The sequence below is a fragment of the Streptomyces sp. CC0208 genome, assembly GCF_003443735.1.
GTDB lineage: Bacteria > Actinomycetota > Actinomycetes > Streptomycetales > Streptomycetaceae > Streptomyces > Streptomyces sviceus.
In genome coordinates, this window is the sequence record NZ_CP031969.1 from 909099 (window position 1) to 1367484 (window position 458386).

Here is a 458386-nt window from a genome sequence, read left to right on the forward strand (position 1 = left end):
GGCGATGAGGACGTTGCGGTCCTCGGGGGTGAAACCGCGCCGGTCGCTGTAGAGCAGGCCCATGGCGCCGATCGGGCGGGCCTCGGCGATCAGCGGGAGGTAGGCCGCGGAGGTGATGTTGAGTCCCGTGATGTGCGGCCACAGGATCGGGTAGCGGTCCGCGAACTCCTCCGGCGACTCGATGAACCGGGGAGTGAGCGTGCGCACGGCCTCGCTCATCGGGTACGGCTCGTCGATCCGGGTGATGTCGGTGCCGGGCACGAAGCTGCCCGCGGGGCCCTCGGCGATCAGCCGGATGCGACCCGCCTCGACGAGGCCCATGACCAGGCTGGTGGCGCCGAGATGGGTGAGTCCGTGGGTGTCCTTGAGGACGTCGATGACGTCCTGGACGGTCCGGGCGTGGGCGAGGGCGGCCGTGGTCAGCTGGACGACGTTGGTCTGCCGGCGCCGGACCTCGTCCTGGGCGGCCTGCTCCCTGCGGGCCTCCAGTTCGGCCATCTCCTGGGTGGCGTCACGGACGATCCCGACGATCCGGCGCGGGCGGCCCGTCTCGTCGCGCCGGATGTAGCCCTGGGTGTGGGTCCAGCGCAGGGTGCCGTCACGGCAGCGCAGCCGGAAGTAGGTGCCGTAGTTCTCGCTGCCGTCCTTGATGGCCTGGGCGACCAGGGCGTCCAGCCGGTGCGCCTCGGCCCTCGGGACCCGGACGGCGAGGCTCATCGGGTTGTCGTCGTATTCGTCGGGGCGCAGATCGAAGACCTCGTGGGCCTGGGCGTCCATGTGGAACAGACCGCTGTCGAGGTCCCAGTCGAAGCTGCCCATGCGGTTGAGCGCCAGGATCGGGTCCGGGTGGGCGGGCCAGTCGTCCGGGAGTGACAGGGCGCTCGCTCCCCGATCAACCATGGAGCCACCTTGCCAGGATTTGCCCGATTCTTCGACCGGGAGACGGGTACGTTCGGCAGCCGTCAGGCACCGAAGACGTCGGTAGGGCTGTCGAAGACGGTGTCGGTGCCGGTCGGGGTGGCGGGCTCGTCGGGGATGAGCCCGCCTCCGTCAGGGAGGTCGGGGGTGTCCGGGACGGTCTCGGGGCCGATCCCGGTCCCGGGGTCCGCGGGGACGGTCGTACGGGTGCCGTCCGGCGGGACGACGGGGGTCCCTGGCCGCGTCGTGAACGGCGGGGTGCCGGTGGCGGTGGGCGCGGGGCAGCCCTCGTCGTACGGCTTCGCGGTGGGCGTGGCGGTGGCGCCGGGCGTGGCGGTGCCGCCGGGCGTGACGGTGGCGGTCGGGGTCGGGGTCGGGCAGTCGGGCGCGGGCCGCTGCGGGTCGGCGCCGAAGGACGTGTCCGGGGATGCGCTGGCGCCCGGGGGCACCGTCGGGGTCAGCGCCTCCGGCGTGGGCGGGGGTACGACGTGGTCGTGCCGGCAGTCGTGGTCGATCCGGCGTTCGATCCAGGTGTTGTCGACGAGGTCGATGATCGTGATGTCCATGACGAGCTGCTCGCTGGGGGTCACCACGATCACCTGGGTGGGCCGGTATCCGGACCACGGCTGCCCGCTGACGACCGCGCCGCTCCGCATCGCCACCGGCGGCGTCAGGGGGTTGCCGCAGGCGCAGCGGACACGCGGGACGCCCCGGTTGTCGACGAGGACGGCGGTGCCCGCCTGGAGGACCGCCTGGAAGCCGCTCGCCTTGCCGCCGCGGTAGCCATGGTCGGTGACCCGGGTGTCGGCACGCAGGACGACCGGGGCGAGGCCGCGCAGATAGTCCGGGACCGCGGCCGGGGAGACCCCCGCGACCTGCGCGAACGCGCGCGTCCTGGACGGGTCGGCGGTCAGGTCGACGATCTGCCGTGGCACGTCGCAGCTGCCGACGCGCTCGGTGCCGCCGTAGAGGCCGGGCGTCCCGCCGGAGACGGTCCGTGGGGCGGTCGGGTCCAGTCGGGGCGTGCGGGTGAGGGGCGCCGCCGTGGTCGCCGCCGAGCGGGTGAAGGGGCTCGGCCCCTGGGCCTGGGCCGGCTGGAGGAAGAGCTCACCCGTCGCCTCGACGCTGTTCTCGTCCCCGGCACCGCCGCAGCCGGCGACGAGGAGTGCCGCCGCGAGCGCGCAGGCCGTGACGAGGGTTCTGGTGGGTGTCCGCACCGCGTTCTCCCGTCCGTCCCGGGCATTTCGTCACTATTGTCTGCTTCACTCACTTGGGTTACGCAAGCGGAAGGGAGGTACACGGAGAGTCACGCAGGACCGGCTGGACAATGGAGGCAGGAGAGCACGGCCGTGGACTGGTTCACCGCACCCGACTACTGGCTGAGCCGGCTGGTCTTCCAGCGGGCTCTGGCGGGGCTGTACTTCGTCGCGTTCCTGGCGGCGGCCCTGCAGTTCCGGGCGCTGCTCGGCGAGCGGGGGATGCTGCCGGTCCCGCGTTTCGTGGCACGGGTGCCCTTCCGGCGGGCGCCGAGCCTCTTCCACCTCCACTACTCGGACCGGTTCTTCGCCCTGTGCGCGGGGACGGGCTGCGCGGTGGCGGCGGCGCTGGCGGCGGGCCTCGACTCCCGGCTGCCGCTGTGGGGCGGGATGCTGCTGTGGCTGGTGCCGTGGCTGCTGTACCTGTCGATCGTCAACGTGGGCCAGACCTGGTACGGCTTCGGCTGGGAGTCCCTGCTGCTGGAGGTCGGCTTCCTCGCGGTGTTCCTCGGCAACGACGAAGTGGCCCCGCCGGTCGTGGTGTTGTTCCTGCTGCGCTGGGTCCTGTTCCGGGTCGAGTTCGGCGCGGGGCTCATCAAGATGCGTGGCGACGCCTGCTGGCGCAAGCTCACCTGCCTGGACCACCACCACGAGACCCAGCCGATGCCGGGTCCGCTGAGCTGGTTCTTCCACCATCTGCCGCGGCCTGTGCACCGGGTGGAGGCGGCCGCCAACCACGTCACCCAACTCGTGGTGCCCTTCCTCCTGTTCACCCCGCAGCCGATCGCCACGGCCGCCGCGTCCCTGATGATCGTGACCCAGCTGTGGCTGGTGCTCTCCGGCAACTTCGCCTGGCTGAACTGGATCACCATCGTGCTGGCGGCGTCGGCGCTGGAACTCCCGGGGGACGCGCCCGGCCTGCCCACCACCCCGCTCTGGTACGAGGTGACGGTCCTCGCCGTCGCCGCGCTCCTCCTCGCCCTGAGCTACCACCCGGTGCGCAACATGATCTCCCGAAGCCAGATCATGAACCGTTCCTTCGACCCGCTCCATCTCGTCAACACCTACGGCGCGTTCGGCAGCGTCAGCCGGATCCGCTACGAGGTGGTGGTCGAGGGCACCTCGGACGACGTGCCGCGCCGGGACTCCGAGTGGAGGGAGTACGAGTTCAAGGGCAAGCCGGGTGATCCACGGCGCTGGCCGCGCCTGTTCGCGCCCTACCATCTGCGTCTGGACTGGATGATGTGGTTCGCCGCGCTGTCCCCGGCCTATGCCGGGGCGTGGTTCGGCACGATGGTCGAACGGCTCCTGGAGAACGACCCCGCCACGCTGAGGCTGTTGCGCCGCTCCCCGTTCCCGGCGGACTCCCCGCCCCGCTTCGTCCGCGCCCGGCTGTTCCGGTACCAGTACACGACGTGGCGGGAGCTGCGAGCGACGGGAGCGTGCTGGGAACGGACGTACGTAAGGGAATATCTGCCACCGACACGGCTGACCGGGACGGTTCAGAGGCCGTAGACGCGGACGGCGGTGCCCTCGAAGATCCGGCCGCCGTCGTCGGCACCGACCAACGCGCGCGCCACGTCCAGGACCTCACCGTAGGTCGCGGCCGACGTGCACACCGGCCAGTCCGAGCCGAACATGAGGCGGTCCGGGCCGAACGCGTCCAGGACGGTGTCGGTGTACGGGCGCAGGTCGTCGATCGTCCAGGCGGCCAGGTCCGCTTCGGTGACCATGCCGGAGAGTTTGCAGACGGTGTTGGGGAGTGCGGCGAGGGCACGGACGGCCGAGGCCCAGGGTTCCAGGACGCCGGACGCGACGGGCGGCTTGCCCAAGTGGTCGAGGACGAAGGTGAGGTGGGGGAGGGAGTCGGCCGCCTTCACGCAGGCGCGCAGCTGGTGCGGAAGGACCACGAGGTCGTACACCAGGCCCCTGCGTCGGCCACTGCGGTCAGGCCCCGGCGGACGTCCGCACGCAGCAGCCACTCCGGGTCCGGCTCGCCCTGGACCTGGTGGCGGATGCCTTTGAGGTAGGAACCGCCGGGCAGTTCACACAGCCGGGCCAGCTCGTCGGCGACGTCGGGCCGGGTCAGGTCGGTCCAGCCGACCACGCCCGCGATCAGCTCGTGCCCGGCCGCGAGGGCGAGGAACTCGGGGGTCTCCTCGGGCACGGTGACCGTCTGGACGAGGACCGTGCGGTCGACTCCCGCCGCGCGGGCCAGCGGTGCGAGGTCCGCCGTCGTGAAGGTCCGTCGCAGCGGACTGCCCGGGGCGATCCAGGCCTGGTCCCGCACCGACAGGTCCCACACATGGTGGTGCGCGTCCACGACCGTCACGGCAGCTCCCACACGACGGGCAGGCCGGCGTCGGCGCCCTCGCCGGAGTAGTCGTGCACCACGTCGAGGAGTTCGGCCATGCGCGCCTGCCAGGAGATGTTCACCGGGAGCTTCTCCAATGCGGCGAGGAGACGGCCGTAGTCCTCGCACTCCAGGACGTGGAAGAGGTCGGTGCCGCTGCGCCAGATCGTCCAGGAGGTGGCCCCGGCGGCGCGGATCGCGTCGGTGAGTTCGGCGGGCACCTCGCGGTGGGCGGCCTCGTACTCGTCGACGCGGTCCGCGCGGACCTTGGTGTGCAGGGCCACTCTCATGACGGCTCCTCGGTGGTCAGGAGGCCGGTGTCGCGCAGTTCCTGCCAGAAGGCAGGGGGCACCGGCGTCGCGAACTGCTCGGCGGCGTCCCGGACTTCGGCCGCCGAGCGGGCGCCCACCAGGACGCTCGCGACGGCCGGGTGGGCGGCACAGAAGGCGAGGGCGGCGGCCCGCAGGCTGATGGCGTGCCGCTCGGCCACCTCCCGCATGCGCAGGGCTCGGTCCAGCAAATCCCCTGGAGCCTGGGCGTAGTTGTACGTCGCTCCCGGCCTCGGGTCCGCCAGCAGGCCGGAGTTGAAGGCGCCGCCGACGACCACCGACACCCCCCGCTCCACCGCGGCGGGCAGCAGTTCGGTGAGCGCGCTCTGGTCGAGCAGGGTGTAGCGCCCGGCGCACAGCACCACGTCGACGTCGGTCTCGCGGACGAAGCGGGTGAGCATCCCGGCCTGGTTCATGCCGGCGCCGATCGCCCCGACGACCCCCTCCGAGCGGAGCTTCTCCAGGGCCGGATACCCCTCGCGGAAGGCCTCTTCGGCGTGGTCGTCGGGGTCGTGCAGGTAGACGACGTCCACGCGGTCGAGACCGAGTCGTTCGAGGCTGGCTTCGAGGGTGCGTCGTACTCCGTCCGCGCTGAAGTCCCAGACGCGGCGCCGGGTGGCGGGGACCGCAAAGCCGTTGGCGAGGTCGTCGCCACCGTCCGCGGACGGCTCCAGGCGACGGCCCACCTTCGTGGAGAGCGTGTACTCGGTGCGAGGACGCTCCCGAAGGGCCTCGCCCAGCCGGCGTTCCGACAGCCCGAGGCCGTAGTGGGGGGCGGTGTCGAAGTAGCGGATGCCGCTCTGCCAGGCGGCGGTGACCGCCTCGTGGGCCTGCTCGTCGGTCACCTCCGTGAAGAGGTTGCCGATGACGGCGCCGCCGAAGGCCAGTTCGCTGACCCGGACGCCGCTGCTGCCGAGGGTGTTCTTCACTGACCCACCGGCCTCAGGCGCAGGCCCTGCATGCCGCCGTCGACGGCGAGGGAGGTGCCGGTGGTGGCGCCGGAGAGCGGGCTCGCCAGGTAGGCGATGGCGCCCGCGACCTCGTCGGCCGACACGAGGCGGCCGGTGGGCTGGCGGGCCTCCAGGGCGGCACGTTCGGCGGCCGGGTCGGGGGCCTTCTCGAGGAGTCGGCCGATCCACGGAGTGTCCGCGGTGCCGGGGTTGACGCAGTTCACGCGGATGCCCTCGCGGACGTGATCGGCGGCCATGGCGAGGGTCAGGGAGTACACCGCCCCCTTGCTCGCGCAGTACAGCGCCCGCTGCGGAAGTCCGGCGGTGGCCCCGATCGAGGAGGTGTTCACGATCGCCGCGTGCGCGGACGCGCGCAGGTGGGGCAGGGCGGCGCGGGTCACCCGGACCATGCCGACGACATTGACGTCGAGGACGCGGTGCCATTCCTCGTCGTCGTTGTCCGCGACGGTGCCCTGGGCGCCGATGCCGGCGTTGTTGACCAGCACGTCCAGCCCGCCGAGGTCGGCGGCGGCCGCGGCGACGGCCGCACGCACCGAGGCGTCGTCACGGATGTCGGCGCGGTAGGCGAGCAGGGGCTTGTCCACCGAGGACGGGTCCAGGTCGAGCACGGCGACCCGGGCGCCGCGTGCGGCGAGGAGTTCCGCGGTGGCCCGGCCGATACCGGAGGCACCGCCGGTCACCAGTGCCCTCAGGCCCTCGAAGTCGCTCATGCCGCCTGCCCCTTCTTCCGTGTGTCGTCGGCGAGGTCTTCTGCCCAGAAGGCGCCGTCCGGGAACGTGTACCGCGCGATGGACTCCGGGCGCATGGCGGCCGAGAAGCCCGGCCCGGTGGGTGCCTGGTAGTGGCCTTCCCGGATCACCACGGGATCGAGGAAGTGGTCGTGCAGATGGTCGACGTACTCGATGACCCGGTTCTCGGTCGTGCCGGTGACGGCCACATAGTCGAACATCGAGAGGTGCTGGACGAGTTCGCACAGGCCGACCCCACCCGCGTGCGGGCAGACCGGCACGCCGAACTTGGCGGCGAGCAGGAGGATGGCGAGGTTCTCGTTGACGCCGCCGACGCGGGCCGCGTCGATCTGCACGACGTCGAGTGCACCCGCCTGGAGCAGTTGCTTGAAGACGACCCGGTTCTGGACGTGCTCACCGGTGGCCACCTTCACCGGGGCGACCGCCGTGCGGATCGCCGCGTGGCCGAGGATGTCGTCGGGGCTGGTGGGCTCCTCGATCCAGTACGGGTCGAACTCGGCGAGCGCCTTGGTCCAGCGGATGGCCTCGTCTACGCCCCAGCGCTGGTTGGCGTCGATCGCCATACGGATGCCGGGGCCGACGACCTGGCGGGCGACGCGGCAGCGCCGTATGTCGTCCGCCAGATCGGCGCCGACCTTGAGCTTGATCTGCCGGAAGCCGTCGGCGACGGCCGCGACGGCGAGCCGGGTGAGCTTCTCGTCGTCGTAGCCGAGCCAGCCGGCGGAGGTGGTGTACGCCGGGTAGCCGGTCGCGAGGAGCTGCGCGACCCGCTCGTCGGCCCCCTCCCGTCCCCGGCGCAGGATGTCCAGCGCCTCCTCGGGGGTGAGCGCGTCCGTGAGGTAACGGAAGTCGATCTGCGCGACCAGCCACTCGGGGTCTGCCTCGGCGAGCAGCCGCCACAGCGGCTTGTCCGCGCGTTTGGCGGCCAGGTCCCACACGGCGTTCACGACCGCGCCGATCGCCATGTGCATCACGCCCTTCTCGGGGCCGAGCCAGCGCAGCTGGCTGTCGCCGATCAGGTCGCGGTTCAACGTCCCAGGGTCCGCGCACAGTTCGTCCACGGACCGTCCCACCACATGCCCGCGCAGCGCCTCGATCGCGGCGACCTGGACCTCGTTGCCCCGCCCGATGGTGAAGGTGAAACCGTGCCCCTCGTACCCGTCGGCCGCGTCCGTGCGCAGCACCACGTAGGCCGCCGAGTAGTCGGGGTCCGGGTTCATCGCGTCGGAGCCGTCGAGCTCGCGCGAGGTGGGGAAGCGGATGTCGTAGGTGTCTACCGCGGTGACACGGGCGGGGGTCGAGGACACGGAAGGCCTTTCGGTAGGGGACGGGGCGGGCGGGTTCAGTCCTGCGCCCGCCCCGTCGTGACACGGGCGATCATGAGGGCGACCAGGATGATTCCGCCGTAGATGGCCTGGATCCAGAAGGACGGCACCTGGGCGAGCGTCAGCAGGTTCTGTACGACGCCCAGCAGCAGGACGCCGGTCAGGGCGCCGAACATGGTGCCCTTGCCGCCGTCGAGGCTGATGCCGCCGATGACCGCCGCCGCGAACACCGTGAAGATCATGTTCTGGCCCTGGTTGGCACTGATCGCGCCGACGTATCCGGTCTGCATGATGCCGCCGACCGAGGCGAGGACACCGGCGACGACGAACACGCCGAGCATCACGCGTTCGACGCGGATGCCGGCGGCGCGGGCCGCGTCGGCGTTGCCGCCGATGGCGTACAGGGAGCGGCCGACGCGGTGGTACTTGAGCACGAAGCCGGTGACGGCGAAGGCGACCGCGGCCAGCCACACGGACATCGGGATGTTCAGGAAGGTCGTGGTGGCCAGGGAGTAGAAGCTGTCCGGCATACCGAAGAGGGTCTTGCCCTTGGTGGCGCCGACGAGCAGTCCGCGCAGCACGATCAGCATCGCGAGCGTCACGATGAACGCGTTGAGCTTGAACCTCACGACCAGGACGCCGTTGAAGGCACCGACCACCGCGCCGACCACGAGGACCGCCGGCAGGGCGAGCGCGGCCGGGAGTTCGGTGCCCCAGCCGGACTGGGCGGCGGGCAGGACAAGGAGGGCTCCCACGGCGGGCGCGATGCCGACGACCGACTCCAGGGAGAGGTCGAACTTGCCGGTGATCAGGACGAGCGACTCGGCCAGCACCACCATCGCGAGGGCGGCCGAGGCGCCGAGGATGGAGATCAGGTTGCGCTCGGTGAGGAACGAGTCGTTGACGAACGCGCCAAGCACCATGAGCAGCAACAGGGCAGGGACGAGGGCGAGTTCGCGGGCGCGGCGCAGCAGGACCGTCCGGGCCGCCCGCGCCTCGGGCACCCGCGCCTGCTTCACGGGCGGAGCCTGGGTGTCAGCCATGGTGGTCCACTCCTTCGATGGAGGCGATCAGCTCGTGGTCGCGCCAGCCGGCCGGGTGCTCGGCGACCACGCGGCCGTGGAAGAGGACGAGGACGCGGTCGCAGCGGCGCAGGTCGTCGAGTTCGTCGGAGACGACGAGGACCGCGGTGCCGTCCTCGCGGGCGGTGTCCACGCGGGAGAGCAGGGACTCCTTGGACTTCACGTCGACGCCCGCGGTGGGGTTGATGAGGACCAGCAGGCGGGGGTCGGAGGCGAGCGCGCGGGCCATCACGACCTTCTGCGCGTTGCCTCCGGAGAGGTCGGAGACGGGCTGGTCGGGGCCCTCGGTGTGGATGTCGAGGCGGTCGATCAGCTCGGTGGCGAAGCCGCGTTTGCGGTCGGTGCCGACGAATCCGTGGCGGCCGAGCCGGTCCAGGACGCTGAGGGTGGCGTTGTCGCCGATGGTCATGCCGAAGACCAGGCCCTGGGCATGCCGGTCGCGCGGCACGAAGCCGACGCCCGCCTTGAGACTGGCCTGTACGTCGCCGAACGGCAGGGGCCTGCCGTCGAGCCGGGCCGTGCCGCTCGTCGGGGTGTGCAGTCCCGTGAACGTCTCGGCGAGCTCGATCTTGCCGCTGCCGCTGATGCCGGCGAGTCCGACGACCTCACCGCGGCGCACGGTGAGGTCGACGTCCTCGTAGGCGTCGGAGGTGAGGCCGCGGGCGTCGAGGAGGACGGGCGCGGTGTCCCCGACCTCCCTGAGCTGTACGGCCTGTTCGGCGACGGTCTCGCCGGCCATGGCCTCGATCAGGGCGGCCCGGGGCATGTCGGCGACCGGGGCCGTGGTGATCCAGCGGGCGTCCCTGAGGACTGTCACCGTCTGGCACACCTCGTACACCTCCTGGAGGTGGTGCGAGATGAACAGGAAGGTGACACCGGAGTCCTGGAGCGAGCGCATCCTGCTGAAGAGCCGCTCGATCTCTCGCTTGTCGAGCTGAGCGGTCGGTTCGTCGAGGACGATGAAGCGGGCGCCGAAGCTCAACGCCCTTGCGATCTCCACCATTTGGCGGTCCTCGACCTTGAGGTCGGCGGTGCGCGCCTCCGGGTCGACGCTCACGTCCCAGGTGTCGAGGAGTTCGGCGGCCTCCTTCTGCAGCCTGCGCCAGCTGATGAAGCCCCGTTTCAAGGGCTGCCGGTTGATGAAGAGGTTCTCGGCGACCGTCAACTCGGGTACGACGGTGGGCTTCTGGTAGACGCAGGCGACCTTGCCGCGCCAGGCGTCCCGGTCGGTGAGCGGGGGCGCCGGCTCGCCGTCGAAGCGGACGGTGCCCTCGTCGGGGGCCTGGAGGCCGGTGAGAACGGTGACGAGGGTGGACTTGCCCGCGCCGTTGCGCCCGACGAGCGCGTGCGACTCACCGGGCAGGACGGTGAGGCGGCCGTCGGCGAGGGCGGTCGTGGGACCGTACCGCTTGACGATCCCCTGGGCTTCAACCAGTGGGGTGCTCATTTGACCGTGTTGCCCCACAGCTTGGGGTCGTCGACGTTGTCCTTGGTGACCAGGGGCGCGGGCAGCTGGTCCTCCAGGATGCCGCTCGACAGCTTGACGATCGTCGAGTCGTGGTCCGTCGGGCCGGGCTTGAAGGTCTTCCCCTCCATCGCCGCCTTGATGTAGTACATGCCGTACTTGGCGTACAGGTCGGCGGGCTGGGAGACGGTGGCGTCGATCTCGCCCTTGCGGATGGCGTCGTACTCCTGCGGGATGCCGTCGTTGGAGACGATCCTGATGTGGCCCGCCTGCCCGGCCTTCTTCAGCATCCCCTTGGACTTCAGGGTCTGCAGGGTCGGCGCGAGGTAGACGCCGCCGGCCTGCATGTAGATGCCCTTGAGGTCGGGGTTGGCGTTCAGGAGGGTGCCCAGCTGCGAGGCGGCCGTGTCGGACTCCCACTTGGCGGGGATCTCCAGCACCTTCAGCTTCGGGAAGTTCTTCTTCACGCAGGCCCGGAAGGCCTCGGAGCGGTCGCGGCCGTTGACGGAGGCCAGGTCGCCCATGATCTGCACGACCTTGCCGGAGGGGATCTGCTCCCCGAGGTACTGGCAGGCCTTCTCGCCGTACGACACGTTGTTGGCCCGTACGACCATGGCGACCTTGCCCTTGTCGGGGGCCACGTCGACGGCGACGACCGGGACGCCCTTGCGTTCGGCCTGGTCGAGGCCGGCCTCGATGGCGGCGCTGTCCAGCGGGGCGACGACCAGGCCCTTGACGCCCTGGTTGAGCTCGTTGTTGATGTCGGTGATCTGCTGGGAGGGGTCGCTGTTGGAGTTGACCGTCTTCAGCGCCTCCACCCCCTCGGACTTGGCCATCTTGGGCACGTAGTCGTTGTACGACTGCCAGAAGGGGGAGGTCAGCAGCGGCAGGATGACGCCCACCTTGCCGGTCCCGTCGCCTCCCGCGCTTCCGGCGCTGCCGGTGTCCTTGGTGCTGCCGCACGCGGCGAGCACGAGCGAGGCGCTCGCGGCCGCGGCGACCGCGCCGATGATCCGAATCCTGTTCCGCTTCCCCACTGTCCTGCCGGGCATCTGGCGGCTCCTCGTTGAGCGTGTCGAGCGTGGACGAGCACAAGCGCGTTCGAGCAGATGACGGCATACTTATCAGACCACTCGCCCTCGGCAACACCCTCCGGCGGCGGTTTTCCCCGTCTTTTGGCCATAGTGGTCCGACCACATCGACGATTAGACTGCGGCGCACCCGGGTGATGTGGAGGAATGGCGTGGATGAGACAGCCCCGCAGAAGGGCACCGTGCCGCAGCGCGCCATCGAGCAGATCAAGGCGATGATCGGCGAGGGCCGGCTGGAGCCGGGCCAGCGGCTGCCGACCGAGCGTGATCTGGCGGTGCAGCTGGGCATCTCCCGCAGTTCGATGCGGGAGGCGATCCGCGCGCTGACGGTCCTGGGCGTGCTGGAGGCGCGGCACGGCTCGGGCATCTACGTCACGCAGCTGGAGGCCGGCGATCTGCTGGAGACCTTCGGCGTGGTCGCCGACCTGTCACGGGGCCCGCAACTGGTGGAGCTCCTGGAGGTGCGCCGCATCCTGGAGTCGACGGCGACCGCGCTGGCCGCCGCCCGCATCACCCCGGACCAGCTGGCCGAGGTGGAGAAACACCTCACGGCGATGAACGCCACCGACGACCCCGAGGTGATCCTCGCCCACGACCTGGCCTTCCACCGTGAGATCGCGGGGGCCGCCGGCAACGACACGATGGCGGCGATCCTGGAGGGCCTGTCCTCGCGCACCTTCCGGGCCCGGGTCTGGCGCGGCTACCAGGAGGAGGGCGCCTTCGAGCGCACCCGGCGCGAGCACGCGGCGATCCACCGGGCCCTGGTCGCGCACGACCCGGAGGCGGCCCGAGCGGCGGCCGCCGCGCATGTGGGCGAGGTGGAGGAGTGGCTGCGGGCGCAGCTCGGGGCGTGAACGAGGGGGAGGCCGAGGTGCGGAGCCGAGGACGGTGCGGGCCACATCGACCGCCACCGGATACGGCGGGTTCGGCCCCAGGTCACCATGGAAGTGAGGGGACTGCCGAACGGCGACCGGCATCGGCCGTCGGCGTCCGTGAACCGGACCTCGGACGTCCGCCCCGGGGAGAGCGGGCTCGTCACCCTCTCCACCGCGCCCGCCGACGGCATGGCCGAGCCCGAACCGGACGAGTTCACGGTGCGCCGGCATCAACGCATCGGGTGAGGGGGCGGGCAGACCCGCCCCCTCACCCAGGACTCAGACCCGGGTGAACCGCAGGGTGACCAGCTCGAACGGCCGCAGCCGCAACGACACTTCGTTCCCCTCGCTCCGCAGCGAGGGAGCGTCGGCCGGCGGCCGCTCCAGCAGATCCGTCGCCGTGACCCCGGCCACCTCGAAGTGGGCCGTGAGCGTGGCCCGTGCCCGTCCTCCGTGGGCCTCGTGGAAGCGGACCACCACGTCCCCGCTGCCGTCGTCGGCCAGCTTGACCGCGGTGACGACGACGGCGTGCTGGTCGACGGTCACCAGGGGCGCGACCTCCTGGGAACCCCGTACGGACCGCTCCGGCAGATTGATCCGCCACCCCTCCCGCACCGCGTCCCCGATACCGGCCCCCGGCACCAGCGCGTGCCGGAAGCGGTGGACGCCCTGGTCGGTCTCCGGGTCGGGGAACCGCGGGGCGCGCAGCAGCGACGCACGGACCGTGGTGGTCGTGCCCCGGTCGCCGTCCGTGCGCACCGTTCGGGTCACGTCGTGGCCGTACGTCGAGTCGTTGACGATCGCCACACCCCAGCCGGGTTCCTCCAGGTGCACGAAGCGGTGGTTGCAGGCCTCGAACTTCGCCGCCTCCCAGGACGTGTTGGTGTGTGTGGGCCGGTGGAAGTGCCCGAACTGCGTCTCCGACGCGTACCGTTCGGCGTGCACGTCGAGCGGGAAGGCGAGCTTCAGGAACTTCTCCGTCTCGTGCCAGTCGACCTCCGTGTCCACCAGCAACCGCCGCTCCCCCGGCGCCAGGGACAGGAGCTGGCTGACGCGGGAGGCACCGAAGGTCCGCGTGATCCGCACCCCGTGCCCCTCGGGGGCGATCTGGTCCACGTCGGTGAGATCCGTGACCGTGTTGCGGTAGAACTCGTCCACATCCCAGGCGTCCCACATGTTCGGGAAGTCCGGGTGGAGTTGGAGAAGGTTTCCCGCCTGCCCCGGTGCGATCGTCTCCCGGTCGGCCTCGATGTCGTACGCGGAGACGACCAGGCCCCGCGCGTCGACCTCGACCCGCAGCACGCCGTTGTCCAGGAGCTGGCCGCCGCCGGGGCGCTCGGTCACCGTCGTCCGTCCCTCGACGACCGCGGTTCCGGCGCCGCCCGCCGCGACTCCGCCACGGCCGTGGGGTGCGGAGTTGAAGAGCAGTTCCCGTGTCCCCTCCCCCGCCAGCGCGCGCTGGGCCGCGTCGATGATGCCGTTCAGCTCGTCCGCGATCCGCTCGTACGTGCGCCGTGCCTCCCGGTGCACCCAGGCGATGGAGGACCCCGGCAGGATGTCGTGGAACTGGTGCAGCAGCACGGTCTTCCAGATGCGGTCCAACTCCTCGTACGGGTAGGGGAATCCGGTCCGTACGGCCGCCGTCGCCGCCCACAGCTCGGCCTCGCGCAGGAGGTGCTCGCTGCGGCGGTTGCCCTGCTTGGTCTTCGCCTGGCTGGTGAGGGTGGCGCGGTGGAGTTCGAGGTACAGCTCGCCGACCCAGACGGGCGGTTCGGGGTACTCGGTCTCGGCCTTGGTGAAGAACTCCGCCGGGGTCTCCCAGGCCACGGTGGCCGACCCTTCGAGGTCGCGCAGCCGGGCCGCCTTGGCGATCATCTCCCGGGTGGTGCCGCCGCCCCCGTCACCCCAGCCGGTGGGGGCGAGGGAGTGCCGGGCGGCCCCCTTGTCCTTGAAGTTCCGTGCCGCGTGGGCGATTTCGCTGCCCTTCATGGAGCAGTTGTAGGTGTCGACGGGCGGGAAGTGGGTGAAGATCCGCGTTCCGTCGATGCCCTCCCACCGGAAGGTGTGGTGCGGGAACTTGTTCGTCTGCGACCAGGAGATCTTCTGCGTCAGCAGCCACTTGGAACCCGCCGCCTTGATGATCTGGGGCAGTCCGGCCGCGAACCCGAACGTGTCGGGCAGCCACGCCTCCTCGTTCTCGATGCCGAACTCGTCGAGGAAGAACCGCTTGCCGTGCACGAACTGGCGGGCCATCGCCTCCGAGCCGGGCATGTTGGTGTCCGACTCCACCCACATGCCGCCGGCGGGCACGAACCGTCCGTCGGCCACGGCCTTCTTCACCCGCGCCCACACCTCCGGCCGGTGGTCGCGCACCCAGGCCCACTGCTGGGCCTGGGACATGGCGAACACGAACTTCGGTTCGTCGTCGAGGAGCGCGGTCATGTTGGAGGTGGTCCGGGCGACCTTGCGGACCGTCTCACGCAGCGGCCACAGCCACGCCGAGTCGATGTGCGCGTGGCCCACCGCACTGATGCGGTGCGCGGACGGGACGGCGGGCTCGGACAGGACCGTCTCCAGCCGTACGCGTGCCTGCGCCGCCGTGCCGTTCACGTCCTGGAGGTCCAGGGCGTCCAGCGCCTTCTCCACCGCCCGCAGGATCTCCCAGCGGCGCGTCGACTCCACCGGCAGTTCGGCCATCAGCTCGCCGAGCACCTCCAGGTCGATCACCAGCTGCCACACGGTCTCGTCGAAGACGGCGAGGTCCATGCGCTCCAGCCGGTACTGCGGCTCGCTGCCCGCGGTCTCCTTGTCCCCCAACCGCGTGGGCAGGAAGGGGTGGTAGTCGAGGATGACCGGATTGGAGGCGGCCTCCACGTGCAGCCGCACCTCCTCGCCGCCCTCGACGGGCGCGCCGATCCGCACCCACTGGTTGCGCGGGTTGAGGCCCTTCACCGGGGTGCCGTCGGGCCGGTAGACCAGGCCCTCGCACTGGAAGCCGGGCATGTTCTCGTCGAAGCCGAGGTCGAGAAGTGCCTCGACGGTCCTCCCGGCCCACTCCTCGGGGACGGTCCCGGTGACGCGGAACCAGCTGGTGCCCCAGGGAGCACCCCAGCGGGCGCCCACGGCGATGGGCTCCGGCTCGGCGGCCAGGCCCTCGGCGACGGGCACCGGCTCGTCGGGCGCGTGCCACACCGCCACGTCCAGCGGCACGGACTCGGGGTACACGGCGGGGCGGAGGCGCTCGTCGAGGACGCGCTTGAGGCGGGCTTCGACCAGGCTGCGGTCGTCATGCATGCGGGGTGCTCTCCAAGGGTCCGGGGGTTACCAGGGGCGGGTCACGGTGTCACCAGGCATGGGTGACGGTCACAGGGTCCGACGACGTGTACTGCTCCCCCACGGCACGCAGCTCCAACCGCGCCTGCCGCTCGCCCTGTTCGGGCCGGAGACCGGCGACGAACCAGGCTCGCTGGCAGGTGCCGCCGAGGAAGCGCCGGGTGCCGTCGGGCAGGAGCCGGTGCAGGGTGTAGTGGCGCACGGCGCCGGGTGCGGGGTTCCAGGCCAGGCGCAGGTCGCCGCCCGAGGCCGCGGTGACGCGCAGTCCGGAGGGCGGGCAGGGGGTGCGGCGGGTGTCGTACACGGCGAGTCCGCCGAGCCGCCACTTCACCGGGCCGGTGCCGGTGAGCCGTACGCCGAGCGCGTGGACAGCCCCGGAGAGCCCGGTGAGCCGTACGGTCGAGGTCCGCCAGCCGTCGCCCCCGGTCACCGGCAGGTAGGTGTACGGCGGTGTCGCCCCCGGCGCGGCCGGCTCGGCGGTGGCCACGGCGAGCTCGACGCCCACCTCGCCCTCGTCCGTCCGGTGGGTGAGCTCGACCACCGTGTCACCGCTGATCGGCAGCCGGACCGTGTACAGGTCCACCGTGACCGGCGCGTCCGGCGCGCCGGCCACGAGCACGCTGCTGCCGCCCCGCCAGGCGTCCGCGAAGTCGAAGGAGACGGTCGGCCGTGCGCCCTCCGTCCGCGCCACCCACCGCCGCGACGGCAGCCGGTCCTGCAGTCCCAGGTGGTTCCACGCCGTCTCCGAGGTGACGGCCCCCTCCTCGTACCACCGCAGCCCGTGCCCGGTGTTGAACACGCTCGCGAACGGCAGCGCGGTGACCGTCGACCGGTCCGCGACCGACACCGCCGGAGCCCGCCAGGCGTCCGTGTCGTCCGGCTGTGAGGGGTCGAGCGACGCCCCCGTCCAGAAGCGGTCGTCGGCCGCGTGGAAGTCCTGCGGCGACCGCTGGTCCGACGGCAGGTGGTTGCGGGTCCACTCGGGCCGGTACAACCCGATCGAGGTCACATGGGGCTTGTCCCGGGGCACGATCGCGTCCCAGTTCTCCGACGTGTTCCAGCCGCCCGCCTCCACGTCCACGCCCGCCCACAACGCGTAGCGACTGCGGCCCAGTTGCTGCGCCAGCGTGCCCGAGGACGCCAGAGCGCCCGCCGTCCACCGGAAGTCGACGAACATGTCGTCGGCTGCCTCGAAGAACGCCTGGTTACGGCTGTTCAGCGCGCCCTGCCAGCTCACCGTCCCGTTCACGGTCATCGAGTCGTACCAGGTGACCCGCTGGCCCCTCGCCCTGGAGAGGGACGTCAACTCCCGTACGAAGCCCAGCATGTCCGCCCCGAGAGCCGGGTCGCCTCCCCCGGTCTCGGCGTTGACGAACCATCCGTCGAAGCCGTACGCCGTGGCGACCGCGACGAGTCGATCCGCCAGGGGATACCGGCCGGCCGCGTCCTTCTGCACCAGGTCCCGGGTCCACCGCAACAGTCCGCCGTAGGCGACCGGCGGCAGGAAGATGGTGCCGAGGACGGGCACGCCGTGACGGTGGGCCGCGTCCACGATCGGGGCGTTCGGCGCGAGGATCAGCCCCTCGCCGGAGGAGCCGCCCCAGAAGACGAGTTCGTCGACGTAGGCCCAGTGCCCGAAGGCGTAGTAGTCGGACGTGGCCGAGCCCTGTGAGGGGTTGCCGGCCGTGGGCCCGAAGGAGACCAGCGACTGGATGCGGGCCTGGCCTGCGCGTGCCGTCGGGTTCGCGGGCGTCGGGGTGAAGCGGGCGGCGAGCGGTACGGAGGCCGCGTTGAAGGCGAGGTCGGCGTCGTCGGCCGCCCGCCACGGCTTGAGGCTGCGCCAGGTGATGCCGGCGCCGGGGCTGCCGGAGGGCAGGGAGTCCGGGTACCAGTAGGTGGCGTACGGCTGGAGCGCGGTCGCGGTCGCCGTTGCCGCCTTCGCCGGCAGCGCGGGGAGCAGGGCCGCCGCGGTCGCGGCGAGCAGGACCGTGCGTCTGGTGGGGTTCACGAGCGGGTGCCTCCTAGTGGTCCTTGTGGGGCGGGAGTACCTGATCGGATGTGACGACCTCGGTGATGCCGCGCGCGGACAGGTGGTCCCGGTCGGCGGCACGGGTGTCGAGGACGGTGGTGGGGCGGGCGCCGTCGGCGACCAGCCGGAAGTAGGCGTCGTAGACCGGGCCGCCGGGCGCGCAGAGCGAGCGGGAGCCGGGGTCGGCGGGGACGACCAGGGCCGTCGTACGACGTTGTGGAGCGGTGAAGCCGGTGCGCGCCGCCCGCTCCAGTGCCCGGGCCGTGTCCTTCGGTCTCCGGTCGTTGGTCAACAGGCCGAGCCCGTACTCGAGTTCCGGGAAGTCGGCCAGGTCCCGGGACACGTCGTGGGAGCACCACCAGGTGACGCCCCACAGGTCGGGGCAGTCCAGGACGCCTGCCACGGTCGCCTCGGTGAAGGCGGCGGCGTGCTCGGGCGGGACCAGCGGAGCGGGCGCGCCGACCTCCTGGAGCCAGACCGGCCGGCGCGGGTCGTCGGCCCAGGCCTTGCTCAGCTCGACGAGGTAGGCCGCGTGGTGCTCGCTCGCGACCGAGGTCCGGCCGTGTCGCTGGGCGGTGCCGTTGAAGACCCAGGAGTGCACGGCGGTGACAGCGCCGTGGCGGGCGGCCTGGGCGGGGGTGAAGGGCTGGTCGTCCTGGTACCAGGTGGCGTCGTACTCGGCGTGCAGGTGCAGCCGCCCGGGCGCCCCTTCCTCGCAGGCGGCCAGCATGCGGGTCAGCCAGGCGTCGATCTGCTCGGAGGTGGCCGGGTCGGGGTCGGGATGGGGGGCGGCGGAGAACTGGTTGATCTCGTTGCCGAGGGTCATGCCGAGGAAGGTGGGGCGGTCCGCCAGCGCCGCCGCCAGCGTGCGCAGGTAGGCGGCCTGGCCCTCGACGACCTCCGGGTCGGTGAAGAGGTTGCGCCGGTGCCAGGTCCTCGTCCAGGCCGGCAGGAAGTCGAAGCTGCTCAAGTGCCCTTGCAGACCGTCCACGTTGACGTCGAGGCCGCGCTCGGCGGCGGCGTCGACGAGCCGTACGAGATCCGCGACGGCACGCTCCCGGATCAGGGTGCGGTTCGGCTGGAAGTACGGCCACAGCGGGAAGACCCGGATGTGGTCGAGGCCCAGGTCGGCGATCGAGTCGAGGTCGGCGCGGACGGCGTCCAGGTCGAAGTCGAGCCAGTGGTGGAACCATCCGACGCTCGGGGTGTAGTTGACGCCGAAGCGCACGGCAGCAGACATGCGGAGTCCTTGTCAGACGCGAGGCGGGGCATCAGCCCTTCACCGCCCCCTCGCCCACCCCGCGGAAGAAGTACCGCTGGAGTCCGGCGAAGAGGGCGATCAGCGGGGCCACGGCGATGACCGTGCCCGCGGCGACGAGCCGTTCGTCGCCTGCGAAGGTGCCGTGCAGGTAGTTGAGGCCGATGGTCAGCGTGAACTTCGACGGGTCGCTCAGCACGATCAGCGGCCACAGGAAGTCGTCCCAGGCGCCCATGAAGGCGAAGATCGCGACGACGGCCACCGTCCCCTTCACCGACGGCAGCGCGATCCGCAGGAACCGCTGCCAGACGTTGGCGCCGTCGACGTAGGCGGCTTCCTCGATCTCGTACGGCAGGTTGAGGAAGGCGTTGCGCATCAGCAGGACGTTCATCGCGCCGATGCAGCCCGGCAGGACCACGCCGACCAGGGTGTTGTTGAGGCCGAGCTCCCGCATGGTGGTGAACTGGGCGATGATGATGCCCTCCACGGGCACGAGCATCGCCAGGACGAAGGCGAGGGTGGCCGCCCGGCGGCCGCGGTAGCGCAGTCGGGCCAGGGCGTAGCCGGCGAGTGCCGAACCGGCGCAGTTGGTCACGACGTTGGCGGTGGCGACCTTCAGCGAGTTGAAGGCGTAGTCCCAGACGGGGATGGTGTCGGCGACCCGCTCGTAGTTGTGGAGGGTCGGATGCTCGGGCAGGAAGGACGGCGGCGAGCTGTAGATGTCCTCGGTGGGGCCCTTGAGCGAGGTCGACAGCTGCCAGAGGAAGGGGCCGACGGTCAGGGCGAGGACGGCGAGCAACAGGGCGTATCTCAGCACCAGTTCGCGCTTGCGGACGCGGGTCATGTCTCCCCCCTCCGATCGGCCCGCAGCACGAGCAGCATCAGCGCGACGGTGACGACGAAGACGACGACCGAGATCGCGGACGCGTAGCCGACCCGGCCGGTCAGTCCGGTGCCGGTGCGCTGGACGAGCATCACGAGCGTGGTGTCCTCACCGGCCGGCCCGCCGCTCGGGCCGGCCATCAGGTAGACCTCGGAGAACACCTTGAAGGCGGCGACCGAGGACAGCGCCCCGACGAGTGCCATCGTCGATCGGACGGCGGGCACCGTCACCGTGACGAACCGGCGGACGGCACCTGCTCCGTCCACCGCCGCGGCCTCGTGCAGCTCACGCGGCACGTTGGCCAGCGCGGCCAGGTAAATGATCATGTAGTAGCCGAGGCCCTTCCACACCGTGACCGCCATGGCGCTCAGCAGGAGCAGCCACTGGTCGCTCAGGAACCCGACCCGTCCCACCCCCACGCTCTCCAGCAGCGAGTTGATCAGACCGCGTTCGTCGAGGAGCCACACCCAGATGAGTCCGACCACGACGATCGACGCGACGACCGGGGTGTAGAAGGCGGACCGGAACAAGGTGATGCCGGGGATGTTCTTCTGGACCAGCAGCGCGAGCAGCAGCGGCAGGATCACCAGCGCGGGTACGACTCCGAGGACGTACAGGGTGCTGTTGCGCAGGCCGATCCAGAACATGTCGTCGTGCAGCAGTTCACGGAAGTTCGCAAGGCCCACGAACTCGCCCGGGATCAGGGTGCGCCGGTCGGTGAAGGCGTTCACCAGGGTGGAGACGAACGGGTACAGGATGAACGCGCCGATGATCAGCAGACCGGGTGCGGCGAACAGCCAGGGGCTCAGCGGCCATTGGCGCCGCACCCGGGACACGGTGGTGGACGACGACATGGCTATCCCTGCTGCCGGAGCAGCGTGTCGCAGGCCTTGACAGCGTTGTCGAGGGCTCCCTCGGGGCTTTCCTTGCCCTGCAACGCCTTGGCGACCTCGTTGCGCAGCGCCGTCTTCATCTGCTCGCTGAACAGCACGGGCGTGTAATTGACCGCGCTCTTCAGGGACTTGGCGGCGGCGATCCGCACCCGCGTCTCGTCCGTCCCGTCCTCCTTGGTGAAATACGGGTCGTCCAGCGATCCCGCGGTGCTCGGGAAGATCGCGACCTTCTTCGCGAAGGACATCTGGTGCTCGGCGTCGGTGACGTAGTGCGCGAAGGCGACGGAGGCGGCCTTCTTCTTGGTCTGCGCGTTCACCATCACGCCCATCACGTACATGTTGACGTGCCCGGTGCTGGTGATCTGGTCGGTGATGCCGATGTTCTTGTACAGGTTCGGCGCCTGCTTCTTGAAGTTGCCGAGGTCGAGTGCGCTGCCGGGGTTCATGGCGACGGCGCCGGTGAGGAACTTCTTGCCGGAGGACTCGGGCGTGGCGGTGAGCGCCTGCGGGTCGAGCGCCTTGGCGTCGTACAACTCCTTGTACTTGGTGAGGAGTTCGATGCCCTTGGCGTCGTTGAAGGCGAAGGCGGTGCCCTCGGAGTTCATGAGCGGGACGCCGTAGCGGCCGAAGTCCTCGATGGTGGGCACGTTGGCGAGGGTGGCGACCTTTCCGTCGCTCTTCTTCGCCAGCTCCAGGGCGTCGGTGAAGAGTTCGTCGTACGTCTTCGGCGGCTGGTCGGGGTCGAGTCCGGCCTCCTCGAAGAGCGACTTGTTGTAGAAGAGCGGGCCGGTGTTCAGGTACCAGGGGAAGGCGTACGTGCCGGTCATGCCCGGTATCCGGTGGCTGGCCCAGGCGCCGTCCAGATACTCCTTCTTGTACTGTCCGGCCGCCTTGTCGAGGTCGAGCGCGAGGCCGGCCTTGGCTAGGGGCGCGACCAGGTCCGGGGACACGTTGACGACGTCGGGCAGGGTGCCACCGGCGGCATCGGCGCTGATCTTGTCGGCGTAGCCCTCGGCGGGCTGGTCGATCCACTTGACCTCGGTACCGGGGTATTTCTTCTCGAAGTCGGCGATCAGGCCCTCGAAGTAGTCCTTGAAGTTCGCCCTGAGGTTCCAGGTCTGGAAGGTGATGTCGCCCTCGATCTTGCCGGAGGCGTCGCTCGAACCGCTGTCGTCGCCGGAGCCGCAGCCGCTCAACGGCAGGACGACACAGACGGCGGCGGCAGCGAGGGCTCTGCGGGAAATGGGCACGGCGAACCGTTCTCCTTTGCAGCGGAGGTGGCCAACGACGGAGACCCTGCACGCCCCTCCACGGGCCCGTCAATGCATCTCGCACAGCTAATGTGTTTAGTGACTAATACGCATTAGGTTGACGCAGCTGAACCGCATTAGTACATTCTGGCCCGATCGACCGTCGCGGAAATGGGGAAACAGCGTGTCAGGCAAGCGGTCACCGGTCCGCAGGCCCACGATGAAGGACATCGCGCGGCGGGCCGGGGTCTCCCAGAGCGCGGTCTCCTTCGCGCTGAACGGCCGGCCCGGGGTCTCCGAGGACACCCGCGACCGGGTACGCCAGGTCGCGGAGGAACTCGGCTGGCGCCCCAGCACCGCGGCCCGCGCACTGTCCGGCGAGGGCGCCGCCACGGTCGGTTTCGTCCTGGCCCGCCCCGCCGAGACGCTCGGCGTGGACTCCTTCTTCCTCCAGCTCGTCTCGGGGATACAGGAGGTGCTGGCGGAGCGTCATCTCGGGCTGCTGTTCCAGGTGGTGGAGGACGTCGAGGACGAGTGCGCGGTGTACCGGCGCTGGTGGGCCGAACACCGGGTGGACGGCGTCCTGGTGGTCGACCCGCGAACCGACGACCCGCGCACCGGAGTTCTCGACGAACTGGGCCTGCCCGGCGTGGTGATCGGCGGCGCCCCCGACGAGCGCCATCCCGGACTGTCGACCGTCTGGGCGGACGACGCGGGCGCGATGGCGGCGGTCGTGGACGAGCTGTACGCCCTCGGCCACCGGCGGATCGTGCACATCGCGGGCCTGCCGGGGCTCGCTCACACCGAGCGTCGCATCCGCACCCTGCGCGCGGAGGCGGAGCGGCGCGGGCTGACCGGGGTGACGTCGGTGACCACCGACTACTCCGACGCGGAGGGCGCGGCCGTGACCCGCCGGGTCCTGGAGGCGTCCGCTCCGCCGACCGCGCTGATCTACGACAACGACGTGATGGCCCTCGCCGGAGTCGCCGCCGCGACCGAACTGGGTCACGCGGTCCCCGCGGACGTGTCGGTGGTGGCCTGGGAGGACTCGGCACTGTGCCGCATGGTCAAGCCCTGGCTGTCGGCCCTGTCCCGGGACAGCGTGGAGTTCGGCCGCACGGCCGCCACGGAACTGACCGCACTGCTGGACGGCGGGCCTGCCCGGACGGTACGGGTGCCGGTGCCGCGGTTGATCGTGCGGGACAGCACGGGGGCGGCCCGGGGCGCCTGACAACCGAAGGGGACGGCGCGCCGGTGCATGCCCCGGTTGCCGCTGACAGGGGCCACCGGACCGCCCACGCCCCGGTGACCCCCGGATCCCTCAAGTCCGGGACCGGTACAACCCGAACTCCGCCACCCGTACGGCACCTCGGGACCGTGTCACCCGCAGCCGCCATTTCCGGGCCCGCACCGGAGCCGGGAGCAGGAGGATGCGGCTCGCGCCGATCGTGCCGGCAGCCGTGAGCTCGGTCCAGGCGCCGTCGCGGAAGCCCTCGACGACGAAGTTCTCCACCTGCTGACCGTGCCGGATGTCCTCCGCGAGGCGGATACGGTCCACCTCCTGCTCACGGCCCAGGTCCAGCGTGACGCGGCCCGGTGCCGTGGTCCGGTGCGCGCTCTGCGCCAGGTCGTGGGGCAGTTCGCGGTCGATGCGTTCACGGAACTCGCGCAGTCGGACGACGTCCGTGTCGTGCAACAGGCCATCCGTGTCCGGCGGGACGTTGAGCAGGAGCACCGCGTTGCGGCCCACCGAGCCGAAGAAGATCTCCGTCAAGTAGTCGACGGATTTGGGCTGTTGGTCGGCGTGGTAGAACCAGCCGTCGCGGAGGGAGACATCGCACTCGGCGGGCCACCACTGGAGGTAGTCCGTCGCGGGCCGCGCCTTCACCAGGGCGGCGCGGCTGCCCTCGTCGGGGGTGTCGTACGACAGCGCCCAGTCGGTGCGGCCGTACTGGTTCTCCTTGACCGGGACGACGCTCCACTCGTCCTCGCGCGCGATGCCGCTCTCGTTTCCGACCCAGCGCAGGTCGGGACCGGTGACGGCGATCGCCGCGTCCGGAGCGAGGGTCCGTACCAGGGTGTACCAGCTGTCCCAGTCGTAGCTCTCGACCTTGTCGGGTGGGATGTGTCCCTGGGCGCCGTCGAACCACACCTCGTCGACGGGCCCGTACTCGGTGAGCACCTCGTACAGCGTGTTGAGCATGTGGGCGCCGTAGTCGGTGGCGTCGAGGGTGTGGAAGCGGTCCGGCGTACGGTCGTCGCCCGCCACCAGGGTCGGGATCGTGCGCGGGGAGCGGGCGCTGCCGTTGGCGTAGACGCCGTGGAGGTACTGGTTCTCGTCGGCGGGCGAGAGGTAGACGCCGACCTTGAGGCCGTACCGGCGCATGGAGTCGGCGAAGGAGCGCAGCACGTCGCCCCGGCCGTCGCGCCAACTGCTCGATGCCACCGAGTGGCCGGTGTAGCGGGAGGGGTAGAGGACGAAGCCGTCGTGGTGCTTGACGGTGAGGATGGCCAGTTTGAAACCGCCGTCCTTCAGCGCGGCCGCCCACTGGTCGGTGTCGAGGCCGGCGGGCTGGAAGACGTCGGGGTCCTCGTCGCCGTTGCCCCACTCCAGGCCGGTGAAGGTGTTCACGCCGAAGTGCAGGAACGCGGTCCGCTCCAGGCGCTGCCAGGCGATCTGCCGTGCGGTGGGCCGCACTTGGGACGCCTTGCGCACGAGGTCGGTCTCGGTGTCGCCCGGCGAGACGGGGATGCGGTAGGAGCGGTCATCGTCCAGGGCCACCGCCGGACCCGGGATGCCGGTCACGGCAAGGCCGGCCGCGGCGGTGACGAAGAGGCGTCTGGAGACGGTCATCGGGGGCTCCTCAGCTCAAGTGCCAGACTGCGGGGGTGCGTTGGTCGGGCGGGTACTGCACGATCCGGCCGTCGTCCGTGACGGTGAGCGCCATCCGGGTGATCGCGTTGACGAGTCGGTAGCCGCCCGCCACCGGCTCCGGCTCCCAGCGCTGCAGGGTGTTCGTCGCGTCGCAGGTGTCCCAGGTCGCCTCGACGCCGGGCTGGAGCGGCACGTTGAGCGTGAGCTTGCCGCCGCTGATCGCGAGGCAGCCGGACGCCGACCGGAGGTTCACATAGCCGTCCGCCGTGCGCTGCACCGAGGCCGTGAAGGAGCGCCCGAAGGTGTACGTCCCGTCCGCCACCGGCACCCGGGTCAGGTCCCGCCAACCGGGCGCGTGCCCGACAGCGGTACCGCGTGCCACGAACTTGGCGTAGGTCGCGTCGGGATGCGGATCGCCCCAGGTGGCCTGGGCGACGTGGCGCAGGGCGGGCCAGAGCCGTACGGCGACCTCGTTCTCGGTCTCACCGCGTCCGTTGTCCGGCCACAGGCTGATCTTCGCTCCGGTGACGCCCTTCGAGGAGGCCAGCTTCTCGCCCTCGAAGCTGCGCGGGTCCCAACTCTGGTCGTACAGCGACTCGGTGTCGCTGTGGAAGCCGCCGCGGATCAGGTAGAGCGAGTAGGCGGAGTTCATCACCGCGTAGCCCTGCGCGATGAGCGCGCTGGGTTTCACCGCCACGTTCAGCCAGTGCTCGACGGTGGTGTCGGTCTTCACCGGCACGGTGTTGGCGCCGGTCAGCCCGTCGTTCCAGATGCGCAGTCCGACGCCCTTGCTCGCCGCGTAGTCGTGGACGCGGTTGACGAAGTCGACGAAGGCGTCCTGCGGGGTCGCGTCCGAACCGTACTTCTCCCGGGCGTAGTTCAGGATCTGCGGGTACTTCGCGAAGTCGGAGCCGAGCATGTACTCGTCGGCGCCCATGTGCCAGGACTTCGCCGTGAAGACCTGGGCGTACTCGTCCATCAGGCTCGTGTAGTAGTCGAAGGCCGCCTGCCGGGTGATGTCCAGGCGTGAGGGCTGCTTGTCGCCGTCGGAGTCGGTCAGCTGGAGGTCCGGACGGTTCTCGATCCACGGGTCGATGTGCCCCGGGGAGTTGATCTCGGGGATGATCTCGACGTGGTACTTGTCGCCGAGTGCGACGAGCTGCCGTATCTCGTCCTTGGTGTAGTAGCCCCAGGTGTTGGCCTCGGGGTGGGCGTCGCTCTTGACCTTCAGCTCCACGAGCAGCTGGTTGAGCTTGTTGTAGGCCATCTCGCGGACGAGGTTCTCCAGCCAGGGCAGCGAGATGTGGATGTAGCAGGCGCACACGCCCACACCGCGTTCCTTGTAGCGCGGCACGTCGACCGTGCGTCCGGCCGGGATGCGGTCGCCCTGCGCGAGGAGCTGGAGCAGGGTCCGCGTGCCGTAGAAGGCGCCGGTCTCGGTCGCCCCGGTGATGGACAGGCTTGTACCGGCGTGGAGTTCGTAGCCTTCGGTGCCCAGAGCGCTCCGGGACGGCCGGATGTTGATAACGATGTCACCCGGCCGGGCTCCGCCGCGTACGACGGTGATCCTCCGGTGGCCCGCCGACCGGAGATCATCGGCCAGGGTGCCGGCGATCCGGCGTTCGGCGGCGCTTTCGGCCACCAGCCGGGTGCGGGACCCGTACGCGTAGCTGCCGGTCTCCGCGGTCCAGTCGGTCAGGGCGGGCACCGTGACCGGCGGACCCGCGTCCGTGCGCGCGGTGGCCGGGACGGGTGCCAGGAGCAATGCCAGCAGCGCCACGACGGCGGCGAATCCCAGCCGTTTCCTCATGAGCGACTCCCTATTCATCGGATGGCTGATAATTGAGGTCAGCAGAAGGGCTGTCAACGGGACTGAATCAGCCGCGAGTTAAGCGAGAGATCCGATGACCTGCGGGGCGGTGACCCACGTCCGCCCTCACCTGCCACGAAAAGTCCAAGAAGAACGGTCCGAATGTCCAAGGGCGAGCGCTCTCGACGTGACGTCCGCCTACGGGCAGAGTTCTCCTTACGTACTCGCGAGTAGCCCCGAGGAGCGCACGTGACCAGCTGGGTCGGCCGTACCGCCGCCGAGATCGCCGCCGCCGTCCGCGAGAAGCGGGCCACTCCCCGGGAGGTGGTGGCCGAGCACCTCGCCCGGATCGAGAAGCTCGACGGGCGGATCGGGGCGTTCCGGGTGGTCCGCGCCGAGGCGGCACTGGCGGAGGCCGACGAGGTGGGCTCCCGGGGCGATCTCGGTGAACTGCCCCTGGCCGGTGTGCCCGTGGCCGTCAAGGACAACCTCGCGGTGCGCGGTGAGAGCAATCGTGTCGGCTCCGCCGCGACCGCGGACACGCCCGCCGAGGCCGACCATGAGGTCGTGGCCCGTCTGCGGGCCGCGGGCGCGGTCGTCGTGGGGCTGACGAACGTGCCGGAGCTGTGCGTCTTCGGTACCACGGAGGGCGTGCACGGCACCTCCCGCAACCCGTGGGACACCTCGCGCACGGCGGGCGGCTCGTCCGGTGGCAGCGCGGCCGCGGTCGCCGCGGGCCTGGTCCCGATCGCCCTCGGCAACGACGGCATGGGCTCCCTGCGCATCCCCGCGGCCAACTGCGGGCTCGTCACCCTGAAGCCCGGGGCGGGAGTGGTACCGGCCGGGATCAGCGACGGCGACTGGTTCGGCATGTCCGAGAACGGCCCCCTCGCGACCACGGTCGAGGACACCCGCCTGCTGCTTTCTGTCATCGCCGGCACCGAGTTCGTACGCCGGGACACGCCCGCCACACTCGACGTCGCCGTGTCCATGCGCAGCCCGCTCGCCGGAGTCACGATCAGCGCGCCGTATACGAAGGCGGTTCGCGAGGCGGCCGGACTGCTGATCAAGGCGGGGCATCAGGTGCGGCGCGCCGACCCGCCGTACCCGCTGTCGCTGGGCGTCACGTCGCTCGCCACCTGGACGGCGGGGACCTCGGTGGACGCCCAGGGACTTGACCCCCGTCTCCTGGCCCGGCGCACCCGGGTGCACGCGGCGATCGGCCGGCGCTTCGTCAAGGCCGTGCGGACGGGCAAGGCCCGGGAGGAACTGCGCGAGCGCCTGGAGCCGTTCTTCGCCGAGCACGACGTGCTGGTGCTGCCGGCACTGGCCCGCCGCTCGCCGAGGGCCGAGGCCTGGCACGAGCGGGGCTGGCTGCGCAACGTCCTGGCCAACACCACCTACTCACCGCTGACCCCGCCATGGAACCTCACCGGCTGGCCGGCCATGTCGGTCCCGCTCGGCACCCTGCCCTCGGGCGCCCCCACCGCCGTACAACTGGTGGCGCGGCCAGGCTCCGAGGCGGTGCTGCTGGAGGTCGCGGAGGAGCTGGAGCGGCGGCGGCCGTGGCGGCGGACCGCGCCGCTCGACTGAACTGCTAGCCCTGCAGGGCCTTGTACATGATGTGCAGGCCGACCCGTCCGTGCCGGGGGTGGTCGAAGGCGTCCGGCACGGTGCCGAGGACGGTGAAGCCGAGCGAGGTCCACAGCCGCACGGCCGGATTGGTCTCCACGACGGCGTTGAACACCATGCCCCGGTAGCCGTCGGCCGCGGCAGCGGCCAGGATGTGCTCGGCCAGGGCGCGGCCGTAGCCGCGGCCGCCCCGGTCGGGGTCGACCATGAAGCCGGCGTTGGCGATCCGGGCGGCGGGGCCGGCGTAGTTGGGGGTGACGTAGGCCGAGGCGACGAGGGCGCCGCTCTCGTCCTCGACGACGTACACGCGCTTGGCCGGGCTCATCCACAGGGCGCGGGCGGCTTCTTCGGAGGTGTCGGGGTCCCAGGCGTAGGTCTCGCCCGCTGCCACGATCCGGTGCCAGAACGGCCAGATCCGTGGCCAGTCGTCGGCCACGGCTTCTCTGATCAGCATGGGCGTGAGTCTCGCACGCCCATGCCGTCGGCGATCGCGAAGGTCCTGCGGTCAGTCCACGCTGGGCAGGATGTGGGGTTCGGCGAGGTCGTCCTCGTAGCCCGCGAGACGGATGGGGGCGGAGCGCGCCCACACGTCGAGGCTGCCGATGTCCCCGGGCCGTCGGCCCGCGCGCTCCGGGCGTTCCTTGGGGCGTTGCTCGCGATTCGTCTTCTCCGGTGTCACCGCGCACTCCTTATGTGTCGGGCTCACCCTCGGGACGGGCACCTGTCCCACCTACGGTCCGGTGCCTGGACGTCCGCTCGGGTCTGGGTCGAGATCGGGTTCGGACGCGGTGGCGCCGGCAACTCAGGTGAGAGCAGGCCATGGTGAACGGCTTGTCCCGGGACGGACTGTGGGTGTGGGTGGGACCCCGTACTGCCGTCCGTCGCCTACAGATTAACCAGATGAGCGGGGGGCCGCTCGATAGGGGCTGAAAACAAGGTGTAACCATTGCAATTCACTTTGAGTTCTCCGCCTGATTTTCGCCTGATTTGTCAGTTTATACGCCTTTCTGAAGTCACCCGTTCGGCCTACGGATCGACCGGCCCTCCGAGCCATCGGGGTCGCGCAGTTCAAGTCCCGTTGGCCGATTCGCAAGGCGCCCATGGTCTGCTGACCCACGGCAACGGCCGGTCGGCGGGAGGTCTGACGTATGGAACTGCGCAGTGTCGACGAGCTGATGGATCTGCTGCACGCCTGCGGCAGCGAACACGCCCTGCGGACCGCCGCACTGCTGCGCCGCAGTCGGCCCGCCGACAAGGAACTCCAGGTGGCAGGCCTGGTGATGGGCACAGGACAGGTGGCCGACGTCGTCCGCACCCTGCTGGGCGAACGGGTCCACCGCCTGGTACGCCATCTCGGCCCCGCCGCCGACGACGAGCTGCTGCGCCTGGCGGGCGAGGAGAGCCTGACGGCCCGGTTCGACGCCGGCGTCCTGGAGGACTGGCGCCCCGTCCTGGAGCTGGTCGCCGCAGGCAACTCCCGTCTGGAGACTGTCGACTGACGGTTCGTCATGAGACGGTACGGCGATGACGTCGTCGTACGGACTGCACGGCAGGGCCGCCCTCGTGACCGGCGGCACCCGCGGGATCGGGCGCGAGGTCGCCCGGCAACTCGCCGACGCCGGCGCACTGGTGTGCGTCACGGCCAGGGACCGGGAGGACGTCCGGCGGACTGCCGCCGAGCTCGGTGGCGTCGGACTCGCGGGCAGCGTCGCCGACCCCGCCCATCCGCGCGCCCTCGTGGACCTCGCCCTGCGCGCGTTCGGGCGACTCGACATCGTCATCAACAACGCGGCGACGAATCAGCCGTACGGCCCGCTCGTGGACGTGGATCCGCAACGCTGGCGCGAGGCCTTCACCGTCAATGTCGAGGCACCGCTGCGGCTGGTGCAGGCGGCCTGGCGGGGATGGATGCGGGAGCACGGCGGGTCGGTGGTCAACGTCTGCACGGAGGGCGCCGGGCACGTGGGCCCGAACGTCGGCGCGTACGGCACCAGCAAGGCGGCGCTGCTTCACCTCACCCAGCAGCTGGCGGGCGAGCTGGCGCCGACGGTGCGGGTCAACTCCGTCTCGCCCGGTCTCGTGCGGACGGAGATGGCCCGGTTCGTGTGGGAGAAGGGTCCCGTCGAGCTGCCGCTGGGGCGTATCGGCGAGCCCGAGGACATCGCACGGGCCGTGGTGTGGCTCGTGTCCGACGCGGCCGAGTGGATCACCGGAGCCGACCTCCTGGTGGACGGCGGTACCCGGGTACGGGCGGCGCACCCGGGCGGGTACGCCGTGCACGAGCGGCTGCGGTCGTCCGCCCCGCCGCCCTCATGACGACGTCACGGGAACAGGGCGATGCCCATGAGGACGATCAGGCACGCGAAGACGACGAGCGCGATCATGCCCCAGCTCCAGGGGTGCCTGATCGGGTCGGAGGCACCGCCTCGGGGCCGGTCCTCGGGGAGCTCGCGGACGACCGGACGGTCGCTCGCGTAGAACTCCTCGTCGGTCGGGTAGTGGTTGCGCGGATCGTTGAAGGCGCGCGGATCGATGCTGTGTGGACGTGCCATGACAACTCCTCGCGGGGAACTCTCCCGGACCCCCGGGTTCCCACTCGTCGGCGGCCCACACGCCGGGCCGCCGACCGGAGGTCGGATCCGCGGGCTCACCACTTGCCGGGCGCGTAGTCCTTCAGAAAGACCCCGTACACGTCCTCGCCGTCCTCGCCGCGCACGATCGGGTCGTAGACGCGGGCCGCGCCGTCGACCAGGTCGAGGGGGGCGTGGAAGCCCTCCTCGGCGAGGCGGAGCTTGTCGTAGTGGGGGCGCTCGTCGGTGATCCAGCCGGTGTCGACCGAGGTCATGAGGATGCCGTCGGTCTGGAACATCTCCTGGGCGCTGGTCCGCGTGACCATGTTCATGGCGGCCTTGGCGGCGTTGGTGTTGGGGTGGCCCGCGCCCTTGTAGCCGCGGCCGAAGACTCCCTCCATCGCGGAGACGTTCACGACGTAGGACCGGCCGCTCCTGGCCTTCTTCGCGGCGTCGGCCATGGCCGGGCGCAGGGCGCTGATCAGGATGAACGGTGCCGTGTAGTTGCACAGCTGGGTCTCGAGGAGCTCCACCGGGGAGATCTGCTCGATGGTCTGGACCCAGGTGTTGCTGTCGACGACGTCGGGGACGAGACCGCCCGCGTCGATGGCGGTGCCGTCGAGGTGCCGGGCCACGCTGGCGTTGCCCGCGACCAGGGCGAGGTCGGCGACCTGCTGGGCGTCGAGGCCGGAGATCCCGGCGGGCAGCGAGGCGAGTCCGTCGACCGCGCCGGAGCCGAAGGCGCCGATGACGTGGTGGGCGGGGAGTTCACCGGCGGGCAGCGGGGCGCTCTCGCCGTCGACCAGGGCGGCGTAGGCGGACGGCAGCCGGCGTACGGTCTGCGTCGCGTTGTTGACGAGGATGTCGAGCGGGCCCGCCTCGGCGACCTGCTCGGCGAGCGCCACGGCCTGCGCCGGGTCGCGCAGGTCGATGCCGACGACCTCCAGGCGGTGCAGCCAGTCCCCGGAATCCTCCATGGCCTTGAAGCGGCGGATGGCGTCCTTCGGGAAGCGGGTGGTGATCGTGGTGTGCGCGCCGTCCCGCAGCAGCCTCAGCGCGATGTACATGCCGATCTTGGCGCGGCCGCCGGTGAGCAGGGCCCGCTTGCCGGTGAGGTCGGCGCGGGCGTCGCGCTTGCCGCGGTTCAGGCGGGCGCAGTCCGGACAGAGCTGGTGGTAGAAGTAGTCGACCTCGACGAACCGGGTCTTGCAGGTGTAGCAGGAGCGCGGGCGCTGGAGTATCCCCGCGATCCGGCCCTCCTCGGTGACCGAGGACGGCAGGATGCCTTCCGTCTCGTCGTCGATGCGCTGGGCGGAGCCGGTCGCCGTGGCTTCCGTGACCGCCTTGTCGTGGGCGGTCTTGGCGGCCCGGCGCTCCTGCCTGCGGCGCTGCTTCACCGTGCGGTAGACCCCGGCGGTGGCCCGGCGCACGGCGATCGCGTCGGGGTGGTCGACCTCCAGCTTGTCGAGCTCGTCGAGCACGCTGAGGCAGACGGCCAGCCGCTCCGGGTCGATGCCGGGGCCGTACACGACCTCGTCACCGGGCTCGTGCACGACCTCGTCCATGGTCGTCGCCGAACCGTCCTCTGTCACCGTCATCGCGCTGCCGCTTCCCTGGGTCACCCGTGCGGCGCTGTGCCGCGTCCGCTTGTCGAACGCGGAATTTTACTTCAGCGCCGGGGCCCGCCCGCAAACCGGAAACGATCAAGAACCGCAGGCGGCCAGCAGTTCCTTCACCTCCTCGGTCAGGGATCGAGCCAGCAGGTCCAGGTCAGGCACCGCTTCCGCGTCGGCGACCAGGCCGTAGTGGACCTGTCCCCGGTACGTCGAGATGGCGACCGCGAGGGACTGGCCGCGGGCGAGCGGGGCGAAGGGGTACACCTCGGTCACCGGGTTGCCGCCGAGCTTCAGGCCGATGCTGGGCAGGGGCACGCTGGTGACGAGGATGTCGAACCAGAACCGGGCGCCCTGACCGGCCAGGGGCCCGCCGAGACGGTGGCCGAGGGCCGGGACGTGGTCGGCGAGCAGGGCGACGGCGCCCGCGCCGCGGTGGGGACCGGCGTCCTTCTTGCGGTCCATGGCCGTACGGACCGTGTCCAGGCGACCCAGCGGGTCGGGGTCGTCGACCGGAAGCCGCACCAGGTACCCGGAGAGCCGGTTGCCCTGGGGGTGCGCGGTGCGCGGACGGCGCCTGGAGACGGGGATCAGGGCGCGGGGCGCCACGCCCTCGCTGCCGTCGCCGCGCTCGTCCAGCCAGCGGCGCAGGGCGCCCGCGACGACCGCGATCAGGACGTCGTTGACAGTGCCGCCCCGGCTCTTGCGGACCCGGTGCACGTCGTCGAGGTCGACGACGACTCCGGCGGTACGTCGGGTGCCGCTTGGCTCAGAGGTCAGAGCGGCGGAGGAGCGCACGCCCACGGAGGACAGCGCGACGGAGGCACCGATGTCGAGGGCGCGGCCCAGGTCGGAGACGGCACCCCGCAGCAGATCGGGCAGTCTGCGCACATCCGGGAGCAGGCTCTTCGCGGGCTCCTCGGGGCGCGGCTTGCGTGCGGGCAGGTCCATCGGGTCCAGGACGGCGGCGGCGAGCGTCAGGGCCCGCAGTCCGTCGGCGAGGGCGTGGTGGAACTTGAAGAGCACGGCGAAGGAGACGCCGTCCTCCCCCGGCACCACGTGCGCCTCCCAGGGCGGCCGTTCACGGTCCAGCGGCCGCTGCATGAGCCGGCCCGCCTCGGCGTGGAAGTCCGCGGTCGGGGCGTGCAGCAGGACGTGCCGGAGCGGGTCGAAGTCGGGATCGGGGACGCGGGCGGCTCCCCCGAAGGCGTACGGGAAGCCGAGCGGCCACACGTCCCGGATCCGCATCCGCAGGCCGGGCACCGCGGCTGCCCGGCCCGCGAGCAGGTCGGCCGCGTGGGCGCCCGCGGTGGGCGAGTGCGCCGTGAAGACGCCGAGCGCTCCCAGGTGCATCGGGTGCTCGGCGGACTCCATGTTCCAGAACGCCAGGTCGAGAGGGGCCAGCAGGTCAGAAGTCAATGGCTTGCCTCGCGTCGACAACGGGTGGACCAGCAGTCAATCGCCCCACGGCGATTACGGTCAAGTACGATCAAGCTACGCACAGTTAACAGCAGATTACGTCCCGCCCCTCGGGAAAGGGGCGGGACACGTGGTGCGGATGCGATCACCCGGGGGTCTCAACACCCTGCCGGAGTCGCCCGGGACGCGTCCCGGATGCGCCGGTCCGGCCGCGGGCCGTGGATTCCGGCTTCCGTCCAGGGACATGACGAGTCTGCGCGTGCTGTCGACGGCCGGCACGCGGACAATGGGCACAAGAACTCTTCCCTGCCGGAAGAAGGCGACGGAGATGCCGAAGGTTTCCCGCGACACGACCACCCAGGGCGGCGACTACGGGGCGGTCGTCGACCGTTCCGAGGCGTTCGGTGACTACACGGTCGACTTCCTGACCTTCCGCGAGGACGTGGACCACCGGCCCCTGCTCAAGGGGCTGCCCGACGACCGCTGCCAGTGCCCGCACTGGGGCTACGTCTTCAGGGGTGAACTCACCTTCCACTTCGCGGACCACGACGAGGTCTACCACGAGGGCGACGCGTTCTACGCGCCCGCGGGGCATGTGCCCGTCCACACCGAGCCGGGCAGCGAATACCTCCAGATCAGCCCTTCGGACGAGCTGCGCCGGACCAGCGAGGTGATCATGAAGAACCTCGGTGCCCTGGGGGAAACGGGCTGACCCGCCCCCGGCTAGGACACCAGCTGCCCCTTCCCGAGGGCGATCACCCCGCCCTTGGACACCGTGTACAGCTCCGCGTCCCGCTCCGGGTTCACACCGATCGTGGCACCCGGCGGGACCTCGGTGTTCTTGTCGAGGACGGCGCCGCGGACCACCGCGCCCCGTCCGATCTTGACGTTGTCGTGCAGGACCGACCCCTGGACGACGGCTCCCGGGTCGACCAGGACGCCCGGTGAGAGCACGGAGCGGGTGACCTGGCCGCGGATCAGGCAGCCCGCGCTGATGATGGACTCGCTGGCGATGCCGCCGGAGTTGAAACGGGCCGGGGAGAGCTGGCCGGAGTGGGTGTAGATGGGCCACTGCCGGTTGTAGAGGTTGAAGGCGGGACGCTCGGCGATCAGGTCCATGTGGGCGTCGTAGTAGGCGTCCAGGGTGCCGACGTCTCGCCAGTAGCCGCGGTCGCGGGTGGTCTCGCCGGGCACGTGGTTGGCGCTGAAGTCGTAGAGCTGGGCCTCACCACGGTCGGTGAGCTGCGGCAGGATCGAGCCGCCCATGTCGTGGACGGAGTCCTCGTCCTCGGAGTCCCGCTGGAGCGCCTCGATCAGGGCCTTGGTGGTGAAGATGTAGTTGCCCATCGAGGCGAACACGCTCTCCGGATCGTCCGCAAGCCCCGGCGGGTCGGCGGGCTTCTCCAGGAAGCTTTCCACCGTGAGGCCGTCCGAGCCTGGGGAGATCACCCCGAACGAGGGGGACTCGGAGCGCGGGACACGGATCCCGGCCACCGTCACGCCCGCGCCGGACTCTATGTGCTGCGTGAGCATCTGGCTCGGGTCCATGCGGTAGACGTGGTCGGCGCCGAACACCGCCACGTACTCGGGGCGCTCGTCGTAGATCAGGTTCAGGGACTGCAGGATCGCGTCCGCGCTGCCCAGGTACCAGCGCGGTCCGAGGCGCTGCTGGGCGGGCACCGGCGTGATGTAGTTGCCGAGCAGGCTCGACATCCGCCAGGTGGTCGTGATGTGCCGGTCCAGCGAGTGCGACTTGTACTGCGTGAGCACGCAGATGCGCAGGATGTCGGCGTTGACGAGGTTGGACAGGACGAAGTCGACCAGCCGGTACGTTCCTCCGAAGGTGACCGCGGGTTTGGCGCGGTCCGTGGTCAGCGGCATCAGCCGTTTGCCTTCTCCGCCCGCGAGTACGATGCCGAGCACCGAAGGTCCGCCACGACGCATGGCCGCTCCCCTCACCTGGTTTGTGACCCATGCTTGCCCTTGCCAGAGGCTCGCTACGCCTGTTTGACGATCTCCTCGTACAGCCGGACCGTGCGCCGCGCGACGGCGTCCCAGCCGAACTCGTCGACCGCGCGCTCCCGTCCCGCCTCGCCCATCCGCCGTGCCGTGGCCGGATCGCCGATCACTGAATCGAGTGCCCCCGCGAGGGCCGTCTCGAACCCGTCGTCCACGGTCACGAGCAGTCCGGTCCTGCCGTCGTCCACGACTTCGGGGATACCGCCGACCCGCGAGGCCACCACGGGCGTCCCGCAGGCCATCGCCTCCAGGTTGACAATGCCGAGGGGTTCGTAGACCGAGGGGCAGACGAACACCGCGGCATGGGTGAGCAGCTGGATCACCTCGGGGCGCGGCAGCATCTGCGGGATCCAGTGCACGCCCTCGCGGACCCGGCTCAGCTCCTCGAAGAGCTCGCGGAACTCCCGGTCGATCTCCGGAGTGTCCGGCGCGCCCGCGCACAGCACGACCTGCGCGGCCGGGTCGATGTGCCGGACCGCGCGCATCAGATGGGGCACGCCCTTCTGGCGGGTGATCCGGCCGACGAACAGCACGAACGGGCGGTCCCGGTCCAGGCCGATGCGGTCCAGTACCTCGGTGCCGTGGTCGGGCCGGTAGAGGGCGGTGTCGATGCCGTTGTGCACGATGTGGACCTTGGCCGGATCCAGCGCCGGATAGCAGCCGAGGATGTCCTCACGCATGGCTCCCGACACGGCGATCACCGCGTCGGCGGATTCGATCGCGGTGCGCTCGGCCCAGCTCGACAGCGCGTACCCGCCGCCGAGCTGCTCGGCCTTCCAGGGGCGCAGGGGCTCCAGGGAGTGGGCGGTCATCACGTGCGGGATGCCGTGCAGCAGCTTGCCGAGGTGGCCGGCGAGGTTGGCGTACCAGGTGTGCGAGTGGACCAGCTCGCGGCCTTCGAGGCCCGCGGCCATGGAGAGGTCCACGGAGAACGTGCGCAGCGCGTCGTTGGCGGTGTCCAGGGCCGACCAGGGCCGGTGCCGTACGACGCCGTCCGTCCGGCCCTCGCCCCAGCAGTGCACATCCAGGTCGACGAGGGACCTCAACTCCCGGGCGAGGAACTCGACATGGACACCCGCACCGCCGTACACATCCGGCGGGTACTCCCGGGTCAGCAGGCCCACACGCACCCGGAACCCCCTGTCTCTACGGCTGGTCGGCTTTCATGGTCACCCAGATGCGCCGCGCGGGGAAGAGCGCGGGGCTCGTGTGAAACAACAGTCACCGCACACGCCGCCCTCCGGCAACCGGTAGTACAGACAGCAGCTGCGGCGGCGAAGCGTGGTGCTGTCGAGCGTGCCGGTGAGCAGAGGGTGGGCGAGGAGATCCGCCGTGAGGTCGCGGGTGCGTGCGGAGACGTCCGGACGCCGGCCCAGCAGCTGACGGGCGGCGCCCGCGAGGGCCGATCCGGCGTTGCCCCACAGCAGTCCGGCGGCCAGCCGGTACTCGGCGCGCAGCACTGCCGCCAGCGGTTCGAGATGGCCGTGCAGCACGACGTCGGCGACGGTGCCGGCATCGCCGGACAACGGCTCGACGCCCTCCAGCCACAGGTCGTCGGGGGCGCTCGCGTCGGGGTCCCAGCGCAGGCGGTGCGGCGCGAGGTCGGGGATGCGGCCGTACAGGACCGCGCAGCCGAGCGCCACCGACCACAGCCGGGCCGCGAGGCCCTGGTGGGCGAGGGAGGCCGCGATCCGGGGCTCCGGGGCCCGCAGGGCCGCAGCGACCTTCCGGACCCGAAAAGTCATGGCATTTATGTAAACATCCGACTCTCGTTTCTCATAGACTTGTGCGAGGGTCGGCAGCGCTGGGCGCGGTGCCCCGCACGTGCCGCCGATCGTCTGTAGTACGAAGAAGGCGCCGAGCGGTCGCAGCGCCGCGAGTTCCGGGTCCAGGTCCACGACCAGCAGTAGTACCAAGACCCGTAGGGGTACCCAGCAGGGGCCCTCCACCCCGTGTCACCCGCCTTGGGGAGGACACGGACCCTTTTGTACTCCATCGGCAGTAGGACCCATTGCCTGCTCAGGGACGACGACGGGAAGAACTTTTCCGGGGATCGTGTTGGTCATGGAAGACGACCGTTCGTCGCGCCGGGCAGCCAGCCCCCGCCTCACGCAGAGGAGCAGCTCATGAGTGCCCTCGCGTTGTCCGTGCTCCTCTCGCTCGTCTCCGCCGTCGCCTACGCGGGCGGAGCGATCGTGCAGGAGCAGGTCGCCGTGTCGCACCCCGACGAGCACTACGCTCCGCTGCGCCGGCCGAGCTGGTGGGCGGCGGTCGCGCTGAACGGCCTCGGCGGACTCCTGCACGTGGTGGCGCTCGCCTACGGTCCCCTCAGCCTGGTCCAGCCGCTGGGCGCCCTGACGATCGTGTTCGCGCTGCCGATGGCCGCGCTGTTCGTGGGCCGCAGGGCCGGGGCCACCGCCTGGCGGGGCGCGATCATGGCGACGGTGGGTCTGGCCGGTCTGCTCTCCCTGGTGGGCGCCTCCGACGCGCAGTCCCTCAGCACGGCCCAGCGGGTGTTCGCCGGACTGGTGACGGCCGCCGCGGTGGTCGCGCTGATGATCGCGGGCCGGGCCGCGCACCGGCACCCGGTGGTGCGCAGCGTGCTGCTCGCGACCGCGTCCGGCATAGCGTTCGGGATGTCCTCCGTGTTCACCAAGACGGTCGCCGTCGACTGGACCGGCGGCGTCAGTGCGGCGGACCTGCCCGCGCTGGCCGCGATCGGCGTCCTGGCCACGGCCGGACTGATGCTGTCGCAGGCCTCCTACCGCGGCGCGGGCCTCGCGGCCCCGCTGGCGACGCTGACGGTCGTGAACCCGGTGGTGGCGGCGGCGGTCGGCATCACGATGTTCGGCGAAACCTTCCGCTACGGCACAACCGGCACCGCGCTCGCGCTGAGCTGCGGTGTGGTGGCGGCGGGCGGCCTGATCCTGCTGACGACGGAGCGCATCCAGCGCACCCACGCCGAGCCGTCGGCGGCCGCGGCCCTCGACGAGGGGGACGCGTTCGTCCCGGCGCCCGCAGAGGAGCCGGCCGATGCTCTCGTGCGCGAGGGCGTGCTCGTCGAGCAGGTCGCCGCTCTGCGCGAGGAACTCCTCGTGCCGGCCCCCGCCACGCCTGAGACGGCGCCGGGTCACGGCCCGTCCGACGAGTTCCCGCCCCCGGGCGCGGAGCCCCCGGCGTACTACGGCCCCTTCTACGGCGCTGCGTACATCCCGGTGCCGGTAGTCGACCGGCACCGGGCGCGGGTCAAATCCTGACGCCGTTGGCCCTGAGATAGGCCAACGGGTCGATGTCGCTGCCGAAACCGGGCCCCGTCCGCACCTCGAAGTGCAGATGCGGGCCCGAGCTGTTGCCGGTGGAGCCCGAACGGCCGATGCGCTGCCCGCCGCCCACGCTCTGCCCGGCCTTCACGGAGATCGCGGACAGGTGGCCGTACTGCGTGTAGCGGCCGTCGGAGTGCCGGATCACCACCTGGTAGCCGAAGGAGCCGCCCCACCCCGAGGTGACGACCTTCCCGGCCGCGACCGCCTTCACGGACGTCCCGGTGGGCACCGGGAAGTCGACGCCGGTGTGGTAGCCCTTCGACCAGGCGGACCCCGCCTTGCGGTACGGGGTGCCGAGGGAGGCGTTCACGGGGGCGACCAGGCCCGTGTCGGTGGCCTTCTCGGTCTTCTTCCCGGTGTGGGAGGAGGTCTTCTTCGTCGGGGCGTGGTGCGTGGTGGCGGGCGTGGCGGCGCTGCCGCGCAGCTTCAGCCGCTGTCCGGGCAGGATCAGGTCGGGGTCGGCTCCGACCGTCTCGCGGTTGGCGGCGTACAGCCCCCGCCAGCCGCCCCGGACCTTCTGGGCGTCGGCGATCCCGGAGAGCGAGTCGCCGTGGACCACCGTGTACATCTCGGCCCTGCCGGCCCGCGACTGCGGAGTGGTCTGCGGCTGGACGTCGCGCACGGAGGACGTCTTCGCGGCCGTCTTCTCGGTGCGGGGGTGCAGGTCCGGGGTGGGGCCCCCGCGGGTGAGCCCGGCCCTTGACGAGCACGCCGGCCAGGCGCCCGGCCCCTGTCCGTCCAGCACCTTCTCCGCCACGGCGATCTGCTGGTCCTTGGTGGCCAGATCCGCGCGGGCCGCGTACCGGGTGCCGCCGTACGCCTCCCAGGTGGAGCGGGTGAACTGGAGGCCGCCGTAGTAGCCGTTGCCGGTGTTGATGCTCCAGTTGCTGCTGGACTCGCACGCGGCGACCTTGTTCCAGGTGGCCATGTCGGCCGCGTGGGCGGTGCCGGTGCCGATGAGCGGGACCGCGATGCCGACGCCACCCGCGGTGACGGTGAGCGAGGCGCGGTTGATTCTGTTCGGCTGATACCGGCGATGCCGGCCGCGTACGGCCATGGAGGCCTCCCCCTAGACATGCGTCATGCGTCAGGAGCGGCAAAAGTAAGCGCCGCGAACAGGCCATGACAAGACGGCAACCAGCCGCGTAGGGGCGCGCGTCGGACCCGCGTCTCCCGCTGAACGCAACGAGGCGCCCGAACCGTATCCCTGGTGTGCGGACAGTCCCCCGACAGGCCAGGATGACCGGTGGACGATACTGACAAGCACGACCGGCAGCGATAGACGACCTACGCGATCCACGGGATCTTTTGGGAGCAGGCGGTATGAGCAACACAGCGCAGATCGGTGTCACGGGCCTCGCGGTCATGGGCCGCAACCTCGCCCGTAACTTCGCCCGCAACGGCTACACGGTCGCCCTGCACAACCGGACCGCGTCGCGCACGCACGCCCTGGTCGAGGAGTTCGGGAGCGAGGGCGACTTCATCGCGGCCGAGACCGCGAAGGAGTTCGTGGCGGCCCTGGAGCGGCCGCGCCGTCTGGTCATCATGGTGAAGGCCGGTGAGCCGACCGACGCGGTGATCCAGGAGTTCGCGCCGCTGCTGGAGCCGGGCGACATGATCATCGACGGCGGCAACGCGCACTTCGCCGACACCCGGCGCCGGGAGCGCGAACTGCGCGAGCAGGGCATCCACTTCGTCGGCATGGGCGTCTCCGGCGGCGAGGAGGGCGCGCTCAACGGTCCGAGCATCATGCCGGGCGGTCCGAAGGAGTCGTACGACTCTCTCGGCCCGATGCTGGAGAAGATCTCCGCGAAGGCGGCGGACGGTGCGCCGTGCGTGACGCATGTCGGTCCTGACGGCGCCGGGCACTTCGTGAAGATGGTCCACAACGGCATCGAGTACGCCGACATGCAACTGATCGGTGAGGCGTACCAGTTGCTGCGGGACGTGGCCGGGTACTCCCCCGCCCAGATCGCCGACATCTTCCGCACCTGGAACACCGGCCGCCTGGACTCGTACCTGATCGAGATCACGGCCGAGGTGCTGTCCCACGTGGACGCTGCGACGGGCAAGCCGTTCGTGGACGTGGTGGTGGACCAGGCCGAGCAGAAGGGCACCGGCCGCTGGACCGTCCAGATCGCCCTCGACCTGGGTGTCCCGGTGTCGGGCATCGCGGAGGCGGTCTTCGCCCGCTCCCTGTCCGGCCACGCGGAGCTGCGGGAGGCGTCCCGGGGTCTCGCCGGGCCCAAGGCGTCGCCGCTGAGCAAGTCGGAGGCGGGTGCCTTCGCGGACCGCGTCGAGCAGGCGCTGTACGCCTCGAAGATCGTGTCGTACACCCAGGGCTTCCACGAGATCGCGGCCGCCCGTGAGGAGTACGACTGGGACATCGACCTGGGTGCCGTCTCCGCGATCTGGCGCGGCGGCTGCATCATCCGTGCGGCCTTCCTGGACCGCATCCGCTCCGCCTACGACACCCGCGCGGATCTGCCGAGCCTGCTCTCCGACGACACCTTCGCGCAGGAGATCGCCTCGGCGCAGGACGACTGGCGTGACGTGATCATCGCGGCGACGCGGCAGGGGGTACCGGTGCCCGGATTCTCCGCGGCGCTGGCCTACTACGACGCGCTGCGCGCCGAGCGGCTGCCCGCCGCGCTCACGCAGGGGCAGCGGGACTTCTTCGGAGCCCACACCTACCGGCGCACGGACCGGGACGGCTCGTTCCACACGCTGTGGGGCGGGGACCGGTCCGAGGTGACCGGCTAGGTGTGACGCTCGCGTGTTCCCGTTGAGCCGGTTCTCGCGGCGGGCACCGGTCGGGTGACACGGTCCGGCTGTGGCGGCGCGGGATGGTGACCGGGCAGCGGCGCGTGCTGGAGCGGCACGCCTGGGCGTCACGCACGCGTGGAGGAGGGCCGCGTTGTCGGGCGGCCCTCCTCTTGCGCGTCCAGCCTGTTCGGTTGGGGCGGCACGGGCCGGTGACTGGGCGGCGGCAAGTACCGAAGCGGCACGCCAGACGTCACGCACGCGTGGAGGAGGGCCGCCGTGGGGCGGCCCTCCTCTTGCGCGTTCACCCGGTTCTCGCGGCCGCGCGCCGGTCGAGTGGCGCGGTCCTGCCCTGGCAGCGCGGGCGGCAGCGGGTTCCGAGTCGGCTTTGCCGCGGTCAGCTGAGCGGCGGCCCTGGTTCCGGGTTCGGGACCGGCTCCGGGCCCGGCGGGATCGGCGACGGGTCGGGAGTCGGGGTCGGGTCCGGAGGTTCCGGGGCCGGGCCCGGCGTAGGAACGGGGCCTGGGGCTGGGCCGGGGCCCGGAGTGGGACCGGGCGGGACGGGGTCGGGGTACGGGTTGGTCATCAGGTCCTCCAGCCAGTCGGTCGACGTCGGCTCTGGACTACTCCCCGCGTACCCGCAAGGCTTCCCGCCAGTCACCCACCCGCGTGACGAGCAAGGTCCGCGTGGGGGTGTTGGGGGTGCGACTCGGGGGGCTTGGCGCAGGGCGGCGAGGACTTGAGGGGGCAGGGGTAACGGCTGCGGCAGCGGTGCCTGAGGCGGGCTTTGGCGCCGTGTGCTGCGCTGGGAGGCGGGCTTAGCGTCGCGGGGCGCGGCAGCGGGCTGATGATGCCGCCGCACGGACTCGGCACGACGCCCCGGCCTGCCACACCCGGCGGTGGGCTTGGCACCTCCGCCGGCGGCTTTGGCCTGAAGAGGGCGCCCCACGAACTCGGCACGACGCCCGCACGCTGCGCCGCTCCGACCGCGTCTCTTGTTGTTTGGTGCAAGGAAGTTATGAGGCCCGGCGTCGGTGCCGCGCGGGTCAGAAGCCCTCGGGGTGGGCCGCCAGCCACCGCTTCGCCGCGTGGAGGAGTTCCGGGGCGGCGGCGGGGGCCTCGTCCGGGTGGCGTTCGGCCCACTTGACGACGTACGGGCAGAGCGGGGCGACGGCCATGCCTTCGCGAGCCGCGATGCCGTAGAGCTCGCGGGCCAGGGAGCCCGCGATGCCCTGTCCCTCGTGGGCCGGTTCCACGATGGTGTGGACCGGGACCAGGGCGCGCTCGGGGGATTCGAGGACGAAGTACTGGATGTGGCCCACGACTTCACCTCCCCCGGAACCGAACGCCTCCAGGCGTCCTGCCTGTCGGTCGTCACGGATCTCTATGTCGCTCATGGACACGCTCCTGGTCCGAAGGTCGTCGAGCAGCTGGGTCAGGCCGACACCGCCTGCGGGCTGCGCTCCTGATCGGAACCCGGAACCGGCTCGGAGGGATCGGCCCCGAGCGCGACGATGCGGTTGTCGGCGTCCACGTGCACGACCCGGGGTACGAGTGCCCGCGCCTCGGCGTCGGTCACTTGAGCGTAACTGATGATGATCACCAGGTCGCCGGGGTGGACGAGATGGGCGGCGGCACCGTTGATGCCGACCACGCCCGAACCCCGCTCGCCCTCGATGACGTACGTCTCCAACCGGGCGCCGTTGGTGATGTCGACGATGTGGACGAGCTCACCGGGCAGCAGATCGGCCGCGTCGAGCAGATCCGCGTCGATGGTCACCGATCCCACGTAGTGCAGGTCGGCCTGGGTGACGGTGGCTCGGTGGATCTTGGACTTGAAGAGAGTTCGCAGCACTTTGGACTCCTGAAAGACGGCTCCCCGCCGGCTTTCTGCAGGTCAGGGGCGTCCATCACTGTACAACGGCACGCCTTCGAGTCGAAGACTTTCCAGAACATCGTGCGTCACCACGAGCAGGCTTCTCACCTGAGCCTGCCTTGGACTCGGCTTGCCGTCGCCGACATCCGAGGCGGCCTCGCATCCGTGCTCGCACGTGGCCACGCACCCGGCGGGCCGCCTCAAGCCAGGCCCCGCGACGGCCACAAGTCGTGCCTCCGCAAAGAGCATTTCGTCCTTGGCTCGATCAACACCGGCGCACTGGCCCAACAAGAATCCGCGGGCCCCGAAGAAGCTCGACCGGTCGCGGGTGGTGATCGACTCCTCACGCGTGCGGGCGGCTCGGCGCCGGCCACAGCGGTCCCAGCCCGGTCGACCGCGCACGTCCGGGCAGCAAGCACCACGGCCTCACCGACGGCCACGGCCTCCCGCTCACGGCGTCACTGACCGGCGGAAACCTCATCGACATGACCCAGCTCCTGCCTCTGCTCGACACCTCTGTTCTCCGCCGGCCTGGCCATCGCCCCACTCGTCGACTTCCCGCTGCGGGCCCACCCGCTCACTCACCTTCGGCTCGCCCCGGATTTCTCCCACGCTTTTCCGCAGCCGCCGGGTGCAGGATTCCCTCCCGTTCGGATCCGCCGCGGCGGAGGGCCGGGGACTATGCTGGTGAGCGGACGCCCAGGACCCCGGTGGACGCACGGCTTGCTGACCACGATGCCACGAGAGCGGATTACCGTCCGGGCCCGTCACATCTTCGAGAAGATCCCTGTCGGGCGCCGAGCTTCGGAGCGCGGAATCCCGACCTGGTGACCCACTCACGTCCTCGCACGCCCCCGACCTCGGTCGCACCCCGCCGGACACTGAGCCGGCGCCTCGCGCCCGGTGCCAGTGGCGGTCCCGGGAACACCTGAACAGCTGGAACCGAGGTGTCATGCCTTACTCTGCGGCTGTCCGTCCGCCAGAGGGCTCGCGCCCGCTCGCGCCGCTCGCGTCCCCTCCAGCGGGCGGACGCGCCGTGATCACTCCTCCGGCCCGCGGTCAGCCGGGGAGCGGAGACCATTGCGAGCAGCTCGCCGTGGAAGCGATGTACCCGGGTCGGCCCGGCCCGGGTACGGCAGGCCGTCTGTTCCCGCGGGGATCTGACGGGTCCGTCGCGGAGTCCCGCGCAGCGGCGTCCGGCGAAGACGCGCGCGAGCCGAGCCCGGACGTCGGTCCAGGACGTCTCGCCGTCGCCGTAGGGCAGCCCGGATGCGCCATGGTGATCGCGGAGACCGCGGCCCTGAAGGGCTGCGGGTTCGGGTCTTCCCCGGGGTGGCGGCGCCGGCGGCTCCCCTACGCGGCCCCAGCCCCCCATGCCGTAGGCGAGGACGACTTCGGGTGGCCGGGAGTCGACGGAGTGCTCCGGCCCGCCGTCGACCGGATCACCAGCGCCGGCGCCGGCCTCGCCGGGCTCCTGGTTTCCCCGCACGAGCGGCACCGGGATGTGGCCCAACGGTTGCAGGAACGCCTCCCCTCAGGGCGTCAGACGTCAGTCGGTGTCGCCACGGCGGACCGGGCCGACGAGCCGATCGTGACCTCTCTCCGCTCCTGGCGCGGGAAAGGCGTCGGAAACGTCCGCAGGCCGGTCGGCCGTGCCGTGTGCCCGGCGCCCGCTCCCCCCTTGATCCGGTGGTTACCGTGACCCCCGGCAGCCGGTCGGCGCGGATCCAGGCTCTCGTGGCCGAGCAGGCGGCCCTGCGCGGTGTCCGGGTCGGTCTCCTCGACGTGTGTACGGCGGCGGTGGCGGCGCTGCCGGTCGGCGGGGCCGGGGTGTCCGCGATGTCCCGCGACCGGGCGAGCCTTCCGCTGTGCAGCACCGACTCCGTCAGTCAGCAGCTGGAAGAACTCCAGCTCACCCTGGGCGAGGGGCCGTGCGTGGATGCCTTCGTCCTCGGCTCCTCCGTCCTCTGCACCGACTTGTTGGCCGGTGAACTCCAGCGGCATTGGACGGTGTTCGCCGATGCGGCCCTGGAAGCCGGAGCCAGAGCGGTCTTCGCCTTCCCCTTGCAACTCGGTGCCATCAGTCCCGGCGTACTCGACCTGTACTCCAGCACCTCGGTCGAGCTGGACGCGGACGAGGTGGCCGACGCGATGGCCTTCGCCGACACTGCCACGTTGCTTCTGCTCGACGCCGGGATCAGCGTGACGGGTGTCCCGTCCGACACCGGCGCGCCCGGCACCGACGCGGCCGGCACGGACCTGCCGGACGCCGCGCCCCTCGACGACCTGGGCGGTTACCGGGCCGAGATCGACCAGGCCACCGGCATCCTCATGGTCCAGCTCGGCGTCGGCGTCGAGGAAGCCTTCATCCGGCTGCGCGCCCACGCGTACGCCCGGGGGACACCGATCTCGGTGGTCGCCGCCGACGTGGTCGCCCACCGGCTCCGCTTCCCCCTGGAGACGACAGCGTCCGACCCACAACCGCCGGATGCGCGACCGCCCGACGAGGAGCCCTGATGCTCACGCCCCACCAACAGAGGTGTGCACGATGAAGGAACAGCTGATGGCCCGGACGTTCGTCGAGCTGGCGGACAGTCTCGTTGCCGACTTCGACCTCATGGACTTCCTGCGCCTGCTCACCGACCGCTGCGTCGATCTGCTCGACGCGAGTGCGGCGGGCGTTCTGCTCGCCGACCGCGACGGAGTGCTGCGCGTCATGGCCGCCTCCGACGAACGGGTGCGCCTCCTCGAACTGTTCCAGCTCCAGAACCACGAAGGCCCCTGCCTGGACTGCTTCCACACCGGGATCACCGTGTCCGTTCCCGACCTGCGCGACGAAGCGGCGCGCTGGCCCCTGTTCACCGCCCAGGCCCAGCGCATCGGCTTCACGGCCGTCCAGGCGCTGCCCATGCGCCTGCGCGACGAGGTCGTCGGCGCCCTCAATCTCTTCCACACCAGCCCGGCGCCCATCAACCCCGCCGCCACCCCCTTCGCACAGGCCCTCGCCGACGTCGCCACCATCAGCGTGCTGCAACAACGCACCACCGAGCGCGGCGCGCTCCTCAACGAACAGCTGCAGACCGCCCTCAACAGCCGCGTCCTGATCGAACAGGCCAAGGGAAAGCTCGCCGAACGCCGCAACACGGACATGGAGCGGGCCTTCACGACGCTGCGTAGCTACGCCCGCGCCCACAACCGCCGCCTGGCGGACGTCGCCCGCGCCTTCATCGACGAAACCGAGCACCTCCCCGGTCTCAGTTCCGGAAGTTCCTGATCAACCTGCTGCGAGAAGGGTTCGTCATGCCGCTCGGCCCCAATACCGAGACCTCCCTCGACACTCCGGACACCCCCGACCCCCTCGACGAGGAGGAGCTGAGTGCTCTGGACGCCCACTGGCGGGCGGCGAACTACCTGGCCGTCGGGCAGATCTACCTCATGGCCAACCCGCTGCTGACCGAGCCGTTGGCGCCTGAGCACGTCAAGCCGCGACTGCTCGGGCACTGGGGCACCTCACCAGGTCTGAACCTGGTCCACACCCACCTCAACAGGGTCGTCAAGGCGAGGAACCTGGACGCGATCTGCGTCTGGGGGCCCGGTCACGGCGGGCCCGCCGTGGTGGCGAACTCCTGGCTGGAGGGCAGCTACACCGAGACCTACCCGGACATCACACGGGACACGGCCGGGATGGCCCGCCTCTTCCGGCAGTTCTCCTTCCCGGGCGGCATCCCCAGCCACGTCGCACCCGAGACTCCCGGATCGATCCACGAGGGCGGCGAGCTGGGCTACTCCCTCTCGCATGCCTACGGGGCCGCGTTCGACAATCCGGGACTTCTGGTGGCCTGCGTGATCGGCGACGGTGAGGCCGAGACGGGCCCGCTGGCAGCGTCCTGGCACTCCAACAAGTTCCTCGACCCGGTACGGGACGGTGCCGTCCTGCCGATCCTGCACCTCAACGGCTACAAGATCGCCAACCCGACGGTCCTGGCCCGGATACCGGAGCCCGAACTCGACTCCCTGCTCAGGGGATACGGCCACGAGCCCCTCCACGTCACCGGGGACGATCCTCACACCGTCCACCAGACGATGGCTCGTGCCATGGACGAGGCTCTGGACCGCATCGCCGCCTTCCAGCACGCGGCCCGCACGGAGGGCGCTGCCGAACGCCCACGGTGGCCGGTGATCGTCCTGCGCACGCCCAAGGGCTGGACCGGGCCCGCCGAGGTCGACGGGCTCCCGGTGGAGGGCACCTGGCGAGCACACCAGGTGCCGCTGCCGGCCGTACGCGAGAACCCGGACCATCTGCGGCAGTTGGAGCGGTGGCTGCGCTCCTACCGTCCCGAGGAACTCTTCGACGAGCACGGGAGCCCCCGGGAACAGGTCCTGGCGTGTGTCCCCGACGGCGCACACCGGCTGGGCGCCAACCCGCACACCAACGGCGGCCTGCTGCTGCGCGACCTGCCCGTGCCGTCCCTGGAGCGGTTCGCCGTCCCCGTCGACAAGCCCGGCGCGACAGCGCACGAGCCGACCCGCGTCCTCGGCGACCTGCTCGCACAGGTGATGGCCGACACGGGCGAGCGGCGCGACTTCCGGCTGGTCGGCCCGGACGAGACGGCCTCCAACCGCCTCCAGGCCGTCTACGAGGCGAGCGGCAAGGCGTGGGAAGCCCAGGTACTGTCCACGGACGAACACCTGGAGCGCGGCGGCCGGGTGATGGAGATCCTCTCCGAACACACCTGCCAGGGCTGGCTGGAGGGCTACCTCCTCACCGGTCGGCATGGCCTGTTCTCCTGCTACGAGGCATTCGTCCACATTGTCGACTCCATGGCGAACCAGCACATCAAGTGGCTTCGCGTCGCCCGCCGACTCCCCTGGCGCCGCCCGATCGCCTCCCTCAACTACCTGCTCACCTCGCACGTGTGGCGCCAGGACAACAACGGTTTCTCGCATCAGGACCCCGGCTTCGTCGACCACGTGCTCAACAAGTCGCCGGAGGTAGTAAGGGTCTACTATCCGCCGGACGCCAACACCCTGCTGTGCGTGTCGGATCACGTGCTGCGCAGCCGCGACTACGTCAATGTCGTCGTCGCGGGCAAGCAGCCGTGCTTCGACTGGCTCGACCTCGACGCCGCCCGCGCGCACTGCGCCCGCGGCGCCGGCATCTGGGACTGGGCCGGCACCGAGACCGACCTCGGCGAGCCCGACGTGGTGCTCGCCTGCGCGGGTGACGTCCCCACCCTCGAAGTGCTGGCCGCGGCCTCGCTGCTCCGCAGCCATCTGCCCGACCTCGCGGTACGGGTGGTCAACGTCGTGGACATCGCCCGGCTGCTGCCCATGGAGGAACACCCGCACGGCATGCCCGACAGCGAGTACGACGCGCTGTTCACCCCCGACAAGCCCGTCGTCTTCGCGTACCACGGCTATCCGTGGCTGATCCACCGGCTCGCCTACCGCCGTGCCAACCACCCGCACCTGCACGTGCGCGGTTACAAGGAGGAGGGCACCACCACGACCCCGTTCGACATGGTCGTACGCAACGACCTCGACCGGTACCGGCTGGTCATGGACGTCATCGACCGGGTGCCGGGCCTCGCGGTCCGCGCGGCTGCGTTGCGGCAGCGGATGGTCGACGTCCGCTACCGCCATCACGACTGGATCCGCGCCCATGGGGCGGACCTGCCCGAGGTCGCCGAATGGACCTGGAGCCAGTGACCACGGAGTCGGTGACCACTCGTGCGGCTGAGCTTCGGGTGGGGAACGCCGCCGCCGAGGACGCAAAGGCCGTGCTGGCCGCGCTCGCGAGCAGCCCCGACGGCCTGTCGGGGGGCGAGAAGGGTGAGGCGGCCGAGCGGCTCGCGGCCGTCGGCCCGAACGCCGTACGCACGCACCACGTCCGCGTCCTGGCGGTCCTCGGGCGGCAGCTGCGCAGTGCCCTGCTGATCCTGCTGGCGGTGACGGCCGGCGTCTCGTACTTCTTCGGCGAGCGGACCGGCGCGGTCATCATCGCGGGGATTCTGGTGCTGAGCGTGGCGCTGGGCTTCGTCAACGAGTACCGGGCGGAGAAGGCGGCACAGGCCCTGCACTCGCGGGTGCGGCACACGGCTGTGGTGATCCGCGACGGCGCGGCCACCGAGGCCGATGTGACCGAGCTGGTGCCGGGCGATGTCGTCCGGCTGACGCTGGGGCAGGTGGTCCCGGCGGACCTGCGCCTGCTGGAGTGCACCGCGTTCGCCTGCGACGAGAGCGTCCTCACCGGGGAGTCCGCCCCCGCCGACAAGGACCCGGAGCCGGTCGCCGCGGGGGCGGCCCTGGCCGAGCTGACCTCCTGCGCGCTGATGGGAACGGTGGTGCACGCGGGCAGCGCGACCGGAGTGGTGGTCGCCACCGGGGGCCGTGCCGAGTTCGGGCGGATCGCGCTGGGGCTGGGGGAACGGCAGCCGGAGACCGACTTCCAGGCGGGGTTGCGCCGCTTCTCGATGCTGCTCCTCAAGGTCGCCGCCGCCCTCACGACCGGGATCTTCGTCATCAACCTCCTGCTCCAGCGCCCCCTGCTCGACGCTCTGCTCTTCTCGTTGGCCATCGCGGTGGGCATCACCCCACAGCTGCTGCCCGCCGTGGTGAGCACGAGCCTGGCCACCGGCTCCCGGCAGCTGGCGCGGCGCAAGGTCCTCGTCAAGCGGCTGGTGTGCATCGAGGACCTTGGCGACATGGATGTCCTGGTCACCGACAAGACCGGCACGCTCACCGAGGGCCGCATCCGTTTCGAGGCGGCCCTCGACCCGGCCGGCGCACTCTCCGACACGGTGCTGAAGCTCGGCCTGCTGGCCACCGAGGGCGACCTCGACCACGTCGGCGGCAACGCGCTGGACAGCGCGCTGTGGCAGGCCACGGGCACACCCCCGGCCAGACACCACCGGCTCGCGCTGCTGCCCTTCGACCACGACCGGCAGCTGGGCTCCGCGCTCGTCGAGCGCCCGGACGGCAGCCGCCTTCTCGTCGCCAAGGGCGCGCCCGAGGCGGTCCTGGCCCGCTGCGGTGACGTACCCGAGAAGGCCGCGGCGGTACTCCAGGAGCACTTCGCGGCGGGCAGCCGGGTGGTCGCCGTGGCCACCCGGGACGCGGACGGGCAGACGTCCCTCAGTGCCGCCGACGAGTACCGGCTGTGTCTGGCCGGCTTCCTGGTCTTCCTCGACCCGCCCAAGACCGGCGCCGCCGCCTCACTGCGCCGCCTCGCCGACCTCGGCATCACCGTCAAGATCTGTACGGGCGACAACGCGCTCGTCGCCCAGAAGGTCTGCGCCGACCTCGGCCTGCCGCCCGGCCGCGCCCTCACCGGCCAGGACATCGGTCAGCTGGGCGACGACCAGCTGACCCGTGCGGCCGAGACCACCACCGTCTTCGCCCGCGTCTCGCCCCAGGACAAGGCACGGGTCGTACGGGCGCTGCGGCGCCGGGGCCGCGACATCGGGTTCCTGGGCGACGGCGTGAACGACGCGCTGGCCCTGCACGCCGCCGACGTGGGGCTGTCCGTGGACACCGCGACCGACGTGGCCAAGGACGCGGCCGACGTCCTGCTCCTGGAGAAGGACCTCGGGGTTCTCGCCGACGGGGTCGCCGAGGGCCGCCGGATCTTCGCCAACACCATCAAGTACGTCCTGATGGGCACCTCCAGCAACTTCGGCAACATGTTCAGCGCGGCCGGAGCATCCCTGGTGCTGCCCTTCCTGCCCATGCTGCCCTCGCAGATCCTGCTCAACAACCTCCTTTACGACGCCGGGCAGTTGACCATCCCCACCGACCACGTCGACCCGGAGCAACTGCGCGCGCCCTCACACTGGGACATCGCCTTCATCCGTCGCTTCATGCTCTTCTTCGGGCCCGTCAGCTCCCTCTTCGACTTCCTCACCTTCGCGATCATGATCGAGGTCTTCCACACCGGCGCCGAACTGTTCCGCTCCGGTTGGTTCGTGGAGTCCCTCGCCACGCAGGCGCTGGTCGTCTTCGCCATCCGCACCCGCCGGGTGCCGTTCTACCGCAGCCGGCCCAGCCGCCCCCTGCTGTTCAGCGCCATCGGGGTCGTCACCGTCGCCGTCGCGCTGCCGATGTCCCCGCTCGCGGGACCACTCGGTTTCCAGTCCCTGCCGCTCGGGCTCCTCCTCACTCTGGCCCTGATGGTCGTGCTCTACCTGGTGCTGATCGAGGGCGCGAAACACGTCTTCTACGCCCGCGCCGACGCGCGAGCCGCACATCCGCCGGTACGCCACCGCACCCGCCGGCACCGCATCCAACGGCGGGCCGGCCGCTTCAGCCACCCCGGACCGCTGCGACCCCGGTGACACGCTGTCACCGGGGCCGGGCGGCCCGGAACGGTCAACCGCTCAAGGCTTCCTCGGCATCCCGCCGCGTCGGCCAGTTGTCCCGCCGCTCCCGGGCCACCTCAGCACGGCTGCCGGCCCGCTCCCCGGGCAGGGACACCGATGGTGCGAGGGCAGGTGCCGAGGTGGCCGGCTCGGGGATCACAGCGCTGGTGGACAGCGCGGGGCGCCTGGCGGTCCGGTGCACGCGCCGGCCGGCGGACTCGTCGCCGGTCTCCCTGCTCTGGTGCTCGAAGAAGCGGAGCATCTCCACGGGGAACGGCATCACGAGGGTGCTGTTCTTCTCGGCGGAGACGTCCACCACGGTCTGCAGCAACCGCAGTTGGAGTGCCCCGGGGGTGTCGGCCATCGTCGCGGCGGCGTCGGTCAGCCGCTGGGAGGCCTGGAACTCTCCGTCGGCCGCGATGACCCGCGCGCGGCGTTCCCGCTCGGCTTCGGCCTGCTTGGACATGGAGCGCATCATGGACTCCGGAAGGGCGATGTCCTTGATCTCGACGCGTTCGATGCGCAGACCCCAGGGCTCCTCGGTGGGGGCGTCCATCACCTTCTTGAGTTCCGCGTTGATGTGGTCGCGGTCGGAGAGCAGCGTGTCCAGGTCCGCCCTTCCGATGACCGAGCGGAGCGACGTCTGCGCGATCTGGGAGACAGCGGCAGGATAGTTGCGTACGTTCACCAGGGCCTTGACCGGGTCGATGACCTTGAAGTAAACGACCGCGTCGACGGTGAGCGTCACGTTGTCGGCGGTGATGGACCCCTGCGGCGGGATGCCGAGGACCTCGGTCTGTACGGACACCTTCCGCATCCGGTCCCCGATCGGCCGAATGACGCGCAGGCCGGGCCCTCGTATGTCCGGCAGCAGCCGCCCGAAGCGGAACACCACGCCCTTCTCGTACTGCTGGACGTTTCGCACGCTCAGGGCGAGCAGGCCCAGTCCGGCCACGGCGCACACCGCCAGCACGGTGATCAGAACACCCATGGTTCTCACTTTCCTTACGTCGATGACGGTCCCGGACCCGAGCGGTCCGGGAAGTCCACGGCACGGGAGGACCCCGGCCTGTCGTCTGCGGCGCGGCCGGGGTCTCGGGCTGCTGCTGAGGCTCTGGTGGGGCGGCCCGGCTCAGCCGGGCGAACTCTGCGGTACACCGGCCCGTGCGCGCGGTTCAAGACCGCACGTGATCAGCCCCGACGGCGGATCGGGCAGGGCCGTCGCGAGAGACCGAGGAGAGCCGAAGGGATCCGGAGTGATGGGGAGGAGGACGTGCCTCCGGCGGTCGGCGTGGGGCAAACGGTCGCAGTCATGACGCGCACCCTGCTCCGGGCCGACCGGAACCGGCCCGGCGTGATCAAATCGCCGAAAGTGACAACGTCATGGAAGCCGATGCACGAAATACCCTCGGTAACACCAGAGTACTCCGTTGACGGCCCGAGCGGACTCCCGTCGGGTAGCGCGGCCGGTCCACGTCCGGGCAAGGTGGAGCCTCCCCAGCCGGGTCCGGTGACAACACCCCCGGGAATCGTGCCAGGAATGCGGACCCGGGGGGGGGGGGGACTGGTCCGACGCCACCGTCAACGGACTCCGACTCCCAAGCCCACGCCGTCCTTCACCACGGTGGCCAAACTCTGAATGAGCCGCCGGGCCTCCGCGTCCGTGGCGGCGGGCGGCACCACCAGCAGGTCCCACCGGCCGCGGCCGGGCGCCAGCAAGCACACGGTGGTCGGGGAGCACTGGATGGTCGTCCGGCGCAGGCGTACGACCTGGTTGGTGACGAGCAGCCGGCCCGGGAACGGGGACCACACTGCCTCATCCACGAGGACGCTGGTGACCTGTCCCCAGGCGTGCGGCAGGCCGCCCAGCAGCCTGGGCAGTTCTGACGCCAGATCGGACGAGTGGGGCCACCAGGCACCGTCGATACGCGGGGCCCTGTGGCCCTGCGCCGGCTGGGACGCCAGGCGAAGGCGGAGGCCGGACTTCGAGGAGAGCGGGGGCGATGGGGCGAGTGTCATGGGAACTCCTGAAGGGGATGCGGTCGCTCGGGTCACAAGCGGCGGGCGGCGATACGGTCCGGGGCAGACCGGCGCACGTCCCTGACCCGGTCGAGGGGCGTTCGAAGAGGCGGATCACGACCGCGGGCGGGTCGAACCGGCGCTGACCGATCACATGGCAGAGGGAGTTCACGCGCCACGTGACGTGATGGAGCAGGGCGGTGCGGCCAAGTCCCGCCCACAGCAGGACGTTCAGGGCGGACACCCAGCTGCCGCCGATCAGGCGCCCGGCGGCGAAGGACCGGGCGAGGGCGAGCACACAGGGCCGGGAAGCGCCGGCACACGGCCCGGATGTCACGGTCGGCCGGCAGATCAGGAGCGATGGGAGTCCCCACGCGCGTGCGAGGCCGAGCGCCGCCGGCCTGGGGTCGTCGCGGAACAACCAGTCGACGTGAGCATCCCCCAGTCCCCGCAACGGTCCGTCGTGCTCCGGGGACGGCGGGACGACTGACGGGGAGCGGAGGATGTGGAGAGACATGCGCGGTCCTCGACCTCGGTGACGACGGTGCGGCCGGGGTCTTGGGCTGCGCCTCTTCGGCGTGGGTGTGGCAACGGCATCGCTGAGAGCGAATGCGAGTCGCACGGACGGTGCTACGGGAGCCAGTTGGGCTGGTGGACGTGGAGAGTGGGCGGCGGACCCGTCAGGCGATCTCGCCCTGGTCGGTGCGATGGGTGGCCGATCTGCTCGATTCGAGCCCCGCGTCCCCGTTCCCGAGGCGCCGGGATAACTGCCCCTCCACGCGGCCCTGTCCGCTCGGTTCGCGCTCGGCCTCGGGACGGGGCGGGCGGTGCGGGGCTTCGGATGTCATAGGGCGGAACCTGACCCGGACCTGAGCGGCCCACATCTCTCTTGTGACGAGGACGAGACCGGTCCGGACACTGGCGTACGACGAGCCCTCGACGTTTTCAGCCTACTCCTGCCCGTGGACCAGCCTCCACGGCCGACCGGCCACTCGATCCGGACGAGAGTCGGGAGTACGAGGGCGGTACCTGCGTGACACCCGCTGCGATACCGGCAGCGGCCGGTGGCATCAACGGCCTGATCATCGGCATGTGAGAAAGCCGTCCAGGGGCGGGTGCGATCAGAGCCAGTCCCCGTTCTTGAAAACGAAGTACAGCGTCAGAGAGGCAACGACGATGACGGCGCTGGACACGATGAAACCCGACTGGTGTGCGAAGCCGGGGTAGGGAAGGTTCTGTCCGTAGAAGCCGGTGATCGCGGTGGGCACGGCGATGATCGCGGCCCAGCTCGTCACCTTCTTCATGATCAGGTTCATCCGGTTCGCCTGCACCGACAGGTTGGTCTCCATCACCGAGGCCACCAGGTCGCGCAGCGACTCCGTCCACTCGCCGGCCCGCAGCACGTGGTCGTACACGTCTCGGTAGTACGGCATCAGGGGCCCGTCGACGACGTCGAGGTCGAGGCGCATGAGGGCGTTGACGACCTCCCGCATGGGCAGGACCACGCGGCGGAGCCGGACCAGTGATTTCCGCAGGGCGTAGGACTGGCGCTGTACGGTCTGGATCTGCCGGCCGCCTTCGGCGAAGAGCAGAGCGTCCAGTTCCTCGATACGTTCGTCGAGCTGCCGTACCGCGGCGAAGTGCCCGTCGACGACATGGTCGAGCAGACCGTGGAGCAGAAAGGCGACCCCGTGCGCCGCCAGAGCCGGGGTGCGGTCCCAGCGGGCGACCAGCTCGTCGAGGGCGAACGCTGCGTCCTTGCGGACCGTGATCAGCGCCTGCGGAGTAAGGATGACCGCGAGCTCGCTCATCGTCAGTCCCACGCCGTCCGGGTCGACGGCGACCGCGTAGACACTGAGGAAGTGGTGGGTGCGGTAGTTGTCGAGTTTCGCCCGCTGTCCCTCGTGCAGCGCGTCCTCGAGAGCCAGCTCGTGCAGACCGAGTTCCTCGCCGACCGCCGTGAACTCGGCGCGGTCCGGGCGGTACAGGTCCAACCACACGGTGGTGGACGGGTCCTCCAGACACCGGGAGATGTCCCGGACCGGGAAGTCCTCCTCGGCCAGGGAGCCGTCGCGGTACAGCCGGGTACGGGCCACGTCGCGCACCCTAACGGCACCGGCGGAGCTCCGGCGGACACCACGACCGGGCGTCCACTCCGACGGGGGCACCGCCCCTCGATCGCCTTGAGGGCACCGCCCGGCACATACAGCCCTACGCCCGCCCGGAGCTCCGGAGGTCATTCCTCGGAATCGTGGCGTTCCCCACCGCTCCGAAGGCCCTCCACGGGGACCGTGTATGCCTGACGGGTGCCGGTGTCGATGAGGATCTGTGCGGCATCGGTGACGTTGTCGGCCCGGACAGCCCTGGCCATCGCGGCACGGGCGGCCTCGACTGTCGCGTCGGGCGGGACCACGAGAAGGGAGAAGTGGTCCTGATCGCCGCGAGTGATCAGGACGGTGTCGTCACCCACCGGAAAGGAGTCGATACGGACGACCTGGTCGTCGATCACCAAGCGCGGGGGAAGTTCATCCCAAGCGGTGGCGTCCAGACCGACCCGCGTGATGGAGCCGAGGTGCACGGTCAGCGCGTGGACGAGGTCGGGCAGCTCAGCACCGATGTCGCGGGAACGCGGCCACCACGCACCGTCGAGGTTGCCTTCCCGGGACCGTGTCGTCTCCAACCGCAGAAGGACCGTCCCGGGTTCAGCGGCCCGATGGATCGCGTCCGGCAGAAGACGGGGAGCGCGAGGGATGTCGGATTCGCTCATGGTGTGTCCGCCTGTCTGCGGGAAGCGGTGCCGCCGCCGAACGCGGGACTTCGTCCTCTCACCGTAAGCCGTGCCCCGCCGCAGCGGCTGCGCGACGGTGGACTGCCTGCTCACGCACACGTCCCGGACCTCCGTAGCGGCGTAGAGTGAAAGGACCGGGAGTACTTCGCACACCGGCCGCCATGTCGGTGCCGTTTCCGGTGAGCAACAACACCGGCCTCCGAGAGGAGGCCCGGGGACAGGTCCGCGTCATGACCGCGACCATCGAACCCACGATCATCGAAGAGCGCCTGCCTCCGGCGGCGGCCCGGCTGTCCCTGACCCCGACCGGTTCGGTTCCAGGTCTCCTGGACGGCGCATGGTGGCCCCGCTCCCGTGATCTCCTCCGCGAGATCCCCACTCTGACAGACGCACTGGACGCGTGCTGGGGCCGGATCACCCACGTCACCGTGAACCCGACCCACTGGCCCGTCATCCCGCGCAAGGTCCCCGTCACGGGCCACACGGTGCATGTCGGCTGGTTCGCCGCCGAGCAGGACCCGAGCAAGGTGATCCTCCTCTCCTACACGGTGGGCCGCCTGGACCTGCTGGTGATCCCTCCGGAGGCGGAACCGGCCGCCGCCGCCCGGCTGATGGCAGCGGCAACCTCTCCGGGAGGCATCCGCACCGCCGGCGGTCTGATGGCCGACGAGGCCATCAGACAGGACGCGGCAGAGGCTCATAGCCGGGAAGAGAAATGGGAGACCGACGGCGGAGCCGCTTCGGCTGACGGAGCCGCGATCGGGATCTCGAAGTTCCACCCCCGTCCCGAGGAGGTGAGGACGTGGAGACCGCCGTCACCGTCGTCGTGATCATTCTCGTGATCATCGTGGGATTGATCCTGATCCACCGGCTCAACACACAGCATGACGAAAGGATCAGGGCGTTCCACTACAGCGACGCCCTACCGGGAATCGGTCGGCGGACCCGTAAGAGCGCAGGTGCCGCCGTGCCGAAGGGCCCTCCTACCGACGCCACACACAGTGAGCATCGAGAGGACAGCCGCTGATTCCGATGCGTCGGAAAAACTCCGCGCGGATCCGGTCGTACGTGGTCGACACCACTTCGCTGCCGTCGCGGGGCGCGCAGGAGCTGGCCGTTCACCCGGCCGGGAGGGTTCCGGCCCGGTCAGACCTCCCCCTGCCCGCGCGTTTCCGTGGTTCCCGTAGGGGGACCCGGCGGTCGTGGTGGCGTACGGAGCGGAGCAGCGCGTGCGGGTGCCGGCCGTGCGGGCGCGCTGGCTGCGGCAGACGTTCGTGCACTGGCCCTTCCGCCCGGAGGCCGTGCAGGCTCTCCTGCCGCCGGAACTGACCGTGGACGAGTACGACGGGGCGGCGTGGGTGGGTTTCACTCCGTTCGTCATGTCGGGCGTGCGCCCCGCAGGCCTCCCTGCCTCGGTACCTGGGCTCCCGCCGTTCGCGGAGACCAACCTGCGGACCTACGCGCGGCGCGAGGACGGCCGGGACGGGATCTGGTTCCTGTCCATCGAGGTGGCCTGCCCGCTGATGCTGGCGGCTCGTGCGGTCGGGGCGCCGTACCACCTGGGGCACCTGCGGGTGGCCACCGACGGTGCCACCGTCTCGTACGCCGGATCGCGAGGGGCGCGCGGTGTCTCGTACCGGCTGCGCGTCCGTCCCGGCGACCCCCTCCAGCCGACCGAGCGGGACGTGTGGCTGACCTCGCGCTGGCGCGCGTACACCCGCCGGCTCGGGCGTCTGTGGGAGACACCGGTGGAACACGAACCCTGGCCGCTGGCCCGTGCGGTCGTCGACGTGCTGGAGGAGACGCTGACCTCCGCGGCGGGCCTGCCCTCCCCGCTCGACGGGCCCGTCGTGCACTTCTCCCCGGGGGTCGAGCACGTCCGGCTGGGGGCCTCCCGGACGTCTTCCCCGTGAGCGGGCCGCCGGGCACAGTGACCCACGGCGGGCGGCTGCGTTTCGACGGCTGGATCGCCGGCCTGGGTACGGCGTCCGGGACCCGGGTCGTGCTGGGGCACTGGCCCCGGTCGCCGTTCGGGCCGTTCAGCGACGTGATGCTGGAGCGGCCGGACGGGGAACGGCTGCTGCTCGCTCCCACCCGGGAGACGGCGGATTTCGTCAGTGGCACCTACGTCTTCGACACGGTGCGTGTCCTCCCGGTCGGCGTGCGCGTCACCGGTGACATCTGGAGCGTCACGGCAGGGCCGCTCGACCTGCGTTTCACCGCGGGCCGCCGACGGCTTCTGGGGCTGCTGCTGTGCGCGGTGCCCGGCGTGCTCGCCCGGCAGCCGGCCTGGTGCGCGCTCACCTCCCTTCCCGCCTCCGTGCTGCTGCCCGGCGTGCGCACGCGTGGCAGTGCGCGGGCGGGCCGCCGCGAGTGGTACGGGGCCAGGGACCTGCGGCCCGTCCACGCGGTGTCGGGGCGTTTCGAGGGCGTCGACCTCGGGGCGGCGGCGCCCGTCGTCCCGCCCGTGCGCTTCGGGTTCGGGTCCGTGCCGAGGAACCCCTCGCTCACCCGCGTCACGACAACGGTGGACCTGCCCCCTGAGTGACGACGTACGGGCAGGGGTACCCGGCCGTCCGGAGACGCACCACCACGTACCTCGACAGAGAGGCCGACCCTGAGTGAGGGCTCCGACGAGGAGGCCGGTCGCGCCGGTACGTGAGGATTAGCGGCACGCCAGTGGTTGACCGGCCCGGTCGAGGCACTCGGAGACGGTCACACGACTCCGGCAACCAGAGGGAAATCATGAACACGACGGCACCGACCTCGCTCGACGGTCCGACGCGGCACAAACGGCTGGTGATCTATCTCAACGACCACCTGGCCGGCGCGACGGCAGGCGTCGAACTCGCAGGTCGTATGGCTCAGGAGCACAGTGGCTCGCCCTACGGCGAGACGCTGGAGACCCTCAGGAAGGAGGTCTCCCAGGACCGGCAGGCCCTGGTACGCCTCCTCGCCGACCTCGACGTACCCGTGCGGCGCTACAAGACGTACGGGGCGTGGCTGGGCGAGAAGGTCGCCCGGATGAAGCCCAACGGCCGCCTGTTGCGCCGCTCCGGCCTGGCCCTGCTGGTCGAGCTCGAAGCGCTGCGGCTGGGGGCACAGGGCAAGGCCTCGCTGTGGCGCGGGCTGCTCGCCGCGTCGGCACAGGACTCGCGTCTGGACGCCGACCGGCTGGAGGAGCTGCTGCGCAGGGCGGTGCGGCAGATCAAGACGTTGGACTCGCTGCATGCGCGGGCCGCCACGGCCCTGCTGTTTCCCGCGACGCGGCCGCACCCTGCGTCGACGCCCGCGGCGAGGACCAACACAGCCACCTGAACTGCCGGTCTGCGCCCGTACGAGACGGGGTGCCGCGGGCGGCGCGGGAGTGCTCGCCCGGGCGGCGGAGACGGATCTCGCACGTCTGGCCCATTGTGTTTCTCCAAGGCATCCCTCTGGACCGCCAGTTGCGCAACTGGCGGTCCAGCTCGACGTCGAGCCCGTCGACCCCGACCGACGACGCCACCATCCTGCTGACCGGAGGGCGTGCGGGCCAAAGGCACCGGCTCACGTGCTGACACCGGGGCCGAGGCGGCCATACACCTAGGCCACGGCCTCGCCCGCCGTCGCGATCTCCGGCATCCCGCCGCCGTCCTGTGCGGTGAACTGGGTCCGGTAGAGCTCCGCGTACCGGCCGTCGAGGGCGAGGAGTTCCTCGTGGGTGCCCCGCTCGGCGATCTGCCCGTCCTCGACCACCAGGATCAGGTCGGCCGTGCGGATCGTGGACAGACGGTGGGCGATCACGATGGCTGTCCTGCCCTCCAGCGCCTCGGTGAGCGCCTCCTGGACGGCGGCCTCCGAGGTGTTGTCCAGGTGGGCGGTGGCCTCGTCGAGGATGACGACCCGCTGGCGGGCCAGCAGCAGCCGGGCGATGGTCATGCGCTGGCGTTCACCGCCGGAGAGCCGGTAGCCCCGCTCGCCGACCACGGTGTCGAGGCCGTCGGGCAGGGACCGTACGAGCGTGTCCAGGCGGGAGCGGCGCAGGGCGTCCCACAGCTCGCTCTCGCTCGCCTCCGGGCGGGCCAGGAGCAGGTTGGCGCGGACGGTGTCGTGGAAGAGGTGGCCGTCCTGGGTGACCATGCCGAGGGTGGCGCGCAGGGAGCCGGCGGTCAGGTCGCGGACGTCGACGCCACCGATGCGGACGGCGCCCTCGTCGACGTCGTAGAGCCGCGGCAGCAGTTGCGCGACGGTGGACTTGCCGGCGCCGGACGAGCCGACGAGGGCGATCGTCTGGCCGGGTTCGGCGCGGAAGGAGACGCCGTGCAGGACCTCGGCGCCGCCGCGGGTGTCGAGGGAGGCGACTTCCTCAAGGGAGGCGAGGGAGACCTTGTCGGCGGAGGGGTAGCCGAAGCGGACGTCCTCGAACTCGACGGCGACCGGTCCTTCGGGAACCTCACGGGCGTCCGGTTTCTCCGCGATCAGCGGCTTCAGGTCGAGCACCTCGAAGACCCGCTCGAAGCTGACCAGCGCGCTCATCACCTCGACACGGGCGCCGGCCAGGGCGGTGAGCGGGGCGTACATGCGGGTCAGGAGCAGGGCGAGGGAGACCACGGCACCGGGTTCCAGGCTGCCGCGCAGGGCGAACCAGCCGCCGAGGCCGTACACCAGGGCGAGGGCGAGGGCGGAGACCAGCGTCAGGGCGGTGATGAACACCGACTGGGCGGTGGCCGTGCGCACGCCGATGTCGGCCACCTGACGGGCGCGGGCCGCGAACTCCACGGACTCCTGCTCGGGGCGGCCGAAGAGCTTGACGAGGGTGGCGCCGGGTGCGGAGAAGCGCTCGGTCATGCGGGTGCCCATGGCCGCGTTCAGGGTGGCCGCCTCCCGCTGCATCCGGGCCATCCGGCTGCCCATGCGCCGGGCGGGGATCACGAACAGCGGGAGCAGCGCGAGCGCGAGCAGGGTGATCTGCCAGGACAGGGTGAGCATCACCACAAGGGTCAGCAGCAGGGTGACCAGGTTGCTGACCACGCCGGACAGCGTGTTGCTGAAGGCGCGCTGGGCGCCGATGACGTCGTTGTTGAGACGGGAGACGAGCGCTCCCGTACGAGTGCGTGTGAAGAACGCGACCGGCATGCGCTGCACATGATCGAACACAGCCGTGCGCAGATCGAGGATGAGTCCCTCCCCGAGCGAGGCCGACAGGCGTCGGGCGAGGATGCCGAGCGCCGCCTCGGCGACCGCAATGAGGGCGATGAGCAGGGCCAGACGTACGACCTTGCCCTCGTCGTCGCCCGACACGATCGCGTCCACGACGTTGCCCGCCAGTACGGGCGTGGCCACGGCCAGGAGCGCGGTCGCCACCCCGAGCACGACGAAACGGGCGATTCGGGTACGGTGCGGGCGGGCGAAGGCGCCGATGCGGCGCAGTGTCGCGCGGGCGAACGGGCGGCGTTCCTGCTCGGCGTTCATGACACTGTGCAGCTGTGTCCACGCTGTGGTCTCCATGCTCATGGGAGAGAACGTACGACCTCAAGCGTTGTTGAGGTCAACGCCCGATCGTCAACCGCCCGACCGAAGGACTCGATGACCGCACGTAAGACCCTGGTCCCGCTTCCGCAACCCGCCGTTGGCGCGGCGGGGAAAACCTCTCCTGGTGTGACTGCGGTAGCAGAACTCCCCCAGGGACGCCCTCCCCAGCGCCTCCCCGTCCGCCGTATCCGTCAGATCCTGTGTCTGGTCCCTCTCCTGCTGGTCACCGTCGTGGCGGTGCGGCACCGTTCCGTGCTCGTCGAGGGCTTCGGTCACCTGCGCAACGCCGAGTGGCCATGGCTCGCGGCGGCGACCGGTACCACCTGTCTGACGTGGGTGGCCGCCTCCTTCACCCGGCAGGGCGCCGTGGTGGCGCGGCTGCCCCGGCGGCGACTGCTGGCCACGCAGTTCGCGGCGGGCGCGGCCAACCATCTGCTGCCTACGGGCCTCGGCGCGGGCGCGGTCAACCTGCGGTTCATGACCGTGTGCGGGGTTCCGCTCGCCCGCTCCTCGGCCGCGCTGGCCCTGTATCTGCTGGCGGAGTCGGTCGGCCGGCTCGCCCTGCTGACCGTGCTCTTCGTGGCCTTCCCGGACGCGCTGCGGTTCGGCGCGCTGCTGCCCGACACGGCGGCCGGTCCGCTGCTGCTGGGCCTGGGCGCCGTCCTGGTGACGGCCGTGGGTGTCCTCGCCGGTGTCCGCCGGGTGCGGACGGCGGTGGGCTCCTTCCTGCGGACCGCCCTGTGCGAGGCCCGCTCGGTGCACGCCATGCCGTCCCGGGCGTTCGCCCTGTGGGGCGGTTCGCTCGCCTTCCCGGCCCTCCAGGCGGCCGGTTTCGCCGCGGTGGGACAGGCGCTCGGGCTGCCGGTGGCGCCCGTGCACATGGCCGTCGCGTATCTGGCCGCGACCTGTGCGGTGGCCCTGGTGCCCACGCCGGGCGGAGTCGGCTCGGTGGAGGCGGCCCTGGTGGTGGCGCTGGTGGCGGCCGGCGGCCCAGTGGCCGTGGCCACGGCGGTGGTGCTCGCCTACCGGATCATCACGGTCTGGGTGCCGCTGGTGCCGGGGGCGCTGACGCTGGGTGCGCTGGTGCGGCTGAAGGTGATCTGACCGGCGGCCGGGTCGTTCACCGGTCGCCGAGCGTCACCCGCACGGGGCCGCCCTCGGGGTCGACCAGGTGGGTCCACCGTGCGCTCAGGACAAGGGGCCGATAGGGAAGCGCCCTGGCCAGGCGTTGGCGGTGCAGCGTGCGGCCGTCCTGGGTGACCTGAAGGAGCGGGCGGGTCAGAGAGGCCGTGGTGCGCAGGAGGTACGGCAGACCGCTCTCGGCCGGGGTGACCCGGTTCGGGACGATCCAGCGCAGCGGCGGTCCCACCGACAGGGGGACGCCCTCCGGGTGTTCGGCTCCGGCCAGCGTCTCCAGCACGGCACCGGCCACGTGTGCCCCCTCGCGGGCCGCGGTCGCCGCGCTCTCCACGGGGTGCAGCACACTGCCGACCGCGAACACGCCGGGCCGTGAGGTGCGCAGCGACCCGTCGACGGCCGGGCCCAGGGTGCCGGTGTCCAGGGTCAGGCCGCCGCGCCGGGCGAGTTCGTGATCGGGCACGAAGTCGCCGGTGAACACGACGGTGTCGCAGGGCAGTACGGCCGTTCTGCCGTCACGGTGCCGTACGCGGACGCCCGACAGCCGTGCGTGTCCGAGGAGTTCGGTGACCGTGGCGCCGGTGAGAAGCGGAATCCCTTGCCGGAGTCGGGCGTCGGCGGCGCGGGTGGGTGTGGTCCGGGCGCGCGGCAGGTCGGTGAGCATGGCGACGACCACCGCTCCGGCGGCCCGTACGGTGGCGGCGGCCGCGTAGGAGACGCCCTCGGCGCCGACCACGACCGCGCGCTCCCCGATGTGCTGTCCGTGGAGGTGCACGGCCTGCTGGAGTTCGCCCGTGGTGAGGACTCCGGCCGGGCGGGTGCCGGGGACGAGCCGTGCGGAGCGCGGGCGTTCGCGGGCACCGGTGGCCAGGACCACCGCCCGCGCCCGGATCGTCTCCGGTCCGCCCGGGCCGACGGTGTGCAGCGACAGCGGGCCCGCCCAGTCGAGGGCGGTGACTCCGGTGCGTACGACGGCTCCGGCGCGCTCGGCGGCCGTGACGAGGAGCCGGGCGTAGGCGGGGCCGGTCAGGTGCCGCGACCAGCTGCCGTAACCGCCGTGGGCACAGTGCCGCGGCACTCCTCCGGCCTGCTGTTCCCGGTCCAGGACCTCGACGTGGGCCACCTGAGCATCAGCCAGCCGAGCGGCCGCCGCCAGCCCGGCGGGACCGGCACCGACGATCAGGACATCGACGTGGCGGTCGCCGGTCATGAGCGGCCCCTTTCACGCGGAGCGGGGGGCCGGACCTGCCCGCGCGGCGCCGCGGACTGGGCCTGCCCGCGTGGCGCCTGGGTCCGGGCGAGCCTGCGTGGCGCCGGGGGCCGGGGCCGCCCACGCCGCGACCAAGGCCGGACATCCCCGCGCGTCGCCCAAGACTGGACCCGCGCACGCGGCACCCTCGGCCAAGCCCACCCGCGCCCGGTCCAAGACCGGCCATCCCCGCGCGCCACCCACCACCCGACCTGCCTGCGGGACGCCCGGGGCCGGACCTGCCCCTGCCCCTCCCAAGACTGGACATCCCCGCGCGCCACCGAAAGTCGGCGTTCCCCCGTCGCCGCCCCCGCGAACGGCCCCCACCCCCCGCTCACTTCCGCGCCCCCTCGAACAACTCCCGCACCACGGCCCCGCAGTAGAACCCCTGGCACCGCCCTGCCCGGGCCCGGGTCCGGCGGCGGAGTCCGTCGAGGTCGGCCGGGGGGATCGGGCCCGTGAGGGCGTCGCGGATCTCGCCGCGGGTCACGCGCTCGCAGTGGCAGACGAGGGTGCCGTACTCCGGGTCTGCGGCGATGAGTTCGGGCCGCTGGTAGGGGCGCGGGAAGGCCTCGCCGAGGTTGGGCATGCGGATGGGGTCCAGGTCCGTGGCCGGGCCGAGGGCAAGGCCGGCCTCGGCGAGCAGGCTCGTCACGTGCGCGGCGATGGCCAGCGACGCGGTCAGTCCGGTCGATCGGATGCCGCCGACGGTGACGTGCGCCTGCTCGGGATGGGCCGAGATGCGGTAGTCCTCGTGCTCGGTGGCGGCGCGCAGGCCCGCGTAGACGGCGGTGACCTCCTCGTCGAGCAGGCCGGGGAGGATGCGGCGGCCCTTGTCGCGGAGTCCTTCCAGGCCGTCGGCGGTGGTCAAGGTGGCCCGCTTGTCGTCCAGGTCCTCGGCGGTGGGGCCGAGGAGGACGTTGCCGTACACGGTGGGAGCGACCAGAACGCCCTTGCCGAGTGCGGTGGGTACCGGCAGCAGAATGTGCCGTACGAGGTCGCGGGCGAACTTGTCGAAGACGAGGAGCTGGCCGCGGCGCGGGGCGACGCTGAAGTCGTCGTGGCCGAGGGCGCGGTCGAGGGTGTCGGCGTGCAGGCCGGCGGCGTTGACGAGCCAGCGGGTGCGCAGGGGGCCACGTGAGGTCGTCAGGTGGTGGGTGCCGTTCACGTGAGCGGCCTGCTCCACGCGGGCGTTGAGGTGCAGGTCGACTCCGTGCCGGACGGCCTGGGTGGCGTACGCCAGAGTCGTGGTCCAGGGACAGATGATGCTTTCGCCGGGCACGTGCAGGGCGCCCAGCGCGCCGGGGCCGAGGTGCGGCTCGCGGTCGTAGAGCTCAGCGGGGCCGATCAGGCGGGTGTCCGTGCAGTCGTTGCGCTCGGCTTTCTCCGCCAGCCGGGGCAGCGCGGCGAGTTGCTCCTCGTCCCAGGCGACGAGGAGCGCGCCCACGGGTTCCACGGGGATGCCGGTCGCTGCCGCGTACGCGGCGAGCAGCCTGGCGCCCTCGCGGACCAGGCGTGCCTCCAGGAAGCCGGGGGTGGCGTCGAAACCGGTGTGCAGGATGGCGGTGTTGGCCTTCGAGGAGCCCTGTCCCACGTCGGCCTCCGCCTCGACGAGCGCGATGCGCAGGTGCGGGTGGTGGGCGAGGCTCCGGGCGATCGCGCTGCCGACGACTCCGGCGCCGATGACCGTGATGTCGTAGGGCGGCGAGGGCAACGGCCCGTGCCGGGTGACCGCGCCGTGCGCAGGAGTCGTCATGCGGGGGTGCCTGCGCACGGGAAGGAGCACGGCAGTGCCCGGAAGGGGCGCGGGGAACGGCGCGACCTGCCACGACGGCGCTGCGGACGAGCGAGCGCGGATCGCGCCCCCTTCATCCGTCCGCCCCTTCGAGAAGCGCGTTCACAGCGGCTTGGAACACGGCCAGTCGCTCCGCCGCTTCCTCGGACGACACCCTCGGTTCGTACACCGCGGCCGGTTTCCAGTCCGGCAGGACGTCCGTCACCTCCAGGCCGGGTTCCGCGCCGAGGCGGGCCAGGCTGCCCACGCCCAGCGCCGTCGCGTCCGGCAGTGCCGACACCTCCACGGGGCGTTGCAGCAGGTCCGCCTGGGTCTGCATGAGGAGGGTGGAGCGAGTGAGGCCGCCGTCGACGCGCAGGGCGTCCAGCGGCGCGCCGAGTTCCGTGGCGGCGGCCTCGGCGAGCAGGACGACCTGTGCCGCCAGGCCTTCGCACAGTGCTCGCACCAACTGCCCGGGGCCGGTGCCCAGGCCGAGGCCGGTGAGGGAGCCCCGCAGGTCGCCCCGCCACCACGGGGCCGCGAGTCCGGCGAGGGCCGGGACGAAGGTGACCCCGCCGCTGTCGGGCACCGCACCTCCCACCGCGTCGAGGTCGGCTGCGCCCTTGATGACGCCCAGGTCGGTGAGCCAGCGGACCGCGGACGCGGCCGTGTACACCTGGCCGTCGAGGCAGTAGTCGGTCCGCCCGCCGAGCTGCCAGGCCACACAGCTCACCAGTCCCGCATCACCGCGCCGGGGCACGGTCCCGGTGTGCGCGAGCAGGAAAGCCCCCGTTCCGTAGGTGCACTTGGCGCCGCCGGGGGCCGTGACGCGCTGGGCGAGCAGGGCGGCCTGCTGGTCCACGGCCAGACCGGTGAGCGGGATCTCCGGGCCGAACGCCCTTGTCACGCCGACCTGTCGGGCGTTGTCGACGACCTCGGGGAGCCGTTCGTCCGCGAGGCCGTACAGGTCGAGGGCGCGCTCCGACCACTGCGCGCGGTCCAGGTCGAGGAGCTGGGTACGGCCTGCGGTGGCGGCGTCCGTGACGAAGGCGCCGGTGAGCCGGTGGACGAGCCAGGCGTCACTGGTGGTGACGACGCCCTCTCGGGTGAGGTGCCGTCGTATCCAGGCCATCTTGGGCGCGGCGAAGTACGGGTCGAGCGGAAGCCCGGTCAGCGCACGCAACTCGTCTGCACACCAGGAGAGCTCGGAGCACACGGACTCCGCCCGCCGGTCCTGCCACACGAGCGCGTCGGTGAGCGGCCGGCCCGTCGTCGGGTCCCAGGCGAGCACGGTCTCGCCCTGGTTGGCGAGGCCCAGCGCGACCACCGCTTCGCCCGCCTCGGCCAGCGCCCGCGAACCGGCCTCGAGCACCGAGTCGTACAGCTGCGCGGGGTCGGCCTCGACCCGTCCGGCGGGCAGGTGGCGGGGGCGCACCTCGGCGAATCCGGTGCCGAGGACACCGCGTTCGGGACAGATCACCAGGGCCTTGGTGCCGGATGTGCCCTGATCGACGGCGAGCACCGGACCGGTCATCACGTCCCTCCCTGAGCGATCACGGTCCGACAGCCTGCCGTCGTCGTCCGCGCCGCGTCAAGCCGCCCCCACCAGCGGTTACTTGACCGCGTTGACTGGCTGATCACCAGTCAACTCCCCTTTTCTGAAAAGCAGTTCTGAATGATCGGAAGGTGGTGTGCGGTCGAATGCCCGCCCCTATAGTGACCGCCGACCAACGCGATCTCCTCAACCGCCGCCCCGAGGAGGGCTGTTGTTACTCCACCCTGCCGTTCTGCCCGGTCCCGTGTCCGTGGCGGGCAGGTGATGGCCAGAGAAGGAGCACGCCCCGTATACGATCCCGCCGGCCACGACCCGGAGCTGCGCGCGGCCGTCCAGGAGGTCCGCGCCGGGCGCTGGATGTCGATGCGCACCCTGCTGGAGCGGACCACCGCCTGGTGGCAGTGGACCCAGCGCACCCAGGTGCTGGCCGCGGCGGCCGCGGGGACCGACGTCGTGCGGACCTGGCTCACCGAGGAGCCCGGCAGCGTGCCGGCCACGGTGATGCGGGCCCGGGTCGCCGTGGAGCGCGCGCTGCGGGCCCGGCGCGAGCGGCACCGCCGTACGCACGAACTGTGGATCGAGGCCTGGGACGTCAGCCGGACCGCCGCCCGGGTCGCGGCCCACGACCCGGTGCCCTGGGTGTGCCTGCTGGCCCTGGCGCAGCTGGACCACCGGCGGCTGTGGGAGGAGCACCGGGCGAAGCCGCCGGCGCCGATGCTGCCGCCGGGGCCCTGGGGGCTGCTGGCCGAGGCCGGCAGACGGGACCCGTACAACCGCGAGGCCCACCACCGCATGCTCCAGTTCCTGTACGCGCAGGCGTCGTCGGAGCGGCTGGCGGAGGCGGTCGGCTTCGCGCACTGGGCCGCCGGGTCCGCCCCGCCGGGGTCCGCACTGCACGTCCTGCCGCTGTACGTACGGGTGGAGCGCTACCGGCGCGGCGCCGGGCCCGGTTCCGCGCTCGACCTGCACTGGGTGGCCGAGGACGCCATCCGGGAGGCGGACCGGGCGCACGACGCCTGGTTCGCGCGGGCCCCCGCCGAGGAGCGCACCCCGCTCGACCTCAACCATCTCGCCCACGCCCTGTGGGGCGCCCTGCGGTTCGAGGGGGCGACCGAGGTGTTCGACGCGCTCGGCCCGTACTACACGCCCCTGCCGTGGTCCTACCGTGCCGACGCCGGTGGTGAGCGGGGCCAGGGTGCACAGGTCTTCCTCCAGGCGCGGGCGCGCAGCCGGTCCGCGACGCACGGCCCCTGACTCCCGTACCACTCCCGTCACTTCATCGGAGGTCTCCGTATGTCGTCCGCACCATCGGTCTCCCCGGAAGTCCCGCAGCCCGACGAGGAGCAGCGACTGCGCGAACTCGGCTACCGGCCCGTCCTCGCCCGGCGCATGGGCGGCTTCGGCAACTTCGCGATCAGCTTCTCGGTGATCTCGATCCTGTCCGGCTGCATGACCCTGTACGGCTTCGGCATGGGCGCGGGCGGCCCCGCGGTGATGCTGTGGGGCTGGGCGGGCGTCGGCCTGTTCGTGCTGTGCGTGGGACTCGCGCTGGCCGAGGTCACCAGCGCGTATCCGACGTCCGGCGCCCTGTACTACATGGCGGACCGGCTCGGCGGGCGCCGTTGGGGCTGGTACACGGGCTGGCTGAACCTGCTCGGGCTGCTCGGCGCGATCGCCGGCATCGACTACGGCGCCGCCCTGTTCGCGGGCGCGTTCGCCAACCTTCAGTGGGGCTTCGAGCCGACCCCCGGCAAGACCATGCTGATCTTCGTGGGCATCCTGTTGCTGCACGCCGTGCTGAACCTGTTCGGCGTCCGGCTGGTCTCCGTGCTCAACTCGATCAGCGTGTGGTGGCACCTGGCCGGTGTGGGGGTGATCGTCGGCGCCCTGTGGACCGTCCCGGACAGCCACCGGTCCCCGTCCTTCGTGTTCACGGAGTTCGTCAACGACACCGGCTGGCACAACCCGGTCTACGTGGCGGCGATCGGCCTGCTGCTCGCGCAGTACACCTTCTCCGGCTACGACGCCTCCGCCCACCTGTCCGAGGAGACCTCCAACGCCTCGGTGTCGGCGGCCAGGGGCATCGTGCGGGCGATCTGGGTGTCGTGGATCGCCGGGTTCGTGCTGCTCGCGGGGCTCACCTTCGCGATCCAGGACTACGACGCCACGCGGGCCAGCGCGACCGGGGTGCCGCCGGCCCAGATCCTGCTGGACGGTCTCGGCACGGACGGCGCGAGCGCGCTGCTCGTCGTGGTGATCGTGGCCCAGCTGTTCTGCGGCAACGCCGAGGTGGCCGCGGCGAGCCGGATGGTGTTCGCGTTCAGCCGGGACAAGGCCCTGCCGGGGTCCGCGCTCTGGCGGAAGGTCAGCGCCCGCACCCAGACGCCGGTCGCCGCCGTGTGGCTGTCGGTGGTAGTCGCCGGTGTGCTCGCCCTGCCGTCGCTGTACTCGGCCACCGCGTACGGCGCGGTGACCGCGATCAACGTCATCGGCATCACACCCGCGTACGCCATTCCCGTGTTCCTGCGGCTGCGCGCGGGGAGTCGTTTTCAGCCGGGTCCGTGGAGCCTGGGCCGGTGGAGCAGGCCCATCGGATGGACGGCCGTGGTGTGGGTGGCTTGTGTGACGGTGCTGTTCTGCCTGCCGCAGTCCTCGCCGGTGACGGTGGACACGATGAACTACGCCTCCGTGGCCCTGGCCGTCGTCCTGCTTCTCGCCACGGTGTGGTGGTTCGTGGCCCGGCGTTCGTACGGAACGCCCACGACGGCCGCGTACTCGGACCGGGAGCAGGCCGAACTCGCCGAGGGGATCGTCTGAAACCCGGCGATCCGGCGCCCTGCCCGGTACGAACTCCCGTGTCGGATACGGCAGGATGAGCGGTCGCGTCGGCCACGGAACCTTCACACGGCCGACGCGATCGCACTTCCCGCAATATTCGAACAGGTGGCAACGTGACGGCATTTCAACGGGATCTCACCATGGACGACATGCTCGGCGCCGGCATCGCCGTGGTCGCCGGTCTGGTGGCGGCCTTCCTGCTGCGCATGCTGCTCAAGTGGCTGGGCAAGCACGCGGACCGCACCAAGTGGGGCGGCGACGACGTCCTCGTGGCCGCGCTGCGGACCGTGGTGCCCTCGGCGGCGATCGCGGGCGGCATCGCCGTCGCCGCGGCGGCGCTGCCGCTGACCAAGGGGGTTCAGCGCACGGTCAACCAGGTGCTGACCGTGCTGCTGATCTTCGTCGTCACGGTGGCGGCGGCCCGGCTGGTCGCGGGGCTGGTGCGGACGGTCACGACGTCCCGCTCCGGAGTCGCCGGGTCGGCCACGATCTTCGTCAACATCACCCGGGTGCTGGTCATGGCGATCGGCTTCCTGGTCGTGCTCCAGACCCTCGGCATCTCCATAGCGCCCATGCTCACCGCCCTCGGCGTCGGCGGTCTGGCGGTCGCGCTGGCCCTCCAGGACACCCTCGCCAACCTCTTCGCGGGCATCCACATCCTCGCCTCCAAGACGGTCCAGCCCGGTGACTACATCCGGCTGGCCAGCGGCGAGGAGGGCTACGTCGAGGACATCAACTGGCGTCAGACGACGGTCCGCGCGCTCTCCAACAACCTGATCGTCGTCCCCAACGGTGAGCTCGCCAAGACGAACATGACCAACTTCATGCGTCCCGAGCAGCAGTTGACGATCCTGGTCCAGGTCGGGGTGGCGTACGACAGCGATCTGGACCATGTCGAGCGGGTGACCTGCGAGGTCGTCACCGACGTCATGACGCGGATCGAGGGCGCGGTCCCGGAGCACGAACCGCTGGTCCGCTTCCACACCTTCGGCGACTCGCGGATCGGCTTCACGGTCATCCTGGGCGTCGGCGAGTTCAGCGACCAGTTCCGCATCAAGCACGAGTTCATCAAGCAGCTGCACAAGCGCTACCGCGAGGAGGGCATCCGGATCCCGGCACCGACCCGGACCGTGGCCCTCCAGCAGGGCTCGGTGTCGATTCCGCACCAGCGCGGCGCGCAGACGGTGATCGAGCCGGGCGAGGTCTCCACCGCACGGCCCGACTAGACCACGCCCTGCGTACCGGACCGGCGTGGCGAAACGGCACCCCCGGGCCCGGCTCGTGGCGCAGCAACGATCGGAGGCCCCCCGCACAACCGGGGCCAGGCTCGCGACCGCAGTAGCGGGGAGCCGCCCGGGCTGACTCCGCCGCGCGGCCCGACCAGGTCACGCCCTGCGCACCGGACCGGACCGGCGTCACGGAACGGCGCACCCCGGGCCCGGCTCGTGCGCACAACCGGGACCGGGCTCGCGACCGCGACACCGCGAAGCCGTGGCTGCGGGAGCCGCCTGGGCTGATCGGGAGCGCCGGCCCCGTCGGGGTTCGGCTACAGGGTGGCCGAGTTGTCGTGCGGGGCGCTCGGCCGGTTCTGCGGCTGGCGAAGGGCCGAACTGACCGGCGTCACCGTCCAGTCCGGGTGACCGGGCATCCTCGGGGTCTTCGTGCCGTAGAGCCAGTCCCGCAGGAAGCCCGACTGGTCGGTGCCGGAGACCTCCGAGGCGACGGCGATGTAGTCCTCCGTGGACGCCGAGGCGTTGCGGAAGCGCTCCAGGAACGTGGACTCGATCGCGGCGAAGACGCCCTCGCCTACCTGCTGGCGCAGCGCGTACAGGACGAGGACGCCGCCGAGGTAGCGCTGGCTGTCGAAGAGGTTGGCCTCGTTCGGGGCGGCGACCGGGCCCGAGGTCCTGCGCCACTGGTCGCCGCGCGCGTACGTGTCCTTCATACGGGCTTCCATGGTGGTGAGGCCGAGGGAGTCGGTCCAACCGCGCTCGTAGCGGTACAGCAGCCCGTAGAAGTCGGCGTGGCCCTCGTTGAGCCACAGATCGGACCAGGTCGCCGGGCTCACGCTGTTGCCGAAGTAGGAGTGGACCAGCTCGTGCATCATGTGCGAGCCGATGCTCTTCTCTGCCTGGAGCAGGAAGTTCGGCTTGTACAGGGTGAGGGTCTGGGTCTCCAGGCCCGTGAAGTCGAAGGCGTTCGAGGCGTCGTTGTTGCAGGGCAGCAGGCCGTACGTCTCGAAGGGGAAGGCGCCGAGCCGCTGCTCGATCCAGCTCACCAGGTTCGGGGTGAGGGCGAGGGCGGGCTCCAGGGCGGTGGCCCGCGCGGTCGGCACGACGTCCCGGAGCGGGAGTCCGTGCGGGCCCTGCCGGTCCTTGATCACGTAGTCGCCGACCGTGATCTGCACGAGCTCCGTGGCGATCGGCTCCCGGGACCGGTAGCAGTACGCGGTCCGGCCGTCGCCGAGGTCCTCGGTGCTCACCAGCCGGCCGCTCGCGACGCCCTTGAGGCCCGCCGGGACCGTGATGCGGAACGTGAAGTCGGCCTTGTCCGAGGGGTGGTCGTTGCACGGGAAGACGGTGTGCGCCGCGTTGGGCTGGGGGCAGAGCGCGAAGCCGTCCGGGGTGGGCACCCAGGCGGTGGGGGCGAGGGCGGCGCGCGGGTCCGCCGTGTACGTCACGGTCACGGTCGCCGTGGTCCGCGCGGGCAGGGAGGCGGCGGGGGTGATCCGCAGCTTCTGGCCGACCTGCTCCCGGGTGGCCGGGACGCCGTCGAGCAGCACCTCGTGCACGTCGAGGCCCAGCGCGTCCAGGGAGAGACGGCTCAGCTCCTGGGTGGTGGTGAGCGTCAGGGTCGCCGTCGCGTCGACCAGCCGGGTCGTGCCGTCGTACGCGAGGTCGAGGTCGTACGAGGAGACGCGGTAGCCGTCGTTGCCGAGGCCCGGGAAGACGGGATCCCCGAGGGTCTCCGGGCCAGGGGTGCCGGTCTCCGGGTCCGCGTGTGCCGGGCCGGCCACGGACAGGGCCGCCACGGTGCCGAGCAGAGCTGCCGGTGCCGTCACTCTGGTGCGATATCTCATGGTCTGCTTTCCCTCGGGCGGCCGGTCGGTCGGGTCCGGCCGTCGGATGACTGCGATCAACGTGCATGACCACAAGATCAGACGCCTCGGTTGCCTCGGGGGAGGTACAGGATCTTCGCAAGCAGTCGAGGACCGCTGTCGAGGCCGGCTCGATCACGAGATATCTTGATGTCGAGCAATGTTGCAGACGTGGAGCGGAGCACCCGGTGACTGACTCGACCATCATCTATACGCACACTGACGAGGCCCCGGCCCTGGCGACGTATTCCTTCCTGCCGGTGGTCCGGGCGTACGCCTCGCAGGCGGGTGTCTCCGTGGAGACGCGGGACATCTCGCTGGCCGGGCGGATCATCGCCGTGTTCCCGGAGTACCTGACCGAGGACCAGCGGATCCCGGACGCCCTGCACGAGCTGGGCGAGCTGGCGAAGACGCCCGAGGCCAACATCATCAAGCTGCCGAACATCTCGGCGTCGATCCCGCAGCTCAAGGCCGCCGTCGCCGAGCTGCAGGCGCAGGGCTACGCGCTGCCGGACTACCCGGACGACCCGAAGACCGACGAGGAGCGGGACATCCAGGCCCGCTACGACAAGGTCAAGGGCTCCGCCGTGAACCCGGTCCTGCGTGAGGGCAACTCCGACCGCCGCGCCCCCGCCTCGGTCAAGAACTACGCCAAGAACCACCCGCACCGCATGGGCGCCTGGTCCTCGGACTCCAAGACCAACGTGGCGACCATGGGCGTGGACGACTTCCGCTCCACCGAGAAGTCCGTCGTGATCTCCGAGGCCGGCTCGCTGCGGATCGAGCTGGTCGGCGACGACGGCTCCACCACCGTGCTGCGCGAGTCGGTACCGGTCCTCGAGGGCGAGGTCGTCGACGCCTCGGTGCTGCACGTGGCCCCGCTGCGGGAGTTCCTCACCGCGCAGATCGCCCGCGCCAAGGCCGAGGACGTGCTGTTCTCCGTGCACCTGAAGGCCACGATGATGAAGGTCTCGGACCCGATCATCTTCGGCCACGTGGTGCGCGCGTTCTTCCCGAAGACCTTCGCGCAGTACGGCCCCACGCTCGCCGCGGCCGGCCTGACCCCGAACGACGGTCTGGGCGGCATCTACAAGGGCCTGGAGTCCCTGCCCGAGGGCGCCGAGATCAAGGCGTCCTTCGACGCCGAGCTCGCCGAGGGCCCGGCCCTGGCGATGGTCGACTCCGACAAGGGCATCACCAACCTGCACGTGCCGTCCGACGTGATCGTGGACGCCTCGATGCCGGCCATGATCCGCACCTCGGGTCACATGTGGGGCCCGGACGGCCAGGAGGCCGACACCCTCGCGGTCCTGCCGGACTCGTCGTACGCCGGTGTCTACCAGGCCGTGATCGAGGACTGCCGTGCCAACGGCGCCTACGACCCCTCGACCATGGGCTCGGTGCCGAACGTCGGCCTGATGGCGCAGAAGGCCGAGGAGTACGGCTCCCACGACAAGACCTTCGAGATCCAGACCACCGGCACGGTCCGCCTCGTCGACCAGAACGGCAACGCCGTCATCGAGCAGACGGTCTCCGCCGGCGACATCTTCCGCGCCTGCCAGACCAAGGACGCCCCGATCCGCGACTGGGTGAAGCTGGCCGTCACCCGCGCCCGCGCCACCGGCAGCCCGGCCGTGTTCTGGCTGGACGAGACCCGCGCGCACGACGCCAACCTGATCGCCAAGGTCAACACCTACCTCGCGGAGCACGACACCGAGGGCCTGGACATCCGGATCCTCAACCCGGTCGAGGCGACCAAGCTGTCGGTGGAGCGCATCCGCCGCGGCGAGGACACCATCTCGGTGACCGGCAACGTCCTGCGTGACTACCTGACCGACCTCTTCCCCATCCTGGAGCTGGGCACCAGCGCCAAGATGCTGTCGGTCGTCCCGCTGATGGCGGGCGGCGGTCTGTTCGAGACGGGCGCCGGCGGTTCCGCCCCGAAGCACGTCCAGCAGCTGGTCAAGGAGAACTACCTGCGCTGGGACTCCCTCGGTGAGTTCTTCGCGCTGGTCCCCTCCCTGGAGCAGTACGCCGACTTCACGGGCAACTCCCGCGCGAAGGTCCTGGCCGACACCCTGGACCGCGCCACGGCGACCTTCCTCAACGAGGACAAGTCCCCGACCCGTCGCGTCGGCGGCATCGACAACCGCGGCAGCCACTTCTACCTGTCCCTCTACTGGGCCCAGGAGCTGGCCACGCAGACCGACGACGCGGACCTGGCGAAGGCCTTCGCCCCGCTCGCCGAGACGCTCGCCGCGAACGAGCAGAAGATCGTCGAGGAGCTCAACGCCGTCCAGGGCAATCCGGCCGAGATCGGCGGCTACTACCAGCCCGACCCGGCCCTGGCCGCGAAGGTCATGCGCCCGTCGACGACGTGGAACGACGCGCTGGCGTCCCTGAGCTGACGCAGGCTCGCTTCGTCATCCCGCCCCGGTCGGCTTCTGCCCGGCCGGGGCGGTGTCGTGTCCGGAGGGTGTCCGGGCCTCCTGAGGCCGCCGGGGCCGGGACGGCTCACCGGGAGCTCACCTGCCGGTTGCTGATGTTCATGCTGAGATGGTGCACCACGCCACTGACAACGCCCCGGGAGCAGCCGTATGTCCTCGTTCGACCTCGTGCCCGGCGCCGGGGAATCACCCGTGATCCTCCATGTGCCGCACTCCTCCCGGGAGATACCGGACGACGTACGAGCCGGGATCGTGCTGGACGACTCCGCGCTGGAGCGGGAGCTCGATCACATCGTGGACGCGCACACCGCGGAGCTCGCCGAGGAGGCGGCCCGGCTGGCCCGAATGGCACCGTGGCGGTTCGTGAACCGGCTCTCGCGGCTGGTCGTCGATCCCGAGCGGTTCCCGGACGAGCGGGAGGAGATGCTCGCCGTCGGGATGGGGGCCGTCTACACGAAGACCACGGGGCGGGAGGAGCTGCGGCCCGCGGACACCGACCCCGAGCCGCTGATCACACGCTACTTCCGGCCGTACGCCCGGGCGATGACCGACGCCGTGGCCGAGCGGCTGGCCGTCGCCGGGCGGGCCGTCGTCATCGACGTGCACTCCTATCCGAGCGCGCCGCTGCCCTACGAGTTGCACGGCGCGGGGCCGCGGCCGCCGGTCTGTCTCGGTACCGATTCCTTCCACACGCCACCCGAACTGCTCGCCGCGGCGCGGGAGGCGTTCGGGGAGGTCGGGCTGGACAGTCCGTTCCGTGGGACGTACGTGCCGCTGGAGTTCTACGGCCGCGATCCCCGCGTGAGCGCCCTGATGGTGGAGATCCGGCGGGACACGTACATGACGGAACCGGGCGGCCCCGCCGGGCCGGGGCTCCACAAGCTCGCGCAGGCACTCGCCGCTCTCGTGGACGCCCTGGCCGGGTAGACCACCACCCCGGCGGAGCAGGCCCCTCCCCCGGTGCGGGCGTGGCCCCCCTCGACCGGGCCGGGGCCGGACGCTCGACCGGCTACCGGGGCGGCGCCTCGCGGTTCCGTCCGGCGAGTCCGTCCGGCACCGGAAGCAGATGATCCGCGGGCCCCCAACCCCCGCCGTCACGCGGTGACCGCGCGGTTCAGACCGTCAGCCAGTCGGTGACGATCACTTCGTCGCCGGTCCGCAGCCGTAGCGCGAAGGGGCCGGAGGGGGAGGTCTCGTACGTGAAGCGGCCCATGTCGTCGGTGGTGAGCGGTGAGCCCGCCTGCGGACCGCTGAGCACCTCGATGCGGGCCGACTGGGGCGGCAGCACCTGTCCCATGAGGCCCTGCGGGGTGAGTTCGACGTCGACCGTCACCTCGCCCGCGTGGAAGGTCAGCATCCGCGGCGCTCCCGTAGCTCCCCTCACCGGCAGGGCGTCCACCACCGAGTCGAAGGTGAGTTCGGCGATCCGGCTGTCCAGGTCGTGCAGCGCGAACGCCTCCACGGCGTTCTGCCGCAGGGCGGCCGGTACGGGGTCCAGGATGGCCGTCGCCTGCCGGAGCTCCTCCTCCAGCAGTTCGAGGGCGAACTCCTCGTCCGGCAGCGCCTCTTCGTCGACGCCGAGGACGTCGTCGCCGAGGTCGTCGTTCATGTCGCTCATACCGCCCCCCGGGCTTCGAGCCGCGCCCGCAGCCGCCTCAGGCAGCGCTGGCGCAGTGGTCCGATACTGCCCACCGCGATGCCCAGGGCGGCGGACACCTCCTGGTAGCCGGGCCTCGGCGAGGCCATCAGGACGCGGAGCAACTGCCGGCAGCGCTCACCGAGTTCCTCGAACTCCTGCCACAGGTACCGCACCCGCTCGCTCTGGGCGGCGGCCTCCTCGGAGTCGATGAACGACTGCTCGGGTGTACGGTCCTCGCTGATCCGGTCCAGGAGTTGCGGATCGTCAGTGACGGTCAGCCGCCTCAAGCTCTTGAGCACCTTCAGGCACTCGTGGCGTGCGGTGCTCGCCAGCCAGGACTTGGCCTTGTCGGGTTCACGGATGCGTCCGAGGTGCTGGGCGAAGCGGAACCACACGGTCTGGTACACCTCGTGCGCGTCGGCGTCGGAGAGCCGGTGCGCGCGCACCACGGCCCAGACCAGTGGGCTCAGCCCTTCCACGAGCGCCTTCCAGGCCGCCGCGTCACCGTCGACGGCGGACTGGACCAGCACGCCGACATCTGCTCGGTCCACGGTCCCACCCCTCGTGTACGGCAAGTCATCGTACGCCGTGGAAGGGACCGTTCCGGCCGTCATGTGCCCACCGGGCGCTGCACCACCGGCACCGGGCGCCAGCCGGCCGGCTTCAGCGCCGGTACGTGCGCCCCGCGCACTTCGGCGAACTGCGTGTTGGTGGCAAGCAGTTGCTGTCGGGCGGCGCGCGGGTCGGTCTCCTTGTTCGCGGTCATGTGGGCGGCGACCAGACCTGCCACGACGGGGGTCGCGAAGGAGGTGCCGCTCCAGTGGGCGTACCCCTCGAACATCACCTGGTCCGGCTTGGCGGTGCTGCCGTCCTCGCTCAACGCGCCGACGTGGGACGGGGACTGGCAGGTGCAGACGTAGGTGAAGCCGTACCGGCAGGTCTCGTACGTGGAGTGCTGGTAGAGGTAGGGCACCGGTGCGTCGAAGCCGGTGAGGGCGCTGGTGAGGCGCTCGCCGGGGGCGTAGACCTGCACCCAGGGCCCGTGGTTGCTGAAGCAGGCGCCGAACTCGCCGTCGCCGCGCAGCGCGCCGACCGACAGCACGACGCCCTGGTACTCGGGCAGGTCGGCGTAGGCGGCCGGCCAGAAGGGGCTGGCGCTGGCGTTGTTGCCGGCCGCGGCGACCAACAGGGTGCCGTGGGCGCGCAGTTCCTGCATGAAGGCGTCCAGGCCGAGCAGACCGTCGGGGCGGCCGTTGGAGGTGCCCGCGGAGAGGCTGATGATGTCGGGCCAGCCGTCGGCGACCGCCTCGAAGAGCCTCTCCCCGAGCTCGGACTCCAGGATGGCGCCCGCGTCGTTGAGGGTGTTGCGGACGGTGATGTCGGTGTTGGGCGCGACGGCCGCGAGGACACCGGCGATGAACGTGCCGTGACCGACGTACTGGAGGAGGTTGCCGGCCGCGTCGGTCTCGGTGCCGTGCAGGTCGCCCTCGACATGGGCGAGCAGCGGGACGAGCGCGTGGTCGTGGGTGAGGCCGTTGTCGACGACCAGGACTCCTACCGCGGTGTCGGCGTCGTAACCCGCTTCCGCGGGGGCCGGGTTGGTGCCCTGGCTCAGCGCGGCGGGCACGGGTTCGTCGCCGGGGCAGCAGTTGACCGCGATCGACACCACGTGGTTGCGGCTGACCAGGCGATGTCCGGCGCGTCCCTCGCGCTCGCTCATGGCGCGCAGGGCGTGGGTGACGGCACGGTCGCCACGCCAGTCGCCGTGGCCCGGGTCGCCGACCCTGATCCGGGTGATGCCCGAGCGGTTGGTCTCGGGACTGTCCCGGCGCACACGGTCGCCGGTCAGACCGGTCGCCTCGGTGAAGTGGGTGCGGACGGTCTCCTCGACGAGTGCCGCGTCACGGCCGTCGCGGGCGAGCACGACACCCTTCTCGTAGACGAACTCCGAGGCGTCGTCGGGCCCCAGTGCCAGCGGGATGTCGGGCATGGAGCGCTGGATCTGGTCGAACTGCTCGTGGAATCGCTGAGGTGCCATGGCGTGTCCTCCCACTGAGGCGGCGGTCGTCAGTCAGAGCCGCGGGTCCGGTGATTGATACAGCGCCAAACCGGTGTGGCCTGCCGCCTGGGCCACTACCATCCATGGAGTGACAGCGGGAAGCGACTCGGTTCTCGAACTGCTGCCGATGGTGTTCGCCGCGCCCCACCAGGCACTGGCGAGGGCAGAGGAAGTACTCGGCTCGGATCCCTCACCGCTGCACGCCTCCGTCGCCCACCAGGTCATCGGCATCTGGCAGCGCGACTGGGGCGACATGCGGCTCGCCCTGGACCATCTGCGCCGGGCCCGCGATCTCGGCGCGCGCTCGGAGTCGACCGACCGAGAGGCGGACGCGCTGGCCGCGCTCGGTGTGGCGCTGGTGCACGCGGGGCGCACCCGGCAGGGTCTGGAGTCGCTGGAGCGGGGCGTCGCGGTCAGCAGCGGACACACCAGGGCACAGATCCTGTTCCGGCGCGCGTACGCCTCCTGGGTGCTCGGGCATCACCGGGCGGCCCTGGAGGACGTACGGCGGGCGGTTCCGGTGCTGCGGCAGGCGGACGACGTGATCTGGACGGCGCGGGCGCTGACCCTGCGGGCCACCGTGCATCTGGCGCTCGGGGCGGTGGAGCGGGCGGACGCCGACTTCACGGCGGCGGAGGCGTTGTGGGACACCACGGGCCAGGAGCACGACAAGGCCGACGCGGTGGAGAGCCGGGGGCTTGCCGCCTACCGGTCGGGGAACATCCCGGCCGCGCTGCGGCTGCTCGACGAGGCACAGGAGCGGTACGCCAAGCTCGGCACGCCGACCTTCATGCTCACCGTCCGGCGCTGCGAGGTCCTGATGGCCGCGGGGCTCGCCCCGGAGGCGCTCACGGAGGCGGACGCGGCGATCAAGGCCCTCGACGGCATCGGCGGACAGTCCACCCTCAAGGCGGAACTGCTGCTCGCCGCCGCGCGGGCGGCCCGGCACGCGGGGGACGCGCACACCGCGATCGCCCGAGCCGACATGGCCGTACGGCTGTTCGCCGGGCAGCGGCGCACCTGGTGGGAGACGCACGCCCGGCTGGTGCTGATCGAGGCGCGGGTCGCCGCCGGGCGCGGCTCGGGCCGGCTGGTCGCGGACGCGGCGGCGGTCGCCGACCGGCTGGCCTCCTTCGGCGCGCCGGCCGCCCCTGAGGCCTCGCTGCTGGCGGGCCGGATCGCGCTCGGCCTAGGGTGGCGGGAGGATGCCCGAAGGCACCTGGAGGTGGCCGCCCGCAGCCGGCACAGCGGGCCGCCGCTGGCCCGGATGACGGGATGGGCGGCGCAGGCGCTGTGGGCGCGCGCCGTGGGGTCCGACCGGCGGGTGCTGGAAGCCTGTCGCCGCGGCCTGGACGTGCTCGACGCTCACCGTACGACCCTGGGCGCCTCGGAACTGCGGGCACGGGCCACCGCGCAGGGCGCCGAGCTCGCCGGACTCGCCGCGCGCGCCTCGCTCGCGTCGGGCGGCCCGCGACGGCTGCTGGTGTGGAGCGAACGCTGGCGGGCGACCGTGCTGTCCGCGCCGCCGACCCGCCCGCCGGCCGACCCGGCGCTGCTCAGCGACCTCACCGCCTTCCGCGAGATAGCGGCACGCGCGGAGGGGGCCCGGATCGAGGGCCGGCCGGTGCCGACGCTGGAGCGTGAACAGCGCCGCCTGGAACGGGAGATCCGCTCCCGGACCCTCCACATGCGCGGCGACGCTCCCGGCGACGGCTACCGGTTCGACCCCGGCAGGCTGCTGGAACGGCTCGGCGACGAGGTACGGCTGGTCGAACTCGCCGTGCTCGACGGGCGGGTCCAGGTGCTGCTGTGCGCGCAGGGGCGGGTGCGGCGGTTCGAGGGCGGACTGCTCGCCGACGCCGAGCGGGAGGCGGAGCACGTCCAGGCGGGGCTCAGACGACTGGCCCACCCGGGGGCCGAGGCCCGGCTTCCGGTGGTGGAGGCGGCCGGGCGGCGACTGGAGGAGCTGCTGCTCGGTCCGGCCGCGGCCCAACTCGGCTCCGGACCGGTCGTGATGGTGCCGCCGGGGCGGCTGCACCGGGTGCCGTGGGCGCTGCTGCCCTCGCTGCGGGAGCGGGTGTTCAGCGTGTCGCCGTCGGCGAACAGCTGGCTGCGGGCGAGGGAGACCGCGCCGCCGCCGAGCGGGCGCCAGGTGCTCGTCCGCGGTCCGGGGCTCGCGACCGGGGGCGCCGAGGTGCCCGAACTGGCCGGGCGGCACGGCTCCGCGACGGTCCTGGAGTACGACGACGCGCGCGTGCCGCGGGTGTTGGAGGAACTGGACGGGGCGACGCTGGCGCACATCGCCGCGCACGGCACGTTCCGTGCGGACAGCCCGCTGTTCTCGTCGTTGCGGATGACCGACGGGCCGCTCATCGTCCACGACTTCGAGCGCCTGGACCGCAGCCCGTACCGGATCATCCTGTCCTGCTGCGACACCGCCCGGTTCGCCTCGGTCGGCGCGGACGAGCTGCTCGGCCTGGTCACCGCGCTGCTGCCGCTGGGCACGGCGGGAGTGGTGGCGTGCAGCGCGCCGGTCAACGACGAGGCGGTGGTGCCGTTGATGCTCACGCTGCACAAGGGGCTCAGTGCGGGGGCGTCCATGGCGGAGGCGCTGCGCGACGCGCGGGCCTCGCTGCCGGGGGACTCGGTGCATCAGGCGACGGGGTGGGCGTTCTCGGCGTTCGGGGCGGCGTGAGGGCCGCGAGCGCCGAGGAGTGCTGGATGTGTGGGGCGGCCTGACCCCTCCCCCGAATACTGGGGGTCAGACCGCCCCGGTCCGGGGTACGGCTCAGGCCGGCTGCGCCTCCGGCAGCTCCACCAGGCACGGCAAGGCGTCGCGGTCGCTCGCGCCGAGACGGGCGTACGCGCTGTAGAGGTGGTTGCCGACCGTACGGATGGACAGGGTGAGCTTCTCCGCGATCTGGCGGTTGCTCAGTCCGGCGGCCGCGAGGGTGACGATCTGCCGCTGGCGGGCGGTGAGTTCGCCGAGGACCAGCCCCGACAGGGCCGGGGTGCGGGCGCCCTGGCAGCGCCGGGCCAGGGCGACAGCGCGGGTGCGTGAGGTGCGGGCGGCGCCCGGGTCGCGGTGCGCACCCACGGCCTGGGCGTACGCCTCGGCCGCGAAGAGCAGAAAGCCGCGCTCCTCCAAGGCCTGCGCCGCGCGGTCGAGGGCGGGACCGTCGCCATGGGCGAGCGCCTCGGCGTGGGCGGCGAAGACACCGGTCAACAGGCCGACTGCCCGGTCGGGCGCACCGAGACGCACGGCGTCGTACGGCTCCTCCCCCACCGTGGCGAGAGCCGCGTCGAGATCACCGCGGGCGGCGGCCCACCAGGTGGCGGCCGAACCCTCCGCGACATGCGGTGATTCGGTGGTGGACCGGCCTGGGAACGACGAGGGTCCCGGTGCCGAGAGCCGGACGGAGCCGTCGCTGCCCGGACCGGACGGGCTCATCGCGTGCTCCGGGTCTCCCGACTGCGCTGCCGCCAGGCCGAGTTCGAGGTGGCAGGCCGGGTCGTCGGGGGTGGTTCGCAGTCCTTCTGCGGCCCAGGCCGCGGCCTCGCGCAGTGCGCCTCGCAGACGGGCGAACCGGGCTCGTAGGGCGGCGTGCCGGGCCGGGATGCCGGAGCCCTCGTCCACGAGCCACTCCCCCACCGGGGCCGGGACGGCTCGTACGTCCGTCTCGGCGATCGCCCGGGTCAGGGTGGCCGTCTCGGTCTCCAGGGCGGCCGCGCAGCTTTCCGGGGTGCGGGCCAGGCGTCGGGCCCGTAGGCGTCCGGCGGCGGCTCGCAGCACCGGGCCGTGGAGAGGGTGCGCGAGGCGGGCGGCACCTTGCTCGTCGACGTGGACCAGTCCGTCGGTCTCCAGGGCTTCGAGGGCGTCGAGGTCGAGGGTGTCGACGTCCATCGGGAACGGCTCTCCGAAAGCCAGGCGGTCCAGGGTCTCCCGCTCGCCGGGACCAGCGCGGTCGAGGAGATGCGCGGCGCGCTCGCGTACGGTCGCGGTGATCGGCACCGGACCGCGCCACGCCCACTCGGCCGAGTCCGCGACCCGGTGCAGCGGCCCTCGCTCGCGCACCGCGTCCACCAGCTCGCGCAGCAGCCGCAGGTCCCCCCGGCACAGGCGGTACAGCCGGTTGACGGTGAGGGCCTCCGGACCGCCGGCGCCGGCCGCGAGGAGCCGTGCGGTCTCCTCGCGGGGCAGTGGTTCCAGGGCGAGGCGCGGCAGGAGCTCTCCGGTCCACAGACGGGAGATCGCCCCCGGCACCCGCGCGCCGTCGGTGGCAACGACCAGGAGTCGGGTGCGGCCGTGCACGGCGAGCTGGTGGACCAGGGCCGCCGAGACGTCGTCCAGCAGATGGGCGTCGTCGACGAGCAGCAGTCGTACGGAGGACAGGAGTTGGACCGCCCGATGCAGGGACTCCGTCTCCGGGAGGAGATGCGCGAAGGCGGCGAACGGGAGTCCGCGGGTCTCGGGCGTGCCCGCCACCCGGGCGCAGTCGGTGCCGCGTACGGCCTCCGTGACGAGGCGGGTCTTGCCCCGGCCCGCGGGGCCGGTCACCACCATGCCCTGCCGTCCCCCGGCAAGGGACCTGCGCACCAGCTCGAGTTCTTCCTCGCGCCCGGTGAACGGCCAGGGCAGCTCCAGGGTCTTCGTGTCCCGTTCGTATGTCGTCACGGAAGCTAGAGCAGCGCTACTCAGTCTTGATACAGGGGGACTTGAGTAGCCCCCGACTCACGCGTCCCCGGGCGCCCGACGGCACGCTGAAACCCATGACCGCACGCTACTGCTCCCTCGCGCAGCAGTCGGCTCCGGCGTTCGCGGTGACAGCGCAGCCGGGCCGCACGGGCGAGGCTGGACCACTGTCCGGCGCCGGGGGAATGGCCGGAAGTACGTAGCCTTCGGGGGAGGGAGACGTACTTCCGGCCACGCGGCGTTCGGCGGGGGCCGAGTGCGAGAGTGGCGGCATGCTGATCGTTCTCGCTCCATCTGCGGGTCGACACCATCGAGCAGGCGATCGTCCGGTCCGGGCCGGCGCGGCACCCCCTGGGTGTCGATGTGGAAGCGGCTCGCAGTCGTGTCGGCCTGCTCGCGGCCGACCGCCGGCAGGGTCGTGGCCTCCTCCGCGCTGATGCCGAGCAGTGGACTGCGCCAGCCCTCCATCACACGGCAGGGCCGTCACCTGCCTGCGGGACTGGAATGTGAGCAGGAGGGACAGCAGCCGGTCCGCTCTCATCGGGCGATCACCCTTTTCACGTATGGCTGACAGAGGATGTCAGTCATACGGCCGTAGCGTCGTCCGCGAAGCCTCCGAACAGCAGGGAGACAGCACGTGATCAGTGGATACGTCATCGGCGAGAGCCTCAGGCCGGGAGCGGAGTTCGCGCCCCGCGGACTGCGGTTGCGGAAGGTGAGCAGGGTCGAGGTCGCGGGGGCGAGCGGCGGGCAGCCTCCGGCGTGGACGCTCGTCGAGTGGGAGAGCGACGGCGAGGACGTCGGCGCGCTGGCGGACGCGCTGGCCGAGGCGTTGGAGCCGGAACTCGGCTGGTACGCCGACTTCGTCGCCGGGGACGAGCGGGTGGTGGTGTTCGCCGGGAAGGTGTTCCGCTATCGGCGCGGCGACGAGGCGGGCCGCGCCGAAGCGGTCGCGTACGGCAGGTCGGTGGGGACTCCGGAGCATCAGCTCGACTGGGAGGAGTGACCCCGCTTTTGCCATTCCTCCGCGAGGAGTGCGTACGAACGGACGCGGTCCGCATGGTCGTGGGTGATGGTCGTGATGAGCAATTCATCCGCGCCCGTGGCCTCTTGGAGCTGTTCCAGGCGGTCGGCGACCCTGGCCGGCGACCCGACGAACTGGGTGTCGAGGCGGTCCTGGACGAGCGCCCGGTCCTCGTCCGTCCAGGCGTGGGCGCGGGCCTCCTCGGGGGTCGGGAACTCGATGGCACCCTCGGCTGTGCGGATGCTGCGCACCCAGGCGCCGTAGCCGGTGGCGAGTTCGCGGGCGGTGTCGTCGTCCTCGGCCACGACGACGTCGGCGGAGACGCTGACGTACGGCTTGTCGAGGATGTCGGAGGGCTGGAAGGCGGCCCGGTAGCCCTCGGCGGCCTCCAGGACCGTACCCGGGCTGACGTGGTAGTTGGCCGCGAAGCGCAGTCCGCGGGCGCCCGCGACCTCGGCGCTCTCGCCGCCGCTGCTGCCGAGTATCCACACCTCCACGTCCGCCCCCTCGCCCGGGACCACGTGCGCCTCGACGCCCTCCGGGGAGCGGTAGGTGCCCGCGAGCAGGGCGAGGACGTCGTCGATCTGCTCGGCGTAGTCCTGTGACTCGGCGCCCGGCAGCAGGAGCAGTCTGCGCTGGAGCGCGATGCGGGGCGAGCCGAGCAGGTACTCGAAGGAGAAGCGGGGCGGGACAAGCAGGCCGTTGGGGGCACGGCCGTCCACCACGGTGGTCGGCAGCGGGGCCTTGGGCGCACCCGGCGGCCGGCCGCCGGAGCGGCCGAGGCCCAGGTCGAGCCGGCCGGGGTGCAGGGCGTCGAGGAGTCCGAACTCCTCGACCGTGCTCAGCGCGGTGCGGTGGCCGAGCTGCACGGCGCCGGAGCCGAGGCGGATCGTGGAGGTGGCGGACGCGGTGAGCGCGAGGACCACCGCGGGGGACGTGCCCGCGACGCCCGGGTTGAGATGGTGCTCGGCGAACCAGTAGCGGGCGTAGCCGAGCCGTTCGGCCTGCTGGGCGAGGTCGATGGAGTTGCGCAGGGCGTCGGCGGCGGTGGATCCGGACGGGATCGGTACCAGGTCCAGGACGCCGAGGGGGATGTCAGGCATGGGCGGGCTCCTCGGCGTGGACCGGCCCCCAGGGGAACGGTGGGTCCGGGATGGTGTGGCGCAGTGCCGGGGCGACCTCGGACTGGAACAGTTCGAGCGAGTCACGGTGCTGAGTGTCCGTCAGACCCGCAGCGTCCGCGTGCAGATGGAGCACGGAGTGCCCGAACTGCTCGTGGTAGCGGTGGACTTTGTCGATGATCTGCTGCGGGCTGCCGATCAGGGCGGAACTGCGCTCGACGAAGTCCTCCAGGGTCTCGAAGACGACAGGGAGGCCGGCCTTCTCGTAGAAGGCGAGGTTGGCCTCGAAGAGCGGCCGGTAGACGTCGAGCGCCTCCTGGGAGGTGCGGGTGACCAGCAGGCCCGCCGTGCCGGCCCCGATCGCGATGTCGGCCGGGTCGTGGCCGTAGAACTCCCAGCGCTCGCGGTAATGGCGGATCAACTCGGCATACGGCTCTATGGGGTTGGTGACGTTCGCCGAGAACAGCGGGTCGCCGTAGCGGGCGGCGAGGTCCACCGACTCCTTGCTGGTGGCGCTGCCGTGCCAGACCCGGACCGGTCTCTGGTACGGCCGCGGCCACACCTCGGCGTCCTTCAGCGGGGGCCGGAACCGGGTGTCCGCGGTGACCTTGTCCTGGCGCCAGAGCTGCCGGAACACCTCGTAGCTCTCGGCGTTGCGCTCCCACTGGTCCTCGGGCGTGACGTGGAACAGCTCGCGCTGAGCGGTGCCGTTGCCCTTTCCGATGATCAGGTCGAGGCGGCCCTCGGAGAGGTGGTCGAGGGTGGCGTAGTCCTCGTAGGCGCGCACCGGATCGAGCAGGCTCAGGGTCGTCACCGCGGTGAAGAGGCGGATGCGCCTGGTGATCGCGGCGACATGGCTGAGGACCACGGTCGGGGAGGAGGAGATGAACGGCCGCTCGTGCCGCTCCCCCACGCCGAAGCCGTCGAAACCCAGTTCCTCGGCGAGCACGGCGTTGTCGAGCACCTCGCGGAAGCGGTCGTGGGTCGGCTTCTGGACGCCCGTGACCGGATCCGGCCGGTGCACGATCAGGGTGATCGCGAGGAACTTCACGAGGCCAGCCGCCCCTCGGCCGGCGTCTCGTCCGGGTGCGCGAGGCCGAGCTGGTGGCGCAGGGTGGGGCCCTCGTACTCGGTGCGGAAGACGCCCTGTTCCTGGAGGAGCGGGACGACCTTGTCGGCGAAGGCGTCGAGGCCGGTCGGGGTGATGTGCGGGACCAGGATGAAGCCGTCGCTCGCGTCGGCCTGCACGTACTCGTTGATGGTGCGGGCGACGGTCTCGGCCGAGCCGATGAAGTTCTGCCGGTTGCCGGTGTGGATGACGAGGTCTCGGATGGACCAGTTGTTGGCGGCGGCCAGTTCGCGCCATTCGCGGGCGGTGGCCAGCGGGTCGCGGTACATACGGACCTGGGCGCGGCCCTTGGAGATGTGGTTCTCGCTGACATCCGGGTCGATGTCGGGAAGCGGCCCCTCGGGGTCGTACGACGAGAGGTCCCTGTTCCAGACGAACTCCAGGTGCTTCAGCGCGGTGGCGCCGCTGACCTGCTGGCGTCGGACGATCCGCGCCAGTTCCTCGGCCTCGGCGTCGGTGTCGGCGAGAGCGAAGGAGGCGGCGGGCAGGATCAGCAACTGGTCGTGGCGGCGGCCGTACTTGGCGAGACGGTTCTTGACGTCGGCGTAGAATGCCTGGCCGCCCTCCAGGGTGGCGTGCCGGCTGAAGATCGCGTCGGCGGAGGAGGCCGCGAACTCGCGGCCCTCCTCGGAGTCGCCGGCCTGGAAGACGACCGGGCGGCCCTGCGGGGAGCGCGGGACGTTGAACTGGCCCTGGATGTCGAAGTGCTGACCGGTGTGGACGAAGGAACCGGCCTTCGCGTCCCGCAGGAAGACACCCGAGGCCTGGTCGGCGAGGATCTCGTCGCCGTGCCAGGAGTCGAAGAGCTCCTGGGTGGTGGCGAGGAACTCCTTGGCGCGGGAGTAGCGCTCCTCCTGCGGCAGGAAGCCGCCGCGGCGGAAGTTCTCGCCGGTGAAGGCGTCCCAGGAGGTGACGACGTTCCAGGCGGAGCGGCCGCCGGAGAGGTGGTCGAGGCTGGCGAACTGGCGGGCCACCTCATAGGGCTCGTTGAAGGTGGAGTTGATGGTGCCGGTGAGCCCCAGGTGCTCGGTGACGGCGGCCAGCGCGGCGAGGATCGTGAAGGTGTCGGGGCGGCCGACGACGTCCAGGTCGTAGATCTTTCCGCCCTGTTCGCGCAGGCGCAGGCCCTCGGCGAGGAACAGGAAGTCGAACTTGGCCCGTTCGGCGGTCTTCGCGAAGTGTGCGAAGGAGCTGAACTCGATGTGGCTGCCGGCCTCGGGGTCGCTCCACACGGTGGTGTTGTTGACGCCCGGGAAATGCGCGGCCAGGTGGATCTGCTTCAGCGGCTTGCTCATGGTGTGCGGTCCTTCCGGCTCAAAGCTCTCGGGCTCAGGCGGCGGCGTAGCGGTTGGCGGGGCGGGCGAGGCCCAGCAGGCCACGCAGGGTGTCGGCCTCGTAGGCGGTGCGGAAGGCGCCGCGGCGCTGGAGTTCGGGGACCAGGCCGCGGGTGATCGCCGGCAGGTCGTGACCGAGGACGGCGGGCCGCAGCCGGAATCCGGTGAGCCCGGCCGACCGGAACTCACCCAGCAGGTCGGCGAGTTGGGTCGGGGTGCCGGTGAAGACACGGGCATCGCTCTGGTACGGCTCTCCCGCGAGCGCGTCCAGGCGGTCCCGGCGGGCGGCGGCCTCGGCCGGGTCGTCGTCGAGAAAGACGACCAGGTCGCCGAAGACGTGCAGGAGTCCGTCGGCACGGCCGGCCGCCTCCTGCTCGGCGCGGATCTCGGCGACGATCGCGCGGGCCTGGTCGGTGTCCTGCGGGGTGATGTAACCGACGTCCGCCTGGCGGGCGATGAGCCGGTAGGGGACGGTCTGGTGGCCGAGGGCCGTGACGAGCGGCTGACCCTGTGGCGGTCGGGGTGTGATGGAGGGGCCCTTGACGCTGAAGTGCTTTCCCTCGAAGTCGATGTAGTGCAGCTTGTCCCGGTCGATGAAGCGGCCGGTGTCGGCGTCGCGGATCTCGGCGTCGTCCTCCCAGCTGTCCCAGAGGCGGCGGACGGCCTCCACGTAGTCGGCGGCCTCGTCGAAGAGGTCGGCCACCAGTTCCTGGCTCTCGGGGCTGTCGTAGGCCTCGATGCGCGGGATGGTGCGGCGGCCGAAGTGCGCGGCCTCGTTCGGGCGGGCGGTGATCTGGACGCGCAGGCCCGCACGGCCGGTGCTGACGTAGTCGAGGGTCGCGATGGCCTTGGAGATGTGGAAGGGCTCCGTGTGGGTGACCACCGCGGTCGGGACCAGGCCGATATGGCGAGTGAGCGGGGCGACGCGGGAGGCGATGAGCACGGCGTCGAGCCGGCCGCGCACCTGGTCCGTGCGCTCGTCCGGGTCGAGGAACCGGGAGGACTGCGGGCCGAGACCGTCCTCGATGGTGACGAAGTCGAGCAGGCCGCGCTCGGCCTCGGCGACCAGGTCGGCCCAGTATCCGGCGGTGAACAGCTCACGGGGACGGGCGACCGGCTCGCGCCAGGAGGCGGGGTGCCAGCCGGTGCCGTCGAGGGCGACGGCGAGATGCAGAGAAGAAGGGGACACGGGTGGGTGCCTTCCTGGAGGTCCGTACGAGAGGGCCGGCCCGCGGATGCGCGGGGCCCGGCGGCTGAAGCGACTGACGGGTCAGGAACAACAGAGCGCGGCGGACACGCGCTGGAGATCGATGTGGGGCCGGGAGTGGAGGTGGGCGGAGCGGAGGGTGCTGATCACGCCCGTCACCTCCTCCTTCTGGGCGCGCGAGGCGCCCGGCGGATCTCGTCGTGAGTCACAACGCCCCGGCCTCGCGGGATGTTCCTGGACTGCGGACCAGAAGGACGGGCGAGCGGCGGCGCAGGGTGAAGCCGATCGATTCGTAGAGCCGGATGGCGTTCGTGTTGTCGGCGGCGGCGTGCAGGAACGGGATGTCGCCGCGCTCGCGGATCCCTGCGGCGACCGCCCGGACCAGCCGGGTGGCCAGGCCCCGGCTCCGGTGCGCCGGGTCGGTGCAGACCGCGCTGATCTCGGTCCAGCCGGGCGGCCGGACCCGCTCGCCGGCCAGGGCGATCAGCCGGCCCTCGTCCCGGATGCCGAGGTAGGTGCCGAGGTCGATGGTCCGCTCGAGGAACGGGCCCGGCCTGGTGCGGGCGACCAGGTCGAGGATCTCGGGTACGTCGTCGGGGCCGAGCCGTACCGCCTCGGGGGCCGGTTCGGCGCGCAGCGCGGTGTCGACGAGTTGGACGCCCACTCCCCCACCGATGACCTCCCACTCTTCGGGGACCGTCTCAACGGGCTTGATCCGTACGGTGGTTCCGGGACCGACGAGCGTGAGCAGGTCGGCCCAGGCGGCCGGGTCGCGGGGATCTGCGAGGGCGGCGAAGGCGTAGACGTCGTCCGGGTAGCGGGCGGCGCGGCCGACGCGTTCGGCGAGGTGAGCGTGGGGGCCGTCGAGGGCGGCCCATACGGCGTTGTCGAGGACGGAGGTGTCGGGCGCGGCGGGCGCGAAGGGGTCGAGCGCGGCGGGTCTCAGGGAGGCGCCGCCTCCGCGGACGTCGGTCTGCTGTGCCACGGAGGCGAAGTCCCTTCCTGAGTCGACGGGCATGAGGGGTTCAGCTCTTGACGAGATGTCAGGAGTTGTCCAGCGGCAGCCCGGGCGGGTTGACCTCCGACTTGGACACGGCGTCGTGGGAGAGGTTCCACGCGCTGAGCCACTTGGCGTACTGGCCGTTGTCGATCAGGTAGTTGATCGCGTCGGCGAGGGGCTTGGCGAGGCCGCTGTCCTTCTTGGCGGTCGCGGCGATCAGGCCCTGGAGCGTCTCGCCGGCACCGGAGTACTGGCCCGCGATGCGGGTCGCGTTGGGCGTGCCCGCCGTCTGGGTGACGTGGTAGGACGAGTTGGGGCTCGGGCCCAGGTAGGCGTCGATCTTGCCGCTGGCGAGGGCCAGGTAGACGCTGGGGCTGTCCTGGAAGTACTTGATGGTCAGCTTCTTGCCCTCCTTCTTCAGCTTGGTCTGCCACTCCAGCAGGATCCGCTCCTGGTTGGTCCCGGCGCTGACCGATACGGTCCTGCCCGCGAGGGCCTCGTAGTCGCCGTCGAAGGTCCACTTCGAGGTCTTGAGGGTCTCGAAGGCGAGGTCGTCCTTGCGGTAGGAGGCGAACTCGTACTTCTGCTTGCGCTCCTCGGTGTCGGTGATGTTGGAGAAACCGACGTTCACCTTGCCGCTGTCGATGCCGACGAAGAGGTTCTCCCAGGTGAAGCGTTTGACCTCGGGCTGCAGACCGAGGACCGAGGCGACCAGACGGGCCAGGTCGACCTCGGAGCCGGTGAGCGTCTTCTGGTCGCTGCCCACGAAGCCCAGCGGCGGGGAACCGGAGGGCAGAGTGCCGGAGCCGATGACCAGCTTGCCGCTCTTCTTGACGGCGTCGGGCAGTTCGGCACTGATGGACTTCACCTCGGCGACCTTGAGGGCGGTCTCCTTGGCGGCGCCGTTGGAGAGCCGCCCCACGGTGACCGTGCCGGCGCTGTCGGTCGTCCTGGTGGCGGCGTCGCTGTCACCACCGCAGGCGGCGAGCCCGCCGGCGAGGGCGGTGACGGTGGCCGCCGCGGTGATGCCGCGTATCAGGCTGCGTCGGGAGGGGTGAATGGGCATGGCTGTCCTTAGGAGTTGGGAGAAAAGGGTGCGGAGTTGAAGGAAAGGGGTTCAGAGGACCTTGCTCAGGAAGTCCCGGGTCCGCTCGTGCCGCGGCCGGTCGAGGACCTCGGAGGGCGGGCCCTGCTCGACGACGCGGCCGCCGTCGATGAAGACGACCCGGTCGGCGATCTCGCGGGCGAAGCCGATCTCGTGGGTGACGATGACCAGGGTGGTGCCGCTGGTCGCCAGGTCCTTGATGACGGCCAGGACCTCGCCGACGAGCTCCGGGTCGAGGGCGGAGGTCGGCTCGTCGAAGAGGATGACACCGGGCCTTAGGGCGAGCGCGCGGGCGATGGCCACGCGCTGCTGCTGGCCGCCCGACAGCTGCCGTGGATAGGCACCCGTCCGGTCGCCCAGACCGACCCTGCCGAGGAGTTCGCGGGCCAGCTCCCGGGCGTCCGCCTTGCCGAGCTTCCCGGTCGCCACCGGGGCGGCGGCCACGTTGTCGAGGACGGTCAGGTGCGGGAAGAGGTTGAAGTTCTGGAAGACGAACCCGATGCGGCTGCGCTGGGTCAGGATGGCGCGCTCGCTGAGCTCCTTGAGCCGCTCGCCCTGCCGACGGACGCCGATGAGTTCGTCGTTGACGCTGACGTAGCCGATCTCCGGCTTCTCCAGGTGGTTGATGACCCGCAGCAGGGTGGACTTCCCGGAGCCGGACGGGCCGAGGATCACCGTGACCTCGCCGGGCCGCACGGTCAGGTCGACCCCGTCCAGGACCCGGTGGGCGCCGTACCACTTGTGCACGCCGTGCACTTCGAGCGCGACGGGGGTGATGTCGGTGACGGTCATATCGCGGTCTCCCTGCGGACACGCGCCCTGAGGTCGGTGAGACCGGCGCGCAGTTTCTGGAGCGGGGTCGGCGGCAGGGAGCGGGTGGCGCCCCGGGCGTAGTGTCGCTCGACGTAGAACTGGACGACGGACACGGCGCTGGTGAGGATCAGGTACCAGACGGTGGCGACCAGAAGCAGCGGCACGATGTCGCCGGGGTAGGTGGAGCCCATGGACTGCACGGTGCCGAACAGGTCGAGCAGGGAGACGTAGAAGACCAGCGAGGTGCTCTTGATGAGGCCGATCAGCTGGTTGACGTAGTTCGGGGTGATGGAGCGCAGCGCCTGCGGGAAGACGATCTTCCGGAACTGGTAGCCCTTGGGCAGACCGAGTGCCGAGGCCGCCTCGTGCTGGCCCTGGTCGACGGAGAGGATGCCGCCGCGGACGACCTCGGCCGCGTAGGCGGCCTCGTTGAGGCTGAGTCCGACGACGGCGATGACCATGTCGGTGGCGAGCCGGGACTCGTCGAAGGAGAAGAAGGCAGGACCGAAGGGGACACCGACACTCAAAGTCTTGTACAGGGCGCTGAAGTTGTAGAGGAACAGCAGGAGCACGATCAGGGGAACGGAGCGCAGGGCCCACACGTAGGTCCAGCTCACCGCCCGCAGCACCGGGCTCTTCGAGAGCCGGGCCAGAGCGAGCAGAATGCCGCCGAGGAGGCCAAGCACCGCGCTGTAGGCGGCGACTTCAAGGGTGATCACAAGCCCGTCGAGGACGGTCGGCCGCAGGAACCAGTAACCGAACCGGTCCCACTGGTAGAACGGGTTGGTCACCAGGCCGTGGACGAACTGGGCCGCCAGGACCAGGACGACGGTGGTGGCGATCCAGCGGCCCGGTCGCCTCAGTGGGAGAACTCGCTGTGCGGCGAGGGGTTTTGACGGGGTGTCGGCCTGAGGCGGTGCCTCGGTGACGGACACGGCGGCGCCTGGGGGTTCACTCATGAGGGGCTCCGGCTCAGTCGGGATTCCCCTGGGACACGGCGAACACGGCGTACCTACGGCGGTAGGACGCGACGCACGGGCACCGGGGGCTGGGCGGACGACAGCACACCGCGGGTGCGGTGTTCGTCAGGAACGCGGGGGCTGGGGAGGTACGTCAGCCCCGACAGCGGGCACGGCCCGGTGCGGTACACAGTGCGCTGCTGACCCGGAGCAGATCGACGCTCCGGTCGGCCACGAGCACGTTCGTGTACGGCTGTACGCAGCCCTGGGAGCGGCGCGTGGCCGTCCTGGAAACTGCGTACATGTCCGTCACCGTGCTCTTTCGGCCCCTTGGGCCCTCGCGCTTACCGAAACGTCATCCGGTCCGGTCGTCACCTGGGGCACCCCACCGCCGAGCGAGGGTTGCCGGTCAGCAAGCCAGGGCTTGTCGCTGACACTCATGACCGATCTGGGTCGTAGTTAAGTCAAACGCCTGAACCAATGTCAATCCTGGTCCGACAGATGGAACGGTCAGGACGTACGGGGGGTGTGCGAGGCCCAGTCCAGAATCTGCACGGCGGCGCCTGCGGCCTCCAGGCCCCGGCAGTGGGCGTGGTGCCGGCGGGCGATGCCGTCGAGGTCGAGGTGGGTGCCGAAGGCCGGGTGGGCGGTCAGGCGGCGGGCGTAGGCCCACAGGGTGGGGTGGTCCGCGATGCGCTGCACCGCGGACGCGTCGAGGTGGTCGCGGTGCACGGTGTCGAGTTGCACCAGCGCGACCCACAACTCGATGTCGGCGGCGGTGAGGTGATCCCTGATCAGACAGTCGCGACCCACCAGCCAGCGCTCCAGTGAGCCCAGGGTGTCCAGCAGTCGCTCGAGGGCGGCGGTCCGGTCCACGTCGTCGCCGCCCGCCGACCCGGCCTGCTGGGCGGCCTGCGCGATGCCCCGGCCCATCCGCTCGACGGCCTCGGTCTCCGACTCCGCTCCGCACGGGTACAGCGCCGGACGGCCGCCGCCGAAGTGCCGGGCGAGGTCGCGGGTGATGTCGGCGGCGTGGGTGCTGACGATCCGCCCCGACCAGTCGTCACTGAGCACCGGCGCGACGGCCGCGCCGGAGTACCGGTGCGCGCTGGCCTCGTACAGCGGGCGCAGCGCGGAATGCCCGCCGTCCGGACAGTCGGGGACCGGGTCCAGGAAGGTCACGGGACAGATGTCGTCGAGGCCGAGCAGACTGTGCGCGACGGCGATGCGCAGACCGTCCGCACAGGCGGCGGTCAGGTGGAGCCGGTAGCGGCGCGGCACGGCGTAGTGCCCGCTGCGCGCGTCCCGTCCGATGCGGCCCCGGAACGCGGGGGCGGGGTGGGTGGCGGGGACATGGGACAGCGATGTGACGGACATGGATCTCCCCGGGGTGTCGGTGCGCAGACGTACGCGCGGCGGAAGCGTCGTCGGGCCGGAAGCGAGGGGCAGGACAGGGAGGGGGCGGCCGTGGCCGGGCTCAGCCCAGGGGCCTGATCGCGCTGCAGACCCGCTGCAGATCGATGTGCCGACGGGAGGTCAGAAGAGGCGTGGGCCGCGGTGTGCGGCTCTCTCGGCCCACGGCCGGTTCCACGCTGCTCATGTTTCCCTACCCGTTCACTAGGATTCCCAACTGGAGTGTCGATCGCGTCCGGACGCACGTCAAGAGGGCGTCCACGGGATGGGCAGGGACAGGGCGAAGACTCCGCCGCACCGGGTCAGTGCGACTCGCGGCTGACCTCCGAGCCGCTGGAACCGACGAGGAAGTCCAGATCCGCGCCCTTGTCGGCCTGTTGGACGTGGTCCACGTACAGCCGCTCCCAGCCCCGCCTCGGGTTGGCGAAGCCCTCGACGGTGGCCGCGTTGGGGGTGCGGGCGGCGAGCTCGTCGGCGGGCACCTCCAGGTCGATGCGGCGGGCCCCGACGTCGAGGCTGATGACATCACCGGTCCGGACGAGGGCGAGCGGGCCCCCCGCCGCGGCCTCCGGTGCCACGTGCAGGACGACCGTGCCGTACGCGGTGCCGCTCATCCGGCCGTCGCAGACGCGGACCATGTCCCGCACGCCCTGCTCCAGCAGCTTGGTGGGCAGCGGCATGTTGGCGACCTCGGGCATGCCCGGGTAACCCCGGGGGCCGCAGCCGCGCAGGACGAGGACGGAGTCGGCGTCGACGTCCAGGTCCGGGTCGTCGACGCGGGCGTGGAAGTCCTCGATGCTGTCGAAGACGACCGCCCGGCCGCGGTGGCGCAGCAGGTGCGCCGAGGCGGCCGCGGGTTTGATCAGGGCTCCGTCGGGGGCGAGGCTGCCGCGCAGGACGGCGATGCCGCCCTCCTCGACGAGCGGGCGGGCCCGGGTCCTGATCACCTCGGCGTCCCAGATCGGGGCGTCGGCGAGGTGGTCCACGAGTGGCCTTCCGGTCACGGTGAGCGCGTCGGGGTCCAGGAGGTCGGCGACCTCGCGCAGCACGGCGAGCAGGCCGCCGGCGCGGTGGAAGTCCTCCATGAGGAAGCGTCCGGCGGGCTGGAGGTCCACCAGGACCGGCACCCGGGAGCCGATGCGGTCGAAGTCGTCCAGGGTCAGCTCGATGCCCAGCCGGCCCGCGATGGCGAGGAGATGGACGACCGCGTTGGTGGAGCCGCCGATCGCGGCCAGCGCCACGATCGCGTTGTGGAAGGACCCCTTGGTCAGGAAGGTGCTCGGGCGGCGGTCACCGGACACCAGCTCCACCGCGAGCCGCCCGGTGCCGTGCGCGGCCTCCAGCAGCCTGCTGTCCGGTGCCGGGGTGCCGGCCACCCCGGGGACGACCGTGCCCAGCGCCTCGGCGACCAGCGCCATGGTGGACGCGGTCCCCATGGTGTTGCAGTGCCCGCGGCTGCGGATCATCGACGACTCGGAGCGGGTGAACTGCTCCTGGGACAGGGTCCCGGCGCGGACCTCCTCCGACAGCCGCCACACGTCCGTGCCGCAGCCCAGCGGGGTGCCGCGGAAGGTGCCGGTCAGCATGGGCCCGCCGGGCACGACCACGGCGGGCAGGTCCACCGAGGCGGCGGCCATCAGCAGCGAGGGGATCGTCTTGTCGCAGCCGCCCAGCAGGACGACGCCGTCGAGGGGGTTGGCGCGCAGCATCTCCTCCGTGGCCATCGCCGCCATGTTGCGCCAGAGCATGGCCGTGGGCCGCACGTTGGTCTCGCCCAGCGACACCACGGGCAGGTCGAGGGGGATGCCGCCCGCCTCGTGGACACCGTCGCGGACGGACCTGGCCACCTCGTCCAGGTGGGCGTTGCAGGGGGTGAGGTCGGAGGCGGTGTTGGCGATGGCGATCTGGGGCCGGCCGGTGAAGGCGTCGGCCGGGGCGCCCCGGCGCATCCAGGCCCGGTGGATGTAGGCGTTGCGGTCCTGTCCCGCGTACCACTGCGCGCTGCGAAGGCCCATCACTCGGCTCTTTCCGGTCATCGGTACGGCGGTCTAGTATCCGGAACGCGATGCAGCATACGCAGCCGTTCTCCGCTTCGACAGCACCCGTCGCGGACCGCGCGGAGGGCGACCGTCTCGTGGGACCGGACCCGGTGCCGGCCGTGCTGAGGGGACTCGTCCGGCGCCCTGACGGGGTGGCGCTCGACGAGCCCACCCGGGCGATCGGCGGCCCCGAGCCGATCGTGCGCCGGGCACGTCCGGCCGGCCGGGACTTCGGCGACCGCTGTCTGCTCGGCGACGAGTTCCTTCGGACGGCCTTCGCCCGTCACGAGGCCCGCCCCGAACACGTGCGGGTGCGGCCGCTGGCGCAGACACCGGCCGCCGGGTTCGGCGCGCCGGCCCTTTGCACCGTCCTGGACGGCCCCGAGGTCGTCCACCGCGCCAAGGTCGAGCCGCCCGAGGGCGCCGTCCGGCTGACCTTCACGGTCGGCGGCCGCAACCCCGCTGAAGCGACCGTTGCCGGAAAGGTGCCGCCCGCCCACGAGTCGGGCACCCTCGACGCCGTACGGCGATGGGTCGGCGGGGTGTCCCTGGAACGCCCGACGCCCCGAGCCCTGTGCACGACCGGGGAGTTGCACCACGAGCTGCGGGACAGGCGCGCGCGGGGATACGCCCTCGACGAGCAGGAGAACGAGCCCGGCGTCAACTGCCTTGCGCCCGTGTACGGCACCCCGCCGACTGCTCTCTCCGGGGCGGTGAGCGTCAGCGCGCCGGCGGACCGGACCCGGCCCGTTGAAGGAACCCTTCTGAAGGAGCCCCTTCGGTGAACGCCCCCTCGGCAGCGGGCCGGCAGATGCGCGCCTTCGTCCTGACGGCCCCCGGCGAGTTCGCGGTCCGGGAGGTGCCCGTGCCGGTCGCCGCTCCCGGTGAGGTCGTCGTCGATGTCGAGCGGGTCGGCGTGTGCGGCACCGATCTGGAGTTCTTCACCGGCGCCATGACCTATCTGCACCAGGGACACGCCGGCTATCCGATGCGGCTGGGCCACGAGTGGGCCGGCCGGGTGCGTGCGGTGGGTGCCGGGGTCGAACCCGGCTGGGTCGGGCGCCGGGTCATGGGCGACACGATGCTCGGCTGCGGAACCTGCCGCCGTTGCCGGCGCGGACGGCAGCACGTGTGCGAGAAGCGGGAGGAGGTGGGCATCCGGGGCGGCCGCGCGGGCGCCCTGGCCGAACAACTCGCCGTCCCGGCAGGCTCGTTGCACGTCCTTCCCGACTCGGTGGATCCGGTGCTCGGCGCCCTCGTCGAGCCGGGCGGCAACGCCCTGCGGGCCGCGCAGGCCACCGGAGCGGGGCCCGGCGACCGGGTCCTGGTGCTGGGGCCGGGCACCATCGGTCTGCTGGTCGCGCTGTTCGTCCGGGCCGCCGGGGCAGAGGTGCACCTGATGGGCGCCACCGAGGACTCCCTCGCCTTCGCGCGCTCACTGGGCTTCCCGCACGCCTGGCGCGAGGACACGCTGCCGGACCTGCCGTTCGACGCGGTCGTCGACGCCACCAACGCGGTCCGTCTGCCCGCCCTGGCCCAGGAACTGGTCGAACCGGGCGGTCGGCTCGTGTACATCGGGCTGGCCGCCGAGCCCAGCAGGATCGACACGCGCACGCTCGTCCTCAAGGACGTGACGGCGGTCGGCGTCCTGTCGGCCTCCCCCGGCCTCGACGCCACCATCAGGGCGTACGCCGAGCAGGTCGTCGACCCGAGGCCGCTCGTGGCCGCCACCGTCGCGCTGGACGCGATCGGCCCCGTGCTCGCGGGCGAGCGGCCGCCCGGCGCCGGTCCGGGGCCGAAGATCCACGTCGACCCCCGCCTGGTCTGACTCCGCCCCGCACGAGAGGGCTCACGAACGGAGACTGGTATTCCGGCGGCGCGGTGATCAGACTCGGTCCATCAGGGACACCGTCGACATGTTCGACGATCAGACATGCTCGACGAAACGAAGGGTTCAGCCCGGTGGACTTCAAGGTGCAGCCGACCGCCCAGGTCGACGAGACGGCGGCGATCGGCGAGGGGACGACGGTCTGGGATCTGGCCCAGATCCGCGAGGACGCCCGGCTGGGCAGCGGATGCATCGTCGGCCGGGGCGCCTACGTCGGACCGGGGGTGCGGATCGGCGACAACGTGAAGCTCCAGAACTACGCGCTGGTCTACGAGCCCGCCGTGCTCGGCGACGGGGTGTTCGTCGGGCCGGCCGCGGTCCTCACCAACGACTACTTCCCCCGCTCGGTCGACCCGGAGGGCAAGCTCAAGCGCGGCGGCGACTGGGAGGCCGTGGCGGTGGAGGTGGCCGAAGGGGCGTCCCTCGGGGCCCGTTCGGTGTGCGTGGCCCCGGTACGGATCGGCCGCTGGGCACTGGTCGCGGCGGGCGCCGTGGTGACCCGGGACGTGCCCGACCACGCGCTCGTGGCCGGCGTTCCGGCGCGCCGCATCGGCTGGGTGGGCAGGGCGGGCGTACGACTGGTCGAGCGGGACGGCGAGCCGGGCGTCTGGGAGTGCCCGGAGACGGGCGCGCGGTACGACGAGAAGGACGGCGGACTCGTCGAGCGCGCATGACTCCTGTTTCCGCCAAATCGCAAATCTTCGAACATTCACCGGCATAACATGTGTGCGATCTGTGCAGACCAAGCACAATGGGCGCACGAACCAGTAGTGCCCAGGGGGGGTTACCGGGTGGAAACACCTATGCCTGAAATCGGGATCGGCACCAGCTCCGACGTCTGACGTCCGCCTGCCTTCCATCGCCCGGCCGTCCGTGCCGTGGCGCTCACAAGTCTGCGCAAAAACAGGGGGGTTGGTGTGTCCAACCGATGAGCATCACACGTCTGGCCGCGCTCGGCCATGAGGAACCGACGCTGCTCCCACTCGCCCGACGACTCCTCACGGTCGCCGAGTCGGGGCTGCCGTCGATGATGCTGCCCGGCGGTGAGGCCTTCGCCTTCACCATGGCCGGGCGGCAGACCGCTGCCGGTTCCTGGACCTTGGAGCGGCGCGGGACCAGCACCCGGTACGCGGCCATCACCGCGCTGGGTGTCCGGTTCCTGCCGGAAGACCGCCAGCGCGCGGTCCTCGGCGGACGCACTGCCGAGGAGTTCACCGGCCTGCTGATCGAGTCGCTGCCCGGCGTCACGAACCTCGGTGACGCGGCGCTCATCGCCTGGGCCGCCGCCGAGACCGGGCACCCCAAGCTGTCCGACGCCCTGGCCCGGGTCGACGCCCTGGACGAGGAGGGCCGCCCGCAGTACACCGTCGAGGCGGCCTGGGTGCTGTCCGCCATGGCGGCGGCCCGTGACACGGTCGATGTGGAGAGACGTTTCTCCTCGGCGCGCGACCGTCTGCTGCGGGCCCGCATCGGGGACAGCCCGCTCTTCCCGCACGCCACCGGGCCCGGCCTGGTGCCCTGGTACCGAGCGCATGTGGCCTGCTTCGCCGACCAGACGTACCCGCTCCAGGCCCTGGCCCGCGCCCACGCGAGCGGCGACGGCGATCCCGAGGCACTGGCCGCCTCGGAGGCCTGCGCCGCGCGCATCTGCGAGCTCCAGGGCGACGGCGGGCAGTGGTGGTGGCACTACGACGCGCGCACCGGCTCGGTCGTGGAGGGCTACCCGGTCTACAGCGTGCACCAGCACGCGATGGCGCCGACGGCGCTCTTCGACCTCACCGACGCGGGCGGCAGCGACTTCGGCGCGGCGATCCGCAAGGGCCTGCGGTGGATGACGGACGTGCCCGAACTGGCCGGACACCCCGAGCCGATGATCCTCGACGAGCTCGGCGTGACCTGGCGCAAGGTCTACCGGGGCGACCCGAAGAAGGCCGTACGCGCCGCCCGGGGACTGTCCACCCGAGTGGCTCCGGGCCTTCGGCTCAAGCCCCTGGACCGGGTGTACCGCCCGCTCTCCGTGGACCGCGAATGCCGGCCGTACGAGTTCGGCTGGATGCTCTACGCCTGGCACGGGGGACGCATATGAGCGAGCGCCGGACCCTGTTCGGGGTCGAGCTGGACCCGCTGACCATGGACGAGACCGTCGAGCGCTGCCTCGCGGCGGTCCGCGACGGCAGACAGCTGGAGATCGGCGTGGTGAACGCCGCGAAGCTGGTGAACATGCGGCGCGATCCCCGGCTCGCCGAGGCCGTGTCGGGCTGCGATCTCGTCGTCGCCGACGGCCAGGCCGTGGTGTGGGCCGGCAAGGTCCTGCGCGCCCCGCTGCCCGAGCGGGTGGCCGGGATCGACCTGTTCCTGCGGCTGCTGGCCGAGGCGGAGTCGGCGGGCATCTCCGTGTACTTCCTCGGCGCCAAGGAGGAGGTGCTGGAGGAGATGCTGCGCCGGGTGGCCGACCGCTTCCCCGGTCTGAAGGTCGCCGGCAGCCGCAACGGCTACTTCGACGACTCCCAGCAGGAGGACATCGCGGGCGCGATCGCCGACAGCGGCGCCCAGATGCTCTTCCTCGGCATGACCTCGCCGAAGAAGGAGATCTTCACCGCCGCCTACGGCGCGCGGACCGGCGCCCGTGTGGTGCACGGCGTGGGCGGTTCCTTCGACATCCTGGCCGGGATCACCAAGCGGGCCCCCGCGGTCTGGCAGCGGTTCGGCATCGAGTGGCTCTACCGCGCGCTCCAGGAGCCGCGCCGGCTGGGCAAGCGCTACGTCACGACCAACACCGCCTTCCTTCTCATGACGGCGCGGGAGTTCATCCGCTCCACCCCGTCGACCGCTCCCGCGAACAGGAGTCACTGATGCGTGTCGTCGTGGTTGGACAGGGATACGTGGGCCTGCCGCTGGCCATCCGGGCCGCCGAGGTCGGTCACGAGGTGATCGGGTACGACGTCGACTCCCGGCGGGTCAAGAGCCTCGCCGCCGGTGAGTCCTTCGTCGAGGACGTCACCTCCGAGCGGATCCGCGCCGCTCTGGACAGCGGTGCCTACCGGCCGAGCGAAGCGGCCCGGGACTGCGGCGGTTTCGACGTCGCCGTCGTCACCGTGCCCACCCCGCTGCACGAGGGCACGCCCGACCTGCGGTACATCCGCGAGTCGGCGGTCACCCTCGCCCGGTACCTGAGACCCGGGGCGACCGTCATCCTGGAGTCGACGACCTACCCCGGTACGACCCAGGAGATGTTCGCCCCGATCCTGGAGGACGGCTCGGGCCTGACCGCGGGCGCCGACTTCCTGCTGGGCTACAGCCCCGAGCGGATCGACCCCGGGAACACCGTGTGGGGCTTCAAGGAGACCCCGAAGGTCGTCTCGGGCGTCAACGCGGCCTCGCTGAAGGCCGTTCAGGACTTCTACGACGAACTCGTCGACACCACGGTGCCGGTGGGCTCGCCGAAGGAGGCCGAGCTCGCCAAGCTCCTGGAGAACACCTTCCGGCATGTGAACATCGCGCTGGTCAACGAGATCGCGATGTTCGCCCATCACCTCGACATCGACGTCTGGCAGGCCATCGACGCTGCCTCCACCAAGCCGTTCGGCTTCATGCGGTTCACGCCGGGGCCCGGCGTCGGCGGCCACTGCCTGCCGATCGACCCCTCGTACCTGTCCTGGCGGGTGCAGCGCGAACTCGGCCAGAGTTTCCGCTTCGTGGAGCTGGCCAACGACATCAACAACCACATGCCCGAGTACGTGACGCGGCGGGTCGGCGACCTGTTCAACGAGCGGCGCCGCTCGGTCAACGGCTCGCGCGTCCTGCTGCTCGGTCTGGCCTACAAGAAGAACACCGGCGACGCCCGTGAGTCGCCCGCCCTGCGCATCTCCCAGCTGCTGCTCGACATGGGCGCCCAGGTCAGGGCGGCGGACCCGCACGTCGTCGAGAGCCTGCCGGTGGACACCCGGCTGGTGCGGGTCGAACCGACGCCCGAGGAGCTGGCGTCCGCCGACGTGGTGGTCCTGCTCACCGACCACGACGCCTTCGACTACGAACTCGTCGCCGAACACGCCCCCTTGGTCCTCGACTGCCGGCGTCGGCTGCCGTCCGGACCCGCGATCGAGGTGCTCTGAACCATGCCGCGCATCGTCTGCGTCGCCGGGGCCCGCCCCAACTACATGAAGATCAAACCGGTGATGGACGCCCTGGAGAGCCGGGGCGCCGAGGTGATCCTCGTCCACACCGGCCAGCACTACGACCCGGCCATGAACGACGTGTTCTTCGCCGACCTCGGCATCCGGCCGCCCGACCGCTTCCTCGGGGTCGGTTCGGGCAGCCACGCCGAGCAGACCGGACGCGTGATGACCGCGTTCGAGCCCCTGCTCACCGAACTCGCCCCCGACATCGTGGTCGTGGTCGGCGACATCAACTCCACCCTGGCCTGCGCCCTGGTCACCGCGAAGGCGGGGCCGCTGCTCGCCCATGTCGAGTCCGGGCTGCGCAGCCGGGACTGGAGCATGCCGGAGGAGGTCAACCGGGTCGCCACCGACCGCGTCAGCGACTATCTGCTGGCCCCCTCCCCCGACGCCGCCGACAACCTGCGCGCCGAGGGCTACCGGGACGACCAGATCCATCTGGTCGGCAATGTCATGATCGACACGCTGCTCGCCAACCTGGAGCGGGCCAGGGCCTCGGACGTCCTCGCCCGGCACGGCCTGACCAGGGGCGAGTTCGGGCTGGTGACGCTGCACCGCCCGGCCAACGTGGACGATCCCGAGGTGCTCGCCGGGCTGCTGAAGGCACTGGGCGAGATCGCCGGCCGGCTGCCGTTGCTGCTGCCCGTGCATCCGCGCGCGGCCGGCCGGCTGGCCGAGATCGGCGTACCCGGCGGCATCCAGCTGGTGCCGCCCGCCGGGTACCTGGACTTCATCGCCCTCCAGGACGCCGCCCGCATCGTCCTCACCGACTCCGGCGGCATCCAGGAGGAGACCACCGCGCTCGGCGTGCCGTGCGTGACCCTGCGGGACAACACGGAGCGGCCCATCACCGTCGACCAGGGCACCAACGTGCTGGTCGGCCGGGACCCGGCCCGGATCGTGTCCGTCGTGCACCAGGTGCTGGACGCGCCTCCCGCACCGCGTCGGCCGGAACTGTGGGACGGCCACGCCAGTGACCGAATCGCCGAGGTCCTGCTGGGGGGAGGCACGGCGAACACACGACCGAGGCCCACCGATCGAACGTTCCCCATATGATCCGCTTGCAACATATGCTCGTCGAACGTTTGGGCGCGAGGGGGGACCACCATGGATCTCGCTGAGATCTTCCGGGTGATGCGCAGGCGCTGGTACGTCCTGCTGCCGGGACTGCTGCTGACCATCGGCCTGACCGTCGCCGTGGCCATCACGGTCCCGGTCACCTATCAGTCGCAGAGCACGGTGGTCCTGCTGAACTCCGAGAAGGCCACCAATGCCTACGACGGCAACCCCTTCCTCAGCACCCAGACCTCGCTGACCGGCATGGCCGACAGCCTGGCCCGCAACCTCAACTCCGACGCCTCCCTCCGCGAGCTCAAGTCCCGGGGCGCCACCGGCACGTTCGAGGCCAAGCTCGCCGACAACGCCCAAGGGCCGCTGATGTGGCTCACGGTGACCGGCACGGACAAGAAGGCGGTCCTGAAGTCGGACCGCATCCTGACCGCGTACGCGGGCGAGCGGCTGGTGCAGTTCCAGAAGCAGCAGTCGGTCACGACGGACGCCATGATCCGCATGTCGACCATCGTGGCCCCGCAGAACCCGATGGCACAGACCAAGACCCGGCTGGAGTACATGATCATGGCCGGGGGCCTCGGTCTGGTCCTCAGTCTCGTGGCCACCTTCTACGTGGAGGCGCGCCGGCGCCCGGGCCCGCCGCCGGCCCCGGAAGAGGAGCCCGTGCGGCCGGCCGCCGAGCCCGAGCCGGTCGCCGAGGCGCAGGAGTCGGTCGCCGAGCGGACCATGGCCCTGCGGACACCGCCCAGTTGGTCGCGGTCCGCCGAGACCAGGCGCGCCGAGGGGCCGCGGGCCGGGCGGTCCGTCATGACCGTGGCGCCCGGCGCCGAGGCGCTCGACGAGGAGTCGACACATGGACAGCGTTCGCACACCGGACAGCGAGAGAGCTGAGACGGGCGAGGGCCCGTCGTCTCCCGCTCCTGCCTCCCTCGGCAACAAGGTCCGTTCCGCGGCCCGCTGGAGCCTGATCAACACCCTGGTCATGCGCCTCGGCAACTTCGCCACCGGCATCCTGTTGGCGCGGTTTGCCCTCGGGCCCGCGGAGTGGGGCGTCTACGGCATCGCTCAGACCGTGCTCCTGGTCCTGCTCTCCGCGAACGAACTGGGTGTGGGTCTCGCGATCATCCGCTGGGAGGGCGACCCGCGCCGCTTCGCGCCGACCGTGCTGACCCTGAGCGTCCTGTCCAGCGGCCTGCTCTACGTCGCCCTGTTCGTCTCGGCGCCGACGGTGGCCGGACTGCTCGGCTCGCCCGACGCCTCGGGTGTCCTCAGGGTGATGTGCCTGTGCCTGGTGATAGACGCGGTGGCGCATGTGCCGGCCGGCATCCTGACCCGGGAGTTCGCCCAGGGCAGGCGGATGGTCGTCGACGCGCTCAACTTCGTCCTCAGCACCGCCGTGACCCTGGTGCTGGCCTTCGCCGGGTGGGGCGCGATGAGCTTCGCCTGCGGCGCGGTGGTGGGCAACGTCGCCGCGCTCGTCGGCTGCGCGGTCGCCGTCCCCGGGACCCTCAGGTTCGGCTGGGACCGCGAACAGGCCCGCGCCCTGCTGAAGTTCGGGCTTCCGCTGGCCGGCGCGAGCCTGCTCGCCCTCGCCGTGGTCAACGTGGACACCATGGTCGTGGGCTCCTCCCTCGGCCAGATCTCGCTCGGCTTCTACGTCCTGGCGTTCAACATGTCCGGCTGGCCGGTCCGCGTCATCTCCGAGGCGGCCCGGCGGGTCTCCTTCGCCGGCTTCTCCCGCCTGGCCGACTCCCCGCAGGCCCTCGCCGCGGGCTTCAGCCGTGCCCTGGGCGTCCTGGTCACGGGCACCGTGCCGCTGTGCGTCCTGCTGGGCGGCCTCGCTGCCCCGGTCATCCACCTCGTCTACGGCGGCAAGTGGCTGCCCGCCGCCGCGGCGCTGCCGTGGCTGATGGCCCTGGGCCTGATCCGCATCGTCTGCGAACTCGCCTACGACTGTCTCGTGGCGGTCGGCCAGCGCCGCTCGCTCATTCTCGTGCAGGGGCTGTGGGTGGCCGCCCTCGTCCCGGTCCTGATCGTCGGCGCACGCCACGGCGGCATCGTCGGCGTCTCCCAGGGCCATGTCCTGGTCGGCGCCGGACTCGTCGTCCCCGTGTTCCTCTACGCCCTCACCCGCGCCGGAATCGGCCTCGCCCCCCTCGCGCGGGCCTGCGCCTGGCCCTTCCTCGGAGGCGTGGCGATGACCCTGGTGCTCCTCGGCGCCAAGCGGCTGCTGGGCGACGGCACCCTCGCCCTGTTCGTCATCGGCGCGGCCGCCATGGCCTGCTATGTGGTGTGCGTGCTGCCCAGCCGTCGTTTCCTGCTCGGCTCCCGGACCCCGGAGACCGTATGACCCCGCTCCGCCGACTCCTCGTCGGCCTGGCGCTTTTACTGACGGCCGCCTGCTCCTCGGGAGGCGAAAAGGCCCACCGCGCCCAGCCCTCACCCACACGAACGCCCCGGACCGCCACCGACCCCACACGCGTGCGTGCTGCCCAGCCGTCGTTTCCTGCTCGGCTCCCGGACCCCGGAGACCGTATGACCCCGCTCCGCCGACTCCTCGTCGGCCTGGCGCTTTTACTGACGGCCGCCTGCTCCTCGGGAGGCGAAAAGGCCCACCGCGCCGAGCCCACACCCACGCCAACGCCCTCGGCCGCCGCCGACCCCACGCCGTCCGCGAGCGCCTCGGCCTCCGTGAGTCCCGGTATCTCGACGCCCACCCACAGGCCCAAGCCGTCCGCGCCGCCCCGTTCTTCCGGCACCGCCCCGGCCACCACGGCCGCGCCCCCGGACGCCGGTTTCCCGAACGCCGGGACCACCGGCCCGCGCCTGCGCCTCAAGCCCCGCACCGCCGGGAACATCAGCGTCAGGACCGACGGGGCCGTGATCAGGGGCCAGGACATCACCGGCTCGCTCGACATCTACGCGAACGACGTGACGGTCATCGACAGCAGGATCACCTCCACCAACTGGTGGGGGATCAACCTGCGTCCCGGCTACAGCGGACTGCGGGTCCTGCACACCACCATCACCGCCGTGCCGGGCAAGGGCCCCGACAACGGCGGAGTCGACTACGCCGTCTCCAACATGGGCAGCAGCGCCATCGAGGTCGGCTGGTGCGACATCTCGGTGTTCGGCAACGCCCTCTCCATGGGCCAGGGCAACCTCCACGACAACTACGTCCACGGCCTGGTCCCCTTCCGCAACAACGGCGGCGAGTGGCAGCACACCGACGCGGTGATCAGCGGCGGCGGCAGCAAGGGCACACTGGTCGTCCGGCACAACACCCTGCTCAACCCGGTCCCCGTCGACCAGGGGGCGTCCGCCGCCGTCGGCCTGTTCGCGGACACCGGGCACGTCTCCAACACCGTCATCGACGGCAACCTGCTGGCAGGCGGGGCCTACGCCCTGTACGGCGGCGGCGAGGGCGCCACCGGGATCACCGTCACGAACAACGTGTTCTCCACCCGGTACCACCGCTACTCCGGCGTCTACGGAGCCGTCACCGCCTGGAACGCGGGCGGCGCGGGCAACGTCTGGCGCGGCAACCGGTTCTCCGACGGCACCCCCGTCACCCCCGCACCGGCAGGCTGAGGAAGAGGATCATGCGACGCATCGCCCGCGCCCCCTGGGAACTCCTCAAGCGCGCCTTCGGCTGGCTGGTCCTGTTCGAGCTGCGCAACAAGGTCCTCCTGCTGCCCTCGGCGGTGCGGCTGCGTCGCCTGGAGGACGCCGAGACCCGCCGGCTGACGGCTGTCCTCGGCCCCGTGCCTCAGGCCCTCGTCGCCACCGTCATCGCCACCCACCGGCGCCCCGACGCGCTGCGGGCGGCGGTCGCCTCGGCGCTGGCCCAGACCGTGCGCGACCAGGTCGTCATCGTCGTCGACGACGGCGCCGGGCTCCCCGAACTCCCGGACGACCCGCGGCTGTTCGCCGTCTCGCTGGCACGCAACACCGCCGTGGCGGGGGTCGTGCGCAATGTCGGCATCCGCCTGACCCGCTCGCGGTACGTGGCCTTCCTGGACGACGACAACCTGTGGGAACCCGACCACCTCGAACGGGCGTTGGCCGTACTGGAAGCCCCCGGCGGCCCCGACGGCGTCTACACCGCGCTGCGCCGCGTCCTGCCGGACGGGACCGAACGGGACGTCCTGTCCGTGGAGTTCGACCGCCGCCGGGCCGCCAGGGAATCCTTCCTGGACACCAACGCGTTCGTCGCCCGGCGCGACGGCTCCCTCCACTTCAGCCGTCTGCGCCGCACGCCCGAAGTACTGCCCCGCGAGGACTGGGAGCTCGTGTACCGCTACAGCCGTGGTCACGCCGTACGCCACGTGCCGCACGCCACCGTGCGCTATCTGGTGAACCCCGCGAGTTTCTACACGACGTGGTCCGGCTGAGCTGCGCCGGGGCGGAGCAGCGCGGCGACCGCGGCCCTGCTGGCCTTGCGGCCCAGGACGGCCCGTGACGTCTCCCGCAGCAGCACGGCGGCCCGGAAGCACGCGGTCGGGACGGCTCCGTGGCGCCGCCGGTACAGCCGCACCCGGTTGACCGTGAGCAGGGACCACAGCCGGGGCGACACCTGCGAGTCGCCCCCGAGGTGAACGGCCTCGGCGGACGGTTCCAGTTGCGTGGCGTAGCCCAGGTCCCGTGACCGCAGGCAGTACTCGGTCTCCTCCGAGTACAGGAAGAAGGACTCGTCCCACGGCCCGCAGGCGGCCCGGCACTCGGCCGAGATCGCCATGAGCGCGCCGGTCGCCCAGTCCGCGCGCGTGGGCCGCCGGTAGGCGCCGGGGTCGGTGACCAGCTCGCTCAGCCGCGGGAATCGCCCGGCCCGCCGGTTGCCGATGACGGCCTCGCCGAGGGCCCGCAGCACGCTCGACTCCCGTCGCAGCGAGTAGTGGGGCGTGTCCCGGCCTTCCTCGTACAGCAGGGGTACGGCGATCCCGACGCCGTCGCCGAGGCTGTCGACGAGACGCTTGGCGCAGCCCTGCCGCATCCGGATGTCGGGGTTGCAGACGAGGGCCACCCCCTGGTCACCGGCGGCCTCCAGCGCCGCGTTGACCCCGGCCGCGTACCCGGCGTTGCGGCCGGTCTGCACGACTCTCGCGTCGGGGGCCAGCTCGCGGAGGACCTGGACGGTGTCGTCGGCGGAGTCGTTGTCGGCCACGACCAGCCGCCAGTCGAGGCCGGCCATCCCGTCCGGGAGCGCGGCGAGGAACCCGGGGAGCACCTTGGCGCTGTTCCAGGTGACGACGATGACGGTGACGGGGCTCAACGGGACTCCACGAGTTGGGGAAGCCGGTCCTGGGAGGGGGCCTGGCTGGGGACGGCCGGAGCCGCGTCGGCCACCGCCTCGCGCCGGATGAAACCGAGGTAGCTGCCTCCCGCCCCGAGCACCAGGAAGAACATGCCGGCGAACATGGGGAAACTGAGCGAGTCGAAGGTCGCACTGCTGACCAGGGCGACCAGCGAGGAGGCGAAGAACGCCTGCCCGAGCTCGCGGTCGGACTCGGTGCGGGCGAGCCTGCGGACGGCGCCGCCGTGGTGGATGCCGGTGATGAACAGGACGAGCAGGGCGACGAGTCCGAGCACCCCCATCTCGGCCAGGGTCAGCATGTACTGGTTGTCGGTGAAGAAGTACAGGTCCGGGGTGAAGGTGCCGAAGCCCCGCCCGAACAGCGGGTGTTCCTTCAGATAGGGCACGATCGCGCTGTACTTGACCGTGCGGGCCTGGGTGCTGCTGTCCGAGTTGGACAGGAACGACGCGAACAGGCCCGTGATGGTGCCGATCAGTCCGGGGACGAGCACCTTGAAGACGGCCACGGAGGCGGTCATCACGCCGATCGCGGCCCAGCGGCGGGCAGGCTTCCAGCGGGGCACCATCACCAGGGCCACCAGCAGCAGCCCGATGATGGAGGTCCGTGACACCGACAGGGGCAGCGCGCCGCCCATGAGCAGCACCGGGCCCCAGCGGCGCAGGACGTGGCGGTGCCGTCGTACCGGATCGAAGGCCTGCTGGATCGCGAAGGGCAGCAGGATCGCCAGCATCCCGGCGAACTCCAGCGGCTGGGCCGTGGTGGCCCGGGGCCGGGTGAAGGCACCGCGGTCCATGACGCTCACCTGGGCCACGCTGGTCTGCAGGCCGGGGATGTGGATGGAGTCGGCGATGTTGGTGGCCGCGAAGAAGTCGTAGAAGCCGATCGCGGCGACGACGGACGCGAAGACGACCACGCGGCGCATGAGCACGTCCAGGCGGCCGCGTTCCTGCATGGCCGCCGAGGTCAGGACGACGAGCGACACCCACACCAGGTATCCGATGAGTCCGCGGTCGGCCCCGAGGACCTCCTGGTGCGAGCTCTCGCGCATCGCGTCCGCGATGTAGGCCATGAGGACGGCCGTGCCGAGCACGCACATCGAGACCCGCACGAACCTGGTTCCCGGCGCGGGCAGGATGCGGCCGCCCAGCCAGGTCGCGAGGTACCACAACAGGCCGAGCAGGGCGAAGACGTTGGCCGGGGTGCCGACGCCGCCGAGCGCGGGCAAGGCCAGGTTCGAGGGGATGAAGAGGGCCAGCGCCAGATAGCCGGTGAGGATCGCGGTGGCGTCGACGCGGCGGTTCAGCCAGCTCACGCGCTCGCGGGTGGGGGCGCGGGCCTGGCGCGGCCGGGCGGCGGTTCTCCGGCGGCGGCGCACCACCGTCACGCCCTCCATCAGGATCGACAGCAGGAACGCGCTGACGACGCCCCCGATGACGACGGCCGCGATGCCCTGGTAGCGGTTCTTCGACTCCGCCACCGGTGTCTGGGGCAGGACCACGGGCGCCGTCTGCACGAGATACGCGGGCGGCACCTTGGCGGCGGCCTGGAGGGCGTCGAGCTGCTCGCCCGCGAAGGCGGTCAGGATGTCGGTCTCCTTGAGCACCTTCGCCCGGTCGGTCCCGGTGACACCGAGCACGAGCAGCGGGCTCTCGCTGTCCGGGGCGAACCCGGTGGTGTACGGGTCGGTGACGCCCCTGCTGTGCAACTCCTTGGCCGCGTCGCTCGATTCGAGGGTCCTGATCAGCACGTCGGCCGTGACGATCAGCGAACCGCCCGCGTTCGAGATGGGGTTGCCGAAGGTGGGGGCGAGCCGGGCGACGGCCGAGGAGTCCAGCAGCGCGACCGAGCTCTGCGACTCGTAGGAGACCGGGACTGTCTCGTACAGATAGGCGCCGCAGAGCAGGCTGAGCACGGTGAACGGCACCATGAAGTACCACCGTCGGCGCAGAATGGCCCATATCTCACCAATGCTCACGAACCATTCCTCCTTTCGGTGGCATCCGGCCACATGTCCTGCCAGTATCGGGGGCGACGGAAGGAACTCACATGTCGCCCGGGAACGTCGCCGACGCACTGCTCCGCCGCTGGTACGTCCTGGTGGCGGCGCTGCTGTTGACGGCTGCCGGGGCCTACCACGTGGTGCGCCCCGCTCCTCAGTACGTCGGCTCCGCGGTGGTGGTGCTCAAGCCGCCGGTGACACAGAACCAGCCCAACCAGCTCACCAACCTCCAGCCGCCGCTCGCGGTGCTCTCCTACGGCGTCATACGGCAGCTTGAATCGCCTGCGGGGGCCAAGGAGTTGAAGGCGGCGGGCGTGCGCGGGACCTACCACCTCGTCCCCCGCAACAGCGGCACCAGCGCGACGCCCCGCTATCTGATCCCCTCCTTGCAGGTGCAGTCGCAGGCGTCCGGTCCCGAGGCCGCGGTGACGGCGGTGACCCGCATCGTCGACGTCTACACCCGGCACGTGGACGCGGTGCAGAAGGCCGAGAAGGTCCCCGCCGAGGCGCGGATCACCGCGACCGTCCTGACCTCCCCGAGCGCCGCCCAGGTGCAGGGCGACAAGATGCGGGGGCTGGCCGGTACGGCCCTGCTGGGCGCGGCGGGCGGCATCGTCGGCGCGCTGTGGCTCGACCGGTATCTGCTGAGCCGCCGAAAGGACGCTCCCGGCCGCCGCCGTCGCACCGAGCCGGTGCCCGTCGTGAGCTGAGTGGAACAGGTGGCTCATCAGATTCCGCGGCGCTTCCAGGACTCCCACCACAGCCACTCCCGCCCGCGTTCGGCCACGGCCGACCACACCAGCGGCTGAAGGTACGGCATGGCCCGGGGGCCGATCCGCCGTCTGAGCCGCAGCGCGCGGTACTCGGGCAGGGCCCGGTAGCCGGGCAGGCACTCCTCGGCGAACGCGACGCACTCGTCGACCGGGACGACGGCGGTACGGCCCCGGTCGTACGCCCGGTAGGCGCGGCGCAGCGCGAAGCGGGCGAGCCGGGTGTGGACCTGGTCGGCCAGGCGGTCGGCGTCGGGCAGCTTGTCGGCGCACTTGGTGAGCACCGAGTCGAAGGCCACCAGACGCTGGCGCAGGTCGTCGAGCTGGCCGCCGAAGTCGACGGTGGACATGTTCTTGCCGTGGACGCGGTAGAAGGCCTGGTCGGCGCCGCGGATGTAGCCGACGTCGGCGTGGGCGGCGAGCCGCATCCACATCTCGATGTCACCGGCGTGCGGCAGCGCGGGGTCGTAGCCGCCGACCTGGCGCTGGAGGCCGGTGCGGACGACGACCTCCGGTGAGGTGATGCAGCCGGTGCCCTCGCGGAAGCGCCGGTCGAGCCACCAGTGGCCGGGGTAGACGACCGAACCGGTGCTCTGCGTACGGGCCTTGGGCAACGGGCCGCCGTGCTGGAAGCGCAGCGGGCGTCCGTAGGCGAAGCCGGCCTCGGGGTGGGCGTCCAGGAGGGCCGCGGCCCGCACCAGCGCGCCCGGGACCAGCCGGTCGTCGGCGGACAGCAGGGCCACGTAGTCGCCGTCGGCCCACTCCAGCAGGCCTTCGTTGTACGTGGCGATGTGGCCCTTGTTGGTCTCGTGGACGTGGACGTCGATGCGCGGGTCGGAGGCGGCCAGTTTCTGCGCGACCTCCGCCGAGTCGTCGGGCGAGGCGTCGTCGATGATGAGCACCCGGACGTCGACGCCGTCCTGCTCGTCCAGGACGCTGCTCACACAGTCGGCCAGGAAATGGCCGTACTTGTAGCAGGGGATCACAACACTGACGGTGCTCATCTGTGGGGAAGCCAATCCCCGGTGGTAGTCCGCGCCGGGCTCGGCGCAGACCACCACCGGTGGGTTCTGGTCGGTCAGTTCTTCTTCTTGCGGACGGTTGTCTTACTGGTCAGGGTCCAGGTCCTGGACTTCACCGTGTGGTGCTTCTTGTCCTGGACCTTGACGCCGACCTTGAACCGGGTGCCGTCCGGCAGCGGGGACGACAGGTGCACGGACACCTTGTGGGTGGCCCGGTTGTAGGAGGTGACGGCCGTGACGTGGAGCTTCTTCGCGGCCTTGGAACCGCTCAGGACGGTCACGTTCGCCGTGACGGACGACAGCTTGGTCGAGGCGGGCAGGGTGAGGACGAGCGGGCTCGTGGCGTCGGCGGTGTGCGCCAGCGAGGACGCGCTCACCTCCGAGGCGTTGGCCGTCGCCAGGGACGCGCTCGGGTCGTCGGCGGTGAAGACCGGGCCGACCCAATAGTTCGCGGATCCGTAGGAGCCGTTCGGGAAGGCCGCGGAACTGCCGTACCGGTAGAGCCCGTTGTGGTGGGCGCTGGTGTCGGCGGTGGCCGTGAGCGGGTAGGACTGGTGGGCCGCCGTGAAGTAGCCGCCGTCCACCGCGTAGTTGCCGTTCGGCGCGTGGTAGGAGGCGACGTAGGCGGTGCCTGCGGTGACGGCCACCGGGGTGGCGAAGGTCATCGTCTGCCAGCCGGACGGCGACTCGGCGGTGAAGGTGCCGGTGGCCAGGAGCGTGCCGTCGTCGGACCACAGGCTGCCGGTGTGGGTACCGGTGTTGGTCGCGCCCTTGTAGAAGGTGACGCCGGTGATCCAGCCGTCCGCCGAGGACGTGAACCGGGTGCCGAGTTCGACCGAGTTGCCGTCCCCGGTCACCGCGGCGGTGGCCGGGGTGGCGGAGGAGTTCCACAGCGTGCAGGGGCAGGTGACCGCCGGCGGCTGGGAACTGGTGGTGAAGGTCCACGTCACCGGGTCCGCCATGGCGTTGCCCCACAGGTCGGAGGCCTGGACGGACGCCGTGTACGTGGTGTGCAGCGCCAGCTCGGTCGACGGGGTGAAGGTCGCCTTGTTCGACGCGGGAAGCGTCTTGGTGCCCGGCACGGTGTTGCCGTCCGGGTCCTTCACCGTGAACGTCAGGCTTTCGGCGTCGATGGCATGGTCGAAGACGGCCGACACCGGAGCCGTGATCGACGTACCGGTCGCGCCGGACGTCGGCGAGGTGGAGGTGACCGCCGGCGGGGTGGTACTGGCCGTCGAGGTGTCCAGCACAACGTCGACCCAGTAGTTGCTGCCGGAGGACGCCGAGGACGGGAAGGCGCTGGTGGAGCTGTAGCGGTAGACGCCGTTGCCGCCGTCGGTGCCGGACTGGAGCCCGGTCAGCGGGGCGAGCCCCGCGGCCTTGTCGGAGAAGTAGCCGCCGTCGTAGGAGTATCCGCCGTTGGGGGCGAAGTACGAGGCGACATAGGTGGTGTTGGCCTTGACGGTCACCGGGGTGGAGAAGTTCAGCTGCTGCCAGCCGGAGGCCGTCTCGTTGGTGAAGGTGCCGGTGGCCAGGCGGGTGCCGGAGGCGGTCCACAGGCTGCCGGTGTGGGTGCCGGTGTTGGCGGCCGACTTGTAGAAGCGGACGCCGGTGATCGAACCGGCCGTCGTGGTACGGAACTTGACGCCGAGCTCCAGGGAGCTGCCGTCACCTCCGTTGACGGTGCCGGGGACCGCCGAGGCCGGCCAGATGGTGCAGGGGCAGGCCTGGGGGCCGACGGTCAGCGCGAGCGTGGTGGTGGAGCCGATGTTGACGCTGTCGTCCACCGCGCGGACCTTGACCGACGCCGAGCCCGGGGTCGTCGGGGTCCAGGTGTAGCTCCAGGACGTGAGGCCGGTCGCGGCGTTCCACGTCGATCCGCCGTCCGTGGAGACCTCCACGCGGGCCACCACACCACCGGAGTCGGAGGCGGTGCCCTTGATGGTGACCGGCTTCAGTGCCGGGACCGTGGCTCCGGAGGCCGGGCTGGTCACCGTGACGGCCGGGCCCGTGGTGTCGGTGGAGGCGGTCGCGGCGACCAGGTTGCTCTGCCGGGTGAGCGGCTGGACGCCCATGTCGGCGAGGATGTTCACGGTCGCCTGCTGCATGCGGGCGTCCTCGGTGACCACCGTGTCCGCCGGGTCGTACGTCGGCAGGTTGGTCAGGCCCCACGACCACTGCACGGTTCCGGCCCCGAACACCAGGGCTCCGGAGTCCTGGTCGCGGAACTCGACGAGGTTGTGCGTCGCGGTGCCGTTGCCGTACATGTTGCCCCAGTCGAGGCGGTACTTCCCGTCGTTGATGTCCACGGTGGTGGACGACAGGTCGATCGCGCCGGTCGGTCTGGTGCTGTTGGAGATGTCGCTGTCCCACTCGTAACCGAGCGTCCCGGTCGGGAAGGTGGCCGTCTGGCTCGCCGTGAGGTTCGCGATGGAGGTGCCCCGCCACAGCCGGTTCTTGCCGTACGAGCCGGGGACCGTGATGGCGTCGGCGCGGTAGCCGTTCACCGTGAACATGGAGCCGGTGAGGATGTTCGGCGGCTGGTAGGCCTGCCCGTAGTTCGTGCTGGCGGGGTCCATCCAGGTGCCGGTCCACTGACCGCTCGGGTCGGCGATGCCGTTGTTCTGGGCCATCTTGGTCATCTTGTAGCAGACCAGGGTGCGGTCGGCGGTGCTGGTGCCGTCGATGCTGGGTGCCAGACGGGTCTTCCAGAACACCTCGTTGCCGCTGAAGAAGGCCTGTCTGACGCCTGCCTTGCGGGCCGCGAGGACGTTGCTGTACTGACTCTGCGTCCAGTACTCGTCGTGCCCGGACGACATGTACACCTTGTGCTTCTTCAGCAGGGTGGCGCCGCTGGTCGAGGACACGTCCACGCCGGAGAGGTAGCTGACGTCGTAGCCGTTGCGCTCCAGCCAGGACAGCATCATGAACTCGGAGCCGTAGATGCCGTTGTCGCCGCCGATGTCCAGCGGCCGGTTGTAGCTGACCTCGTAGGCGCGGCCGTCGGGCGCGGGCCCGGTGCCGCCGTAGAGGTCCTGGCCGCCGTAGTCGTTGTACGCCTGCCAGGTCTGGTCACTGGTCTGCACGACGACGTCGGAGGTGCTGGAGTCCTTGCGGACGACGAACGGGTACGGCATCAGGCCGTCGCCGTCGGACTGCGTGAGGTTCGCGATGTACAGGCCGGAGACGGCGTCGGCGGGCACCGTCCAGTTCACGGTCGTGGGCCAGTTGCCGCAGTCGACCAGACCGGTGGCGGCCTTGGTGGTGCAGGTGGCGGGCTTCGTCGTGTAGTTGGCCGGGTAGGTCGTCGCCGCCTGGGCCGCGGTCGAGATCAGGCGGGCCCCGTCGCCGCCGTACCAGCCGAGGCGGTAGATCTCGACGCGGTACGAGACCGGCGACTGGATCTTGAACTGGACGGTGTCACCGGCCTGGACGCTCTCCTTGGTGGAGAACCCCTTGATGTCACCGTAGGCGTTGGGCGAGTACCAGTCGGACATCGGGCTGCCCGCCTTGGAGTTCTCGCATACGACCGGGTTCGAGCCCGTGCCGCAGGGATCGGCCGCCGCCTGGGCGGTCCCCGCCTGCGGGAGCACCGCCCATACCAGTGCGGCTATGACGGCGAGGCGCCCGCCCCGGAGCCGTCTGCTCCATCTGTTCATGTGTACCTCTCAGCGGTGCTGTGCAGGACCGACCCGGAGGTCGGGGGTGAGGCCTGTGGTGAGGGGACCGATCAGCCTCGGAGCGCTTCGGCGAGCGCGGCCACGACCTGCTGCTGCTGGTCGGGGGTGATCTGGGGGTAGAGCGGCAGGGACAGGATCCGCTCCGCGGCCTTCTCTGCGTTCGGGAAGTCGCCCCGGTCGTGGCCGAGATGGCGGTAGGCCGGTGTGAGGTGGACCGGGGCGGGATAGTGCACCCCGGCGCCGATGCCCTCGGCGTTGAGCTTGCCGACGATGTCGTCGCGGTCGGCTCCGGCGACCTGGACGACGTACAGGTGCCAGACGTGGACGTTGCCGGAGGCCGTCACCGGGAGGACGAGCCGGCCGGCGGACGCGAGGTCGGCGAGCAGTTCGTCGTAGCGGGCGGCGGCCGCCCGGCGAGCCGCGTTGCCGTCCGCCAGCCGTTTGAGCTTGGCCCGCAGGACGACGGCCTGGAGTCCGTCGAGGCGGCTGTTGAACCCGGGGACGTCGTGGCGGTACTTGGCGACGCCGCCGTGGTTGGCGATCGCCCGGACCAGGCCGGTGAGTTCCTCGTCGTCGGTCAGCACCGCGCCCGCGTCGCCGTAGGCGCCCAGGTTCTTGCCCGGGTAGAAGCTGGTGGCCGCGATGCCGCCGCTGCCCGGCGCGCGGCCGTCGCGGGTGGCGCCCTGGCACTGGGCGGCGTCCTCCACGATCCTTACGTGGTCGGGCAGTTGCGCGGCCAGGCCGGTCACCTCGGCCATCTGCCCGTACAGGTGGACCGGCACGACCGCGCGGGTCGCCGGACCGACCGCGTCCAACGCGGCCTGGGGGTCCAGGAGGTGGCTGTCGGGCAGGCAGTCCGCCAGGACGGGTCGCGCACCGATCCGGGCCACGGCACCGGCGGTGGCGATGAAGGTGTTGGCGGGTATCACGACCTCGTCGCCGGGGCCCACCCCGCCGGCGCGCAGGGCCAGTTCGACGGCGTCGGTGCCGTTGGCGACCCCCACGCAGTGGGCGACGCCGCCGAACTCGGCGTATTCGCGCTCGAACTGGCGGACCTCCTCGCCGCCGACGAAGGCCGTGTTCGCGAGCACCCGGTCGAAGCCGGCCCGGACCTCGTCGGCGACCTCTTCGTGAGCCGCCTTGAGGTCCACGAGCGGAATCTGGTTCATGTCAGCGGTCCCCCCACTGTTGATGTCGCTAGTTCGTCCAGCGCGGGCGCCCCCGCCGCGCGCAGCCGTCGGGCCGGGCTCCCCACCCAGACCTCGCCCGGCGGAACATCGTCGAGTACGGCACTCCCCATGCCGATCTGCGACCAGGCCCCCACCGTCGTGCCCTCTCTCACCAGAGCGCCGGAGCCCACGTAGGCGCCGCGCTCCAGCCGCACTCCCCCGCCCAGGCGGACCCCGGCGGTGAGCGTCGCGTAGTCCTCGACCACGTCGTCGTGGGTGAGCACGACGTGCGGCATCACCGCCACCTGGGCACCCACCCGTACCGCTGCGGTCAGCACGCAGTGCGCGAGCAGGACCGAGCCGGGGCCGATCTCGGAGGTCGACGACACGGCCGCCGTCGGGTGGATCACCGTGGTGTACCGGTCCTCGGGCAGGCCGAATCGGCGGACCAGCCGGGCGCGGGCCGCGTAGTCCCTCGGGTTGCCCACGCAGATCACCACCCGTGCCTCGGGCAGGTCGTGGACCAGGTCGCAGCCGCCGAGGACGGGCACGCCGTCCACGTCGGTGCCGTGCAGGGCGGGGTCGTCGTCGAGGTGTCCGAGCAGCTCGACCTCACCCGCGTCCCGTGCGGCCTGGGCGGTCTCCCGGGCGAAGCCGCCCGCGCCGACGATCACAAGTCCGGTCATCCACGGGCCTGTTCGCGCAGTGCCGCGACGACCCGGTCCTGCTGGGCCTCGGTCATCGTGTGGAACAGCGGCAGGATCAGCGAGTCGCGGCTGATGCGCTCGGTGACCGGCAGCGGCACGCTCGGGTGATCCGCGTAGGCGGGTTCGAGGTGGGCGGCCATGATGCCGCGCCGGGCGGAGACCCCGGCGTCGGCGAGCGCGGCGAGCAGGTCGTCCCGGCCGACCGGGAAGTCCTCGGCGAGCAGCACCCAGTAGGACTGGAAGTTGCTCTGCCCGTGCGCGGGGTCGCGCACGGGGGTGAGGCCGGGGACGTCGGCCAGCAACGCGTCGTAACGCGCGGCCAGTTCGCGACGGCGGGCGATCATCGCGTCGAGCTTGCCGAGCTGGACCAGGCCGATCGCGGCCTGCACGTCGGTCATCCGGTAGTTGAAGCCGACTTCCAGGTAGCTTTCCAGCATCGGCTTGTTGCTCGCGTGACGTTCCGCGGCCGAGGCGTTCATGCCGTGCTCGCGCAGTCGGCGCAGCCGTGTGGCCCACTCGGCGTCGTCGGTGGTGACCATGCCGCCCTCGCCGGTGGTGACGAGCTTGCGGGGGTGGAAGGACCAGGCCGCGAGCAGCGCGCCGTGGCCGACGGGCTTGCCGCCGACGGTCGAGCCGATGGCGCAGGCCGCGTCCTCGACCAGCGGCAGGTCCCAGTCGGCGCAGGCGGCACGCAGGGCGTGCACATCAGCGGGTACACCGCCCTGGTGGACGGCGAGGACGGCCTCGGTGCGCGGGCTGCGCACCTGCTCCACGGTGGCCGGGGTCAGGTTGCCGGTGACGGGGTCGACGTCGGCGAACACCGGTTCGGCGCCGACGTACCGTACGGCGTTCGCGGTGGCGATGAACGACAGCGAGGGCACCACCACTTCGTCGCCGGGGCCGACGCCGAGGGCGACCAGCGAGAGGTGCAGTGCGGTGGTGCAGGAGCTGACCGCGACGGCGTGCTCGGCGCCCACCCGCTCGGCGAAGGCCCGCTCGAAGGCGGCGACCCGGGGGCCCTGGGCGACCCAGCCGGACAGCACGGCGTCGGAGGCGGCCTTGGCCTCCTCCTCGCCCAGCCAGGGGATCATCACGGGGATGCGGTCGGTGCTCACTTGGCGGCCTCCCGCTCGGCGCGCCACCACTGGACCAGGTCCCTGAGTCCTGTGCGCAGGTCGATCTCCGCGGTGAAGCCGAGCCGTTCGGCGGCCTGGGTGGTGTCCGCGAGCCGGCGGACCACCGAGTTCACCGAGCGGGCGGGCCCGTGCACCGGCTCCAGGCCCTCGGCGCCCATCGCCTCCAGCAGCCCGTCGGCGAGCTCGCGCAGCGAGGTCTCGGTGCCGCTGGCGATATTGAACACCTCGTCGGTGACGTCCGACTCGGCCGCCAGGATGTTGGACCTGGCGATGTCCCGGACATCGACGAAGTCCATGGTCTGGGTGCCGTCGCCGAGGATCAGCGGCGGCTCGCCCGACTCGATGCGCTCCATCCAGCGGATGAGCACCTCGGTGTACAGGCCGTGGATGTCCATCCGGGGGCCGTACACGTTGAAGTAGCGCAGGGCCACGTAATCCAGCCCGTACATGGCGTGGAAGCTGCGCAGCATGCCCTCGTTGAAGGCCTTCGCCGCGCCGTAGAACGTGTCGTTGTTGTAGGCGTGGTGGCGTTCGGTCGTCGGGAAGACCTCGGCCATGCCGTAGACGGACGCCGAGGAGGAGGCGACCACCTTGCCGACGCCGGCCGCGGCCGCCGCCTCCAGCACGTTGAAGGTGCCGTCGACGAGGACCTCGTTGGCGAGCCTCGGCTCCTCCGCGCACTGGGTGATGCGGATCGCGGCGAGGTGGAACACCAGGTCCGCGCCCTCGGTGACCTTCTTCACGGTGTCGACGTCCCGGACGTCGCCCTCGACGACCTCGACCACCCCGCTGGGCAGGGCCTTCGCGAGGTTGGCCCGGCGCCCGCGCACGAAGTTGTCGAGTACGACGATCTCGCGGGCGCCGCCCTCGGCCAGCAGGTCGACCAGATTGGAGCCGATGGTGCCCGCTCCCCCGGTGACCAGGATCTTCTTGCCACGTACGCTGCTCAACTGCTGTGCCCTCTCAGGGAATCGCATCGCTTGACTGATGTCGCTCAACGCTCGGCGCGCAGGCCGACGACCGCGCCCTTGAACTCCAGGCTCCGGGAGGCCGCCTCCAGGATGTCCAGCACCCTGAGGCCCGCCCGGCCGTCGGTCAGCGGCGCCCGGCCGGTCCTGATCGAGTCGGCGAACTCGTCGACCATGCTGCGCAGCGCTTCCTTCTCGCCGATCGCGGGCGCGACCATGTCTCCGGAGCGGTACGAGATGAGCATGTCCCGGCGCTCGTCCACACCGATCTCCTGGGGCGCGGCCATGTCCACGCCCCGGTCGTAGACCGACACCCGCTGGAGGGGGTTCAGGTCGTCCCAGAGCAGGGTGCGCTTGGAGCCGCCCACCATGGTGGTGCGCACCTTCGTCGGCGACAGCCAGTTGACGTGCACGTGGGCGATGGCCCCCGTGCTGAGCGTGAGCGTCAGATAGGCGACGCAGGCCTGTCCGGCGCCGATCGGGTCGGCCCCGTGGGCGGCGACGGCGACCGGCTCCACGCCCGCCGGGAGGATGAAGTCGAGGATCGACAGGTCGTGCGGGGCGAGGTCCCACAGGACGTCGATGTCCTTCTGGACCAGCCCGAGGTTGATGCGGACCGAGTCGACGAAGTGGATCTCCCCGAGCTCGCCGGAGTGGACCAGTTCCCTGATGCGGCCCACTGCGGGCGTGTAGCAGTAGGTGTGGTCGCACATCAGGGTGAGCCCGCGCTCCTCGGCCTCGGCCACCAGGCGCATCCCGTCGGCGTAGGTCGCCGCGAGCGGCTTCTCCACGAGGACGTGCTTGCCGGCGCGCAGGGCGGCCAGGGCGATGTCGAGGTGGGTTCCGGCGGGCGTGGCCACGGCGACGGCGGCCACGTCGGGGTCGGCGAGGACGGCCGCGTAGTCCGAGGTGGCCTCGACGGTCGAGTAGCCGCCGAGGACCCGCCGGGCCCGGTCCACGTCGAGGTCGACCAGGGAGCGCAGCCGGAACTGCTCGCTCGCCTGGAAGTTGCGGACGAGGTTGGGCCCCCAGTAGCCGGCCCCTACGACCGCCACCCCCAACGGCTCGCTGCTCTGCGTCACTTGGTTCCTCTTCCTTCGGTCCATCAGTAGGCCCCCGTTCCGCGCACCACCGCTGTCGTGGTGCGCGCCAGGATGGACAGGTCGAGGCTGGTCGACCAGTTGTCCACATATGCGAGATCGAGCCGGACCGCTTCCTCCCAGGGCAGGTCCGAGCGGCCGCTGACCTGCCACAGCCCGGTGAGACCGGGCTTGACGAGCAGCCGGCGTCTGACCTCGGCCGGGTACTCGTCCACCTCCTCGGGCAGCGGCGGGCGGGGGCCGACGAGCGACATGTCGCCCCTGACCACGTTGATCAGTTGCGGCAGTTCGTCGAGCGAGCTGCGGCGCAGGAACGAGCCGACCCGGGTGATCCGCGGGTCCCCCTTCACCTTGAACAGCAGGCCGTCGCTGTTCTGGTTGAGGTGTTCCAGTTCCTCACGCAGGGCCTCCGAGTCGGGGCGCATCGTGCGGAACTTGAACATGGTGAAGTGGTCGCCGTACCTGCCCACCCGCTGCTGCCTGAAGAGGGCAGGACCGGAGCTGTCCAGGCGGACGATCAGGGCGATCAGCAGCATGGGCAGCGCGAGCAGGAGCAGCAGGCCGGCGGCGAAGGAACGATCCAGCAGTTCCTTCGGCAGCCGGGAGGTCCGGGAGAGGTTCGGCGCCTGGACACGTACCAGCGGCACCCCGTTGGTGGGCCGTACCGCGAGCCGGGCCGCGGACACGTCGGCCAGGACGGGGGCGAGCAGGAAGTCGACGCCCCGCGCGGCCGCAGTCCAGGACATCCGGCGCAGGACGGAGGCGTCGAACTCGGGCGCGGGCAGCACCACCAGGGTGCCGATGCCCATGGCCCGGATGACGTCGTCCATGGTGTCCACACCACCGAGGACGGGGAGCCCCAACTTGCGGACCTCCGCCGCGTTCTCGGGATCGCTCAGGCACACGCCGACGGCCCGGAGTTCCTGGGCACCGCCGCGCCGCAGCACGGCGACCAGCTCCGCGATGCCGTGCGCCGGCCCGACCAGGAGCGTGGCGCTCCGCCCCCGGCCCCTCGCCCACCTGCGGTGCAGTCGGCGCCGGAGCGCGTACCTGACCAGCAGGGCGAGGGCGGCGGCGGGCAACGCAGCCATGATCATGTCATGAAGGAGGCCCGCATCGTGGGTGAACGACCAGTGCGCGACCGCGGCGAGCGCCGGGAGCGCGACCGCACCGCGAAGTACCCGTCGGTACTCTTCGGTTCCCAGGCCCAAGGCGCTGCGGTCGTAGGAGCGATGGGCGACCATCGCCACGATCCACGTCGGGGGCAGCACCAGGGCCACCGCCCAGCGGCCGTACGCCGCGTGGATCACGAAGGCCGCGGCAACAGCCGCGAGGCTGTCCGCGACCAGCAGGACTGTCCGGTACCTCTTCTCCCAAGGTCTTCGGCGACCTTCCGGAGTTCGGTGTTCCACAAGCAGTTGCTCATGCGTGACCTCAATGGTCATGCGCCCCCCACACGTGCACGGTTACCCCTGACCGAACACCGATGTGCCCCCGACACAGCGGCAGTTGAAACAAAAGAAGCCGTAGCGGTTCCCCAACCGCTTCATGTCCCCATACATGTCGGCTTGGACCTTGAGTTCCCCACCCAAACCGGTTCGGCGGCCCTCAATCTAGACCACCGAACGCAGTCACGGGAACAGTTGGACGAAACACACTTCGCAATAGTGACATCGACTGCATACTGCCCAGGTGACGAGCATCGTGATCCCGGCCCACAACGAGGCGCAAGTCATCGGCCGGCTCCTCGATTCACTTCTGGCCGATTCCTCGGAGGACGAGACAGACATCGTGGTGGTGTGCAACGGCTGTACGGACGACACCGCGCGGATCGCGGCCGCTCGCGGTCCGCGTGTGCGCGTGGTCGAGATCCCCGTGCCGTCCAAACACGCCGCGCTGCGGGCGGGTGACGACCATGCGCGCGGCTTCCCCCGCCTCTACGTGGACGCCGACGTCGTCATCGGCAGCGCCGACGTACGGGCGCTGACCGAGCCCCTCGACGACGACACCTCGGGTGTTCTCGCCACCGCGCCCGAACGACGCGTTCCGCTGGACTCCTGTGCCTGGCGGGTGCGCGCCTACTACCGGGTGTGGCAGCGGTTGCCCGCCGTACGCGAGGGGCTGTTCGGCCGGGGTGTCATCGCGGTCTCCAAGGCCGGGCACGCCAGGATCGCGGCCCTGCCGCCGCTGATGGCCGACGACCTGGCCGCGTCGCTGGCCTTCGCGCCCGGGGAGCGACTGGTGGTCGAGGGGGCCCGTGTCGTGGTCCGGCCGCCGCGAACATGGCCGGATCTGATCAAGCGGCGCATCCGGGCGGCGGTCTCCACGGCCCAGGTCGAACAACATCATCAAAGCCCGCAGGAGGCTTCGGCGCGCACGAGCAAGGCGGATCTGATCGCCCTGGTCCGCGCCGAACCGAGGCTGGTCACGGGTGTCGTAGTCTTCGTCGCGGCGGCGGTCGTCGCCCGGCGCGGGGCCGCCAAGGCGATCCGGGCCCAGGACTTCGGCACCTGGCTGCGGGACGAGAGCAGCAGACAGCACTGAAGCGCACCAGATCGGGAGCTCCCGAAGATGTACCTCACCGACCGCTCCGCACCCGCGGGGGCGGACAGCGACCAGGGCCGAAGACGCGGTCTGCGGCCCGGGGTTGCCCCGGTCGTGCTCGTACTGGGCACGGTCAGCCTGATCACCGACATCTCCTCGGAGATGGTCACCGCCGTCCTGCCGCTCTACCTCGTCAGCACGCTCGGCTTCAGCCCGCTGGCCTTCGGCACCCTCGACGGTGTCTACAACGGCGTCAGCGCGCTGGTCCAGCTCACCGGCGGCCACCTCGCCGACCGCATGCGCAACCACAAACTCCTGGCGGGCCTCGGCTACGGCCTGTCCGCGCTGTGCAAGCCGCTGCTCCTGCTCGTGAGCAGCATCGGCACGCTCGGCACGGTCCTCGCCCTGGACCGCACCGGCAAGGGCCTGCGCACCGCCCCGCGCGACGCGATGATCTCCCTGTCCACGCCGTCCGGGAAGCAGGGCCGGGCCTTCGGTGTGCACCGGGCGATGGACACCACCGGCGCGATGCTCGGCCCGCTCGCCGCCTTCCTCATCCTGAGCGCGGCGGCCGACGGCTACGACGCGGTGTTCGGCGTGAGCACATGTGTGGCGGTGCTCGGGGTGGTCGTGCTGGTGCTGTTCGTGCCGGGGCGGCGGCAGGGTACGCCGACGACGGGCTCGAACGCGGCGGACAGGCTCGCACCCGGCGTACGGCTGGACGCGCGGGCCGACGGCCCCGCCGACGTCTACGTGCCGGGCGCACGGCAGGCCCCTGAGGCGGACGAGGCTGGGGCCGCCGACGCCAAGCCCCGCGTCCGCGTCCGCGAGGCCCTCGAGCTCCTTCGTCTGCCCCGCCTCCGGGCCCTCGCCGGCTGCGCCGCGCTCCTCGGCCTGACGACCGTCAGCGACGCCTTCGTCTACCTGCTCCTGCAACGCCGTGCGGGCATCGGCGAGCAGTGGTTCACGCTGCTCCCGCTGGGCACCGCCGTCGTGTTCCTGCTGCTGGCCGTACCCGTCGGCGCGCTGGCCGACCGGGTCGGGCGGCACACCGTGTTCCTCGCCGGGCACGGGACGCTGCTGACCGCTTACGCCCTCCTGCTGTGGGCACCGTCGACACCGGCCCTCCCGTTCCTCGTGCTCGCGCTGCACGGGGTGTTCTACGCGGCCACCGACGGCGTACTCCCGGCCGCCCTCGCGGACATCGTGCCCGAGCAGCTGCGCGCCAGCGGCCTCGCCATCGTCGGCACCAGCCAGGCTCTGGCCCGGTTCTGCTGCTCGCTGGCCTTCGGCGCGGCCTGGACGGTATGGGGGGACGGCCCGGCCCTGGCCGCCTCGGCGCTCGGCCTGCTGTGCTGCGCGGCCGTCGCGAGCCGGGTACTGCGACCGACGAACGGCAACCGATGACCACCAGGGCTCCGGCACTCCGGGGCCTCGTCGACCACCGGAGCCCGACAGATCCACGAGCCTCGACGACGGCCACGGCCCCGAAGGCCGGGGGCCTCGACGACGGCCACAGCCCCGAAAGCCGGGAACCTCGACCACGGCCACAGCCCCGAACGCCGGGAACCTCGACCACGGCCACAGCCCCAGCGAGGCCGAGACGTCGACGACTGCCACGGCCTCACTGGCCCCGGACCGCCGTGACCGCCACCGCTCCGACGGTCCGGGGATCCGAACCGTTGCCACCGTCCCGGCCCCCAACGGTCCGCGGATACGAACCACCGCCAACTCCACCCTGACGCCGCCGTCCTGACAATCCGAGCCCTCGACGACCGCCACCGTCCCGACGGTCCAGGCCTCGGATCACCACCACCGCCCCGCCCATCCAGCCGCCCCGATGACCACCACCGCCACACCGAGGAACCACATGACACCGCTACGCCGCCGCCTGCTCGTTCTGCTCACGGCGGTCCTGCTGCTCGCGGGCGTGGGCACGGGTCTGGTGCTGCACGCCGCCGACCGCGCGGACCAGGCGAACAAGCCCCGCTCCGGCGGCCCCGCCGTCAGTACGGGCAAGCTGACGCTCGACCAGAAGAACCGACTCACCTTCGTCAACGCGGCCGCGGGCCCGCACCGCACCGCAGTCGCCTCGGTCCCGTCCGCCGATCCGAAGGGCGGGCGCACCGCCTCGGAACTGAAGTGCGCGCGCTTCTACGCGGCCGCCGGCACCGGTATCTGTCTCCAGTCGAACCCCGGTGTCCTCAAGCAGAGCAACCGCGCCCTGCTCCTGGACGCCGACCTGCGCACCCGGCACACCTACGCGCTCGCCGGCACCCCCAGCAGGGCCCGGGTCTCCCCCAGCGGGCGCTTCGTCGCCTGGACCGTCTTCGTCTCCGGGGAGTCGTACTCGTCGGCCTTCTTCTCGACCCGGACCTCGGTCCTCGACACCCGGACCATGAAGCTGACGCCCAGTCTGGAGGACTTCTCCATCCTCCTGGACGGCAGGTCCTACCGGGCCTCGGACGTCAACTTCTGGGGTGTCACCTTCGCTTCGGACGACGACACCTTCTACGCCACCCTCAACACCGCCAACAAGACCTATCTGGTCCGAGGTTCGCTCTCCGACCGCAAGGTCACCACTCTGGTCGAGAACGTGGAGTGCCCCTCACTCTCCCCCGACGGAACCCGAGTGGCCTTCAAGAAGCGGGTGTTGTCCCGCACCGCCCTCTGGCACGAGTACGTCCTCGACCTGCGCACCCGCAAGGAGACCGCGCTCGCCGAACGTCACAGCGTCGACGACCAGGCCACCTGGCTCGACAACGAGACCGTCGCCTACGCCCTCCCCGCCGACGGCAAGGTCGGCACCAGCGACCTGTGGAGCGTCCCGGCCGACGGCACGGGCAAGCCGCGTCTGCTGATCCCGGGTGCGTCCTCCCCGGCACCCCTGTAGCGGGAGGCGGGCGGTCCCGCTCCGCGGCAGGCTGTTCGGGTACGACGACCCGGGGGCCCCGTACCCGACCCGCCCCGCTCCCCTCGGCCGAACCGCCCGGCCTGAGCCCCCGGTCAGTGCAACTCGGCCTCCACGGGGTCGTCTTCGAGGAACCCGCCCGACTGGTGGTGCCACAGCTTCGCGTACGGGCCGTCCAGGGCGAGCAGTTCCTGGTGGCTGCCCTGTTCGACGATCCGTCCGCGGTCGAGGACGACGAGCTGGTCCATGCCCGCGACCGTGCTCAGCCGGTGCGCCACCACGAGCGCCGTCCGTCCCTCCATGAGCCGCCACAGCGCCTCCTGGACCAGGATCTCGCTCTCCGAGTCCAGCGCACTGGTCGCCTCGTCGAGCAGCAGGATCGGCGCGTCCCGCAGGATCGCCCGGGCGAGGGCCACGCGCTGACGCTGTCCGCCGGACAGTTTGACACCGCGCTCGCCCACGAGGGTGTCGAAACCCTGCGGCAGCGCGTCGGCGAACTCCGTGACGTGGGCCGCCTCGGCCGCACGGCGGATCTCGGCCTCGGTGGCGTCCGGCCGGGCGAAGGCGATGTTGTCGCGCAGGGTGCGGTGGAACATGGCCGGATCCTGGGGGACGTAGGCCATCAGACTGCGCAGGTCGGTCTGGCGCAGTCTGCTGATGTCCTGTCCGCCGATCAGGATCCGGCCGCCGTCGATGTCCTGCATCCGCAGCAGCAGCCGGGTCAGCGTGGTCTTGCCGCCGCCCGACCGGCCGACCAGTCCCACCTTCGTCCCGCCGGGCACGAACAGATCGAGTCCCTCGAAGAGCAACTCCGCGCCCGCGTGGGCGAAGCTCACCTGCTCGAAGCGGACATCGGCGGCCCCGGGCAGCAGCGGCTCCGGGGACGGCGGGTCGAGCACGGTCGGCGGGGTCAGCAGCAGTTCGGTGAACTGCGCCGCCTCCGTCATCGAGCTCTCCAGGCGACGGTAGATCTGGTTGAACTCGAACATGATCCGGGTCGCGTTGGCGTAGTAGGTGAAGGCGACCACGACCGCTTCGACCCCGTGCTCACCCCCGCCGAGGGCGACCGCGAGCAGCAGCCCCAGGGCGTTGGTCAGCACGGACATCGGCGCGACGAAGGTGTCGATGCGCAGGTTGCCGTAGTCCCAGGACCTGAGCGTGAGCCGGCGTGAGGCCGCGACACGGGAGCGGTGTTCGGCGGCCTCGCGTTCCTCGGCACCGAAGGCCCGGACCGTGTCCATGTTCATCAGACTGTCGGCGACGTGCCCGGCCACCCGGGCGACCGCCGCCTCGCGCTCGGCGACGAGCCTCTGGCGGCGCCGGATGAGCGGCGCCGCGCACAGCGCCGTGACCGCGATCATGACCAACAGCCCCACGACGAGCAGCGGTTCGTAGCGCCAGAGCACCACCGAGCCGAACAGCAGCGGCACGAGACTGCCTACGATCTGGAACGCCAGGGTGTCGACGAACGGCTCGAAACGGGTGGCGAAGCTCAGGGCGCGCTTGGTCAGCGATCCGGCGAAGTTGTCGTGGAAGAACGCGGCGTCCTTGGCGAACAGTTCGTCCATCCCGATCACGTACAGGTGCTCGATGCCGAGCGCGTCGAGACGGTTCAGACAGTGCAGGGCGACCCGCCACAGCGCTTCGGCGAGCAGCAGGACACCGGCGAAGCCGAGGACGTACGGCAGCGCCGAACCGACGGTGAACTCGTCGCCGTCGGCGATGTCGCCGGCGAGCTTCGCGACGATCAGCGGCGCGATGTAGTTGATGCCGGTGCTGCCCAGGGCGGACAGCAGCATGGCGGGCAGGGTCAGCCACCGAAGCCGGGCCAACTCCCTTCCGTAGTACCGAAGTGCGAGGAGCACCGCGCCCTTGCGCGGTGTGACTTTCTCTAGCTCAGGCGTCTGCATCCTAACCCTGTGTGTATGGGGAGTAGCGGTCCGAGTTCGGCAGTGTCCCGCGACGGCGGCCTCGCGGTCCACGCGTTTTTCGGCAGGTCACGCCCTCGGGAAGCGTCAAATCTCAAGTGACGCAAGGGGATTGACGCAGAAAGCGCTTGCCACCTACGGTCCCCCGAATGGGTATGCAGCGAAGATTCGGGTGGGCCTCGCTCGCCGCGGCGACCACCATGGCACTGGCGGCAGGAGTGACCGCGGCTCCCGCCGCCCACTCCGCGGACGATCCCGTGCAGATCGTGGTCGACGGGAGTGACGTACGCGCCGACAACGTGAACGGCCTGACCTACAAGGGCCTCGGTCTGCTCAGCTGCAACAGCACGAGCAATCTGCTGATGGACTACAAGGCGGAGCACCCCGGCCGTTACTGGCAGCTCGTCAGGGTCCTGTTCGGCGGGAGGAACCCGCTGATCAACCACGTCAAGATCGAGATGGGTTCGGACACGAACACGTCGACCGGTTCCGATCCCGCGACCATGCGCACGGCGGACGAACTCGCCGACGCGTCCCGCTCCCCCGGCTTCCAGCTGGCCGCCGACGCCAAGACGGTGAACCCGGGGCTCAAGGTCTCGATCCTGCGCTGGGTCATGCCCCAGTGGGTCCAGACCGAGTGGAACAAGGGCACCGGCACCGACGAGATGTACAAGTGGTACAAGGAGACGATCCTCGACGCGTACCAGAAGTACGGGTACATGGTCGACTACGTCGACCCGGACACCAACGAGACCACGAAACCCGACATCTCCTTCGTCAAGTGGTACAAGAACGCACTGGTCAACGACACCGAATTCGCCGACCCCCGATACGGCCTGACGCCTCGTCAGCAGGAGGCGGCCGCCCGCGCCTACCACGGCATCAAGATCGTCGCCTCGGACGAGAACACCACGAAGGACATCGGTCCCGCGATGCTCACGGACACCGAACTCTTCGGCGCGGTCGACGCGGTGGGCTACCACTACACCACCGAGGACCGGCTCGACGGCACCCCCGACAGCGCCACCTACCGGCCGTACTCGAAGCTGGCGACCGGTGACAACGCCCACGGCCAGGACAAGGAGGTCTGGTACAGCGAGGGCGTCGGTTCGTTCGGCTGGACGGACTACCGGGTCAACAACACCGAGGGTCCGGGCGGCGCGAGCACCGGCATCGGCGGCGTGCAGAGCGCGCTCGACATCGCCAACCGCTCCGTGAAGAGCTACGCCAACTCCAAGCGCACCCACTACATCTTCCAGCCGGCCGTCGGGGCCTTCTACGAGGGCGCCCAGTACAGCCACAAGGAACTGGTCAGCGCCCGCGACCCGTGGTCCGGGAGCATCCACTACGACGCCGCCGTCTACGTGATGCAGCACTTCACCCAGTTCGCGAGGACCGGCTGGGAGAACGACACCAACACGGCCGGCATCTGGCGCACCGTGCCGGAGGCGAGCTACAGCGGGGTGAGCGGGACCGAGAACGTCGACGGCTCGAACGGCGCGCCCAGCTACCTGACACTCGCCGACCCGCGGAAGAAGGACTTCTCCACGATCGCCGTCAACGACAGCGACCGCACGAAGACGTACCGGATCAAGGCCGAGCACATGGACCTGGGCGACGATCCCGCCATGGAGGTCTGGGAGACCCGCGCGGCGGACCCCGGCCAGGCCTACGACGCGAACTTCAAGCATCTCGCCGCCGAACTCCGCCCCGACGGCGACGGCTTCTACACCTACACGGTGAAGCCGCGCTCGATCGTCACGTTCACCACGCTCGACCGCAGCCGCGACAAGGCGACGCGACAGCGCCTGCCCCAGCCGACGGCCCGCACCGTGCTCGACACCGACGCGTCCGGCAAGCGGCACGACACCCGCGACTCCGTCCTGTACGCCGACGACTTCGGGTACGAGGAGGAGGGCCGGGTCCAGGTCGGCACCGGCAACGGGGCCCGCAAGGTGTCCCAGTCGTATCTCGAGTCCCGTGGCAACCAGCCCCGTTACCTGGTCGACCAGACCGGCGCGTGGGAGGTCGGCAAGGACGCCGACGGCGGCAACGCGCTGTACCAGTACCTGGACCAGTCCATGAAGGACACCGGCGCCTGGAACCGGAACACCCCCAACACCACGGTCGGCGACTTCCGTTGGGAGAACTACCGGGCCTCGGTCGACGTCTCCTTCCCCGACCCGCAGGGCGGCCTCGCCACCCTGGGCGTACGCCAGCAGAAGGGCATGGCGGCGACCGACGCGGCGTACAGCGTCGGGATCGGGCCGGCCGGGAACTGGACCTTCTACCGGTACGGCACCGCGCTCCGGACCGGAACGGTCACCGCGTCCGCCGGCTACCGTCTCGCCGTCGAGGCCAAGGGCGCGACCGTCACCGCGTACGTCGACGGCCAGGCCGTCGCCACCTACCAGGACCCGACGCCCGTGAGCGAGGGGCGCGTCAAGCTCGGCACCGACTTCCACCGGACCGCGTTCGACGACCTGAAGGTCGAGAAGGTCGCCGGATACACCCCGTACGCCACCACGCTGACCGACAACATGGACAGCTCGGTCGCCTACGACGGCACCTGGAGCCGGAACGCCTCCCTCGGCGACGCGATGAACTGGTACCGGTCGACGTCGACCAGCACCACCGCCGGCGCGACCGTGACCGTGCCGTTCCGTGGCACGGGCGTCGACGTCATCGGCGGCAACGACGCGAGTGCCGTCCTCGACGTCGTGGTGGACGGCCGGCCCGTCGCCCGGAACGCGCGGACCACCGCCACCGACAAGCGCCAGGCGACGTACTCGGTCCGCGGCCTGCCCGACGGCAGGCACACGGTGACGTTCACACTGAAGTCAGGGAAGCTCGTCCTCGACGCCTTCACCGCGATCTCGGGCGACGTGGACGGGCGGGTCGACACCGCACCGGTCCGGGCCGCTCTGGACGCGGTGGGCTCCCCGGACCGCGCCGACTACACGGCCGACTCCTGGGCCCTCTTCGCCACCGCCCGCGCGGCTGCCAGGGCCGCGGTGTCCGGGCAGCGGGGCCTCGACGCCCTCGGTGTCGAACAGGTCGCGAGCAGGCTCGGCGACGCCTATGACGGGCTGGTGCGCCAGGAGGTCTGACCGCTGCGAGCGGCTTCCGTACGGCATCGGGCCGGGTGCGGTGCACCCGGCCCGATCCGTCGGCCGAAACCGTCGACCACCACGGTCAGAACGGAGCGAAGGAGTCGTCACGCCGGACCACGCACAGGGCCCAGATGACGAATCCGGAGAACGCGATCATCACGACCGACCACACCGGGTAGTACGGCAGGTCGAGGAAGTTCTCGATGATGACGAGTCCGGCGATGGCCACCCCGGCCACCCGCGCCCAGGTCGCCGCGCGGAAGAGCCCGAGGCTCACGAGCACGCCGATCGCTCCCAGGACGAGGTGGATCCAGCCCCAGCTGGTCAGGTCGAACTGGAAGACGTAGTTGCGTGTCGTGACGAAGACGTCGTCCTCGGCGATGGCCATGATGCCCCGGAAGATGTCGAGCACTCCGGCGAGCATCAGCATGACGGCCGCGAAGACCATCGTCCCGGAGGCCCAGCCCTGCTTGGCCGTGGACCGTTGTGCGGTGTGTGTGGCGGTCATCCTCACTCCTCGTTTCGATCGGCCGGCGTGCTCAGCGCCGGGAGGTGGCGGCGACGTCGGCGGATGTCCCCGAGCCGTGGCCGCTCAGGACCAGCTCCTTCGCGCGGGCGAACTCCGCGTCCGTGATGTCGCCCTTGGCCCGGATCTCCGAGAGCCTGGCGAGTTCGTCCACGCTGGTGGTGCCGCCGCCGTCCTTGGCGGTCTCACGGATGTACGAGTCGAAGGCCTGCTGCTGTGCCCGCGCCTGGGCGACCTCCCGGCGGCCCATGTTCTTGCCGCGGGCGATGACATAGACGAAGACGCCCAGGAAGGGCAGGACGATCGTGAACACCAGCCAGCCGGCCTTGGCCCAGCCGCTCATGGCGTCGTCTCGGAAGATGTCGACGACGACGCGGAAGAGCAGGACGAACCACATGATCCACAGGAAGAACCACAGCATGGACCAGAAGACGCTCAGCAGCGGATAGTCGTACGCGAGATACGTGGACGCACTCATGTCACTCTCCTTGGTCCGGGGCCTTCGCCCGGCCGCCTGTCTGTGCCGTCCTCAGCGTGCCCACGGCAGGAAACGGGCGCTTCACCCGGCGCGGGTGAGTGGGCACCCCTGCCGGGTCGGCGATCGGAGCGCGGCCCCGCAGGAGGCGGGCTGTGCGGTACCGGGCTCCGTCTCAGACGTCCGCCGGTGCCTCCTGGCGGTCCGTGAGGCCCGACCTGCGCAGCGCGGCCCGCCAGGCGAGGGCGAGCACGAGCTCGAACAGGCCCAGCAGGACGAGCCACAGGCCGAGCAGCCGGGTCAGTGCACGGGCCGACTCGGCCGGCAGGGCCAGCACCACGATCCCGGCGACGATGCCGATCACCGCCACGCCCACCACGAAGGCGCGGTGCGGCAGGTCCTCGGTGGCGATCGCCGTGTAGAGGGTGAGAATCCCGGACACCAGCCAGACCACTCCGACGATCAGGGAGAGCGCGGCGATGGTCTGGAGCGGATTGCGCAGACACAGCACCCCGGCGAGGACGTAGAGCACGGCGGTGAGCAGACCGGGGAGTCGTTCGCCGGACGTGCCCCGGGCGAAGACGGCCACGAACCGGAAGGCTCCGGTCACGAGCAGGTACAGGCCGATGAGGACGGCGAGAACGTGCAGGGTCTCGTCCGGCCAGACCAGTACGAGGACGCCCGGCACGAGTGTGGCGATCGCGGAACCCAGGATCCAGGTCCAGGAACGGCCGAGCCGCCCCAGTACGTCCGCTCCGCCGACCGTGCGGTCGGAGGCGCCGCCGTAGGGATCGCGCTCCGGTGCGGTGGGCGGTGCCGATCCACGCGGCACGGTCATGGCTCCTCCTCGCCCCGTCGGACGGGTGGTCTCCGTGCCGCGCCGGGCGCTACGGAGGCCCTCACGCGGCCCAGCGTCCCGCGCACCGCCCTCGGACGGGTCACCCATCACGGGTGATCCAGGTTGGCCTGGGCCCACGCCCGCTGAGCACCGGTGACGCCCGCTCAGTCGTCGGGCATCCGCCGCATCTCCACCACGTGCAGGCCCAGCGACTGGCAGCGGGCCAGCAGGCCGAACAACTGCGCCTCGTCGACGACGGAGCCGAACAGGACGGTCTGCCCGGACATGACCACGTGTTCCAGCTCGGGAAAGGCTTCGGCCAGGATGTCCGACATGTGTCCGTCGACGCGGATCTCATAGCGCATGGGCTGTACTCCCGCGGGCTGCCGGGAAGGCGGTCTGTGCCCTGTTCTGCGATGGTCCCCTCGGCGCGGGCCCGGCGGCCTCACCCTGCGAAGGTGATCCGCCGTCCGGCGGCTCCGCCGACCCGGTCAGTGCTTCAGGAACACCTTGAAGGAGATGATCAGCAGGCCGAGCAGAAGGTTGACCGAGGCGGTGACGGCGACCAGCCGCCAGGTGGCGCGAGCACGACGGGCCGCGGCCACGGACCACGCCACCTGCCCGGCCACCGCGACGGAGAGCGCCAGCCACATGGCACCCTGCACGTCCAGGCCCAGCAGCGGGCTGACGGCCACCGCCACGGCCGGCGGTACGGCTGCCTTGACGATCGGCCACTCCTCACGGCACGCGTGGAAAACAACATGGCGGTCGAGCGGTTGCTGTGCCAGCCGCGCGCCGAACAGCTGGGCGTGCACATGGGCGATCCAGAACGCCACACCGGTGACCAGCAACAGCACCACCAGTTCCAGGCGCGGGAACGAACCCAGCGTGCCGGCGCCGATCACCACGGAGGCCGCGAGCATGGATCCGTAGACGCCGCCGGTGTAGTCGGCGCGGGCCCGGCGCTCGCTGTCGGTCCCGCGAACCGTCGGGGGGTCGGTCGTGGACATCGGTGCTCCCTGTGGGTCAGCGCGTCGGTCCGGCCGACGGAGCCGGCGCCGCGGTCTTTCCCCGGGCTCCGGTACGGCTTCTCCCACCGCCCGGGAGGTTCGGTGTGACCAGGAAACTGGCCAGTGCGACGCCACCGGTGGCGAGGATCGCCGCCTTGAGACCGTCGAGCTGCGCGGAGGCGTAGGAGTCCGCGACGGCATCGACATCGGAGGGCGGCAGTCCCGCGTCCGCCGCCGCCGAGCGCACCTGGTCGGTGGTGACGAAGGAGATTCCGGACTCGAGGGCCACACCGGTCTGCGTGCGGGCCGACTCGGACAGCCGTGGATCGTCCTCGACCTGTGCGGTGAAGGCGTGCGCCAGCGCACCGAGGAGGATCGACCCGATCAGTGCCGTGCCCAGCGCGGAGCCCAGGTTCTGCGCCGTGAACTGAAGCCCTCCGACCTCGCTGCGCTCCTCCTCGCCGACGCTGGACTGGACGACGTTGCCCAGCTGCGAGGCGAGCAGGCCGGTGCCCACGCCCACCAGGGCCATGGCTCCTGCGAACTGCGCGTCGTCGATGACGGGGTCGATGGTGGCGAGCAGCCACACGACGGCGACCACCAGGGTGGCGAGCGCCAGCCGGACGATCGTGCGCGGTCCGACGGCCCGTCCCAGCGAGGAGGCGAGCAGGGAGGCCACGAGCATGGTGATGGACACCGGCAGCAGACGGAGTCCTGTCTCGAACGCGTCGAACCCCTGTACGACCTGCAGGTACAGCGGGATCACGAAGAACAGGCCCAGCAGGATGAGGTTCTGGCCCAGCAGGGTCATCAGACCGGAGCGCAGAGCCGGGCGGCCCAGCAGGGGCAGGTGCACGAGGGGGTCGGCGCCCTGGGCGTCGCGCCGCCGCTCCCAGCGGACGAAGAGGGCCAGAACGCCCACTCCGGCACCGACGACGAAGAGAGTCGGCGAGAACCCCAGGACGGTGAAGGGCGGGTTGCGGGGCGAGACCCAGCCCCAGGTGCTGCTCTGCAGCACACCGAGCACGCCCAGTCCGAGCCCGACGGCCGACAGCGCGGCACCGACTCCGTCGAGACGGGGACGGGGCCCGGTGCGTCGGGACTCGGTGATCACCCGTCGGCAGCACAGCACGGCCAGGACGACCACGACTTCACCGGCGAAGACCAGCCGCCAGGTGAGGTAGGTGGTCACCCAGCCGCCGAGGAGCGGCCCGACCGCGATCCCCGCGCCGGCGAGGCCGCCGATGACGCCGTAGGCGACGGCCCGGTCCGGCCCGCGATAGGACTCCGCGACCAGGGCGGCCATGGCCGGCAGCACCATGGCCGCGCCGAGTCCCTCGATGACCGACCAGCCGAGGGCGAGGACCCACACGGTGGGGGCCAGCGCGGTCAGGGCCGATCCCGTGCCGTACACCATCAGTCCGAGGAAGAAGAGGCGGCGACGCCCCAGGATGTCGCCGAGCCTGCCGCCGATGACCATGAATGCGGCCATGACCAGCGCGTACAGGGTGATGACGGCCTGGATGGTGGTGACCTCGGTGTCGAAGTCCTCGACCAGCTGGCTGATCGAGACATTCATGACCGAGGTGTCCAGGACCATCAGGAACTGAGCTGTTCCCAGGACGATCAGTGCGCGCCATCGCCTCATGGTGACCACCTCGCCAGGTCGGTTCGGAGCGGCGGTGGAGGCGGCCGCTCCTCCCAGGTCAGCGCAGCGGGGCGGACGGCGCCTCACCCGCCGCGGGCGACCTGGCGTCTGCTCACAGGAGCCGCATGTCCCGTGCCCGGTGCACCGCCTCGCTGCGGCGGTTCACGGCCAGCTTCCGGTACAGGCTCTTGAGGTGGGTCTTCACCGTGTTCACCGAGAGGTAGAGGTCCACGGCGATTTCCTCCGTCGACATCATCTGCGCCAGCCGTTGCAGGACGTCGCGCTCGCGTTCGCTCAGTTCCTGCACGACGATCGGCGCGGGGCGCGGGCCGGCCGCGCCCGGTCCGTTGCCGGTGACGGGGCCGGGCACGAGCCATTCGGCGGCCAGCGACCGCAGGGGCGCCGTGGCCAGCAGAGGCCTGATCCAGCGCCCGGCGTCGAGGAAGGGGCGGCGCAGCCGTTCGCGGCGGGCGAGGAGAAGGGCCTGGGCGACGAACCTGCGGGCTGTCTCGGTGTCACCCGCCATCTGTGCGGCCTGGGCTCTCACCAGCGCCGCCCGCACGGTCACCGCGGGCCCTGGCCGGCGCTCGGCGGACACGCTGTCGAGAAGGTCGATCGCGGCGCCCGGTCTGCCTGCGGCGAGCTGGATGCGTGCGGCTTCCACCGTCCATGCCGGCTGGTCGTCCGGCAGGTGCCTGAGCACTTCGGCGGCCGTCTCGGCTCGCCCCTCGGCCAGGTGGACGGCGGAGGTGACCAGCCGCTCCAGGCTGTCCGCCCAGGGTGAGGTGACGGTGGTGGTCAGGGCCGGGGTCGCCGACTCCATGGCCGCTCGCGCGTTGCCCCGTGCCAGGTGGAGCCGGGCCGTGGCGATCGCCCGCCCGGCGGCCTTCACCGGGTCCTGGGTGTCGAGGTCGAGCTCGGCGGCCTCGTCGAGGAGGGCCTGGGCCCGACCCAGTTCGTGGCGGTCGACCGCGACGGCGGCCAGCACCAGCCGTTCGATTCCGGAACCGGAGGGCTGCGGAAGGCTGAACCGCTCTGTCTCGGTCATCGCCGCGAGGGCCTGGTGCTCGGCCCTGCCGGGCCAGCCGTCCAGGTAGTCGAGCAATGCCAGGTGGCCCATCGACTCCTCCCGGGGCAGCACCGTCAGGATCCCGCCGGGACAGTCGGCCGCCTCGGACAACGCGGCCCGCGCGTCCTCGTAGTGCCCGGCCCACAGACGCGTGGAGCCCAGATGGGTCAGCAGCAGGGCGGACAGTTCGGGGTGTTTGTCCAGGAGGTGCGGGGGGACCTCCGGCCGTACCTCGTCGGCGGCTTCGGCGGCCTGTTCGGCCCGTGCGGGAGAACCGGCCAGCCTGGCGGCCACCGCCTCCAGGAAGGCCCAGCTCAGCTGGGCCGCCGCCGGATCTTCCGGTGCGGCCGACAGCCAGGTCTCGACGTGGTGCAGGTGGGCCACACCCCGGTCGAGGTCACTGTGGGCGAGATCGCGAGCCGCCCGGACGAGCTCGGTCGCGGGGCCCGTGGCCTCGGGCCCCATCCGGGAGAACAGCTCGTTCAGGTCGTCGGAGCGCAGATCGGTGAAGAACTGCCCGATGGCGAGGTCGTCGACGACGGCGGCGGCGGTGAAGCCCCAGTCGTCGGCGGCGGCTCCGTGGGCGAGGGCCTCCGGGAGGGCGCCGCGGCGCCGCATCCACTGGGCCGCCGACCGGTGCAGATCGGGTTCGAGACCGGGGTGGCGCACCCGGAGGTGGGTCTGGAGTATCTCCCCGAACAACGGGTGGAGGCGGTACCACCCCTGTCCCAGCTGTTCGACGAAGGCGTTGTCACGATGCAGTTCGGCCAGGATGAGTGCGGCATCGGTGCGGTGGGTCAGCCGGTTCACCAGGTCGGGACAGAAACGGTCCAGGACGCTGACGCGCAGCAGCAGGTCCTGCGTCGCCGGCGGCTGGCGTCTGAGCACCTCCGCCAGCAGGAAGTCGGCGACCGTGCTGTGGTCGGCTTCGAACTCCTTGAGGTACCTCTCCGGGTCCGGGCTCTCCTGCGCGGCCAGGGCGCACAGCCGCAGACCGGCGGCCCAGCCGCGGGTGCGCTCCACCAGGGAGCGCACCGCGTCTGCGGGCAGGCTGAGTCCGTGCAGTTCCAGGAGCGCCGCGGCCTCCTCGGGGTTCAGGGCGAGCTCGGCGTCACGGATCTCCGTCAGGGTTCCGGCGGCTCGGTACCGGTGCAGGGAGAGCATCGGTTCGTTGCGGGTGACGAGGATCAGACGCAGCCCGGAACCGGCGTGCTGCAGCACGAACTCCAGTTGCTCCGCCACCTCGGACGCGCTCACCCGGTCGAACTCGTCGAGCACGACGATGGGGGCCGGGTCGCGTCCGACCAGGTCCTCGGCGATCTCCGACAGCACCTTGCGGCTGATCCGGTTCGGGTCCGCCGGGCAGTGGACCCGGTCGGACAGCTCAGTGCCGGAGGCGCTGAGAGCCTGGAGGAAGTACGCCCAGAACGTGCCGGGGCGCTGCTTCTCCGCCTCGACGGTGAGCCAGGCGACGGGCCGGTCGAGGCTCGCGGTCCAGTCGGCGACCAACAGGGTCTTTCCCGCGCCGGCCGAACCGTTGACCATGGTCAACGGCGTCCGGAGGCCCTCTGCCAGGTGCTGGGTCAGGCGCCGGCGGGGCAGGAACGTGGCGGGCCGCGACGGCACCGCGAATCGCGTACGCAAGAACGGGTCCCCGAGCGGATCCACCCGCTCTGCGGCCGGAACCGCGGTCTTCCTGTCACCTGTGACCACGGCGCTCACCACCAGGTCTCGTCAGGTCATGGGCAGCGCTTCGACTCACTCAGCCTTTCACGCTTTCCGGATATTCACCCGACAGGATGTGAACCGGGAGCCGTGGGGACCTGCCGTTTCGGGACCCCTCCCGAGCGCCGATGAGTAGCGTCCCGGGCATGCCCGAGCAGACGCAAAAACCAAAGCCGCCCGCACCCGTCCTCGCAGCGGTTGTGATTTACGCGCTTGGCAGGCCGGCCAGCCGGCGCTTTCTTAGCCCTCGTCGCGTTCCTCCCTGGCATGACGGCTCTTGGTCTGTGGCAAGGGGAATTACGGCGCCAAGATCGTGGCGCGCCTGGTTCTTGTACGGCCCTGAACTGTACGAAGAACCAGATGAGATTTATGACTGAACGTGACGTGAGAGCTGTGGAACGACCAGGCGCCGTTCGTCCTGAGCGGGCGCCCTGGAAACGATCAAGGGCCTCGCTCCACCGAAGTGAAACAAGGCCCTGACCTGCGATGACAGTCCATCGAACTGTCGGGACGACAGGATTTGAACCTGCGACCCCTTGACCCCCAGTCAAGTGCGCTACCAAGCTGCGCCACGTCCCGGCCGCGATTGCCACGGGTGTTCCGTGATCGCGCAGCTAAACCCTACCGCACGCCCGCGGCCGGACCGACGGGCGGGAGGTCAGCCCCGGGTGGCCACGGTTTCGCGGACCTCCGCGGTGTCCCGGACGGCGCGGCGCACGGTCCGCCGTACCGGAACCAGCAGCGCGGCCAGCGCCGCCGCCAGACACAGCATCGCCAGCAGCGAGAAGCCGTGCGTGTAGCCGGACTCGTGGGGCAGCCCCGAGGGCTGGAGGTGACCGGTGACCAGGACGCTGGTCACCGCCGCGCCGATGGAGCCGCCGATGGTGCGGATGTTGGCGTTCATACCGGTCGCGGCGCCGGTCTGGTCGGCCGGGACGCTGCCCACGATCAGGTTGGCCATGGAGGCGAAGGCAAGTCCGATACCCAGGCCGAACAGGCCCGCGACCACGGCGATCTGCCACTGCTCGTCGTGCCAGAGGGCGAGAAAACCGCAGGCCAGCGCGCCCAGCGCGGCACCGGTCACCAAAAGGGACTTGGCGCCGACGACCGGCTCCAGACGGCCGCTGAGCACACCGGAGCAGAACATCGCCACCAGCATCGGCAGCATGAGCAGCCCGGCCGCGGTGACGCTCGCGCCGAAGCCGTACCCGGCCGACGACGGTGTCTGCACGAAGCCCGGCAGGAAGGACCAGATCGAGTACATCCCGGCGCCGAAGAGCAGCGCGGCGGTGTTGGTGGTCCAGACGGCGGGCAGGCGCATCACCTTCAGGTCGATCAGCGGGGTGCGGGAGCGGGCCTCGGAGTACAGCCACAGCGCGAACAGCACCACGGCCGCGGCGAACAGGCCGAGCACCCGGACCGAACCCCACCCCCACTTGCCCGCCTGGCTGAGCGGCAGCAGCAGCGCGACCAGCCACGCGGACAGCAGGACCGCGCCCGGCCAGTTGACGTTCCCCTGCGCCCTGTGGGGCGACTCGGGCACATACCGTACGGCGATCAGCGTCGCGGCGATCACGATGGCGACCGGGATCCAGAACAGCCAGCGGTAGTCGAGCGCGGTCACGATGGGGCCCGCGGCGACGATGCCGACGCCACCGCCGGCGGCGATCACGGCGGACAGGTTGCTGATGGAGCCGCTCACCTCGGACGCGGCGAACTCGTCCCGGATGATGCCGAAGGAGAGCGGGAACAGGGCACCGCCGACGCCCTGCACGACCCGGGCGACGATCAGGACACCGATGCTCGGCGCGAGGGCGGCCAGGAGACAGCCGACGGCCACGGTCACGAGGACGGCGACGAGTGTGCGCTTCTTGCCGATCAGGTCGCCGACCCGGCCGAGGATCGGGGTGAAGACCGAGGCGGACAGCAGATACGCGGTCATCACCCAGGTCACGGTGGACTGCGAGGTGTGCAGCGCGTGCTGGACGGTCGGCAGGGCCGGCGCGATCAGCGACTGCAGCATGGAGAACACGCCCGCACCGGCCGCGAGGACGGCGAAGGTGAGACGGGTGGACTTGCGGGGCATGAAGAGCCTCTCCGAACACTGAGTGCGGCCGGAGCCTGGTGGGAAGCGGTCGCGGAAAGGACGGTGGACGCGCCTCGACTGATAAAGTGGAGGCACACCTCCGCTCTAGCGGAGGCACCCCTCCGCTTCAACCTGTACCGGAGGTGCACCTCCGTTTCAGCCTCGGGAGGCAGCCGTGACCGCCCCGTCGTTCCCCGTCACCGAGATCGTCGCGTCCCGCAGACCGCACCGGAAGGACGCCGCCCGCAACTACGACGCCCTGCTGGCCGCCGCCCGCGAGGCGTTCGCGGAGCATGGCGCGGAGGCGTCCCTGGAGGACATCGCGCGGCGCGCGGGCGTGGGCATCGGCACGCTGTACCGGAACTTCCCCACCCGCCGCCATCTCTTCGAGAGCGTCTACGCGGACGAGGTGAACACCCTCGTACGAGTCGCCCAGGAGGTCGCGGATCAGGAGCCCTGGGAGGCGCTCACGGCCTGGCTCGACCGGTTCGCCGGCTACATGGTGACCAAGCGGGCGGTCCGCGAGGCGCTCAACGACGAGTCGGAGATCTTCACGGCCTGCCGGGACTCGATGTACGCGGCGGGCGGGCCGTTGTTCGCGCGGGCGCAGGAGGCGGGCCGGGTGCGGCGGGACATGGACTTCGTGGATCTGCTGCGGATGGTCGCGGGGATCACCGCGACGGCCTTCGACGACGACGCCCAGCGCGACCGGGTGTTGTCGATCGCGCTGGACGGGGTGCGGGCGTCACGCTGATCCGCAGCAGGATCAGCTGCCGCCAAAGGCGCCGACCGCCGCTAGTTCCGGTACCGGAACACGATCCGGCCGCGCGTCAGGTCGTACGGAGGGAGTTCCACCAGCACCCGGTCCTCCAGCATGATCTTGATGTAGTTCTTGCGGATCTTCCCGCTGATGTGCGCGAGCACCTGGTGGCCGTTCTCGAGCTCCACGGTGAACATGGCGCTGCGCAGGCACTCGACGACCTTGCCCTCGACTTCGATGACGTTCTTGTTCCTCGTCATCGCACCAGCTCCAGGTTGCTGCTCATCGGCCGGGCGCCGATGCCCTCGAACAGCGCCGACGCCGCTCGGTTGGACTCCTGGACCTCGGTCCAGGCCGCGGCGCACCCGGAACGGTGCAGCGTCCCGAGCGCGTGGGCCAGCAACGCCCGAGCGATGCCGCGGCGCTGCTCGCCACTGCGGACCGCGAGCAGCCCGATGCGCGGCCGGATCGCCGTCACCACCCGGATCAGACCCAGGTAATGGTCCGGTGCCGCGGCCACCGCGTACTTCGACGGGTCGACGACGGTGTCGCCATCGGGCAGCGCGATCACCTCCGCGGGCATCGACTGCCACCCGACGCCCGCCTCGACTTCGTCGCGGATCGCCCGGTCCACCGCCCGCAGCAGACTCTCGTCCGCCTGACCGGCGGGCACGATCGTCACGCCCGACGGCGGCAGCACCGCTTCGAGCCCGGTGACCCGCGGGTCGGTCGGCACGGCGTACTCCCACTCGCGCCGCCGGACCGTGAACCCTGCCCGCCGCCAGCCGGCCGTCAGCTCCGCGTCGGCTTCGTCGACCACCGTGTGGAGCGGCGCCGGCAGTTCCGCCACCATCGCCTCGGCGAGCAGGTCGAAGGTGCTCTCGTGCCAGGCGTCGATGCTGACGAACAGGCGTCCGTCGGGCCGGTGTTGCGCATGCCCCCGGCCGACCACCAGGTCGTCTTCCAGTGCGTGCCATTGCCTGTCCGCGACGCGCGTGATCATCACCGCGTTCTCGCCCAGGCCGGATGTGAAAGGCTTCGTATCCATCGGAGTGTCCTTCCAGGAGTGCATCGATCTCAGGCGCTCCTGGCGACACCGAACGTCAGCCGCCGGACCGTGACGGGTTGAGGGAGCACCCACGGGTAACTGCGTTCACGGGGCTCACCTCCCTACGGCGACTTCACGGTCCACGTGGAAACTAGCAACGAGGCGCCGCGTCGCTCAAATCATTTTCAGGAGCCGGTGCCATGCCGATGAAGACCATGGACGACAGGCCGGCGACGGCGAAGGCCGTGAAGCCCCAGTCGCCGTTGCCCGAGGCGAGCAACTGGCCGCCGAGCCACGGGCCGAAGACGGCGCCGAAGCGACCCATGCCCGAGGTCCAGCCGACGGCCGTGGCGCGGTTGTCGGCGTCGGAGCGGATCGAGACCGTGGCGTAGATCATCGTCTGGACGCTGAGCAGGAAGACGCCCGCGGCGGTCAGCGTGAACCAGAGCGCCGAGATGCGCGGGGCGCCGAAGCGGTCGGGGGCCCGGCCCGCGACCAGCATGCCCACGATGCCGCCGAGGTTGAAGCGACCACGAAGGACAGGGCGGAGCCCAGTTCGTAGCCCTCGGCCCGCATCAGGGTGGGCAGCCAGGTGGCGACGCCGTAGACGAGGAGCAGACCGCCGAACGAGGCCACCCAGTAGAGCAGCGTCTGGATCCACTCGTTCCCGCGGAAGAGGTTCGCCAGGTTGGTCCAGCGGTCCCCGGCGCCGCCGGTACTCGCGGCGGGCACCTCGACGTCGTAGCGCTCGGCAAGGGCCATGGCCTCCTCGCCGCGGCCCTTGGCTACCAGGAAGCTCAGCGACTCCGGCAGCAGCTTCGCCAGCACCGGGGCGAAGAGCAGTGGGAGGACGCAGACCCAGAACGCGGCACGCCAGCCGACGGTGAGGCCGAAGGTCCTGGTCTCCAGCAGGTGGGGCAGCACCAACGGCAAGCGGGACCTACGTGGCTCGGAACACCGCAGCTCAGGCCACCGGCGGCGTCCCGTGTGTATGGAACGACTCGATGGTCTTCAGACCCCAGGCCTGGCCCTTCTTCCGCTCCTCCTCGGTCCAGGTGACGAGCGGCCAGTCGGGCGCCAGCACCAGCCGGGTGAGCGGGTTGCACAGCTCGATACGGTTGCCGCCGGGCTCGTAGACGTACAGGAAGAACGTCTGCTGGATGGCGTGCTTGTGCGGGCCGGTCTCGATGAACACGCCGGTGTCGATGGCGAGATCGGCCGCGCGCAGGACGTCCTCGCGGGTGTCGGTCGCGAAGGCGATGTGGTGCAGCCGCCCCTCGCTGCCGGTCCAGTCCGAGGTGTAGACGACGTCGTACGACTTGTTCGTGTACGTCAGCCAGCGCGCCGCGATCTTCCCGCTGTCCAGCCGGATCTGCTCGGTGGGCCGGGCGCCGAGCACGTTCTGCTGGAACTCGGCGTTGGCGAGCACGTCGGCCGCGAGGAAGTTGATGTGGTCCAACCGCCGTACGCCCACTCCCCTGTTGGGCTTGGCCTGCGGCTGGTTCTTCAGCGCGGGTTTCAGATCGTCGGGGGCCCGGTAGTGCTCGCTCTCCCAGTAGAGGGCGTGTTCGTGGCCGTCCGGGTCGGTGGTGACGTAGAGCTTGCCGAGACCGGGTTCGTCCTCGACCCAGGTGCCGGTGCCACCGGACTCCTCAACTGCCTTGATACGGCGGTGAAGTGCCTCCTCGCTGGAGGTGCGCAGGGCGAGCCTGCCGAGCCCGGGCTGCTCGCGGGCGGTGAGGACCAGGCTGTGGTGCTCGTAGTCGTCGTAGGTCCGCAAGTACACCGTGTCGCCGTCCTGGCCGTTGACGGTGAGGCCCAGGAAGTCGGTGAAGAAGGCGACGCTGGCGTCCAGGTCCGGGGTGAACAGCTGGGTGTGGCCGATGTGGGCGATGTCGCCGAGCGGCGGAGTCATCACTGACCTCCTGTGGGTCGGTCGGCGGCCCGGGGGAAGACGGCGCCGTCGAAGATCTTGCGGGCCGTGCGGACCACGGCGGTACGGCGGGCCGAGGGTCGGCCGTCGGGAGTGGTGGTCAGACTGCTCTCGATGTCCAGGAATCCGGTGGGGTGTTCTATGCGCACGCGGTCGCTTCTCGGGTCGATCGCCGCGATTCCCGTGCCCACGCTCCCGTCGATCCGCAGGCCCGCCGCCACGCTCGCCGCGCCCAGGACGCCGATGGAGGTGTGGCAGCGCACGGGGATGAAGGTGCGGGTGGTGACCGCGCCGCCGGCGCGCGGCGGGGCGAGCAGCGTGAGCTTGGGCACGGTGGCGTCGGACACGTCACCGAGACCCATCAGACGACCGGCCGCCAGACGGATGGTGCGCAGGCGATCCGCCAGGGCCACGTCCTCCTCCAGGTCCCGGGGCGGCTCGTAGCCGGTGACCTTGAGGGAGGTCGCCGGGATGAGGACGGTCGGCATGCCGTTGTCCACGCAGGTCACCTCGACGCCGTCGATGACGTCGACGGCGTTGCCGGTGGGGAGCAACTCCCCGGCGCCCGGCGGGAACTCGATCACCACGGGCGCCGCTGTCCCGGGCACGCCCGAGATCTGCGCGTCCCCCGTGTAGTCCACACGGCCACCGGGGGTCGGGAAGGTCGCCGTGGCACGGTCGCCGGAGTTGACCATGCGGATCCGGACGGAGGTCCGCCGCTCCCCCGCCGGGACGAGTCCGCGCTCCACGGCGAACGGGCCGACGCCGGCGAGGATGTTGCCGCAGTTCTGACGGTCGCTCACCTCGGGCCGGTCGACCACGACTTGGAGGAACAGGTAGTCGACATCGGCTTCGGGGTCGGCGGACGGCGAGATCACGGCGACCTTGCTGGTGAGCGGGTGAGCGCCCCCCAGGCCGTCGATCTGCCGCTCGTCAGGACTGCCCATGATGCGCAGCAACAGATCGTCGCGCAGGGCGGGTTCGGCGGGCAGGTCGTCGGCGAGGAAGTAGGCGCCCTTGGAAGTGCCGCCCCGCATCAGCATGCAGGGCACCTCCTCGGGCAGCGGGGTCACGGCCGCTCCCCCGTGTACTCCTCGTAGGACTGGTACTCGACGCCGAGGTTCTTCAGCGTCTCGCGCAACCCGTAGCGATCCAGGCCCAGTTGGCCGTCGAGGAAGGCGGCCCGGGTGGCGGCCTCCTTGGCCTCGCGGGCCTCGGACCTCTCCACCGTCGCGGCCACGCGCGCACGCGGGACGACCACGACACCGTCGTCGTCGGCGAGGATCACGTCGCCCGGGTTGATCACCTGCCCGTCGATGGCGATGGGCACGTTGACCGAGCCGCCGGTGGCCTTGACGGTGCCCTGCGAGGAGACCGCGCGGGACCAGGCGGCGAATCCCATCTCGCGCAGCTCCTGGGTGTCCCGGATGCCGGTGTTGGTGACGACCCCGCGCACCCCGCGCCGCTGCAGAGCGGTCGCGAACAGCTCGCCGAACAGGCCGTCCGTGCACGGGGAGGTGGTGGTGACGACGAGGATGTCGCCCGCGCCGCACTGCTCCACGGCCGCGTGGATCATGAGGTTGTCGCCGGGCCAGCTCAGCACGGTGACCGCGGTGCCCGCGACCCGTACGCCCTGCTGGACGGGGCGAATTGCCGGGCCCAGCAAGCCCGTTCGGCCCATCGCCTCGCTGACGGTGGCCACGCCGTACCGCGCGAGCGCGTCGACGTCCTTCAGGTCCGCCTTCGGCGGGTTGGTGACGATCACGCCGCTCACGCCAGCTCCTTCGCGATCTGCGGGTAGGGGCGCATGTACGCCTCGGCCATGGTCCTGTGGGCCAGCCCCAGGTTCGGGCCCGCGTTGCGCTTCAGCTGGACGCCCCGGCGTACGGCGAGGTCGGTGTAGTAGTCCCACAGGTGCTGCTGGGCGCCGAGGCACTCCATGGCCTTGCGCTTGGTCTCCCAGACCTCGGTGATGTCGAGGAGGACCTCGGGCCTGAAGCCGCTCATCTCGGGCTGGTGGGGCTCGAAGTAGAAGACCGGCGGGGCGCCGATGATCTCGCCCTCGCCCGGATAGCCGATGGCCTGCGCGAGGATCCGGGCCTGAAGCGCCAGGCGGTTCGCGGCCGGGTGGTCGCCGTTGTACGGGTCCTCGACCGGGTGGGTGAGCACGACGTCGGGCTGGGTGGCCCGGTAGACCTCGACGAGTCGGTCGGTCAACTCGGCGGTGGTGACCAGCGGGTAGTCGCCTGCGTCGAAGAAACGGACCTCGGCGCCGAGAGTGGCGGCGGCGCGCTCGGCCTCGTCCCGGCGTATCGCCTTGATCTCGTCGAGCTTCCTGCCCTCGCGCCAGGCCTTCGCGGACTCCCCGCGCTCGCCGAAGGTCAGACAGGCGACGGTGACCTTCTCGCCCCGGGAGGCGGCCAGGGCGATGGCGCCGCCCGCCCGCCACACGAAGTCCCCGGCATGCGCGGTGATCACAAGGGTCGAACGGGCAGGGGCGGGCGCGCCTGACTGCGTCATTGCTGAAATCTCCTTGGAGTGGGCAGGTTCGCGCCCGCCTCGCGCGGCTCAGTCGCGCAACGCCTCGATCACACTGGCGAGGTGGGCACGGACGGCCTTCTCGGCCGCCTGCGGGTCCCTGGCCCTGATCGTCTCGATCATCGCCAGATGCTCGTTCAGGGAGTGCTGCGGGCGTCCCGGCCTCAGCGCCAACTGGAAGCGGTGGCGTACCAGTTGGGCGTTGAGCCGCTCCAGCAGATCCACGGCGGTCTGCTGGCCGGAGAACTCCCGCACCTTGGTGTGCAGTTCCTGGTTGAGCTCGGAGTAGGTCACCGGCTCGCCGTCGGCCACGGCCTTGGTCATCGCCGTGCCCAGCTCGGTCAGTTCGGCGAGCTGCTCGTCGCTGGCCAGGGTCGCCGCCTTGGCCGCGCACAGCCCTTCGAGCACCATGCGGCACTCGGTGATGGCGACCGCCTCCTCGACGGTCACCACCCGCACCCGGGAACCCCGGTTGCGGATCCGCTCGACGAGGCCCTGGGCCTCCAGATCGATGAGTGCCGCCCGGATGCTGGCCCGTGTCACACCGAACTGCTCGGCGAGCTCGTTCTCCACCAGCCGCTGCGCCGGTGCCATCTCGCCGTGCAGGATCGCCTGCCGCAGCTGCGCGAACGCGTGCCGCTTGGCCTGCTCCCCGGTGCTCGGACGGGCTTCTTTCGGCATCGTTGCCCTCCCTGAGTGAGTGCCTGTCGAACGTAAATCTAGCCAGACAACATTGTCAACAATTTTGTCCGCTGTATTGGTGGGCGGCCGGTGGTTGGTCTACGGCGACCGGCGGGAGGTGATGGGGAAGGCAAGCGGGTGCCGGCCGGACGTCGCCCACCAAAGCCATCGGCAGCCATCGATCGACGCAACAGCTGGACCCGCCTACTTGATCACCGCGTTCGCCACCACGACCACCACGCCCAGCATCGCGTCCCCCACCCCGATGCTGACCGCGGCCGGCCACGAGCGATGTGACCAGCGGGCCGTGACCAGGCCGAGGGTGAACAGGAGGGTGATGTTGAGGGCGAAGGCCGGGTACTCGACGCCCTTCGCGGGCCACCAGCCCCAGCCGGCGCCGATCAGGACGACGCCCGTGGGCAGGACGGCCGCGACCAGGGGCCACTCGTCGGCCAGCGTGCGCAGGGCGTCCCAGCGGCGGTGCGGGGCGCGCTCGGCGATGTAGTGGGCGTAGCCGTGCGCGAGCGCGGAGGCGAGGGCGGTGACCAGGAGCCACGCGGCGTCGTAGCGGCGGCTGTCCCGGGAGGTGTGCCCGTACTGGGTGAGCGCGGCGACCATGGAGCAGGCCAGGACCGAGCCGTAGACGCCGCCGAACAGCACGGCCTCGCGGGTGTCGTGCTGCTGCGGCCGGGACGCGGCAGCCTCGGTGTCGGCCATGCCCTCCACGATCACCCGGACCGCGAGGTGCCGCCAGTTCGCGACGGAGTGTCCGCCCACCTGCGCCGGCACTGCGCACACTGTCGACGGACGGGCCGGGAACGATCTCGCTAGGGTCGCCTCATGGACCACAGCTTCGTACTGCACATCCCCGACGCCGAGCTCGAATCCGAGCCCCTCGCCCGCGAGCAGATCGTCTCCGGGACGCCCGAGGTGACCGGGAAGGTGGTGTGGGAGTCGCAGGACGGGCGTCAGCTCCGGGGTATCTGGCAGATCACGCCGGGCGTCGTCACCGACACGGAGGCGGACGAGCTGTTCGTCGTCATCAGCGGCTCGGCGACCATCGAGGTCGAGGGCGGGCCGACGTTGAACGTGGGGCCAGGCGACATGGCCGTACTGCGCGAGGGCGACCGTACGACGTGGACGGTGCACGAGACGCTGCGGAAGGCGTACGCGATCAACCTCTGACCGCCGTCACTGTCCCTCCGGCGGGGCCGCCGTCGTCCCCCGGACCTCAAGGACCGGCGTCGCGAGATCCGTACGCCCCGCTCCCCCGCGCCCCTCGAACCGGTCGAGCAGACAGCGTGCCGCGCGGCGGCCGACCTCGTGGCTGGCGTTGTCGACGGTGGTGAGCCAGACGTGGCGCAGCCGGGCGATGCTGGTGTTGTCGTAGCCGACGACGGACAGGTCGCGCGGGACGGTCAGGCCCAGTTCCTCGGCGGCCGACACCGCGCCGATCGCGGCGATGTCGTTGACGGCGAAGACGGCGGTCGGCCGGTCGGGGCGGCTCAGCAGCCGGACCGTCGTGCGGTAGCCGCCTTCCTCGGTCATGTCGCTCGGTTCGACGACCGCTTCCCCGGCGAGGCCGTGCGCCCGCATCGTCGCCTCGAAGCTGCCCCGGCGCAGCTCGCCGACCGCCCCGTATCCCGCGATGTGCGCGACACGGCGGTGGCCGAGGCCGATCAGGTGCTCGGTGACCAGGCGGGCGCCGCGCTCGTCGTCGTTGGCGACCACGTCCACCCCCGGCAGCCCGGGTTCGCGGGCGCCGGCCACGACCACCGGGAGGCGTTCGGCCACCGCCCCGAGCGCGGCGGGATCGGGCAGCGTGCCGACCACGATCAGGCCGTCCACCCCGAGGTCCAGGAAAGGGCCCGCCGGGTCCTGCCCGGTACGGCGGTTGAGACGCGCGTCGGCCAGGAGCATGCGCAGGCCGTTGTCGTGGAGCAGGGAGTTGAGACCGTCGAGCAGGTCGACGAACCACGGGTTGCGCAGGTCGTTCAGGAGGACGCCGACCGTGCGGGTGCGCTGCTCGCTGAGGCTTCGGGCGGCGGCGTTCGGGCGGTAGCCCAGCTCGCGCACAGCCCGCAGCACGGCCTCCCGTTTCTCGGGACGCACCTGGTCGGAGCCCCGCAGCACGAGGGAGACCAGCGACTTCGAGACACCGGCCCGGTCGGCCACATCGCGGATCGTCGGCGCTCTCATGGATATGGACCGTTCCATGTCGCCCCGCGGGTTGTCAAAGGGTCGGGAAGGCTTGACAGCAGGCGAAGACGGCACCCAAGGTGACCTGGACAGATTATGGACCGGTCCAAAGAGGGGCTGTCAGTCATGGTGGACACGCTCGGCGTCGCCGTCGTCGGATTCGGCTGGATGGGGCGGGTGCACACCCAGGCGTACGCCCGTGTCCCGCACCACTACCCGCGGCTCCCCCTGCGTCCGGAGCTCGTGACGGTCGCCGAGGACGTGCCGGGGCGGGCCGAGGAGGCCGCCGCGCAGTTCGGGTTCGCCTCGACGACCCGCGACTGGCGGGAGGTCGCCGCCGACCCCCGCGTCCAGGCGGTCAGCATCACCGCGCCCAACTTCCTGCACCGCGAGATCGGCGTGGCGATGGCTGAGGCCGGCAAGCACATCTGGATCGAGAAGCCGGTCGGTCTCACCGCCGAGGACGCCCGGGCGGTGGCCGACGCGGCGGCCGGGGCCGGGGTGCGGAGCGCGGTCGGCTTCAACTACCGCAACGCCCCCGCCGTCGAGGCCGCCCGAGAGCTGATCGCCTCCGGGGAGATCGGCACGGTCACCCATGTCCGCGTCCGGCTCTTCAGCGACTACGCGGCCCACCCGCAGGGTGCCCTGACGTGGCGCTTCGAACGCGAACGCGGCGGCAGCGGAGTGCTCGGCGACCTCGCCTCGCACGGCGCCGACCTGGCCCGCTTCCTCCTCGGGGACATCGCTTCCCTCACGGCCGACACCGCGGTCTTCGTACCGGAGCGGGCCCGCCCCACCGGCGCCACCGCCGGGCACACCCTCGCCACCGGGGAGCTCGGGCCGGTCGAGAACGAGGACTACGTCAACTGCCTGCTGCGTTTCGCCTCCGGTGCCCGGGGTGTCCTGGAGGCCTGCCGGGTCTCGGTCGGCGAGCAGAACAACTACGGCTTCGAGGTGCACGGCACGAAGGGCGCGGTGTTCTGGGACTTCCGCCGTATGGGCGAGCTGGGCATCAGCCGCGGCAGCCGCTACCAGGACCAGCCGGTCAGCACGGTGTATGTCGGCCCGGGCGACGGCGAGTTCGGCGCCTTCCAGCCGGGCGCGGCCAACGCCATGGGCTACGACGACCTGAAGGTCGTGGAGGCGTACCGCTTCCTGCGTTCGGTCGCCGAGGGCACGCCGTACGGGGCCACGCTGGAGGACGCCGTGCACAGCGCCGCCGTACTGGACGCGATGGCGCGGTCCGCGCAGAGCGGTGCGTGGGTGGACGTGTAGGAGGAGCCCCTTCAATACGGCCCCTTCAGCACGGCCCTTCAGCACGGCCCCTTCAGTACGGCATGTTGTACGGCGTCACCACCTGTATCGCCGAAGGTGTCGTCGGACCGGCCGGCGGCAACGCCCCGTGCGCCCGCATCACGATGTGACACGCCTCCCGCATGTCCTGGCGCAGATCGTGGTGCAGCACGGCCGACAGGCGATGTTCCCGCAGCAGCCGGTCGTTGTCGTGGTCGAGGTCGTGGGCCACGAAGACCGCGCATTCCCGGCCCAGGTCCTCGAAGGCCCTGAGCGTGGCGATGTTGCCGCCGCCGATCGAGTAGACCGCGCGGATCTCCGGGTCCCGCTCCAGCGCGGCCCGGACGAGGTCGTACTGCGTGGCGTCCAGGCCCTGGCCCTCGGCGATCTCGACCAGTGCCCGCTCGGGGTGCCGGGTGCGCATGGCGCTGCGGAACCCCATCTCGCGCTCCTCCTCGTTGCGGAAGAAGCCGCTGCTGAGGCTGGTGAGGACGTTGCCGGGGCGGTCGCCGAGCCACTGGCCCATGAGGTAGGCGGCGGTCGCTCCCGCGGCCCGGTTGTCGATGCCGACGTAGGCGAGGCGGGCCGTGGAGGGCAGGTCGGTGACCAGGGTGACCACGGGGATGCCCGCCTCCGCGAGCCGGCCGACGGCCGCCGTGACCTCGGGGACGTCCGGGGCCTTCAGGATCACTCCCTGGGAGCCGCGCCGGGCTATCCGGTCGAGGGTCTTCGTCAGCTCCGCCACCGGGCCGGTCTCCCGGAAGTGGAAGCGGGAGCGCAGCACGGCGGGGTGCAGCGCGGGCAGCTCGGCCTCCAGGGCGGCACGGACGGCCGTGGAGAAGCGTTCCGGCGTCTGCATCACTATGTCGATCATGAAAGTGCGGCCGACCAGCCGGACCTGGGTGCGCTGCCGGTCCAGGTCGGTGATCGCCTGACGGACCTCGCGGGCGGTGTTCTCCCGGACCCCTCCCCTGCCGTTCAGGACCCGGTCGACGGTGGCCTCGCTCAGTCCCGCCTGACGTGCGATCTCCCGGATCGGATAGGGGTGGCCCACGCGCCTGCTCCTTGAGGGGTTTTTGATGGCTGCCTGCTGGTTGTTCGACGCCTTTGTCATGACAAGAATGACAGCGCTGAGTCGCCCCTGTCACCGAGAGGACGCCGATGTCCTTCACCGCCGTACACCGCCGCGCCTGGCTGTCCGAGCAGGACTGCGACCTCGGCTCGTTCCGCGCTCTCGTCGAGCGGACGGCCGACCCCGCCGACTACCCGTACGCGAGTGCCGTGGACCGGAACGTCCTGCTGTACGACACCGGACGCGTCCTCGGCGCCAAGGACCGCCGCGAGGTGCAGGAGGAGCTGGTGCGCGCCCTGACCGACGGCCCCGGGGTCGTCGTCTGTCGGGGGGCGTTTCCCGATCACGCGGTCGTGGACCGGTTCACCGAGGTCTTCGACTCGCTGATCCGCGAGCAGTACGCGGCGGGCACGACCGCCGGCGACCACTTCGCGAAGCCCGGCGCCAACGAGCGGGTGTGGAACGCGCTGGAGAAGGCCGCCCTCTACGACCCGGCGGCGTTCGCCGACTACTACGCCAACCCCGTCGTCGCCCTGGTGTCCGAGGCCTGGCTCGGCCCCGGCTACCAGGTCACCTCGCAGGTCAACGTGGTCAACCCCGGCGGCCTCGCGCAGACCGTGCACCGCGACTACCACCTCGGCTTCCTCTCCGACGAGGCGGCCGCGGCCTATCCGGCGCACGTCCACCGGCTCTCCCCCGTGCTCACGCTCCAGGGCGCGGTCGCGCACTGCGACATGCCCGTGGAGTCGGGGCCGACCCTGTACCTGCCGTTCTCGCAGCTGTTCGAGCCCGGGTATCTGGCCTGGCGGCGGCCGGAGTTCCAGGCGTACTTCAAGGAGCACCACGTCCAGTTGCCGCTCGCGAAGGGCGACGCCGTCTTCTTCAACCCGGCGCTGTTCCACGCGGCCGGGACCAACCGCACCACCGACGTGCGGCGCATGGCCAACCTGCTCCAGGTGTCCTCGGCCTTCGGACGCGCCATGGAGACCGTGGACCGGGAGGCGGTCTCGAACGCCGTGTACCCCGCGCTGCTGCGGCGGAAGGCGGAGGGTGCCGACGCGGAGTGGCTGGACAACGTGATCGCCGCGAGCGCCGAGGGCTACCCCTTCCCCACCAACCTCGACAGCGACCCCCCGGTCGACGGACTCGCCCCGCCCTCCCAGGCGGACCTCGTACGACGGGCGCTCGCCGAGGGCTGGACCCCGCGCACGCTGAGGGACGAGCTGCGGGCGTGTGCCGACCGGCGCACTAGCTGAATCACCACGGCTGAAAGGTATTGGCACGTTCATGGGACTTCTCGACGACAAGGTCGTCCTCGTCAACGGCGGCAGCCAGGGGGTCGGTGCCGCCATCGCCCGGGCCGCCGTCCGTGAGGGGGCGGTCGTGGCCGTCACCGGCCGCCGCCCCGAGCCCGGCGAGGCGCTGGTGGCGGAGCTGGAGGCGGCCGGCGGCAAGGCGCTGTTCGTCCGCGCCGACCTCGCCGACGCCGAGCAGGCCAAGACCTCCGTCACCCGGGTCGTGGAGGCGTACGGCCGGGTCGACTGCCTGGTGAACTCCGCCGGGCTCACCTCCCGGGGCACGCTCCTCGACACCACGCCCGAGTTGTTCGACCAGCACATCGCGATCAACCTGAAGGCGCCGTTCTTCGCCATGCAGGCGGCGGTGGCGGACATGGTCGGCCGGGGAGCGTCCGGCACGGTCGTCAACATCATCACCTCCTCGGCGCACGGCGGGCAGCCGTTCCTGGCGCCCTACGTGGCCGCGAAGGCCGGCCTGATCGGTCTCACCCGCAACGCGGCGCACGCGCACCGCTGGGACCGGGTGCGGATCAACGGCCTGAACATCGGCTGGACGGCGACCGAGGGCGAGGACGCCACCCAGAAGACCTTCCACGGCGCCGGCGACGACTGGCGTGAGGAGGCCGCGGCCAGGCTCCCGATGGGCAAGCTCGGCCAGCCCGACGAGATCGCCGACTTCGTGGTCCTCCTGCTGTCCGACCGGTCGGGCGTGGTGACCGGATCGGTGATCGACTGGGACCAGAACGTCCTCGGCGGCCTCGACTAGCACCCCCGCACCAACCCTCAAGGAGCTGCACCCCCATGCGTATCGGAATCCTCGGCCTCGGCCGCATCGGCGCCTTCCACGCCGAGACCCTCTCCGGACTCGACGCGGTCGAGTCGCTCGTGCTCACCGACCCCTTCGCGCAGGCCGCCAAGTCCGCCGCGGACCGGTTCGGCGGCGAGGTCGTCGACTCGCCCGAGGCCCTGCTGGCCGCCGGCGTGGACGGCATCGTCATCGCGGCCGCGACGGACGCCCACCCCGGGCTGATCCTGGCCGGCGTCGAGGCCGGCATCCCCGTCTTCTGCGAGAAGCCCGTCGCCAAGCACATGAGCGAGGGCGTCCAGGTCCTCAAGGCCGTCGAGGGCAGCGACGTCCCGATCCAGATCGGTTACAACCGCCGCTTCGACACCGGTTTCGTCAACGCGCGGGCCGCCGTCCAGGCCGGTGAGCTGGGCAAGCTGCACACCGTGCGCTCGACCACCCTGGACCCGGCCCCGCCGCCGGCCGCGTACATCGCCGCCTCCGGTGGCATCTTCCGGGACTGCTCGGTGCACGACTTCGACATCATCCGCTGGGTGACCGGCCGCGAGGTCGTCGAGGTGTACGCCGTCGGCGGCAACCGGGGCGCCGACTTCATCAAGGAGGCGGGCGACGCCGACACCACCGGCGCGATCCTCACCCTCGACGACGGCACGATCGCGGTGGTCTCCAACTCCCGCCACAACGCCCGGGGTTACGACGTCCGCATGGAGATCCACGGCTTCACGGACTCCATCGCGGTGGGCCTGGAGGACAAGCTCCCGCTGCGCTCGGTCGAGCCCGGCGTGACGTTCCCGGCGGGCACCCCGCACGACTTCTTCATGGACCGCTTCACGGCGGCCTACCGCGCCGAACTCACCGCGTTCACCGAGGTCGTGGCCGGCAACCGGCCCTCGCCGTGCACCGTCGCGGACGCCCTGGAGGCGGGCTGGATCGCCGAGGCGTGCACGCTGTCCCTGCACGAGCACCGCCCGGTGACGATCGCCGAGGTCCGCTCCGCCTGAGCCCGCCGCCGTGGCCCGGGCCCCCGTGCCCGGACCACGGCGGGGTGAACGCCCCGCCCGCGACACCCGTTTACGGTCACGTGATCTCTCCGTACGACCATGAGAGCCTCCCACGTCCGACCGACCCAGGAGTCACGAGCATGCAGGAGTTACGCGGCACCGCAGGCCCCCGAACCGTGGCCGTCGTGGGCGCGGGACCCAGCGGCCTGGCCGCCGCCCGCGAACTGGAGCGCGCCGGGCACCGGGTGACCGTACTGGAGGAGCAGGCCACGGTGGCCGGGAAGTGCCAGAGCGTGCACATCGACGGGCACGCCTTCGATCTCGGCGGGCACATCTGCACCAACAGGTACGAACGGATCGCTCAGTTGCTGACCGAACTGGACGTGGCGACGGAGCGCACCAGCCGGTACCGCGTCCTCGACACCGGGGGACGCGCCGTCCGCCAGTCGATGGCGTTCCTGCGCGACGGCTCCCTCCAGCGCTACCGGGCGCTGCGGGAGCGGGAGTTCCCCCGAATCGGCGAACCCGGGCTGGCCCACTCCGCGCGGGCGCTGGCCGCTCCCGTCGCCGACTGGCTCGCCGAGCACGGGCTCGGGTCCATGGCCGACTCCTTCGGCACCGGTTTCACGGCGGCCGGGTACGGCCACCTCGACGACGACATCCCGGCGCTGTACTTCGTCAAGTACGCGGAGATGACCGGGCTGTTGGACCCCGGGCCCGAACTCCTCGGCCATCCGGGGGACTTCACCGTCGTGGGCGGGTTCGCCACGCTGTGGCGGCGGGTCGCGGAGGAGCTGAAGGACGTGCGGTGCGGGGTGCGTGTGACGTCGGTGGAGCGCCGCGAGGACGGGGTGCGGGTGCGCACCGACTCGGGCCCGGTCGAGGCGGACGACGTGGTGCTCGCGGTCGCGCCGGACCGGGTCCTGCCGGTCCTGGACGCCACCGACGAGGAGCGCGACCTCACCGCGCGGATCCGCAGCAACGCCTACCACACCACCCTCGCCGCGGCGTCCGGCCTCCCCGGGGACGCCTTCTACTTCCTCGCCGCCCACACCGAGAGCCGCGAGACGTCCGGCCACTGTGTCTCGTACCACCACCGCTACCCGGGCAGCGAGGTGCGGACCTTCTACTCCTACGGCCGCCCCGGCGACGTCACCGCGCTGCTGCGGGAGGACGTCGCGGCCCTCGGCGGGCGGCTGGAGGAGGTACGTCTGCAGCGCGAGTGGGCGTTCATGCCGCACTTCGGCAGCGCCGACCTCGCAGGCGGCGCGCTGGACCGGCTCGACGCGCTGCAGGGCCGGCACCGCACCTACTACGTCGGCGGGCTGCCGGCGTTCGAGCTCGTCGAGTGCACGGTGGCGCACGCCCAGGAGCTCGTGCGCCGCCACTTCCCACCCGCGCGGGGGACACTGACCCGGCAGGACCACGGACCTGCCACGACGGAGGAGGAACGGCAGACATGAACGAACCGCTGCGCATCGGAGTCCTGGGAGCCGCGCGGATCAGCGGGGCCTCGCTGATCGGCCCCGCCCGGGCGACCGGCCACCGGGTCGTGGCGGTGGCCGCGCGCGACCGGGCCCGCGCCGAGGCCTACGCGGCCGAGCACGGAGTAGAGCGCGTGGCGGGGTCGTACGCCGAACTGATCGCCGACCCCGAGGTCGAGGTGGTCTACAACCCGCTCGCCAACGGGCTGCACGGGCCGTGGAACCTTGAGGCGCTCGCCGCCGGCAAGCACGTGCTGAGCGAGAAGCCGTCGGCGAGCAACGCCGAGGAGGCCGCGGAGGTGCGGGAGGCTGCCGCGAAGGCCGGGACGGTCTTCATGGAGGCCTTCCACTACCTGTTCCACCCGGTCACCCGGCGCCTGCACGAGGTTCTCGCGAGCGGGGAGATCGGGGAGCTGCGGCATGTGGAGACCATGGTCGCGATCCCGGCGCCGGCGGACTCCGATCCGCGCTGGTCGCTGCCGTTGGCCGGCGGGGCGGTGATGGACCTCGGCTGCTACAGCCTGCACGCGCTGCGCGTGCTGGCCCCCTGGGCGGGCGGCGCGCCGCGGCTGGTCTCCGCGCGCGGCGGGGAGCGGGCGGGCGCACCGGGCGTCGACGAGTGGCTGGACGCCGACCTGGCCTTCCCGGGCGGCGCGACCGGGTCCGCGCGCTGCCACATGGCGTACGACCGGTTGGAGATGAGCTGCCGGATCATCGGTTCGCAAGGGGAGGCCTTCGCACCGAACTTCGTGCTGCCGCACACGGACGACCGTGTCGTGGTGCGCACGGCGGCCGGCGAGCGCACCGAGCGGCTCGGCACCCGGTCGTCGTACACCTACCAGCTGGAGGCCTTCGCCGACCGGGTGCGCGGGGGCGCCCCGCTGCCACTGGACCCGGACGACGCGGTGTCGACGATGACACTGATCGACTCCGCGTACCGAGCGGCAGGCTTCGAGCCGAGGCCGCGGTACGCCAGGTCCTGAAACCGTCGAAGGGGCCGGACCGCGACGCAGGGTGGGTCCCGGACTCTGCTTCCGCCCGGCGCCGGGAAAGTCGCATGGCCCGAGCCTCGGCCCCCGCCCAGGTCCCACCGCGGCATCCGGGTGGGCCGACAGCACCCTCCGGGAGGCCTGAGGGCCGTCCCGGGGGGGCCTGTTTGACCGGTCCGGGCCTTGGCCTCGGTCGGCGTCCCGCCGCAACCTCCCTGTGAGCACGTAGCAGCTCTGGAGGCCCCCGGCCCCATCCGGCCGGTCCGACCTAGCCCCCGGACCGATCCGCCGTGAAGTCGGGGTCCAGGTCACCGAGTTCTCGGCGGATGCCCGACTCCTTGTCGGCCTCGCCGAGTTCGCCGAGGACATCCGCGAGGCAGGTCAGGGCCGAGGACAAGGCGCTCGCGCCGAGTGGCCTGCGGGCCTCGGCCACCGCCTCCACGGCGCAGGCGCGGGCCTCGGCCGGGGCACCGGTGGCGCTGTGGCAGCGGGCGAGGTCCACCAGGAGCCGTACCCGCAGGGGCAGGACGATCTCCGGGACAGCCCACGCGACGGGGCCGCGCAGCGCCTCCCTGGCCTCGGGACCCACGCCCAGCGCGTCCTCGTGGCGCCCCGACGCCCGCAGCCCGCCGACCAGTTCGGCCAGCACCCGCGGCCGCACCAGCTCGACGTGGGAAAGCTCCCTGAGCGACATGGCGGCGAGGAGCGCCGCGCACTCCTCGTACACCGCCACGGACTCCTCGGTCCGGCCGACCACGGCGAGCAGCATCCCGTAGGTGCGCAGTGCGCCGGGCAGACTGCCGAGCGCCCGCTCCCGGCGTTCGGAGCCGGACAGCCCGCGGTACGCCTCCACGCACGCGCGTGCCACGGACACGGCCTCCTCGGTCCGGCCGGCTCCCGCGAGGGCCTGTGCCCGCACATCGTCGGCGAAGGCGGTCAGTGCCGGGGACGCCTGCGCCCCGGGAACGGCCACCGCGTCGGCCACGGCCGCGCACGCCTCCTCGTACCGGCCGGACAGCAGCAACGCGTGGGCGCGCAGCGCCAGAGCGCGGCCGAGCCCGTCGGCGTCGGCCGTCGCGCGGTAGACCGCGACCGCTTCCTCGGCCCAGGCGAGCCGCCGCTCGGGCGACGGCGACCGCAGCCCGGCCCAGGAGGGCGTGACGCAGTACGACAGTGCCGCCCCGAGCAGCGGTCCGCCCCTCTCCGGCGCCAGCCGGGCCGCCGCACGCGGCAACGGCAGCAGTATCCGTACGAGTCCCATGACCACCCCCTCGCCGCCCCGCCGAGGACAGCCGCGCCATGGTCGCACAGGGGGTCACGCGGATACCGCGATTCACCGAGTACGTAGCGAGCACGGGGGAACTTCACCGAACTCCCCCGTACAGCGCGGAGTCAGCCGTACAGCCCGGGTCGCTCCACGAGTTCCACCGGCACCCGGCCGCCCTCGTTCAGCGACCGTACGCCCGCCTCGCACACCGCGGCCGCCGCATAGCCGTCCCACACGCTGGGGCCGGTGACCTCGCCCCGGCGGGTGGCGTCGACCCAGGCCTGGACCTCACGGTCGTAGGCGTCGGCGAAGCGTTCGACGAAGTCCTGGGCGATGGTGCCGCCCCAACGCCCCGCCATGTTGGTGACCATGGCGTGGCCGTCGCCGATGCGGGCGGTGCCGCGTTCGCAGACCGCCTCGGCCTGGACCTGGTAGCCGAAGCCGCAGTTGACGAAGATCTCCACGTCGGACAGGGCGCCGCCGTCGGTCTCGAAGACGACGAACTGGGGGTCCTGGAGGTCGTCGGGGGCGTTCGCCGTCGGGGTCGGGCGCAGCACCGTGACCGCCGTGATCTCGTGTCCGAGCAGCCAGCGGGTCACGTCGGTCTCGTGGGCCACGGAGTCGCTGATCAGCATGGAGCTGGTGAAGAAGGGCGGGCTCGCGGCGTTGCGGTGCCGGTTGTGCAGCATGAGCGGCCGCCCCAACTGGCCGGTCCCGAGCAGGGACTTGAGCTTCATGTACTCAGCGTCGTAGCGCCGCATGAAGCCCACCTGGGCACGCCGGTGCCCCAGTTTCTGCTCGGCCTCGACGACCCGCAGCGCGGAGGCCGCGTCGGGGGTGAGCGGCTTCTCGCACAGCACCGGCAGGTCGTGCTCGAAGGCCAGCAGGAGTGCCGCCTCGTGGGCGGGGCCCGGTGAGGCGATCAGGACGGCGTCCACGTCGGCCGCCGCCATCGCGGAGGCCGGATCGGTGTAGGCGGTGCAGCCCTCGACGCGGGCCGCGATCTGCTTGGCGCGTTCCGCGTCGAGGTCCACGACGGCGCTCACCCGGGCGCCGCTCACGACCTCATGGATACGACGGACATGGTCGGCGCCCATCTTGCCGGTGCCGATGACGGCGACGCCCAGCGTGGCTCGCTCGGTCATGGTGATCCCTTCAGGCGCCGCAGGACCTCAGGAACTGACGGGTGCGCGCCGCGATCGGCAGTGGCTTGTCCGGCTCGCACGGGTACATGTCCTGCTCGACGATGGCGAACAGCTCCACGCCGAGTTTCTGCGCGGCCACCAGCACCGGCTCCAACTCGGGTACGCCGGACGGCGGTTCGCACATCACCCCCCGCTGGACGGCCGGGCCGAACGGCACCTCGTTCGTCACGACGTCCGCGAGGATCTCCGGGTCCACCTGCTTGAGGTGCAGATAGCCGATGCGCTCGCCGTACGTCTCGATGAGCTTGACGCTGTCCCCGCCGCAGTAGGCGTAATGCCCCGTGTCCAGGCAGAGGTTGACGAGCTCGGAGTCCGTCGAGTCCAGGAAGTGCTCGACGTGGTCCTCGGTGTCGAGGTGGGTGTCGGCGTGCGGGTGGACCACGAGGTCGAGCCCGTACGTCTCCTTCACCTCGTGGCCGAGCCGTTCCATGCCCTTGGTGAGGTGGGCCCACTGCTCGTGGGTCAGCTCGGGCGGCTCCAGGATCTCGGCGGTCTTGTCGTCCCGCCAGAAGGACGGGATGACGACGAGGTGCCGCGCGCCCATCGCCTGGGTGAGCGCGGCGACCTGGCTGACGTGCTCCCAGGTCGACTCCCACACCGAGGGGCCGCGGTGCAGCCCGGTGAAGACCGTCCCCGCCGAGACCTTGAGGTCGCGCCGCGCGATCTCGTCGGTCAGGCGGGCCGGGTCGGTCGGGAGATAGCCGTACGGCCCCAGCTCGATCCAGGAGTAGCCCGCCTCGGCGACCTCGTCCAGGAACCGTTCCCACGGCACCTGGGCCGGGTCGTCGGGGAACCAGACGCCCCAGGAGTCCGGGGCCGAACCGACACGGATGCGGTCGAGTGAGGCCGCCATCTCAGGACTTCCCCTCGCCGGGGGTGGCCGCGGTGAGGTCTTGCTCTTCGGGGAGGGCCTCGGTGTCGACACCGCGGACCTGACTCAACTCGTGCTTGAGGGCTGCGAGTTCGGCGCCGCCGGCCATGTGGTTGGTGAGTTCTTCCAGGGTGATCCGGTCGCGGGGAGCGGACAGTTCCATGGTGCCCAGGCGCAGCACGCTGAAGTGGTCGCCGACCATGTAGGCGTGGTGGGGGTTGTGGGTGATGAAGATGACGCCCAGGCCGCGGTCGCGGGCGGCGGCCACGTACTTGAGCACCACGCCGGACTGCTTCACACCCAGGGCCGCGGTGGGCTCGTCCAGGATCAGGACGCGGGCGCCGAAGTAGACGGCGCGAGCGATGGCCACACACTGGCGCTGGCCGCCGGAGAGGGTGCCGATGGGCTGTTCGAGGTCGTCCAGGACGATGCCCATCTCGCGCAGCTCGTGGTCGGCGGTCTTCTTCATCCTCTCGATGTCGAGACGACGGATCGGCCAGGGACCCTTGGTCATCTCGGAACCGAGGAAGAAGTTGCGCCACACCGGCATCAGCGGGACCACGGCGAGGTCCTGGTAGACCGTCGCGATGCCCTTGTCCAGCGCTTCACGCGGGGTGCTGAAGCGCACCGGGCTGTTGTCGACGAGGAAGTCGCCCTCGGTGTGCTGGTGCAGGCCGGAGATGATCTTGATGAGGGTGGACTTGCCGGCACCGTTGTCGCCGAGCACGCAGCTGACCTGGCCGGGACGGACCGTCAGGTTCACGCCGTGCAGGGCGCGGATGTTGCCGTAGGACTTGCCCGCGCCGCGCAGCTCCACGATCGCCCCGTCCGCGCCGCCGACGGCATCGTCGGGGGTGTCGGTGAGGATCGCGCCGTGCGGGCCGGTCTCTTCAGTGGTCATAGCGCTTTTACCTCCGGGTCGCGGTGCGGCTGACCCACAGATTGATCATGACGGCGCCCAGCAGCATCACGCCGAGGAAGGCCTTGAACCAGTCCGGGTTCCAGTTGGCGTAGACGATGCCCTGCTGGACCATGCCGAACATGAACGCCCCGAACACCGGCCCGATCGCCGAGCCCGCGCCGCCGGTCAGCAGACAGCCACCGATCACCGCGGCCGAGATGTAGATGAGTTCCTGGCCGACACCCTCGCCGGACTGCACGGTGTTGAAGGAGAACAGGTTGTGCATGCCGACGAACCAGGCGGCGAAGCCGACCAGCATGAACAGGCTGATCTTGGTGAACTTCACCGGGACACCCACGGCTCGGGCGGATTCCTTGTTCCCACCCACCGCGAAGATCCAGTTGCCGTACTTGGTGCGCAGCAGCACCCAGGTCGCCAGGGCGGCGAAGACGAGCCAGTAGATGATGGTGATCTTGATCTGGACGCCGGCCACTTCGAAGGAGTTCGCGAAGACCTTCTTGGCCTGGTCGAAGCCGTCCATGTCGCTGATGTCGTCGGTGGCCACGTTCCCGGTGACCAGCTTGGTCACCGCGAGGTTGACGCCCTGGAGGATCAGGAAGGTGCCCAGGGTGATCAGGAAGCTCGGCAGACCGGTCTTGACGACCAGCCAGCCGTTGAGGAACCCGATCCCCAGCGCCACCAGCAGCGCCACGACGACGCCCACCCACACGTTCAGCGTGAGCTGGAAGGCGAACATGCTCGCGGTCAGCGCCGAGGTGATCACCGCGACACCCGAGGACAGGTCGAACTCCCCGCCGATCATCAGCAGGGCGACCGGCAGCGCCATGATCCCGATCGTCGACGACTGGTAGAGGATGTTCGCCATCGAACTGCCCTCGCGCACCGGCGGAGCAGCGATCAGGAAGAACACCCACACCGCCACCGCGCCCAGGAACACCCCGACCTCGGGGCGCGCCAACAGCCGCAGGGCGAGCGGTCGTTCCGCGGTCCGGCCGTCCTTGGCCTGGCTGGGGCCGGGGGCCGGCGGTGTGGTCACCGCCGGCTCGGCGTGCTGGGTCATACCCATCACCTGGTGCCCTTCGCGGCGAACTTGGCGACGGTGTCGACGTTCGACTTGTCCACGAAGGCCGGACCGGTCAGCACCGGCTGCTCGCCGCCGCCCATGTAGTTGCCGTTGTTCTTGTAGAGCCACAGCGAGTCGATCGCCAGGTAGCCCTGGAGGTAGGGCTGCTGGTCGACGGCGAAGGCGATGGTGCCCTTGCTGATGGCGGTCGTCAGGTCCTTGTTGAGGTCGAAGGTGGCGACCTTGGCCTTGCTGCCTGCGTCGGACCCCGCCTGCGACGCGGTCAGCGCGATGGGCGCGCCGAGGGCGACGACGTAGTCGATGGACTTGTCCTGGCTGAGCTTGGCGGTGATCGTCGACTTCACCGAGGGCATGTCCGCGCCGTTGACGTTCAGCGTCTGGAACTTGCCGGTGAAGGTCTTCTTGACGCCGTCGCAGCGCTGGGTGAGGCCGATGTTGCCCTGCTCCTGGATGACACAGACGGCGCTCTTGGCGCCCTCCTTGTTCAGCCGCTTGCCGAGCGCCTCACCGGCCACCGTCTCGTCCTGGCCGAAGAACTCCATGAGGCCGAGCTTCTGCCACTCGCTGACGCCGGAGTTCAGGCCCACGACGGGTATGTTCTGCGCCTTCGCCTTGGCGACGACGTCCTTGAGGGCGTCGGGCTTGGCGAGGGTGATGGCGATGCCGTCGACCTTCTGGTCGATGGCGTTCTGGACGAGGTTGGCCTGGCCGCCCGCGCTCGGGTCGGCGGAGTAGACCAGCTTGACGTTGTCCTTGGCGGCGGCGGCCTGGGCGCCCTTGCGGACGATGTCCCAGAAGGTGTCTCCGGGCGACTGGTGGGTGACCAGGGCGATGGTCATCCGGGGGGTGGTGGCCTTGCCCGCGGAGGCGCCGTCCGCGCTCTCCTCGGACTTCTTGCCGCCCGAGCTGCTGGAGCAGCCGGCGAGCGTCAGGGCCGCGGCCGCAGCCAGGGCCACGGCGGGAGCGAATCTCCGCGAACGGGAGAGAGAAGAGCGGTCCATCTTTCCTTGCACCTCACTGTGCGACGGGGGAGAACGTCGGGAAAGGGGGCGGGATTCAGGGCCCGGGACCTCGGGAGTCCGGGTCGGGTGCCGCGACATCACGGCAGTTGCGTTGGGACGGAATCCAATCCCCGAGCGCGCCCGCTGTCAATACTTTGTTAAGACATCATTTCACAAGCAGGTCCGAATGTAAGTACAAACTATTGACAGCGTTGCCCTTCGAGTCCTACACCTGGGGAAGCAGCGGGCCCGTGGGCCCCACGTCCCCAGGTCGGATCGAGGAGCGTCGCGCATGGTCGAGCCAGTGCTGCAGTTCGACGTGATCAGTATGGGCCGTATCGGAGTTGATCTCTACCCGCTGCAGTCGGGGGTGCCCCTGGCCCAGGTCCGGTCCTTCGGGAAGTTCCTCGGCGGGTCGGCCGCGAACGTCGCGGTCGCCGCCGCGCGGCTCGGCCGCTCCACCGCGGTCATCACCCGTACCGGAGCCGACCCTTTCGGCACCTACCTCCACCAGACCCTCACGGATTTCGGCGTCGACAACCGCTGGGTTACGCCGATCGAGGCCTCTGCGACCCCGGTCACCTTCTGCGAACTGTTCCCGCCGGACGACTTCCCGCTGTATTTCTACCGCCACCCCAAAGCCCCTGACCTGGAGATACACACCGACGAGCTCGACTACTTCGCCATCCGCGCGGCCCGGATCTTCTGGATCACCGGCACCGGTCTGAGCAAGGAGCCGAGCCGCTCGGCCACGCTCGCCGCGCTCAAGTGCCGCGACATGTCGGGCACCACGGTCTTCGACCTCGACTGGCGGCCCGCACTGTGGAACGACGGGGCAGACCCCGACGAGGCCCGGCCGTACTACGCCGAGGCCCTGCGGCACGCGACCGTCGCGGTCGGCAACCTCGACGAATGCGAGATCGCCACCGGGGTCCGCGAACCCCGGGCGTGCGCCGAGGGCCTGCTGGCGGCGGGCGTGGAACTCGCGGTGGTGAAGCTGGGCCCCAAGGGTGTCCTCGCCGTGCACCGGGACGGCACCACGGCCGAGGTCCCGCCGGTCCCGGTCGAGGTGGTCAACGGACTCGGGGCAGGCGACGCGTTCGGCGGCGCCCTGTGCCACGGACTGCTCTCCGGCTGGGAACTGGATCGGACCGTCCGGTACGCCAACGCGGCCGGCGCGCATGTCGCCGCCCGCCTCGCCTGCTCCGCCGAGATGCCGACACCGGCGGAGGTCGACGGTCTCCTGAACGGCGTCGCACCGTGACCGGCCCACCCGCCGGGGACTTCGAGCCCGGGCCACGGCACGGCCGTACGACATTCCCGGCACCCCACGGCGGACGGGTCGCGCTCTCGACTGCGCACCCCTGCCACGGCCTGTCCGCCTGGTCGGCGGGCGTCGGCGACCGGTCCCCATTCCCTCCCCACCGGCACGACGACCACCGCCGGGGCGAGGAGCGGCGCAGCCCGGCCGTCCCCTGCTGCGCCCCGCCGTGACGGCGGGCCCGCGGCCCGGCGCGCCCGGTTGATCCGCGACCGCCCCGACCACTCGGGGTCCGCGCCACCCGGCCCGACCGGCCGGTCGCCCCCCCCCACCTCCCCCCTCTACACCGCACCGGAGAAGTCCTGATGAGCACCACCATCCGTCTGACCGTCGCCCAAGCCCTGGTGCGGTTCCTGTCCGTCCAGTACACGGAACGGGACGGCGTACGGCACCGGCTGATCGCCGGGACCTGGGGCATCTTCGGCCACGGCAACGTGGCGGGGATCGGGCAGGCCCTCCTGGAGGCGGGCGAGGACGCGATGCCCTTCCACCAGGGCCGCAACGAGCAGGCGATGGTCCACGCGGCCGTCGGCCACGCCCGCCAGCTCAACCGCCTGTCGGCCCAGGCGGTCACCACGTCGATCGGCCCCGGCGCCACCAACCTGGTCACCGGCGCGGCCCTGGCGACGATCAACCGCCTCCCGGTCCTGCTCCTGCCCGGCGACTACTTCGCCACCCGCGCCGCCGACCCGCTCCTCCAGCAGCTGGAGCACCCGACGGAGGCGGACGTGTCGGTGAACGACACCCTGCGCCCGGTCTCCCGCTTCTTCGACCGGATCCACCGCCCCGAGGCCCTGATCCCGTCGGCTCTGCAGGCCATGCGCGTCCTGTCGGACCCGGCCGAGACGGGCGCGGTCACCCTCGCCCTCCCCCAGGACGTGCAGGCGGAGGCGTACGACTGGCCGCAGGAGTTCTTCGCCGAGCGGGTGTGGCGGGTCCGGCGGCCCGCGCCGGACCCGGCGGAGCTGGCGGAGGCGGTACGAGCGATCCGGGGGGCCGCGCGCCCGCTGATCGTGGCGGGCGGCGGAGTGCACCACAGCGAGGCCGAGGAGGCGCTGAAGACGCTGGTGGACGCCACCGGCATCCCGGTCGCCTCCACCCAGGCGGGCAAGGGCTCCCTGCGCCACGACCACCCCGCCGACGTGGGCGGCATCGGCCACACCGGAACGGCGGTCGCCGACGACCTCGCGCGCGCCGCAGACCTGGTCATCGGCGTGGGCACGCGCTACTCCGACTTCACCACCGCCTCCGGCACCCTCTTCCAGAACCCGGACGTGCGCTTCCTCAACCTCAACATCACCGCCTTCGACGCCCACAAGCTGGCCGCGCGGACGGTCGTGTGCGATGCGCGGGCGGGTCTGGAGGCGCTGGCGTCGGCGCTGGCGGGCCACCGCGTGGACCCGGCGTATGAGGCCGCGTACGGCGTCGACAAGGAGCGCTGGGAGCAGGTGGTGGCCCAGGCCTACCGCGCCGCCGACGAGAACGCCGTACCGACCCAGACCCAGTTGCTCGGCGCGCTGGACGCGGTCGTGGGCGACGAGGACGTGGTGATCAACGCGGCGGGCTCGCTCCCCGGTGACCTGCACAAGCTGTGGCGGGCCCGCAGCCCGCGCCAGTACCACCTGGAGTACGGCTACTCCTGCATGGGCTACGAGATCCCGGCGGCGATCGGCGTGCAGCAGGCGACCCCGGACACCCCGGTGTGGGCGCTGGTCGGCGACGGCACGTATCTGATGATGCCGACGGAGCTGGTCACCGCCGTCCAGGAGGGCCTGCCGATCAACCTGGTCCTCATCCAGAACCACGGCTACGCCTCCATCGGGGGCCTGTCGGAGTCGGTGGGCGGCGAGCGCTTCGGCACGGCCTACCGCTACCGGGCCGCCGACGGCACCTTCAGCGGGGCCCCGCTCCCGGTCGACCTGGCCGCCAACGCGGCGAGCCTCGGCATGGACGTCCTGCGCGCCAAGACCGTACGGGAGCTGCGGGAGGCCCTGGCCACGGCCCGCGCCTCGGACCGTCCGACGTGCGTCTACGTCGAGACGGACACCGCTGCCGCGACCGCTCCCCCGGCTCAGGCATGGTGGGACGTGCCGGTGGCGGAGACGGCGTCGCGGGAGGCGGCGGTGGCGGCGAGGACGGAGTACGACCGTCAGGCGGCCGCCCGCCGCACCCACCTGTGACGTCCCGCCCCCGGCCCTCAGAGGGAGGTATCTCCATGGCGAAGCCCGGCGACAGATCACGTGCCGCGACCACCCCCGCGCTCGACGCCCTGGACTTCGCCCTGGACCGGGGCAGTCCGGTGCCGCTGTACTACCAGCTCGCCCAGCAGCTGGAGGCGGCCATCGAGCACGGCACGCTCGCCCCGGGAAACCTCCTGGGCAACGAGATCGACCTCTCGATCCGCCTCGGCCTGTCCCGCCCGACCGTCCGCCAGGCCATCCAGACCCTGGTCGAGAAGGGCCTGCTGGTCCGCCGGCGCGGGGTGGGCACGCAGGTGGTGCACAGCCAGGTCAAGCGCCCCCTGGAACTCAGCAGCCTCTACGACGACCTGGAGGCGGCGGGGCAGGGTCCGGCCACGCGGGTCGTGCGCAACGAGACCGTGCCGGCCTCCGCCGACGTGGCGGCCGCGCTGTCCCTCCCGGAGGGCACCCCGGTCACGGTGCTGGAACGCCTGCGCCTGACCCATGGCCAGCCGGTGGCCCTCCTGTCCAACCATCTGCCCACCGACCTTCTCGACCTCGCCGACGACCGCCTGGAGTCCACCGGCCTCTACCGCCTGCTGCGCACCGCCGGTGTCACCCTGCACAGCGCCCGCCAGACCATCGGCGCCCGCTCCGCCACCGCCGAGGAGGCCGCCCGCCTCGACGAACAGGAAGGCGCGGCGGTCCTGACCATGCAGCGCACGGCCTACGACGACACCGGCCGCCCGGTGGAGTACGGCAGCCACATCTACCGGGCGTCGCGGTACGCGTTCGACTTCCGGCTGCTGGTCAGGCCGTGAGGGGCACGGCCCGAACGCCTGGGACGTGCTGGCCTCAGTGCACCCCGTCCAGCCGTGCCCGCTGCTCCCCCGTGAGTTCCAGGTCCACCGCCTCCAGGTTCTCCTCCAGTTGAGCCACGGACGACACCCCGGCCAGCGGAACGATCGGAAGGTCCGAGCCGAGCTGCCAGGCCAGGACCACCTGGTTGACCGTCGCGCCCGTCTCCTTCGCCACTTCGGTCAGTACCTTCAGGCGGGACGGCGTGCCCGGGTGGTCGAAGTCCGCGGGGAGGCGGTCCGGGTGAGTGTAGGCACCCTTCAGGAGGGGTGAGTACGCGACCAGGGTGAGGGCGGGCTCCGCGCGCAGGTAGCTCAGCAGGTCCGCGCCCGCGTGACCGAGGCTGCCGTCGGGGAAGAGGGAGTCCGGGACGTCGGTGCGGGGACGCAGATGGCTGTGGGCGTACTGGAGGACCTCGTAGGCGGGCAGACCGGCCGCCGCGGCCAGTGCCCGGGCCCGCTCCACCCGCCACACGGCGTGGTTGCTCACCCCCAGCAGGCCCACCGTGCCCTCGGCGACCAGCTCGGCGAATCCCTCCACCGTCTCCTGGAGCGGGACCTTGTGGTCCTCTATGTGCGCGTAGAGGAGATCCAGCTTCGCCACACCCAGGCGCTCCCGGCTGCGTTCCGCGGACTCGCGGATCACTTTCGCCGACAGGCCCTCCGCGTTGTCGACGTAGCTCGTGCCGGGGGCCAGGGGTTGGGCGCCGAGCTTCGTGGCGATGACGATCTCGTCGCCGATGCCGCGGCTGCGCCGCCAGCGGCCGAGCAGTTCCTCGCTCTGGCCGCCCTGGCCGCCGTCCTCCCAGAAGGCGTAGTTGTCGGACGTGTCGATGAAGTTGCCGCCGGCCTCGACATAGCGGTCGAGGACGGCGAAGGAGGTCTCCTCGTCGGTCCGTGAGCCGAACAGCATCGCGCCGAGCGCGAGGACGCTGACCTCGCGGCGGGTCGCCGGGGCGGCTCCGATGGTGCGGTACTTCATGATGATTTCCTCCCGTGTGTACCCGTCTCGGGGGCACACACGGCAGTGTTCATCTTGAAGCGCACTTCAAGTCAAGGGCCTGCGTGCTCACTTGGCGAACGGGCCTTCCAGCGCCGCCCATTGGAGCAACATGATGGTCTTGGCGTCGGCGATCTCCCCGCTTCGGATCATCTCCAGGGCTCTGCGGAAGGGCAGTTCGAGGATCTCGATGTCCTCACCCTCCTCGTCGAGACCGCCTCCCTCGTGGGTGCGGGTCGAGGAGGCGTACTCGGCGGCGTAGAAACTGACGCGCTCGGTGACCGAACCGGGGCTCATGTAGACGTCGAAGACGTGGCGGACCTCGCCGATGGTGTGCCCGGTCTCCTCGACGACCTCGCGCCGTACCGCGATCTCGGGGTGCTCGTCATCGTCGTCGAGCAGACCGCCCGGGGTCTCGATCAGCTGCCCGTCGGGGTGGCCGTTGACATACACCGGGTAGCGGAACTGGCGGGTGAGCAGCACGGTTTCGCGTTCCGTGTCGTACAGCAGCATGGTGGCGCCGTTGCCACGGTCGTGGGTCTCGCGCTGCTGGGTGCTCCAGGTCCCGTCGGCGCGCTGGATGTCGAAGGTCGTGGCCCGCTCGACGTACCAGTGGCTGGACAGCAGTTTCACCTCCCGGACCTTGACGCGCGGGTTGCCGGTCAGGTCCAGGCCGGTGCGGTCGAGTCCGGTGCGGCCCCGGCGGTCGGGGATGTCGACGCCCTCGGTCATCGGACACCCGCCGGACGCGAGGAGAAGCGGGAGGAACAGTGGTAGTGCGAGTTGGTCATGCCCGCTTCTACCATTCCATGGCAGGCGGCGTCGCGTACGGCACCCTTTCCCGGCGGCCCCCGCGCTGCTCAGCGTGCCGTGCAGCGGGCGGTCGGCGGTGGCACCGGGAAGGGCGGTGTCAGGGACAGGGGGTGCGGGCACCGCGGAACAGGTGGCAGGCGGCCGTGTGTCCAGTCCCCGGCCCTACTCAGTGCACCGGAATGATGTCGGGGGCGCCGAGCCGTACCGCGTCGGCGGTCTGGTCGTCCGGCTGCTGCTGGGCCTCGCGTTCGGCGGCCACCCGCTTCAGGTAGTGGTTGACCTCACGGTCCTGGTGCGCTTGGTCCCACCCCAGGTGAGGCGCCATCAGTTCCGCGACGGTCCGCGCCGCGTCCACACCGCGGTCCCAGGACTCGATGGAGATCCGCGTTCGTCGGGCGAGCACGTCCTCCAGGTGGTGGGCACCCTCATGGGTCACCGCGTAGACGGCCTCGACCCGCAGGTAATCGTCGGAGCTCGGCAACGGCTCGCCGAGCGAGGAGTCGGCTGCGACCATGGCGAGCAGCTCGTGCACCAGGGAGCCGTAGCGGTTCAACAGGTGCTCGATGCGGGCGACATGCAGCCCGGAGCGGTCGGCGAGGTGGTGGCGGGAGTTCCACAGGGCCGGATATCCGTCCGCGCCGAGCAGCGGAACGCGTTGCGTGACGCAGTCGGGTACTTTCTCGTCCAGGCCGCGGGCCGCCTCGTCGACGGCGTCCTTGGCCATCACCCGATAGGTCGTGTACTTGCCGCCGGCCACCACGACGAGACCGGGTACCGGATGGGCGACCAGGTGCTCCCGTGACAGTTTGCTGGTTTCCGCGGCCTCGCCGGACAGGAGGGGACGCAGACCGGCGTAGACGCCTTCGACATCCTCCGGAACCAAAGGTGTGGCCAGGACGCTGTTGACGTGTTCCAGCAGGTAGGTGACGTCCTTGGAGCTGAGGGCGGGATGGGCCTTGTCGAGGGTCCAGTCGGTGTCGGTGGTCCCGATGATCCAGTGCCGTCCCCAGGGGATGACGAACAGCACGCTCTTCTCGGTGCGGAGGATCAGCCCGGTGCGGGAGTTGATCCGGTCACGGGGGACCAGCAGGTGTACGCCCTTGGAGGCGCGGACGTGGAACTGGCCGCGCGTGCCGGCGAGGGCCTGGGTGTCGTCGGTCCACACGCCGGTCGCGTTGATGACCTGCTTGGCCCGCACCTCTGTTTCCTCGCCGGTCTCCAGATCCGTGACAGCGGCTCCCACCACCCGCTCGCCCTGCCGCAGGAAGCGGCTGACACGGGTGCGGTTGGCGGCCAGCGCTCCGTAGGCGACGGCCGTGCGGGCGAGGAACATGGTGTGCCGGGCGTCGTCGACCTGGGCGTCCCAGTACTGGATCGCGCCGACCAGGGCGTCGGAGCGCAGCGCGGGCGCCTCGCGCAGGGCTCGGCGCTTGAGCAGGTGGCGGTGGTGGGGCAGACCTCTGGAGGTACCGGAGGCCGCGGCCATGGTGTCGTACAGCAGCACGCCTGCGCCGACGTACGGACGCTCCCGGATCCGGTGCTGCAGGGGGTAGAGGAACGGCACCGGACGCACCAGATGAGGGGCCAGGAACTGCAGCAGGAGTCCGCGTTCCTTGAGGGCTTCGGCGACGAGCCGGAAGTCCAGCATCTCCAGGTAGCGCAGGCCGCCGTGGATGAGCTTGCTGGAGCGGCTGGACGTGCCCGAGGCCCAGTCCCGGGCTTCGACCAGGCCGACTCTCAGGCCCCGGGTGGCGGCGTCCAGGGCCGCGCCGGCACCGACGACGCCGCCCCCGACGACGAGGACGTCGAGCTCGCCCTCGCCCAGTCGGACGAGGGCCTGCGCGCGAGCCCCGGGCGAGAGAGCCACCGCGTTCGCCATGGTCTCCTCCTCCTGCAGCGGATGCGGGCGGCGCACGCGGCTCGGGCGGGCCCGTTCGGTCGCTCCCGGCCGGAACCTATTCGACCTTGGCCCAGTCGAGCGTGCGCTCCACCGCCTTCTTCCAGCCCGCGTATCCTTCCGCGCGCTGTTCCTCGGACCACTGGGGTTCCCAGCGCTTGGACTCCTGCCAGTGGGTGCGCAGTTCGTCCTGGTCCCGCCAGAAACCGGTGGCCAGACCGGCGGCGTAGGCGGCGCCGAGCGCGGTGGTCTCGGCGACGACCGGGCGGCTGACCGGGACGCCGAGGACGTCGGCCTGGATCTGCATGCACAGGTCGTTGGCCGTCACACCGCCGTCGACCTTGAGCACGTCGAGGTGGACGCCGGAGTCCTGCTCCATGGCTTCCACCACGTCACGGCTCTGGTAGCAGATGGCTTCCAGGGCGGCCCGCGCCAGGTGGCCGCCGTCGTTGTACCGGGCGAGGCCGACGATCGCGCCGCGGGCGTCGGAACGCCAGTAAGGGGCGAACAGGCCGGAGAAGGCGGGGACGAAGTAGATCCCGCCGTTGTCCTCGACGGTACGCGCCAGGCGTTCGCTCTCGGCGGCGTCATTGATGATCTTCAGTTGGTCGCGCAGCCATTGCACCGCGGAGCCCGTGACGGCGATGGAGCCTTCGAGCGCGTAGATCGCCGGGCTGTCGCCGAACTGGTACGCCACGGTGGTCAGCAGGCCGTGCTGTGACCGCACCAGTTCCGTGCCGGTGTTGAGCACCAGGAAGTTGCCGGTGCCGTAGGTGTTCTTGGCTTCGCCGGGCGCGTAGCAGACCTGCCCGACGGTGGCGGCCTGCTGGTCGCCGAGCACCCCGGTGATGGGGATGGCGGCCCGCAGCGGCCGGGACGTACGGGTCTGTCCGAACGCCTCCCGGTGGGAGGACGGGCTGATGGTCGGCAGCATCGCCCGGGGAACGCCGAAGAAGCTCAGCAGTTCGTCGTCCCAGTCGAGGGTCTCCAGGTCCATCAGCATGGTGCGGCTGGCATTGGTCACGTCGGTGGCGTGGACGCCGCCGTCGGGGCCGCCGGTGAGGTTCCACAGCACCCAGGCGTCGGTGTTGCCGAAGAGGGCATGGCCCTGCTCGGCCGCCTCGCGGACTCCGTCGACGTTCTCCAGGATCCACTGGATCTTGCCGCCGGAGAAGTACGTGGCCGGCGGCAGCCCTGCCTTGCGGCGGATGACGTCGCCCTGGCCCGAGCGGTCCAGCGCCGCCGCGATGGAGTCGGTACGGGTGTCCTGCCAGACGATGGCGTTGTAGTAGGGGCGGCCGTTGCGCGGGTCCCAGACGACGGTCGTCTCCCGTTGGTTGGTGATACCGATGGCCGCCAGGTCCTCCGGCGAGAGGTTTCCGTGCCGGAGCGCGTTCTGGATCACCGAGTTGGTGCGCTCCCAGATCTCCACCGGGTCGTGTTCGACCCACCCCGAGCGCGGGAGGATCTGTGAGTGCTCCAGCTGGTGCCTCGCCACCTCGTTGCCGGCATGGTCGAAGATCATGAAACGGGTGCTGGTGGTCCCCTGGTCCACCGCGCCGACGAAGTCCGCCATGGCATGCCGCCTCTCCTTGGGCTCTCCCGGGGCAGCCGGAGCCCGGCCACCCCGGGAGCCGGTCAGTTCTCGTCCGGGGCCGGGACCCGTCCCGGGGGCTCCGGCTCAGCGGTCGGCAGGAACCGGCCGATGAAGACCTTGTACAGGCCCGCTCCCAGCAGACCGCCGATCACCGGACCGACGATCGGCACCCAGAAGTAGAAGTTCCCGTACTGATCTCGCCACGCTCCGCCGTACCCGGTGAGGAAGCTGGCCAGCCGGGGACCGAAGTCGCGTGCCGGGTTGATCGCGTAACCCGCGTTGGTACCCCAGGCCATACCGATGGCCACGACGATCAGACCGACGATGAACGGCGCCAGGTTGGCGCCTGGGGGCGTGTTGAGCAGGTCCGTGACCGCCAGGATCAGCAGCAGCAGGATCGCGGTGCCGATGACCTGGTCGCGGAATGCGCCCCATTCGTGGACCGGCAGGTTCGGGTTGCCGTTGGCGGGCAGCGTGGAGAAGACGCCCTGCGTCTTGATCGTGTGGGTGGGATCCGCCTTCGCCAGCGCCTCGGTGTAGTTCCACCGGACGATCAGGGCTGCCACGAAGGCGCCGGCTGTCTGGGCCAGCGCGTAGGGAGCCACTTTGCTCCACGGGAACCCCTTGAACGCCGCCAGCGCGAGGGTCACCGCGGGATTGAGGTGCGCACCGCTCAGCCTCGCCGCGACGTACACACCCAGGGTGACGCCGAGGCCCCAGGCCCAGGCGATGCTGTCGTGGTTTCCCAGGCCGCCCGGCGGAGTCGTGAGGGCCCCGCCGGCGACCACCTGAGCCACCACGCCACAACCGAAGAGGATGAGGATCATCGTGCCGGCGAATTCCGCTGAAAGCTCGCCGACCAGTCCTGATCTCTTGAGTCGCTCAGCCATGGGTGCCCGCTTCCCGCCGGCCTAGGACCGGCCGTCGACTGCCCCGAGTACTCCACCCATCAGTGTAAGACTGGCCAGAGCCATACGCGCGCGAGGCGATGGACCTCTGGGCCTGTCGTTCATGCTCCGCTGCGACTGCGACCACTGCTCTCTCCACCGGCTCACGAGCAGAAGCGTTCGGCGGTGCGGGCAAATTGGGCGCCGATGTGGACGCGACGAACGCAGGCGGGTTCCGCGTCGTCGTCCCGGGCAGGCACTACGCATCCCAGGCAAGCACTACGCCGGCGGCAACCGGGTGGGCTCCCAGGACCTGCGGAACTTCGGCGGCTCCCTCCGAGGAGTGCGAGGCGGCGGCAGCGAGCACCCATCGCGGACGTCCACAGGGAGACGGCACACTGTTCGTGTGGTGTGCGATCGCGAATGCGCTCGCCTGTCACCGGCGAGGCTTGAACCCCGTGAGGACACGAGGCAGAGGCTCCGCCGCCGGTTCAACCCGGGAGGTCCCATGAAGATGCTGATCAACAGTCCGCAGACCGTGGTCGCCGATGCCCTGCGGGGCGTGGCTGCCGCCCACCCGCAGCTGGACGTGGACGTGGAGCGGCGGGTGGTCGTACGGCGAGACGCGCGGGAGGGCGGCCGGGTCGGGCTGGTGTCCGGCGGCGGCTCCGGGCACGAGCCGCTGCACGCGGGGTTCGTCGGGTACGGGATGCTGTCGGCCGCGTGTCCCGGGGAGGTGTTCACCTCGCCCGTCCCGGAGCAGATGCTGCGCGCGGCGAGCGCCGTCGAGGCCGGGCAGGGTGTGCTGTTCGTCGTCAAGAACTACACCGGGGACGTGCTGAACTTCCAGATCGCCGCCGAGCTCGCCGAGGAGGACGGCGTCCGGGTCGAGCGGGTCCTGGTCGACGACGACGTGGCCGTCACCGACAGCCTGTACACGGCCGGGCGGCGGGGCACCGGGGCGACCCTGTTCGTGGAGAAGATCGCCGGGGCGGCCGCCGAGGAGGGCGCACCGCTGGAGCAGGTGGCCGCGATCGCCCGGCGCGTCAACGAGTCCTCGCGCAGCTTCGGCGTGGCGCTCAGCGCCTGCACCACTCCCGCGAAAGGCGGTCCGACCTTCGACCTGCCGGACGGGGAGATGGAGCTCGGGGTCGGGATCCACGGCGAGCCGGGCCGAGAGCGGCGGGCGATGATGCCGGCCCGGGCGATCGCGGAGGTCGCGGTGGGCGCCGTACTCGAGGAGCTGGTGGAGGTGGCTCCGGCCGACGGACCGGTACTGGCCCTGGTCAACGGGATGGGAGCGACGCCGCTGCTGGAGCTGTACGGGTTCCACGCCGAGGTGGCCGGGCTGCTGGAGGCCCGGGGCGTGCACGTGGCACGGACGCTCGTGGGCAACTACGTCACGTCGCTGGACATGGCGGGCTGCTCGGTGACCCTGTGCCGGGCCGACGCGGAAATGCTGCGGCTGTGGGACGCGCCCGTGCAGACCGCCGCGCTGCGCTGGGGCCGCTGACCTCGTGGTGGCGGCAGGACCGGCCGGACCCGACGCGAGGCGAGGAGGTCCGGTGCGTGACGCTGGCTTCTTCCGGCCACGGGAGCGACCTGGAATCGAGAACCCACGGCCCTTCACCATCAGACGAGAGCCCGGAAACGATCGAGGGCCTCGTCTCACACGATGTGATCCAAGGCCCTGACCTGCGACTACGGAGAGAACTCCAGTCGGGACGACAGGATTTGAACCTGCGACCCCTTGACCCCCAGTCAAGTGCGCTACCAAGCTGCGCCACGTCCCGGTGCGCTGCCCCGCGGTGGACCGCGGGAACGCGCGTACCGAACTTTACCCCACGTCGGGGACCGGACCGAAGCCCGCACCGGGCGCGGGACAATCGACGTATGGCCAGTACATCCTCAGGACGGCAAACGGGGGCGCGGGACCGCGACAGCGAGGGGCGGGCGCGCAACGCCCGCCCACGGGACGGGCTCGGGCGGCCGCTCCCGTACGGCGCCGACGGCGTCGCGCGGCAACCCGAGGGCGTGGTGCGCACCCCGCGGGAGACCGTGGCCGAGGCTCAGGAACTCCTCGACGCGGGGCGCCCCTTCCATGCGCACGAGGTCTTCGAGGACGCCTGGAAGTCGGGGCCCGACGGGGAGAAGGCCCTGTGGCGGGGGCTCGCCCAGCTCGCGGTCGGGCTGACCCACGCGGCCCGGGGGAACGTCACGGGCGGCGCGCGGCTGCTGCGGCGCGGCGCCGGGGCCGTGGAGGAGTGGGCCGCGTCGGCTCCCGGGCGGGGGCAGCCGTACGGGATGGATCTGGCCGGGCTCGCCGGGTGGGCACGGCAGTTGGCGGAGGAGGTGGAGCGGGACGGCTCGGCCGTGGACGCACAGGTCCGCCGTCCTCGGCTGCGGGGGTAGGTGAGCAGCCCTGCACCCCCGGACCTGGCGCGATGCACGGAGGCGGTGCCGTCGCTGTCAGTGGCGTGCGGCAGACTCGGGGTGTGCGAAAGATTCATGTCATCGGTATCGGCGCGGGCGACCCCGAGCAGCTCACCCTCCAGGCGGTCAGGGCGCTGCGGAGCACGGACGTGTTCTTCGTCCTGGACAAGGGCGAGGTGAAGAGCGATCTCACGCAGCTGCGCCGGGACGTGCTGAACACGCACATACCGGACGGGTCGTACCGGGTGGTGGAGGCCCGGGACCCGGAGCGGGACCGTGGTGCGGGCGGCTCCGCCTACTCCCCCGCCGTCGGTGACTGGCGCAGCGCCCGTGCCGACATCTACGAGCGGCTGATCGCCGAGGAGTTGGGCGAGGAGGAGAGCGGCGCGTTCCTGGTGTGGGGGGATCCGGCGCTGTACGACAGCACGCTCGGCATCCTGGAGGAGATCCTGGAGCGCGGCTCGGTGTCCTTCGAGTACGACGTCGTGCCCGGCATCAGCAGTGTGTCGGCGTTGGTGGCACGGCATCGCACCGGGCTGAACCGGGTCGCGAGGCCGGTGCAGATCACCACCGGGCGGCGCCTCGCCGAGGGGTTCCCCGAGGGTGTGGACGACGTGGTGGTGATGCTTGACGCCCATCAGGCCTTCCGGGCGTACGCCGACCAGGACATCGACATCTACTGGGGCGCCTACATCGGCACGCCGGACGAGATCCTTGCCTCCGGCCCGATCGCCGAGGCCGCACCGCGGATCGAGCGGTTGCGTGCGGAGGCCAGGGAGCGCAAGGGCTGGATCATGGACACGTATCTGCTGCGCCGCCGTCCGAAGCAGCAGTAGGAAGCCTGGCTGGAGGAGCGGGTCGAGCGGGGCCTGGGCCGCCCGTCGGACACGGACCTGCGGGCCGCGGTGGACACGGGAGTCGACGGGCAGCACCGCGCCTGAAAACCGCGTGCCGAACGGGACGGCGGGACCCATACTCGTCGGATGCCCCCGGCGCCCGCACGCTTCCACGACCCCGGCTCGACCGCCTTCGACTTCGGCGACTCGGTACTCGTGCGCTGCCCGCGCTGCGACGGGATCGCCCACTTCGAGCGCGGGACGACCCCGGCACCCCGCGTGATCTGCCGCTCGTGCGGCCTCTGCGGCCCCGCGGACCGGTGCGCCCGGCCCGCCCTGTGGCTGTCCGCGGGGACCAGGCACGGAGAACTGTGGGCGTACAACCTCGCCCACCTGGACCTGATCAGACGGTTCGTGGCCGCCTCCTTGCGGGAGCGGGCGCCATGGTACAAGCACGGCCGGAAGATGACCTGCGTCGCGCGTCTGCCCGCCTGGGTCAAACGCGCCAAGAACCGTGACGAGGTGCTTCGCGCGATCGACCGCATGCGGGACTCCGTCATCGCGGGTTGAGGAGGTCCAGCCACCTCTGCACTCCCGCCACGTCCGGCACCGCCGTCACCCCGTCCGGGAGGGGCGGTCGGCGTACGACCACCACGGGCAGGGACAGTTGGCGGGCGGCCGTGAGTTTGGCCGAGGTGGCCGCTCCCCCGCTGTCCTTGGTGACCAGGACGTCGATGCGGTGGTCGTGGAGGAGGGCCGACTCGTCGGTCACCGTGAACGGGCCGCGGGCCAGGAGGACTTCGGTGCGCGGGGGCATGGGCGGCTCGGGCAGTTCCACCGACCGTACGACGAAGTGCAGTTCGGTGAGGTGGGCGAAGGCGGCGAGCTCCATGCGACCGGTGGTCAGGAACACCCGCCGGCCGAGGCTCGGCAGCAACTGGGCGGCCACGTCGAGGGAGTCGACCGGATGCCAGCGGTCCCCCGGTCCGGGCTGCCAGCCCGGGCGGCGCAGCACCACGCAGGGCACGCCGGTCGCCGCGGACGCCCGGGCCGCGTGGGCGGTGATGGCGCGGGCGAAGGGATGCGTGGCGTCGACCAGTGCGTCGGCCTGCTCCTCCCGCAGCCAGTCGGCCAGCCCCTCCGCCCCGCCGAACCCCCCGATCCGTACTTCCCCCGCGACCTTGCCCGGCCGGGTCACCCGCCCCGCGAGAGAGGTGGTGACGCGCCACCCCGGACGCGACGCGAGCGCGGCGGCCAGTTCGCGGGCCTCGGTGGTGCCGCCGAGGATCAGGATGTGCGGGGACATGGCGGGAAGCGTACGAGGTCGGAGGCGCGCGGGGGCACGACGGGTGGCGACTACGACCGACGGCCACCCCCGACGGCAGGACATGCAGGACGGACGGGTATGCGACTTCGGCCCACGCCTGCCCCCTCGGCAGGACATCGGGCAGCGCACGACAACAGGCGTTCCCGCCCGTCCGTGGTTATGGTCCGGGCATGGCATCCGTGCGCGCGGTCCTGATCGACATCGACGGAGTTCTCACCGTGTCGTGGGCGCCGCTGCCGCGGGCGGTGGCGGCGTTACGGGAGGTCCGGGAGGCCGGATTCGGGGTCGCGCTGGTGACGAACACGACCTCGCGGACCCGGGCGTCGATCGCCGCGGTGCTGGAGGGGGCGGGGTTCCCGGTGCGGGCGGAGGACATTCTCACCGCGCCCGCGGTCACTGCCTCGTATCTGGCCGACCACTGTCCCGGCGCCCGCTGCACATTGCTGAACAGCGGGGACATCGCCGAGGATCTCGCGGGCGTCACACTGGTCGGCGGCGAGGCCGAGGACGTCGATGTCGTCGTCCTCGGGGGCGCCGGGCCCGAGTTCGGTTACACCGCGCTCAACCACGCCTTCGGGCATCTCCAGCGCGGGGCCCGGCTCGTGGCGATGCACCGCAATCTGTACTGGCGTACCGAAGACGGGCTCCAGCTCGACGCCGGGGCCTTCCTGGCCGGCCTGGAGCGGGCCGCCAGGACCGAGGCCGAGGTCACCGGCAAGCCGTCGCCCGCGTTCTTCGAGGCGGCGCTCGCCCGGCTCGGGGTCGGGGCGGACGAGGCGCTGATGGTGGGGGACGACATCGAGTCAGACGTGCTGGCGGCGCAGCGCGCCGGGCTGACCGGGGTGCTCGTGAAGACCGGGAAGTACCTCCCGGAGACCCACCGCTCGGCCAGTGGCACGCCCGACCACGTGATCGAGTCCTTCGCGGACCTGCCGGCGCTGCTCGGCGCTTCAGCGCAGCAGTAGCTGTACGCCGCCCACGATCGTCGCCGCGATCACCAGCTGTTCGAAGAGCCGCTGGTTGATCCGGTTCACGGCCCACTTGCCGAGGAACGCGCCGGGCACGACGAACGCCACGAGGGCGAGGTCGAGCAGCAGCGAGTGGCCGTCGATCAGGCCGAGGCCGACGCTGAAGGGCACCTTGGAGACGTTGACGATCAGGAAGAAGAACGCCGAGGTGCCGAGGAAGCCGAGTTTGCGGAAGCCCGCCGACAGCAGGTACATCGACATCACCGGGCCGCCGGCGTTGGCGACCATGGTGGTGAAGCCGCCGAGGACGCCGTAGGAGCGGGCCTTGACGCGGCCGGTCCGGGTGGCGACCGAGTCGGGTTCCTCGTCCGTGTCGGCCGTGCGGCGGCGCCAGACCGTCACCGCGGCCATGAAGAGGAGGATCGCGCCGATCGACGTGCGGACGATCCCGTCGTCCGCCCACTGCAGGAACAGCGTGCCGGCGACGACACCGACCGCGACCGCCGGGAACAGCCGCCAGAGGGTGGGCCAGTGGGCGTGTCGTCGGTAGGTGAGCACCGCGAGCACGTCCCCGGCGATCAGGATCGGCAGCAGCGCGCCGGTGGAGGCGCGGGCGGGCAGCACCGCGGCGAAGATCGCGAGGCTGACCGTGTTGGCCCCGCTCACGGCCGTCTTGGAGAAGCCGACGAGCAGGGCCGCGGCGGCGAGCGCGGCGAACTCCCAGACGGAGATGTGCCAGAGCGTCATCGTGTCCATGCGGAGACCGATGCTAGGCGCAGGTAAGAGATCTTGTAAGTGCCGTCTCGCCGTGTGGTCCTGTTGCCGCGCTCCCGGCAGTGCCCCTCCGCCACTGCCGCTAGTGCCGCTCCACCAGCACCGCGCTGCCCTGCCCCACTCCCACACACATCGTCGCAAGACCGCGGGCCGCCCCCGTACGGCGCATCCGGTGCAGCAGGGTCGTGAGGATGCGGGCGCCCGAGCAGCCGAGCGGGTGGCCCAGCGCGATCGCACCGCCGGTCGGGTTGACGCGGTCGGGGTCGATGCCGAGCTCGTCGACGCAGGCGAGGGCCTGGGCGGCGAAGGCCTCGTTGAACTCGGCCTCCTCGATGTCGCCGATGCTCCAGTCCACGCGGGCGAGCGCCTTGCGGGTGGCGGGGACGGGACCGATGCCCATCACGTCGGGGTGGACGCCGGCCGAGGCGCCGGCGGCGTAGCGGCCCAGGGACTCAAGCCCCAGGTCGTTCAGGGCCTCTTCGCTGACCAGGAGGAGTCCTGCCGCGCCGTCGTTCATCGGGGAGGCGTTGCCCGCCGTGACCGTGCCGCCGGTCCGGAAGACGGGCTTCAGGCGGGCCAGCTTGTCGTAGGAGGTGTCCTCGCGGATGCACTCGTCGCTGTCGACGAGCACGCCGTCGGGACGCTCCACCGGGAGGAGTTCGTCGTCGAAGTGGCCGTTCTTGCGGGCCTCGGCGGCGAGGCGGTGGCTGCGCAGGGCGAACTCGTCCTGGCGTTCGCGCGAAATGCCGTAGCGCCCCGCGACCTCCTCGGCGGTCTCGCCCATGGGCAGCAGGCCGTGGAGTTCCTTCATGGCCGGATTGACCAGGCGCCAGCCGAGCCGGGTGTCGTGGGTCTCGATCCGGTGCGGGAGGGCCTCGTCGGGGCGGGGCAGCACGAAGGGGGCGCGGCTCATCGACTCGGAGCCGCCCGCGAGCACGATGTCGGCCTCGCCGGCGGCGATGGTGCGGGCCGCGGTCGTCACGGCCTCCAGGCCGGAGGCGCACAGCCGGTTGACGGTGGCGCCGGGTACGGTCTCGGGCAGTCCGGCGAGCAGGGCGGCCATGCGGGCCACGTTGCGGTTGTCCTCGCCGGCCTGGTTGGCGGCGCCCCAGTAGACGTCGTCGATCCGCGCCGGGTCGAGTGCGGGCACGTCGGCGACCAGGGCGCGGATCACGGTCGCGGCAAGGTCGTCGGGGCGTACGGCGGACAGGGCGCCGCGGAGTCTGCCGATGGGGGTGCGGCGGGCGGCCGCGAAGTGGACGGGGCGCACGAAAGGACTCCTGACCGTCGTCATCGGGGGACCGAACAGCTTTAATTAGCACTGCTAGTTTCGGACTATAGCGCAGCGGGAGCAGACATGGCCGAGCACGTCCTCACCGGAACCCACGGCCTCCTCACCGTGCGCGAGTGGCCGCACGAGCGCCCCCGGTACCTGGCCCTCGTGGTGCACGGATACGGGGAGCACGTCGGACGGTACGAGGAGCTCGCCCAGGTCCTGGTGGCGCACGGCGCGGCCGTCTTCGGGCCCGATCACACCGGGCACGGGAAGTCCGCCGGGGAACGGGTCCTGATCGAGGACTTCGAGGACGTGGTCACGGACGTTCACGCGGTGGCGGACCTGGCCCGGGCCGCCCACCCCGGCGTCCCCCTCGTCCTGGTCGGGCACTCCATGGGTGGCCTGATCGCCGCCCGCTTCGCCCAGCGGTACGGCAGCGAGCTCGCCGCGCTCGTGCTCTCGGGGCCGGTGATCGGTGCCTGGGAGCTGCCCGGGACACTGCTCGCCCTCGACGAGATCCCGGACACGCCCGTCAGCCCGGCCTCGCTCTCCCGGGACCCCGAGGTGGGCGCCGCGTACCGGGCGGACCCCCTCGTCTGGCACGGGCCGATGAAGCGGCCGACGGTGGAGGCGTTCGCCCGCACCCTGGAGACCGTGTCGCAGGGCGGTGACGTCGGGCCGCTCCCGCTGCTGTGGCTGCACGGCGACGACGACCGGCTGGTCCCGCTCGCCGGAAGCCGCGTAGGCGTCGAGGGCATCAGGGGCGGGACGTTCACCGAGCGGACCTACGCCGGAGCCCGGCACGAGGTGTTCCACGAGACGAACAAGGCGGAGGTCTTCGCAGACGTGACGGACTTCCTCGACGGCGTGCTCACCGGCTGAGACACCACTGTTTGCACGAGTACGCCCGGGGCACCCGCGCCCCCATGGAGTGGTTGCGTCGAGCGGCCTGCGTGGGCGAGGACCCCGAGCTGTTCTTCCCCGTGGGCACGCAAGGACCCGCGCTGCGGGACACCGCGGCGGCGAAGCGGGTGTGCGCCCGCTGCCCGGTCGCCCCCGAGTGCCTCGATCTGGCGCTCAGCAGTGGGCAGACCTCGGGCGTGTGGGGCGGAACCTGCGAGCAGGAACGCGACGAACTGCTCCGTACCGGCATCGACCATGCCAGAAGGAGGAGCACGGTATGACTGTGGTCAGGAGCACCCTGTCCGAATCCGCCCGCGAGACGGTCGGGGAGGCCCTGCAGAGCACCCTGGTCGATCTGATCGGCCTGTCGCTGATCGGGAAGCAGGCGCACTGGAACATCGTGGGCCCGCGTTTCCGGTCCATCCACCTCCAGTTGGACGAGGTGGTGTCGACGGCCCGCACGTTCTCCGACACGGTGGCGGAGCGCGCCGCTGCTCTGGGTGTGGCGCCCGACGGCCGACCGGAGACGATCGCGGCCGCCTACACGCTGCCGGGCTCGAAGAGCGGCTGGATCCGGGACGACGAGGTCGTCCGGCTGATCGTGGAGACGCTGGAAGCGGCCATCGGCCGGCTGCGCGAACGCATCGAGGCCACCGAGAAGGCCGACCCGGTCACGCAGGACCTGCTGATCGGCATCACCGCCGAGCTGGAGAAGCAGCGCTGGATGTTCGAGGCCGAGAACTGGCCCCGGGACTGACCGGCCGGAAACACCCACGGAAAGGCGCATGCGATGACCGACGCTCTCGAACTCGACGCGCTGTGGGAGGACTTCCACCGCGCGGTGAACATGACCTCACAGGAGCTGGCCGCCTGGTTGCGGGTCAGCGAGGCCACCGAGTCCGCGGAACCGCTGCCGGAGCACGCGGGTGAGCCGACCGGGCAGCATGTCCTGGCGATCCTCCAGAAGCGGCGCACGGACCTGACCGACGACGACATCGAGGTGATGTACGAGGTGGTGGACACCGTCACCGCGGATGCCGACGTGGAGAACGAACCCCAGGCCGAGGACAGCGTCCGCAGGCAGCGGCTGATGTCCGTCGGACACGACCCGCTCAGGCGGTGACCAGGGCCGAGCGCGTCGTACGGGAACTCGTCGGCGCGCATGGACGGACGTACGCCGCGGAGGCGGGCATCACGCTGAAGGACACCCCGCAGCCCCTGTACCGGCTGCTGGTGCTGTCCCTCCTGCTCAGTGCCCGCATCCGCGGCTCCGTCGCGATCGCGACCGCGCGCGAACTGCACAGGGCGGGACTGCGCGACCCCCGCCGCATGGCCCGGGCCGGCCGGCAGGAGCGGGTGGAGGCGCTGGGCCGCGGCGGCTACCGACGCTACGACGAACGTACGGCGACGCAACTCGGCCGTGGCGCCGAGCTGTTGACCGAGCGATGGGGCGGTGATCTGCGCCGACTGCGCGCGGAGGCGGACGGCGACGTAGCCGAACTGCGGCGCCTGCTCCAGGAGTTCCCCGGTATCGGGCCGGCCGGTGCCGACATCTTCCTGCGTGAGGTGCAGGGCGTCTGGCCGGAGGTCGCGCCCTGTCTGGACGGCAAGGTGCTTGCGGGCGCCGAGCGGCTCGGCCTGCCGAAGGATCCCGACCGGCTGATCGAGCTGGCCGGTGACGCCCAACCGGACGTTCTCGCCGCCGCGTTGGTACGGGCGGCGATCGACGGCGAGGTGGCCGAAGACAGCCTCCGGCGCGCCGGGTGACATGGCACACTGCTCGCACATTCCGTCGAGCAGAGGAGCTTTGTGTGACCGGGACCGAGTCGGCCGGCCGGCGGATCGACACGAGCAGGCCGCATCCGGCCCGGGTGTACGACTGGTTCCTCGGCGGGAAGGACAACTACCCCGTCGACGAGGAGCTCGGACGCGCGATCACGGCACAGGGGGACGCTCCCCGGCAGGCGCGCGCCAACCGCCGGTTCATGGAGCGCGCCACCCGGGTCGTCGTACGGGAGGCGGGAATCCGCCAGTTCCTCGACATCGGCTCCGGCATCCCCACCGAGCCCAACCTCCACCAGATCGCCCAGTCCGCCGTACCGGACGCCCGGATCGTGTACGTCGACAACGACCCGATCGTCCTGGCCCACGCGGCGGCCCTGTTGCACGGCACCCCGGAGGGGGCGACGCACTATCTCCAGGCGGACGCCCGCGAGCCGCAGCGGATCCTCCAAGGCGCCTCCGCCGTCCTCGACTTCGAGCAGCCCGTCGCGCTGTCGCTGGTCGCGCTGCTGCACTTCATCTCCGACGAGGACGGCGCCCAGGAGCTGGTGGACACGCTGGTCGGCGCGCTGGCTCCGGGCAGTTGTCTGGTGCTGTCGGCGCTGACGGCGGACTTCGATCCGGAGCGGGTGCACGCGGGCATCGCGGCCTACACGGCGAGCGGGGTCACCCTGGTGGCCCGCTCGCACGACGAAGTGAGCCGTCTCTTCAAGGGACTCGAGGTCCTTGAGCCGGGGATCGTGTCCCTGTCGCGCTGGCGTCCGGACGCACGCGAGGAGGGCGACCCCGTGTCGCTGTACGGGGCGGTCGGCATCAAGCGTTGAGCCCGCGGGACGGAGCACCAGGGCTCATCCCAGCAGCCATCCGCCGTCCACGCTCAACTCCACCGCGTTGACCGAGCCGTTGCGCAGCAGGAAGTCCACGGCGTCCACCACGTCCGCCACGGTCGCGAGCCGTCCGGTCGGGGTCCTGGCCCGCAGGCCCGCCAGGACCTCCTCCGGCTTGGCCCGCCAGTAGGGGCTGTCCCCCACCACTCCGGGATGGATCGCGTTGACCCGGACGGGAGCGAGTTCGACGGCCAGCGAGTGCATCAGCCCCCTCACCCCGGCGTTGACGGTCGCCACCGTCGTCGCGCCCGGGTAGGGCCGCTCCTTGGCCTGTCCGCCGAACAGCACGATGGCGCTGTCCTCGTGCAGCCGGGACCGCAGTGCGTGCACGACCGCGGTGTAGCCGACGAGCTTGAGCGTGACGAGATGCACGGCGGCGTCGATGTCGTACGCGGTGACGCGGTTCTCGTCGCGGGAGATGGCCGCGATCACCAGGTGGTCGACGGCCTCCACGTCGCTCAGCGCGTCGACGATCCCCTTCGGCCGCGCGAGGTCCAGGGCGAGTCCCCGGGCGCCGATCTCCTTGGCGACGGTGTCGGTGCGGTGAGGGTCGCGCCCGGTGATCACCACCTCGTCGCCGCGCTCGGCACGCACCCGGGCGAACTCCCTGCCGATGCCCGAGGTTCCCCCGATCACCACCACGCCGCTCATCGGGAAGCCTCCCTCAGGTAGTCCCAGTCCCGGGTGAATCGGTAAGAGTGCCGCACCGGCGGCTGCGGCGCCTGCGTCTCCAGCCAACGCAGCGGCCCCGCACCGGCGTTGGAGAAGCCGTGCACACAACCGGAGCCCGCCCAGGCGCAGTCGCCCGGACCGAGCCGGTACGGCGAACCGTCGAAGACCGCGTCCGCCTCGCCTTCGAGGAACAGATACGTCTCCTCGAAGGGGTGGTCGTGCGTGCCCGCGACGCCGTCGGGCGCGTACTGCACCATGAACATCGTCGAGGCGACCGCTCCCAGGTCGCCGTCGACCATCATCTTCACGGTGATCCCGCTGTAGACGAGCAGCGCGGTCCGCATGCTCGCCGACACCGCGAGCAGGTCCTGGGACTGCTTCCCGGGATCCATCTGGGCGGGCTCGAAATGCCCGAAGGACCGGGTGCGCGGATCGCGGACGTCGATACGGACGGGTGGGCGCACCGGCCAAGCGGAGACCGCCTGGGTGTCGTACCCGTACCGGGCCCGCGGTACCGGAGCGAGCATGTCCGCCCAGCGGGCGACGCCGTCCCCGGCGCCGCGCCAGGCGTGCGGAACACCGGTCGCGAGAAGCCCGTAGTCGCCCTCCTCCAGCAGATACGCCCCCTCGTGCACATCGAGGATCACGGCCCCGTCGAGGATGTGGAAGCTCTCCTCGTACGAGTGGACATGGGCCGCCACGCTCCCGTCGGGGCGCAGCTCGCACACCCCGAAACCGGTGTGCGAGCTGCCGTCGGCATCGCCGACCAACTCCCGTCGCCGGTAGCCGTGTTCGTCGTACGACGGCTTCGGGAGGTCGGTGACCCGGCGCACCAGGTGCCTGGTCACGCCCGGGCCTCCTTCGCGGCCAGCAGCCGGTCGCGGGATTCCTCGACCAGGCGCCGGGCACGCGCCACGTCGGCCGTGAGCCTGCCGTCGCGCTTGCGGACAACCCCGTCGACGATGACCGTCTCCACGTTGGACACGTCCGCGCTCAACGCCACCGCTGCGGCCGCGTCGTGAACCGGGGCCACGTTCAGGGCGGTCGCGTCGATCGCGACGACGTCCGCGCGCTTGCCCGGGGTGAGCGATCCGGTGCGGTCCTCCAGGCCGGCGACGTGGGCGCCGTTGCGGGTGGCGATCTCCAGCATCTGACGTGCCGTCAACATGGTGTCGGGGACCGGGACGTCGGCCTGCCAGCTGGCCGCGTTGACGCGGGCGCGCTCGGCGCCGAAGGCCGCACGGATCTGGGTGAACATGTCGCCGGGCACGGTGGTGACGACGTCGATGCTCAGGGAGGGGCGCAGGCCGTGCTCGATCGCCTTCATCACCGGCGGCCAGCCGTGCCCCATCTGCGTCTCGACCTGCGGTGCGATGGAGACCGTACCGCCGCTGTCGGCGACCAGCCGCCACTCCTCGTCGCTCAGGTAGCAGCAGTGGATGTAGGTGGTGTCGGGGCCGAGCAGTCCGAGGTCGTGGAGCTGCTTGACCATGCCGAAGCGGCCGGCGAGGCGTCCCATGGCCACGTGCACGGTGATCGGGATGTCCAGCTCGCGGGCGAGGGCCCACTCGGAGGTGACGACGTCGTTGACGCAGAAACCGGGGCCGCGGGTGGCGAGGGCCAGGGTGAGCAGGCCCGCGTCGGAGGAGAAGTACTCCGTGCGGATCCGGCGTACGTCGTCGCCCGGAATCGCGATCTTGCTCTCGAACCAGTAGTCGGCGAGCGAGGTGTTGGCGCTGCCGTACGCGTACTGGGCGCGGATGCCGCTCTCCGTGAGGGCCCGGATCGCCGCGTCCGGGTGCTCGGGCGTGTTGTTGATGTGGGACCAGTCGACCAGCGTGGTGATGCCGGCGTTGAGGCACTCCAGGGCGCCCGCGAGGTTGGCGGCGTAGACGTCCTCGGGGGTGTAGAGAGGGGCGAAGGTGTCGAGGATGTCGACGAAGTAGTCGTCGAGCGTGGCGTCGGGCGCCACGTTGCGGATCGACGCCTCCCAGGTGTGGCGGTGGCTGTCGACGAAGCCGGGGATCACGATGCGGCCGGTCATGTCGAGGACTTCGGCGTCCGCGCCGATCTCGCGGTCCACGGCCGCGATCCACCCGTCCTCGATGAGGACGTCCCCCCTCGGCAGGTCCCCGACGGCGGGGTCCATGGAGAGCACGTGTCCGGCACGAAGGAGTATCCGATGGGTCATCGCGCTTCCTCCTCAGGGATGTTCAGTACGCGGCCAGATTCCTGACGGCCGCCACGACCTTGTCGACGGTGGGAATGACCTGTTCCTCCAGCACGTCCGCGAACGGCAGCGGCACGCACTCCCCCGCCACCCGCCGCACCGGCGCGTCCAGCAGCCCGAACCCCTCGTCGGCCACGACGGAGACGAGCGTCGCGCCCCAGCCGCCCTGGTACGGGTTCTCCTCGACGGTCACCAGCCGGGAGGTCCGTCCGAGGGAGGCGAGCACGGTGGCCGTGTCGAGCGGCACGAGGGAGCGCAGGTCGACGACCTCGACGCCGATGCCGTCCTCGGCGAGCCGCTCCGAGGCCGTGAGCGCGACCGGCACCATCGAGGCGAGCGCCACCAGCGTCACGTCGGCTCCCTCGCGCACGACGGCCGCGCGGCCCAGCTCGACGACGTGGTCCGGCGGCGGGGGCGCCCCCTTGGTGGCCAGCAGTCCCTTGTGCTCGAAGAACACGACCGGGTCGTCGCTGCGGATGGCCGCCGCCATCATCCCGATGACGTCGGCGGGCGTGGCAGGGGCCGCGATCTTCAGTCCGGGAACGGTCAGTGCCCAGTTCTCGGTGGCCTGCGAGTGCTGGGCGCCGAAACCGAGCCCGCCACCGTTGGCGGTGCGCACCACGAGGGGCACGGTCACCTGACCACCCGTCATGTAGCGCACTTTGGGTATCTCGTTGGCGAGGTAGTCCCAGCAACAGGCCAGGAAGTCCGAGAACATGATCTCCGCGACGGGCCGCATCCCGGTCATCGCGGCACCCATCGCCGCGCCCACGATGGCCTGTTCGGAGATCGGCGTGTCCCACACCCGCTCGGACCCGAACTCCTTGTGCAGTCCGGCGGTCGTCTTGAACACCCCGCCGGCCGCACCGATGTCCTCCCCCAGGCAGACGACGGACGGATCGCGTCGCATCTCCCGCGCGATGCCCTCGGCGACCGCCTCCCGGTACGAGATCACGTCCGCCATGCCGCACCTCCGTCCGCCCATACGTCGGTGAAGGCCTCGCGGGGATCGGGCGGCGGCGCGTTCTTCGCGGCCTCGACCGCCTCCTGTACGACGGTCCGCGCGCGCTCGTCGGCCTCGGCGACCCTCTCCTCGGGCACCCCTGCCTCGACGAGCCGCCCGCGCGCGATGTCCAACGGGTCGTGCTTGAGCCAGCGTTCGACCTCCTCGGCCGGGCGGTAGGTCGCCGGGTCGGTCCGGCTGTGCCCGAAGTGGCGGTAGGTCTCGGCCTCCAGCAGGGCGGGCCCGTCTCCGGCCCGGGCCCGCCGCGCCAGCCGTGCCACCGTCTCCTGGACGGAGACGACGTCGTTGCCGTCGACGACCTCACCGGGGATGCCGTAGGCGGGCGCCCGGTCGGCGGCGGGCCGGGGCACCGCGGTGACATCGGCGATCGGGGTGTACTCCATGTACAGGTTGTTCTCGCAGACGAACAGCACCGGCAGCTTCCACACGGCGGCCAGGTTCAGCGCCTCGTGGAAGGCGCCGATGTTGGTGGCGCCGTCCCCGAAGAAGGCGACCGCGAGCTGTCCGGTGCCGCGCAGCTTCGCCGACCAGGCGGCGCCGACCGCCATCGGGAGGTGGGCGCCGACGATGGCGTAGGAACCGAGCATGTTCGTGGCCGCCTTGGTGAGGTGCATGGAGCCGCCCTTGGCCCCGCACAACCCCGTCGCCCTGCTCATGAGTTCGGCGAGGCATTCCTCGGGGGTCGCGCCCCGGGCCATCGCGTGGTGGTGGCCGCGATAGGTGGCGAAGACGTAGTCGTCGTCGCGCAGGGCGGCGCTCGCGCCGACGGCGATCGCCTCGTGACCGGCGGCGAGGTGGGTGGTGCCCTTGACGAGGCCCTGGAGGAACAGGTCGTGGGCGGCCTTCTCGGTACGGCGGATGAGGACCATCTGCTCGTACAGGGCGAGGAGTTCACCGGTGTCCATCGCCGCTCCCCCGGTGTCCGTCCGCGGTCCCGGTGTTCAGGTGGGACTGTGCCTCCCGGGCGGTGTTGAGCTCGCCGCCGACCGTCCAGTACTTGCGGCCCGCGACCAGGAGTTCCTCGGCGGGGAACTTGGTGATGACCTCGCAGCCGTCGGCGGTGACGACCAGTTCCTCCTCGATCCGGGCGGCGGACCAGCCGTCGGCGGCGGGCCAGTAGGTCTCCAGGGCGAACACCATGCCCTCTTCGAGGACTTCGGGGTGGTCGAGGGAGACCAGGCGGCTGAAGACGGGCTTCTCCCAGATCGACAGTCCCACGCCGTGGCCGTACTGGAGAGCGAAGGCGGCGGTCTCGTCGGCGAAGCCGAACTCCTCTGCGCGCGGCCACACTTGGACGATGTCGGCGGTCGTGGCGCCCGGCCGGACGAGGGAGATCGCCTGGTCCATGTACTCCCGGCAGCGGACGTACGCGTCCCGTTGCGCTCGGGAGGCGCTGCCGACGGCGAAGGTGCGGTAGTAGCAGGTGCGGTAGCCGAGGTGGCTGTGCAGGATGTCGAAGAAGGCGGGGTCGCCGGGGCGGATCAGGCGGTCGCTGTAGACGTGCGGGTGGGGTGAACAGCGTTCGCCCGAGATGGCGTTGACGCCTTCGACGTACTCACTGCCGAGGTCGTAGAGAACCTTGCTGACCAGCCCGACGCACTCGTTCTCGCGGATTCCGGGGCGGAGGTGGGCGTAGAGCTCCTCGTACGCCGCGTCGACCATCGCGCAGGCCTGGGCGAGCAGGGAGATCTCGTCGCCGGTCTTGACGCGGCGGGCCTCCAGGAAGACCTGCTGGCCGTCGACCACGTCGATGCCCTCGGCCCGCAGGGCGGCGAGCACGGGCATCTCGGCGACGTCGATGCCGAGGGGTTCGCCGGCGAGGCCGTGGGCGCGCAGTTCGGCGGCGATCTTCGCGGCGACGTCCTCGGCGATCCCGGCGTCCGGGTGGAAGGCACCGCGCAGAGTGGAGATGCCGGCACGGGCTCCGGTGGGCGGCCCGTCCTTGCCGTCGCTGTAGTCGAGCCACGGGTTGTAGAGCTGGTGGTGGCGGGCCGCGGAGCCGAAGTCCCACACGATCGGTTCGCCGCCGCGGACCAGCAGGGCGAAGCGGATCAGCTTGTCCATCGCCCAGGTGCCGATGTGCGTGGCGGTCATGTAGCGGATGTTGGCGAAGTCGAAGCTGAGCACGGCGCCCAGTTCGGAGCGGTTCAGCGTGTCGTGGAGCCGGGTCAGGCGCTGTCGGCGCAGCCGGTCGAGGTCTACGCGCTCTTCCCAGTCGACGGCATTGGGGCCGTATGTGCGGATCGCCATCGCGACCACCCCCACCATCGAGTCAACGACCGTCCACGGGGAGTGTCAAGTGTCACTGAACACTTCGGCTCGCCACGAACCAGACGCCCACGGCCGGTTCGTCGCCGTCGTTGCGGTAGCGATGCGGGGTGGTGGACTCGAAGCAGACGGCGTCGCCGGGGCGCAGGACCTGCTCGTCGAAGCCGAGGGTGAGGACGAGTTCGCCGGAGGTCAGATAGCCGTACTCGGTGCCGGGGTGCCGCATCAGACCGCCCGAGGTGGAGGAGGACCCGCCGGGCCGGTACGTCACGAGCAGGAAGTCGACGTCGGTGCCGGGGACGTGCCCGAGCCGCTCCCACACGACACCGGAGTCCAGTTCCAGCACCTCCCGCTCACCGGGTGTGACCAGGGGTCCTATGCGTCGGCCGGGATCCGCCGCGAAGGCCGCCAGGGCGTGTACGACGATGGCCTCGCTCGCCGCCACCGCGGTCTCCCGCCCGTCGAAGAGGGCTTCCACGGAGATGCCGAGAGCCGTGGTGATCGCGTACAGGGTGCTGACCGACGGCTGGCTCTTCCCGGTCTCTATCTGGGAGACCAGGCTCGCGGAGACACCGACCTCGCGGGCCAGGGCACGCAGGCCGAGACCACGCTCCAGCCGCGCCTGCCGGATACGGGCGCCGACGGAGGGCACGGGGGTAGGGGACACGGGCGGGCTCCTCTCCTGTGCAGCCCCATTGAACAACCCGACCCGTCGCCCGGGAAAGACGCCCGCGTCCACCGGGGGCGGGCGTGCTCTCCCCGGAAGGCTCCTGCGCCGTACGAGGGGGGCGTCGCCCGTAGCCCCGGCCAGGACCCGCATCCCGGCCGGACGACCCGCGGCCCCCGACGAAAGCCCCGCCCTTCGGAAGAGGACCCGCATTCCGGCCCCACGCTCTCGCCGAGGCGGTCCGTGCCGCCGCGGCCGGTGACTCACCGCGCTACCCCCCTCGGCCGCCGGACGTCTGCTCCGGTACCTCACCCCGGGCCCGAGGCCGCAGCCGATCGTCGCGCGCCGCCCGGCGCCGGCCACCGCGCCCCTGACCGACCGCGAGTTCGACGTGGTCCGCCTGGCCGCCGCCCTCGCCGGAGGGACGCGGAGATCGCCGTCCGGCCCGGCAGCACCGGCACGCGCGGCCGGAGAACCGCGTCACCCCTTCTTCTTCGCTCCCAGCAGCTCCTCCAGCCGGTCGAACCGCTCGTGCAGGGCATGCAGGGTCTCGGCACCCACCGGGTGCGCACGCTTCTGCTGCCGGGCCACGAACCAGGTGGCGAGTGCCGCCGTGACCATGCCGTACGTCGTGATCCCGACGACCATGACGACCGTGCCGACGACCCGGCCCCACCAGGTCACGGGGTAGAAGTCGCCGTATCCGACGGTCGTCGCCGTCTCGACCGACCACCACAGGGCCTTCGGGTACGAGGTCAGACTGGCGCCCCGGGCCCCCTCCTCGGCGACGAGCACCGCCCAGGAACCGGTGAGCATCACCACGAGCAGCACGGCGGTCGCACCGCCCGCCGCCTTCACATGCAGCGAGCGGCCGTCCCGGCGGCGCATCAACTCGACCATCCTGGCGAGGAATCCGGGCAGCATGCTCACTCCTCGAAGGCCGGGGGCGGGGCGGGCGCACGGGGCCAGTGTCACCGCCGAGAGGGTGTCCGGCACTTCGGACAGGGCGTTCGAGTCGCGGGTTCGCGGGACAAGCTGATCATCGGGCGGCACAATGGCCGCAACGGCCGCAGGCACGGAGAAGGAGCACAGTCGTGAGCGAGAGCCACACCCCGTCGGGCGCGTCGGCCAGGCTGAACACAGGTGTGGCGCACAACGCGCGCGTGTGGAACTACTGGATCGGCGGCAAGGACCACTACGAGGTCGACCAGCGGGTCGGTGACCACGTCGCCGGGATGTTCCCGATCATCCGGGAGATCGCCCGCGCGGACCGCTGGTTCCTGGGTCGCTCGGTGCGCTTCCTCGCCGAGGAGCGGGGCATCCGGCAGTTCCTCGACGTCGGCACGGGGCTGCCGACGGTGGACAACACCCATGAGATCGCCCAGCGCATCGCGCCCGACGCCCGGATCGTCTACGTCGACAACGACCCGATCGTCCTCGTCCACGCCCGCACCCTGCTGACCAGCACCCCCGAGGGCGTCACCGACTACATCGACGCCGACGTCCACGACCCGGCCGCCATCCTCGAACGGGCCGCGCGGACCCTGGACTTCAGCAAGCCGGTCGCGGTGATGATGCTCGGCATCCTCAACTTCGTCCTCGACACCGACGAGGCACGCAGGATCGCGCACGAGATCATGGCCGCGATGCCGTCCGGCAGCCATCTGGCCCTGACCCACCCCACGTTCGACGCCGACCTCGGCGGCGAGGGCCAGATCCCGGCCATGAAGTTCTGGAACGAGAACGCCACTCCGCCGATCACGGCCCGCAGCGGCGCTGACATCGCCACGTTCTTCGACGGACTCGACCTCCTCGAACCCGGCCTGGTCTCCTGCTCGCAGTGGCGTGCCGAGTCCGACTCCCCGGCCGTGGTACCGCAGTTCGGCGCGGTGGCCGTGAAACCCTGACGCGGGATCCGATCGGCCGAGCCCGTCGTGGAGGACGTATGACCACCCTTGCCGACCCCGTCCCCGGGGGCCGTCCCGGGGACGTGGACCGGGCCACCGCACTGAGTGAGGAGCTGTCCGCGAAGGGCGTGCACGGCGTGGTCCTGGCCTATGTCGACACCGCGGGCATCTGCCGGGTGAAGACGGTCCCGACGGCGAAGCTGCCCTCCGCCGCGGCCTGGGGCGTGGGCATGTCGCCGGTGTTCGACACCTTCCTGGCCAACGACTCCATCGTCACCACGGAGAGCCTGGGCTCCCCGGACGGTGATCTGCGTCTGTACCCCGATCTGGACCGGCTGGTGGCTCTGGCCGGGCAGCCCGGCTGGGCGTGGGCGCCGGTCGACCGGATCACCCAGGAGGGCGAGCGCCATCCGGGCTGTTCCCGCACGGTTCTGCGGCGGATCGTCACCGAGGCGGCCGAGCGGCACAGGATCACCTTCGAGGCGGGCATCGAGATCGAGTGGGCGGTGGGCCGCGGCCCGGCGGCGGACGGTGACTTCGTGCCCGCGGTGTCGGGACCGGCGTACGGCGCCACCCGGCAGGTGGAGCTGAGCGACTACGCGGCCGACCTGCTGGCGGCCTGCGCCGCCCAGGGCATCGAGGTAGCGCAGCTCCACCCCGAGTACGCGGCCGGGCAGTTCGAGATCTCGACGAGTGCCCTGGACCCGGTGGCGGCGGCCGACGTCAGCGTCCTCGTACGGCAGACGATCCGTGCGGTGGCCCAGCGGCACGGGCTCGTCGTCTCCTTCGCCCCGGCGGTTTTCGCGGAGGGCGTCGGCAACGGCGGCCATCTCCACCTCTCCGCCTGGCGCGAGGGCGTGAACCTGCACTCGAGCGGCAAGGGCCGGTACGGCATGACGCGCGAGGCCGAGTCGTTCGTCGCGGGTGTCCTCGCGCACCTGCACGCGCTGACGGCTCTGACCGCGCCGAGCCCGGCCAGCTATCTGCGCCTCAGACCCTCCCAGTGGGCCGGGGTGTTCACCGCCTGGGGCCGGGAGACCCGGGAGGCGGCCGTGCGGATCGTCACCGGCACGGCGGGCCTGACCGACCGGGCCGCGAACCTGGAGCTGAAACCGGTCGACCTCGCCGCGAACCCCTATCTCGCGCTCACCGGGCTGATCGCCGCCGGGCTCGACGGGCTGACCTCGGCCATGCCCCTGCCCAGGGAGATCACCGGGGATCCGGCCCTGCTCACCGCCGACCGGGCCGCCGCCCTGGGCGTCCGCCGGCTGCCGACCTCCCTGTCCCAGGCGGTCCGGGCCTTCCGCGCCGACGAACAGCTGCGGGCCGCGCTGGGTCCGGTCCTCGCCGACGCCGTGGTCGCCGTGCGCTTCGGGGAGAGCGACTCCGTGGCCGACCTGGACGACGAGCAGATCGCGGCGGCGTACCGCTGGAAGTACTGAGCATGAGCGGACGTGTCCACGAGGCCCTCGCCGCCGCCCGGCTGGTGGACCACCACTGCCACGGGGTCGTCACCGGCGCACTCGACCGGACGGGCTTCGAGTCGCTGCTCACCGAGGGCAGCGTCTGGCCGGGGATCTCGCCCTTCGACAGCCCCGTCGGCGTGGCGGTCCGGCGCCATTGCGCGCCCCTGCTGGACCTCCCCCACCACGCATCGCCCGAGGCCTACCTGGCCCGCCGTGCCGAGCTGGGCCCGCACGAGGTCAACCGCCGCTTCCTGCACGCCGCGGGCACGGACGTGTTCTGCGTGGACACCGGGTACGCGGCGGAACGTCTCACCACACCGGCGGAGCTGGCAGAGGCCGCGGGCGGGACGGCGTACGAGATCGTGCGGCTGGAGGGTGTCGCGGAGGCGGTGGCGGCGCGGGGCGTGGAGCCGGACGCGTACGCCGACATGTTCCGGGCGGCCGCTCTGGATGCCGTGGGGCGGCCGGGTGTGGCGGCCGTGAAGTCGGTCGCCGCCTACCGCACCGGCTTCGACCTGGACCCGGCGCGCCCCTCGGAGGCCGAGGTCACCCGTGCCGCCGCCGACTGGCTCGCCCGCGGCGGCCGGCTGGCCGATCCCGTTCTCGTACGGCATCTGCTGTGGACCGCCGTGGACCTGGGGCTGCCGCTCCAACTGCACACCGGCTTCGGCGACAGCGACATCCGGATGCACCGCGTGGACCCCACCCACCTCACGGACTGGCTGCACCTGACCGCGGGCACCGTCCCGGTCCTGCTGCTGCACTGCTGGCCGTACCAGCGGCAGGCCGCCTATCTGGCCGCGGTGTTCGAGCAGGTGTACCTGGACGTGGGCCTCACGCTGCACTACGTCGGCCCCGCGCGGTCCCGGGCGATCCTGGCGGAGGCGCTGGAGATCACGCCGTTCCGCAAGCTGCTGTACAGCTCCGACGCGTACGGTGTGGCCGAATTCCATCTGCTCGGCGCGCTGTCCTTCCGGCAGGGTCTGGCCGCTCTGCTCCAGGAGCGGGTGGACGCCGACGAACTGAGCCTGCCGGACGCCTTGCGCATCGCGGCCTGGACGAGCGGGGACAACGCCCGCCGTCTCTACGGACTTCCCGCCCCGTCCCCGTCCCACCAGGCGAGCGCGACTGAGCACCCGCCGTCCCCGGAAAGTATGATCTAGCAATGTCTGACTTGACCGATACCACGCCCGGCTGGCTGAGCGCCGACGATCTCGAGCAGGCCCGCGCCCGGATGCCCATCCTGTACGTCGAGGCCGTGCCCGTGCGCGTCGACGACAGCGGCGAAGTCACCAGCGTCGGCCTGCTACTGCGCATAGGACCCGACGGAACGGTCAGCCGGACTCTGGTCTCCGGCCGCGTTCTGCACCACGAGCGGGTCCGGGACGCCCTCCTGCGTCACCTGGAGAAAGACCTCGGACCCGTGGCGCTGCCCCGGATCCCGCCCTCGCTGCAGCCGTTCACGGTGGCGGAGTACTTCCCCACGCAGGGGATCACGCCGTACCACGACCCGCGCCAGCACGCCGTGTCCCTCGTCTACGTCGTCCCGGTCAGCGGCGACTGCCAGCCTCGCCAGGACGCCCTGGACCTGGTGTGGTTCAGCCCTCAGGAGGCCCTGTCACCGGCGGTGGCGAGCGAGATGCCCGGCGGTCACGGGGTGCTGCTCAAGCAGGCGCTGGCCCACGTGGGGTGCTCGATCTGAGGCATGCCCCCGGTCAGGCGGTCTGCCTGCACTGCGTCGTGCCGGGCTCGCCGCGAGCCCTTGCCTCCGTTCTGGAAGAGCGGGCCGCCCTCACCGCTGTCCTCGTCCCACGTGGGCCGGCTGCGGCGCCCGAGGTGCGAGGCGAGCCGCTTGGCGTAGCGGTGCGGGCGGTCGGTGGCGACGCGGGCTGCCCATTCCGCGGCCCACGCACACCGCACGGCAGGGATGGGTCCTAGCCGCGGGTCCTGCTCGTCATGGAGAACTCGTCGGCCTCCGCCAGGTCGAAGTCGCCGTGGTCGCTGCCCAGGCCCTGCGCCACCAGTGCCGCCGCGGCACTGCCCAGGATCGCCGCCTCCCGTGGTGTGCGGTCCAGGCTCATCCCGCGCAGGAAGCCCGCCGAGAAGGCGTCGCCGCAGCCGGTGGTGTCGACGACCTCGACCTCGAAGGCGGGGACCGTCTCCGTGCCCTCGGCGGTGACCAGGAGGGCGCCGTCGCCGCCGCGGGTGACCGCGACCAGGCCCACACCGCCGGCCAGGAACCTCTTCGCGCCGGTGACGACGTCCTGTTCCTCGCTGAAGCCGAGGACCTGGTCCTCGTTGGGGAGCAGGAAGTCGACGTACGGGAGCAGCGGTTCGATCTGGTCGAAGGTGCCGAGGTAGCCCGGGGCGAGGAGGTCCACCGAGGTGACCACGCCGTGCTCCTTGGCGTGGGCCAGGATGCGGGCGGCGACCTCGGCTCCGATCAGCTCGGGGCCGCCGAGGTGCAGGTGGCTCGCCTCGGCGACCGCGTCCCAGGGCACGTCGTCGAGGCCGTAGGTGATGTTGGCGCCGAGCAGGTGGAGGGTGGGGCGGTCGCCGTTGGGGCGGATGGGCAGGACGGTCGCGGAGGTGGAGGTGTCGATACGGCGGACGAGCAGCGAGGTGTCGATCCCCGCCCGGTCGAGGAGCTGCGTGAGCAGGTCGCCCGTCGGGTCCGTGCCGATCGCTCCCGCGGTGCGCACCGAGGCGCCCAGCTTGGCCAGGGTGAGGGCGGTGCCCGCGGCCGTGCCGGCGGCGGTCATGCGGATGTCCTCGACCAGGGTCGCGCCCTGGCCCTCCGGTATCTCCTCGACCGGCCGGACCAGGACGTCCAGCACGTGCACGCCCATGGTGACGACGTTCTGTGCCCTCATCGGGTTCCCTCCTGCGCGGATGGTGCGGATTGCGTGGTTCCGTAGTTGCGGGCGAGGGCGGCCTCGATCACCGCGATCTGCTGCTGTTCGTCGAGGACGCGGGGCTGCCCCAGGGCGGCCGCGCGCTGGTAGACACCGCAGGCCCACTCCAGGAGCAGCGCGTGTTCGACCGCCTTGTCGAGGGTCGGGGCGTGGGTGACGGCCCCGTGGTTGGCCATCAGGGCGGCGCTCCGGCCCTCCAGCGCGGTGAGGACCGACTCGGCGAGTTCCGGGGTGCCGAAGGTGGCGTACGGCGCGACCCGGACGGTGCCGCCGAGGGCCAGCAACTGGTAGTGGACGCAGGGCAGTTCGTCGAGGACGAGGGAGAGCGCGGTGGCCATCGGGGCGTGCGTGTGCACGACGGCGCCGGCGCCGTAACGGTGGTACACGCCGAGGTGGAGGTCCAGTTCCGAGGTCGGCAGCAGGCCGCCGGTCACGATCTCTCCGTCGAGGTCGACGACAGTCACCTGGTCCGGGGTGAGCTCGGCCAGGATCGCGCCGGTCGCGGTGATCGCCACCCGGTCCTCGACGCGGACGCTGACGTTCCCCGCCGTACCGATGAGCAGCCCCTCGGCCCCCAGTCGGCGGCAGGCGTCCGCCACGGCGGCCCGCTCCTCGCTCAGCGCCGGGCTTGAGTCGGTCATGCGCGCGACGCTAACCTAAACGTGAAACAAAGTCACGTTCAGGTTCGGAGGTAGTCACGTGAGGTCGTCACGTGGGTGAGCGGAGGTCAGCGCGTGGCTGAGTCCGCCTCGGACACCGACCCGGCGGCCTGGATCGCTTCCCTGCGCCGCACACCCCAACAGGCCCGCAGCCGGGCCCGGTTGGCCAGGGTGCTCGAAGCGGCGGAGCGCATCCTGGTCGAGGAGGGCGTCGAGTCGCTCACCACGACCCGGATCGCGTCCGAGGCGCGGGTGTCGGTCGGTTCGCTCTACCAGTACCTGCCCGACCGCGGGGCGATCATCGAGGCACTCGCGGTCGGCTACTTCGCGAAGCTGGAAGCGGCGATGGACGCGCTCGTCGAGGCCGCGGCGGCAGAGCGCTGGGAGGACCCCGTCGGTGTCCTGATCGACGCGTACGCCGAGATCTACCGCACCGAACACGGCTTCCGCGCCCTGTGGTTCGGCAGCGGGCTGACCGAGCGGACCCGGGCCGCGGACCGTGAGCACAAGCACCGGATGGCCGACGGGATCCGCCGCATCCTGCTCGCGCTGCGGCTCGCCGAGGACGACGAGACCCTCGCCCGCGTCTGCCACGCCGCGATCCTCGCCGCCGACGCCCTCGCCCAGGAGGCCTTCCGCCGGGACACGAAGGGGGACACGGCACTGCTGGAGGAGGCGAAGATCCTGTTGCGCGGATATCTCACGGACATCGCGGCGCGGTACAGACTGTCGTGACGTCGTCGGGACAACGGGGGTCTCATGCAGCTCACCTTCACCGGCCGGGTGATCGAATGGCGGGGCCCGGCCCCCTACTACTTCGTCCCCGTGCCCGACCAGGAGTCCGCCGACATCGGTGAGGTGGCCCGAATGGCCACGTACGGCTGGGGCGTGATCCCGGTCGAGGCCCGGATCGGCGAGGTCACCTTCACGACGTCGCTGTTCCCGAAGGACGGCGGCTATCTGCTGCCCCTCAAGAACGCGGTGCGCACACCGGAAGGGCTCGACGCGGGCGACGACGTGCGGGTGGAACTGACGGTCCGCTTCCAGACCCCGTCGGCTTGGCAGTGACCGGCCGGACCCGACGGCCTCAGATGGCCTCGCGGATGGCCTGTTCGAAGCCCTCGACATGGCTGCGGGCGAGCCGTGCCGCGGTGTCGGCGTCGCCGGAGACGATCGCCTCGATCAGCGGGCCGTGCTCCTCGACATGGCCGGCCATGTCGGACAGCCGGTCCACGAACAGGCACCAGATGCGGGTGGCGAGATTGTCGTGCCTGACGAGGGTGTCCTCCAGGTACGGGTTGTGCGTGGCGGTGTAGATGGCGCGGTGGACCTGGAGGTCCAGGTGCATGAGTTCTGCGGCGTCCCGCCCGGGGGCTCCGGCGGTTTCCAGTTCCCGCCGTAGGGCCGTCAGGTTCGCCCGGTCGGTGGCCGTGGCGCGCCGCGCGGCCTGCGCCGCCGCCAGGGGTTCCAGTTCCTGGCGCACCTCGGAGATGTGGGCGAGGTCGGTGATGTTGACCTCGGTGGCGAAGGTGCCGCGGCGGGGATAGGTCGTGATCAGGCGCTCGTACTGGAGCCGCTTGAGTGCCTCGCGCACCGGTGTGCGGCCGACGCCGAGGGACTGCCCCAGCTGCTCCTCGTTGATCGGCGCGCCGGGCCGGATCTCCAGCATGACCAGCCGGTCCCGGATGGCGCGGTACGCGCGCTCGGCGAGCGACAGCTCCTCGGTCTCGGTCGCGACCTGCTCCATGGATGCCCCCTTGACCTGTGCGGCGAGCTCCCATACCTTAGCGCACAGGCTGATATATCAGTTGCTCATTAGCTGGCTCTCAGGATGGTGCACCGATGGCAACGAGTACGTCGCCCACCTCGCCGCTCTCCCTCCCCCTCAGCGAACTCGACCCGGACGTCGCCGACGCTCTCGCCGCCGAGCTGCACCGCCAGCAGTCCACACTCGAGATGATCGCCTCCGAGAACTTCGCGCCCGCCGCCGTGATGGAGGCCCAGGGCTCGGTCCTGACCAACAAGTACGCCGAGGGCTACCCGGGCCGCCGCTACTACGGCGGCTGCGAGCACGTCGACGTCGTCGAGCGGCTGGCCGTCGCCCGCGTGAAGGAGCTCTTCGGCGCCGAGGCCGCGAACGTCCAGCCGCACTCGGGCGCCCAGGCCAACGCGGCCGCGATGTTCGCGCTGCTCAACCCCGGCGACACGATCCTCGGCCTCGACCTGGCGCACGGCGGGCACCTGACCCACGGCATGCGCCTCAACTACTCCGGCAAGCTGTACGACGTCGTCCCGTACCACGTGCGCGAGTCGGACCTGCGCGTCGACATGGACGAGGTGGAGCGGCTCGCCCTCGCACACCGGCCGAAGATGATCGTCGCGGGCTGGTCGGCCTACCCACGGCAGCTGGACTTCGCCGGGTTCCGCCGGATCGCCGACGCGGTGGGCGCGTACCTGATGGTGGACATGGCGCACTTCGCGGGACTGGTGGCCGCGGGCCTGCACCCGAGCCCGGTGCCGTACGCCGACGTCGTCACGACGACGACCCACAAGACCCTCGGCGGTCCGCGCGGCGGTGTCATCCTCAGCCGTGCCGACCTGGCCAAGAAGATCAACTCGGCGGTCTTCCCCGGTCAGCAGGGCGGTCCGCTGGAGCACGTGATCGCGGCGAAGGCGGTGGCCTTCAAGGTGGCGGCGGGCGAGGAGTTCAAGGAGCGCCAGCGGCGCACGCTGCGGGGCGCGAAGATCCTCGCCGGCCGGTTGCTGGCCGACGACGTGGCCGAGGCCGGGATCACCGTGCTGACCGGCGGCACCGAGGTCCACCTGATCCTGGTCGACCTGCGCAACTCCGAACTCGACGGGAAGCAGGCCGAGGACCGGCTGCACCGCATCGGCATCACCGTCAACCGCAACGCCGTGCCGTTCGACCCGCGCCCCCCGATGGTCTCCTCGGGCCTGCGGATCGGGACACCCGCCCTGGCCACCCGCGGCTTCGGCGAGACGGAGTTCCGCGAGGTCGCCGACATCATCGCCGAGGCCCTGAAGCGCGAACGCCCCGAGGACGAACTGCGCGCCCGGGTCGAGAAACTGGCCGCCGCCTTCCCGCTCTACCCCCACCTGGACGGAGGCCCGGCATGAGTGCCGAACCGCTGCCGGAGCACCCGGACTTCCTCTGGCGCAACCCCGAGCCGCGCTCCTCGTACGACGTCGTCATCGTCGGCGCGGGCGGTCACGGTCTCGCCACCGCCTACTACCTCGCCAAGAACCACGGCATCACCAACGTGGCCGTCCTGGAGAAGGGCTGGCTCGCGGGCGGCAACATGGCCCGCAACACCACGATCATCCGCTCCAACTACCTGTGGGACGAGAGCGCGGCCATCTACGAGCACGCGCTGAAGCTGTGGGAGCGGCTCCCGGAGGAGCTGGACTACGACTTCCTGTTCAGCCAGCGCGGAGTCCTCAACCTCGCGCACACCCTCCAGGACGTCCGCGAGGGCGTGCGCCGGGTCAACGCCAACCGCCTCAACGGAGTCGACGCCGAGTGGCTCGAACCCGACGAGGTCGCCAAGGTCTGCCCCATCCTCAACGTCTCGTCCCGCACCCGGTATCCGGTGCTCGGCGCCACCTTCCAGCCCCGGGCCGGCATCGCCAAGCACGACCACGTCGCCTGGGCGCTGGCCCGCCGCGCCGACGAACTGGGCGTGGACCTGATCCAGGGCTGCGAGGTCACCGGCTTCCTCAAGGACGGCGACCGGGTCGTGGGCGTCGACACCAACCGCGGCCGCATCCACGCCGGCCGGGTCGGTCTCGCCGCCGCCGGACACAGCAGCGTGCTGGCCGAGCGGGCGGGCATCCGGCTGCCGGTGCAGTCCCACCCGCTCCAGGCCCTGGTCTCCGAGCTGCACGAGCCGGTGCATCCGACCGTCGTCATGTCGAACCACGTCCACGTCTACGTCTCCCAGGCGCACAAGGGCGAGCTGGTGATGGGCGCGGGCGTCGACTCGTACAACGGCTACGGTCAGCGCGGCTCGTTCCATGTGATCGAGCAGCAGATGGCGGCCGCCGTCGAGCTGTTCCCGGTCTTCGCCAGGGCGCATGTGCTGCGCACCTGGGGCGGAATCGTCGACGTCACTCCGGACGCCTCGCCGATCATCGGCAGCACGCCCGTCGAGAACCTCTACGTCAACTGCGGCTGGGGCACCGGCGGTTTCAAGGCCACCCCGGCGGCCGGCTGGACCTTCGCGCACACCATCGCCACGGGCGAACCGCATCCGCTGAACGCTCCCTTCGCCCTCGACCGCTTCACGACCGGCGCGTTGATCGACGAACACGGCGCAGCAGCCGTGGCCCACTGAGGCATTCAGGCATTGAGGAGAACGCCGTGCTGCTGATCACCTGCCCATGGTGCGGGCCGCGGAACGAGACGGAGTACCGCTACGGCGGACAGGCCCATGTCCCCCATCCCGAGTCCCCCGCCGACCTCACCGACGAGCAGTGGGCCGAGTACGTCTTCTACCGCGACAACCCCAAGGGCCCCTTCGCGGAACGGTGGATGCACAGCGTCGGCTGCCGCCGCTGGTTCAACGTCCTGCGTGACACCGCCACCCACGAGGTGCTGACCTCGTACCGGCTCGACGAGCCACGCCCCGGAGGGAACCGATGACCGACCAGCGCTTCCGGCTGCCGCGAGGCGGCCGTGTCGACCGCGGCACGCTGCTCCGATTCACCGTCGACGGACGGCAGTTGACCGGTCACCCGGGCGACACCCTTGCCTCGGCGATGCTGGCGAACGGCCTCGTCGAGGTCGCCCCCTCGCTCTACCGGGGCCGCCCGCGCGGCATCGTCTCCGCGGGTGTCGAGGAGCCCAACGCCCTGGTCCAGCTGGGCGGTTCGTGCTCGGAGGGCATGCTCCCGGCCACGACCGTCGAACTGTACGACGGCTTGTCCGCCACCACGCTCTCCGGGATGGGCCGGCTCGACCCCACTCCGGATCCCGCCGTCTACGACAAGAAGTACGTCCACACCGACGTCCTGGTCGTCGGCGCCGGACCGGCGGGCCTCGCGGCGGCCACGACTGCCGCCGCCTCCGGCGCCCGCGTGCTCCTCGTCGACGAACAGCCCGAGCCCGTTGACGGGGAGCGCTGGCAGGAGCTGCGCGCCGCCCCCGAGGCCCTCGTCCTGCATCGGACCACGGCTTTCGGGTCGTACGACGACAACTACGTGCTGGCCCTTGAGCGGCGCACCGACCACCTCGGCGCCGACGCCCCCGAGGGTGTCTCGCGGCAGCGACTGTGGCACATCCGCGCCCGTCAGGTGATCCTGGCGACCGGGGCGCACGAGCGTCCGCTGGTCTTCGCGGGCAACGACCGGCCCGGCGTGATGCTCGCCGGGGCCGTGCGCACGTATCTCAACCGGTACGCCGTGGCCCCGGGTTCACAGGCCGTGGTGAGCACGACCAACGACAGCGCCTACGACACGGTCGCCGATCTGTGTGCCGCCGGGATCTCCGTCGCCGTCGTCGTGGACGCCCGCCCCGAACTCTCCGACCGGGCCGCCGAGGTGGCCGAGCTGACCGGGGCGCGGGTGCTGACGGGCAGCGCGGTGGTCGGTACGGCGGGCGAGCACAGGCTCATCGGCGCCACCGTGCAGACTCTCGACGCCGACGGTCAACTCGCCGGTGAGCCGCAGTCGTTCGCCTGCGATCTGCTGGCCGTGTCGGGTGGCTGGAGTCCGGTGGTGCATCTGCACAGCCAGCGTCAGGGGCGGTTGCGCTGGGACTCCGACCTGGTGGCGTTCGTGCCGGACGGGGCCGTACGGGATCAGCAGGTGGTGGGGGCGGCCCGGGGGACGTACGACCTCGACGGCTGTCTGGCCGAAGGGACCCGGGCCGGAGCACTGGCGGCGACAGCGGCGGGGTTCCCGGTGCCCATACCGGCCGAGCCCGTACGGCGTGCACCGGGGCCGACGCGCGCCCTGTGGCTGGTGCCCTCCGCCGAGGGCGAACCGGGCACCTGGGACAGCCACTTCGTCGATCTCCAGCGTGATGTCACGGTCGCCGACGTCTGGCGCTCCACCGGCGCCGGCATGCGCGGCGTCGAGCACGTGAAGCGCTACACCTCGCTCGGCACGGCGAACGACCAGGGCAAGACCTCCGGCGTCAACGCGATCGGGGTGATCGCCGAGGCTCTCGGCGGCTCGCTGGGGGAGATCGGCACCACGGCCTACCGGGCGCCGTACACGCCGATCGCCTTCGCCGCCCTGGCGGGGCGCGAGCGCGGAGAGCTGTTCGACCCGGAGCGGACCACGGCGATCCACAGCTGGCATGTGGCGCACGGTGCCACGTTCGAGGACGTCGGGCAGTGGAAGCGCCCCTGGTACTACCCGCAGGCCGGTGAGGACATGGACGCGGCCGTGGCACGCGAGTGCCGGGCGGCCCGGGAGGGTGTGGCGTTCATGGACGCCTCCACCCTCGGCAAGATCGAGATCTGGGGCGCGGACGCGGGCGAGTTCCTCAACCGGATCTACACCAACGCCTTCAAGAAGCTGAAGCCCGGCACCGGGCGGTACGGCGTGATGTGCAAGCCCGACGGCATGATCTTCGATGACGGGGTGACCCTGCGCCTCGACGACAACCGCTACTTCATGACCACCACGACCGGCGGCGCCGCGAACGTCCTGGACTGGCTGGAGGAGTGGTCCCAGACCGAGTGGCCCGAACTCGACGTGCGCTGCACCTCGGTGACCGAGCAGTGGGCGACGATCGCCGTCGTCGGCCCGCAGTCGCGCGCGGTCGTCGGCCATCTCGCCCCGGACCTCGACCTGTCGAACGAGGCCTTCCCGTTCATGGCCTTCCGCGAGACGACCCTGGCCTCCGGCATCCCGGCCCGTGTCTGCCGGATCTCCTTCTCCGGCGAACTGGCCTACGAGATCAACGTCTCCGCCTGGTACGGGCTCGCGGTCTGGGAGGAGGTGGACGCGGCCGGCCGGCCGTACGGCATCACCCCGTACGGCACCGAGACGATGCACGTCCTGCGGGCCGAGAAGGGCTACATCATCGTCGGCCAGGACACCGACGGCACGGTCACCCCGCAGGACGCCGGCATGAGCTGGGTGGTCTCCAAGCAGAAGGACTTCATCGGCAAGCGGTCCTTCGCCCGCGCCGACACCGCCCGCACCGACCGCAAGCAACTGGTCGGGCTGCTTCCGGCCGACCGCACGACCCGGCTGCCCGAGGGCACCCAACTCGTCGCGCCGGACGTCGACTTGGGGACGGTGCCGGTGCCGATGCTCGGCCATGTCACCTCCAGCTACCACAGTCCGGCCCTCGGCCGCCCGTTCGCCCTCGCCCTCGTGGCCGACGGGCAGGCGAGGAAGGGCCAGACGCTGCTCGCCCCGGTGGGCGAGGCCCTGGTGCCCGTCGAGGTCACCGACTTCGTCCTCTACGACCCCGAAGGGACCAGGCGAGATGGCTGAACCGATCATGGCGGGACCGGCGGCACTGCGTACCAGCCCGCTGGCCCACCTGGAGGAGCGGATGCGCGCCGCCGCCGTCACCGGTACCCGGGGCGTCACCCTGGCCGAGCTGCCGTTCCTCACGATGGTGAACGTGCGGGTCGACCCCGCGTCCGCGGCGGCCGACCGGATCGGGAGGACGCTGGGGGCGCCGCTCCCCCGCCGATGCGGCGACACCGCCGCGAGCACCCACCGTACGGCCGTCTGGCTGGGCCCCGACGAGTGGCTCGTGATCTCCCGGGCCGACGCCGACATCGTGACGGCCGAGCTGCGGGAAGCCCTCCAGGGCGCCCCCGGCTCGGTGGTGGACGTGTCGGCGAACCGCACCACCCTCGAACTGAGCGGCCCCTCCGCCCGCGAGGTCCTGGAGAAGGGCTGCCCGCTGGACCTGCACCCCCGCGTCTTCGGCCCCGGCCACGCGGTGTCGACGACGGTCGGCCCCATCGCGGCACTGCTGTGGCAGACCGACGACACCCCGACCTACCGCCTGCTCCCGCGGTCCTCGTTCGCCGACTACCTGGCCCGCTGGCTCATCGACGCGATGACCGAGTACGGCCGACCGTAAAGCGGACGCTCCGTCGTGCGCCATCGCGCACACCGTGCGGTCCCGGACATCGACTGTCAGGCGCCCAGGGAGAGCGTCCCCGCCCCCTGGCCGGGTATGTCCTCCCAGCCTCGAATCCTGGCCGCGAGCCGCTTCAGGCGCGCGTCCGAGGGGGCTACGTCGATCTGGAAGTGGGACTCGTTCGGGCGGCGGAAGTCTCCACCCCAGGCCACCACGTCCTGGCATTCCTTGAGGATGTCGCGGACCGTGGCCAGTTGGTGGGGGAAGAGACCGCCCTTGGCGCCGTCCGGGTACCAGGTCGGGCGTATCGCGACCGCGGTCCCCGAGGCGTGGTTGGTCGCGCGGCCCTTCAGCGTGCCGTCCGCGGGGCGGAAGCCGATCACCTCCCCGTCAACGAGTGTGTCGATCTCGTAGTGGTAACGGCGGATGACGTGTACGAGCACGGTGGCGGCCTCGCCGATGCGCAGGGCCACGGAGACCGAACTGCCCGGCACCTGACGGGTCCAGATGGCTCCCGAGGTGTCGGCCTGCGATTCCGTCGGCCAGCCGTTGGCGCTGGTGTGGTGCGCGGGCGAGCCGTCCGCGGCCGTTCGCGTGGACGCGGACGCCGGGGAGGGGACCGCGAGAGTGGCGAGGCCCGCCGCCGCGGTCAGGCCGAGGCCGGTGCGCAGTACGCGGCGGCGCGGCGGGTGTGGGGATGAGAGGGTCACGTCCGTCCTGTCTGAGAGTGTGGACTGCGATGGGTGCGATCGATGCGATCGGTGCGTCACAGGCCGCGCAGGGGCGCGTTGTACTTCTCGAACACCTGGTGGAGGCCGAGCATGGCCCGGCCGTAGTCCTGGGCTCGCTCGTCGGTGCCGTTGTAGCGGGCCAGTGTGAGGCGGGTGTGCTCCTCGCTGGTGAACATGGACGGCCGGGGAACGCCGACGTCGTCGGCACCCTCGATCAGGACCGTCGGCACGGTCCGGATGTTGTAGTCGTGGTTGTCGTGCAGTTGCTGCCAGACGTTCCACAGGTCGTTCTCGTCGGAGGGGAGCATGAGGCTGCCGCCGATCAGGCCGGCCAGGATGCAGTGGTTGCGGCCGCGGATGGCGGTGGCCGCGAAGATCTGCGCGAGACCGGTACTGGAGTCGGTCTTCGTGCTCAGCCCTGTTCCGTCGTAGTGGTCGATGACCGCCTCGTCGCCGACGACGTCCAGGCTGTTGTACATCCGGATCTCCCAGAGCAGCGGGGCCTGGATGATGGCCTTGCGCATTTTGAAGGTGCGCGCGAGCTGGGTGACCAGCCCGTCGAAGCTCATCACCAGGTCGAACGCCTCGGTGGTCGACCGGTACGTGAGCACCTGGGCGCCCTGGTTCCCGCCCGTCTCCGGCACGCCCATGCTGTTGAGGAGATACGACTGGACGTCCGCGAGCAGCGCGCCCCGCATGGACATGTCCATGTTGACGTCCAGGATTCCGGTGACCTGCTCGGTGCCGTAGGTGTTCTGGCCGGTGTCACGGCCCGACACGATGTCGTTGTCGATCTCGATGAGGCCGCTGCCCGCTCCCACCGAGACCGTGGAGATCTGGTCGAAGGCCCAGTCGTCGGGCAGCGGATAGCCGAGATTCCCGGAGAAGCCCGTGGACATGTCGCAGACGAAACTCGCCGAGGTGTAGCCCGCGGCGGCGACCCGGCTGCAGACGTTCCGGGGTCCGTAGATGCCGGTCAGGTACCCCTGGCCGTGCTCGTTCATGATGTCCCGGATGCCCCGGAAATGCGGCAGGATGTTGTCGGTCACCTCGTAGTCGAGCGCGTCGAAGTCGACGGCGAAGTAGATACGGGTGCCGGGTTTGAAGCCGTAGTACTTGGCCCGCTCGATGGCCGCGAAGGCGTCGGCGATTCCCTGCGCGCGGCGGAAGTAGGCCGCCTCCCCGCCCCAGGTCTGGTAGATCGGGAAGCAGCTCAGACCGTAGGCGGCCATCCGGCTCAGCTCACCGAGCTTGATCTTCTTGTCGAGTGAGGTGCCCGGGACGTTGGACAGGTAGCGCCCCACGATCTGGTACCCCGCGTCCCTGAGCGCCGCCGCCCGCGCGTCGGTGACCTCGGTGACACAGTCGGCCGCGGTCCCCCTGCGGGTGGCGTCACCGGTGGACACCAGCAGCGAGGCCCAGGTCTGGAAGTCCCCTCGGCCGGTGACCGGGAGCTTCGCGAAATTCTGGAAGCTGCGCACGCGTGTTGCCAGGTCGGCGTTGAAGGCGCTGCTGAACAACACCCCATCGCGCTTGTTGAAGATCATGGCGGCGGTGAAGAGACTCACCCAGGTCCCCGAGGAGCCCTCCGAAAGGGGGTTGTTCCTGATGCCCTGCTGGGTACCGGGGCCGAAGACCCCGTTCGCGACGTCGTCGCTCATGCCGATCTCGTACTGGATCGCAAGCATCAGTGCCTTCTGCACGTCCCGTGAGAAGTGACCGTCGCACGGCACGATGAAGAAGTTTCGGCGGCCGACATAGCGGCCGTTCATCCACTGCTGTACCGCGCGGGTCGGCTCGCTCCCGCCCTCGGTGACGACATAGGCGTCCATGGTGAGCAGCGCCTTGAACACCTTCGGCGGTACCCCGTCCGCAAAGGCGCCGTCGACGCCCATGTTCTGCTTCAGCTCGCGGACCGACGCCGCTACGGAGTCGTTGTAGGTGCCGTCGATGCCGCCGCCGTCGTAGCCCTTGCAGTACAGCGCGGACTGCACGATCTTGAGGACCTTCTCGTGCCGGGTGCCCGCATTGATGACGGGGTGGCGGGCCTGGAGGGTGGCGAGCGTCGTCGGGCCGAAGCTGTCGGACAGGGAGGTGATGCCCAGCTCGTACTGAAGCGCCCGGGTCAGCGCGAACATGACGGTCCAGCCGGTGCGGCCGTTCTCCTCGACCTTCGGGATTCCGGCGACGTTGTAGGAGTTGATGAACTTCTGTGCCTCGACGACCATTTGGTCGGCCATGCTGTGTCCTTTCACGCGCACCTGGGCTGCGGCGGGAACGGGTCGGATGCGCCGGCGCGGACTACGAGGCCGCGTCAGCAGCGCTCGACACCGTCGATCCAGTTGGTGGCGTTGTCGGTGTAGTAGCTGGCCATGTAGCCGCGGTGGCCACTCGCGGTGAGCACCCAGACCCAGTAGGGGTTGCCGCCGACGCTCTGATCCCCCTCCTGCTGGCAGTACACCCACACCTGGGCCGGGCTGCTCACTGTGGTCTGCACGTCCGGACAGTTGGCGGCCGACGGATACAGGTAGCAGTGTTCCCCGCCACCGGCACGGACATTGACGCCGGAGGCCCAGACGCCGTAGTAGCCGGCGCCGTGACCGGTCGCGTGGGCAGCGCCCGCCGTACCGAAGACGAGGCCGGCGGCGGCGATGACGGTGGACGCCGTGGCCGCGGCGGCGGCTCTCACGGAATGGATCATGAGTGATTCCTCCTTGGGACGGCCGAACAGGCCTTGGAAGCAAAGGTGCTGACCCGAAACAGCGACGTGGCCAGAACCTAGCGAGGGAACAGCTGTCGAGGTCCTGACAAATGTCAGGGCAACCGAGGGGCCCACGGCACCCTGACATCCGTCAGGACCGCCGGTCCCCTTCCCCTTTCTAAGGTTCGAGTCGTCTTCCAGGCCCGGCGGTATCGCAGGGCACCCTCCACAGACAGGAAGAGACAGCTCCCATGCGTCCGTTCCGCTCCGCTCTCGCCGCGGCCGCCGCCCTGACCGCGATCACCACCGGCGTCCTCGTCGCTCAACCGGCGCAGCCCGCACACGCCTTGGCCTCCGACTGCGAAGGCGGCGCACATGGCTTCCGCGACCACCCCGACGACGCCGAGGGCGACACCGACAAGCCCGCCGACTTCAGTCTCGGCAGCGTCCGCATCACGCTGGAGAAGGGCTCCTACGTCGGCCAGCAGATCGCCTTCGGAAAGATCAGCGGCCGGACCCAGCCCGGCGACAACGTCTGGATGGACTGGCGTGCCGACGGCTGGGACCGCGATCGGAACGCCATGTCCCCCTGGCTGCAGTGCGGGCCCTTCACCGTCCGCTCAGCCGGGCAGAGCCTGACCACACCGTTCCGCCGCACCAGCACCGACCCGCAGTACCAGTTCCGCGTCTGCGGCTCGCTGAAGTCGGACGGCGTGGTCCGCTGCTCCAACTGGTGGTAGAGCCCCGCCCGCCGTTCCCGCTTCCCGGCATTCACCCGAAAGGCATGACCATGCGCAGAATCCTGCGCGGCGCCGCCGCGCTCGCTTTCACCGCCGCCGCCGTTCTCACCGGAGCCGCCCAGGCCCAGGCCGAGGGCGGCACATGGGACGGCTGCCCCTACGGCGCCGTCTGCATCTACCCGGAGAACGTGACCCCGGCCACCAACCCGCACCCGAGCCACATCTTCTACTCCTACGGCTTCCACCCCATCTACAACCAGTACGGCAACCACTGGGTCTTCAACAACCAGTACGACGGCGCCCTGGTCGAGCTGTGCGAGTCCGTCAACACGGACTGCCACGAGTCCATCCCTCCGCAGGAGGGCTGGTACGTCGACCTCGGGCCGATCAACTCCCTCAACCTCAGGGAGCACTACCAGTGAGGCGCCGACTTCTCGCCGCCGCCGCCGCGCTGCTGCTGATCGGCGGCGCGGCGGGCTCCGCCGCTGCCGACGCCCCGACCGGACAGCCGGTCCGTCCCGCCGCCGCGTCCGCCGAGGTACCCGCCGGCGTCAGCGCCGGGGTCGCCGTCTTCGACCGGCAGACCGGTACCTTCACCGAGCAGCTCAACACGAGCACCCGCTTCCGGTCCGCCTCGGTCGTCAAGCTGCTGCTGGCCCTGGACTACCTGTGGAACCGGGGCCCCGACTACACCGTGCCGGCCGCCGACCGGGCGTGGCTGGAGCCGATGTTGCGCGGCAGCGACGACGACGCGGCCAGCGCCTACTGGTCGGACCACGGCGGTACGGCGATCATCACCCGCATGGTCGACCGCCTCGGCCTCAAGGACACGGCACCGCCGCCCACCGGGTACGAGGGCTACTGGGGCTACACCGCACTCTCCGCCCGCGACACGGTGACGATCTACCGCTACCTCCTGGACTCGGCGCCCGGCCCCGTGCGCGACTTCATGATGGGCAATCTGCGCCAGTCCACCCGCTGTGCCTCGGACGGCTTCGACCAGCACTTCGGCATCGCCGGGGCGTTCGACAAGCCGTGGGCGGTGAAGCAGGGCTGGTCGGGATCCTCGTACGAGAAAGGCACCTGCGGCCAGAAGCGCACCGCGACCGCGAGCGTGGCGCGTGCGGGGAGTCCGGCCGCGGACGTGGATCTGACGCGGCCCGCGCTGCACAGCACGGGCACCGTGGGAGCCGGTGACCGGTCCATCGTGGCCGTGTTCACCCTGCATCCCGTCGGCACCTCGTACGGGAAGGCGTACACGGACATCGGCCGGCTGACCCGCTCCCTGAACGTTCCCGGGGCCACCCGGTCCGCGGGATGGTGGTACGGCACGTGGAGCGACCATGTGAACGTCCGCCCCGACCCCGGCACCGGCAACTCACCGATCACCCAACTCCCCGCAGGCGTCGAGGTGTTGGTGGGCTGCCAGGCCAAGGGCGAGGTGGTGAACGTACCGCCTTACACCAACGAATGGTGGGCGTACCTCCCCCAGTACAACGGCTGGATCTCCAACATCTACATCAACTCGCCCGACAACAAGATGCCGGACGTCAAGGACTGCTGAGCGGCCTTGGACGACAGCTCCGCCACCTCACCGCTCGTAGTCGGCGAGGTAGCGGAGCACTTTCTCGACGTGGGGCTTCACCCGTTCGGGGACGCCGCCCTCTGTGATGACCGTGCGGTCGCTCGTGCGGTAGCCGGCCGCCATCAGCGCGGGAAGGTCCTTGGCGGGCATGTCGGCCTTCTTGAACTGCTGGTCGAGCCAGCACACGTACAGCGACATCGTGGAGATCGCGTCCGGCGGCGACCGGTAGTCCTTGTCCCCGTCGCCGTCGCCGTCGACCGCCCAGGCCCGGAACACCGACGGCGTCCACATGGCGATGCCGTACTCCTCGCTCGCCGGGCGGGCCGCGTTCACGTCGAAACCGCTCTCCGCCTTGAGCATGGCGGCGAGAAACGCGGGCGTGACCTCCGCGTCGGTGCAGCGGTGGGCTGCCTTCACGATGACCGGTCTCAGTGCCGCGGGTACGTCGGAGTCCTCCGGGATCTCCTCGGCGGCCGGGCTGTGCGTGCCGGTGGCGACGGCTCGTGCACCCCGCCCCTGGTCTTCACCGTCGCCTCCCCCGCTTCCGCCGCCCCCGATCAGCACGGTCCCGGCGATGGCGGCAGCCGTCGCCGCGGCCAGCGCCATGGCGGCGGCCGGCAGCAGGCGACGCCGGCGACGCGGGGTCGCCAGTTGCTCGACCCGGGCGGACAGGCTCGCGGCGGTGTGGCGCAGGCGGCCCGCGTGATCGGGCGCCAGACAGTCCCCGATGAGCCGGCGCCAGTTCTCGTCGAGTCCCGCGTCCAGACGCAGTGGCGCGGTGCCGCGGGCGTAGGCCTGCGCGGCAAGCGAGCGGGCACGGGCGGTGGCGCCGGGGAACGGGTGGAGGCCACCGGTGAGCACCTGGTGGGCCAGGACGCCGAAGGCCCAGATGTCGGCGGTCGGCCGCACCATCGTCCCGTCCGCCCCGGTGCGCTGGGACCACCACTCGGGCGGCACATGGTCGAGCGTGCCGAGCGGCGGCACATAGGCGTGGGTGCCCTCCAGTTCGGTGGCCAGGCCGAAGTCGGCGAGCCAGACCGCTCCGTCCGCGCCCAGCAGCACGTTGGCGGGTTTGAGGTCGCCGTGGACCCAGCCGGCGCCGTGCATATGGGCAAGTCCGGCGGCGACGCCGCGCAGGACCCGCGGGGCGTCCGGGATCGGGCGGCCTGTCGCGGCAGCATCCAGCACCTGACGCACACTGGCCTCGGCCCGGTCCATGACGAGCGCGATGGCCCCGTCCAGCGCGGGCAGGTCCGGCGCGTCCACGGTGCACACCGCGTGTGTCCGTACGAGGTGCGGGTGGTCCGCCTCGGCACTGAAGCGCACCTCGCGCGCGACGAGTTCGCCGAGTGCGGCACGCTGACCGGGTGCCAAGGCGCCGGTGGGCAGCACCTTCACCGCCACGACCGTGCCGTCGGCGACCGCGCGGGCCTCGTACACGGTCCCCCAGCCGCCCGACCCGATGACGGCGTCCAACTGCCAGCCCTCGATGCGGAAACCCGCCGGCAGACGCGGCATTTCGAGAGCGCCCTGCTCGGCGCCTGAGGAGGTCATGCGCCGTTCTCCTGCGGGACGGGCCGTCTGCGGGACGGCAACAGGGCGAGGTGTTCCTCGCGCACCAGGCCGAAGCGCAGGGCGAGGGAGGCCAGTCGAGCGCGCTTCACGCCGGTGCGGCCGTTGCCGTCGGCTCCGGGCTCGTCGCCGAGGTCCAGGCGCAGCTTGGCGAAGGACAGGTAGTCGATGTGGTAGTTCACCGCGGAGCGGGTCAGACCACGACAGCTCTCCAGCGGGCGAAGTCGCTCCGCGATGTCCCCGGCGCCCGGCAGTACGTCGTCCGAGGGGTCGCGCAGCCGCGGCTCGCACAGGGCCACCAGCACCAGGAAGTACTTCGCCGTCGCATCGAGCGCGTAGGGATGCACGGTCAACTCCCCGGCGCCTGGCGGAGACTGCTCGTCCAGATAGGCGTGCTGCGGTGCGAACACCTTGAAGTCGACGGTCCCGCCCAGCGCGGGCAGGACGACTCTGGAGAACTCGAAGGGCACCGGCGCTCCGAGCCGACCTGGCGCGACGGTGATGTATTCGCCGGCCCCCTCCAGGTTCTCGACCACATACGCGGTGTCACGGCTGAAGTTCGACAGCCGCCAGTAGTCCTCGGCCGCCTCCAGCCGTCCCGCCCGCCGGGAGATTCCAGGGTCGGGCAGGACGATGGCGACTGCCCGGCCGCCGGGCATCCCGCGCCCGAAGTCGGCCACGTCCCCCGGTCCCATGTGCAGCAACTCGGGTCCGCCGACGTCGACTTCACTCGGCCGTGACGGACCGGGCGGTTGCACAATGATCGTTTCCATACCGACTTTCCCCCGATGTGGTCGCCAGGATTGTAGAGACGCCTGGAGGTTTCCGCCGACCCGGTGCCTGCGCACGGGGCAGGGCGCATCCCTCGGTCACAGTCGCCGCTTCGCCGCCGCCTCGTGAGTGGAACGTTCGCCACGGCGCGCCGGCTTCTGGTCAAAAGCCGCACGCGTGACGTCGTCACCCATGCCAGGCATCGTGTACGGGCCGATTCCAGGGGTGAGAGCACGAGGCACGACCACTAGGACGATCGGCCGATCATCCCGGTTCCCTGCGCGGGGCCGACCACTTCGGAGGTCGAGGCCAGGGTCCGGTGGCCACCCTGCCACTACCGGTCACGCCGACCCCCACCTGATCCTCAAAAATGATCAAGGGCCGGTTTCGGATGCCTCCGAAACCGGCCCTGAACTGCAACTGTCTCCAGTCGGGACGACAGGATTTGAACCTGCGACCCCTTGACCCCCAGTCAAGTGCGCTACCAAGCTGCGCCACGTCCCGATGCCCGCCTGACCTGGGCTTTCCCCTGGCCGAACGCGCAGAGAAACCATACCGCACTCGGGTCGGTGGTCGCGCACCCCTTTCGCCCGCCTCACCCCCTGGGCGGATCGGGCAGCCCCAGCTCCGGATACGCGTCGAGCAGCCGGGAGGGGGCCGCCTGGCGCCAGGAGTCGGCGAGGATGTCGCGCAGTTCGCCCTCGTCCTCGATCGCGGCGAGACGGGCGCGCACCCACGCGAACTGCGCCTCGTGGTCGGCGATCCAGAACTTCCCCGGCTCGGCCAGCACCAGCTCGTCGCGCTCCTCCTTGGGACAGCGCACGGCGATGGAGGTCTCGTCCTCGGGCAGCGTGGCGAACATCTTGCCCGCGACCCGGAACGTGGGCATGCTCCAGGCGATCTTCTCCGTCGTGTCCGGCAGGGACAGGGCGACACGGCGTACGTCTTCGGCGTCCGGCATGACAGGCACCGTAGCGGCTGCCTCTGACAATCACCTGGTCGCAGTGGTTGCCCCGAGCCGCTTGTAGTAGAGGGTCGTCGGCCGCAGCACCCCGGCGGGGTCGGCCGCGTAGTCGGGGATGACGCCGGCCCTGGCCCAGCCGGCGGAGCCGTAGAGCCGCTCGGCGGGGCTGTCGGTCTCGGTGTCCAGGTGGAGCAGGGTGATTCCGGCCGAGCGGGCGGCGTTCTCCGCGGCGCCGAGGAGTCGGCGCCCGAGTCCCTGGCCGCGTGCGTCCCGGTGCACCATCAGCTTGACCAGTTCCGCGCGGTGGCGGGAGTTGGGCTTGTCGGGGAAGGCCAGACTGACGGTGCCGACCGCGCGGCGGCCGTCGTACGCCGCCCACACCGCCAGGTGTCCCGTGGCCACCGCGCCGACGCGCTCCTTCCACCAGGCGACGGCGGCCGCCCGGTCCATCGGGGCGAGGAACCCGATGGAGGCGCCGCCGTCCACGGTATCGATGAGCAGATCAGCCAACTCGTCGACAGAGTATGCCAGTTGGACCTCGTCGAGGCGGTTGACGATCACGGCAGGACCACCGCCAGCACATACCGCACGGCGTCGGGGCCCGCGCACCGGAACCGCGTCGGCCCCCACACGCGCAGCCGCAGACAGTCCCCGGTGTCGAGGTGGTGCTCGACGTCCTGGGCGGTGACGTCGAGCGCACCCTCCAGGACCCAGATGTGCTGCTCCAGACCGGGTACGGGCGGCCGGTCGTAGGCGAGGTCGGCACCGGCGGCGAGCCGCCCCTCGACGAGTTCACCGCGCAGCCCGGGGTGCGGCGGCGACACGGACCGCCGCACGAACCCGGCGGCCCGGTCCTCCCACACCGGCTGCCCGGCGCTGCGCACCAGCGGCGCGGGCTCGGCCTCGGCCTCGATCTCGCTGAGCAGCTGGGACATGGTCCGCCCGTACACCCCGCACAGCCGGTTCAGCAGCGAGGCGGTGGGGCTGATCTCGGCCCGCTCGGCGCGGGAGAGGGTGGACTTGCTGACACCGCTGCGCTCGGCCAACTCGCCCAGCGACCACCCGCGTTCGGCCCGCAGCTCGGCGAGCCGGACGCCCAGGCGGGTGTCGACGGGGTCGGGCTCGGGCTCATAACGTCTCACATTCGGGAAGCTATCCCACATACGAGAAACCGCGCCAGTCCCTATGCCCCGGCAATGGCTCCGAGCGCGTCCAGCACCGGACGGATCAGGGGATGTTCCTCCGCTCCCCGCCGTACGGCCGCGAAGACCCTGCGCGTCGGGGCGACCCCGTCGACCGGCCGTACGACCACTCCGGTGAGGTCCATCCCGATCAGGGCCGAACGCGGCACCAACGCCACTCCCGCGTCCGCCGACGCCAGTGCGACCACGGCACGGAAGTCGTCCGAGGAGTGCTCCAGGCGCGGCTGGAATCCGGCGTGCTCACAGGCGAGGACCACCACGTCGTGGCAGGGGTTGCCCGGGTAGGGGCCGATCCACGGGTCCTTGGCGAGCTCGGCCAGCGGCACCTCGCCCGCGTCGGCCAGCCGGTGACTCACCGGGACGACCGCGTCGAAGGGCTCGGCGTACAGCGGCACGTGCGCCAGACGGGGGTCGTCGGCGGGCGGGGCCCCGCGGTACTCCACCGCGACCGCCACGTCGACCTGCCGGTCCAGGACCATCGGCAGGCTGGCGTCGCCCTCGGCGTCCTGGACGCGGAGGTGGATACCGGGGGCCGTCGCGGCGAGGCGGGCCACCGCGGGCGCCACGACCAGGGCGATCCCGGTCGCGAAGGAGGCGACGGTGACCGTGCCGGCCGCACCCGAGCTGTAGGCGGCCAGCTCGGCCTCGGCCCGCTCCAGCTGGGCGAGGACGGCGTTGGTGTGGCTGAGCAGGATCTCCCCCGCCGGGGTCAGCCGTACCCCCTTCGCGCCGCGCTCGACGAGCCGGTGGCCGGTCTCCTGCTCCAGGGCCGTGAGCTGCTGAGAGACCGCGGAGGGCGTGAGATACAGCGCGGCGGCAGCCGCCGTGACCGTGCGGTGGTCGGCCACCGCACGGAGGATGTGGAGCCGCCGCGCTTCGATCATGGGATCGATTATCGCAATACGTCCGGACAGACCCTAGGCCGCCAGCTCCGCCCTGGCCGCGACGAAGGCGTCGACCGCGCGGTTCACGTCCTCGGTGGAGTGGGCCGCCGAGAGCTGCACCCGGATGCGCGCCTGCCCCTGGGGAACCACCGGGTACGAGAAGCCGATCACGTACACACCCCGTTCCAGGAGCAGCTCCGCGAGGCGTCCCGCCTGCGCCGCGTCCCCGATCATCACCGGCGCGATGGCGTGGTCGCCGGGCAGCACGTCGAAGCCCTCCTCGGTCATACGGCGGCGGAACAGCGCGGTGTTCTCCCGCAGCCGCACCCGCAGGTCGTCCGCCGACTCCAGCAGGTCGAGGACCTTCAGGGAGGCCGCGGCGATCACCGGGGCGAGCGTGTTGGAGAAGAGGTACGGCCGGGAGCGCTGGCGCAGGAGCGCGACGATCTCGGCGCGGGCGGCGACGTAGCCGCCGGAGGCGCCGCCGAGCGCCTTGCCGAGGGTGCCGGTGATGATGTCGACGCGGTCCATCACGCCGTGCAGCTCGGGGGTGCCGCGGCCGCCGGGGCCGACGAAGCCGACCGCGTGGGAGTCGTCGACCATGACCATGGCGTCGTAGCGGTCGGCGAGGTCGCAGATGTCCTTCAGGGGTGCGAGATAACCGTCCATGGAGAACACGCCGTCGGTGACGACCAGCTTGCGACGCGCCCCCGCGGCCTCCTTCAACTGCCGTTCCAGATCGGCCAGATCACGGTTGGCGTAGCGGAAGCGGCGGGCCTTGGACAGCCGGATGCCGTCGATGATCGACGCGTGGTTCAGGGCGTCGGAGATCACCGCGTCCTCGGGGCCCAGCAGGGTCTCGAAGACACCGCCGTTGGCGTCGAAGCAGGAGGAGTACAGGATCGTGTCCTCCTGGCCGAGGAAGGCGGAAAGCCGTGCCTCCAGCTCCTTGTGCACCTCCTGCGTGCCGCAGATGAAGCGGACCGAGGCCATGCCGTAGCCCCAGCGGTCCAGGGCCTCGTGGGCGGCGGCGATCACCTCGGGGTGGTCGGCGAGCCCGAGGTAGTTGTTGGCGCAGAAGTTGAGGACCTCGCCGGGGCGGCCGCCCGCGGAGACGTTCACGGTCGCCGACTGCGGGGTGTCGATCACGCGCTCGGGCTTGTGCAGTCCGGCGGCGCGGATCTCGTCGAGGGTGGCGCGCAGGTCGTCGCGCACGGAGTCGAACATCGTCAGTCCCTAGGTCAGTTGGTCCAGTCGAGGATGACCTTGCCGCCGCGGCCGCTCGCCGCGTCGGCGAACGCCGCCTCGAAGTCTCGGTAGCCGTACCGGCCGGTGATCACGGGGGCGAGGTCGAGGCCGCCCTCCAGGAGGACCGACATCGCGTACCAGGTCTCGAACATCTCACGGCCGTAGATGCCCTTGATCGTGATCATCGAGGTGACGATCCGGGCCCAGTCCACCGGGAACTCCGCGGCCGGCAGTCCCAGCATCGCGATCCGGCCGCCGTGTGTCATGTTGGCGATCATGTCGCGCAGGGCCTCGGGCCGACCGGACATCTCCAGGCCGATGTCGAAGCCCTCGCGCAGCCCCAACTCCCGCTGTCCGTCCGCGATCCGCGCCTCCGACACGTTCAGCGCGAGGCTCACGCCGATCTTGCGGGCCAGCTCCAGGCGCTCCTCGCTGACGTCGGTGACGACGACGTTGCGGGCCCCCGCGTGCCGGGCGACCGCCGCCGCCATCAGCCCGATCGGCCCGGCACCGGTGATCAGCACGTCCTCGCCGACCAGCGGGAAGGACAGCGCGGTGTGCACGGCGTTGCCGAACGGGTCGAAGATCGCCGCCACGTCGAGGTCCACGGGGACGCGGTGCACCCACACGTTGGCGGCGGGCAGGACGACGTACTCCGCGAAGGCCCCGTCCCGGCCGACGCCGAGCCCGACCGTGGCCCGGCACAGGTGCCGCCGCCCGGCGAGACAGTTGCGGCACTTGCCGCAGACCAGGTGCCCCTCGCCGCTCACCCGGTCCCCGAGGGCGATCTCCGAGACATCGCGCCCGGTCTCCACGACCTCGCCGACGAACTCGTGTCCGAGCACGAGCGGGGTCCGGATCGCCTGCTGGGCCCAGCCGTCCCAGGACCGGATGTGCAGATCGGTGCCGCAGATGCCGGTGCGCAGCACCTTGATCAGTACGTCGCCGGGGCCGACGGCGGGCTCCGGGACGTCCGCGAGCCACAGCCCGGGCTCGGCCTTCTCCTTGACCAGCGCCTTCAAGGTACGGCTCCTGTGATTGCGAGGGGTGGAAACGCCCAGCAATCTGCCGTACGACACCGTCCTGGTCCATCGAGGATTTCTTAAGCGGTGCCACAGCTCCGCTTCACACCCGCCGCCCGCTCTCGTGCACGAACCCCGGGAACGTGGTGACGGTCGGCGGACCGAAGACACAGGTCGACCGGCGACACACCCCGGACGAGGACGGACCGCCCGCGCGCTGCGCCTCGCAGTCGAGGTCGGCACGGGTGTGGTCCGGGGCGAGGACGGACACGGTGTTGACGTCCGGCCCGGCTCGATCGCCCAGCGGTGGTCGCCGACCGTACGCCCGCCGAGGATGCACCGCTCGGGCCTCGGGCCGCCGCTCCGGGGGAGCCGACGGCCCCCGTGGCAGCTCGCACCCCGGAACCGCTCTGCGGGGGCCCTGGTCGAGGCGGGAGGCCTGATAGTGGCCGATGTGCCAGTCGTCCCCCTCCCGGGTCACGAGAACCGCCAGCTTGACCGGCAGCGCTGGCCGGTCCGTGAAGGTGAACTCGACGTCCAGGTAGCCCAGGACGAGGCCGTCCGCGGGTCGCCGTGTCTCGAGGACACGGTAGGACGCCTTCATGCCGGACGGCTGGGAGTCGTAGTACTCGGCGACGCCCTCCCGTCCGACGCTGTAATGGTGCAGCCCCTGGAAGACGGCGTCCTCGGTGAAGAGGGCGGCCACGCGCTCCGGTCGGTGGGCGTCGACACCGGCCTTCCACCGGTCGAGGACCCCGCTCAGGATCGCCTTGTCATCCGTCGGGACGGTCATGTCCACTCCTTCGCAGATGAATTGACGAGCCGTCAGTGTCCGGCGCTCATCCCGCCGTCGACGTGCAGGATCTCGCCGGTGACGAACGGCGCCCCGCTGATCGTCGCCCCGCTGCTGCACCACGGCTATCAGCGGGCGCTGCTGCCGACCGCCCTGGTGGTGCTGGCGGCGGCCGCGGCCGCCGGGGTGCTGCGGATCGGTTTCCCGCACCACACGGTCGTATCGGGTCACACGGACCTCGATCAGCAGCGAGAATCGACCGAGGACGCCCGGCTCGCCGGGGCCGGTCCTGAGCACGCACCACCGCACCCGGCCAACTGACGTGGAGCCGCTGATGACCACCGCACGGGACCTCGCGATCGTCGCCCTCGATGTGACCGCCGCCAAACCGGTGGGGCAGGGCGATCTCTCTCTCGCGCTCGCGGGAGCCGAGGTGTTCGACCTCCTCGACGCCCACGCCCTCGTTCTGGACGGCGACCGCATCCTGCCCAGCGCCCCCTCCCCCACGGGCGACCGCCTGCTGGACGAGGCCGCCGAGACGCTCGTACGGCAGGAGCCGTACGAGTCGGTCGAGGACTGGCTGTGGCGCAGGGGCCGCGGACTGTCCTCGGCCTACGTCGACGACCTGGAGCGGACCGGGCTCACGACCCGGCAGCGCGGCCGCCGGATCACGCTGCGGACCGGGCGCCCGGAGCTGGTCGACTCGGCGGCCCGGCGGCAGGCCGAGGAGCGCTGGGCGGCGGGCGAACCCGTCCTCGTCGCCCTGGCGGCAGCCGCCGGGATCGGCGACGAACCGGCCGGTGAACTCGCCGACGAGACGGCCACCGTGCTGGCCGCGGTCGGGGACGCCGTGATGGAACTGGAGGCCGTACGCCAGCGGAAGGCCATCGAGGACGCCGCGTTCGACAACGTGTGGCGCGGTTACTAGGAGCCGGCGGCCCCGAGCAGTGCCCGGCAGTTGTCCCACAGGGGGCTCAGGCGCTCGGGGCTGTTGTAGAGCTTGGCGAACATCACCTGGCCCTCCAGCTGGGCCACCACCGCCCGCGCCGCCTGCCGTGGGTCGGACACGGTGACGGCGCCGCGGTCCCGGGCCTCGACGACGACCGCCTCGACCATGTCGACCTGCGCCTCGAAGATCTCCTGCAACCGTCCGCGTACGGGCTCGGCGTGGTTCCTCAGCTCCAGAGCGAGGTTCCCGAACAGACAGCCCGCCACCGTGCCGCAGCCCTCCTGGACGGCGCGCTGGCCGGCCTCGGTCTGCTCGAAGAGCGCGCGCAGCCGAAGTAGGAGAAACTGCCCTTCGGCACCCCGGCCGTCTTGCAGATCTCGGCCACGCCCAGCGCCGAGTAACCGCGCCGCTCCAGGAGTGAGCGGGCGGCAGCGAGGATCTTCTCCCTGGCGTCACTTGTGCGTCCCACACAGCGAGTGCACGTAGGTACTAGACCGGTCGGCTAGGAATGGCGGCCGTCTCGCCCGTCACAGCACCGGGAGCCCGTCGGCCTCCCGTCGCTCCAGCCGCGCCACGAGTTCCGCCGCCGCCGACTTGATGGTCTCCAGGCCGGACTTCCCCCAGGTCCGCGGCTCCACGTCGGCCGCGCACACCGTGCCCAGCACCATCCCGCCGGAGTCGATGAGCGGGGCGCCCAGATAGGAACGAATGCCGAACTCGTCGACGACCGGGTTGCCCGCGAACCGCGGGTAGTCACGGACGTCCTCCAGGACCAGCGCCTTGCGGCGGACGACCACATGGGGGCAGAACCCGTGGTCGCGCGCCATATGGCGGCCCAGTTCCGGCTTGGCCTCCTCGCCGTCCGACGGGGGCCGGGCCGCGGGAATCGTGAGACCGGCGAAGAACTGCCGGTCCTCGCCGAGGAAGTTGACCATCGCGTACGGCGCCCCCGTGCGCTCGGCGAGCCGCTCGGCGAAGGCGTCGAGCGCGGGCTCCGGATACTCTCCGAGCCCGAGCAGGCGCAGCCGTCGCGCCCGGTACGGTGCCTCCTTGTCCTCAGGGGTGAGCAGCAGTCGGCCGGCCGGGCGTGGTGGGTCGTAGCTCATGGGCGGCCGTCGCTGTGGACGTCGGTCATATGCGGCTCCGTAAGGTGTGTGCGGGGGTCACATGTGGGCCCCGTGGCTCGGCGCGGGCGCCGGGCTGTGGGCGATGAGATGCCGTACGAGGGTGAGCAGGGTCTGCACACCCGAGCTGGAGATCCGCGCGTCGCAGCGCACGATCGGGATCTCCGGCGGGAGGTCGATGGCGGCCCGGACCTCCTCGGGGTCGTAGCGGTACCCCCCGTCGAACTCGTTGATGGCGACGATGAATCCGAGGCCGCGCTGCTCGAAGAAGTCCACGGCCGCGAAGCAGTCCTCCAGTCTGCGGGTGTCGGCGAGGATCACCGCGCCGAGCGCGCCCTCGGAGAGTTCGTCCCACATGAACCAGAACCGCTCCTGTCCGGGCGTGCCGAACAGGTACAGAACATGTTCCGGATCGAGGGTGATCCTGCCGAAGTCCATGGCCACCGTGGTCTCGACCTTGTTCTCGATGCCGTCGAGACTGTCGGTCGCGGCGCTGACCGTGGTGAGCAGTTCCTCCGTGCTGAGGGGAGCGATCTCGCTGACCGCGCCCACGAAGGTCGTCTTGCCTACCCCGAACCCTCCCGCCACCAGGATCTTCAGTGCGGTGGGGAAGGGATCAGAGCTGTCGTCGTAGTCCATCGAGCACTGCCTCCAGAAGAGCCCGGTCAGTCGGGTTGTGGGTGAACTCGGGTGGCTTGGTGGTCAGCGCCCCGCAGTCGACGAGGTCGGACAGCAGCACCTTGGTGACCACCGCCGGCAGCCTGAGATGGGCGGCGACCTCGGCGACCGAGACGGGCGCGCGGCACAGGTCGAGTGCCTGCGCGTGCTCGGGGCCGAGGTAGCCGATGGGGGTGGCACCGGTGGCCATCACGTGCGACAGAAGGTCGAACGCGATGGACGGCCGGGTGCGGCCGTTGCTGACCGTGAAGGGCCGCACCAACCGCCCGGCCGCGTCGTCGAGCCAGGGCCCGTCGCCGACCGCCGCCACGCTCAAGACCTCATCGCCGAGGATTCGACGGCGTGCTGCCGGGGCGCGGTCACCAGGTAGGGGCGCACGCTCTTGACGAGCATCGCCATCTCGTAGCCGAGCACGGCGGCGTCGGCCTCGCGTCCCGCCAGGACGGCGAGACAGGTGCCGGAGCCGGCGGTGGTCACGAACAGCAGCGTCGAGTCGAGTTCGACGACGACCTGGCGGACCTCTCCGCCGTCGCCGAAGCGGACGCCCGCGCTGCGGCCGAGGGAGTACAGGCCGGAGGCCAGGGCCGCCATGTGGTCGGCGCTGTCCCCGTCGAGCCCGTGGACCGACTTCACGAGCCCGTCGCAGGACAGCAGGACCGCGCTGCTGGTGTGCGGCACACGCTGTACAAGGCCGCTCATCAGCCAGTCGAGGTCGGATACATGGCCGGTCGGCGCTTCGCTCGCCATGGTGGATCGACTCCTTGAGGTACGAAGGTCTGCGGGAGCGCTGGGGGGTGGGGTGAACGCGGGGGTGGTCATCCGGCGGGTGCGCTCCCGTCGTGCCGGGGGGTGGTGCGGTCGTGATCGAGGCCGTGCGCCTCGGCTATGTGGGGCCGCTCCATGGGGGTTGCGTCAAGGGCGGCGGCGTCGGTCGTGGGTGCGGCCTCCGTGTGGCTCGCGTCCAGGTCGAAATCGAAATCGAAGTCGAAGGAGGCGGACGGATGGGCGGACGGATGGGGGGACGGGGCGGGGCGGGGCTCCGAAGAGGCGGATACCGGGATACCGGTGTCGGTGGTGGGCGCACCCGTGTAGGCGGCGCCCCTCTGCGTACGGCCTGTCGGCGCCGCTTCCGGGTGGTCGGGCTGGGCCGGCTGGACCGAGCCCATGGGGCCGGCCTCCATCCGCGGCGACGGCAACGGCAACGGCAGTGACGTGGTCGGTTCGCCGCCCTCCGGCTCCAGGTGGTGCTGGGCCTCGGCGAGGCTGATCCCGCGCTGGAAGGCCGCCATCAGTCCCGGGTCGTGGCCGGCCAGGTATTCGGCTTCCTGCCGGGGCGCCGGTCCGCCGCGTAGTTGGGGCGCGATGTGCTCCTGGGCGCGGCGCCGGGGCAGTTGGGGCTTGCCCATGGTGCCGCGCACGGTCCCGGTACGCGGGGTGGGGGGCCCGGTCACGTGCTCGGCGACCAGCCGCCGGTCGTCGGGCCTGATCCCGGGCACGGCGTCGGCGGGAGTGGGCCGCGACCCACGCGCCCCGCGCACGGGCAGCGGCGCGGGACGCCCGGAGCGCGCTCCACCGCCGTTCGGCACGCTCCCGCCACCACCCGGTACGGCCGAGCCACCGTTCAGGTGGACGTCGCTGCCGCGGGCCGGTGAGTCACCGCCGGACGCCTGGCTGGCGCCACCCGGCGTGTTTCCACCGCCGTCCGGCGAAGACCCGTCAGACCCGGCGGACTCGTCAAGCCCGCCCTCACCGGGCGCGTGATCGCCCTCGTTCGGAACGCTCCCGCCGGTGCCCGGTGCCCCCGAAGCGCCGTTCAGGAAGCGCCAGCCGCCACTGGGCGGAGGCTCACCGCCGGGCGCATGCCCCCCACCGCTCGGAGCGACCCCGCCGCCGTCCGGCGCGGCCCCGTTGCCGGCCGGTACGCCTCCGCCGGGCGCGCGGCTACTCCCGTTCAGTCCCGGCCCATGGCCGGCACGTCCGTGCCGGGCGCCCTGCGGCACCGCTGCGCCGCCCTGCGGCGTCGGCGCCGCGCTGCCGTTGAGGCCGGGCTCCGTGCCCCGGGCCTCCCGCCGCTGGGGGTCGGCCCCGGGACGCGGCTCCGCGGACGCTCCCCGGTGCCGTGCCTCGTGCCCCGGCCTCGGATGACCGGGGCCCTGCGGGGACACGGCCGCCCCCGTGGCCTCCGGCGGCCGCGCACCGACCGCTCCCGGCGCCGAACCCAGCAGCGCCTGCGGCACGACGAGGACCGCCTGGACGCCGCCGTAGATGTTGGTCTGGAGCCGGACATGGATCCCGTGCCGCTTCGCGAGTTGCGAGACCACGAACAGCCCGATGCGCCCGTCCGCCAGCAGGCTCGCGACATTGACCTGGTCCGGGTCCGCCAACAGGGCGTTCATCCGGTGCTGTTCGGCGACCGGCATGCCGAGCCCTCGGTCCTCCACCTCGACGGCGAGCCCGGAGGTCACGAGGTTGGCGCGGAGCAGCACTTGGGTGTGCGGCGCCGAGAACACCGTGGCGTTCTCGACCAGTTCGGCGAGCAGATGGATGACGTCGGCGACGGCGTGCCCGCGCAGTGTGCCGTCGATCGGCGGCACGAGTTTGACCCGCGAGTACTGCTCGACCTCGGCGATGGCGGAGCGCAGCACCTCGGTCATCGAGACGGGGTTGCTCCACTGCCGACGCGAGACGGCGCCGCCGAGAACGGCGAGGTTCTCGGCGTGCCGGCGGATCCGGGTGGCGAGGTGGTCGACGTGGAAGAGCCCCTTGAGCAGGTCGGGGTCCTCGATCTCGTTCTCCAGCTCGTCGAGGATCGAGATCTCCCGGTGCACGAGCGACTGAAGGCGCCGCGCCAGGTTGACGAAGACCTCCAGTTTCTGTTCGCTGCCGGCCTGGCTGGAGAGCTGGGCGGCCTGGACGACGGCGGTGACGGCCCCGTCGTGGGCGCGAGCCAGGTCGGCGGCGAGCAGGTCGAAGTCGTCGGCGTTCTCGGGCGGACCGGTGCCCGGGCCGCGAGCGGGCGGAACCTCGCCGCGGCGCAGCCCGTCGACCAGGGCCCGCAGGTCGGCCTCGCGGCGCGCGCTGCTGCGGCGCAACGCGCCCACGCGGTCGCTCACCGATGTCGCGGCACGGTCGGCCGCCACGGCGGCGATGGCGATGCCTGCGAAGGTGACCGAGACCGCGCCGGCCAGAACACCCCACAGGATGAGGCCGGGTTGTGCCCCGGTGGAGCGAACGGTGAACAGGACGGCCGCGCAGCCGCTGAGGGCGACCGCGATCGGCGGCAGCACGGCCAGCCGCAGCAGTTGCGGCCGTATGTGCGTCTCGGGCAGCGAGGGGGCGGGGCGGGCGACCGGCCGCCCGTGCCGCCCGCCCTCACGGCGGTCTGCGCGTGCGGCCGGTGCGCGGAGGTGAGACATCGGTGTCCTTGTACTGGTCCGTCGGTCCTGTGGGCCGGAGGGCTCCGGGCCGGCCGGCCCGGGTCGGCGGGCTCCGGCGCGTGCCCCCACGGGCTTCGGGGCGGGTTGCCGGGCGGCTCGCGCGGCGGCATGGTCGTCGGTCACCGGCGCGTCGCCTCCCTCCTCCCCGCGCCTCGGCTGTTCGCCGTGGGCATGCGTCATGGCGTACCGGTCGAGAGAACCGAAGACTTCAACCCCTCGTCGCCCGGCGGACACTCACAGTAGTCGCCAACGCATCATGTGCGAGCGGCAGTTGACAAACTCCTCCGCGGAGCGTCCCGCTCTGGTATGAGGACTCGCACGACAGACCGACAAGCCGACCGGCCCGCCTTACCCGAACGAGTGAATACCGATCACCCCTGGTCAGAACCGGTCACGCACGACCCGCGAGGGCGCAGGCCGTACGCGCACCTCGATCGCCGCGAGGGCCCGTCCTAGGGGTGCGGCAGGCTCCCCGACACCCCTCCAGAGCCTTGGCCCAAGCCTTCCGCATCGTCACTGACTGTGTCGGCCCGCCGCGGTGTCGGACCGCTGCGCCCACCGGGCCACGACTCGCCGGCGTCCCCCACACATGAGTGGACCGTCACCCCGTCCGCCCGCACCCTCCGGGCAGCCGGGACCATCAGCCCCGGCAAGACGACGTCCCGAGCCCGGCATGGGTGTTCGCATACGGCGGCCCCGTCTTCGGCGCCACCCCCACCGCTTTCCCGCAGCGCGCGAACCGGGCGCAGCGCTGCCCACGGGACGCGGCCGCTGGCCACGGCAGGCGGCAGGAACACCAGCGGCTCGCTGCGCGATCCACCGTCCTTCGACTACGTCGTGGGGATACGGCCGTGGCCTGGCCGTATCCCGTCCTCGCCTGGCCGTATCCCGTCCGCACCGGACATGGCGCAGTGCGGCCGGTTGCCGGCCCGGGGCCCCGAGGCCGGGACGGTCACGGACGTCACCGTGCTCCTGCCGGCGGCGGCCGACCCCGACCAGCGCACTGCGCAAGCCCGCGCAATCCCTGGCACGACCTTCTCGACAGCCCGCACCGGTGCCGGCACCGGTGCGGGCACCAACCTCACGTCACAGCTCAGCCACCGGCTCCCGGTCCTCCACAACCGTGGGCAACTCGGCCCATCCTCCGACCGGCGCCCTCGCCACCCCCCGCCACCAGGGATCGACCACAGGCGCCGCACCCGGCTCGAACGGCTCCCCCGGCCGCGGGGTGGCCATGGCGACCCCGGCCTTGCGGGACAGCAGCATCGTCCGCTCCGCGGGCTCCACCCAGGGATGCGTCGCGAGGTTGAACGTGCCCCAGTGGATCGGCAGCAGCACCCCTTCCGCCGCATCCCCGCCCTGGAGGTCCAGATGGGACCGCACCGCCTCTTCGGGCGTCATGTGGATGTCGGGCCAGAACTCCGAGTAGGCGCCGAGCTGGATCATCGTGGCGTCGAAGGGCCCGAAGGCCGCGCCGATGTCCTTGAACCCGTCGAAGTACCCGGTGTCACCGCTGTGGTAGATCCGGTGCTCCCCGCCGGCGACGATCCAGGACGCCCACAGCGTGTGCTGGGTGTTGCGCAGTCCCCGTCCGCAGAAGTGCCGGGCCGGGGTGGCCGTCAGGGTCAGCCCGGCGACCTGGGTCGACTCGTGCCAGTCCAGCTCGCGCAGTCGGTCCGCGGAGACTCCCCAGTGCTCGAGATGGGCCCCCACCCCGAGCGGGACGGCGAAGACGGTGTCCGTCCCGGCCAGTTCCTTGATCGTGGGCATGTCCAGGTGGTCGTAGTGGTCGTGGGAGATGACGACCACATCGACCGGGCCGAGCGCGGCGAGCGGCAGCGGCACGGGGTGCAGCCGCTTGGGCCCGGCGAAGGGGAAGGGGGAGCACCGCTCACCCCAGACGGGGTCGAACAGCACCCGCCGCCCGTCGATCTCGGCGAGCACGCTGGAGTGGCCCATCCAGGTCAGCCGCAGACCGGTGACAGGGGGCTTGGAGAGGTCGGCGAGCGTCGTGGGATGTACCGGGATCCGGCCTTCGGGAGCCCGCTGCAGGCGGCCGTCGCTGTCGAAGAAGGCCTTGGCGAGGTCGATCGCCGAACCGTCGGGACGGGTCCGGGCCGTACCGCCGGGGTTCTGGAAGACACCGTTCGCGAAGTGGGGGGATCTGCGGATGCGCGCCATGCGCTCACCGCTCGGGTCCGCGCCGAAGGCCGCGGGCTGCAGCGCGCGGAGCCCGGAGCTCAAGGGACGGAAGCCGGTCACGGTACCTCCATGGGGAGTCGCTGAGGCACCCATTATGGTCCGCCCCTCTGACAGCGCCGGGGTCTGCCCGGTTACACGGAGAAGGACGCCGTGGCAGCGGATCACGTTGACACGGCGTACCCGGATACCAATACTGACTCCTCGTTCAGTAGCCGTCCGCCCACCCCGGAGCCCGCGTGACCACCCCCTTGTTGTCGCTCACCTGGACCGACCACGTCACCGGCCGCCAGGGCTTCCTGGTCGTCGACCGGTTGGTGCGGGGTGTCGCCAGCGGCGGTCTGCGGATGCGCCCGGGCTGCACGCTGGACGAGGTCGCCGGGCTGGCCCGCGGCATGACCATGAAGGAGGCCCTGCACTACGACCCCGCGGCGCGGTACGTCCCGCTGGGCGGGGCCAAGGGCGGCATCGACTGCGACCCCCGGGACCCGGAGGCGTACGGCCTGCTCGTGCGCTACCTGCGTGCCGTGCGGCCGTACGTCGAGAGCTGCTGGACGACCGGCGAGGACCTTGGTCTCAGCCAGGACCTGGTGGACCGGGCGGCCGCGGAGGCCGGCCTGGTCTCCTCGATCCAGGCGGTCTATCCGCTGCTCGACGACGAGTCCGCGGCCCGGCGCCGGCTCGCGGACGCGTTCGCCGTGGAGGTGGACGGCATCGGGCTCGACGAGCTGGCGGGCGGCTGCGGGGTGGCCGAGTCGGCGCTCACGGCTCTGGACGCGGCCCGGGTGCCGTACCCGGGCACGCGCGTGGCCGTGCAGGGCCTTGGCACCATGGGCGGGGCCACCGCCCGCTTCCTCACGCGCGCGGGGCTCACGGTCGTGGCCGTCGCCGACATCAAGGGCACGATCTTCAACCCTGCGGGGCTGGACGTCGAGGCGCTGCTGACCGCCCGGGACGCCCACGGCACCGTGGACCGCTCGGCCCTGCGCCGCGCCGACCGCGAACTGCCCGGCGAGGCCTGGCTGTCGCTCGACGCGGAGGTACTCGTGCCCGCGGCGGTCTCGTACGCGATCGACACCGGCAACCAGGAGCGGATCCGGGCCCGTTGGATCGTCGAGGCGGCCAACATGCCGGTCCTGCCCGCGGCGGAGGCGCTGCTGGCTGCGCGCGGGGTGACCGTACTGCCGGACGTCGTGGTCAACTCCGGGACGAACGCCTGGTGGTGGTGGACCCTCTTCGGCGACATCGGCTCGGACGCGGACGGGGCCTTCACGCACATACGACGTTCCATGCGCGCCCTGGTCGAGCAGTTGCTGGCGCGCGCGGAGGCGGACGGCACCTCGCCGCGCGCCGCCGCGCACGCGCTGGTCGCCGACCGGCTGCCGGTGATCGCGGAGCGGTTCGGCCAGTACCGCTGACCTGGCCCGTCGCGCGGTGCCCCACGGGGGACGGATTAGGGTGAGCCCGTGGCGAGAGTGCGGTTGACAGTGGCCGAGCGGCGCGAGGAACTGCTGCGGGCCGCCATCGAGCAGATCGAGGCGCGGGGCGTGGCGGCCGTCAGGATCGCCGACGTGGCCTCGGCGCTCGGGGTGAGCAACGCCCTGGTGCTGTATCACTTCTCCACGAAGGAGAAGCTGGTCGCCGCCGCGTTCACCTACGCCGCCGAGGAGGACCTGGCCCGGCTGCGCAAACTCCTCGGCCGTCGCACCAGCGCCCTGCGCAGGCTCCGGTCGGCCGTGCGCTGGTACGCCCCGACGGGCCAGGCCAAGGGCTGGCGGCTGTGGATCGAGGGCTGGGCGGTGGCCCTGCGCGAACCGGCCCTCCAGGAGGTCACCCGCGACCTCGACAGACGCTGGAAGGCGGCGCTCACCGAGGTGATCGCGGAGGGCGTGGCCGCGGGCGAGTTCCGCTGCCCGGAGCCGGAGGCCACCGCGCTGCGCCTCACCGCCCTTCTGGACGGCCTGGCGGTCCAACTGACGTCCTACGCGGGCGCGGTGGCCAGGTCGCGGGCCCAGGAGTGGGTGGACGAGGCCCTGGCGCGGGAACTCGGGCTGGAGGGCACGAGTCCCGCCTAGCGGCGGCTCACGAGCGGGGCCGCCCAGGTGGACGACCCGACCGCGGACGCCGGCGAAACCCACCCCGACCGGCCCCAGGACCGCCTCCGGCTCAAGCCACGGTGGCGATCCGCGTCTTGATGTCGTCCGGCGACAGCACACCCTTGGCGGTCACATGGTCCCCGGAGGACTCCCCCCGCAGCCGGCGTCCGATCCACGGCACCAGGAACTCACGCGCCCAGTGCACGTCGTCCCGCCGCACGTCCAGCGGCCCGCGAGGGGGAAGCGGCGGCCAGGGCTGGTCCGGGTCCGCCGGCACCTCCAGTCCCAGCACCTGTCCTGCACGGAGGGCCACACGCGTGTGGCCCTCGGGAGACAGGTGCAGCCGGTCACTGTCCCAGGCCCGCCGGTCTTGGATGGTCTTCAGGGACCACAGATCGAGCACCGGGCATCCGTACCGGTCGGCGACGGCCCGCACATGTCCGTTGTACGTGGCGATCTTGCCGCGCAGATGCTTGAGCACGGGCACACCACGGGTGTCGAAGCCGGTCGTCACCATGACCGTGCCGCACGCCTGGGTGAGCCGGGCGATGGCCCGCTCGAAGCGTTCGGCGACCTCGTCGGGGTCGGTGCCGGGCCGGATGATGTCGTTGCCGCCGGCGCAGAACGACACCAGGTCCGGTGCCAGTTCGACGGCCTGCGGAAGCTGGTCCTCGACGATCTGGTCGAGCAGCTTCCCGCGTACGGCGAGATTGCTGTACCTGAAGTCGCCCTCGGGCCGCCGGTCCGCGAGAAGTACCGCGAACCGGTCGGCCCAGCCGACGAATGCCCCGTCGGGCCCGGGGTCGCCGACGCCCTCGGTGAAGCTGTCCCCCACCGCCACGTACGACCCGATCACTGAGCTGCTGTCATTCTTCGAATCGTCTGCCACAGCAGTTCATGATTCACCTTCGAATGTGACCTACGCGACCGTAGGAAGGGCTTGACGGTCGGTGAGATAAGCCACTCCTAAAGTGTTGGCCAAACCAGGAATAGCCCTTTCATCAGGAGTGTTGACGCTGCGACCGCCACACCTCGAAGTCGTGGATCAGGGGCCGCACACCGGATTGTCCGACGTAGCGGCGTGCGCGCCCGCCACAGGGCCGCCACGAAATGACCATGAGGAAACACCGAAGGCCGGACCCGGGGATCGGGGTCCGGCCTTCGGTGGCACAGGGGGGGTCGTCAGCCGACGGCGACGCCCTTCGAACGGAGGTAGGCGACCGGGTCCACGTCGGAGCCGTAGTCCGGCGTGGTGCGGATCTCGAAGTGCAGGTGCGGGCCGGTCACATTGCCGGTCGCGCCGGAGAGGCCGATCTGCTGGCCCGCGGTCACGGTCTGGCCGGCCGAGACGGAGAGCTGGGACAGGTGCGCGTACTGCGCGTAGTAGCCGTCGGCCAGCTTGATGACGACCTGGTTGCCGTAGGCGCCACCCCAGCCCGCGGAGACGACCGTGCCCGCGCCGACGGCCTTGAGCGAGGTGCCGGTCGGGACGACGAAGTCGACGCCGGTGTGGTAGCCGCTGGACCACATGCTGCCCGCGACGCGGTAGCCGGTGCCGATGGTGGCGCCGTCGACCGGGAGGGTGAAGCCGCTGGAGCTGCTGGCGGTGGAGCTCTGGGTGGCAGTCGTAGCCTTCGAGGCCGACTTCTTCGGCTCGGCCTTCTCGGTCTTCGCCGCGGACGACGAGGAGGACCCGCTCTTCGTCGTGGCCGCCTTGGCCTTCTTGCCGATCGAGAGCTTCAGACCCGGGTGGATCAACGACGGGTCGTCGCCAATGGCCTGGCGGTTGTCGGCGTAGAGCCTCTTCCAGCCACCGCTCACGTTCTGTTCGTCGGCGATCTTCGAGAGATAGTCACCGGCCCGCACCGAATAGATGCGCACGGTCGAGGTCTTTGCCGCGTGTTTCTTAGCGGCCGCCTTTTCGGCGGACTTCTCAACGGCCTTCTGCGTGACGGGAATCGACTGAACGGCCTTTTCCGACACGGACTGCGAGGTGGCGGCGTGTGCGCCGGTGGCCCCCATGAGCGGGAGAGCGAGAGCGGCTCCCCCGGTTCCGGCGACGGCGATCGAGCGGGCGAAGCGCTGGGACTTCGGGCGGCGGTGCTTACCCTTCGCGGGCATGACGAATTCCTCTCCGGCGCCTGCGAGGTGAGCTGTCGGGTGCGGGCTGGAGATGCCCGGCCGCGCCGAGACGCGACTAAACCCCAAGCCTGTTCCGGAGACCGGAACAGGCAGTTCTACCTGTGGGTCCCCCGCTCCTGCCGTACACGGGTCAGTGGGTGTGGGGAATCCGTTCGGCGGCAGGATTGGGCGTCCGACCGGATCGGTGGCGAACGTAAACGAGCAAGACGCAAAGGGACAAGTGAGAGGTTGCCCGGGTAAGCGTTTCTCTTGATCCCCTATGCGAATTACCGGTCACCCTGCGTGAATCGGACACCCTTCTCCCACCCAAACCCCCTTGGTAAACCTGTGAATTACGTGAACATGACGGGCGACACACCGTCACGGTTATGACGCTCCTCACGTCACGAATTCACAGGAACCCCCATCCCGGAAGGAGTTGGAAGGAAGCCGCCAATTCGGGCAGAAGCCCTAGATGCGACGCAGTCGGATAACCGTCGCATCGAGGTCGCCGCGCAAACCGGTACGAAGTCCGTGATGCAGCAATATGACCCCTCGGTGAACTTCGCCCGTTTCGGGGCATTCGTACGATGCTGTCGGGTCGAGCCCGCGCAGCCGCAGCGAGGGGACGGGCTCGCCGTACTTCTGCGCCTGAAGCCAGGCGAGGACGACAGTCTCGCCCCCGCGGACGTACTGCACCGCGCTCAGTCCGCCCCGCGGAGGCCGCAGCCGGTAGAGGTCGCCATGCTGCACCAGGGGCCTGATCTCCTTGTAGAGCTTCACCCAGCGACCGGCTTCGGCGAGCTCCTCCTCGGTCCACTCCGCCAGGTCCCCGCCTACTCCGAGCACCCCGGCCATCGCGCTCACGAACCGGAACCGCAGCGAGCTCACCCGGCCGTTGAGCTGGGTGTTGGGACTGTCGGTGACCCAGGCGGCCATCACGCGCGCGGGATGGATCTGGCTGAAGCCGTCCTGGATGGCAAGCCGGTCGAGCGGGTCGGTGTTGTCCGAGGTCCACACCTGGTCGGTGCGGCTCAGCACCCCGAGGTCGATCCGGCCCCCGCCCCCCGAGCAGGACTCGAAGGCCACGCCCGGGTGAGCTTCCCGCAACCGGTCCAACAGGGCGTAGAAGCCGCGCACATGGTCGACCCACAGTCGCTGCGGATAGGGCTCGCCGGGCCAGCCCGCGTCCGTGAAGCAGCGGTTGAAGTCCCACTTCACATAGTCGATCGGGGCCGAGGAGAGCAGGGTGTCGAGCTGCTCCCACAGGTACTCCTGGACGTCCTCGCGCGCGAGGTTGAGTATGAGCTGATTGCGGAACTCCGTCCGCTTCCGTCCCGCTTGGTACTGCACCCAGTCCGGGTGGGCGCGGTACAGCTCGCTGTCCGGGTTGATCATCTCCGGCTCGACCCAGATGCCGAACTGCATGCCGAGCTCGCGCACGTAGTCGCCGAGCGGCTTGAGGCCGGAGGGGAAGCGGTCGGGGTTGGGCGCCCAGTCACCGAGTCCGGCCCGGTCGCTGGTGCGGGCACCGAACCAGCCGTCGTCGACCACGAACAGCTCGACGCCCATCGCCGCGGCCCGCCGGGCGAGGGTGCGCTGCTGCTCCTCGGAGATGTCGAAGTTCGTGGCCTCCCAGGAGTTGAACAGCACAGGCCGGTCCTGGTCCGCGTCCGGGATGACGTACGCCCGCTGGTAGGCGTGCCAGGCACGGCTCGCGGCGCCGAAGCCGCCGTCGCTCCAGAGGCCGGCGAAGACAGGGGTCGTGAAGGACTCCCCGGCCGCCAGCCGCAGCAGTCCCGAGTCGTCGTAGCCGGCGCCGCCGGTGATCTGCACGCGCGCGTCGGGCAGCTGGGCCACGGCGATCCGCCAGGACCCCGACCAGCCGAGGGCGACACCGTAGACCTCGCCCCGCTCCTCGGTGGCGTCGGTGTCGAGCGCCACCCACGGCAGGTGCTGGTGGCCGGTGTGGCCGCGGCGGCTGCCGATGACCTTCTCGCCGTAGGTGAGCGGGGTCCGGGTGAGCAGGGACTCGGCGGCCCAGCGGCCGTGCAGCTGGGACAGCCGCCAGCCGTCCTCGCGGTCGGGCAGGGTCCAGGTGGCGGAGTCGGCGCGCAGCAGCTCGACCGGGTCCTGCCCCTGGTTGTCCAGGGTCACCCAGCGCTCCAGGATGTCATCGCGCATCCGGTAGTGCAGCGTGATGGTCAGCCCGTCGTCGCGGAACCGCAGCCGCAGTTCGTCGCCCTCGGTGTCGTACGCCTCGAAGCTCCACTCGGTGCCGCGCCGCACCTCGGTGCGCACGGACAGGGCGGGGCGGGTGAAGCGGGGACCGCCCTCGACGGGGTACTCCTCGCGGCCGTCGAGCGGGGACTCGAAGGGCCAGTACTCGGGCAGCGGACGTACGGCGAGGGCCTCGGCGTCGGCCAGGGCGATCCTCGGACCCCAGTGCAGGTGCAGCAGCTCGTCCTCGGCGGTGAGGTGCAGGGCGTAACTGCTGGCCGGCCCGGACAGAATCCACGTACGGCCGTTCTCGGCGATCTCCAGCATGGTGCTTCCTCACAGATCCGAACAGGTGCCAACAGGTGCACTCAGGCCCCAACATCATCAGGGGCCAACCGTGCTGGTCGCAACGGCTGTGGACAAGTCATTGCCAGGCCCTGTGGACAACTCATTGCCCCAGGAACCCATGTCGTATCGTCGAGAGCGTGCCCCGTCGACGAGCCGCGCTGACGGGGCCCGGCTGGGAGGAGCCCCCGTGACGCAGCAGATCCCGTCGACCGAACCCGAACTGGCAGGTGTCCGCAACTTCCGTGACGTGGGCGGACTGCCGACGGCGGACGGACGGCGGGTGCGGTACGGAATGCTGTTCCGCAGCGGTCACCTCGCGCACGCGACCGCGGAGGACGCGGCCTTCCTGGCCTCGCTCGGCCTGCACACGATCTTCGACTTCCGCAACGCGGCGGACCAGAAGCTGGAGGGCCCCGACGTCGACCTGCCGGGCGTCACCAATGTGAACCTGCCGCTGAGCGACCCCGCCGAGGGCACCTGGTTCTGGAAGATGGTCCGCGACGGCGACATCGAGCAGCTGCGCGAGCTCCTCGGCGACGGCAAGGCCGCGGAGCGCATGACGAACTCCTACCGCACGATGATCAAGGAACGCACCGCCGAGCACTCCCGGGTGCTCCACTCCCTCGCCGAGGACAGCACGCCCGCCCTCATGCACTGCGCGGCCGGCAAGGACCGCGCGGGCCTGTCCGTCGCCGTGACCCTGCTCGCCCTCGGGGTGGAGCGCGAGGCGATCGTCGCCGACTACCTGGAGTCGAACGCCAAGCACCGCCGCTACAAGGTGCGCCGCACCAGCACCTCGGCCGACGCCTACTCCCCCGAGGTCATGGAGCTGCTCAGCCCCCTGTTCGAGGCGCGTGCCGAGTATCTGGAGGCGGCCTTCGAGACCATCGAGGAGACATGGGGCGGGGTCGAGGCGTATCTGCGCGAGGGCCTCGGCCTGACTCCCGAGATCCGTGAGCGGCTGCGGGAGCGCCTGCTCGACTGAGCCGGACGGCCGCTACTGCCCGGCTCCCACCTCGAAGAGGAAGTAGATGAAGGCCGCGAAGACGTGGCCGACCGCGAGGTAGATGATCAGGCGCACCCACAGGGCGCGGGGGAACTTCTCCTCCATGTCACTCATGGCGTCTCTCCAGGGGTGGGGCCCAGGCACAGCGTGGCCGTGGGACTCTGCAACAGGGTGTGGACGAACAGGAGCTCGACACCGTCGGGATCCTGGGCGGCGATGCGGTGCGGGGTCAGCGAGTCGAAGTGCGCGCTGTCGCCCGGACCGAGCCGGTGCGTGGCGTCTCCGAGGCGGAGCCTGAGCCGCCCCTTGAGGACGTACAGCCATTCCTCGCCGGGGTGAACCCGCACGATGTCGCCCTGGGAGCCGTGCGGGACCTGCACGCGCAGGGCCTGCATGCCGCGGCCGGCCGCGCCCGCCTGGAAGTAGGTCCAGCCGCCCGCCACGGTCGGTTCCATGTCGGCGGAGCGCAGCACGGCGTCCCGGTCGGCGGCCCTCTCGCCGAGCAGTTCCGAGACGGTCGTACCGTAGATACGGGCGAGCGCGAGCAGCATCGGCAGCGAGGGCTGGCGCTGTCCGGTCTCCAGCCGGGAGAGATGGGCGGGGGACAGCCCCGCGGCGCCGGCCGCCGCCTCCAGGGTCAGGGAGGCGCGACGGCGCAGGGCGCGAAGCTGGGGAGCCACCGAGGGCAGCTCCGTGAAGGCTTCCGGGGAGGTCATACCTCCATTGAGCCGGAGCTTTGCCTCCGCGGCAAATTTCTTGCCTCAGAGGCAAAAGCCCTTGGGTGGGGCCGTTACCGGTTGGCCACCGCCTGCTTCACCAGCGTCTTTCCGAAGTCCCACATCAGTCCGCCGCCGCTGTGCGCGTCGTCCATGACGTCCGTGAAGGCGTCCACGAACCGGTCCACCTCCTTCTCCCCGACGACGAGCGGCGGGATGAGCTTGATGACCTCCAGGTGGTCGCCGGAGACCTGGGTGAGGATCCGGTGCCGCTGGAGCAGCGGGACGACGACCATCTGCGCGAACAGTCCCTTGCGCGCGGCCTGGAGCATGGTCCAGCGGCTGCGCAGCTTGAGCGACTTCGGCCGGCCGAACTCGATGCCGATCATCAGGCCCCGGCCTCGTACGTCGGCCAACAGCTCGTACTTGTCGATCAGTGCCGCGAGCCGGGACTTCAGCAGGTCACCGGTGGCGCGGGCGTTCGCGACGATCTGCTCGTTCTCCATGACCGACAGGACGGCGAGTCCGGCCGCCATCGCCTGGGCGTTGGATCCGAAGCTCGCCGAGTGCACCAGCACCCGGTCCATCGACGAGTAGACCTTCTTGAAGATCCAGTCCTTGCCGAGGGTGGCGCCGACCGGGACATAGCCGCCGGAGAGCGCCTTGGCCACGCACACCAGGTCGGGCTCGACCCCGTCCTCGTGCTGGTAGGCGTAGAAGTCCCCGGTCCGGCCGAGCCCGGTCTGCACCTCGTCGGCGATGAGCAGCGCCTTGTGCCTGCGCAGCAGCTCCTGTGCGGACCGCAGATACCCGGGCGGCGGCTCGTGCACCCCCTTGCCCTGGATCGGCTCGACGACCAGGGCGGCTACGTCGCCCTTCTTCAACTCCCGGGCCAGGGCGTCGAGATCGCCGAGGGGTACGGCGGTGTCGGGCAGCAGGGGCGCGAACCCGTCCCGGAAACCGGACTCGCCGTTGACCGACAGCGACCCGGTGGTCAGCCCATGGAAGGCGTGGTCGCAGTAGAGGACGCGGGGCTTGCCGGTCGCGTACCGGGCGAACTTCAGCGCGGTCTCCACCGCCTCGGTGCCGCTGTTGCCGAAGAACACCCGGTCCAGGTGCGGGCTGTACATGAGCAGCTTCTCCGCCAGCAGCCCGGGCAGCGGCTGGCAGTCGAAGCGGGTGAGGTCGGCGAGAGAGGCGTCGAGGACGTCGTGCAGTGCCTTGCGGACGACGGGGTGGTGGCGCCCGAGGCCCATCACCCCGAACCCGGCGAGCATGTCCAGGTAGTCGTTGCCGTCCGCGTCCCAGAAGTAGGCGCCCTCGCCACGCTCGTAGACCTTGTCGAAGCCGATGGTGTGCAGCATGCGCGGGAGCTGGTGGTTCAAATATCTGCCGTGCAGCTCGTAACGCTCGGCTCCGCGCTCGGCCAGAAGTCTGCCGAGGTCGAACTCCGTGCTCATTCAGCAGTCTCCTTGACGTCGGCCTGTGCCTTCACGGCCAGGCTCGCGCTGATCCGTCCCGCCACCTCGACCGGAGTGAGGCCGATGTCGGCGAGCACCTCGCCCCGTTTGGCGTGCGCGAGGAACTGCTCCGGGATCCCGAACCGCCGTACGGGCACGTCGACTTCGGCGTCCCCGAGCGCCAGCGCGACGGCTGCGCCCACTCCGGAGGCCCGGCTGTTGTCCTCGACCACGGCCACCAGCCGGTGTTCCGCCGCGAGGCCCGGCAGGGCGGGATCGACGGGCTTGACCCAACGGGGGTCCACGACCGTGCAGTTGACGCCGCGCGCTTCCAGCAGGTCGGCGGCCTGGAGGCAGACGGGCGCCATCACGCCGACGGCGACGAGAAGCACCTCGGGCCGCTCCCCACGGTGCAGCACGTCCATGCCGCCCACGTGGTCCAGGGCCGGGACCACGGGCCCCACCGACTCCTTCGGGAACCGCACCAGCGTGGGCGCGTCGTCCACGGCGACCGCCTCCCGCAGCTGCGCCCGCAGCTGGTCGGCGTCGCGGGGCGCGGCGATCCTCAGCCCGGGCACGACCTGGAGGATCGACATGTCCCACATGCCGTTGTGCGAGGCCCCGTCCACCCCTGTGACCCCGGCCCGGTCGAGGACGAACGTGACCCCGCAGCGGTGCAGGGCGACATCCATCAGGAGCTGGTCGAAGGCCCGGTTCAGGAAGGTGGCGTACACCGCGACGACCGGGTGCAGCCCACCCGTGGCGAGACCCGCCGCCGACACCGCCGCGTGCTGCTCGGCGATGCCGACGTCCCACACCCGGTCCGGGAAACGCGCCGCGAACTTCCCGAGCCCCACCGGGTGCAGCATGGCCGCCGTGATCGCCACGACGTCCTCCCGCTCCTGGCCGATCGCGACGATCTCGTCACCGAACACCGAGGTCCAGGAAGGCCCGTTGGACGGGGCGAGCGGCTCGCAGGTGAGGGGGTCCATCACACCGACGGTGTGGAAGTGGTCCTCCTCGTGGGCGAGCGCGGGCTCGTAACCGCGCCCCTTCTCGGTGAGGCAGTGGACCAGCACCGGCCCGTGGAAACGCTTCGCACGCCGCAGCGCCGACTCGACGGCCCCGATGTCGTGTCCGTCGATCGGGCCGACGTACTTCAGCCCGAGGTCCTCGAACATGCCCTGCGGTGCGAAGGCGTCCTTGAAGCCCTTCTTCGCGCCGTGCAGGGACTCGTAGATGGTGTTGCCGACCACCGGGGTCTTCAGGAGTACGTCCTTGCCCCAGGCCAGCACCTTCTCGTAGCCGTCGGTCGTGCGCAGGGTGGCCAGGTGGTTGGCGAGGCCGCCGATGGTCGGCGAGTACGACCGCTCGTTGTCGTTGACGACTATGATCAGCGGCCGGTCCTTGGCGGCCGCGATGTTGTTCAGCGCCTCCCAGGCCATGCCGCCGGTGAGCGCGCCGTCGCCGATGACCGCGACGACATGCCCCTTCTCGCCCTGCACCTGGCGGGCCTTGGCGAGCCCGTCGGCCCAGCCGAGCGCGGTGGACGCGTGGCTGTTCTCGACGATGTCGTGCTCGGACTCCTCGCGCGAGGGGTAGCCGGACAGACCGCCCTTGCCGCGCAGCTTGGAGAAGTCCTGACGCCCTGTCAGGATCTTGTGCACATAGCTCTGATGGCCGGTGTCCCACACGATGCGGTCGACCGGCGACTCGAAGACCCGGTGGAGTGCGATGGTCAGTTCCACCACCCCCAGGTTGGGCCCGAGGTGTCCGCCGGTCCTGGCGACCGCGTGCACCAGGAACTCCCTGATTTCCTCGGACAGTTCGCCGAGATCCGACTCGGACAGCGCCTTCAGGTCGCGTGGTCCCCGGATGTTCTCCAGAATGGTCACGCTCGGGCCCCCTTCGGTCCGTGCTGTTCAACTCACGGTGACGGCCGGCTCCCCCGACGCGACGCCGTCCTGCTCCATCTGTTCGGCGATCTTCATCGCCTCCTCGATGAGGGTCTCCACGATCTTCGACTCCGGGACGGTCTTGACGACCTCGCCCTTCACGAAGATCTGCCCCTTGCCGTTGCCGGAGGCGACCCCCAGGTCCGCCTCCCGCGCCTCGCCGGGACCGTTGACCACACACCCCATCACCGCGACCCGCAAAGGCACTTCCATGCCTTCGAGACCCGCTGTGACCTCGTCCGCCAGCTTGTAGACGTCCACCTGCGCGCGCCCGCAGGACGGGCACGAGACGATCTCCAGCCGGCGTTGCCGCAGGTTCAGCGCCTCCAGGATCTGGATGCCGACCTTGACCTCCTCGGCGGGCGGAGCGGACAGCGACACCCGGATGGTGTCGCCGATGCCCCTGCTCAGCAGCGCCCCGAAGGCCACCGCCGACTTGATCGTCCCCTGGAAGGCGGGCCCGGCCTCCGTGACTCCCAGGTGCAGCGGGTAGTCGCACTGCTCGGCGAGCTGCTGGTAGGCGGCCACCATCACCACGGGGTCGTTGTGCTTGACGGAGATCTTGATGTCCCGGAAGCCGTGCTCCTCGAACAACGACGCTTCCCACAGCGCCGATTCGACCAGCGCCTCGGGAGTCGCCCTGCCGTACTTCTGGAGCAGCCGCCGGTCCAGCGACCCGGCGTTGACCCCGATCCTGATCGGCGTGCCGTGGTCCTTGGCGGCCCGCGCGATCTCCTTGACCTTGTCGTCGAACTGCTTGATGTTGCCGGGATTGACACGTACGGCCGCACAGCCCGCCTCGATCGCCGCGAACACGTACTTGGGCTGGAAGTGGATGTCCGCGATCACCGGGATCTGCGACTTGCGCGCGATGGTCGCCAGGGCGTCCGCGTCGTCCTGCGTGGGACAGGCGACACGGACGATCTGGCAGCCGGACGCGGTGAGTTCGGCGATCTGCTGGAGGGTGGCGCCGATGTCGGACGTACGGGTCGTCGTCATCGACTGCACCGACACCGGGGCCCCGCCCCCGACCGCCACCGGTCCGACCTGGATCTGCCGCGACACGCGCCGCTCGGCGATCGGCCGGACCGGTACCTCGGGGACGCCCAAGGGAATGGCGGTCATGGCGCTACTCGCGGTTTCCGGAGACCGTCTCACGCATGGCGCGCAGCGACTCCTTGAGCGAGCCCATGGTGGCGAGGACGGCGGTCGGCTCGTAGCCGCAGTGCGCCATGCAGTTGGCGCAGCGCGGGTCCTTGCCGCGGCCGTACTTGTCCCAGTCGGTCTCCTCGATGAGTTCGCGGTACGTCGGCACGTACCCGTCGCTCATCAGGTAGCAGGGCCGCTGCCAGCCGAACAGGGAGTAGTTCGGGATCGCCCAGGCCGTGCACGGGAAGTCGACCTTGCCCTCCAGGAAGTCCAGGAAGAGCGGGGAGTGGTTGAGCCGCCACTTCTTGCGGTTGCCGCCCGCGAAGGCCTTCTTGAACAGCTCGCGGGTCTGCTCCACGCCCAGGAAGTGCTCCTGGTCGGGTGCCTTCTCGTAGGCGTAGGCGGGCGAGATCATCATCTCGTCGACCTTGAGGTCGTCGTTGAGGAAGTTGAGCACCTCGATGATGGTCTGCGGGGTGTCGGTGTTGAAGAAGGTCGAGTTGGTGGTGACCCGGAAGCCACGCTTCTTGGCCTCCTTGATCGCCTCCACGGCCTCGTCGAACACACCCTCCTTGGCCACGGACTCGTCGTGCCGCTCACGCAGCCCGTCGATGTGCACCGCGAAGGCGAAGTAGGGAGAGGGCTTGAACTTGTCCATCTTCTTGCGCAGCAGCATGGCGTTGGTGCAGAGAAAGACGTACTTCTTCTTCGCCACCAACTGCCGCACGATCTCATCGATCTGAGGGTGCATCAGCGGCTCGCCGCCGGCGATGGAGACCATCGGCGCACCGGACTCAAGGACCGCCCCGACGGCCTGCGCCACCGGCATGCGCTGCTTGAGCACACCCGCCGGATGCTGGATCTTGCCGCAGCCCTCGCACTTGAGGTTGCACGCGAAGAGGGGCTCCAGCTCCACGATCAACGGGAACTTCTCCCGCTTGCGGAGCTTCTGTTCGGCCAAGTATGTAGCGACCTTGATGGACTGACGCAGCGGCATGGCCATCTGGCTCACCTCCTGGGGAGCAGCAAGGAACGGTGCCATTCGTAAAATGCGGGAAGGACGGAACGAAGAACGCGGAAGGCTGATATTCCACCGCGTACCGTGCCGATCCGGACGAGTTCATGTTGTGGAGCGTCCACGACCACCCGGACGGCCGCAACGGGGCGCTCGCCCGCGCGCACGGCGCCCAGGAGCGTGGCCGCGGACTCCATGTCGACCGCGATCGCGCCGGTCGCGAGCAGCTCCGACCGCTCGTGGCCACGGACGACGTGATCGGAGCCGGTGAGGGGGCCGGTGTGCACGGTCCGTCCCGGCACGGCCCGTACCAGCTCCTTGACGAGCAGGTCGGTCTCCGCGCACGGAACGGTTCCGTCCGGGTCCCGGGTCTCCTCGGCGACGACCAGGTCGCCGGGGTGCATCCCGGGGGCGAGGCCCGCGCAGAACCCGGTCGCCAGTACGGCGGCCCCGGCGAGGGCCGGGTCGGCCAGGCGCCGGGTGACGGACCGCTGCGCCGCCTTGGGACCCATGCCCGTCCTGAGCAGGGTGACCGGCCCGCCGGCCCCGCCGCGGTCGCCGGTGCGCAGGGCGAGGTGCTCGATGCCGAGGGCGCAGGCGATCAGCAGCGGGGCGGTGGCGGGCTGGGTGCTCATCAGAGGGCCTCGGTCCGGGAGAACGGTTCTCCGTGGACGTAACGGCCCAGGGCGGTGAGCGGGAAGACCTGCCGGTAGAGGTGGTAGTTGATGGAGAAGTCCCAGGGGAAGCCGGTGCCGGTGAAGTAGGGCTCGTCCCAGGAGCCGTCCGCGCGCTGGGTGCTCGCCAGCCATTCGACGCCCCGCTCGACGGCCTTGGAGTCCCTCTCCCCCGCGGCCAGCAGCGCCATCAGGGCCCAGGCCGTCTGGGAGGCGGTGGAGGCGCCGCGGCCGCTCCACTCCTTGACGTACTTGTAGGAGCGCAGGTCCTCGCCCCAGCCGCCGTCGTCGTTCTGGACCTTCTCCAGCCAGGCCACCGCCCGCCGGATCGCCGGGTGCGAGGCGGGGAGACCGGCGGCCGTCAGGGCGGGCACCACCGACCCGGTGCCGTAGATGTAGTTGACGCCCCAGCGCCCGAACCACGAGCCGTCCGGCTCCTGTTCGGCGAGCAGCCACTCGATGCCACGCCGGGTGCGCGGGTCGTGGGAGAGCCCCTCGACGGCCAGCATCTCCACCACGTGGGCGGTGACGTCGGCGGACGGCGGGTCGATGACCTCGCCGAAGTCGCAGAACGGCAGCCGGTTGGGGAACGGACTGGTGTTGTCGACGTCGAAGGCGCCCCAGGCCCCGTTCTTCGACTGCATCCCGAGGTTCCAGCGCACCCCGCGCCCGATGGCGTTCTCCACCCGATCGGGGTCGTGGTGCCGGACCCGGCGCAGCGCGAGGACGACCTCGGCGGTGTCGTCGATGTCGGGGTAGTTGTCGTTGTGGAACTCGAACGCCCAGCCGCCCGGCGGGAGTTGGGGTCGCTTGACCGACCAGTCACCGGGCCGCACGATCTCCTCGCCGAGCATCCAGTCCGCGGCCTTGACGAGCTGCGGGTGGTCGGCGGGCACACCCGCGTCGACGAGCGCGATGGTGGCGAGGCAGGTGTCCCACACCGGCGACTGGCAGGCCTCGATCATCCGGGACCCGTCCTCGCGCCAGATGGCGAACCGGTCCAGCGACTCCAGACCGGCCCGCATGACCGGGTGCTGGAGGTCGTAGCCGAGCAGGTGGAGGGCGATCACCGAGTACACGGCCGGGGGCTGGATGCCGCCCCAGCAGCCGTCGTTCTCCTGCCGCTCGATGATCCAGCGGGCCGCGCTGTTCATCGCGGCTCTGCGGAGTCTGCGCGGGGCGACCTTGCGCAGCTGGTGCATCGCCTTGTCGAGCCGCTGGAAGGCGCCGTCCCAACTCGCCACCGGGGCGAGGGGTTTGGCCGGGTTCGGGTCGGCCGGGTCGGCGTGCAGTTCGTCCAGCGGGAAGGGCGCGGGCCGCACCGGGCGCTTCGCGGACACGATCGTCAGCGGGACGATGGTCTGGCGGGCCCAGCAGCCGAAGTCGTAGATGTTGAGCGGGGCCCACTTGGGGAAGTAGATGAGCTCCGGCGGGAGTTCGGGCAGGTCCTCCCACTTCCACCAGCCGAACAGGGCGAGCCAGATCCGGGTGAACACCCGGGCGGCGGCGATCCCGCCCTGGGCGCGGATCCAGGCGGAGGCCTTCGCCATGTGCGGGGCGTCCGGGGCGTCGCCGTCCAGGCGAAGAGCGACGTACGCCTCGACGGTGGTGGAGAGTTCGCCGGGCCCGCCGTAGAAGCCGGCCCAGGTGCCGTCCTCGCGCTGCTCGCCGCGGATGAACTTGGCGGCGGCCCGGGTGGTCGACTCGTCGCGGATACCCAGGAACTGACGGAGCAGCAGGTCCTCGGCGTCCATCGTGACGTTGGTCTCGAGGTCGCCCTTCCACCAGCCCTCGGCGTCCTGCCGGGCGAGCAGGTGCTCGGTCGCGCGCTGGACGGCACGCACGGCGGCTTCTTGTATCCCGGCCGCCACGGGGGTGTCGAGGTGGGTTTCGCTGGCCGCGGCAGCGCGGGGCGGCAGGGCCCCGGTGCTTCCGTCGGTCGTCGCTGTCATGGCTTCCCCTTCGTGCAGTGTGCAATGTGGTGCTCTGCTGTGGGTCCGCCGTCGGCCGGTGCCTTTCCTTTCCTCGCAGCACCGGCCGGCGACTACGCGAGGGCTATTCGGCCGATAGTGATCATCTCTTTCGTACGACGACGAAGTCGGCGAGCGCCGTGAACCGGTCCCGCACCCGGTCGGGCATGTCGACGGCGTTCAGGGCTTCGATGGCGATGGTGTGCTGACGGCGGGCCTCCGCGGCCGTCCACTCGCGGCCGCCGGCCTCCTCGATGAGGGCGGCGCGGGCCGCGAACTCCTCCTCGGAGAAGTTCTCGAAGTCGCTGCTCTTGGCGTCGGCGGCGAGGATCTCGCCGAGCCGCTCGGAGGCGGCACCGCCCGCCGCGAGCGCGGCCACCACCGGCAACGACTTCTTGCGCTGGCGCAGGTCGCTCCAGGTCTGCTTGCCGGTGGAGTCCGGGTCGCCCCAGATGCCGAGGAGGTCGTCGACGGCCTGGAAGGCGAGGCCGAGGTGGTAGCCGTACTTCTCCAGGGTGTCGGCGGTGCGGTCGTCCGCGCCGCCGAGCACGGCGCCGATGGAGCTGGCGCAGGCCAGCAGGGCACCGGTCTTGTTGCCCTCCATCTCCAGGCACTCCTCGACGCTGACGCGGTCGCGGTGCTCGTAGGAGATGTCCTGGGCCTGGCCGTCGATCAGGGCGCGGGTGGCGGTGGTCAGACGGCGGGTGGCGCGGCCGGCCTCGACGGTGCCGAGTTCCAGCAGGACCTCGTTGGCCAGGGCGAACAGGGCGTCGCCGACCAGGATGGCCTGAGCCGGGCCGTGCACCTTCCACACCGTGTCGCGGTGGCGGCGCTGCTCGTCGCCGTCCATCAGGTCGTCGTGCAGCAGTGAGAAGTTGTGGACCAGTTCCACGGCGACCGCGCCGGGGATGCCGGTCTCGGGCGCGGCACCGGTGACCTCGGCCGAGAGCACGGCGAGCGCGGGTCGCACGGCCTTGCCGCCGTCTCCGTCCGCGGGGTTGCCCTGGGCGTCGATCCAGCCGAAGTGATAGGCGGAAACGGTGTCCATCGGGGATGCGAGACGGTCCACGGCCGCCTTCAGCACCGGAGTGGCCAGGGTCCGGCCGCGCTCCAGGAGCGCGGTCACGTCCACCGCGTTCCTCGCAGCGGCCGTCTCGGCCGGGGGCACAGTGGGCACAGTCTCTCCTCTTGTTGCGGTACCGGAGGTGCTGGGGCCGGATACGCCGTGCTGGTCGAGCATCACGCGGCCTCCTCGAACTCGAAGAGACGGGCGGGGCGGGGCCGGCCCAGGGCGGCGAGGGCGGCGTCCGCCGCACTCACACCACTGCGGACCGCACTCTCCATGGTCGCGGGCCACCCTGTGGCGGTCCACGCGCCGGCCAGGTAGAGGCCGGGGGCTTTCGTACGGGCGCCGGGCCGCAGCCGTCCGACGCCGGGGGCCGGGGCGAAGGTCGCCGTGCGCTCCCTGGTCACGAAGAAGTCCTTCACCTCGGCGCCGCGCGCGAGCGGCAGCAGCCGCTCCAGCTCGGGCAGGTAGCGCGCGCGCAGCGCGGCCACCGGCTCGTCGATCTCGTCGTGCGCGGCCGACTGGGACAGGGCGAGGTACTGGCCCTGTCCCAGTCCGGAGGCGTCGGTGCGGTCGAAGACCCACTGCACGGGGGTGCCGAGGGCCGCGAGGAACGGCTTGTCGAGGACCTTGCGGTCGTAGACCACATGGACGTTGAGGATCGGCGCGGTGCCGATCGCCCGAAGATTTTCCGGGGCGTCCAGCGCGCCCTCCGGCAGCAGGTCACACGCCTCGCCCTGGGCCACGGCGAGCACGACCGCGTCGGCCCGGAGCGTCTCCCCGGGAACCTGCACGCTCCAAGTGCCGTTCTCGTCAGTAGAGATGGAGGTGACGCGTGTACGGACCTCGGTACGCACGCCCGCGGAGTCGAGCGCCTTGCGGGCGAGCCGGTCATGCAGTTCACCCAGCGGGACGTGCGCCCAGCCGATGTCGGCCGCGCCCGGGTCGGACAGCAGACCGGTCTTGAACACCATCGCGGCGAGCCCCAGCGAGGCGTCGCCCGCGACCGCGTTGAGGGTGGCGACCCCGACCAGGTCCCACAGGGCCTCGACGGCACGCGCCGACTGACCGTGCGCGGTCAGCCAGCTGCCGAAGTCCTGTGCGTCCAGGCTCGGATCGGCGAGGTCGAGCCCCTTGAGCGCGAGCGCGGCACGCCCCACCCTGGCCCGCTCGGCGAGCGAGAGATGTGGATAGGTCGCGAGGCTGCGTCCCAGATGCAGGGGCACCGGCAGCGCGTCGCGCCGCAGTCTGCCGAGCCGTCGGCCCGCGGGCCGGGCCAGATCGAGTACGGGCACGTCGAGACGATCCTGCAGCGGTGCCAGCGCCGTCCCCTCGATGCGGTCGAGGAACCAGCGGTAGGCGGTGCAGCAGCGCAGGTAGACATGCTGTCCGTTGTCGACGGTCAGCTCTCCGCGCTGGAAGGAGAAGGCGAGTCCGCCCAGGCGTGGCCTGCCTTCGAGCAGGGTGACGCGCACCCCGGCGTCGGCGAGCGCGAGCGCGGCGGTGATACCGGCGAGTCCGCCGCCGATCACGACGGCGTCCCGTCCGGACCGCTGTCCGTCGGTCATCGCACACCTTCCCCTGCCCGGACGCCGTGGTGCTCGAACGGTGCACGGCCGGCCGTCGCAGTCAGGGACGCCGTCCCGGAGCGGAGGGTTGCGTGCCGCTTTTCTCCGGTGGCATCACCTTGGACCGAATTGTGCACCTCGCCCATCAGGCGCGCCTCCTGACAGGCCGCCGCGTCACATGCCGGGCGTCGAGGCCGGACAGGCCGCGGACGGCGACGTACGCCTTCTCGCGTCCGGGCAGTGAGACCCGGCCGCGCAGCACCGCCTCGGGGTCGCGCTCGATGCGGTCGAGCAGGCGGCGGTAGATGCCCGCCATGGCGGCGACACAGGCACCGCTGCGCCGGTCGAGCATGGGGAGCAGCCGGTAGCCCTCGGCGAAAAGGGCGCGGGCCCGTCGCACTTCGAAGTGCACGAGGCCCGCGAAGTCGGCGCCCTCCGGTGGTTTCGGCCCCTTGAAGCCGGCCGAGCAGCCGAACTTCGCGAGGTCGTCGGCGGGCAGATAGGTGCGCCCGTCCTCGGCGTCCTCCCGGACGTCTCTGAGGATGTTCGTGAGCTGGAGCGCGAGGCCGAGCGTGTCGGCATACTCCGGCGCGCGTTCGGCGGCGCGCGCCCCCGGTTCGGTGCCGAACACACCGAGCGAGAGGCGCCCGATGGCGCCCGCCACACAGCGGCAGTACACCTTCAGATCGTCCCACGTCTCGTAGGTCTCGCCGCGTACGTCCATCAGGACGCCGTCGATCAGTTCGTCCAGGCCGCTCAGCGGGATCGGGAAGGTCTCGGCGGCGTGGGCGAGGGCGACGGCCACCGGATCGGTGTCGTCCTCGGCGACCGAACCCTCGCGCACCCGGGTCAGCATCGCCCTGGTGTCCTCGAGCCTCGCGGCCTTGACGTCGCCCGCCAGCGCGCCGTCGCCGATGTCGTCGACGCGCCGCGAGAACGCGTAGAGCGCCGACATCGCACGCCGCTTGGACGTCGGCAGCAGCCTGATGCCGTACGCGAAGTTACGGGCCTGCTGTCCGGTCACGGCCTCGCAGTAGCTGTAGGCGGCGAGTACCGGTGCGGACGTGTGTGGTGGTGGCTCCACCGTCCGGATCACCTCTCTCCTCGCAGAGTGACGCCCACCTCGCGCAGCAGCTGGAGCTTGCCGGGCTTGGGCGAGCCGGGAAGTACGTCGTACTCGGCGGCGGTGATCGCGCGGAGCGCCGCCCTTCCCCCCGCCACGAACCCTGCGAGCAGCAGCTTCAGTCTGCCGTGGACGCTACCCACCAGGGGGGCGCCTTCATTCAGGAGTTCGCGGGCGCGTTGTGCCTCGTATGCAACCAGAGCGCGCACCGATGCGCCCGCGGTTTTCGTGGCGAGATCCGCCTCCTGGACATGAAAGCGCTTCATGTCCGCGGCGGGCAGATAGATCCGGTCGCGGCCGAGGTCCTCGGCGACGTCCTGGAGGTGTTCGACGATCTGGAGGGCGGTGCAGATCGCGTCCGAGAGGCGGACCCGCTCGGGGGTCGAGGTGCCGGTGACGGCGAGCACGAGACGGCCTACGGGGTTGGCGGACAGCTCGCAGTAGGCGAGCAGGTCGTCATAGGTCTCGTAGCGGGTGACGAGCTGGTCCTGGCGGTTGGCGGCGATCAGACCGAGGAAGGGCTCGGGGGTCAGCGCGCGGCGGCGGACCGTGGGCCGGAGGCGGCGCAGCAACGGGTGGCGGGGCTCTCCGGAGAAGACGCGGTGCAGGTCGGCCTCGAAGGCGTCCAGCAGGACCAGCCGGTCCTCGGCCTCCGCGGGCGACACGCCGAGCAGCCGGGCGTCGGCGCCGCCGGGGGCCAGGTCGCCGTCACCGATGTCGTCGACGAGGCGCGCGAAGCCGTACACCGCCATGAGGTCGGTGCGCCAGTCCTTGGGCAGGAAGAACGGAGCCACGGGGAAGTTCTCCGCCGCGGCTTTGTCGAGCGTTCCGCGCTCCGTCACTCCGGGGCGCGTCGTGCCGGTCTCCGTCATCGTGGCCTGCCCGGGGCGGGGACGGCACGTGCTGCGTTGAGCTGGGGAGTTTCCGTAGCCATCGCCGTCACATCTCCCGTTCTACACCGCCGACCCAATACACACTATTTCGGACACGCCGCCCGGCCGTCCGCGCGGCGTCCCAGTGATGGGGTGTCGCGCATTATCGCCCTACTTGCCGCGATTGGGCACCGGTACAGCTTACGTTGTACAACGCGGCAAGGATCCTCGGGGTGTCCTGCACATCACAACAACACACCGATTGGCCCCAAGATTCCTAAGGGGCGCCGAAGTTGACGCTTCCTTTGCAGACGCGTGGCCCCGCCGGAACAGTTCCGGCGGGGCCCGGTCGAGCGGAGCGGTGTCTTTCGTCCGGGGCGTGGTGGACTACTTGCCCGTGAACTTCTCGTACTCCTTGATGACCTCATCGGTCGGGCCGTCCATGCGCAGCTCGCCGCGCTCCAGCCACAGGACGCGGTTGCAGGTGTCACGGATCGACTTGTTGTTGTGACTGACGAGAAAGACCGTGCCGGCCTCCTTGCGCAGTTCCCGGATGCGTTCCTCGGAGCGCTTCTGGAACTTGCGGTCACCGGTGGCCAGGGCCTCGTCGATCATGAGGACGTCGTGGTCCTTGGCGGCGGCGATGGAGAAGCGCAGGCGGGCCGCCATGCCGGAGGAGTACGTGCGCATCGGAAGGGTGATGAAGTCGCCCTTCTCGTTGATCCCGGAGAAGTCGACGATCTCCTGGTAGCGCTCCCTGATCTGCTCCCGGGACATGCCCATGGCGAGGCCGCCCAGGATGACGTTGCGCTCCCCGGTCAGGTCGTTCATCAGGGCCGCGTTGACGCCGAGCAGGGAGGGCTGGCCGTGGGTGTAGACGCGGCCGCTCTCGGCGGGCAGCAGGCCGGCGATGGCCCGCAGGAGGGTCGACTTGCCGGAGCCGTTGGAGCCGATCAGTCCGACCGCCTCGCCCTTGTAGGCGACGAAGGAGACGCCCTTGACGGCGTGCACCTTGCGCACGCCCCGCGCGGCGTCGTCGGAGCCTCGCTTGAGGATGCGGCTGAGCGCGGCGGTCGCGCTGCCCTTGCCGGTCTTGGCGCCGTTGACGCGGTAGACGATGTGCAGCTCGTCCGCGATGACGGTGGGGATCTGCGCGTCCGCGGTGCCCGTGAGGGTCTGCTCGTCCCTGATGTCCTCAGCCACGGCCGTACCTTTCCTCCGCCTTCCAGAAGTACACGAAGCCGCCGAGCGCGAAGAGCGCGGCCCAGCCGCCCGCGGCCGCCCAGACGTGGTCGGGCAGGTTCTCGGCGCCGTACTCGTCGATCAGGGCGAAGCGCATGAGGTCCATGTAGATGGCCGCCGGGTTCCACTGGAGGACCGTGGCGACCCACTGCGGCTTGTCGGCCAGCATGATCGGGATCGAGAACATCACGCCGGACGCGTACATCCACGTCCGCATCACGAACGGCATGAGCTGTGCCAGGTCGGGGGTCTTGGCGCCCGCGCGGGCCATGATCAGCGCGAGGCCGGTGTTGAAGAGGAACTGCAGGAACAGCACCGGGACGATGAGCGCCCAGGACAGGTCCGGGTAGTGGCCGAAGCCGACCGCCACGGCGAACAGCACGACCATCGAGAACAGCAGCTGCTGGAGCTGCTGGAGCGCGAAGGAGATCGGCAGGGACGCCCGCGGGAAGTGCAGCGCGCGCACCAGACCGAGGTTGCCGGAGATGGCGCGCACGCCCGCCATGACGGAGCTCTGCGTGAAGGTGAACACGAACACACCCGTGACCAGGAACGGGATGTACACGTCCTTCGACATGCCCCGGCTGGCGTTCAGGATGACGCCGAAGATGAAGAAGTACACGCCCGCGTTCAGCAGCGGCGTCGCCACCTGCCACAGCTGGCCGAGCTTGGCCTGGCTGTACTGGGCGGTCAGCTTCGCCCGCGAGAACGCGAGGATGAAGTGGCGCCGGTCCCAGAGCTGGCGGACGTACTCGACGAGCGAGGGCCTGGCGCCGCTCACGGTCAGGCCGTACCGGCCGGCGAGCTGCGCCGCCGTGAGGCCCTCGTCGGGCGACGCGGGCGCGCTCACCGCGACCGTGCCGTCGTGCGTTGTCTCACTCACTGATGGATAGCTTTCCTCTTCGGGATGCTTCTGGATGCGCGCCTGTGCGGACAGGGCGGGAGCGCGGGCCGCGGTGCGGCCCGGCCGCTCTCGGCAACGAGCTTGTCAGATGACCGGGGGCCGGCCCAATCGGGTCAGGCGCCAGACGGTACGCCACTTCATCGGCCTGCGCGGTCCGCACGGTGTGCTCCAGCCCTCCCGGAAGCCGCCGAACCAGGCCTTCAGGGCGGGCCGCGAGGGGCGGCGCAGCAGGGTCAGCAGCATCCAGACACCCAGGTAGACCGGGACCAGGAGCGCGGGCAGGTTGCGGCGGGCGAGCCAGACGCGGTTGCGGGCGACCATGCGGTGGTAGACCGCGTGCCGCGAGGGCGCGGTCGTCGGGTGGTACAGCACCATGTCGGACCGGTAGTCGATCATCCAGCCCGCGTCGAGGGCCCGCCATGCCAGGTCGGTTTCCTCGTGGGCGTAGAAGAACTCGTCCGGGAGGCCGCCGACTTCGGCGAAGACCTGGGTGCGTACGGCGTTGGCGCCGCCGAGGAAGGTGGTGACCCGGGAGGAGCGCATCGGGTCGGCGGCCCGCAGCCGGGGCACGTGCCGACGCTGGGTGACCCCGGTGTCGGGGTCGGCGATGCGGAAGCTGACGATGCCGAGCTTCGGGTCGGCCGTGAAGGCCTGACGGCACAGTTCGGCGGTGTCGTGGTTCGGGAGGAGACCGTCGTCGTCCAGGAAAAGCAGTATGTCGACGTCGCGACCGCTGGGCCCGAAGGCCTCGATGCCGACGTTGCGGCCGCCGGGGATGCCGAGGTTCTCGGGCAGCTCGATGGTCCGCACGCCCTCGGGGACGTCCGGGACGGGCGAGCCGTTGCCGACGACGACCACCTGGACCGGGTCGCCGTCCTGCTTGGCGACCGAGTCGAGCAGGGCGCGCAGCTCCTCGGGGCGGTTGCCCATGGTGATGATGACCGCGCCGACCTTCATGCCGGTGCTCACTTCAGCCTGCTGGAGGCGAGGATCGAAACGAGGTGCAGCAGGGTCTGGAGCAGGGCGATCCCGGCCATCACCGCGACGCCGAGCCGCGTGAAGAACAGGTCGTCCCGCATCTGGTCCACGACTGCCAGGACCAGGATCACCAGGGACGCCTCTATGCCGAGGATCAGCCGGTGGAACTTGAACGCGGCGGCGGCCCGGCGGGCCAGCGCCATGCCGGAGGAGCGCATCTCGGCGGCGGCCTCCTGGACGGGAGGCTTGCCCGTCTGGTGCCGGGCGACCCCCACGAGGTCGGTCTCGGCCTTGATGAGGATCGCACCGAGGGCGGCCAGGGTGCCGAGGAAGGCCCACAGCCAGTCGATACGACCGCTGCCGAACAGGTCGGCGGCGCGCAGACCGAAGCCGACGAGCACGGCAGCGTCGGTCAGGTACGCGCCGACGCGGTCCAGGTACACGCCGTTGAGCGAGTACTGCTTCTTCCAGCGCGCGATCTCGCCGTCGACGCAGTCCAGCAGCAGGTACATCTGGACGCACACCACGCCGAGCACCGCCCCCGGGATCCCCGGCACCAGGAGGGCCGGGGCCGCGAGGACACCGAAGACGGTCATCAGGTACGTGAGCTGGTTGGGCGTCACCCTGGTGTTCACCAGGTAGCGGTCCACCCGCAGGGACACCTCACGCATGTAGAGGCGTCCCATCCAGTGCTCACCGCTGCGCCGGTCCTTGACCCCTGCGGGGTGGACGACCGGACGGAGTTCAGCTACCGATGGCCTTGACATAGTCGGCGTAGGTGTCCTTGATCTGGTCGGTCTTGAGGTCGAGGTGTTCGAGGATGGTGTAGCGGCCGGGGCGGGTCTGCGGGGCGAACTCCACTGCGCGGACGAACTCCGCGGGTGTGAAGCCGATTTCCTCCGGCAGCACCGGAAGTCCGTGCCGGCGCAGTACCTCGGCCATGTACGCCGATTCCTCGTGGGCTCCGCGCAGGTACATCGCGAAGGCCGCGCCCAAACCGCACTGCTCGCCATGGGCGGCGGCGCGCTTGGGGTAGAGCAGGTCGAACGCGTGGTTGATCTCGTGGCAGGCACCGGAGGACGGGCGGGAGTCGCCCGACACCGACATGGCGATACCGGTGAGGACCAGTGCCTCGGCCAGCACCTGGAGGAAGTTGTCGTCGCCGACTCCGCCGGGGTGGCGGAGCACCGCCTCGCCGGCCTGGCGGGCCATCGCCGCGGCGAGACCGTCGATCTTCTCGCCGTTGACGCGGTTGGCCAGTTCCCAGTCCGCGACGGCGGAGATGTTGGAGATGACGTCGCCGATGCCGGAGCGCACGAAGCGGACGGGGGCCTCACGGATCACGTTGAGGTCGATGACCACGGCGATCGGGTTCGGCACCCCGTACGAGCCGCGGCCGGCGTCGTTGTCGAGGGTCGCGACCGGCGAGCAGAGACCGTCGTGCGCGAGGTTGGTGGCCACGGCGACCAGCGGCAGGCCCACCCGGGCCGCCGCGAACTTCGCGCAGTCGATGATCTTCCCGCCGCCGAGGCCGACGATCGCGTCGTAGTGGCCGGCCTTTATGTCGTTCGCCAGCCGGACCGCGTCGTCGATCGTGCCGCCGCCGACCTCGAACCAGGTGGCCCCGGGCAGACTCGGCGCGATCCGCTCGCGCAGCCTGGCACCCGAGCCGCCGCTGACGGCGACGGCGAGCTTGCCGGACTGCGAGATACGTTCGTCGGCGAGCACACAGCCGAGGTCGTCGAGGGCACCCGGGCGGATGTCCACGACGAGCGGTGAGGGGATCAGCCGGGTCAGTACTGGCACGCGATCTCCCGTCCACGGGCGAGGTCGTCGTGGTTGTCGATCTCCACCCACGGGACGTCGCCGATCGGCGCGACGTCGATGCGGAAGCCGCGGTTCACGAGCTCCTGGTAGCCGTGCTCGTAGAACTGCTGCGGGTCGGTCTCCCAGACCGTCTTCAGCGCGTCGGCCAGTTCGGGGGCGGCGTCGCCCTCGATCAGGGTGACGCCGATGTACTCGCCGGTGGCCTCGGCGGGATCCATCAGCTTGGTGATCTTCGTCATGCCCCGCTCGGGGTCGACGACGACCTTCATCTCCTCGTCGGCGAGGTTCTTCACCGTGTCCAGGGCGAGAATGATCCGCTTGCCCTCGCCGCGGGCGGCGAGCAGCGTCTTCTCGACGGAGACCGGGTGCACGGTGTCGCCGTTGGCGAGGATCACGCCGTCCTTGAGAGCGTCACGGCCGCACCACAGGGAGTAGGCGTTGTTCCACTCCTCGGCCTTGTCGTTGTCGATGAGGGTGAGCTTGAGGCCGTACTTCGCCTCCAGCGCCGCCTTGCGCTCGTACACGGCTTCCTTGCGGTAGCCGACGATGACCGCGACCTCGGTCAGACCGATCTCGGCGAAGTTGCCGAGGGTGAGGTCCAGGACCGTCGGTTCGCCCTCTATGCCCGCGGGGCCCACCGGCACCAGAGCCTTGGGGAGGCTGTCGGTGTAGGGGCGCAGACGCCGTCCGGCGCCGGCCGCCAGCACGAGGCCGATCATGCGGGTTCTCCTTCGTCGTGTACGGCGGGAGCCCCAGCGGACACCCAGAAGCGGATGCTCTCGACGAGCACCAGCAGGGCCACGGCCACGGCCAGGACCGTGAGCGCGACCGTGAACTGCGAGGCGGTGAGCAGCGCGGCCAGGACGGTGACGAGCAGAGTCCGTCCTTCGTGCCCCCCGACGGCGCGCACCAGCCAGGCCGGGGGCGCTCCGGCGTTGCCGCGGATGCGGTACACCGTGTCGTAGTGATGGTAGGCGACGGCGCCCACCAGCCCGAAAGCCGCTGGCAGGGCTCCGTTCACGTCCGCCTTGGCTGCCAGGATCAGGACGGTGCAGTACTCGGCTGCCCTGAAGAACGGGGGGATCAACCAGTCGAGGGCGCCCTTGAGGGGGTGCGACACGGCTTCGGCCGACAGCAGGACGTAGAGCCCGGCGAGCAGGACGACCTGCCAGGCGGGACCCCATGCCCAGGCCGCCAACACCACGGCGACCGCGCCGGCGGCGGCGCTGAGCGGCGCGGTCCTGCGGACCGGGCCCGGCAGGAAGCGCACGATCAGTTCGGCCAACGGTCCGCTGTCCGCGAGGTCCGCCAGCGCCTGAGCCGCCCGGTCCGTCCGCTTGGCCTTGCGGGTCAGCGACCGCAGCACCCGCCCCGCCGTGGTGTACGTCGCCGCGAAGGCGCATCCGACGAGAAGGACGTAGAAGGTGATCCGCGGTGTCGTGACCGCGGTGAGCACCGCGATCATCGCCCAGCGCTCCCCGATGGGCAGCACGATCATCCGCCGCACCCACACCGTCCAGCCGACGCTGTCGAGCTTGTCCGAAAGGGCGGCCGTGGGGCTGGTGTTGGCGGTGGCGTCGTGATTCGCCTCGTTGAAGGAGAAGTCGACGACGTGCCGGCAGGTCTGGAGGATCATCGCGCCGAGCGCCAACGCCCATACGTCGTCGCCGCCCCGGGCCGCGCCGAGGGCGAGGCCGGCGTAGTAGGCGTACTCCTTGGCGCGGTCGAAGGTGGCGTCGAGCCAGGCGCCCAGGGTGGAGTACTGCAGGGAGTAGCGGGCGAGCTGGCCGTCGGTGCAGTCCAGGACGAACGAGGCGATCAGCAGGACGCCCGCCGCGATGAACCCTCCGCGCGTGCCGGTGGCCGCGCAGGCCGCCGCGATGAGCGCGGTGAGCAGGGAGGCCGTGGTGACCTGGTTCGGGGTCAGGCCGCGACGGGCGCACCAGCGGGCGATGTAGCGGGAGTAGGGGCTGATGAAGTACGTGGTGAAGAAGCCGTCGCGGGACTTCACGGCGGACTTCAGGCGTACGGCCTCGTCGTCGACGTCCGCGACGGCCTGCCGTGCCTCGTTGCGGGCCTGCGGGTCGGCGGGGACCGCGGCGACCAGGCTGCCGAGCTCGGGGCGGTACACCTCGGCGCCGTCCTCGGCCAGCGCGGTGACGATGCGGTCGGGAAGGCTGTCCACGGCGACCGCCGTGCCGCCGCCCTCGGAGTTCTCGCGGGCCAGCACGCGGGTGAGGGTCACCCGGCCGTCGGGCTGCGCGGTGACGGCGCCGGGCAGGGCGGCGAGCGAGAAGCGGGGGTCGGTCAGGCCCAGGCGCAGCGCGTGGACGTGGCCGACGAATCGGGCGTCGACGAGGGCGACGCGCTGGTCGCAGGGTGCCTCGGCGACCAGCCGCTCGGCGTCGGCGGCGTCCGCGGCGACCCGCACGTCGAAGCCGAGGGACCGCAGATCACCCTCGATCGACGAACCGGGGACCGGCTGACCGGTGAGGATGGCGGTCGACAACCGAACTCACTCCCTGGGTGCCGACGCTCGGGCGCCGGTCATGTGCACGATGGGGGCGCCCCTTGGCTGTACCAGGCGGGCGGCATGTCGGCAGAGGCTATCGGATGCCAAGAAGGCGGCGTTCACCGCCCGTTAACGGACCGATCAACAGCGTCTCCCCCGGCCTTTGCCGCGATCATCATCGGTGATCCGGGCCCCCGCCCACAAACCGCGCCCCACAGAGCGGACATCCGGGACATCGTGAGGGCCCGGGAGCGTCGGCATAGGGTGGACGACCATGACGTGGCTGATCACCGGCGGTGCCGGGTACATAGGGGCACATGTGGCGCGGGCCATGACGGGGGCCGGGGAACGGGTGCTCGTCCTGGACGACCTCTCGGCCGGGGTGCCCGCGCGGCTCCCCGCCGACGTGCCGCTGGTCCGCGGCTCCTCGCTGGACGGCGGCCTTCTCAAGCGGGTGCTGGCCGAGCACGCGGTGACGGGTGTGGTGCATCTCGCGGCGCGCAAGCAGGTCGCCGAGTCGGTGGCGCAGCCGACCCGCTACTACCAGGAGAACGTCGGGGGGCTGGCGACTCTCCTGGAGGCGGTCGCGGAGGCCGGGATCGAGCGCTTCCTCTTCTCCTCCTCGGCGGCCGTCTACGGCAACCCCGATGTGGAACTGATCACGGAGGAGACGCCGTGCGCTCCCGTGAACCCCTACGGCGAGACGAAGCTCGCCGGGGAGTGGCTGGTGCGGGCGGCCGGACAGGCACACGGGATCTCCACCGTCTGCCTGCGCTACTTCAACGTCGCCGGGGCCGCGGCGCCGGAGCTCGCGGACACCGGTGTCTTCAACATCGTGCCCATGGTCTTCGACCGCCTCACCCGCGACCAGGCGCCGCGGATCTTCGGCGACGACTACCCCACGCCGGACGGCACCTGCATCCGTGACTACATCCATGTGTCCGACCTGGCCGAGGCACACCTCGCGGCGGCCCGGCGGCTGTCCGAAGGCGGACAGGGAGGTGACCTGACGGTCAACATCGGTCGCGGCGAAGGCGTCTCCGTACGCGAGATGGTCACGGTGATCGGCGAGGTGACCGGAGACCGACGGCCCGCGGTCGTGGAGCCCCGGCGTCCCGGGGACGCACCCGTGTCGGTGGCCTCGGCCGCCCGGGCCGCCGAGACGCTCGGCTGGAGCGCGCGCCTGGGGGTGCGCGAGATGATCGACTCCGCCTGGCGCGGCTGGCTGCTGCACCACCAGTGAGCCTGCCCTGACCTGCGATTCGTTTCCGCAGGTCAGGGCACATGACAACGGTGTTCAGTGCCGCGTTGCCCGGTACCCCCCGCCCGTAGTTCACTGTGATCCCGGACGGACTGTCCGCGAGCGACGTAGGAGGCGGCTTCCATGGGGGCAGGGCACGATCACGGCCACGCGCACTCGCATGCGCCGGCCGGCGGTACGGCGACCGCGGCGTACGTCGGCAGGCTGCGGGGGGCGTTGTCGATCACGCTCACCGTCATGGTGGTCGAGATCGTCGGCGGCATCGTCGCGGACTCCCTCGCCCTGGTCGCGGACGCGGCGCACATGGCGACGGACGCGCTGGGCCTCGGCATGGCCCTCCTCGCGATCCACTTCGCGAACCGGCCGCCGACCGGCAACCGCACCTTCGGGTACGCCCGCGCGGAGATCCTCGCCGCTCTCGCCAACTGTCTGCTGCTGCTCGGAGTCGGCGGCTACGTCCTGTACGAGGCGATCCAGCGGTTCGTCACGCCGGTCGACACCGAGGGCGGGCTGACCATCATGTTCGGTGCGATCGGTCTGGTCGCGAACATGATCTCGCTGACCCTGCTGATGCGCGGTCAGAAGGAGAGCCTGAACGTACGGGGGGCGTTCCTGGAGGTCGCGGCGGACGCGCTCGGCTCGCTCGCGGTGATCGTCTCGGCCGCGGTGATCCTGACCACGGGCTGGCAGGCCGCCGACCCGATCGCCTCGCTCGTCATCGGCGTGATGATCGTGCCGCGCACCTTCAAGCTGCTGCGCGAGACCCTCGACGTCCTGCTGGAGGCGGCACCCAAGGACGTCGACATGGCGGAGGTGCGCACGCACATCCTGGCCCTGGACGGCGTGGAGGACGTCCACGACCTGCACGCCTGGACGATCACCTCGGGAATGCCGGTGCTGTCCGCCCACGTGGTGGTGCGTTCCGACGTGCTCAGCGCGATCGGCCACGAGAAGATGCTGCACGAGCTCCAGAACTGCCTCGGTGACCATTTCGACGTGGAGCACTGCACCTTCCAGCTGGAGCCGGTCGGGCACGCGGAGCACGAGGCGCATCTGTGCCACTGACACACGTGTACGGTGCATGAAACGCCCGTTCTGGCGGAATGCAGCGATCCGGCACACCTTCGCGTCCTCCACCCCACAACCCCGCCCCGAGCGGTTCCCCGCCCGCCGCGCCGGGCACGATCAACTGCCGGGAGTGCCGGACACGTGCGGCACACTTGGGGCGCGAAGACCGATGTGAAGGATGGGTATGCCGACCACACCTGCCACCACGACGCACACTCCGTCGAACGGCGCCGCGAACGCGATCCTGCTGGAACTGGTCGACGAGCACGGTGTGACGATCGGCACCGCGGAGAAGCTCGCCGCCCACCAGCCGCCGGGACAGCTGCACCGCGCCTTCTCGGTGTTCCTCTTCGACGAGCGGGGCCGGCTGCTGCTGCAACAGCGCGCGCTGGGCAAGTACCACTCCCCCGGCGTGTGGTCCAACACCTGTTGCGGCCACCCCTACCCGGGCGAGGCGCCCTTCGCGGCGGCGGCCCGGCGGACGTACGAGGAGCTGGGGGTCTCCCCCTCGCTGCTCGCCGAGGCGGGCACGGTCCGCTACAACCACCCCGACCCGGACTCGGGCCTGGTCGAGCAGGAGTACAACCACCTGTTCGTCGGCATGGTGCAGTCCCCGCTCGGTCCGGACCCGGAGGAGGTCGCCACGACCGCCTTCGTGACCCCGGCCGAGCTGGCGGAGCGGCACGCGAAGGACACCTTTTCCGCATGGTTCATGACGGTGCTCGACGCGGCCCGTCCCGCGGTCAGGGAGCTGACGGGCTCGTCCGCCGGCTGGTGAGGGGCCCGCGGGCCCTCAGGACACGCGCACGGCCTTGAGCGGCAGGGCGGCCCAGATCACCTTGCCGCCGCTGGACGTGTGCTCGACGTCGCAGACCCCGCCCGCCTCGCGGGTGATCTCGCGGACCAGGAGCAGTCCCCGGCCGCCCTCGCCGCTGTGGTCGGTCTCCAGGGCGGTCGGCCGGTAGGGGTGGTTGTCCTCCACGGACACCCGCACCCACTCCGCGCCCACGGCCACCTCCACGGCGAGCATCGGCGAGAGCAGGGCCGCGTGCCGGACCGCGTTCGTGACGAGCTCGGACACGATCAGCAGGAGGCCCTGGACGAGGTCGTCCGAGACGGGCACTCCCTGGCGGTACAGCAGGTCCCGCACGGCGTGTCGCGCCTGCGGGACCGACGCGTCGACGGCGGGGGCGGTGAACCGCCACACACCCTCGTACGGCAGCGGGTCCGGTGTGCCCCGGTCGACGGGGTCCGGTTCGAGGGGGTCTTCTCCGCTGTCCGTCGGGCGGGGGCCTGACCCGCGCCCATGGTCGTCCATTCTTCGGTCGCCACCCTTGCGCTCGATTGTCACCACATGTCGAGTGTTGGCAGCGCACCGCTCCCCTCCGGATGTCTGAACAGAAGTCAGCGCATATCGAGTGCCCCTGACCGATTCCGCGCGGAACTATTCGGATGGTGTCGGCTTGGCGACTGCTTCGTGCTGCTCGGTGACCATGCCGACGATCTTTCGTCCGCCGAAGCCGGTGGCGATGAGCCCGAGACCGTCGAAGAGCAGGCTCAGCGAGAAGAAACAGCCGATCGCGTACTTGCTGCTGCTCGGCCAGGAGGCCAGCACCAGGATGCCCAGCAGCAGGCCGAAGGCGCCCTGCACGAGCGTCCAGCCGAACTGCGGTCCCCGCACCACCAGACTGCCGACCAGCCGGAACACCCCGCCGGTCAGGAAGAGCAGCGCGGCGAACATGGTCAGCGCCGCGGCCGCCGCCTGCGGCCGCACGATGACGACGACGCCGGCCGCGATGTCGAGTGCGGCGACCACGACACCGAGCCAGAAGAAGTTGGAGCCCCGGGCCTGGACCGCGTGCAGCAGTCCGACCACGCCGCCGATCAGCAGGAGCCAGCCGAACAGGATCATCGAGGTGAGCGTGGCCACCCCGGTGTACATCAGCCCGACGAGGCCGGCGAGCACCAGGATCACACCGAGCGCCGCCAGCCAGCCGAAATCGCGGCTCAGCTTGGCCGTCTCCGGGTTCTCCGCCTTGTTCACCGCCATGCGGGGCCTCCTCGCGCTGCGGGCCCCTTCTTGATCGTGCGCTCGGGGCGTACGGCTAGCATCCGACGCATGGAGCTCTCGGAGCCGCAGCTGCTGCACACTGTCGCCGACTCGGTCGCTACCGTCGTAGTCCACCATCCGGCCAAGCGCAATGCCATGACGGCCGCGATGTGGCGGGCGTTGCCGCCGCTGCTGGACACGCTGGCCGCCGATCCGGACGTCCGGGTGCTCGTGCTGACCGGGCAGGGCGGGACGTTCTGCGCGGGCGCCGACATCTCCACGCTGCGCCGCTCGCCCGAGGAGGCCCAGGGGCTCGCGGTGCGGGCCGAGGAGGCCCTCGCCGCGTTTCCGAAGCCGACGCTCGCGGCGGTCCGGGGGCACTGTGTGGGCGGCGGGTCGCAGCTCGCGGCGGCGTGCGATCTGCGGTTCGCCGAGGAGGGCGCGCTGTTCGGGGTGACACCGGCGAAGCTCGGGATCGTGTATCCGGCCTCTTCCACCCGGCGGTTGGTGTCGCTGGTCGGTCCGGCCACCGCCAAGTATCTGCTGTTCTCCGGCGAGTTGATCGACGCGGAGCGGGCACTGCGCACGGGCCTGGTCGACGAGGTGCTGCCGGAGGGCGAACTCGCCAAGCGGGTCGGGGAGTTCACGCGGATCCTGGCGTCCCGTTCGCAGCTGACGCAGGCCGCGGCGAAGGAGTTCGCGAACGGCCGCACGGACCGGGACGCGCACTGGAGCGCGCAGATGCGGGAGAGCGGCGACACCGCGGAGGGGGTCGCCGCGTTCCTGGAGCGCCGTCAGCCGCGGTTCACGTGGTCGGTTCCTGGCCGAGGATGAAACGGCTCCTGGAGCGGAGCAGCTCCACGACGTCCGCGGGTGCCTTCTGCGGGGCCCCGGCGTCGTAGGGCGGCTGCGGGTCGTACTCGATGCCCAGCTGCACGGCCTGGGCGACGAAGTCTCCCGCCGTCCGGCCGATCAGGTCGAGCCCCATGTCGATACCGGACGAGACCCCGGCCGCGGTGACGTACTTGCCGTCCACCACGACCCGCTCCCCGGTCGGTTCGACGCCGAACTTCCTCAGCTCGTCGAGGGCCAGCCAGTGCGAGGTGGCCCGGCGGCCTTCGAGGAGGCCCGCCGCGGCGAGCAGCAGGGAGCCGGTGCACACGGACGTCGTCCAGGTGCTGGTGGCGTCGGCCGTGCGGATCCACTCCAGGAGTGCCTCGTTGGTCATCTGCGGGGTCTGTCCGGGGCCGCCCGGGACCACCACGATGTCGGGGTGCGGCGCCTCGGTCAGACGCATGTCGGCGACCAGGGCGAGCCTGCCGTTGTCCGTGCGGACGGGGCCGGTCTCCTCGGCGACGAAGACGACCTCCGAGTCCGGGAGACGGCCCAGGGTCTCGTAGGGGCCGATCGCGTCCAGGGCGGTGAAACGGTCGAAGAGGACGATGGCGATCTGCACAGGGAGTCCTTTCAGCGGGCCGGGGTCGGGTGGAAGCGGCGGCGGTACTCGGAGGGGGCCGTGCCGAGGGCTTTGACGAAGGCACGGCGCATCCCCTCGGGTGTGCCGTAGCCGCTGGCGCGCGAGATCTCCTCGATGCCGTCGGAGGTGTCCTCCAGCAGGCGGCGGGCGTGTTCGAGCCGGACCCGGTCGACGTACCGGCCCGGCGTCATGCCGGTCTCGGTCTGGAAGGCACGGGCGAAGTGGCGGGGCGAGAGGCGCGCCCGGGCGGCAAGGGCCTCGACGCTCAGGTCGTCGGCGGGGTGCTCGGTGATCCACAGCTGGACCTCGCGCAGCGGCTCGCGCTGCGCGGTCTGGGCGGCGAGCTGGGCGCTGAACTGGGCCTGGTTGCCCGGCCGGCGCAGGAAGACGACCAGATGGCGGGCGATGGCGAGGGCGGCCTTGCGGTCCAGGTCCTCCTCGACCAGGGCGAGCGCGAGGTCGATGCCCGAGGTGACGCCGGCGGACGTCGACACCTGTCCGTCGCGCACGTAGATCGGGTCCGGGTCCACCTCTACGGCCGGGTGGTCGCGGGCCAGCTTGTCGCAGTACGCCCAGTGGGTGGTGGCGCGGCGGCCGTCCAGGAGTCCCGCCTCGGCGAGCCGGATGGCGCCGGTGCACACCGAGACCAGGCGCTCGGCCCGCGGTCCGTGCTCACGCAGCCAGTCGGTGAGGCGCGTGTCGGGGCGCCGGGTGCCCTGGCCACCGGGCACGAGGAGGGTGTGCGGGGCACCGGCCCGCGCGAGGGATTCGTCCGGTACGACGGTCAGGCCGCTGGAGGTGCGCACGGGAGAGCCGTCCAGCGAGGCCGTACGGATGCGGTAGGTGCCCGGGGTGAGCTGCTCGGCGCCGGCGAAGACCTCCAACGGGCCGGTGACGTCGAGGCTCGGACCCGGTGGACTACTCCACCGGCTCCGTGGGCATCGGCGCCACCGCGCCGATATGGGGCGCGGTGACCCGCCGCTATGTGGAGTGTGCCTTCGGCGGATCCGGCACCGGCCGGCAGTACTCGCTGGTCGGCGACGCCGAACTCGACGAGGGAGCAGTGTGGGAGGCCGTGCTGGACCCTGCGGTCTCCGACCTGGGCGAGATCGTGTGGATCGTCGACCTCAACCGCCAGTCGCTGGACAGGGTCGTCCCGCACCTGGCCGCAGACCGACTCCGTGGTCTCTTCAACGCTGCCGGCTGGCAGGTGATGGAGCTGAAATACGGCAGAGTCCTCGAAGTACTCTTCCGGCAGCCGGGCGGAGACGCCCTTCGCCGGCGTATCGACGACATGAGCAACCCGGAATTCCAGCGCCTGCTGCGCTGCGACGCCGACGAGGTACGCCGTCGGCTGCCCGGCACCGGCCCCGATGCGGCCGGCATCACCAAGCTGATCACCGAACTGGACGACGAGAGCTTGGTCAGGGCCCTTGCCAACCTCGGCGGCCATGATCTTGACGGGCTCGACGCGGCATTCGGTGCGATCGACGACACACGGCCCACCGTGATCCTCGCCTACACCGTCAAAGGCTACGGCCTGCCCATGCAGGGCCACCCCCAGAACCACTCCGCGCTGCTCACCGGGAACCAGATCAGTCAGCTGGCGGACCGGGTCGGGGCTGATGTGGACGATCCGTGGCGGCCGCCAGCGGCGGGCAGCCCTGCGGCGGAACTCTGCCGTGAGACCGCACAGCGCCTGCGACGGGAGGAAGTCTCCCTGGCCCCGCCGCAGACTCTGCCGCTCGACCTCGGCCGCACACCCACGTCCACAAAGGCCACCACCCAGGCCGCGCTCGGTCGGACACTGGCCACGCGCACGCACCGCCCTCAGCAACCGCCCGAACTGATCGATCCGCAGCCCCCTGGACGCTTCCACCCACACCCGCTCGGCCCTCAACACCCCAGCCGTACAACGTAGATGCCCTGTTCACGGGCTTCTGCAACACACCGTAAGCACGTCCGAGGCCTGTCGAGCCCAGCGTCTCGCAGGCCCCGGACGTCGGTGCGGGCCACCCCGGTCTCGGGGGGGAGGCCGGTGTGCGATGGCAGCCCGCGCGGAGCCGGGGGGCGGCCGCCACCCTCACAGCAGGCCGCCCGTGCCCGGCCGTACAGGACGCGTCAGCCGGCGGTCATCGCCGTTGCCGCGTATGTCAAGGAGATCAGGGCCAGTACTGCGGCCGGGACGGCCCGGACCGGCGGGTCACCGTGGCGCAGGTGGACCACCGCCGCGGCGGCCATCAGCAGGGCGAAACCTGTCGCGGCGGCCACGCCCAGCGGCGTCCAGGTCAGCCCCGTCAGCAGACCGGCGACCCCGGCCACCTCCAGCGCGCCGACGACGCGGTAGAGCCGTACCGACATGCCGAGATGGGCCGCCGCCTGGCGCATGAACGGCGCCGAGGCCAGCTTCGCCAGCCCCAGCGGAAGGAAGACCAGGGACAGGGCGACAGCGAGCACGGTGGTCATGAGGCGGACCTGCTCTTGCGGCGCTCGGCGCCCAGCCGGACGTAGTGGTCGATGAGGTCGGGGCTGTCCACGGTGGCGGGGTTGACGACCTGCTCGACCGGGGCGCCCTGGAGCAGTCGTTTGATCGGGACCTCCAGCTTCTTGCCGGTGCGGGTGTGCGGGATGCCCGGCACTTCGAGGATCTCGTCGGGGACGTGGCGGGGTGAGGCGCCGGTGCGGACGGCGTCGCGGATCTTCTCTCGCAGGAGGTCGTCCAGGGTCACCCCGGCCGCCGGGACCACGAACAGCGGCATCCAGTAGCCGCCGTCCGGCTCCTCCGCGCCGATGACCAGGGCCTCGGCGATCTCGGGGAGACGTTCGACGACATCATGGATGTCGGCGCTGCCGAGCCGTACACCGTTGCGGTTGAGCGTCGAGTCGGAACGGCCGTGGATGATCACCGAGCCGTGCCCCGTGACCGTGATCCAGTCGCCGTGTCGCCACACCCCGGGGTACGCCGAGAAGTAGGCGTCGCGGTAGCGGCTGCCCTCGGGGTCGTTCCAGAAGTACAGCGGCATCGAGGGCAGGGGGCGCGTGACGACCAGCTCGCCGACCCGGTCGATGACGGGGAAGCCCTCGGCGTCGTACGCGGCGAGCGCCACACCCAGGTGGGGTGCGGACAACTCACCTGCCCAGACCGGCGTGTTGGGGGCGCTGCCCGCGAAGCCGGAGACGATGTCGGTGCCGCCGCTGATGGAGGCCAGCAGAACGTGCTCGCCGACGTGCTCGCGGACCCAGGGGTAGGCGGAGGCGGGCAGGGCGGAGCCGGTGCAGCCGACGACGCGGATCGAGGACAGGTCGTGCGCGGACGGGTCGATGCCGAACTTGGCCATGCCCAGCAGGTATTGGGGGCTGGTGCCGAAGACGGTGACCCGATGGCGGGCGGCCAGATCCCATAGGCGGTCGAGTTTGGCGAAGGGGGCCGGACTGCCGTCGTACGTACACGTCGTGGCACCCGTCAGCAGTGTGGAGACGACCAGGTTCCACATCATCCAGTGGGTGGTGGTGTACCAGAGGAGACGGTCGCCGGGCCTCAAGTCCGAGTGCAGCCCCAGGGTTTTGAGATGCTCCAGGAGCACGCCGCCGTGGCCGTGGACGATGCCCTTGGGCAGGCCGGTGGTGCCGGAGGAGAACACGATCCACAGCGGGTGGTCGAACGGGACCGGTGAACAGGCGAGTTCCTCGGTGCGCGTGGAGGCATCCTCCCAGGGGACCACCAGCGACGGGTACGCCTGCGACGGCCAGGGCAGGCCCATGTGGTCCACCAGCAGGGTCGCCTTCAACGTGGGGAGAGCGCGGGCGAGTTCGAGGACGGCTTCGCGGCGGTCGTGGGTGGTGCCGTTGAACAGGTAGCCGTCGGCGGCGATCAGCACGGTGGGTTCGAGCTGGGCGAAGCGGTCGGCGGCGGCCTTGGGGGCGTAGTCCTGACCGCACACCGACCACACGGCGCCCAGGCTCGCGGCGGCGAGGAACGTGACGATGGCGTGCGGGGTGTTGGGCAGATAGCCGACGACCCGGTCGCCCTTGCCGACGCCGAGGTCGCGCAGGGTGGCGGCCACCGACGCGACCAGGGCACGCAACCGGGCGCCGGTCACCTCGTATCCGGCACCGGTCTCGTCGAGGGCAATGATCGCCACGTCGTCGTCGGCCAGGTTGCGCAGGGCATGGTGGGCGTAGTTGAGGGTGGCGCCGGGGAACCAGCGGGCGCCCGGCATCCGCTCCTCGGCCAGCACCTGCTCGTAGGGGGTGTCGGCGTTGATGTCGAAGTACTCCCACACCGCGCCCCAGAAGCCCTCCAGGTCGGTGACAGACCACTGATGCAGGGTGGCATAGTCCTCCGGGTCCATGCCCTGGAGCCGGGCGAAGTCCGCGATGCGACTGGCGGCCGCAGTCTCCGGATCGGGTGTGAAGAAGGGCGTGCTCATCGCGTCGTACTCCTCAACAGGCTTTTCGGGGCCGTCCGTTCGGAAGGGACAGGGCTTCGGGTGGTGTGCAGCAGGGAGGCCCAGGCGGCGGTCGAGGTGAAGTCGCGGCCGCCTGCCGGGACGATGTCCATGACGACCCGGTCGGGCCGCAGCAGGACCGCATCTGCGTGTCCGGCGCGCAGCCAGGCTGCGAGGGTGCAGTCGTCGCCGAGGTCTGTCACCGGGACGGCGTGAACGCCGAGACTGTGGGCGAGCGCGGTCAGGGAAGGGCCGGGCTCGGTGGCGGTCAGGACGGCGAAGGAGTCGCCGAGCGCCTCGTCGAGCCGGGTGGGCCGTCCGGCGACGCTCACCCATGGTTGGGGGCAGTGTGTGCCCGCCAGCCTTCGGCGGACACTGCGCCGCACGAGCGGTCCGGTGGTCAGGGGTGGGCTGAGGTCGCGGCCGGCCAGCTCGGTCAGGCCGGGTATGCGGCAGGCGGCGGCCAGCGCTCGGCGGCGGAGCGCGGCGGCATCGTCCTGGCCACCGGTCATGGCCCAGCCCATGGCGACCGCGAGGCGGACCACACGCCGTGCGTGCGGCCTGCGTTCGCTCTCGTAGGTGTCCAGCAGCCGTTCGTCGCCGCCCTGCTGGAGGACGCGGGCGAGTTTCCAGGTGAGGTTGTAGGCGTCTCGCAGTCCCGAGCACAGGCCCTGTCCGATGAACGGCGGGGTGAGGTGGGCGGCGTCGCCGAGCAGGAAGACCCGTCCGCTGCGCCAGCGGTCGGCGACGCGGGCCCGGAAGGTGTACTGCGTCTCGCGGACCACCTCGAAGTCCCCGTCGTACGAGGGCGGCAGCCACGGGGCGATCAGTTCGCGGACCGTCTCCTGCCCTTCTCCTTCACGGAGCCGGAACTCCCAGCGGTAGCGGGTCTCGTTCACCCGCATGAAGGTCCCCGGCCGGTCCGGGTCGCAGACCTGGTCGACGCCCTCCCAACAACGGACGGGGCCCGTGGTCTCGGCGTCGATGACGGTCCACTTCTCCTCGAAGTGCAGGTCCTCCCAGGCGCCGCCGATGGCTTCGCGGGTGAGGCTGTTGGCGCCGTCGCAACCGAGGACCGCGTCGGCCCACAGCTCGTGATCGCCGGTGTCGTCGCGGTAGGTGACGCGTACGGGGCCGGTGGAGTCCGGGCCGACGCCGGTGACCTCCACGCCGCCGCGCAGTTCGCACTCCGGGCGCTGAGCCAGGGCGTCGCGCAGCACGCGTTCCAGCTCGGGCTGGTCGAACATGCTGGACTGCGGATACCCGTGGTGCCCTTGCGGGGAGCGCCGGAACTCGGCCATCACCCGGTGCCGGGCATCCAGCAGCCGTAGTCCGTTCGCCGGGCGGGAGATCGCGGTGAACTCCTCGCCGACTCCGGCGGCCTGGAGGATCCGGTGGATCTCGTCGTCATTGGCGACGGCGCGCGGGAGCGGATAGACATCCCGGTGGCGTTCGAGGACGACACTGCGGACTCCGCGCCGGGCCAACAGAAGGGCGGCGGTCACGCCCACCGGTCCGGCCCCGACGATCACGACGGGCAAATGTGCGGCTTCATCGACGGTCATGTGCGGCTCACCTCGGGTATTAGTTCGCGGCCGCGACGGGCGTGCGCTGCTCGCCGAGGCAGATGCGGCCGTCGGGGGTCGCGATCGTCGCCGTGATCACGTCGCCCGGGTTCAGGTAGCGCGGGTTCTTCGCCTGGCTCTTGAAGAACGCCTTCCACTTCACCGCCGGCGGCAGCAGCGCGCCGATCTTCTCGACGGCCTTCGGCGGGGCCTTCAGGGCCGTGCCGCCGGGGGTGCCGGTGAGCAGCAGGTCGCCGGCGTCCAGGGTCTGGAAGCGGGCCAGCAGAGTGAGCGCCTGCGCCGGGCGGACGATCATGTCGGCCAGGGTGCGGTCCTGGCGGAGCTCGCCATTGACGCTCAACTTCAGCCGCAGGTCAAGGAGATGGGCGAAGTCCTCCGGCTCCAGCAACGACAGGTACGGACCGGTCGGCGTGAAGGTGGGGTACGACTTGCTCTCGTAGAACTGCGTCTTGGTCAGCTGCACCTCGCGGGCGCTGACATCGTTGGTGATCACCAGTCCGGCGACGTACGACGGCAGGTCCCGCTCCTCGACCACGGTACCGACGGGCAGCGGCGCGCCCATCACGAGCCCGAGCTCGATCTCGTAGTCGAGGAACTTCACGCGTGACGGCCGGACGACGACCTCGCTGGGACCGCTGACCGAACCGGATGCCTTGCGGAAGAACGCGGGCGGGATGTCGCCCTTGAAGCCCGAATCACGGGCGTGGCTGCGGTAGTTGACCATCTGGGCGACCACCCGGCAGGGCGTGGTGACCGGGGAGAGCGCGACCAGATCGGCGACCGGAGTGCCCGGCCCGCCGGAGGCAGCGGCCTCCCGGACGGCGTCCCGGTCGGCCAGCAGCTCGGCGGTGGTCACGGCCTTGGTCTCGACGGGGACGGCCCGGTCGCCTCGGACGACCCACCAGCCGTCGGCCGTGCGCAGGACATTGGTGCTCATGTCAGTGCCTTCTTCAGAGGGACGGGTCAGGAGTTGGCGGCCTTGAGCAGGCCGAAGAGTCGCGCTGGGTCCATCTCGTTGTCGCCGCGCAGGGCCTCGATGACATCGCGGACCCGCTGCGGGGAGGGGCTCGCGCCGAGGAAGTCGCGGGTGGCCGGCGGGCCCCACTGGGCCAGGCCGCTGGTCGACATGGGCGCCCACCCGGGCTCGACGTCGCAGGAGAACAGGTCACCGTCGGCGAAGTGCTCCAGCATGAAGCGGTCGGGGTCGCGCCAGTAGTCGAACAGCTGGCTGCCCTGGATGTGCCGGCCGATGCCCCAACTGCGCTTGTAGCCACGCTCCTTGAGGTACTCCCCACCTGCGGCGATCGAGTCCAGGTCGCTGACCTGGTAGGCGGAGTGGACGTACCCCGTGCCCGGCCCCAGGTGCATCGCGAGGGTGTGGTGGTCGGCTGGCACGCTGCCCAGGTCGCAGCGGATGAACGCCATTGTCGGACCGCGCCCGCGCTGCCCGTCCAGGAACAGGAAGTCGGACACGATCATCCCGAGGGTGTCCAGGTACCAGTCCAGCGCCCGCGCGAACACCCTTGTCTCCAGCACCACATGGCCCAGCCGCTGGATGCGGGACGGCTCGCGCGGCGGCCGCTGCGTGGTGTTCGTACGACGGTGATCCGTACCGAAGTTGAGCAGCAGCGGCTGCTGTTCCGGCAGCGCGGGCAGCCGCTCGCTGCAGTGCACCACACGCACCGGGAAGCCCGACGGGTCGAGCAGGTCGACGACCTTGCCACCACCAGGAACGTCGGCGTCCCGCACGTCCCTGCCCGTCGCGCGGGCCAGCCGGTCCAGGTCGCCCCGTTCGGCGACGCGGAACGCCGGGCCGATGAAGCGGGACGTACGCCCGCGCCGGATCACCATGCAGGGCGAGCCGGCGAAGGTGCCGCGCAGCCACAGCTCCCGCTCGGTACGCCCGGCGACACCGAAGCCGAAGTCCCGGGCGAAGACCTCCGCCCGGTCCAGGTCGGGCTTCTCGAACTCCAGCCAGGCCAGGTCCGCCACCTTGATCACGGGATTCCGGGAACGGCCGGGATGTTCGCCGCGCAGGGCGCCCTGCTCACTGTGGAGGTCCTGATGGGCCGTGATGACGTCCCCGTTGACGCGTGTTTCAGACATGGAGCCCTCCGAGCAACATTGCCGTAATGAGGAAATCATCAACTGTGACAGTTCCGTCGTCAAGACGCGCGCCGCAAGAAATGATGAATTCATCAGGACTGCGATCGCCATCGTCGCGACGGGTAGACTTTGCGCATGTCTACGTCAGCCCCGCCCAGCAACCGGTTCGAGCGGCGTCGCGCAGAGACCCGTGGAGCTCTTGTACGAGCGGCCCGGCAGATACTCGCCGAGAGCGGCGACACCAGCGCGAGCATCCAGGCGATCGCCGAGCGCGCGGACGTGGGCTTCGGCTCCTTCTACAACCACTTCGACTCCAAGGCGGAGTTGTTCGAGACGGCGGTGGTCGATGCCCTTGAGGAGTTCGGGGAGGCCTTCGACGAGCGTCTGACGGGAATCGACGACCCGGCGGAGCTGCTGGCGGCCGGTTTCCGGCTCAGCGCCCGCATGGCCGACTCCCACCCGGAGCTGATGCAGGTCCTGCGCCGCCGTGGCCACGCGCACATCCACTCGGACAACGGACTGGCCCGACGCGCCCTGCGTGATCTCCAGGTCGGCATCGCCTCCGGCCGCTTCACGCCCCTCGACCCCGTGGTCGCCCTGTCCGCACTGGGCGGCACCCTGCTGTCCCTGGTGGAGCTGCGGTTCGCCCGCCCCGAGGTGGACGGTGACGAGGCTGCGGCGAACCTCGCCGAAATGGTCCTGCGGATGCTGGGCCTGCCCGCGGACGAAGCACACCAGGTCGCCCGACGCCCCTTGCCTGACGCCGCCTGACGACCTCACGCGGACGACGAGTTCGGGTGGAACGTGACCGAGCGGCCCGTGAAGCGGGCGTCGATTCCGTCCTCGGTGGTGGTGACCGAGCGCAGACGGAGCCCTTCCGGCACGTTCTGCAGCGGAATGGGCTCTTCCAGGGCCTTGTCGAGCAGTGATTTCAGCGGAGGGAGCAGTTCACCCTGCTCCGCGCGTACGTCCGTGAAGGCGATGCGGTTGCCGCCGGCCGCCGAGACGGACGCGCTCACGGTCACGTCGCCGACGAGCGGCAGACTCGCCCTCGCGTCGACCCGCCCCGACTCGTCCCCCTGTGACACCTGCACGCCGAGCGCCCTCGACACATCCGCGTACGACAGGAACGCGCTCGCCGTGACGCCGTCCGCGTGAGCCTCGTCGGCGCTTCCCGAGGTCTTCAGCCCGTCCATCCCGACCGTCAGCCTCGTCACCGGGAGCGGCCGGGTGCTGCCGCCGGCCGGAATGTCGTGGGCGGTCAGGTCGACATGGTCCAGCCTGCCCGCAGCCAGTTGGTTCAGCACAGGAAAGCCCCTGACGTGCACTGACGGCCGATCGGCGGTTCCCGTGCCGTCCTGGAACGCCTCGGCCGTACGGCCCTCCGCGCGAGCTGCGGCGATCCGGTCGACCGCGACTCCGCCGACGAGCACGGCCACCAGAGACGCGGCGACCATGATCATGCACCGCCTGGTCCGGGTCGGCGGGCTCGCGTACGTGGAGCTGTCGCCGTAGTAGGCCTCGCCGACGTACTCCTCGTTGCGCTGGGACTGATACATGCTTCTCCTCTTCGAGTGGTGCTGGGGGAAGTGCGCCTACGCGGCGTCGCCGTCGGGGCGGACAAGCCCATGGACGCACGCCGCGGCACTGTCTCCGGCCACGCCCATCGCAATCAGGGCCGCGGTCGCGGTGTCCGTGCCGTCGTCGTTCCAGGCCCCGCTGTTCACGCAGTCCAAAAGCCCCAGCAGGTGCCCCTCCAGGGCCCGGGCCAGGACGGCCGGGGGGATGCCGGTCATGAAGGCACCGTTCCGTTGCCCCTGGCCGATGATCGCCTCCGTCATGTCCCGCGCGGGGGCCAGGACTTCGGCGAGCCGATCGGCTCCGAGGTCCTGGGGGGCGAGGCGGAGCAGGATGCGGTAGCGGTCGGCGACGGGCCACACGGCGAGGACGAAGCGCGCCAGCTCCGTGACGGCGTCCGCCATCGGCGGGCGGGGAGCCGCGAGCGCCTTCCGCAGGGCCCATGTGGCCTCCTCCACCAGCCCCTCCATCAGTGCGGCCCGGCCGTTGAAGTGGCCGTAGACCGTGCGGCGTACCACCCCTGCCGCCTCGGCGATGTCACCGAGGCTGCTGTCGGGGTCACGGTCGAGTTCCTGCCGGGCCGCTTCGAGGATGCGGGCCCGTGTGAGCAGGGTTCGGCTGCGTTCCGGGGCGGCTGTCAGGTGTGCGTGGATCATGTCGAACCTCCGGTAGGCGGGGAGGGCGACTCGATAGTTGCACACCAAAGGGCAATAAACTAGTCTGCACATCAGCGGGCAATTAACTGCCCCTGGTGCCGGGCCTCCTCTTGGCCCCCCTGCGCCGCTCCCATCGATTCCACCCCCGAAGCCACCGCTTCACCCCCTGCCGAGGAGCCCGACCATGCCGCTCTTTCCGAACACACCCGTCGAGAAGATGACGGAGCCCTACCACCGGCGCTGGTGGGCCCTGCTGGTCCTGTGCCTGAGCCTGCTGATCGTGGTCATGGCGAACACGTCGTTGGTTGTGGCCGCCCCCGACATGACCAAGGGCCTGGGGCTGTCCAGCAGTGACCTGCAGTGGGTCATCGACGGCTACACCGTCCCCTACGCCGCGCTGATGCTGGTGCTCGGCGCGATCGGCGACAAGTACAGCCGCCGCGGCGCGCTCGTTTTGGGCCTGCTGATCTTCGCCGGCGGTTCGGTGATGGGCGGCCTGGTCGATGAGACGAGTCTCGTCATCACCGCCCGCGCGATCATGGGTGTCGGTGCCGCCGTCGTCATGCCGGCCACGCTCTCGCTGCTGGTCGCGATGTTCCCGCGCGCCGAGCGCGCCAAGGCGATCACCGCCTGGTCCGCGACCTCCGGTCTTGCCATCGCCGCCGGTCCGCTCGCCGCCGGCTGGCTGCTGGAGAACCACGCCTGGGGCTCGACCTTCCTGATGAACGTCCCCGTTGCCGTCCTCGGCGTCGTCGGCGCGCTGCTGCTGGTGCCGCCGTCGAAGGCGGAGGGCATGGGCCGGATCGACTACGTCGGCGGTCTGCTGTCGATCGTGTCGGTCGGCTCTCTGGTGTACGCGACCATCGAGGGCCCGCACTTCGGCTGGGGCGTCGGCCCGATCACCGCGGCCGTCGTCGCCGGCGTGGGCCTGCTGGCCTTCGTCGCCTGGGAGTTGAAGCACCCCAACCCCATGCTGGACGTGCGCAAGTTCACCGAGCGCCCCTTCGGCGGCTCGATGATGGCAGTGCTGTTCTTCTTCTTCGGCACCTTCGGCTCGATCTACTACTCCACCCAGTTCCTGCAGTTCGTCCTCGGCTACGACGCCCTGGAGACCGGCATCCGCCTGCTGCCACTGGCCGGTGCGGTCTTCGTCGGCGCCGCGGTTACCGGCAAGCTCGCCCCGAAGCTCGGCGTGAAGATCGTGGTCGGAACCGGCATGGTCATCGGCACCGCGGGCGTCTTCCTGCTCACCCGGATCGAGACGGGCTCGACCTACACCGACTTCCTCACGCCCCTGCTGCTGCTCGGCTTCGCCATCGGCCTGAGCCTGTCCCCGGCCACCGACACCATCATGGGCTCCTTCCCCGAGTCGGAGCTGGGCGTCGCCGGCGGCGCCAACGACACCGCCCTGGAACTCGGCTGCGCCCTGGGTATCGCCATCCTCGGCTCGCTGCTCGCCACGTCATACAAGGACAAGCTCACCGACATGGTCGGCGGCCACCTCCCGGCCGAGGCCATGGACACCGCCAAGGATTCCGTCGGCGGCGGCATCGCGGTCGCCGAGCAGGTGGCCAAGAACCCTCAGGGCGGCGCCGAGCAGGCCCAGACCCTGCTGGGAGCGGTGCACGAGTCCTTCGCCCACGCCATCGCCCACACCAGCCTCATCGGCGCCATCATCATGGCCGCCGGAACCCTGATCGTCATCGCCGTCCTGCCCGGCCGCAAGCACACCACCAAGCACGGTGAGGAAGCGGCAGCGGCCACCGAGGAGCAGACCGAGACCGTGGGCGCCTGAGCCCCGTACACCGGAGGCCGGAATCCCGATTCCGGCCTCCTCCACCCCCATGACGGGCCGTGCCTGAGCGGCGCACGGCCCCGGGACGGTGCCGGGAGGGGACACCCGGCACCGTCCCCCTTTTTTCGCTGTCCGTCCCGGGTGGCTGGAGTGGCGTTTCCTCACCCATGGCTTCTCGTCCGTGACGACCGCTTCGTTCGGCGTTCCGTTGGCCCTGGTGATCCTCAACCGGGTTGCGATGGTGCGGGCCGAGGCGGTGGAAGCGTGTGCCTGGCGGCGTCTGGCCATGCGGGTGGCGGGCCACCATTCGAGGGCTGGGAGCCCGGGCGGGACGACGGCGCTCTCGCTGAGCCCCGTCAGCAGCTCACGGATGGGACGTCGGAACACGCCCTGGAGGAGTTCCGAGCCGAAGTACGTCCAGGCAGTTCGGCCGTGCCGGTGGTAGTCGCCCGTGCCCGTGGACCTGATCAGGGAACGAGAGTTCAACGCGCATCTGGATGACCTCAACCACGGCAAGGCGGCGCTTGCCGTCCCGATTCCGCCGAATGTGTTCCAAGGCATGCAGGTCGGCCTCGACGAACTGCGCGGTCCGGCCAAGTGTTTCGCTAGGAGGTGCGCATCGTCGAAGATCTGGTCCTGCCCCTCGGGACCCGGTCCGGCGGGCGGAGTGGACCTACCCATATGACGTGGCGGCGCTGGCCCGGCACTACCGCATCGCCACGACGCCGGCGCGGGGGCGGACATGGAAAGACCCCGGCGCTTCGCATCGGGGTCACGTCGAACTGTGGGGGCGAACTCACGCGTCGGTGGCGGCCATCTCGTCGACGACGATCTGCGCCCGCTTCTCCGGCACACCGGCCGCGATGAGCGTGGTGACGGCCACCCGGGTGCCGTCGTCCTCCAGCGCCCCGGTGTTGACCTCCTCCAGCAGGGCGACCGTCATCGCCTCCAGGCCGACGCTCAGCACCGGGGCCGGCAGGTGGGTGTGGAAGACGCCGTCCCGTTGTCCCTGCTCCAGGATGGCCGTGACCCTGACCCGGGCGGGTTCCAGGATCCCGGCGACACGGTCCATGCCGAGGTCCCGTCGGGCCAGCGCCAGGAGCATCCGGTACCGGTCGCCCACGGGCCAGAGCGCCAACGTGAAGTGGGCGAGCGCCCGGTCGGCCGGTTCCGTCACCCCCGCGCCGACCGCGATGGCGGCCTGAAGGGCCTCGGCGGCCTCCTCGGCCAGCGCGTCCAGGAGCGCGGCCCGGCCGGGGAAGTGCCCGAACAGCGTGCGTCGTACGACACCGGAGGCGCGGGCGAGTTCCTCCAGGGTGATGTCGGGGTTCCGGCCGAGCTCCTGGCGGGCGGTGGCGAGGATGCGGGCCCGGTTGGAGCGGGCGTTGCGTCGCTGGGGCACACGGCCGACGGGCTGGGACACGAAAGGAACCTCTAAGAAGACAGGGCGGAGAAGGGACTTCCCCATTCTGGCACGGGAGTCCCGACCGACCCCGTACGCATCCGGGGTCGGTCGGGACCTGGTCAGGCGGGCAGCTCCTTGATGTCGGACGGCTCCTGCGGCTCGATGCCGTTGAAGCGGTGCCGGAAGTCGCTGGAGGCGGGGTACGCGGCGCGGCGGGAGCGCATGATCGAGCCCAGCGGGCGGTGGGCCTCCAGGGCGTGCCAGGGGCTGAAGGAAAGGACGTCGTCGGCGTAGCGGCGGCGGGCATCGCTGTAGGCGTCCTGGGCGGGCAGGTGCAGCACGGCCACGGTCTGGTGCGGTGACAGTTCCTCGGGCCACAGGACCGAGGCGTCCTCCACCGGCATCCGGTCGATGTCCGTGCACAGCTGGGCGCGGATGTCGTACTCGGCGCTGTTGTGCGCGAAGAAGTCGATGACGAGGTCGCGCAGAGCCGACTCGCCGGCCTTCTTGTCGACGTGGCTGCCGGTGAGGGCCTTGACGTTCGCCGAGCGGGGCGCGGCGGACATCTTCGCCACGTGGTCGCCGTAGCGCAGCGCGGCCATGGAGTGGAAGGTCTCGCCGAGGATGTGGTCGTTGGCGGCGGCCAGGGTCTCGACGGCGGGCGGAAGCGGACGTCCGACGCGTGTGAGGGCCTTGGCGGCCACTCGGGCGGCTGCGCCGGTGAGCTGGAGCTGCTGGTCGCTCTGGCCGGGCTGTTTCTCCAGGATGCCCTGGAGTTTGGCGTATTCGGCGATGTTGCCGAAGGGCAGGGTGGGGTGGTTGACGAGGAGGAAGTCCTGGGTGGTGAAGCCGTCGTCGAGGGCGCGGGGCCCGGGGGCGCCGATCACCTTCATCGCGAGGCCGCGCTGGACAGGCACCTGGTCGGAGCGCAGGTCGCCGGGGGCGGAGGAGAAGCGGACGATCACCGGGTAGGTGACCGGTGCGGCGAAGAGGCCCTGGGCGAGGTGGGCGGGCAGCTCGGGCTGGATGCGCAGCTCACCGGCGAGGACGCCATGGCTCTTGGCGTGGGCGTCGCGCAGGCCGTGCCGGTGTTTGTCGGCGACCTGCTGGTTGGCCTTGCCCATGGCCGCGACGACCTGGCGGACGAGTTCGTCCTCGTCCGGAAAGGGCTGTTCGAGGTCAGGGCTGTAGCGGACGTACGAGGTCATGGGGAGTGTCTCCGCGCGAGGTGGGGGGTCAGTTGCTGCCGAGCCAGCGGATGGCGGACAGGCTGGGCATGAAGAAGTACTCGCCGCCGAGGAGGGTGTTGAAGGACTGGATGTTCTGCACCCTGCGCGGCGGGGTCCCCGGCACGGTGAAGTAGGCGCCCTTGTCCTGGAGCGAGATCATCGGGTCCTTCTCCTTGCCCAGGCCCATGAAGTTGCCGGAGCCGACCCATTCGCTCTGCAGGAACTCGACGTTGTCGATGGCTCGGGCGCCGAGGGCGATGAAGTCCAGGCCGCGCGATGTGCCGTCGTCCTTGAGGCGATCCGGGGCCAGCGGGGTGCCGTAGGAGGTGCCGCGCCGGATGATCCGGCGGATGTTGACGTCGGAGAGGACCGTCAGCTTGGTGTCGCGTGGGTTCATCCGGCGGATGTGGGAGCCGAGCGGCGTGCTCAGCCCGCGCGGGTCGGCGGAGTAGTCGAAGTCGTTGATCCGGTTCGGGTCTTCGCCGATGGCGGGGATGTCGCGTTCCGGGGTCAGGGCGAGAGGTGCGCCGCTGCGCCAGCGGCCGACCAACTTGGCGGCCAGCAGCTCGCGTTCGGCCTCGGTGGAGGCGTTGTCGTGCAGCCACTTGTTGAAGGCGGCAACGTGGGAGTGGTACTTGCGGAACACGACGTAGGTGCCGTTGCGGCCCAGGACGTCCGGAGCCGGTACCGGCAGCGGTACGCCGGTCTCGCTCGGGTAGCCGAGGACGAACTCACCGGCCTTGATGGGCCGTCCGTCGCCGGGCAGGGGTTCGGCGCCACTGCCTTCGACCACCGGCTGGCTGAAGCCGTCCCGGTACCCGAAGACGTTGAACCCGTCGGCCGCGAAGTCCTGATGCGACAGCAGCCGTACGCCAGGGACCTCGCCCAGTTCCTTTTCGTAGGCGGCGACTTCGGCCCGCCAGTCGTCCTCGCTTGCGGCATACACCGTGACGGCGGCATGCACGCGCGGGGTGCCGAAGGGGAACTCCCAGCGGTCCGGCGCGTTCACGCCGGTGTCCCGCAGCCGCTCGGCGCGAGCCGCCATCCCGGCGCGGAAGTTGGCGGGGAAGGAAGCCAGTGAGGTCTCCGGCAGCCCCAGTGCGACCAGACCCTGGTAGCTGAGGGCGAGGGCCAGCCAGGACGGCTGCGGTTCGTCCCAGCGCGCCGCCGAGGTCACCCTCGGCGCCAGTCGGCGCAGCAGTTCCTTGCCCGCGGCCGGTTCGGTGATCTCCAGAATCGCGTGGGTGCCGAAGTAGGGCTCGGGCCGGGCCCGCAGCAGGGTCGCCTGGATGTCGTCGAGGTCCAGGGTGGGCGGGCGGCGCAGCCGCCGGAACAGCGGGGAAGGCATGGTGCGCCTGCCTTCAGTTGAGGTCCGACAGGAAACGCTGGACGGCGGCTTCCTGTCGCTTGAGCCGGTGGCCCTCCGCGACGGTGAGGCCCGGGTGGGCGACGAACCACGCCTCGGCCGGGATCTGGTACTTGACGATGAAGTCCTTCACGTCCGGGGCGGTGATGCCGGGCCAGCCCTCGACATTGCTGAACAGGTAGTCCATCATCTCGGGGATCTTGGTGGCGAAGTCGTCGATGTACGCGTCCCACTCGCCGTCGAAGGCGGTCGCGAACAGCAGCTTCGTGTCGCTGTCGAGGAACACGAACCGCATGTTGTGCAGGGTGCCGACCTGACCTGCGCCCGCCAGGTTCCCACCGATCAGCCGGAAGAACTTCCGCAGGTGCGCCGCGCCGTTCGGCTTCAGCGGCAGGATCGTCGTCAGCTCGGACACCTCACCGCTCTTGGCACCGATCCGGCCCGCGGTGGTGACCGCGTGTTCGGCCATCTCTCCCTTGTCCACGAGCACCTCGGCGGCCTTGACCTTGAGAGCGATCTTCGCGTCCAACAAGGCGGTCTCGACCTTCTCGCGGACCGCATCGGGGAACTGCTGGAACTTGGCGTGCAGGTCTGTCTCGCTCATGGCGCCTCTCCTTGGGCGTGGGCGGTGATACTTCACGTATCGCCACAAATAGGCCACCGCAGGGTGGCGTGCAAGCAGGATGGATCCCACTTTCTGACCGTCCCCGCAGGATTGATTACATCATCAGTTCACTGCTTCGGGCTTGTCAACGCGCTACTCGCAGGTAGTCACATGACTCGCCCCACTATGAGACAGGTTGACTCGCAGACCTTTTGTGAGTCAACCTGTCTCATAGAGGCGCACCTCGACCCACCCATCACTCGAAGGAGCTCCCGATGGCGGATCACTTCTCCGGACCGCGCATCCTCTTCGACCCCGCGTCCGACGTCGCCGACGTCTTCGCCTTCCCCAGCCCGGACCACCCCGGCTGCCTGGTGCTCGTCCTCGACGTCTTCCCGGCCGCCGCTCCCACCGCGCTGTTCTCCGACGCGATCACCTACCGCTTCCGGGTCCGGCCGGTCGCCCCGGCGGCCGAGCGGGCCGCGTTCACTGTCGGCGACACCGAGTACGGCCTCGACTTCACCTTCGCAGCGCCCGGTCAGGTCCCCGGCAGCGACGAATCGGTCCAGATAGGCACCTGCACGACGCCCAGCGGTGAGCAGGTCCTCTTCCAGGTCGGCGGCGACACACCCGCCGAGGCCGAAGGACTGAGGATCTTCGCCGGACCACGACTCGACCCGTTCTTCATCGACCTCGCAGGTGTTCTGGCCGCCGACGCCACACAGAAGCTGGCCTTCCGCCCCGGCGCGGACAACGTCCTCGAAGGGATGAACGTGCTGAGCATCGTCGTCGAGGTGGACCCCGAAGTGGTGTTCGGCCTGGACTGTGGCCCCCTGCTCGGCGTCGTCGGCGAGACCGTGACCTCCGGTGGCCGACCTCCGGTGGCCGCCCGGTCCGGCTGGAACGCATGGGCCGCCCCGAGATCAAGAACGTCGTCCTGGCGAGCAAGAGCCACGACCCCGTCAACAGCGACCTGGAGATCCGAGACCTCTACAACGAGGAGGACGCCTTCGCTGTGCGACCGGACTACGCCGGGGCCTACCGGGCGCGATTCGACGCCAACCTGGCCTTCTTCGACCGCCTCGACGGCGAGCTCGTCTGGCCGCCGGACGACCAAGGCACCCACCCGCTGACGGAACTCCTCCTGGCTGACTTCCTTGTCGTCGACATCTCCAAGCCGTTCGCCGAGGACGGCTGCTTCGAGATCGAGACCGCGCTGCTCGCCGGACGCCCCCACGCGACCTGCGGAGGCCGTGCGCCCAACGACGACATCGTGGACACCCTCTACACACTCCTGGTGGGCGGCGTCGACGGCCCGCGCATCAGCGACGGCGTCGACCAGGCCACCCGGCCGGCCACGCACGACTTCCCGTACCTCGTGGCCCCCAACCCGAACCCGCCTGACCTCATGAGGGTGATGACCGCGCTGCTCGCCCCGCCGGAGCCGGAGGAGGAAGCAGCATGAAGAACCGGCGCGAGCCGACCGACCAGGAACTTGTCACGACCAACGGCACCCTGGCCCTGGTGAACCTGTCGGCCCAGATCGACGGCCTGGCCGCACCCGTACGCCGGGCGGCCTCGACCGCGCCACCCGCCGTCGCACAACAAGCGGCCCTGGCCGACCTCCTTACACTCCGCGGACACCTCCTGGGCCGCGTCGCCGACTACGAGCAAGCCGCACAGCTCTCCGAACACATGGTGTGGAACGCACCTGACGACCGTGCCGCCCTGCTGGCCCGAGCCCGGACCCGGGCGACCCTGCACCGGTTCGCCGCGGCCATGGCCGACCTCGACGCGGCACGCCGGGCCGGCGCGGCGCAGGCCACTCTGGACGCGGAACGGGCGGCGATCCTGCAAGCGGTCGGCTGCTACGCCGAAGCCCACTCCTTGCTGCGGAGCGCAGCCCTCCACCAGTCCGACTTCACGATGCTGTCGGCTCTCGCCGTGCTCCAGGCGGAACGCGGCGAGACCGCCGAGGCGGAGCACGTGTTCGACGAGGCGCGCGCCGCCTACCGGAGTGTCTCGCCCTTCCCGCTCGCCCAACTGGACTTCCGCCGCGGGGTGATGTGGCTGCACGAAGGTGACCTACCCACGGCTCGGTCCTGGTTCGACGCGGCCCGGCGCCGCGGGCCGGGCTATGCCCCGGCGACCGGTCATCTCGCCGAGGTCGACCTGCTGCTGGGTGACCCCGAGACCGCTGTGACCCGCCTGCGCCCGCTGGCGGAGACGAGCGACGACCCCGAGTACATCGCCCACCTCGCGCTTACCCTGCGAGCGGCAGGCCGCCACCAGGAGGCCCAACCGTGGCGGGACCGGGCAGCGAGACGCTACGAGGAACTGGTGACACGCCACCCGGAGGCGTATGCCGACCACGCCGCCGACTTCTGGCTCATGGTCGGAGGTGATGTCGACCGAGGGCTCCAACTCGCCCTGCAGACCATGGTCATGCGGCAGACAAGCCGCTCGTACGCGCTGGTCCGGCGCGCCCGCGAGGCTAGCGGCAGGCTGACCGATGCCTCCGGATCAAGAAGCCTTGCGAGTAGCATGTGAGGCAACTTGTCTCACACGAAGGGCGGCGCATGCGGGAGGAACGAGTGGATCCACGCCAGGTGCGCAGCCGCGAGGCCATGGTGGCCGCGGCCACCACGCTGCTCACCGAGGGCGGCCTGGACGCCGTCACGCACCAGGCGGTTGCCACCCGAGCCGGGGTCGGCCGGGCCACGGTGTACCGCCACTGGCCCGACGTGCTCGGTCTCCGTCTGGCGGCGCTGGAGGCAGGCATGCCGCCCCTGGCGCCGGCCCCCGAGGACGTGCGGGCGGCGTCAGGTGCTGAGCCGCGCGCCGAGCTGGTCCATTACCTGCGCCAGCTCGGCGAGCGGCTCGACGACGCCCAGGCCGGAGCCGTTCTCGCCGCCGTACTGGGCGGGGCACAGTACGACGACGGGATGCAGCACCTCCGACAGACACTGCTGACCCAGATCGTGGACGCCCTGCGGCCCGCCATCACTGCGGCCGTCGACCGGGGGCGGCTGCGCGATGACGTCACGGCCGAGACGTTCGCCATGACGGCTGTCGGCCCACTCGTCTACCAGCGTTTTCTTGTGGGCGCCCGGCTCGGTCACGACACGGTGGACGCGGTGGTGGATGCGGCACTACGGGCGTGGGCGCCGTAGCGATTCCGGTTCGACCCCACGACGTCGACGGCTCGCTCCCGCGGAATGGGCGGCGGTCACCATGACCGTCCTGTGCGCCGGCGGCCCCCTCGGGACAGTCGGCGCACAAGCCGTGACAGGAGGCGCGCTCCTGCTCGCGCTCGTGGCCTTCCTGGCCGACCGGGGACGAGGCGTCTGGATCGTCGACCGCGCCCACGATCCTCAGAAGCCGTGTCCCAACGAACGTGATCCCTTGATTCCTGCTGGTCAGGCATGGTTTCGCTTGGGTTGAGGGAGGCATCGAACAGCCCTGACGGCCGCACGTTGGCCGCTTCGGCGGCAGTTTTCAGCGCTTAGAACGGTTCTTCAGTCGCCCCTGCCGCTGGTGGCGCAGCCGCTGCCGTATCCACACCGGCTCGGGTGTGGCGGACAGCGGACGACGGTGTTCATCTCGATCCGGCGAGAAGAGCGGAAGTTCGCAACTCGGCGAAACGCGAACCAGTCGACACCGGCACCAGCCGGGTCGGCGCCATGCCGCATGTTCGAAGGTCACGAAGGGGCCACGGTTCTCGGCGTGCTCCGAGACAGCAACCTGCGAGCTGTTCATAACCCGCGCCGGGGCGACGGACATCTGGCCGCCCTGATGTCCGCGGAGCTGGACGGTCTTGAGGCTCTGGTGACCCACACGGCGACGGGCCGGGGCATGACGCCGTCCTGGGTGTTCACCACGCGCGGGTGGACCCGCGAGGAGTGGGACGCGGCCGCCGGACGGCTCCGCGGGCGCGGACTTCTGGACGCCGACGGTGAGTTCACCGAGCGCGGGCTCGCCCTGCGGGAGGAGATCGAGGCGAAGACGGACCGGCTGGACCGGGCGCCGTACGAGCACCTCGGGGCGGAGGGCGTACGACGGCTGACGGAGCTCGCGGTGGGGTTCGCGCGGGCCGCGACGGCCGCGGGGGCCTATCCCTCGGATCTGATCGGGAAGCGCTGATCTTCTGCGGGCCACGAAGATTGTCCGGCCGTTTCGGAGGTACCCGTCCCTTTCCCGGTCGTCGTGGCCGGGAGAGGAAAGGGGAATGCACATGTTCCGCGCGATCGCAGACGTCCTGCGCCAGATCGGTGGCGCCATCGCCACCGTGGTGACCCTGCCCTTCCGGGCCGTGGCCCGGCTGTTCGGCGGCGCGTCCGGCTCCACGCGGAGCCGCAGGGCCTGACGACCCCGGCCGGATGACCGCGCCCTGATCCCCGACTGTCGGTGCCGCCTGCCACAATTGCCGCGCAACCTCAGTGAGAAGGCGGTACGGGATCGTGACGACACCCGGGTCCAGCGGGTCCAGCAGCGCAGGGTCGATCGAAAGCAGGATCGCCGAGGAGCTCGGCGTACGGGAGCGGCAGGTGAAGGCTGCCGTGGAACTGCTCGACGGCGGTTCCACGGTTCCCTTCATCGCCCGCTACCGCAAGGAAGCGACCGAGATGCTCGACGACGCGCAGTTGCGCACGCTCGAGGAGCGGTTGCGGTATCTGCGGGAGTTGGAGGAGCGGCGGACGGCGATCCTCGACTCGGTGCGCGAGCAGGGCAAGCTCACCGAGGAGCTTCAGGCGCGGATCCTGGGCGCGGAGACCAAGGCGCGCCTGGAGGACATCTACCTGCCGTTCAAGCCGAAGCGCCGCACCAAGGCGCAGATCGCGCGCGAGGCAGGTCTTGAGCCGCTGGCCGAGGGCCTGCTCGGGGACCCGGGTGTCGCTCCGCTCGCCGCGGCCGCCGCGTTCGTCGACGCCGACAAGGGCGTGCCCGACGCGCAGGCCGCGCTCGACGGCGCCCGGGCGATCCTCACCGAGCGCTTCTCGGAGGACGCCGACCTGATCGGCGAACTCCGCGAGCGCATGTGGGTGCGGGGGCGACTGGCCGCCAAGGTGCGGGACGGCAAGGAGGAGGCGGGGGCCAAGTTCGCCGACTACTTCGACTTCGCCGAGCCCTTCACGAACCTGCCCTCGCACCGCATCCTGGCGATGCTGCGCGGCGAGAAGGAGGAGGTCCTCGACCTCGTCCTGGAGCCCGAGGAGGCCACGGAAGGGCCTTCGTCGTACGAGGGCATCGTGGCCCACCGGTTCGGGATCGCCGACCGCGGCCGTCCCGGCGACAAGTGGCTGACGGACACCGTCCGCTGGGCCTGGCGGACCCGCATCCTCGTGCACCTCGGCATCGACCTCAGGCTGCGGCTGCGGACGGCCGCCGAGGACGAGGCGGTCAACGTGTTCGCGGCCAACCTCCGCGACCTGCTGCTCGCCGCCCCGGCCGGCACGCGCGCGACGCTGGGCCTGGACCCCGGCTTCCGTACGGGCGTGAAGGTCGCCGTGGTCGACGCGACCGGCAAGGTCGTCGCCACCGACGTCATCCACCCGCACGTCCCGGCCAACCGGTGGGACGAGGCGATCGCCAAGCTGGCCCGCCTCGCCAAGGAGCACGCGGTCGAGCTGATCGCGATCGGCAACGGCACGGCGTCCCGCGAGACCGACAAGCTCGCCGGGGAACTCATCACCAAGCACCCGGAGCTGAAGCTCACCAAGGTGATGGTCTCCGAGGCGGGCGCCTCCGTGTACTCGGCCTCCGCGTTCGCCTCGCAGGAGCTGCCGGACATGGACGTGTCGCTGCGCGGCGCCGTCTCCATCGCGCGCCGGCTGCAGGACCCGCTGGCCGAGCTGGTGAAGATCGACCCGAAGTCGATCGGTGTCGGCCAGTACCAGCACGACCTGTCCGAGGTGAAGCTGTCGCGCTCCCTGGACGCGGTGGTCGAGGACTGTGTGAACGGCGTGGGAGTCGACGTCAACACCGCGTCCGCCCCGCTGCTCGCCCGGGTCTCCGGCATCACCTCCGGGCTGGCGGAGAACATCGTGTCGCACCGCGACGCGAACGGCCCCTTCAAGTCCCGCACCGAGCTGAAGAAGGTGGCACGGCTGGGCCCCAAGGCGTACGAGCAGTGCGCGGGCTTCCTGCGGATCCGGGGCGGCGACGACCCGCTGGACTCCTCCAGCGTCCACCCCGAGGCGTATCCGGTGGTGCGGCGCATGGTGAAGACCGCGGGGCAGGAAGTGGCCTCCCTCATCGGCAACACGGGGACGCTGCGCTCGCTTCGGCCGCAGGACTTCGTGGACGAGACCTTCGGTCTGCCCACGGTGACCGACATCCTCAAGGAGCTGGAGAAGCCCGGGCGCGACCCGCGGCCCGCCTTCAAGACGGCGACCTTCAAGGAGGGCGTCGAGAAGATCTCCGACCTGTCCGCCGGGATGGTGCTGGAGGGGGTCGTGACCAATGTGGCGGCGTTCGGGGCGTTCATCGACGTCGGTGTCCACCAGGACGGTCTGGCGCATGTCTCCGCGTTGTCGAAGACGTTCGTCAAGGATCCGCGGGATGTGGTCAAGCCAGGTGACATCGTCAAGGTGAAGGTGCTCGACGTCGACATTCCCCGGAAGCGGATCTCGTTGACGCTGCGGCTGGACGACGAGGCGCAGGCGAAGCCCTCCGGTGGGGAGCGTCGTCAGCCGCAGCGCGGTGGACGGCCGCCTCAGCAGCGGCAGCAGCAACCGCAGCGGTCGGCGCCTGCTCCGGGCAACAGTGCGATGGCTGACGCGTTGCGCAAGGCGGGGCTGCTCAATCCGAAGAACGGCAAGCGCTAGTACAGGTCGTGGGGAACTGCGGGTCCGTTGTGGCTGGTCGCGCAGTTCCCCGCGCCCCTAGGGGGTTTCCGTCACCTTGCCCGAGGAGACCTCCAGACGGCGGGTCACGTGCACCGCGTCCAGCATTCTGCGGTCGTGGGTGACCAGGAGCAGCGTGCCCTCGTAGGCGTCCAGAGCCGACTCCAGCTGTTCGATCGCCGGCAGGTCGAGGTGGTTGGTCGGCTCGTCCAGGACCAGGAGGTTGACGCCCCTGCCCTGGAGCAGCGCCAGCGCCGCCCTCGTCCGCTCCCCCGGGGACAACGTCGCGGCCGAGCGCGTGACGTGGTCGGACTTCAGGCCGAACTTGGCAAGCAGGGTGCGGACCTCTGCCGGTTCGGTGTCGGGGACGGCCGCGCAGAAGGCGTCCAGCAGGGACTCCTCGCCGTGGAACAGCTTGCGGGCCTGGTCGACCTCGCCGATCAGGACACCGGAGCCCAGGGAGGACTGGCCGGAGGTCAGCGGCACCCGGCCCAGCAGGGCGCCGAGCAGGGTGGACTTGCCGGCCCCGTTCGCGCCCGTGACGGCCACCCGGTCCGCCCAGTCGATCTGGAGGGACACCGGGCCCAGGACGAAGTCACCCTGGCGAACCTCAGCGTCCCGCAGGGTCGCGACGACCGCGCCCGAGCGGGGGGCCGACGCGATCTCCATGCGCAGTTCCCACTCCTTGCGCGGCTCGTCGACGACATCGAGGCGTTCGATCATGCGCTGGGTCTGGCGGGCCTTCGCGGCCTGCTTCTCGCTGGCCTCGCTGCGGAACTTGCGGCCGATCTTGTCGTTGTCGTTGTTCGCCTTGCGGCGGGCGTTCTTCACGCCCTTGTCCATCCACGAGCGCTGCATCTGCGCCCGGTCCTGGAGCGCGGACCGCTTGTCGGCGTACTCCTCGTAGTCGTCCCGGGCGTGCCGGCGGGCCACCTCGCGCTCCTCCAGGTAGGCCTCGTAGCCGCCGCCGTAGAGGGTGATCTGCTGCTGGGCCAGGTCGAGTTCGAGGACCTTGGTGACCGTGCGGGTGAGGAACTCGCGGTCGTGGCTGACGACCACCGTGCCGGCTCTGAGGCCCTTCACGAACCGCTCCAGACGTTCCAGGCCGTCCAGATCGAGGTCGTTGGTCGGCTCGTCGAGGAGGAAGAGGTCGTAGCGGGAGAGCAGCAGGGAGGCGAGGCCGGCTCGTGCCGCCTGGCCGCCCGACAAGGAGGTCATCGGCTGGTCCAGGTCGACCGCCAGGCCCAGCGAGTCGGTGACCTCCTCGGCCCGTTCGTCGAGGTCGGCGCCGCCGAGGTCCAGCCAGCGCTCCAGGCTGGTGGCGTAGGCGTCGTCGGCGCCCGGTGCCCCGTCGACCAGGGCCTGGGTCGCCTCGTCCATCACCCGCTGGGCCTCGGCGACTCCGGTGCGGCGGGCGAGGAACTCGCGCACGGTCTCCCCCGGGCGCCGCTCCGGCTCCTGCGGCAGGTGCCCGACGGTGGCCGTGGGCGGGGAGAGCCTGAGCTCCCCCTCCTCCGGCTCGAGCAGCCCCGCGAGCATCCTGAGCAGCGTGGACTTGCCCGCGCCGTTGGCCCCGACCAGGCCGATCACATCTCCGGGCGCGACGACGAGGTCGAGCCCGCTGAACAGGGAACGGTCGCCGTGGCCGGCGGCGAGGTTCTTGGCGACGAGGGTGGCAGTCATCAGACCGTCGATCCTAATGGCCGTGGCGGGGTACCAGGCGTCCCGGTATTCAGTGGGCCATCGCCTCCACCAGAACGCTTCCCGAGGTCCGCGCCACCACGAACGATTCTCCCCGCACCGCCTTGGCGTCCAGGGCGATGCGGTGCCGGCCCGCTTCCAGGACGCCGTCGAAGACCTCCTGGGCGTGGGTGCGGTACAGCCGGTCGAGACGGTACGCCGTCAGGCGCACCCGGCACGGTGAGGTGACCTCGACGCCGGCCTCGCCGTCGGCGGCCACCAGCCGGGTCAGCCGGCGCTGTTCGACGGGGCGGCGGTCCAGGGCGTGCTCTATCTGGGCCACGAGCAGCGGGACGATCGGAGCGAGGCCGTCGACGTAGGCCACGTCGACGCCCGCGCGTACGAAGGAACGGCGTACGGCGGCACGTTCCTCCTCGGTGACCGCGCGGCCGAAGGCCACGGCGCCGTAGCCGCGCAGTTCGTCGGCATGGACCTCACCGACCTCGTGGGTGATGTCGGCGCCGATGCCGATGGTGCGCAGGGCGGCGGCGAGTTTGGCGAGGACGGCTACGCGGGCGCCGATGAGCAGGACGCGGCGGCGGGAGCCCTCCGAGTCGTCGGCGTCCCGGAGCAGGGAGCCGAGCGCCGTGCGGTACTGGGCGCCCTGGAAGCGGAACGGTCCGATGCCGTGGTAGCCGTTGAGCTGGAGGTCCACGGCCTCCGCGGTCTGCCAGGCGAAGTCGCGCCAGATGAAGTCGTCGCCGTCCCGCTCGATGACGGCGGTGACGGCACCGCAGCCGAGGTCCTCGCACTCGGGGCAGCCGTAGATGACATGACGGCCGTTCGGAAGCGGGGCGTCCGTCTCGCCCAGCAGGCTGCGGACCTGGGCGGTGAAGATCGCGGGTGGGACGTCGGAGGCGAGTGGGGAGACGGCGTCGAGGTCGGAGAGCTGGAAGAGGAGCGGCCGGCCGTCGACGATGAAGTCCAGGAAGTCCCGGTGTACCTGGACGTCACCGTTGGCGAGAACTCCACCGGCACGCATCGCCGGTGCCAGGCCGAAGGTCGCGTATGCGGCAGACATGGTGTGAGTATTCCCGGCTTTGGGCCGGTCTGAGCACGGCATGGGGCATTCCGCTCACGCCGGGCGGCGCGGCCCGGCGTCAGCGGCGTACGCATGGCCGAAGGGGGGCCGGTCGGAGAGAGTGTGGGCTCCTCCCGACCTGCGCCGGACTCAGCTGTGGTCGTGGCCCAGCGGGTCGCCTTCCGTCTCGGTGCCGGGGCCCGGGCCGATCTGGATCCCGAAGTCGCCGTCGTACTTCCGGTGGCCCTCGATCACGGCGAGTTCGACGGCCTCGGAGCCCATTTCGCCACGCACGATCACCGGGTCCTGGCGCAGATCGCGCATGAGGGCGACACACATGCCGATCATCACGAGGACGAAGGGCGCGGCTGCCAGGATCGTGAGGTTCTGCAGTCCGGTGAGCGCGTCGCCCTGGCCGCTGCCGACGAGCAGCATGATGGCGGCGACCGCGCCGGTCACCACACCCCAGAACACGACGACGAATCGGCCGGGTTCGAGAGCGCCCTTCTGGGAGAGCGTACCCATCACGATGGACGCGGCGTCGGCGCCGGAGACGAAGAAGATGCCGACCAGGATCATCACGAGCAGGCTGGTGGCGGTGGCGAGGGGGAACTCCTGGAGCACGCCGAAGAGCTGGCCCTCCGGGGTCGACTCGCCGGCGAGCGCGCCGCCCTCCTTCAGCTTCATGGCCGTACCGCCGAAGATCGCGAACCAGACGAGGCTGACCGTGCTGGGCACCAGGATGACGCCGCCGACGAACTGCCGGATGGTGCGGCCGCGGCTGATGCGGGCGATGAACATGCCGACGAAGGGCGTCCAGGAGATCCACCAGGCCCAGTAGAAGACGGTCCAGCTGCCGAGCCAGTCCGCGACGCCCTTGCCGCCGCTCGCCTCGGTACGGCCGGCGAGCTGGGGCAGGTCGCCGAGGTAGGAGAAGACCGAGGTGGGCAGCAGGTCGAGCACGATGATCGTGGGGCCCGCGATGAACACGAACACGGCGAGGATCAGGGCGAGCACCATGTTGGTGTTGGACAGCCACTGGATGCCCCGCTCGATGCCGGAGACGGCCGAGAGGACGAAGGCCAGGGTCAGCACGGCGATGATCGTGACGAGCAGTCCGGTGCTGACGTCGTCCATCCAGTTCAGCTCCTGGAAACCGGAGCCGATCTGGAGGGCGCCGAGACCCAGGGAGGCCGCGGAGCCGAAGACGGTGGCGATGATCGCGAGGATGTCGATCACCCGGCCCGCGGTGCCGTTCGCGTGCCTCTCCCCGATGAGCGGGGTGAACACGGCGCTGATGGTCTGCCGCCGACGCTTGCGGTAGGTGCTGTAGGCGATGCCGAGGCCGACCACCGCGTAGATCGCCCAGGGGTGCAGGGTCCAGTGGAAGAGGGTGGTGGCCATCGCCGTCTCCATGCGTTCACCGGAGTTGGCAGGGTTCGTGCCCGGAGGCGGGGTCGTGTAGTGCGAGAGCGGCTCGCTGACGCCGTAGAACATCAGGCCGATGCCCATGCCGGCGCTGAACATCATCGCGACCCACGAGACGGTCTTGAACTCGGGTTCCTCGCCCTCGGCGCCCAGGTGGATGCGGCCGTAGCGGCTCATCGCGAGCCAGAGGGCGAACACCACGAAACACGAGGCGGCCAGCATGAAGGCCCAGCCGCCGTTGTGGATCAGCCCGCCGAGCATGCTGGTGGACACGTCCTCCAGCGAGTCGGTCGCCGCCCAGCCCCAGATCACGAAGGCCAGGGTGATGGCGGCGGTGACGCCGAACACCACCCGGTCGGTCCGGTGGCCGAGAATCCCCGCGGCGGGGTCTTCCCGGCCACCTCTCTGCTTCAGCTCTTCAGTCATCTGCGGCACCTTCCCCTGGGGCGGTGGATACGCCGGTTTTCACACAGTTCCCCAGGACCTACCACAGGTGCCGCAGATTGGAGCCGATTCAACAGGCGGTGTCGGGCTCCCCGACCGTCAGGTGGTACGGAGCGTGTTCGTCGAGAAGCAGCGGGACGAGGGCGCGCAGGGGCTGGCCGAGCGGGACGTAGGTGCCCTTCGTCCGCACCCCGTGCAGGGCGAGTTCGTCCTTCACCTCCGTGTACTGGGCGTCGGTGAGCCGGTAACCGCAGGGCGGGTCCTGGATCGCCTCGGCGGGTTCGGGCGGGTCGTTGTCGGCGCCGCCGAGGTAGACCGGGCCGGTGCCTTCCGCTCGGCGGGCCTCCGTGGTGGCCGCCTCGATCCGTCCGCGGCGTTCGTCGGTGTATCCGAACAGCCCCTTCAGGGCGGCCAGTTGGGAGTGGACCCGGCGCCGGTTGTTGCTCGCCTGGTCCGTGTCCGTCAGGGGCTCGACGCGGCTCTCGATCAGCAGGCCGATCGCGTGCTTGACGCCCGACATGTTGCGCAGGATGCGTTCCTGGCCGTCGCCGGCGACCTGTTTGACCGGGTCACCGGTGACCGGGTCGGTCCAGATGCCGTACGTGCCGGTGGAGTGGCCGGCCTTCTGGGCGGCCGGTCGTACGTACGCCCGGGACAGGGTCTCGGCCTCGTCGTGGACGGTCCGGTCGGTGTTGAGGTTGCGGGGCCAGAGGTCGAAGAGGTCCTTGTCGTAGTAACCGGGTGTGGCGGAGTACTCGTGCAGGTCGTAGATCACGTCCGGTTGCCGGTCCCGGACGACCTTCGCCATGGCGCGGGCCTCGGCGGTGGCCAGGGCGAGATGGTCGCGGTTGACGTCGACACCGTCGCTGTTGCCGCGGGTGTCGGCGGCCCGGCCGTCCGGGTTGGCGGTGGGCACGACCAGCACGGTGGTGCGGTCGAGGAAGCGCCGGGTGCGGGCGTCCTTCGCGTACGCCAGGTCGCGGACCGTGGTGAGACAGGCCTCGCGGCCGGAGGGCTCGTCGCCGTGCTGGCTGCACACGAGGAGGACCTTGTTCGCTGCGTGGCGTGCGCCGACCTGGACGAGCTGGAGGGGACGGCCCTGTTTCGTCGTACCGATCCGGCCGACGGAGACCCGGCTGCTCGCCCGATCGACCTGGGTGAGGAAGTCCTGTTCCTCGGACTCGCCGGTCCAGCGGGCGCCGGCTGTCTTCTCGAAGCCGGTGCGGGGCGCGGCCTCGGCGGCTTCGGCAGGTGTCGCGATCAGGGAGGCGGCCAGGGCCACCACGCTCGCGGTGACGGCTCGGATCATCGTCCTCCCTCCGGGACGCGGTGCACGGCGCGCGGTGCCTGAACGCCGTCGAGGACCGCTGCCCGAGGGGGTACGGCGGTCCCGGCGCCCTTCGTGGCGTGCGCGAAGGCGGAGGCGCCGCCGACCAGCGGGACGCGGGCCGAGGTGCGGGCCAGATCGATCGTCAGGGTGGGCTTGGTGGACGGCGGGTCGATGAGGTCCTTGTCGGTGCCCGCGACGATCAGGGCGAGGCGGTGGCCGGCCGGGACGACGTGGTCCGTGGCGCCGAGGTCGAGGGTGATGGTGTAGGCCTTGCCCGGGGTGAGCGGGACGCCCTTCCCCGGGTCGGCGTAGTTGCCGAGGTCGGCCCAGCCGCGGCTGACCACCGTGTAGTCGACGGCGGTGGTCTTCGCCCGGGTCTCCTTGAAGCAGGCGCTGTCACCGGTGGTGCTGACGCCCCAGCAGGTGCGGTTCGTGAGCGTGGTGATGCCTTCACCGCCGGCCGCGTAGTCGCGGATGGTGTCGGGGCCGAGGTCCACGAGCACGGCGGAGAGGTGGGCCGTGGAGGTGGTCGGGGTCGCCGTGACCGTGACCTTGGAGAGGCCGGACAGCCGGAGGTCCTTGGTGAGGGTGCCCGTCGTGAAGCCCGCCTTGTCGGGGGTGGACGTGTCGATCCGGGCGGCCCAGTCGGTCTCGCTCAGCGCCGGGTCGTCGGTGAAGGTCTCCGTGCCCTTGGCCTTGGTGAGGCCGAGGGTCCCCACGCCCGGCCGGGGGCCCTGGGCGGGACGCAATGTGGCCGTTGAAGTGCCGTGCGGGGGCCAGGACTTCGAGGTGACCCATTGGTCAGGATGACGCTCGATGTCGGCCATGGGTTCACGGTCGATGCCGTTGTCGTAGCCGAGGAGTTCGTGGTCGAACCAGCGGTGCAGGGTGTCGACCCACGCCGTGCGCCGGAAGTCGAAGGGATCGACGTGGCCGGTCTGGGAGAGCCAGATCTTGCGCTCGACGCCGTTCTTCGCGAGGGCGTCCCACCACGGACCGAGGTGCTGGAGACGGACGTTGAGGTCCTGCATGCCGTGCACGAGGAAGACGCTGGCCCTGACCTTCTTCGCGTCCTTCACGTAGTCGCGTTCGGTCCACAGCGGGGTCCGGTCGCCGGTGCGGGGCGCCTGGTCGACGAGCTTCTGCTGGACGGCGGCGCACTTGGCGCGGGCGTCGGGGCTGTCGACGTAGTCGGACAGCCAGTCGGGGCCGGAGTCGTAGAGCGGGGCGCCCTTCGAGAAGTAGTAGTCGTACCAGGTGGAGATGGCGCTGATCGGGACGATGGTCTTCAGGCCCCTGACACCGGTGGCGGCCACGCCGTTGGCGATGGTGCCGTCCCAGCTCTTGCCGATCATGCCGGTCCTGCCGTTGGTCCAGCCGGCCCTGGTCCTCTCGGTTCCCGTGCGGCTCGTGTAGGCCGTGGCCCGGCCGTTCAGCCAGTCGACCACCGCTTTCGCGGACTGGATGTCGGAGCGGCCGCCGACGTCCACACAGCCGTCGGAGCGGTTGGTGCCGGCGAGGTCGACACCGACGAAGGCGTAGCCGCGGGGCACGAAGTAGTTGTCGTAGAACAGCGGCATCTGGACGACGTCGCCGTTCGCGTCGTACGTCTTCAGCTGGCTCTCGTTGCCGCGTCCGCAGCAGGAGTAGTAGGGGCTGGCGTCCATGATGACCGGGACCTTGCGGCCCTTCTGTGCTGCTTCGCGGGGCCGGACGATGTCGACGGCCACGCGGTCGGTCTTTCCGTCACCGTCGCCGTCGAGCCGGGTGTCCACCCAGACGGCCTCGCGGACGGCGTTCTCGTACGAGTAGATCGGTTGGCTCTCCCGCGGGGCCGGCTGTGCCTGTGCGGTCGCGGGTGCGAGGAAGGTCGCCAGCAGGGCGGCGGTGGCCGCGGCGGCGGTCGCGAGCGGTCTCCAGATCATGAAGCGCGTGCGTATCGACATGCGCGGACGGTACTGCGGTCAACTCCCGTACAAAAGAGGGCCCCTTGAGTCCGTGACGGCCGAATGGCGATCGTGTGACAGGAGTGGTCGTGGACACATTCAGCTCACAGGTGGTGAATAGGCTGCGAACAGACCTCGTGCCCCTACGACTTGGAGCTTTCGTGCACCGCAGACTCATCGCACCGGGCGCATTCGCGGCGGCCTCCCTGATGCTGGCGATCCCGGCGTCGGCGGCGAGCTTCTCCCCCGGCGCTCCGGGAATCGGCGACCCCTATTACCCGGACTACGGCAACGGCGGATACGACGTCTCCCACTACGACCTGCGGCTGAAGTACCAGCCGGCCACGGACGAACTGGAGGGCACCGCCACCCTCCTGGCCCGCACCACGCAGGATCTGTCCCGCTTCGATCTGGACTTTCTGCTCGACGTGAGCGAGGTGCGGGTCAACGGCACCAAGGCGTCGTTCACCACCTCGGGCGAGCACGAGCTGGAGGTCACCCCGAAGTCGCCGCTGGCCAAGGGCACTTCCGTGACGGTGGTGGTCCGCTACAGCGGGGTGCCGTCGTCGAAGCAGGCGTACGGCTTCACCAGCTGGCACCGCACTGCGGACGGCGGGGTCGGGGCGAACGAGCCCGAGGCGGCCTGGTGGTGGTTCCCGAGCAACGACCACCCGCTCGACAAGGCCACCTACGACGTGTCGGTCCTGGTGCCGGACGGCAGTCAGGCCATCTCCAACGGCACGCTCCAGTCGACGAGTTCACGCCTCGGCTGGACCCGCTGGAACTGGCGCTCCGACAAGCCGCAGGCCACGTATCTGGCGACACTGGCCGTCGGCCGGTTCGACATCACGACCGGGACGACCGACGGTGGGATTCCCGTCGTCAACGCCTACAGCAAGGACCTCGGGGCCAACTACGGCGCCGCGCGCGCCAGCGTCGAGCGGACCGGGGAGATCGCCGACTGGCTGAGCGGCTGGTTCGGGCCGTATCCCTTCGACGCGCTCGGCGGCTATGTGCCGAACACGAACACCGGGTACGCGCTGGAGACGCAGACCCGGCCCTTCTACAGCCCGCGGCAGTTCGCGAACGGGTCCAACACCTCCGTGGTCGTGCACGAGTTGGCCCACCAGTGGTACGGCGACCTGGTGTCCGTGCACGGCTGGAAGGACATCTGGATCAACGAGGGCTTCGCTCGGTACGCGCAGTGGCTGTGGTCCGAGCACGAGGACGAGGGGACCGCGCAGGAGCTCGCCGACTACGTGTACGCCTCGCATCCGGCCGACGACACGTTCTGGACGGTCAGGCCGGGTGATCCCGGTCCCGAGAACCAGTTCGACATCGCCGTCTACGACCGGGGCGCGCTGGCCCTTCAGGCGCTGCGGAACGAGATCGGCGACGAGGCGTTCTTCGCGGTGCTGAAGGGCTGGCCGCAGAAGTACGCGTACGGCAACGCGTCGGTCGCCGACTTCCAGAGGTACGCCGAGGAGGTGTCGGGGCAGCCGCTGGCCGCGCTGTTCGACACGTGGCTGTTCCAGCCGTCGAAGCCGGGGGCGCCCGCGGCGCGGGGTGCGGCGATCGCGAGGGCCGCGGAGGCTCCCGTGCAGCCGAAGTCGTGGAAGAAGATCGCCGCGACGAACGACGTGCACGGCGGTTAAGGGCCCGGGAACGGGGCCGGGACCGGGGCGGCCCATCCTTCGACGCCCGTCGAGGAGTGGGCCGCCCCGACCAGTTTGGACTCCGGTGAGCCGCGCTGTCTGAGGTGGACGGAGAGGATGGCCATGGAGGCCACCGCAAGGAGTTCGGACTGCCAGTTCTGCAGGGTGCGGCTCCAGAAGTCCGCGGACCCTGTGTAACTGCTCCAGCTCATGGGGGCCTGCGGTTGCCGCAGTTGCTCCTCGTTGTAGGCGGCGACGCCGCCGATCGACTGGGCCAGCCAGGAGAAGACGAAGATGGCGCCCATCACCAGCCCGAGGGAGTGGGAGTAGAGCCTCTGGCGCAGTCCGCCGGCGGCGGCCCATCGCGGGGAGTTCCGGTGGGCGTACGTGCCGACCTTCTGATCCTGGTCGGTCTCCGTTCCGGCCTTGTGCATCCGCACCCGCGGCTTCCTGCGCGACAACGGCCTCGGCCTGGCCTTCGGGATCGGGTTCCTGGTGGCCCTCGCCGGACAGGCGATCGTGGTCGTCCGGGTGCGTGTGGTCATCGGTGCATCGGCCCCACGACGGTGGGTCCGCATACGCCCTCAGCCTCCCTGAAGCGTGCACTGGTACGGCCGGCCCGGGCGGGGGGGTGCAGCCGGCCGCGACGACTTTCCAGCGTCGGGGAACAGGGAGAGGAAGCGGGTGTCGCCGGCCAGGATGATGCGGGCCTGTCTGCCGTAGAGCTCCATCTGGGGCAGGGGCAGCTCGGGGACGTACACGATGGTGTCCACCCCGGCCCCGCCCAGCACGAGCACGTCGATGTCCCGGCTCACGTCAGTCCTCCCCGTGGTCGTGGACGGTGCTTGATCTCCCCCATGACGCCACCGTAAAGGCCACCACTGACAGTCGCCCTCGTCAGTTCGTGAAATCGGTCAGCTCGCGGTCCGTGGTCCGCTCGACCCTGCGGCGGACGCCGAACCATCCGCCCACCAGGAGTACCGCGATCACCGGGATGAGCAGCAGCGTCCTGCGGCCGACCTCGGGGTCGTTCCACATCATGCCCAGGCAGGCCAGGAGGAAGGCGATCGTGGTGATCTCGGTGGCCGGGCTGAACGGGAGCCGGAAGGAGGGGCGGGTGACCAGGCCCGAGCGTGCGCGGCGGACGAAGACCAGGTGGCAGACCATGATGATCACCCAGGTGCTGATGACGCCGAGGGAGGCGACGTTCAGGACGATCTCGAAGGCCTGGCTCGGCATGAGGTAGTTCAGGACCACGCCGAGGACGCAGACCGCGCAGGTGAGCAGGATGCCGCCGTAGGGGACCTGGCTGCGGTTCATCCGGGCCGTGAACTTCGGGGCCGAGCCCGCCGTCGCCATCGAGCGCAGGATGCGGCCCGTGGAGTACAGCCCGGAGTTCAGCGAGGACATCGCCGCCGTCAGGACGACCAGGTTCATCACGTCACCGGCCGCCGGGACCCCGATCTTCGACAGGACCGTGACGAAGGGACTCTGGTCGGCCGAGTAGACCGAGCCCGGCAGGAGCAGGGCGAGGAGGACGACCGAGCCGACGTAGAACAGGGCCACCCGCCACATGATGGAGTTCACCGCGCGCGGGACCACCTTCTCCGGCTCCGCCGTCTCGCCCGCCGCGACACCGACCAGTTCGAGGGCGGCGTACGCGAAGATGACGCCCTGCATGACGAGGACCACCGGCATCACGCCGTGCGGGAAGACACCGCCGTTGTCGGTGATCACGCTCGGGCCCGGTGTTCCGCCGCCCACCTCGTGCTGGGTGGCCAGCAGGAAGATGCCGATGAGCATGAAGCCGACGAGCGTGGCGACCTTGATGATCGCGAACCAGAACTCCATCTCGCCGAAGATCTTCACCGAGATCAGGTTCACGGCGAGGACCACGGCCAGCGCGATCAGGGCCAGCGTCCACTGCGGGATGTCGGTGAACAGGCTCCAGTAGTGCGTGTAGAGCGCGATCGCGGTGATGTCGGCGATGCCGGTCGTCGACCAGTTCAGGAAGTACATCCAGCCGGCGACGTACGCGCCCTTCTCCCCGAGGAACTCGCGCGCGTACGACACGAAGGAGCCCGAGGAGGGGCGGTAGAGAACCAGCTCGCCCAGGGCGCGGACGACGAAGAAGGCGAAGATGCCGCAGACCAGGTAGGCCAGCGCCAGCGCCGGGCCCGCGGTGTGGAGACGTCCTCCGGCCCCCAGGAAGAGGCCGGTGCCGATCGCGCCGCCGATGGCGATCATGTTGACGTGGCGGGCCTTGAGGTCCTTGCTGTAGCCGGCGTCGCCCGCGTCGGCGGGCACCTGGGCCACGTCGGTGCGGGAGGCGGCCTGGGCCGAGTGCACGGCGTCCTTGCTCACGGTGGATCCACTCTCTGGTGCGCCCCGGCGGGTCCCGCTCGGGTTTCCGGACGTGCGTCGACCCGCACCTCGTGGTGAAAGGCACAGGCCGAGAGGGCGCATGCCCCGGAAACGACCCCTCACGCGGTGGCGGTCGTCACAGCGGGCGGCGGCTGACATGATCGGAAAGGGTCTGCCGACCGGGTGTCACAGCAGTGGTGAGACAGCGATACTGCTGCACATGACGACCGACCCCTCCCCCGATGCCGAGGAGCCGACCCTCACCGTCGACGAGCTGGCCGCGCGGGCGGGCGTCACGGTCCGCACGGTCCGCTTCTACGGCACGCGAGGGCTGCTGCCGCCGCCGGTGATCGGTCCGCGCCGGGTCGGCCACTACGGCCGTGAGCACCTCGCGCGTCTCGCGCTGATCGAGGAGCTCCAGCACCAGGGGATGACGCTGGCGGCGATCGAGCGGTACATGCAGCAGCTGCCGGCCGAGCTGAGCGCCCACGACCTCGCGATCCACCGGGCGGTGGTGGCCTCCTGGGCCCCGGACGTCGTGGAGCGGGTGACACGTGAGGAGCTGCGGCGGCGGGCGGGGCGGGCGCTGAGCGACGACGACCTGGAGCGGCTCGCCGCGATGGACGTCGTACGGCGGGACGGCGACGGCTACCGCGTCGACCTGGGCCTGCTCCGGCTCGGCGTCGCGCTGCTCGACGTTCCCCTGTCGCAGGAGGCGATCCTCGCCTCGCGGAAGGTGCTCATCGAGCACTCCCGGTCCGCCGCACACGAGTTGTCGCAGCTGTTCCGGGGCGAGGTGGCCCAACGCGACGCGCAGGACGTGAAGTCGTTGTCGGCGCACATGGAACCCCTGGTCGTGCAGGCCCTGTTGACGACCTTTCAGCGGTCCCTGAAGGAGGAGCTGCGGGAGTGGACGTCAGAGGTGGGCGGGGCCTCCTGACCCGGTGAGGAGTCCCCCGCGCGCCGGGCGGACCGGCATCGCCCGCCCGGCGCGCGCGACGTCGCCTCACTCGTCCCCGAAACGGCCCCCGTTCTCCGCCTTCTCGACCAGCAGTGCCGGAGGCGTGAAGCGCTCTCCGTACCGGTCCGCCAGTTCACGCGCGCGTGCCACGAAGCCGGGCAGGCCGCCCTCGTAGCCGTTGATGTACTGGAGGACACCGCCTGTCCAGCCCGGGAAACCGATGCCGAAGACGGAACCGATGTTGGCGTCGGCGACCGAGGTCAGGACTCCCTCCTCAAGGAGCCTGACCGTGTCCAGCGCCTCGGAGAACAGCATGCGTTCCTGCATGTCCTCGAAGGGGATCTCCGAGCCCGCTCGGGTGAAGTGTTCGCGCAGGCCCGGCCACAGTGCGGACCGCTTTCCGTCGGCGCCGTAGTCGTAGAAGCCGCCGCCCCCACTGCGGCCGGTGCGGCCGAACTCGTCGACCATGCGGTCGATGACCGCTTCGGCGGGGTGGGGCGTCCAGGTGCCGCCGGACTCCTCGACCGCCTGCTTCGTCTCCTTGCGGATCTTGCGCGGGAGCGTCAGCGTCAGTTCGTCCATCAGGGAGAGGACCTTGGCCGGGTAGCCCGCCTGCGCCGCGGCCTGTTCGATCGACGCGGGCTCGATGCCCTCGCCGACCATCGCGACGCCCTCGTTGAGGAAGTGGCCGATCACGCGGGAGGTGAAGAACCCGCGGGAGTCGTTCACCACGATCGGGGTCTTGTTGATCTGCCGCACCAGGTCGAAGGCCCTCGCGAGGGCTTCCTCGCCCGTGCGCTCGCCCTTGATGATCTCGACCAGCGGCATCTTGTCGACCGGCGAGAAGAAGTGCAGGCCGATGAAGTCGTCCTGGCGCTCCACGCCCTCGGCGAGCGCGGTGATCGGCAGGGTCGAGGTGTTGGAGCACAGCAGCGCGTCCGGCTCGACGATGTGCTGGATCTCCTGGAAGACCTTGTGCTTGAGCGCCGTGTCCTCGAAGACGGCCTCGATGACCGCGTCGCAGCCGGCCAGGTCCTGCGGGTCCGCCGTCGGGGTGATGCGGGCCAGGAGCGCGTCCGCCTTCTCCTGGGTCGTACGGCCTCGGGAGACCGCCTTCGCGCAGAGCTTCTCCGAGTAGGCCCTGCCCTTGGCCGCCGCCTGCGGGGACACGTCCTTGAGGACCACGTCGATGCCGGCGCGGGCACAGGAGTACGCGATGCCGGCGCCCATCATCCCGGCGCCGAGCACGGCCACCTTGCGGACCTGGCGGGGTGCCACGCCCTTGGGTCGGTTCGCGCCGGAGTTCACCGCCTGGAGGTCGAAGAAGAACGCCTGGATCATGTTCTTGGAGGTCTGGCCGGCGGCCAGTTCGACGAAGTAGCGCGCCTCGATGACCTGCGCGGTCTCGAAGTCGACCTGGGCGCCTTCCACGGCGGCCGCGAGGATGTTGCGCGGGGCCGGGTAGGGCGCGCCGTTGGTCTGCTTGCGCAGGCTCGCCGGGAAGGCGGGCAGGTTCGCCGCGAACTTCGGGTGGGCGGGCGTGCCGCCCGGGATGCGGTAGCCCGGCTTGTCCCAGGGCTGCTGGGACTCCGGGTTGGCCTCGATGAACGCGCGGGCCTTGGCGAGGAGTTCGTCCTGTGTGGTGGCCACGTCGTCGACCAGGCCGTTCTGGAGGGCGCGCTGCGGGGCGTACTGCGTGCCCTGGAGCAGGACCTTCAGGAGGGCGTCGGCGATGCCCAGGAGGCGCACGGTGCGGACCACACCGCCGCCGCCCGGCAGCAGGCCCAAGGTGACCTCGGGGCAGCCGATCTTGGAGCCGGGCGCGTCCAGGGCGATGCGGTGGTGGCAGGCCAGGGCGATCTCGTAACCGCCGCCGAGGGCCGCGCCGTTGATGGCGGCGACGACCGGCTTGCCCAGGGTCTCGATGCGGCGCAGGTTGCGCTTGATGGCGAGGCCGCCGTCGAAGAGCTCCTGCGCGGTCTCCGGGGTGACCCGGATGAGGTCGCGCAGGTCGCCGCCGGCGAAGAAGGTCTTCTTGGCGGAGGTGATGATGACACCACGAATGGTGTCCTTCTCGGCCTCCAGGCGGTCGGTGATCACCGCGAGGGAGTCGCGGAACGCCTGGTTCATGGTGTTGGCGGACTGGTTCGGGTCGTCGAGGACGAGGGTGACGACGCCTGTGCGGTCCTGTTCCCAGCGGATGGTCGTGGACTGAGTGCTCATGTGGAAGTGCTCCGTGTGATCCGTCGTATCCGTGGGAGGGGGTCAGATGCGCTCGACGATGGTGGCGATGCCCATGCCGCCGCCCACACAGAGCGTCGCGAGGCCGTACCGCTTGTCCTGGCGCTCCAGTTCGTCGATCAGGCTGCCCAGGATCATGGCGCCGGTGGCGCCGAGCGGGTGGCCCAGCGCGATCGCGCCGCCGTTGACGTTGACCTTGTCCAGGGAGAGTCCCATGTCCCGCACGAAGCGCAGGACGACCGCCGCGAAGGCCTCGTTGATCTCGACGAGGTCGATGTCGTCGATGCTCAGGCCGGCCTTGGCGAGGGCCTTGCGGGTGGCGGGTGCGGGGCCGGTGAGCATGATGGTGGGCTCGGAGCCGGAGACCGCGGCGGAGACGATCCGCGCGCGCGGGGTGAGGCCGTAGCGCTCACCGACCTCCTTGGAACCGATCGCGACCAGCGAGGCGCCGTCGACGATGCCGGAGGAGTTGCCCGCGTGGTGGACGTGGTCGATCTTCTCGACCCAGTGGTACTTCTGCAGGGCCACCGCGTCGAAGCCGCCCAGGTCGCCGATGTCCGCGAAGGACGGCTTGAGCTTCGCGAGGGAGTCGGCGGTGGTGCCGGGGCGCAGGTGCTCGTCGTGGTCGAGGACGGTCAGGCCCGCGCGGTCCTTCACCGGGACGACGGAGCGGTCGAAGCGGCCCTCCTTCCAGGCCGTGGCGGCACGCTCCTGGCTCAGAGCGGCGTATTCGTCGACGTCACGCCGGGAGAATCCCTCGATCGTGGCGATCAGGTCGGCGCCGATGCCCTGCGGCACGAAGTTGACGGCGAGGTTGGTCATCGGGTCGTTGAACCAGGCGCCGCCGTCGGAGGCCATCGGCACCCGGGACATGGACTCGACGCCGCCCGCGAGGACCAGGTCCTCCCAGCCCGAACGGACCTTTGCGGCGGCCATGTTGACGGCCTCCAGGCCCGAGGCACAGAAGCGGTTCTCCTGCACGCCCGCGACCGTGTCCGGCAGTCCTGCGGCGACGGCGGCGATCCGGGCGATGTCGGAGCCCTGGTCGCCGACCGGGCCGACGACACCGAGCACGATGTCGTCGACCGCCGCCGGGTCCAGGTCCGGGAAACGGGCGCGGATCTCGTGGATGAGTCCCACGACCAGGTCGATGGGCTTGGTGCCGTGCAGGGCGCCGTTCGCCTTGCCGCGGCCGCGCGGGGTGCGGATCGCGTCGTACACGTACGCTTCGGTGCTCACGGGGAAGCCTTTCAAATGAGGGTCAGCTCAACAGGGAACGGCCGATGATCTCTTTCATGATCTCGGTCGTGCCGCCGTAGATGGTCTGGATCCGGCCGTCGGTGAAGGCCCGCGCGACCGGGTACTCGCTCATGTAGCCGTAGCCGCCGTGCAGTTGCAGGCAGCGGTCGGCGACCCGCTTCTGGAGCTCGGTCGCCCACCACTTGGCCATGAAGGCGTGGACGGCGTCCAGTCCTCCGTCGGAGTGGTCCTCGACGCAGCGGTCGACGAACGTCCGCGTGACCGCGCACTCCGTGGCCATCTCGGCTATCTCGAACCGGATGTGCTGCTTGGTGGCGAGCGGCCGGCCGAAGGCCTCGCGCCCCTTGACGTACTCGGTGGTGATCTCCAGGAGGTGTTCGGCGGCGGCGATCGCGGAGACGGCGATGCTCAGCCGCTCCTGGGCGAGGTTGGTCATCAGGTGCCCGAAGGCGCCGTCGCGCTCGCCGAGGAGGTTCTCCTTGGGCACGCGCACGTCGTGGAAGAACAACTCGGAGGTGTCCTGCGCCTTCTGACCGATCTTGTCGAGGTTGCGGCCGCGCTCGAAGCCCGCCGTGCCGCGCTCGACGACCAGCAGCGACAGCCCGCGGGCCCCGCCCTCGGGAGTGGTCCTCGCGACGACGATCACCAGGTCGGCGATGATCCCGTTGGAGATGAAGGTCTTGGAGCCGTTCAGCACCCAGTGGTCGCCCCGCTCCTCCGCGTGCGTGCGGATGCCCTGGAGGTCGGAGCCCGCGCCGGGCTCGGTCATGGCGATGGCGGTGATCAGCGAGCCGTCGCAGAAGCCGGGCAGCCAGCGGCGCTTCTGCTCCTCGGTGGCGAGGCCGGTGAGGTACGGGCCGATGACGTCGTTGTGCAGACCCAGGGCGAGTCCGGGAGTGCCCGCGCGCGTGAACTCCTCGGCGAGGACGGTGGCGTAGCGGAAGTCGGTCGTGCCGCCGCCCCCGAACTCCTCGGGCACGGCGATCCCGAGGAGGCCCTGCTTGCCGGCCGCCCGCCAGGCCTCGCGGGAGACGATGCCGTCCTTCTCCCACTGCGCGTAGTACGGCAGGACCTCCCTGGCCAGGAAGGCACGCACGGTCGCGCGGAACGCGTCGTGCTCGGGGGCGAAGAGCTGCCGCTTCATTCGGGGCCTTTCCGGGGTTCCTGGTCTTTCACGACATCCGGTACGTCCCACGCGAGATCCGGTACGTCCCAGTCGCGTGCCACGTCCGCGGTGTCGGCGCCGTCCCGGGCGGGCCCGGTGCGGACGGCCGTCGGGGTCGCGGAGAAGCGGGGCGCGGGCGCGGGCTGGGTGATGCCGCCGTGGTCGGTGAAGGTGCCGCGGGCGGCGAGGTGCGGGTGGTGCGGGGCCTCGCGCAGCGACAGGACGGGCGCCACGCACGCGTCGGTGCCCTCGAAGACGGCCGCCCACTCGTCTCTCGTACGGCTGCGGAATCGGGCCGCTACCGCCTCGCGCAGGTCGCCCCAGCGGGTCCAGTCCTTGCGGGCGTCCGTGAAGTCCGGGACGCCGAGCAGGTCGAGGAACAGGTCGTAGAACTGCGGCTCCAGCGCGCCCACCGCCATGTACTTCCCGTCGGCGGTCTCGTAGGTGCCGTAGTACGGGCAGCCGCCGTCCAGGAGGTTGGCGCCGCGCCGGTCCTGCCAGCCGCCGGCCGCGGTCATGGCGTGGATCATCGCGGAGAGGTGGGACGTGCCGTCGACGATGGCGGCGTCGACGACCTGGCCGGTGCCGGTCGCGCGCGCGTGATGGAGGGCGGCGAGAACGCCGACGACGAGGTAGAGGGAGCCGCCCGCGTAGTCACCGAGGAGGTTGGCGGGGACGGCCGGGGGACGGCCAGGTTCGCCGATCATGCCGAGGGTGCCGGTGAGGGCGATGTAGGCGATGTCGTGCCCGGCGCGCTGGGCCAGCGGTCCCTGCTGGCCCCAGCCGGTCATCCGGCCGTAGACGAGGGCGGGGTTGCGCGCGTGGCAGTCCTCGGGGCCGACGCCGAGGCGCTCGGCGACACCGGGGCGGTTGCCCTCGATCAGGATGTCGGCGCGGGCGGCGAGGTCGAGGACGCGCGCGGGTCCTTCGGGGGCCTTGAGGTCGACGACCACGGAGCGCTTGTTGCGGTTGGTGATGTCGTGGTCGGGGTCGATCGAGAGGGCGGCGCCGCCAGGGCGGGAGACGCGGACGACGTCGGCTCCCAGGTCGGCGAGGAGCATGCCCGCGAAGGGGCCCGGCCCGATGCCGGCGAGCTCCACCACGCGCACGCCGGCGAGCGGGCCGTGCCCGGGCGTCGTTGCCGTTGTCATGCAGCCCCCATTGGCGTGACACAACTGATGTAACACCAGTGATGCTATGAACGTGTTCCAGTGGACACAAGACCTGAACGAGCAAGCGCTTAGCCAATTATCGGCCGGTCACCGCTCGTCGAGTTCGGCTATCAGCCGTTTCGGTGCGATCGCGCGGTGGCTCTCTTCGACCCAGTCGCACAGCAGGTCCGCCGTCTTGTTGACCTTGGCGACGGTCTCACCCCAAGGGCTGTATCGATGTGCGGCTCCGCCGCTTGGCCTCGGTGACGCCCGGCAGCCCGAGGGCGAACTCGCGTACTTTCTCCCACTTCTTCAGGGCGTTCCTGGGTACGGCCACCGTCCCACCTCCGGCCTCCTCGTCGGGCTCCGCACCCCTCACGCTAGCCTCGGCCACCGACAACGGCGCGTGCGGCGGGATACAGGAGTGTCATGAGCAGGCTGAAAAAGTCGGACCGTCCCTACGACATCGTGCTGTTCGGGGCGACGAGTTTCGCGGGAGCACTCACCGCCCGGTACCTCGCCGCGCACGGCCCGGACGGTCTGCGCTGGGCGATCGCCGGCCGCAGCGAGGACAAGCTCAGGGCGCTGCGCGAGCGGCTGCCGGCGGGCACCGACGTCGGGGTCCTCACGGCCGACGTGTCGGACCCGGACTCGCTGCGCGCCCTCGCGGAAGGCGCGCGCGTGGTCGCCACCACGGTCGGCCCCTACCTGACGTACGGCGAGGAGCTGGTCGCCGCCTGCGCGGACGCGGGGACGGACTACCTCGACCTCTCGGGCGAGCCGGAGTTCGTGGACCTGATGTATGTCCGGCACGACGCACGCGCGCGTGAGACGGGCGCACGGCTGGTGCACGCCTGCGGCTTCGACTCGGTCCCGCACGACCTGGGGGCGTACTTCACCGTCCGGCAGCTGCCGGAGGGCGTTCCGCTCACCGTCGACGGGTTCGTGACCGCGGACGCCATGTTCTCCGGCGGGACCTTCGCCTCGGCCCTCAACCAGTTCGCGCGCGGCCGGCAGATGATCGCCGCCGCCCGGGACCGCGGTCGGCACGAGCCGCGCCTGGTGGGCCGACGGGCCGCCGCGCCGACCGGCTCCCCCCGGTACGCGCAGGAGGTCGGCGCCTGGGCGCTGCCGCTGCCGACCATCGACGCACAGATCGTCCGGCGCTCCGCGAAGGCACTGGAGCGCTACGGCCCGGACTTCCGCTACCGCCACTACGCGGCCGTACGGCGGCTGCCGGTCGCGGTGGGCGGGGTCGCGGCCGTGGGCGCCCTGTTCGCGGCGGCCCAGGTGCCGCCCGCGCGTCGCTGGCTGTCCGGCCGGGTCAGGCCGGGTGACGGCCCGAGCCCCGAGAAGCGGGCGAAGAGCTGGTTCTCGGTGCGCTTCGTCGGCGAGGGCGGTGGCCGACGGGTGTTCACCGAGGTAGCGGGCGGCGACCCGGGGTACGACGAGACAGCGAAGATGTTCGCCGAGTCGGCGCTGTCCCTGGCCTTCGACGACCTCCCGGAGACGTCCGGTCAGGTCACGACGGCGGTGGCGATGGGGGACGCGCTGATCGAGCGGCTGCGACGGGCCGGGATCACCTTCCGGGTGGCGTCGAGCCGGTGAGCCCGTGTCAGAAGGACCAGGCCATGACTCAGAAGGACCAGCCCGCCACCGTGTAGATCATCCCCGCGATCCAGCCGAGCCCGGCGAGCACCCCGAGGACCAGCGCGGCGGTCACGGCACGCTCGACGGGCCGGTTCGGGTCGGCGAGGGGCTTGGGGGAACGGTGGGTCATGCGGTGCGTCGTCATGCGGAACAGCCTGCCGAGCACACCGGGGTGGGCACATCCGTACAGATACTCAGACGACGTACTCAGTACCCCTCCTGGAACCGGTCAGGAGGTCGCCTCCCGCAGCGCCTGTCGGCACAGCGCGTCCGCCCTGCGTGTCGTCTCCGGCAGGCGGTACGCCGGCGTGAGCGCGAGGGTGTGGGCGCAGGCGTTGTCCAGGATCACGCGGTGGCCGACCGAGACGAAGACCGGCTTCACCGCCTCGCGCGTGCGCAGGGCCCGGCCGACCTCCTCCGAGCCCGCCAGCAACGGCGTCCACGCACCGCGCCGGGCGCCGGGATCGTCGTACGTGAAGGTGAACGGGTTCTTGGCGACCCCGATCGTCGGCAGCCCGGTGAGGACGCCGAGGTGGCTCGCGAGGCCGAAGCGGCGGGGGTGGGCGCGGCCGTAACCGTCGCAGACGACGAGGCCGGGCGCGCACGGCAGGGCGTCGAGGGCGGCGAGGACCGTGGGGATCTCACGGAAGGCGAGCAGGCCGGGGACGTACGGGAACGAGATGCGGCCGACCGCGGTCGCCTCGGCCACGACCTGAAGGGTCGCCGCGTCCAGAACCACGGCCGCGGCCGCGACGACGTCCCGTTCGTCGTCGTAGGCCACGTCGACCCCGGTGACACGGCCGGTGCCGGGCGGCGGGCCCGGCTCGTCGAGGACCGTCCTCGGCCTCAACTCGTCCTGGACCGCGCGGGCCTGTTCCTCGGTCGCGGGCCAGCCCGCGGGAATGTCCACTGTCGTCATGGTGGAAGCGAGCGTACGGCGGTGCGGCGTAGGCTCGCGATCATGTTCGTACTGGAACTGACCTACACCGCCCCGCTCGCTGCCGTGGACGCCGTGCTGCCGGCGCATGTCGCCTGGCTGGACGAGCAGTACGAGCACGGCGTCTTCCTGGCGTCCGGGCCCAAGAACCCCCGCGACGGCGGGATGATCATCGCCGTCGCGGAGGATCGTGCGCGGATCGAGCGGATCACCGCGGGCGACCCGTTCGTCACGGCCGGGGTGTGCGCGTACCGCGTCACCGAGTTCGCCGCGACGAAGACGGCTCCGGCGCTGGAGCCGTACCGGGAGACCCTCGGCTGACGGATCAGCTGTTGTTGCCGAGGGCGCGCTGGAGCTGGCTCTTGTTCATGTCCGAACGGCCCTTGACGCCCTTGCGCTTGGCCTCTTCGTAGAGCTGGTCGTAGGTCGGTCCCTGGGAGCCCTTGCCCGACCGCTGGCCGCCCCGCTTGCCGGAGGACATGTCCTGGGTCGAGGTACGGCTGGCGGTCTTGGACTCGCCGGACCGGGCGCGTTCCTTGTTGACCGTCCGCGCCGCGATCTCCTTGGCCCGTCCGGTGCTCTCGCCCCGGTCCTGCGCGCTCTCCTTGATGTGCTCGTACTGGCGTTCACGCTTCGAGTTCGAACCGGCTGGCATGGGGGTCACTCCTTTCGCCGTCGGCGACCGGGTACCCACATTCCGCCACTCAGCCCTCCAGACGAGCCACCCGTCCCTTCTCCCCGGCCGCCCAGCAGCCCCCGTCGACCGTGCAGTCGACGGTGTCGTACGAGCCGGTGTCCACGGTCCGCCAGGTCCGGCCGCCGTCCCTGGTGAGGTCCGTGCCGGTGGGACCGACCGCGAGGGCCGCGGTGCGGCTGTGCGGGAGCCAGGCCACGCCGGAGCGGTAGGCGTTCACCGGGGCGGCGGCGGCCCGCCAGGTCGCGCCGCCGTCACCGGTACGGGCGGCGGCCTGCGGAGAGCTCTGGTCGGCCCGGTAGTCGCCGCCGACCGCGAGCCCGTGGACACGGTCGCGGAAGGCGAGCGCGAAGACGCCCTTGGCGGGGTCGCCCGCCGGGATCGGCGTGTCGGAGGCCGTCCAGGTGCGGCCTCGGTCGGCGGAGTGCAGTACACGCGCGCGTGCCGCCCCGCCGGTGGCCAGCCAGACGTCCCGGGGCCCGGAGCTGACCAGGCACTGCCCGCTCGCCGCGAAGCCCGCCTCGCCGTCGAGCGCGGCCGGCATGCCCTTGTCGGGCAGCACCTTCCAGGAGCGGCCGCCGTCGGAGGTCGACAGGATGCGGAACTTCCCGTCCACCGGGTCGCTCATGGCGAGGCCGTGGCGGTGGTCGAAGAAGGTGAGGCAGTCGTAGAAGGCCTTGGCGTCGGTGTTGCGGAAGGACTCGGTCCAGGTCGCGCCGCCGTCCTCGGTGCGGTAGACGCGGGACGCCTCGCCCTCCCCGATGGCCAGAACCACCGCCCGGCGCGCGTCGAAGGCCTCGATGTCCCGGAACTGCAGCTCGGCGGCGCCGGGCGGCGAGACGTTTCGCCAGCTCGCTCCGCCGTCCGTGGTGCGCAGCACGGTGCCCTGGGTACCGGCCAGCCAGGCGGTGTCCCGGCTGACCGCCGACAGCCCGCGGAACCGCACCTCGGGGGTGCCGCTGTCCTTGAGCTCCCAGCGCGGCGCACGGCCGTCCGGGTCATGTGCCTCGGCCGGTACGGCGGTCAGGACGGCCAGCGCCGCCGCACAGGCCGCCCCCGCGGCGACGGTCCGGCTCATCAGGCCCGTCGGCCTCTTGCCTCGCGTGTTTCCCAAGCGCCTCATGGCGGGCGAAGCTAGCCCACGCTCCCGGCGCCGTCCAGATGCCCTCGGCCGGACGCCGACCGGTGCGCGGGGTGTCACAAGTGTCTCCCGGGGCACGGGAGAAGGACTGGATCACACCGGTGCATGGAGACGGTGACGGAGGTCACTCGAACTTCGTGTACACGGATTGGCTCATTCCGACGTCTCTTCCAGTGCCCGTCCCACTCCGGAGCCCACCTGCCGTCACAAGGGAGCAAGGCGTTGTCCACCGTCATCGAGCAGCCCGTAGAGGCCCGTCTCGTCGCCGCGGCACCGCGGATGCCGAGCATTCCCGCCACCCTGCACTACGACCGCTGTGATCCGTTCGCCGTCCGTATGACCTTCCCCGCCCCGGCCACCCTTGAAGGCGTCGAGGTCTGCTGGACCTTCAGCCGCGAACTGCTCACCACCGGCCTGCACGAGCCCGAGGGCCACGGCGACGTCCGGGTGCGGCCGTACGGCTACGACCGCACCGTTCTCGAGTTCCACGCCCCCGAGGGCACCGCCGTCGTGCATGTGCGCACGGGCGAGCTGCGCCGGTTCCTGGAGGCGACGAACGACCTCGTGCCGACCGGTCTTGAGCACCTCCAGCTCGACCTCGACCACGACCTGGCCGAGCTGATCCGCGACGCGTACTGACACCGGCCGGCCAGGAGGGCGTTGAGCTCGCCGTGGCTGAACCCGTCCCCGTCGGCCGACGGATGTCCGTCCCGCGTCCAGCAGCTCCCGCGCGGCGCGGCGGACCAGGGTGTGCGCGGCCTGCGCGATGCCGGAGCCGACGCTGACGCGCGCCACTCCGCTTGCGTACGGCTCGGCGACGGACAGGACGCCGGTCCCGGCCATGACGTTCAGCGGACCGTCGATCGCGTCGACGCGGAGCTTGACGGCCCCCGGGTCGACGGCCCCGGGGGTGACTGTCCGGTCAGCGCCCGCGGCGAGGAAGGCGGCGGCCTGCTCCGGGGTCGACTCCGTTGGCGCCGCGCCAGAACGTGTCGACACGGGCGTTGACGAACAAGGGCACGCCCTCCGTGTCGGCGGCCTCCCGGGCCGGCGTGATCCGCACGTATCCGCTCTCGACCTCCGCGCCCACCCCAACGGCGATCCGCCCCACAAGCGTCCAGGGCCCGCTCCGGTCCAGGCGGTCACCGTCCGCCGCGCACAGGGCTCAGGGCTCAGGGCTCAGGGCTCAGGGCTCAGGAGAGCCGGGCGCTCGTGGTGGCCACGGCTGCGTCCCCCGCGTCCCGCCTCACTCAGCCACCGGCCCCCGCGGCAGCGCCGGCCGGAATCCGACGCCGGCGTTCAGGCGCGCGCCGCGACCGAGGCCGCCGCCCCGCGGACCCCGTGGACGAGCTCCCGCAGCACCGGCGCCACCTGCCCGCTGCGCTCGACCAGTTCCTCGACGCGCGCCTCGTGGTGTTCCCCGCGGGGCAGCAGGGTGCGCAGTTCGGCCGCCGCGGCGAGCGCGACGAGGGCCGCGTCCCGCTCGGAGACGTCCACGGGTGGCACCGGTCCCCGCAGGACCTGCCGGACCTCCTCCTGAAGCGCCTCCGCGGCGGCCGGACGGGCCAGGTCGTGCTCCACGGTCGGGAACAGCCCGAGGACCCGCCGCTTGCGGGCGCGCAGATGTCCACCCGCGGTGAGCTGTTCCCGTACGGCGTCCAGGGTGATCCGGGTGTGCGGTGTCACCCAGCTCCGCCACCGGTGCGGGCGGGATTCACGGACCAGTTCGAGCAGCCCGTCCAGGACGGGGTCCCCGGTCTCGGCGTCCATGTCGACCGGTGTGGCGATGCCGTCCACGTCGAGGAGCAGCCCGCGCCGGGCCAGCTCGGTGAGGGCGCCGGCCCGGACCAGCTGGGGAACCTGGGCGGCACCGGTGGTCTCGGACTTCGAGGTGTCCCAGGCCAGCAGATAGAGGTGGGCCGGCAGGGAGAGCGGTCCGTCGGGCACGGGGCCTCCTAAGGCGCATTAACTCGTTGACAGCCCTAAGGCCGCCTCGTACGGTGTAGAACGCTTCTGTTGCCGTCGATCGGAGAAGGACGTTGCTCGTCTGAGGTCCTGAGACACCGTGTCACACACCTGAGGTGTGTGCGCCGCGTGCGACCTCGGCACACGAGCCGTTCCCGACGAGCAGGGCCTTGTCCCCGCCCTCCGGCCTCCTGGCCTTTCCCGTGGTCGCGGGTGTCTCGATACGCGTTTGCCCCTTCTCGCTTCGAGCAACCGCGGAGACCGTATGTCTACTTCCATCACCTGCACCTCACTCGCCTTCTCGTGGCCCGATGGCACCCCCGTCCTCGATGGCCTCGACATCGCCTTCGGCCCCGGCCGCACAGGTCTCGTCGGCGTCAACGGGTCGGGTAAATCAACCCTGTTGAAGCTGATCGCCGGTGAACTCACCCCGGCCGACGGCGCCGTGCGCGTCGCGGGCGAGGTCGGTTATCTCCCGCAGAACGTCACGCTCGACACCGGCCTGAAGGTCGAAGAGGCGCTCGGCATCGCCGCGCGGCGCGCCGCCCTGCACGCCATCGAGGCGGGCGACGTGTCCGAGGAGCACTTCGAGACGGTCGGCGACGACTGGGACGTGGAGGAGCGGGCCCTGGCCACCCTCGGCGAACTCGGCCTCGGCCACATCGGGTTGGACCGCGGGATCGGCGAGGTCTCGGGCGGCGAGTCGGTGCTGCTGCGGCTGGCCGCGCTGCTGCTGCGCCGACCGGACGTCCTGCTCCTCGACGAGCCCACCAACAACCTCGACCTGTACGCCCGCAGGCGGCTGTACTCGGCCGTCGCCTCCTGGCCGGGGGTGATGGTCGTGGTCAGCCACGACCGCGAACTCCTAGACCTGGTCGACCAGATCGCCGATCTGCGCTCGGGCGAGGTCACCTGGTACGGCGGGAACTTCTCCGCCTACGAGGAGGCCCTCGCCGTCGAACAGGAGGCGGCGGAGCGGATGGTGCGGGTCGCCGAGTCGGACTTTCGCAGGCAGAAACGCGAACTGGTCGACGCACAGGTCAAGTTGGCTCATCGCAAGCGCTACGCCCAGAAGATGTACGACACCAAGCGCGAGCCTCGGGCCGTCATGAAGCTGAAGAGCCGCGCGGCCCAGGTCTCCGCGGGCAAGCACCGCATCATGCACGAGGAGAAGCTCGCCGAGGCCAAGGACCGGCTCGACGAGGCGGTGGAGGCCGTAAGGGACGACGACGAGATCCGCGTGGACCTGCCGTACACGGCCGTACCGCAGGGCCGTACGGTCCTGACTCTCATGGACCTGCACCTCGCCCACGGCGCGCGGGTGAAGGGCGGTCTCGACCTTCGCGGGCCCGAGCGGGTCGCGCTGATCGGGCGCAACGGCACGGGCAAGACGACGCTGCTGCGGACGATCGCCGGGGAGCTGTCACCGGTGTCGGGCGAGGCGGCGGTCCATGTCCCGCTCCGCTTCCTGCCCCAGCGTCTGGACGTCCTCGACGGCGAGCTGTCGGTCGCCGAGAACGTGGCCCGGTTCGCGCCGGGCGCCACCAACAACCGGGTGCGGGCCCGTCTCGCCCGCTTCCTGTTCCGGGGCGCCCGAGCCGACCAGCAGGCGTCGACGCTGTCCGGCGGCGAACGCTTCCGGGCGGCCCTGGCCGCGCTGATGCTGGCGGAGCCCGCACCCCAGCTGCTCATGCTCGACGAGCCGACGAACAACCTCGACATCGCGAGCGTGCGACAGCTGACCTCGGCCCTGGAGTCGTACGAGGGCGCGCTGGTCGTGGCCAGCCACGACCTGCCGTTCCTGGAGTCGATCGGCATCACGCGCTGGCTGATGCTGGACGGGGAGCTGCGGGAGGTCACACCGGAGGATCCGGAGTTCCCCGCGTAGGGTCCACGGCGTCCGCGTCGCAGATGACGGCCGCCGTGTCCGCGCCCGCCCGGAGCAGCGCCACGCTCCGGGCGGCGATCCGGTCGAGCCGTTCCCGCAGGATCCGTTCCCGCAGGATCCGCCGGGCGTCCTCCAGCCCGTCGGCGCCGTCCAGGCAGGCCATCACCTCACCCACGGCCGGGATGCCGTACCCGCCGGCGCGCAGGGCGACGACGACGCGTGCCGCCCTGATCGCCGCGGGACCGTAGCGACGCGCGCGCAGAGTGGTCACGCGCTCCGGGAGGACCAGCGTTTCCTCCTCCCGGAACCGCAGGGTCGAGGACCGTACGCCGAGCGCCTGCGCGAGCTGTGTGATGGTCATGAAGTCGTCGTCCCCGCCGGCCCCTTCGGCCTGGATGCGCTCCAGCGCCCGCTGGGCACGCAACACCTCGGCGCGCTCCCGCGCGAGCCGGGCTTGGACCTCGTCGACGGCCGCGGCGAGCCCTCGACAGGCGCGCGGAGCGCGGGCATGGAGCGGCGTGCAGGAGCGGTAGCCGTTGTCCGACCGCTGGGCCGGCGGAATCACCCCCGGCCGCACTACCCCCCGACGACACCGCCTCCGACCTGGACCTGCCGGGCCGTTGGCGGGTCAACGTCCAGGTCGGCCGCACGGCGCTCCCGCACCTCCTCGGGCAACGACACGAATCCCGGCGAGAGGACGACCGGGACCGTCGTACGACTGCTGCGCTAGGCCCATGAGGCGGCACGCGCGCGTGCGGCGCGACGGCGCTGGTGAGCCGTGAAGCGTCTCAGGAGGGCCACAGCCTGACTCCGGGGGTTTTGTCGACACGGACCGGCGCTGCATGATGGCTGACCGGCGCCCGTCACGCGCGCCGCCCCTGTCCCGCCGATACGGAGTTTCCTCGTGCCCAGCAAGAAGGCCCTCGTCCGCCGCCCCAGCCCGCGCCTCGCCGAAGGTCTGGTGACGCACGTCGAGCGGGAGAAGGTCGACGTCGACCTCGCGCTCGAACAGTGGGAGGCGTACGTCGAGGCCATGCGCACGCACGGCTGGGAGACCGTCGATGTGGACCCGGAGGACGACTGCCCGGACTCGGTGTTCGTCGAGGACACCGTGGTCATGTACAAGAACGTCGCCCTGATCGCGCGCTCCGGCGCCGAGTCCCGGCGCGAGGAGACCGCCGGCGTCGAGGAGGCCGTGGCGCGCCTGGGCTGCTCGGTGAACTGGATCTGGGAGCCGGGCACCCTGGACGGCGGTGACGTGCTGAAGATCGACGACACGATCTACGTCGGCCGGGGCGGGCGTACCAACGCGGCCGGCGTCCAGCAGCTGCGGGCCGCCTTCGAACCGCTCGGGGCCCGGGTCGTCGCCGTACCGGTGAGCAAGGTGCTGCACCTGAAGTCGGCGGTCACCGCGCTGCCCGACGGGACCGTGATCGGACACATCCCCAAGGTGGACCGGCCCGCGCTCTTCCCGCGCTTCCTGTCCGTGCCCGAGGAGGCCGGCGCCCACGTCGTCCTGCTCGGCGGTCCCAAACTGCTCATGGCCGCGAGCGCCCCGAAGACCGCGGAGCTGCTCACCGACCTCGGATTCGAACCGGTCATGGTGGACATCAGCGAGTTCGAGAAGCTCGAAGGCTGTGTGACGTGCCTCTCGGTGCGCTTGCGGGACCTGTACGCCTGAGGGGCGAGTGCAGGAGGCCGGCGGCCTCGGACCTGCGGTTCCGGGGCCGCTTTGTCATGCACGGGGACACCGCCGATCAGGGACCTTTACGACACCCTTAACCTACGGTCTCGTAACCTACGGTTTCGTAGCCTACGATTCCGTAGGTTCCCCGGCACCGCTCGCCGGGCCCCGCACATGTCGGTCGCGTCCCCCTGGAGTACCTGTGACGATCACTTCCCCTCACCTCGGCAGCCCGTCCTCCGAGTGGACCGACGCGCGACTGCTGTACGCGCTGGAGGAAGTGGTCGAGAACGAACTCAACCGGCATCTGAAGGTCACCAAGGACTGGATGCCGCACGAGTACGTCCCGTGGAGCGACGGCCGCAACTTCCCCGGCTTCTTCGAGGACGGCGAGGCGTGGGAGAAGGAGCAGTCCAAGGTCACCGAGATCGGCCGGATCGCCCTGGTCGTGAACCTGCTCACCGAGGACAACCTTCCCAGCTACCACCACGAGATCGCCTCGCTCTTCGGCCGTGACGGCGCCTGGGGCACCTGGGTGCACCGCTGGACCGCCGAGGAGGGCCGGCACGGCATCGTGATGCGGGACTACCTGCTCACCTCGCGGGCGGTGGACCCGGACAAGCTGGAGCAGTTCCGCATGGCCCACATGAGCGAGGGCTTCGAGTCGGACAACCGCCACTCCATGCTGCACTCGGTCGCCTACGTGGCCTTCCAGGAGCTCGCGACCCGCGTCTCGCACCGCAACACCGGCCACCAGTCCGGGGACCCGGTCTGCGATCGCATGCTGGCGCGCATCGCCACCGACGAGAACCTGCACATGGTCTTCTACCGGAACCTGCTGAAGGCGGCCTTCGAGCTCGCGCCCGACCTGACGATGATGGCCGTGCGCGACGTGATCGTGAACTTCCGGATGCCCGGCCACGGCATGCCCGGCTTCGAGCGGGCGGCCGCGCAGATGGCGATCGGCGAGATCTACAACATGCGCATCCACCACGACGACGTGCTCCAGCCGGTTTTGCGCTTCCTGAAGGTCATGGAGATCGACGGCCTCGGCCCCGAGGGCCAGAAGGCGCAGGACGAACTGGGTCTGTACATGGGCGGTCTGGACGCGGAGGCCGCGAAGTTCGACGAGAAGCTGGCGGCGCGCAAGGCGCGGATGGCGGCGCGCGCGGGCGCCTGACGCCGACCTGGCAGACCCGGCCGGCCCCGGACCGCGGTCCCCTCCTCCGTGCACGGTGCTGCTCCAGGGCGCGCCTGGCTGCGGCAAGACGGAGCTGGTACGGGAGACGACCCGGGCTGGGCTGGGCCGGGAGCCGCTGTCCTTCTCGCTGCCGGTGACGAACGTCGAGGACCTGTGCGCGCCGATCGTCGGCGGACGGCACAGCTCAAGGTGCGCCTGCCTCTGCGCTACGCCCGGGTGCGCTTCGGGACCTTAACCGCACTCCCGGCCGGTCGGCTCACCGGTTTTGCCGTCGCGCCTGATCGCAAGCCGTTCCTTCTCGGAGAGGCCGCCCCAGACGCCGAAGCGTTCGTCGTTGGCCAGGGCGTACTCGAGGCAGGCCGGGCGCATCTCGCACATGGCGCAGATGCGCTTCGCCTCTCGTACCGAGCTGCCCGGCTCGGGAAAGAAGAAGTCCGCCCCGGTCTGCGCGCACAACGCCTGCGCCTGCCAGGCGGGGTCGGTCGGGGTGATGGTGTCGATGTGCATGGCGGAGATCGTGCCGGGCAGCGAAAAACGTTCGATCAACGCCGGATCAACGGCTCCGTTCACGGCCGCCGGCCGCCTTGATGGTCCCCCGCCCGGTGCCGGGGCGCACGGCGGCGCGCGGAGACCGTCCGCCCGACCGGCGCCGGCGTCCCACGGCGGCGGTAGCCGCCAGCCATCCCGACGTACTCCCGCCATAGTCGACCGCAGCTCGGGGCCCGTCGGGCCCACCCGGCACGACTGCGCACGACCGCACGCGGAGACGGTCCCCCCGGCCGGTGCCGGCGGCCCACGGCGGCGGTGACCGCCAATCATCCCGACCTGCTCCCCCCCATGATCGACCGCGCGCTCGGCGCCCTCGGGCCCACCCGGCGTGACGGCGCACGGGGCCTGCGCGTCCGCCGACAAGGACAACGCCCGCTCCCCCACGGACACCGCGACTTCCGACCGGCCCGCATCGGCGTCCCGGCAGCGATTGTCAGTGGACGGTGCGAGACTCGGCGGTACAGGCAACGGGACCCCTCAGAGGAGGGCAGAGATGCTCACGACCCGTTATGTCACCGGCGCTCCGAACTGGCTCGACCTCGGCACCCCCGACATCGACGGCGCCACCACCTTCTACGGCGGGCTGTTCGGCTGGGAGTTCCAGCCGGGCCCGCCCGAAGCCGGCGGTTACGGCTTCTTCCAGCTCGCCGGCAGGACCGCCGCGGGCGGTATGCAGACCACACCGGAGCAGGGCCCGCCGTCCTGGACGGTGTACTTCCAGACACCGGACGCGGACGCCACCGCGAAGGCGGCCGAGGAGGCGCACGGCTCGGTGCTCATGCAGCCCATGGACGTGATGGACCAGGGCCGCATGGCGATCCTCGCCGACAAGGCGGGCGTGCCCTTCGGCATCTGGCAGCCCGGGCGGAACAAGGGGCTCGACGTCACTCAGGAGCCCGGTTCACTGTGCTGGGTCGAGCTGTACACGGCCGACCTGCCGATGGCCGCCTACTTCTACCGCGCGGCCCTCGGCCTGGAGACCTACGGGGTCGACTTCCCCGGCGGGACCTACACCACCGTGCTGCCGGACGGGCAGAGCGAGGACGGCATGTTCGGCGGCATCGTCCCGCTCGCCGACGATCCGCTGGAGGCGCGGGACGGGGCGTACTGGATGCCGTACTTCGAGGTCACGGACACGGACGAGACGGTGGCGAAGGCTCAGGAGCTGGGCGGCAGCGTCCGGCTGCCCGGCACCGACATCCCGGGTGTCGGCCGGGTCGCCAAGCTGGCCGATCCGTACGGCGCCCGCTTCGCGGTGATCAAGAGCGCGCCGCAGCAGACGTGACGGAGGCGGGGGCGGGGACGGGGGCGGGGGCGGCAGCAGCTCACGCCGAGGTGCGCCGCACCAGCGTGGTGGGCAGTACGACACCGGTCGGTGCGGCTCCCGCGTCCCCCGGGCCGAGACCTCCCAGGAGCAGGCGGGCCATCAACCGGCCCATCTCCTCGATGTCCTGACGGACCGTCGTCAGCGGCGGATCGGTCTGCTCGGCGACCGGCAGCATGTCGTCGAAGCCGATCACCGCCACCTCCTCGGGCACCCGGCGCCCGCTCTCTCGCAGCACGCGCAGGGCGCCGGACGCGGTGAGGTCGTTGGCGGCGAACACCGCGTCCACGTCCGGACACCGGTCGAGGAGTTCCCGCATGGCCCGCTCCCCGCCGGCCGGGGTGAAGTCACCGCGTACGACCAGCCCCGGGTCGGCGTCGCCCATGACGTCCCGGTAGCCGTCGAGCCGGTCCGCCGCGGAGGTCTGGTCGAGGGGGCCTGTGATGTGGGCGACACGCGTGCGCCCGAGCCCGGCGAGATGCCGTACGGCCTCGCGGGCGCCGCCCCGGTTGTCGCTGTCGACGTACACGACGTCCGTCGTCCCGTCGCTCCAGCCGGGCCGCCCGCCGAACACCGTGGGGACACCGGCCCGCTGGATCAGCCCGGGCAGCGGGTCGTCGAGGTGCAGCGAGAAGACGAGCGCGCCGTCGACGTGGCCTCCGGCGAGGTAGCGTCCGACGCGCGCGTGGTCGTCGCGGCCCTCGGTGAGCAGCAGGACGAGCTGGTTGTCGTGGGCGGTCAACTCCTTGCTGATTCCCCGAAGTTGCAGCGCGAAGAAGGGGTCGGCGAAGACCCGGGTCTCCGGCTCGGCCACCACCACGGCGACCGCGTCGTGGCGCCGGGTGACAAGACTGCGGGCGGCCTGGTTGGGCACGTAACCGAGCTCCTCGACGGCCCTGCGCACCCGCTCGACGAGCGGCTCCCTCACCCCGTCCGCACCGTTCACCACCCGGGACACGGTGGCCCGCGACACCCCGGCCCGGGCCGCCACGGCCTCCAGGGTGGGGCGCGGCGCTGTCTCGGTCACTTCGGGGCTCCTCGTCGGCGGGTGCGGATCAGGATAGCCCCGGACGAGGACCCGGTGAGAGCGCTCTCGCGGCACAGGACGGTGGACACCTACGACCGGGGACATCCGGTCAACGGCCTCACGTCAGCAGGTCCACCCGGCGCCCGATCCCCTCCCGACGGGCCCGCTCGTACGCCGCCCAGGCGACCGCGAGGTCCTGCCAGGGCAGCCCCACGGGTGCGTAGACCGTGCGGTCCGTGTCGCTCGCGCGGCCGGGGTGGTCGCCCCGCACCACCTCGCCCAGGGTCGCCGCCGCGGTCCGGCCGTCCGCCAGCACGCCCATGCTCACGGCGAGCGGGCGGTCGTCGACCACGAGCACGGACGCGTCCAGCAGATCGGCCGCCAGCTCCGCCTTGCCCGGCTCGTCGACGCCGAGGCTCGTGAAGTGCTGCCCCGGCCGCGTGTCCGCCAGGCTCAGCAGCGGCTCCCGCGACCACGTCGCCGACAGGACGAGGTCGCAGGCCACGGCGATCTCCGCGGCGGAGGACAGCACCCGGCCACCGTGCCGGGCGGCGAACTGCGCGGCGCGGTCGGCGGAGGTGTCGTGGACGACGAGGGCGCCGCGGGGTCGTAGCACCCCCAGGCCGCGCACCATCAACTCGGCCTGCGCTCCAGCGCCGATCACGCCGACCGCCTCCCCCGCCCCGGCCAGCAGGTGCGTGCCCAGTGCCGCCGCCAGCCCCGTCCGCCACGCCGTGACCGTCGCCGAGTCCATGAGGGCCAGCAACGCGCCGTCGGTTCCGCTGTGCAGGCAGATCACCCCGCGCAGGGCGGGGCGGGCGGCCGGGAACTTGGCGTTGACCTTCACGGTGTAGGCGGGAATGCCCGGGAGCAGGCCCGGGATCAGCGCGGTGGCCGTACCGGGGAACGGGAGGTCCGTGCGCACCCGTTGTCCAGCGATCGACACACTGTCCGCGTCCGCGTTCAGGAAGCCGTCCCGCAGTGCGTCGAGGCAGGTCTCCGGCTCCAGCACCGTCTCCAGATCACCGCGCGTGAGAAGAAGAGTCACCCACCCATGATCCGTCAGTGGTGGTGTTCGGCCCGCTGCCCGCTGTGCTCGTGCGGCTCGTACCCCGGGATCGTCCCGTCCGTCTTCTTCACCAGGAACAGGCCCACCATCCCCATGTCGGAGTGGCTCTGCACATGGCAGTGGTACATCCACGCGCCCGCCCCGACCCCCTCCCCCGCGATCACCTGGAAGCCGAAGGAGTCCGCCGGGCCCACGATCTTGTTGTCGACGACCTGGCTCGGGTCGTCGGGCCCCGTGAGCATGCCCGTGCGGTTGTCCGCCCAGCGGTGACCGTGCATATGGAAGGTGTGGTAGTACTCGCCGTGCGTGATCATCACGAACTCGACCCGATCGCCCACGGTGGCCTCGAAGTTGGGCCCCGAGTGCGCCGGCCTGTTGTTGATGAGCATGTCGTTGAAGACGATCGTGTGCGTCGCGTCCGGCAGGACATCGCCCTTGCGGCGGACGATCACCGGGCCGTAGAGGCCCTTGCGGATACCGCCGGTGCCGTGTTCCGTGCCGACGACGTGGTCGTGGTAGTGCCAGTAGCCCGCGCTGCCCGCCCGCCAGGTGCCGTCGCTCCGGCGGCCCGGCGCGTGGGTGCGCCAGGTGTAGGTGCGGGTGCCGCCCGGCTCGACGTCACTCTTGTTCAACGTCGTGCCGTCGCTGGAGACTTCGTAGTCCAGGCCGTGGACGTGCAGGCTCGCCCGGACGTCCATGGTGTTCTCGAACTCGATGTGCAGGGTGTCGCCCTCGTTGAGCTCGATGAGCGGGCCGGGGATCGTCGCCCTGCCCTTCTCCAGGCCGTAGCCCATCTGCCCGTCGGCGAGCCTCTCGGCGTACAGCTTGATGCGCCTGACCTCGCCGCCCGGGGCGGCCTGCGCCGGACCCGCGTCGCTGCGGGCCTCCGGCGCCAGGGACAACGATGTCGCGACCGCCGCGCCACCGAGCAGCACCCGCCGGTTGAAGCCACGTCTGTCCAGTGCGCCCATGCGGAACTCCCCACCGTGATACGGGTTTTGCGGAGACGTACCTGTGATGAACCTGTGAGACGGTACCGGCCCCGGAGTCGTTTATCCACGCTCAGGACAAAGTTCGTGCGATCCCGGTCATAGGTATTGGCGAGTGCGGCAAAGGGGTCTAGCTTCCATGGCGCTGTTGCTGTGACCGAGGAGGTGCCCATGCACTTACGAGGGTTGAGCGCGAGAAGCGGAGGAAGCGCGAGGAGACGGGTCTGGACGGCCACCGTGACCGCGGGGGTCGTTGCCGCCGGGCTGATGTCCGGGCCGGCGGCGGGGGCTCTGCCTGCTCCCGACCCGTCCGCGACAACGATGTCCGTCAAGTCGCCACCGGGCGGCGGGGACGTACGGGTGCTGGTCTTCCACGGGTCCGCGGCGGGCGGGGAGGAGTCTCCGGTCATCAACGCGGGTATCGCGGCGATCGAGAGGATCGGGCTGTCCGGACCGGCGAACCAGCGGTTCGAGACCGAGGCCACCGACGACGCGAGGGTCTTCACCGACGAGAAGGCTCTCGGCGGTTACAACGCGATCGTCTTCCTGACCGGTGGCGGCGATGTCCTCGACCCTGAGCAGGAGGCCGGCCTGGAGGCCTACATGGAGGCGGGCGGCGGCTTCGTCGGCATCCATGACGCGGCCCGCGCAGAGCCGTACTCCGACTGGTTCACGGGGCTGGTGGGCGCCCGACCGGCCGCCTCCGGCCCGACGACCGTACAGCGGGCCACCGTTGAGGTCGGCGACCGGCAGCATCCGGCGACCAGGGATCTGCCGGTGCAGTGGAAGCGCCCCGACCAGTGGTTCAACTGGACGAAGAACCCCTCCGGTGAGGTGCACACCGTGGCCCGGGTGCGCGAGTCGACCTACCAGCCGGGAGCGGGCGCCAACGGCTGGGACCACCCGGTGAGTTGGTGCCGGGACTACGACGGCGGCCGGTCCTTCTACACCGGCATGGGCGGCACGGTGTCCTCGTACGACGAGACCGACTTCCGGACCCATCTGCGCGGCGCGCTGCTGTGGACCTCGCGGCTCGTCCAGGCCGACTGCAAGGCGACCATCAACGGCAACTACAAGGCGGAGCGCCTCACCCAGCCCAACCAGGCGGGGCAGAACGACCAGATCGGCGAGCCGCACGGGCTGGTCACCGCCCCCGACGGGCGGGTCCTGTACATCGGGCGGGGCGGGGCCGACGCCTCCCAGCCGGTGATCACCGACTGGAACAACCCCGACATCGGCAAGGGCAAGGGCGAGATCCACGTTTACGACCCGAAGACCAAGAAGGTCACCCTCGCGGGCGCGCTGACCGTGTTCGGCAACAAGGGCGGCGGCGACGAGCTGGTGAAGGTCGAGGAGGGCCTGCTCGGGATCGAGCTCGACCCGCGGTTCGAGGAGAACGGCTGGGTGTACCTGCACTACACCCCGCACTCGCAGCTCAACCGCGACACGCAGATGGCCCAGCGGCGCGTCTCCCGCTTCACCCTCGACCTCGCCACGAACAAGCTGGACCTGAACAGCGAGAAGGTCCTGCTCAAGTGGCCGGTTCAGGTGCACAGTTGCTGCCACGCGGGCGGCGGGATGTCCTGGGACTCCAAGGGCAACCTGTACATCGCGACCGGTGACAACAACTCCAGTGACTTCAGCGGCGGTTACTCGGGCAACAACCCGCAGCCGAACTACAAGGGCGTCTCCTTCGCGGACGCGCGCCGCACCGCGGGCAACACCAACAACCTCAACGGCAAGATCCTGCGCATCCATCCGGAGGCCGACGGGACGTACACCCTGCCCGAGGGCAACCTCTTCACGGGCAGGGAGACGGCCGAGGGCGGCGGCAAGACCCGCGGCGAGATCTATGTGATGGGGGTCAGGAACCCGGCCCGGATCTTCGTCGACAAGAAGACCGACCTCCTCTACGCGGGCTGGGTCGGCCCGGACGCCGGCGCGCCCTCGACGACCTGGGGGCCGGCCAAGTACGACACCTTCGCCGTCATCAGCAAGGCGAGCAACCGGGGCTGGCCGTACTGCATGGGCAACAAGCAGCCCTACCGGGACCGCAACCTGCCGAACCCCGACCAGCCGCTGGGCTGGTACGACTGCGACCACCCGAAGAACGAGTCGCCCAACAACGACGGTCTGGTCAACCTCCCGCCGGTCACCGGCAACAACATCTGGTACTCGCCGCAGGGCGGTGCCCCCGACTACCCGCGGGACGCGAACGGCATCCCGTCCTACAAGCAGGAGGAGGCGAAGTACCTGCTGCCGTGGCTCAAGGGCGGCGGCCAGGCCGCGATGAACGGGCCGGTCTACCGCTACGACACCACCAGCACCAGCGCGACCAAGTGGCCCGCCTACTGGGACGGCAAGTGGTTCGTCGGCGACTTCTACGACGCCGACCAGCCGCGCAACGCGGTCGTCACCGACCCGAAGACCCACGGCGACGGCGGACTGCCCGTCCACTCGGAGTCGCTGAAGAAGATCGTGCCGATCGGCAACGACGGCATCAAGAACCTCATGGACTGGAAGTTCGGCCCGGACGGCGCGCTGTACGTCCTCGACTACGGGCGCGGGTTCTTCACCTCGGACGCCAAGTCGGCACTGTGGCGGGTCACTTACACGGGCGGCGGACCGACACCGGCCGCAGGACAGCTGGCGAGAGGAGGGCAGTGATGCACCCCCGAAGAGCAGTGATGCACCCCCGCAGAGCTCTGACCGTCCTGTTGGCCGCCCTGCTGATGGTGCTCGGCCTCCAGTCGACGTCCCAGGCACGGCCCGACGCGGTCCCGGCGGCGGCCCAGACCCTCACCTGGACCGCCGGCGACGACATCACCAGGTACACCTCGGTCCCGACGACGGCCGTCGCGGGCACGGCCACGATCGTCTTCGAGAACAGCAAGGCCACCGGCAACACCACCGGAATGCCGCACACGTTGACCTTCGTGTCCAGTGACCCCGAGTTCAACGACGACGTCGAACTCAACATCCTCGCCAACCCGAACGACGACATGGGCGGCCGCCACACCGCCGAGGTCACGCTCACCCCGGGCCGGTACTTCTACCACTGCACGATCCCGGGCCACGGCCAGATGCAGGGCATCCTCGTGGTGACCGAGGGCAGCGGCCAGGACACCACCGCGCCCTCGGCAGCTGCCCAGGTGACCGGCACGCAGAACGCGCAGGGCCAGTACGTCGGTTCGGCGAGCGTGGCGGTCACGGCGACCGACGAGGCCGGGGGCTCCGGTCTCGACCGGATCGAGTACGCGACCGGGGACGCGGGCGCCTGGCAGCCGTACACCGCCCCCGTCGTCGTCGACCAGGTGGGCAGCCACAAGGTCCGCTACCGGGCCGTCGACAAGGCGGGCAACGTCTCCACCGAAAGGAGCGTCGACTTCACGGTCGTCGCGCCGCCCTCCGACGACACCGCCCCGCCGGACACCTCGGCGACGGTGAGCGGCGAGCAGAACCCGGACGGGACCTACATCGACATGGCCACGGTGACCGTGTCGGCCTCCGACACCGGATCCGGGGTCAACACCATCGAGTACGCGGTGAACGGCGGGAGTTGGCAGCCGTACACCATGCCCGTGATGGTGCACCAGGTCGGCTCCCACAGCGTGCGCTACCGGGCGACCGACAAGGCGGGCAACGTGGCCGCCGAGAAGAGCGTCCGGTTCACGGTGGTCGCGGCCGCACCGCAGGACACCATCCCGCCGGTGACCGGTGTGACCGTGGACGGCACGCGGAACTCCGACGGGGCGTACGTGGGCAACGCCAGGGTGACCGTGAGCGCCACGGACCAGGGCGGTTCGGGTGTGGCCGGGGTCGAGTACTCGATCGACGCGGGTCCCTACCTCGCGTACACCGCCGCGGTGGTCGTCGACCGGGCGGGCACGCACACCCTGGCGTACCGGGCGACGGACAAGGCGGGCAACACCTCGGCCGCGCGCACGGTGACCTTCACGGTGGTCGCCGGCCAGGTCCCGGCGCCCAACTGTGCCGAGTTCGACGAGCGGTTGACGGTGATCGTCGGCAGGGTCGACTCCGGGGTGCCGAACCGGATCACCAACAGCCGGTGCCGGATCAACGAGTTGATCGAGGACGAGAAGGAGTGGACGTCCCACGCGCTGTTCCTCAAGCACGTGAAGACCGTCCTGGACAAGCTCTTCCGGGAGGGGGTCGTCGACGAGCGCGAGTACGACGCGATCGACGCGGCGGCCCGGGAGTCCGGGATCGGCAGGCCCGGGCAGACCGAGGGCTACCGCACGATCCTCGACGGCAGCGCGGCCTCCTTCGCCAAGTGGCAGCAGGTGGGCGGCGGTTCCTTCGCACCGAACGGCGACGGTTCGATCACCTCCGGCACCACGAGGGACGGCCTCGGCATGCTCTGGTTCCCGGAGCGCAAGTACGGCGACTTCTCGCTCAAGCTCCAGTGGCGGGACGACGCCCCGGGCACCGGGAACGCCAACTCCGGGGTGTTCGTGCGGTTCCCGTGGGTCCACGACAACCCGGAGGAGCCCCGGCCCGAGTGGGCGGCCATCAAGTACGGCCACGAGGTGCAGGTGTTCGACCGGCCCGACGGCGACCTGTACAAGACCGGGTCGATCTACGGCTTCGACCGAGTGGGGCTCGCCGGTGCCGGCGTCACCCAGAAGGGCACGTGGAACGACTACGAGATCCGGGTGGTCGACCAGCACTACTCGGTCTACCGCAACGGTGTGCTGATCAACGAGTTCGACAACCTCGGGGGCCAGGACTTCTACCCCGCCCGCTCGGACGACCCGGGCACGGACGGACGGCGGTTCTCCTCCGGCTACATCGGACTCCAGGTGCACAGCACGACGGACGTGATCTCGTACCGGGACGTGCGGATCAAGGAGCTGTAGTACCAGGCTTCTTGGCGCGGCTCGGCTGTACCCGCTTGGGCTCCCCCGGCATCTTCGGATACTCGGGCGGGTACGGCAGATCGCCCAGCCCGTGGTCGTGCTCGTCACGACGGGCCAGGTCCAGGAGGGCGTCCAGCGAGAAGGCGTGATCGTCCATGTCCGCGTGCACGTCGCCGAGTTCGGCGAAGCGCGCGGGCATGGTCGCGATGTCGAAGTCCTGGGGGTGCGCCTGGCCGACCTCCTCCCAGCGCAGGGGCGCCGAGACGGGGGCGTGCGGGCGCGGCCGTACCGAGTATGCGGAGGCGATCGTGCGGTCGCGGGCCGTCTGGTTGTAGTCGATGAAGATGCGCTCGCCCCGCTCCTCCTTCCACCACTTGATGGTCACGTGGTCCGGCATCCGGCGTTCCATCTCGCGCCCGACCGCGATCGCGGCCCGCCGCACCTGGGTGAAGGTCCAGCGCGGTTCGATGGGCACGAAGACATGCAGACCGCGACCGCCGGAGGTCTTGGGCCAGCCGCGCAGACCGCCGAACTCCTCCAGGACCGAACGCAGTTCATGCGCGGCGCGCACGGCGTCGTCGTAGTCCGTGCCGGGCTGCGGGTCGAGGTCGATGCGCAGTTCGTCGGGGTGGTCGACGTCCTCGCGGCGGACCGGCCAGGGGTGGAAGGTGAGCGTGCCGTACTGGGCGGCCCACAGCACGGCGGCCTCCTCGGTGGGGCACATCTCGTCGGCGCTGCGGCCGCTGGGGAAGGTGATGTGGGCGGTCGGGATCCAGTCGGGCATGTTCTTGGGCGCCCGCTTCTGGAAGAAGTTCTCGCCGGTCACGCCGTCCGGGTAGCGCTCCAGGGTGGTGGGGCGGTTCCGCAGGGCGCGCAGGATGCCGGGGGCGACGGCCTGGTAGTAGCGGGCGAGGTCCAGCTTGGTGAACCCGCGCTCCGGGAAGAAGATCTTGTCCGGGCTGGACAGCCGTACGGTCCGGCCGCCCGCCTCCAGCTCCACCGCGTCACCCATGCGAGCCACGGTAAGCGAGCCCGGCATATCAGGCATTTCGGGGCATGCGCGTGCAGAATCGGACCATGGATCTGCCGGTGATGCCCCCTGTGAAGCCCATGCTCGCCAAGTCGGTGGCGAAGATCCCCCCGGACATGCACTACGAGGCGAAGTGGGACGGCTTCCGGGCCATCGTGTTCCGGGACGGCCCGGAGGTCGAGCTGGGCAGTCGTACCGGCAAGACGCTGACCAGGTACTTTCCCGAACTGGTGGAGGCGCTGCGGGAGCGGCTGCCCGAGCGCTGTGTGATGGACGGGGAGATCGTCATCGCCCGGGAGGGGCACCTCGACTTCGACGCGCTGAGCGAGCGGATCCATCCGGCGGCGTCGCGGGTACGGACACTCGCGGAGCGCACGCCGGCCTCCTTCGTCGCCTTCGACCTGCTGGCACTCCAGGACGAGTCACTGCTGGACGTCCCGCTGACCGACCGCCGGAAACTGCTCACCACGGCACTGTCCCAGACGACCCCGCCGGTGCACGTGGCGCCGTCGACCACGGACATCGACGTGGCCCGGCAGTGGTTCGAGGAGTACGAGGGCGCGGGCCTGGACGGGGTCATCGCCAAGCCGCTCACCCTGCGCTATCTCCAGGACGAACGCGCCATGTTCAAGATCAAGCACGAGCGCACGGCGGACGTGGTGGTCGCGGGCTACCGGCTGCACAAGAGCGGCCCGGTCGTCGGCTCCCTGCTGCTCGGCCTGCACGACGACCGGGGCACCCTGCAGCACGTCGGCGTGTCCGCGGCCTTCCCCATGAAGCGGCGCGCCGAGCTGATCGAGGAGCTGGAGCCGCTGCGGATGCGGGACGCGTCCGGGCATCCGTGGGCGGCCTGGGCCGAGGAGGCCGCCCACGAGAGCGCCCGGCTGCCCGGGGCTCCGAGCCGCTGGTCGGGCAAGAAGGACCTGTCCTGGGTGCCGCTCAGGCCGGAGCGGGTGGCGGAGGTGGCGTACGACCACATGGAGAACGGCGTACGGTTCCGCCACACCGCCCGCTTCCGCCGCTGGCGGCCCGACCGGACCCCGGAGAGCTGCACGTACGCGCAGCTGGAGGAGCCGGTGCGCTACGACCTCGACGAGATCCTGGGCTGAGCCGCACCGTCGGGTGCCTGAACCGCGGGGTCAGGGCCGCATCAGCACCTTGACCGCGCCCTCCTGCTTCTTCTGGAACATCTCGTACGCGTGCGGGGCGTCCGACAGCGGCACGTGATGGGTGGCGAAGTCGTCGACGCCGAGCGGGTCCTCGTCGATCAGGTACGGGATGATCTCGTCGCTCCAGCGCCGCACGTTGGCCTGGCCCATCCGGATCTGGATCTGCTTGTCGAACATGGTGAGCATGGGCAGCGGGTCTGCCATGCCGCCGTAGACGCCGGTGAGGGAGAGCGTGCCACCGCGGCGCACCAGCTCGATGGCGGTGTACAGGGCGGCGAGCCGGTCGACGCTGAAGCGCTCGGCGAACGGTCCGCCGATCTTCCTGGGCAGCAGGGCCGAGGCGTTCTGGGCGAGGCGGGCGACCGCACTGCCGTGCGCCTCGGTGCCGACGGCGTCGATCACGGCGTCCGGGCCGCGTCCGTCGGTCTCGTCGCGAATCGCCTGGACCAGTTCCTTCTCGCTGTCGAAGCTCCTGAGGTCGTACGTCTCCACGCCACGCGTGCGGGCCCGCCGCAGCCGTTCGGTCACGAGGTCCACGCCGAAGACGCGCCCGGCGCCGCGCACCTGCGCGACCCGGCAGGCCATGTCGCCAATGGGCCCGAGGCCCAGCACGGCGACGCTGCCGCCCTCGGGGACGTCCGCGTAGGAGACGGCCTGCCAGGCGGTGGGCAGCACGTCGGAGAGGTACACGAAGCGGTCGTCCGGCGGGCCCTCGGGGACCTTGATCGGTCCGTACTGGGCCTGCGGGACGCGCAGGTACTCGGCCTGGGCGCCCGGTACGGCGCCGTACAGCCGGGTGTAGCCGAACAGGGCTGCGCCCATGCCCTCGCTGGTGACCTGGGTGGTCTCGCACTGGGTCGGCAGTCCGGTCATGCACATCCAGCAGTTGCCGCAGGCGATCTGAAAGGGCACGACGACCCGGTCGCCGACCGAGAGGTCCGGCACCGCGGCGCCGACCTCCTCGACGATGCCCATGGGTTCATGGCCGAGGATGTCACCCGGGGTCATGAACGGAGTGAGTACCTCGTAGAGATGCAGGTCGGAGCCGCACAGTCCGGTCGAGGTGATCCGGATGACGGCGTCCGTCGGCTCCTGGATCTTCGGATCGGGCACTTCCTCCACCCGTACGTCCCGCTTGCCCTGCCAGGTCACAGCCTTCATCCCGGCACTCCCTCCGTCACCTAGTGTGTCGGTCCCGCGGTAGGCGCCCCGGGTACCCGGACGCGCTCCCGCCGAACCGCAATCCAGGGCCGATCGGCGTAGTCGACGCGACTAATCAGAAACAGACGGGTATGGCCACCAATGAACTTATAAGCGCACAATCAAAGACACGAGACGGGCGGGCATGGTGGGCATGGCGGGTACGGAGCAAGGGGCGCGCACGCGACGCGCCCGTACGGCGGCTGCACTGCTGACCGTCACGGGCCTCTTCGCCGCGGGCTGCACAGGACACGGCACACCCCCGGCCGACGACGGACGGGGACAGGTCCACACGGCACGACCGAGCACCTCGCAGCCGGGCACCTCGGAACCGAGCGCGGAGGCCGACCTCCCCTCCGTACTCGCCGTGAAGATCGACAACGTACGGGCGGCGCGCCCGCAGACCGGCCTCGACGCCGCGGACGTCGTGTACGCCGAGCAGGTGGAGGGCGGGCTCAGCCGCCTCATGGCGGTGTACGCGACCAAGCTGCCGAAGGCCGTCGGTCCCGTGCGCAGCGCCCGCGAGTCGGATCTGGAGCTGCTGCGGCAGTTCCACGAACCGACGCTCGCCTTCTCCGGTGCCCAGGGCAAGCTGATGCCCCTGATCAACAGTGCACCGCTGGTGGCCCGGACCCCCGAGAAGGCGTCCGGCGCCTATTTCCGAGGCGCCGACAAGGTCGTCCCGCACAACCTCTTCCTGCACCCCGGGCGCCTGGTGCCCGCCACGCCGGGCGCGGCCGCGCTGACGAACGGCTTCCGCTACGGCCCGGCGCCGGCCGGTGGCGTCAAGGACACCTCGGAGACGGTCCGTTACCCCGCCGCCCGCTTCACCTTCACCTGGTCGCAGAGCCGGGAGCGCTGGCTGGTCTCGATGGACGGCGCACCGGACGTGACGGCCGACGGGAAGCGGCTGGCCCCGGCCACGGTCGTCGTGCAGTACGTGAAGATCCGCAAGTCCGCCTTCCACGACTTCCTCGGCAACAACACGCCGTACACGGTGACGGTGGGCTCGGGGAGGGCGAAGGTGCTGCGCGACGGCCGCGCCTACGACGTGAACTGGCAGCGGGCGAAGGCCACGGACGGCACGGAGTTCACCACGAAGGACGGCTCCCCGGTGAACTTCGCCGAGGGCCAGGTGTGGGTCGTCTTCGCGAAGGCGTCCTGATCAGCGCTGGGTGACGAGGGGTTCCGCAGGATTGCGGAGCCCCTCGGCCGCGTCCGCGACCCGGCGGATGAGCTCGAAGAACCGGCTCTGTTCGTCGTCGGAGAGCGGGGCAAGGAACACCTGGTTCATCCGGGCGGTGCGCACGGTCAGCTTGCGGTGGGTGCGCACCCCGTCGTCGGTCAGGCGCAGCAGGAAGCGGCGGCCGTCCTGGGGGTCGCGGACCTTGTCGAGCAGTCCGCGCCGGCCGAGCCGGCTGATGACCTCGGCGATGGTGGACCGGTCGAGCCCCACCCGCTCCCCCACCGTGCGCTGGTCGAGCCCCGGCTCGGCGACGAGCGCGTTCAGGACCGCGAACTGGGGCGAGGTGATCTCCTCGGAGACCATCGTGTTCCACAGCAGGTAGTGCGCCTGCTGGAGTCGCCGGGCGAGGTGCCCCGGATGGGTGGTGAGGTCCACCGCGGCCATGTGCGCTCCCGAGTCAGGTTGGTTGGTGCACTGAAGAGTAGTGAGCCTTGACGCCAGGCTGCCACAGTGGCAGCTTAAGAGAAACCTCGCTGAAATACTCAGTGCACTGAGCAATGGGAGAGATGGGGCTGTGCGGATGGACAAGGTGGTCGCCACGGCCCGGGAGGCGGTGGCCGATGTGCCGGAGGGCGCGTCGCTCGCGGTGGGCGGTTTCGGGCTGAGCGGCGTGCCGAACGTCCTCATCCAGGCCCTGTACGAGCAGGGCACCGGCGCGCTGTCGGTGGTCTCCAACAACTGCGGGGCGATGGAATCGGGCCTCGCCGTCCTGCTCGCCGCCGGGCGCATCGCCCGGGTGACCGGCTCCTACATCGGCGCCAACAAGGAGTTCGCCCGCCAGTACCTGGCCGGCGAGCTGGAGGTCGAGATGATCCCGCAGGGCACGCTGGCCGAGCGGCTGCGGGCGGGCGGCGCCGGGATCCCCGCGTTCTTCACCCCGGCCGGCGTGGGGACCCAGGTCGCCGACGGCGGGCTGCCCTGGCGCTACGACGGCCACGGCGGCGTCGCGGTGGCCTCCCCGCCGAAGGAGGTGCGGGAGTTCGACGGCACGGAGTACGTCCTGGAGCACGGGATCCGCACCGACTTCGCCCTGGTGCGGGCGGCGAGGGGCGACCGGCACGGCAACCTGGTCTTCAACAAGTCCACCCGGAACTTCAACCCCCTCGCGGCGATGGCGGGCAGGGTCACCATCGCCGAGGTGGAGGAACTGGTGGAGCCCGGCGAGATCGACCCGGACGCGGTGCACCTGCCGGGGATCTTCGTGCAGCGGGTGATCGCGCTGACGCCCGAGCAGGCGAGGGACAAGCGGATCGAGCAGCGGACGGTGAGCAGCTGATGGCCTGGACCCGGGAACAGATGGCCGCGAGGGCCGCGCGCGAGCTCCAGGACGGCCAGTACGTCAACCTCGGCATCGGCCTGCCGACGCTGATCCCGAACTACCTCCCCGACGACGTCGAGGTGATCCTCGAGTCCGAGAACGGCATCCTGGGCACCGGCCCCTACCCCACCGAGGACCAGGTCGACCCCGACCTGATCAACGCGGGCAAGGAGACCGTGACGGTGCTGCCGGGGGCGTCCTTCTTCGACTCGGCGCTGTCCTTCGGGATGATCCGGGGCGGGCACATCGACGTGGCCGTGCTCGGCGCCATGCAGGTGTCCGAGACCGGCGACCTGGCCAACTGGGCCATCCCCGGCAAGCTGATCACCGGGATCGGCGGGGCGATGGACCTGGTCCACGGCGCCCGTACGGTCATCGTGGTGATGACGCACACCGCCAAGGACGGCTCACCGAAGATCCTCACCGAGTGCGCGCTGCCGCTGACCGGCAAGGCGTGTGTGAACCGGATCATCACCGACCTCGGCGTCCTGGACGTCACCGAGGACGGTCTGCTGCTGGTCGAGACGGCGCCCGGGGTGGGCGTCGAGGAGATCACCGCCAAGACCGATGCCAAGCTGAGTGTCGCGGAGGACCTGCGGTGAAGAACGTCTACGTCGTCGACGCGGTCCGCACCCCGGTCGGCCGCTACAACGGCTCCCTCGCCTCGGTACGCCCGGACGACCTGGGCGCCCACGCCATCCGTGAACTCCTCGCCCGCACTCCCGACTTGGACCCGTCCCGGATCGAGGACGTCTACTTCGGCAACGCCAACGGCGCCGGCGAGGAGAACCGCAACGTCGGCCGGATGGCCGCGCTGCTGGCGGGCCTGCCGACCTCGGTGCCAGGCGTGACGGTCAACCGGCTGTGCGCGTCGGGTCTGGAGGCGGTGATCCAGGCGGCCCGGGCGATCGCCCTCGGGGACGCCTCGATCGCCGTCGCCGGCGGTGTGGAGTCGATGACCCGGGCGCCGTACGTACTGCCCAAGTCCGACCGTGCGTTCCCGGCCGGGCACGCCGAGCTGTACTCGACGACCCTGGGCTGGCGCATGGTCAACCCGAGGATGGAGCCGCAGTGGACGGTTCCGCTGGGCGAGTCGGCGGAGCTGATCGCGGACAAGCACAAGATCACACGTGAGCAGCAGGACGAGTTCGCGCTGCACAGTCACCGGAAGGCGGCGAAGGCGCAGGGCGAGGGCCTGTTCGACGCGGAGCTCGCTCCCGTCCCCATCCCGCAGCGCAAGGGCGAGCCGGTCGTCTTCGGCGCCGACGAGTGCGTACGGCCGGATGCCTCGCTGGAGGCGATGGCCAAGCTCAAACCGTCGTTCCGCAAGGACGCCGGCACGGTCACCGCGGGCAACGCCTCGCCGCTGAACGACGGCGCCGCCGCACTGCTGCTCGTCGACGACGAGGGCCTCGCCGCCACCGGTCGCGAGCCGCTGGCCCGGATCTCCGCCACCGGCGTCAACGCGCTGGACCCGCACTACTTCGGGCTCGCCCCCGTCGAGGCGGTCAACCGGGCACTCGCCAAGGCGGGCAAGGGATTTGACGACCTGTCCGTGCTGGAGCTGAACGAGGCGTTCGCCGCCCAGGTGCTCGGCTGCGTGGCCGAGTGGCCCGAGTTCGACCCGGCGATCCTCAACCCGCAGGGCGGCGCGATCGCCCTCGGCCACCCGCTGGGCGCCTCCGGGGCACGGCTGGCCGGCACGGTCGCCCATCAACTCGCCCGCAGGGGCGGCGGAGTGGGCGTCGCCACCCTGTGCATCGGTGTCGGCCAGGGCCTCGCCCTCGTCCTCGAACGTTAAGGAACGCAGGAATCCCCATGACTCTCACCCAGCACGACATCGACCAGGAAATCGCCGCCGAGCACGCCGCCTACGAGAAGCGGCTCGCCGACGGAGCTCCCGTCGAGCACCAGCCGCGCCGCGACTACGCGCCCTACCGTTCCTCGGTGCTGCGGCACCCGAAGCAGCCGCCGATCACCATCGACGTGTCCAAGGACCCGGAGTTGGTCGAGCTGCACTCGCCCGCCTTCGGGGAGCGGGACATCACCGAGATCGACAACGACCTGACCCGGCAGCACAACGGGGAGCCGATCGGTGAGCGGATCACCGTCGAGGGCCGGCTCCTCGACCGGAACGGCCGTCCGCTGCGCGGTCAGCTGGTCGAGATCTGGCAGGCGAACTCGGCCGGGCGCTACGCCCACCAGCGCGAGCAGCACGACGCCCCGCTGGACCCGAACTTCACCGGTGTCGGCCGCACCCTGACCGACGACAGGGGCTTCTACCGTTTCACCACCGTCCAGCCGGGCCCCTACCCGTGGCGCCAGCACGTCAACGCGTGGCGGCCGGCCCACATCCACTTCTCGATCTTCGGCACGGCCTTCACCCAGCGGCTCGTGACGCAGATGTACTTCCCGAGCGACCCGCTGTTCCCGTACGACCCGATCATCCAGTCGGTGACCGACGACGCGGCCCGTCAGCGGCTCGTCGCCACCTACGACCACAGTCTGTCCGTGCCGGAGTTCTCGATGGGCTACCACTGGGACATCGTGCTCGACGGGCCGCAGGCCACCTGGATCGAAGAAGGACGCTGACCAGCCATGACGAAGATCGACACCAGCCGTCCGGAGAGCGTGCTGCCGACCCCGTCGCACACGGTCGGCCCCTTCTACGGCCACGCCCTGCCCTTCCCCGGCGGCGGCGACATCGCGCCCGTCGGCCACCCGGACACCATCACCCTCCAGGGCCACATCACCGACGGCGAGGGCAGCCCGCTGCCGGACGCCTTCCTGGAGCTGTGGAGCGCCGACCCCTCGGGCAACGTCCCGCAGGTCGACGGCTCGATCCGGCGCGACCCCGCGAGCGGCGGCTATCTCGGCCGCAACGGCGTGGAGTTCACCGGCTGGGGCCGTATCCAGACCGACGCCAACGGCCACTGGACCGCGCGCACCCTGCGGCCGGGCGCGCGCGGGCGGAGCGCGCCGTACATCAGCGTGTGCGTCTTCGCGCGTGGACTGCTGGTGCATCTGTACACCCGCATCTACCTGCCGGGCGACGAGGCGGTCCTGACCGCCGACCCGCTGCTGTCCCGGGTGCCGGCGCAGCGGCGCGACACGCTGATCGCGCGGAAGCAGGACGATGGCACCTACCGTTTCGACATCCGCCTTCAGGGCGAAGGCGAAACGGTCTTCCTGGAGTTCCAGTGACTTCTCCCGATCCGGACACCGGCCTGCTCGCCCCGGGGTGGGCAGGCTCCCCCGCCGCCGCGGCGACCTCCGACGGCGCCTGTCTCCAGGCGCTGCTGGACGCGGAGGCCGCGCTGACCCGGGCGCAGGCCCGCCTGGGGCTCGCCCCGGACGCGGCGGCCGACGCGGTGACCGAGGCGGCCCACGCGGACCGCTTCGACGTACGATCCCTCGCCGAGCGGGCGCGCACCGGCGGCAACCCCGTCATCCCCTTGGTCGCCGACCTCACGAAGGCGGTCGGCGAGGAGTACGGGCCGTACGTCCACCGGGGCGCCACCAGCCAGGACATCCTGGACACGGCGACGATGCTGGTGGCGGCACGCACCCTCGACCTCGTACTGGGGGACCTGCACCGCGTCCAGCAGGCCCTGGCCCGGCTCGCCTCCGAGCATCGGGACACCGTGATGCCTGCGCGGACACTCACCCAGCACGCCGTTCCGACCACGTTCGGGCTCAAGGCGGCCGGGTGGCGTTCGTTGGCCCTGGATGCGCGGGACCGGGTCATCGAGGTGCGGGACGATCTACCCGCACAGCTAGGGGGTGCCGCAGGGACGCTGGCGGCCTTCACCGCGTACGGCGCCCGGGACACGGTGATGCTCACGGCTGCCTTCGCCCGTGAACTCGGCCTCGATGCGCCGCTCCTCCCCTGGCACACCCTGCGCACTCCGATCGCCGACCTCGCCGGCTGCCTGGCGTTCACCGCCGGAGCGCTGGGCAAGATCGCCGCGGATGTGCTGGTACTCGGCCGTACCGAGATCGCCGAGGTCGCGGAGGGCAGCGGGGGCGGTTCCTCGGCCATGCCGCACAAGGCGAACCCCGTCCGCTCGACGCTGATCGCCGCTGCGGCCCGGCGCGCGCCGCAGCTCGCGGCCACGCTGTACGGCTCGATGGCCGCGGAGGACGAGCGCCCGGCCGGTGTCTGGCACGCCGAGTGGGAGCCGCTGAGGGATCTGCTGCGACTGGTCGGCGGCGCCGCCCGGGACGCGGCCGAACTGACCGAGGGACTGAGGGTGAACGCGGACACCATGCGTGCACACCTCGATCTCACCCACGGGTTGATCGTCTCCGAGCGTCTGTCCGCCGAGCTGGCCGCCGTGCTGGGGCGCCCCCGCGCGAAGCAGCTGCTCACGGATCTCGCGAAGCGGACATACACCGAAGGGCTCTCGCTCGGCGAACTCCTCGCTCAGGAGCCCGGGTTGAAGGACGTCGATCTCGACGAGCTCACCGACCCCGCCCGTTACACCGGCTCCGCCGGTGCCCTCACCGACCGTGCTCTGGAGCGACGTTGACCGACACCCTCCTCAACCACCGCGCCGAGGGCCCCGCCTCCGCTCCCCCGCTGCTGCTCGGGCCGTCGCTCGGGACGTCGTACGCCCTGTGGGACAAGGTGGCGCCCGAGCTGTCGCTCACCCACCGGGTGATCCGCTGGGACCTGCCCGGACACGGCGGTTCGGCGGCCGACCTGATCGGGCCCGGCGCCGGCGTGGGTGACCTAGCCGACCTGGTGCTGGCGCTCGCCGACTCGCTCGGCGTCGAGCGGTTCGCCTACGCGGGAGTGTCGCTCGGGGGCGCGGTCGGTCTGCACCTGGCCGTGCACCACCCGGAGCGCGTCGCCTCGCTGGCGGTGATCTGCTCCTCGGCCCACTTCAACGGGGCCAAGCCGTGGCAGGAGCGGGCCGAGCGGGTCCGCCGGGAGGGCCTGGAGTGGCTGCTGGAGAGCGCGAACTCCCGTTGGTTCGCGGGTGACTTCACCGTCCCGGAGCTCGTACGGGACCACGCCGAGGCCGATCCGGAGGCGTACGCGGCCTGCTGTGACGCCCTGGCCTCCTTCGACCTGCGCGACCGGCTGGCCGGGATCTCCGCGCCGACTCTGCTGATCGCCGGCCGCCAGGACCCGGCGACCCCGCCGCCCCATCTGCGGGAGATCGCCGACGCGGTGCCGCGTGCCACGCTCGTCGAACTCCCGGGGGCCTCGCACCTGGCCCCGGCGCAGTGCCCGGAAGCCGTTCTCACCGCTCTGCGCACGCATCTCGACGGGGGTGCCAAGCGGGGCATGGAGGTGCGGCGCGAGGTGCTCGGGGACGCGCACGTGGACCGGGCGCAGGCCCGGCAGACGCCGTTCACCGCGCGGTTCCAGGACTTCATCTCGCGGTACGCGTGGGGCGAGATCTGGACCGACCCGACGCTCAGCCGCCGCGAGCGCAGCATGATCACGCTGACGGCGCTGGTCGCGCACGGCCACTACGACGAGCTGGCCATGCATGTGCGGGCGGCCCGGCGCAACGGCCTCACGCCGGAGGAGATCGGCGCCGTCCTGCTCCAGACGGCCGTCTACTGCGGGGTACCGGCGGCGAACTCGGCGTTCGCCACGGCCCAGCGGGTGCTGGCGGAGGAGACGGAAGGGTGACCCCGGCAGGGGCAGGCACGAGAGACGACCGTGTGCCTACCGTGGGAGCATGTCGACCATCCTGATCACCGGTGCCACCTCCGGTCTCGGCCGTTACGTCGCCTTCGAACTGGTCCGCGCCGGCCATCTCGTCCTCGCCCACGGGCGGGACCCGGGCCGCACCGAGAGCCTGGTTGCCGAACTGCGGACCGAGGGGGTGGCCGAGGGATTCGTCGCCGACCTCGCCTCCCTGGCCCAGGTGCGCGAGCTGGGCGCACGGGTCGCCGAGGCCCACCCCGGGCTCGATGTCCTGATCAACAACGCGGGCGTGGGCGCGGGTTCGCCCGGCTCGGGGCGGGAGGTGAGCGCGGACGGGCATGAACTGCGGCTGGCGGTGAACTACTTGGCGCCGGTCGCGCTGACCAGAGCACTGTTGCCGACGCGGCCGGCGCGGATCGTCAACGTCGGGTCGGTCGGCCAGGAGCCGGTCGACTTCGACGACGTCGAGTTCACTCGCGGCTACAACGGTTTCGCCGCGTACCGCCGCGCCAAGTTCGCGCTGGCGGCCCATACCTTCGCCCTGGCCGAGGAGTTGGCGGGAACGGAGGTCGCGGTCAACGTCCTGCACCCGGCGACGTTCATGGACACGGCCATGGTCCGCGAGGGCGGGGTGGCTCCGTGGTCGACGGTGGCGGACGGGGCTCCGGGGGTGCTGGCCCTGGCCACCCAGGACCTGGGCACGGGCGGCTTCTTCGACGGGACGAATCCGGCGCGGGCACACGAGGGGACGTACGACAGGGAGGTGCAGAAGCGCCTGTCGGCCGTCACCGACCGGCTACTGGTGTCCTGAGGAGGCGAAAACGCCGGTCACCGCAGTCCCCGCCCCGTCTCCAGCACCTCCCTGGCCTGCGCCACCAACCCGTCCGCCCCGCACGAACGCGCCAGCGCCAGGCCCCGGTTGAGCTCGGCCACGGACCGCGCCGCGATGCCGTACTCGACCCGGGCCGCGGCATGCTCGTACTGACAAGGCGACGCCTCCAGATACGCCACGGCCTGCGCGGCAAGCCGTACCGCCCGCTGCCCCGTCTCCAGCGCGGCAGCGCACCGCAGCGCCTCACCGATCGCCGTGTCCGTGCCGAGGCGCTCGGCATGCCGGCGCAGATCCGTGGCCAGCTGGGCGGCCCGCACCGGGTCCTCGACGGCGAGAGCGCGCGCGAGGTCGGCCGCCCACGGCACCAGCACGGGATTGTGGTGTCCTCGGACCGCCGCTGCCTTCTCCGCGGCGTCCAGTTCGTTGATCCCCTCCTTGGTCCTGCCGACCGCCAGCAGCAGCCGCCCGCGCACGGACCGGGGGTCGGGCAGCACGATCGTGGACGGGTACGGCGGGGCGAACCCGTACTGCTCGGCGATCGCCCACGCCTCCTCGACATGCCCGCGCGCGAGCAGCGTGTCGACGAGGTTGCAGGTCGCCGACCAGTACAGCGGCAGGCCTCGCCCCACCCGCTCGGCGAGCCGCAGGGACTCGCGCAGGGAGGTCTCCGCCTCCCGGAGCCGGCCGCGCCGACGGTGGCCCAGGCCGACGTAGGCGTGGGCGAGCGCGAGGTGGCCGCCGCTCCAGCCGGCCGTCTCGTAGGTGCGCAGGGCCTCGGTGTACAGGGCCTCGGCGCGGTCGAGCCGGTCCGTGAAGGCGTACGCGCTGGCCAGCATCAGCGGCAGTTCGAGGCCCCACTCGGTGTCGGTCCAGCCGAGTCCCGGCGCGAGGCGGCCGTTGACGAGGGCGCGGTCGCACACTTCGCCGATCTCCTCGGCGCTCTCGCCGCGGGCCATCGCGTCGAATCCGCGCAGGATCAGCAGGGCCCGCTCGGAGTTGTCCCGGCCCGTGCAGGTGGCGGCCAGGGCGGCGAGGCGCTCGGAGCGCCCCGGGGAGGTGGCCTCGCCCGGGTAGAGCCCCTCCCAGGTGTACTGCACGGCCTGGAGGCGCAGTCGGGCCGGGCCTTCCTCGTGCCGGGCGGCCTCCGCCTCGACCGTGCGGACCGCCTCTTCCAGCTGGTTGTTGTGCATGAGCGCCTGGGACAGGCGGACGACGGCGTCCACCCGGGCGGCGCCCTCCAGGCCGGGCAGGGCGAGCGCGGTCTGGAGGTGGCCGATGGTCTTGGCGGGGGCGGTCAGGAGGGTGGCGCAGCCGAGTTCGAAGAGCACGCGCGCGTGCACCTCGGGGGTCGGGGGTTCCAGCAGGGCGCGCTCCAGACAGCGGCGGGCCGCGTCGGGGGCGCCGACGAGGAGGTGTTCACGGGCGGCCTCGCGCAGTTGCTCGACGAGTTCCTCGTCGTCGTCCGGGTGGACCTGGAGCAGGTGCCGGGAGGCGGCCGCGGCGCCGAGCCCGGAGTCGGTGACGAGCTGGGCGGCGATGCCGTGCATGGCGGTGCGCAGGGCGTCGGGGATGGAGTCGTAGACGGCGGTGGCGATCAGTGGGTGCACGAACTCCAGCTCGTCGTCCTCCGCGTCGGAGTCGGTCAGGATGCGGGCGTTGCGCAGCAGTTCGGCGCAGAGGGTCGCCTTGTCCGGCTTGAGGGTGGCGAGTCTGGCCACCAGGTCGACGGAGATGTCGGTGCCGAGGATCGCGGCCGCCCAGGCGAACCGGGTGGCGTCGATGCCGAGTTCCTCCAGGCGGGCGACGAGTCCGCCGCCGCGGGCCGACCGGTTCAGCTCGCGCAGTTCGTTGGCCGAGCCCTCGCTGGGTTCCATCTCGCTGTCGCGGACCTTGGCGAGGAGCTCGACGGTCTCGTACGGGTTGCCGCCGGTGACGGCCCACACCTCGCGGCAGAACGGGGCGTCGGCGTGCTCGCCGAGGGTGGCGCGGGTGAGGCCCGCGGTGGCTTCCGGGGTGAGGGCGCTGAGGCTGGTGACGGGGTGGCCCGCGGCGGAGGCCACGGTCTCCAGGAGGCGGTCGCTCTCGGTGGTGGCCTCGCCGGGCCGCCGGGCCACCACGACCAGGACGGACAGGTCGTCCAGGCGCTCGGCGAAGGCGGCGAGCCAGCGCAGGGTCTCCTGGTCGGCCCAGTGGGCGTCGTCGACCATCAGCACGAGCGGCCAGTCCCGGCGGGCCAGCCGGCGCACCGCGGCGACCAGTCCGTCGCACACGCCCTGCGGGTCGGCCTGCCGCTCCCCCGGGTCCGCGATGCCGAGGGCGGGGCCTGCGATGTCGTACCAGTCGCCGAGGTACTCGCGGGCCTCCTCGGGCATCAGCGACAGGAGGGCCGGCTGGAGCAGTTGGCGTACGACGTTGAAGGGGACGGACCTGAGGGTCTCGCCGCCGCGGGCCGACCAGACCGTGCAGCCGCGCTCCTCGGCGAGGCGGCGGGTCTGGGTCAGCAGGGCGGTCTTGCCGAAGCCCGCCTCGCCGCGGATCAGCAGCACACTGCCCGAGGACGTGCGGCCCGCACACAGGGAGTCGATCACCCGTTCGACGGCGGCGAGTTCCTCGTCGCGCTCCCACAGCGAGGCCGGGGCGGCCGCAATCGGCCGTACCTCCGTCATCCCGCTACCTCCCCAAGTCGCCCGGACGACGTACAGATCTCGAGCGTAGCCGTCCCGGTGCGGAAGCGGAGGACGGTCGGGGTACCTGTTGCCTTGACGGGTGACCTGGGGTACGGGAGGGCGACGCGCGGTGCCTCTGACCTCCCGTCGACAAACCTGACCGACAGTCAGCCGTGGGGCGCGTCTCGGAACGGCCGATTCGAGTGGTGGCCCTCTCATCCCTCTTTCACCGAGTGCTCATACGGTGGGGGCATGACGCAGGAGACTCCCCCCGGGTGGTACCCCGACCCCGGGCAGACAAGTGACGGTCCCGCCGCCGAGCGCTGGTGGGACGGCAAGGCGTGGACCGAGCAGACCCGGCCCGCCGGATCAGCCGCCGCATGGGGTCCCCCGGAACAGGTCGCGAGCCCTGGGGACGCCGGGCCGTACCCGGCCTTCCCGCCGTATCCCGCCCAGCCGCCGAGCGGCTCGCGGCGCGGTCGTACGGGCATAGCCGTGGCGGTGGCGGTCGTGGTCCTGGCGAGCATAGGCGTGGGCGTGTACGCGCTGGCCCACAGCGGCAACGGGAACAATGACTCGGCCACCTCGCAGGGGCCGGGCGGCCCGGGCGGCACGGGAGGCCAGGGCGGACCGTTCGGCGGCAACGGAGGGTCCGGCGGTTCCGGCGGCAGCGGGGGTTCCGGGGGCGCGTCGCCCTCCCCGCAGGGGTCCGAGGCGCCGAGGATCGAGAGCGGTTCGGTGACCGACTCGATCGACGGGATCAGCCTGCCCGTACCGGACGACTGGTACGGCCAGGAGATAGCGGTCGGAGCGTCCGTGACCTCGAACGACTCCTATGCGTGCCCCGGCGACACCGCCGACAAGTGCACGAAGGGCGGTGCCTACTCGGCGCCCGCCGTGGCGCTGGGCACCAAGGGCGGCACGGCCGAGGCCGTCGCCAAGGCCGACATCCAGGCGAACGCCGAGCAGTCCTACGGCGGCAAGACCTACGGTTCGATCACCTCGCACGACGTCCTCGCCTCGAAGGCGGTGACCGTGGCCGGGCAGAAGGGTTATCTGGTCCGCTGGAAGGCGGTCACCAGCAAGGGCTCCGACGGCTATGTCGAGTCCCTGGCCTTCCCGTCCCCGGCGAACCCGCAGCAGATCGTCGTGGTGCGCTTCGGTGTCGACGTCGAGGAGGGCCAGAGCGTGATCGACGACATCACCAAGGGGATCAAGGTGTCGACGGGCGGCGGCAGAGGCCAGGGCGTCTGACGACCGGTCCCCGGACACCCGTCGGCCGGGTGGGGCGCCTCCCCGCTCAGGAGGAACCCCACCCGGCCGGGGGGTGCGCGCCGCCCCCGTCCCCACGGTGCGGCGCGAGCAGGCCACCGTCCAGTCATCCCGTGGACGGCGACCTGGGTCTCAGGTCAGGCCGAGGGCCGGCAGTACGGCGGCCTCGACGAAGTGGACCAGGTAGTCCGGGTCGGCGTACTTCCCGTCCACGACGGGCCGGGCGCGGATGACGCCGAACATCTGGGCCGGGACGTACTCCAGCGCCGGGTGTCCGGCGGTGATCTCACCCCGGTCGACCCCCCGCTGGAGAATGTGCCTCAGTGCGGCGATCTCCGGTTCGACCAGCGCCTCACGCAGGGCCTGCGCGAGTTCCGCGTCCTGGGTGACGGCGTGGCCGAGCGCCTGGAGCAGCTTGGTGTCGTGCATCGACCACCGGCCCGCGGCCCGGGCGGCCTCGCGCAGGTCGTCGGCGAGCGATCCGGTGTCGATCCCGTCGAACTTCGACCTGCGGCGGGAGCGCAGGGCGGCCACCACGAACTGGGGCTTGGTCTTCCACTGCCGGTAGAGGGTGGACTTGCTGCAGCGGGTGCTGGCGGCGACGCCCTCCATGGTCACGGCTTCGTATCCGCATTCGCGGACCTGTTCGAGCACGGCGTCGAAGAACTCCTGCTCACGCTCGGGCGTGATCTTGGAGCGGCGCGAGGCGGCGACCGTCTCCGGTCCGTCCGCGGCCTGCGACGTCATCAGCTCGTCCTCCATTCATTCCCGGATTCCAGTGTGTCGTATGTCTATCGATACGCCAGTGTACCGGTACCCGACCGTATCGGTACACTGGCGTATCGGTACGATGCCGTACCGATGAGTTTCGGCAGCCGGACGAGTCACCCGTACGTCCGGTTCAGCACCAGCACCAGCGAAAGGGCCGGGGGATGAATGCCCGCACCGAGCCTGCAGAAGCGGGGCCGAGCGCGACAGCGCGGCCGCCGCTCGTCCGGGAAATCCTGCTCGTCGTAGGACTCTTCCTCGTCTACAAGTTCGGCCGGCAACTGGCCACGGGCCACACCGCCGAGGCCTACCGCAACGCCGGTCGCGTGTGGGACTGGGAACGGACCCTGCATCTGCCGGGCGAGGGCTCGGTGCAGTCGCTGCTGCTGCACGGCGACACCCTGGCGCACATCGCCAACACCTACTACGCGACCGTCCACTTCCCGGCCACCGTCGCCTTCCTGGTCTGGCTGTACCTGAAGCGCCCCGCCCACTACGTCTGGGCCCGCCGCGTCCTGGCCGCCCTCACCGGCGCCGCCCTGGTGCTGCACCTAGTCTTCCCGCTGGCCCCGCCGCGGATGCTCGCGGCGGCCGGACTGGTCGACACCGCGAAGGTGTACGGCCCCTCCGTGTACGGCCCGCCGCAGACCGACACCCTCTCCAACCAGTTCGCCGCGATGCCCTCGCTGCACTTCGGGTGGGCCCTGATGGTGGCGATCGGCCTGATCGTGGCCACCCGCTCGCACTGGCGCTGGCTGTGGCTGCTGCACCCGCTGGTGACCCTGGTGGTCATCGTCGGGACGGCGAACCACTACTGGATGGACGCGCTCGTGGCCGCGGCCCTGCTCGGCATCGCGCTCGCGATCACTCACCCGCCGCACCGCACGGCCGCCACGGCGGGCCGGGCACAGGAGAAGCTCGCCCCGGCCGAACCGCAGGAGAACGTCCTGGTCGGAGCGGTCCGATGAACGCGACCCTGCTCGCCCTCGCCCTCTCCCTGCTCTCCTCCGTCGCCTACGCGGCCGCCGCCGTCGCCCAGGAGCGCCTCGCCTCCCGCAACCCCGGCTCCGGTGTGCTGCGGATGCTGGGCTCGGGTGCCTGGTGGGGGTCCGTCGGGCTCAACGCGGCGGCCGCGCTGCTGCATGTCGTCGCCCTCAAGTACGGCCCCCTGACCGTGGTCCAGCCGCTCGGCGCCCTCACCCTGGTCGCCGCGGTGCCGCTGGGCGCGCGGATCGCGGGGCGCCGGGTCAGCGCGACGGAATGGCGGGGCACGGCCTACACGCTGGCCGGTCTCGCCGCGATCCTGGTGGTGGCGTCGGGCTCCGAGCCCGGGAAGGTGCTGAGCACGTCCGAGGCGGTGGCGGTGGCGGCGGTGACGGCGGCCCTGATCGGTCTGCTGGCCCGCCCCGGCGCCCGGCCCGGCATACGGCACGCGTCGGCGTCCGGGATCGCCTCGGGGGTGGCCTCCGCGCTCACCCAGACCGTGACGGTGGCCGCGACGGACCGTTCCGAGTCCCTGCTCAGCGTCCAGGTGATCGGCGTGGCCCTGCTGGTCGCGGCCTTCGCCGCGGGCGGACTCCTGCTTTCCCAGACCGCCTACCGTGACGGCCTGGGCGCCCCGCTGGCGGTGGTGACCCTGGCCAACCCGGTGGCCGCGGCGATCATCGGCCTCTCCCTGCTGGGCGAGGGTCTGCGCGGCGGCGCGGCGGGAGTGCTGCTCGCCCTGGCGGGCGCGGGCCTGGCGGCCTGGGGTGTGGTGCTGCTGACCCGGACGGCCCCGGTGCCGGTGGACGACGACCACCCGGTGGCGGCGGTGCTGGCCCTGGAGCCGTCGACCGCGTCCGTGGAACCGTCCCTGCGGGACATGACAGTGCCCCGGCAGCCGGAGCCGGGGCACCTCACACCTCTGTAGGAACTCAGCTCTGCCGGAGGCTCAGCCGAACCCGCGGGCGTCCTGCTTCAGCGCCGTGTCGACCGTCAGCGCGGTGGCGACGACCAGGCTCAACAGCGGCTCGGGCAGCTGGTAGTGGATCTGCAGCACGTAGTTGTCCGCGGTCGTGAACATCGTCTTGGCGAGCCCCTCCCACGTCTTCGTGATCCGGGCGACCTCGTTCTCCGTGTGGTCGACGATCGCGAAGTTCCAGGCCCGCCAGTTCTCCGCCTTGATGGCCCCGACCCGCTGGCCGTTCACCATCAGCGCGAAGTTGATCTTCCCGATCATGTTCTGCTGGACGATCTCACCGACCGGCGAACCGTCCGGGCGCTCCACGATCACCCGCGACTTGAAGATCTTCCCCGGCCGGGTCAGCAGCATGACCGGCTGCCCGTGGGCGTCGCGGATCTCCAGCTTGATCTTCATGAACTGATCGATGCTGTAGAAGAACCGCACGATCTTGCGGAGGGCGCTCTGCCCGACCTGGCTGACGGAGCCGAGCTGGTTGCCGTTCTGGTCCATGACCTTGTACTCGTTGGTCAGCTCGATCAGCTTGGCCTTCTGGTTCACCACGAGCACCGGCTCGGAGAACAGCGTGCCGCCGCCCGCACCGCCCCCGGTGACCCCGGCCTGCTGCTGCACCTGACGCTGCACGCGCGGGTCCGGGCCGGCCGACTGCTGAGGCATCTGCGGTGCCTGCTGGACCGGCGGGGCCTTGACGGCTTGAGCCTGGGCCTGCCCCGCCCCCTGCTGGTCCTGGTGCGTGTGCGAGGTCCACTGCGCCCCGTCCCAGTACCGGAGCGTCTGGGCGGCTCCGTGCGGATCGGGGTACCAGCCTGCAGGTGTGTTCGAATGCGTGGTCACCGGGGCACACTACCCCGGGACCACCGCATTCCGGCCAGGTGAATTACCGCCCCCCCGTACGGCTTTACCTGGTGATGACGGCGGGGTCGCTCACCCCGGGGCGCCCGTTCTCGACATGTCCGGCGAATCGCCTGAGGAACGCCGTGTCGACGTCGGAGGTGACCGTGAGGTCGTACCAGCGACGGCTCTTGGCGAGGCGGAAGGTGTGCCGGACGGTGGCACCGGCCCGCACGGTGAAGGTCCTCGCGGGGTCGCCGTAGCCGCTCGCGACCTTCAGACGGGCCGTCGTGGAGCCCTTGTTGGTGAAGGTCAGCTCGACGTCGTCGCCTTCGTGGCGGGCGGTGACCTCGGGACCGGCGCTCTTGTTCGAGCCCTTGAAGACGCGCAGGAAGCCCGCCGGGCCGTGCACGGTCAGGTCGTACGACCCCTTGGAGTACGCCGAGTTCCAGGTGTCCGAGACGCTCTTGCCGGCCTCGGTGGTGTAACTCCAGGGCCCGTCGGCGCGGTTGCCGGAGGTCACCAGGAAGGCGGCGCCGGCCTTGGCGCCGGAGGCGAAGGTGAGTGTGAAGGTCCCGCTCTTCACGTCCACCGAACCGTCCACGCGCGGGGCGTACTTGAGCGGGCGGGCGGGGCGCAGGCCGCGCTCCTGCTTGGGCAGGGAGCCGACGGCGGGCGGGACGGGCACGTAGTCGGGGTGGCGCTCGCGGTCCGGCGGCGCGTAGCCGTCGGTGTCCGGGAGGGCGACCGGCCTGGTGTCCTTGCGGGAGAAGTCGAAGGCCGAGGTCAGGTCGCCGCAGACGGCGCGCCGCCAGGGCGAGATGTTGGGCTCGTGGACGCCGAAGCGCCGCTCCAGGAAGCGGATGATCGAGGTGTGGTCGAGTGTCTCGGAACAGACGTAACCGCCCTTGCTCCAGGGCGAGACGACGAGCATCGGCACGCGCTGGCCGAGGCCGTAGGGGCCGGCCGGGTGGTTGGCGTCGCCCTTGAACAGGTCGAGGGCGGGGTCGACCGTGGACTTGCCCTGGGCCGCGGAGCCGGGCGGGAAGGCGGGCACCACGTGGTCGAAGAAGCCGTCGTTCTCGTCGTAGGTGATGAACAGGGCCGTCTTCGCCCACACCTTCGGGTCGGCGGTGAGCGCGTCCAGGACCTGGGCGATGTACCAGGCACCGTAGTTCGCGGGCCAGTTGGGGTGCTCGGTGAAGGCCTCGGGGGCGACGATCCAGGAGACCTGGGGCAGCTTTCCGGCCTTCACGTCGGCCTTCAGCTGGTCGAAATAGCCCTCGCCCTTGGTGTAGTCCGTGCCGGTGCGGGCCTTGTCGTACAGCGGGTCGCCGGGCTTGGCGTTGCGGTACTGGTTGAAGTAGAGCAGCGAGTTGTCGCCGTAGTTTCCCCGGTAGGCGTCCGGGATCCAGCCCCAGGAACCGTTCGCGTCGAGGCCGTCGCCGACGTCCTGGTAGATCTTCCAGGAGACGCCGGCCTTCTCCAGTCGCTCGGGGTAGGTCGTCCAGCCGTAGCCGACCTCGTCGTTGCCGAGGACCGGGCCGCCGCCCTGGCCGTCGTTGCCCGTGTAGCCCGTCCACATGTAGTAGCGGTTGGGGTCGGTCGAGCCGATGAACGAGCAGTGGTAGGCGTCGCAGATGGTGAAGGAGTCGGCGAGGGCGTAGTGGAACGGGATGTCCTCGCGGTTCAGGTACGCCATCGTCGTGGAGCCCTTATTGGGGACCCATTTGTCGTACTTGCCCCCGTTGAAGGCGGCGTGTCCGTCGTTCCAGCCGTGCGGGAGGTCCTGGATGAACTGGAGCCCCAAGTCGTCGGCCTCGGGGCGGAACGGCAGGATCTCCTTGCCGTTCTTGTCCGTCTGGTGCCAGACCGGCTTGCCGTTCTCCAGCGTCACCGGGCGCGGGTCGCCGAAGCCGCGAACGCCCCTGAGCGAGCCGAAGTAGTGGTCGAAGGACCGGTTCTCCTGCATCAGGACGACGACGTGCTCGACGTCCTCGATCGTCCCCGTGCGGTGGTGGGCCGGGAGCGCGGCGGCGCGCTGGATGCTGTTCGAAAGAGCCGTGAAGGCGGTGGTGGCGCCCGCGAGCTGGAGGAATCTGCGCCGGTTGACGTCGGACATGAGTGAGGGACCTCTCAATCCTGCGCATCGATGGCCCGCATGTGACGGAAGGTGCGCGCAGCGAGTGTTCCAAGAGCAACAAACGTCAGGGAAGGGTGCGGTGGCGCTGATGTGAAAGTCGTGGGTACGGGAGGTGTGGCGGACCCCGATCTGGGGATGGTCGCGATCATGACAGCGACACCACATACGGACGCGCCACCCACCGAACGACCTGTACGGCAGCTCCTCGCCGCCTCCGTGGGCAATGCCGTGGAGTGGTACGACTGGTACGCCTACACGTTCTTGGCCACCTACATCGCCGGCGCGGTCTTCCCCAAGGGGGCGAACGACTCGCTGGTGCCCCTGCTGTCGACGTTCGCGGTGTTCGCGGTCGGCTTCTTCATGCGGCCGGTCGGCGGCCTGCTGATGGGGGCGATCGCGGACCGGCACGGGCGGCGCTCGGCGCTGACGGTCACCATTCTGCTGATGGGCGGGAGCAGTCTCCTGGTCGGGCTGACACCGACGTACGCGGCGGTCGGCGTCCTGTCTCCGGTCGTGCTGGTGCTCGCGCGCCTGCTCCAAGGGCTGTCCGTGGGCGGGGAGTTCGCGGCCTCGACGACCTTCCTGGTCGAGTCGGCGCGGCCCGGCCGACGCGGGCTGTTCTCCAGCTTCCAGTACGTGTCGACGACGGCCGGACAGCTTCTGGCCTCTGGGATCGCCACGCTGCTGGTGGACACGCTGGACGAGGGGCGGATGGACAGCTGGGGGTGGCGCGTCCCGTTCGCCCTCGGAGCCGTGCTGTCCCTGGTCGGGTTCTGGATCCGGCAAGGCGCGCAGGAGACGCGCAGCGAGGAGCAGCGGCGGGCGCCGCGTCCCGGTCTCCTCGAGGGCTTGCGGCGCCATCCGCGCGAGTCCCTGCTGATCTGCGGGATCACCATGGGCGGCACGATCGCGTACTACACGTGGACGTCTTATCTGCCGACGTACGCCGAACTGAACGCCGGTGTCGCCAAGTCGGACGCGTTGCTCGCGGGGACGATCTCGCTCGCCTTCTTCGGGGTGCTCCAGCCGCTCGGCGGGCTGTTGTCGGACCGCTTCGGGCGCCGGCCGTTGCTGCTGTTCTTCGGGCTGGGCTTCGCGCTGCTGAGTGTGCCGCTGCTGCACGCGCTGCGGGACTCCTTCGCGGTGCTGCTGCTCGTGCAGTGTGCGGGGATGGTGTTGCTGACCGGGTTCACGTCGATCAGCGCGGCGGTGAACGCGGAGGTGTTCCCGGCGCGGGTCCGGGCGGCCGGGATCGGGTTCCCCTACTCGCTGACGGTCGCGGTGTTCGGGGGGACGGCACCGTATGTGGGCACGCTGTTCAAGGAGTTGGGCCACGCGGGAGCGTTTCCCTGGTACGTGGCCGCCCTCTGCCTCGGCTCCTCACTGGTCTATCTGCGGCTCCCGGAGACCGCTCACGGAGAACTGCGCCGCTAGCGCCCGCTTCGCCACCGCCGTGCCCGACCTCAGCGCGGCCACCGGATCGGCGGCCTCGTCCAGCTCGATCAGGACCGTGTCCGCGCCGGGCGTCGCGGACATCGCGTCCGCCCAGCCCTCCCAGTCGACGATCCCCGTGCCCAACTCCGTCATGTACGGCTGCTGTCGGGCGTACACCGTCTCGTCGATCGTGAGGTGGACGTCGATCGGGGCGACCGCGTCCTTCCAGTGGGCCAGGGCCGTGCGCGGGGTGTGGCGCCGGGCCACCGCGACGGGGTCGCCGCCGCCCAGGGCGATGTGGCAGGAGTCGGGGCACAGCCAGACATAGCGCGGGTCGGTCAGGGCCATGAACAGGTCGATGTCCCGCTCGTACCACAGGGTGCTGTGGGACTCGGTGTGGAAGGCCAGCCGCACCCCGTACCGGGACACCGCCTCACCCACCGCGTGCGCGATGTCGGCCATGCGGGTCATGTAGGCGGCGTCGACGAAGAAGGGCGGGCGGGTGCCGTACGTCGCTCTCATCGGCAGTCCGGCGACGAGGACCTCGGCGCCCACCTCGGCGAGGAAGGCGGCGCGGCGCTCGGCGTCGGCGACGATCGCGGGGAGGTTGTCGCCGTGCCGCCAGTCGGGGGCGTCGCTGTCGGCGATGAAGGCGCTGACGACGGTCAGGCCCCGGCCGGTCAGTTCCCGGCGGAACGCCTGCGCGCTGCCGTACGCGCGCAGCGCCGAGTCGATGCCGCCGGGCGCGAATGTCAGCTCGATGCCGGTGACCTCGGTCTCGGCGAGCGTGTCCAGCACCCGCCGCCAGAAGCGGTCCGGATGATCCGCGGCCCAGTCGCGTACCGCGTCGGCGGAGTCGAGGTCCCAGAATCCGGGGTGGTAGAAGGTGACGACGTCCGTCGCGAAACGAGGGCTCATTCCGTTCCCCCGCGCGCGTTGTAGACGACGACCTCGTCGGACTCGTCAACGGCCTTGCGGTAGTCGCGGAACACCGCGAGCGCCTCGTCCCTGAGGACATCGCGCACGACCTCGATGCCTCGCGTCTCGAACTGCTCGGCCCAGTCCGCGCCGACCGGGCCCTCGTCGAAGGTGGTGATCTCCTCCAGTTCCGGGCCCTGACCCGCGACCACCAAGCCGCGCACCCCGGACCACATCGTGGCGCCGTAACACTGCACGCAGGGGCGCCAGTTGACGACCAGTTCGTGGGACGGCAGGCCGTCCCCGCCGAGGTCCCAGCTGCCGGTGGCGATCTGGGCGAGGCCGAGCGCGACGACCTCGGCGTGCGCGCTGGAGACTCCGGTGGACAGGACGACGTTCACGCCGACGGAGACGATCCTGCCGGACTCGCGCTCGGCGACGAGCGCGGCGAACGGACCGCCGTTGCCCTCGCGCCAGTTGCGGTCGGCGAGGCGGTGCACGAGACGCATCCGGTCCTCGCGGGAGGGTACGGCGGCGGGCGCGTCGGCGAGTTCGTCGTCGATCCAGGCGGGCAGGGCCACGCGGTATTCCCTGGCGATGTCGATCACGGTTCGGTTCCTCTCGGTGGTTCAGGTGCGTGCGGTGACGGCACGGGCGGCCCGTACCGCGGTGACGGCGCCGGTCAGGGTGACGTTGGCGGCCATCGCCGTGGGAACGACCCCGTTGCCCGCCAGGTACAGGTTGTCGAAGCCCCACACCCTCCCGTCCGGGTCGCACACGCCGGCGCCGTCGTCGGTGACGCCTGCCCGGACCGTGCCGGTCAGATGCAGCGACGAACCGGGCGGAAGCACCGCGGACTCGGTGGCGGGATCGAAGGGGCCGAACTCCTCGGCGAGGGACCGGACTTCGTCCAGCGCCCGCCGGATCAGCGCGCGGTCGGACTCGGAGTAGCCGAACTCGACGCGGATGCGGGGCAGTCCGGCCAGGTCGGTCTCGCGCGCCGAGAACACGAGCCGGTTCTGCGGGCGCGACTCGACGGGGACGTACAGCGACAGACCGACGGAGTGCGCGAGGGGCCGGCCGGCCCCGTCGACGTAGGTGCGGTTCATGATCTGGCCGTGGAAGGGCTGGTCGGGTCCGTTGCACGGCAGCCACAGCGAGTCCGTGCTGAACTCGCCGGGGCGCGGCAGGGGCAGGGCGTCGGGGTCCAGGCCGAAGCGGTCGAGGTCGAGCAGGACGCGGGCGGTGACGAAGGCGTGCTCGTTGAGCCGGCGGCCCAGGGCCTCGGGGCGGATGCCGGAGGCGTAGAGGAGTTGCGGGGTGCGCAGGGCGTCGGCGCACACCACCACGGTGCCGGCGCGGAGTTCGGTCTCGGTGCCGTCGGCGACGCGGCGCAGGCGGGCCCCGGTGACCCGGTCGGCGTCCCGGACGAGGGCGGTCACGAGGGTGCCGGTGAGCAGGGTGAAGGCGGGATCGCCGCCCCGCGCGAGTGCGGGGAAGATCGTTCCGGGTGCCGTGCGGGGCATGGGGCCCGAGGGTGTGGGGGTGACGGCCATGGGCATGGGCTGCGGGGCCCGGTCGGCCGGCCCGGCATCGCCGTAGCGTCGGCGCAGGACGTCGAGGACGAGTCCGCCGACCTTGGTCGGGCCGATCGCGGCGGGTGTGACGGCGAGCAGCCGGCGTGCGGTGTCGAGGTCGGCCGCCCAGGCGTCAGGGTCGCCGAAGTCGAAGACCTCGTCCCCGGCGGGCCACGGCGTGGCCGCGGTCCAGTGGACGCCCATGCCGCCCGCGTTCCAGGCGAGCGCGGCCTGCGGCATCGCCTCGGCGTCCTCGCCGAAGGCGAGCGCGTGGAACATGCCGGGGATGAGGTCGGGGAGGCTGCCGGCGACCTCACGGACCACCTCCGCTCCCGTGTACATGCCCTGGATGCCGGTGGCGACCTTGTCGTTGTAGCGGGACCACAGGTCGGGGTCGTCGAGGTCGTGGAGGTGCCGTCCCGGCGTGCCGCCGATCGGGCTGCCGCCGTCGGCCATGGTGATGTGCAGCGCGGGATCGCTCTCGCGCAGGAGGCGGGCCACGAGGGAGCCCATGATGCCGCTGCCCACGATGAGGACGTCGGTGCGGGGGGTGTGGGTCAAGTGGAGCTCCGGGTACGTGTGGTGTGGGGGTCAGTCGACCGGGACGAGCGGTCCGAACAGCTCGGTGTCCATGCGGTCCAGGGCGAGCTTCACCGCGCCGATGAGCGGGGCGTCGTGGCCGAGCGCGGTGGCCCGCAGTTCGACCGCGGGGGTGCGGGCGTCCCGCAGCGCGTCCCGCACCCGGGGCAGCAGGACGTCGGCCGCGTCCTCAAGACCGCCGCCGAGGACGATGAGTGAGGGGGCGACCGTCCAGGACAGGGTGGTGAGGATCGACGCGATGTTCTCCACGAACTCGTCGACCTCGGCGAGCGAGGCGGCGTCACCGTGGCGGGCCGCCTCGAACCGGGCCAGGGCGAGGGCGCGTTGGGCGGGCAGCGGTGAGGTCAGGGCGGCGACGGGCCGGTCCTCGACGGAGCCGGCCGGCATCGAGCGTGCCTCGACGATCTCGCCCGCGGCCCCGTCGAGCCCGCGGTGCACGGCCCCTCGGATGAGGATGCCGAGGCCGGTCCGGTTCCCGAGCATCGCCCAGACGACGTTGTCGTGATCGGCGGCCACTCCCCGCCAACGCTCCGCCAGCGCACCGAGGTTGGTGTCGTTGTCGGCGAACCAGGGCACCGGGACGCGCCGGGCCAGCTCCTCGGGCAGGTGCACGCCCTCCCAGCGCGTGGTGTGCACCAGGCGCCGTACGACCCCTTCGTCGTCGATGGCACCGCCACCGGCGACGGCCCCGGCGCGCAGCCGGTCCACCGAGCCGCCGGCGTCTTCGAGGGCCTGGAGGACGAGTGCGGCGGCGTCGTCGAGGGTGGTGCGCGGATCCTTGTAGGCGCGCAGCGGCCGGTGTGCCCGGCCGAGGATGTGGCCGCGCACGTCGGCGACAACGGCGGAGGCGTCGACGGTCGTGATGCGTACGGCGGCCAGCAGGGCGTGTTCTGCCCGCAGTTCGTAGCGGCGGGCCGGGCGGCCCGCGCAGCCGTTGTTCGGCACCCGGTCGAGTTCGGCGACCCAGCCCGCCTCGACGAGCGAGTCCAGGATCAGCTCGATCGTGCGCCGGGACAGACCGGTCTGCCCGGCGAGTTCGGTGAGTTTCCTCGGTCCCGACGACACGGCCAATGCCCGCAGGATCACGGAGGTGTTGACCCGTCGTACCGCGCTCTGGTTCATGCCGGCCGTCAGCACGGCTCCCCTCCCGTCACTGGGTCGTACCGGCACAGGGTGCCGGAGGCGCGTGACTCGTCGCCGGGCGTGCTCATCGCAGGCCCGTTCCCGCCACGCCCTGCACGAAGTACCGCTGCAGGAAGAGGAAGAGCACGAGCACCGGCAGCATCACGACGATCGCTCCGGCGAGGAGCAGGCCGTAGTCGGTGACGTGGGCCGCGGCCTGACTGGTGGCGGCGAGGCCGACCGGGAGGGTGTAGGTGGACATGCTCTGGGCGACGACCAGCGGCCAGACGAAGTTGTTCCAGGAGTTGAGGAACGACATGATCGTGATCGTGGCGACGGCGGGACCGGCCAGCGGCAGGAAGATCCTGAAGAAGATCCGGAACTCGCCCGCGCCGTCGATGCGGGCGGCTTCGAGGAGTTCGTCGGGGACCGACAGGGCGTACTGGCGCATGATGAAGACCGACAGCGGAAGCGCCGCGCCGGGCAGGGCGATTCCGGCGAGGGTGTCCGCGAGCCCCAGGTCGACCGTGATCACGAACTGGGTGACGAACACCGCGGTGAACGGCACCATCATCGCCGCCATGACCGCGCCGAACGCGAGCCTGCGCCCGGCGAAGTCGAGCTTGGCGAGCGCGTAGCCGGCGGCCGACGCCGCCACGATGTTCCCCGTGACCACGATCAGCGCGACGACGACGCTGTTGACCACGAACCGGCCGAAGCCCTGGGTCTCGAAGAGCCGGGTGAAGTTGCCGAAGGTGAGGTGGTGCGGGAGCAGAGCCCCGGGGTCGGAGCGGATCTCGTCCAGGCTGCGCAGCGATCCGCTCACACCCCATGCGAAGGGCAGCATGGTGAGCAGGGCGCACAGCACCAGGGCGGCGTACATCACGGGGCGGGCGGTACGGCTCATGTGCGGGACCTCAGCAGCCGGAACTGGACGACGCTCACCACGGTCACCAGCGCGAGCGTCACGAAGGACGCCGCCGAGGACATCCCGAACTCGCCCGCCCCGAACTGGCGGTAGGTGTACAGCGCGACCGACTCGGTGGAGCCGAGCGGGCCGCCGCCGGTGAGGAGGTAGGGCTCGTCGAAGACCTGGAGGTAGAAGACGGTCAGCAGGACGGAGACCATGAGGGTGGTGGGCAGCAGCAACGGCAGGGTGATGTACCGGAGTTGGCGCCACCGGCCGGCCCCGTCCAGGGCGGCGGCCTCGTACACGTCCCGCGGGACGGCCTGGAGACCGGCGAGGAACAGCACCATCGCGATACCGAAGTTGCGCCAGACGCCGAGCAGGATGACCACCGGCATGGCCAGGTTCGGGTCGTCCAGCCAGTTCGGTCCGGCGAACCCCACCGCCCCGAGCAGCTTGTTCACGGTGCCGTCCATGTGAAAGGCGTACTGCCAGATCAGCGCGACGGCGACGACGTTCGTGACGACGGGCGCGAAGAAGACGGTGCGCAGGACACCGCGCAGCCGGCTGATGCCGGAGTTCAGCGCGAGGGCCAGCGTGAAGCCGATGCCCATCGTCAGGGGCACGCCCACGGCCACGAAGAGGGCGGTGTTGAGGATGTCCCGTACGAAGGTCTCGTCCTGGAACAGCCGGAGGTAGTTCTCGACTCCGGTGAAGTCGACGGCGAACGGGGTGCGCAGGTCGGCACCGCGGATGTCGGTGAGGCTCAGGGCGAGGGCGGCGACGGTGGGGATCGCCGTGTAGACCAGGAAGACGAGGGCGAACGGGGCGAGGAACAACCAGGCGACGGCGGCGCGGCGGGCTCGGGACGCCCTGCGTGCGGCCGTCTTCGGTACGGCCGTGGCCTTCCCGGCGGCCGGTACGGCGCTCGCGGTCATCGTTTCGTGCCCGTGCCGACGCTCTCGGCGTACGCCTGGATGTTCGCGGCGGCCTTCGCAGCGGTCTCCTTGCCCTTGGCGACGGCCTCCATCTCCTTGCCCAGCCGGGTCGCGACCTGCTGCCAGGTGCTGACCTGCGGGAACGCCCGCGTGTTCTTGAGCTGGGCGAGAAAGGCGGCCATGAGCGGCTGCCCCTTGATGGCCGGGTCGTCCCAGGCGGAGATGACGGCCGGCAGCGAGCTGTACGCCTTGTACTGCGCGACCTGGGTGGCGGGCTTGGCCAGATACCGGACGAGCTTCCAGGCGGCGTCCGCGTTGGCGCTGTCGGCGAGGACGCCCCAGGTGCCGCCCGCGGAGAAGGACACGCTGCCCGACGCTCCGGCGGGCAGCGGAGCGGTGGCGACATGGGAGGCGGTCCAGCCGCTCTTCTTGGCGGCGGTGTCGAGCTGGCCGATGACCCACGGCCCGGTGATCATGCTCGCGGTCTTGCCGGAGACGAAGTACGGCTGTGCGTCGAGGAAGGTCGGCCCACTGGTGTCGGCGGTCCCCGAGGTGAAGAAGGACGCGTTGTACGTCAGCGCGTCGACCATCTGGGGCGTGTTGAGGTTCCACTTGCCGGCGGAGGTGACGAGTGACCCTCCGGCCTGCCAGGCGTACATGGCGACGTCCTGGCCGTTGAAGATGTCCCACCCGATGTCGGCCCCGAGCGCGTGGCCCGCACCGGCACCCTGGAGGGCCTTGAGGAAGGGCTCCATGCCGGCCCACGTGGTCGGCGCCTCGACGCCCGCCTTCTTGGCCAGATCCGATCGGTAGACGAGCGCGTACGTGTACGCGTACCAGGGCACCGTGTAGGCCACGTCGTCCGCGACCCCGGCGTCCCAAAGGCTCTTGAAGAAGCTGTTCGGATCCACCAGGCCGTCCGGCACGGGCCGCAGGGTCGACGAGTCCAGGAACTGTGCCTGCGACTCGGGGAAGAACTGGGCGACGTCCGGTCCCTTGCCCGCCGCGATCGCCGCCTGGAGCTTGGTGTAGTACTCCGCGTTCGGGATCAGCGTGGTCTTCACGACCAGGCCGGGATTGGCGGACTTGAACGGCTTGACGACCGTGCCGAGCACGTCGGCGTCGCCCTGGGCGGCCCAGACGTTCAGGGTGCCGGTGGCCGGGGACGCGTCGACCTTCTCGGCGGTGCCGGCGGCGGCCGCGGTGTCGTGGCGCCCGCAGCCGGTCAGGGGAAGCGCGCTGCCGGCGGCCAGGCCGGCGGTCAGCCGCAGGGCGGCGCGGCGGGAGATGTTGGGCACGGAGGACTCCTGTCACACGAGGTGCCTCACGGGGGCGGAGGTCAGTGACGTGATGTGCCCAGACGCTATGAACCGCGTGTTTCGGCCACGTGGCGGTCCTCGCGCTGAATAATTTCGGAACTTGTAGCGAAATCGGCTGGGGGTGTCGACCGCGCCTCGATGCCGGCGTCCGACGGGCGACGACGGGCGCCGGTCCGTCGTCGCCCGTCGTCGGGATCCTCCTCACACGGCGATGATCTGCCACTGCTCCTCGGGCGCGCGGCTGTAGGTGAACTGGTTGATGTTGGCGCCGTCGGCGGTCGAGCCCCCGTCGACGTTGAGGGACAGCCCGCTGAACCGGTTGGTGAGGTAGTAGTAGCCATCGCCCGTGGGCGTGACCGCCCAGTGCTGCTGGGGAACGTTGTTGTCGGCGTAGATCGCGACGTTTCCGCCGTCCACCCGCGAGAGTCCGGCCACCTCCATCAGCTTGCCGCTGTTCACGTTCTTGATCTCGTAGTAGCCGTCGCCGGTGGAGGCGAAGGTCCACTTCTGCGCGGTGTTGTTCAGCCACGGCCACTGCTGGATGTTGGTGCCGTTGGCGGTGCCGAAGTTGAACACGTCGACGACCTTGCCGCTCTTGCGGTTGACGATGCGGTAGACCGTGCCGTCCCCCGGGAGGACTCTTGACACCAGAGCCGGCTTGGCGGTCCGGCCACCGATGTGGAGGCCGCCGATGTTGGCGTAGCCGCCCGTGGCAGCGTTGGCCTGGAGCCGTACGAAGCCCACGTTCCGGGCGGGCCATTCGGCCACCTTGGTGGCGCGGTCGCCGGCCCAGGTGCCGGTGGCGACCTGGGTGAAGTTCGTGCCGTCGGTGCTGGTGGAGATGGTGTAAGAGGTGATGTCCCCGTCGGTGGTGTTGCTGCGGTTCCACTGCTTGGGCAGGTACTCCAGGGTGGAGACGTTGCTCCACACCCCGCCCAGGTCGACCGTGATCGAGTGGGGCAGGGCCGGGGACAGGCCCCAAGTGGACCAGCAGGTCTCGTAGTTCCTGTCGCTCAGTCCGTCGATGGCGTTGAGGGGTCCCTCGCCGGTGCGGAATGCGGTCGCATAGGCGCTGACCGGTGTGACGGGGTGCTCGGCGCGCAGCATCTGCGCCGGCAGTGGCGGGCGGGAGGTGTCGGGGTTCCAGGCCGCGCCGACTTCGGCGAGCCGGTTGACGATGTTGGTGTCGAGCCTGCCGTTCCGGTTGGGCGGGCAGTTCAGGATGAAGGAGGTGTACTTCGGTTCCAGGTCCGCCAGATGGGAGAGAATCGCGTCCTTGCTCATCAGGCTCTCGGTCGGCGTGGCCGGATGCCAGAACCAACCGTTGCTGATCGTCTGCCCCTGTGTGGCGGCGTAGGTGTTTCCGGCGGGCGCGCTGACGCCCAGCGGCTCCTCGAAATAGATCGCGTCACCGAGGAACGGCACTGACAGCGCACCGTGGTCGATCATGACGATGTCCGGCTGGAGCGACTTCACATGCTCGCGGATCCGCTGGTAGGAGACGGCCTGCTGGCCCATCTGCCACGCGTAGCCGTCGGTGATGAAGAGGTCGACAGTGCCGTAGTTGGTCAGCAGTTCGGTGATCTGGCCGAGGATGAAGGTCATGTCGCCGGGCTGGATGGCATCCGTGGTGTCGAGCCCGGACACCTTGTGCCGGCTCTCCCACGCCTCGACGCCGAAGGTGCGGTCCCATATCGAGTAGTAGAGTCCGACCTTCAGTCCCTTGGCCCGGAAAGCGTCGCAGTACGCCTTCACCACGTCCTGCTTGTAGGAGCTGTTGGCGACGTTCTGGGTGCCGTAGGCGCTCGGCCACAGGGCGAAGCCGTCGTGGTGCTTGGTCGTCAGGATGCCGTAGCTCATCCTGGCCGCAGCGGCGGCGTCCGCCCACTGGGCACAGTCCACGGCCGTGGGGGCGAACAGAGCGGGGTTCTGGTTCGGCGCCGCCCACTCCTCGTTGGTGAAGGTGCCGAGGTTGAAGTGGTTGAACATGCCGAACCGCATGTCGACGAGCTTGCTGAGGTTGGTCTGCAGGTCCGCGGCGGCCGCCTCAGGGAGCAGGCGGGAGAAGCCGGGGAGCACGGGCAGCGCGCTCGCGGCCACAGCGGCGCCCGCGGCGCTCAGCAGGGTGCGACGGGACAGTCTTCTCTCTGATGACATGGGTGTACTCCCGGTCGGGTGGCTGTGATGTGTGAGGTGGTGGAGGCGGCGGGCAGGCCCGAAGGCGCGCCCGCCGCGGCCGCCGCTCAGGACGGAGCGGGACTCACAGGGCGGTGAAGGTCCACTGCAGGTTGGTGCTGCTGCCGTAGGTCCACTGCTTGGTGATCGAGCCCGAGGTGACGTTGCCACCGCCGTCGAGGACCAGGCCGGTGGTGCGGTTGGCGATCGTGTAGCTGTTGCCGCCCCGGGAGGTGATCTTCCACTGCTGGTTGGGGCCGCCGTTCCAGGGCGCCTGCTGGGCCGGGGAGCCGTCGGCGGTGTTGCCCCAGCCGTCGGCGACCATGCCGTTGGTGCGGTTGACCAGCTTGTAGTAACCGCCGCCCACGTCGACCGCCTGCCACTGGAGGTTGTTGCTGGAGTCCCAGCTCCACTGCTTGAGGTTGGATCCGGAGGCGACGTTGCCGCCGCTGTCCAGGGCGAGGCCGTCGGTGACGTTGGTGATCCGGAAGTACCTCGACGGGTTGAACTGGACCCTGAGCGAGGTGATCTGGTCGTTGTTGCCGGTGACCCTGAGGTCGGGGTTGTCGGCCGTGAAGGTCCAGGCGGTGCCGGTGAAGTTGTCGCCGGAGTAGCCGATCACCTGGTAGCCGGGGGCCGGACGCAGGCTGGAGATGGTGCGGGTGCCCAGTCCGGCCGCGCTCAGGTCGGCCGCGGTGTGGTCGCCGACGGGCAACGGGGCCGAGCCGCCGGTGTAGTTGACGTCCGTGAAGGCGGCGGCGCCGGCGAGCGGCAGCAGGGTCGGGATGGTGCCGGAGAAGGCCAGCTTCAGGACGTAGGCGCCCGCGCTGTACGGCGCCGAGGAGGGCAGGGTGACCGTGAGGCCGGAGGAGGTCTGCGTGGGCGCGGGCAGGTCGATGTAGGTGCCGGCGGTGGAGCCGAGCAGCTTCACCGAGGTCAGCGAGGAGAGGTTGACGCGGTCCGAGCTGAGCGTCTTGATCGTGACCGAGCTGCCGGGCCAGCCCAGGACGGTGGCGTACAGGACGTTGCCCGCCTTGTTGCGGGTGAAGCGGATGTCCTGCGCGGTGCCGGCCGTCGGCGTGGTGAAGGCGCCGCCGCCCATCTTCGTCGGGCCTTCGCCGTACACGGTCCAGGCGCGGGTCGAGTACACCGACTCGCCGAAGCGCTTCAGGTAGTCACCCATGCCGAGAAGGATGTCCTTCTGCGCCTGGGGGATGGTGCCGTCGGCCATCGGCGCGATGTTCAGCAGCACGTTGCCGTTCTTGCTGACCCGGTCGAGGAACGAGTGAAGCATCTGCTGGCTGCTGTAGTAGCCGATGCCCTGCGTGTAGCACCAGCTGGAGCTGGAGATGCTGTCGTCGGTCAGCCAGTACGGGCTGGTGAGGTCGCCCGGCCCGCCGCGCTCGTAGTCGAAGACCTCGCCCTTGCCGTTGAAGCCGTCCTTGTAGGTGGCGACGACCTCACGGCCCCAGGCGTTGGCCTGGTTGTAGTAGTAGGACAGGAAGTTCAGGCGCTGCGTCTCGTCGACCGCGTCCAGTTTGAAGTCCTGCCACAGGATGTCCGGTTGCGCGAGGTCGATGACTTCCTTGAGCTTGTCGTACCAGAGCTGGTTCTCCGCGGCCGCACCGAGCTGACCGTAGAGCTTCTTGAGGCTGGGGTCGCTCTGGGCGGGGGCGAACTCGTAGAAGCCGTTGTAGTGGTACGCGTGGTGCATGGCGACCAGCAGCTTGAGGCCCTTGGCCCGGATCGCCGTGGTGAACAGCTGCAGCAGGTTGAGCTTCGGGCCCTTGGCGACCGAGTTCCACTCGTTGACCTGGCTGTTCCACATGGAGAAGCCGTCGTGGTGCTCGGCGACCGGCCCCGCGAACCTCGCGCCCGCGTCGACGAAGAGCTGCGCCCACTCGTCGGGGTCGAAGTTCCCGCCGGCCGACTTCAGCTTGGGCGCGAACTGCACGAAGTTGCCCGCCAGGTCCTTCGCCCCGTTGATGAAGTTGTGGTACGGCCATGCCGAGGGCTGGCCGTAGGTCGCGATGTGGTGCTGGTTGACGCTGTCGCCCGCCTGATACATGGTCCGCGGATACCACTCGTTGCCGAAGGCGGGAACGCTGAAGACGCCCCAGTGGAAGTAGATCCCGAACTTCGCGTCCTGGAACCACTCCGGAGCCGGCGGGTGCTGATCGACCGAGTTCCAGTCGGGTGTGTAGGTGCTCGGTGCCGCCTGGGCGACCCCGGCGCCCAGGCCGCCCCCGGCTATGGCTGCCGCCGCCACACAGGTGGCGGCGGACAGGAACTGGCGTCTGTTGAGCGAACGCGACATGAGGACATCCCTGAGGTAGGGGCGAGGGGGACGGGGGGAGACGCGGGACGCCGACGGTTCTGGAGCGTCGGAGGTTACGCATGAAGTTCGACCATGTGACGCGCTGATGTCAACGGGTGCGCAGGGATGAAAACCCGTATCCGCGTGGGGTTTTGCCCATATATGAGCGGTATCAGCGCATTGCTACAGCGCCAAACATGGCATGTCTGGGGGTCCGGCAAAGGATGCGTCACCACACGGGCAGCCCACAGGCAAGCCGTCAGTCCATCACGAGTGCGCATCATTGATGGGATGGATCTACTACGCAGGAAGGCCATCTCCAGCACTTTTGCCGCACCCTCTAGACAACCTCACTTCCCTCGCCCTATAAACATCCCATCTCTCCGCCGACGACACACAGCCGTCGCATCGGCGTAACAACCCCGCTCCGGGACCAGCGCGAGGAAGTACCCATGAGACTCAGAACCGCACTCGGCTCCACCGCCTCCGTCTTCTGCGCACTGGCGCTGCTCAGCGCCTGCAGCAGCGGCTCCGGCACCACCGCCTCGTCGAGCGGCAAGCCGCTCGTGGGCGTCGACTACCCGCGGTCCGACACCGACTTCTGGAACTCGTACATCAAGTACACGCCCCAGTCGGCCAAGGAGCTGGGGCTGGACCTGAAGACCACGAACTCCCAGAACGACGTCGCCAAGCTCACCGCCAACGCGCAGACGTTCATCAGCCAGGGCGTCAAGGGCATCGCGATGGCCCCGCAGGACACCGCCGCCATCGCGCCGACGCTGGCGCAGCTGGAGGCGAAGAAGATCCCGGTCGTCACCGTCGACACCCGGCCCGACAGCGGCAAGGTGTTCATGGTGGTGCGGGCCGACAACCGCGCCTACGGCGAGAATGCCTGCCAGTACCTCGGCACCAAGCTCGGCGGCAAGGGCAAGGTCGTGATGCTGGAGGGCGGCCTCGACTCCATCAACGGCCGTGACCGCACCGAGGCGTTCAACGACTGCATGAAGAAGAACTACCCCGGCATCAAGGTGTTCGGCGAGGCCACCAACTGGGACGGCGCGGTCGCCGCACAGAAGCTCCAGACCGACCTGACCGCCAACCCGGACATCAAGGGCGTCTACATGCAGTCCAGCTTCGCCCTGGCCGGCACGCTCCAAGTCCTCAAGCAGAAGGGCCTGTTGGTCGACCCGAAGGACAAGAAGCACGTCTTCGTCGTGTCCAACGACGGCATCCCCGAGGAGCTCAAGGACATCGCCGCCGGCCACATCGACGCCACCGTCTCCCAGCCCGCGGACCTGTACGCCAAGTACGCCCTGTACTACCTCAAGGCCGCGATAGACGGAAAGACGTTCAAGCCCGGCAAGACCGACCACGACAGCACCATCATCCAGGTCCGCGACGGCCTCCTGGAGGACCAGCTCTCCGCTCCCCTGGTCACCGTCGACGGCGGCACCTACGGCGGCGTGCCCAGCGTCAAGAGCGACGACACCTCCCTGTGGGGCAACAACCTCGGCTGACCGGCCCTCTCTGGCATCCAACGGCTCACCACTACAAGGCGGTTGAAATGAGCGACGGGGAGCGAGCAGTCACCCCCGCGCCCGCCCCGGCGGACGACGGACGGGCCCCCGCGACCCCGCCCGTCGTCGAGGCGACGGGCATAGTCAAACGATTCGGTCCGACCGTGGCCCTGAACGGCGCCCGGATCACCATCCGGCCAGGCGAGACCCACGCGCTCGTCGGCCGCAACGGAGCCGGCAAGTCGACCCTGGTCTCCGTCCTGACGGGCCTGCACGCCCCCGACGAGGGCACGGTCACCTTCGGCGGCGACCCCGCTCCCCGGCTCAGCGACCGCGACGCCTGGCGCCGGCGCGTGGCCTGCGTCTACCAGAAGTCGACGATCATCCCCACGCTGACGGTCGCCGAGAACCTGTTCCTGAATCGGCACCACCACGGCCGGGGCCGGCTGATCACCTGGACCGGCCTGCGCCGCCAGGCCCAGGAACTGCTGTCGACCTGGTCGGTGGACGTCGACCCGCAGTCCCCCGCCGGCGAACTCAGCGTCGAGCAGCGGCAGTTCGTCGAGATCGCCCGGGCGCTGTCCTTCGGGGCCCGGTTCATCATCCTCGACGAGCCCACCGCACAGCTCGACGCGGCGGCGATCAACCGGCTCTTCGACCGCATCCGCGACCTGCAACGCCAGGGCGTGACCTTCCTGTTCATCAGTCACCACCTGCAGGAGGTCTACGAGATCTGCGACATGGTGACGGTCTTCCGCGACGCCCGGCACATCGTCACCGCCCCCGTCGCGGACCTCCCCCGCACCGAGCTGGTCGCCGCCATGACCGGCGAGGCCGCGGCCGACCGGCAGCAGGTGCGCTCGAGCACCCTCGACCCCGCCGCGGCCCCCGCGCTGTCCGTGCGGGATCTGGGCAGGGACGGCACGTACGAAGACGTCACCTTCCAGGTGGGCGCCGGAGAGATCGTCGGCCTCGCCGGCGCCGCCGCCAGCGGACGCACCGAGGTCGCCGAGACCGTCGTAGGGCTGTGGGCGGCCGCCACCGGCGAGGTGGAGATCGCCGGGCGGCGGCCCTGTCCGGGCAGCGTGCCCGCCGCGCTCGCCGCCGGCGCCGGGTTCGTCCCCCAGGACCGGCACCACCAGGGCTTCGTGCCCGACATGTCGATCGCCGACAACGCCACCCTGTCCGTGCCCCACCGGCTCGGCAGGAACGGCCTCCTCAGCCGTGACCGACGCGACCGGCTCGCCGACAACATGATCGAGAAGCTGGCGATCAAGACGCCGGGCCCCGATCTGCCCGTCTCCTCCCTGTCCGGAGGCAACCAGCAGAAGGTCGTCATGGCCCGCGCCCTGGCCGACGACCCGCGGCTGCTGGTCCTGATCAACCCGACCGCGGGCGTGGACGTGCGCTCCAAGGAGTTCCTCCTCGGCAAGGTCGAGGAGACCGCCCGGACCGGCACCGGAGTGCTCATCGCCTCCGACGAACTCGACGACCTGCGGATGTGCGACCGGATCCTGGTGATGTTCCAGGGCCGGGTCACGACCGAGATATCCCGCGGCTGGCACGACCACGACCTCGTGGCCGCGATGGAAGGAGTGGACCTCAATGCCTGAAACCGTCCTCGCGGACACAGCCGCCAAGGCCGCGGAACCGAAGCAGAGGCGCACCGCGCTGCTCGGCGGCCGGATCCCCCTGGCCCGGCTGCGCGACCTCGCCCTCGTCCCCGCGATCGTCGTCATCGCGATCGTCGGCCAGATCGTCAACCCGGTCTTCCTGCAGACGGACAACCTCATCAACGTCCTGCAGACGATGTCCGAGATGGCCCTGCTGGTCCTCGCCCAGACGATGATCCTCATCGTCAAGAAGATGGACCTGTCGCTGGAGTCCACCATGGGCCTCGCGCCCGGTGTCGCGGCCTGGCTGGTCGTGCCGGCCGGCGCCGGACACGGACTCGGCCTGCTCTCCGGCGCCTGGGCGATCCCCGTCACCCTGGCCGTGGGCGTGCTCGTCGGCGTGATCAACTCACTGCTGATCATCCGCTTCGGCCTCAACGGCTTCATCGTCACCCTCGGCATGCTGATCGTGCTGCGCGGCATCCTCACCGGCATCTCCGGCGGCCAGACGTTCTTCCAGCTGCCGCAGTCGATGCTCTACCCCGGCACCGCGCAGTGGCTCGGCATGCCCGCCTCCATCTGGATCTGCCTGGCCCTGTTCGCCGTCGCCATCGTGGTCCTCGGCTGGACCAGCTTCGGCCGCTCGCTGTACGCCATCGGCGGCAACGTCGACGCGGCGAAGGCGGCCGGCATCCGCACCGACCGGGTGCTGTGGATCGTCATCGTCACCGGCAGCGTGCTCGCCGCGGTCGCCGGACTGCTGCTCTCCGGACGGCTGGCCTCCGTCGCCTCCGCGCAGGGCAACGGCTACATCTTCACCGTGTTCGCCGCCGCCGTCATCGGCGGGATCAGCCTCAACGGCGGCAAGGGCACCATGTTCGGCGCGTTCTGCGGCATCCTGCTGCTCTTCATGATCCAGAACGTGCTCACGCTCGGCGGCGTCCCCGCCCAGTGGATCGGCGCCCTCAACGGCCTGATCATCCTGGTCGCCCTCGCCATCTCCCGGATCACCGGCGGCAAGGTCCAGGACTGACCCGGGCGGCCGTCGCCGCCCGCCCCGCGCCGCGTTCACCGTTCGTCGCAAGGGGCCCGATTCCCCCTTGCTCTCACAGGAGTTGCCGCCATGTCCTCCACTCTGCCCACATCCGCCCGCATCACCGCCCTGGACGTCCTGGACGTGCGGTTCCCCACCTCCGAACACCTCGACGGCTCGGACGCCATGAACCCGGAGCCCGACTACTCCGCCGCCTACGTCGTCCTGCGCACCGACGCCGGCGACGGACTGGAGGGCCACGCCCTCGCCTTCACCACCGGCCGCGGCAACGATGTCCAGGCCGCCGCCATCGCGGCCCTCGCCCCGCACGTGGTCGGACTCTCCGTCGAGGAGGTCTGCGCCGACCTCGGGGCCTTCTCCCGCTCCCTCGTCCACGATCCCCAACTGCGCTGGCTCGGCCCGGAGAAGGGCGCCATCCACATGGCCACCGGCGCGGTCGTCAACGCCGCCTGGGACCTGGCCGCCAAGCGCGCGGGCCTGCCCGTGTGGCGCTTCCTCGGTGAGATGTCGCCCGAGGACCTGGTCGCACAGGTCGACTTCCGCTGGCTCAGCGACGCCCTCACCCCCGAGGAGGCGCTGGAGATCCTGCGCCGTGCCGAGCCCGGCCGCCAGGAGCGCGTCGCCCGTCTGCTGGAGCGCGGCTACCCCGCCTACACCACCACCCCCGGCTGGCTCGGCTACTCCGACGAGAAGCTGGCCCGCCTCGCCCGCGAGGCCGTCGCCGACGGCTTCACCCAGATCAAGCTGAAGGTCGGCGCGGACCTGGAGGACGACGTACGGCGCATGCGCACCGCCCGTGAGACGGTCGGGCCGGACATCCGCATCGCCGTCGACGCCAACCAGAGATGGGACGTCCAGCCCGCCATCGACTGGATGCGCGCCCTGGCCCCCTACGACCCGTACTGGATCGAGGAGCCCACCTCCCCCGACGACATCCTCGGCCACGCCGCCGTCCGCAAGGCCGTCAGCCCGATCAAGGTCGCCACCGGTGAGCACATCGCCAACCGGGTCGTCTTCAAGCAGCTCCTGCAGGCCGGTGCGGTGGACATCGTGCAGATCGACTCCGCCCGGGTCGGCGGAGTCAACGAGAACATCGCGATCCTGCTGCTCGCCGCGAAGTTCGGCGTGCCGGTCTGCCCGCACGCCGGAGGAGTGGGCCTGTGCGAGATGGTGCAGCACCTGTCGATGTTCGACTACGTCGCCGTCTCCGGCACCACCGAGGACCGCGTCATCGAGTACGTCGACCACCTGCACGAGCACTTCGTCGACCCGGTCCGCATCGCCGACGGCCACTACCTCGCACCGGCCCTGCCGGGGCTGAGCGCGCAGATGCACCCCGCGTCCCTCAAGGAGTACACCTACCCCGACGGCCCCGTGTGGACGGCCCGTGTCTGAGGCACCGGTCCTCGTCGACGCCCACCACCACGTGTGGGACCTGGACATCCGGCCGCAGTCCTGGCTCGACGAGCCCGGACACGAGCCCCTGCGCCGCAGCTTCGGCACCGACGACCTGCGCACGGCCGCGACCAGGCCGATCGCGGGTCGGCGGCTGGAGTGCACGGTGCTCGTCCAGTGCGTGGCGTCGGTCGAGGAGACCCGCGAGTTCCTCGCCCTCGCCGACGGCGACCCGCTCGTCGGCGCGGTCGTCGGCTGGGCGGACCTCACGTCCCCCGCGATCGGCGACGTGCTCGACGCGCTGCGCGCCGGGCCCGGCGGCACGTACCTGCGGGCCCTGCGTCACCTCGTCCAGGGCGAGTCCGACGCCACCTGGCTGCAACGGCCGTCGGTGGAGCGGGGACTGCGGGCGGTGGCGGAACGCGGCCTCGGGTACGACCTGCTGATCCGCGACGACCAGTTCCCCCAGGCGATCCGCCTGGCCGAACGCCTCCCCGGCCTTCCCCTGGTCCTCGACCACGCCGGCAAACCGCCCATCGTCCGACGTGACCTGGCCGACTGGGAGCGGGGCGTGCGACGGCTGGCCGCGCACCCCCACGTGCGGTGCAAGGTGTCGGGACTGATCACCGAGGCCGACCACGAGAAGTGGACCGTCGACGACATCCGGCCGGTGTGGGAGGTCCTGCTGGCGGCCTTCGGCCCGGACCGGCTGATGTTCGGCTCGGACTGGCCGGTCTGCGTCCTGGCCGGCGGCTGGAACCGCTGGGCCGCCGCCGTCGGGGAACTCCTGGACGGCTGCTCCGCCACCGAGACCGAGGCGGTCCTCGCCGGTACCGCCACCACGTTCTACGGCCTCGAACCCGCTCGAAGGAAGGAGCGCACCGCATGCTGATGACCGAACTCCTGCACCCGGGCATCCTCGAAGCCCTGGCGGGCGCCGGGCACGGCGCGCGGGTGCTGCTCGCCGACGGCCACTATCCGGCGAGTACAGCGACCGGCCCGCGCGCCAGGACCGTCCATCTCAATCTGGCGCCGGGTCTGCTGGACGTCACCACCGTGCTCGACGTCCTGCTGCGGGCTCTGCCCGTCGAGGCGGCGCACGTGATGGTGCCGCCCGAGGGCGAGCCGGAGCCGCCCGCCATCGCCGAGTACCGCTCGATGCTGGCGCCCGTCCCCGTCGAGACGCTCGGCCGCTTCGAGTTCTACGACGCGGCCCGCTCGCCCGACCTCGCCCTCGTCGTCGTCACCGCCGACATCCGCACCTACGCCAACCTGCTGCTCACAATCGGCGTCCGCGCCGAAGGGACCCTGAGATGACACTCGCCGTCCGCTACCTCGCCGCCCGCACCCTGGACACCGCGCCCGCCGAGAACCCGCCCCCCGGCCCCGGCGAGGTGGAGATCGCCCCCGCCTACGTCGGTATCTGCGGCACCGATCTGCACATCTTCCACGGCGACATGGACGCCCGGGTCGCCGCGCCCGCCGTCCTCGGCCACGAGATGTCCGGCCGGATCGTGCGGGTCGGTCCGGGCGTGGAGAACTGGTCGCCCGGTGACGCGGTCACCGTGATGCCGCTGCGCTGGGACGACACCTGCCCGGCCTGCCGTGCCGGCCACCAACACGTCTGCCAGCACCTGGACTTCATCGGCATCGACTCACCCGGTGCGATGCAGCAGCGCTGGACCGTGCCCGCCACGACCCTCGTACGGCTGCCCGGCTCCCTTCCGCTCGACCACGCGGCCCTCGTGGAGCCCACCGCGGTCGCGGTGCACGACGTCGGCCGGGCCCAGGTCCGCGCGGACGAGAAGGCCGTCGTGGTCGGTGGCGGTCCCGTCGGCATCCTCATCGCCCTGGTCGCCCGCGCCGCCGGAGCCGAGGTCCGGGTCGTCGAGCTGAGCGCCCACCGGCGGCGGCTCGCCGAGAAGTTGGGGCTGACGACCTGGGATCCGGCCGCCGACGACCTGGCCGAGCTGGTGGGTGAGTGGACCGGCGACGCCGGTGCGGACGTCGCCTTCGAGGTCTCCGGCGCGCAGGGCGGTGTGGACACGGCGGTCGACGTGCTGGGGGTGCGCGGGCGGCTGTGCCTCGTGGCCATCCACCCCCGGCCCCGCGAGGTGAACCTGCACCGCTTCTTCTGGCGCGAACTCACTCTCGTGGGCGCCCGGTTGTACGACCGCACCGACTTCGAGCGGGCGGTGACCCTGGTGGCCGAAGGCACCGTTCCGGCCGAGCAGCTGATCAGCAAGGTCGTCCCCATGGCGCAGGCGCCCGACGCGTTCGAGGCCCTGGAGGGCGGCGGCGACGTGATGAAGATCCTCGTGGACTGCACCGACGACTCCCAGGGAGCCGCCCAGTGAACGCCTTCGACCTGACCGGCAGGCTCGCCGTCGTCACCGGGGCCCGGCGCGGCATCGGCCGCGCCATGGCCCGCGCCCTCGCCGAGGCCGGCGCGGACGTCATCGGCGTCAGCGCCCAGCTGGAGGACACCGGCAGCGACGTCGAGAAGGACGTCCTGGCCGCGGGCCGCACCTTCGAGGCGATCCGCACCGACTTCGCCGACCCCGAAGCCGTCCGCGCCCTGGGCGCCGACCTGGCGGGACGGGAGCGCCCGGTGGACATCCTGGTCAACAACGCGGGCACCATCCGCCGCGCCCCGGCCGCCGAACACACGGACGAGGACTGGGAGTTGGTGCTCCAGGTCAACCTCAACGCGCAGTTCGCCCTGTCCCGCGCGGTGGGCGCGTCGATGGTGGCCCGCGGCCACGGAAAGATCGTCTTCACGGCGTCGCTGCTCAGCTTCCAGGGCGGTATCACCGTCCCCGGCTACACCGCCGCCAAGCACGGCATCGCCGGACTGACCAAGGCCCTGGCCAACGAGTGGGCCCCGCACGGCGTCAACGTCAACGCCATCGCCCCCGGCTACATCGCCACCGACAACACCCAGGCCCTCCAGGACGACCCGGTACGCAGCAAGGCGATCCTGGACCGCATCCCGGCCGCCCGCTGGGGCAGCGCCGACGACCTCGCGGGCGCCACCGTGTTCCTCGCCTCGGACGCCGCCGCCTACGTCCACGGCGTCGTCCTGCCCGTCGACGGCGGATGGCTCGGCCGATGAGCGACACCGACCCGGCCGCCGTGCTGGACGGCGCCCGCGTGCTGCCGGTGCTGACCGTGCCCTCCGCCGCGACCGCCGGCCCACTGGCCGACGCGCTCGTGGCGGGCGGCGCCCGGTGCGCCGAGGTCACCTTCCGCACCCCCGACGCCGAGCAGGTGCTCAAGACGATGGCCGCCCACGGAGGGCTGACCGTCGGCGCCGGTACGGTCCTCACGCCCGACCAGGTGGACCGTGCCGTGGCGGCGGGAGCCCGTTTCGTGGTCTCGCCCGGCTTCGACGAGGACGTCGTCGACAGGTGCCGTGAGCTGGGCGTGCCCGTGGTGCCCGGCATCGCCTCCGCGACCGAGCTGATGCGCGCCCTGCGGTCCGGCCTCGACACCGTCAAGCTCTTCCCCGCCGAACCCCTCGGCGGCATCCCGATGCTGCGCGCCCTCGCGGCCCCCTTCCCTCAGGCACGGTTCGTGCCGACGGGCGGCATCGACGCTCCGCGCCTGCCCGCCTACCTCGCCGTCCCGGCGGTCCTCGCCGTCGGCGGCAGCTGGATGGCCACCGCTGCCCATCTGGAGCGGGGCGAGTACGGCGAGATCCGCCGGCTGACCGCCGAGGCCGTGCACGGGAGCGCGACGTGAACGACGTGGTGGCCCTCGGCGAGGTGATGCTCCGCTTCGACCCGGGCGAGGGCAGGATCCGCACCGCCCGCACCTTCCAGGTCTGGGAAGGCGGCGGTGAGTACAACGTCGTCCGCGGACTGCGGCGCTGCTTCGGCCTGCGTACGGCCGTCGTGACCGCCCTCGCCGACAACCAGGTGGGGCAACTGGTCGAGGACCTGATCCTCCAGGGCGGCGTCGACACCTCCCTCATCCGCTGGGTGCCCGACGACGGCGTCGGCCGCACCGCCCGCAACGGCCTCAACTTCGTCGAGCGCGGCTACGGCATCCGGGGCGCGGTGGGCGTCAGCGACCGCGCCCACACGGCCGTCTCGCAGCTGCGCAAGGGGGACATCGGCTGGGACGCGGTCTTCTCCTCGGGGCCGCGCTGGTTCCACACTGGCGGCGTCTTCGCCGGTCTGTCGGACACCACCGTGGACGTCGCGGACGAGGCCATGGCGGCCGCTCGACGGCACGGTGTCAGGGTCTCCTACGACCCCAACTACCGCCCCAGTCTCTGGGCCGGCAGGGGCGGCCCTGACGCCGCCCGCGAGGTCGACCTGCGGCTCGCCCGCCACGCCGACGTCGTGGTGGGCGCCCTGGGCCTGGCGGGGCCGTACCCGGGCGCGGTACGCGTCGCTGCGGACGAGGTGCCCGACGCCCTCGTCGAAGTCGCCGCGCTGCTGCCGCAGGCCGAGGTGCTCGCGACCACCCTGCGGGACGTGCCCTCGGCCGGCGTCAACGACTGGTCCTCGGCCGCCTGGTCGCCCCGTACCGGCTTCGTCCGCGGCCCGGAACTGCCCGGCCTGCACGTCCTGGACCGCATCGGCTCGGGCGACGGCTTCGCGGCCGGTCTGATCTACGCACTGCTGACCCCCGGCGGTGACGAGGCCGGACCGGCGGGCCGTGCCGCACCCATGGCCGACCTCGACACCGCCGGACTGAGCCGAGCCCTGGCCTACGGCACCGCGCACGGCGCCCTCACCATGACCACCCCCGGCGATGTGTCCATGGCCTCGCTCACCGAGGTCGAGGCACTCATGGCAGGCGGCTCCGCCACCGTCAGAAGGTGACGGGCCCATGGGCGCTCACGCCGTCGCCGCTTCCCAAGGAGCACAGTTGACACCGCACAGCATCGGGCGCCGGAAGGTCGCGAGCACCCCGGTCGAGCTCACCGGGCTCGGCTTCGGGGCCTCCGTCATCGGCAACCTCTACAGAGTCACCCCGGCCCACGACGCGCAGGCCGCAATCGAGGCGGCCTGGGAAGCGGGCATCCGGTACTTCGACACCGCCCCGCACTACGGGCTCGGTCTCTCCGAGCGCCGCCTGGGGGCGGCGCTGGCGGGCCGGCCACGTGACGCGTACGTCGTCTCCTCCAAGGTCGGCCGCCTGCTCGTGCCCAACGAGCACCCGCGCGGCACCGACACCGAGGGCTTCGTGGTGCGCGACGACCTGCGCCGACAGTGGGACTTCAGCCGGGACGGGGTGCTCCGCTCCATCGAGGACACGCTGGAACGCACCGGCCTGGACCGCCTGGACGTCGTCTACCTGCACGATCCCGACGACCAGTGGAGGCAGGCGGCCGAGGAGGCAATGCCGGCCCTGGCCGAGCTCCGGGACCAGGGAGTGATCGGCGCGATCGGCGCCGGAATGAACCAGTCGGCCATGCTCGCCCGCTTCCTGCGCGAGACCGCGGCCGACGTGGTGATGCTGGCCGGCCGGTACACCCTCCTCGACCAGTCGGCACTGGACGACGTCCTGCCCGCCGCCGAGGAACTCGGTAAGAGCGTGGTGGCCGTCGGCGTGTTCAACTCGGGCCTGCTCTCCCGCGACCACCCCACCGAGGGCATGAAGTACGACTACCAGGAGGCCCCGCCGGAGCTGCTCGACCGCGCTCGGGCGATCGCCGACGTCTGCGCGGCCCATGGCACCACCCTGCCCGCCGCCGCGATCGCCTTCCCCTGCACCCACCGCAGTATCATCAACGTCACCGTCGGTATGCGAAATCCGCAGCAGGTCGTACGGAACGTAGAACTCCACCGCCGGTACGTCCCCGACGGGCTCTGGGACGATCTCCGCGCCCGGGGACTCATCAGGCCGGACGTGCCCGCGGCGCACGGGCCCGGAAGGAGCGCGCGGTGTCTCTGACGGACAAGGCCATCGTGCAGATCCGGGAGCTGATCCGCAGCGGCGCGCTGCCGCCGGGCTCGAAGCTCCCGCCGGAACCGGAGCTGGCCGCTCAGCTGGGCCTCTCCCGCAACCTCGCGCGGGAGGCCGTGAAGGCGCTGGCCGTCGCCCGGGTCCTGGAGGTCCGGCGGGGCGACGGCACCTATGTGACCAGCCTGCAGCCGAGCCTGCTCCTGGAGGGGCTCGGCGGTGCGGTGGAACTGCTGCAGGGCGATTCCTCCGCGCTGCAGGACCTCATGGAGGTACGACGGCTCCTGGAACCGGTCGCCACCGCGCTGGCCGCCACCCGGATCTCCGACGAGCAGCTGGCCGAGGTCGAGCGGCATCTGAACGCCATGCGCGATGCCCAGGACGACGTGGAGCGGCTCAACGCTCACGACGCCGCGTTCCACCGCGCCGTCATCTCGGCCACCGGCAACGAAACGCTCCTCACGCTCCTGGAGAGCATCTCCGGACGCACCCTGCGCGCCCGCATCTGGCGCGGCCTGGTCGACACCCAGGCCTCCGGCCGGACCCTCGCCGAACACGAGGCGATCTTCTGGGCCCTGTCCGTCCGCGACGCCTCCCTCAGCCAGGCCGCCGCACTGCTGCACGTCAGCAACACCGAGCTGTGGCTCAGGGACCACCTGCGGTCGGGAGAAGCCCTTCCGTGGGGCGTGACCACAGGGCTCTGACCAGCGCTTCCACAGACGCTCTTCCGTCTGGCAGAAGCCGCCTTGCGGAGCCACCACCGGCGTCAGGAACCTGTTCCCAACCACGGCACGCGGGGCGACGAAGCCCCGCCGACAGGGACGGGAACCCCATGCCTCACACGACCGCCTTCGCCAGGAACCAGTGGTACGTCGCCGCCTACAGCCACGAGGTGGGGCGTGAGGAGCTGCTCGGCCGGACGATCCTCGGTGAGCCGCTCGTCTTCTACCGGACGGAGGAGGACGGGACGCCCGTCGCGCTCGCCGACCGGTGTGTGCACCGCCGGTTCCCGCTGCACGAGAAGCCGAGCCGGCTCGACGGCGACCGGATCGTGTGCGGGTACCACGGGTTCACGTACGACACGACGGGCACCTGTGTGTACGTGCCCGGTCAGAAGCGCGTACCGCGTACCGCGCGCGTCGCCTCGTACCCCGTCGTCGAACTGGACTCCCTGGTCTGGGTGTGGATTGGCGACCCGGCGCTCGCCGACGCCGACACCATCCCGCGGGCCAGGCACCTCGACTCCCCCGGCTGGGTCACCGTCCGCGGCATGGAACCGATCGACGCCGACTACGGCCTGCTGGTCGACAACCTCCTCGACCTCTCCCACGAGACCTATCTGCACGGCGGCTACATCGGCACCCCCGAGGTCGCCGAGACGCCGATCACCACGGAGGTCGACGAGGGCGCGGGCATCGTCCGGGTGAGCCGGCACATGGACGACGCCGCGTGCCCGCCGTTCTATGCCAAGTCCACCGGTATCGAGGGCCGGATCACGCGCTGGCAGGACATCGAGTACCACGCGCCCTGTCTGTATCTGCTGCACAGCCGCATCGCCCCGGTGGGCGTGCTCCCCGAGACCGACGGCAGCGACCCGAACGGCTTCCACACCGAGATCACGTACGCCATCACGCCGTCGAGCGACGGTCACGTGTACGACTTCTGGATGGTCTCGCGGGACTGGGCGACCGAGGACGCCGAGGTCACCGAGTTCCTGCGGGGCAACAACCACACCGTCGTCATGCAGGACGTCGACGCGCTCAACCTGCTCCAGCGGACGCTCGGCACCGAGCGCTCCGGCTACCAGGAGCTCAGCATCAACATCGACACCGGCGGTCTCGCCGCCCGCCGTATCCTCGCCCGTCTCGTCGAGGAGGGCGACAAGCCCGTGGAGAAGGTCCTGTGAGTGCCGCACCCACCGGGGAGATCTACCGCATCGACTGGCTGCCGGGTACGGACACCCTGCACGGCACCTGTCACTGCGGCCGCGAGCACACCTCGCAGGACCCGATCGAGATGTGGGAGTGGATGCTCGCCCACCCGAACGGTCACGCCCCGCAAGGACACGAGTCACAAGGACACGAGCCGCGAGGGAACAGTTCATGAGTGACGCGTACGAAGCCGAACTCGTCGTCGACCGCAGGGACTCGGCGGCCGACGGCGTGCTCGCCCTCACCCTGCGCCACCCGCTGGGCGAACAGCTCCCGGCGTGGGAGCCCGGCGCCCACATCGACGTGGTGCTCGGCCCCGGCCTGGAGCGGCAGTACTCCCTGTGCGGCGACCCGTCCGACCGCACCGCCTGGCGGATCGCCGTACTCCGCGAGCCCGCCGGGCGCGGCGGATCCGCCCATGTGCACGAACAGTTGAGGCAGGGCGGCAAGGTCCGGGTGCGCGGACCGCGCAACCACTTCGCCCTGCGGCCCGCGCCCCGCTACCGCTTCATCGCGGGCGGCATCGGTATCACACCGATCCTCCCGATGCTCGCGGCGGCGGAGGCCGAGGGCGCCGAGTGGACCCTGCTGTACGGCGGGCGGACCCGTGAATCCATGGCGTTCACCGAGGAGTTGAGCCGCTACGGCGATCGCGTCACCGTCGCCCCGCAGGACGAGACCGGTCTCCTGGACCTCGCCTCGGTGCTGGACGGCGTCCCCGAGGACACCCTCGTCTACTGCTGCGGGCCCGGTCCGCTGCTCGACGCGGTGGAGCAGCGCTGCCCGGCCGGGCTGCTGCACGTGGAACGGTTCGCGCCCAAGGAGCAACCGGAGGGCGAGAACGCGGAGTTCGAGGTCGAGCTGGCGCAGACCGGCACGACGATCACCGTCGCTCCGGACGTCTCCGTGCTCGACGCCGTGCGCGCCTCGGGGGTCGAGGTGCTGTTCTCCTGCACCGAGGGCACTTGCGGCACCTGCGAGACAGACGTCCTCGACGGCACCCCGGACCACCGGGACTCGGTGCTCACGGACGAGGAGCGGGAGGCCGGGGAGACGATGATGATCTGTGTGTCCCGCTGCCGGGGGAAGAAGCTCGTGCTGGACCTGTAACCGCTGGACCGGTGGACACGGCGGACATCCCGCCCGCACGGGGACGTCGACCGCCGCCACCACCTCGCCGCCCCGGTCCCGCACCGGGGCGGCGATCGCGCGTGCGGGGACCCGGGCCACGTACACGACGTCGTCGCCCCCGTCGGCAACTGTCAACAATATTGTCAGCCAAAGGTGTTGACCCCACCCCCGCGAGCCCCATACCTTTCGCGCTGAGCACCACTGTGCGATCTGCGCACAGCCTGTCGTCAGCACAGCCTGTCGGAACAACGAAGTCTGCACAGGAGGAGCCATGCGTCGTCAGCTCGCCGCTCTCGCCGCCGGAGCGTTACTGGTCACCGCGTCGGCCTGTGGTTCGTCCGACGACTCGGGGGCCCCGGACCCGGGATCGTCGTCCGGCGGCACCACCACCGTCAAGCTCGGCCTCATTCCGATCGTCGATGTCGCGCCCGTCTATCTGGGCCAGAAAAAGGGCTTCTACAGCAAGCGCGGACTCCGGCTCGACATCTCGACCGCCGCCGGGGGTGCGGCGATCGTGCCCGGGGTCGCGAGCGGGCAGTTCCAGTTCGGCTTCTCCAACGTCACCTCCCTGCTGATCGCCCAGTCCTCCGGCGTACCGGTCCAGGCGGTCTCCAACGGCATCGCCTCAACAGGCGTGCAGGGCAAGGACTTCGCGGCCATCGCGGTGAAGAAGGGCAGCTCGATCAAGTCCGCGAAGGACCTGGAGGGCAAGAAGGTCGCCATCAACACGCTGAAGAACATCAACGAGTCCGCGGTGCGCGAGTCGGTCCGCAAGGCCGGCGGCGACCCGGACAAGGTGACGTTCGTGGAGCTGGCCTTCGACCAGATGCCGGCCGCTCTCGACGGCGGCCAGGTCGACGCGGCCTGCGCGGTCGAGCCCGCGCTCGCCACGATCAAGAGCCAGGGCGGCCAGGTGGTCGCCTCCCCGCTGGTGGACGTGGCCAAGGACACCACCGTCGCCCTGTACTTCACCTCGACGCGGTACCGGCAGCAGAACGCCGACGTGGTGAAGAAGTTCCAGGAGGCCACCGCCGAGTCCCTCGCCTACGCCGACGCCCACCCGGACGAGGCACGCGCGATCATCACGACGTACACCAAGATCCCGGCCTCGGTGCTGGCGCAGGTGACATTGCCGAAGTGGCCGGCCGAGCCGAACAAGGCCTCCATCGAGGCGCTCGCGAAGCTGGGCGAGAACGACGGGTTCTTCAAGAAGACCCCCGACGTCGACGCGCTGCTTCCGTGAGACTCCAGAACGCGGCGCTGGGCGCCGCCGGGTTCGCGGCCTTTCTCGCCCTGGGCGAGGCGGTGCCGCGGCTCGGTCTGGTCAAGGAGGAGTACTTCCCGCCGACCAGCCGGATCGCGCGCGCCCTCGCCGACGAGCTCTCCGACGGCACCTTCTGGACGGCGCTCGGCGACACCCTCACCGGCTGGGCCCTGGGCCTGGCCATCGCCGCCTCGGCCGGGATCGTCATCGGCGTGATCGTCTCGGTCGTGCCGTATCTGCGCGAGGCGACCGCCTCGACGATCGAGTTCCTGCGCCCGATCCCCTCGGTCGCCCTGATTCCGCTGGCGGTGCTGCTGTACGGCAGCGAACTGCGCTCGGTGCTGCTCCTCGTCGTGTACGCGAGCTTCTGGCAGGTCCTCATCCAGACGCTCTACGGCGTCCAGGACGTCGACCCGGTCGCCGACGAGACGGCACGGTCCTACGGTCTGGGTGCCTGGGCGCGGATCCGGTACGTGCTGTGGCCGACCGCGCTGCCGTATGTGATGACCGGGGTGCGACTGGCCGCGGCCGTCGCCCTGATCCTCGCCATCACCGGTGAACTCGTCATCGGGGCACCGGGGTTGGGCGCCAGGATCGCGGTGGCGCAGAACTCGCAGGCGGTGCCGGAGATGTACGCGCTGATCGTGGTGACCGGCGTTCTGGGGCTGCTCATCAACGTCGGCGCGCGTACCGTGGAGCGACGGGCGCTGGCCTGGCACCAGTCGGTGCGCGGGGAGGTGGCGGTGTGAAGCGGCTCCTGCGGCGGCTCGTCCTCGTGCTCGCGCTGCCCGCGCTGCTGGTCGTGGTCTGGTGGCTGGCCTCGGACGGCAGCACCGACGTCTTCTGGCCGCCGCTGCGCACGATCCTGCGGACCTTCCCGGACGTGTGGACCGCCGACCGCCTGCGCGACGACGTCCTGCCCAGCATCTGGCGCCTGGTGGCCGGTTACGCGCTGGCGGCCGTCGTGGGGGTCGCCGCCGGCACGGTCATCGGCTCCTACCGGCGGGTGCGGGCCGTGTGCGAACCGGTCCTGGAGTTCCTGCGGGCGGTCCCCCCACCGGTCCTGATCCCGGTCATCATGCTGTTCGCGGGCATCGGCGACACCATGAAGGTCACCGTCATCGCGAGCGGCTGCGTCTGGCCGATCCTGCTCAACACCGTCGAAGGCGTGCGCGCGGTCGACCCGGTGATGCTGGAGACGGCCCGCTCCTACGGCATCACCGGCCCCTCGCGGCTGCGCAACCTGGTGCTGCCCTCGGCCGGCCCGCAGATCTTCGCGGGCCTGCGTCAGGCGCTGTCCCTCGGCATCATCCTGATGGTCATCAGCGAGATGTTCGCGGCCAGCAACGGCATCGGCTTCACCATCGTCCAGTTCCAGCGCAGCTTCGCGGTCCCCGACATGTGGACCGGGATCCTCGTCCTCGGTCTGCTGGGGTTCGTCCTCTCCGTCGTCTTCCAGCTGGTCGAGCGGCGGGTCCTCGCCTGGTACCACGGCCTGCGCGCCTCGGCCCGGCGGTCCCCGTGAATCACCCGAACGTGAAAGGGCGGTCCATGCACCCGCTTCTCGGCGTGTCCGGCCTGAACAAGGTCTACGAGGGGTCCGGCCGCCGCGTGGAGGCGGTCCGCGACCTCACCTTCACCGTCGATGCGGGCGAACTCGTCTGTCTCGTCGGCCCTTCGGGCTGCGGCAAGACGACCCTGCTGAAGTGCATGGGCGGCCTGCTCACGCCGACGGCCGGCGAAGTCCACCTGTCGGGACGGAAGGTGACCGGCCCCCCGCCCGGGATGGCCTTCGTCTTCCAGGAGTACGGCCGCAGCCTCTTCCCCTGGATGCGCGTCGCCGACAACGTCGAACTCCCCCTGAAGCAGAAGAACCTGCCCAAATCGCGACGCCGCGAGCTGGTCGCCGACGCACTGGAGTCGGTGGACCTGTCGGACGCCGCCTCGGCGTATCCCTGGCAGCTCTCCGGCGGTATGCAGCAGCGCGTCGCGATCGCCCGGGCGCTCGCGTACGAGCCCGAGGTCCTGTTGATGGACGAGCCGTTCGCGGCCGTGGACGCCCAGACCCGCGCCGATCTGGAGGATCTTGTACGCCGACTGTGGCGGGAGCGCGGCATCACCATCCTGTTCGTCACCCACGACATCGACGAGGCCGTGTACCTGGGCGAACGCGTGATCGTGCTGTCCGCCTCCCCCACGGTCGTGCAGGAGCAGCTGAAGGTCGATCTGCCGGACGAGCGGGACCAGATACACACGCGGGTGACCCCGCGCTTCGCCGAACTGCGCACCCATGTGTACGAGCAGATCCAGGCGGCCAAGCGCGGGGTCGTGCGGGAGGCTCCGGTCACGAAGTCCGATACGCCTCCACTTCACTGAACTGCCCGGCCGGCCAGCCGGTGTTGGCGCTCACCGACAGGCGCAGATACCGCAGGCTGGTGTCGGGCAGGCTGACGGTGGCCGTGTTGCCGGTCGCCGGGTCGAAGCGGTAGCCCTGTGCGCCGACGACGGTGGTGTAGGTACTGCCGTCGGTGCTGCCGAGCACGGTGACGGTCTGCGTGCGGGCCTGCCAGGCGCTCTGCGGAGGCAGCTTCAGGACCAGCCTGCGCACCGGCTCGGCCGAGCCCAGGTCGACCGTCCAGGACTGCGGGAACGCGTTGTTGGCGGACTCCCAGTAGCTGTTCGCGTCCCCGTCGACCGCCTTGCCGGGTGTGTAGACGTCCTGGGAGCCGGTCGCGGTGGCCGGGCGGCCCTTGGCCAGGTTGCGGTTCGGGTCCGGGTCCGGGTTGCCCTGCCCCGGCTGCGGCCAGGTCGAGCAGTCCGACCAAGTGCTGCTCCAGCCGGAGTTGCCGCCGCCGTCGGTGACGGCGAAGGTGCCGGAGCTCGCCGGGTAGGGGCAGTTGTAGACGCCGGCCGCCCCCACCGACGTGGCCGTGACATTGCGGAAGGTGGCCGCGCCCTGGGCCTCCGCCTGCACGACGACCGTGCCGGTGTTGCGGACGGTCGCGCCGTCCACGGTGACGTTCCGGACCGGGTAGCCCTGTCCCCCGCCGGACACGAACTCGAAGGCGCTGTACGGGCTGTCGGTGAGGGTCGTGTTGGTGATGTTCACCGTGGCGTTGACCGCGCTGTCGTACGAGTCGACCCGCAACGCCCCCATCGGATGGTTCCAGTTGGGGTTCATCGCGCCGGTGCGGACCAGGGTGTTGCCGTCGACCGTGATGGTGCCGGCCAGCGGGGAGAACGGGTCGAGGAACTTCTGGTTGGAGATCGCGATGCCGCTGCCGAGGGCGTTGGTGTCGGAGACCAGGTTGTTCCGCACCGCGAGGTCGGTTCCGCCGTAGATCGCGATGCCGTTGGCGAGGTTCGGCTGGGTGATGGTGTTGTTCTCGAAGCTGCTGTTGGTGTCGGGCGCGTACAGCGACCACATGGCGAGCGCGTCGTCGCCCTGGTTGCGCAGGAAGTTGTTGCGCACGCGCACGCCGCGGGCGTTGCCGTTGAGGTTGAGGCCGTCGGCCGTCATGTCGAGGAAGCGGTTGTTCTCCACGACCAGGTTGTCGTTGTTGCCCGTCAGCCAGAGCCCGACCTTGAGGTGCTGGAGCCACATCCCGGACACCGAACTCCCGGGCCCCAGTGAGCCGTTGACGAAGTTGTCCGGGTTGGAGTCGACGCGTTCGGTGACCTCGCCGAGGACCGCGAAGTCCTTGATTCGGACGCCCCCCGCGGAGCTGGACTGGTCGATGAAGCGGGAGGTGTGCACGATCGAGTGCCAGCTTCCGGCGCCCTGGAGGGTGACGTTCTGGACCCCGCTCAGCGAGGAGGTCAGCCGGTAGTCGCCCGGCGGGATCCAGACCACTCCCCCTTGCGCCGCGGCGATGGCGTCCCGGAAGGCCTGGGTGGAGTCGCCGTTCCCGGTGGGGTCGGCGCCCTTGGAGGTCACGGACACGGACCCGGCCGGCTGACCGGCGGCCGCCGCGACCTGCTCGAAGTCGGCCACGTCGACGGTGACCTGGGTCCCGGTCGACTCGAAGGCGACCTTGTCGCCCGCCTGGACGTTCTGGCCCAGCAGGAGGCGGGCGTTGTCGAAGAAGTGGTGGGTCCGCGCTCCCGGGATCCAACTGGTGTCGATGTAGGAGTACTTGGAGGTCACCGGGAGCGTCCTCGCGAGCCTGGTGCCGTTGACGTAGACGTTCAGCGTGCCCGACTGGCCGTCCGGGACGCTGTAGGCGACGTTCACGGCGTTGGCCGCGCGCGGCACGGTGAACTCCACACGCTGGCCCGAACCGATCCGTACCGCCTGCCGCCCGGAGGACTCCGAGGCGAGCGTGCCCTGCGTGTAGTCGGGGCCGACCCTCGTGCCGGTCGTGGCGGCGGACTCGGCCTCGACCGAGGTGAAGGGGAGGGTGGCGCCCGCGGCCCCGTGGGCCGCGGGCGCCGTCGCGGCGAGGAGGCCGCTCGTGAGGGCCACGGTGACAGCAGCTGACATGCTCCTGACAGATCTGTGCATGTGCTGATCCCTTCGTGTGGGGGTGTCGCGGTCTCAGCCGAGCAGCCAGACCGCCGTGTCCTTCGGCAGTCGGCCCTCCGGGTCCAAAGGGCCGCTGGCGAGCAGCAGTCGGGTGTGCTCAGGGAGGTCTGCCGGGGCGTCGGCGAGATTCACCACGCACAGGGAGCCCCCCGCACGTGCGAACGCGAGGACGCCCTCGGGTGCGGGCAGCCACATGAGCGGGCCGTCCCCGAAGACCGGCCGGATTCTGATCGCCTCGCGGTAGAGGCTGAGCATCGACCCGGGGTCCCCGGCCTGCCGGTCGACCGCGTACGACGCCCAGTCGGCGGGCTGGGGCAGCCACGGTTCCTGGTGGGATCCGAAGCCGGCGTACGGCGCCCCGGCCGCCCACGGCAGCGGCACCCGGCAGCCGTCCCGCCCCGGGTCCGTGCCGCCGGAGCGGAAGTGCATCGGGTCCTCGATGCGGTCTCGGGGAATGTCCGCCTCGGGCAGGCCGAGTTCCTCGCCCTGATAGACGTAGACGGCTCCGGGCAGGGCGAGGGTGAGCAGGGCCGCCGCCCGGGCGCGCCGGGTGCCGAGGGCCAGGTCGGTCGGGGTACCGAAGGCCTTGGCCGCGAAGTCGAATCCGGTGTCCGCACGGCCGTATCGGGTGACCGTGCGGGTGACGTCGTGGTTGCACAGCACCCAGGTGGCCGGGGCGCCGACCGGGGCGTGCTCGGCGAGGGTCGTGTCGATCGAGGTGCGCAGGCGTTCCGCGTCCCAGGGACACGACAGGAAGGAGAAGTTGAAGGCGGTGTGCAGTTCGTCAGGGCGCAGGTAGCGGGCGAAGCGTTCGGTGTCCGGGAGCCAGACCTCGCCGACGAAGACCGCGTCGTACTCGTCGGCGACGGCCCGCCAGGAGCGGTAGACGTCGTGGAGTTCGTCGCGGTCGACGAAGGGGTGCGGCGGGCCGGGTCGGTCGGCGAGGTCGGGCAGCTCGGGGTCCTTGGCGAGCAGGGCGGCCGAGTCGATGCGGACGCCCGCCACTCCCCGTTCGAACCAGAAGCGCAGGATGTCCTCGTGCTCCTGGCGGACGACCGGGTGGGCCCAGTTGAGGTCGGGCTGCTGCGGGGTGAACAGGTGCAGGTACCAGTCGCCGTCGGGCAGCCGCGTCCACACGAGCTCGGCCGAGCCGACGAACTGCGAAGGCCAGTCGTTGGGCGGGAGTTCACCGTGCTCACCGCGTCCGGGCCGGAAGTGGAACAGCTCGCGTTCGGCGCTGCCGGGCCCTGCCCGCAGCGCGGCCCGGAACCAGGGGTGCTGGTCGGAGACATGGTTGGGCACGATGTCGACGATCGTGCGGATGCCCAGCTCCCGTGCCTCCGCGATGAGCTTCTCCGCCTCGGCGAGGGTGCCGAAGGCCGGGTCGATCGCGCGGTAGTCGGCGACGTCGTAGCCGCCGTCCTTCATCGGGGAGAGGTACCAGGGGTTGAACCACAGTGCGTCCACGCCGAGTTCGGCGAGGTACGGCAGCCGGGCACGGACTCCGGCGAGGTCGCCGGTGCCGTCCCCGTCGCCGTCGGCGAAGCTGCGGACGTAGACCTGGTAGATGACGGCGGAGCGCCACCACTCGGTGGGCTGTCCCACGGGGGGGTCCCTTCTGTTGGCGGACGGACGGGGTCAGCCCTTCGTGCTGCCCGCGCTGATCCCGGCGACGATGTGCCGCTGGAAGACGAGGAACAGGGCGACCATCGGGATGCTGGCGATCACCATCGCGGCGATGAGCACGGTCAGTTGGATGTTCTGCGACAGCTGGACGAGTGCCACGCTGATGGGCTGCTTGTCGGTGTCGGAGAAGACCATCAGCGGCCAGAGGAAGTCCTGCCAGACGGCGACCAGGGCGAAGATCGAGACCACTCCGAGGACCGGCCGCGACATGGGCAGCACGATCGACCACAGGGTGCGCAGCTTTCCGGCGCCGTCGATCTCGGCGGCCTCCAGCACATCGCGCGGGATCTGGTCGAAGAACCGCTTGAGCAGGTACAGGTTGAAGGCGTTGGCGACGGCCGGCAGCCAGATGGCCAGGGGGTCGTTCAGCAGCCCCAGGTCCGCCACGGTCAGGTACTTGGGGACGACCAGGGCCTGGGCCGGGACCATCAGCGTGGCGAGGATGCCGCCGAGAATCACCTTGCCGAAGACGGGCTTCAGCCGGGACAGGGCGTAGGCGGCGGCCGTGCACAGGACCAGCTGGAACGCCCAGGCGCCGGCGGCCTGGACCACCGTGTTCCACAGGTGCCGCGGGAGCTGCATGAGGTCCCAGGCGTCGGTGTAGCCGTCGAGGTGCCAGTGCTCGGGCACGAGGGTGGGCGGGGTCCGCGTCACCTCGTCCGGCGACTTCGCCGCTCCGGTGACCATCCAGTAGACCGGGAAGAGGAACGCGAGCGCGAAGAGAGCGACGACCGTGGTGAAGACGGTCCAGTAGGCGGCCCTGCCGCGCGGGCGGGCGAGCGTCGCCGGTGAGATGAGGGTGCGGGTGCTCATCCGGGATCCCCCTCTCCGGACCGGGTCAGCCGCAGATATACGGCGGAGAAGGCGCCCAGCAGCACCAGGAGCATGACGCTGAGCGCGCACGCGCCGCCGAAGTCGTTGTAGAGGAAGGCGTACTTGTAGATCAGGTAGAGGACGGTCACCGTGGCGTTCTCCGGACCGCCGCCGGTGATCACGAACGGCTCGGTGAACACCTGCATGGTCGCGATGATCTGAAGGAGCATCAGCATCAGGATCACGAACCTGGTCTGCGGGACTGTCACATGGCGAACGCGCTGGAGGAGGTTCGCGCCGTCCAGTTCCGCGGCCTCGTACAGCTCGCCGGGGATGGACTGCAGGGCGGCCAGGTAGATCAGGACCGTGCCGCCCAGGTTGGCCCAGGTCGCCACGATCACCAGGGAGACGAGCGCGGTGTCGGCGCCGTTGGACCAGTTCGAGGTGGGCAGGTGCACAAAACGCAGCACCTCGTTGGCGAGGCCGGCGCCCGGATCGTAGAACCACTTCCAGAGCAGGGCGCTGACCACCGGCGGGATCATGACGGGCAGGTAGACCACCACCCGGAAGAACGCCCTCGCGTGCCTCAGCTCGTTGAGCACCAGAGCCATCACGAAGGGGATCGCGAAGCCGATGAGCAGGGCCAGCAGGGTGAAGGTGAGGGTGTTGCGCCAGGCGGCGGAGAACTCCGGGTCGTGCCAGACGCGGGTGAAGTTGGCGGTGCCGACCCATTCGGGCTCGGAGCCCGGCGTGTACTTCTGGAAGGCGATCACGACGGCGCGGATCGCCGGGTACCAGGAGAACAGCGCGAAGCAGACGAGCCCGCCGAGGAGGAAGCCGTAGGCGCGCACCTGGTCGGCGAGGCGGCGCCGCCTCCGGTCCCCTGCCGGGGGCGGCGCCTGAACGGGGGGTGTGGCGATGGCCTCGCGGGGCGGGCTTTCCACCGTCTTCACGGGGTCAGCCCCGGGCCAGGATGCCGTCGATCTTGCCGGAGGCGTCCTTCAGGAGCTGGTCGATGTCGGCGTCCTTCTTGGTGAGGACGGCGGAGACGACACTGTCGAGGACGGAGTAGATCTGCTGGGCGTTCGGCGGCTCGATCTTCATCTTCAGGCTCTGGTTGCCGTCGAGGAAGGCCTGGTAGTTCTCCACGGGCACATTGGCGTTGGCCTTCTTGACCTGCTGGTCCTTGGCGTCGGCGGCGCCGGTGAACAGGCGCGGTTCGGGCAGCCCGACCGGGGCGTCGGCCTTCTTGGCGCGGGCGTAGTCGCCGAGGAAGCCGGCGCCGGGGGTGAGGAACATGTGGTCGAGCCACTTGAGGGCGGCTCTGACCTGGTCGGGGCTCGCCTTCTTGTTGACCATGTAGCCGTCGCCGCCGATGAGCGTGCCCCTGCCGCCGGGCATGGGGGCGAGGGCGAGGTCCTTGTAGTTGCCGCCCTTCTCCTTGACCAGGATCGGGATGTTGTCCGGGGCGGAGAGGTACATGCCGAGCTTGCCCGAACCCATCATCTGCTGGACGTCGTTGATGACGAGAAGCTGCTTGCTGCCCATGGAGTCGTCGGTCCAGCGCATGTCGTGCAGGTTCTGGAGGACGGCGTGGCCCTCGGGGGTGTCGACGGTGGCCTTCTTGCCGTCCGCGCTCACCACGTCGCCGCCCTGGGAGTACAGCTCGGCGGTGAAGTGCCAACCGCCTTGGTTCTGGGCGCTGTAGTCGGCGTATCCGACGGTGCCCTCGCCCAGCGCGGCGATCTTCCTGGCGTCGGCGCGCACCTCCTCCCAGGTGGCCGGGGGTTGCTCGGGGTCGAGGCCGGCCTTCGCGAAGAGCTTCTTGTTGTAGATCAGGCCCATCGAGTAGCCGGTGCGCGGGATGCCGTAGATCTTCCCGTCGACGGTGTAGATGTCGCGCAGCTGCTGCTGGAGGGTGCCGTAGCTCTTCAACTCCTTGACGTAGGGGGTGAGATCGGCCGCCTGGTTGATGTCCACGACATGCTTGGCGTCGGTGAAGTACGTGTAGAAGACGTCCTCCATCTGCCCGCCGGCGAGCTTGGCGTCGAAGGTCTTGGGGTCCTGGCAGGGGAAGGCGTCGTGCGCGACGACGTCGATGTCCGGGTGCTGCTTCTCGAAGGACGCGATGTCCTGCTCGAAGAACTTCCGGTCGACCTTGGCGCTCTTGGGCGGCATGCAGTTGACCGTGATGCGGGTCTTGCCGCTCGCCGTGTCGTCGCCCGATCCGCAGGCGGAGACGGCGAGGGCAAGGGAACAGACACTGAGCGCGGCGAAGGTACGGCGGTACCCGGTGCTTCTCATCGGTGGACCCCTCGTGGCAGGAGCGGTGGGCGCCGCACACTCAAGCACCGCCGACATCTGTCCGCAAGATGTCGCGCAGGATATGTAATTATTCGACAGACCGAGGACAGAGGAGTGGATCTCAGCCGCGAGGGGCTTGCGCGGTGGACCCCCGGACCACCAGCTCGGGTTCGAAGAGCAGTTCCTCGGGCGGTACGGCACTGCCGCCGACCTGCGCGTTCAGCAGTTCCACGGCGGCTCGGCCCATGGCCTCGATGGGCTGGCGGACGGTGGTCAGCGGGGGCTCGGTGCAGTTCATCAGCGCGGAGTCGTCGTAGCCGACGACCGACACCTGGCCCGGCACGTCGAGCCCCTTGCGGCGGGCGGCCCGGACGGCACCGAGCGCGAGGGGGTCGCTGGCGCAGATGAAGCCGGTGACCCCGCGGTCGATGAGCCGGGCGGCCGCCGCGTGGCCGCCCTCGATGGAGAACATGGCCCGCGCGACCCGCTCGTCGGGCAGCTCGCCCAGCCCCTGCGCGGCGGCCAGCTTGCGCGCCGAGGGCACGTGGTCGGCGGGGCCCAGCACGAGCCCGATCCGCTCGTGTCCCAGGGAGGAGAGGTGCCGCCAGGCCTGCTCGACAGCCACCGCGTCGTCGCAGGACACGCCCGGGAATCCGAGGTCGTCGATGGACGCGTTGACCAGCACCACCGGGATGTTGCGGTCGGCGAGCCGCCGGTAGTGGTCGTGCGGCGCGTCCGCCTGGGCGTAGAGCCCGCCGGCGAACACGACACCGGAGACCTGCTGCTGGAGCAGAAGATCCACGTAGTCGGCCTCGGACACCCCGCCCCTGGTCTGCGTGCACAGCACCGGCGTCAGTCCGAGCTGGGCCAGCGCCCCGCCGATGACCTCGGCGAACGCCGGGAAGATCGGGTTCTGGAGCTCAGGCAGCACGAGTCCCACGAGCCGCGCCCGCTCCCCGCGCAGCTGCGTGGGCCGCTCATACCCGAGCACGTCCAGCGCGGACAGCACCGCCTGCCGGGTGCCCTCGGAGACCCCCGGCTTGCCGTTGAGCACCCGGCTGACCGTGGCCTCACTGACCCCGACCTTCTTGGCAACCTCGGCAAGTCGTCGCGTCATGAACGCAAGAATAGCGCAAGAAACGCAAGCCGCTTGCGTAATCGCGTCATCCGCCACGGAGGGGTTGCGACACTTCGAGCGGCCGTCGTGCCGATGCATCTGATCGGCTCCCTCGACAAGGGCCCGGACTTCGCCGGGGCGTTGGCGACGGAGTGCTGGTGGTGACGGAGTGAGCCGAAACAGGCGGCCCCGCGGAACAATCCTTGCTCCACGGCGACCGAACACTACTGACGAGGCGCCGTCGACGACCTGAACGCCGACGGTGCCCGTCAGGCCTCGGGGGTGGGCACCACCGTGAGATGGGCCGCCGCGCGCCGCGGACGGCGCCTGGTGGGAGCCGGCCGGAGCACCAGCGTCAGACGGGTGTAGCCGAGGTCGCGCAGAGTGCGCGGGGTCTCGTCGACGATCCGGCAGTCGGTGGCTCCCCAGCGCGGATCGGGGTGGACGAGCGGGCGTACGGAGCCGTCGTGCTCCACGGCCTGTTCCCCGACCGCGCGGATCCAGTGCGGCAGGCCGTGCCGGTAGGCGGCGTCCATGATCGGGTCCTGGGCGATGTCCCGGCGGATCGCCTGGAGGCCGTGGTCGTGGCCGTGCCGCTCCACCGCGGCCGCGAAGTGCGCGAGCATCGGCAGACACCAGCGCGACTCGTGCTCACCGAGAACGCTGCTCGCGTCGGGATGGAAGAGGACGAAGCGCAGGAAGTTGTCACCGGGCATGGCCGTCGGATGCGGACCCACGGCACGGAAAAGTGACGCGAAAGCGGTGTTGGCGAGAACGACGTCCCAGCGGTGGTCGAGGACGACGGACGGGAAGGGGACGGCTTCCAGGAGCGTGGCGTAGTCCTGAAGATACGCCTGGGCTTCGAGCCCCTCGGGGACGGGCCGCAGTTCCGACCGCTGCCCACCTGCCTGATATGCCATCGGGAGGTCACCCCTCTTGCCTATGCGGCCTTCACGCGGCGCCTTGATCCTGCTTCCCCGGGGCAAGTGGTGTCAACTATCGTGGCATTCCATGGCGGTTGACGGCTGAAATTGGCCACAGTTGTGGCGAGACCTGGATGTGAGTTCGAACAACGGGCTACTCTCCGGGAAGTTCACGGCGACCGCCTGTGAGAAGTCGGGTGAGAGACGTAGGAGATCTGTCGGTGTCGGATGGCTTCGAGAGCCCGGACGACGCGGCAACGGTCGTACTGACGGCCGTCGTCGCCCGCGTCACCGCACTCGCCGACCGGCTCGGCGTGCCGCACGCGCAGGTCTTCGACACCGGTCGGCTGTCCGTCGCCTCCGGCGTCCCCGAACCCGTGGTCAAGGCCCTGCTGAGCGGGCGCCCGGCGGGTGAACCGGACGTCCAGGCGCGGTTCCTGCAGCGGCTCGACCTGCTGCGCCGCACCCGGCTCAAGCCCAACGGGCGCAAGTACACCCAGCAGGAGATCGCCGACGGGGCGGGCATGTCCCGGCAGCAGGCGGGCGCCCTGATCAACGGCGACCGGCGCCCCACCATGGAGCACTGCGACGCCATCCAGCGGTTCTTCCGCGTGCACGCCGGCTTCCTCACGGCCGAGGACCCCGAGGCGCTCGCGGGTGCGTTGCAGCACACCGAGCAGGAGCTCCTGCACAAGCTCGCCGACCGGGAGCGGGAGGCCGCGGCGGCCGCCCGCGACCCGCTGGAGCGGCTGCTGCAGGACCACGGTGTGCGCGGGATCGCCTGGCGGGCCGCGCAGCTGCCCACCGACCAGCACCGTGACAAGGTCGCCGAGTGGCTGGACATGCTCCTGGAGAGCGTCAAGCGGCCCGAGTCCTGATCCGGGAGACAACTGTGGGCATCGGTAAGCACATGCGCCGCCTGAGCGGCGAGTTGGTGGCGGAGCTGGAACTCGACACCCCGGCACGCCCCGAGGACCTCTACGGCGCCCTGTGCGACGCGATGAGCAGACGCCGGGGCCGCCCGGTCCACTTCCGTACGGCGCCCTTCCCGCCCGGCACGGCCAGCGGACTGTGGCTCGACATGGCCGACCAGGACCTCGTCGTGATCGAGGAACGCACCGCCCCCGACCACCAGTTGGTCATCCTCGGCCACGAGCTGTGGCACATGAACGCCGGCCACTGCTCCCACCACGTCGAGGGCGCCGCGGTCGCCGCCCGCCTCCTCCACGACGACGCCGATCTCCAGGCCACCGTGCGCAAGGTCGCCGCCCGCAGCAGCTTCGACCTCGACGAGGAGCAGGAGGCGGAGAGCTTCGGCCTCCTGCTGGCGAGCAAGTGCCGTACCTGGCTCGCGGGTTCACCGCTGCGCGGGCCGGTGCAGCGGGACCGGCTGGCGGGGCGGATCGAGGCCTCCCTGGGGTATCTGGGACCGCAGGGCTGAGGGTTCACCGAGTGTCAGGTCGCACTGCGCTCGCTGGCCTCCCTCAGCTCCTGCTCCCCGCCGGGTGCCCACGCGCTCCCGGGGCTGCCGTCCCGCAACAGCTCCCGCCAGTGCTCCCGGCTCCAGTCCGCCGGGGCCGTGGTGGCCGTGAACTCCTCGACCAGGGAGACGAACCGGGCCGGGTCGGTGTGGAAGGGGAAGTGGCCCGCGCCCTCGAAGATCTCCAGACGGCTGCCGGGCATCGCCTCGTGCGCCCCGAAGGCGTGCTGCACGGGCACCACGCTGTCCCGGTCGCCCCACAGCAGCATGGTCGGCATGCCCTCGGTGAGATAGCAGCGGTCGAGCATGGTGACGACCTGGCCGCGCCAGTCGACGACCGCGCGCAGGGTGCGGATGAAGGCGTTGCGGGCGGTCTCGTCGGGCAGGGCGTCGACGAGGTTCAGCAGGTCCGGGGCGTCCTGACCGAGATCGGTGTCCAGGAGCTTCATCAGACGCACGGCGAGACCGACCTGGAGCCGCATCCCGGGCAGCCGCAGCGAGGACAGCATCAGGTGGGCGCCGGGCAGGGAGACCAGCCGCAGCACCGGATTGACCTCACGGCCCACCCCGCCCGCGCTGACCAGGATGAGCCGCTCGGTGCGCTCCGGGAACTGGTAGGCGAACTGCATGGCCACTCCCCCGCCCAGCGAGTGCCCGACCAGGGTGGCCGACTCGATGCCGAGCGTGGTGAGCAGATCTCGGACGCCGTTGGCGTACGCGGCCACCGAGTAGTCGGCGCGCGGCTTGTCGGAGTCGCCGTGGCCGAGCAGGTCGGGGGCGATCACGGTGTGGGTGCGGGCAAGATCGGGGATCAGTTCGGCCCAGGTCGCCGAGGAGTCGCCGATGCCGTGGATGAGGACGAGCGGCGGCCCCTCGCCCGCCCTGCGGAAGGCCCGGCGGTAGCCGTGCACGACGCGGTACTGCAACGCGAGTTCCGCGTCGCCCACCGAGCGCAGCCGGACCGCGCGCACCGGGCGCCGGAGCGGGTCGTCGACCACGTGCTCACCCTCCCCTGTTCCTGGCCGCCGCGCCACGGCAGCAAGCCCTTCCTCCCAGCGTAGGGCTGCTTTCCGCACGGTGATTTCGGTGAGGTTTCGCCTCCGCTAAGAGGTCATTTCAGTTGGTGAGTCGGCGGTGACATATGAGTGTCGCGGCGATGGCGGTGAAGGCGAGGAAGTGTTCAGGCTTGCGCTCGTAGCGGCGGTGCAGGCGTCGGCAGCCGGACAGCCAGGACACGGTCCGCTCCACGACCCAGCGGTGCCGGCCCAGGCGTTGGGATGACTCGATGCCTTTACGGGCCAGGCGGTGCCGGATGCCACGGGACGCCAGCCATCGTCGCAGGTGGCGGTAGTCGTAGCCCTTGTCCCCGTGCAGCTTGCCGGGCCGTCGGCGGCGGGGACCGCGACGTGAACGGATCGGCGGGATGCCGCGGACCAGCGGTATCAGTGCCTGGCTGTCGTGGAGGTTCGCCGCGGAGATGCCGATCGACAGAGGCAGACCACGGCGGTCCACGATCAGGTGGATTTTCGAACCCTTCTTGCCGCGGTCGGTCGGATTCGGTCCCGTCAGCTGCCCCCTTTGAGGGCCCGGACGCTGACGGAGTCGATCGCGCACCGCGACCAGTCCAGTCCGCCGCGGGAACCAAGTTCGTCCAGGACCAGCCGGTGGAGCTTGGCCCACACCCTGGCCTCGGTCCACTCGGTGAACCGGCGAAAGGCGGTCACGCCCGACAGGCCGAAGCCCGGCGGCAGTTGGTTCCAGGTGCAGCCCGAGGTGGCCACGAAGATGATCGCGGCCAGCACTTCACGGTCCCCTCGCCGCCGATGCCCTCCACCCTGCGGGCGTTCCGGGGCCGGCGGGACCACCCGCTGGAACAACTCCCACAGGTCCTCCGGCGCCAACCGTTCGACAAGCGCAGCAGTCATCACCTCAGACTGCCGCAAGATCACACCAACTGAAATGACGTCTAAGCGGGCGAACGAACCGGCGCGGAAGCCGGATTGTCAGTGGTGGGCGGCAAGCTGGAGACGCACACCCGTATGACCGGCAACGACTTGGGGAGAGCCGCCGATGCCCACCGCCGTACTGACCGACCGTGAGCGCACCGCCGTCCAGGCGTATCTGCGGCTGCTGCACACGGTCCGAGCCGCCTTCGACACCGCGGACGGCCCGCCCGACACCGCCCGGCCACCGGTCGTCCCGCCGGCGGTCCTCGCCGAGGCCGAGCAGGCCCTGGCGGAGGCGGGGCTCGCGGGCAACGAGGAGGCGTTCTTCGGGTTGCTGCACAGCTGGTGTCCGCCGGAGTTCTAGCGGAGTCGAGGGGTCGTGCCGCGCGTTCAGGCGTGCGGCACGGTCACCGAGGTGGCCACCAGGCCGTCCCGGACCGTCCAGCGGCCCTCGAGGACGCCGCGCCGCTCGCCGCCCACCAGCGGGCCGGGGACGAGGAGTTCGGCGCGCAGCGTGCCGCTGACGGGCCGTCCGGGGGCGACCAGGATGTCGATGTCGGCCTCGGAGAAGTCCAGCCACGTCCCGGTGAGCGGGAACCACGCCTTGTAGACGGACTCCTTGGCGCTGAACAGCAGCCGGTCCCAGTGGACGTCGGGATACGTTCTGGCGAGTTCCCGCAGCCTGACCCGCTCCCCCGGCAGCGAGACGCTCTCCAGCACGCCCTCCGGGAGTGGCCCGTGGGGTTCGGCGTCGATCCCGAGGGAGGCCAGGTCGGCGGAGCGGACCAGGGCGGCGGCGCAGTAGCCGTCGCAGTGGGTCATGCTGCCGGTGAGTCCGGCCGGCCACCGCGGGGCGCCGCGTTCTCCGGACAGGACCGGCTGCGGCGGCACACCGAGCTTCTCCATCGCCCGGCGGGCGCAGGCCCGCACGACGGCGAACTCGTGGCGGCGTTTGGGGACGGCGAGCGCGACGAGCGCGGCCTCCTCGGGGTACAGCGCGGTGTTCCCCGGCTCGTCGTGGCCGTGGACCTCGACCGCCACCACCGAGTCCGGCAGGAGTTCCTCGATCACAGCGCGCCGACCTCCCTGGGCACGATCCGGCGCAGCCGGCCGGGCGGCTCCGTCCGCTTGCGCCACTCCCGCGGATAACCCACCGACACCTCCTCGAAGCGGACACCCTCGTGCCAGGTGGTCCGCGGGATGTGCAGATGGCCGTAGACCATGGTCTCGACGCGGAACCTGCGGTGCCAGTCGGCGGTCAGCGCGGTGCCGCACCACATGGCGAACTCGGGGTACCACAGGACGTCCATGGGGTGCCGGTCCAGCGGGTAGTGGTTGACCAGCACGGTGGGCAGGTCGTCGGGGAGCGCGGCGAGTCTGCGCTCGGTCTCGGCGACCCGGGCCCGGCACCAGGCCTCGCGGGACGGATAGGGGTCGGGGTGCAGCAGGAACTCGTCGTTGCAGACGATGCCGGTGCCGTGCGCGTACTCCAGGCCCTGCTCCTTGGTGGCGCAGCCGGCGGGCAGGAAGGAGTAGTCGTACAGCAGGAACAGCGGGGCGACGGCGACGGGGCCGCCGGGGCCGTCCCAGATCGGGTAGGGGTCCTCCGGGGTGAGCACGCCGAGCTCCCGGCACATCTCGACGAGGTGCTCGTAGCGGGCGACCCCGCGCAGGGTGACGGTGTCCTTCGGGTGGGTCCACAGTTCGTGGTTGCCGGGGGCCCAGACGACCTGGCGGAAGCGGCCGGCGAGGGTCTCGAGGGCCCAGTGGACGTCGGCGACGGTCTCGGCGACGTCACCGGCCACCAGGAGCCAGTCCTCGTCGGTGCCGGGGCGCATCCGCTCGACGAGCGAGCGGTTCTCCGGATAGCCGATGTGCAGGTCGCTGACGGCCAGAAGCTGTGCCGTCCCACCGGCCGTAGACGTCACCTCTCGCCCCCTCCGAGCACCTCAGTTGGGACCACGAGATCACATTAGTTTGCCTGGTACAAGAGTGGCCCGGGGCGACGGAGTTCCATGATCGGAAATTCCGTAACACGGGCGTTGCACGCGTGGCCCATTGAAAGCCGTATGATCGCCCCAACACCACCGCAGTGAACTTCCCTTCGCAAGGGCGGTTTGGTGTCCCTCCAATCACCCTGCCCGGGCACGGGCCCGCTTCGCCCTGCCCGAAAACCCCGAAAGGCGGCCTGAATGCACTCTCGCGTACGCGTCTGGCTCAACCGCACGTACGCGGAGAACGTGTTCTTCATGGATCAGCTGCGGCGAAATCCCAGCGACAGAGCCGTCGAGATCCATGCGACGCACGGTGACGCCGACTCGCCCGTGCTGGCCGCCGCCGACACCGCCGAGCTGGAGCCGGAGGGGCTGTCCCCAGCCGCCTACGTCGAGTTCGCCCTCGACCAGTGCCAGAAGCGGGGCATCGACGTGTTCGTGCCCCGGCTGCACCAGGCGGCGATCGTCGCCCACCGCGCCGACTTCGCCGCGCTCGGAACGGCGCTGCTCGCGCCGCCGCCGGAGGCCGTCGCCGTCTTCCACGACAAGGTGATCGCCTATGAGGCGGTCAAGGCGGTCGGTGTGCCGGTGCCGCCGTGGTGGCGGGTGCGGACCGCGGACGAGCTGGTCGCGGCCGTCGAGGAGCTGGAGGCCGACGGCCACAAGGCCTGCTTCAAGCCCGCGTCCGGTGCGGGCGGGGTGGGCTTCCGGATGATCACACGCGCACCCTTCTCGCTCGCGCAGCTCAACGGGTTCCCCAGCCCCTACGTCTCGCTCGACACGGTCGTCGAGGCCCTCTCACAGGCCGACGAGCCGGTGGACTGGCTGGTCATGCCGCGCCTGGAGCAGCCGGAGGTCTCGGTGGACACGCTCACCGGACCCGACAACCGGGTGCGGCTCGCGATCGGCCGCACCAAGAACGGACGGCGTCGCGGGTTCACGCAGCACGAGCAGTGGCTGGAGCCGGCGCGGCTGATCGCGGAGGGGTTCGGGCTGCACTACCTGTCCAACATCCAGTTCCGGATGCTGGGCGACCGGCCGGTGCTGATGGACGTGAACACGCGTCCGGCGGGCGGTCTGCACCAGCTGTCGTTGTGCGGGGTCAACGTGCCCTGGGCCGCTGTGCAGTTGGCGCTGGGTGAGGACACCGGGGTGATCGAGCCGCCGTTCCTGGGACAGGACTACACGGTGGTGTCGGGGCCGAGGCAGTTGCGGCCGGTGTCGATTCCGGCTCAGCGGGCCGAGGTACCGGAACCGTTGCCCGCCGTGCCGGCGCCTGCGGCCGCCGAGGCGGTTGTCGTCGAGGCAGCGGGGCAGGTGCTGCCGCTTTAGGTTGCCTGCCGGGTGCGGAACCGTCGTGGTTGATCGCGCCCCTGGACACCTCACCCCCACCGGTATGGACCAATCCTGCCGCTCATCTTGACAGGCCGATTGGTCCATACCAACTTGGTTGCGCACCCCCTGCACCACCTCTCTGCACTCCCGAACACCCCCATTTCTTCAGGGAGATCGCGTGCGCAACCCACTCAGACGTTCCAGAGTCCTCGCTCTACTCGGCACCGCCGCTCTCGCGCTGGCCGGAGCCGTCGCCCTCCCCGGCACGGCTCAGGCGGCCAACGTCCTGACCAACCCCGGCTTCGAGTCCGGCAGCCTCTCCCCCTGGACCTGCACCGGCAACCTCGGTTCGGTCGTCTCCTCGCCCGTCCACGGCGGCTCCAAAGCCCTAGCCGGGGCGGTGAGTTCGAGCGACAACGCGCAGTGCAGCCAGACCGTCTCCGTGCAGCCGAACACCACCTACAGCCTCAGCGGCTGGGTGCGCGGCTCCTACGTCTACCTCGGCGTGAACGGCGGGGCCTCCACCTGGACGACGTCGCCGTCGGCGTACAGCCAGCTGTCCGTCTCCTTCACCACCGGCGCCTCGCAGACCAGCGCCACCGTCTACGTCCACGGCTGGTACGCCCAGGGCACCTACTACGCCGACGACATCAGCCTCGACGGGCCCGGAGGCGGGGGCTCGGACACCCAGGCGCCGAGCACGCCGACCGGGCTGGCGTCCACGGGCAAGACGTCGTCGAGCGTGTCGCTGAAGTGGAACGCCTCGACGGACAACGTGGGGGTCACGGGGTACGACGTCTACAGCGGCTCCAACAAGGTCCTCACCGTCTCCGGTACCTCCGCCACCGTCAGCGGGCTCTCGCCCAGCACGTCGTACACCTTCACCGTGAAGGCGCGCGACGCGGCCGGGAACACCTCCGGGGCGTCCAACTCCGTGAGCGTGACGACCGACGCGGGCAGCGGGAACCCCACCGGCTTCAAGCAGGCCGCGCCGTATCTGTACGAGGGCTGGGGCGATCCGCCGAGCCCGAGCACGGTGATGAGCGCGACCGGCGTCAAGTGGTTCACGATGGCGTTCGTGCTGGACTCCGGTGGCTGCAATCCCGCCTGGGACGGCAGCCGGCCGCTGACCGGCGGTGTCGACCAGAGTGCCATCAACCAGATCCGGGCCGCCGGCGGTGACATCGTGCCCTCCTTCGGCGGCTGGCAGGGCAGCAAGCTCGGCGCCAACTGCTCCTCGGCGAGCGCGCTCGCGGCCGCCCTCCAGAAGGTGATCGACGCCTACTCGCTCAAGGCGATCGACATGGACATCGAGAACAGCGACGAGTTCGAGAACGAGGCCGTCCAGGCGAGGATCCTGACCGCGCTGAAGACGGTCAAGGCCAACAACCCCGGCCTGAAGACCATCGTCACCTTCGGCACCACGACCACCGGCCCGACCTACTACGGCAACCGGCTCATCGAGCAGGCGCAGTCGCTGGGCGCCAACATCGACGTCTTCACCATCATGCCGTTCGACTTCGGCGGCGGCTCCGACATGTACGGCAGCACCGTGAACGCCACGGAGGGGCTGAAGGCCAAGCTGAAGTCCACCTTCGGCTGGGACGACGCCACCGCGTACTCACACATCGGCATCTCCGGCATGAACGGGCTCTCCGACCAGCAGGAGAACACGACCCCGGCGATCTGGACCCAGATCCGCGACTGGGCGAACTCGCGTCACCTCGCCCGGCTCGCCTTCTGGTCGGTCAACCGGGACCGGCCGTGCCCGGGTGGCGGGGTCGTGAGCAACTGCTCCGGCATCAGCCAGAGCAACTGGCAGTTCACGTCGATCACGGCCGGCTTCACCGGCTGAACGAGCGGTGCCTGCCGGTCCCTCAACCGGCAGGCACCGCCCCGTCGTCAGAACCGACCGGAACCCCGGTACAGCTCCAGCTCCCCGTCCAGTTCGACCTTGAGGACCGTGGCGTACGGGTCGAGGTCCGCCGCGGCCGGCGGGTCGATCCACACGATGCCCACGGCGTCGTGGAGTCCGCCCACCATCCGGTGCCCGAGCTCCGTGCCGGTGCCGAGCACGGTCACCTTGCGGACCGGGGTGACCAGGCCGCGCAGGCCCACTTCGGCGCGCGGCGCGTCGAAGAGCACCAGGTAGAGCGTCCTGCCGTCCGCCGACAGGGTGCTCGGTCCGTAGTGGTGCCCGGCGGGCAGCCCGCGCACAGTCCCGTACACGGCCTCGGCGTGCTTGCGGATCCACTCCCCCAGACCCTCCAGGCGCTCGACCTGGGGCTCGGGGATGGTGCCGTCCTCCCTCGGGCCGACGTCCAGCAACAGGTTGCCGCCCCCGCCGATGGTCTCGGTGAAGTAGCGGATCAGCTGGGCAAGGGACTTGTGGTTGTGGTCCTGGTGCTGGTAGCCCCACGAGTCGTTGATCGTCAGGCACAACTCCCAGGGGCCGTCGGGCGGTTCGATGGGAGCACCCTGCTCGGGGGTGGCGTAGTCGCCCTCACTGAGCATGCGCGCGTTGAAGACGACGTCCGGCACGTACGACCGTACGAGCGCGGCGAGTTCGGGGATGCGCCACTGCTCCTCGCTGCGTTCCCACTCGCCGTCGAACCACAGCAGGTCGGGCCGGTAGCGGGAGGCGAGCTCACGGATCTGGCCGTCCCGGTAGGCGATGAACCGCTCCCAGGCCGCCAGGTCCTCGTCCTCGGCGGCGACCTCGGAGTAGCGGTTGTCCTCCTGCTCCGGCGGGCGGCCCGGCTTGCGCGTGGAGGCGTAGTCGGGGTGGTTCCAGTCGGAGTGCGAGTAGTAGAGGCCGACCTTCAGGCCCTTCTCCCGCAGGGCCTCGGCGTAGGGGCCGAGGTAGTCCCTGCCGAGGTTGAGGTCGCCGAACTCCGTGTCCCACAGGGCCACTCCGTCGTGGTGACGGCTCGTCAGGACGGCGTACTTCGCGCCTGCCCGGGCGAACAGGTCGGCCCAGGCACGCGGGTCGTACCGGGCGCCGGTGAAGCGCTCCAGCTGGGACATGTACCGGTCGTGCGGGACGATGTCGTCGTAGAACGACCAGGACTCCTGGACGCCGTCGACCGCGTAGATGCCCCAGTGGATGAAGATCCCCAACTTGGCGTCGGTGAACCAGGGTTGCATCGGCACGGGTCAGCCCCTCCGCAACCGGAGCGTCAGAACCTGGAAGGGCCGCAGCGAGACCGCGACCCCGCCGTCGGCGACCTCTGCCGTCTCGTCCTCCAGCGGGCGCTCCAGCAGGTCGGTGACTTGGGCGCCGGCCAGCGGGAAGCCGGTGCGCAGGACGCCCTGGGCGCGGCCGCCGCCCGACTCGTAGAGACGGACCACGACGTCACCGGAGCCGTCGTCGGCGAGCTTGACCGCCTCGACGGTCACACCCTCGCCGTCGACCGAGACGACCGGCTCGGCAGCGCCGGACGCGTCCGCCACCCGGAGCGGGAGGTTGAGGGAGTAGCCCTCGGCGACGGTGTCCTGGATGCTCGCGCCGGGCAGCAGCGAGTAGGTGAAGCGGTGCCTGCCCTGGTCGGCCTCCGGGTCCGGGATGCGCGGGGCACGGACCAGGCTGAGCCGGACCGTGGTCGTCGTACCGCCGTCCTCGCGGACCGTGCGGGAGACGTCGTGGCCGTAGGTGGAGTCGTTCAGCACGGCGACGCCGTAGCCCGGTTCGCCGACGTGCACCCAGCGGTGGCCGGAGACCTCGAAACGGGCCGCCTCCCAGCTGGTGTTGGTGTGCGTGGGCCGCTGGATGTGGCCGAACTGGATCTCCGCGGAGGAGTGCGCGGCCCTGACGTCCACCGGGAAGGCGGCCTTGAGGATCTTCTCCGCCTCGTGCCAGTCGATGTCGGTCTCGAAGTCGATCCGGGGGCTGTCGGCGCGCAGGGTGATGGTCTGGGTGATCGTCGAGCCCTTGCCGAAGGACCGGGTCACGCGGATCGCGCCGAGCAGCGGGTCCTCGGAGACGAGCTCGACCGAGGTGGGCTCCAGCAGATCCGTGTAGCGGTTGTTGTAGTGCTTGTCGATGTCCCAGGCGTCCCAGTAGTTGGGGAGGTCGGTGTGCAGGCGGAGCAGGTTGCCCTTGTCGCCCAGGACTTCGCGCTGGGCACGCAGGTCGTACACGGACGACAGGGTGCCGTCCTCGGCCACCTCCACGCGTACCAGGCCGTTGTCGAGGACCCGGCCCTCGGCCTTCACGGACCGGGTGGGCTCCGCGTCCGCCAGCGGCGCGCTGCCGCTCGCGGGCACCTCGACGTACGCCAGAGCGCCCTCGGTCGTGCGGACCACCTCGGCCCGGTCGAAGGGGCTGGTGTTGAAGACCCGGGTGCCACCGGCGCCCAGCGCGGCCACCGCCTCCGCGGTCAGTGCCTCCAACTCCTCGGCCACGCGGGCGTATTCGGCCTCGGCCTCGCGGTGCACCCAGGCGATCGAGGAGCCCGGCAGGATGTCGTGGAACTGGTGGAGCAGCACCGTCTTCCACAGCCGGTCCAGCTTCTCGTACGGGTAGGAGTAGCCCGGCGCGTGCAGCGCGGCCGTCGTCGCCCACAGCTCGGCCTCGCGCAGCTTGTGCTCGGAGCGGCGGTTGCCCTGCTTGGTGCGGGCCTGGGAGGTGTAGGTGGCGCGGTGCAGCTCCAGGTAGAGCTCGCCGACCCAGACCGGGGCGTCCGGGTACTCCTCGCGGGCCTTGGCGAAGAACTCGTCGGGGTGCTCGACGACGACCTTGGGCGAGCCCTCCAGGTCGGCGAGGCGCCGGGCCCGCTCCATGATCTCGCGGGTGGGGCCGCCACCGCCGTCACCCCAGCCGAAGGGGGCCAGGGAGCGGGTGCCGCCGCCCTTCTCGTTGTAGTTGCGGACCGCGCGGTCCATCTCCTCGCCGCTGAAGCGGGCGTTGTAGGTGTCGACCGGCGGGAAGTGCGTGAAGATGCGGGTGCCGTCGATGCCCTCCCACCAGAAGGTGTGGTGGGGGAACTTGTTGGTCTGGTTCCAGGAGATCTTCTGGGTGAGGAACCAGTCGTTGCCGGCGAGCTTGGCCAGCTGCGGGTAGGCGGCGGTGTAGCCGAAGGAGTCGGGCAGCCAGACGCCCTTGGTCTCGACGCCGAAGTGCTCGATGAAGAACCGCTTGCCGTGGACGAGCTGGCGGGCGATGGCCTCGCCGCCGGGCAGGTTGCCGTCGGCCTCGACCCACATGCCGCCGACCGGGGCCCACTGGCCCTTCTTCACGGACTCCTGGATGCGGGCCCACACGTGCGGGTAGTTGTCGCGCACCCACTCGTACTGCTGGGCCTGGGAGCAGGCGAAGATGAAGTCGTCGTACTCGTCGGCGAGCGCGGTGACGTTGGAGAAGGTGCGGGACGTCTTGCGCTTGGTCTCGCGGATGGGCCACAGCCACGCGGAGTCGATGTGCGCGTGGCCGACACCGGAGATCGTGTGGGCGCTCGCGTGGGCGGGCCTGGCCAGCACCGGTGCGAGGACCTCGCGGACGGCGGCCGCGCTGCCGGAGACGTCGTCCAGGTCGAGGGCGTCCATGGCCCGGTCCAGGGCGTGCAGGATCTCGTGGCGGCGGGGCTCGTGCTCGGCGAGGTGCACCATGAGCTCGCGCAGCACCTGGAGGTCCAGGTCGAGGTGGAAGACCTCCTCGTCGAGGACGGCGAGGTCGGCGCGCTGGAAGGTGTAGAGGGGCGCGGAGCCGGCCGTGAGCTTGTCGCCCATCGGCGTGACCTTGGAGAAGTTGTCCTTGAGGATGTCCGGGTTGGAGGCGGCCTCGACCAGGTAGTCGATCTGCTCGCCGCCGTTCGCCGGATTGGCGATGGGGACGTACTGGTTGAGGGGGTTGACGGCCTTCAGGGGGCGGCCGTCGGCCAGGTGGACCAGGGCCTCGGCCTGGTTGCCGGGCCAGTCGCCGACGAAGCCGAGGTCGATGACGGCCTCGACGCGCCGTCCGGCCCACTCGGCGGGGACCTGGCCGCGCATCCGGAACCAGGTGGTCCCCCAGGGCGGGCCCCACGGGGTGTCCATCGCGAAGGGTGTGTAGCGGGCGGCCGCGGCCTCCTCGAAGGAGACCGGCTCGCCCGGCGCCTGCCAGGCCTCGACCTCGAAGGGGACGGTGGCCGCGTAGATCGCGGGCTTGATGCGCTGGTCGTGGGCGCGCTGGACGCGCTCCTCGATGCGGCGGCGTTCGTCGTGCATGAAGGGTCTCCAGGGAGGGAGAGGGCGAGCTGGTGGGGCTGTGGAGGCTGTGATGGCTGCAAAGCGAGGGGAAAGCGCTTTCCCGAGACGGACGCTACTTAAGGTACGCGAGCCCCGGATGCACCGAGGTGTAGCCCTCCACCAGCCTGTGGGCGACATTGACGGAGTCGACCAGCGGGTGCAGCGCGAAGGCCTTCACCGCGGTCGAGCGCGAGGCCGACTCGGCGGCGGCCAGCACCTCGCGCTCCACCGCCTTGACCGAGCAGACGAGGCCGGTGGCGTGGTCGGGCAGCGGGGCGACGGAGACGGGGTGGGCGCCGTTGGCGTCGACGAGGCAGGGCACCTCGATGACGGCATCGGTGTCGAGCACGGAGAGCGTGCCCTGGTTGCGGACGTTGAGGATCAGGGTCGTGCGCTCGTCCCGGGCGATGGCCCGCATCAGGGCCAGGGCGACCTTCTCGTATCCGCCGGACAGGTCGTCGGCGTCGCGCTCGCCGGCGCCGGCCGTCTCCCGGTTCTCGGACATGTAGGTGGCCTCGCGCTCGGCGCGGGTGCGGTCCCAGACGTCCAGCGCCCGCACACCGGGGGCGCCGACCTCGTCGTAGAACCGTGCCTGCTGGTCGGCGAGGAAGGCGCCGCGGGTCTTCTCGGCCTGCTGGTAGGCGCGGACGGCCTCGCGGTTGAAGTAGTAGTAGTGCAGGTACTCGTTCGGGATCGCGCCCAGCGACCGGAGCCAGTCGACGCCGAAGAGCTTGCCCTCCTCGAAGGAGCCGAGCAGGTCGGGGTCGGCGAGCAGCCGGGGCAGCTCGTCCCGCCCTGCGATCTTCAGGCCGCGGACCCAGCCGAGGTGGTTCAGGCCGACGTAGTCGATCCAGGCCTCGTTGGGGTTGGCGCCGAGCACGCGCGCGATACGGCGGCCGAGGCCGACCGGGGAGTCGCAGATGCCGATGACCCGGTCGCCGAGGTGGCGGGACATGGCCTCGGTGACCAGGCCCGCCGGGTTGGTGAAGTTGATGACCCAGGCGTCGGGGGCGAGCCTCGCCACGCGCCGGGCGATGTCCACGGCCACCGGGACCGTGCGCAGTCCGTAGGCGATGCCGCCCGCGCCGACCGTCTCCTGGCCGAGGACGCCCTCCGCGAGGGCCACCCGCTCGTCCTCGGCACGGCCCTCAAGACCGCCGACGCGGATCGCCGAGAAGACGAAGTCGGCGCCGCGCAGGGCCTCGTCGAGGTCGGTCGTGGCGCTCACCCGTGGGGCGTCCTCGACCTGGGCGGCCTGCTCGGCGAGGACCCGGGTCACCGCGGACAGCCGGCCGGCGTCCAGGTCGTGCAGCACGACCTCGGTGACCCTGCCCTCGCGGCGGTCGCCCAGAAGGGCGCCGTACACGAGCGGCACGCGGAACCCGCCGCCGCCCAGAATCGTCAGCTTCACTGTTGCACCTTTCCTGCCTCGACCACCTCGACGCCCGCCTCCTCCAGGGAGGATCGGGTCACCGGGTCGGCCGGAGCGTTCGTGACCACCACGTCCAGGTCCTCGGGATCACAGACCTTCGCCATGCCCGTACCCGGGAACTTGGCGGCGTCGGCGAGCAGGACGACCTTGTCGCCGGCCTTGATCATGGCTCGCTTCACCGGCACCTCGACGACCGTCGTGTCCATCACCTGCCCGCCCGGGCGCACTCCACTGGTACCGAGGAAGAGCCAGTCGGCGTGCAGCTGGCGCAGATTGTCCTCGGTGAGGAAGCCGACCAGGCTGCGGTACTCACGGCGGAGCATGCCGCCGAGCAGCACCAGCTCGATGCCCTCGTCGTCGGCGAGCTCCTCGTAGACCACCAGGTTGCTGGTGATCACCGTGAGGCGGCGGCCGTGCAGCTGCCGGGCCAGCCGGAAGGCGGTGGTGCCGATGTCCAGCAGCACCGTCTGGCCGTCGGCGACCATGGCGGCGGCGCACTCGGCTATGGCGTCCTTCTCGGACACGCGCACCTCGGCGACCTCGGCGAAGGGCTGGTCGCCCTCCTCCACGACGGCGCCGCCGTGCACACGCGTGAGCAGTCCGTCCTCCTCGAGTTTGACCAGGTCGCGCCTGATCGTGGCAGGGCTCACACCCAGCTGCTCGGAGAGATCGGTCACGGACGCGGGACCACCGGAGCGCAGGGCCCGCAGGATGAGTTGGTGTCGTCGTTCTGCCAGCACGACGTGCACACTACTCGTCATCTTCAATCATTTCCATGCTCAGTTCTGCTCAGGTATTGACCAATCTCGCGGAGCAGCGCACGATTCCCGTCATCGAAATTGACGAGTTTTGACGAGAGGCTCATCGCGTGGACGACGACAGGCCCGACGTGCTCCTGACCGGGCTGCTCTTCTACGATCTCGTCCTCACCGGGCTCGGGAAGCCGCCGACGCCCGGCGAGGAGATCTGGACGGCCGGCATGGGCTGCGGCCCCGGCGGCATCGCCAACCTGGCGGTCGCCGCGTCCCGCCTCGGCCTGAGGACCTCCCTGGCCACGGTCTTCGGCGACGACTTCTACGGCGCCTACTGCCAGGAGGTCCTCGCAGGTCAGGAAGGCGTCGACCTCTCGCTCTCCCAGGTCGCGGACGGCTGGCACACCCCCGTCACCGTCGCGCTGGCCGACGGTGACGACCGGGCCCTGGTCACCCACGGCCAGGAGCCGCCGTACTCCCAGGACACGCTGATGGGCGACCCGCCCGAGGCGCGCACGGCCCTCGTCCACCTGGAGGCCGAGCCCCGCGCCTGGCTCTCCAAGGCCGCCGCGAACGGCACGCACATCTACGCCGACGTCGGCTGGGACCCCACCCAGGAGTGGTCGAAGGACCTCCTCGACCAACTGGCCCTGTGCCACGCCTTCCTGCCCAACGAGGGCGAGGCGATGGCCTACACCCGCACCGACAGCGCGTTCGCGGCCCTCGGCACCCTCTCCGAGCTGGTCCCGGTCGCCGTCGTCACCCGGGGCGGGGACGGCGCGATCGCCGTCGACCAGGTCACCGGCGAGTACGCGGACGTCCCGGCCCTGCCCGTCGACGTGCTCGACGCCACGGGCGCCGGTGACGTCTTCGGCGCCTCGTTCGTCGCCGCCTCGCTGGGCGGCTGGCCGCTGGAGGAACGGCTGCGGTTCGCCGTCCTCGCGGCCGGACTGTCCGTCCGGCACCACGGCGGCGCCCTCGCGGCCCCCGGCTGGTACGGCGTCGACCGCTGGTGGCGCTCCCTGACCGACCCCGGCCTTCGCAAGGCGTACGGCTTCCTGGCCGACCGTCTGCCGGCCGACGTCGGCCCGCCGGTGCGCCACGCCCCGGTCACCCCGCCCCGCCCGCACTGACCTCACAACGCCCCCACAGCCCACGCCCCTCAGCACCACGAACAGGAACAACAGGAGTGACCCGTGGACCTTTCTCGTAGAGGCTTCCTCCAGGCCGCCGCGCTCACCGCGGCCGCGTCCGGACTGACCGTCGCCTGCGGCGGCTCGGGCTCGGGCGGCACCAAGAACGGCAAGAACCTCACCCTGTGGTACTGGGGCGGCGCGCTCAGCGACAAGGTGGTCGCGGAGGCGAAGACCCACTTCAGCAGCCAGATCAAGCTGACCACGGCGTCCATCGGCGGCGACTTCAAGCAGAAGCTCACCACCACCCTCGCGGCGGGCAGCTCCGTGCCCGACATCACCGGCATCAAGGGCGAGGACATCGCGTCCTTCCTGCCCAACGCGGACCGCTTCCTCGACCTGAACGACCTCGGCTTCAAGAAGATCTCCTCGCAGTACCTGGACTGGAAGACCAAGCTCGCCCAGACCGAGGACGGCAAGCAGATCGGTTTCCCGATCGACATCGGCCCCACCGCGCTCTTCTACCGCGAGGACCTGTTCGCCAAGGCCGGGGTGGACACCGACCCCGCCAAGGTCGCCGCGCTGGTCAAGACCTGGGAGGACTACTTCCAGCTCGGCACCGAGCTGCAGCGGAAGAACCCCGGCACCTACCTGGTCAACAACATCAGCTCCGTCTTCAACATCGCGGTCGGCCAGGGCACCCAGCGGTTCATCGACAAGGACAACCACTTCATCGGCGACCAGGACCACATCCGCGCCGCGTGGACCACGGCGGTGCGCCCGTACACCCTGGGCCTCGACGCCAAGATCAACGACAACACCTGGAACGCCGCCGTCGGCAAGAACCTCCTCACCGAGCTCGGCGCGGCCTGGCACGCGCTGGACATCGAGCAGGCGGCACCGCAGACCAAGGGCAAGTGGCGGGTCTGCGCGAACCCGGTCGGACCGGCCAACCAGGGCGGCTCCTACCTGGCGCTGCCCAAGCAGTGCCGCAACCCCGAAGAAGCGTTCAAGATCATCAGCTGGATCCTCAGCCCCGCCAACGACGCCCGCGGATTCACCGACGCCGCCATCTTCCCGGCCGCCCCGGCCGCCTACACCATGCCGGCCATGACCGGTCCGGACGCCTTCTTCGGCGGACAGAAGATCATCGAGGTCTTCGGCCCGGCCGCCAAGGCCATCAAGGTGGCCTACGAGGCGCCCGCCGACGCCGCCGTCATGGCCCCCTTCATGACGGAGCTGACCAGCATCGAGGCCAAGGGCAAGAAGCCCGACGACGCCTGGAAGGACGCGGTCAGCCAGGCCAAGCAGATCGCCCGGCGGCAGGGGGTGAGCTGAGGTGACGTCACCTCCGGTCACCGGTCCCGCCGCGGTGCCCGCGCACCGCGGCGGGCCGGGCCCGGCCCGGTTCCGCCCGCGGCGCACGGCACCCGCGGGCACAGCTCGGCCCAAGCGGCGCGGACCGCTGGCGTACTGGCGGCAGTACCTGGCGATCTCGCCGTTCTACCTGATCTTCGCCGCGTTCTCGTTCTTCCCGGTCTTCTACTCCCTGTACCTGGCCTTCCAGCGCTGGGACGGCATGGGCACCATGCAGTTCGTGGGGTTCCAGCAGTTCCGGTTCCTGTGGGACGACCCGGTCTTCTGGCTGTCGATCCGCAACACCCTGGTGATCTGGGTGCTGTCCACCGTGCCGACGCTGTTCGGTGCCCTGGTCCTGGCGACGCTGCTGCACTCGGTGCGCCGCTTCAAGGGCTTCTACCGCATCGCGCTGTACGTGCCGAACGTGACCTCGATCGTCGCCGTGGCGATCTTCTTCGGCGCGGTGTTCAGCAACAACTTCGGTCTGGTCAACGCGATCCTGGGCGTGGTCGGCATCTCGCCCGTTCCGTGGCTGAGCAACCCGTGGCTGATCAAGGTGGTCATCTCCCTGCTGATGACCTGGCAGTGGACCGGCTACAACATGATCATCTATTTGGCCGGCCTGCAGGCGATCCCGACCTCGATCTACGAGGCGGCGAAGATGGACGGCGCGGGGCCCGTCCGCACGTTCTTCCAGATCACCATCCCGATCATGCGGCCGATCATCCTGTTCACGGTGATCATCTCGACGATCAACGGCCTGCAGAGCTTCAGCGAACCGCAGGTCCTGTTCGCCAGCAACGCCGCCAACGCCAACCTCGGCGGCCCGGGCCAGGCGGGTCTGACGACCTTGTTGTACTTCTACCAGTCGGCCTTCCTCAACAACGACTACGGCTACGGCGCGGCCATCGTGTGGGCCTTCTTCGTACTGATCATCATCCTCGTCGCCGTCAACTGGCGCATCACCACACGAGGGAGGAAGGCATGACCGCGGTCGACACCGCACGGCCGACCACGGGCGGCAGGCGACTTCGCCGCCCCAAGGGCCTGACAGCGCACATCATCCTCGTCGTGGCCGTCCTGCTCTCGGTCTTCCCCTTCGCGTGGACGATCGTCATGGCGACCAACACCACGCAGGACATCTACAAGAGCCCGCCGAAGTTCACCTTCGGCTCCCATCTGCTGGAGAACATCCGGCACGTGCTGAACACCATCGACTTCTTCGGGTCGATGCTCAACACGGTGATGGTCGCGACCGTCACCACCGTCCTGGTGCTGTTCATCGACTCCCTGGCGGCCTTCACCTTCGCCAAGTTCGACTTCCCCGGACGCAAGCTGCTCTTCGGCACGCTGCTGCTGTTCATGATGCTGCCGCTGCAACTGGCGATCCTGCCGCAGTTCATCCTCATGTCGAAGATCGGCTGGGTCGGGATGCTCAAGGCGCTCGCCCTGCCCTCCCTCGCCAACGCCTTCGGCATCTTCTGGCTGCACCAGTACATCCAGAACGGCGTGCCCGACGAACTCCTCGACGCCGCCCGCATCGACGGCGCCGGGTTCTTCCGTCAGTACTGGAACATCGCGCTGCCGATGATCAGACCCGCGCTGTCGTTCCTCGCCATCTACGCCTTCGTCAACTGCTGGAACGACTACATCTGGCCGCTCGTCGTGCTCACCGACCCGGGCCACGTGACCCTCCAGGTGGAGCTCGCCCAGCTCAACGTCGGCCACACCACCGACTACAGCATGGTCATGGCCGGCGTGCTGATGGCGGCGCTTCCGCTGGTCATCGTGTTCAGCATCTTCGCCCGCGGATTCATCGCGGGCGCCACCGAGGGAGCGGTACAGGGCTCCTGACCCGGTGCCGTGAGAAAGGGGTGGGCGGTGAGCCACGACATCGGCAAGGTCCTCGTGGTGGGCATGGACGGGCTGCGCTACGACCTGCTCACCCGCTCCCCGGCCGTGGCACCCGTACTGCACGGGCTCATGGCGACGGGCACCCACGGCACCAGCCTGCTGCCCTACGGCGAGGCGGACGGCCAGGCCCCGGACGGGCCGTCCACCAGCATGGCCTACACCGACTCCGGGCCCGGCTGGTCGAGCGTGCTGACCGGGGTGTGGCCCGACCGGCACGGCGTGCGCGGCAACGACTTCGCCGGTGCCGACTACGGCCGCTACCCCGACTTCCTGAGCCGGGCCGTCGCCGCCCGGCGCGGGCTGCGCACCGCGGCCGTGGTGTCCTGGCCGGAGCTGATCCGGCGCGGCACCCTCGGCCCCGCCATCGGCCGCCGGGTGCGCTACGACGGCGAGACGGACGGCTACGGCACCGCGGACCGCCTCGTCGCCCGCACCGCCGAGCGCTGGATCGGCCAGGACGATCCCGACGCCGTGTTCGTGTACTTCGGCGCCACCGACGAGGCCGCCCACGCCATGGGCCCGCACAGCCTCGCCTACGACCGGGCCCTGCTCACCCAGGACACCCACCTCGGTTGGCTCCTCGCGGCCATCGACGCCCGGCGCTCGGACCCCGCCCGCGCGCGGGAGCGCTGGACCGTGCTGGTCACCACGGACCACGGGCACCTCGACACCGGCGGCCACGGCGGCGACACCCACGCCGAGCGCGAGGTGTTCGTCGTCCTGGCCGAGCCCGGCATGCCCGGCGGGACCCGGCTCGACACCCCGCGTCTCATCGACATCGCCCCCACCGTCCTGGACCGGCTCGGCATCCCCGTCGACCCGGCCTGGGGCCTGCAGGGCCGGGTCCTGCACGGCCACGGACGGTCCTGCCACATCCCGTCACCACCCACCCCGCCACCGACTTCGGAACGGTCATGACCGACGCACCCCGCGGACCCCGCCCCGCCGATCCCCTCCTCGCCCTGCGCCCCTGGGAGGCGCCCGAGGTGACCTCCTGGGGTCGGCTGCCCATGAACGCCGTCGACCGGCGCTCCGGAGCACTCCCCCTGGACGGCGACTGGCGTTTCCAGTTGCTGCCCACTCCGGACGCGCCGGTCGGCGGTGCCTGGTCCTCCTCACACGTCCCCGGTGTCTGGACGATGCAGGGCACCGACGACCTCCCGCAGTACCTCAACGTCCGCATGCCGTTCCCGGAGTTCCCGCCGCACTCCCCCGCCGCCAACCCGACAGGGGTCTACGAGCGTGCGGTGGACGTCCCCGCCGAGTGGGCCGGACGCCGGATCGTCCTCCAGGTCGGGGCCGCCGAGAGCGTGCTCCTCGTGCACGTGGACGGGCAGCCCGTCGGGATGTCCAAGGACTCCCACCTGGCGGCCGAGTTCGACCTGACGGGACGGGTGCGCGCCGGCACGCGGAGCGTCGTACGGCTGACCGTGGTCAAGTGGTCGGACGCCTCGCACATCGAGGACCAGGACCAGTGGTGGCACGGCGGGATCACCCGCTCGGTGCTGCTGTACGCGACGGATGAGCTGCATCTGTCCGACGTGACCGTGCGGGCCTCCTTCGACGGCTCGTTGCGGGTCGACTGCCGGGTGCGGGACACGGGTGGGGCGCTGCCCGAGGGGTGGTACGTCAGCGGGGAGCTGGACGGCCGACTGCTGACGCAGGACGCGGAGTTCGACCGGTTCAACCGGGAGGACGAGCGGGTCTCGGACTTCCTGGGCGAGGCACGTCTGACCGCGACGGTCCCGGACGTCCGGACCTGGAACGCCGAGACGCCCGAGCTGTACGACCTCACCGTCCGGCTGCACCGCGCCGACGGCACGGCAGCCGACACCTCACGGCACCGGATCGGCTTCCGGGACGTCGAGATCACCGGCCGGGATCTGCTGGTCAACGGCGAGCGGGTCTTCATCCGGGGCGTCAACCGGCACGACTTCCACCCGCTGACCGGGCGGACCGTGTCGTACGACGACCTGCGCGCGGACCTGGTCACGCTGAAGCGGTTCGGGTTCAACGCGATCCGCACCTCCCACTACCCCGGCGATCCCGCCCTCTACGACCTCGCCGACGAGCTCGGCTTCTACGTCGTCGACGAGGCGGACATCGAGTCGCACGACCACGCCCACGAGATCGCCGACGACCCGCGCTACCTGAACGCCTTCGTGGACCGGGTCTCGCGGATGGTGCTGCGGGACAGGAACCACCCGTCGGTCATCGTCTGGTCACTGGGCAACGAGTCCGACTACGGGGCGAACCACGACGCGGCCGCCGGCTGGGTGCGCCGCCACGATCCGACGCGGCCGGTCCAGTACGAGGGCGCCGCCAAGCTCGACTGGGCGGCGACCGGCGACGCCACCGACATCGCCTGCCCCATGTACGCCTCGCTGGAGGAGTGCGTGGACCACGCCCTCTCCGGGCGGCAGACCAAGCCGCTCATCTGGTGCGAGTACTCGCACGCCATGGGCAACAGCAACGGCACGCTCGCGGACCATTGGGCGGCCATCGAGTCAACGCCGGGTCTTCAGGGCGGGTTCATCTGGGAGTTCTGGGACCACGGCATTCTGCAGCGTGTGAACGACGGCAGACCGGTCGGACGTGGGGGCGTCGGGCTCTATGACAACGGTGTCGCCGCGCCCGGACATCGCTGGGCGTACGGCGGCGACTTCGGCGAGGCCCTGCACGACGGCGCCTTCATCGCGGACGGCGTGGTCTTCCCGGACCGCACGCCCAAGCCGGTGATGTACGAGCACCGGGAGATCGCGGCACCGGTGCGCATCGAGTGCTTCCGGCACGAGGGCATCGTGCTCGGCAACCACCAGCACTTCCGGGGTCTGGCCTGGCTGGCCGGAGAGTGGGAGCTGTCCCTGGCCGACGGCCGCACCCTGACCGCGCCCGCCGAGCTGCCCGATCTGCGGCCCGGGGAGACGGCGGCGGTGCCGCTGCCGTTCACACTGCCCGAGGACGGCGGTGAGGCGTGGCTGACGCTGCGGGTGACCACGGCCGCGGACGAGCCCTGGGCCCCGCGCGGGACGGTGCTGTGCGTGCCGCAGGTGCGGTTGCGGGAGGCGGTGCCGCAAGCACCGACGGCTTCGCAGAATCGTTCCGTCGAGGTCGACGACGACGGTCTCCTGGTCCACCCCCTGCTCACCTCCGCTCCCACGCTCTCCCTGTGGCGGGCGCCCACCGACAACGACGAGCTCGGCGGAATGGCACCGCGCTGGCGCGACTGGGGGCTCGACGCGCTGGTGCGCAAGGTCACCGACGTACGGCGGACTCCCGGTCGGGTCACCGTCCAGGCCGAGTACGCCTGCGAGGCCGGAGTCGTGCGCCATGCGCAGGTCTTCACGGCCGTCGAGGGCGGGGTCCACGTCGAGGAGTCCGCGGAGCTGCCGGAGCAGCTCGACGACGTGGCACGGGTCGGCTGCGTGTTCGAGACGGTCGCCGGGCTCGACCTGATGGAGTGGTACGGACAGGGCCCCTGGGAGTCGTATCCGGACCGCGCCTTCGGGGCTCCGGTCGGCCATCACGCGGTGCCCGTGGACGAGTTGTTCACCCCCTATCTGCGCCCGCAGGAGAGCGGCGGCCGGCACGGGGTCCGGCACTTCACGCTCTCCGCGCCGGACGCCACCGGCCTCGCGGTCGCCCTGGACGAACCACGCCAGGTCGGTGTGAGCCGGTACCGCGCGGCGGACCTCACCGCTGTGGCGCACCACGACGAACTCGTCCCCGGGGCGGGCTGTGTGGTGCACATCGACGCGGCCCACCGCGGCCTCGGCACCGCCTCGTGCGGCCCCGACACCTTCGCCTCCTATCGCGTCGCGCCGGGCGTCCATCGCTGGAGCTGGACCCTGCGCGCGCTCTGAATCCCCCGTCTTCCTCACTTTCCCCGCAACGGAGCACACGTGTGCACTTCGCATGACCACCCTCAGGCCGAGGCCGCGCAGGCCGGTGCCGCAAGACGCAGTTTCCTGCGCGCGACGGCGCTGCTGGGCGCGGCCGCCACAGCAGGGGTCGCACTGCCCACGGTGGCCGAGGCCGCCTCGGGTGCGTCCTGGCGTCCCGACACCGAGAGCCGGCGGTTCACGCTGGCCGTCATGCCCGACACCCAGTACCTCTTCGACGGGCCGAGCATCGACAAGGCCCCCTTCGATGCCTCGCTGCGGTATCTCCTGGAGCACGGCAAGGACGAGAACATCGTCTTCCTGTCCCACCTCGGCGACCTCACCCAGAACGGTGCGGCGCCCGAGTTCGCCGCGATCGGCGACGCGTTCAGGCTGCTGGACCGGCGCGGGGTCGGCTACAGCGTCCTCGCGGGCAACCACGACGTGAAGTCGTCCACCACCGACCAGCGCGGTGCGACACCGTACCTGGACGTGTTCGGTCCCGACCGCTTCAAGGGCCACAGGACGTTCGGGGGCGCCTCCGCGGACGGCTACAACACGTACCACCTGTTCAGGGCCGCGGGCCGCGAGTGGATGGTGCTCGCCCTGGACTGGCGGCTGTCGGACAAGGGCTACGCCTGGGCGAAGAGCGTCCTGGCCGCCCACCCGAAGACCCCGGTGATCCTGACCACGCACGAGCTGGTCGTCGAGGACGACAGCCTCTCGGAGTACGGTCAGCAGTTGTGGGACCAGCTGGTCAAGGACCACGACCAGATCTTCCTCACTCTCAACGGCCACTACTGGCCCGCCGGCCGGGCGACCCGCACGAACACGGCGGGCAACGACGTCCACCTGCACCTGACGAACTACCAGAACCGGTACTTCGGCGGGGCGGCCATGATCCGCCTGTACCGCTTCGACCTCGACCGTGGCGTGATCGACGTGGAGACGGTCTCCCCGTGGATCCTCGGCCGGGCCAAGAAGGGCCTCAACGAGCTGGAGCGGCAGGAGATCGAACTCAGCGGCGACGCCGACCGGTTCTCGGTCGAGATCGACTTCGCGTCGCGGTTCGCCGGCTTCGATCCGGTGCCCGCGCGTCCTGCGCGCCCGGTGTCGAAGATGCTGATACCGGGGACGGCCGCGTACTGGCGGTTCGATGCGGCGGTCTCCGGCACGGTCCGCGACCTCTCGGGCCGTGGCAACGACCTCACCGTGGTGTCGGTGGGCGGCGGCTCGCTGGGCTGGTCCGCGGACCACCACCCCGACCAGCCCGGCCACGGCAGCCTGGAGTTCCAGGGCTACAAGTCGCCGCTGAAGGGCGCCTATCTGCAGACGGTCGACAAGGCGCCGATCAACTCGGCGGTGTTCAAGGACGGTTACACCATCGAGGTGTTCTACCGCATGCCCGCCGACTGGGACCCGGACCACAACGCCTGGGCGGGACTGGTCAGTCGACGGGGAACCGGCGGCGCCGCGGGCAAGACCGGCGACGACCCCGACGAGCCGCTCGCCACGTTGTCGCTCTCCAACGACCGGGAGCCGCAGTGGGCCATGCGGCCGCTCAACCAGCAGGGCATCGCGACCAACTGGGGCCAGGAGACACCGCTGGAGACCTGGTGGCACCTCGCCGTCGTCAACGACGGCAGGCACACCACCCTGTACGTCCAGGGCTGCCCGGTGGTCCGCAATCCGAAGGCGTCCGCCGTCGGCATCACCTCGGTCGGACTGCCGTGGCTGGTGGGCGGCTACACCTACGCCGACAAGATCGACCAGATCTTCCACGGACGGCTCGGCGACGTCCGGATCGTCTCGCGGGCGCTGCCCGTCTCGTCCTTCATGACCCACTGAATTCGAGGACCACTGTGACCGAGCAGCAGCTCCCCTCCTGGGCGGACCCCTCCGTCTCCCCCACCGATCTCGACGCCCAGGGCGTGTCGAGACGTGGACTCCTGCGCCGTGCGGGCCTGTTCGGCGCCGCGTTCGCGCTGGGGTCGGCGACTCCGGCGCTGGCCGCTTCGCCTCGCCCTCGCTTCGGCGGCGACGACCCCCGGCTCGCCTACCTCGTCGGCGACCACCACGTCCACTCCGTCTACAGCCACGACGCCAAGTACACGTTCTCCCAGCAGGCGAAGGCCGCCGCGAAGTACGGCCTCGACTGGATGGTGTTCAACGAGCACTCCAACTTCGGACACGCCAACTACGGCGCCAAGCTGGAGCACGCGGAGATCGTGAAGGCCCGCTCGGAGAACCCGCGCCAGCTGATCTTCCAGGGCCTGGAGTGGTACATCCCGGCCGCCGAGCACTGCACGGTGTTCGCGGCTCCCGGCCCCCACGAGACCGACCTGCTCACCCAGTTCGAGCTCGCCTACGACGGCAAGCTCCTGGGCTACACCGAGGGCTCCGCGGGCGCCGCCGACACCGCCCGCAACGAGGCCCACGCCGTCAAGGCGATCAAGTGGCTGGCGGAGCAGCGCCGTTCGGGCTACGTCGACGACGTCCTCGTCCTCGCCAACCACCCCCTGCGCCTCGGCATCGACTCCCCGCACGAGATGCGCAACTGGCGGGACGCGGCACCCGAGATCATGATCGGCATGGAGGGCGCGCCCGGCGCCCAGGGTGCGGCGATCCCCGGCTGGCGCAGCAGCACGTCGATCCGCGGCGAGTACGAGAACAAGCCCTCGGCCCAGTCCTGGTCGGGCTATCCGGCGGACGCCTATCTGACGTACGGCGGCTTCGACTGGGCGACGGCGACCGTCGGCGGGCTGTGGGACTCGATGCTGGCCGAAGGCAGCCTGTTCTCGGTCACCACGAACTCCGACAACCACCGCACGGTCTTCGACACCTGGAAGAACGGCGACTGGCCGGCCGGCCAGAACTTCGACAACACCGGCAAGCTCCCCGACCCGGTCAGCACCGACACCCCGCAGCCCGGCAGCGACTTCTGGCCGGGCGAGTTCAGCCGCACCCACGTCGGTGTGACCCGGTACGGCTACCGCGCGGTGATGGCGGGCCTGCGCGCGGGCCGGGTCTGGGTGGACCACGGCCATCTGCTCGACGGGCTCGACGTGCGCGTGAAGCGGGACTGCGACTCCGGGCGCGGTGTCACGCTGGGCGGACGGCTGCGGGTCCGCAAGGGCGAGCGGATCACGCTGTACGTGACGGTCACCAGTGCCTCACGTCCCAACCCCCAGGGCATCCTGCCCGAGTTGGCGCACGTGGACGTGATCCGGGGCGCGGTGCGCGGTCCGGTGAGCGACCGGGACGGCTGGCAGGCGCCCGACACCAGGGTCGTGCAGACGAGGGACGTGTCCGGCCGGAAGGGGACGTACACCCTGCGCATCCCGCTGACGGCAGGGGACGAGTCCTTCTACGTCCGGCTGCGCGGCAGCGACGGCAAGCGGCACGGCACGGGCTACCTCGGCGCCTCGGTCGACCCGCACGGCCCGATTCCGCACGATCCCGGCAACGGTGACCCGTGGGCGGACACGTGGTTCTACTCCAACCCCGTCTTCGTGGACGTCACCGGCTGAGGCAAGCCCCCCGAAGGGGCGCGGGGAACTGCGCGACCAGCCACAGCGGTCCCGCAGTTCCCCACTGCCTCCGCATGGCACTTTCTAGGCGTAGAACCGGGAAAGGCTCTGCAGCACCGCCGCCGGCTTGGCGCCGCCCTCGATCTCTATCGCCCCGTCGACGGTGATCTGGACACCGCCCGGCACCTCCTCGACATCCGTCAGCTTGGCGACGAGGCGGATGCGGGAGCCCACCTTCACCGGGGAGGGGAAACGGACCTTGTTCAGGCCGTAGTTGACCTTCGTGGTGACGCCCTGGACGTCAAGGAGCTCGGTGAAGAGCGGGATGAACAGGGACAGGGTGAGATAGCCGTGCGCGATGGGGGCGCCGAAGGGGCCCGCCGCCGCCTTCTCGGGGTCCACGTGGATCCACTGGTGGTCGCCGGTGGCGTCGGCGAAGGTGTCGATGCGCTCCTGGGTGACCTCGATCCACTCGCTGGTGCCGAGGTCGCTGCCGGCGAGCTTCTTCAGTTCGTCGAGGCCGTTGACGGTGACGCTCATGTAGCTGTCCTTAACCTAAGAGTTGGAGCCGTAGCGCTTGCGCACCCGGGACTTGAGGAGCTTTCCGGAGGCGGTGCGCGGGAGTTCGTCCGCGACCACCACCGACTTGGGGATCTTGTACTTGGCGAGCCGTCCGGCCAGGGAGGCCAGGACCTCGTCGGGGTCGGGCACGGCGCCCTCGCGGGGGACGACGACCGCCCGCGGCACCTCGCCCCACTTGTCGTCCGGGACGCCGATGACCGCGCACTCGGCGATGTCCGGGTGACCGAGGAGCAGGTCCTCGATCTCGGCGGGGTAGATGTTCTCGCCACCCGAGATGATCATGTCCTTGATGCGGTCGACGATGAAGACGTATCCGTCCTCGTCGACCCGGGCCGCGTCCCCGCTGCGGAACCAGCCGTCCGCGAAGGAGGCCGCGGTCTCCTCGGGCAGCCCCCAGTAGCCGGGCATGACGTGCGGGCCGCGGAGCACGACCTCGCCGGTCTCGCCGGTGTCGACGGGTGCCAGGTCCGGCCGCACCACCCGGACGTCGCTGAAGAAGTGCGGCACACCCGCCGAACCCGCCTTGCTGATGGCGTGCTCGGCGTCCAGGAACAGGGTCCCGGGCGAGGCCTCGGTCATGCCGTAGCCCTGGAGGAAGGTCAGCCCGCGCTCCTGGTAGGCGGCGATGAGAGGGGTCGACACCGGGGAGCCGCCGCAGGTCAGGATCCGTAGCGAGGACAGGTCCGCGTCGGCCCAGCGCGGATGCCGCGCCACCTGCTCGAACATCGTCGGCACCCCGAACATGAAGGTGATCCGGTGCTGTTCGATCAGGTCGAAGGTGGCGTTGGGGTCGAAGGCCTCGACGAGGACGCAGGTGCCGCCCTTCAGCAGCACCGGCAGCGTCAGCATGTTCAGGCCCGCCGTGTGGAACAACGGGGCGGAGACCAGGGCGCGTTCGTCGGCGATCAGGTCGGTGTCGACAAGGACGTTGATCGCGTTCCACGTCAGGTTGCCGTGGGTGAGCATGGCGCCCTTGGGACGTCCTGTCGTGCCCGAGGTGTACATGATGATGCAGGTGTCGTCGGGCGCGACCGGCTCGTCGATCGGCTCGGCCGGTGGATCGGCGAGCAACTGCTCGTACTCGGCACCCACTTCGACGTACGTACGGACGTCGGTGCTGCCCGGCAGTCCGGCGACCAGCCCCGCGTGCGAGGGGCTGTAGACCAGCGCCCTGGCCCCGGAGTCGGAGAGCTGGTAGCCGATCTCCGGCCCGGCGAGACGGGTGTTGAGGGGGACGAAGACCGCGCCGAGGGTGCCGGCCGCGAACAGCGTCTCCAGGTAGGAGGGGTGGTTCGGCCCCAGGTAGGCGATCCGGTCGCCGCGTCGGATGCCCCGGGCGCGCAGGGCGTGCGCGAGGCGGGTGACGCGGGTGTGCAGTGCGGCGTACGTGAACGTCGTGTCGCCGTGGATCAGGGCGGTGCGGTGCGGGGTCTTGCGGGCCCGGCGTGCGGGCCACGAACCCAGTCCCTCGTTGCGCATCTGGGGCCCCTTATGGCTTGGTCAGCCCGAGCAGACGGGCGGCGTTCTCCTTGAGGATCTTCGGCTTCACCTCATCCTTGATCGACAGCTTCGCGAAGTCGGCGAGCCAGCGGTCGGGGGTGAGGACGGGGAAGTCGGAGCCGAAGAGGACCTTGTCCTTGAGCAGCGTGTTCGCGTACTGCACGAGCTGCGGCGGGAAGTACTTCGGCGACCAGCCGGACAGGTCGATGTGCACGCCCGGCTTGTGGGTGGCGACCGCGAGGGCCTCGTCCTGCCAGGGGAAGGACGGGTGCGCCAGGATGATCTTGAGGTGCGGGAAGTCGGCCGCCACGTCGTCCGCGTGGAGGGGGTTCGAGTACTTGAGGCGGATGCCCCCGCCGCCGGGGACTCCGGCCCCGATGCCCGTCTGGCCCGTGTGGAAGAGGGCGATCGTGCCCGTCTCCTCGATCACCTCGTAGAGGTCGTACGCCACCGCGCGGTCGTTCGGGAAGAAGCCCTGGATGCTGGGGTGGAACTTGAAGCCCTTCACCCCGTACTCCTCGACCAGACGGCGGGCCTGCTTGACGCCCGCCTTGCCGCGGAAGGGGTCGATGGAGGCGAAGGGGATCAGCACGTCGGCGTTGGCGGCGGCCGCCTCGGCGACCTCCTCGTTCGGGACGGGCGCGGTGCCGGTCGCGGACTCGGCGTCCACCGTGAAGATCACGGCGGCCATCTTCCGCTCGCGGTAGTAGGCGGCGGTCTCCTCCAGGGTCGGCCTCCGCTTGCCCTCGACCTTGAAGTAGGCCGAGGAGGCGTCGTGCAGGTCGTCGTCCAGGGAGGAATGGCCCTTGGAGGAGACCTCCGCATGGGTGTGCACGTCGATGGCGACCAGCTCGTCGATGTCCATCAGGCCTCCGGGAACTTGGGCGCGGGAATGCCGACCGTCTGGAGCTCGGCACCGACCGACGTGGGGAAGGCGTCGGCCAGGGTGTCGGGGGTCCAGCCGCCGTCGGCGTACGCCGTCTTGATCTCCTGCGGATGGGACCAGAGTGCCACCTTGTCGCCGCCGATGCCGATGGCCTGCCCTGTGATGCCGCGGGCGGCCTCGGAGGCGAGGAAGGGGACGAGGGCCGCGCAGTCCTCGGGGGTGCCGAAGCCCTCGCCCTTGCGGAGGAAGTCCGGGAGCGGCTCGCCGTTCCTCATCGCCTCGATGTACGGGGCGAAGGCGGGGATGGTCTCGGTCATCGCGGTGGCCGCGACCGGCACGATCGCGTTGACGGTGATGTTCGCGCGGCCCAGCTCCATCGACCAGGTGCGGGCGAAGGCGGCGATGCCGGCCTTGGCGGCGGCGTAGTTGGTCTGTCCGAAGTTGCCGCGCTGCCCGGCCGGGGAGCCGACCAGGATCAGGGTGCCGCCCTCGCCCTGCTCACGCATCCTGACCGCGGCTGCGCGGGCGCAGGTGAAGGTGCCCTTGAGATGGGTGGTGATCACCGCGTCGAAGTCGTCGTCGGTCATCTTCCACAGCACCTTGTCGCGCAGGATGCCGGCATTGGTGACCAGGATGTCCAGCCGCCCGAACTCCTCCACGGCCCGGTTCACCAGCCGCTCGGCGGCCTCGGTGGTGCCGACCGGGACGACCTCGGCGACGGCGGTGCCGCCCGCCTCGGCGATGGACTTCACGGCCTGCTCGGCGACCGTCTCGTCGACGTCGTTGACGACCACGAAGGCCCCGTGGGCGGCGAGGGCGTGCGCGTAGGCCAGGCCGAGGCCCCGGCCACTGCCGGTGACGACGGCGACCTTGCCGGTGAGATCGATGCTGGGCACGAGGGGGTCCCTTCACGAACGGATGCTTGGTGCGGCTACGAGATCGAAGCTAAGAGCAATAATTGGTGACGTCAATAGTTGTTGGCGACCTTCGGGTACGTCATGCTGGAATCTCCCTGACACACCGAGCACGAGGAGCCCGCCATCACACGCCAGCACGTCACCCCGAAGCCCATCGACTCGGAGGAGCCGTGGATGCGCGGGCTGCACGCGGACACCGGTTACCTGCTGTACCGCCTGGGTCTGCGCTCGGGTCAGTTGTTCAACACGTTCCTCCAGGAGTCGGGACTGCGGCTGCGGCACTACGCGGTGCTGCGCTATCTCGCCGGGTCCGAAGGCGCCCTCCAGCGCGAGCTGAGCACGCGGCTCGGCTACGACCCCAGCGCGATCGTCGGCCTGGTCGACGACCTGGAGAAGCTGGGGATGACCGAGCGCCGCCCCTCCCCCGACGACCGCCGCAGCAAGATCGTCGTCCTCACGGACAAGGGCCGGGCGTTCCTGCGCGGCACCGACGAGGCCGGCCGCCGGGTGACCAACGACCTGCTCGCACCGCTGGACCCCGTCGAGCGGGACACCCTCCAGGCCCTGCTGCTGAGAGTCGCCGACCAGCCATGACCGTCCGCTCTGCCCCGGACCGGCTGCTGTCCGTGCTCGCGGCGTTCGACCACGACCACCCGGCGCTGTCGCTGACCGACATCAGCCGGCGGGCCGGGCTGACGCTGACGACCACGCACCGGCTGGTGGGCGCCCTGACCGACTGGGGCGCGCTGGAGCGGGACGAGGCCGGGGTCTACCACGTCGGACTGCGGCTGTGGGAGATCGCCGCGCTCGCGCCGCGCGGGGTCGCGCTGCGGCAGCTGGCAGTGCCGTATCTGGAGGACCTGTACGAAGCCACCCACGAGAACGTGCAGTTGGCGGTGCGGGACGGCTCGGACGTCGTCTACATCGAGTGGATCGCCGGGCGTTCGTCGGTGGGCGTGCACATCCGGGTGGGGGCGCGCTGGCCGCTGCACGCCACCGGGGTCGGTCTGGTGCTGCTGGCGCACTGCGAGCCGCGGGAGCAGGAGGAGTACTGCGCGACACCGCTCGCGGTCTTCACGCCGTACACGATCGCCGAGCCGTCGAGACTGCGCCGCGTCCTGGCCGAGGTCCGGCGCACCGGTGTCGCGGTGAGCAGCCGTCAGGTCACCGACGACGCCCTGTCGGTGGCCGCCCCCGTGTGCGGGCCCGACGGGACGGTGGCCGCCGCCGTGTCGGTCGTCGTGCGTCACTCCGACGCCCAGGTGCCGGCGTTGATCCCGGCGGTCCGGCTCGCGGCGCTGGGGATCTCGCGGGCGCTGGGCTGGCAGCCGCCGGTCGCACCCCGTTCGGGCGCCGGATATCCCTCTCACCGGTGAGGTCCCGGCCGCACCGGCGTCGTGATACTGGAACGGCCCCGGCCCCGGCCCCGAGGAGCCGCTCATGTCCGCCGTCCGGTCCTGGTACGCCCCCGTCGTGACCCGTCTGAGGACGACGAACCCGTACGTGGTCGACAGCGCGCTCGCCGCGCTGGTGCTGTTCGCCGCGTCCCTGCAGTGGATGTTCCCGGACGAGGGCGACGACCCGCTGAGCCTGGTGGGCTGGCTGCTGGGGGCCGCCACCGCCGTCCCCCTGGTCTGGCGCCGCCGCTTCCCCTACGCGTGCGCCCTGGCCGTCTCGGCGGCCACCACGGCGATGGCCTACTACCACGCGCCACCACCGGACGTGCTCTATGGCGGGCTCGTCGTCCTCTACACCCTGGCCGCCCAGGGCCTGCCCTGGCAGCGCCGCACGATGCTGGCGAGCTGGCTGCTCGGAGCCGTGCTGACCATGCAGCACAAGGAGCACTCCGAGCCCTTCGAGTACGCCTTCCACCTCACCGGCATGATCTGCGCCTACGGCCTCGGCGTACTGGCCCGCGTCCAACGCGCGTACACCGCCGCCGTCGAGGACCGGGCACGCCGCCTCGAACGGGAGCGGGCCGCCGAGACCGCGCGGGCCATCGCCCAGGAACGCTCCCGCATCGCCCGGGACATGCACGACATTCTCGCGCACGCGGTCAGCCTGATGGTCGTCCAGGCGGAGGCCGGACCGGTCGTGGTGCGCAGCGACCCGGACCGCGCCGAGGCCGCGTTCGACGCGATCGCGGCCAGCGGGCGGGACGCGATGGCCCAACTACGGCGCATCCTCGGGGTGTTGAAGGAGGAGGAACGCCGGGGCGGCGTCCGGCTGCCTCAGCCGGATCTCGCCGGACTGCCCGGTCTGGTCCGGCAGGTCGCCGCATCGACCGCACTCCGGGTGGAGTTGAGCGTACGCGGCCGGTCCCGCCCACTGCCTCCGGACGCCGAGGTGGCCGCCTATCGCGCGGTGCAGGAAGCCCTGACCAACACGGTGAAGCACGCGTACGCTTCCTGCGCACAGGTGGAACTCGACTGGGCGGAGGACGAGTTGACCCTCACGGTCACCGACGACGGCAGGGGCCCCGCGCCCACGACCGGCGGCCACGGGCTGATCGGCCTCAGGGAGCGTGCCGCCGCCTGCGGGGGCAGCGCGGAGGCCGGGCCGGGTCCGCAGGGGGGCTTCCGGATCGTCGTACGGCTGCCCGTCGGCGCGGACCGGGAAGCGGCCCTCGGGTGAGCATCCGGGTGGTCGTCGCCGACGACCAGGAACTGGTTCGCAGCGGCTTCACCATGATCCTGGAGGCGCAGCCGGACATCGAGGTGGTCGCCGAGGCCGGGGACGGCGCCGAGGCGGTGGCCGCGGTGTGCAGGCACACCCCCGACGTCCTCCTCCTCGACATCCGGATGCCCGTCATGGACGGTCTGGAGGCAGCCCGGCGGGTGTGCGCCCGGTCGAGCTGCAAGGTGGTCATGCTGACCACGTTCGACCTCGACGAGTACGTGTACGACGCGCTGTACGCGGGAGCCAGCGGCTTCCTCCTCAAGGACGTCCGCCGGGACGACCTCGTACACGCGGTCCGCGTGGTCGCGGGCGGCGACTCGCTGCTCGCCCCGACGATCACCCGCCGCCTGGTCGCGGACATCGTGCGCCGCCGCCGCGAGGAGGCCGCCACCGGGGCCACCCCCGACCGCCTGGACGCCCTGACGGCCCGCGAGGTGGAGATCCTGCGGATGCTGGCCCGGGGCCTGTCCAACGCGGAGATCGCCACGACCCTGTTCGTGAGCGAGCACACGGTCAAGACGCATGTCAGCAACGTCCTGAGCAAGTTGGGGCTGAGAGATCGAGTGCAGGCCGTGATCTGCGCCTACGAAACTGGCCTCGTGGCGCCGGGCGCGCCCCTTTAGGGGCGCGGGGAACTGCGCGACCAGCCCCCACGCGCCCGCGGCCGTGAGCGCTCCTAGTCGTCCAGCTCGGTGAACAATGTCAGCTGAAGCGAACCGGGCGCCTCCAGGCGGGAGTTGAGCGAGTTCCACGGCGTACGCGTCGGCTCGGCGATCACCTCCGCGCCGGCCTCCGCGAGCCTGGCCGTCGTGGCGGTCGAGTCGTCGACCTCGAAGGCGACCCTGATGTGCCCGGCGACCCGCTTGCCGACCTCGACTTCGTCGATGAACGCGGCATGGTTCGGATCGGTCAGCTCCAGCGTCGCCCGCCCCGCCTCCAGAATGGTCACCCGCCCGTCCGGCGACGAGAACGCGGCCCGTTCGGGCAGCCCGAGGACGTCCCGGTAGAAGCGCAACGCCTCGTCGTAGTCGTCCGCCGTGACGACCAGACGGAGTTCACGGACGGTGGGCGGTACATCGGACATGCGGCCTCCTTGATGGTCTCTCCTGTCTCCAACTCCGCGACCGGTACCGGAGATTCCTCCCTCCCCGGAGTGAGAGGGGCCCCGACTCACCCGTACGGCGGAGGCGCCGAAACCGCCCGCCCCGGCGATCCGGGGATCACGCCCACGCCAGCAGTCTGAAGGTGCCATCGACCACCGCCAACCCGCCGGGAGGCCCCCGTGCTCTCCACCCTCGCCCGGGCGGCGACCCGCCGCCCTCTGACCGTCATCGGCCTCTGGGCCGCCTTCCTGCTGCTGGGCTTCGGCCTCGGCACGGGCGTCTTCGCCGACCTCTCCGACGATGTGCCCGACGTGCCGGGCACCGAGTCCGACACGGCCGACGACTACCTCTCCGGCGTGGACCCGTCCGGCGAGTCCGTCACCGCGGTCGTCGCGGGCGAGGCCGTCTCCGACGCGGCCCTGCGTGCCCAGGTCGAGCGGACCGTCGCCCGGGTCCGCGAGATCGCCGGAGTGGCCGACGTGCCGGACCCGTACACCACCCCCGGTCTCACCGCCCGGGACGGCCAGGCCCTGATCATCCCCGTCACCTTCGAGGGCGGCCTCAGCGACGAGGACGAGGAGAAGGCGACCGACACGGCCGTCGGGACGATCAAGCGGATCGACGCACCCGACGTCCACGTCAGCGGCGGCGAACTGCTGGGCCGACAGCTCGGGGAACGCGCCCAGGAGGACGTGAAGAACGCCGAGTTGATCTCCCTGCCGGTCGTCCTCGCCCTGCTGCTCGTCGTCTTCGGCGGACTGCGCGCGGCCGCGCTGCCGCTGGTGGTCGCGGTGAGCGGGATCGCGGGCGCCTTCCTCGGACTGTTCGCCTTCAGCCGGTTCACCGACATCTCGGTGTACGCGATCCAGGTCACCACCATGCTCGGCCTCGGACTCGCCGTCGACTACGCCCTGTTGACGCTGGTCCGCTTCCGCGAGGAACGACGGCACACCGACGACGTGGTGGAGGCCGTGCACCGCACGGTCGAAGCGGCCGGCCGGACCGTCCTGTTCTCCGGGCTCACCGTGGCCGTCAGCCTGACCGGCCTGCTGGTCTTCCCGAGCGTGTTCCTGCGCAGCATGGGCCTCGCCGTCGCCGCCGTCGTGGTGGTCGACATGCTGGCCGCGGTGACGCTGCTGCCCGCGCTGCTCACGAGGTTCGGCGGGCGGATCCGGCCCTCGAAGGCGCGTTCCGAGGACGAGGAGGGCCGTGTCTTCGCCCGCCTCGCCCGCTTCGCGCAGCGCCGCCGGGTCGCCGTCCTGGTCACCGTCGTCCCGGTCCTGCTGCTCCTGGCCCTGCCCGTGACCGGCATGCGGATATCCATCGGGGACGCCCGGCAACTGCCGGCCGGCACCGAGGCACGGCAGCTGTTCGACACCGTCGACGCGCATTTCCCGAAGGGCACCGGCGTCTCCCCCGTGGTCGTCGTCCTCAAGCCCGGCACCGACCCCACGACCGCCGACCGCGTCCGCGCCCTGGTCCCGAACGCCGAGTCCCGTGTCCTGCCGGGCGGCAACACCGTCGTGGAACTGCAGCCGCCCGGCACGGTGGACGGCAAGGCGGCCACCGACCTGGTCGAGCGGGTACGGGAGCTGCGCGGCGACCAGCCCGTCGAGGTGACCGGCGTCGCGGCCCGGCTGGTCGACTTCCGCGCGATGCTCGCCGACCGGGCACCCTGGGCGGCGCTGACCGTCCTGGCCGCCGTCCTCGTGCTGCTGTTCGCCTTCACCGGCTCGGTGCTGATCCCGCTGCGCACGATCGCGACCACCCTGCTCAGTCTGGGCGCGGCGCTCGGCGTGGTGGTGTGGGTCTTCCAGGACGGCCACGGGGCCGGGCTGCTCGGTGGCGAGGGTCTGGGAGCGCTGAGCCTGACGGCCCCGCCGCTGATCGTGTCGATCGCCTTCGGGCTCGCCATGGACTACGAGTTGTTCATCCTGGCCCGGATGCGGGAGGCCCGGCAGCGCGGCGGTGACGACCACGCGGCTGTCGTGACCGGGCTGCGGCGGTCCGGGCGGGTCGTCACCTGTGCCGCGCTGCTCCTCGCGATCGTGTTCGGCGCCTTCATGACCGGCGGGTTCTCCCCCATCCTCCAGATCGGTCTCGGTCTGACCCTGGCGGTGCTGATCGACGCGACGGTCGTACGGATGCTGCTGGTCCCGGCGACCATGGCGCTGCTCGGCCGGCACGCCTGGTGGGCGCCGAAGCCGCTGCGCAGGGCGCACGACCGGTTCGGGCTGCGGGAGGCGGCCACGCCCGAGCGGACCGTGTCGGCGAGCGCCTGACGACGGCGGACGGCGGACGGCGGTGCCCCGACGGCCGGGGCACCGCCGTTGCGGCGCCCTCGGAGGGTCCTCATCGGAATCTCAGCCAGTGGCCCGGCGATTCAAAGGATCGCCCAAGGTGCGAGGCGCACGATGCACCCGCAAAGGCGGACATCTCAGGAAGGCCTGCAGTGGGCGACTCGCACATATCGAACCGGTCCGAGCCGTCGGGGAGGTGGTCCCGGCGCGGGCTCCTCGCCGCGCTCGGCGCCGTACCGGCCACGGCCCTGCTCACGGGGTGCGGGGGCGGCTCGGCGGACGCCTCGCAGGGGTCCGAGGCGACCGCCTCCGTGCAGGCGGCGACCAAGAAGGCGGTGGTCTCGGTCACCCCGGCGGACGGCACCACGAAGGCCGACTTCGGCGCTCCCGTCGAGGTCACGGTCACGGACGGCGCCCTCACCTCGGTGAAGGTCACCGGCAACGACGGCTCCACCCTGGACGGCTCCTTCAACGACGCCCGGACGACATGGACGTCGTCGCAGAACCCGTACTCGGGCACCAGGTACACGGTCGCGGTCACGGCCCAGGGCGGCACCGAGGAGACGGCCACCTTCACCACGAAGTCGCCCGGCGAGACGTTCGTGGGCTACTTCACCCCCGAGGCGGGCTCCACCTCCGGCGTCGGCATGCCCGTGTCGATCAACTTCACCCGTGCCGTGTCCGACAAGGCCGCCGTGCAGAAGGCGATCACCGTGACCGCGGAACCCGCGGTGGAGATCGTGGGCCACTGGTTCAGCGACACCCGGCTCGACTTCCGGCCCGAGACCTACTGGGCGGCCGGCACGAAGATCACACTCGGGCTGCGGCTCAAGGACGTCCAGGGCACGGACGGTGTCTACGGCGTGCAGTCGAAGGACGTCACCTTCCACATCGGCCGCGGGCAGATCAGCACGGTCGACCTGGCCACCCAGCGGATGGTCGTCGAGCGGGACGGCGAAACCGTCGCCACGTACCCCGTCTCCGGCGGCGACTCCGACCACACCACCTGGTCCGGGATCATGGTGATCAGCGAACGCTTCAAGCAGACCCGCATGGAGTCCTCGACGGTCGGGCTCGGCGACGAGTACGACATCTCGGACGTGCCGCACGCCCAGCGCCTGACCACCTCCGGGACCTTCGTGCACGGCAACTACTGGGCGTCCACCTCGGTGTTCGGCCACCGGAACACCAGCCACGGCTGCGTCGGCCTGCATGACGCGAAGGGCGCGAACGACACGTCCGTGGACGGCTACAAGTTCTACGACAGCTCGATGCTCGGCGATGTCGTCGTCGTGAAGAACTCCGGCGAGAAGACCGTGGAGCCGTCGAACGGGCTCAACGGCTGGAACCTGTCGTGGGCGGACTGGAAGGCCGGCAGCGCGGTCTAGATGTGGGCCTGTCACGTCACAGAAGCCGGGTGAGGGCGGCCTCGGAGGGGCTTCCCGGCACCGCCTGGTAGACGATGATCACCTGCTGCTCGGCACCCCCGACGGTGAGCGCCTGCCGCCGCAGGGCGAGCTCTCCGACGACCGGGTGCGCGAAGCGTTTGAGCTCGTCGCGGGAGGGCCGCGCGTCGTGCCGCGCCCACAGGCCCCGGAAGTCCTCGTCCGCCTCCAGTTCGGCGACGAGCCGGGCGACTCGGGGATCACGCGGGTCGGCCTCGGCGCGCAGGGCCGCGGCGGTCTGCGCGGCGATCTCCGGCCAGTCCGGGAACAGCCGGCGGGCTCCCGGGTCGAGGAACATGTCCCGGGCCAGGTTGTGCCCGGGCTCGTACATCGGGGCGAGCGCGCGGGCCCACTTGTTGGCGGCCAGCACGTCGAACCGCCGGTCGCGCACGTACGCCGGAGTGCCCGCCCACGCGTCGAGCAACTGGTGCAGGTCCGGGGAGACTTCGGTCTCCGTGGGCCGTACGGGACCGGGGGCGGCCAGCGCGAACAGGTGCGCGCAGGTGTCGGCGTCCAGCTCCAGCGCCCGGGCGAGCGCCTGCAGCACCTGGGGCGACGGATGCTGGTCGACGCCCTGTTCCAGACGGGTCAGATACGGCTCGCTGATGCCGGCCAGCCGGGCCAGCTCGTCGCGGCGCAGTCCCGCGACCCGGCGCCTGCCGTGCGCGGGCAGGTCCGCCCGCGAGGGCGGGACCCGTCCCCGCCGGGCCTTCAGGAACTCTCCGAGCGCGTTGTCGGCCGCCATGGCTGGAAGGGTAACCCTCCCGGGGTGCTGGCTACCGACCGGTGGCGGGCGCAGGGTCGAGGGCATGAAGAAGACCTGGTTCATCACCGGCGCGTCCCGCGGCTTCGGCCGGATCTGGGCCGAGGCCGCCCTGTCCCGCGGCGACCGCGTGGCCGCCACCGCCCGTCGCGTCGAGACCCTGAAGCCCCTCGCCGACACCTACGGGGACGACGTCCTGCCCCTCGCCCTCGACGTCACCGACCGGGCGGCCGCGTTCACCGCCGTGCGACGGGCCGCCGACACCTTCGGCCGCCTCGACGTGGTCGTCAACAACGCGGGCTACGGCCTGTTCGGCATGGTCGAGGAGACCACCGAGGAACAGGCCCGCGCCCAGCTGGACACGAACGTGCTCGGTCCGCTGTGGGTGACCCAGGCGGCTCTGCCGGTCCTGCGCGCCCAGGGCGCCGGGCACATCCTTCAGGTGTCCAGCATCGGCGGCCTGGCCGCCTTCCCGTCCCTGGGTCTCTACAACGCCTCCAAGTGGGCGCTGGAGGGGATGAGCGAGGCGCTGGCCCAGGAGGTCGGCCCGCTCGGCGTCCGTGTCACGATCGTCGAACCCGGCCCGTACGGCACCGACTGGTCCGGCTCCTCCGCGGTGCACACCGACCCCCTCGCCGCCTACGAGCCGATCCGCGAGGCTCGCCGGTCCGGGGCCGCGGCCCGCGCCCCGCAGGATCCCCGGGCCACCGCCGACGTGATCCTCGAACTGGCCGACACCCCCGAACCGCCCCTGCGGCTCTTCCTCGGCACCTACCCGTATCCCGTCGTCGAGGCGGCCTACCGGCAACGCCTGGACACCTGGGAGGCGTGGCGCGCTCTCGCCGCGAAGGCGTGACCGTCGGCGCCGCGGGGCACGGGTGCGCACCCTTCACGGACTGAACTCACCTGCACCGCAGCGACTTTCACTGTTTCACCTCTTGACGACCGGAGTGGCCGAGAGCACATTGGGCGCACTTTGAGAGCGCTCTCAGAGCGTGCTCGAAGGGCATCCGCACCCCCACCCCGCACCCGAGAGGCACCCCCATGAGCGAAACCTCCGGCATACCCAGACGGCGACGGGCTCTCGTCGCCGTGCTGAGCACCCTCGGCCTGGCCGCCGCCCTCGCGACGGCCGCCACCCTCCCCGCCGACGCCTCCGCCCCCACGCCTCCCACGGGCTGGTCGCAGGTCTTCCTCGACGACTTCAACGGCTCCGCGGGAACCGGCGTCTCCACCTCCAACTGGCAGTACGCGACCGGGACTTCCTACCCCGGCGGCCCCGCCAACTGGGGCACAGGCGAGGTCGAGAGGATGACCAACAGCACGAGCAACGTCGCCCTCGACGGCAACGGCAACCTGCGCATCACCCCGCTCCGCGACTCCGCCGGCAACTGGACCTCGGGCCGTATCGAGACCAACCGCACCGACTTCCAGCCCCCGTCCGGCGGCAAGCTGCGCGTCGAGGCACGTATCCAGATGCCCAACGTCACCGGCACCGCGGCCGAGGGCTACTGGCCCGCCTTCTGGATGCTGGGCGCGCCCTACCGCGGCAACTACCAGAACTGGCCGGGCGTCGGCGAGCTGGACATCATGGAGAACGTCCAGGGCATGAACCGCGTGTGGGCCACGATGCACTGCGGCACCAACCCGGGCGGCCCGTGCAACGAGACGACGGGCATCGGCAACAACGTCGCCTGTCCGGGCTCGACCTGCCAGTCGGCGTTCCACACCTACACCATGGAGTGGGACCGCTCGGTGAGCCCCGAGACGATCCGCTTCCTGGTGGACGGCACCCAGTACCACTCGGTCAACGCGAGCCAGGTGGATGCGACCACCTGGGCCAACGCCACCCAGCACGGCTACTTCATCATCCTCAACGTGGCGATGGGCGGCGCCTTCCCCGACGCGTTCGGCGGCGGACTCGACTCCGGCACCCAGTCCGGCGTACCCATGGTCGTGGACTACGTCCAGGTACTGTCGGCGAGTGGGAGCGGTACCACGCCACCGCCCACGGGAGGCGTGGACGCGTACGGCACCATCCAGGCGGAGTCCTTCAGCAGTCAGAGCGGTGTCGGCACCGAGACCACGACCGACACCGGCGGCGGCCAGAACATCGCCTCCCTCGCCAACGGCGACTGGGCGCTCTACCAGAACGTCAACTTCGGCTCCACGGCGGCGACCCAGTTCGTCGCGCGGGTGGCGAGCGGCGCGGCGGGCGGGGTCAGCGGTCTGGTCGAGGTGCGCCTGGACAGCCGTACCGCCACGCCGATCGGCAGCTTCGCCCTCGCCAACACCGGTGGCTGGCAGTCCTGGAGAACGGTCCCGGCCAACATCAGCGCCGTCACCGGCACCCACAACGTCTATCTGACCTTCACCAGCGGCCAGCCGGCCGACTTCGTGAACGTGAACTGGTTCAACTTCGGTCACTGACCGAGGTGTTGGCCCATCCGAGCTGCCCCGCGAGGCCTGTGCGGTCTCTCGCGGGGCAGTGTCGTGTCATCCCAGGTAGGCGGGGGCGACCGCGGAGGTCATCAGGCGGCGGGCCGTGCCGCCGCCGTCGGCGGGCACGGTCCACAGGTCGGAGCCGTAGTCGCCGGGGAGGGCGTAGACCAGGGTGTCGCCGTCGGCCCACAGGGCCTGGTCGTCGATGGTGCGGGACTCGGCGGTCGCGGTCTCCTTCATCGTGCTCAGGTTCAGGACGTACAGCCGCCAAGGGGCGTCGGGCGAGGCGCCCTTGACGCGTTTCTTGTAGGCGACGCGGGTGCCGTCCGGGGAGAGGGAGGGGCACTCGACGTTGCGGTGCAGGGTGGTCAGGGTGCGCGCGGTGAGGTCACCCCGTACGAGATAGGTCCGGCCGCCGGTCGCCAGGGTGGCGTAGAAGCGGTGGTCGTCGGCGAAGGTGACGCCCCAGATGTTGGTGTCGGCGGCGTGGTAGGTCCGGCCGTCCTTGATGACGCGGAAGGTCTCCAGGTTGTCGTCGATCGCCCAGGTGCGGGTGTCGACGATGGCCGTGCGGGTGGAGAAGTTCGTTCCGGCGTACGAGTCCCCGCTGACGAACACCGTCCAGGCGACCAGGTGCCCGGAGGGCGAGACCCGGGCCCGGGTGGGGATGCCGGCGGCCGGGAAGCGGTGCCGTTCGCGCAGGTGCGCGTCGAGCACCACCGCGCGGTAGGTGTCCTCCAGGGCCCCGTGCACGGCCTGGAGGCAGATGCCGGTGCCGGCCGCCGCGTGGAAGCGCAGGCACTTCACGCCCGACGCGGTGCGCGGGCCCTGCGGATCGTCGGCGGGGACGGTGGCGATCTCGTCGCGGTGCGGGCCCCAGGCCAGGTTGCGTACCAGCAGGCGGCGTTCGGCTGTCGGCCGCAGCGAGACGGTGCCGGGCCGCACGGTCGGACCGTCCGCCTGCTGCTGGTCCCGCATGCCCGAGCGGTGCGCGGCGTACAGCACCGACCCGGTGCCGACCGCGCCGAGCAGCAATACGGCGACCAGCAGGGTCACCAGACGGGTCGTTCGGGTCATGCGGGCACCTCGTCACTGGTTGCGGAGCCGCGCAGGACGAACGCAGCCACGACGGCGCTGGCGGCCAGTGCGGCCGCCGTGACCGCGAGCGCGGTCCGACCGCCCCACAGGCTCCAGGCGGCGCCGAAGGCGAGCGAGCAGCCGAACCGGGCCAGCGCCTGCCCGGTGCCCACCAGCGCCTGCCCCGCCCCCTGGTGCCGGGCGGGGACGACCGCGGCGGTCGCCGCCGCGAGGACTCCGTCGGTGGCCGCGTAGAAGGTGCCGTGCAGGACGAGGACGGCGACCACGGCCGGGACGCCGTGCCACGGGGAGAGCACCAGGCCGTAGCCGAGCAGCAGGACGCCGTGGCCGGCCAGGAAGAGCCGGCGGCGGCTGACACGGTCGGCGAGTGCGCCGAGCGGCACGGCGAGCAACAGGAAGCAGGCGGCCGTGCCCAGCGGCAGCAGCGGGAACAGGTGGGCGGGCAGGTTCCCTTCGCGTTGGAGCAGCAGATACAGGAAGGAGTCGCTGACGGTGGTCAGGCCGAGCAGACTCGCGCACAGGGTGAGTCGCCGCAGCTCGGGAAGGCGCAGCAGCCCGAGCGCGTCCCGGAGCAACGGCCGCCCCTGCTCGGGCGGTTGTACGACCCCTGCCGGAGTGATGTGGCCGGGCACGAAGAGCACCAGCACCAGGACCCCGAGCACGGCGACGCAGCCGCTGACCGCGAAGACCGCGTCGTAGCCGTCGACGGTGGCCCGCAGGACGGCGAAGGCGACGAGCGGGCCGAGCAGCGCACCGGTGGTGTCCATGGCCCGGTGGACGCCGAACGCCCGTCCCCGGCGCGCGGGTTCGGTCGCCAGCGAGATCATCGCGTCCCGAGGGGCGGTGCGCAGGCCCTTGCCGGTGCGGTCGACGGCGAGCACGGCACCGAGCACGGGGAGGGTGTGGGCGAGGAGCAACAACGGCTTGCACAGCGCCGACAGACCGTAGCCGAGGCCCGCCACGACCTTGTGGCTCCGGCCTCCCCGGTCTGCGAGGTGACCGCCGGCCAGCCGGACGAGGGCGCCGACGCCGTTGTTGATGCCGTCGAGGAGACCGAAGCCGAGCGGCGACAGGCCGAGGCCCGCGACCACGTACAGCGGCAGGACGGCCGTCACCATCTCCGAGGAGACGTCCGTGATCAGGCTGACCGCGCCCAGGGCCAGCACGGTGGCGGGCACTGCGGCCGGCCGCCGCCCCGGACGGGTGTCCGGGACGACGGCGGCCTCGGTGCCGCGGGAACCCGTGCTCCGGGAGTCCGCGAGGTACACCGGCGTCAGTTCCAGATGCCGGTGATGTCGGAGGCCGAGGCGGCGTTGCCCGCGTGGGCGCTCAGGCCGGCCAGGTCCTCCACCGTGCGCAGCACGTTGTAGTGGTTGTAGGTGGTGGAGCTGGTGCTGCCGGGGGCGACGTGCTGGCCGTAGAAGAGGGTGGGGATGCGGTTGCCGGAGAGCTTGTTGTCCTCGTCGAAGGTGACGGCGAGGATGCTGTTGTGGGTCGTGGCCCAGGTGGCGTAGGCGCCCAGGTTGTTCTTGATCCAGGTGTCGCCGGTGGAGACCGAGCAGTCGTGCATGTCGCTGCACAGGTTCGGCACGACGAAGGAGACCTTCGGCAGGGTCGTGTAGTCGGTCGGGAACTGCGCGAAGGTCATCGCGGTGTTCGTCGGCACGTTGGAGAAGCCGAACCACGGGTTGTGCTTCTGGGCGTAGTTGCCGCTGCTGCAGGTCGTCGAACCCTGGCTGGGCAGCGACTCGTTGTAGCTCTTCCAGGTCTTGCCCGCGGCGATGAGCTCGGAGGCGAGGTTCGGCGCGGAGAGGGAGCCGACGGAGACGCAACTGTCGTCGGTGCGGCCCTGGTTGGAGCCGGAGAAGAGCATGTAGTAGTTCGGCTCACTGGGGTGGGTGAGGCCGTAGGACTGGGTGAGGGTGGCGCCACCGGCCTTGAGGGTGTTGTTGAGGTAGGGGGCGCTGGAGCTGCCGATGACCTGGGAGTAGGCGTGGTTCTCCAGCACCACGACCACGATGTGGTCGGGGGTGGGGAGAGCGGCTGCCTGGGCGGTGGAGGCGGTCGCGGCCCACACGCCGATCGAGGTGGCGGTGAGGGCGACGGCTCCGGCGAGGGCGGGGAGGGAACGTCGGTTGCGCTGCGGTGCCTTGACGGCGGCCATGACTGTCCTCCGGACAGAGTGACGGACGTTCGGGGGGAGCGGCGCCGCAACCCTAGGAGCCCTTGGCCGGGTCCACGTGAAGGCCGGGCGAACCGTGGCCTCCGCCAGGCAAAGTTCGCCCCACGCACAGGTCATGCACGGCAAAGGGAGAGTCAAGTGGGCGTCACACAGGACTCGCTCCCTTCGGGATCGCAGAGCACGAGACGGTCCGCGTACCGCTCCCGGACCGTCGCACCGAGCCCGACGAGCCGCTCGGCCTCGTCCTCGACGCCAGTGATCCCGAGGGCCCCCCGGCGGGCCAACTCCTCGTCGTCGTACGGCGCCACGGCACAGCCGTCCAGAGCGGCCGCCCCGGACCGGGCGACCATCGCGGGCCCGGCACAGTCGAAGGCGACGTCACCCAGTCGGGCCATCCGGCCATTGTTCGTCAGCGCAGTTCCGCCCGGAAGGCCGCCGGTGTCATGTCGGTGTGCTGCTGGAAGAACTTCGAGAAGTTGGCCGCGTCCGGGAACCCCACCGCCGCCCCCACCCGCCCGATCGGCATGTCCGTGTGGGCCAGCAGTCGCTTCGCCTCCAGCACGACCCGCTTGTCGATGAACCCCTTGGGGGTCTCCCCCGTCGCGGCGCGCACCGCGCGTACGAGGGTCCGGCGGGAGTAGCCCAGCGCGTCGGCGTACGCACTGACGCTGTGGTTGGTGGCGAAGTCCTTCTCCACCGCGTCCCGGAACAGGGTGAACGTCGACTCGGCCCGCCGCCCGGCCTCCGCCGAACTCGCCGCGAGGTGGGCAAGACGCAGCAGGAAAGCCGTCAACGAGTGCCGCAGGACCGAGGTGTGCAGACTCAGCGGAAGGGTCGAGGTGTCCTCGTACTCCCGTTGCAGCAGGGCCAGGGATGCCTGGAGGCCCGCCAACTGGGCGCCGGAGGGCCGCAGCAGCGGCGGGAGGTCGTAGCGGTAGAGCCCCGTCGCCTCCACCGTCGCCCGGGGCAGGAAGCCCGGTTGCATGGTCAGCACGGTTCCGCGGTACTCGCTCGTCGGTGAGAAGCGGTGGACCTGGCCCGGGCGGATCCACATCACGTCGCCCGCCGTCGCCTCGTACTCGGCGAAGTCGATCATGTGGCGGACGGGGCCGCCGTCGAAGAGCATCACGACATGGAAGTCGATGCGGTGCACGCGCTCCAACGGGGCATCCGCGTGCCAGGTGCGTCCTGCTCCCATCGGGCCGACCTGCATGCCGACTCCGCACACACTCAGCTCGCTGGGGAAGGGGAACGTTCTGATCCCGTCCATTCCGCCGTCACCGTCTCCACCTTGGATGGAGCCTTGGGGTGTTCTGTCCGCCATGTCCTGCTCGCGCCGCCTGCCTGGAGCGTTCCGTGTCCCACTTTCACCACAGGCTGGCACACCGCGACCTTCCCCCGTAAAAGTCAGACTTTTAAGTTTGAACACGTCAGGCCAGCAATCCCGCTCCGATCGAGGACTTCTTGAAGATGAGCACGCAGACACCGGACACCTTCGAATGGACCGAACTCGACCGGCGTGCCGTCGACACCGCCCGCCTGTTGGCGGCCGATGCCGTGCAGCAGGTCGGGAACGGGCACCCGGGCACCGCGATGGCCCTGGCGCCGGCGGCATACACGATCTTTCAGAAGGTGATGCGTCACGACCCCGCCGATCCCGAGTGGACCGGTCGTGACCGCTTCGTCCTCTCCCCCGGGCACACCTCGCTGACGCTCTACACCCAGCTCTACCTCTCCGGGTACGAGCTGGAGCTCGACGACCTCAAGGCCTTCCGGACCCACGGCTCCAAGACGCCCGGCCACCCCGAGTACGGGCACACCGCCGGCGTCGAGACCACCACCGGGCCGCTCGGCCAGGGCGTCGCCAACGCCGTCGGCATGGCGATGGCCGCCCGCTACGAGCGCGGCCTGTTCGACCCCGAGGCCCCCGAGGGCGAGTCCCCCTTCGACCACACCGTCTGGGCGATCGTCTCCGACGGCGACCTGGAGGAGGGCATCTCCGCCGAGGCCTCCTCCCTCGCCGGCCACCAGAAGCTCGGCAACCTGGTCTTCGTCTACGACGACAACCACATCTCCATCGAGGGCGACACCGCCACCGCGTTCTCCGAGGACGTGCTGAAGCGGTACGAGGCCTACGGTTGGCACACCCAGCGCATCGAGCCCGGCGCCGACGGCGACATCGACGTACCCGCCCTGTACGCGGCCCTGAAGGCGGCCCAGGCCGAGACCGAGCGCCCCTCGATCATCGCGATGCGCACGATCATCGCCTGGCCCGCCCCGAACGCGCAGAACACCGAGGCCGCCCACGGCTCGGCGCTCGGGGCCGACGAGGTCGCCGCCACCAAGCGGGTCCTCGGCTTCGACCCGGAGCAGACCTTCGAGGTCTCGGACGAGGTCATCCGCCACACCCGGCTGGCCCTGGACCGGGGCGCCGAGGCGCACGCGGCCTGGGACAAGCAGATCTCCGTGTGGCGCGGTGAGCAGCCCGAGCGGGCCGAGCTCTTCGACCGGATCGTGGCCGGCCAGCTCCCCGAGGGCTGGGAGTCCGCGATCCCGGTCTTCGAGGAGGGCGGCTCCGTCGCGACCCGTGCCGCCTCCGGCAAGGTCCTCCAGGCGCTGGGCCCGGTGCTTCCCGAGCTGTGGGGCGGTTCCGCCGACCTCGCCGGCTCGAACAACACCACCATCGACAAGACGAGCTCCTTCCTGCCGAAGGGCAACGCGCTGCCGGAGGCCGACCCGTACGGCCGTACGATCCACTTCGGGATCCGCGAGCACTCCATGGCCGCGGAGATGAACGGCATCGCGCTGCACGGCAACACGCGGATCTACGGCGGCACCTTCCTGGTGTTCTCCGACTACATGCGCAACGCCGTGCGCCTGTCCGCGCTGATGCAGCTGCCCGTCACCTACGTCTGGACGCACGACTCCATCGGCCTCGGCGAGGACGGCCCGACCCACCAGCCGGTCGAGCACCTGGCGTCCCTGCGCGCGATCCCGGGCCTGAACGTCGTGCGCCCGGCCGACGCCAACGAGACCGCGATCGCCTGGGCCGAGATCCTCAAGCGGCACGCCACGAATCCGGCCCCGCACGGCCTCGCACTCACCCGCCAGGGTGTCCCGACGTACGCCCCGAACCCGGACGCGGCCAAGGGCGGGTACGTGCTCCGGGACTCCTCCACGGAGATCCCGGACGTCGTCCTCATCGCCACCGGCTCCGAGGTCCAGCTCGCCGTCGCCGCTCGGGAGCAGCTGGAGGCGGAGGGGGTGGGCACCCGGGTGGTGTCGATGCCGTCCGTGGAGTGGTTCGAGGAGCAGCCGCGGGAGTACCGGGAGCGCGTCCTTCCGCCGTCCGTGCGAGCCCGCGTCGCGATCGAGGCCGGCATCGGTCTCACGTGGTACCGCTTCACAGGTGACGCAGGACGCATCGTCTCCCTCGAGCACTTCGGCGCCTCCGCCGACGCCAAGACCCTGTTCGCCGAGTACGGCTTCACCCCCGAGAACGTCGTCGCGGCCGCCCGGGAATCCCTGGCCGCCGCGCGTGGTTGATCCGACCGCCAGAAAGAAGATGATCACTGTGACCGAAGCGACCGCTACCGCGGGAGCACTCAAGCGCCTGTCCGACCAGGGCGTCTCCATCTGGTTGGACGACCTGTCGCGCGGGCGGATCGAGTCCGGGAACCTCGCCGAGCTCGTCGCCACGAAGCACGTCGTCGGCGTCACCACCAACCCGTCCATCTTCCAGGCCGCCATCGGCTCCGGAGCGGGCTACGAGGAGCAGTTGAGCGACCTCGCCACCCGGGGCGTGACGGTCGACGAGGCCGTACGGATGATGACCACGGCCGACGTCCGTGCCGCCGCCGACGTGCTGCGACCGGTGTTCGACGCCACCGGCGGCCGGGACGGCCGGGTCTCCATCGAGGTCGACCCGCGTCTCGCCCACCAGACGGCGGCGACGATCGCCGAGGCCAAGCAGCTGGCCTGGCTGGTGGACCGCCCGAACGTCATGATCAAGATCCCGGCGACGAAGGCGGGCCTCCCGGCGATCACCGAGGTCATCGGCCTCGGGATCAGCGTCAACGTCACGCTGATCTTCTCGCTGGAGCGCTACCGCGAGGTCATGGACGCCTACCTGGCCGGTCTGGAGAAGGCGGCCGAGAAGGGCCTCGACCTCTCCACGATTCACTCCGTCGCCTCTTTCTTCGTCTCCCGGGTCGACTCCGAGATCGACAAGCGGCTCACCGTCCTCGGCACGGATCAGGCCCTCGCGCTCAAGGGGAAGGCGGCGCTCGCCAACGCGCGGCTCGCCTACCAGGCGTACGAGGAGGTCTTCGCCGGGGAGCGCTTCAACTCCCTCGGCGGCGCCCGCGCCAACAAGCAGCGCCCGCTGTGGGCCTCGACCGGCGTGAAGGACCCGTCCTACAAGGACACCCTCTACGTCGACGACCTGGTCGCCCCCGGCACGGTCAACACCATGCCGGAGGCCACGCTGAACGCCACCGCCGACCATGGCGAGATCACCGGCGACACGGTGACCGGCGGCTACGCGCAGGCCCGCGCCGACCTGGCCGCCGTTCAGGCGCTGGGGATCTCGTACGACGAGGTCGTGCGGCAGCTGGAGGACGAGGGTGTCGCCAAGTTCGAGGCGGCCTGGCAGGAGCTGCTTGACGCCGTCACGAAGTCGCTGAACAGCAAGGGAGTTGACGCGGAATGACCATCACCGCCGACTGGGAGAACCCCCTGCGCGACGAGCGCGACCGGCGTCTGCCCCGGATCGCCGGGCCCTCCGGGCTCGTCATCTTCGGTGTCACCGGCGACCTGTCCCGCAAGAAGCTGATGCCGGCCGTCTACGACCTCGCCAACCGCGGCATGCTCCCGCCGGGCTTCTCGCTCGTCGGGTTCGCCCGCCGGGACTGGGAGGACGAGGACTTCGCGCAGATCGTGCACGACTCCGTGCGCGAACACGCGCGGACCGAGTTCCGTGAGGAGGTCTGGCAGCAGCTCGCCGAGGGGATGCGGTTCATCCCGGGCGACTTCGACGACGACACGGCGTTCAAGCAGCTGCGCCAGACCGTCGAGGACCTCGACAAGGCCCGCGGCACCAGCGGCAACTACGCCTTCTACCTCTCCGTACCGCCGAAGTTCTTCCCGAAGGTCGTCCAGCAGCTCAAGAAGCACGGGCTGGCGAACGCTCCCGAGGGCTCCTGGCGGCGGGCGGTCATCGAGAAGCCGTTCGGCCGCGACCTGAAGAGCGCCCGCGAGCTCAACGCGCTCGTGCACGACGTGTTCGAGCCGGACCAGGTCTTCCGCATCGACCACTACCTGGGCAAGGAGACCGTCCAGAACATCCTGGCGCTGCGCTTCGCCAACCAGATGTACGAGCCGATCTGGAACCGCTCGTACGTCGACCACGTGCAGATCACGATGGCCGAGGACATCGGCATCGGCGGCCGGGCCGGCTACTACGACGGCATCGGCGCCGCCCGTGACGTCATCCAGAACCACCTGCTCCAGCTGATGGCGCTCACCGCCATGGAGGAGCCGGCCGCCTTCGACGCCGAGTCGCTGCTCACCGAGAAGCTGAAGGTCCTCAGGGCCGTGAAGCTGCCGGAGGACATCGGCAAGCACGCCGTGCGCGGGCAGTACGCGGGCGCCTGGCAGGGCGGCGAGAAGGTGCTCGGCTATCTGGAGGAGGACGGCATCGACCAGTCCTCCACCACGGACACGTACGCGGCCATCAGGCTGAACGTGGACAACCGACGCTGGGCGGGCGTCCCCTTCTACCTGCGCACCGGCAAGCGGCTCGGCCGCCGGGTCACCGAGATCGCGGTCGTCTTCCAGACGGCCCCGCACTCGCCCTTCGACTCCACGGCCACCGAGGAGCTGGGCTCCAACGCGATCGTCATCCGGGTGCAGCCGGACGAGGGCATGACGGTCCGGTTCGGCTCGAAGGTGCCGGGCACCTCGATGGAGATCCGGGACGTGACGATGGACTTCGCCTACGGCGAGTCGTTCACCGAGTCCAGCCCGGAGGCGTACGAGCGACTCATCCTGGACGTCCTCCTCGGGGACGCCAACCTGTTCCCGCGTCACCAGGAAGTGGAAGAGTCCTGGAAGATCCTCGACCCGATCGAGGAGTACTGGGCGAACCACGGCCGTCCGGCGCAGTACGCGTCGGGTACCTGGGGACCCGAGGAAGCCGACGAGATGCTCGCACGAGACGGACGGAGCTGGCGCAGGCCATGAAGATCGACCTGACCGACACCACGGCAAGCAAGATCAACAAGGCGCTGGTGCAGGGTCGCCGCGCCATCGGAACCCCCGCTGTGGGCATGGTCCTGACGATGGTGATCGTCACGGACGAGGAGAACGCCTACGACGCGATCAAGGCGGCCGAGGAGGCCTCGCACGAGCACCCCTCGCGCACCCTGGTCGTCATCAAGCGGCACGCCCGCACCGCCCGTGACCGGATGGCGTCCAAGCTGGACGCCGAGGTCCGGGTGGGCGCCGACGCCGGCACCGGCGAGACGGTCATCCTGCGGACCTACGGCGAGGTCTCCGACCACGCCGACTCCGTCGTGCTGCCGCTGCTGCTGCCCGACGCGCCGGTCGTCGTGTGGTGGCCGGTGGACGCGCCGGAGAACCCGGCGAAGGACCCGCTGGGCGCGCTGGCCCAGCGCCGGATCACCGACCTGTACGCCGTCGAGAACCCCCTCGATGTCCTGGCGGCCCGGGTCCGCTCCTACGCGCCGGGCGACACCGACCTCGCCTGGACCCGGCTGACGCCGTGGCGCTCGATGCTGGCGGCGGCCCTCGACCAGGCCCGCGCGGAGATCATCTCCGGGGCCGTGGAGGCCGAGGCCGACAACCCCGCCGCCGAACTGCTCGCGCGCTGGCTGGAGGCGCGGCTGAAGGTGAAGATCGACCGCGTGGTCAGCGACGGTCCGGTCGTCACGGCCGTCCGCCTGGGCACCGCGAACGGCGAGGTCGTCATCGACCGTCCCGAGGGCCCGCTGGCCACGCTGTCCCTGCCGGGCCAGCCGTCGCGCACCCTCGCGCTGAAGGTCCGCTCCACCTCCGAACTCATCGCCGAGGAGCTCCGCCGCCTCGACGCCGACGAGATGTACGCCGTGGCCCTGCGGGGCGAGGGGGGGTCCGATGGATCCGGCCGGTCCTGAGGGGCCGTACCTCCCGGTGACCGGCGACGCCGCGGGGGGTACTCCCCGCGGGGCAGTGCGTGCCGGGCCCCGTCCCGCCGGAAAGATCCATCAGACGCCCCCTCCGGGCACCAAGGAGATCCCTGTTCATGTCTGACTCCCCTCTTCTGACGCGTCGCCCCGAGTGGACGGCCCTGGAGGACCACCGAGCCGAGCAGCACGCGCATCTGCGTGAGCTGTTCGCCGAGGACCCGGGGCGCGCGGAGCGCTACGTGGTGCGCGTCGGCGATCTGCGCATCGACTACTCCAAGCACCTGATCACCGACGAGACCCTGGCCCTGCTTCAGGAACTGGCCGGCGCCACCGACGTGTTCGGACTCCGCGACGCCATGTTCCGGGGCGAGCGGATCAACCTCACCGAGGACCGGGCGGTCCTGCACACCGCGCTGCGGGCCCCGGCGGGCGCGGTGGTCGAGGTCGACGGCGAGAACGTCGTGCCCCGCGTGCACGCCGTCCTCGACAAGATGAGCGACTTCGCGAACCGGGTCCGCTCCGGTGAGTGGACCGGCCACACCGGCAAGCGGATCAAGAACGTCGTCAACATCGGCATCGGCGGCTCCGACCTCGGCCCCGCGATGGCGTACGAGGCCCTGCGGGCCTACACGGCACGGGAGTTGACCTTCCGATTCGTGTCCAACGTGGACGGCGCCGACCTGCACGAGGCGGTACGGGACCTGGACCCGGCGGAGACCCTGTTCATCGTCGCGTCCAAGACGTTCACCACGATCGAGACGATCACGAACGCCACCTCGGCCCGCACCTGGCTGCTCGACGGCCCCGCCGGACTCCACGACGACAAGGCCGTCGCCAGGCACTTCGTCGCCCTGTCGACGAACGCCGAGAAGGTCACGGACTTCGGCATCGACCCGGACAACATGTTCGAGTTCTGGGACTGGGTCGGCGGCCGCTACTCCTACGACTCGGCGATCGGCCTCTCCCTGATGATCGCCATCGGCCCGGACCACTTCCGGGAGATGCTCGACGGCTTCCGGATCGTCGACGAGCACTTCCAGAACGCCCCGGCCGAGGCCAACGCCCCGCTGATCCTCGGCCTGTTGGGCGTCTGGTACGGCAACTTCCACGGCGCCCAGTCGCACGCGGTACTGCCCTACTCCCACTACCTGTCGAAGTTCACCGCCTACCTCCAGCAGCTGGACATGGAGTCCAACGGCAAGTCGGTGGACCGTGACGGCAACCCCGTGGAGTGGCAGACCGGACCGGTGGTGTGGGGCACGCCCGGCACCAACGGGCAGCACGCCTACTACCAGTTGATCCACCAGGGCACCAAGCTCATCCCGGCCGACCTCATCGGCTTCGCCCGCCCGATCGACGAGCTGAGCGACGAACTCAAGGCGCAGCACGACCTGTTGATGGCCAACCTGTTCGCCCAGGGGCAGGCGCTCGCCTTCGGCAAGACCGCCGAGGAGGTGCGCGCGGAGGGCGTGGCCGAGGAGCAGGTGGCCCACCGCACCTTCCAGGGCAACCACCCGACCACGACCATCCTGGCGCGCGCGTTGACGCCCTCGGTCCTGGGCCAGCTCGTCGCCCTCTACGAGCACAAGGTGTTCGTCCAGGGCGCGATCTGGAACATCGACTCCTTCGACCAGTGGGGCGTCGAGCTCGGCAAGGTCCTCGCCAAGCGCGTCGAGCCCGCCCTGACCGAAGGCGCCGAGGTTCCCGGCCTCGACCCCTCCACCACCGCCCTCGTGGCCGCCTACCGTGAACTGAAGGAAGTGCTCTGACATGACAGCGATGCAGCTCGGCCTCATCGGCCTGGGCAAGATGGGCGGCAACATGCGCGAACGCATCCGCCGCGCCGGCCACACCGTCGTCGGCTACGACCGCAATCCCGAGGTGTCCGACGTGGCGAGCCTCGCCGAGCTGGTCGACAAGCTGGAGGCGCCGCGCACCGTGTGGGTGATGGTGCCGGCCGGCGCCGCCACCCAGTCCGTCGTGGACGAGCTCGGCGATCTCCTGTCACCGGGTGACACCGTGGTCGACGGGGGCAACTCCCGCTGGACGGACGACGAGAAGCACGCCGAGGAGCTGGGCGCCAAGGGCATCGGCTTCGTCGACGCCGGTGTCTCCGGCGGTGTGTGGGGCCTGAAGAACGGCTACGCGCTCATGGTCGGCGGCGACAAGGAGCACGTGGACCGGCTCCAGCCGATCTTCGAGGCGCTCAAGCCCGAGGGGCCGTACGGCTATGTCCACGCGGGCAAGGTGGGCGCCGGGCACTTCTCCAAGATGGTTCACAACGGCATCGAGTACGCCATGATGCAGGCGTACGCCGAGGGCTGGGAGCTGCTGGAGAAGGTCGAGTCGGTGGACAGCGTGCGGGAGGTGTTCCGCTCCTGGCAGGAGGGGACCGTCATCCGCTCCTGGCTGCTTGACCTCGCGGTCAACGCCCTCGACGAGGACGAGCACCTGGACAAGCTCAAGGGCTACGCGGAGGACTCCGGCGAGGGTCGCTGGACCGTGGAGGCGGCGATCAACAACGCGGTGCCGCTGCCCACGATCACGGCGTCGCTGTTCGCCCGGTTCGCGTCCCGCCAGGACGACTCCCCGCAGATGAAGATGATCGCGGCGCTGCGCAACCAGTTCGGCGGGCACGCCGTAGAAGCGAAGAAGTAGGCGCGCCGTGGGGGATCTCCTTCTGGTCCGCCACGGTGAGACGGAGTGGAGCGTGTCGGGACAGCACACCAGCTGGACCGACCTGCCCCTCACCCAGCACGGCGAGGAACAGGCCAAGTCACTCGCTCCGCTCCTCTCGGACCGGACCTTCTCGCTCGCGCTCACCAGTGAGCTGGACCGCGCGATACGCACCGCCGAACTGGCGGGCATCACCGGGGCCTTGACCGACCCCGACCTCCACGAGTGGGACTACGGCGCCTACGAGGGCGTCACCACCGTCGACATCCACCGCACCCGGCCCGACTGGAACCTGTGGACCGACGGGGTCCCGCCCGGCCCGGACGGACACCCCGGCGAATCCCCTGAGGACGTCGGCCGCCGCGCCGACCGGGTCCTCACCCGGGTCGACGCCGCCCTCCCGGACGGAGACGTGGTCCTCGTGGCCCACGCCCACTTCCTGCGGGTCCTGACGGCCCGCCGGCTGGGGCTGCCACCGGCGGACGGCCGGCTGTTCCAGCTGGCTACCGGGACGGTGAGCCGTCTTTCGACGGAACACGACCGCCCGGTGATCGCGGAGTGGAACACGAGGGCCTAGCACGGCAGTTGTGGACGGCCCGGGAGCTCAGGCTCCCCGGCCGTCGTCGTCCGCGGGCCGGTTGACACCGTGACGTGCGCGATGGAGAGTCACGGCTGATGGAGATCGACAACCTGACCCCGGCCGAACTGCGGGTGTGGCGTGCCTTCCCCCGGGGAGAGGCCGTGGACTTCCGGGTGGCGGAGGACGAGGACGTGGCGGGCGGCGCCGAGTGGGGCGCCGAACGGACCGTGCGGGCTTCCGTGCTGCGGGCGCTGATGCTCAACGGACCGCAGGAGGACGGGGAGATACCCGCCCTCAAACTGGCGGGCGCCCGGATCACCGGTGTGCTCGCGCTCCAGTACGGGACGGTCGACCACGCCGTACGGCTCAGCCACTGCCACTTCGACGACGTACCGGTGCTGTACGGCTGCCGGGTACGCCAGTTGAACCTCAGCGACTCCGTGCTGCCCGGACTGACCGCCGCCACGCTGCGTGTGGAGGCCGTGCTGCGGCTGACGGGCTGCCTGGTGAACGGCCCGGTGCGGCTCGGCGGGGCGCGGATCGCCGGGGCGCTGTTCATGGACCGGGCCGAGATCGTCGCGGACGAGGCCGCGGAACCCGCGCTCCAGCTCAACCACATGAGCCTCGGCGACGATCTGTGGGCGCCGGGGCTCCGCGTGCACGGCGAGATCCGCCTCAACGGCGCCACCGTCGCCGGTTCCGTCAACCTCAACGACGCCCGGCTCAGCCACCCCGGCGACATCGTCCTCGACGGGCAGACCCTGGTCGTGGAGGGCGACGTCCATCTGCGCAGGGCGCACACCTTCGGCTGGGTCGGCCTGCGGGGCGCCCGGATCGCGGGCCGCCTCGACTTCTCGTACGCGCATCTGTCGAACCCGGGCGACGCGGCGCTCCGGGCGAACAGTTCCACCATCGGGGAGCTCTGGCTGCGCAAGGGGCCGCCCATCCAGGGGACCCTCAGCCTGCGCCGCGCCCAGATCGACGACCTGTTCCTGGAACCCGAAGTGGTGCCGGAGGAGGTCCAGTTCAACAAGCTCGTCTACACCTCGCTCACGCCCCAGGAGCCGGCCGAGCGCCGCCTGCCCATGCTGGAGCGCGACCGCGAGGGCTATGTCCCGCACGCCTACGAGCAGTTGACCGCCGCCTACCGCCGCATCGGCGACGACCGGGCCGCCCGACTGGTCCAGCTCGCCAAGCAGCGCCGCCACCGCGCCACGCTCGCCTGGTACGGACGCCTGTGGGGCCACGTCCAGGACGCCACCGTCGGCTACGGCTTCCACCCCCTGCGGGCCTGCGTCTGGCTGCTCTCCCTGCTCGCCGTCGGCACGCTCGCCTACGGCCTGCACCACCCGCCGCCGCTCAAGGCGGACGAGGCCCCCCACTTCAACGCGCTCTTCTACACCCTCGACCTGCTGCTGCCGGTGATCTCCTTCGGCCAGGAAGGCGCCTTCGCCCCGCAGGGCTGGTACCAATCACTGTCGTACGCCCTGGTCATCGCGGGCTGGATCCTGGCGACGACGGTCTTCGCGGGTGTCACTCGGACCGTCAACCGCCAGTGAGGCGGGGCTACTTGGGGGCGCCGACCACGCCCGCCAGTTCCGCGATGTCCGCCAGCATCCGCGCCGCGTCCGGCTCCCGCCCCGTGAACAGCCGGAACGCGTCGGCGGCCTGGAAGACGGCCATGCCGCCCCCGTCCAGAGTGGCGCAGCCGAGCGCGCGAGCGGTGCGCAGCAGTTCCGTCTCCAGCGGGCGGTAGACCACCTCGGCGACCCACAGCCCGGGGTGGAGCAGTTCGGCCGGCAGGGGCAGGCCGGGGTGGGCGGCCATGCCGGTGGGGGTGGCGTGCACGAGGCCGTCGGCGTCGGCGAGCAGCGGGGCGAGCCGGTCCGGGCCGGCCGCGGCCGCGCGTCCCTCACCGAAGTGCCGGTTCAGGGCGGCGGCGAGGTCGGCGGCCCGGTCGGCGAGCGCGTCGACGACGGTGACGCGTCCGGCGCCCAGGGTGAGCATGGCGTGCGCGACGGCCGCCCCCGCGCCCCCCGCCCCCAGCTGCACGACCCGCTCCAGGGGCACGTCGGGCAGCCCGCGCGCGAAGGACGCGGCGAAGCCGGTGACGTCGGTGTTGTGTCCGGTCGTGCGGCCGTTGTCGAAGACGACGGTGTTCACCGCGCCGAGCGCCTCCGCCTGCGGGGCGAGCGCGTCCAGGTGCCCGATGACCAGCTGCTTGCACGGGTGGGTGATGTTCAGCCCGTCGAAGCCCAGGTCCCGGGCGGCCCGCACCAGCTCGCCGACCCCCTCGGGGCCCGCACCCAGCACGTCGATGTCGATGAGCCGGTACACATAGCGCAGGCCCTGCCGGTCCGCCTCCCGCTCGTGCAGCGCCGGGCTCAGCGAGGGGCCGATGCCGGCGCCGATCAGTCCGACGAGAAACGAGTCCCTGGCCACGCGGACCTCCCAGTCCAAAGCTAATGTACGAACCAGTACGTTAGCTATATCAGCCGACAGGTCGCCGGGGAAGAGCCGGACGGCGCCTTCTAGAATCTGCGGCACCGGCCGCCCACTCGAAGGAACCCGATGACCAGCGTCGACGAACCGGCACGACCAGGCGGGCGGATCCGCGACGCCGCCCGCACCCAGGCCGAGATCCTCGACGTGGCGACCCAGGAGTTCGCGCGGGCCGGCTACGACGGCGCCCGCGTCGACGAGATCGCCGCCCGCACCCGCACCACCAAACGGATGATCTACTACTACTTCGGCGGCAAGGAGCAGTTGTTCACGGCCGTCCTGGAGCGGGCGTACGGCGTGATCCGGGAGGCCGAACAGGAGCTGGACGTCGAGCACCTGGACCCGGTCGCGGCGATCCGGCGCCTCGCGGAGGTGACCTTCGACCACCACGAGCAGCACCCCGACTTCATCCGCCTGGTCAGCATCGAGAACATCCACGGGGCCGAGCACATCGCCGCCTCCGAGAAGCTCGGCAGGATCGGCTCCCCCGCACTCGACGTGATCGGCCGCATCCTGGCCTCGGGGCGGGAGTCCGGCCTGTTCACGGCCGACGTGGACGCGGTGGACCTGCACGCGATGATCAGCTCGTTCTGCTTCTTCCGGGTGGCCAACCGGCACACCTTCGGCGCGCTCTTCGGCCGCGACCTGGTCGCGCCGGAGCAGCGCGAGCACTACCGGGCCATGCTGGGCGACATGGTGATCGCCTACCTGACGGCGGACCGCGCGGCGGACTGATCCGGCACGTCCGGACCCCTTGACACCCAGGAAGCGCGGGCGCACGATCCTCGGCAACCGCTACTAACTACCCAGTGGGTTAATTAGCTGGGTAGCTCCCGGAGTCCCCCGAAGGAGCAACGCCGTGTCCGTCCCCGCCGAAGCCGTCGGGCAACCGAAAAAGGCCGCCACCGCCGCCTGGATCGGCAGCGCCCTGGAGTACTACGACTTCTTCATCTACGGCAGCGCCGCAGCCCTGATCTTCCCGAAGGTGTTCTTCGACGAGTCCGACCCGGCCACCGCGACCCTGCTGTCGCTGGCCACGTTCGGTGTCGCCTACGCGGCCCGGCCGGTCGGCGCCCTCTTCCTCGGGCATTTCGGCGACCGGGCCGGGCGCAAGAAGATCATGGTCTTCACGCTGATCCTGATGGGCCTGTCGACGTTCCTCATCGGCTGTCTGCCCACCCGCCACCAGGTCGGCACCCTCGCCCCGGTCCTGCTGGTGCTGTGCCGGGTCCTCCAGGGCATCTCGGCGGCCGGAGAGCAGGCCAGCGCCAACTCCATGAGCCTGGAACACGCGCCGGCGCGCCGACGGGGCTTCTTCACGAGCTTCACCCTCAGCGGCACCCAGGGCGGCCAACTGCTCGCCACCCTGGTCTTCCTGCCGGTCGCCGCGCTGCCCGAGGACCAACTGCTGTCCTGGGGCTGGCGCGTGCCGTTCTGGCTGAGCGTGGTGGTCGCCGTGGTCGGTTTCGTGATCCGCCGCAAGCTGGACGAGACACCAGCCTTCGCGCAGCAGGCCGCCTCCGAGGGCGTCCCGAAGCTCCCGCTGGCGGTGCTGCTGCGGGAGCACTGGGCGGACGTGCTGCGGGTGATCGGGGGCGCGCTGATCGCCTCGGTCTCCACGATCTTCACGGTGTGGGCGCTGGCGTACGCGACGAGCGACGCGGTCGGGATGAGCCGTTCCTCGATGCTGTGGGTGGGCGCGCTGGCCAACCTCGTCGCGCTCGCCGCGATCCCGGCGTGGGCCACGCTGTCGGACCGCGTCGGCCGGCGCCCGGTCTTCCTGATCGGCGCGGCGGGCAGCGCGGTGACGATGTTCCTCTACCTCTGGGCGATCTCCACGGGCAACTACCCGCTGACGCTGCTGCTCGGCATCGTCACGTTCGGTGTCGTCTACAGCGCCGCGAACGGCGTCTGGCCGTCCTTCTACGGCGAGATGTTCTCCACCCGGGTCCGGCTGTCCGGCATGGCGATCGGCACGCAGATCGGTTTCGCGGTGGCGGGTTTCGCGGTCACCTTCGCGGCACGGATCGCGGGCCCCGACGGCACCGACTGGTCCTCGGTGGCCCTGTTCACCGCGGCCCTGTGCGTCCCGCCGGTGATCGCCGCCCTGACGGCCCGCGAGACACACAAGGTCCCCACGGAGGACCTCGGCTCACGTGCGCCCCGGGAGGCGTCCCGCCCGGCGAAGGTGACGGCCTGACCCTGCCCCCTCCCTGCAGGCACGGGGGGCTCGGGCCTGCCCGCCCGCTGCGCCTACCCGTTCGACCAGCCCCGCGTGCACAGCACCAGCCGGTACCCGTCCGGGTCCGCCACCGTGACGCCCCACTCGTTCCAGTACGGGTTCGGCGACCGCACCTGTCTGCCGCCGTGGGCCTCCAGGCGGGCGACGAGGTCCTCCGGCACCGGACCGTCGACGTAGATCACCAACAGGTCCTCCTCGGTGGGGCGGGGTTCGACGGGGCTGCCCTGCTCCTGGACCAGTTCCAGGTGCCAGCCGGCGTCCGGCCATCCCAGCATCAGGAGGTCGTGCTCACCGGGCTCGGGGCCGCCCTCGGCCCGCCACACGACACCCAGGCCGAGCCCCTCGACCCAGAACCGTTCGGCGACGGCCAGGTCCCGGGAGGGGCGGGCGACGCGGATGTGGCTGCGGCCGTTGACGGGCATGCTGACCTCTTCCCTCGGTGTGCCGGTCAGCGTAGGCAGCCGCCGGCCCCCGGGACATCGGCCGTCCGCCCTGCGCCGCTGGTCGTAGGACCGACGGGCCCCAGGGGCGCGGGGAACTGCGCGACCAGCCACATCGCACCCGCACCCCGACAACCGAACCCGGCACCCCCCTGGGCGCCCCGCCCAAGCCGGTCAGCCGCCGATCGCCCCGACGGGAATCCCGTACGCCCGCTCCACCCGCAGCCGCAGCACCAGCCGCCGGTCCCGGACCATGGCCGCCCGGTAGTCGTCCCAGTCGGGATGTTCGCCCTGGACGTCCCGGTACAGGCGGACGAGTTCCTCGACCGTGTCGTCGTGCGGGTCCTGCGCCACCGGGGTGAGGTCGGCCGTGCCCTCGGCGACCGTGTAGGCCCACCGGTCCGACGTCGTCACGTGGTACGAGGCACGGGGGTCCCGGCGCAGATTGCGGGTCTTGGCACGGTCGTCGGTGAGGGAGACCCGGATGATCCGCTCGTCGGGGTAGTAGGCGTGGGTGACGTTCGACAGCTGGGGGCGGCCGTCGCGCTTGAGGGTGACCAGCACCCCGCCGTGGCTCTCGGAAAGCAGCCGGAACAGTGCGTCCTGCGTCGCGTCATCGGTCATGACACGATCAACCGGCCCGGCCGCACCCCGCATTCCCCCCACCGCGGAATCCCGGCCGACCCGCGGCTCGCCGTGGTTTTCTGAGCGACGATGATGTCTGAGGTGGTCGGGACCGGGTATGTCGGTCCCCACCTCGACGGATGCGCGACGGAGGAAAGCAATGGCACAGCTTCGGCAAGAGGTCGATCCCGGTGAGGTGGGGCTGGACGCGAAGGCGCTCGACCGCCTGGACCAGCACTTCGCCCACTACGTCGACGAGGGCCGGATGCCCGGCTTCCTGGTGTCCGTCGCCCGCGGCGGCCGCGTCGCCCACCTCACCGCGCACGGCCACCGTGACCTCGCGGCCCGACTTCCGGTCGAGGCGGACACCCTGTGGCGGATCTACTCGATGACCAAGCCGGTCACCGCCGTGGCCGCCCTGATCCTGGTGGAGGAGGGCCGGCTGTCGCTGGACGACCCGGTCGCCGAGTATCTGCCGGCGTTCGCGCAGCCCCGGGTCTACGTGGACGGCTCCGGCGACAGCCTCACGACCCGCCCCGCGGACGGTCCCATCCTGGTCCGGCATCTGATGACCCACACCGCGGGCCTGACCTTCGCCTTCTACCACTCCCACCCGGTCGACGCCCTCTACCGCGAGGCCGGACTGGACTCGTCCGTGCTGCCGGGCTCGGACCTCGCCAAGACGGTCGACGTGTACGCGAGCCTGCCGCTCCAGTTCGAACCGGGCACCCAGTGGAACTACTCCGTCGCCTCCAACGTCCTGGGCCGCGTCATCGAGATCGCGTCCGGCCAGACCCTCGACACGTTCTTCGCCGAGCGGGTCCTCGGCCCGCTCGGGATGACCGACGCCGGGTTCTGGGTGACGGACGAACAGGCGGACAGGCTCGCGGAGTTGTACGGCGAGAAGGACGACGGCACCATCGAGCCGGTCCCCGGACTGCCGCTGCGGGGCCGCCCCCGCCTGCTGTCCGGCAGCGGCGGCCTCGCGGCATCGGCGTACGACGTCCACCGCTTCGCGGAACTGCTGCGCCGCCGCGGCGAACTGGACGGCACCCGCCTGCTGTCCCCCGAGACCGTGGACCTGATGACCTCCAACCACCTCCCGGGCGGCGCCGACCTGCGTGCCTTCGGCACCAAACCGGCCCACGACGAGCCCGGCAACGACGGCGTCGGCTTCGGCCTCGGCGTCTCCGTGGTGATCGACCCCGCCCGCACCCTGGCGCCCTCGACACTCGGTACCTACGGCTGGAGCGGGGCGGCGTCCACGACCTTCTGGGTCGACCCGGGCCGCGATCTGACCGTGCAGTTCTTCACCCAGGTGCGCCCGAAGTCGCTGAAGCTCTTCCCCGACCTCAAGCGGCTGGTCCACGAGGCCGTCACGGCGTAGGCGCCTACTGATCGACCCGCAGGGTGAAGTGCACACCGCCGCGGGCGAGTTCGCCCAGCCACTGCTCCGAGCGGTCTGCGGTCTCCGCCGCGCGGTTCAGCCCTGCCGGGAGGGAGCCGTCCAGGATGTGGCCGACGCCCAGGGCGAGGGTCCGGGAGACGCAGCGGGCCATGGCGCTGTCCTCCTCGTCACCCACCAGGTCGAGCAGATAGCCGCCGGACCAGGTGCGGCCGTCCTGCGCGCGCACGTCGAGGGAGACGGCGAGGACGACCCGGTCGCGGTCGGTGTCCGTCGTGGGGTACCTGGCAGCCAACTCCTGGGCCAGGGCGGCGATCCGGGTGTCGTCGCCGGTCCTCAGCTCCTCGAAGACCGGCTCCCAGGCGCGCAGCCAGCCGTCCAGCCGCAGGGTCCCGCGCACGAAGGTCCGCGGGGTCCAGGCGTCCGGCAGTCCGTACTGCTCGACGAAGGGCACGCTGTCACGGTTGGGGTAGACCTCGAAGGTCTCGCCGTCGACGACATGGCGCCGGGTCGCCTCCCAGGGACGCTCGGCGGTGGTCGGGGTGCCCTGGTCGATGTAGCGGGCGGGCGAGCGCAGGGCGTTCAGGACTCCGGCGGGGGCCCAGCTGAAGCGGTACCTGAAGTCGTTCGGGACGGCGGGCACACCACCGCAGTAGGAGGTGAGGCCGTACGACGCCGGTGTCGCGTCGCCGATCGCCTCGCGGGCCCGGGCGACGAGGCCGTGGGCGAAGAGGTGGTCGATGCCCGGGTCGAGGCCGGCCTCGGTGAGGACCACGAGCCCGGCCTTGTGCGCCATGGGCACGTGTTCGAGGACGGCGTCGGACACATAGCTGGAGCAGGCGAAGTGGGCGTTCTCGCGCACGCACGCGGCGAGGATCCCGGCGTGCTCGGGGGCGGGCAGCATCGACACGACGACGTCCCCGGGGGCCAGTTCGGCCGCGAGCGCGGCGAGCGTATACGCGCGGGGCGCGGCCCGTCCGTTGATACGCAGCCCTTCGAGGGCCTCTTCCGCCCGCTCCTCCGTGCGGTGCCACAACAGCACACGGTCGGCCGTGTCGCACAGTGCGGCCAGACCGCTGCCGGTGGAGAGTCCGGCGCCGATCCAGTGGACGGTGCCGCTCGCGGGAACCAGGTCAGACACGGCGGAACTCCCCTTCGTCGATGCCGAGTTCACGGCACGCCTGATGGAACCGGTCCAGGCAGCGCGCCCAGGGGCCGCCGACCCCGAACTCCAGCAGCAGGGGCAGCAGCGATCCGGAGAACCCGACGCTGGACTCCTCGGGGAGCAGGGACGGCAGGTTGTCGATGGCGATCAGGTCGAGCGGGGGTTCCTTGTGCAGCCGTCGGACGGGCTCGGCCCACTCGGTGGTGCGGTCGTAGACCGGCAGGACGTTCAGGGGCGAGCCGACGTCGCAGGTGACGTCGGAGAGGGTGCGCAGCCGGCGGGCCGGGTCGTCCAGGTCCGCCTCGCGGACGAAGGGCGGGATCGGGCTGGTGGCGAGGACGCAGTTCACCAGCACGTCGTGGGCGAGCAGGGCGGGGCGGTCCAGGTCGCGGGTCTCGTCGAGGTCCCAGCAGGTCGGCTCGACCCCGGCGGCCCGCAGCGCGACGCGGGCGCCCCGGCCGCTGCGCCCCAGGGCTCCGATCACCAGGGCCGTGAACTCCTCGTCCCCGGCGACGGGCCGCAGCGCCTCCTGAAGTTCTTCCTGCGAGGTGGGCGTGAGGGGGGCGGCCAGCCTCCCGCGGTGCTGGAGCACGGCCAGGGCCGCGCCGAGGTAACCGGCCCAGTAGCCGAAGGCGGCGAGCCTGCGGCCGTGGTCGTCGACCAGGTACTCCAGGTCGAGGAGGGCTCCTCCCCCGGCGGCGAACCGGCGCAGCAGCTCCTCGGCGCCCGGCTGCTCCTTGTACGCGTGCCCGAAGAAGACGTGCCGGTGCGTCAGGGCGGCGGGCTCGTCGGGGAGTTCCTTGAGGCCGACGACCACGGCGTCCTCGGGCGCCCGGGAGGCCCAGGAACCCGCGGGGGCGACACGGCAGCCGACCGCCGCGTACTGCTCGATCGGGAAGATCCGCTGCGGGGACTCCTCGACGGTCAGCGTCACGCCGCTGTCGACGAGTCGCCGGGCGTCGGACGGCACGAGGGGCGTGCGCCGCTCGGTGGAGCGGACCTCGTGGCGCAGCCACAGATGGAGCTCGGTCATACGCGGTTGGCCTCCGGGCGCGGGGCGTCGGCCGCGAACCGGCCGGCGCTGAGCGGGCTGATGTCCACGAAGGGTACGCGGCCGAGGTACAGGTCGCGGACGACCTCGCCGACGGCCGGTCCCTGGAGGAAGCCGTGGCCGGAGAAGCCGGTCGCGTACAGGAAGCGGGAGACCGAAGTCGCCTCGCCGATCAGGGCGTTGTGGTCGGGAGTGATCTCGTACAGGCCGGCCCAGC

General features: G+C 71.0%; 404 protein-coding genes, 3 tRNA genes, 10 pseudogenes and 2 riboswitches (2 of these 419 only partly in view). Of the genes and pseudogenes, 176 read left to right on the top strand and 241 right to left on the bottom strand.

From position 1 onward, the window contains the following. Positions 1-900, bottom strand: partial view of a SpoIIE family protein phosphatase gene (locus D1369_RS04260; protein ID WP_118082269.1) — the beginning only. The gene continues 1206 nt to the left of window position 1, outside the view; 900 of the gene's 2106 nt are visible here — the first part of the coding sequence; it begins with the start codon at positions 898-900; its stop codon lies beyond the left edge, outside the window. Positions 901-962: 62 nt separating this feature from the next. Then, entirely contained in the window at positions 963-2135 is a 1173-nt protein-coding gene (locus tag D1369_RS04265; protein WP_118082270.1) for a DUF6777 domain-containing protein, read from the bottom strand. Between the two features lie 132 nt (positions 2136-2267). On the opposite strand from D1369_RS04265, the gene D1369_RS04270 reads away from it, so the two are divergent. Continuing rightward, positions 2268-3689 (top strand): lipase maturation factor family protein, encoded by a 1422-nt coding sequence (locus D1369_RS04270; protein WP_007386377.1) that lies wholly within the window; start codon positions 2268-2270, stop codon positions 3687-3689. Here D1369_RS04270 and D1369_RS04275 read toward each other — a convergent pair. The 8 genes and pseudogenes from D1369_RS04275 to D1369_RS04310 form a co-directional block, all read right to left on the bottom strand. Then, positions 3677-4506 (bottom strand): annotated as a pseudogene (locus D1369_RS04275) (amidohydrolase family protein). The gene D1369_RS04270 and the pseudogene D1369_RS04275 sit on opposite strands and share 13 nt — an antisense overlap. Then, the gene (locus D1369_RS04280; RefSeq protein ID WP_007386376.1) at positions 4503-4817 is read right to left on the bottom strand and encodes an L-rhamnose mutarotase; all 315 of its coding nucleotides are present in this window, start codon (positions 4815-4817) and stop codon (positions 4503-4505) included. The pseudogene D1369_RS04275 and the gene D1369_RS04280 overlap by 4 nt, the downstream one beginning before the upstream one ends. After that, complete coding sequence (locus tag D1369_RS04285) at positions 4814-5785, bottom strand: aldo/keto reductase (protein WP_118082271.1); 972 nt, start codon at positions 5783-5785, stop codon at positions 4814-4816. The genes D1369_RS04280 and D1369_RS04285 overlap by 4 nt, the downstream gene beginning before the upstream one ends. Continuing rightward, positions 5782-6537, bottom strand: coding sequence for an SDR family oxidoreductase (locus D1369_RS04290; RefSeq protein ID WP_007386375.1), 756 nt, complete (start codon positions 6535-6537; stop codon positions 5782-5784). Before D1369_RS04290 ends, D1369_RS04285 begins: the two co-directional genes overlap by 4 nt. Continuing rightward, on the bottom strand, positions 6534-7883 hold the full coding sequence (locus D1369_RS04295; RefSeq protein ID WP_037902216.1) for an L-fuconate dehydratase: 1350 nt from the start codon (positions 7881-7883) through the stop codon (positions 6534-6536). The genes D1369_RS04290 and D1369_RS04295 overlap by 4 nt, the downstream gene beginning before the upstream one ends. A gap of 35 nt (positions 7884-7918) precedes the next feature. Then, a complete protein-coding gene (locus tag D1369_RS04300) occupies positions 7919-8944 on the bottom strand; it encodes an ABC transporter permease (protein ID WP_007386373.1) in 1026 nt (341 codons plus the stop codon). After that, positions 8937-10430 (bottom strand): sugar ABC transporter ATP-binding protein, encoded by a 1494-nt coding sequence (locus tag D1369_RS04305; RefSeq protein ID WP_037902214.1) that lies wholly within the window; start codon positions 10428-10430, stop codon positions 8937-8939. The genes D1369_RS04300 and D1369_RS04305 overlap by 8 nt, the downstream gene beginning before the upstream one ends. Continuing rightward, the gene (locus tag D1369_RS04310) at positions 10427-11500 is read right to left on the bottom strand and encodes a sugar ABC transporter substrate-binding protein (protein ID WP_007386371.1); all 1074 of its coding nucleotides are present in this window, start codon (positions 11498-11500) and stop codon (positions 10427-10429) included. The genes D1369_RS04305 and D1369_RS04310 overlap by 4 nt, the downstream gene beginning before the upstream one ends. Before the next feature lie 191 nt (positions 11501-11691). On the opposite strand from D1369_RS04310, the gene D1369_RS04315 reads away from it, so the two are divergent. Both D1369_RS04315 and D1369_RS42800 read left to right on the top strand, forming a co-directional pair. After that, positions 11692-12393, top strand: coding sequence for a FadR/GntR family transcriptional regulator (locus D1369_RS04315; protein WP_007386370.1), 702 nt, complete (start codon positions 11692-11694; stop codon positions 12391-12393). Positions 12394-12486: 93 nt separating this feature from the next. Further along, positions 12487-12660, top strand: coding sequence for a hypothetical protein (locus tag D1369_RS42800; protein WP_162950996.1), 174 nt, complete (start codon positions 12487-12489; stop codon positions 12658-12660). A 33-nt stretch (positions 12661-12693) separates the two neighbouring features. On the opposite strand, the gene D1369_RS04320 is transcribed toward D1369_RS42800, so the two are convergent. Genes D1369_RS04320 through D1369_RS04345 form a run of 6 tightly spaced genes read right to left on the bottom strand, consistent with a single transcriptional unit; the run spans position 12694 to position 22060 of the window. Further along, positions 12694-15708, bottom strand: a complete 3015-nt coding sequence (locus D1369_RS04320) for a glycoside hydrolase family 38 C-terminal domain-containing protein (RefSeq protein ID WP_007386368.1) — start codon at positions 15706-15708, stop codon at positions 12694-12696. A 49-nt stretch (positions 15709-15757) separates the two neighbouring features. Continuing rightward, entirely contained in the window at positions 15758-17755 is a 1998-nt protein-coding gene (locus D1369_RS04325; protein WP_007386367.1) for an endo-beta-N-acetylglucosaminidase, read from the bottom strand. A 13-nt stretch (positions 17756-17768) separates the two neighbouring features. Then, the gene (locus D1369_RS04330; protein ID WP_007386366.1) at positions 17769-19016 is read right to left on the bottom strand and encodes a cellulase family glycosylhydrolase; all 1248 of its coding nucleotides are present in this window, start codon (positions 19014-19016) and stop codon (positions 17769-17771) included. A gap of 31 nt (positions 19017-19047) precedes the next feature. Continuing rightward, the gene (locus D1369_RS04335; RefSeq protein ID WP_007386365.1) at positions 19048-19878 is read right to left on the bottom strand and encodes a carbohydrate ABC transporter permease; all 831 of its coding nucleotides are present in this window, start codon (positions 19876-19878) and stop codon (positions 19048-19050) included. Continuing rightward, the gene (locus D1369_RS04340; protein WP_037902212.1) at positions 19875-20771 is read right to left on the bottom strand and encodes a sugar ABC transporter permease; all 897 of its coding nucleotides are present in this window, start codon (positions 20769-20771) and stop codon (positions 19875-19877) included. The genes D1369_RS04335 and D1369_RS04340 overlap by 4 nt, the downstream gene beginning before the upstream one ends. 2 nt (positions 20772-20773) lie before the next feature. Further along, positions 20774-22060: a sugar ABC transporter substrate-binding protein gene (locus tag D1369_RS04345; protein WP_007386363.1), complete on the bottom strand. Its 1287-nt coding sequence runs from the start codon at positions 22058-22060 to the stop codon at positions 20774-20776. A gap of 220 nt (positions 22061-22280) precedes the next feature. Here D1369_RS04345 and D1369_RS04350 point away from each other — a divergent pair, with 220 nt between their 5' ends. Beyond that, positions 22281-23291 carry a LacI family DNA-binding transcriptional regulator gene (locus D1369_RS04350; protein ID WP_050789803.1) on the top strand — a complete coding sequence of 337 codons (1011 nt, stop codon included), beginning with the start codon at positions 22281-22283 and terminating at the stop codon, positions 23289-23291. A gap of 90 nt (positions 23292-23381) precedes the next feature. On the opposite strand, the gene D1369_RS04355 is transcribed toward D1369_RS04350, so the two are convergent. Together D1369_RS04355 and D1369_RS04360 are read right to left on the bottom strand one after the other, a co-directional pair. Beyond that, positions 23382-24914 carry an alpha-L-fucosidase gene (locus tag D1369_RS04355; protein ID WP_007386361.1) on the bottom strand — a complete coding sequence of 511 codons (1533 nt, stop codon included), beginning with the start codon at positions 24912-24914 and terminating at the stop codon, positions 23382-23384. 10 nt (positions 24915-24924) lie between these two features. Further along, the gene (locus tag D1369_RS04360) at positions 24925-26745 is read right to left on the bottom strand and encodes a family 20 glycosylhydrolase (protein WP_037902211.1); all 1821 of its coding nucleotides are present in this window, start codon (positions 26743-26745) and stop codon (positions 24925-24927) included. Positions 26746-26994: 249 nt separating this feature from the next. On the opposite strand from D1369_RS04360, the gene D1369_RS04365 reads away from it, so the two are divergent. Next, complete coding sequence (locus D1369_RS04365) at positions 26995-28338, top strand: amidase family protein (RefSeq protein WP_007386359.1); 1344 nt, start codon at positions 26995-26997, stop codon at positions 28336-28338. A gap of 4 nt (positions 28339-28342) precedes the next feature. Here the strand turns inward: D1369_RS04365 and D1369_RS04370 are convergent, their stop codons facing one another. Together D1369_RS04370 and D1369_RS04375 are read right to left on the bottom strand one after the other, a co-directional pair. After that, positions 28343-28831: a GNAT family N-acetyltransferase gene (locus tag D1369_RS04370; RefSeq protein WP_007386358.1), complete on the bottom strand. Its 489-nt coding sequence runs from the start codon at positions 28829-28831 to the stop codon at positions 28343-28345. Positions 28832-28882: 51 nt separating this feature from the next. Beyond that, positions 28883-29056: a hypothetical protein gene (locus tag D1369_RS04375; RefSeq protein WP_007386357.1), complete on the bottom strand. Its 174-nt coding sequence runs from the start codon at positions 29054-29056 to the stop codon at positions 28883-28885. 469 nt (positions 29057-29525) lie between these two features. On the opposite strand from D1369_RS04375, the gene D1369_RS04380 reads away from it, so the two are divergent. Next, positions 29526-29876, top strand: coding sequence for a hypothetical protein (locus tag D1369_RS04380; RefSeq protein ID WP_007386356.1), 351 nt, complete (start codon positions 29526-29528; stop codon positions 29874-29876). A 25-nt stretch (positions 29877-29901) separates the two neighbouring features. Continuing rightward, complete coding sequence (locus D1369_RS04385) at positions 29902-30693, top strand: SDR family oxidoreductase (protein ID WP_007386355.1); 792 nt, start codon at positions 29902-29904, stop codon at positions 30691-30693. A gap of 5 nt (positions 30694-30698) precedes the next feature. Here D1369_RS04385 and D1369_RS04390 read toward each other — a convergent pair whose 3' ends face one another. The 3 genes from D1369_RS04390 to D1369_RS04400 all read right to left on the bottom strand — a co-directional run bounded on the left by D1369_RS04390 (position 30699) and on the right by D1369_RS04400 (position 33979). Then, on the bottom strand, positions 30699-30929 hold the full coding sequence (locus D1369_RS04390) for a hypothetical protein (protein WP_037902210.1): 231 nt from the start codon (positions 30927-30929) through the stop codon (positions 30699-30701). A 95-nt stretch (positions 30930-31024) separates the two neighbouring features. Next, on the bottom strand, positions 31025-32545 hold the full coding sequence (locus D1369_RS04395; protein WP_007386353.1) for an SDR family NAD(P)-dependent oxidoreductase: 1521 nt from the start codon (positions 32543-32545) through the stop codon (positions 31025-31027). Positions 32546-32650: 105 nt separating this feature from the next. After that, positions 32651-33979 carry a wax ester/triacylglycerol synthase family O-acyltransferase gene (locus D1369_RS04400; RefSeq protein WP_118082272.1) on the bottom strand — a complete coding sequence of 443 codons (1329 nt, stop codon included), beginning with the start codon at positions 33977-33979 and terminating at the stop codon, positions 32651-32653. 328 nt (positions 33980-34307) lie between these two features. Between D1369_RS04400 and D1369_RS04405 the strand changes: the two genes are divergently transcribed. Then, positions 34308-34691: a hypothetical protein gene (locus tag D1369_RS04405; protein ID WP_007386352.1), complete on the top strand. Its 384-nt coding sequence runs from the start codon at positions 34308-34310 to the stop codon at positions 34689-34691. 11 nt (positions 34692-34702) lie between these two features. Here the strand turns inward: D1369_RS04405 and glgC are convergent, their stop codons facing one another. The 3 genes from glgC to D1369_RS04420 are packed head-to-tail and all read right to left on the bottom strand — an operon-like array spanning position 34703 to position 37914. Next, the gene (gene glgC, locus D1369_RS04410; protein ID WP_007386351.1) at positions 34703-35923 is read right to left on the bottom strand and encodes a glucose-1-phosphate adenylyltransferase; all 1221 of its coding nucleotides are present in this window, start codon (positions 35921-35923) and stop codon (positions 34703-34705) included. A 53-nt stretch (positions 35924-35976) separates the two neighbouring features. Beyond that, positions 35977-37128, bottom strand: coding sequence for a glycogen synthase (gene glgA / locus D1369_RS04415; protein ID WP_007386350.1), 1152 nt, complete (start codon positions 37126-37128; stop codon positions 35977-35979). A gap of 39 nt (positions 37129-37167) precedes the next feature. Continuing rightward, the gene (locus D1369_RS04420; protein WP_118082273.1) at positions 37168-37914 is read right to left on the bottom strand and encodes a (2Fe-2S)-binding protein; all 747 of its coding nucleotides are present in this window, start codon (positions 37912-37914) and stop codon (positions 37168-37170) included. Positions 37915-38124: 210 nt separating this feature from the next. Between D1369_RS04420 and D1369_RS04425 the strand changes: the two genes are divergently transcribed. Next, positions 38125-39255, top strand: coding sequence for a DMT family transporter (locus tag D1369_RS04425; RefSeq protein WP_037902208.1), 1131 nt, complete (start codon positions 38125-38127; stop codon positions 39253-39255). Here D1369_RS04425 and D1369_RS04430 read toward each other — a convergent pair. Then, positions 39245-40378 carry a transglycosylase family protein gene (locus D1369_RS04430; protein ID WP_007386348.1) on the bottom strand — a complete coding sequence of 378 codons (1134 nt, stop codon included), beginning with the start codon at positions 40376-40378 and terminating at the stop codon, positions 39245-39247. The genes D1369_RS04425 and D1369_RS04430 overlap by 11 nt on opposite strands. A 266-nt stretch (positions 40379-40644) precedes the next feature. Between D1369_RS04430 and gndA the strand changes: the two genes are divergently transcribed. Next, positions 40645-42084: an NADP-dependent phosphogluconate dehydrogenase gene (gene gndA, locus D1369_RS04435; protein ID WP_007386347.1), complete on the top strand. Its 1440-nt coding sequence runs from the start codon at positions 40645-40647 to the stop codon at positions 42082-42084. A 1046-nt stretch (positions 42085-43130) separates the two neighbouring features. On the opposite strand, the gene D1369_RS04445 is transcribed toward gndA, so the two are convergent. Together D1369_RS04445 and panD are read right to left on the bottom strand one after the other, a co-directional pair. Beyond that, positions 43131-43481, bottom strand: coding sequence for a GNAT family N-acetyltransferase (locus D1369_RS04445; protein ID WP_037902206.1), 351 nt, complete (start codon positions 43479-43481; stop codon positions 43131-43133). Between the two features lie 38 nt (positions 43482-43519). Beyond that, positions 43520-43939, bottom strand: a complete 420-nt coding sequence (gene panD / locus D1369_RS04450; RefSeq protein ID WP_007386346.1) for an aspartate 1-decarboxylase — start codon at positions 43937-43939, stop codon at positions 43520-43522. A 319-nt stretch (positions 43940-44258) separates the two neighbouring features. Between panD and D1369_RS43705 the strand changes: the two are divergent. The 5 genes and pseudogenes from D1369_RS43705 to mgtA all read left to right on the top strand — a co-directional run. Continuing rightward, positions 44259-44472 (top strand): annotated as a pseudogene (locus D1369_RS43705) (transposase); the annotation flags it as partial. Between the two features lie 1186 nt (positions 44473-45658). Further along, positions 45659-46477: a GAF and ANTAR domain-containing protein gene (locus D1369_RS04460; RefSeq protein WP_050789802.1), complete on the top strand. Its 819-nt coding sequence runs from the start codon at positions 45659-45661 to the stop codon at positions 46475-46477. Positions 46478-46508: 31 nt separating this feature from the next. Then, complete coding sequence (locus D1369_RS04465; protein WP_118083117.1) at positions 46509-47234, top strand: GAF and ANTAR domain-containing protein; 726 nt, start codon at positions 46509-46511, stop codon at positions 47232-47234. A gap of 26 nt (positions 47235-47260) precedes the next feature. After that, complete coding sequence (locus D1369_RS04470; protein WP_037902203.1) at positions 47261-49669, top strand: phosphoketolase family protein; 2409 nt, start codon at positions 47261-47263, stop codon at positions 49667-49669. Beyond that, positions 49651-52293 carry a magnesium-translocating P-type ATPase gene (gene mgtA, locus D1369_RS04475; RefSeq protein ID WP_050789801.1) on the top strand — a complete coding sequence of 881 codons (2643 nt, stop codon included), beginning with the start codon at positions 49651-49653 and terminating at the stop codon, positions 52291-52293. Before D1369_RS04470 ends, mgtA begins: the two co-directional genes overlap by 19 nt. A gap of 34 nt (positions 52294-52327) precedes the next feature. Here mgtA and D1369_RS04480 read toward each other — a convergent pair whose 3' ends face one another. The 5 genes from D1369_RS04480 to D1369_RS04495 all read right to left on the bottom strand — a co-directional run bounded on the left by D1369_RS04480 (position 52328) and on the right by D1369_RS04495 (position 57103). Continuing rightward, entirely contained in the window at positions 52328-53308 is a 981-nt protein-coding gene (locus tag D1369_RS04480) for a slipin family protein (RefSeq protein ID WP_050789800.1), read from the bottom strand. Positions 53309-53898: 590 nt separating this feature from the next. Beyond that, the gene (locus tag D1369_RS04485; RefSeq protein ID WP_050789799.1) at positions 53899-54336 is read right to left on the bottom strand and encodes a DUF5994 family protein; all 438 of its coding nucleotides are present in this window, start codon (positions 54334-54336) and stop codon (positions 53899-53901) included. A 680-nt stretch (positions 54337-55016) separates the two neighbouring features. Continuing rightward, positions 55017-55184, bottom strand: a complete 168-nt coding sequence (locus D1369_RS42805) for a hypothetical protein (RefSeq protein ID WP_162950997.1) — start codon at positions 55182-55184, stop codon at positions 55017-55019. A gap of 273 nt (positions 55185-55457) precedes the next feature. Beyond that, on the bottom strand, positions 55458-56432 hold the full coding sequence (locus tag D1369_RS04490; protein WP_007386337.1) for a magnesium transporter CorA family protein: 975 nt from the start codon (positions 56430-56432) through the stop codon (positions 55458-55460). Between the two features lie 140 nt (positions 56433-56572). After that, entirely contained in the window at positions 56573-57103 is a 531-nt protein-coding gene (locus D1369_RS04495) for a DUF5994 family protein (protein ID WP_007386336.1), read from the bottom strand. A gap of 251 nt (positions 57104-57354) precedes the next feature. Between D1369_RS04495 and D1369_RS04500 the strand changes: the two genes are divergently transcribed. The 5 genes from D1369_RS04500 to D1369_RS04520 all read left to right on the top strand — a co-directional run bounded on the left by D1369_RS04500 (position 57355) and on the right by D1369_RS04520 (position 60442). Further along, positions 57355-57954: a DUF5994 family protein gene (locus D1369_RS04500; RefSeq protein ID WP_007386335.1), complete on the top strand. Its 600-nt coding sequence runs from the start codon at positions 57355-57357 to the stop codon at positions 57952-57954. Next, positions 57927-58151 (top strand): hypothetical protein, encoded by a 225-nt coding sequence (locus D1369_RS04505; RefSeq protein WP_007386334.1) that lies wholly within the window; start codon positions 57927-57929, stop codon positions 58149-58151. The genes D1369_RS04500 and D1369_RS04505 overlap by 28 nt, the downstream gene beginning before the upstream one ends. A 175-nt stretch (positions 58152-58326) precedes the next feature. Continuing rightward, complete coding sequence (locus D1369_RS04510; protein WP_007386333.1) at positions 58327-59037, top strand: DUF2071 domain-containing protein; 711 nt, start codon at positions 58327-58329, stop codon at positions 59035-59037. Continuing rightward, positions 59034-59672, top strand: coding sequence for a hypothetical protein (locus D1369_RS04515; protein ID WP_007386332.1), 639 nt, complete (start codon positions 59034-59036; stop codon positions 59670-59672). Before D1369_RS04510 ends, D1369_RS04515 begins: the two co-directional genes overlap by 4 nt. A 197-nt stretch (positions 59673-59869) precedes the next feature. Further along, complete coding sequence (locus D1369_RS04520) at positions 59870-60442, top strand: hypothetical protein (protein WP_007386331.1); 573 nt, start codon at positions 59870-59872, stop codon at positions 60440-60442. Positions 60443-60706: 264 nt separating this feature from the next. Here the strand turns inward: D1369_RS04520 and D1369_RS04525 are convergent, their stop codons facing one another. Further along, positions 60707-62611: an ABC transporter ATP-binding protein gene (locus tag D1369_RS04525; RefSeq protein WP_118082274.1), complete on the bottom strand. Its 1905-nt coding sequence runs from the start codon at positions 62609-62611 to the stop codon at positions 60707-60709. Positions 62612-62761: 150 nt separating this feature from the next. Here D1369_RS04525 and D1369_RS04530 point away from each other — a divergent pair, with 150 nt between their 5' ends. Next, positions 62762-63739, top strand: a complete 978-nt coding sequence (locus tag D1369_RS04530) for a lysylphosphatidylglycerol synthase transmembrane domain-containing protein (protein WP_205574456.1) — start codon at positions 62762-62764, stop codon at positions 63737-63739. A 16-nt stretch (positions 63740-63755) separates the two neighbouring features. Here D1369_RS04530 and D1369_RS04535 read toward each other — a convergent pair whose 3' ends face one another. The 3 genes from D1369_RS04535 to D1369_RS04545 all read right to left on the bottom strand — a co-directional run bounded on the left by D1369_RS04535 (position 63756) and on the right by D1369_RS04545 (position 68329). Continuing rightward, entirely contained in the window at positions 63756-64982 is a 1227-nt protein-coding gene (locus D1369_RS04535) for an FAD-dependent oxidoreductase (RefSeq protein WP_118082275.1), read from the bottom strand. A 373-nt stretch (positions 64983-65355) separates the two neighbouring features. Beyond that, a complete protein-coding gene (locus D1369_RS04540) occupies positions 65356-66777 on the bottom strand; it encodes an FAD-dependent oxidoreductase (RefSeq protein WP_118082276.1) in 1422 nt (473 codons plus the stop codon). 112 nt (positions 66778-66889) lie between these two features. Beyond that, a complete protein-coding gene (locus D1369_RS04545) occupies positions 66890-68329 on the bottom strand; it encodes an FGGY family carbohydrate kinase (protein WP_118082277.1) in 1440 nt (479 codons plus the stop codon). A gap of 285 nt (positions 68330-68614) precedes the next feature. Between D1369_RS04545 and D1369_RS04550 the strand changes: the two genes are divergently transcribed. From D1369_RS04550 to D1369_RS04560, 3 genes are all read left to right on the top strand, one after another. Next, positions 68615-69604 (top strand): hypothetical protein, encoded by a 990-nt coding sequence (locus tag D1369_RS04550; protein ID WP_118082278.1) that lies wholly within the window; start codon positions 68615-68617, stop codon positions 69602-69604. A gap of 39 nt (positions 69605-69643) precedes the next feature. After that, positions 69644-71167 carry an amino acid permease gene (locus tag D1369_RS04555; protein ID WP_007386323.1) on the top strand — a complete coding sequence of 508 codons (1524 nt, stop codon included), beginning with the start codon at positions 69644-69646 and terminating at the stop codon, positions 71165-71167. A 161-nt stretch (positions 71168-71328) separates the two neighbouring features. Continuing rightward, a complete protein-coding gene (locus D1369_RS04560) occupies positions 71329-72414 on the top strand; it encodes a mechanosensitive ion channel family protein (protein ID WP_037902193.1) in 1086 nt (361 codons plus the stop codon). A gap of 320 nt (positions 72415-72734) precedes the next feature. Here D1369_RS04560 and D1369_RS04565 read toward each other — a convergent pair whose 3' ends face one another. Next, entirely contained in the window at positions 72735-74267 is a 1533-nt protein-coding gene (locus D1369_RS04565; RefSeq protein ID WP_007386321.1) for a M1 family metallopeptidase, read from the bottom strand. Between the two features lie 206 nt (positions 74268-74473). Here D1369_RS04565 and D1369_RS04570 point away from each other — a divergent pair, with 206 nt between their 5' ends. Together D1369_RS04570 and D1369_RS04575 are read left to right on the top strand one after the other, a co-directional pair. Further along, positions 74474-76693, top strand: coding sequence for an NADP-dependent isocitrate dehydrogenase (locus D1369_RS04570; RefSeq protein WP_007386320.1), 2220 nt, complete (start codon positions 74474-74476; stop codon positions 76691-76693). A gap of 189 nt (positions 76694-76882) precedes the next feature. After that, positions 76883-77659 carry an N-formylglutamate amidohydrolase gene (locus tag D1369_RS04575; RefSeq protein ID WP_118082279.1) on the top strand — a complete coding sequence of 259 codons (777 nt, stop codon included), beginning with the start codon at positions 76883-76885 and terminating at the stop codon, positions 77657-77659. 187 nt (positions 77660-77846) lie between these two features. Here D1369_RS04575 and D1369_RS04580 read toward each other — a convergent pair whose 3' ends face one another. From D1369_RS04580 to D1369_RS04590, 3 genes are read right to left on the bottom strand one after another with little or no spacing between them, the layout of a single operon-like run. After that, positions 77847-78341 (bottom strand): hypothetical protein, encoded by a 495-nt coding sequence (locus D1369_RS04580; RefSeq protein ID WP_007386319.1) that lies wholly within the window; start codon positions 78339-78341, stop codon positions 77847-77849. 5 nt (positions 78342-78346) lie between these two features. Beyond that, entirely contained in the window at positions 78347-78922 is a 576-nt protein-coding gene (locus D1369_RS04585; RefSeq protein ID WP_007386318.1) for a sigma-70 family RNA polymerase sigma factor, read from the bottom strand. A gap of 59 nt (positions 78923-78981) precedes the next feature. Continuing rightward, the gene (locus D1369_RS04590) at positions 78982-80409 is read right to left on the bottom strand and encodes a S8/S53 family peptidase (RefSeq protein WP_007386317.1); all 1428 of its coding nucleotides are present in this window, start codon (positions 80407-80409) and stop codon (positions 78982-78984) included. Between the two features lie 148 nt (positions 80410-80557). Here D1369_RS04590 and D1369_RS04595 point away from each other — a divergent pair, with 148 nt between their 5' ends. Then, positions 80558-83125, top strand: a complete 2568-nt coding sequence (locus D1369_RS04595; protein WP_162951066.1) for a CHAT domain-containing tetratricopeptide repeat protein — start codon at positions 80558-80560, stop codon at positions 83123-83125. Positions 83126-83218: 93 nt separating this feature from the next. On the opposite strand, the gene D1369_RS04600 is transcribed toward D1369_RS04595, so the two are convergent. Continuing rightward, the gene (locus D1369_RS04600) at positions 83219-85105 is read right to left on the bottom strand and encodes a LuxR family transcriptional regulator (RefSeq protein ID WP_162950998.1); all 1887 of its coding nucleotides are present in this window, start codon (positions 85103-85105) and stop codon (positions 83219-83221) included. Between the two features lie 655 nt (positions 85106-85760). Between D1369_RS04600 and D1369_RS04610 the strand changes: the two genes are divergently transcribed. Next, on the top strand, positions 85761-86129 hold the full coding sequence (locus D1369_RS04610) for a hypothetical protein (RefSeq protein ID WP_007386311.1): 369 nt from the start codon (positions 85761-85763) through the stop codon (positions 86127-86129). Here the strand turns inward: D1369_RS04610 and D1369_RS04615 are convergent. The 12 genes from D1369_RS04615 to D1369_RS04660 all read right to left on the bottom strand — a co-directional run bounded on the left by D1369_RS04615 (position 86108) and on the right by D1369_RS04660 (position 98243). Then, the gene (locus D1369_RS04615) at positions 86108-87250 is read right to left on the bottom strand and encodes an LLM class flavin-dependent oxidoreductase (protein WP_007386310.1); all 1143 of its coding nucleotides are present in this window, start codon (positions 87248-87250) and stop codon (positions 86108-86110) included. The genes D1369_RS04610 and D1369_RS04615 overlap by 22 nt on opposite strands. Further along, positions 87243-88319, bottom strand: a complete 1077-nt coding sequence (locus tag D1369_RS04620; protein WP_007386309.1) for an LLM class flavin-dependent oxidoreductase — start codon at positions 88317-88319, stop codon at positions 87243-87245. The genes D1369_RS04615 and D1369_RS04620 overlap by 8 nt, the downstream gene beginning before the upstream one ends. Continuing rightward, positions 88316-89692 carry an NtaA/DmoA family FMN-dependent monooxygenase gene (locus D1369_RS04625; RefSeq protein ID WP_007386308.1) on the bottom strand — a complete coding sequence of 459 codons (1377 nt, stop codon included), beginning with the start codon at positions 89690-89692 and terminating at the stop codon, positions 88316-88318. Before D1369_RS04625 ends, D1369_RS04620 begins: the two co-directional genes overlap by 4 nt. Before the next feature lie 34 nt (positions 89693-89726). After that, on the bottom strand, positions 89727-90920 hold the full coding sequence (locus tag D1369_RS04630; RefSeq protein WP_007386307.1) for an LLM class flavin-dependent oxidoreductase: 1194 nt from the start codon (positions 90918-90920) through the stop codon (positions 89727-89729). An 81-nt stretch (positions 90921-91001) separates the two neighbouring features. After that, positions 91002-91097 carry a putative leader peptide gene (locus tag D1369_RS44710; RefSeq protein WP_346426737.1) on the bottom strand — a complete coding sequence of 32 codons (96 nt, stop codon included), beginning with the start codon at positions 91095-91097 and terminating at the stop codon, positions 91002-91004. 46 nt (positions 91098-91143) lie between these two features. Next, positions 91144-91923: a GNAT family N-acetyltransferase gene (locus D1369_RS04635; RefSeq protein ID WP_118083118.1), complete on the bottom strand. Its 780-nt coding sequence runs from the start codon at positions 91921-91923 to the stop codon at positions 91144-91146. Between the two features lie 58 nt (positions 91924-91981). Next, a complete protein-coding gene (locus D1369_RS04640; protein ID WP_007386306.1) occupies positions 91982-93004 on the bottom strand; it encodes an ABC transporter substrate-binding protein in 1023 nt (340 codons plus the stop codon). A 51-nt stretch (positions 93005-93055) separates the two neighbouring features. Then, positions 93056-93835 (bottom strand): amino acid ABC transporter ATP-binding protein, encoded by a 780-nt coding sequence (locus D1369_RS04645; protein WP_118082282.1) that lies wholly within the window; start codon positions 93833-93835, stop codon positions 93056-93058. Continuing rightward, a complete protein-coding gene (locus D1369_RS04650) occupies positions 93832-94815 on the bottom strand; it encodes an amino acid ABC transporter permease (protein WP_007386304.1) in 984 nt (327 codons plus the stop codon). The genes D1369_RS04645 and D1369_RS04650 overlap by 4 nt, the downstream gene beginning before the upstream one ends. A gap of 335 nt (positions 94816-95150) precedes the next feature. After that, a riboswitch (SAM riboswitch) is annotated at positions 95151-95260 on the bottom strand. Positions 95261-95325: 65 nt separating this feature from the next. Beyond that, entirely contained in the window at positions 95326-96192 is an 867-nt protein-coding gene (locus D1369_RS04655; RefSeq protein ID WP_037902188.1) for a glutathione S-transferase C-terminal domain-containing protein, read from the bottom strand. A gap of 100 nt (positions 96193-96292) precedes the next feature. After that, positions 96293-96415: a putative leader peptide gene (locus D1369_RS44715; protein ID WP_342364930.1), complete on the bottom strand. Its 123-nt coding sequence runs from the start codon at positions 96413-96415 to the stop codon at positions 96293-96295. 115 nt (positions 96416-96530) lie between these two features. After that, positions 96531-98243 (bottom strand): IlvD/Edd family dehydratase, encoded by a 1713-nt coding sequence (locus D1369_RS04660; protein ID WP_118082283.1) that lies wholly within the window; start codon positions 98241-98243, stop codon positions 96531-96533. 50 nt (positions 98244-98293) lie between these two features. Between D1369_RS04660 and D1369_RS04665 the strand changes: the two genes are divergently transcribed. The 11 genes from D1369_RS04665 to D1369_RS04715 all read left to right on the top strand — a co-directional run bounded on the left by D1369_RS04665 (position 98294) and on the right by D1369_RS04715 (position 109795). After that, positions 98294-99052 carry an IclR family transcriptional regulator C-terminal domain-containing protein gene (locus tag D1369_RS04665; RefSeq protein WP_007386300.1) on the top strand — a complete coding sequence of 253 codons (759 nt, stop codon included), beginning with the start codon at positions 98294-98296 and terminating at the stop codon, positions 99050-99052. Positions 99053-99078: 26 nt separating this feature from the next. Then, on the top strand, positions 99079-100095 hold the full coding sequence (locus tag D1369_RS04670; protein ID WP_007386299.1) for an alcohol dehydrogenase catalytic domain-containing protein: 1017 nt from the start codon (positions 99079-99081) through the stop codon (positions 100093-100095). Between the two features lie 134 nt (positions 100096-100229). Beyond that, positions 100230-100829 carry an acyltransferase gene (locus D1369_RS04675; protein WP_007386298.1) on the top strand — a complete coding sequence of 200 codons (600 nt, stop codon included), beginning with the start codon at positions 100230-100232 and terminating at the stop codon, positions 100827-100829. A gap of 254 nt (positions 100830-101083) precedes the next feature. Next, positions 101084-102241 (top strand): hypothetical protein, encoded by a 1158-nt coding sequence (locus tag D1369_RS04680; RefSeq protein ID WP_007386297.1) that lies wholly within the window; start codon positions 101084-101086, stop codon positions 102239-102241. Continuing rightward, positions 102238-103008 (top strand): WecB/TagA/CpsF family glycosyltransferase, encoded by a 771-nt coding sequence (locus D1369_RS04685; RefSeq protein WP_037902183.1) that lies wholly within the window; start codon positions 102238-102240, stop codon positions 103006-103008. The genes D1369_RS04680 and D1369_RS04685 overlap by 4 nt, the downstream gene beginning before the upstream one ends. After that, on the top strand, positions 103008-104267 hold the full coding sequence (locus D1369_RS04690; protein ID WP_037902180.1) for a nucleotide sugar dehydrogenase: 1260 nt from the start codon (positions 103008-103010) through the stop codon (positions 104265-104267). Before D1369_RS04685 ends, D1369_RS04690 begins: the two co-directional genes overlap by 1 nt. 3 nt (positions 104268-104270) lie before the next feature. Then, positions 104271-105386 carry a UDP-N-acetylglucosamine 2-epimerase (non-hydrolyzing) gene (wecB, locus tag D1369_RS04695; protein WP_118082284.1) on the top strand — a complete coding sequence of 372 codons (1116 nt, stop codon included), beginning with the start codon at positions 104271-104273 and terminating at the stop codon, positions 105384-105386. 51 nt (positions 105387-105437) lie between these two features. Next, complete coding sequence (locus D1369_RS04700) at positions 105438-106292, top strand: Wzz/FepE/Etk N-terminal domain-containing protein (RefSeq protein ID WP_118082285.1); 855 nt, start codon at positions 105438-105440, stop codon at positions 106290-106292. Then, the gene (locus D1369_RS04705) at positions 106255-107751 is read left to right on the top strand and encodes an oligosaccharide flippase family protein (protein WP_007386293.1); all 1497 of its coding nucleotides are present in this window, start codon (positions 106255-106257) and stop codon (positions 107749-107751) included. Before D1369_RS04700 ends, D1369_RS04705 begins: the two co-directional genes overlap by 38 nt. Positions 107752-107936: 185 nt before the next feature. Beyond that, the gene (locus D1369_RS04710; protein WP_037902177.1) at positions 107937-108992 is read left to right on the top strand and encodes a hypothetical protein; all 1056 of its coding nucleotides are present in this window, start codon (positions 107937-107939) and stop codon (positions 108990-108992) included. Positions 108993-109003: 11 nt separating this feature from the next. After that, positions 109004-109795 carry a glycosyltransferase family 2 protein gene (locus tag D1369_RS04715; RefSeq protein ID WP_037902174.1) on the top strand — a complete coding sequence of 264 codons (792 nt, stop codon included), beginning with the start codon at positions 109004-109006 and terminating at the stop codon, positions 109793-109795. On the opposite strand, the gene D1369_RS04720 is transcribed toward D1369_RS04715, so the two are convergent. Together D1369_RS04720 and D1369_RS04725 are read right to left on the bottom strand one after the other, a co-directional pair. Continuing rightward, positions 109774-110673 carry a glycosyltransferase family 2 protein gene (locus D1369_RS04720; RefSeq protein ID WP_007386291.1) on the bottom strand — a complete coding sequence of 300 codons (900 nt, stop codon included), beginning with the start codon at positions 110671-110673 and terminating at the stop codon, positions 109774-109776. The genes D1369_RS04715 and D1369_RS04720 overlap by 22 nt on opposite strands. Continuing rightward, positions 110670-112691 (bottom strand): O-antigen ligase family protein, encoded by a 2022-nt coding sequence (locus D1369_RS04725; protein ID WP_037902171.1) that lies wholly within the window; start codon positions 112689-112691, stop codon positions 110670-110672. Before D1369_RS04725 ends, D1369_RS04720 begins: the two co-directional genes overlap by 4 nt. A 71-nt stretch (positions 112692-112762) precedes the next feature. Here D1369_RS04725 and D1369_RS04730 point away from each other — a divergent pair, with 71 nt between their 5' ends. Continuing rightward, complete coding sequence (locus tag D1369_RS04730) at positions 112763-113425, top strand: hypothetical protein (RefSeq protein WP_007386289.1); 663 nt, start codon at positions 112763-112765, stop codon at positions 113423-113425. 17 nt (positions 113426-113442) lie between these two features. Here D1369_RS04730 and D1369_RS04735 read toward each other — a convergent pair whose 3' ends face one another. The 8 genes from D1369_RS04735 to D1369_RS04770 all read right to left on the bottom strand — a co-directional run bounded on the left by D1369_RS04735 (position 113443) and on the right by D1369_RS04770 (position 124712). Further along, positions 113443-114489, bottom strand: coding sequence for a glycosyltransferase (locus D1369_RS04735; RefSeq protein WP_037902168.1), 1047 nt, complete (start codon positions 114487-114489; stop codon positions 113443-113445). Positions 114490-114563: 74 nt separating this feature from the next. Further along, a complete protein-coding gene (locus D1369_RS04740) occupies positions 114564-118166 on the bottom strand; it encodes a DUF4082 domain-containing protein (protein ID WP_007386287.1) in 3603 nt (1200 codons plus the stop codon). Between the two features lie 71 nt (positions 118167-118237). After that, positions 118238-119356 (bottom strand): DegT/DnrJ/EryC1/StrS family aminotransferase, encoded by a 1119-nt coding sequence (locus D1369_RS04745; protein WP_007386286.1) that lies wholly within the window; start codon positions 119354-119356, stop codon positions 118238-118240. Further along, positions 119353-120042 carry an acetyltransferase gene (locus tag D1369_RS04750; protein WP_037902167.1) on the bottom strand — a complete coding sequence of 230 codons (690 nt, stop codon included), beginning with the start codon at positions 120040-120042 and terminating at the stop codon, positions 119353-119355. The genes D1369_RS04745 and D1369_RS04750 overlap by 4 nt, the downstream gene beginning before the upstream one ends. Continuing rightward, a complete protein-coding gene (locus D1369_RS04755) occupies positions 120039-121178 on the bottom strand; it encodes a DegT/DnrJ/EryC1/StrS family aminotransferase (protein ID WP_037902164.1) in 1140 nt (379 codons plus the stop codon). The genes D1369_RS04750 and D1369_RS04755 overlap by 4 nt, the downstream gene beginning before the upstream one ends. Beyond that, positions 121175-122149 (bottom strand): NAD-dependent epimerase/dehydratase family protein, encoded by a 975-nt coding sequence (locus D1369_RS04760; protein ID WP_237557697.1) that lies wholly within the window; start codon positions 122147-122149, stop codon positions 121175-121177. Before D1369_RS04760 ends, D1369_RS04755 begins: the two co-directional genes overlap by 4 nt. A gap of 44 nt (positions 122150-122193) precedes the next feature. Next, on the bottom strand, positions 122194-123249 hold the full coding sequence (locus D1369_RS04765) for a Gfo/Idh/MocA family oxidoreductase (RefSeq protein ID WP_037902162.1): 1056 nt from the start codon (positions 123247-123249) through the stop codon (positions 122194-122196). Positions 123250-123272: 23 nt separating this feature from the next. Beyond that, entirely contained in the window at positions 123273-124712 is a 1440-nt protein-coding gene (locus tag D1369_RS04770; RefSeq protein ID WP_007386281.1) for a sugar transferase, read from the bottom strand. A gap of 247 nt (positions 124713-124959) precedes the next feature. On the opposite strand from D1369_RS04770, the gene D1369_RS04775 reads away from it, so the two are divergent. The 3 genes from D1369_RS04775 (at position 124960) to D1369_RS04785 (ending at position 128704) form a co-directional block, all read left to right on the top strand. After that, entirely contained in the window at positions 124960-125811 is an 852-nt protein-coding gene (locus D1369_RS04775) for a glycosyltransferase family 2 protein (protein ID WP_037902159.1), read from the top strand. Positions 125812-125838: 27 nt separating this feature from the next. Further along, positions 125839-127218: an MFS transporter gene (locus D1369_RS04780; RefSeq protein ID WP_007386279.1), complete on the top strand. Its 1380-nt coding sequence runs from the start codon at positions 125839-125841 to the stop codon at positions 127216-127218. A gap of 463 nt (positions 127219-127681) precedes the next feature. Beyond that, on the top strand, positions 127682-128704 hold the full coding sequence (locus tag D1369_RS04785; RefSeq protein ID WP_037902157.1) for a hypothetical protein: 1023 nt from the start codon (positions 127682-127684) through the stop codon (positions 128702-128704). Positions 128705-128817: 113 nt separating this feature from the next. On the opposite strand, the gene D1369_RS04790 is transcribed toward D1369_RS04785, so the two are convergent. After that, a complete protein-coding gene (locus tag D1369_RS04790; protein WP_082319502.1) occupies positions 128818-130632 on the bottom strand; it encodes an ABC transporter ATP-binding protein in 1815 nt (604 codons plus the stop codon). 167 nt (positions 130633-130799) lie between these two features. Between D1369_RS04790 and D1369_RS04795 the strand changes: the two genes are divergently transcribed. After that, positions 130800-133760, top strand: coding sequence for a GH59 galactosidase (locus D1369_RS04795; protein WP_237557696.1), 2961 nt, complete (start codon positions 130800-130802; stop codon positions 133758-133760). An 85-nt stretch (positions 133761-133845) separates the two neighbouring features. Here the strand turns inward: D1369_RS04795 and D1369_RS04800 are convergent, their stop codons facing one another. The 9 genes from D1369_RS04800 to D1369_RS04840 form a co-directional block, all read right to left on the bottom strand. Further along, entirely contained in the window at positions 133846-134271 is a 426-nt protein-coding gene (locus D1369_RS04800; RefSeq protein WP_037902152.1) for a hypothetical protein, read from the bottom strand. 31 nt (positions 134272-134302) lie between these two features. Beyond that, positions 134303-134767, bottom strand: coding sequence for an SHOCT domain-containing protein (locus D1369_RS04805; protein WP_007386274.1), 465 nt, complete (start codon positions 134765-134767; stop codon positions 134303-134305). 172 nt (positions 134768-134939) lie between these two features. Then, positions 134940-135602 carry a DUF308 domain-containing protein gene (locus D1369_RS04810; RefSeq protein WP_007386273.1) on the bottom strand — a complete coding sequence of 221 codons (663 nt, stop codon included), beginning with the start codon at positions 135600-135602 and terminating at the stop codon, positions 134940-134942. Positions 135603-135766: 164 nt separating this feature from the next. Then, complete coding sequence (locus tag D1369_RS04815; RefSeq protein WP_007386272.1) at positions 135767-135967, bottom strand: hypothetical protein; 201 nt, start codon at positions 135965-135967, stop codon at positions 135767-135769. Between the two features lie 126 nt (positions 135968-136093). Then, on the bottom strand, positions 136094-136612 hold the full coding sequence (locus tag D1369_RS04820) for a hypothetical protein (protein ID WP_007386271.1): 519 nt from the start codon (positions 136610-136612) through the stop codon (positions 136094-136096). 16 nt (positions 136613-136628) lie between these two features. Further along, a complete protein-coding gene (locus D1369_RS04825; RefSeq protein ID WP_037903920.1) occupies positions 136629-138260 on the bottom strand; it encodes an MFS transporter in 1632 nt (543 codons plus the stop codon). Between the two features lie 112 nt (positions 138261-138372). Beyond that, positions 138373-141057, bottom strand: a complete 2685-nt coding sequence (locus D1369_RS04830; RefSeq protein WP_007386269.1) for a LuxR C-terminal-related transcriptional regulator — start codon at positions 141055-141057, stop codon at positions 138373-138375. 502 nt (positions 141058-141559) lie between these two features. Then, positions 141560-141633: transfer RNA gene (locus tag D1369_RS04835), tRNA-Pro, on the bottom strand. Positions 141634-141712: 79 nt separating this feature from the next. Next, positions 141713-143140, bottom strand: a complete 1428-nt coding sequence (locus tag D1369_RS04840; RefSeq protein WP_037902150.1) for an MFS transporter — start codon at positions 143138-143140, stop codon at positions 141713-141715. A gap of 175 nt (positions 143141-143315) precedes the next feature. On the opposite strand from D1369_RS04840, the gene D1369_RS04845 reads away from it, so the two are divergent. Continuing rightward, entirely contained in the window at positions 143316-143894 is a 579-nt protein-coding gene (locus D1369_RS04845) for a TetR/AcrR family transcriptional regulator (RefSeq protein ID WP_007386267.1), read from the top strand. 41 nt (positions 143895-143935) lie between these two features. Here the strand turns inward: D1369_RS04845 and infA are convergent, their stop codons facing one another. From infA to D1369_RS04890, 9 genes and pseudogenes are all read right to left on the bottom strand, one after another. Then, positions 143936-144160 (bottom strand): translation initiation factor IF-1, encoded by a 225-nt coding sequence (infA, locus tag D1369_RS04850; RefSeq protein WP_007386266.1) that lies wholly within the window; start codon positions 144158-144160, stop codon positions 143936-143938. Beyond that, positions 144157-144948, bottom strand: coding sequence for a GNAT family N-acetyltransferase (locus D1369_RS04855; protein WP_007386265.1), 792 nt, complete (start codon positions 144946-144948; stop codon positions 144157-144159). The genes infA and D1369_RS04855 overlap by 4 nt, the downstream gene beginning before the upstream one ends. A gap of 151 nt (positions 144949-145099) precedes the next feature. Next, positions 145100-145830, bottom strand: a pseudogene (locus tag D1369_RS04860) (MFS transporter); the annotation flags it as partial. An 82-nt stretch (positions 145831-145912) separates the two neighbouring features. Next, entirely contained in the window at positions 145913-146863 is a 951-nt protein-coding gene (locus tag D1369_RS04865; protein ID WP_037902148.1) for a catechol 2,3-dioxygenase, read from the bottom strand. Next, the gene (locus D1369_RS04870; protein WP_240436050.1) at positions 146863-147954 is read right to left on the bottom strand and encodes a 4-oxalomesaconate tautomerase; all 1092 of its coding nucleotides are present in this window, start codon (positions 147952-147954) and stop codon (positions 146863-146865) included. The genes D1369_RS04865 and D1369_RS04870 overlap by 1 nt, the downstream gene beginning before the upstream one ends. Beyond that, entirely contained in the window at positions 147951-148655 is a 705-nt protein-coding gene (locus D1369_RS04875) for a 4-carboxy-4-hydroxy-2-oxoadipate aldolase/oxaloacetate decarboxylase (protein ID WP_007386261.1), read from the bottom strand. The genes D1369_RS04870 and D1369_RS04875 overlap by 4 nt, the downstream gene beginning before the upstream one ends. Then, a complete protein-coding gene (locus D1369_RS04880; protein WP_007386260.1) occupies positions 148652-149401 on the bottom strand; it encodes a PIG-L deacetylase family protein in 750 nt (249 codons plus the stop codon). Before D1369_RS04880 ends, D1369_RS04875 begins: the two co-directional genes overlap by 4 nt. 48 nt (positions 149402-149449) lie before the next feature. Continuing rightward, a complete protein-coding gene (locus D1369_RS04885) occupies positions 149450-150100 on the bottom strand; it encodes a GntR family transcriptional regulator (protein ID WP_007386259.1) in 651 nt (216 codons plus the stop codon). Positions 150101-150304: 204 nt separating this feature from the next. Further along, positions 150305-150817, bottom strand: a complete 513-nt coding sequence (locus D1369_RS04890; RefSeq protein WP_037903915.1) for a hypothetical protein — start codon at positions 150815-150817, stop codon at positions 150305-150307. Between the two features lie 123 nt (positions 150818-150940). Here D1369_RS04890 and D1369_RS04895 point away from each other — a divergent pair, with 123 nt between their 5' ends. Next, positions 150941-151285, top strand: coding sequence for a cupin domain-containing protein (locus tag D1369_RS04895; protein WP_007386257.1), 345 nt, complete (start codon positions 150941-150943; stop codon positions 151283-151285). Positions 151286-151291: 6 nt separating this feature from the next. Here D1369_RS04895 and D1369_RS04900 read toward each other — a convergent pair whose 3' ends face one another. Further along, positions 151292-152299 carry a LacI family DNA-binding transcriptional regulator gene (locus D1369_RS04900; protein WP_007386256.1) on the bottom strand — a complete coding sequence of 336 codons (1008 nt, stop codon included), beginning with the start codon at positions 152297-152299 and terminating at the stop codon, positions 151292-151294. A gap of 126 nt (positions 152300-152425) precedes the next feature. Here D1369_RS04900 and D1369_RS04905 point away from each other — a divergent pair, with 126 nt between their 5' ends. Further along, positions 152426-153574: a Gfo/Idh/MocA family oxidoreductase gene (locus tag D1369_RS04905; RefSeq protein WP_037902146.1), complete on the top strand. Its 1149-nt coding sequence runs from the start codon at positions 152426-152428 to the stop codon at positions 153572-153574. Positions 153575-153626: 52 nt separating this feature from the next. On the opposite strand, the gene D1369_RS04910 is transcribed toward D1369_RS04905, so the two are convergent. Beyond that, positions 153627-154646, bottom strand: a complete 1020-nt coding sequence (locus D1369_RS04910; RefSeq protein WP_007386254.1) for a LacI family DNA-binding transcriptional regulator — start codon at positions 154644-154646, stop codon at positions 153627-153629. A 107-nt stretch (positions 154647-154753) separates the two neighbouring features. On the opposite strand from D1369_RS04910, the gene D1369_RS04915 reads away from it, so the two are divergent. From D1369_RS04915 to D1369_RS04935, 5 genes are all read left to right on the top strand, one after another. Further along, complete coding sequence (locus D1369_RS04915) at positions 154754-155920, top strand: phytanoyl-CoA dioxygenase family protein (RefSeq protein WP_007386253.1); 1167 nt, start codon at positions 154754-154756, stop codon at positions 155918-155920. Positions 155921-155951: 31 nt separating this feature from the next. Further along, complete coding sequence (locus tag D1369_RS04920) at positions 155952-156728, top strand: SDR family oxidoreductase (protein WP_007386252.1); 777 nt, start codon at positions 155952-155954, stop codon at positions 156726-156728. Positions 156729-156763: 35 nt separating this feature from the next. Beyond that, a complete protein-coding gene (locus D1369_RS04925) occupies positions 156764-157768 on the top strand; it encodes a Gfo/Idh/MocA family oxidoreductase (protein WP_007386251.1) in 1005 nt (334 codons plus the stop codon). 140 nt (positions 157769-157908) lie between these two features. Beyond that, positions 157909-159231, top strand: a complete 1323-nt coding sequence (locus tag D1369_RS04930; RefSeq protein ID WP_007386250.1) for an FAD-dependent oxidoreductase — start codon at positions 157909-157911, stop codon at positions 159229-159231. Continuing rightward, complete coding sequence (locus D1369_RS04935) at positions 159228-160235, top strand: Gfo/Idh/MocA family oxidoreductase (protein WP_118082286.1); 1008 nt, start codon at positions 159228-159230, stop codon at positions 160233-160235. Before D1369_RS04930 ends, D1369_RS04935 begins: the two co-directional genes overlap by 4 nt. A 274-nt stretch (positions 160236-160509) precedes the next feature. Here the strand turns inward: D1369_RS04935 and D1369_RS04940 are convergent, their stop codons facing one another. The 6 genes from D1369_RS04940 to D1369_RS04965 all read right to left on the bottom strand — a co-directional run bounded on the left by D1369_RS04940 (position 160510) and on the right by D1369_RS04965 (position 166591). After that, on the bottom strand, positions 160510-161502 hold the full coding sequence (locus tag D1369_RS04940) for a hypothetical protein (RefSeq protein WP_118082287.1): 993 nt from the start codon (positions 161500-161502) through the stop codon (positions 160510-160512). A 131-nt stretch (positions 161503-161633) separates the two neighbouring features. Continuing rightward, positions 161634-162653, bottom strand: a complete 1020-nt coding sequence (locus D1369_RS04945) for a Gfo/Idh/MocA family oxidoreductase (RefSeq protein ID WP_007386248.1) — start codon at positions 162651-162653, stop codon at positions 161634-161636. Positions 162654-162663: 10 nt separating this feature from the next. After that, on the bottom strand, positions 162664-163566 hold the full coding sequence (locus D1369_RS04950; RefSeq protein WP_007386247.1) for a sugar phosphate isomerase/epimerase: 903 nt from the start codon (positions 163564-163566) through the stop codon (positions 162664-162666). A 1-nt stretch (position 163567) separates the two neighbouring features. Continuing rightward, complete coding sequence (locus D1369_RS04955) at positions 163568-164485, bottom strand: ATP-binding cassette domain-containing protein (RefSeq protein ID WP_118082288.1); 918 nt, start codon at positions 164483-164485, stop codon at positions 163568-163570. A 7-nt stretch (positions 164486-164492) separates the two neighbouring features. Beyond that, positions 164493-165572: an ABC transporter permease gene (locus D1369_RS04960; RefSeq protein ID WP_007386246.1), complete on the bottom strand. Its 1080-nt coding sequence runs from the start codon at positions 165570-165572 to the stop codon at positions 164493-164495. Then, positions 165572-166591, bottom strand: a complete 1020-nt coding sequence (locus tag D1369_RS04965; protein ID WP_007386245.1) for a sugar ABC transporter substrate-binding protein — start codon at positions 166589-166591, stop codon at positions 165572-165574. Before D1369_RS04965 ends, D1369_RS04960 begins: the two co-directional genes overlap by 1 nt. 292 nt (positions 166592-166883) lie before the next feature. Here D1369_RS04965 and iolC point away from each other — a divergent pair, with 292 nt between their 5' ends. The 3 genes from iolC to D1369_RS04980 all read left to right on the top strand — a co-directional run bounded on the left by iolC (position 166884) and on the right by D1369_RS04980 (position 170913). Further along, positions 166884-167855 (top strand): 5-dehydro-2-deoxygluconokinase, encoded by a 972-nt coding sequence (iolC, locus tag D1369_RS04970; protein WP_007386244.1) that lies wholly within the window; start codon positions 166884-166886, stop codon positions 167853-167855. Positions 167856-168217: 362 nt separating this feature from the next. Continuing rightward, positions 168218-170092, top strand: coding sequence for a 3D-(3,5/4)-trihydroxycyclohexane-1,2-dione acylhydrolase (decyclizing) (gene iolD, locus D1369_RS04975; RefSeq protein WP_037902138.1), 1875 nt, complete (start codon positions 168218-168220; stop codon positions 170090-170092). 35 nt (positions 170093-170127) lie between these two features. Then, the gene (locus D1369_RS04980) at positions 170128-170913 is read left to right on the top strand and encodes a GntR family transcriptional regulator (protein WP_007386242.1); all 786 of its coding nucleotides are present in this window, start codon (positions 170128-170130) and stop codon (positions 170911-170913) included. 34 nt (positions 170914-170947) lie between these two features. On the opposite strand, the gene D1369_RS04985 is transcribed toward D1369_RS04980, so the two are convergent. From D1369_RS04985 to D1369_RS05005, 5 genes are all read right to left on the bottom strand, one after another. Beyond that, complete coding sequence (locus D1369_RS04985; protein WP_007386241.1) at positions 170948-171931, bottom strand: aldo/keto reductase; 984 nt, start codon at positions 171929-171931, stop codon at positions 170948-170950. Positions 171932-172018: 87 nt separating this feature from the next. After that, entirely contained in the window at positions 172019-172681 is a 663-nt protein-coding gene (locus D1369_RS04990; protein ID WP_007386240.1) for an NUDIX domain-containing protein, read from the bottom strand. Between the two features lie 247 nt (positions 172682-172928). Next, the gene (locus D1369_RS04995; RefSeq protein WP_007386239.1) at positions 172929-174641 is read right to left on the bottom strand and encodes a glycerol-3-phosphate dehydrogenase/oxidase; all 1713 of its coding nucleotides are present in this window, start codon (positions 174639-174641) and stop codon (positions 172929-172931) included. Between the two features lie 76 nt (positions 174642-174717). After that, positions 174718-176235, bottom strand: coding sequence for a glycerol kinase GlpK (gene glpK, locus D1369_RS05000; RefSeq protein WP_007386238.1), 1518 nt, complete (start codon positions 176233-176235; stop codon positions 174718-174720). A gap of 62 nt (positions 176236-176297) precedes the next feature. Further along, the gene (locus tag D1369_RS05005) at positions 176298-177146 is read right to left on the bottom strand and encodes an MIP/aquaporin family protein (RefSeq protein WP_007386237.1); all 849 of its coding nucleotides are present in this window, start codon (positions 177144-177146) and stop codon (positions 176298-176300) included. A gap of 505 nt (positions 177147-177651) precedes the next feature. On the opposite strand from D1369_RS05005, the gene dhaK reads away from it, so the two are divergent. Further along, positions 177652-178656: a dihydroxyacetone kinase subunit DhaK gene (gene dhaK, locus D1369_RS05010; RefSeq protein WP_007386236.1), complete on the top strand. Its 1005-nt coding sequence runs from the start codon at positions 177652-177654 to the stop codon at positions 178654-178656. A 206-nt stretch (positions 178657-178862) separates the two neighbouring features. On the opposite strand, the gene D1369_RS05015 is transcribed toward dhaK, so the two are convergent. After that, positions 178863-178936 (bottom strand) — tRNA-Pro (locus D1369_RS05015). Positions 178937-179036: 100 nt separating this feature from the next. Between D1369_RS05015 and D1369_RS05020 the strand changes: the two genes are divergently transcribed. The 3 genes from D1369_RS05020 to D1369_RS05030 all read left to right on the top strand — a co-directional run bounded on the left by D1369_RS05020 (position 179037) and on the right by D1369_RS05030 (position 180982). Continuing rightward, entirely contained in the window at positions 179037-179555 is a 519-nt protein-coding gene (locus tag D1369_RS05020) for a DUF309 domain-containing protein (protein WP_118082289.1), read from the top strand. An 83-nt stretch (positions 179556-179638) separates the two neighbouring features. Then, entirely contained in the window at positions 179639-180412 is a 774-nt protein-coding gene (gene cobF / locus D1369_RS05025; protein ID WP_007386234.1) for a precorrin-6A synthase (deacetylating), read from the top strand. A 147-nt stretch (positions 180413-180559) separates the two neighbouring features. Next, complete coding sequence (locus D1369_RS05030; protein WP_007386233.1) at positions 180560-180982, top strand: hypothetical protein; 423 nt, start codon at positions 180560-180562, stop codon at positions 180980-180982. Here the strand turns inward: D1369_RS05030 and D1369_RS05035 are convergent. After that, positions 180969-181718 carry a cobalt-precorrin-6A reductase gene (locus tag D1369_RS05035; RefSeq protein ID WP_007386232.1) on the bottom strand — a complete coding sequence of 250 codons (750 nt, stop codon included), beginning with the start codon at positions 181716-181718 and terminating at the stop codon, positions 180969-180971. The genes D1369_RS05030 and D1369_RS05035 overlap by 14 nt on opposite strands. Positions 181719-181909: 191 nt before the next feature. Here D1369_RS05035 and D1369_RS05040 point away from each other — a divergent pair, with 191 nt between their 5' ends. Continuing rightward, positions 181910-182704 (top strand): HAD-IIA family hydrolase, encoded by a 795-nt coding sequence (locus D1369_RS05040; RefSeq protein ID WP_007386231.1) that lies wholly within the window; start codon positions 181910-181912, stop codon positions 182702-182704. Here the strand turns inward: D1369_RS05040 and D1369_RS05045 are convergent. Together D1369_RS05045 and D1369_RS05050 are read right to left on the bottom strand one after the other, a co-directional pair. Beyond that, entirely contained in the window at positions 182690-183463 is a 774-nt protein-coding gene (locus D1369_RS05045; protein ID WP_007386230.1) for a sulfite exporter TauE/SafE family protein, read from the bottom strand. The two genes, D1369_RS05040 and D1369_RS05045, sit on opposite strands and share 15 nt — an antisense overlap. Before the next feature lie 100 nt (positions 183464-183563). After that, on the bottom strand, positions 183564-184751 hold the full coding sequence (locus D1369_RS05050) for a thiolase family protein (protein WP_007386229.1): 1188 nt from the start codon (positions 184749-184751) through the stop codon (positions 183564-183566). A gap of 87 nt (positions 184752-184838) precedes the next feature. On the opposite strand from D1369_RS05050, the gene D1369_RS05055 reads away from it, so the two are divergent. Genes D1369_RS05055 through D1369_RS05080 form a run of 6 tightly spaced genes read left to right on the top strand, consistent with a single transcriptional unit; the run spans position 184839 to position 188266 of the window. After that, positions 184839-185639, top strand: coding sequence for an alpha/beta hydrolase (locus D1369_RS05055; protein WP_007386228.1), 801 nt, complete (start codon positions 184839-184841; stop codon positions 185637-185639). 44 nt (positions 185640-185683) lie between these two features. Next, a complete protein-coding gene (locus D1369_RS05060) occupies positions 185684-185941 on the top strand; it encodes a WhiB family transcriptional regulator (protein WP_007386227.1) in 258 nt (85 codons plus the stop codon). After that, complete coding sequence (locus D1369_RS05065) at positions 185938-186417, top strand: DNA starvation/stationary phase protection protein (protein ID WP_007386226.1); 480 nt, start codon at positions 185938-185940, stop codon at positions 186415-186417. The genes D1369_RS05060 and D1369_RS05065 overlap by 4 nt, the downstream gene beginning before the upstream one ends. A gap of 33 nt (positions 186418-186450) precedes the next feature. Continuing rightward, the gene (locus D1369_RS05070; RefSeq protein ID WP_007386225.1) at positions 186451-186783 is read left to right on the top strand and encodes a DUF3140 domain-containing protein; all 333 of its coding nucleotides are present in this window, start codon (positions 186451-186453) and stop codon (positions 186781-186783) included. After that, positions 186780-187427 carry an endonuclease gene (locus D1369_RS05075; RefSeq protein ID WP_118082290.1) on the top strand — a complete coding sequence of 216 codons (648 nt, stop codon included), beginning with the start codon at positions 186780-186782 and terminating at the stop codon, positions 187425-187427. Before D1369_RS05070 ends, D1369_RS05075 begins: the two co-directional genes overlap by 4 nt. Before the next feature lie 44 nt (positions 187428-187471). Beyond that, on the top strand, positions 187472-188266 hold the full coding sequence (locus D1369_RS05080) for an SAM-dependent methyltransferase (protein WP_037902130.1): 795 nt from the start codon (positions 187472-187474) through the stop codon (positions 188264-188266). Between the two features lie 24 nt (positions 188267-188290). On the opposite strand, the gene D1369_RS05085 is transcribed toward D1369_RS05080, so the two are convergent. From D1369_RS05085 to D1369_RS05120, 8 genes are all read right to left on the bottom strand, one after another. Continuing rightward, positions 188291-188980, bottom strand: coding sequence for an SDR family oxidoreductase (locus tag D1369_RS05085; protein ID WP_118082291.1), 690 nt, complete (start codon positions 188978-188980; stop codon positions 188291-188293). Then, positions 188977-189849, bottom strand: coding sequence for a cupin domain-containing protein (locus tag D1369_RS05090; protein ID WP_007386223.1), 873 nt, complete (start codon positions 189847-189849; stop codon positions 188977-188979). Before D1369_RS05090 ends, D1369_RS05085 begins: the two co-directional genes overlap by 4 nt. Continuing rightward, positions 189846-191192, bottom strand: coding sequence for an amidohydrolase family protein (locus D1369_RS05095; protein WP_007386222.1), 1347 nt, complete (start codon positions 191190-191192; stop codon positions 189846-189848). The genes D1369_RS05090 and D1369_RS05095 overlap by 4 nt, the downstream gene beginning before the upstream one ends. Before the next feature lie 22 nt (positions 191193-191214). Beyond that, positions 191215-192195 carry an alpha-ketoacid dehydrogenase subunit beta gene (locus D1369_RS05100; RefSeq protein WP_007386221.1) on the bottom strand — a complete coding sequence of 327 codons (981 nt, stop codon included), beginning with the start codon at positions 192193-192195 and terminating at the stop codon, positions 191215-191217. Continuing rightward, positions 192183-193160, bottom strand: coding sequence for a thiamine pyrophosphate-dependent dehydrogenase E1 component subunit alpha (locus tag D1369_RS05105; RefSeq protein WP_007386220.1), 978 nt, complete (start codon positions 193158-193160; stop codon positions 192183-192185). Before D1369_RS05105 ends, D1369_RS05100 begins: the two co-directional genes overlap by 13 nt. Continuing rightward, positions 193147-194505, bottom strand: a complete 1359-nt coding sequence (locus D1369_RS05110; protein ID WP_007386219.1) for a M24 family metallopeptidase — start codon at positions 194503-194505, stop codon at positions 193147-193149. The genes D1369_RS05105 and D1369_RS05110 overlap by 14 nt, the downstream gene beginning before the upstream one ends. Before the next feature lie 52 nt (positions 194506-194557). Continuing rightward, complete coding sequence (locus D1369_RS05115) at positions 194558-195190, bottom strand: XRE family transcriptional regulator (RefSeq protein WP_037902127.1); 633 nt, start codon at positions 195188-195190, stop codon at positions 194558-194560. A 480-nt stretch (positions 195191-195670) separates the two neighbouring features. Continuing rightward, positions 195671-196114, bottom strand: a complete 444-nt coding sequence (locus tag D1369_RS05120) for a potassium channel family protein (protein ID WP_037902126.1) — start codon at positions 196112-196114, stop codon at positions 195671-195673. 170 nt (positions 196115-196284) lie between these two features. Here D1369_RS05120 and D1369_RS05125 point away from each other — a divergent pair, with 170 nt between their 5' ends. The 4 genes from D1369_RS05125 to D1369_RS05140 are packed head-to-tail and all read left to right on the top strand — an operon-like array spanning position 196285 to position 200265. Beyond that, positions 196285-197097: an SAM-dependent methyltransferase gene (locus D1369_RS05125; protein WP_118082292.1), complete on the top strand. Its 813-nt coding sequence runs from the start codon at positions 196285-196287 to the stop codon at positions 197095-197097. A gap of 38 nt (positions 197098-197135) precedes the next feature. Continuing rightward, positions 197136-198539, top strand: coding sequence for a glutamine synthetase family protein (locus D1369_RS05130; RefSeq protein ID WP_118082293.1), 1404 nt, complete (start codon positions 197136-197138; stop codon positions 198537-198539). Between the two features lie 2 nt (positions 198540-198541). After that, positions 198542-199726, top strand: a complete 1185-nt coding sequence (locus D1369_RS05135; RefSeq protein ID WP_007386214.1) for an amidohydrolase family protein — start codon at positions 198542-198544, stop codon at positions 199724-199726. 2 nt (positions 199727-199728) lie between these two features. Next, positions 199729-200265, top strand: a complete 537-nt coding sequence (locus D1369_RS05140; RefSeq protein ID WP_007386213.1) for an NUDIX hydrolase family protein — start codon at positions 199729-199731, stop codon at positions 200263-200265. A gap of 232 nt (positions 200266-200497) precedes the next feature. Here D1369_RS05140 and D1369_RS05150 read toward each other — a convergent pair whose 3' ends face one another. Further along, positions 200498-201436, bottom strand: a complete 939-nt coding sequence (locus D1369_RS05150) for a carbohydrate kinase family protein (protein WP_118082294.1) — start codon at positions 201434-201436, stop codon at positions 200498-200500. After that, positions 201433-202119 (bottom strand): class II aldolase/adducin family protein, encoded by a 687-nt coding sequence (locus D1369_RS05155; RefSeq protein WP_007386211.1) that lies wholly within the window; start codon positions 202117-202119, stop codon positions 201433-201435. The genes D1369_RS05150 and D1369_RS05155 overlap by 4 nt, the downstream gene beginning before the upstream one ends. Before the next feature lie 93 nt (positions 202120-202212). On the opposite strand from D1369_RS05155, the gene D1369_RS05160 reads away from it, so the two are divergent. Both D1369_RS05160 and D1369_RS05165 read left to right on the top strand, forming a co-directional pair. Further along, a complete protein-coding gene (locus tag D1369_RS05160; protein ID WP_050789797.1) occupies positions 202213-202872 on the top strand; it encodes a TetR/AcrR family transcriptional regulator in 660 nt (219 codons plus the stop codon). Between the two features lie 24 nt (positions 202873-202896). After that, positions 202897-203205 carry a DUF1905 domain-containing protein gene (locus D1369_RS05165; RefSeq protein WP_007386209.1) on the top strand — a complete coding sequence of 103 codons (309 nt, stop codon included), beginning with the start codon at positions 202897-202899 and terminating at the stop codon, positions 203203-203205. 19 nt (positions 203206-203224) lie between these two features. Here the strand turns inward: D1369_RS05165 and D1369_RS05170 are convergent, their stop codons facing one another. Next, positions 203225-203884: a GntR family transcriptional regulator gene (locus D1369_RS05170; RefSeq protein WP_007386208.1), complete on the bottom strand. Its 660-nt coding sequence runs from the start codon at positions 203882-203884 to the stop codon at positions 203225-203227. A gap of 95 nt (positions 203885-203979) precedes the next feature. Between D1369_RS05170 and glyA the strand changes: the two genes are divergently transcribed. Genes glyA through D1369_RS05195 form a run of 5 tightly spaced genes read left to right on the top strand, consistent with a single transcriptional unit; the run spans position 203980 to position 210214 of the window. Continuing rightward, entirely contained in the window at positions 203980-205275 is a 1296-nt protein-coding gene (gene glyA, locus D1369_RS05175; RefSeq protein WP_007386207.1) for a serine hydroxymethyltransferase, read from the top strand. Further along, a complete protein-coding gene (locus D1369_RS05180; RefSeq protein ID WP_007386206.1) occupies positions 205272-206492 on the top strand; it encodes a sarcosine oxidase subunit beta family protein in 1221 nt (406 codons plus the stop codon). Before glyA ends, D1369_RS05180 begins: the two co-directional genes overlap by 4 nt. 26 nt (positions 206493-206518) lie before the next feature. Next, a complete protein-coding gene (locus D1369_RS05185) occupies positions 206519-206800 on the top strand; it encodes a sarcosine oxidase subunit delta (RefSeq protein ID WP_007386205.1) in 282 nt (93 codons plus the stop codon). Beyond that, entirely contained in the window at positions 206797-209610 is a 2814-nt protein-coding gene (locus D1369_RS05190; protein ID WP_007386204.1) for a sarcosine oxidase subunit alpha family protein, read from the top strand. The genes D1369_RS05185 and D1369_RS05190 overlap by 4 nt, the downstream gene beginning before the upstream one ends. Next, positions 209603-210214 (top strand): sarcosine oxidase subunit gamma family protein, encoded by a 612-nt coding sequence (locus D1369_RS05195; protein ID WP_007386203.1) that lies wholly within the window; start codon positions 209603-209605, stop codon positions 210212-210214. Before D1369_RS05190 ends, D1369_RS05195 begins: the two co-directional genes overlap by 8 nt. 56 nt (positions 210215-210270) lie before the next feature. On the opposite strand, the gene D1369_RS05200 is transcribed toward D1369_RS05195, so the two are convergent. The 3 genes from D1369_RS05200 to D1369_RS05210 all read right to left on the bottom strand — a co-directional run bounded on the left by D1369_RS05200 (position 210271) and on the right by D1369_RS05210 (position 213646). After that, on the bottom strand, positions 210271-210924 hold the full coding sequence (locus D1369_RS05200) for a M15 family peptidase (protein ID WP_118082295.1): 654 nt from the start codon (positions 210922-210924) through the stop codon (positions 210271-210273). Positions 210925-210980: 56 nt separating this feature from the next. Then, positions 210981-213185, bottom strand: coding sequence for a glycoside hydrolase domain-containing protein (locus D1369_RS05205; RefSeq protein WP_037902122.1), 2205 nt, complete (start codon positions 213183-213185; stop codon positions 210981-210983). Positions 213186-213259: 74 nt separating this feature from the next. Next, positions 213260-213646, bottom strand: coding sequence for a hypothetical protein (locus D1369_RS05210; protein ID WP_037902119.1), 387 nt, complete (start codon positions 213644-213646; stop codon positions 213260-213262). A 251-nt stretch (positions 213647-213897) separates the two neighbouring features. Between D1369_RS05210 and D1369_RS05215 the strand changes: the two genes are divergently transcribed. From D1369_RS05215 to D1369_RS05225, 3 genes are read left to right on the top strand one after another with little or no spacing between them, the layout of a single operon-like run. Further along, positions 213898-214386 carry a hypothetical protein gene (locus D1369_RS05215; protein WP_007386199.1) on the top strand — a complete coding sequence of 163 codons (489 nt, stop codon included), beginning with the start codon at positions 213898-213900 and terminating at the stop codon, positions 214384-214386. 44 nt (positions 214387-214430) lie between these two features. Continuing rightward, on the top strand, positions 214431-214808 hold the full coding sequence (locus tag D1369_RS05220) for a hypothetical protein (protein ID WP_342364929.1): 378 nt from the start codon (positions 214431-214433) through the stop codon (positions 214806-214808). Continuing rightward, a complete protein-coding gene (locus D1369_RS05225; RefSeq protein WP_037902116.1) occupies positions 214805-215950 on the top strand; it encodes a hypothetical protein in 1146 nt (381 codons plus the stop codon). The genes D1369_RS05220 and D1369_RS05225 overlap by 4 nt, the downstream gene beginning before the upstream one ends. Positions 215951-215977: 27 nt before the next feature. On the opposite strand, the gene D1369_RS05230 is transcribed toward D1369_RS05225, so the two are convergent. From D1369_RS05230 to D1369_RS05275, 10 genes and pseudogenes are all read right to left on the bottom strand, one after another. Beyond that, positions 215978-217525, bottom strand: coding sequence for a serine/threonine-protein kinase (locus tag D1369_RS05230; protein WP_007386196.1), 1548 nt, complete (start codon positions 217523-217525; stop codon positions 215978-215980). Continuing rightward, positions 217522-218316 carry a hypothetical protein gene (locus tag D1369_RS05235; protein WP_037902114.1) on the bottom strand — a complete coding sequence of 265 codons (795 nt, stop codon included), beginning with the start codon at positions 218314-218316 and terminating at the stop codon, positions 217522-217524. Before D1369_RS05235 ends, D1369_RS05230 begins: the two co-directional genes overlap by 4 nt. Positions 218317-218744: 428 nt before the next feature. Beyond that, positions 218745-218818: transfer RNA gene (locus tag D1369_RS05240), tRNA-Pro, on the bottom strand. A gap of 91 nt (positions 218819-218909) precedes the next feature. Then, the gene (locus D1369_RS05245) at positions 218910-219275 is read right to left on the bottom strand and encodes an MmcQ/YjbR family DNA-binding protein (protein ID WP_037902111.1); all 366 of its coding nucleotides are present in this window, start codon (positions 219273-219275) and stop codon (positions 218910-218912) included. Positions 219276-219305: 30 nt separating this feature from the next. Continuing rightward, on the bottom strand, positions 219306-219839 hold the full coding sequence (locus D1369_RS05250) for a GNAT family N-acetyltransferase (RefSeq protein WP_007386193.1): 534 nt from the start codon (positions 219837-219839) through the stop codon (positions 219306-219308). Continuing rightward, positions 219836-220441: an XRE family transcriptional regulator gene (locus D1369_RS05255; protein ID WP_050789795.1), complete on the bottom strand. Its 606-nt coding sequence runs from the start codon at positions 220439-220441 to the stop codon at positions 219836-219838. The genes D1369_RS05250 and D1369_RS05255 overlap by 4 nt, the downstream gene beginning before the upstream one ends. Before the next feature lie 20 nt (positions 220442-220461). Continuing rightward, positions 220462-221364: a LysR family transcriptional regulator gene (locus D1369_RS05260; protein WP_118082296.1), complete on the bottom strand. Its 903-nt coding sequence runs from the start codon at positions 221362-221364 to the stop codon at positions 220462-220464. Between the two features lie 33 nt (positions 221365-221397). After that, positions 221398-222591, bottom strand: coding sequence for a glycine C-acetyltransferase (locus tag D1369_RS05265; protein ID WP_007386190.1), 1194 nt, complete (start codon positions 222589-222591; stop codon positions 221398-221400). A 14-nt stretch (positions 222592-222605) separates the two neighbouring features. Further along, the gene (gene tdh / locus D1369_RS05270) at positions 222606-223634 is read right to left on the bottom strand and encodes an L-threonine 3-dehydrogenase (RefSeq protein ID WP_007386189.1); all 1029 of its coding nucleotides are present in this window, start codon (positions 223632-223634) and stop codon (positions 222606-222608) included. A gap of 424 nt (positions 223635-224058) precedes the next feature. Beyond that, positions 224059-224427: pseudogene (locus D1369_RS05275) on the bottom strand (nuclear transport factor 2 family protein); the annotation flags it as partial. 78 nt (positions 224428-224505) lie between these two features. Between D1369_RS05275 and D1369_RS05280 the strand changes: the two are divergent. Further along, entirely contained in the window at positions 224506-224748 is a 243-nt protein-coding gene (locus D1369_RS05280; protein ID WP_007386187.1) for a hypothetical protein, read from the top strand. A gap of 13 nt (positions 224749-224761) precedes the next feature. Further along, positions 224762-225355 (top strand): GPP34 family phosphoprotein, encoded by a 594-nt coding sequence (locus D1369_RS05285; protein WP_118083119.1) that lies wholly within the window; start codon positions 224762-224764, stop codon positions 225353-225355. Here the strand turns inward: D1369_RS05285 and D1369_RS05290 are convergent. The 7 genes and pseudogenes from D1369_RS05290 to D1369_RS05325 all read right to left on the bottom strand — a co-directional run bounded on the left by D1369_RS05290 (position 225352) and on the right by D1369_RS05325 (position 232877). Next, positions 225352-225845: pseudogene (locus D1369_RS05290) on the bottom strand (TetR family transcriptional regulator C-terminal domain-containing protein). The gene D1369_RS05285 and the pseudogene D1369_RS05290 sit on opposite strands and share 4 nt — an antisense overlap. A 58-nt stretch (positions 225846-225903) precedes the next feature. Further along, positions 225904-226482: a GAF domain-containing protein gene (locus D1369_RS05295; RefSeq protein WP_007386184.1), complete on the bottom strand. Its 579-nt coding sequence runs from the start codon at positions 226480-226482 to the stop codon at positions 225904-225906. Between the two features lie 57 nt (positions 226483-226539). Next, positions 226540-227139, bottom strand: a complete 600-nt coding sequence (locus D1369_RS05300) for an ATP/GTP-binding protein (RefSeq protein ID WP_007386183.1) — start codon at positions 227137-227139, stop codon at positions 226540-226542. Then, positions 227117-227488, bottom strand: coding sequence for a DUF742 domain-containing protein (locus D1369_RS05305; protein ID WP_007386182.1), 372 nt, complete (start codon positions 227486-227488; stop codon positions 227117-227119). Before D1369_RS05305 ends, D1369_RS05300 begins: the two co-directional genes overlap by 23 nt. Positions 227489-227490: 2 nt before the next feature. Further along, entirely contained in the window at positions 227491-227925 is a 435-nt protein-coding gene (locus D1369_RS05310; protein ID WP_007386181.1) for a roadblock/LC7 domain-containing protein, read from the bottom strand. 68 nt (positions 227926-227993) lie between these two features. Further along, positions 227994-230594: an ATP-binding protein gene (locus D1369_RS05315; protein ID WP_118082297.1), complete on the bottom strand. Its 2601-nt coding sequence runs from the start codon at positions 230592-230594 to the stop codon at positions 227994-227996. 1107 nt (positions 230595-231701) lie between these two features. Beyond that, positions 231702-232877, bottom strand: a complete 1176-nt coding sequence (locus tag D1369_RS05325) for an MBL fold metallo-hydrolase (protein WP_118082298.1) — start codon at positions 232875-232877, stop codon at positions 231702-231704. A gap of 176 nt (positions 232878-233053) precedes the next feature. Between D1369_RS05325 and D1369_RS05330 the strand changes: the two genes are divergently transcribed. Together D1369_RS05330 and D1369_RS05335 are read left to right on the top strand one after the other, a co-directional pair. Continuing rightward, a complete protein-coding gene (locus D1369_RS05330; RefSeq protein WP_007386180.1) occupies positions 233054-234232 on the top strand; it encodes a Glu/Leu/Phe/Val dehydrogenase dimerization domain-containing protein in 1179 nt (392 codons plus the stop codon). Positions 234233-234280: 48 nt separating this feature from the next. Continuing rightward, positions 234281-234889 carry a TetR/AcrR family transcriptional regulator gene (locus D1369_RS05335; protein WP_205574458.1) on the top strand — a complete coding sequence of 203 codons (609 nt, stop codon included), beginning with the start codon at positions 234281-234283 and terminating at the stop codon, positions 234887-234889. A gap of 91 nt (positions 234890-234980) precedes the next feature. On the opposite strand, the gene D1369_RS05340 is transcribed toward D1369_RS05335, so the two are convergent. From D1369_RS05340 to D1369_RS05350, 3 genes are all read right to left on the bottom strand, one after another. Then, on the bottom strand, positions 234981-235766 hold the full coding sequence (locus D1369_RS05340; protein ID WP_007386178.1) for an SGNH/GDSL hydrolase family protein: 786 nt from the start codon (positions 235764-235766) through the stop codon (positions 234981-234983). Positions 235767-236092: 326 nt separating this feature from the next. Continuing rightward, positions 236093-237031, bottom strand: a complete 939-nt coding sequence (locus D1369_RS05345) for a LysM peptidoglycan-binding domain-containing M23 family metallopeptidase (RefSeq protein WP_007386177.1) — start codon at positions 237029-237031, stop codon at positions 236093-236095. A 4-nt stretch (positions 237032-237035) separates the two neighbouring features. Continuing rightward, positions 237036-237198, bottom strand: a riboswitch (cyclic di-AMP (ydaO/yuaA leader). 304 nt (positions 237199-237502) lie between these two features. After that, a complete protein-coding gene (locus tag D1369_RS05350; RefSeq protein ID WP_007386176.1) occupies positions 237503-239578 on the bottom strand; it encodes an alpha-galactosidase in 2076 nt (691 codons plus the stop codon). A 208-nt stretch (positions 239579-239786) separates the two neighbouring features. Between D1369_RS05350 and D1369_RS05355 the strand changes: the two genes are divergently transcribed. Next, the gene (locus D1369_RS05355) at positions 239787-240584 is read left to right on the top strand and encodes a tyrosine-protein phosphatase (RefSeq protein WP_037902107.1); all 798 of its coding nucleotides are present in this window, start codon (positions 239787-239789) and stop codon (positions 240582-240584) included. A gap of 12 nt (positions 240585-240596) precedes the next feature. Here D1369_RS05355 and D1369_RS05360 read toward each other — a convergent pair whose 3' ends face one another. From D1369_RS05360 to D1369_RS05450, 19 genes are all read right to left on the bottom strand, one after another. Then, positions 240597-240719: a DUF6126 family protein gene (locus D1369_RS05360; RefSeq protein WP_037716072.1), complete on the bottom strand. Its 123-nt coding sequence runs from the start codon at positions 240717-240719 to the stop codon at positions 240597-240599. Continuing rightward, positions 240716-241321, bottom strand: coding sequence for an XRE family transcriptional regulator (locus tag D1369_RS05365; RefSeq protein ID WP_007386173.1), 606 nt, complete (start codon positions 241319-241321; stop codon positions 240716-240718). The genes D1369_RS05360 and D1369_RS05365 overlap by 4 nt, the downstream gene beginning before the upstream one ends. Positions 241322-241395: 74 nt before the next feature. Further along, positions 241396-242781, bottom strand: coding sequence for an aspartate aminotransferase family protein (locus tag D1369_RS05370; protein ID WP_007386172.1), 1386 nt, complete (start codon positions 242779-242781; stop codon positions 241396-241398). Continuing rightward, entirely contained in the window at positions 242778-244676 is a 1899-nt protein-coding gene (dxs, locus tag D1369_RS05375) for a 1-deoxy-D-xylulose-5-phosphate synthase (RefSeq protein WP_007386171.1), read from the bottom strand. Before dxs ends, D1369_RS05370 begins: the two co-directional genes overlap by 4 nt. Positions 244677-244703: 27 nt before the next feature. Next, positions 244704-245861 (bottom strand): flavodoxin-dependent (E)-4-hydroxy-3-methylbut-2-enyl-diphosphate synthase, encoded by a 1158-nt coding sequence (gene ispG, locus D1369_RS05380; protein WP_007386170.1) that lies wholly within the window; start codon positions 245859-245861, stop codon positions 244704-244706. 4 nt (positions 245862-245865) lie between these two features. Beyond that, on the bottom strand, positions 245866-246888 hold the full coding sequence (gene hpnH, locus D1369_RS05385) for an adenosyl-hopene transferase HpnH (RefSeq protein WP_007386169.1): 1023 nt from the start codon (positions 246886-246888) through the stop codon (positions 245866-245868). Positions 246889-246893: 5 nt separating this feature from the next. Continuing rightward, a complete protein-coding gene (locus D1369_RS05390; RefSeq protein WP_007386168.1) occupies positions 246894-247535 on the bottom strand; it encodes a hypothetical protein in 642 nt (213 codons plus the stop codon). Beyond that, positions 247535-249526, bottom strand: coding sequence for a squalene--hopene cyclase (gene shc / locus D1369_RS05395; RefSeq protein ID WP_037902104.1), 1992 nt, complete (start codon positions 249524-249526; stop codon positions 247535-247537). The genes D1369_RS05390 and shc overlap by 1 nt, the downstream gene beginning before the upstream one ends. Positions 249527-249647: 121 nt before the next feature. Next, a complete protein-coding gene (locus tag D1369_RS05400; protein ID WP_082319499.1) occupies positions 249648-250712 on the bottom strand; it encodes a polyprenyl synthetase family protein in 1065 nt (354 codons plus the stop codon). A 71-nt stretch (positions 250713-250783) separates the two neighbouring features. Beyond that, a complete protein-coding gene (gene hpnE, locus D1369_RS05405) occupies positions 250784-252178 on the bottom strand; it encodes a hydroxysqualene dehydroxylase HpnE (protein WP_007386165.1) in 1395 nt (464 codons plus the stop codon). 145 nt (positions 252179-252323) lie between these two features. Then, complete coding sequence (gene hpnD / locus D1369_RS05410; protein WP_007386164.1) at positions 252324-253274, bottom strand: presqualene diphosphate synthase HpnD; 951 nt, start codon at positions 253272-253274, stop codon at positions 252324-252326. Next, positions 253271-254173, bottom strand: coding sequence for a squalene synthase HpnC (gene hpnC, locus D1369_RS05415; RefSeq protein WP_007386163.1), 903 nt, complete (start codon positions 254171-254173; stop codon positions 253271-253273). The genes hpnD and hpnC overlap by 4 nt, the downstream gene beginning before the upstream one ends. Positions 254174-254560: 387 nt before the next feature. Further along, a complete protein-coding gene (locus D1369_RS05420) occupies positions 254561-255376 on the bottom strand; it encodes an ABC transporter ATP-binding protein (RefSeq protein WP_007386162.1) in 816 nt (271 codons plus the stop codon). Then, the gene (locus D1369_RS05425) at positions 255369-256298 is read right to left on the bottom strand and encodes an ABC transporter permease (protein WP_007386161.1); all 930 of its coding nucleotides are present in this window, start codon (positions 256296-256298) and stop codon (positions 255369-255371) included. The genes D1369_RS05420 and D1369_RS05425 overlap by 8 nt, the downstream gene beginning before the upstream one ends. 105 nt (positions 256299-256403) lie before the next feature. Further along, on the bottom strand, positions 256404-257276 hold the full coding sequence (locus D1369_RS05430) for a glycosyltransferase (RefSeq protein ID WP_202478219.1): 873 nt from the start codon (positions 257274-257276) through the stop codon (positions 256404-256406). An 8-nt stretch (positions 257277-257284) separates the two neighbouring features. Continuing rightward, the gene (locus D1369_RS05435; protein ID WP_082319587.1) at positions 257285-258064 is read right to left on the bottom strand and encodes a CDP-alcohol phosphatidyltransferase family protein; all 780 of its coding nucleotides are present in this window, start codon (positions 258062-258064) and stop codon (positions 257285-257287) included. Further along, entirely contained in the window at positions 258042-259103 is a 1062-nt protein-coding gene (locus tag D1369_RS05440; protein ID WP_007386158.1) for an iron-containing alcohol dehydrogenase family protein, read from the bottom strand. Before D1369_RS05440 ends, D1369_RS05435 begins: the two co-directional genes overlap by 23 nt. Then, on the bottom strand, positions 259091-259843 hold the full coding sequence (locus tag D1369_RS05445; RefSeq protein WP_007386157.1) for a phosphocholine cytidylyltransferase family protein: 753 nt from the start codon (positions 259841-259843) through the stop codon (positions 259091-259093). The genes D1369_RS05440 and D1369_RS05445 overlap by 13 nt, the downstream gene beginning before the upstream one ends. Beyond that, entirely contained in the window at positions 259840-261633 is a 1794-nt protein-coding gene (locus tag D1369_RS05450) for a DUF5941 domain-containing protein (protein WP_118082300.1), read from the bottom strand. The genes D1369_RS05445 and D1369_RS05450 overlap by 4 nt, the downstream gene beginning before the upstream one ends. Before the next feature lie 277 nt (positions 261634-261910). Between D1369_RS05450 and galE the strand changes: the two genes are divergently transcribed. From galE to idi, 3 genes are all read left to right on the top strand, one after another. Continuing rightward, positions 261911-262879 carry a UDP-glucose 4-epimerase GalE gene (galE, locus tag D1369_RS05455; RefSeq protein ID WP_007386155.1) on the top strand — a complete coding sequence of 323 codons (969 nt, stop codon included), beginning with the start codon at positions 261911-261913 and terminating at the stop codon, positions 262877-262879. 141 nt (positions 262880-263020) lie between these two features. Further along, the gene (locus tag D1369_RS05460; protein ID WP_007386154.1) at positions 263021-263962 is read left to right on the top strand and encodes a cation diffusion facilitator family transporter; all 942 of its coding nucleotides are present in this window, start codon (positions 263021-263023) and stop codon (positions 263960-263962) included. A gap of 187 nt (positions 263963-264149) precedes the next feature. Further along, on the top strand, positions 264150-264743 hold the full coding sequence (idi, locus tag D1369_RS05465; protein WP_007386153.1) for an isopentenyl-diphosphate Delta-isomerase: 594 nt from the start codon (positions 264150-264152) through the stop codon (positions 264741-264743). Between the two features lie 15 nt (positions 264744-264758). Here the strand turns inward: idi and D1369_RS05470 are convergent, their stop codons facing one another. Both D1369_RS05470 and D1369_RS05475 read right to left on the bottom strand, forming a co-directional pair. After that, a complete protein-coding gene (locus D1369_RS05470) occupies positions 264759-265283 on the bottom strand; it encodes an ATP-binding protein (RefSeq protein WP_007386152.1) in 525 nt (174 codons plus the stop codon). 126 nt (positions 265284-265409) lie between these two features. Beyond that, entirely contained in the window at positions 265410-266015 is a 606-nt protein-coding gene (locus D1369_RS05475) for an HdeD family acid-resistance protein (protein ID WP_007386151.1), read from the bottom strand. Between the two features lie 69 nt (positions 266016-266084). On the opposite strand from D1369_RS05475, the gene D1369_RS05480 reads away from it, so the two are divergent. Then, positions 266085-266849: an enoyl-CoA hydratase/isomerase family protein gene (locus D1369_RS05480; RefSeq protein WP_007386150.1), complete on the top strand. Its 765-nt coding sequence runs from the start codon at positions 266085-266087 to the stop codon at positions 266847-266849. On the opposite strand, the gene D1369_RS05485 is transcribed toward D1369_RS05480, so the two are convergent. Both D1369_RS05485 and D1369_RS05490 read right to left on the bottom strand, forming a co-directional pair. Further along, positions 266821-267471, bottom strand: a complete 651-nt coding sequence (locus D1369_RS05485) for a DJ-1/PfpI family protein (protein WP_007386149.1) — start codon at positions 267469-267471, stop codon at positions 266821-266823. The two genes, D1369_RS05480 and D1369_RS05485, sit on opposite strands and share 29 nt — an antisense overlap. Before the next feature lie 11 nt (positions 267472-267482). Next, positions 267483-268376, bottom strand: a complete 894-nt coding sequence (locus tag D1369_RS05490) for a GlxA family transcriptional regulator (RefSeq protein WP_202477137.1) — start codon at positions 268374-268376, stop codon at positions 267483-267485. Between the two features lie 23 nt (positions 268377-268399). Here D1369_RS05490 and D1369_RS05495 point away from each other — a divergent pair. Further along, positions 268400-269302, top strand: a pseudogene (locus D1369_RS05495) (pyruvate dehydrogenase); the annotation flags it as partial. A 311-nt stretch (positions 269303-269613) separates the two neighbouring features. Here D1369_RS05495 and D1369_RS05500 read toward each other — a convergent pair. Genes D1369_RS05500 through D1369_RS05520 form a run of 5 tightly spaced genes read right to left on the bottom strand, consistent with a single transcriptional unit; the run spans position 269614 to position 275632 of the window. Then, positions 269614-269958 (bottom strand): DoxX family protein, encoded by a 345-nt coding sequence (locus D1369_RS05500; protein WP_007386146.1) that lies wholly within the window; start codon positions 269956-269958, stop codon positions 269614-269616. Continuing rightward, on the bottom strand, positions 269955-271922 hold the full coding sequence (locus tag D1369_RS05505; protein ID WP_007386145.1) for an acetoacetate--CoA ligase: 1968 nt from the start codon (positions 271920-271922) through the stop codon (positions 269955-269957). Before D1369_RS05505 ends, D1369_RS05500 begins: the two co-directional genes overlap by 4 nt. Continuing rightward, positions 271919-273505 carry a bifunctional 3-(3-hydroxy-phenyl)propionate/3-hydroxycinnamic acid hydroxylase gene (locus D1369_RS05510; RefSeq protein WP_007386144.1) on the bottom strand — a complete coding sequence of 529 codons (1587 nt, stop codon included), beginning with the start codon at positions 273503-273505 and terminating at the stop codon, positions 271919-271921. The genes D1369_RS05505 and D1369_RS05510 overlap by 4 nt, the downstream gene beginning before the upstream one ends. A gap of 19 nt (positions 273506-273524) precedes the next feature. Next, on the bottom strand, positions 273525-274463 hold the full coding sequence (locus D1369_RS05515) for a fumarylacetoacetate hydrolase family protein (protein ID WP_007386143.1): 939 nt from the start codon (positions 274461-274463) through the stop codon (positions 273525-273527). A gap of 26 nt (positions 274464-274489) precedes the next feature. After that, positions 274490-275632, bottom strand: coding sequence for a VOC family protein (locus D1369_RS05520; protein ID WP_007386142.1), 1143 nt, complete (start codon positions 275630-275632; stop codon positions 274490-274492). A 135-nt stretch (positions 275633-275767) separates the two neighbouring features. On the opposite strand from D1369_RS05520, the gene D1369_RS05525 reads away from it, so the two are divergent. Next, a complete protein-coding gene (locus D1369_RS05525; RefSeq protein WP_007386141.1) occupies positions 275768-276403 on the top strand; it encodes a TetR/AcrR family transcriptional regulator in 636 nt (211 codons plus the stop codon). Between the two features lie 5 nt (positions 276404-276408). Here the strand turns inward: D1369_RS05525 and D1369_RS05530 are convergent, their stop codons facing one another. Then, positions 276409-277191, bottom strand: a complete 783-nt coding sequence (locus D1369_RS05530) for a DUF2993 domain-containing protein (protein WP_106433544.1) — start codon at positions 277189-277191, stop codon at positions 276409-276411. Between the two features lie 36 nt (positions 277192-277227). Beyond that, a complete protein-coding gene (locus D1369_RS05535; protein ID WP_037902096.1) occupies positions 277228-277866 on the bottom strand; it encodes a TetR/AcrR family transcriptional regulator in 639 nt (212 codons plus the stop codon). 184 nt (positions 277867-278050) lie between these two features. On the opposite strand from D1369_RS05535, the gene D1369_RS05540 reads away from it, so the two are divergent. Then, positions 278051-279661, top strand: a complete 1611-nt coding sequence (locus D1369_RS05540) for an MFS transporter (protein WP_037902093.1) — start codon at positions 278051-278053, stop codon at positions 279659-279661. A gap of 796 nt (positions 279662-280457) precedes the next feature. Here the strand turns inward: D1369_RS05540 and D1369_RS05550 are convergent. The 4 genes from D1369_RS05550 to D1369_RS05565 form a co-directional block, all read right to left on the bottom strand. Beyond that, entirely contained in the window at positions 280458-281084 is a 627-nt protein-coding gene (locus tag D1369_RS05550) for a TetR family transcriptional regulator (RefSeq protein ID WP_037902090.1), read from the bottom strand. 101 nt (positions 281085-281185) lie between these two features. Continuing rightward, positions 281186-282274: a catalase family protein gene (locus D1369_RS05555; protein WP_007386135.1), complete on the bottom strand. Its 1089-nt coding sequence runs from the start codon at positions 282272-282274 to the stop codon at positions 281186-281188. A gap of 28 nt (positions 282275-282302) precedes the next feature. Then, a complete protein-coding gene (locus D1369_RS05560; protein ID WP_007386134.1) occupies positions 282303-283643 on the bottom strand; it encodes a Dyp-type peroxidase domain-containing protein in 1341 nt (446 codons plus the stop codon). Positions 283644-283656: 13 nt separating this feature from the next. Continuing rightward, the gene (locus tag D1369_RS05565) at positions 283657-284265 is read right to left on the bottom strand and encodes a hypothetical protein (RefSeq protein WP_037902087.1); all 609 of its coding nucleotides are present in this window, start codon (positions 284263-284265) and stop codon (positions 283657-283659) included. Positions 284266-284540: 275 nt separating this feature from the next. Between D1369_RS05565 and D1369_RS44500 the strand changes: the two are divergent. The 7 genes and pseudogenes from D1369_RS44500 to D1369_RS05590 all read left to right on the top strand — a co-directional run. Then, positions 284541-285020: pseudogene (locus D1369_RS44500) on the top strand (DUF4331 family protein); the annotation flags it as partial. A gap of 68 nt (positions 285021-285088) precedes the next feature. Beyond that, the gene (locus D1369_RS44505; protein WP_272920893.1) at positions 285089-285730 is read left to right on the top strand and encodes a DUF4331 family protein; all 642 of its coding nucleotides are present in this window, start codon (positions 285089-285091) and stop codon (positions 285728-285730) included. Beyond that, positions 285727-286815, top strand: coding sequence for a hypothetical protein (locus D1369_RS05575; protein WP_007386132.1), 1089 nt, complete (start codon positions 285727-285729; stop codon positions 286813-286815). Before D1369_RS44505 ends, D1369_RS05575 begins: the two co-directional genes overlap by 4 nt. A 29-nt stretch (positions 286816-286844) precedes the next feature. Next, complete coding sequence (locus D1369_RS05580; protein WP_007386131.1) at positions 286845-287438, top strand: TetR/AcrR family transcriptional regulator; 594 nt, start codon at positions 286845-286847, stop codon at positions 287436-287438. A gap of 595 nt (positions 287439-288033) precedes the next feature. Beyond that, a pseudogene (locus tag D1369_RS05585) lies at positions 288034-288408 on the top strand (hypothetical protein); the annotation flags it as partial. A gap of 91 nt (positions 288409-288499) precedes the next feature. Next, on the top strand, positions 288500-288631 hold the full coding sequence (locus D1369_RS44510) for an LPFR motif small protein (RefSeq protein WP_272920826.1): 132 nt from the start codon (positions 288500-288502) through the stop codon (positions 288629-288631). Positions 288632-288725: 94 nt separating this feature from the next. Next, positions 288726-291092: a Tex family protein gene (locus D1369_RS05590; protein ID WP_037902083.1), complete on the top strand. Its 2367-nt coding sequence runs from the start codon at positions 288726-288728 to the stop codon at positions 291090-291092. Positions 291093-291149: 57 nt separating this feature from the next. Here D1369_RS05590 and abc-f read toward each other — a convergent pair whose 3' ends face one another. The 5 genes from abc-f to D1369_RS05615 all read right to left on the bottom strand — a co-directional run bounded on the left by abc-f (position 291150) and on the right by D1369_RS05615 (position 299019). Continuing rightward, positions 291150-292793 carry a ribosomal protection-like ABC-F family protein gene (gene abc-f / locus D1369_RS05595; RefSeq protein ID WP_118082301.1) on the bottom strand — a complete coding sequence of 548 codons (1644 nt, stop codon included), beginning with the start codon at positions 292791-292793 and terminating at the stop codon, positions 291150-291152. 49 nt (positions 292794-292842) lie between these two features. Beyond that, entirely contained in the window at positions 292843-293871 is a 1029-nt protein-coding gene (locus D1369_RS05600; protein WP_007386126.1) for a hypothetical protein, read from the bottom strand. A 150-nt stretch (positions 293872-294021) separates the two neighbouring features. After that, a complete protein-coding gene (locus tag D1369_RS05605) occupies positions 294022-295725 on the bottom strand; it encodes a BCCT family transporter (protein ID WP_050789793.1) in 1704 nt (567 codons plus the stop codon). Between the two features lie 88 nt (positions 295726-295813). Then, positions 295814-297052: a M14 family metallocarboxypeptidase gene (locus D1369_RS05610; RefSeq protein ID WP_007386124.1), complete on the bottom strand. Its 1239-nt coding sequence runs from the start codon at positions 297050-297052 to the stop codon at positions 295814-295816. Next, complete coding sequence (locus tag D1369_RS05615) at positions 297049-299019, bottom strand: Xaa-Pro dipeptidyl-peptidase (protein ID WP_007386123.1); 1971 nt, start codon at positions 299017-299019, stop codon at positions 297049-297051. The genes D1369_RS05610 and D1369_RS05615 overlap by 4 nt, the downstream gene beginning before the upstream one ends. A 161-nt stretch (positions 299020-299180) precedes the next feature. Here D1369_RS05615 and D1369_RS05620 point away from each other — a divergent pair, with 161 nt between their 5' ends. Beyond that, positions 299181-300674, top strand: a complete 1494-nt coding sequence (locus D1369_RS05620) for a M1 family metallopeptidase (protein ID WP_037902081.1) — start codon at positions 299181-299183, stop codon at positions 300672-300674. Here the strand turns inward: D1369_RS05620 and D1369_RS05625 are convergent. The 3 genes from D1369_RS05625 to D1369_RS05635 all read right to left on the bottom strand — a co-directional run bounded on the left by D1369_RS05625 (position 300671) and on the right by D1369_RS05635 (position 303038). Further along, a complete protein-coding gene (locus D1369_RS05625; protein WP_240436051.1) occupies positions 300671-301219 on the bottom strand; it encodes a DUF6766 family protein in 549 nt (182 codons plus the stop codon). The genes D1369_RS05620 and D1369_RS05625 overlap by 4 nt on opposite strands. 39 nt (positions 301220-301258) lie before the next feature. Then, positions 301259-301489, bottom strand: coding sequence for a hypothetical protein (locus tag D1369_RS05630; protein ID WP_007386120.1), 231 nt, complete (start codon positions 301487-301489; stop codon positions 301259-301261). Positions 301490-301571: 82 nt separating this feature from the next. Further along, a complete protein-coding gene (locus D1369_RS05635; RefSeq protein WP_007386119.1) occupies positions 301572-303038 on the bottom strand; it encodes an amino acid permease in 1467 nt (488 codons plus the stop codon). 220 nt (positions 303039-303258) lie between these two features. On the opposite strand from D1369_RS05635, the gene D1369_RS05640 reads away from it, so the two are divergent. After that, positions 303259-303978: a MerR family transcriptional regulator gene (locus D1369_RS05640; protein ID WP_162950999.1), complete on the top strand. Its 720-nt coding sequence runs from the start codon at positions 303259-303261 to the stop codon at positions 303976-303978. A gap of 66 nt (positions 303979-304044) precedes the next feature. On the opposite strand, the gene D1369_RS05645 is transcribed toward D1369_RS05640, so the two are convergent. The 5 genes and pseudogenes from D1369_RS05645 to D1369_RS05665 form a co-directional block, all read right to left on the bottom strand. After that, positions 304045-306222 carry a 3-hydroxyacyl-CoA dehydrogenase NAD-binding domain-containing protein gene (locus tag D1369_RS05645; protein WP_007386117.1) on the bottom strand — a complete coding sequence of 726 codons (2178 nt, stop codon included), beginning with the start codon at positions 306220-306222 and terminating at the stop codon, positions 304045-304047. A 42-nt stretch (positions 306223-306264) separates the two neighbouring features. Next, positions 306265-307479: an acetyl-CoA C-acetyltransferase gene (locus D1369_RS05650; protein ID WP_037902076.1), complete on the bottom strand. Its 1215-nt coding sequence runs from the start codon at positions 307477-307479 to the stop codon at positions 306265-306267. Between the two features lie 22 nt (positions 307480-307501). Beyond that, positions 307502-308644 (bottom strand): acyl-CoA dehydrogenase family protein, encoded by a 1143-nt coding sequence (locus D1369_RS05655; protein ID WP_007386115.1) that lies wholly within the window; start codon positions 308642-308644, stop codon positions 307502-307504. Next, positions 308641-309816: a CaiB/BaiF CoA-transferase family protein gene (locus D1369_RS05660; RefSeq protein ID WP_007386114.1), complete on the bottom strand. Its 1176-nt coding sequence runs from the start codon at positions 309814-309816 to the stop codon at positions 308641-308643. The genes D1369_RS05655 and D1369_RS05660 overlap by 4 nt, the downstream gene beginning before the upstream one ends. 108 nt (positions 309817-309924) lie before the next feature. Beyond that, a pseudogene (locus tag D1369_RS05665) lies at positions 309925-310153 on the bottom strand (hypothetical protein). Between the two features lie 92 nt (positions 310154-310245). Here D1369_RS05665 and D1369_RS05670 point away from each other — a divergent pair. Further along, positions 310246-311424, top strand: coding sequence for a saccharopine dehydrogenase NADP-binding domain-containing protein (locus tag D1369_RS05670; protein WP_118082303.1), 1179 nt, complete (start codon positions 310246-310248; stop codon positions 311422-311424). A gap of 28 nt (positions 311425-311452) precedes the next feature. Here D1369_RS05670 and D1369_RS05675 read toward each other — a convergent pair whose 3' ends face one another. Together D1369_RS05675 and D1369_RS05680 are read right to left on the bottom strand one after the other, a co-directional pair. Next, a complete protein-coding gene (locus D1369_RS05675; RefSeq protein ID WP_086723806.1) occupies positions 311453-311611 on the bottom strand; it encodes a hypothetical protein in 159 nt (52 codons plus the stop codon). An 84-nt stretch (positions 311612-311695) separates the two neighbouring features. Continuing rightward, positions 311696-312385 (bottom strand): endonuclease V, encoded by a 690-nt coding sequence (locus D1369_RS05680; protein ID WP_007386111.1) that lies wholly within the window; start codon positions 312383-312385, stop codon positions 311696-311698. A gap of 42 nt (positions 312386-312427) precedes the next feature. On the opposite strand from D1369_RS05680, the gene D1369_RS05685 reads away from it, so the two are divergent. Then, entirely contained in the window at positions 312428-312724 is a 297-nt protein-coding gene (locus tag D1369_RS05685; protein WP_007386110.1) for a YciI family protein, read from the top strand. Positions 312725-312728: 4 nt separating this feature from the next. On the opposite strand, the gene D1369_RS05690 is transcribed toward D1369_RS05685, so the two are convergent. Beyond that, positions 312729-313058 carry a hypothetical protein gene (locus D1369_RS05690; RefSeq protein WP_007386109.1) on the bottom strand — a complete coding sequence of 110 codons (330 nt, stop codon included), beginning with the start codon at positions 313056-313058 and terminating at the stop codon, positions 312729-312731. A gap of 49 nt (positions 313059-313107) precedes the next feature. Further along, a complete protein-coding gene (locus D1369_RS05695) occupies positions 313108-314175 on the bottom strand; it encodes an oxidoreductase (RefSeq protein WP_037902075.1) in 1068 nt (355 codons plus the stop codon). Between the two features lie 285 nt (positions 314176-314460). Between D1369_RS05695 and D1369_RS05700 the strand changes: the two genes are divergently transcribed. Then, on the top strand, positions 314461-314877 hold the full coding sequence (locus D1369_RS05700; RefSeq protein WP_007386107.1) for an SsgA family sporulation/cell division regulator: 417 nt from the start codon (positions 314461-314463) through the stop codon (positions 314875-314877). Positions 314878-315015: 138 nt separating this feature from the next. Here D1369_RS05700 and D1369_RS44720 read toward each other — a convergent pair. After that, positions 315016-315384: pseudogene (locus D1369_RS44720) on the bottom strand (isocitrate lyase/phosphoenolpyruvate mutase family protein); the annotation flags it as partial. A 153-nt stretch (positions 315385-315537) separates the two neighbouring features. Further along, positions 315538-316185 carry a GPP34 family phosphoprotein gene (locus tag D1369_RS05710; protein WP_007386105.1) on the bottom strand — a complete coding sequence of 216 codons (648 nt, stop codon included), beginning with the start codon at positions 316183-316185 and terminating at the stop codon, positions 315538-315540. A 283-nt stretch (positions 316186-316468) separates the two neighbouring features. Between D1369_RS05710 and D1369_RS05715 the strand changes: the two genes are divergently transcribed. Beyond that, complete coding sequence (locus tag D1369_RS05715) at positions 316469-318091, top strand: ABC-F family ATP-binding cassette domain-containing protein (RefSeq protein ID WP_007386104.1); 1623 nt, start codon at positions 316469-316471, stop codon at positions 318089-318091. Here D1369_RS05715 and D1369_RS05720 read toward each other — a convergent pair. Beyond that, positions 318060-318656, bottom strand: coding sequence for a MerR family transcriptional regulator (locus D1369_RS05720; RefSeq protein ID WP_342364927.1), 597 nt, complete (start codon positions 318654-318656; stop codon positions 318060-318062). The genes D1369_RS05715 and D1369_RS05720 overlap by 32 nt on opposite strands. A gap of 44 nt (positions 318657-318700) precedes the next feature. Here D1369_RS05720 and D1369_RS44725 point away from each other — a divergent pair, with 44 nt between their 5' ends. The 3 genes from D1369_RS44725 (at position 318701) to D1369_RS05730 (ending at position 320955) form a co-directional block, all read left to right on the top strand. Continuing rightward, positions 318701-318829: a hypothetical protein gene (locus tag D1369_RS44725; protein ID WP_346426750.1), complete on the top strand. Its 129-nt coding sequence runs from the start codon at positions 318701-318703 to the stop codon at positions 318827-318829. A 166-nt stretch (positions 318830-318995) separates the two neighbouring features. After that, positions 318996-319772, top strand: a complete 777-nt coding sequence (gene ddaH / locus D1369_RS05725; RefSeq protein ID WP_007386102.1) for a dimethylargininase — start codon at positions 318996-318998, stop codon at positions 319770-319772. Between the two features lie 205 nt (positions 319773-319977). Then, positions 319978-320955 carry an acyl-ACP desaturase gene (locus tag D1369_RS05730; RefSeq protein WP_007386101.1) on the top strand — a complete coding sequence of 326 codons (978 nt, stop codon included), beginning with the start codon at positions 319978-319980 and terminating at the stop codon, positions 320953-320955. 252 nt (positions 320956-321207) lie between these two features. Here the strand turns inward: D1369_RS05730 and D1369_RS05735 are convergent, their stop codons facing one another. Further along, on the bottom strand, positions 321208-321483 hold the full coding sequence (locus D1369_RS05735; protein ID WP_007386100.1) for a WhiB family transcriptional regulator: 276 nt from the start codon (positions 321481-321483) through the stop codon (positions 321208-321210). 535 nt (positions 321484-322018) lie between these two features. Between D1369_RS05735 and D1369_RS05740 the strand changes: the two genes are divergently transcribed. Next, on the top strand, positions 322019-322810 hold the full coding sequence (locus D1369_RS05740; RefSeq protein WP_007386099.1) for a VOC family protein: 792 nt from the start codon (positions 322019-322021) through the stop codon (positions 322808-322810). A gap of 40 nt (positions 322811-322850) precedes the next feature. Here the strand turns inward: D1369_RS05740 and D1369_RS05745 are convergent, their stop codons facing one another. The 3 genes from D1369_RS05745 to D1369_RS05755 all read right to left on the bottom strand — a co-directional run bounded on the left by D1369_RS05745 (position 322851) and on the right by D1369_RS05755 (position 325916). Continuing rightward, entirely contained in the window at positions 322851-323876 is a 1026-nt protein-coding gene (locus D1369_RS05745; RefSeq protein WP_007386098.1) for a LacI family DNA-binding transcriptional regulator, read from the bottom strand. 118 nt (positions 323877-323994) lie between these two features. After that, positions 323995-324924, bottom strand: coding sequence for an ornithine cyclodeaminase family protein (locus D1369_RS05750; protein WP_118082304.1), 930 nt, complete (start codon positions 324922-324924; stop codon positions 323995-323997). A 14-nt stretch (positions 324925-324938) separates the two neighbouring features. Beyond that, entirely contained in the window at positions 324939-325916 is a 978-nt protein-coding gene (locus tag D1369_RS05755) for a multicopper oxidase domain-containing protein (RefSeq protein WP_007386096.1), read from the bottom strand. A gap of 189 nt (positions 325917-326105) precedes the next feature. Here D1369_RS05755 and D1369_RS05760 point away from each other — a divergent pair, with 189 nt between their 5' ends. Then, positions 326106-328601, top strand: a complete 2496-nt coding sequence (locus D1369_RS05760; protein ID WP_202477134.1) for a ThuA domain-containing protein — start codon at positions 326106-326108, stop codon at positions 328599-328601. A 20-nt stretch (positions 328602-328621) separates the two neighbouring features. Next, positions 328622-330814, top strand: coding sequence for a family 16 glycoside hydrolase (locus tag D1369_RS05765; protein WP_007386094.1), 2193 nt, complete (start codon positions 328622-328624; stop codon positions 330812-330814). On the opposite strand, the gene ligD is transcribed toward D1369_RS05765, so the two are convergent. Next, complete coding sequence (gene ligD, locus D1369_RS05770) at positions 330801-331826, bottom strand: non-homologous end-joining DNA ligase (RefSeq protein WP_007386093.1); 1026 nt, start codon at positions 331824-331826, stop codon at positions 330801-330803. The genes D1369_RS05765 and ligD overlap by 14 nt on opposite strands. A gap of 65 nt (positions 331827-331891) precedes the next feature. On the opposite strand from ligD, the gene D1369_RS05775 reads away from it, so the two are divergent. Then, positions 331892-332953 carry an ATP-dependent DNA ligase gene (locus D1369_RS05775; RefSeq protein ID WP_007386092.1) on the top strand — a complete coding sequence of 354 codons (1062 nt, stop codon included), beginning with the start codon at positions 331892-331894 and terminating at the stop codon, positions 332951-332953. A gap of 30 nt (positions 332954-332983) precedes the next feature. Here D1369_RS05775 and D1369_RS05780 read toward each other — a convergent pair whose 3' ends face one another. Then, entirely contained in the window at positions 332984-334174 is a 1191-nt protein-coding gene (locus tag D1369_RS05780; RefSeq protein WP_007386091.1) for a zinc-dependent alcohol dehydrogenase, read from the bottom strand. Positions 334175-334358: 184 nt separating this feature from the next. Here D1369_RS05780 and D1369_RS05785 point away from each other — a divergent pair, with 184 nt between their 5' ends. Further along, positions 334359-335378, top strand: coding sequence for a DUF3048 domain-containing protein (locus D1369_RS05785; RefSeq protein WP_037902072.1), 1020 nt, complete (start codon positions 334359-334361; stop codon positions 335376-335378). Here D1369_RS05785 and D1369_RS05790 read toward each other — a convergent pair whose 3' ends face one another. Beyond that, positions 335379-335843, bottom strand: coding sequence for a MarR family transcriptional regulator (locus D1369_RS05790; RefSeq protein ID WP_007386089.1), 465 nt, complete (start codon positions 335841-335843; stop codon positions 335379-335381). Between the two features lie 136 nt (positions 335844-335979). Here D1369_RS05790 and D1369_RS05795 point away from each other — a divergent pair, with 136 nt between their 5' ends. Genes D1369_RS05795 through D1369_RS05830 form a run of 8 tightly spaced genes read left to right on the top strand, consistent with a single transcriptional unit; the run spans position 335980 to position 343256 of the window. Beyond that, positions 335980-336735 (top strand): CoA transferase subunit A, encoded by a 756-nt coding sequence (locus tag D1369_RS05795; RefSeq protein WP_037902069.1) that lies wholly within the window; start codon positions 335980-335982, stop codon positions 336733-336735. After that, a complete protein-coding gene (locus tag D1369_RS05800; protein WP_007386087.1) occupies positions 336735-337379 on the top strand; it encodes a CoA transferase subunit B in 645 nt (214 codons plus the stop codon). Before D1369_RS05795 ends, D1369_RS05800 begins: the two co-directional genes overlap by 1 nt. Continuing rightward, complete coding sequence (locus tag D1369_RS05805; protein ID WP_007386086.1) at positions 337376-338578, top strand: thiolase family protein; 1203 nt, start codon at positions 337376-337378, stop codon at positions 338576-338578. The genes D1369_RS05800 and D1369_RS05805 overlap by 4 nt, the downstream gene beginning before the upstream one ends. Before the next feature lie 17 nt (positions 338579-338595). Then, positions 338596-339369, top strand: coding sequence for a protocatechuate 3,4-dioxygenase subunit beta (gene pcaH, locus D1369_RS05810; RefSeq protein WP_007386085.1), 774 nt, complete (start codon positions 338596-338598; stop codon positions 339367-339369). Between the two features lie 6 nt (positions 339370-339375). Beyond that, the gene (gene pcaG, locus D1369_RS05815) at positions 339376-339981 is read left to right on the top strand and encodes a protocatechuate 3,4-dioxygenase subunit alpha (protein WP_007386084.1); all 606 of its coding nucleotides are present in this window, start codon (positions 339376-339378) and stop codon (positions 339979-339981) included. After that, positions 339978-341309, top strand: a complete 1332-nt coding sequence (gene pcaB / locus D1369_RS05820) for a 3-carboxy-cis,cis-muconate cycloisomerase (RefSeq protein ID WP_118082305.1) — start codon at positions 339978-339980, stop codon at positions 341307-341309. Before pcaG ends, pcaB begins: the two co-directional genes overlap by 4 nt. Then, positions 341306-342427, top strand: a complete 1122-nt coding sequence (gene pcaD, locus D1369_RS05825; protein WP_007386082.1) for a 3-oxoadipate enol-lactonase — start codon at positions 341306-341308, stop codon at positions 342425-342427. Before pcaB ends, pcaD begins: the two co-directional genes overlap by 4 nt. Before the next feature lie 49 nt (positions 342428-342476). After that, entirely contained in the window at positions 342477-343256 is a 780-nt protein-coding gene (locus tag D1369_RS05830; protein ID WP_007386081.1) for an SDR family NAD(P)-dependent oxidoreductase, read from the top strand. A gap of 17 nt (positions 343257-343273) precedes the next feature. On the opposite strand, the gene D1369_RS05835 is transcribed toward D1369_RS05830, so the two are convergent. Beyond that, complete coding sequence (locus D1369_RS05835; protein ID WP_118082306.1) at positions 343274-345943, bottom strand: AAA family ATPase; 2670 nt, start codon at positions 345941-345943, stop codon at positions 343274-343276. A 252-nt stretch (positions 345944-346195) separates the two neighbouring features. Between D1369_RS05835 and D1369_RS05840 the strand changes: the two genes are divergently transcribed. Then, on the top strand, positions 346196-347197 hold the full coding sequence (locus tag D1369_RS05840) for a DUF2510 domain-containing protein (RefSeq protein WP_007386079.1): 1002 nt from the start codon (positions 346196-346198) through the stop codon (positions 347195-347197). A gap of 150 nt (positions 347198-347347) precedes the next feature. Here the strand turns inward: D1369_RS05840 and D1369_RS05845 are convergent, their stop codons facing one another. Next, the gene (locus D1369_RS05845; RefSeq protein WP_007386078.1) at positions 347348-347962 is read right to left on the bottom strand and encodes a TetR/AcrR family transcriptional regulator; all 615 of its coding nucleotides are present in this window, start codon (positions 347960-347962) and stop codon (positions 347348-347350) included. 185 nt (positions 347963-348147) lie between these two features. On the opposite strand from D1369_RS05845, the gene D1369_RS05850 reads away from it, so the two are divergent. Then, positions 348148-348951 carry a phosphatase PAP2 family protein gene (locus D1369_RS05850; RefSeq protein WP_007386077.1) on the top strand — a complete coding sequence of 268 codons (804 nt, stop codon included), beginning with the start codon at positions 348148-348150 and terminating at the stop codon, positions 348949-348951. Then, positions 348948-349895: a hypothetical protein gene (locus D1369_RS05855; protein WP_007386076.1), complete on the top strand. Its 948-nt coding sequence runs from the start codon at positions 348948-348950 to the stop codon at positions 349893-349895. The genes D1369_RS05850 and D1369_RS05855 overlap by 4 nt, the downstream gene beginning before the upstream one ends. A gap of 21 nt (positions 349896-349916) precedes the next feature. On the opposite strand, the gene D1369_RS05860 is transcribed toward D1369_RS05855, so the two are convergent. After that, the gene (locus tag D1369_RS05860) at positions 349917-350780 is read right to left on the bottom strand and encodes a phospholipid scramblase-related protein (protein ID WP_007386075.1); all 864 of its coding nucleotides are present in this window, start codon (positions 350778-350780) and stop codon (positions 349917-349919) included. Positions 350781-350844: 64 nt separating this feature from the next. Further along, the gene (locus D1369_RS05865; protein WP_007386074.1) at positions 350845-352899 is read right to left on the bottom strand and encodes a phospholipase C, phosphocholine-specific; all 2055 of its coding nucleotides are present in this window, start codon (positions 352897-352899) and stop codon (positions 350845-350847) included. A gap of 156 nt (positions 352900-353055) precedes the next feature. Between D1369_RS05865 and D1369_RS05870 the strand changes: the two genes are divergently transcribed. Beyond that, the gene (locus D1369_RS05870; RefSeq protein WP_007386073.1) at positions 353056-354354 is read left to right on the top strand and encodes an MFS transporter; all 1299 of its coding nucleotides are present in this window, start codon (positions 353056-353058) and stop codon (positions 354352-354354) included. Here the strand turns inward: D1369_RS05870 and D1369_RS05875 are convergent. The 9 genes from D1369_RS05875 to D1369_RS05915 all read right to left on the bottom strand — a co-directional run bounded on the left by D1369_RS05875 (position 354301) and on the right by D1369_RS05915 (position 366227). Next, positions 354301-355272 (bottom strand): sugar phosphate isomerase/epimerase, encoded by a 972-nt coding sequence (locus D1369_RS05875; RefSeq protein WP_007386072.1) that lies wholly within the window; start codon positions 355270-355272, stop codon positions 354301-354303. The two genes, D1369_RS05870 and D1369_RS05875, sit on opposite strands and share 54 nt — an antisense overlap. Next, complete coding sequence (locus D1369_RS05880; RefSeq protein WP_007386071.1) at positions 355269-355880, bottom strand: nucleoside deaminase; 612 nt, start codon at positions 355878-355880, stop codon at positions 355269-355271. Before D1369_RS05880 ends, D1369_RS05875 begins: the two co-directional genes overlap by 4 nt. A 21-nt stretch (positions 355881-355901) precedes the next feature. Then, complete coding sequence (locus D1369_RS05885; protein WP_007386070.1) at positions 355902-357410, bottom strand: GMC oxidoreductase; 1509 nt, start codon at positions 357408-357410, stop codon at positions 355902-355904. 30 nt (positions 357411-357440) lie between these two features. Then, on the bottom strand, positions 357441-358586 hold the full coding sequence (locus D1369_RS05890) for an ROK family transcriptional regulator (protein ID WP_007386069.1): 1146 nt from the start codon (positions 358584-358586) through the stop codon (positions 357441-357443). A 70-nt stretch (positions 358587-358656) separates the two neighbouring features. Then, positions 358657-359478, bottom strand: coding sequence for a carbohydrate ABC transporter permease (locus D1369_RS05895; RefSeq protein ID WP_007386068.1), 822 nt, complete (start codon positions 359476-359478; stop codon positions 358657-358659). Continuing rightward, positions 359475-360416: a sugar ABC transporter permease gene (locus D1369_RS05900; protein WP_007386067.1), complete on the bottom strand. Its 942-nt coding sequence runs from the start codon at positions 360414-360416 to the stop codon at positions 359475-359477. Before D1369_RS05900 ends, D1369_RS05895 begins: the two co-directional genes overlap by 4 nt. Continuing rightward, complete coding sequence (locus D1369_RS05905; RefSeq protein ID WP_118082307.1) at positions 360413-361714, bottom strand: extracellular solute-binding protein; 1302 nt, start codon at positions 361712-361714, stop codon at positions 360413-360415. Before D1369_RS05905 ends, D1369_RS05900 begins: the two co-directional genes overlap by 4 nt. Before the next feature lie 222 nt (positions 361715-361936). Further along, positions 361937-363892, bottom strand: coding sequence for an RICIN domain-containing protein (locus D1369_RS05910; RefSeq protein ID WP_162951000.1), 1956 nt, complete (start codon positions 363890-363892; stop codon positions 361937-361939). 103 nt (positions 363893-363995) lie between these two features. Then, positions 363996-366227 carry an alpha-L-fucosidase gene (locus tag D1369_RS05915; RefSeq protein WP_037902065.1) on the bottom strand — a complete coding sequence of 744 codons (2232 nt, stop codon included), beginning with the start codon at positions 366225-366227 and terminating at the stop codon, positions 363996-363998. A gap of 452 nt (positions 366228-366679) precedes the next feature. Here D1369_RS05915 and D1369_RS05920 point away from each other — a divergent pair, with 452 nt between their 5' ends. The 19 genes from D1369_RS05920 (at position 366680) to D1369_RS06010 (ending at position 384427) form a co-directional block, all read left to right on the top strand. Next, positions 366680-367744, top strand: a complete 1065-nt coding sequence (locus tag D1369_RS05920; RefSeq protein WP_007386064.1) for a sugar ABC transporter substrate-binding protein — start codon at positions 366680-366682, stop codon at positions 367742-367744. Positions 367745-367791: 47 nt separating this feature from the next. After that, on the top strand, positions 367792-369357 hold the full coding sequence (locus D1369_RS05925; RefSeq protein WP_118082308.1) for a sugar ABC transporter ATP-binding protein: 1566 nt from the start codon (positions 367792-367794) through the stop codon (positions 369355-369357). Continuing rightward, positions 369350-370390, top strand: coding sequence for an ABC transporter permease (locus D1369_RS05930; RefSeq protein ID WP_007386062.1), 1041 nt, complete (start codon positions 369350-369352; stop codon positions 370388-370390). The genes D1369_RS05925 and D1369_RS05930 overlap by 8 nt, the downstream gene beginning before the upstream one ends. Before the next feature lie 90 nt (positions 370391-370480). Further along, positions 370481-371806 (top strand): L-fuconate dehydratase, encoded by a 1326-nt coding sequence (locus tag D1369_RS05935; RefSeq protein WP_007386061.1) that lies wholly within the window; start codon positions 370481-370483, stop codon positions 371804-371806. Beyond that, positions 371799-372698, top strand: a complete 900-nt coding sequence (locus D1369_RS05940) for an amidohydrolase family protein (protein ID WP_118082309.1) — start codon at positions 371799-371801, stop codon at positions 372696-372698. Before D1369_RS05935 ends, D1369_RS05940 begins: the two co-directional genes overlap by 8 nt. Beyond that, complete coding sequence (locus D1369_RS05945; protein ID WP_118082310.1) at positions 372692-373123, top strand: RbsD/FucU domain-containing protein; 432 nt, start codon at positions 372692-372694, stop codon at positions 373121-373123. Before D1369_RS05940 ends, D1369_RS05945 begins: the two co-directional genes overlap by 7 nt. Then, positions 373120-374163, top strand: a complete 1044-nt coding sequence (locus D1369_RS05950) for an alcohol dehydrogenase catalytic domain-containing protein (protein WP_007386059.1) — start codon at positions 373120-373122, stop codon at positions 374161-374163. The genes D1369_RS05945 and D1369_RS05950 overlap by 4 nt, the downstream gene beginning before the upstream one ends. After that, positions 374160-374921 carry an SDR family oxidoreductase gene (locus D1369_RS05955; RefSeq protein ID WP_007386058.1) on the top strand — a complete coding sequence of 254 codons (762 nt, stop codon included), beginning with the start codon at positions 374160-374162 and terminating at the stop codon, positions 374919-374921. The genes D1369_RS05950 and D1369_RS05955 overlap by 4 nt, the downstream gene beginning before the upstream one ends. After that, positions 374918-375550, top strand: coding sequence for a bifunctional 4-hydroxy-2-oxoglutarate aldolase/2-dehydro-3-deoxy-phosphogluconate aldolase (gene eda / locus D1369_RS05960; RefSeq protein WP_118082311.1), 633 nt, complete (start codon positions 374918-374920; stop codon positions 375548-375550). Before D1369_RS05955 ends, eda begins: the two co-directional genes overlap by 4 nt. After that, the gene (locus D1369_RS05965) at positions 375547-376641 is read left to right on the top strand and encodes a sugar kinase (protein ID WP_007386055.1); all 1095 of its coding nucleotides are present in this window, start codon (positions 375547-375549) and stop codon (positions 376639-376641) included. The genes eda and D1369_RS05965 overlap by 4 nt, the downstream gene beginning before the upstream one ends. Before the next feature lie 46 nt (positions 376642-376687). Continuing rightward, on the top strand, positions 376688-377716 hold the full coding sequence (locus D1369_RS05970) for an aldo/keto reductase (RefSeq protein ID WP_007386054.1): 1029 nt from the start codon (positions 376688-376690) through the stop codon (positions 377714-377716). Next, positions 377707-378429: a FadR/GntR family transcriptional regulator gene (locus D1369_RS05975; RefSeq protein ID WP_007386053.1), complete on the top strand. Its 723-nt coding sequence runs from the start codon at positions 377707-377709 to the stop codon at positions 378427-378429. The genes D1369_RS05970 and D1369_RS05975 overlap by 10 nt, the downstream gene beginning before the upstream one ends. Before the next feature lie 128 nt (positions 378430-378557). Further along, positions 378558-379631, top strand: a complete 1074-nt coding sequence (locus D1369_RS05980; protein WP_007386052.1) for an aromatic ring-hydroxylating dioxygenase subunit alpha — start codon at positions 378558-378560, stop codon at positions 379629-379631. Then, entirely contained in the window at positions 379628-379831 is a 204-nt protein-coding gene (locus D1369_RS05985; RefSeq protein ID WP_007386051.1) for a hypothetical protein, read from the top strand. The genes D1369_RS05980 and D1369_RS05985 overlap by 4 nt, the downstream gene beginning before the upstream one ends. Then, positions 379828-380766, top strand: a complete 939-nt coding sequence (locus D1369_RS05990; protein ID WP_007386050.1) for a PDR/VanB family oxidoreductase — start codon at positions 379828-379830, stop codon at positions 380764-380766. The genes D1369_RS05985 and D1369_RS05990 overlap by 4 nt, the downstream gene beginning before the upstream one ends. A gap of 292 nt (positions 380767-381058) precedes the next feature. Further along, positions 381059-382030, top strand: a complete 972-nt coding sequence (locus D1369_RS05995; protein WP_007386049.1) for an ABC transporter substrate-binding protein — start codon at positions 381059-381061, stop codon at positions 382028-382030. Then, positions 382027-382800 (top strand): ABC transporter permease, encoded by a 774-nt coding sequence (locus D1369_RS06000; protein ID WP_007386048.1) that lies wholly within the window; start codon positions 382027-382029, stop codon positions 382798-382800. The genes D1369_RS05995 and D1369_RS06000 overlap by 4 nt, the downstream gene beginning before the upstream one ends. Next, the gene (locus D1369_RS06005) at positions 382797-383576 is read left to right on the top strand and encodes an ABC transporter permease (RefSeq protein WP_007386047.1); all 780 of its coding nucleotides are present in this window, start codon (positions 382797-382799) and stop codon (positions 383574-383576) included. Before D1369_RS06000 ends, D1369_RS06005 begins: the two co-directional genes overlap by 4 nt. A 26-nt stretch (positions 383577-383602) precedes the next feature. Further along, positions 383603-384427 (top strand): ABC transporter ATP-binding protein, encoded by an 825-nt coding sequence (locus D1369_RS06010; RefSeq protein WP_007386046.1) that lies wholly within the window; start codon positions 383603-383605, stop codon positions 384425-384427. On the opposite strand, the gene D1369_RS06015 is transcribed toward D1369_RS06010, so the two are convergent. The 7 genes from D1369_RS06015 to D1369_RS06045 form a co-directional block, all read right to left on the bottom strand. Continuing rightward, positions 384396-386534 carry a discoidin domain-containing protein gene (locus D1369_RS06015; protein WP_240436052.1) on the bottom strand — a complete coding sequence of 713 codons (2139 nt, stop codon included), beginning with the start codon at positions 386532-386534 and terminating at the stop codon, positions 384396-384398. The two genes, D1369_RS06010 and D1369_RS06015, sit on opposite strands and share 32 nt — an antisense overlap. A gap of 54 nt (positions 386535-386588) precedes the next feature. Beyond that, complete coding sequence (locus D1369_RS06020; protein WP_007386044.1) at positions 386589-388181, bottom strand: alpha-amylase family glycosyl hydrolase; 1593 nt, start codon at positions 388179-388181, stop codon at positions 386589-386591. A gap of 33 nt (positions 388182-388214) precedes the next feature. Then, on the bottom strand, positions 388215-389075 hold the full coding sequence (locus D1369_RS06025; RefSeq protein WP_118082313.1) for a carbohydrate ABC transporter permease: 861 nt from the start codon (positions 389073-389075) through the stop codon (positions 388215-388217). Beyond that, the gene (locus tag D1369_RS06030) at positions 389072-390028 is read right to left on the bottom strand and encodes a sugar ABC transporter permease (protein ID WP_007386043.1); all 957 of its coding nucleotides are present in this window, start codon (positions 390026-390028) and stop codon (positions 389072-389074) included. The genes D1369_RS06025 and D1369_RS06030 overlap by 4 nt, the downstream gene beginning before the upstream one ends. Positions 390029-390032: 4 nt before the next feature. Beyond that, positions 390033-391379: a sugar ABC transporter substrate-binding protein gene (locus D1369_RS06035; protein ID WP_037902059.1), complete on the bottom strand. Its 1347-nt coding sequence runs from the start codon at positions 391377-391379 to the stop codon at positions 390033-390035. A 121-nt stretch (positions 391380-391500) separates the two neighbouring features. Further along, positions 391501-392496: a LacI family DNA-binding transcriptional regulator gene (locus D1369_RS06040; protein WP_007386041.1), complete on the bottom strand. Its 996-nt coding sequence runs from the start codon at positions 392494-392496 to the stop codon at positions 391501-391503. Positions 392497-392765: 269 nt separating this feature from the next. Further along, positions 392766-393416 carry a hypothetical protein gene (locus tag D1369_RS06045; protein ID WP_037902058.1) on the bottom strand — a complete coding sequence of 217 codons (651 nt, stop codon included), beginning with the start codon at positions 393414-393416 and terminating at the stop codon, positions 392766-392768. Positions 393417-393640: 224 nt separating this feature from the next. Between D1369_RS06045 and D1369_RS06050 the strand changes: the two genes are divergently transcribed. Both D1369_RS06050 and D1369_RS06055 read left to right on the top strand, forming a co-directional pair. Continuing rightward, complete coding sequence (locus tag D1369_RS06050; protein ID WP_007386039.1) at positions 393641-394297, top strand: helix-turn-helix transcriptional regulator; 657 nt, start codon at positions 393641-393643, stop codon at positions 394295-394297. Between the two features lie 32 nt (positions 394298-394329). Continuing rightward, the gene (locus D1369_RS06055) at positions 394330-394860 is read left to right on the top strand and encodes a hypothetical protein (protein WP_007386038.1); all 531 of its coding nucleotides are present in this window, start codon (positions 394330-394332) and stop codon (positions 394858-394860) included. Positions 394861-394874: 14 nt separating this feature from the next. On the opposite strand, the gene D1369_RS06060 is transcribed toward D1369_RS06055, so the two are convergent. Further along, positions 394875-395897: an alpha/beta hydrolase gene (locus D1369_RS06060; protein WP_037902055.1), complete on the bottom strand. Its 1023-nt coding sequence runs from the start codon at positions 395895-395897 to the stop codon at positions 394875-394877. A gap of 118 nt (positions 395898-396015) precedes the next feature. Next, a protein-coding gene (locus D1369_RS06065; protein ID WP_106433498.1) for an IS5 family transposase occupies positions 396016-396824 on the bottom strand; the annotation gives its coding sequence in 2 pieces (ribosomal slippage) (positions 396016-396474 and positions 396477-396824; 807 coding nt in all). A gap of 145 nt (positions 396825-396969) precedes the next feature. Here D1369_RS06065 and D1369_RS06070 point away from each other — a divergent pair. Next, positions 396970-397209: a hypothetical protein gene (locus tag D1369_RS06070; protein WP_007386035.1), complete on the top strand. Its 240-nt coding sequence runs from the start codon at positions 396970-396972 to the stop codon at positions 397207-397209. A gap of 26 nt (positions 397210-397235) precedes the next feature. On the opposite strand, the gene D1369_RS06075 is transcribed toward D1369_RS06070, so the two are convergent. Continuing rightward, a complete protein-coding gene (locus tag D1369_RS06075) occupies positions 397236-397916 on the bottom strand; it encodes a 4'-phosphopantetheinyl transferase superfamily protein (RefSeq protein WP_007386034.1) in 681 nt (226 codons plus the stop codon). Continuing rightward, entirely contained in the window at positions 397913-398773 is an 861-nt protein-coding gene (locus D1369_RS06080; protein ID WP_007386033.1) for a metallophosphoesterase, read from the bottom strand. The genes D1369_RS06075 and D1369_RS06080 overlap by 4 nt, the downstream gene beginning before the upstream one ends. 264 nt (positions 398774-399037) lie before the next feature. Between D1369_RS06080 and D1369_RS06085 the strand changes: the two genes are divergently transcribed. Further along, on the top strand, positions 399038-400171 hold the full coding sequence (locus D1369_RS06085) for an ATP-grasp domain-containing protein (RefSeq protein ID WP_007386032.1): 1134 nt from the start codon (positions 399038-399040) through the stop codon (positions 400169-400171). A gap of 181 nt (positions 400172-400352) precedes the next feature. Beyond that, the gene (locus D1369_RS06090) at positions 400353-402029 is read left to right on the top strand and encodes a carbohydrate binding domain-containing protein (protein ID WP_007386031.1); all 1677 of its coding nucleotides are present in this window, start codon (positions 400353-400355) and stop codon (positions 402027-402029) included. A 47-nt stretch (positions 402030-402076) separates the two neighbouring features. Here the strand turns inward: D1369_RS06090 and D1369_RS06095 are convergent, their stop codons facing one another. The 4 genes from D1369_RS06095 to D1369_RS06110 all read right to left on the bottom strand — a co-directional run bounded on the left by D1369_RS06095 (position 402077) and on the right by D1369_RS06110 (position 408571). Further along, the gene (locus D1369_RS06095) at positions 402077-403327 is read right to left on the bottom strand and encodes an alpha-L-fucosidase (RefSeq protein ID WP_205574459.1); all 1251 of its coding nucleotides are present in this window, start codon (positions 403325-403327) and stop codon (positions 402077-402079) included. 3 nt (positions 403328-403330) lie between these two features. Further along, positions 403331-406378, bottom strand: coding sequence for a glycoside hydrolase family 38 C-terminal domain-containing protein (locus tag D1369_RS06100; protein ID WP_118082314.1), 3048 nt, complete (start codon positions 406376-406378; stop codon positions 403331-403333). A 94-nt stretch (positions 406379-406472) separates the two neighbouring features. Next, on the bottom strand, positions 406473-407810 hold the full coding sequence (locus D1369_RS06105; protein WP_118082315.1) for a 6-phospho-beta-glucosidase: 1338 nt from the start codon (positions 407808-407810) through the stop codon (positions 406473-406475). Then, entirely contained in the window at positions 407807-408571 is a 765-nt protein-coding gene (locus tag D1369_RS06110) for a DeoR/GlpR family DNA-binding transcription regulator (RefSeq protein ID WP_037903885.1), read from the bottom strand. The genes D1369_RS06105 and D1369_RS06110 overlap by 4 nt, the downstream gene beginning before the upstream one ends. A 128-nt stretch (positions 408572-408699) precedes the next feature. Between D1369_RS06110 and D1369_RS06115 the strand changes: the two genes are divergently transcribed. The 8 genes from D1369_RS06115 (at position 408700) to D1369_RS06150 (ending at position 420400) form a co-directional block, all read left to right on the top strand. Then, positions 408700-409716, top strand: a complete 1017-nt coding sequence (locus D1369_RS06115; protein WP_007386026.1) for a carbohydrate kinase family protein — start codon at positions 408700-408702, stop codon at positions 409714-409716. A gap of 63 nt (positions 409717-409779) precedes the next feature. Then, positions 409780-411054 (top strand): extracellular solute-binding protein, encoded by a 1275-nt coding sequence (locus D1369_RS06120; protein ID WP_118082316.1) that lies wholly within the window; start codon positions 409780-409782, stop codon positions 411052-411054. Positions 411055-411181: 127 nt separating this feature from the next. Further along, positions 411182-412063 carry a sugar ABC transporter permease gene (locus tag D1369_RS06125; RefSeq protein ID WP_037903882.1) on the top strand — a complete coding sequence of 294 codons (882 nt, stop codon included), beginning with the start codon at positions 411182-411184 and terminating at the stop codon, positions 412061-412063. Beyond that, the gene (locus D1369_RS06130; protein ID WP_007386023.1) at positions 412060-412929 is read left to right on the top strand and encodes a carbohydrate ABC transporter permease; all 870 of its coding nucleotides are present in this window, start codon (positions 412060-412062) and stop codon (positions 412927-412929) included. The genes D1369_RS06125 and D1369_RS06130 overlap by 4 nt, the downstream gene beginning before the upstream one ends. Positions 412930-412956: 27 nt before the next feature. After that, positions 412957-413907 (top strand): alkaline phosphatase family protein, encoded by a 951-nt coding sequence (locus D1369_RS06135; RefSeq protein ID WP_037902050.1) that lies wholly within the window; start codon positions 412957-412959, stop codon positions 413905-413907. Further along, positions 413904-416852 (top strand): glycoside hydrolase family 2 TIM barrel-domain containing protein, encoded by a 2949-nt coding sequence (locus D1369_RS06140; protein ID WP_118082317.1) that lies wholly within the window; start codon positions 413904-413906, stop codon positions 416850-416852. Before D1369_RS06135 ends, D1369_RS06140 begins: the two co-directional genes overlap by 4 nt. 39 nt (positions 416853-416891) lie before the next feature. Continuing rightward, the gene (locus tag D1369_RS06145) at positions 416892-418718 is read left to right on the top strand and encodes a LamG-like jellyroll fold domain-containing protein (RefSeq protein WP_007386020.1); all 1827 of its coding nucleotides are present in this window, start codon (positions 416892-416894) and stop codon (positions 418716-418718) included. A gap of 14 nt (positions 418719-418732) precedes the next feature. Further along, on the top strand, positions 418733-420400 hold the full coding sequence (locus D1369_RS06150) for a PHP domain-containing protein (protein ID WP_007386019.1): 1668 nt from the start codon (positions 418733-418735) through the stop codon (positions 420398-420400). Positions 420401-420484: 84 nt separating this feature from the next. Here D1369_RS06150 and D1369_RS06155 read toward each other — a convergent pair whose 3' ends face one another. Genes D1369_RS06155 through D1369_RS06170 form a run of 4 tightly spaced genes read right to left on the bottom strand, consistent with a single transcriptional unit; the run spans position 420485 to position 424264 of the window. Further along, positions 420485-420940 (bottom strand): MaoC family dehydratase, encoded by a 456-nt coding sequence (locus D1369_RS06155; RefSeq protein ID WP_007386018.1) that lies wholly within the window; start codon positions 420938-420940, stop codon positions 420485-420487. Positions 420941-420955: 15 nt separating this feature from the next. Next, the gene (locus tag D1369_RS06160) at positions 420956-422461 is read right to left on the bottom strand and encodes a long-chain fatty acid--CoA ligase (RefSeq protein ID WP_007386017.1); all 1506 of its coding nucleotides are present in this window, start codon (positions 422459-422461) and stop codon (positions 420956-420958) included. Positions 422462-422471: 10 nt separating this feature from the next. Continuing rightward, entirely contained in the window at positions 422472-423347 is an 876-nt protein-coding gene (locus D1369_RS06165; RefSeq protein ID WP_007386016.1) for a 4-hydroxyphenyl-beta-ketoacyl-CoA hydrolase, read from the bottom strand. Further along, positions 423347-424264: an SDR family oxidoreductase gene (locus tag D1369_RS06170; RefSeq protein WP_007386015.1), complete on the bottom strand. Its 918-nt coding sequence runs from the start codon at positions 424262-424264 to the stop codon at positions 423347-423349. The genes D1369_RS06165 and D1369_RS06170 overlap by 1 nt, the downstream gene beginning before the upstream one ends. 195 nt (positions 424265-424459) lie before the next feature. On the opposite strand from D1369_RS06170, the gene D1369_RS06175 reads away from it, so the two are divergent. From D1369_RS06175 to D1369_RS06190, 4 genes are all read left to right on the top strand, one after another. Next, on the top strand, positions 424460-424879 hold the full coding sequence (locus D1369_RS06175; protein WP_007386014.1) for a MarR family transcriptional regulator: 420 nt from the start codon (positions 424460-424462) through the stop codon (positions 424877-424879). Beyond that, positions 424876-425661 carry an IclR family transcriptional regulator gene (locus tag D1369_RS06180; protein WP_007386013.1) on the top strand — a complete coding sequence of 262 codons (786 nt, stop codon included), beginning with the start codon at positions 424876-424878 and terminating at the stop codon, positions 425659-425661. The genes D1369_RS06175 and D1369_RS06180 overlap by 4 nt, the downstream gene beginning before the upstream one ends. Positions 425662-425725: 64 nt before the next feature. Further along, complete coding sequence (locus D1369_RS06185) at positions 425726-426919, top strand: sensor histidine kinase (RefSeq protein WP_118082318.1); 1194 nt, start codon at positions 425726-425728, stop codon at positions 426917-426919. Continuing rightward, positions 426916-427587, top strand: coding sequence for a response regulator transcription factor (locus D1369_RS06190; protein WP_007386011.1), 672 nt, complete (start codon positions 426916-426918; stop codon positions 427585-427587). Before D1369_RS06185 ends, D1369_RS06190 begins: the two co-directional genes overlap by 4 nt. A 53-nt stretch (positions 427588-427640) precedes the next feature. On the opposite strand, the gene D1369_RS06195 is transcribed toward D1369_RS06190, so the two are convergent. Continuing rightward, positions 427641-428048 (bottom strand): VOC family protein, encoded by a 408-nt coding sequence (locus tag D1369_RS06195; protein ID WP_007386010.1) that lies wholly within the window; start codon positions 428046-428048, stop codon positions 427641-427643. A gap of 198 nt (positions 428049-428246) precedes the next feature. On the opposite strand from D1369_RS06195, the gene D1369_RS06200 reads away from it, so the two are divergent. Both D1369_RS06200 and D1369_RS06205 read left to right on the top strand, forming a co-directional pair. Next, a complete protein-coding gene (locus tag D1369_RS06200) occupies positions 428247-430349 on the top strand; it encodes an MMPL family transporter (RefSeq protein WP_118082319.1) in 2103 nt (700 codons plus the stop codon). Positions 430350-430519: 170 nt separating this feature from the next. Next, the gene (locus D1369_RS06205; RefSeq protein WP_118082320.1) at positions 430520-431755 is read left to right on the top strand and encodes an Ig-like domain-containing protein; all 1236 of its coding nucleotides are present in this window, start codon (positions 430520-430522) and stop codon (positions 431753-431755) included. Between the two features lie 16 nt (positions 431756-431771). On the opposite strand, the gene D1369_RS06210 is transcribed toward D1369_RS06205, so the two are convergent. Next, entirely contained in the window at positions 431772-432557 is a 786-nt protein-coding gene (locus tag D1369_RS06210; RefSeq protein WP_007386007.1) for a helix-turn-helix transcriptional regulator, read from the bottom strand. A gap of 64 nt (positions 432558-432621) precedes the next feature. On the opposite strand from D1369_RS06210, the gene D1369_RS06215 reads away from it, so the two are divergent. Both D1369_RS06215 and D1369_RS06220 read left to right on the top strand, forming a co-directional pair. Next, positions 432622-433431, top strand: coding sequence for an SDR family oxidoreductase (locus D1369_RS06215; protein WP_007386006.1), 810 nt, complete (start codon positions 432622-432624; stop codon positions 433429-433431). Positions 433432-433619: 188 nt separating this feature from the next. Continuing rightward, a complete protein-coding gene (locus D1369_RS06220; protein WP_007386005.1) occupies positions 433620-435005 on the top strand; it encodes a glycoside hydrolase family 16 protein in 1386 nt (461 codons plus the stop codon). 66 nt (positions 435006-435071) lie between these two features. On the opposite strand, the gene D1369_RS06225 is transcribed toward D1369_RS06220, so the two are convergent. The 5 genes from D1369_RS06225 to D1369_RS06245 all read right to left on the bottom strand — a co-directional run bounded on the left by D1369_RS06225 (position 435072) and on the right by D1369_RS06245 (position 439621). Further along, entirely contained in the window at positions 435072-436094 is a 1023-nt protein-coding gene (locus D1369_RS06225; RefSeq protein WP_007386004.1) for a hypothetical protein, read from the bottom strand. Continuing rightward, positions 436091-437383, bottom strand: a complete 1293-nt coding sequence (locus tag D1369_RS06230; protein WP_007386003.1) for an MFS transporter — start codon at positions 437381-437383, stop codon at positions 436091-436093. The genes D1369_RS06225 and D1369_RS06230 overlap by 4 nt, the downstream gene beginning before the upstream one ends. 5 nt (positions 437384-437388) lie before the next feature. Beyond that, positions 437389-438279: an alkaline phosphatase family protein gene (locus tag D1369_RS06235; RefSeq protein ID WP_007386002.1), complete on the bottom strand. Its 891-nt coding sequence runs from the start codon at positions 438277-438279 to the stop codon at positions 437389-437391. A gap of 152 nt (positions 438280-438431) precedes the next feature. After that, on the bottom strand, positions 438432-438692 hold the full coding sequence (locus D1369_RS06240; RefSeq protein ID WP_007386001.1) for a VOC family protein: 261 nt from the start codon (positions 438690-438692) through the stop codon (positions 438432-438434). Positions 438693-438706: 14 nt separating this feature from the next. Next, entirely contained in the window at positions 438707-439621 is a 915-nt protein-coding gene (locus D1369_RS06245) for an AraC family transcriptional regulator (RefSeq protein ID WP_007386000.1), read from the bottom strand. Between the two features lie 146 nt (positions 439622-439767). Here D1369_RS06245 and tkt point away from each other — a divergent pair, with 146 nt between their 5' ends. From tkt to D1369_RS06285, 8 genes are all read left to right on the top strand, one after another. Then, a complete protein-coding gene (gene tkt / locus D1369_RS06250) occupies positions 439768-441843 on the top strand; it encodes a transketolase (protein ID WP_037902041.1) in 2076 nt (691 codons plus the stop codon). 19 nt (positions 441844-441862) lie between these two features. Beyond that, positions 441863-443008 carry a transaldolase gene (gene tal, locus D1369_RS06255; RefSeq protein WP_007385998.1) on the top strand — a complete coding sequence of 382 codons (1146 nt, stop codon included), beginning with the start codon at positions 441863-441865 and terminating at the stop codon, positions 443006-443008. Then, entirely contained in the window at positions 443005-444540 is a 1536-nt protein-coding gene (zwf, locus tag D1369_RS06260) for a glucose-6-phosphate dehydrogenase (RefSeq protein ID WP_007385997.1), read from the top strand. Before tal ends, zwf begins: the two co-directional genes overlap by 4 nt. After that, on the top strand, positions 444537-445472 hold the full coding sequence (gene opcA / locus D1369_RS06265) for a glucose-6-phosphate dehydrogenase assembly protein OpcA (RefSeq protein WP_007385996.1): 936 nt from the start codon (positions 444537-444539) through the stop codon (positions 445470-445472). The genes zwf and opcA overlap by 4 nt, the downstream gene beginning before the upstream one ends. Positions 445473-445600: 128 nt before the next feature. Then, entirely contained in the window at positions 445601-447253 is a 1653-nt protein-coding gene (gene pgi, locus D1369_RS06270; RefSeq protein ID WP_007385995.1) for a glucose-6-phosphate isomerase, read from the top strand. A 10-nt stretch (positions 447254-447263) separates the two neighbouring features. Next, positions 447264-448142, top strand: coding sequence for a phosphogluconate dehydrogenase (NAD(+)-dependent, decarboxylating) (gnd, locus tag D1369_RS06275; RefSeq protein WP_007385994.1), 879 nt, complete (start codon positions 447264-447266; stop codon positions 448140-448142). A 7-nt stretch (positions 448143-448149) separates the two neighbouring features. Continuing rightward, positions 448150-448737, top strand: a complete 588-nt coding sequence (locus D1369_RS06280; RefSeq protein WP_007385993.1) for a histidine phosphatase family protein — start codon at positions 448150-448152, stop codon at positions 448735-448737. Positions 448738-448835: 98 nt separating this feature from the next. Beyond that, positions 448836-450299: a hypothetical protein gene (locus tag D1369_RS06285; protein ID WP_037902038.1), complete on the top strand. Its 1464-nt coding sequence runs from the start codon at positions 448836-448838 to the stop codon at positions 450297-450299. 7 nt (positions 450300-450306) lie between these two features. Here the strand turns inward: D1369_RS06285 and D1369_RS06290 are convergent, their stop codons facing one another. Continuing rightward, the gene (locus tag D1369_RS06290) at positions 450307-451182 is read right to left on the bottom strand and encodes a shikimate dehydrogenase (protein WP_007385991.1); all 876 of its coding nucleotides are present in this window, start codon (positions 451180-451182) and stop codon (positions 450307-450309) included. 129 nt (positions 451183-451311) lie between these two features. Here D1369_RS06290 and D1369_RS06295 point away from each other — a divergent pair, with 129 nt between their 5' ends. Further along, the gene (locus tag D1369_RS06295; RefSeq protein WP_007385990.1) at positions 451312-451977 is read left to right on the top strand and encodes a TetR family transcriptional regulator; all 666 of its coding nucleotides are present in this window, start codon (positions 451312-451314) and stop codon (positions 451975-451977) included. Between the two features lie 124 nt (positions 451978-452101). Next, positions 452102-453442 (top strand): MFS transporter, encoded by a 1341-nt coding sequence (locus D1369_RS06300; protein ID WP_007385989.1) that lies wholly within the window; start codon positions 452102-452104, stop codon positions 453440-453442. Positions 453443-453495: 53 nt separating this feature from the next. Here D1369_RS06300 and D1369_RS06305 read toward each other — a convergent pair whose 3' ends face one another. Next, positions 453496-453906, bottom strand: a complete 411-nt coding sequence (locus D1369_RS06305; RefSeq protein ID WP_037902035.1) for a VOC family protein — start codon at positions 453904-453906, stop codon at positions 453496-453498. 192 nt (positions 453907-454098) lie between these two features. Further along, positions 454099-454548, bottom strand: a complete 450-nt coding sequence (locus D1369_RS06310) for a PPOX class F420-dependent oxidoreductase (protein WP_007385987.1) — start codon at positions 454546-454548, stop codon at positions 454099-454101. A 160-nt stretch (positions 454549-454708) separates the two neighbouring features. Between D1369_RS06310 and D1369_RS06315 the strand changes: the two genes are divergently transcribed. Next, a complete protein-coding gene (locus D1369_RS06315) occupies positions 454709-455935 on the top strand; it encodes a serine hydrolase domain-containing protein (RefSeq protein WP_007385986.1) in 1227 nt (408 codons plus the stop codon). Between the two features lie 4 nt (positions 455936-455939). Here the strand turns inward: D1369_RS06315 and D1369_RS06320 are convergent, their stop codons facing one another. The 3 genes in view from D1369_RS06320 to D1369_RS06330 are tightly spaced (each overlapping or abutting the next) and all read right to left on the bottom strand, a layout consistent with a single transcriptional unit that may run on beyond the window. After that, positions 455940-457094: a saccharopine dehydrogenase family protein gene (locus D1369_RS06320; RefSeq protein WP_037902031.1), complete on the bottom strand. Its 1155-nt coding sequence runs from the start codon at positions 457092-457094 to the stop codon at positions 455940-455942. Next, positions 457087-458151 (bottom strand): saccharopine dehydrogenase, encoded by a 1065-nt coding sequence (locus D1369_RS06325; RefSeq protein WP_007385984.1) that lies wholly within the window; start codon positions 458149-458151, stop codon positions 457087-457089. Before D1369_RS06325 ends, D1369_RS06320 begins: the two co-directional genes overlap by 8 nt. Beyond that, a protein-coding gene (locus D1369_RS06330; protein ID WP_007385983.1) for an FAD-binding oxidoreductase crosses the window boundary here: on the bottom strand, positions 458148-458386 show its final stretch. Its footprint extends 910 nt past the window's final position; the window shows 239 of its 1149 coding nt (coding positions 911-1149); its start codon lies off the right edge, out of view; the stop codon is at positions 458148-458150. Before D1369_RS06330 ends, D1369_RS06325 begins: the two co-directional genes overlap by 4 nt.

Excerpts from the sequence above, each read along its gene's own strand:
- D1369_RS04280 (WP_007386376.1), bottom strand. The coding sequence starts at position 4,817 with ATGAGAGTGGCCCTGCACACCAAGGTCCGCGCGGACCGCGTCGACGAG.
- D1369_RS04290 (WP_007386375.1), bottom strand. The coding sequence starts at position 6,537 with ATGAGCGACTTCGAGGGCCTGAGGGCACTGGTGACCGGCGGTGCCTCC.
- D1369_RS04300 (WP_007386373.1), bottom strand. The coding sequence starts at position 8,944 with ATGGCTGACACCCAGGCTCCGCCCGTGAAGCAGGCGCGGGTGCCCGAG.
- D1369_RS04305 (WP_037902214.1), bottom strand. The coding sequence starts at position 10,430 with ATGAGCACCCCACTGGTTGAAGCCCAGGGGATCGTCAAGCGGTACGGT.
- D1369_RS04310 (WP_007386371.1), bottom strand. The coding sequence starts at position 11,500 with ATGCCCGGCAGGACAGTGGGGAAGCGGAACAGGATTCGGATCATCGGC.
- D1369_RS04320 (WP_007386368.1), bottom strand. The coding sequence starts at position 15,708 with ATGCATGACGACCGCAGCCTGGTCGAAGCCCGCCTCAAGCGCGTCCTC.
- D1369_RS04330 (WP_007386366.1), bottom strand. The coding sequence starts at position 19,016 with ATGTCTGCTGCCGTGCGCTTCGGCGTCAACTACACCCCGAGCGTCGGA.
- D1369_RS04335 (WP_007386365.1), bottom strand. The coding sequence starts at position 19,878 with ATGACCCGCGTCCGCAAGCGCGAACTGGTGCTGAGATACGCCCTGTTG.
- D1369_RS04340 (WP_037902212.1), bottom strand. The coding sequence starts at position 20,771 with ATGTCGTCGTCCACCACCGTGTCCCGGGTGCGGCGCCAATGGCCGCTG.
- D1369_RS04350 (WP_050789803.1), top strand. The coding sequence starts at position 22,281 with ATGAAGGACATCGCGCGGCGGGCCGGGGTCTCCCAGAGCGCGGTCTCC.
- D1369_RS04355 (WP_007386361.1), bottom strand. The coding sequence starts at position 24,914 with ATGACCGTCTCCAGACGCCTCTTCGTCACCGCCGCGGCCGGCCTTGCC.
- D1369_RS04360 (WP_037902211.1), bottom strand. The coding sequence starts at position 26,745 with ATGAGGAAACGGCTGGGATTCGCCGCCGTCGTGGCGCTGCTGGCATTG.
- D1369_RS04370 (WP_007386358.1), bottom strand. The coding sequence starts at position 28,831 with ATGCTGATCAGAGAAGCCGTGGCCGACGACTGGCCACGGATCTGGCCG.
- D1369_RS04380 (WP_007386356.1), top strand. The coding sequence starts at position 29,526 with ATGGAACTGCGCAGTGTCGACGAGCTGATGGATCTGCTGCACGCCTGC.
- D1369_RS04385 (WP_007386355.1), top strand. The coding sequence starts at position 29,902 with ATGACGTCGTCGTACGGACTGCACGGCAGGGCCGCCCTCGTGACCGGC.
- D1369_RS04390 (WP_037902210.1), bottom strand. The coding sequence starts at position 30,929 with ATGGCACGTCCACACAGCATCGATCCGCGCGCCTTCAACGATCCGCGC.
- D1369_RS04395 (WP_007386353.1), bottom strand. The coding sequence starts at position 32,545 with ATGACGGTGACAGAGGACGGTTCGGCGACGACCATGGACGAGGTCGTG.
- D1369_RS04405 (WP_007386352.1), top strand. The coding sequence starts at position 34,308 with ATGCCGAAGGTTTCCCGCGACACGACCACCCAGGGCGGCGACTACGGG.
- glgC (WP_007386351.1), bottom strand. The coding sequence starts at position 35,923 with ATGCGTCGTGGCGGACCTTCGGTGCTCGGCATCGTACTCGCGGGCGGA.
- D1369_RS04425 (WP_037902208.1), top strand. The coding sequence starts at position 38,125 with ATGAGTGCCCTCGCGTTGTCCGTGCTCCTCTCGCTCGTCTCCGCCGTC.
- D1369_RS04430 (WP_007386348.1), bottom strand. The coding sequence starts at position 40,378 with ATGGCCGTACGCGGCCGGCATCGCCGGTATCAGCCGAACAGAATCAAC.
- gndA (WP_007386347.1), top strand. The coding sequence starts at position 40,645 with ATGAGCAACACAGCGCAGATCGGTGTCACGGGCCTCGCGGTCATGGGC.
- D1369_RS04445 (WP_037902206.1), bottom strand. The coding sequence starts at position 43,481 with ATGAGCGACATAGAGATCCGTGACGACCGACAGGCAGGACGCCTGGAG.
- D1369_RS04465 (WP_118083117.1), top strand. The coding sequence starts at position 46,509 with ATGAAGGAACAGCTGATGGCCCGGACGTTCGTCGAGCTGGCGGACAGT.
- D1369_RS04470 (WP_037902203.1), top strand. The coding sequence starts at position 47,261 with ATGCCGCTCGGCCCCAATACCGAGACCTCCCTCGACACTCCGGACACC.
- mgtA (WP_050789801.1), top strand. The coding sequence starts at position 49,651 with ATGGACCTGGAGCCAGTGACCACGGAGTCGGTGACCACTCGTGCGGCT.
- D1369_RS04480 (WP_050789800.1), bottom strand. The coding sequence starts at position 53,308 with ATGGGTGTTCTGATCACCGTGCTGGCGGTGTGCGCCGTGGCCGGACTG.
- D1369_RS04485 (WP_050789799.1), bottom strand. The coding sequence starts at position 54,336 with ATGACACTCGCCCCATCGCCCCCGCTCTCCTCGAAGTCCGGCCTCCGC.
- D1369_RS42805 (WP_162950997.1), bottom strand. The coding sequence starts at position 55,184 with ATGACATCCGAAGCCCCGCACCGCCCGCCCCGTCCCGAGGCCGAGCGC.
- D1369_RS04495 (WP_007386336.1), bottom strand. The coding sequence starts at position 57,103 with ATGAGCGAATCCGACATCCCTCGCGCTCCCCGTCTTCTGCCGGACGCG.
- D1369_RS04500 (WP_007386335.1), top strand. The coding sequence starts at position 57,355 with ATGACCGCGACCATCGAACCCACGATCATCGAAGAGCGCCTGCCTCCG.
- D1369_RS04520 (WP_007386331.1), top strand. The coding sequence starts at position 59,870 with ATGAACACGACGGCACCGACCTCGCTCGACGGTCCGACGCGGCACAAA.
- D1369_RS04525 (WP_118082274.1), bottom strand. The coding sequence starts at position 62,611 with ATGGAGACCACAGCGTGGACACAGCTGCACAGTGTCATGAACGCCGAG.
- D1369_RS04535 (WP_118082275.1), bottom strand. The coding sequence starts at position 64,982 with ATGACCGGCGACCGCCACGTCGATGTCCTGATCGTCGGTGCCGGTCCC.
- D1369_RS04540 (WP_118082276.1), bottom strand. The coding sequence starts at position 66,777 with ATGACGACTCCTGCGCACGGCGCGGTCACCCGGCACGGGCCGTTGCCC.
- D1369_RS04545 (WP_118082277.1), bottom strand. The coding sequence starts at position 68,329 with ATGACCGGTCCGGTGCTCGCCGTCGATCAGGGCACATCCGGCACCAAG.
- D1369_RS04550 (WP_118082278.1), top strand. The coding sequence starts at position 68,615 with ATGGCCAGAGAAGGAGCACGCCCCGTATACGATCCCGCCGGCCACGAC.
- D1369_RS04555 (WP_007386323.1), top strand. The coding sequence starts at position 69,644 with ATGTCGTCCGCACCATCGGTCTCCCCGGAAGTCCCGCAGCCCGACGAG.
- D1369_RS04560 (WP_037902193.1), top strand. The coding sequence starts at position 71,329 with ATGGACGACATGCTCGGCGCCGGCATCGCCGTGGTCGCCGGTCTGGTG.
- D1369_RS04565 (WP_007386321.1), bottom strand. The coding sequence starts at position 74,267 with ATGAGATATCGCACCAGAGTGACGGCACCGGCAGCTCTGCTCGGCACC.
- D1369_RS04575 (WP_118082279.1), top strand. The coding sequence starts at position 76,883 with ATGTCCTCGTTCGACCTCGTGCCCGGCGCCGGGGAATCACCCGTGATC.
- D1369_RS04580 (WP_007386319.1), bottom strand. The coding sequence starts at position 78,341 with ATGAACGACGACCTCGGCGACGACGTCCTCGGCGTCGACGAAGAGGCG.
- D1369_RS04590 (WP_007386317.1), bottom strand. The coding sequence starts at position 80,409 with ATGGCACCTCAGCGATTCCACGAGCAGTTCGACCAGATCCAGCGCTCC.
- D1369_RS04595 (WP_162951066.1), top strand. The coding sequence starts at position 80,558 with ATGGTGTTCGCCGCGCCCCACCAGGCACTGGCGAGGGCAGAGGAAGTA.
- D1369_RS04615 (WP_007386310.1), bottom strand. The coding sequence starts at position 87,250 with ATGCCTGACATCCCCCTCGGCGTCCTGGACCTGGTACCGATCCCGTCC.
- D1369_RS04625 (WP_007386308.1), bottom strand. The coding sequence starts at position 89,692 with ATGAGCAAGCCGCTGAAGCAGATCCACCTGGCCGCGCATTTCCCGGGC.
- D1369_RS04640 (WP_007386306.1), bottom strand. The coding sequence starts at position 93,004 with ATGCCCATTCACCCCTCCCGACGCAGCCTGATACGCGGCATCACCGCG.
- D1369_RS04645 (WP_118082282.1), bottom strand. The coding sequence starts at position 93,835 with ATGACCGTCACCGACATCACCCCCGTCGCGCTCGAAGTGCACGGCGTG.
- D1369_RS04650 (WP_007386304.1), bottom strand. The coding sequence starts at position 94,815 with ATGAGTGAACCCCCAGGCGCCGCCGTGTCCGTCACCGAGGCACCGCCT.
- D1369_RS04655 (WP_037902188.1), bottom strand. The coding sequence starts at position 96,192 with ATGTCCGTCACATCGCTGTCCCATGTCCCCGCCACCCACCCCGCCCCC.
- D1369_RS44715 (WP_342364930.1), bottom strand. The coding sequence starts at position 96,415 with ATGAGCAGCGTGGAACCGGCCGTGGGCCGAGAGAGCCGCACACCGCGG.
- D1369_RS04660 (WP_118082283.1), bottom strand. The coding sequence starts at position 98,243 with ATGGGCCTTCGCAGCGCGCAGTGGTACGCGGGACAGGACCGCAACGCC.
- D1369_RS04665 (WP_007386300.1), top strand. The coding sequence starts at position 98,294 with ATGCAGCATACGCAGCCGTTCTCCGCTTCGACAGCACCCGTCGCGGAC.
- D1369_RS04670 (WP_007386299.1), top strand. The coding sequence starts at position 99,079 with ATGCGCGCCTTCGTCCTGACGGCCCCCGGCGAGTTCGCGGTCCGGGAG.
- D1369_RS04680 (WP_007386297.1), top strand. The coding sequence starts at position 101,084 with ATGAGCATCACACGTCTGGCCGCGCTCGGCCATGAGGAACCGACGCTG.
- D1369_RS04685 (WP_037902183.1), top strand. The coding sequence starts at position 102,238 with ATGAGCGAGCGCCGGACCCTGTTCGGGGTCGAGCTGGACCCGCTGACC.
- D1369_RS04690 (WP_037902180.1), top strand. The coding sequence starts at position 103,008 with ATGCGTGTCGTCGTGGTTGGACAGGGATACGTGGGCCTGCCGCTGGCC.
- wecB (WP_118082284.1), top strand. The coding sequence starts at position 104,271 with ATGCCGCGCATCGTCTGCGTCGCCGGGGCCCGCCCCAACTACATGAAG.
- D1369_RS04700 (WP_118082285.1), top strand. The coding sequence starts at position 105,438 with ATGGATCTCGCTGAGATCTTCCGGGTGATGCGCAGGCGCTGGTACGTC.
- D1369_RS04705 (WP_007386293.1), top strand. The coding sequence starts at position 106,255 with ATGGACAGCGTTCGCACACCGGACAGCGAGAGAGCTGAGACGGGCGAG.
- D1369_RS04710 (WP_037902177.1), top strand. The coding sequence starts at position 107,937 with ATGACCCCGCTCCGCCGACTCCTCGTCGGCCTGGCGCTTTTACTGACG.
- D1369_RS04715 (WP_037902174.1), top strand. The coding sequence starts at position 109,004 with ATGCGACGCATCGCCCGCGCCCCCTGGGAACTCCTCAAGCGCGCCTTC.
- D1369_RS04730 (WP_007386289.1), top strand. The coding sequence starts at position 112,763 with ATGTCGCCCGGGAACGTCGCCGACGCACTGCTCCGCCGCTGGTACGTC.
- D1369_RS04735 (WP_037902168.1), bottom strand. The coding sequence starts at position 114,489 with ATGAGCACCGTCAGTGTTGTGATCCCCTGCTACAAGTACGGCCATTTC.
- D1369_RS04740 (WP_007386287.1), bottom strand. The coding sequence starts at position 118,166 with ATGAACAGATGGAGCAGACGGCTCCGGGGCGGGCGCCTCGCCGTCATA.
- D1369_RS04745 (WP_007386286.1), bottom strand. The coding sequence starts at position 119,356 with ATGAACCAGATTCCGCTCGTGGACCTCAAGGCGGCTCACGAAGAGGTC.
- D1369_RS04750 (WP_037902167.1), bottom strand. The coding sequence starts at position 120,042 with ATGACCGGACTTGTGATCGTCGGCGCGGGCGGCTTCGCCCGGGAGACC.
- D1369_RS04770 (WP_007386281.1), bottom strand. The coding sequence starts at position 124,712 with ATGACCATTGAGGTCACGCATGAGCAACTGCTTGTGGAACACCGAACT.
- D1369_RS04780 (WP_007386279.1), top strand. The coding sequence starts at position 125,839 with ATGTACCTCACCGACCGCTCCGCACCCGCGGGGGCGGACAGCGACCAG.
- D1369_RS04785 (WP_037902157.1), top strand. The coding sequence starts at position 127,682 with ATGACACCGCTACGCCGCCGCCTGCTCGTTCTGCTCACGGCGGTCCTG.
- D1369_RS04790 (WP_082319502.1), bottom strand. The coding sequence starts at position 130,632 with ATGCAGACGCCTGAGCTAGAGAAAGTCACACCGCGCAAGGGCGCGGTG.
- D1369_RS04795 (WP_237557696.1), top strand. The coding sequence starts at position 130,800 with ATGGGTATGCAGCGAAGATTCGGGTGGGCCTCGCTCGCCGCGGCGACC.
- D1369_RS04800 (WP_037902152.1), bottom strand. The coding sequence starts at position 134,271 with ATGACCGCCACACACACCGCACAACGGTCCACGGCCAAGCAGGGCTGG.
- D1369_RS04805 (WP_007386274.1), bottom strand. The coding sequence starts at position 134,767 with ATGAGTGCGTCCACGTATCTCGCGTACGACTATCCGCTGCTGAGCGTC.
- D1369_RS04810 (WP_007386273.1), bottom strand. The coding sequence starts at position 135,602 with ATGACCGTGCCGCGTGGATCGGCACCGCCCACCGCACCGGAGCGCGAT.
- D1369_RS04815 (WP_007386272.1), bottom strand. The coding sequence starts at position 135,967 with ATGCGCTATGAGATCCGCGTCGACGGACACATGTCGGACATCCTGGCC.
- D1369_RS04820 (WP_007386271.1), bottom strand. The coding sequence starts at position 136,612 with ATGTCCACGACCGACCCCCCGACGGTTCGCGGGACCGACAGCGAGCGC.
- D1369_RS04825 (WP_037903920.1), bottom strand. The coding sequence starts at position 138,260 with ATGAGGCGATGGCGCGCACTGATCGTCCTGGGAACAGCTCAGTTCCTG.
- D1369_RS04840 (WP_037902150.1), bottom strand. The coding sequence starts at position 143,140 with ATGCCCCGCAAGTCCACCCGTCTCACCTTCGCCGTCCTCGCGGCCGGT.
- infA (WP_007386266.1), bottom strand. The coding sequence starts at position 144,160 with ATGACGAGGAACAAGAACGTCATCGAAGTCGAGGGCAAGGTCGTCGAG.
- D1369_RS04855 (WP_007386265.1), bottom strand. The coding sequence starts at position 144,948 with ATGGATACGAAGCCTTTCACATCCGGCCTGGGCGAGAACGCGGTGATG.
- D1369_RS04865 (WP_037902148.1), bottom strand. The coding sequence starts at position 146,863 with ATGACTCCGCCGCTCGGCGACATCGCCCACATCGGCCACACCCAGCTG.
- D1369_RS04880 (WP_007386260.1), bottom strand. The coding sequence starts at position 149,401 with ATGACGCAGTCAGGCGCGCCCGCCCCTGCCCGTTCGACCCTTGTGATC.
- D1369_RS04885 (WP_007386259.1), bottom strand. The coding sequence starts at position 150,100 with ATGCCGAAAGAAGCCCGTCCGAGCACCGGGGAGCAGGCCAAGCGGCAC.
- D1369_RS04890 (WP_037903915.1), bottom strand. The coding sequence starts at position 150,817 with ATGGCCGACACCGAGGCTGCCGCGTCCCGGCCGCAGCAGCACGACACC.
- D1369_RS04895 (WP_007386257.1), top strand. The coding sequence starts at position 150,941 with ATGGACCACAGCTTCGTACTGCACATCCCCGACGCCGAGCTCGAATCC.
- D1369_RS04900 (WP_007386256.1), bottom strand. The coding sequence starts at position 152,299 with ATGAGAGCGCCGACGATCCGCGATGTGGCCGACCGGGCCGGTGTCTCG.
- D1369_RS04905 (WP_037902146.1), top strand. The coding sequence starts at position 152,426 with ATGGTGGACACGCTCGGCGTCGCCGTCGTCGGATTCGGCTGGATGGGG.
- D1369_RS04915 (WP_007386253.1), top strand. The coding sequence starts at position 154,754 with ATGTCCTTCACCGCCGTACACCGCCGCGCCTGGCTGTCCGAGCAGGAC.
- D1369_RS04920 (WP_007386252.1), top strand. The coding sequence starts at position 155,952 with ATGGGACTTCTCGACGACAAGGTCGTCCTCGTCAACGGCGGCAGCCAG.
- D1369_RS04925 (WP_007386251.1), top strand. The coding sequence starts at position 156,764 with ATGCGTATCGGAATCCTCGGCCTCGGCCGCATCGGCGCCTTCCACGCC.
- D1369_RS04930 (WP_007386250.1), top strand. The coding sequence starts at position 157,909 with ATGCAGGAGTTACGCGGCACCGCAGGCCCCCGAACCGTGGCCGTCGTG.
- D1369_RS04935 (WP_118082286.1), top strand. The coding sequence starts at position 159,228 with ATGAACGAACCGCTGCGCATCGGAGTCCTGGGAGCCGCGCGGATCAGC.
- D1369_RS04940 (WP_118082287.1), bottom strand. The coding sequence starts at position 161,502 with ATGGGACTCGTACGGATACTGCTGCCGTTGCCGCGTGCGGCGGCCCGG.
- D1369_RS04945 (WP_007386248.1), bottom strand. The coding sequence starts at position 162,653 with ATGACCGAGCGAGCCACGCTGGGCGTCGCCGTCATCGGCACCGGCAAG.
- D1369_RS04950 (WP_007386247.1), bottom strand. The coding sequence starts at position 163,566 with ATGGCGGCCTCACTCGACCGCATCCGTGTCGGTTCGGCCCCGGACTCC.
- D1369_RS04955 (WP_118082288.1), bottom strand. The coding sequence starts at position 164,485 with ATGACCACTGAAGAGACCGGCCCGCACGGCGCGATCCTCACCGACACC.
- D1369_RS04960 (WP_007386246.1), bottom strand. The coding sequence starts at position 165,572 with ATGGGTATGACCCAGCACGCCGAGCCGGCGGTGACCACACCGCCGGCC.
- D1369_RS04965 (WP_007386245.1), bottom strand. The coding sequence starts at position 166,591 with ATGGACCGCTCTTCTCTCTCCCGTTCGCGGAGATTCGCTCCCGCCGTG.
- iolC (WP_007386244.1), top strand. The coding sequence starts at position 166,884 with ATGGTCGAGCCAGTGCTGCAGTTCGACGTGATCAGTATGGGCCGTATC.
- iolD (WP_037902138.1), top strand. The coding sequence starts at position 168,218 with ATGAGCACCACCATCCGTCTGACCGTCGCCCAAGCCCTGGTGCGGTTC.
- D1369_RS04980 (WP_007386242.1), top strand. The coding sequence starts at position 170,128 with ATGGCGAAGCCCGGCGACAGATCACGTGCCGCGACCACCCCCGCGCTC.
- D1369_RS04985 (WP_007386241.1), bottom strand. The coding sequence starts at position 171,931 with ATGAAGTACCGCACCATCGGAGCCGCCCCGGCGACCCGCCGCGAGGTC.
- D1369_RS04990 (WP_007386240.1), bottom strand. The coding sequence starts at position 172,681 with ATGACCGAGGGCGTCGACATCCCCGACCGCCGGGGCCGCACCGGACTC.
- D1369_RS04995 (WP_007386239.1), bottom strand. The coding sequence starts at position 174,641 with ATGGCGAACGCGGTGGCTCTCTCGCCCGGGGCTCGCGCGCAGGCCCTC.
- glpK (WP_007386238.1), bottom strand. The coding sequence starts at position 176,235 with ATGGCGGACTTCGTCGGCGCGGTGGACCAGGGGACCACCAGCACCCGT.
- D1369_RS05005 (WP_007386237.1), bottom strand. The coding sequence starts at position 177,146 with ATGGCTGAGCGACTCAAGAGATCAGGACTGGTCGGCGAGCTTTCAGCG.
- dhaK (WP_007386236.1), top strand. The coding sequence starts at position 177,652 with ATGAAGATGCTGATCAACAGTCCGCAGACCGTGGTCGCCGATGCCCTG.
- D1369_RS05020 (WP_118082289.1), top strand. The coding sequence starts at position 179,037 with ATGGCCAGTACATCCTCAGGACGGCAAACGGGGGCGCGGGACCGCGAC.
- D1369_RS05030 (WP_007386233.1), top strand. The coding sequence starts at position 180,560 with ATGCCCCCGGCGCCCGCACGCTTCCACGACCCCGGCTCGACCGCCTTC.
- D1369_RS05035 (WP_007386232.1), bottom strand. The coding sequence starts at position 181,718 with ATGTCCCCGCACATCCTGATCCTCGGCGGCACCACCGAGGCCCGCGAA.
- D1369_RS05040 (WP_007386231.1), top strand. The coding sequence starts at position 181,910 with ATGGCATCCGTGCGCGCGGTCCTGATCGACATCGACGGAGTTCTCACC.
- D1369_RS05045 (WP_007386230.1), bottom strand. The coding sequence starts at position 183,463 with ATGGACACGATGACGCTCTGGCACATCTCCGTCTGGGAGTTCGCCGCG.
- D1369_RS05055 (WP_007386228.1), top strand. The coding sequence starts at position 184,839 with ATGGCCGAGCACGTCCTCACCGGAACCCACGGCCTCCTCACCGTGCGC.
- D1369_RS05060 (WP_007386227.1), top strand. The coding sequence starts at position 185,684 with ATGGAGTGGTTGCGTCGAGCGGCCTGCGTGGGCGAGGACCCCGAGCTG.
- D1369_RS05065 (WP_007386226.1), top strand. The coding sequence starts at position 185,938 with ATGACTGTGGTCAGGAGCACCCTGTCCGAATCCGCCCGCGAGACGGTC.
- D1369_RS05070 (WP_007386225.1), top strand. The coding sequence starts at position 186,451 with ATGACCGACGCTCTCGAACTCGACGCGCTGTGGGAGGACTTCCACCGC.
- D1369_RS05085 (WP_118082291.1), bottom strand. The coding sequence starts at position 188,980 with ATGAGCGGCGTGGTGGTGATCGGGGGAACCTCGGGCATCGGCAGGGAG.
- D1369_RS05095 (WP_007386222.1), bottom strand. The coding sequence starts at position 191,192 with ATGACCCATCGGATACTCCTTCGTGCCGGACACGTGCTCTCCATGGAC.
- D1369_RS05100 (WP_007386221.1), bottom strand. The coding sequence starts at position 192,195 with ATGGCGGACGTGATCTCGTACCGGGAGGCGGTCGCCGAGGGCATCGCG.
- D1369_RS05105 (WP_007386220.1), bottom strand. The coding sequence starts at position 193,160 with ATGGACACCGGTGAACTCCTCGCCCTGTACGAGCAGATGGTCCTCATC.
- D1369_RS05110 (WP_007386219.1), bottom strand. The coding sequence starts at position 194,505 with ATGGCGATCCGCACATACGGCCCCAATGCCGTCGACTGGGAAGAGCGC.
- D1369_RS05120 (WP_037902126.1), bottom strand. The coding sequence starts at position 196,114 with ATGCTGCCCGGATTCCTCGCCAGGATGGTCGAGTTGATGCGCCGCCGG.
- D1369_RS05130 (WP_118082293.1), top strand. The coding sequence starts at position 197,136 with ATGACCACCCTTGCCGACCCCGTCCCCGGGGGCCGTCCCGGGGACGTG.
- D1369_RS05135 (WP_007386214.1), top strand. The coding sequence starts at position 198,542 with ATGAGCGGACGTGTCCACGAGGCCCTCGCCGCCGCCCGGCTGGTGGAC.
- D1369_RS05140 (WP_007386213.1), top strand. The coding sequence starts at position 199,729 with ATGTCTGACTTGACCGATACCACGCCCGGCTGGCTGAGCGCCGACGAT.
- D1369_RS05150 (WP_118082294.1), bottom strand. The coding sequence starts at position 201,436 with ATGAGGGCACAGAACGTCGTCACCATGGGCGTGCACGTGCTGGACGTC.
- D1369_RS05155 (WP_007386211.1), bottom strand. The coding sequence starts at position 202,119 with ATGACCGACTCAAGCCCGGCGCTGAGCGAGGAGCGGGCCGCCGTGGCG.
- D1369_RS05165 (WP_007386209.1), top strand. The coding sequence starts at position 202,897 with ATGCAGCTCACCTTCACCGGCCGGGTGATCGAATGGCGGGGCCCGGCC.
- D1369_RS05170 (WP_007386208.1), bottom strand. The coding sequence starts at position 203,884 with ATGGAGCAGGTCGCGACCGAGACCGAGGAGCTGTCGCTCGCCGAGCGC.
- glyA (WP_007386207.1), top strand. The coding sequence starts at position 203,980 with ATGGCAACGAGTACGTCGCCCACCTCGCCGCTCTCCCTCCCCCTCAGC.
- D1369_RS05180 (WP_007386206.1), top strand. The coding sequence starts at position 205,272 with ATGAGTGCCGAACCGCTGCCGGAGCACCCGGACTTCCTCTGGCGCAAC.
- D1369_RS05190 (WP_007386204.1), top strand. The coding sequence starts at position 206,797 with ATGACCGACCAGCGCTTCCGGCTGCCGCGAGGCGGCCGTGTCGACCGC.
- D1369_RS05195 (WP_007386203.1), top strand. The coding sequence starts at position 209,603 with ATGGCTGAACCGATCATGGCGGGACCGGCGGCACTGCGTACCAGCCCG.
- D1369_RS05205 (WP_037902122.1), bottom strand. The coding sequence starts at position 213,185 with ATGGCCGACCAAATGGTCGTCGAGGCACAGAAGTTCATCAACTCCTAC.
- D1369_RS05210 (WP_037902119.1), bottom strand. The coding sequence starts at position 213,646 with ATGATCCATTCCGTGAGAGCCGCCGCCGCGGCCACGGCGTCCACCGTC.
- D1369_RS05215 (WP_007386199.1), top strand. The coding sequence starts at position 213,898 with ATGCGTCCGTTCCGCTCCGCTCTCGCCGCGGCCGCCGCCCTGACCGCG.
- D1369_RS05220 (WP_342364929.1), top strand. The coding sequence starts at position 214,431 with ATGACCATGCGCAGAATCCTGCGCGGCGCCGCCGCGCTCGCTTTCACC.
- D1369_RS05230 (WP_007386196.1), bottom strand. The coding sequence starts at position 217,525 with ATGACCTCCTCAGGCGCCGAGCAGGGCGCTCTCGAAATGCCGCGTCTG.
- D1369_RS05235 (WP_037902114.1), bottom strand. The coding sequence starts at position 218,316 with ATGGAAACGATCATTGTGCAACCGCCCGGTCCGTCACGGCCGAGTGAA.
- D1369_RS05245 (WP_037902111.1), bottom strand. The coding sequence starts at position 219,275 with ATGCCGGACGCCGAAGACGTACGCCGTGTCGCCCTGTCCCTGCCGGAC.
- D1369_RS05255 (WP_050789795.1), bottom strand. The coding sequence starts at position 220,441 with ATGTGGGATAGCTTCCCGAATGTGAGACGTTATGAGCCCGAGCCCGAC.
- D1369_RS05260 (WP_118082296.1), bottom strand. The coding sequence starts at position 221,364 with ATGATCGAAGCGCGGCGGCTCCACATCCTCCGTGCGGTGGCCGACCAC.
- D1369_RS05265 (WP_007386190.1), bottom strand. The coding sequence starts at position 222,591 with ATGTTCGACTCCGTGCGCGACGACCTGCGCGCCACCCTCGACGAGATC.
- D1369_RS05285 (WP_118083119.1), top strand. The coding sequence starts at position 224,762 with ATGACCACCGCACGGGACCTCGCGATCGTCGCCCTCGATGTGACCGCC.
- D1369_RS05295 (WP_007386184.1), bottom strand. The coding sequence starts at position 226,482 with ATGAGCTACGACCCACCACGCCCGGCCGGCCGACTGCTGCTCACCCCT.
- D1369_RS05300 (WP_007386183.1), bottom strand. The coding sequence starts at position 227,139 with ATGGACTACGACGACAGCTCTGATCCCTTCCCCACCGCACTGAAGATC.
- D1369_RS05310 (WP_007386181.1), bottom strand. The coding sequence starts at position 227,925 with ATGGCGAGCGAAGCGCCGACCGGCCATGTATCCGACCTCGACTGGCTG.
- D1369_RS05315 (WP_118082297.1), bottom strand. The coding sequence starts at position 230,594 with ATGTCTCACCTCCGCGCACCGGCCGCACGCGCAGACCGCCGTGAGGGC.
- D1369_RS05345 (WP_007386177.1), bottom strand. The coding sequence starts at position 237,031 with ATGCCCGCGAAGGGTAAGCACCGCCGCCCGAAGTCCCAGCGCTTCGCC.
- D1369_RS05350 (WP_007386176.1), bottom strand. The coding sequence starts at position 239,578 with ATGCTGGAGATCGCCGAGAACGGCCGTACGTGGATTCTGTCCGGGCCG.
- D1369_RS05360 (WP_037716072.1), bottom strand. The coding sequence starts at position 240,719 with ATGAGTGACATGGAGGAGAAGTTCCCCCGCGCCCTGTGGGTGCGCCTG.
- D1369_RS05365 (WP_007386173.1), bottom strand. The coding sequence starts at position 241,321 with ATGACCTCCCCGGAAGCCTTCACGGAGCTGCCCTCGGTGGCTCCCCAG.
- D1369_RS05370 (WP_007386172.1), bottom strand. The coding sequence starts at position 242,781 with ATGAGCACGGAGTTCGACCTCGGCAGACTTCTGGCCGAGCGCGGAGCC.
- ispG (WP_007386170.1), bottom strand. The coding sequence starts at position 245,861 with ATGACCGCCATTCCCTTGGGCGTCCCCGAGGTACCGGTCCGGCCGATC.
- hpnH (WP_007386169.1), bottom strand. The coding sequence starts at position 246,888 with ATGGCCATGCCGCTGCGTCAGTCCATCAAGGTCGCTACATACTTGGCC.
- D1369_RS05390 (WP_007386168.1), bottom strand. The coding sequence starts at position 247,535 with ATGAGCACCCAGCCCGCCACCGCCCCGCTGCTGATCGCCTGCGCCCTC.
- shc (WP_037902104.1), bottom strand. The coding sequence starts at position 249,526 with ATGACAGCGACGACCGACGGAAGCACCGGGGCCCTGCCGCCCCGCGCT.
- hpnE (WP_007386165.1), bottom strand. The coding sequence starts at position 252,178 with ATGACCGACGGACAGCGGTCCGGACGGGACGCCGTCGTGATCGGCGGC.
- hpnC (WP_007386163.1), bottom strand. The coding sequence starts at position 254,173 with ATGACGGAGACCGGCACGACGCGCCCCGGAGTGACGGAGCGCGGAACG.
- D1369_RS05430 (WP_202478219.1), bottom strand. The coding sequence starts at position 257,276 with ATGAAGGTCGGCGCGGTCATCATCACCATGGGCAACCGCCCCGAGGAG.
- D1369_RS05435 (WP_082319587.1), bottom strand. The coding sequence starts at position 258,064 with ATGTCAAGGCCATCGGTAGCTGAACTCCGTCCGGTCGTCCACCCCGCA.
- D1369_RS05445 (WP_007386157.1), bottom strand. The coding sequence starts at position 259,843 with ATGATCGGCCTCGTGCTGGCGGCCGGCGCCGGACGGCGTCTGCGCCCC.
- galE (WP_007386155.1), top strand. The coding sequence starts at position 261,911 with ATGACGTGGCTGATCACCGGCGGTGCCGGGTACATAGGGGCACATGTG.
- D1369_RS05460 (WP_007386154.1), top strand. The coding sequence starts at position 263,021 with ATGGGGGCAGGGCACGATCACGGCCACGCGCACTCGCATGCGCCGGCC.
- idi (WP_007386153.1), top strand. The coding sequence starts at position 264,150 with ATGCCGACCACACCTGCCACCACGACGCACACTCCGTCGAACGGCGCC.
- D1369_RS05470 (WP_007386152.1), bottom strand. The coding sequence starts at position 265,283 with ATGGACGACCATGGGCGCGGGTCAGGCCCCCGCCCGACGGACAGCGGA.
- D1369_RS05475 (WP_007386151.1), bottom strand. The coding sequence starts at position 266,015 with ATGGCGGTGAACAAGGCGGAGAACCCGGAGACGGCCAAGCTGAGCCGC.
- D1369_RS05480 (WP_007386150.1), top strand. The coding sequence starts at position 266,085 with ATGGAGCTCTCGGAGCCGCAGCTGCTGCACACTGTCGCCGACTCGGTC.
- D1369_RS05500 (WP_007386146.1), bottom strand. The coding sequence starts at position 269,958 with ATGACCACCGTGCTCGCTGTCGCCCTGTCCCTGGTCTTCCTTCCGCTG.
- D1369_RS05505 (WP_007386145.1), bottom strand. The coding sequence starts at position 271,922 with ATGAGCACGCCCTTCTTCACACCCGATCCGGAGACTGCGGCCGCCAGT.
- D1369_RS05510 (WP_007386144.1), bottom strand. The coding sequence starts at position 273,505 with ATGACCGTCGATGAAGCCGCACATTTGCCCGTCGTGATCGTCGGGGCC.
- D1369_RS05515 (WP_007386143.1), bottom strand. The coding sequence starts at position 274,463 with ATGAGCACCAATGTCCTGCGCACGGCCGACGGCTGGTGGGTCGTCCGA.
- D1369_RS05520 (WP_007386142.1), bottom strand. The coding sequence starts at position 275,632 with ATGTCTGAAACACGCGTCAACGGGGACGTCATCACGGCCCATCAGGAC.
- D1369_RS05525 (WP_007386141.1), top strand. The coding sequence starts at position 275,768 with ATGTCTACGTCAGCCCCGCCCAGCAACCGGTTCGAGCGGCGTCGCGCA.
- D1369_RS05530 (WP_106433544.1), bottom strand. The coding sequence starts at position 277,191 with ATGTATCAGTCCCAGCGCAACGAGGAGTACGTCGGCGAGGCCTACTAC.
- D1369_RS05535 (WP_037902096.1), bottom strand. The coding sequence starts at position 277,866 with ATGATCCACGCACACCTGACAGCCGCCCCGGAACGCAGCCGAACCCTG.
- D1369_RS05540 (WP_037902093.1), top strand. The coding sequence starts at position 278,051 with ATGCCGCTCTTTCCGAACACACCCGTCGAGAAGATGACGGAGCCCTAC.
- D1369_RS05555 (WP_007386135.1), bottom strand. The coding sequence starts at position 282,274 with ATGACCTCGTACGTCCGCTACAGCCCTGACCTCGAACAGCCCTTTCCG.
- D1369_RS05560 (WP_007386134.1), bottom strand. The coding sequence starts at position 283,643 with ATGCCTTCCCCGCTGTTCCGGCGGCTGCGCCGCCCGCCCACCCTGGAC.
- D1369_RS05565 (WP_037902087.1), bottom strand. The coding sequence starts at position 284,265 with ATGAGCGAGACAGACCTGCACGCCAAGTTCCAGCAGTTCCCCGATGCG.
- D1369_RS05575 (WP_007386132.1), top strand. The coding sequence starts at position 285,727 with ATGAAGAACCGGCGCGAGCCGACCGACCAGGAACTTGTCACGACCAAC.
- D1369_RS05580 (WP_007386131.1), top strand. The coding sequence starts at position 286,845 with ATGCGGGAGGAACGAGTGGATCCACGCCAGGTGCGCAGCCGCGAGGCC.
- D1369_RS44510 (WP_272920826.1), top strand. The coding sequence starts at position 288,500 with ATGTTCCGCGCGATCGCAGACGTCCTGCGCCAGATCGGTGGCGCCATC.
- abc-f (WP_118082301.1), bottom strand. The coding sequence starts at position 292,793 with ATGACTGCCACCCTCGTCGCCAAGAACCTCGCCGCCGGCCACGGCGAC.
- D1369_RS05600 (WP_007386126.1), bottom strand. The coding sequence starts at position 293,871 with ATGTCTGCCGCATACGCGACCTTCGGCCTGGCACCGGCGATGCGTGCC.
- D1369_RS05605 (WP_050789793.1), bottom strand. The coding sequence starts at position 295,725 with ATGACTGAAGAGCTGAAGCAGAGAGGTGGCCGGGAAGACCCCGCCGCG.
- D1369_RS05610 (WP_007386124.1), bottom strand. The coding sequence starts at position 297,052 with ATGATCCGAGCCGTCACCGCGAGCGTGGTGGCCCTGGCCGCCTCCCTG.
- D1369_RS05615 (WP_007386123.1), bottom strand. The coding sequence starts at position 299,019 with ATGTCGATACGCACGCGCTTCATGATCTGGAGACCGCTCGCGACCGCC.
- D1369_RS05625 (WP_240436051.1), bottom strand. The coding sequence starts at position 301,219 with ATGACCACACGCACCCGGACGACCACGATCGCCTGTCCGGCGAGGGCC.
- D1369_RS05640 (WP_162950999.1), top strand. The coding sequence starts at position 303,259 with ATGACGACCGACCCCTCCCCCGATGCCGAGGAGCCGACCCTCACCGTC.
- D1369_RS05645 (WP_007386117.1), bottom strand. The coding sequence starts at position 306,222 with ATGAGCACTCAGTCCACGACCATCCGCTGGGAACAGGACCGCACAGGC.
- D1369_RS05655 (WP_007386115.1), bottom strand. The coding sequence starts at position 308,644 with ATGAAGCGGCAGCTCTTCGCCCCCGAGCACGACGCGTTCCGCGCGACC.
- D1369_RS05660 (WP_007386114.1), bottom strand. The coding sequence starts at position 309,816 with ATGACAACGGCAACGACGCCCGGGCACGGCCCGCTCGCCGGCGTGCGC.
- D1369_RS05670 (WP_118082303.1), top strand. The coding sequence starts at position 310,246 with ATGAGCAGGCTGAAAAAGTCGGACCGTCCCTACGACATCGTGCTGTTC.
- D1369_RS05675 (WP_086723806.1), bottom strand. The coding sequence starts at position 311,611 with ATGACGACGCACCGCATGACCCACCGTTCCCCCAAGCCCCTCGCCGAC.
- D1369_RS05680 (WP_007386111.1), bottom strand. The coding sequence starts at position 312,385 with ATGACGACAGTGGACATTCCCGCGGGCTGGCCCGCGACCGAGGAACAG.
- D1369_RS05685 (WP_007386110.1), top strand. The coding sequence starts at position 312,428 with ATGTTCGTACTGGAACTGACCTACACCGCCCCGCTCGCTGCCGTGGAC.
- D1369_RS05690 (WP_007386109.1), bottom strand. The coding sequence starts at position 313,058 with ATGCCAGCCGGTTCGAACTCGAAGCGTGAACGCCAGTACGAGCACATC.
- D1369_RS05695 (WP_037902075.1), bottom strand. The coding sequence starts at position 314,175 with ATGAGCCGGACCGTCGCCGCGGGGGCGGCCTGTGCGGCGGCGCTGGCC.
- D1369_RS05715 (WP_007386104.1), top strand. The coding sequence starts at position 316,469 with ATGTCTACTTCCATCACCTGCACCTCACTCGCCTTCTCGTGGCCCGAT.
- D1369_RS05735 (WP_007386100.1), bottom strand. The coding sequence starts at position 321,483 with ATGCACATCGACACCATCACCCCGACCGACCCCGCCTGGCAGGCGCAG.
- D1369_RS05740 (WP_007386099.1), top strand. The coding sequence starts at position 322,019 with ATGCTCACGACCCGTTATGTCACCGGCGCTCCGAACTGGCTCGACCTC.
- D1369_RS05755 (WP_007386096.1), bottom strand. The coding sequence starts at position 325,916 with ATGGGCGCACTGGACAGACGTGGCTTCAACCGGCGGGTGCTGCTCGGT.
- D1369_RS05760 (WP_202477134.1), top strand. The coding sequence starts at position 326,106 with ATGCACTTACGAGGGTTGAGCGCGAGAAGCGGAGGAAGCGCGAGGAGA.
- D1369_RS05765 (WP_007386094.1), top strand. The coding sequence starts at position 328,622 with ATGCACCCCCGCAGAGCTCTGACCGTCCTGTTGGCCGCCCTGCTGATG.
- ligD (WP_007386093.1), bottom strand. The coding sequence starts at position 331,826 with ATGGGTGACGCGGTGGAGCTGGAGGCGGGCGGCCGGACCGTACGGCTG.
- D1369_RS05775 (WP_007386092.1), top strand. The coding sequence starts at position 331,892 with ATGGATCTGCCGGTGATGCCCCCTGTGAAGCCCATGCTCGCCAAGTCG.
- D1369_RS05780 (WP_007386091.1), bottom strand. The coding sequence starts at position 334,174 with ATGAAGGCTGTGACCTGGCAGGGCAAGCGGGACGTACGGGTGGAGGAA.
- D1369_RS05785 (WP_037902072.1), top strand. The coding sequence starts at position 334,359 with ATGGTGGGCATGGCGGGTACGGAGCAAGGGGCGCGCACGCGACGCGCC.
- D1369_RS05790 (WP_007386089.1), bottom strand. The coding sequence starts at position 335,843 with ATGGCCGCGGTGGACCTCACCACCCATCCGGGGCACCTCGCCCGGCGA.
- D1369_RS05795 (WP_037902069.1), top strand. The coding sequence starts at position 335,980 with ATGGACAAGGTGGTCGCCACGGCCCGGGAGGCGGTGGCCGATGTGCCG.
- D1369_RS05800 (WP_007386087.1), top strand. The coding sequence starts at position 336,735 with ATGGCCTGGACCCGGGAACAGATGGCCGCGAGGGCCGCGCGCGAGCTC.
- pcaH (WP_007386085.1), top strand. The coding sequence starts at position 338,596 with ATGACTCTCACCCAGCACGACATCGACCAGGAAATCGCCGCCGAGCAC.
- pcaG (WP_007386084.1), top strand. The coding sequence starts at position 339,376 with ATGACGAAGATCGACACCAGCCGTCCGGAGAGCGTGCTGCCGACCCCG.
- D1369_RS05830 (WP_007386081.1), top strand. The coding sequence starts at position 342,477 with ATGTCGACCATCCTGATCACCGGTGCCACCTCCGGTCTCGGCCGTTAC.
- D1369_RS05835 (WP_118082306.1), bottom strand. The coding sequence starts at position 345,943 with ATGACGGAGGTACGGCCGATTGCGGCCGCCCCGGCCTCGCTGTGGGAG.
- D1369_RS05840 (WP_007386079.1), top strand. The coding sequence starts at position 346,196 with ATGACGCAGGAGACTCCCCCCGGGTGGTACCCCGACCCCGGGCAGACA.
- D1369_RS05845 (WP_007386078.1), bottom strand. The coding sequence starts at position 347,962 with ATGACGTCGCAGGCCGCGGACGGACCGGAGACGGTCGCCGCCTCGCGC.
- D1369_RS05850 (WP_007386077.1), top strand. The coding sequence starts at position 348,148 with ATGAATGCCCGCACCGAGCCTGCAGAAGCGGGGCCGAGCGCGACAGCG.
- D1369_RS05855 (WP_007386076.1), top strand. The coding sequence starts at position 348,948 with ATGAACGCGACCCTGCTCGCCCTCGCCCTCTCCCTGCTCTCCTCCGTC.
- D1369_RS05865 (WP_007386074.1), bottom strand. The coding sequence starts at position 352,899 with ATGTCCGACGTCAACCGGCGCAGATTCCTCCAGCTCGCGGGCGCCACC.
- D1369_RS05870 (WP_007386073.1), top strand. The coding sequence starts at position 353,056 with ATGGTCGCGATCATGACAGCGACACCACATACGGACGCGCCACCCACC.
- D1369_RS05875 (WP_007386072.1), bottom strand. The coding sequence starts at position 355,272 with ATGAGCCCTCGTTTCGCGACGGACGTCGTCACCTTCTACCACCCCGGA.
- D1369_RS05895 (WP_007386068.1), bottom strand. The coding sequence starts at position 359,478 with ATGAGCCGTACCGCCCGCCCCGTGATGTACGCCGCCCTGGTGCTGTGC.
- D1369_RS05900 (WP_007386067.1), bottom strand. The coding sequence starts at position 360,416 with ATGACCGCGAGCGCCGTACCGGCCGCCGGGAAGGCCACGGCCGTACCG.
- D1369_RS05910 (WP_162951000.1), bottom strand. The coding sequence starts at position 363,892 with ATGTCATCAGAGAGAAGACTGTCCCGTCGCACCCTGCTGAGCGCCGCG.
- D1369_RS05915 (WP_037902065.1), bottom strand. The coding sequence starts at position 366,227 with ATGTCGCGTTCGCTCAACAGACGCCAGTTCCTGTCCGCCGCCACCTGT.
- D1369_RS05920 (WP_007386064.1), top strand. The coding sequence starts at position 366,680 with ATGAGACTCAGAACCGCACTCGGCTCCACCGCCTCCGTCTTCTGCGCA.
- D1369_RS05925 (WP_118082308.1), top strand. The coding sequence starts at position 367,792 with ATGAGCGACGGGGAGCGAGCAGTCACCCCCGCGCCCGCCCCGGCGGAC.
- D1369_RS05930 (WP_007386062.1), top strand. The coding sequence starts at position 369,350 with ATGCCTGAAACCGTCCTCGCGGACACAGCCGCCAAGGCCGCGGAACCG.
- D1369_RS05935 (WP_007386061.1), top strand. The coding sequence starts at position 370,481 with ATGTCCTCCACTCTGCCCACATCCGCCCGCATCACCGCCCTGGACGTC.
- D1369_RS05945 (WP_118082310.1), top strand. The coding sequence starts at position 372,692 with ATGCTGATGACCGAACTCCTGCACCCGGGCATCCTCGAAGCCCTGGCG.
- D1369_RS05950 (WP_007386059.1), top strand. The coding sequence starts at position 373,120 with ATGACACTCGCCGTCCGCTACCTCGCCGCCCGCACCCTGGACACCGCG.
- eda (WP_118082311.1), top strand. The coding sequence starts at position 374,918 with ATGAGCGACACCGACCCGGCCGCCGTGCTGGACGGCGCCCGCGTGCTG.
- D1369_RS05980 (WP_007386052.1), top strand. The coding sequence starts at position 378,558 with ATGCCTCACACGACCGCCTTCGCCAGGAACCAGTGGTACGTCGCCGCC.
- D1369_RS05990 (WP_007386050.1), top strand. The coding sequence starts at position 379,828 with ATGAGTGACGCGTACGAAGCCGAACTCGTCGTCGACCGCAGGGACTCG.
- D1369_RS05995 (WP_007386049.1), top strand. The coding sequence starts at position 381,059 with ATGCGTCGTCAGCTCGCCGCTCTCGCCGCCGGAGCGTTACTGGTCACC.
- D1369_RS06010 (WP_007386046.1), top strand. The coding sequence starts at position 383,603 with ATGCACCCGCTTCTCGGCGTGTCCGGCCTGAACAAGGTCTACGAGGGG.
- D1369_RS06015 (WP_240436052.1), bottom strand. The coding sequence starts at position 386,534 with ATGTCAGCTGCTGTCACCGTGGCCCTCACGAGCGGCCTCCTCGCCGCG.
- D1369_RS06025 (WP_118082313.1), bottom strand. The coding sequence starts at position 389,075 with ATGAGCACCCGCACCCTCATCTCACCGGCGACGCTCGCCCGCCCGCGC.
- D1369_RS06035 (WP_037902059.1), bottom strand. The coding sequence starts at position 391,379 with ATGAGAAGCACCGGGTACCGCCGTACCTTCGCCGCGCTCAGTGTCTGT.
- D1369_RS06040 (WP_007386041.1), bottom strand. The coding sequence starts at position 392,496 with ATGACGCGACGACTTGCCGAGGTTGCCAAGAAGGTCGGGGTCAGTGAG.
- D1369_RS06045 (WP_037902058.1), bottom strand. The coding sequence starts at position 393,416 with ATGGCATATCAGGCAGGTGGGCAGCGGTCGGAACTGCGGCCCGTCCCC.
- D1369_RS06055 (WP_007386038.1), top strand. The coding sequence starts at position 394,330 with ATGCGCCGCCTGAGCGGCGAGTTGGTGGCGGAGCTGGAACTCGACACC.
- D1369_RS06070 (WP_007386035.1), top strand. The coding sequence starts at position 396,970 with ATGCCCACCGCCGTACTGACCGACCGTGAGCGCACCGCCGTCCAGGCG.
- D1369_RS06085 (WP_007386032.1), top strand. The coding sequence starts at position 399,038 with ATGCACTCTCGCGTACGCGTCTGGCTCAACCGCACGTACGCGGAGAAC.
- D1369_RS06100 (WP_118082314.1), bottom strand. The coding sequence starts at position 406,378 with ATGCACGACGAACGCCGCCGCATCGAGGAGCGCGTCCAGCGCGCCCAC.
- D1369_RS06130 (WP_007386023.1), top strand. The coding sequence starts at position 412,060 with ATGACCGCGGTCGACACCGCACGGCCGACCACGGGCGGCAGGCGACTT.
- D1369_RS06140 (WP_118082317.1), top strand. The coding sequence starts at position 413,904 with ATGACCGACGCACCCCGCGGACCCCGCCCCGCCGATCCCCTCCTCGCC.
- D1369_RS06155 (WP_007386018.1), bottom strand. The coding sequence starts at position 420,940 with ATGAGCGTCACCGTCAACGGCCTCGACGAACTGAAGAAGCTCGCCGGC.
- D1369_RS06160 (WP_007386017.1), bottom strand. The coding sequence starts at position 422,461 with ATGCGCAACGAGGGACTGGGTTCGTGGCCCGCACGCCGGGCCCGCAAG.
- D1369_RS06165 (WP_007386016.1), bottom strand. The coding sequence starts at position 423,347 with ATGGACATCGACGAGCTGGTCGCCATCGACGTGCACACCCATGCGGAG.
- D1369_RS06175 (WP_007386014.1), top strand. The coding sequence starts at position 424,460 with ATGCGCGGGCTGCACGCGGACACCGGTTACCTGCTGTACCGCCTGGGT.
- D1369_RS06180 (WP_007386013.1), top strand. The coding sequence starts at position 424,876 with ATGACCGTCCGCTCTGCCCCGGACCGGCTGCTGTCCGTGCTCGCGGCG.
- D1369_RS06185 (WP_118082318.1), top strand. The coding sequence starts at position 425,726 with ATGTCCGCCGTCCGGTCCTGGTACGCCCCCGTCGTGACCCGTCTGAGG.
- D1369_RS06195 (WP_007386010.1), bottom strand. The coding sequence starts at position 428,048 with ATGTCCGATGTACCGCCCACCGTCCGTGAACTCCGTCTGGTCGTCACG.
- D1369_RS06210 (WP_007386007.1), bottom strand. The coding sequence starts at position 432,557 with ATGGCGGCCGACAACGCGCTCGGAGAGTTCCTGAAGGCCCGGCGGGGA.
- D1369_RS06215 (WP_007386006.1), top strand. The coding sequence starts at position 432,622 with ATGAAGAAGACCTGGTTCATCACCGGCGCGTCCCGCGGCTTCGGCCGG.
- D1369_RS06220 (WP_007386005.1), top strand. The coding sequence starts at position 433,620 with ATGAGCGAAACCTCCGGCATACCCAGACGGCGACGGGCTCTCGTCGCC.
- D1369_RS06225 (WP_007386004.1), bottom strand. The coding sequence starts at position 436,094 with ATGACCCGAACGACCCGTCTGGTGACCCTGCTGGTCGCCGTATTGCTG.
- D1369_RS06235 (WP_007386002.1), bottom strand. The coding sequence starts at position 438,279 with ATGGCCGCCGTCAAGGCACCGCAGCGCAACCGACGTTCCCTCCCCGCC.
- D1369_RS06240 (WP_007386001.1), bottom strand. The coding sequence starts at position 438,692 with ATGGCCCGACTGGGTGACGTCGCCTTCGACTGTGCCGGGCCCGCGATG.
- D1369_RS06245 (WP_007386000.1), bottom strand. The coding sequence starts at position 439,621 with ATGGCGGACAGAACACCCCAAGGCTCCATCCAAGGTGGAGACGGTGAC.
- tkt (WP_037902041.1), top strand. The coding sequence starts at position 439,768 with ATGAGCACGCAGACACCGGACACCTTCGAATGGACCGAACTCGACCGG.
- tal (WP_007385998.1), top strand. The coding sequence starts at position 441,863 with ATGATCACTGTGACCGAAGCGACCGCTACCGCGGGAGCACTCAAGCGC.
- zwf (WP_007385997.1), top strand. The coding sequence starts at position 443,005 with ATGACCATCACCGCCGACTGGGAGAACCCCCTGCGCGACGAGCGCGAC.
- opcA (WP_007385996.1), top strand. The coding sequence starts at position 444,537 with ATGAAGATCGACCTGACCGACACCACGGCAAGCAAGATCAACAAGGCG.
- pgi (WP_007385995.1), top strand. The coding sequence starts at position 445,601 with ATGTCTGACTCCCCTCTTCTGACGCGTCGCCCCGAGTGGACGGCCCTG.
- gnd (WP_007385994.1), top strand. The coding sequence starts at position 447,264 with ATGCAGCTCGGCCTCATCGGCCTGGGCAAGATGGGCGGCAACATGCGC.
- D1369_RS06285 (WP_037902038.1), top strand. The coding sequence starts at position 448,836 with ATGGAGATCGACAACCTGACCCCGGCCGAACTGCGGGTGTGGCGTGCC.
- D1369_RS06295 (WP_007385990.1), top strand. The coding sequence starts at position 451,312 with ATGACCAGCGTCGACGAACCGGCACGACCAGGCGGGCGGATCCGCGAC.
- D1369_RS06305 (WP_037902035.1), bottom strand. The coding sequence starts at position 453,906 with ATGCCCGTCAACGGCCGCAGCCACATCCGCGTCGCCCGCCCCTCCCGG.
- D1369_RS06310 (WP_007385987.1), bottom strand. The coding sequence starts at position 454,548 with ATGACCGATGACGCGACGCAGGACGCACTGTTCCGGCTGCTTTCCGAG.
- D1369_RS06315 (WP_007385986.1), top strand. The coding sequence starts at position 454,709 with ATGGCACAGCTTCGGCAAGAGGTCGATCCCGGTGAGGTGGGGCTGGAC.
- D1369_RS06325 (WP_007385984.1), bottom strand. The coding sequence starts at position 458,151 with ATGACCGAGCTCCATCTGTGGCTGCGCCACGAGGTCCGCTCCACCGAG.